Source organism: Paenibacillus xanthanilyticus (genome assembly GCF_042682185.1).
Taxonomy (GTDB): Bacteria; Bacillota; Bacilli; order Paenibacillales; family Paenibacillaceae; genus Paenibacillus_Z; species Paenibacillus_Z xanthanilyticus.
Map to the genome: position 1 here is coordinate 2,937,654 of NZ_JBHUHA010000001.1, position 454,814 is coordinate 3,392,467.

General features: G+C 57.6%; 440 protein-coding genes, 5 tRNA genes, 1 other RNA gene, 9 pseudogenes and 5 riboswitches (1 of these 460 only partly in view). Of the genes and pseudogenes, 133 read left to right on the plus strand and 322 right to left on the minus strand.

Going from position 1 to position 454,814, the window contains the following annotated elements:
• Positions 1–413: the end of an oxidoreductase gene (locus ACFSKT_RS12340; protein ID WP_377721311.1), read on the plus strand. 679 nt of this gene lie to the left of the window's left edge; 413 of the gene's 1,092 nt are visible here — the last part of the coding sequence; its start codon lies beyond the left edge, outside the window; its stop codon occupies positions 411–413.
• A 305-nt stretch (positions 414–718) separates the two neighbouring features.
• Here ACFSKT_RS12340 and ACFSKT_RS12345 read toward each other — a convergent pair.
• Positions 719–919: pseudogene (locus tag ACFSKT_RS12345) on the minus strand (IS110 family RNA-guided transposase); the annotation flags it as partial.
• A gap of 364 nt (positions 920–1,283) precedes the next feature.
• On the opposite strand from ACFSKT_RS12345, the gene ACFSKT_RS12350 reads away from it, so the two are divergent.
• Positions 1,284–2,906 (plus strand): FAD-dependent monooxygenase, encoded by a 1,623-nt coding sequence (locus tag ACFSKT_RS12350; protein ID WP_377721313.1) that lies wholly within the window; start codon positions 1,284–1,286, stop codon positions 2,904–2,906.
• Between the two features lie 664 nt (positions 2,907–3,570).
• Complete coding sequence (locus tag ACFSKT_RS12355; protein WP_377721970.1) at positions 3,571–4,056, plus strand: DinB family protein; 486 nt, start codon at positions 3,571–3,573, stop codon at positions 4,054–4,056.
• A gap of 68 nt (positions 4,057–4,124) precedes the next feature.
• Here ACFSKT_RS12355 and ACFSKT_RS12360 read toward each other — a convergent pair whose 3' ends face one another.
• The gene (locus ACFSKT_RS12360; protein WP_377721314.1) at positions 4,125–4,976 is read right to left on the minus strand and encodes an AraC family transcriptional regulator; all 852 of its coding nucleotides are present in this window, start codon (positions 4,974–4,976) and stop codon (positions 4,125–4,127) included.
• A gap of 106 nt (positions 4,977–5,082) precedes the next feature.
• Positions 5,083–6,477 (minus strand): ADP-ribosylglycohydrolase family protein, encoded by a 1,395-nt coding sequence (locus ACFSKT_RS12365; RefSeq protein ID WP_377721315.1) that lies wholly within the window; start codon positions 6,475–6,477, stop codon positions 5,083–5,085.
• 224 nt (positions 6,478–6,701) lie between these two features.
• On the opposite strand from ACFSKT_RS12365, the gene ACFSKT_RS12370 reads away from it, so the two are divergent.
• Positions 6,702–7,064, plus strand: coding sequence for a hypothetical protein (locus ACFSKT_RS12370; RefSeq protein ID WP_377721316.1), 363 nt, complete (start codon positions 6,702–6,704; stop codon positions 7,062–7,064).
• Between the two features lie 286 nt (positions 7,065–7,350).
• On the opposite strand, the gene ACFSKT_RS12375 is transcribed toward ACFSKT_RS12370, so the two are convergent.
• Positions 7,351–8,079 (minus strand): NADPH-dependent F420 reductase, encoded by a 729-nt coding sequence (locus ACFSKT_RS12375; protein ID WP_377721317.1) that lies wholly within the window; start codon positions 8,077–8,079, stop codon positions 7,351–7,353.
• 152 nt (positions 8,080–8,231) lie between these two features.
• Here ACFSKT_RS12375 and ACFSKT_RS12380 point away from each other — a divergent pair, with 152 nt between their 5' ends.
• Entirely contained in the window at positions 8,232–8,591 is a 360-nt protein-coding gene (locus ACFSKT_RS12380; protein WP_377721318.1) for a winged helix-turn-helix transcriptional regulator, read from the plus strand.
• 145 nt (positions 8,592–8,736) lie between these two features.
• Here the strand turns inward: ACFSKT_RS12380 and ACFSKT_RS12385 are convergent, their stop codons facing one another.
• From ACFSKT_RS12385 to ACFSKT_RS12400, 4 genes are all read right to left on the minus strand, one after another.
• Entirely contained in the window at positions 8,737–10,173 is a 1,437-nt protein-coding gene (locus ACFSKT_RS12385; protein ID WP_377721319.1) for a DHA2 family efflux MFS transporter permease subunit, read from the minus strand.
• Positions 10,174–10,229: 56 nt separating this feature from the next.
• Complete coding sequence (locus ACFSKT_RS12390) at positions 10,230–11,564, minus strand: NtaA/DmoA family FMN-dependent monooxygenase (protein WP_377721320.1); 1,335 nt, start codon at positions 11,562–11,564, stop codon at positions 10,230–10,232.
• A gap of 100 nt (positions 11,565–11,664) precedes the next feature.
• Complete coding sequence (locus ACFSKT_RS12395) at positions 11,665–12,090, minus strand: MarR family winged helix-turn-helix transcriptional regulator (RefSeq protein ID WP_377721321.1); 426 nt, start codon at positions 12,088–12,090, stop codon at positions 11,665–11,667.
• A gap of 146 nt (positions 12,091–12,236) precedes the next feature.
• Positions 12,237–13,280, minus strand: a complete 1,044-nt coding sequence (locus tag ACFSKT_RS12400; protein WP_377721322.1) for a PucR family transcriptional regulator — start codon at positions 13,278–13,280, stop codon at positions 12,237–12,239.
• A 22-nt stretch (positions 13,281–13,302) separates the two neighbouring features.
• Here ACFSKT_RS12400 and ACFSKT_RS12405 point away from each other — a divergent pair, with 22 nt between their 5' ends.
• Positions 13,303–14,277: a glycerate kinase gene (locus ACFSKT_RS12405; RefSeq protein WP_377721971.1), complete on the plus strand. Its 975-nt coding sequence runs from the start codon at positions 13,303–13,305 to the stop codon at positions 14,275–14,277.
• Between the two features lie 16 nt (positions 14,278–14,293).
• On the plus strand, positions 14,294–15,253 hold the full coding sequence (locus tag ACFSKT_RS12410; RefSeq protein WP_377721323.1) for a D-2-hydroxyacid dehydrogenase: 960 nt from the start codon (positions 14,294–14,296) through the stop codon (positions 15,251–15,253).
• A 118-nt stretch (positions 15,254–15,371) separates the two neighbouring features.
• Here ACFSKT_RS12410 and ACFSKT_RS12415 read toward each other — a convergent pair whose 3' ends face one another.
• The 21 genes and pseudogenes from ACFSKT_RS12415 to sigK (ACFSKT_RS12515) form a co-directional block, all read right to left on the minus strand.
• Positions 15,372–15,689 carry a helix-turn-helix domain-containing protein gene (locus tag ACFSKT_RS12415; protein WP_377721324.1) on the minus strand — a complete coding sequence of 106 codons (318 nt, stop codon included), beginning with the start codon at positions 15,687–15,689 and terminating at the stop codon, positions 15,372–15,374.
• 472 nt (positions 15,690–16,161) lie between these two features.
• A pseudogene (sigK, locus tag ACFSKT_RS12420) lies at positions 16,162–16,676 on the minus strand (RNA polymerase sporulation sigma factor SigK); the annotation flags it as partial.
• Between the two features lie 277 nt (positions 16,677–16,953).
• A complete protein-coding gene (locus tag ACFSKT_RS12425) occupies positions 16,954–17,487 on the minus strand; it encodes a hypothetical protein (protein ID WP_377721325.1) in 534 nt (177 codons plus the stop codon).
• 399 nt (positions 17,488–17,886) lie between these two features.
• Positions 17,887–18,404 (minus strand): annotated as a pseudogene (sigK, locus tag ACFSKT_RS12430) (RNA polymerase sporulation sigma factor SigK); the annotation flags it as partial.
• A 259-nt stretch (positions 18,405–18,663) separates the two neighbouring features.
• Positions 18,664–19,473, minus strand: coding sequence for an ABC transporter permease (locus ACFSKT_RS12435; protein WP_377721326.1), 810 nt, complete (start codon positions 19,471–19,473; stop codon positions 18,664–18,666).
• Positions 19,470–20,216 carry an ATP-binding cassette domain-containing protein gene (locus ACFSKT_RS12440; RefSeq protein ID WP_377776318.1) on the minus strand — a complete coding sequence of 249 codons (747 nt, stop codon included), beginning with the start codon at positions 20,214–20,216 and terminating at the stop codon, positions 19,470–19,472. The genes ACFSKT_RS12435 and ACFSKT_RS12440 overlap by 4 nt, the downstream gene beginning before the upstream one ends.
• Positions 20,200–20,421 carry an ATP-binding cassette domain-containing protein gene (locus ACFSKT_RS12445; RefSeq protein ID WP_377776319.1) on the minus strand — a complete coding sequence of 74 codons (222 nt, stop codon included), beginning with the start codon at positions 20,419–20,421 and terminating at the stop codon, positions 20,200–20,202. The genes ACFSKT_RS12440 and ACFSKT_RS12445 overlap by 17 nt, the downstream gene beginning before the upstream one ends.
• Before the next feature lie 20 nt (positions 20,422–20,441).
• On the minus strand, positions 20,442–21,269 hold the full coding sequence (locus ACFSKT_RS12450; RefSeq protein ID WP_377721328.1) for an NmrA family NAD(P)-binding protein: 828 nt from the start codon (positions 21,267–21,269) through the stop codon (positions 20,442–20,444).
• The gene (locus tag ACFSKT_RS12455) at positions 21,266–22,180 is read right to left on the minus strand and encodes a helix-turn-helix transcriptional regulator (RefSeq protein ID WP_377721329.1); all 915 of its coding nucleotides are present in this window, start codon (positions 22,178–22,180) and stop codon (positions 21,266–21,268) included. Before ACFSKT_RS12455 ends, ACFSKT_RS12450 begins: the two co-directional genes overlap by 4 nt.
• A 225-nt stretch (positions 22,181–22,405) precedes the next feature.
• The gene (locus tag ACFSKT_RS12460; RefSeq protein WP_377721330.1) at positions 22,406–24,124 is read right to left on the minus strand and encodes an ABC transporter substrate-binding protein; all 1,719 of its coding nucleotides are present in this window, start codon (positions 24,122–24,124) and stop codon (positions 22,406–22,408) included.
• A 72-nt stretch (positions 24,125–24,196) separates the two neighbouring features.
• Complete coding sequence (locus ACFSKT_RS12465) at positions 24,197–25,114, minus strand: carbohydrate ABC transporter permease (protein ID WP_377721331.1); 918 nt, start codon at positions 25,112–25,114, stop codon at positions 24,197–24,199.
• Between the two features lie 13 nt (positions 25,115–25,127).
• Entirely contained in the window at positions 25,128–26,081 is a 954-nt protein-coding gene (locus ACFSKT_RS12470; protein ID WP_377721332.1) for an ABC transporter permease, read from the minus strand.
• Between the two features lie 308 nt (positions 26,082–26,389).
• Positions 26,390–27,169, minus strand: coding sequence for an alpha/beta hydrolase (locus tag ACFSKT_RS12475; protein ID WP_377721333.1), 780 nt, complete (start codon positions 27,167–27,169; stop codon positions 26,390–26,392).
• A 99-nt stretch (positions 27,170–27,268) separates the two neighbouring features.
• A complete protein-coding gene (locus ACFSKT_RS12480; RefSeq protein WP_377721334.1) occupies positions 27,269–30,067 on the minus strand; it encodes a glycoside hydrolase family 3 protein in 2,799 nt (932 codons plus the stop codon).
• Positions 30,068–30,314: 247 nt separating this feature from the next.
• Positions 30,315–31,535 carry an MFS transporter gene (locus ACFSKT_RS12485; RefSeq protein WP_377721335.1) on the minus strand — a complete coding sequence of 407 codons (1,221 nt, stop codon included), beginning with the start codon at positions 31,533–31,535 and terminating at the stop codon, positions 30,315–30,317.
• 113 nt (positions 31,536–31,648) lie between these two features.
• Complete coding sequence (locus ACFSKT_RS12490) at positions 31,649–32,770, minus strand: alpha/beta hydrolase (protein ID WP_377721336.1); 1,122 nt, start codon at positions 32,768–32,770, stop codon at positions 31,649–31,651.
• 139 nt (positions 32,771–32,909) lie between these two features.
• On the minus strand, positions 32,910–34,457 hold the full coding sequence (locus tag ACFSKT_RS12495) for a response regulator (RefSeq protein WP_377721337.1): 1,548 nt from the start codon (positions 34,455–34,457) through the stop codon (positions 32,910–32,912).
• Between the two features lie 271 nt (positions 34,458–34,728).
• Entirely contained in the window at positions 34,729–35,427 is a 699-nt protein-coding gene (locus ACFSKT_RS12500) for a Crp/Fnr family transcriptional regulator (RefSeq protein WP_377721338.1), read from the minus strand.
• 515 nt (positions 35,428–35,942) lie between these two features.
• Positions 35,943–36,490, minus strand: a pseudogene (sigK, locus tag ACFSKT_RS12505) (RNA polymerase sporulation sigma factor SigK); the annotation flags it as partial.
• Positions 36,491–36,563: 73 nt separating this feature from the next.
• Positions 36,564–37,160 (minus strand): zeta toxin family protein, encoded by a 597-nt coding sequence (locus ACFSKT_RS12510; protein WP_377721339.1) that lies wholly within the window; start codon positions 37,158–37,160, stop codon positions 36,564–36,566.
• 367 nt (positions 37,161–37,527) lie between these two features.
• Positions 37,528–38,229 carry an RNA polymerase sporulation sigma factor SigK gene (gene sigK, locus ACFSKT_RS12515; protein ID WP_377721340.1) on the minus strand — a complete coding sequence of 234 codons (702 nt, stop codon included), beginning with the start codon at positions 38,227–38,229 and terminating at the stop codon, positions 37,528–37,530.
• 394 nt (positions 38,230–38,623) lie between these two features.
• Here sigK (ACFSKT_RS12515) and ACFSKT_RS12520 point away from each other — a divergent pair, with 394 nt between their 5' ends.
• Positions 38,624–41,743, plus strand: a complete 3,120-nt coding sequence (locus tag ACFSKT_RS12520) for a LamG-like jellyroll fold domain-containing protein (protein ID WP_377721341.1) — start codon at positions 38,624–38,626, stop codon at positions 41,741–41,743.
• 264 nt (positions 41,744–42,007) lie between these two features.
• Here the strand turns inward: ACFSKT_RS12520 and ACFSKT_RS12525 are convergent, their stop codons facing one another.
• The 6 genes from ACFSKT_RS12525 to ACFSKT_RS12550 all read right to left on the minus strand — a co-directional run bounded on the left by ACFSKT_RS12525 (position 42,008) and on the right by ACFSKT_RS12550 (position 48,826).
• Entirely contained in the window at positions 42,008–42,604 is a 597-nt protein-coding gene (locus ACFSKT_RS12525; RefSeq protein WP_377721342.1) for an MSMEG_1061 family FMN-dependent PPOX-type flavoprotein, read from the minus strand.
• A gap of 171 nt (positions 42,605–42,775) precedes the next feature.
• A complete protein-coding gene (locus ACFSKT_RS12530) occupies positions 42,776–43,411 on the minus strand; it encodes an SGNH/GDSL hydrolase family protein (protein WP_377721343.1) in 636 nt (211 codons plus the stop codon).
• Between the two features lie 846 nt (positions 43,412–44,257).
• Entirely contained in the window at positions 44,258–45,097 is an 840-nt protein-coding gene (locus tag ACFSKT_RS12535) for a carbohydrate ABC transporter permease (RefSeq protein WP_377721344.1), read from the minus strand.
• 16 nt (positions 45,098–45,113) lie between these two features.
• Positions 45,114–45,998 carry a carbohydrate ABC transporter permease gene (locus ACFSKT_RS12540; protein ID WP_377721345.1) on the minus strand — a complete coding sequence of 295 codons (885 nt, stop codon included), beginning with the start codon at positions 45,996–45,998 and terminating at the stop codon, positions 45,114–45,116.
• A 116-nt stretch (positions 45,999–46,114) separates the two neighbouring features.
• Positions 46,115–47,524 carry an ABC transporter substrate-binding protein gene (locus ACFSKT_RS12545; RefSeq protein WP_377721346.1) on the minus strand — a complete coding sequence of 470 codons (1,410 nt, stop codon included), beginning with the start codon at positions 47,522–47,524 and terminating at the stop codon, positions 46,115–46,117.
• Positions 47,525–47,845: 321 nt separating this feature from the next.
• Positions 47,846–48,826, minus strand: a complete 981-nt coding sequence (locus ACFSKT_RS12550; protein ID WP_377721347.1) for a glycoside hydrolase family 43 protein — start codon at positions 48,824–48,826, stop codon at positions 47,846–47,848.
• A 553-nt stretch (positions 48,827–49,379) separates the two neighbouring features.
• Between ACFSKT_RS12550 and ACFSKT_RS12555 the strand changes: the two genes are divergently transcribed.
• Complete coding sequence (locus ACFSKT_RS12555) at positions 49,380–49,700, plus strand: hypothetical protein (RefSeq protein WP_377721348.1); 321 nt, start codon at positions 49,380–49,382, stop codon at positions 49,698–49,700.
• A 433-nt stretch (positions 49,701–50,133) separates the two neighbouring features.
• Here ACFSKT_RS12555 and ACFSKT_RS12560 read toward each other — a convergent pair whose 3' ends face one another.
• The 7 genes from ACFSKT_RS12560 to ACFSKT_RS12590 all read right to left on the minus strand — a co-directional run bounded on the left by ACFSKT_RS12560 (position 50,134) and on the right by ACFSKT_RS12590 (position 55,682).
• Complete coding sequence (locus tag ACFSKT_RS12560) at positions 50,134–50,598, minus strand: MarR family winged helix-turn-helix transcriptional regulator (RefSeq protein ID WP_377721349.1); 465 nt, start codon at positions 50,596–50,598, stop codon at positions 50,134–50,136.
• A gap of 295 nt (positions 50,599–50,893) precedes the next feature.
• Entirely contained in the window at positions 50,894–51,757 is an 864-nt protein-coding gene (locus ACFSKT_RS12565) for an urease accessory protein UreD (protein WP_377721350.1), read from the minus strand.
• The gene (ureG, locus tag ACFSKT_RS12570) at positions 51,732–52,463 is read right to left on the minus strand and encodes an urease accessory protein UreG (protein WP_377721351.1); all 732 of its coding nucleotides are present in this window, start codon (positions 52,461–52,463) and stop codon (positions 51,732–51,734) included. The genes ACFSKT_RS12565 and ureG overlap by 26 nt, the downstream gene beginning before the upstream one ends.
• A 51-nt stretch (positions 52,464–52,514) precedes the next feature.
• Positions 52,515–53,231, minus strand: coding sequence for an urease accessory protein UreF (locus tag ACFSKT_RS12575; RefSeq protein ID WP_377721352.1), 717 nt, complete (start codon positions 53,229–53,231; stop codon positions 52,515–52,517).
• Positions 53,232–53,254: 23 nt separating this feature from the next.
• The gene (ureC, locus tag ACFSKT_RS12580; RefSeq protein ID WP_377721353.1) at positions 53,255–54,970 is read right to left on the minus strand and encodes an urease subunit alpha; all 1,716 of its coding nucleotides are present in this window, start codon (positions 54,968–54,970) and stop codon (positions 53,255–53,257) included.
• The gene (locus ACFSKT_RS12585; RefSeq protein ID WP_377721354.1) at positions 54,967–55,335 is read right to left on the minus strand and encodes an urease subunit beta; all 369 of its coding nucleotides are present in this window, start codon (positions 55,333–55,335) and stop codon (positions 54,967–54,969) included. Before ACFSKT_RS12585 ends, ureC begins: the two co-directional genes overlap by 4 nt.
• Before the next feature lie 41 nt (positions 55,336–55,376).
• On the minus strand, positions 55,377–55,682 hold the full coding sequence (locus ACFSKT_RS12590; protein ID WP_148931783.1) for an urease subunit gamma: 306 nt from the start codon (positions 55,680–55,682) through the stop codon (positions 55,377–55,379).
• A gap of 423 nt (positions 55,683–56,105) precedes the next feature.
• Here ACFSKT_RS12590 and ilvD point away from each other — a divergent pair, with 423 nt between their 5' ends.
• Positions 56,106–57,791 (plus strand): dihydroxy-acid dehydratase, encoded by a 1,686-nt coding sequence (gene ilvD / locus ACFSKT_RS12595; protein WP_377721355.1) that lies wholly within the window; start codon positions 56,106–56,108, stop codon positions 57,789–57,791.
• A 163-nt stretch (positions 57,792–57,954) separates the two neighbouring features.
• On the opposite strand, the gene ACFSKT_RS12600 is transcribed toward ilvD, so the two are convergent.
• Positions 57,955–59,379, minus strand: coding sequence for a polysaccharide deacetylase family protein (locus ACFSKT_RS12600; RefSeq protein ID WP_377721356.1), 1,425 nt, complete (start codon positions 59,377–59,379; stop codon positions 57,955–57,957).
• Between the two features lie 223 nt (positions 59,380–59,602).
• Between ACFSKT_RS12600 and ACFSKT_RS12605 the strand changes: the two genes are divergently transcribed.
• Positions 59,603–60,736, plus strand: a complete 1,134-nt coding sequence (locus ACFSKT_RS12605; protein WP_377721972.1) for an AI-2E family transporter — start codon at positions 59,603–59,605, stop codon at positions 60,734–60,736.
• 82 nt (positions 60,737–60,818) lie between these two features.
• On the opposite strand, the gene ACFSKT_RS12610 is transcribed toward ACFSKT_RS12605, so the two are convergent.
• The 3 genes from ACFSKT_RS12610 to ACFSKT_RS12620 all read right to left on the minus strand — a co-directional run bounded on the left by ACFSKT_RS12610 (position 60,819) and on the right by ACFSKT_RS12620 (position 64,729).
• Positions 60,819–62,666 (minus strand): peptidoglycan D,D-transpeptidase FtsI family protein, encoded by a 1,848-nt coding sequence (locus ACFSKT_RS12610; protein WP_377721357.1) that lies wholly within the window; start codon positions 62,664–62,666, stop codon positions 60,819–60,821.
• A 512-nt stretch (positions 62,667–63,178) separates the two neighbouring features.
• Complete coding sequence (locus ACFSKT_RS12615) at positions 63,179–64,078, minus strand: LysR family transcriptional regulator (protein ID WP_148931786.1); 900 nt, start codon at positions 64,076–64,078, stop codon at positions 63,179–63,181.
• A gap of 42 nt (positions 64,079–64,120) precedes the next feature.
• Positions 64,121–64,729 carry a rhomboid family intramembrane serine protease gene (locus tag ACFSKT_RS12620; RefSeq protein WP_377721358.1) on the minus strand — a complete coding sequence of 203 codons (609 nt, stop codon included), beginning with the start codon at positions 64,727–64,729 and terminating at the stop codon, positions 64,121–64,123.
• Positions 64,730–64,828: 99 nt separating this feature from the next.
• On the opposite strand from ACFSKT_RS12620, the gene tpx reads away from it, so the two are divergent.
• Complete coding sequence (gene tpx, locus ACFSKT_RS12625; protein WP_377721359.1) at positions 64,829–65,347, plus strand: thiol peroxidase; 519 nt, start codon at positions 64,829–64,831, stop codon at positions 65,345–65,347.
• A 72-nt stretch (positions 65,348–65,419) separates the two neighbouring features.
• On the opposite strand, the gene ACFSKT_RS12630 is transcribed toward tpx, so the two are convergent.
• The 3 genes from ACFSKT_RS12630 to ACFSKT_RS12640 form a co-directional block, all read right to left on the minus strand.
• A complete protein-coding gene (locus ACFSKT_RS12630) occupies positions 65,420–65,812 on the minus strand; it encodes a DUF1499 domain-containing protein (protein WP_148931789.1) in 393 nt (130 codons plus the stop codon).
• Positions 65,813–65,907: 95 nt separating this feature from the next.
• Positions 65,908–66,093: non-coding RNA, 6S RNA (gene ssrS / locus ACFSKT_RS12635), on the minus strand.
• A 52-nt stretch (positions 66,094–66,145) separates the two neighbouring features.
• Positions 66,146–66,967, minus strand: a complete 822-nt coding sequence (locus ACFSKT_RS12640; RefSeq protein WP_377721360.1) for a YesL family protein — start codon at positions 66,965–66,967, stop codon at positions 66,146–66,148.
• A 221-nt stretch (positions 66,968–67,188) separates the two neighbouring features.
• Here ACFSKT_RS12640 and ACFSKT_RS12645 point away from each other — a divergent pair, with 221 nt between their 5' ends.
• The 4 genes from ACFSKT_RS12645 to ACFSKT_RS12660 all read left to right on the plus strand — a co-directional run bounded on the left by ACFSKT_RS12645 (position 67,189) and on the right by ACFSKT_RS12660 (position 67,777).
• Positions 67,189–67,287, plus strand: a complete 99-nt coding sequence (locus ACFSKT_RS12645; protein ID WP_148931791.1) for a dihydroorotate dehydrogenase — start codon at positions 67,189–67,191, stop codon at positions 67,285–67,287.
• 54 nt (positions 67,288–67,341) lie between these two features.
• Entirely contained in the window at positions 67,342–67,449 is a 108-nt protein-coding gene (locus tag ACFSKT_RS12650) for a dihydroorotate dehydrogenase (RefSeq protein WP_377721361.1), read from the plus strand.
• 60 nt (positions 67,450–67,509) lie between these two features.
• Positions 67,510–67,608, plus strand: a complete 99-nt coding sequence (locus ACFSKT_RS12655; RefSeq protein ID WP_377721362.1) for a dihydroorotate dehydrogenase — start codon at positions 67,510–67,512, stop codon at positions 67,606–67,608.
• Between the two features lie 70 nt (positions 67,609–67,678).
• Positions 67,679–67,777 carry a YjcZ family sporulation protein gene (locus tag ACFSKT_RS12660; protein ID WP_377721363.1) on the plus strand — a complete coding sequence of 33 codons (99 nt, stop codon included), beginning with the start codon at positions 67,679–67,681 and terminating at the stop codon, positions 67,775–67,777.
• Between the two features lie 122 nt (positions 67,778–67,899).
• Here ACFSKT_RS12660 and cshA read toward each other — a convergent pair whose 3' ends face one another.
• Entirely contained in the window at positions 67,900–69,525 is a 1,626-nt protein-coding gene (gene cshA, locus ACFSKT_RS12665; RefSeq protein WP_377721364.1) for a degradosome RNA helicase CshA, read from the minus strand.
• A gap of 209 nt (positions 69,526–69,734) precedes the next feature.
• On the opposite strand from cshA, the gene ACFSKT_RS12670 reads away from it, so the two are divergent.
• From ACFSKT_RS12670 to ACFSKT_RS12680, 3 genes are all read left to right on the plus strand, one after another.
• The gene (locus ACFSKT_RS12670; protein ID WP_377721365.1) at positions 69,735–70,556 is read left to right on the plus strand and encodes a YitT family protein; all 822 of its coding nucleotides are present in this window, start codon (positions 69,735–69,737) and stop codon (positions 70,554–70,556) included.
• Between the two features lie 174 nt (positions 70,557–70,730).
• Positions 70,731–70,925, plus strand: coding sequence for a hypothetical protein (locus tag ACFSKT_RS12675; RefSeq protein WP_377721973.1), 195 nt, complete (start codon positions 70,731–70,733; stop codon positions 70,923–70,925).
• Between the two features lie 233 nt (positions 70,926–71,158).
• Positions 71,159–72,361: a putative glycoside hydrolase gene (locus ACFSKT_RS12680; RefSeq protein ID WP_377721366.1), complete on the plus strand. Its 1,203-nt coding sequence runs from the start codon at positions 71,159–71,161 to the stop codon at positions 72,359–72,361.
• Positions 72,362–72,497: 136 nt separating this feature from the next.
• Here the strand turns inward: ACFSKT_RS12680 and pfkA are convergent, their stop codons facing one another.
• Genes pfkA through ACFSKT_RS12695 form a run of 3 tightly spaced genes read right to left on the minus strand, consistent with a single transcriptional unit; the run spans position 72,498 to position 74,931 of the window.
• Positions 72,498–73,466: a 6-phosphofructokinase gene (gene pfkA, locus ACFSKT_RS12685; RefSeq protein ID WP_377721367.1), complete on the minus strand. Its 969-nt coding sequence runs from the start codon at positions 73,464–73,466 to the stop codon at positions 72,498–72,500.
• A gap of 37 nt (positions 73,467–73,503) precedes the next feature.
• A complete protein-coding gene (locus ACFSKT_RS12690) occupies positions 73,504–74,583 on the minus strand; it encodes a tetraprenyl-beta-curcumene synthase family protein (RefSeq protein WP_377721368.1) in 1,080 nt (359 codons plus the stop codon).
• Between the two features lie 33 nt (positions 74,584–74,616).
• Positions 74,617–74,931: a hypothetical protein gene (locus tag ACFSKT_RS12695; RefSeq protein ID WP_377721369.1), complete on the minus strand. Its 315-nt coding sequence runs from the start codon at positions 74,929–74,931 to the stop codon at positions 74,617–74,619.
• Between the two features lie 205 nt (positions 74,932–75,136).
• Here ACFSKT_RS12695 and ACFSKT_RS12700 point away from each other — a divergent pair, with 205 nt between their 5' ends.
• Positions 75,137–76,366 carry an MFS transporter gene (locus ACFSKT_RS12700; protein WP_377721370.1) on the plus strand — a complete coding sequence of 410 codons (1,230 nt, stop codon included), beginning with the start codon at positions 75,137–75,139 and terminating at the stop codon, positions 76,364–76,366.
• A 104-nt stretch (positions 76,367–76,470) separates the two neighbouring features.
• Here the strand turns inward: ACFSKT_RS12700 and ACFSKT_RS12705 are convergent, their stop codons facing one another.
• Together ACFSKT_RS12705 and ACFSKT_RS12710 are read right to left on the minus strand one after the other, a co-directional pair.
• Positions 76,471–76,668, minus strand: a complete 198-nt coding sequence (locus tag ACFSKT_RS12705) for a cold-shock protein (protein ID WP_148931803.1) — start codon at positions 76,666–76,668, stop codon at positions 76,471–76,473.
• Between the two features lie 78 nt (positions 76,669–76,746).
• The gene (locus ACFSKT_RS12710; RefSeq protein WP_377721371.1) at positions 76,747–77,454 is read right to left on the minus strand and encodes a class I SAM-dependent methyltransferase; all 708 of its coding nucleotides are present in this window, start codon (positions 77,452–77,454) and stop codon (positions 76,747–76,749) included.
• Positions 77,455–77,623: 169 nt separating this feature from the next.
• On the opposite strand from ACFSKT_RS12710, the gene ACFSKT_RS12715 reads away from it, so the two are divergent.
• The 3 genes from ACFSKT_RS12715 (at position 77,624) to pepF (ending at position 80,200) form a co-directional block, all read left to right on the plus strand.
• Positions 77,624–77,857 (plus strand): hypothetical protein, encoded by a 234-nt coding sequence (locus ACFSKT_RS12715; RefSeq protein ID WP_377721372.1) that lies wholly within the window; start codon positions 77,624–77,626, stop codon positions 77,855–77,857.
• A 199-nt stretch (positions 77,858–78,056) separates the two neighbouring features.
• On the plus strand, positions 78,057–78,233 hold the full coding sequence (locus tag ACFSKT_RS12720) for a hypothetical protein (protein WP_377721373.1): 177 nt from the start codon (positions 78,057–78,059) through the stop codon (positions 78,231–78,233).
• 176 nt (positions 78,234–78,409) lie between these two features.
• Positions 78,410–80,200, plus strand: coding sequence for an oligoendopeptidase F (gene pepF, locus ACFSKT_RS12725; protein WP_377721374.1), 1,791 nt, complete (start codon positions 78,410–78,412; stop codon positions 80,198–80,200).
• A gap of 168 nt (positions 80,201–80,368) precedes the next feature.
• On the opposite strand, the gene ACFSKT_RS12730 is transcribed toward pepF, so the two are convergent.
• The gene (locus tag ACFSKT_RS12730) at positions 80,369–81,169 is read right to left on the minus strand and encodes a hypothetical protein (RefSeq protein WP_377721375.1); all 801 of its coding nucleotides are present in this window, start codon (positions 81,167–81,169) and stop codon (positions 80,369–80,371) included.
• Positions 81,170–81,331: 162 nt separating this feature from the next.
• On the minus strand, positions 81,332–82,162 hold the full coding sequence (locus ACFSKT_RS12735) for a DUF92 domain-containing protein (RefSeq protein ID WP_377721376.1): 831 nt from the start codon (positions 82,160–82,162) through the stop codon (positions 81,332–81,334).
• Positions 82,163–82,333: 171 nt separating this feature from the next.
• On the opposite strand from ACFSKT_RS12735, the gene ACFSKT_RS12740 reads away from it, so the two are divergent.
• Positions 82,334–83,479 (plus strand): HD domain-containing phosphohydrolase, encoded by a 1,146-nt coding sequence (locus tag ACFSKT_RS12740; RefSeq protein ID WP_377721377.1) that lies wholly within the window; start codon positions 82,334–82,336, stop codon positions 83,477–83,479.
• 37 nt (positions 83,480–83,516) lie between these two features.
• Here ACFSKT_RS12740 and ACFSKT_RS12745 read toward each other — a convergent pair whose 3' ends face one another.
• The 4 genes from ACFSKT_RS12745 to ACFSKT_RS12760 all read right to left on the minus strand — a co-directional run bounded on the left by ACFSKT_RS12745 (position 83,517) and on the right by ACFSKT_RS12760 (position 87,541).
• Positions 83,517–84,248, minus strand: coding sequence for a glycerophosphodiester phosphodiesterase (locus tag ACFSKT_RS12745; RefSeq protein ID WP_377721378.1), 732 nt, complete (start codon positions 84,246–84,248; stop codon positions 83,517–83,519).
• A complete protein-coding gene (locus ACFSKT_RS12750; protein ID WP_377721379.1) occupies positions 84,249–85,709 on the minus strand; it encodes a CapA family protein in 1,461 nt (486 codons plus the stop codon).
• A gap of 87 nt (positions 85,710–85,796) precedes the next feature.
• Entirely contained in the window at positions 85,797–86,798 is a 1,002-nt protein-coding gene (locus ACFSKT_RS12755) for an MBL fold metallo-hydrolase (protein ID WP_377721380.1), read from the minus strand.
• On the minus strand, positions 86,798–87,541 hold the full coding sequence (locus ACFSKT_RS12760) for a class I SAM-dependent methyltransferase (protein WP_377721381.1): 744 nt from the start codon (positions 87,539–87,541) through the stop codon (positions 86,798–86,800). Before ACFSKT_RS12760 ends, ACFSKT_RS12755 begins: the two co-directional genes overlap by 1 nt.
• Positions 87,542–87,707: 166 nt before the next feature.
• Between ACFSKT_RS12760 and ACFSKT_RS12765 the strand changes: the two genes are divergently transcribed.
• Genes ACFSKT_RS12765 through ACFSKT_RS12775 form a run of 3 tightly spaced genes read left to right on the plus strand, consistent with a single transcriptional unit; the run spans position 87,708 to position 91,236 of the window.
• Complete coding sequence (locus ACFSKT_RS12765) at positions 87,708–89,039, plus strand: spore germination protein (protein WP_377721382.1); 1,332 nt, start codon at positions 87,708–87,710, stop codon at positions 89,037–89,039.
• Positions 89,036–90,136, plus strand: coding sequence for a hypothetical protein (locus ACFSKT_RS12770; RefSeq protein WP_377721383.1), 1,101 nt, complete (start codon positions 89,036–89,038; stop codon positions 90,134–90,136). The genes ACFSKT_RS12765 and ACFSKT_RS12770 overlap by 4 nt, the downstream gene beginning before the upstream one ends.
• Complete coding sequence (locus ACFSKT_RS12775; RefSeq protein ID WP_377721384.1) at positions 90,133–91,236, plus strand: Ger(x)C family spore germination protein; 1,104 nt, start codon at positions 90,133–90,135, stop codon at positions 91,234–91,236. Before ACFSKT_RS12770 ends, ACFSKT_RS12775 begins: the two co-directional genes overlap by 4 nt.
• 120 nt (positions 91,237–91,356) lie before the next feature.
• Here ACFSKT_RS12775 and fni read toward each other — a convergent pair whose 3' ends face one another.
• Positions 91,357–92,430 carry a type 2 isopentenyl-diphosphate Delta-isomerase gene (gene fni / locus ACFSKT_RS12780; protein WP_377721385.1) on the minus strand — a complete coding sequence of 358 codons (1,074 nt, stop codon included), beginning with the start codon at positions 92,428–92,430 and terminating at the stop codon, positions 91,357–91,359.
• Positions 92,431–92,727: 297 nt separating this feature from the next.
• On the opposite strand from fni, the gene nagB reads away from it, so the two are divergent.
• Together nagB and nagA are read left to right on the plus strand one after the other, a co-directional pair.
• Positions 92,728–93,483 (plus strand): glucosamine-6-phosphate deaminase, encoded by a 756-nt coding sequence (nagB, locus tag ACFSKT_RS12785; RefSeq protein ID WP_377721386.1) that lies wholly within the window; start codon positions 92,728–92,730, stop codon positions 93,481–93,483.
• Positions 93,452–94,639 carry an N-acetylglucosamine-6-phosphate deacetylase gene (gene nagA / locus ACFSKT_RS12790; protein ID WP_377721387.1) on the plus strand — a complete coding sequence of 396 codons (1,188 nt, stop codon included), beginning with the start codon at positions 93,452–93,454 and terminating at the stop codon, positions 94,637–94,639. The genes nagB and nagA overlap by 32 nt, the downstream gene beginning before the upstream one ends.
• A 339-nt stretch (positions 94,640–94,978) precedes the next feature.
• Here nagA and ACFSKT_RS12795 read toward each other — a convergent pair whose 3' ends face one another.
• From ACFSKT_RS12795 to citZ, 7 genes are all read right to left on the minus strand, one after another.
• Positions 94,979–95,758 (minus strand): DeoR/GlpR family DNA-binding transcription regulator, encoded by a 780-nt coding sequence (locus tag ACFSKT_RS12795; protein WP_377721974.1) that lies wholly within the window; start codon positions 95,756–95,758, stop codon positions 94,979–94,981.
• Positions 95,759–95,764: 6 nt separating this feature from the next.
• Positions 95,765–96,715: a sugar kinase gene (locus ACFSKT_RS12800; RefSeq protein WP_377721388.1), complete on the minus strand. Its 951-nt coding sequence runs from the start codon at positions 96,713–96,715 to the stop codon at positions 95,765–95,767.
• A gap of 37 nt (positions 96,716–96,752) precedes the next feature.
• Positions 96,753–97,181 carry a hypothetical protein gene (locus ACFSKT_RS12805; protein ID WP_377721389.1) on the minus strand — a complete coding sequence of 143 codons (429 nt, stop codon included), beginning with the start codon at positions 97,179–97,181 and terminating at the stop codon, positions 96,753–96,755.
• A 91-nt stretch (positions 97,182–97,272) separates the two neighbouring features.
• Positions 97,273–99,570, minus strand: coding sequence for a DNA helicase RecQ (gene recQ, locus ACFSKT_RS12810; protein WP_377721390.1), 2,298 nt, complete (start codon positions 99,568–99,570; stop codon positions 97,273–97,275).
• Between the two features lie 85 nt (positions 99,571–99,655).
• The gene (gene mdh, locus ACFSKT_RS12815) at positions 99,656–100,600 is read right to left on the minus strand and encodes a malate dehydrogenase (RefSeq protein ID WP_377721391.1); all 945 of its coding nucleotides are present in this window, start codon (positions 100,598–100,600) and stop codon (positions 99,656–99,658) included.
• A gap of 301 nt (positions 100,601–100,901) precedes the next feature.
• Complete coding sequence (gene icd, locus ACFSKT_RS12820; RefSeq protein ID WP_377721392.1) at positions 100,902–102,194, minus strand: NADP-dependent isocitrate dehydrogenase; 1,293 nt, start codon at positions 102,192–102,194, stop codon at positions 100,902–100,904.
• Positions 102,195–102,387: 193 nt separating this feature from the next.
• Positions 102,388–103,503 (minus strand): citrate synthase, encoded by a 1,116-nt coding sequence (gene citZ / locus ACFSKT_RS12825; RefSeq protein ID WP_377721393.1) that lies wholly within the window; start codon positions 103,501–103,503, stop codon positions 102,388–102,390.
• 417 nt (positions 103,504–103,920) lie between these two features.
• Here citZ and ACFSKT_RS12830 point away from each other — a divergent pair, with 417 nt between their 5' ends.
• Positions 103,921–105,450 carry a Ppx/GppA phosphatase family protein gene (locus ACFSKT_RS12830; RefSeq protein WP_377721394.1) on the plus strand — a complete coding sequence of 510 codons (1,530 nt, stop codon included), beginning with the start codon at positions 103,921–103,923 and terminating at the stop codon, positions 105,448–105,450.
• A 7-nt stretch (positions 105,451–105,457) separates the two neighbouring features.
• On the opposite strand, the gene ppk1 is transcribed toward ACFSKT_RS12830, so the two are convergent.
• A complete protein-coding gene (gene ppk1, locus ACFSKT_RS12835) occupies positions 105,458–107,515 on the minus strand; it encodes a polyphosphate kinase 1 (RefSeq protein ID WP_377721395.1) in 2,058 nt (685 codons plus the stop codon).
• A 219-nt stretch (positions 107,516–107,734) separates the two neighbouring features.
• Between ppk1 and ytvI (ACFSKT_RS12840) the strand changes: the two genes are divergently transcribed.
• A complete protein-coding gene (gene ytvI / locus ACFSKT_RS12840; RefSeq protein WP_377721396.1) occupies positions 107,735–108,850 on the plus strand; it encodes a sporulation integral membrane protein YtvI in 1,116 nt (371 codons plus the stop codon).
• A 26-nt stretch (positions 108,851–108,876) separates the two neighbouring features.
• Here ytvI (ACFSKT_RS12840) and ACFSKT_RS12845 read toward each other — a convergent pair whose 3' ends face one another.
• The 8 genes from ACFSKT_RS12845 to ACFSKT_RS12880 all read right to left on the minus strand — a co-directional run bounded on the left by ACFSKT_RS12845 (position 108,877) and on the right by ACFSKT_RS12880 (position 118,770).
• Positions 108,877–109,269: an FxsA family protein gene (locus ACFSKT_RS12845; RefSeq protein ID WP_377721397.1), complete on the minus strand. Its 393-nt coding sequence runs from the start codon at positions 109,267–109,269 to the stop codon at positions 108,877–108,879.
• A 1-nt stretch (position 109,270) separates the two neighbouring features.
• Complete coding sequence (locus ACFSKT_RS12850) at positions 109,271–109,774, minus strand: acyl-CoA thioesterase (RefSeq protein ID WP_377721398.1); 504 nt, start codon at positions 109,772–109,774, stop codon at positions 109,271–109,273.
• A 282-nt stretch (positions 109,775–110,056) separates the two neighbouring features.
• Positions 110,057–111,808 (minus strand): pyruvate kinase, encoded by a 1,752-nt coding sequence (pyk, locus tag ACFSKT_RS12855; RefSeq protein ID WP_377721399.1) that lies wholly within the window; start codon positions 111,806–111,808, stop codon positions 110,057–110,059.
• A gap of 164 nt (positions 111,809–111,972) precedes the next feature.
• Positions 111,973–112,998, minus strand: coding sequence for an acetyl-CoA carboxylase carboxyltransferase subunit alpha (locus ACFSKT_RS12860; protein WP_377721400.1), 1,026 nt, complete (start codon positions 112,996–112,998; stop codon positions 111,973–111,975).
• Positions 112,988–113,860 carry an acetyl-CoA carboxylase, carboxyltransferase subunit beta gene (gene accD, locus ACFSKT_RS12865; protein WP_377721401.1) on the minus strand — a complete coding sequence of 291 codons (873 nt, stop codon included), beginning with the start codon at positions 113,858–113,860 and terminating at the stop codon, positions 112,988–112,990. Before accD ends, ACFSKT_RS12860 begins: the two co-directional genes overlap by 11 nt.
• Before the next feature lie 36 nt (positions 113,861–113,896).
• Positions 113,897–114,091, minus strand: a complete 195-nt coding sequence (locus ACFSKT_RS12870) for a glutamate decarboxylase (RefSeq protein WP_148931832.1) — start codon at positions 114,089–114,091, stop codon at positions 113,897–113,899.
• Between the two features lie 214 nt (positions 114,092–114,305).
• Positions 114,306–114,794 carry a phosphatidylglycerophosphatase A family protein gene (locus tag ACFSKT_RS12875; RefSeq protein ID WP_377721402.1) on the minus strand — a complete coding sequence of 163 codons (489 nt, stop codon included), beginning with the start codon at positions 114,792–114,794 and terminating at the stop codon, positions 114,306–114,308.
• A 199-nt stretch (positions 114,795–114,993) separates the two neighbouring features.
• The gene (locus ACFSKT_RS12880; RefSeq protein ID WP_377721403.1) at positions 114,994–118,770 is read right to left on the minus strand and encodes a DNA polymerase III subunit alpha; all 3,777 of its coding nucleotides are present in this window, start codon (positions 118,768–118,770) and stop codon (positions 114,994–114,996) included.
• A 149-nt stretch (positions 118,771–118,919) separates the two neighbouring features.
• On the opposite strand from ACFSKT_RS12880, the gene ACFSKT_RS12885 reads away from it, so the two are divergent.
• The 3 genes from ACFSKT_RS12885 to ACFSKT_RS12895 all read left to right on the plus strand — a co-directional run bounded on the left by ACFSKT_RS12885 (position 118,920) and on the right by ACFSKT_RS12895 (position 120,157).
• On the plus strand, positions 118,920–119,255 hold the full coding sequence (locus tag ACFSKT_RS12885) for a YtrH family sporulation protein (protein WP_377721404.1): 336 nt from the start codon (positions 118,920–118,922) through the stop codon (positions 119,253–119,255).
• Between the two features lie 3 nt (positions 119,256–119,258).
• Positions 119,259–119,774 (plus strand): hypothetical protein, encoded by a 516-nt coding sequence (locus ACFSKT_RS12890; protein ID WP_377721405.1) that lies wholly within the window; start codon positions 119,259–119,261, stop codon positions 119,772–119,774.
• 86 nt (positions 119,775–119,860) lie between these two features.
• Complete coding sequence (locus tag ACFSKT_RS12895) at positions 119,861–120,157, plus strand: YtpI family protein (RefSeq protein WP_377721406.1); 297 nt, start codon at positions 119,861–119,863, stop codon at positions 120,155–120,157.
• A 34-nt stretch (positions 120,158–120,191) separates the two neighbouring features.
• On the opposite strand, the gene ACFSKT_RS12900 is transcribed toward ACFSKT_RS12895, so the two are convergent.
• A complete protein-coding gene (locus ACFSKT_RS12900) occupies positions 120,192–121,535 on the minus strand; it encodes a DRTGG domain-containing protein (protein ID WP_377721407.1) in 1,344 nt (447 codons plus the stop codon).
• Between the two features lie 134 nt (positions 121,536–121,669).
• On the opposite strand from ACFSKT_RS12900, the gene ACFSKT_RS12905 reads away from it, so the two are divergent.
• On the plus strand, positions 121,670–123,079 hold the full coding sequence (locus tag ACFSKT_RS12905) for a sensor histidine kinase (protein ID WP_377721408.1): 1,410 nt from the start codon (positions 121,670–121,672) through the stop codon (positions 123,077–123,079).
• Positions 123,080–123,236: 157 nt separating this feature from the next.
• A complete protein-coding gene (locus tag ACFSKT_RS12910) occupies positions 123,237–124,634 on the plus strand; it encodes a sensor histidine kinase (RefSeq protein ID WP_377721409.1) in 1,398 nt (465 codons plus the stop codon).
• 136 nt (positions 124,635–124,770) lie between these two features.
• Here ACFSKT_RS12910 and ACFSKT_RS12915 read toward each other — a convergent pair whose 3' ends face one another.
• Positions 124,771–125,106, minus strand: coding sequence for a YlbF family regulator (locus ACFSKT_RS12915; RefSeq protein ID WP_377721410.1), 336 nt, complete (start codon positions 125,104–125,106; stop codon positions 124,771–124,773).
• A gap of 228 nt (positions 125,107–125,334) precedes the next feature.
• Between ACFSKT_RS12915 and ACFSKT_RS12920 the strand changes: the two genes are divergently transcribed.
• Genes ACFSKT_RS12920 through ACFSKT_RS12945 form a run of 6 tightly spaced genes read left to right on the plus strand, consistent with a single transcriptional unit; the run spans position 125,335 to position 132,128 of the window.
• A complete protein-coding gene (locus ACFSKT_RS12920) occupies positions 125,335–126,705 on the plus strand; it encodes a YheC/YheD family endospore coat-associated protein (RefSeq protein ID WP_377721411.1) in 1,371 nt (456 codons plus the stop codon).
• A 36-nt stretch (positions 126,706–126,741) separates the two neighbouring features.
• A complete protein-coding gene (locus tag ACFSKT_RS12925; protein ID WP_377721412.1) occupies positions 126,742–127,974 on the plus strand; it encodes a YheC/YheD family endospore coat-associated protein in 1,233 nt (410 codons plus the stop codon).
• Complete coding sequence (locus ACFSKT_RS12930; RefSeq protein ID WP_377721413.1) at positions 127,971–129,341, plus strand: YheC/YheD family endospore coat-associated protein; 1,371 nt, start codon at positions 127,971–127,973, stop codon at positions 129,339–129,341. Before ACFSKT_RS12925 ends, ACFSKT_RS12930 begins: the two co-directional genes overlap by 4 nt.
• A gap of 3 nt (positions 129,342–129,344) precedes the next feature.
• A complete protein-coding gene (locus ACFSKT_RS12935; RefSeq protein ID WP_377721414.1) occupies positions 129,345–130,487 on the plus strand; it encodes a YheC/YheD family endospore coat-associated protein in 1,143 nt (380 codons plus the stop codon).
• Positions 130,488–130,513: 26 nt separating this feature from the next.
• Entirely contained in the window at positions 130,514–130,954 is a 441-nt protein-coding gene (locus tag ACFSKT_RS12940; RefSeq protein ID WP_377721415.1) for a GNAT family N-acetyltransferase, read from the plus strand.
• A gap of 16 nt (positions 130,955–130,970) precedes the next feature.
• On the plus strand, positions 130,971–132,128 hold the full coding sequence (locus ACFSKT_RS12945; RefSeq protein ID WP_377721416.1) for a YheC/YheD family endospore coat-associated protein: 1,158 nt from the start codon (positions 130,971–130,973) through the stop codon (positions 132,126–132,128).
• A 54-nt stretch (positions 132,129–132,182) separates the two neighbouring features.
• Here the strand turns inward: ACFSKT_RS12945 and ACFSKT_RS12950 are convergent, their stop codons facing one another.
• Positions 132,183–132,854 carry an HAD family hydrolase gene (locus tag ACFSKT_RS12950; RefSeq protein ID WP_377721417.1) on the minus strand — a complete coding sequence of 224 codons (672 nt, stop codon included), beginning with the start codon at positions 132,852–132,854 and terminating at the stop codon, positions 132,183–132,185.
• 219 nt (positions 132,855–133,073) lie between these two features.
• The gene (locus ACFSKT_RS12955) at positions 133,074–134,213 is read right to left on the minus strand and encodes a phosphodiester glycosidase family protein (protein WP_377721418.1); all 1,140 of its coding nucleotides are present in this window, start codon (positions 134,211–134,213) and stop codon (positions 133,074–133,076) included.
• 227 nt (positions 134,214–134,440) lie between these two features.
• Here ACFSKT_RS12955 and ACFSKT_RS12960 point away from each other — a divergent pair, with 227 nt between their 5' ends.
• On the plus strand, positions 134,441–134,761 hold the full coding sequence (locus ACFSKT_RS12960; RefSeq protein WP_377721419.1) for a hypothetical protein: 321 nt from the start codon (positions 134,441–134,443) through the stop codon (positions 134,759–134,761).
• A 76-nt stretch (positions 134,762–134,837) separates the two neighbouring features.
• On the opposite strand, the gene ACFSKT_RS12965 is transcribed toward ACFSKT_RS12960, so the two are convergent.
• The 11 genes from ACFSKT_RS12965 to moaA form a co-directional block, all read right to left on the minus strand.
• The gene (locus tag ACFSKT_RS12965; RefSeq protein ID WP_377721420.1) at positions 134,838–135,407 is read right to left on the minus strand and encodes a manganese catalase family protein; all 570 of its coding nucleotides are present in this window, start codon (positions 135,405–135,407) and stop codon (positions 134,838–134,840) included.
• A 54-nt stretch (positions 135,408–135,461) separates the two neighbouring features.
• Entirely contained in the window at positions 135,462–135,728 is a 267-nt protein-coding gene (locus tag ACFSKT_RS12970) for a spore coat protein CotJB (protein WP_377721421.1), read from the minus strand.
• Entirely contained in the window at positions 135,725–135,955 is a 231-nt protein-coding gene (locus tag ACFSKT_RS12975; protein WP_377721422.1) for a spore coat associated protein CotJA, read from the minus strand. The genes ACFSKT_RS12970 and ACFSKT_RS12975 overlap by 4 nt, the downstream gene beginning before the upstream one ends.
• A gap of 206 nt (positions 135,956–136,161) precedes the next feature.
• Positions 136,162–137,196, minus strand: coding sequence for a sporulation integral membrane protein YtvI (gene ytvI / locus ACFSKT_RS12980; protein WP_377721423.1), 1,035 nt, complete (start codon positions 137,194–137,196; stop codon positions 136,162–136,164).
• Between the two features lie 20 nt (positions 137,197–137,216).
• Positions 137,217–138,527, minus strand: coding sequence for a hemolysin family protein (locus ACFSKT_RS12985; RefSeq protein ID WP_377721975.1), 1,311 nt, complete (start codon positions 138,525–138,527; stop codon positions 137,217–137,219).
• Positions 138,528–138,611: 84 nt separating this feature from the next.
• Entirely contained in the window at positions 138,612–139,745 is a 1,134-nt protein-coding gene (gene yfkAB / locus ACFSKT_RS12990; RefSeq protein ID WP_377721424.1) for a radical SAM/CxCxxxxC motif protein YfkAB, read from the minus strand.
• 208 nt (positions 139,746–139,953) lie between these two features.
• Positions 139,954–141,048: an HD-GYP domain-containing protein gene (locus tag ACFSKT_RS12995; RefSeq protein WP_377721425.1), complete on the minus strand. Its 1,095-nt coding sequence runs from the start codon at positions 141,046–141,048 to the stop codon at positions 139,954–139,956.
• 139 nt (positions 141,049–141,187) lie between these two features.
• Positions 141,188–142,033: an undecaprenyl-diphosphate phosphatase gene (locus ACFSKT_RS13000; protein WP_377721426.1), complete on the minus strand. Its 846-nt coding sequence runs from the start codon at positions 142,031–142,033 to the stop codon at positions 141,188–141,190.
• A 34-nt stretch (positions 142,034–142,067) separates the two neighbouring features.
• The gene (locus ACFSKT_RS13005) at positions 142,068–143,525 is read right to left on the minus strand and encodes a bifunctional metallophosphatase/5'-nucleotidase (protein WP_377721427.1); all 1,458 of its coding nucleotides are present in this window, start codon (positions 143,523–143,525) and stop codon (positions 142,068–142,070) included.
• Between the two features lie 21 nt (positions 143,526–143,546).
• On the minus strand, positions 143,547–144,017 hold the full coding sequence (locus tag ACFSKT_RS13010) for a molybdopterin-binding protein (RefSeq protein WP_377721428.1): 471 nt from the start codon (positions 144,015–144,017) through the stop codon (positions 143,547–143,549).
• Positions 144,018–144,049: 32 nt separating this feature from the next.
• On the minus strand, positions 144,050–145,051 hold the full coding sequence (gene moaA, locus ACFSKT_RS13015; protein WP_377721429.1) for a GTP 3',8-cyclase MoaA: 1,002 nt from the start codon (positions 145,049–145,051) through the stop codon (positions 144,050–144,052).
• Between the two features lie 103 nt (positions 145,052–145,154).
• Between moaA and ACFSKT_RS13020 the strand changes: the two genes are divergently transcribed.
• Complete coding sequence (locus tag ACFSKT_RS13020; protein WP_377721430.1) at positions 145,155–145,889, plus strand: molybdenum cofactor biosynthesis protein; 735 nt, start codon at positions 145,155–145,157, stop codon at positions 145,887–145,889.
• Positions 145,890–145,971: 82 nt separating this feature from the next.
• Positions 145,972–147,048 (plus strand): ThiF family adenylyltransferase, encoded by a 1,077-nt coding sequence (locus tag ACFSKT_RS13025; RefSeq protein WP_377721431.1) that lies wholly within the window; start codon positions 145,972–145,974, stop codon positions 147,046–147,048.
• Positions 147,049–147,145: 97 nt separating this feature from the next.
• Here the strand turns inward: ACFSKT_RS13025 and sufB are convergent, their stop codons facing one another.
• From sufB to ACFSKT_RS13055, 6 genes are all read right to left on the minus strand, one after another.
• Positions 147,146–148,543, minus strand: a complete 1,398-nt coding sequence (gene sufB / locus ACFSKT_RS13030; protein WP_377495820.1) for a Fe-S cluster assembly protein SufB — start codon at positions 148,541–148,543, stop codon at positions 147,146–147,148.
• 42 nt (positions 148,544–148,585) lie between these two features.
• Complete coding sequence (sufU, locus tag ACFSKT_RS13035) at positions 148,586–149,008, minus strand: Fe-S cluster assembly sulfur transfer protein SufU (protein WP_377721432.1); 423 nt, start codon at positions 149,006–149,008, stop codon at positions 148,586–148,588.
• Positions 148,995–150,221 carry a cysteine desulfurase gene (locus ACFSKT_RS13040; protein ID WP_377721433.1) on the minus strand — a complete coding sequence of 409 codons (1,227 nt, stop codon included), beginning with the start codon at positions 150,219–150,221 and terminating at the stop codon, positions 148,995–148,997. The genes sufU and ACFSKT_RS13040 overlap by 14 nt, the downstream gene beginning before the upstream one ends.
• The gene (gene sufD / locus ACFSKT_RS13045) at positions 150,218–151,525 is read right to left on the minus strand and encodes a Fe-S cluster assembly protein SufD (RefSeq protein WP_377721434.1); all 1,308 of its coding nucleotides are present in this window, start codon (positions 151,523–151,525) and stop codon (positions 150,218–150,220) included. Before sufD ends, ACFSKT_RS13040 begins: the two co-directional genes overlap by 4 nt.
• Positions 151,526–151,544: 19 nt before the next feature.
• A complete protein-coding gene (gene sufC, locus ACFSKT_RS13050; RefSeq protein ID WP_377495812.1) occupies positions 151,545–152,324 on the minus strand; it encodes a Fe-S cluster assembly ATPase SufC in 780 nt (259 codons plus the stop codon).
• A gap of 160 nt (positions 152,325–152,484) precedes the next feature.
• Positions 152,485–153,072 carry a DUF1802 family protein gene (locus ACFSKT_RS13055; protein WP_377721435.1) on the minus strand — a complete coding sequence of 196 codons (588 nt, stop codon included), beginning with the start codon at positions 153,070–153,072 and terminating at the stop codon, positions 152,485–152,487.
• A 234-nt stretch (positions 153,073–153,306) separates the two neighbouring features.
• Between ACFSKT_RS13055 and mtnK the strand changes: the two genes are divergently transcribed.
• The gene (gene mtnK, locus ACFSKT_RS13060) at positions 153,307–154,530 is read left to right on the plus strand and encodes an S-methyl-5-thioribose kinase (protein WP_377721436.1); all 1,224 of its coding nucleotides are present in this window, start codon (positions 153,307–153,309) and stop codon (positions 154,528–154,530) included.
• A 16-nt stretch (positions 154,531–154,546) separates the two neighbouring features.
• Entirely contained in the window at positions 154,547–155,608 is a 1,062-nt protein-coding gene (gene mtnA, locus ACFSKT_RS13065) for an S-methyl-5-thioribose-1-phosphate isomerase (protein ID WP_377721437.1), read from the plus strand.
• A gap of 87 nt (positions 155,609–155,695) precedes the next feature.
• On the opposite strand, the gene ACFSKT_RS13070 is transcribed toward mtnA, so the two are convergent.
• Positions 155,696–156,001 (minus strand): YunC family protein, encoded by a 306-nt coding sequence (locus ACFSKT_RS13070; RefSeq protein ID WP_377721438.1) that lies wholly within the window; start codon positions 155,999–156,001, stop codon positions 155,696–155,698.
• A gap of 221 nt (positions 156,002–156,222) precedes the next feature.
• Between ACFSKT_RS13070 and ACFSKT_RS13075 the strand changes: the two genes are divergently transcribed.
• Complete coding sequence (locus ACFSKT_RS13075) at positions 156,223–156,810, plus strand: hypothetical protein (RefSeq protein WP_377721439.1); 588 nt, start codon at positions 156,223–156,225, stop codon at positions 156,808–156,810.
• A gap of 53 nt (positions 156,811–156,863) precedes the next feature.
• Here the strand turns inward: ACFSKT_RS13075 and ACFSKT_RS13080 are convergent, their stop codons facing one another.
• Positions 156,864–157,250: a DUF423 domain-containing protein gene (locus tag ACFSKT_RS13080; protein WP_377721440.1), complete on the minus strand. Its 387-nt coding sequence runs from the start codon at positions 157,248–157,250 to the stop codon at positions 156,864–156,866.
• 118 nt (positions 157,251–157,368) lie between these two features.
• Between ACFSKT_RS13080 and ACFSKT_RS13085 the strand changes: the two genes are divergently transcribed.
• Positions 157,369–157,818 (plus strand): hypothetical protein, encoded by a 450-nt coding sequence (locus ACFSKT_RS13085; RefSeq protein WP_377721441.1) that lies wholly within the window; start codon positions 157,369–157,371, stop codon positions 157,816–157,818.
• Positions 157,819–157,998: 180 nt separating this feature from the next.
• Positions 157,999–159,162, plus strand: coding sequence for a sporulation protein YhbH (yhbH, locus tag ACFSKT_RS13090; RefSeq protein WP_377721442.1), 1,164 nt, complete (start codon positions 157,999–158,001; stop codon positions 159,160–159,162).
• A gap of 446 nt (positions 159,163–159,608) precedes the next feature.
• Here the strand turns inward: yhbH and ACFSKT_RS13095 are convergent, their stop codons facing one another.
• The gene (locus tag ACFSKT_RS13095) at positions 159,609–160,565 is read right to left on the minus strand and encodes a 3'-5' exoribonuclease YhaM family protein (RefSeq protein WP_377721443.1); all 957 of its coding nucleotides are present in this window, start codon (positions 160,563–160,565) and stop codon (positions 159,609–159,611) included.
• A gap of 174 nt (positions 160,566–160,739) precedes the next feature.
• On the opposite strand from ACFSKT_RS13095, the gene ACFSKT_RS13100 reads away from it, so the two are divergent.
• Positions 160,740–161,972 carry an aminopeptidase gene (locus ACFSKT_RS13100; RefSeq protein ID WP_377721444.1) on the plus strand — a complete coding sequence of 411 codons (1,233 nt, stop codon included), beginning with the start codon at positions 160,740–160,742 and terminating at the stop codon, positions 161,970–161,972.
• A 110-nt stretch (positions 161,973–162,082) separates the two neighbouring features.
• Here ACFSKT_RS13100 and ACFSKT_RS13105 read toward each other — a convergent pair whose 3' ends face one another.
• The 6 genes from ACFSKT_RS13105 to ACFSKT_RS13130 all read right to left on the minus strand — a co-directional run bounded on the left by ACFSKT_RS13105 (position 162,083) and on the right by ACFSKT_RS13130 (position 167,156).
• A complete protein-coding gene (locus ACFSKT_RS13105) occupies positions 162,083–162,904 on the minus strand; it encodes a pyruvate, water dikinase regulatory protein (protein ID WP_377721445.1) in 822 nt (273 codons plus the stop codon).
• A gap of 44 nt (positions 162,905–162,948) precedes the next feature.
• A complete protein-coding gene (locus ACFSKT_RS13110) occupies positions 162,949–163,599 on the minus strand; it encodes a helix-turn-helix transcriptional regulator (protein ID WP_377721976.1) in 651 nt (216 codons plus the stop codon).
• A 226-nt stretch (positions 163,600–163,825) separates the two neighbouring features.
• On the minus strand, positions 163,826–164,014 hold the full coding sequence (locus ACFSKT_RS13115; RefSeq protein ID WP_377721446.1) for a hypothetical protein: 189 nt from the start codon (positions 164,012–164,014) through the stop codon (positions 163,826–163,828).
• A gap of 143 nt (positions 164,015–164,157) precedes the next feature.
• Positions 164,158–165,141 (minus strand): class II fructose-bisphosphatase, encoded by a 984-nt coding sequence (glpX, locus tag ACFSKT_RS13120; RefSeq protein WP_377721447.1) that lies wholly within the window; start codon positions 165,139–165,141, stop codon positions 164,158–164,160.
• 278 nt (positions 165,142–165,419) lie between these two features.
• A complete protein-coding gene (locus tag ACFSKT_RS13125; protein WP_377721448.1) occupies positions 165,420–166,004 on the minus strand; it encodes a YiiX/YebB-like N1pC/P60 family cysteine hydrolase in 585 nt (194 codons plus the stop codon).
• A 54-nt stretch (positions 166,005–166,058) separates the two neighbouring features.
• The gene (locus ACFSKT_RS13130; RefSeq protein WP_377721449.1) at positions 166,059–167,156 is read right to left on the minus strand and encodes a M24 family metallopeptidase; all 1,098 of its coding nucleotides are present in this window, start codon (positions 167,154–167,156) and stop codon (positions 166,059–166,061) included.
• A 390-nt stretch (positions 167,157–167,546) separates the two neighbouring features.
• Between ACFSKT_RS13130 and ACFSKT_RS13135 the strand changes: the two genes are divergently transcribed.
• The 4 genes from ACFSKT_RS13135 to ACFSKT_RS13150 are packed head-to-tail and all read left to right on the plus strand — an operon-like array spanning position 167,547 to position 173,299.
• Entirely contained in the window at positions 167,547–169,166 is a 1,620-nt protein-coding gene (locus tag ACFSKT_RS13135) for a response regulator (protein WP_377721450.1), read from the plus strand.
• A gap of 1 nt (position 169,167) precedes the next feature.
• Entirely contained in the window at positions 169,168–170,967 is a 1,800-nt protein-coding gene (locus tag ACFSKT_RS13140; RefSeq protein ID WP_377721451.1) for a cache domain-containing sensor histidine kinase, read from the plus strand.
• 13 nt (positions 170,968–170,980) lie between these two features.
• Entirely contained in the window at positions 170,981–171,985 is a 1,005-nt protein-coding gene (locus ACFSKT_RS13145; protein WP_377721452.1) for a substrate-binding domain-containing protein, read from the plus strand.
• Between the two features lie 18 nt (positions 171,986–172,003).
• Positions 172,004–173,299 carry an extracellular solute-binding protein gene (locus tag ACFSKT_RS13150; protein ID WP_377721453.1) on the plus strand — a complete coding sequence of 432 codons (1,296 nt, stop codon included), beginning with the start codon at positions 172,004–172,006 and terminating at the stop codon, positions 173,297–173,299.
• A gap of 231 nt (positions 173,300–173,530) precedes the next feature.
• Here ACFSKT_RS13150 and ACFSKT_RS13155 read toward each other — a convergent pair whose 3' ends face one another.
• Positions 173,531–174,508, minus strand: coding sequence for a DUF4871 domain-containing protein (locus ACFSKT_RS13155; RefSeq protein WP_377721454.1), 978 nt, complete (start codon positions 174,506–174,508; stop codon positions 173,531–173,533).
• Positions 174,509–174,510: 2 nt separating this feature from the next.
• Positions 174,511–175,077, minus strand: a complete 567-nt coding sequence (locus tag ACFSKT_RS13160; RefSeq protein WP_377721455.1) for an RNA polymerase sigma factor — start codon at positions 175,075–175,077, stop codon at positions 174,511–174,513.
• A 375-nt stretch (positions 175,078–175,452) separates the two neighbouring features.
• Here ACFSKT_RS13160 and ACFSKT_RS13165 point away from each other — a divergent pair, with 375 nt between their 5' ends.
• From ACFSKT_RS13165 to ACFSKT_RS13180, 4 genes are all read left to right on the plus strand, one after another.
• Positions 175,453–176,832: an ABC transporter substrate-binding protein gene (locus tag ACFSKT_RS13165; protein ID WP_377721456.1), complete on the plus strand. Its 1,380-nt coding sequence runs from the start codon at positions 175,453–175,455 to the stop codon at positions 176,830–176,832.
• Between the two features lie 81 nt (positions 176,833–176,913).
• A complete protein-coding gene (locus ACFSKT_RS13170; protein ID WP_377721457.1) occupies positions 176,914–177,816 on the plus strand; it encodes a carbohydrate ABC transporter permease in 903 nt (300 codons plus the stop codon).
• Positions 177,817–177,832: 16 nt separating this feature from the next.
• Positions 177,833–178,678 (plus strand): carbohydrate ABC transporter permease, encoded by an 846-nt coding sequence (locus ACFSKT_RS13175; protein WP_377721458.1) that lies wholly within the window; start codon positions 177,833–177,835, stop codon positions 178,676–178,678.
• Positions 178,679–178,777: 99 nt separating this feature from the next.
• Positions 178,778–179,980, plus strand: coding sequence for an MFS transporter (locus tag ACFSKT_RS13180; RefSeq protein WP_377721459.1), 1,203 nt, complete (start codon positions 178,778–178,780; stop codon positions 179,978–179,980).
• Positions 179,981–180,216: 236 nt separating this feature from the next.
• Here the strand turns inward: ACFSKT_RS13180 and ACFSKT_RS13185 are convergent, their stop codons facing one another.
• Both ACFSKT_RS13185 and ACFSKT_RS13190 read right to left on the minus strand, forming a co-directional pair.
• The gene (locus tag ACFSKT_RS13185) at positions 180,217–180,645 is read right to left on the minus strand and encodes a DinB family protein (protein ID WP_377721460.1); all 429 of its coding nucleotides are present in this window, start codon (positions 180,643–180,645) and stop codon (positions 180,217–180,219) included.
• A gap of 28 nt (positions 180,646–180,673) precedes the next feature.
• Positions 180,674–182,731 carry a methyl-accepting chemotaxis protein gene (locus ACFSKT_RS13190; protein WP_377721461.1) on the minus strand — a complete coding sequence of 686 codons (2,058 nt, stop codon included), beginning with the start codon at positions 182,729–182,731 and terminating at the stop codon, positions 180,674–180,676.
• Between the two features lie 277 nt (positions 182,732–183,008).
• Between ACFSKT_RS13190 and ACFSKT_RS13195 the strand changes: the two genes are divergently transcribed.
• Both ACFSKT_RS13195 and ACFSKT_RS13200 read left to right on the plus strand, forming a co-directional pair.
• Positions 183,009–183,446, plus strand: a complete 438-nt coding sequence (locus ACFSKT_RS13195) for a MarR family winged helix-turn-helix transcriptional regulator (protein ID WP_377721462.1) — start codon at positions 183,009–183,011, stop codon at positions 183,444–183,446.
• Positions 183,447–183,524: 78 nt separating this feature from the next.
• Positions 183,525–186,722, plus strand: coding sequence for an MMPL family transporter (locus ACFSKT_RS13200; RefSeq protein ID WP_377721463.1), 3,198 nt, complete (start codon positions 183,525–183,527; stop codon positions 186,720–186,722).
• 104 nt (positions 186,723–186,826) lie between these two features.
• Here the strand turns inward: ACFSKT_RS13200 and ACFSKT_RS13205 are convergent, their stop codons facing one another.
• Positions 186,827–188,119 carry an ATP-binding protein gene (locus tag ACFSKT_RS13205; RefSeq protein WP_377721464.1) on the minus strand — a complete coding sequence of 431 codons (1,293 nt, stop codon included), beginning with the start codon at positions 188,117–188,119 and terminating at the stop codon, positions 186,827–186,829.
• Positions 188,120–188,214: 95 nt separating this feature from the next.
• The gene (locus ACFSKT_RS13210; RefSeq protein ID WP_377721465.1) at positions 188,215–189,015 is read right to left on the minus strand and encodes an alpha/beta fold hydrolase; all 801 of its coding nucleotides are present in this window, start codon (positions 189,013–189,015) and stop codon (positions 188,215–188,217) included.
• A gap of 277 nt (positions 189,016–189,292) precedes the next feature.
• Here ACFSKT_RS13210 and ACFSKT_RS13215 point away from each other — a divergent pair, with 277 nt between their 5' ends.
• Positions 189,293–190,186 (plus strand): C40 family peptidase, encoded by an 894-nt coding sequence (locus ACFSKT_RS13215; protein WP_377721466.1) that lies wholly within the window; start codon positions 189,293–189,295, stop codon positions 190,184–190,186.
• A 296-nt stretch (positions 190,187–190,482) separates the two neighbouring features.
• Positions 190,483–190,659, plus strand: a pseudogene (locus ACFSKT_RS13220) (SpoVR family protein); the annotation flags it as partial.
• A gap of 82 nt (positions 190,660–190,741) precedes the next feature.
• On the opposite strand, the gene ACFSKT_RS13225 reads toward ACFSKT_RS13220, so the two are convergent.
• The 20 genes from ACFSKT_RS13225 to ACFSKT_RS13320 form a co-directional block, all read right to left on the minus strand.
• Positions 190,742–191,206 carry a hypothetical protein gene (locus tag ACFSKT_RS13225; RefSeq protein ID WP_377721467.1) on the minus strand — a complete coding sequence of 155 codons (465 nt, stop codon included), beginning with the start codon at positions 191,204–191,206 and terminating at the stop codon, positions 190,742–190,744.
• A gap of 129 nt (positions 191,207–191,335) precedes the next feature.
• Positions 191,336–191,494 carry a hypothetical protein gene (locus ACFSKT_RS13230; RefSeq protein ID WP_377721468.1) on the minus strand — a complete coding sequence of 53 codons (159 nt, stop codon included), beginning with the start codon at positions 191,492–191,494 and terminating at the stop codon, positions 191,336–191,338.
• A 61-nt stretch (positions 191,495–191,555) separates the two neighbouring features.
• Positions 191,556–192,092, minus strand: coding sequence for a sigma factor-like helix-turn-helix DNA-binding protein (locus tag ACFSKT_RS13235; RefSeq protein WP_377721469.1), 537 nt, complete (start codon positions 192,090–192,092; stop codon positions 191,556–191,558).
• Positions 192,093–192,240: 148 nt separating this feature from the next.
• The gene (locus ACFSKT_RS13240; RefSeq protein ID WP_377721470.1) at positions 192,241–192,735 is read right to left on the minus strand and encodes a hypothetical protein; all 495 of its coding nucleotides are present in this window, start codon (positions 192,733–192,735) and stop codon (positions 192,241–192,243) included.
• A gap of 154 nt (positions 192,736–192,889) precedes the next feature.
• On the minus strand, positions 192,890–193,954 hold the full coding sequence (locus ACFSKT_RS13245) for a phosphoadenosine phosphosulfate reductase domain-containing protein (protein WP_377721471.1): 1,065 nt from the start codon (positions 193,952–193,954) through the stop codon (positions 192,890–192,892).
• Complete coding sequence (locus tag ACFSKT_RS13250; protein ID WP_377721472.1) at positions 193,947–195,005, minus strand: DNA cytosine methyltransferase; 1,059 nt, start codon at positions 195,003–195,005, stop codon at positions 193,947–193,949. Before ACFSKT_RS13250 ends, ACFSKT_RS13245 begins: the two co-directional genes overlap by 8 nt.
• Positions 195,002–195,448: a hypothetical protein gene (locus tag ACFSKT_RS13255; protein WP_377721473.1), complete on the minus strand. Its 447-nt coding sequence runs from the start codon at positions 195,446–195,448 to the stop codon at positions 195,002–195,004. The genes ACFSKT_RS13250 and ACFSKT_RS13255 overlap by 4 nt, the downstream gene beginning before the upstream one ends.
• Before the next feature lie 233 nt (positions 195,449–195,681).
• Positions 195,682–196,239 carry a DUF1064 domain-containing protein gene (locus ACFSKT_RS13260; protein ID WP_377721474.1) on the minus strand — a complete coding sequence of 186 codons (558 nt, stop codon included), beginning with the start codon at positions 196,237–196,239 and terminating at the stop codon, positions 195,682–195,684.
• Entirely contained in the window at positions 196,239–196,502 is a 264-nt protein-coding gene (locus ACFSKT_RS13265; protein ID WP_377721475.1) for a LexA family protein, read from the minus strand. The genes ACFSKT_RS13260 and ACFSKT_RS13265 overlap by 1 nt, the downstream gene beginning before the upstream one ends.
• 122 nt (positions 196,503–196,624) lie before the next feature.
• On the minus strand, positions 196,625–196,834 hold the full coding sequence (locus tag ACFSKT_RS13270) for a hypothetical protein (protein ID WP_377721476.1): 210 nt from the start codon (positions 196,832–196,834) through the stop codon (positions 196,625–196,627).
• Positions 196,831–198,165, minus strand: coding sequence for a replicative DNA helicase (locus tag ACFSKT_RS13275; protein WP_377721477.1), 1,335 nt, complete (start codon positions 198,163–198,165; stop codon positions 196,831–196,833). The genes ACFSKT_RS13270 and ACFSKT_RS13275 overlap by 4 nt, the downstream gene beginning before the upstream one ends.
• The gene (locus ACFSKT_RS13280) at positions 198,155–198,496 is read right to left on the minus strand and encodes a hypothetical protein (RefSeq protein WP_377721478.1); all 342 of its coding nucleotides are present in this window, start codon (positions 198,494–198,496) and stop codon (positions 198,155–198,157) included. Before ACFSKT_RS13280 ends, ACFSKT_RS13275 begins: the two co-directional genes overlap by 11 nt.
• Complete coding sequence (locus ACFSKT_RS13285; RefSeq protein ID WP_377721479.1) at positions 198,453–199,349, minus strand: replication protein; 897 nt, start codon at positions 199,347–199,349, stop codon at positions 198,453–198,455. The genes ACFSKT_RS13280 and ACFSKT_RS13285 overlap by 44 nt, the downstream gene beginning before the upstream one ends.
• A gap of 16 nt (positions 199,350–199,365) precedes the next feature.
• The gene (locus tag ACFSKT_RS13290; RefSeq protein ID WP_377721480.1) at positions 199,366–199,962 is read right to left on the minus strand and encodes a hypothetical protein; all 597 of its coding nucleotides are present in this window, start codon (positions 199,960–199,962) and stop codon (positions 199,366–199,368) included.
• Positions 199,963–199,979: 17 nt separating this feature from the next.
• Positions 199,980–200,702 (minus strand): MBL fold metallo-hydrolase, encoded by a 723-nt coding sequence (locus ACFSKT_RS13295; RefSeq protein ID WP_377721481.1) that lies wholly within the window; start codon positions 200,700–200,702, stop codon positions 199,980–199,982.
• Entirely contained in the window at positions 200,702–201,703 is a 1,002-nt protein-coding gene (locus tag ACFSKT_RS13300) for a recombinase family protein (RefSeq protein ID WP_377721482.1), read from the minus strand. Before ACFSKT_RS13300 ends, ACFSKT_RS13295 begins: the two co-directional genes overlap by 1 nt.
• Positions 201,704–203,692: an AAA family ATPase gene (locus ACFSKT_RS13305; RefSeq protein WP_377721483.1), complete on the minus strand. Its 1,989-nt coding sequence runs from the start codon at positions 203,690–203,692 to the stop codon at positions 201,704–201,706. It abuts the gene before it with no gap.
• 6 nt (positions 203,693–203,698) lie between these two features.
• Complete coding sequence (locus ACFSKT_RS13310) at positions 203,699–203,941, minus strand: AbrB/MazE/SpoVT family DNA-binding domain-containing protein (RefSeq protein WP_377721484.1); 243 nt, start codon at positions 203,939–203,941, stop codon at positions 203,699–203,701.
• 152 nt (positions 203,942–204,093) lie between these two features.
• Positions 204,094–204,351, minus strand: a complete 258-nt coding sequence (locus tag ACFSKT_RS13315; RefSeq protein ID WP_377721485.1) for a helix-turn-helix domain-containing protein — start codon at positions 204,349–204,351, stop codon at positions 204,094–204,096.
• Positions 204,352–204,687: 336 nt separating this feature from the next.
• Positions 204,688–204,921, minus strand: coding sequence for a helix-turn-helix transcriptional regulator (locus ACFSKT_RS13320; protein WP_377721486.1), 234 nt, complete (start codon positions 204,919–204,921; stop codon positions 204,688–204,690).
• A gap of 118 nt (positions 204,922–205,039) precedes the next feature.
• On the opposite strand from ACFSKT_RS13320, the gene ACFSKT_RS13325 reads away from it, so the two are divergent.
• From ACFSKT_RS13325 to ACFSKT_RS13350, 6 genes are all read left to right on the plus strand, one after another.
• Positions 205,040–205,432, plus strand: a complete 393-nt coding sequence (locus ACFSKT_RS13325; protein ID WP_377721487.1) for a helix-turn-helix domain-containing protein — start codon at positions 205,040–205,042, stop codon at positions 205,430–205,432.
• 357 nt (positions 205,433–205,789) lie between these two features.
• Positions 205,790–207,346: an AAA family ATPase gene (locus ACFSKT_RS13330; RefSeq protein ID WP_377721488.1), complete on the plus strand. Its 1,557-nt coding sequence runs from the start codon at positions 205,790–205,792 to the stop codon at positions 207,344–207,346.
• A 529-nt stretch (positions 207,347–207,875) separates the two neighbouring features.
• Entirely contained in the window at positions 207,876–208,184 is a 309-nt protein-coding gene (locus ACFSKT_RS13335; RefSeq protein WP_377721489.1) for a hypothetical protein, read from the plus strand.
• A 61-nt stretch (positions 208,185–208,245) separates the two neighbouring features.
• Positions 208,246–208,407 (plus strand): hypothetical protein, encoded by a 162-nt coding sequence (locus ACFSKT_RS13340; protein WP_377721490.1) that lies wholly within the window; start codon positions 208,246–208,248, stop codon positions 208,405–208,407.
• Between the two features lie 70 nt (positions 208,408–208,477).
• The gene (locus ACFSKT_RS13345; RefSeq protein WP_377721491.1) at positions 208,478–208,993 is read left to right on the plus strand and encodes a hypothetical protein; all 516 of its coding nucleotides are present in this window, start codon (positions 208,478–208,480) and stop codon (positions 208,991–208,993) included.
• Positions 208,994–208,998: 5 nt separating this feature from the next.
• Positions 208,999–209,688 carry a M23 family metallopeptidase gene (locus ACFSKT_RS13350; RefSeq protein ID WP_377721492.1) on the plus strand — a complete coding sequence of 230 codons (690 nt, stop codon included), beginning with the start codon at positions 208,999–209,001 and terminating at the stop codon, positions 209,686–209,688.
• A gap of 37 nt (positions 209,689–209,725) precedes the next feature.
• On the opposite strand, the gene ACFSKT_RS13355 is transcribed toward ACFSKT_RS13350, so the two are convergent.
• Positions 209,726–210,280: an NYN domain-containing protein gene (locus tag ACFSKT_RS13355; RefSeq protein ID WP_377721493.1), complete on the minus strand. Its 555-nt coding sequence runs from the start codon at positions 210,278–210,280 to the stop codon at positions 209,726–209,728.
• Positions 210,281–210,362: 82 nt separating this feature from the next.
• Here ACFSKT_RS13355 and ACFSKT_RS13360 point away from each other — a divergent pair, with 82 nt between their 5' ends.
• Positions 210,363–213,224, plus strand: coding sequence for a type IV secretory system conjugative DNA transfer family protein (locus tag ACFSKT_RS13360; protein WP_377721494.1), 2,862 nt, complete (start codon positions 210,363–210,365; stop codon positions 213,222–213,224).
• 83 nt (positions 213,225–213,307) lie between these two features.
• On the opposite strand, the gene ACFSKT_RS13365 is transcribed toward ACFSKT_RS13360, so the two are convergent.
• Positions 213,308–214,033: a stalk domain-containing protein gene (locus ACFSKT_RS13365; protein ID WP_377721495.1), complete on the minus strand. Its 726-nt coding sequence runs from the start codon at positions 214,031–214,033 to the stop codon at positions 213,308–213,310.
• A gap of 363 nt (positions 214,034–214,396) precedes the next feature.
• Here ACFSKT_RS13365 and ACFSKT_RS13370 point away from each other — a divergent pair, with 363 nt between their 5' ends.
• A complete protein-coding gene (locus ACFSKT_RS13370) occupies positions 214,397–214,840 on the plus strand; it encodes a hypothetical protein (RefSeq protein WP_377721496.1) in 444 nt (147 codons plus the stop codon).
• Positions 214,841–215,242: 402 nt separating this feature from the next.
• The gene (locus tag ACFSKT_RS13375) at positions 215,243–215,959 is read left to right on the plus strand and encodes a restriction endonuclease (RefSeq protein WP_377721497.1); all 717 of its coding nucleotides are present in this window, start codon (positions 215,243–215,245) and stop codon (positions 215,957–215,959) included.
• Positions 215,960–216,114: 155 nt separating this feature from the next.
• On the opposite strand, the gene ACFSKT_RS13380 is transcribed toward ACFSKT_RS13375, so the two are convergent.
• The gene (locus ACFSKT_RS13380; protein ID WP_377721498.1) at positions 216,115–216,486 is read right to left on the minus strand and encodes a YhjD family protein; all 372 of its coding nucleotides are present in this window, start codon (positions 216,484–216,486) and stop codon (positions 216,115–216,117) included.
• A gap of 113 nt (positions 216,487–216,599) precedes the next feature.
• On the opposite strand from ACFSKT_RS13380, the gene ACFSKT_RS13385 reads away from it, so the two are divergent.
• The gene (locus ACFSKT_RS13385) at positions 216,600–217,316 is read left to right on the plus strand and encodes a DUF4352 domain-containing protein (RefSeq protein ID WP_377721499.1); all 717 of its coding nucleotides are present in this window, start codon (positions 216,600–216,602) and stop codon (positions 217,314–217,316) included.
• A 17-nt stretch (positions 217,317–217,333) separates the two neighbouring features.
• Here ACFSKT_RS13385 and ACFSKT_RS13390 read toward each other — a convergent pair whose 3' ends face one another.
• From ACFSKT_RS13390 to ACFSKT_RS13550, 33 genes are all read right to left on the minus strand, one after another.
• Entirely contained in the window at positions 217,334–218,149 is an 816-nt protein-coding gene (locus ACFSKT_RS13390) for a C39 family peptidase (RefSeq protein WP_377721500.1), read from the minus strand.
• Positions 218,139–218,414 (minus strand): phage holin family protein, encoded by a 276-nt coding sequence (locus ACFSKT_RS13395; protein WP_377721501.1) that lies wholly within the window; start codon positions 218,412–218,414, stop codon positions 218,139–218,141. Before ACFSKT_RS13395 ends, ACFSKT_RS13390 begins: the two co-directional genes overlap by 11 nt.
• A gap of 13 nt (positions 218,415–218,427) precedes the next feature.
• On the minus strand, positions 218,428–218,697 hold the full coding sequence (locus tag ACFSKT_RS13400; protein ID WP_377721502.1) for a hypothetical protein: 270 nt from the start codon (positions 218,695–218,697) through the stop codon (positions 218,428–218,430).
• Between the two features lie 58 nt (positions 218,698–218,755).
• Positions 218,756–220,675 (minus strand): phage tail-collar fiber domain-containing protein, encoded by a 1,920-nt coding sequence (locus tag ACFSKT_RS13405; RefSeq protein ID WP_377721503.1) that lies wholly within the window; start codon positions 220,673–220,675, stop codon positions 218,756–218,758.
• Positions 220,676–221,239 carry a phage tail protein I gene (locus ACFSKT_RS13410; RefSeq protein WP_377721504.1) on the minus strand — a complete coding sequence of 188 codons (564 nt, stop codon included), beginning with the start codon at positions 221,237–221,239 and terminating at the stop codon, positions 220,676–220,678. It abuts the gene before it with no gap.
• Positions 221,232–222,362: a baseplate assembly protein gene (locus ACFSKT_RS13415; RefSeq protein ID WP_377721505.1), complete on the minus strand. Its 1,131-nt coding sequence runs from the start codon at positions 222,360–222,362 to the stop codon at positions 221,232–221,234. Before ACFSKT_RS13415 ends, ACFSKT_RS13410 begins: the two co-directional genes overlap by 8 nt.
• The gene (locus tag ACFSKT_RS13420) at positions 222,362–222,682 is read right to left on the minus strand and encodes a GPW/gp25 family protein (protein ID WP_377721506.1); all 321 of its coding nucleotides are present in this window, start codon (positions 222,680–222,682) and stop codon (positions 222,362–222,364) included. The genes ACFSKT_RS13415 and ACFSKT_RS13420 overlap by 1 nt, the downstream gene beginning before the upstream one ends.
• Position 222,683: 1 nt before the next feature.
• Entirely contained in the window at positions 222,684–223,079 is a 396-nt protein-coding gene (locus ACFSKT_RS13425) for a phage tail protein (protein ID WP_377721507.1), read from the minus strand.
• On the minus strand, positions 223,076–223,360 hold the full coding sequence (locus ACFSKT_RS13430) for a hypothetical protein (RefSeq protein WP_377721508.1): 285 nt from the start codon (positions 223,358–223,360) through the stop codon (positions 223,076–223,078). Before ACFSKT_RS13430 ends, ACFSKT_RS13425 begins: the two co-directional genes overlap by 4 nt.
• A 23-nt stretch (positions 223,361–223,383) precedes the next feature.
• Complete coding sequence (locus tag ACFSKT_RS13435; RefSeq protein WP_377721509.1) at positions 223,384–224,406, minus strand: phage late control D family protein; 1,023 nt, start codon at positions 224,404–224,406, stop codon at positions 223,384–223,386.
• A 3-nt stretch (positions 224,407–224,409) separates the two neighbouring features.
• Positions 224,410–224,619: a tail protein X gene (locus ACFSKT_RS13440; RefSeq protein ID WP_377721510.1), complete on the minus strand. Its 210-nt coding sequence runs from the start codon at positions 224,617–224,619 to the stop codon at positions 224,410–224,412.
• Complete coding sequence (locus ACFSKT_RS13445) at positions 224,616–226,406, minus strand: phage tail tape measure protein (RefSeq protein ID WP_377721511.1); 1,791 nt, start codon at positions 226,404–226,406, stop codon at positions 224,616–224,618. The genes ACFSKT_RS13440 and ACFSKT_RS13445 overlap by 4 nt, the downstream gene beginning before the upstream one ends.
• A gap of 383 nt (positions 226,407–226,789) precedes the next feature.
• A complete protein-coding gene (locus tag ACFSKT_RS13450; RefSeq protein ID WP_377721512.1) occupies positions 226,790–227,083 on the minus strand; it encodes a phage tail assembly protein in 294 nt (97 codons plus the stop codon).
• Between the two features lie 9 nt (positions 227,084–227,092).
• Entirely contained in the window at positions 227,093–227,611 is a 519-nt protein-coding gene (locus ACFSKT_RS13455) for a phage major tail tube protein (RefSeq protein ID WP_377721513.1), read from the minus strand.
• 16 nt (positions 227,612–227,627) lie between these two features.
• Complete coding sequence (locus ACFSKT_RS13460; RefSeq protein WP_377721514.1) at positions 227,628–229,070, minus strand: phage tail sheath family protein; 1,443 nt, start codon at positions 229,068–229,070, stop codon at positions 227,628–227,630.
• Positions 229,067–229,351, minus strand: a complete 285-nt coding sequence (locus tag ACFSKT_RS13465; RefSeq protein WP_377721515.1) for a hypothetical protein — start codon at positions 229,349–229,351, stop codon at positions 229,067–229,069. The genes ACFSKT_RS13460 and ACFSKT_RS13465 overlap by 4 nt, the downstream gene beginning before the upstream one ends.
• A complete protein-coding gene (locus ACFSKT_RS13470; protein ID WP_377721516.1) occupies positions 229,348–229,785 on the minus strand; it encodes a hypothetical protein in 438 nt (145 codons plus the stop codon). The genes ACFSKT_RS13465 and ACFSKT_RS13470 overlap by 4 nt, the downstream gene beginning before the upstream one ends.
• Positions 229,782–230,363, minus strand: a complete 582-nt coding sequence (locus ACFSKT_RS13475) for a phage tail protein (protein WP_377721517.1) — start codon at positions 230,361–230,363, stop codon at positions 229,782–229,784. Before ACFSKT_RS13475 ends, ACFSKT_RS13470 begins: the two co-directional genes overlap by 4 nt.
• The gene (locus ACFSKT_RS13480) at positions 230,356–230,700 is read right to left on the minus strand and encodes a hypothetical protein (RefSeq protein WP_377721518.1); all 345 of its coding nucleotides are present in this window, start codon (positions 230,698–230,700) and stop codon (positions 230,356–230,358) included. The genes ACFSKT_RS13475 and ACFSKT_RS13480 overlap by 8 nt, the downstream gene beginning before the upstream one ends.
• An 8-nt stretch (positions 230,701–230,708) precedes the next feature.
• Positions 230,709–230,987: a hypothetical protein gene (locus tag ACFSKT_RS13485; RefSeq protein ID WP_377721519.1), complete on the minus strand. Its 279-nt coding sequence runs from the start codon at positions 230,985–230,987 to the stop codon at positions 230,709–230,711.
• Positions 230,988–231,005: 18 nt separating this feature from the next.
• Entirely contained in the window at positions 231,006–232,037 is a 1,032-nt protein-coding gene (locus ACFSKT_RS13490; RefSeq protein ID WP_377721520.1) for a major capsid protein, read from the minus strand.
• Between the two features lie 13 nt (positions 232,038–232,050).
• Entirely contained in the window at positions 232,051–232,434 is a 384-nt protein-coding gene (locus ACFSKT_RS13495) for a head decoration protein (protein ID WP_377721521.1), read from the minus strand.
• A 1-nt stretch (position 232,435) separates the two neighbouring features.
• Positions 232,436–233,530 (minus strand): head maturation protease, ClpP-related, encoded by a 1,095-nt coding sequence (locus ACFSKT_RS13500; protein ID WP_377721522.1) that lies wholly within the window; start codon positions 233,528–233,530, stop codon positions 232,436–232,438.
• A complete protein-coding gene (locus ACFSKT_RS13505; protein WP_377721523.1) occupies positions 233,460–234,956 on the minus strand; it encodes a phage portal protein in 1,497 nt (498 codons plus the stop codon). The genes ACFSKT_RS13500 and ACFSKT_RS13505 overlap by 71 nt, the downstream gene beginning before the upstream one ends.
• Positions 234,957–235,054: 98 nt before the next feature.
• Positions 235,055–235,297, minus strand: a complete 243-nt coding sequence (locus tag ACFSKT_RS13510) for a DUF6148 family protein (RefSeq protein WP_377721524.1) — start codon at positions 235,295–235,297, stop codon at positions 235,055–235,057.
• 19 nt (positions 235,298–235,316) lie between these two features.
• Positions 235,317–237,197 carry a phage terminase large subunit family protein gene (locus ACFSKT_RS13515; protein WP_377721525.1) on the minus strand — a complete coding sequence of 627 codons (1,881 nt, stop codon included), beginning with the start codon at positions 237,195–237,197 and terminating at the stop codon, positions 235,317–235,319.
• The gene (locus ACFSKT_RS13520; RefSeq protein ID WP_377721977.1) at positions 237,169–237,708 is read right to left on the minus strand and encodes a hypothetical protein; all 540 of its coding nucleotides are present in this window, start codon (positions 237,706–237,708) and stop codon (positions 237,169–237,171) included. The genes ACFSKT_RS13515 and ACFSKT_RS13520 overlap by 29 nt, the downstream gene beginning before the upstream one ends.
• Before the next feature lie 303 nt (positions 237,709–238,011).
• The gene (locus tag ACFSKT_RS13525) at positions 238,012–238,488 is read right to left on the minus strand and encodes a hypothetical protein (protein WP_377721526.1); all 477 of its coding nucleotides are present in this window, start codon (positions 238,486–238,488) and stop codon (positions 238,012–238,014) included.
• A gap of 78 nt (positions 238,489–238,566) precedes the next feature.
• Positions 238,567–238,764, minus strand: a complete 198-nt coding sequence (locus tag ACFSKT_RS13530) for a hypothetical protein (RefSeq protein WP_377721527.1) — start codon at positions 238,762–238,764, stop codon at positions 238,567–238,569.
• A gap of 498 nt (positions 238,765–239,262) precedes the next feature.
• Positions 239,263–241,524: a hypothetical protein gene (locus tag ACFSKT_RS13535; RefSeq protein ID WP_377721528.1), complete on the minus strand. Its 2,262-nt coding sequence runs from the start codon at positions 241,522–241,524 to the stop codon at positions 239,263–239,265.
• On the minus strand, positions 241,517–242,152 hold the full coding sequence (locus ACFSKT_RS13540) for a hypothetical protein (protein ID WP_377721529.1): 636 nt from the start codon (positions 242,150–242,152) through the stop codon (positions 241,517–241,519). The genes ACFSKT_RS13535 and ACFSKT_RS13540 overlap by 8 nt, the downstream gene beginning before the upstream one ends.
• Positions 242,153–242,310: 158 nt before the next feature.
• Positions 242,311–243,219, minus strand: a complete 909-nt coding sequence (locus ACFSKT_RS13545; RefSeq protein WP_377721530.1) for a putative phage abortive infection protein — start codon at positions 243,217–243,219, stop codon at positions 242,311–242,313.
• Between the two features lie 292 nt (positions 243,220–243,511).
• A complete protein-coding gene (locus ACFSKT_RS13550) occupies positions 243,512–244,678 on the minus strand; it encodes an AAA family ATPase (protein WP_377721531.1) in 1,167 nt (388 codons plus the stop codon).
• A gap of 152 nt (positions 244,679–244,830) precedes the next feature.
• Here ACFSKT_RS13550 and ACFSKT_RS13555 point away from each other — a divergent pair, with 152 nt between their 5' ends.
• Positions 244,831–245,028 carry a hypothetical protein gene (locus ACFSKT_RS13555; RefSeq protein WP_377721532.1) on the plus strand — a complete coding sequence of 66 codons (198 nt, stop codon included), beginning with the start codon at positions 244,831–244,833 and terminating at the stop codon, positions 245,026–245,028.
• 25 nt (positions 245,029–245,053) lie between these two features.
• Here the strand turns inward: ACFSKT_RS13555 and ACFSKT_RS13560 are convergent, their stop codons facing one another.
• The gene (locus tag ACFSKT_RS13560) at positions 245,054–245,656 is read right to left on the minus strand and encodes a hypothetical protein (RefSeq protein WP_377721533.1); all 603 of its coding nucleotides are present in this window, start codon (positions 245,654–245,656) and stop codon (positions 245,054–245,056) included.
• Positions 245,657–246,035: 379 nt separating this feature from the next.
• Positions 246,036–246,884 (minus strand): ATP-dependent DNA ligase, encoded by an 849-nt coding sequence (locus tag ACFSKT_RS13565; RefSeq protein ID WP_377721534.1) that lies wholly within the window; start codon positions 246,882–246,884, stop codon positions 246,036–246,038.
• A 367-nt stretch (positions 246,885–247,251) separates the two neighbouring features.
• Here ACFSKT_RS13565 and ACFSKT_RS13570 point away from each other — a divergent pair, with 367 nt between their 5' ends.
• From ACFSKT_RS13570 to ACFSKT_RS13580, 3 genes and pseudogenes are all read left to right on the plus strand, one after another.
• Positions 247,252–247,470: a helix-turn-helix domain-containing protein gene (locus ACFSKT_RS13570; RefSeq protein ID WP_377721535.1), complete on the plus strand. Its 219-nt coding sequence runs from the start codon at positions 247,252–247,254 to the stop codon at positions 247,468–247,470.
• Positions 247,467–248,939 carry a recombinase family protein gene (locus ACFSKT_RS13575; RefSeq protein WP_377721536.1) on the plus strand — a complete coding sequence of 491 codons (1,473 nt, stop codon included), beginning with the start codon at positions 247,467–247,469 and terminating at the stop codon, positions 248,937–248,939. The genes ACFSKT_RS13570 and ACFSKT_RS13575 overlap by 4 nt, the downstream gene beginning before the upstream one ends.
• A gap of 16 nt (positions 248,940–248,955) precedes the next feature.
• Positions 248,956–250,233, plus strand: a pseudogene (locus ACFSKT_RS13580) (SpoVR family protein); the annotation flags it as partial.
• A gap of 107 nt (positions 250,234–250,340) precedes the next feature.
• Here the strand turns inward: ACFSKT_RS13580 and ACFSKT_RS13585 are convergent.
• The 7 genes from ACFSKT_RS13585 to ACFSKT_RS13615 form a co-directional block, all read right to left on the minus strand.
• Entirely contained in the window at positions 250,341–250,775 is a 435-nt protein-coding gene (locus ACFSKT_RS13585) for an Rrf2 family transcriptional regulator (protein WP_377721537.1), read from the minus strand.
• 308 nt (positions 250,776–251,083) lie between these two features.
• On the minus strand, positions 251,084–251,959 hold the full coding sequence (locus ACFSKT_RS13590) for a transglutaminase family protein (RefSeq protein WP_377721538.1): 876 nt from the start codon (positions 251,957–251,959) through the stop codon (positions 251,084–251,086).
• Complete coding sequence (locus ACFSKT_RS13595; protein ID WP_377721539.1) at positions 251,956–252,966, minus strand: alpha-E domain-containing protein; 1,011 nt, start codon at positions 252,964–252,966, stop codon at positions 251,956–251,958. The genes ACFSKT_RS13590 and ACFSKT_RS13595 overlap by 4 nt, the downstream gene beginning before the upstream one ends.
• A 26-nt stretch (positions 252,967–252,992) precedes the next feature.
• Complete coding sequence (locus ACFSKT_RS13600; RefSeq protein WP_377721540.1) at positions 252,993–254,456, minus strand: circularly permuted type 2 ATP-grasp protein; 1,464 nt, start codon at positions 254,454–254,456, stop codon at positions 252,993–252,995.
• Positions 254,457–254,637: 181 nt separating this feature from the next.
• Positions 254,638–255,642, minus strand: coding sequence for a protoglobin domain-containing protein (locus tag ACFSKT_RS13605; RefSeq protein WP_377721541.1), 1,005 nt, complete (start codon positions 255,640–255,642; stop codon positions 254,638–254,640).
• A gap of 114 nt (positions 255,643–255,756) precedes the next feature.
• Positions 255,757–256,518, minus strand: coding sequence for a class I SAM-dependent methyltransferase (locus tag ACFSKT_RS13610; RefSeq protein WP_377721542.1), 762 nt, complete (start codon positions 256,516–256,518; stop codon positions 255,757–255,759).
• A gap of 246 nt (positions 256,519–256,764) precedes the next feature.
• The gene (locus tag ACFSKT_RS13615) at positions 256,765–258,660 is read right to left on the minus strand and encodes a PrkA family serine protein kinase (RefSeq protein WP_377776320.1); all 1,896 of its coding nucleotides are present in this window, start codon (positions 258,658–258,660) and stop codon (positions 256,765–256,767) included.
• A 537-nt stretch (positions 258,661–259,197) separates the two neighbouring features.
• Here ACFSKT_RS13615 and ACFSKT_RS13620 point away from each other — a divergent pair.
• Positions 259,198–259,941, plus strand: a complete 744-nt coding sequence (locus tag ACFSKT_RS13620) for a DUF2161 family putative PD-(D/E)XK-type phosphodiesterase (protein ID WP_377721544.1) — start codon at positions 259,198–259,200, stop codon at positions 259,939–259,941.
• Positions 259,938–260,261 carry a Rieske (2Fe-2S) protein gene (locus ACFSKT_RS13625; protein ID WP_187434404.1) on the plus strand — a complete coding sequence of 108 codons (324 nt, stop codon included), beginning with the start codon at positions 259,938–259,940 and terminating at the stop codon, positions 260,259–260,261. The genes ACFSKT_RS13620 and ACFSKT_RS13625 overlap by 4 nt, the downstream gene beginning before the upstream one ends.
• Before the next feature lie 125 nt (positions 260,262–260,386).
• Here ACFSKT_RS13625 and ACFSKT_RS13630 read toward each other — a convergent pair whose 3' ends face one another.
• From ACFSKT_RS13630 to trmL, 3 genes are all read right to left on the minus strand, one after another.
• The gene (locus tag ACFSKT_RS13630) at positions 260,387–261,586 is read right to left on the minus strand and encodes an aminotransferase-like domain-containing protein (RefSeq protein WP_377721545.1); all 1,200 of its coding nucleotides are present in this window, start codon (positions 261,584–261,586) and stop codon (positions 260,387–260,389) included.
• Between the two features lie 510 nt (positions 261,587–262,096).
• Positions 262,097–262,348, minus strand: coding sequence for an AbrB/MazE/SpoVT family DNA-binding domain-containing protein (locus ACFSKT_RS13635; RefSeq protein WP_377495711.1), 252 nt, complete (start codon positions 262,346–262,348; stop codon positions 262,097–262,099).
• A gap of 174 nt (positions 262,349–262,522) precedes the next feature.
• A complete protein-coding gene (trmL, locus tag ACFSKT_RS13640; RefSeq protein ID WP_377721546.1) occupies positions 262,523–262,987 on the minus strand; it encodes a tRNA (uridine(34)/cytosine(34)/5-carboxymethylaminomethyluridine(34)-2'-O)-methyltransferase TrmL in 465 nt (154 codons plus the stop codon).
• 116 nt (positions 262,988–263,103) lie between these two features.
• Between trmL and ACFSKT_RS13645 the strand changes: the two genes are divergently transcribed.
• Complete coding sequence (locus ACFSKT_RS13645; RefSeq protein ID WP_377721547.1) at positions 263,104–263,832, plus strand: response regulator transcription factor; 729 nt, start codon at positions 263,104–263,106, stop codon at positions 263,830–263,832.
• A gap of 122 nt (positions 263,833–263,954) precedes the next feature.
• Here ACFSKT_RS13645 and serC read toward each other — a convergent pair whose 3' ends face one another.
• The 12 genes from serC to liaF form a co-directional block, all read right to left on the minus strand.
• A complete protein-coding gene (gene serC, locus ACFSKT_RS13650; RefSeq protein ID WP_377721548.1) occupies positions 263,955–265,043 on the minus strand; it encodes a 3-phosphoserine/phosphohydroxythreonine transaminase in 1,089 nt (362 codons plus the stop codon).
• 268 nt (positions 265,044–265,311) lie between these two features.
• Positions 265,312–266,736, minus strand: a complete 1,425-nt coding sequence (gene glnA, locus ACFSKT_RS13655; protein WP_377721978.1) for a type I glutamate--ammonia ligase — start codon at positions 266,734–266,736, stop codon at positions 265,312–265,314.
• 272 nt (positions 266,737–267,008) lie between these two features.
• Complete coding sequence (gene aroF / locus ACFSKT_RS13660) at positions 267,009–268,070, minus strand: 3-deoxy-7-phosphoheptulonate synthase (RefSeq protein ID WP_377721549.1); 1,062 nt, start codon at positions 268,068–268,070, stop codon at positions 267,009–267,011.
• A gap of 113 nt (positions 268,071–268,183) precedes the next feature.
• A complete protein-coding gene (locus tag ACFSKT_RS13665) occupies positions 268,184–268,717 on the minus strand; it encodes a DUF2062 domain-containing protein (protein WP_377721550.1) in 534 nt (177 codons plus the stop codon).
• 19 nt (positions 268,718–268,736) lie between these two features.
• Positions 268,737–269,687, minus strand: a complete 951-nt coding sequence (locus ACFSKT_RS13670; RefSeq protein ID WP_377721551.1) for a 4-hydroxy-3-methylbut-2-enyl diphosphate reductase — start codon at positions 269,685–269,687, stop codon at positions 268,737–268,739.
• 49 nt (positions 269,688–269,736) lie between these two features.
• Positions 269,737–271,218: a sensor histidine kinase gene (locus ACFSKT_RS13675; RefSeq protein ID WP_377721552.1), complete on the minus strand. Its 1,482-nt coding sequence runs from the start codon at positions 271,216–271,218 to the stop codon at positions 269,737–269,739.
• Positions 271,219–271,222: 4 nt separating this feature from the next.
• Positions 271,223–271,912, minus strand: coding sequence for a response regulator transcription factor (locus ACFSKT_RS13680; protein WP_377721553.1), 690 nt, complete (start codon positions 271,910–271,912; stop codon positions 271,223–271,225).
• 152 nt (positions 271,913–272,064) lie between these two features.
• A complete protein-coding gene (locus ACFSKT_RS13685) occupies positions 272,065–273,639 on the minus strand; it encodes a S1C family serine protease (RefSeq protein ID WP_377721554.1) in 1,575 nt (524 codons plus the stop codon).
• A 177-nt stretch (positions 273,640–273,816) separates the two neighbouring features.
• Positions 273,817–274,230 (minus strand): YugN family protein, encoded by a 414-nt coding sequence (locus tag ACFSKT_RS13690; RefSeq protein WP_377721555.1) that lies wholly within the window; start codon positions 274,228–274,230, stop codon positions 273,817–273,819.
• Positions 274,231–274,309: 79 nt separating this feature from the next.
• Positions 274,310–274,978, minus strand: coding sequence for a response regulator (locus ACFSKT_RS13695; protein ID WP_377721556.1), 669 nt, complete (start codon positions 274,976–274,978; stop codon positions 274,310–274,312).
• A complete protein-coding gene (locus tag ACFSKT_RS13700) occupies positions 274,965–276,014 on the minus strand; it encodes a sensor histidine kinase (RefSeq protein WP_377721557.1) in 1,050 nt (349 codons plus the stop codon). The genes ACFSKT_RS13695 and ACFSKT_RS13700 overlap by 14 nt, the downstream gene beginning before the upstream one ends.
• A gap of 9 nt (positions 276,015–276,023) precedes the next feature.
• A complete protein-coding gene (liaF, locus tag ACFSKT_RS13705) occupies positions 276,024–277,151 on the minus strand; it encodes a cell wall-active antibiotics response protein LiaF (protein WP_377721558.1) in 1,128 nt (375 codons plus the stop codon).
• Positions 277,152–277,423: 272 nt separating this feature from the next.
• Here liaF and ACFSKT_RS13710 point away from each other — a divergent pair, with 272 nt between their 5' ends.
• Entirely contained in the window at positions 277,424–278,719 is a 1,296-nt protein-coding gene (locus ACFSKT_RS13710) for an ammonium transporter (RefSeq protein WP_377721559.1), read from the plus strand.
• A 367-nt stretch (positions 278,720–279,086) separates the two neighbouring features.
• Here ACFSKT_RS13710 and ACFSKT_RS13715 read toward each other — a convergent pair whose 3' ends face one another.
• The 7 genes from ACFSKT_RS13715 to ACFSKT_RS13745 form a co-directional block, all read right to left on the minus strand.
• A complete protein-coding gene (locus ACFSKT_RS13715) occupies positions 279,087–279,461 on the minus strand; it encodes a hypothetical protein (RefSeq protein ID WP_377721560.1) in 375 nt (124 codons plus the stop codon).
• Positions 279,462–279,548: 87 nt separating this feature from the next.
• Positions 279,549–280,946 carry a methyl-accepting chemotaxis protein gene (locus tag ACFSKT_RS13720; RefSeq protein WP_377721561.1) on the minus strand — a complete coding sequence of 466 codons (1,398 nt, stop codon included), beginning with the start codon at positions 280,944–280,946 and terminating at the stop codon, positions 279,549–279,551.
• Between the two features lie 136 nt (positions 280,947–281,082).
• The gene (locus ACFSKT_RS13725) at positions 281,083–281,205 is read right to left on the minus strand and encodes a hypothetical protein (protein ID WP_377721562.1); all 123 of its coding nucleotides are present in this window, start codon (positions 281,203–281,205) and stop codon (positions 281,083–281,085) included.
• A gap of 71 nt (positions 281,206–281,276) precedes the next feature.
• Positions 281,277–281,810: an RNA polymerase sigma factor gene (locus tag ACFSKT_RS13730; protein ID WP_377721563.1), complete on the minus strand. Its 534-nt coding sequence runs from the start codon at positions 281,808–281,810 to the stop codon at positions 281,277–281,279.
• A gap of 124 nt (positions 281,811–281,934) precedes the next feature.
• Positions 281,935–283,119: a 3D domain-containing protein gene (locus tag ACFSKT_RS13735; RefSeq protein ID WP_377721564.1), complete on the minus strand. Its 1,185-nt coding sequence runs from the start codon at positions 283,117–283,119 to the stop codon at positions 281,935–281,937.
• 80 nt (positions 283,120–283,199) lie between these two features.
• Positions 283,200–285,137, minus strand: coding sequence for a threonine--tRNA ligase (thrS, locus tag ACFSKT_RS13740; RefSeq protein ID WP_377721565.1), 1,938 nt, complete (start codon positions 285,135–285,137; stop codon positions 283,200–283,202).
• A 377-nt stretch (positions 285,138–285,514) separates the two neighbouring features.
• Positions 285,515–286,483 carry a putative sporulation protein YtxC gene (locus ACFSKT_RS13745; RefSeq protein WP_377721566.1) on the minus strand — a complete coding sequence of 323 codons (969 nt, stop codon included), beginning with the start codon at positions 286,481–286,483 and terminating at the stop codon, positions 285,515–285,517.
• A 148-nt stretch (positions 286,484–286,631) separates the two neighbouring features.
• Here ACFSKT_RS13745 and ACFSKT_RS13750 point away from each other — a divergent pair, with 148 nt between their 5' ends.
• Positions 286,632–287,750, plus strand: a complete 1,119-nt coding sequence (locus tag ACFSKT_RS13750; protein WP_377721567.1) for a GGDEF domain-containing protein — start codon at positions 286,632–286,634, stop codon at positions 287,748–287,750.
• Between the two features lie 86 nt (positions 287,751–287,836).
• Here the strand turns inward: ACFSKT_RS13750 and mqnC are convergent, their stop codons facing one another.
• The 4 genes from mqnC to metA all read right to left on the minus strand — a co-directional run bounded on the left by mqnC (position 287,837) and on the right by metA (position 292,632).
• Positions 287,837–288,976: a cyclic dehypoxanthinyl futalosine synthase gene (gene mqnC, locus ACFSKT_RS13755; RefSeq protein WP_377721568.1), complete on the minus strand. Its 1,140-nt coding sequence runs from the start codon at positions 288,974–288,976 to the stop codon at positions 287,837–287,839.
• A 288-nt stretch (positions 288,977–289,264) separates the two neighbouring features.
• Positions 289,265–290,452 carry a MalY/PatB family protein gene (locus tag ACFSKT_RS13760; RefSeq protein ID WP_377721569.1) on the minus strand — a complete coding sequence of 396 codons (1,188 nt, stop codon included), beginning with the start codon at positions 290,450–290,452 and terminating at the stop codon, positions 289,265–289,267.
• A 6-nt stretch (positions 290,453–290,458) separates the two neighbouring features.
• Positions 290,459–291,619, minus strand: a complete 1,161-nt coding sequence (locus ACFSKT_RS13765) for a PLP-dependent transferase (RefSeq protein WP_377721570.1) — start codon at positions 291,617–291,619, stop codon at positions 290,459–290,461.
• Positions 291,620–291,714: 95 nt separating this feature from the next.
• Positions 291,715–292,632 carry a homoserine O-acetyltransferase MetA gene (gene metA / locus ACFSKT_RS13770; protein WP_377721571.1) on the minus strand — a complete coding sequence of 306 codons (918 nt, stop codon included), beginning with the start codon at positions 292,630–292,632 and terminating at the stop codon, positions 291,715–291,717.
• Positions 292,633–292,765: 133 nt separating this feature from the next.
• Positions 292,766–292,873, minus strand: a riboswitch (SAM riboswitch).
• Positions 292,874–293,344: 471 nt separating this feature from the next.
• Between metA and corA the strand changes: the two genes are divergently transcribed.
• Entirely contained in the window at positions 293,345–294,280 is a 936-nt protein-coding gene (gene corA, locus ACFSKT_RS13775; RefSeq protein WP_377721572.1) for a magnesium/cobalt transporter CorA, read from the plus strand.
• A gap of 119 nt (positions 294,281–294,399) precedes the next feature.
• Here the strand turns inward: corA and ACFSKT_RS13780 are convergent, their stop codons facing one another.
• Positions 294,400–295,671, minus strand: coding sequence for an MFS transporter (locus ACFSKT_RS13780; protein ID WP_377721573.1), 1,272 nt, complete (start codon positions 295,669–295,671; stop codon positions 294,400–294,402).
• 251 nt (positions 295,672–295,922) lie between these two features.
• Here ACFSKT_RS13780 and ACFSKT_RS13785 point away from each other — a divergent pair, with 251 nt between their 5' ends.
• The 4 genes from ACFSKT_RS13785 (at position 295,923) to ACFSKT_RS13800 (ending at position 300,124) form a co-directional block, all read left to right on the plus strand.
• Positions 295,923–296,825, plus strand: a complete 903-nt coding sequence (locus ACFSKT_RS13785; RefSeq protein ID WP_148931936.1) for a LysR family transcriptional regulator — start codon at positions 295,923–295,925, stop codon at positions 296,823–296,825.
• Positions 296,826–297,292: 467 nt separating this feature from the next.
• Positions 297,293–298,105, plus strand: coding sequence for a histidinol-phosphatase (locus ACFSKT_RS13790; RefSeq protein ID WP_377721979.1), 813 nt, complete (start codon positions 297,293–297,295; stop codon positions 298,103–298,105).
• A 160-nt stretch (positions 298,106–298,265) separates the two neighbouring features.
• Complete coding sequence (locus ACFSKT_RS13795; RefSeq protein ID WP_377721574.1) at positions 298,266–299,201, plus strand: cation diffusion facilitator family transporter; 936 nt, start codon at positions 298,266–298,268, stop codon at positions 299,199–299,201.
• A gap of 17 nt (positions 299,202–299,218) precedes the next feature.
• Positions 299,219–300,124: an EamA family transporter gene (locus ACFSKT_RS13800; protein ID WP_377721575.1), complete on the plus strand. Its 906-nt coding sequence runs from the start codon at positions 299,219–299,221 to the stop codon at positions 300,122–300,124.
• A 20-nt stretch (positions 300,125–300,144) separates the two neighbouring features.
• Here ACFSKT_RS13800 and ACFSKT_RS13805 read toward each other — a convergent pair whose 3' ends face one another.
• On the minus strand, positions 300,145–300,969 hold the full coding sequence (locus ACFSKT_RS13805; RefSeq protein WP_377721980.1) for a DUF695 domain-containing protein: 825 nt from the start codon (positions 300,967–300,969) through the stop codon (positions 300,145–300,147).
• A gap of 313 nt (positions 300,970–301,282) precedes the next feature.
• Here ACFSKT_RS13805 and ACFSKT_RS13810 point away from each other — a divergent pair, with 313 nt between their 5' ends.
• The gene (locus tag ACFSKT_RS13810) at positions 301,283–301,591 is read left to right on the plus strand and encodes a winged helix-turn-helix transcriptional regulator (RefSeq protein ID WP_377721576.1); all 309 of its coding nucleotides are present in this window, start codon (positions 301,283–301,285) and stop codon (positions 301,589–301,591) included.
• Positions 301,592–301,841: 250 nt separating this feature from the next.
• On the opposite strand, the gene sdhB is transcribed toward ACFSKT_RS13810, so the two are convergent.
• The 3 genes from sdhB to ACFSKT_RS13825 are packed head-to-tail and all read right to left on the minus strand — an operon-like array spanning position 301,842 to position 305,083.
• Complete coding sequence (gene sdhB, locus ACFSKT_RS13815) at positions 301,842–302,606, minus strand: succinate dehydrogenase iron-sulfur subunit (RefSeq protein ID WP_377721577.1); 765 nt, start codon at positions 302,604–302,606, stop codon at positions 301,842–301,844.
• Between the two features lie 28 nt (positions 302,607–302,634).
• The gene (gene sdhA / locus ACFSKT_RS13820) at positions 302,635–304,383 is read right to left on the minus strand and encodes a succinate dehydrogenase flavoprotein subunit (protein ID WP_377721578.1); all 1,749 of its coding nucleotides are present in this window, start codon (positions 304,381–304,383) and stop codon (positions 302,635–302,637) included.
• 25 nt (positions 304,384–304,408) lie between these two features.
• Positions 304,409–305,083 (minus strand): succinate dehydrogenase cytochrome b558 subunit, encoded by a 675-nt coding sequence (locus tag ACFSKT_RS13825; protein WP_377721579.1) that lies wholly within the window; start codon positions 305,081–305,083, stop codon positions 304,409–304,411.
• 400 nt (positions 305,084–305,483) lie between these two features.
• Here ACFSKT_RS13825 and ACFSKT_RS13830 point away from each other — a divergent pair, with 400 nt between their 5' ends.
• Positions 305,484–306,377, plus strand: coding sequence for a LysR family transcriptional regulator (locus ACFSKT_RS13830; protein ID WP_377721580.1), 894 nt, complete (start codon positions 305,484–305,486; stop codon positions 306,375–306,377).
• 86 nt (positions 306,378–306,463) lie between these two features.
• Here the strand turns inward: ACFSKT_RS13830 and ACFSKT_RS13835 are convergent, their stop codons facing one another.
• Genes ACFSKT_RS13835 through ACFSKT_RS13845 form a run of 3 tightly spaced genes read right to left on the minus strand, consistent with a single transcriptional unit; the run spans position 306,464 to position 309,772 of the window.
• A complete protein-coding gene (locus tag ACFSKT_RS13835) occupies positions 306,464–307,708 on the minus strand; it encodes a cation:proton antiporter (RefSeq protein WP_377721581.1) in 1,245 nt (414 codons plus the stop codon).
• 35 nt (positions 307,709–307,743) lie between these two features.
• A complete protein-coding gene (locus ACFSKT_RS13840; protein WP_377721582.1) occupies positions 307,744–308,406 on the minus strand; it encodes a potassium channel family protein in 663 nt (220 codons plus the stop codon).
• Positions 308,407–308,419: 13 nt separating this feature from the next.
• Positions 308,420–309,772: a TrkH family potassium uptake protein gene (locus tag ACFSKT_RS13845; RefSeq protein WP_377721583.1), complete on the minus strand. Its 1,353-nt coding sequence runs from the start codon at positions 309,770–309,772 to the stop codon at positions 308,420–308,422.
• A gap of 90 nt (positions 309,773–309,862) precedes the next feature.
• A riboswitch (cyclic di-AMP (ydaO/yuaA leader) is annotated at positions 309,863–310,056 on the minus strand.
• A gap of 420 nt (positions 310,057–310,476) precedes the next feature.
• Here ACFSKT_RS13845 and ACFSKT_RS13850 point away from each other — a divergent pair.
• Positions 310,477–312,117, plus strand: a complete 1,641-nt coding sequence (locus tag ACFSKT_RS13850; RefSeq protein ID WP_377721584.1) for a CPBP family intramembrane glutamic endopeptidase — start codon at positions 310,477–310,479, stop codon at positions 312,115–312,117.
• On the opposite strand, the gene uvrC is transcribed toward ACFSKT_RS13850, so the two are convergent.
• Positions 312,089–314,086: an excinuclease ABC subunit UvrC gene (uvrC, locus tag ACFSKT_RS13855; RefSeq protein ID WP_377721585.1), complete on the minus strand. Its 1,998-nt coding sequence runs from the start codon at positions 314,084–314,086 to the stop codon at positions 312,089–312,091. The two genes, ACFSKT_RS13850 and uvrC, sit on opposite strands and share 29 nt — an antisense overlap.
• A gap of 215 nt (positions 314,087–314,301) precedes the next feature.
• Between uvrC and ACFSKT_RS13860 the strand changes: the two genes are divergently transcribed.
• On the plus strand, positions 314,302–314,448 hold the full coding sequence (locus tag ACFSKT_RS13860; RefSeq protein ID WP_148931950.1) for a YqzM family protein: 147 nt from the start codon (positions 314,302–314,304) through the stop codon (positions 314,446–314,448).
• A gap of 585 nt (positions 314,449–315,033) precedes the next feature.
• Positions 315,034–316,119 (plus strand): ribosome small subunit-dependent GTPase A, encoded by a 1,086-nt coding sequence (gene rsgA, locus ACFSKT_RS13865; RefSeq protein WP_377721981.1) that lies wholly within the window; start codon positions 315,034–315,036, stop codon positions 316,117–316,119.
• A 237-nt stretch (positions 316,120–316,356) separates the two neighbouring features.
• Here the strand turns inward: rsgA and ACFSKT_RS13870 are convergent, their stop codons facing one another.
• From ACFSKT_RS13870 to ACFSKT_RS13890, 5 genes are read right to left on the minus strand one after another with little or no spacing between them, the layout of a single operon-like run.
• Complete coding sequence (locus ACFSKT_RS13870) at positions 316,357–316,563, minus strand: YezD family protein (protein ID WP_148931952.1); 207 nt, start codon at positions 316,561–316,563, stop codon at positions 316,357–316,359.
• Positions 316,564–316,592: 29 nt separating this feature from the next.
• Positions 316,593–317,657, minus strand: coding sequence for an ABC transporter ATP-binding protein (locus ACFSKT_RS13875; RefSeq protein WP_377721982.1), 1,065 nt, complete (start codon positions 317,655–317,657; stop codon positions 316,593–316,595).
• 5 nt (positions 317,658–317,662) lie between these two features.
• Positions 317,663–318,544 carry a sulfate ABC transporter permease subunit CysW gene (gene cysW / locus ACFSKT_RS13880; RefSeq protein WP_377721586.1) on the minus strand — a complete coding sequence of 294 codons (882 nt, stop codon included), beginning with the start codon at positions 318,542–318,544 and terminating at the stop codon, positions 317,663–317,665.
• Positions 318,545–318,558: 14 nt separating this feature from the next.
• Positions 318,559–319,392 carry a sulfate ABC transporter permease subunit CysT gene (gene cysT / locus ACFSKT_RS13885; protein ID WP_377721587.1) on the minus strand — a complete coding sequence of 278 codons (834 nt, stop codon included), beginning with the start codon at positions 319,390–319,392 and terminating at the stop codon, positions 318,559–318,561.
• A gap of 31 nt (positions 319,393–319,423) precedes the next feature.
• Positions 319,424–320,539: a sulfate ABC transporter substrate-binding protein gene (locus ACFSKT_RS13890; RefSeq protein WP_377721983.1), complete on the minus strand. Its 1,116-nt coding sequence runs from the start codon at positions 320,537–320,539 to the stop codon at positions 319,424–319,426.
• A gap of 532 nt (positions 320,540–321,071) precedes the next feature.
• Between ACFSKT_RS13890 and ACFSKT_RS13895 the strand changes: the two genes are divergently transcribed.
• Complete coding sequence (locus ACFSKT_RS13895) at positions 321,072–322,088, plus strand: sulfate ABC transporter substrate-binding protein (RefSeq protein ID WP_377721588.1); 1,017 nt, start codon at positions 321,072–321,074, stop codon at positions 322,086–322,088.
• A 167-nt stretch (positions 322,089–322,255) separates the two neighbouring features.
• On the opposite strand, the gene dnaI is transcribed toward ACFSKT_RS13895, so the two are convergent.
• The 4 genes from dnaI to ACFSKT_RS13915 all read right to left on the minus strand — a co-directional run bounded on the left by dnaI (position 322,256) and on the right by ACFSKT_RS13915 (position 326,235).
• Positions 322,256–323,215: a primosomal protein DnaI gene (gene dnaI, locus ACFSKT_RS13900; RefSeq protein ID WP_377721984.1), complete on the minus strand. Its 960-nt coding sequence runs from the start codon at positions 323,213–323,215 to the stop codon at positions 322,256–322,258.
• A 71-nt stretch (positions 323,216–323,286) separates the two neighbouring features.
• Positions 323,287–324,822 carry a DnaD domain protein gene (locus ACFSKT_RS13905; protein WP_377721589.1) on the minus strand — a complete coding sequence of 512 codons (1,536 nt, stop codon included), beginning with the start codon at positions 324,820–324,822 and terminating at the stop codon, positions 323,287–323,289.
• Positions 324,823–324,962: 140 nt separating this feature from the next.
• The gene (locus tag ACFSKT_RS13910; protein ID WP_377721590.1) at positions 324,963–325,838 is read right to left on the minus strand and encodes an alpha/beta fold hydrolase; all 876 of its coding nucleotides are present in this window, start codon (positions 325,836–325,838) and stop codon (positions 324,963–324,965) included.
• Between the two features lie 91 nt (positions 325,839–325,929).
• Positions 325,930–326,235, minus strand: a complete 306-nt coding sequence (locus ACFSKT_RS13915) for a YuiB family protein (RefSeq protein WP_377721591.1) — start codon at positions 326,233–326,235, stop codon at positions 325,930–325,932.
• A 171-nt stretch (positions 326,236–326,406) separates the two neighbouring features.
• Between ACFSKT_RS13915 and hemQ the strand changes: the two genes are divergently transcribed.
• On the plus strand, positions 326,407–327,153 hold the full coding sequence (gene hemQ, locus ACFSKT_RS13920; RefSeq protein ID WP_377721592.1) for a hydrogen peroxide-dependent heme synthase: 747 nt from the start codon (positions 326,407–326,409) through the stop codon (positions 327,151–327,153).
• An 87-nt stretch (positions 327,154–327,240) separates the two neighbouring features.
• Here the strand turns inward: hemQ and ACFSKT_RS13925 are convergent, their stop codons facing one another.
• The 3 genes from ACFSKT_RS13925 to ACFSKT_RS13935 form a co-directional block, all read right to left on the minus strand.
• Positions 327,241–328,764: a glycosyl hydrolase gene (locus ACFSKT_RS13925; protein ID WP_377721593.1), complete on the minus strand. Its 1,524-nt coding sequence runs from the start codon at positions 328,762–328,764 to the stop codon at positions 327,241–327,243.
• 304 nt (positions 328,765–329,068) lie between these two features.
• Positions 329,069–329,323, minus strand: coding sequence for a hypothetical protein (locus ACFSKT_RS13930; protein ID WP_377721594.1), 255 nt, complete (start codon positions 329,321–329,323; stop codon positions 329,069–329,071).
• On the minus strand, positions 329,323–330,516 hold the full coding sequence (locus ACFSKT_RS13935) for an NAD(P)/FAD-dependent oxidoreductase (protein ID WP_148931961.1): 1,194 nt from the start codon (positions 330,514–330,516) through the stop codon (positions 329,323–329,325). Before ACFSKT_RS13935 ends, ACFSKT_RS13930 begins: the two co-directional genes overlap by 1 nt.
• A gap of 302 nt (positions 330,517–330,818) precedes the next feature.
• Here ACFSKT_RS13935 and ACFSKT_RS13940 point away from each other — a divergent pair, with 302 nt between their 5' ends.
• Positions 330,819–331,832 (plus strand): NAD(P)/FAD-dependent oxidoreductase, encoded by a 1,014-nt coding sequence (locus ACFSKT_RS13940; protein WP_377721595.1) that lies wholly within the window; start codon positions 330,819–330,821, stop codon positions 331,830–331,832.
• A gap of 382 nt (positions 331,833–332,214) precedes the next feature.
• Here the strand turns inward: ACFSKT_RS13940 and sda are convergent, their stop codons facing one another.
• The 7 genes from sda to ACFSKT_RS13975 form a co-directional block, all read right to left on the minus strand.
• On the minus strand, positions 332,215–332,361 hold the full coding sequence (gene sda / locus ACFSKT_RS13945; protein ID WP_377721596.1) for a sporulation histidine kinase inhibitor Sda: 147 nt from the start codon (positions 332,359–332,361) through the stop codon (positions 332,215–332,217).
• Between the two features lie 247 nt (positions 332,362–332,608).
• On the minus strand, positions 332,609–333,277 hold the full coding sequence (locus tag ACFSKT_RS13950) for a YheC/YheD family protein (protein ID WP_377721597.1): 669 nt from the start codon (positions 333,275–333,277) through the stop codon (positions 332,609–332,611).
• A 129-nt stretch (positions 333,278–333,406) separates the two neighbouring features.
• Positions 333,407–335,359: an FtsX-like permease family protein gene (locus ACFSKT_RS13955; protein WP_377721598.1), complete on the minus strand. Its 1,953-nt coding sequence runs from the start codon at positions 335,357–335,359 to the stop codon at positions 333,407–333,409.
• Positions 335,334–336,110 (minus strand): ABC transporter ATP-binding protein, encoded by a 777-nt coding sequence (locus ACFSKT_RS13960; RefSeq protein WP_377721599.1) that lies wholly within the window; start codon positions 336,108–336,110, stop codon positions 335,334–335,336. The genes ACFSKT_RS13955 and ACFSKT_RS13960 overlap by 26 nt, the downstream gene beginning before the upstream one ends.
• Positions 336,111–336,219: 109 nt before the next feature.
• Entirely contained in the window at positions 336,220–337,371 is a 1,152-nt protein-coding gene (locus tag ACFSKT_RS13965; protein WP_377721600.1) for a sensor histidine kinase, read from the minus strand.
• Complete coding sequence (locus tag ACFSKT_RS13970) at positions 337,368–338,081, minus strand: response regulator transcription factor (protein WP_377721601.1); 714 nt, start codon at positions 338,079–338,081, stop codon at positions 337,368–337,370. The genes ACFSKT_RS13965 and ACFSKT_RS13970 overlap by 4 nt, the downstream gene beginning before the upstream one ends.
• 559 nt (positions 338,082–338,640) lie before the next feature.
• Entirely contained in the window at positions 338,641–339,765 is a 1,125-nt protein-coding gene (locus ACFSKT_RS13975) for a transglutaminase domain-containing protein (RefSeq protein WP_377721602.1), read from the minus strand.
• A 335-nt stretch (positions 339,766–340,100) separates the two neighbouring features.
• Between ACFSKT_RS13975 and ACFSKT_RS13980 the strand changes: the two genes are divergently transcribed.
• A complete protein-coding gene (locus tag ACFSKT_RS13980) occupies positions 340,101–341,045 on the plus strand; it encodes an aldo/keto reductase (protein ID WP_377721603.1) in 945 nt (314 codons plus the stop codon).
• Between the two features lie 175 nt (positions 341,046–341,220).
• Here the strand turns inward: ACFSKT_RS13980 and ACFSKT_RS13985 are convergent, their stop codons facing one another.
• The 12 genes from ACFSKT_RS13985 to cobJ all read right to left on the minus strand — a co-directional run bounded on the left by ACFSKT_RS13985 (position 341,221) and on the right by cobJ (position 353,453).
• Positions 341,221–341,772 (minus strand): DUF1697 domain-containing protein, encoded by a 552-nt coding sequence (locus ACFSKT_RS13985; protein WP_377721604.1) that lies wholly within the window; start codon positions 341,770–341,772, stop codon positions 341,221–341,223.
• A 217-nt stretch (positions 341,773–341,989) separates the two neighbouring features.
• Positions 341,990–342,550 carry a nitroreductase family protein gene (locus tag ACFSKT_RS13990; RefSeq protein WP_377721605.1) on the minus strand — a complete coding sequence of 187 codons (561 nt, stop codon included), beginning with the start codon at positions 342,548–342,550 and terminating at the stop codon, positions 341,990–341,992.
• Between the two features lie 17 nt (positions 342,551–342,567).
• Positions 342,568–344,004 carry a cobyrinate a,c-diamide synthase gene (locus ACFSKT_RS13995; RefSeq protein WP_377721606.1) on the minus strand — a complete coding sequence of 479 codons (1,437 nt, stop codon included), beginning with the start codon at positions 344,002–344,004 and terminating at the stop codon, positions 342,568–342,570.
• Positions 344,001–345,149, minus strand: coding sequence for a cobalt-precorrin 5A hydrolase (locus ACFSKT_RS14000; RefSeq protein WP_377721607.1), 1,149 nt, complete (start codon positions 345,147–345,149; stop codon positions 344,001–344,003). Before ACFSKT_RS14000 ends, ACFSKT_RS13995 begins: the two co-directional genes overlap by 4 nt.
• On the minus strand, positions 345,146–345,934 hold the full coding sequence (cobM, locus tag ACFSKT_RS14005) for a precorrin-4 C(11)-methyltransferase (protein ID WP_377721608.1): 789 nt from the start codon (positions 345,932–345,934) through the stop codon (positions 345,146–345,148). Before cobM ends, ACFSKT_RS14000 begins: the two co-directional genes overlap by 4 nt.
• Positions 345,931–346,680, minus strand: coding sequence for a precorrin-2 C(20)-methyltransferase (gene cobI / locus ACFSKT_RS14010; protein ID WP_377721609.1), 750 nt, complete (start codon positions 346,678–346,680; stop codon positions 345,931–345,933). The genes cobM and cobI overlap by 4 nt, the downstream gene beginning before the upstream one ends.
• The gene (cbiE, locus tag ACFSKT_RS14015) at positions 346,677–347,912 is read right to left on the minus strand and encodes a precorrin-6y C5,15-methyltransferase (decarboxylating) subunit CbiE (protein ID WP_377721610.1); all 1,236 of its coding nucleotides are present in this window, start codon (positions 347,910–347,912) and stop codon (positions 346,677–346,679) included. Before cbiE ends, cobI begins: the two co-directional genes overlap by 4 nt.
• A gap of 13 nt (positions 347,913–347,925) precedes the next feature.
• Positions 347,926–349,026: a cobalt-precorrin-5B (C(1))-methyltransferase gene (locus ACFSKT_RS14020; RefSeq protein WP_377721611.1), complete on the minus strand. Its 1,101-nt coding sequence runs from the start codon at positions 349,024–349,026 to the stop codon at positions 347,926–347,928.
• A 15-nt stretch (positions 349,027–349,041) separates the two neighbouring features.
• Positions 349,042–349,692, minus strand: a complete 651-nt coding sequence (locus tag ACFSKT_RS14025) for a precorrin-8X methylmutase (RefSeq protein ID WP_377721612.1) — start codon at positions 349,690–349,692, stop codon at positions 349,042–349,044.
• A gap of 20 nt (positions 349,693–349,712) precedes the next feature.
• Positions 349,713–350,504, minus strand: coding sequence for a precorrin-6A reductase (gene cobK / locus ACFSKT_RS14030; protein ID WP_377721613.1), 792 nt, complete (start codon positions 350,502–350,504; stop codon positions 349,713–349,715).
• Entirely contained in the window at positions 350,501–351,574 is a 1,074-nt protein-coding gene (locus ACFSKT_RS14035) for a sirohydrochlorin chelatase (protein ID WP_377721614.1), read from the minus strand. Before ACFSKT_RS14035 ends, cobK begins: the two co-directional genes overlap by 4 nt.
• A gap of 55 nt (positions 351,575–351,629) precedes the next feature.
• Positions 351,630–353,453, minus strand: coding sequence for a precorrin-3B C(17)-methyltransferase (gene cobJ / locus ACFSKT_RS14040; RefSeq protein WP_377721615.1), 1,824 nt, complete (start codon positions 353,451–353,453; stop codon positions 351,630–351,632).
• Between the two features lie 212 nt (positions 353,454–353,665).
• A riboswitch (cobalamin riboswitch) is annotated at positions 353,666–353,894 on the minus strand.
• A 1,305-nt stretch (positions 353,895–355,199) separates the two neighbouring features.
• On the opposite strand from cobJ, the gene ACFSKT_RS14045 reads away from it, so the two are divergent.
• Positions 355,200–355,352 (plus strand): hypothetical protein, encoded by a 153-nt coding sequence (locus ACFSKT_RS14045; protein ID WP_377721616.1) that lies wholly within the window; start codon positions 355,200–355,202, stop codon positions 355,350–355,352.
• Positions 355,353–355,667: 315 nt separating this feature from the next.
• On the opposite strand, the gene erpA is transcribed toward ACFSKT_RS14045, so the two are convergent.
• Complete coding sequence (gene erpA, locus ACFSKT_RS14050; protein WP_377721617.1) at positions 355,668–356,030, minus strand: iron-sulfur cluster insertion protein ErpA; 363 nt, start codon at positions 356,028–356,030, stop codon at positions 355,668–355,670.
• Positions 356,031–356,420: 390 nt separating this feature from the next.
• Between erpA and mqnE the strand changes: the two genes are divergently transcribed.
• Both mqnE and ACFSKT_RS14060 read left to right on the plus strand, forming a co-directional pair.
• Positions 356,421–357,524: an aminofutalosine synthase MqnE gene (gene mqnE, locus ACFSKT_RS14055; RefSeq protein WP_377721618.1), complete on the plus strand. Its 1,104-nt coding sequence runs from the start codon at positions 356,421–356,423 to the stop codon at positions 357,522–357,524.
• Between the two features lie 85 nt (positions 357,525–357,609).
• Entirely contained in the window at positions 357,610–358,677 is a 1,068-nt protein-coding gene (locus ACFSKT_RS14060; protein WP_377721619.1) for an NAD(P)/FAD-dependent oxidoreductase, read from the plus strand.
• Positions 358,678–358,698: 21 nt separating this feature from the next.
• On the opposite strand, the gene ACFSKT_RS14065 is transcribed toward ACFSKT_RS14060, so the two are convergent.
• Positions 358,699–358,971, minus strand: a complete 273-nt coding sequence (locus tag ACFSKT_RS14065) for a YuzB family protein (protein WP_377721620.1) — start codon at positions 358,969–358,971, stop codon at positions 358,699–358,701.
• An 83-nt stretch (positions 358,972–359,054) separates the two neighbouring features.
• Between ACFSKT_RS14065 and ACFSKT_RS14070 the strand changes: the two genes are divergently transcribed.
• Positions 359,055–359,297, plus strand: a complete 243-nt coding sequence (locus ACFSKT_RS14070) for a NifU family protein (RefSeq protein WP_148931986.1) — start codon at positions 359,055–359,057, stop codon at positions 359,295–359,297.
• Positions 359,298–359,413: 116 nt separating this feature from the next.
• Here ACFSKT_RS14070 and ACFSKT_RS14075 read toward each other — a convergent pair whose 3' ends face one another.
• From ACFSKT_RS14075 to ACFSKT_RS14150, 16 genes are all read right to left on the minus strand, one after another.
• Positions 359,414–360,193, minus strand: coding sequence for an SDR family oxidoreductase (locus ACFSKT_RS14075; RefSeq protein WP_377721621.1), 780 nt, complete (start codon positions 360,191–360,193; stop codon positions 359,414–359,416).
• A 274-nt stretch (positions 360,194–360,467) separates the two neighbouring features.
• Positions 360,468–361,181: a Cthe_2314 family HEPN domain-containing protein gene (locus ACFSKT_RS14080; RefSeq protein WP_377721622.1), complete on the minus strand. Its 714-nt coding sequence runs from the start codon at positions 361,179–361,181 to the stop codon at positions 360,468–360,470.
• A gap of 107 nt (positions 361,182–361,288) precedes the next feature.
• Positions 361,289–362,218 carry a COX15/CtaA family protein gene (locus ACFSKT_RS14085; protein WP_377721623.1) on the minus strand — a complete coding sequence of 310 codons (930 nt, stop codon included), beginning with the start codon at positions 362,216–362,218 and terminating at the stop codon, positions 361,289–361,291.
• A gap of 276 nt (positions 362,219–362,494) precedes the next feature.
• Positions 362,495–362,839: a thioredoxin family protein gene (locus ACFSKT_RS14090; RefSeq protein WP_377721624.1), complete on the minus strand. Its 345-nt coding sequence runs from the start codon at positions 362,837–362,839 to the stop codon at positions 362,495–362,497.
• Between the two features lie 48 nt (positions 362,840–362,887).
• Positions 362,888–364,432, minus strand: a complete 1,545-nt coding sequence (locus ACFSKT_RS14095; RefSeq protein WP_377721625.1) for a copper amine oxidase N-terminal domain-containing protein — start codon at positions 364,430–364,432, stop codon at positions 362,888–362,890.
• Between the two features lie 83 nt (positions 364,433–364,515).
• Positions 364,516–366,159, minus strand: coding sequence for a putative polysaccharide biosynthesis protein (locus ACFSKT_RS14100; protein ID WP_377721626.1), 1,644 nt, complete (start codon positions 366,157–366,159; stop codon positions 364,516–364,518).
• A gap of 26 nt (positions 366,160–366,185) precedes the next feature.
• A complete protein-coding gene (locus ACFSKT_RS14105; RefSeq protein ID WP_377721627.1) occupies positions 366,186–366,908 on the minus strand; it encodes a ThuA domain-containing protein in 723 nt (240 codons plus the stop codon).
• Positions 366,909–366,955: 47 nt separating this feature from the next.
• Complete coding sequence (locus ACFSKT_RS14110) at positions 366,956–367,432, minus strand: DUF456 domain-containing protein (RefSeq protein WP_377721628.1); 477 nt, start codon at positions 367,430–367,432, stop codon at positions 366,956–366,958.
• Between the two features lie 7 nt (positions 367,433–367,439).
• The gene (locus ACFSKT_RS14115; RefSeq protein WP_377721629.1) at positions 367,440–368,192 is read right to left on the minus strand and encodes a Cof-type HAD-IIB family hydrolase; all 753 of its coding nucleotides are present in this window, start codon (positions 368,190–368,192) and stop codon (positions 367,440–367,442) included.
• A 601-nt stretch (positions 368,193–368,793) separates the two neighbouring features.
• Positions 368,794–369,672, minus strand: a complete 879-nt coding sequence (locus ACFSKT_RS14120; protein WP_377721630.1) for a metal ABC transporter permease — start codon at positions 369,670–369,672, stop codon at positions 368,794–368,796.
• Positions 369,669–370,613: a metal ABC transporter permease gene (locus ACFSKT_RS14125; protein WP_377721631.1), complete on the minus strand. Its 945-nt coding sequence runs from the start codon at positions 370,611–370,613 to the stop codon at positions 369,669–369,671. The genes ACFSKT_RS14120 and ACFSKT_RS14125 overlap by 4 nt, the downstream gene beginning before the upstream one ends.
• A gap of 2 nt (positions 370,614–370,615) precedes the next feature.
• The gene (locus tag ACFSKT_RS14130) at positions 370,616–371,413 is read right to left on the minus strand and encodes a metal ABC transporter ATP-binding protein (RefSeq protein WP_377721632.1); all 798 of its coding nucleotides are present in this window, start codon (positions 371,411–371,413) and stop codon (positions 370,616–370,618) included.
• A gap of 24 nt (positions 371,414–371,437) precedes the next feature.
• Positions 371,438–372,388 (minus strand): metal ABC transporter solute-binding protein, Zn/Mn family, encoded by a 951-nt coding sequence (locus tag ACFSKT_RS14135; RefSeq protein ID WP_377721633.1) that lies wholly within the window; start codon positions 372,386–372,388, stop codon positions 371,438–371,440.
• A gap of 287 nt (positions 372,389–372,675) precedes the next feature.
• Positions 372,676–374,748, minus strand: coding sequence for a peptidoglycan D,D-transpeptidase FtsI family protein (locus tag ACFSKT_RS14140; RefSeq protein ID WP_377721634.1), 2,073 nt, complete (start codon positions 374,746–374,748; stop codon positions 372,676–372,678).
• Between the two features lie 53 nt (positions 374,749–374,801).
• Entirely contained in the window at positions 374,802–375,962 is a 1,161-nt protein-coding gene (locus ACFSKT_RS14145; RefSeq protein ID WP_377721635.1) for a transglutaminase domain-containing protein, read from the minus strand.
• 58 nt (positions 375,963–376,020) lie between these two features.
• Positions 376,021–376,479, minus strand: a complete 459-nt coding sequence (locus tag ACFSKT_RS14150) for a hypothetical protein (RefSeq protein ID WP_377721636.1) — start codon at positions 376,477–376,479, stop codon at positions 376,021–376,023.
• Positions 376,480–377,224: 745 nt separating this feature from the next.
• Between ACFSKT_RS14150 and ACFSKT_RS14155 the strand changes: the two genes are divergently transcribed.
• Both ACFSKT_RS14155 and ACFSKT_RS14160 read left to right on the plus strand, forming a co-directional pair.
• Positions 377,225–378,424, plus strand: a complete 1,200-nt coding sequence (locus tag ACFSKT_RS14155) for an MFS transporter (RefSeq protein ID WP_377721637.1) — start codon at positions 377,225–377,227, stop codon at positions 378,422–378,424.
• A 423-nt stretch (positions 378,425–378,847) separates the two neighbouring features.
• Positions 378,848–379,219, plus strand: coding sequence for a toprim domain-containing protein (locus tag ACFSKT_RS14160; protein ID WP_377721638.1), 372 nt, complete (start codon positions 378,848–378,850; stop codon positions 379,217–379,219).
• Here ACFSKT_RS14160 and ACFSKT_RS14165 read toward each other — a convergent pair.
• From ACFSKT_RS14165 to cyoE, 3 genes are all read right to left on the minus strand, one after another.
• Positions 379,210–380,142, minus strand: a complete 933-nt coding sequence (locus tag ACFSKT_RS14165; protein WP_377721639.1) for an AEC family transporter — start codon at positions 380,140–380,142, stop codon at positions 379,210–379,212. The two genes, ACFSKT_RS14160 and ACFSKT_RS14165, sit on opposite strands and share 10 nt — an antisense overlap.
• A 6-nt stretch (positions 380,143–380,148) precedes the next feature.
• Positions 380,149–380,775, minus strand: a complete 627-nt coding sequence (locus ACFSKT_RS14170; RefSeq protein WP_377721640.1) for an SCO family protein — start codon at positions 380,773–380,775, stop codon at positions 380,149–380,151.
• Positions 380,776–380,836: 61 nt separating this feature from the next.
• Positions 380,837–381,697, minus strand: a complete 861-nt coding sequence (gene cyoE, locus ACFSKT_RS14175; RefSeq protein WP_377721641.1) for a heme o synthase — start codon at positions 381,695–381,697, stop codon at positions 380,837–380,839.
• A 261-nt stretch (positions 381,698–381,958) separates the two neighbouring features.
• Here cyoE and ACFSKT_RS14180 point away from each other — a divergent pair, with 261 nt between their 5' ends.
• Positions 381,959–382,381 carry a cell wall hydrolase gene (locus ACFSKT_RS14180; RefSeq protein ID WP_377721642.1) on the plus strand — a complete coding sequence of 141 codons (423 nt, stop codon included), beginning with the start codon at positions 381,959–381,961 and terminating at the stop codon, positions 382,379–382,381.
• 79 nt (positions 382,382–382,460) lie between these two features.
• A complete protein-coding gene (gene gerQ / locus ACFSKT_RS14185) occupies positions 382,461–383,093 on the plus strand; it encodes a spore coat protein GerQ (protein WP_377721643.1) in 633 nt (210 codons plus the stop codon).
• On the opposite strand, the gene ACFSKT_RS14190 is transcribed toward gerQ, so the two are convergent.
• Positions 383,090–383,371 carry a hypothetical protein gene (locus ACFSKT_RS14190; protein WP_377721644.1) on the minus strand — a complete coding sequence of 94 codons (282 nt, stop codon included), beginning with the start codon at positions 383,369–383,371 and terminating at the stop codon, positions 383,090–383,092. The two genes, gerQ and ACFSKT_RS14190, sit on opposite strands and share 4 nt — an antisense overlap.
• 99 nt (positions 383,372–383,470) lie before the next feature.
• On the opposite strand from ACFSKT_RS14190, the gene ACFSKT_RS14195 reads away from it, so the two are divergent.
• Positions 383,471–384,457 (plus strand): metal-dependent hydrolase, encoded by a 987-nt coding sequence (locus tag ACFSKT_RS14195; RefSeq protein WP_377721645.1) that lies wholly within the window; start codon positions 383,471–383,473, stop codon positions 384,455–384,457.
• 156 nt (positions 384,458–384,613) lie between these two features.
• On the opposite strand, the gene ACFSKT_RS14200 is transcribed toward ACFSKT_RS14195, so the two are convergent.
• Positions 384,614–384,838: an alpha/beta-type small acid-soluble spore protein gene (locus ACFSKT_RS14200; RefSeq protein WP_148932012.1), complete on the minus strand. Its 225-nt coding sequence runs from the start codon at positions 384,836–384,838 to the stop codon at positions 384,614–384,616.
• 134 nt (positions 384,839–384,972) lie between these two features.
• On the opposite strand from ACFSKT_RS14200, the gene ACFSKT_RS14205 reads away from it, so the two are divergent.
• On the plus strand, positions 384,973–385,149 hold the full coding sequence (locus ACFSKT_RS14205) for a DUF5325 family protein (RefSeq protein ID WP_187434409.1): 177 nt from the start codon (positions 384,973–384,975) through the stop codon (positions 385,147–385,149).
• Between the two features lie 53 nt (positions 385,150–385,202).
• On the opposite strand, the gene trpS is transcribed toward ACFSKT_RS14205, so the two are convergent.
• Positions 385,203–386,189 carry a tryptophan--tRNA ligase gene (trpS, locus tag ACFSKT_RS14210; RefSeq protein WP_377721646.1) on the minus strand — a complete coding sequence of 329 codons (987 nt, stop codon included), beginning with the start codon at positions 386,187–386,189 and terminating at the stop codon, positions 385,203–385,205.
• A 782-nt stretch (positions 386,190–386,971) separates the two neighbouring features.
• On the opposite strand from trpS, the gene ACFSKT_RS14215 reads away from it, so the two are divergent.
• The 3 genes from ACFSKT_RS14215 (at position 386,972) to ACFSKT_RS14225 (ending at position 389,279) form a co-directional block, all read left to right on the plus strand.
• Entirely contained in the window at positions 386,972–388,006 is a 1,035-nt protein-coding gene (locus tag ACFSKT_RS14215) for a permease (RefSeq protein ID WP_377721647.1), read from the plus strand.
• Positions 388,007–388,044: 38 nt separating this feature from the next.
• Positions 388,045–388,950, plus strand: coding sequence for a TIGR03943 family putative permease subunit (locus ACFSKT_RS14220; RefSeq protein ID WP_377721648.1), 906 nt, complete (start codon positions 388,045–388,047; stop codon positions 388,948–388,950).
• Between the two features lie 98 nt (positions 388,951–389,048).
• Entirely contained in the window at positions 389,049–389,279 is a 231-nt protein-coding gene (locus ACFSKT_RS14225; RefSeq protein WP_377721649.1) for a small, acid-soluble spore protein, alpha/beta type, read from the plus strand.
• A gap of 133 nt (positions 389,280–389,412) precedes the next feature.
• Here ACFSKT_RS14225 and ACFSKT_RS14230 read toward each other — a convergent pair whose 3' ends face one another.
• Complete coding sequence (locus ACFSKT_RS14230; protein ID WP_377721650.1) at positions 389,413–389,835, minus strand: O-methyltransferase; 423 nt, start codon at positions 389,833–389,835, stop codon at positions 389,413–389,415.
• Positions 389,836–390,109: 274 nt separating this feature from the next.
• Here ACFSKT_RS14230 and ACFSKT_RS14235 point away from each other — a divergent pair, with 274 nt between their 5' ends.
• The gene (locus ACFSKT_RS14235; RefSeq protein WP_377721651.1) at positions 390,110–391,360 is read left to right on the plus strand and encodes a methyl-accepting chemotaxis protein; all 1,251 of its coding nucleotides are present in this window, start codon (positions 390,110–390,112) and stop codon (positions 391,358–391,360) included.
• A gap of 98 nt (positions 391,361–391,458) precedes the next feature.
• Here ACFSKT_RS14235 and ACFSKT_RS14240 read toward each other — a convergent pair whose 3' ends face one another.
• Complete coding sequence (locus ACFSKT_RS14240; protein WP_377721652.1) at positions 391,459–392,421, minus strand: alpha/beta fold hydrolase; 963 nt, start codon at positions 392,419–392,421, stop codon at positions 391,459–391,461.
• A gap of 184 nt (positions 392,422–392,605) precedes the next feature.
• Here ACFSKT_RS14240 and ACFSKT_RS14245 point away from each other — a divergent pair, with 184 nt between their 5' ends.
• A complete protein-coding gene (locus ACFSKT_RS14245) occupies positions 392,606–393,562 on the plus strand; it encodes a polysaccharide deacetylase family protein (protein ID WP_377721653.1) in 957 nt (318 codons plus the stop codon).
• Positions 393,563–393,586: 24 nt separating this feature from the next.
• Here ACFSKT_RS14245 and ACFSKT_RS14250 read toward each other — a convergent pair whose 3' ends face one another.
• The gene (locus ACFSKT_RS14250) at positions 393,587–394,267 is read right to left on the minus strand and encodes a 3D domain-containing protein (RefSeq protein WP_377721654.1); all 681 of its coding nucleotides are present in this window, start codon (positions 394,265–394,267) and stop codon (positions 393,587–393,589) included.
• A 100-nt stretch (positions 394,268–394,367) separates the two neighbouring features.
• A riboswitch (cyclic di-AMP (ydaO/yuaA leader) is annotated at positions 394,368–394,632 on the minus strand.
• Positions 394,633–394,934: 302 nt separating this feature from the next.
• Between ACFSKT_RS14250 and ACFSKT_RS14255 the strand changes: the two genes are divergently transcribed.
• Positions 394,935–395,120: a hypothetical protein gene (locus tag ACFSKT_RS14255; RefSeq protein WP_377721655.1), complete on the plus strand. Its 186-nt coding sequence runs from the start codon at positions 394,935–394,937 to the stop codon at positions 395,118–395,120.
• Between the two features lie 105 nt (positions 395,121–395,225).
• Here the strand turns inward: ACFSKT_RS14255 and ACFSKT_RS14260 are convergent, their stop codons facing one another.
• Both ACFSKT_RS14260 and ACFSKT_RS14265 read right to left on the minus strand, forming a co-directional pair.
• Positions 395,226–396,554, minus strand: coding sequence for an HNH endonuclease (locus tag ACFSKT_RS14260; RefSeq protein ID WP_377721656.1), 1,329 nt, complete (start codon positions 396,552–396,554; stop codon positions 395,226–395,228).
• A gap of 151 nt (positions 396,555–396,705) precedes the next feature.
• Complete coding sequence (locus ACFSKT_RS14265) at positions 396,706–397,581, minus strand: AraC family transcriptional regulator (protein WP_377721657.1); 876 nt, start codon at positions 397,579–397,581, stop codon at positions 396,706–396,708.
• 134 nt (positions 397,582–397,715) lie between these two features.
• Here ACFSKT_RS14265 and ACFSKT_RS14270 point away from each other — a divergent pair, with 134 nt between their 5' ends.
• Positions 397,716–399,746, plus strand: a complete 2,031-nt coding sequence (locus ACFSKT_RS14270) for a beta-galactosidase (protein WP_377721658.1) — start codon at positions 397,716–397,718, stop codon at positions 399,744–399,746.
• A 225-nt stretch (positions 399,747–399,971) separates the two neighbouring features.
• Here ACFSKT_RS14270 and ACFSKT_RS14275 read toward each other — a convergent pair.
• From ACFSKT_RS14275 to ACFSKT_RS14320, 10 genes and pseudogenes are all read right to left on the minus strand, one after another.
• Positions 399,972–400,866 (minus strand): annotated as a pseudogene (locus ACFSKT_RS14275) (ABC transporter permease).
• A 41-nt stretch (positions 400,867–400,907) separates the two neighbouring features.
• Positions 400,908–401,723, minus strand: coding sequence for an ABC transporter ATP-binding protein (locus tag ACFSKT_RS14280; protein WP_377721660.1), 816 nt, complete (start codon positions 401,721–401,723; stop codon positions 400,908–400,910).
• Positions 401,724–401,895: 172 nt separating this feature from the next.
• Positions 401,896–402,978 (minus strand): ABC transporter substrate-binding protein, encoded by a 1,083-nt coding sequence (locus ACFSKT_RS14285; protein WP_377721661.1) that lies wholly within the window; start codon positions 402,976–402,978, stop codon positions 401,896–401,898.
• 468 nt (positions 402,979–403,446) lie between these two features.
• Positions 403,447–404,691: a pyridoxal-phosphate-dependent aminotransferase family protein gene (locus ACFSKT_RS14290; RefSeq protein ID WP_377721662.1), complete on the minus strand. Its 1,245-nt coding sequence runs from the start codon at positions 404,689–404,691 to the stop codon at positions 403,447–403,449.
• A 38-nt stretch (positions 404,692–404,729) separates the two neighbouring features.
• The gene (locus ACFSKT_RS14295) at positions 404,730–405,974 is read right to left on the minus strand and encodes a Zn-dependent hydrolase (RefSeq protein WP_377721663.1); all 1,245 of its coding nucleotides are present in this window, start codon (positions 405,972–405,974) and stop codon (positions 404,730–404,732) included.
• Positions 405,975–406,001: 27 nt separating this feature from the next.
• A complete protein-coding gene (locus ACFSKT_RS14300) occupies positions 406,002–407,381 on the minus strand; it encodes an allantoinase (RefSeq protein WP_377721664.1) in 1,380 nt (459 codons plus the stop codon).
• A gap of 15 nt (positions 407,382–407,396) precedes the next feature.
• Complete coding sequence (gene uraH / locus ACFSKT_RS14305) at positions 407,397–407,765, minus strand: hydroxyisourate hydrolase (RefSeq protein ID WP_377721665.1); 369 nt, start codon at positions 407,763–407,765, stop codon at positions 407,397–407,399.
• Between the two features lie 33 nt (positions 407,766–407,798).
• The gene (uraD, locus tag ACFSKT_RS14310) at positions 407,799–408,311 is read right to left on the minus strand and encodes a 2-oxo-4-hydroxy-4-carboxy-5-ureidoimidazoline decarboxylase (protein ID WP_377721666.1); all 513 of its coding nucleotides are present in this window, start codon (positions 408,309–408,311) and stop codon (positions 407,799–407,801) included.
• Complete coding sequence (locus ACFSKT_RS14315; protein WP_377721667.1) at positions 408,308–408,799, minus strand: nucleoside deaminase; 492 nt, start codon at positions 408,797–408,799, stop codon at positions 408,308–408,310. Before ACFSKT_RS14315 ends, uraD begins: the two co-directional genes overlap by 4 nt.
• A 280-nt stretch (positions 408,800–409,079) precedes the next feature.
• On the minus strand, positions 409,080–410,663 hold the full coding sequence (locus ACFSKT_RS14320; RefSeq protein WP_377721668.1) for a PucR family transcriptional regulator: 1,584 nt from the start codon (positions 410,661–410,663) through the stop codon (positions 409,080–409,082).
• Between the two features lie 221 nt (positions 410,664–410,884).
• Here ACFSKT_RS14320 and ACFSKT_RS14325 point away from each other — a divergent pair, with 221 nt between their 5' ends.
• Entirely contained in the window at positions 410,885–412,045 is a 1,161-nt protein-coding gene (locus ACFSKT_RS14325; protein WP_377721669.1) for a DUF4062 domain-containing protein, read from the plus strand.
• Positions 412,042–412,221 (plus strand): hypothetical protein, encoded by a 180-nt coding sequence (locus ACFSKT_RS14330; protein WP_148932035.1) that lies wholly within the window; start codon positions 412,042–412,044, stop codon positions 412,219–412,221. The genes ACFSKT_RS14325 and ACFSKT_RS14330 overlap by 4 nt, the downstream gene beginning before the upstream one ends.
• Before the next feature lie 59 nt (positions 412,222–412,280).
• On the opposite strand, the gene ggt is transcribed toward ACFSKT_RS14330, so the two are convergent.
• On the minus strand, positions 412,281–413,879 hold the full coding sequence (ggt, locus tag ACFSKT_RS14335) for a gamma-glutamyltransferase (RefSeq protein ID WP_377776321.1): 1,599 nt from the start codon (positions 413,877–413,879) through the stop codon (positions 412,281–412,283).
• Positions 413,880–414,143: 264 nt separating this feature from the next.
• Here ggt and safA point away from each other — a divergent pair, with 264 nt between their 5' ends.
• A complete protein-coding gene (gene safA, locus ACFSKT_RS14340) occupies positions 414,144–414,773 on the plus strand; it encodes a SafA/ExsA family spore coat assembly protein (protein ID WP_377721671.1) in 630 nt (209 codons plus the stop codon).
• 110 nt (positions 414,774–414,883) lie between these two features.
• Here safA and ACFSKT_RS14345 read toward each other — a convergent pair whose 3' ends face one another.
• Positions 414,884–415,414, minus strand: a complete 531-nt coding sequence (locus ACFSKT_RS14345) for a DJ-1/PfpI/YhbO family deglycase/protease (RefSeq protein ID WP_377721672.1) — start codon at positions 415,412–415,414, stop codon at positions 414,884–414,886.
• Positions 415,415–415,654: 240 nt separating this feature from the next.
• Between ACFSKT_RS14345 and ACFSKT_RS14350 the strand changes: the two genes are divergently transcribed.
• Together ACFSKT_RS14350 and ACFSKT_RS14355 are read left to right on the plus strand one after the other, a co-directional pair.
• The gene (locus ACFSKT_RS14350; protein ID WP_377721673.1) at positions 415,655–416,080 is read left to right on the plus strand and encodes a coiled-coil domain-containing protein; all 426 of its coding nucleotides are present in this window, start codon (positions 415,655–415,657) and stop codon (positions 416,078–416,080) included.
• The gene (locus tag ACFSKT_RS14355; RefSeq protein WP_377721674.1) at positions 416,077–417,153 is read left to right on the plus strand and encodes a phosphodiester glycosidase family protein; all 1,077 of its coding nucleotides are present in this window, start codon (positions 416,077–416,079) and stop codon (positions 417,151–417,153) included. The genes ACFSKT_RS14350 and ACFSKT_RS14355 overlap by 4 nt, the downstream gene beginning before the upstream one ends.
• A 108-nt stretch (positions 417,154–417,261) precedes the next feature.
• Here the strand turns inward: ACFSKT_RS14355 and ACFSKT_RS14360 are convergent, their stop codons facing one another.
• Genes ACFSKT_RS14360 through ACFSKT_RS14375 form a run of 4 tightly spaced genes read right to left on the minus strand, consistent with a single transcriptional unit; the run spans position 417,262 to position 420,674 of the window.
• Positions 417,262–417,999, minus strand: coding sequence for an MBL fold metallo-hydrolase (locus tag ACFSKT_RS14360; RefSeq protein ID WP_377721675.1), 738 nt, complete (start codon positions 417,997–417,999; stop codon positions 417,262–417,264).
• Positions 418,000–418,015: 16 nt separating this feature from the next.
• Positions 418,016–419,146: a 5-oxoprolinase subunit C family protein gene (locus ACFSKT_RS14365; protein ID WP_377721676.1), complete on the minus strand. Its 1,131-nt coding sequence runs from the start codon at positions 419,144–419,146 to the stop codon at positions 418,016–418,018.
• Positions 419,143–419,904: a 5-oxoprolinase subunit PxpB gene (gene pxpB / locus ACFSKT_RS14370; RefSeq protein WP_377721677.1), complete on the minus strand. Its 762-nt coding sequence runs from the start codon at positions 419,902–419,904 to the stop codon at positions 419,143–419,145. Before pxpB ends, ACFSKT_RS14365 begins: the two co-directional genes overlap by 4 nt.
• Positions 419,898–420,674: a LamB/YcsF family protein gene (locus ACFSKT_RS14375; protein ID WP_377721678.1), complete on the minus strand. Its 777-nt coding sequence runs from the start codon at positions 420,672–420,674 to the stop codon at positions 419,898–419,900. Before ACFSKT_RS14375 ends, pxpB begins: the two co-directional genes overlap by 7 nt.
• 244 nt (positions 420,675–420,918) lie before the next feature.
• Here ACFSKT_RS14375 and ACFSKT_RS14380 point away from each other — a divergent pair, with 244 nt between their 5' ends.
• Positions 420,919–422,502 carry a sensor histidine kinase gene (locus ACFSKT_RS14380; protein WP_377721679.1) on the plus strand — a complete coding sequence of 528 codons (1,584 nt, stop codon included), beginning with the start codon at positions 420,919–420,921 and terminating at the stop codon, positions 422,500–422,502.
• Positions 422,503–422,682: 180 nt separating this feature from the next.
• The gene (locus ACFSKT_RS14385) at positions 422,683–422,913 is read left to right on the plus strand and encodes a cold-shock protein (protein WP_377721680.1); all 231 of its coding nucleotides are present in this window, start codon (positions 422,683–422,685) and stop codon (positions 422,911–422,913) included.
• 62 nt (positions 422,914–422,975) lie between these two features.
• On the opposite strand, the gene ACFSKT_RS14390 is transcribed toward ACFSKT_RS14385, so the two are convergent.
• Positions 422,976–423,380 carry a phage holin family protein gene (locus ACFSKT_RS14390; protein ID WP_377721681.1) on the minus strand — a complete coding sequence of 135 codons (405 nt, stop codon included), beginning with the start codon at positions 423,378–423,380 and terminating at the stop codon, positions 422,976–422,978.
• A 298-nt stretch (positions 423,381–423,678) separates the two neighbouring features.
• Positions 423,679–424,272 (minus strand): RNA polymerase subunit sigma-24, encoded by a 594-nt coding sequence (locus ACFSKT_RS14395; protein WP_377721682.1) that lies wholly within the window; start codon positions 424,270–424,272, stop codon positions 423,679–423,681.
• Between the two features lie 399 nt (positions 424,273–424,671).
• On the opposite strand from ACFSKT_RS14395, the pseudogene ACFSKT_RS14400 reads away from it, so the two are divergent.
• The 3 genes and pseudogenes from ACFSKT_RS14400 to ACFSKT_RS14410 form a co-directional block, all read left to right on the plus strand.
• Positions 424,672–424,848: pseudogene (locus ACFSKT_RS14400) on the plus strand (helix-turn-helix domain-containing protein); the annotation flags it as partial.
• Between the two features lie 183 nt (positions 424,849–425,031).
• A pseudogene (locus ACFSKT_RS14405) lies at positions 425,032–425,145 on the plus strand (helix-turn-helix domain-containing protein); the annotation flags it as partial.
• Positions 425,146–425,150: 5 nt separating this feature from the next.
• Positions 425,151–425,615: an ImmA/IrrE family metallo-endopeptidase gene (locus ACFSKT_RS14410; RefSeq protein ID WP_377721683.1), complete on the plus strand. Its 465-nt coding sequence runs from the start codon at positions 425,151–425,153 to the stop codon at positions 425,613–425,615.
• Between the two features lie 469 nt (positions 425,616–426,084).
• On the opposite strand, the gene ACFSKT_RS14415 is transcribed toward ACFSKT_RS14410, so the two are convergent.
• The 11 genes from ACFSKT_RS14415 to ACFSKT_RS14465 all read right to left on the minus strand — a co-directional run bounded on the left by ACFSKT_RS14415 (position 426,085) and on the right by ACFSKT_RS14465 (position 429,401).
• A complete protein-coding gene (locus ACFSKT_RS14415) occupies positions 426,085–426,477 on the minus strand; it encodes a LytTR family transcriptional regulator DNA-binding domain-containing protein (RefSeq protein ID WP_377721684.1) in 393 nt (130 codons plus the stop codon).
• 21 nt (positions 426,478–426,498) lie between these two features.
• Entirely contained in the window at positions 426,499–426,621 is a 123-nt protein-coding gene (locus tag ACFSKT_RS14420; protein ID WP_377721685.1) for an AgrD family cyclic lactone autoinducer peptide, read from the minus strand.
• Positions 426,618–427,142 (minus strand): accessory gene regulator ArgB-like protein, encoded by a 525-nt coding sequence (locus ACFSKT_RS14425; protein WP_377721686.1) that lies wholly within the window; start codon positions 427,140–427,142, stop codon positions 426,618–426,620. The genes ACFSKT_RS14420 and ACFSKT_RS14425 overlap by 4 nt, the downstream gene beginning before the upstream one ends.
• A gap of 3 nt (positions 427,143–427,145) precedes the next feature.
• Positions 427,146–427,766 carry a hypothetical protein gene (locus ACFSKT_RS14430; RefSeq protein WP_377721687.1) on the minus strand — a complete coding sequence of 207 codons (621 nt, stop codon included), beginning with the start codon at positions 427,764–427,766 and terminating at the stop codon, positions 427,146–427,148.
• An 18-nt stretch (positions 427,767–427,784) separates the two neighbouring features.
• Complete coding sequence (locus ACFSKT_RS14435; RefSeq protein ID WP_377721688.1) at positions 427,785–427,994, minus strand: helix-turn-helix transcriptional regulator; 210 nt, start codon at positions 427,992–427,994, stop codon at positions 427,785–427,787.
• 244 nt (positions 427,995–428,238) lie between these two features.
• Positions 428,239–428,319: transfer RNA gene (locus ACFSKT_RS14440), tRNA-Leu, on the minus strand.
• A gap of 11 nt (positions 428,320–428,330) precedes the next feature.
• Positions 428,331–428,403, minus strand: a tRNA-Lys gene (locus ACFSKT_RS14445).
• Positions 428,404–428,408: 5 nt separating this feature from the next.
• Positions 428,409–428,483: transfer RNA gene (locus tag ACFSKT_RS14450), tRNA-Glu, on the minus strand.
• 227 nt (positions 428,484–428,710) lie between these two features.
• A tRNA-Ser gene (locus tag ACFSKT_RS14455) sits at positions 428,711–428,801 on the minus strand.
• A gap of 7 nt (positions 428,802–428,808) precedes the next feature.
• Positions 428,809–428,884, minus strand: a tRNA-Asn gene (locus ACFSKT_RS14460).
• Positions 428,885–428,918: 34 nt separating this feature from the next.
• Positions 428,919–429,401, minus strand: a complete 483-nt coding sequence (locus tag ACFSKT_RS14465) for a SprT family protein (protein ID WP_377721689.1) — start codon at positions 429,399–429,401, stop codon at positions 428,919–428,921.
• A gap of 124 nt (positions 429,402–429,525) precedes the next feature.
• On the opposite strand from ACFSKT_RS14465, the gene ACFSKT_RS14470 reads away from it, so the two are divergent.
• The gene (locus ACFSKT_RS14470) at positions 429,526–429,879 is read left to right on the plus strand and encodes a hydrolase/acyltransferase (RefSeq protein ID WP_377721690.1); all 354 of its coding nucleotides are present in this window, start codon (positions 429,526–429,528) and stop codon (positions 429,877–429,879) included.
• A 111-nt stretch (positions 429,880–429,990) separates the two neighbouring features.
• Complete coding sequence (gene cmpA, locus ACFSKT_RS14475; protein WP_148932675.1) at positions 429,991–430,134, plus strand: cortex morphogenetic protein CmpA; 144 nt, start codon at positions 429,991–429,993, stop codon at positions 430,132–430,134.
• 134 nt (positions 430,135–430,268) lie between these two features.
• Here cmpA and ACFSKT_RS14480 read toward each other — a convergent pair whose 3' ends face one another.
• The 4 genes from ACFSKT_RS14480 to uptA all read right to left on the minus strand — a co-directional run bounded on the left by ACFSKT_RS14480 (position 430,269) and on the right by uptA (position 434,518).
• Positions 430,269–432,428, minus strand: coding sequence for a Tex family protein (locus tag ACFSKT_RS14480; RefSeq protein WP_377721985.1), 2,160 nt, complete (start codon positions 432,426–432,428; stop codon positions 430,269–430,271).
• A gap of 177 nt (positions 432,429–432,605) precedes the next feature.
• The gene (locus ACFSKT_RS14485; protein WP_377721691.1) at positions 432,606–433,244 is read right to left on the minus strand and encodes an MBL fold metallo-hydrolase; all 639 of its coding nucleotides are present in this window, start codon (positions 433,242–433,244) and stop codon (positions 432,606–432,608) included.
• A 6-nt stretch (positions 433,245–433,250) separates the two neighbouring features.
• Positions 433,251–433,817 (minus strand): thioredoxin family protein, encoded by a 567-nt coding sequence (locus ACFSKT_RS14490; RefSeq protein ID WP_377721692.1) that lies wholly within the window; start codon positions 433,815–433,817, stop codon positions 433,251–433,253.
• A gap of 92 nt (positions 433,818–433,909) precedes the next feature.
• Positions 433,910–434,518 carry an undecaprenyl phosphate transporter UptA gene (uptA, locus tag ACFSKT_RS14495; RefSeq protein ID WP_377721693.1) on the minus strand — a complete coding sequence of 203 codons (609 nt, stop codon included), beginning with the start codon at positions 434,516–434,518 and terminating at the stop codon, positions 433,910–433,912.
• Between the two features lie 208 nt (positions 434,519–434,726).
• On the opposite strand from uptA, the gene ACFSKT_RS14500 reads away from it, so the two are divergent.
• Positions 434,727–435,173, plus strand: coding sequence for a cupredoxin domain-containing protein (locus ACFSKT_RS14500; protein ID WP_377721694.1), 447 nt, complete (start codon positions 434,727–434,729; stop codon positions 435,171–435,173).
• 72 nt (positions 435,174–435,245) lie between these two features.
• Positions 435,246–435,560: a dehydrogenase gene (locus ACFSKT_RS14505; protein WP_377721695.1), complete on the plus strand. Its 315-nt coding sequence runs from the start codon at positions 435,246–435,248 to the stop codon at positions 435,558–435,560.
• Between the two features lie 161 nt (positions 435,561–435,721).
• On the opposite strand, the gene ACFSKT_RS14510 is transcribed toward ACFSKT_RS14505, so the two are convergent.
• From ACFSKT_RS14510 to ACFSKT_RS14545, 8 genes are all read right to left on the minus strand, one after another.
• Complete coding sequence (locus ACFSKT_RS14510) at positions 435,722–436,075, minus strand: hypothetical protein (RefSeq protein ID WP_377721696.1); 354 nt, start codon at positions 436,073–436,075, stop codon at positions 435,722–435,724.
• A 268-nt stretch (positions 436,076–436,343) separates the two neighbouring features.
• Positions 436,344–437,054, minus strand: coding sequence for a PilZ domain-containing protein (locus ACFSKT_RS14515; RefSeq protein WP_377721697.1), 711 nt, complete (start codon positions 437,052–437,054; stop codon positions 436,344–436,346).
• Between the two features lie 90 nt (positions 437,055–437,144).
• A riboswitch (cyclic di-GMP riboswitch) is annotated at positions 437,145–437,239 on the minus strand.
• A 12-nt stretch (positions 437,240–437,251) separates the two neighbouring features.
• Positions 437,252–438,334 carry an HD-GYP domain-containing protein gene (locus ACFSKT_RS14520; protein ID WP_377721698.1) on the minus strand — a complete coding sequence of 361 codons (1,083 nt, stop codon included), beginning with the start codon at positions 438,332–438,334 and terminating at the stop codon, positions 437,252–437,254.
• Between the two features lie 27 nt (positions 438,335–438,361).
• A complete protein-coding gene (locus ACFSKT_RS14525; RefSeq protein ID WP_377721699.1) occupies positions 438,362–439,060 on the minus strand; it encodes a GGDEF domain-containing protein in 699 nt (232 codons plus the stop codon).
• A gap of 270 nt (positions 439,061–439,330) precedes the next feature.
• Positions 439,331–440,503: a class I SAM-dependent methyltransferase gene (locus tag ACFSKT_RS14530; RefSeq protein WP_377721700.1), complete on the minus strand. Its 1,173-nt coding sequence runs from the start codon at positions 440,501–440,503 to the stop codon at positions 439,331–439,333.
• A gap of 12 nt (positions 440,504–440,515) precedes the next feature.
• Entirely contained in the window at positions 440,516–441,175 is a 660-nt protein-coding gene (locus ACFSKT_RS14535; protein WP_377721701.1) for a DUF6483 family protein, read from the minus strand.
• A 99-nt stretch (positions 441,176–441,274) separates the two neighbouring features.
• Positions 441,275–442,120 carry an alpha/beta fold hydrolase gene (locus ACFSKT_RS14540; protein WP_377721702.1) on the minus strand — a complete coding sequence of 282 codons (846 nt, stop codon included), beginning with the start codon at positions 442,118–442,120 and terminating at the stop codon, positions 441,275–441,277.
• 56 nt (positions 442,121–442,176) lie between these two features.
• A complete protein-coding gene (locus ACFSKT_RS14545; RefSeq protein WP_377721703.1) occupies positions 442,177–442,806 on the minus strand; it encodes a DUF1256 domain-containing protein in 630 nt (209 codons plus the stop codon).
• 121 nt (positions 442,807–442,927) lie between these two features.
• Here ACFSKT_RS14545 and ACFSKT_RS14550 point away from each other — a divergent pair, with 121 nt between their 5' ends.
• Positions 442,928–443,152, plus strand: a complete 225-nt coding sequence (locus tag ACFSKT_RS14550) for a DUF1128 domain-containing protein (protein ID WP_377721704.1) — start codon at positions 442,928–442,930, stop codon at positions 443,150–443,152.
• Positions 443,153–443,500: 348 nt separating this feature from the next.
• On the opposite strand, the gene ACFSKT_RS14555 is transcribed toward ACFSKT_RS14550, so the two are convergent.
• From ACFSKT_RS14555 to ACFSKT_RS14570, 4 genes are all read right to left on the minus strand, one after another.
• A complete protein-coding gene (locus tag ACFSKT_RS14555; protein ID WP_377721705.1) occupies positions 443,501–443,959 on the minus strand; it encodes a hypothetical protein in 459 nt (152 codons plus the stop codon).
• 210 nt (positions 443,960–444,169) lie between these two features.
• The gene (locus ACFSKT_RS14560; protein ID WP_377721706.1) at positions 444,170–445,747 is read right to left on the minus strand and encodes a UDP-glucose--hexose-1-phosphate uridylyltransferase; all 1,578 of its coding nucleotides are present in this window, start codon (positions 445,745–445,747) and stop codon (positions 444,170–444,172) included.
• A gap of 85 nt (positions 445,748–445,832) precedes the next feature.
• The gene (galE, locus tag ACFSKT_RS14565; RefSeq protein ID WP_377721707.1) at positions 445,833–446,822 is read right to left on the minus strand and encodes a UDP-glucose 4-epimerase GalE; all 990 of its coding nucleotides are present in this window, start codon (positions 446,820–446,822) and stop codon (positions 445,833–445,835) included.
• A 284-nt stretch (positions 446,823–447,106) separates the two neighbouring features.
• Entirely contained in the window at positions 447,107–448,279 is a 1,173-nt protein-coding gene (locus ACFSKT_RS14570; RefSeq protein ID WP_377721708.1) for a galactokinase, read from the minus strand.
• Positions 448,280–448,512: 233 nt separating this feature from the next.
• On the opposite strand from ACFSKT_RS14570, the gene ACFSKT_RS14575 reads away from it, so the two are divergent.
• On the plus strand, positions 448,513–449,373 hold the full coding sequence (locus ACFSKT_RS14575) for an AraC family transcriptional regulator (RefSeq protein ID WP_377721709.1): 861 nt from the start codon (positions 448,513–448,515) through the stop codon (positions 449,371–449,373).
• A gap of 17 nt (positions 449,374–449,390) precedes the next feature.
• Here ACFSKT_RS14575 and ACFSKT_RS14580 read toward each other — a convergent pair whose 3' ends face one another.
• The 3 genes from ACFSKT_RS14580 to ACFSKT_RS14590 all read right to left on the minus strand — a co-directional run bounded on the left by ACFSKT_RS14580 (position 449,391) and on the right by ACFSKT_RS14590 (position 451,227).
• Complete coding sequence (locus ACFSKT_RS14580) at positions 449,391–450,476, minus strand: AI-2E family transporter (protein WP_377721710.1); 1,086 nt, start codon at positions 450,474–450,476, stop codon at positions 449,391–449,393.
• Between the two features lie 112 nt (positions 450,477–450,588).
• Positions 450,589–450,993: a YflT domain-containing protein gene (locus ACFSKT_RS14585; protein ID WP_377721711.1), complete on the minus strand. Its 405-nt coding sequence runs from the start codon at positions 450,991–450,993 to the stop codon at positions 450,589–450,591.
• Positions 450,994–451,062: 69 nt separating this feature from the next.
• Entirely contained in the window at positions 451,063–451,227 is a 165-nt protein-coding gene (locus tag ACFSKT_RS14590) for a DUF1328 domain-containing protein (protein ID WP_377721712.1), read from the minus strand.
• 213 nt (positions 451,228–451,440) lie between these two features.
• On the opposite strand from ACFSKT_RS14590, the gene ACFSKT_RS14595 reads away from it, so the two are divergent.
• From ACFSKT_RS14595 to ACFSKT_RS14610, 4 genes are all read left to right on the plus strand, one after another.
• Entirely contained in the window at positions 451,441–451,851 is a 411-nt protein-coding gene (locus ACFSKT_RS14595; RefSeq protein WP_377721713.1) for a YtxH domain-containing protein, read from the plus strand.
• A complete protein-coding gene (locus tag ACFSKT_RS14600; RefSeq protein WP_377721714.1) occupies positions 451,835–452,038 on the plus strand; it encodes a hypothetical protein in 204 nt (67 codons plus the stop codon). The genes ACFSKT_RS14595 and ACFSKT_RS14600 overlap by 17 nt, the downstream gene beginning before the upstream one ends.
• Positions 452,039–452,164: 126 nt before the next feature.
• Positions 452,165–453,409 carry an NAD(P)/FAD-dependent oxidoreductase gene (locus ACFSKT_RS14605; protein ID WP_377721715.1) on the plus strand — a complete coding sequence of 415 codons (1,245 nt, stop codon included), beginning with the start codon at positions 452,165–452,167 and terminating at the stop codon, positions 453,407–453,409.
• A 43-nt stretch (positions 453,410–453,452) separates the two neighbouring features.
• Entirely contained in the window at positions 453,453–454,682 is a 1,230-nt protein-coding gene (locus tag ACFSKT_RS14610; RefSeq protein WP_377721716.1) for an NAD(P)/FAD-dependent oxidoreductase, read from the plus strand.
• The last annotated feature ends 132 nt before the right edge of the window (positions 454,683–454,814 follow it).

The window sequence follows — 454,814 nt, forward strand, 5'->3', positions numbered from 1 at the left end:
TTGGCGTTCGCATTTCGCAAGGAAAGGTGAACGATTTCCATCACAAATGGGCTGACGGCGAGAACGAGGCCAAGATCATTTTCGAACGGTTAAGATTGGCTTCCCCCCACTATATTCATACCACTGAATATTCAGCGTTCGCTCCGGCTTTCGGGGAAGGCGGCCCGACTCTTGCCGAGCTGGCCAGACGTTACAGCGGCCTTCCCGTCATCGCCAACGGCAAGCTGGGCGAGCCAGAACAGGCAGCGGCCCTACTTGCGAAAGGCGACGCCGATCTGGTTGCAATCGGTACCAGTGCCCTGGTTAATCCCGACTGGGTGAAAAAAGTGCAAGCAGGTGAAGCGTTGAACGCCTTCGATCACCGTTTCTTGCATCCGATTGCGACGTTAAGAAAAGAAGAGACCGTCGGATGACGGTCCCCGGCCTCATTCTGGTCTTCCGTATTTAGACGCGAGCCGCCCCTAAGGAGCGGCTTGCTTTTTTTACTCATGACCACATGAGGCTCATGTAGTAGATAGAATTAAGCGATCGGGCAGAATACTCCTAATATATGGTATTATTATAGAGCAGCTACTCTTTGGTGAATTGGAGCTGAAGTATGATAAGAAGCACAATAAACCAAATATCTCTAGGTGGGTTACTCGGTGTAATAATAGCTTTTATTTCGTTCTTATTTTCTTTTGTTTTTGGGGTCTTTATATTAGATGTAGGTCTTGAGCAGATCTTGGATCCAAAGCTCGAACAGTTTGAATCCTTCACGATGGTTGCCGAACTCGAGCGGAGTGCCTAAAGCAATTCCTCGAAAGCTGAAAGCTCGAGCCACATGAACTTCCTGGGCGATATCTACGCCGATGACTAAGTGTGAAACGGTAATGTTTTCAAGGAGTTGATTTTGCTTGTCCTGTGCCTTAAACTTCATAGTAGAGCGACCTCCTGATGGGCTTTTTGAGGCTTTTGACCTCGTGTGCAACCCCATCTTACCGGAGGCGCTCGTTTTTGTTCAAACGCCAAAATATTCGTTTTACAGGAATTCTAACTGGGAACGATAGCTCAATCTTGACTCAGCGGCGGCCGGCACCCGATCGGCCGCCGTTTGTCGTTGAACTAAAGGATAGTTGAAGATAAATTACGGTGAGCACGTGCTGTAGGAGCATTTGGATATATATTATTCGTAATCGATTATTATGGGAGTATAGAATATATATAATAACACTAAGCCTGCTAGAGCATACTTCATGACTCTTGCAGGCTTTATTACTTTACGGCGTAAAGGAGGAGTAGAAATGACGGATGTGTTAATTGCAGGAGCGGGACCTGTCGGGCTAACATTGGCTTGTGAGCTGGCTCGGAATGGTGTTTCATTCCGTATTATCGACAAGTCCCGGGAGCCCTCCAAACTTTCCAAAGCACTCGGTATTCACGCACGGTCGTTGGAAATGCTGGAACGGATGGGCACTATCGAGCCTTTTCTTAAACAGGGATTGAAGGTTCACGGGATGCAAGCTTGGCTGGGAAGCGAAAAGCAGCTCCTTAATATTCGTTTTGATGATTTGGATTCGCCTTATCCATTTATTTTGGATTTGCCGCAGTCCGAAACGGAACAAATCTTAATTGAACATTTGGCGCAATTCGGTGTGCAGATTGAACGGCAGGTCGAGCTGGTCCATTTCTCACAGACGGAAGATATCGTAACTGCAACACTTCGGCATGCGGATCACGAGGAGGAAGCCACAGAGGTAAAATGGCTCGTTGGCTGTGACGGTGCACACAGTTCTGTCCGTCATCTTTTGAATCTTCCTTTCGAGGGGGCCGTCTATCCGGAGAATTTTATTTTAGCCGATGTACGGGTATCCTGGGAGCTTTCAGAGAATGAAATGCATCTTTTTATCCATGAAGAAGGTTTGCTTGCGGCATTTCCTTATGGAAATAACCGATATCGGCTGATGGCTGAGGTAAACACCCCATTGCAAAGTGAAAAAGTGCCGGATCCAACCCTGGAAGAGTTTCAGCACATCGTCGATGTTCGCGGACCTCGAGGCACCCGAATTAGCGACCCCGTATGGCTTGCAGGGTTCCGCTCCCACCTTCGGCATGTGAAGGAAACCAGGCACGGAAAGGTATTTTTGGCGGGAGATGCCTCACATATCCATAGTCCAGCCGGCGGGCAAGGCATGAATACGGGCATGCAGGATGCCTTTAATCTGGCATGGAAGCTTGCACTTGTTGCAAGGGGCAGTGCGGCTGAATCGCTGCTTCAAACCTACTCGCTGGAACGGTTGCCTGTTGCCCATTCTGTCTTGAAAATGACCGATACGATGATTAAAATGATAACCACTAAGAATAGAATCACGCAGAAATTGAGGAATCAGCTTGCACCTTTTTTATCATCCAGAGAAGTGGTTCAGAAACGAATTCGAAATCAGATTTCTGAAATTGCAATTAACTATCGAAAAAGTCCCATCGTGCAGGAGCACCGCTCGTTCATTCAGCATCTGCAACCGCATCACATTCATGCCGGAGATCGAGCACCGGATGTTCAAACCTTGATAGGGCCTAACAAAACGGAACAGCGTTTGTTCGAAATCTTGCGAGGTACCCGTCATGCTTTACTTATCGTCGCTTCTGGTTCCAAACTTACGGAGTTAAGACTTGAAGCGTTGGATCGCTGGAAGAGCGAAATAGACTTGTATTTGATAATGACTGAGCATCATGAGCAATCATCCCATCACGGTTGTACGATCATTCTCGATCCTGCTCACCAACTTCATAAGCGTTATGATATAGGACCTGACAGTCTGATACTAATAAGGCCGGATGGATATATCGGATACTTAAGCGATTCCATCAATTTTGATCAGCTGCAACAATATTTAGATCCATTATTTTCATTCAAACTCGGCGTTTGAAACTCGAACGGGTAGAATTTTAAGATTAGCGATAGCTTAATAGCTAAATTAAAACACGTTGGCAGCCGGCCAAAGAACGGCTGCCATTTAAATCCATCGGAAACGGGGCTCACGGGGTGGTCTCCTTAAAACTAGCGTCGCTCATTGGCGGCAGTTATGAAGATCTAATCGCCAATCCCACTAATGAATGCGTGTAATGATGGGGTTTGCTTGCGCTGCCGAGTAGGGGCGATCTCTCGGGAATGGATATATGTTCTTGTCATCCGACAATAATATATTCACTTTGAAAAGTGTCGTATGTTTCGGCTCATAATAGACATATGTATAAAATACTATGTAATCTGCGTATACTTGTTCGACAGGAAATGCTAGTGTTGGGTGGCGATCCGACGCTTGACCCAAATTACATAATGGTAAAAGAGCATGGTAAATGGGTTATTTTTAGAGAGGATTGAAGTCAGGAGCAGTTTTCCGCCGCGGAAGCCGCTCCTTTTGTCATGAAGTGATGGACAGGAGAGTTGGATATCGCTTGACGCAGCAAGCAGAACGGGGTTGGAACACCGAAGATGCCAACCACAGATCAGTGAAGTCGTTTTTCAACTACATTCCCAATGTCTATGTAAGGGTCTGATAAGTTGCTTAGTCCTATTCTGGAGGGATAATGATGCAAACGATGTTTCGCTATAACTGGATCGTCAGAGAACAATGGTATGAATGGTGTGAACAGGTCGCCTACGAGGAGTTGATACGCCACAGAACGGGTGGTGTTGGGGGCATTTTACACACCCTATTTCATATCGTTGATGTGGAGTGGAGTTGGATTAATCGCCTGCAAGGAAAGTCGGATTTCCAAGAAAGTTTCGATAGCTATCATACTTTAGAAAAGGTCAGGCGATTAGATAAGCAATTTCGGCCCGAGGTAGAGGCATTTATCTACGCGTGGAACGAAAGTCTAGAGAAACGTCCTTTTTATGATCCACAACCGGACGGAACAGTTGCCGTTGATGCCTGGGGGGAGATCATCCGTCATGTTATCGCTCACCAGATTCATCACGTTGGTCAATTGTCCGTCTGGGCGAGAGAAATTGACCAAAAGCCTGTCTCCGCAAATGTAATCGGCAAAGGCCTCATCCAACCGGATCCGGAGTGATTTAAACCAGCCCGTCTCTAGGCACTGCGCCATGAGCGGGCTTCTTCACGCTCCGAGGCCTCCGCTGGTCACCGAGTCGCCGACACTTGACGACGGTAGGCTTCGGGCGACATGCCAACAGCCTCCTTGAAATTCCGATAGAATGCAGCCATGCTCTGAAACCCGCAGTCGAACGCAATGTCGGTCACGCTATCGGTCGTCACGGCTAACGAGCGCTTCGCGTGCTGAATGCGGAGGGTCAGCATATGGCTTTTGAACTTTCTGCCCGTCGCTTCCGCGATCAGTCGGGATAAGTGCGACTGGCTAATATGAAACCAACGCGCCAATTGGGATAAATCAAGATCCTCTTGATAATGCTGCTCCATATACTGCAAGACCGGACGAATCGATTCATAGTTATGCACGCCATCCATCCAGGTGGTGACGTCCACCTCTTCCTTGGACATCCGTAGCAGCTCGACGCAAATGGATAACAGCAAGCTTTTCACCGCGGTCTTGTGTCCGGGCGCCCGATGGCTTCGTTCCTCGTACATGCGCACGATCATCGAACGCAGTCTATCCATCACTTCCCCGTCGCCTTGCAGCCGATTGCGAAAATGGAAGGGATAGTACCGGAAAGGAACCATCAGCTCGGGCTCTTCCTTGGCTAACAAGTCAGCATCGAAGTTGAGGAAGATAAACTCGCATGGCTGGTCGATCGCCGACTGGGCGATATGGTTCTCAAGAATATTCACGATGAATAGATCGCCGGGAACGACGGGGTACTCGGTCTGACCGAAATAGAACGTCCCGCTGCCGGCCATGCACAACCCCATCTCGAAGCTGTGGTGATGATGCTGCGGCTCTAGTTCAACACTGGGGGTCCACTGGAAAATATGCAGCGGAAGATCGGGGTCGTCATAGGTAATAGGCAGGATCATCTCGATCTCCTCTCTCCCAAGTAAAATCCGTTCGCGACTCCATTGTAGCACAACAACGCCCGGGACAAGCGCGTGGCTTGCAACTCCGGGCGTCATCGCGATGCCTCTAATCCGATTGCTGCTGATTCTGAATGTTCAAGAACACGTCATAGCTTCTCCGCGCGCACGCCGAGATGGCAATGGGATGAAAGCCGACAACCGCGGAATATAACGTATCGTTGAGCGGCCGCACCCACTGTTCGGGCAGCAGCTTGGCCCCGAGCGAAGCGCCCATGATCGAGCCAACCGTCGCGCCGTTGCAGTCCGTATCCCAACCGCCGAGAACAGACGTCGAGATCGCCGTCGTGAAGTCTCCTTTCGCGAATACCAAGGAGGCGGCGACCAAGGCGGCATTATTGTTGGTATGAACGGGGTCATAGTGACCGAAGGCTTCCCAGAGCTGTTCCACTAACGTAAGCTGATCCTTTGCGCCTTGGGCTATGTTCACGGCTTTCTTCACGTCATGAGCCAGCCGGCAATGACGCGGAATCTCGCTTAATCCGATCTCGACAAGCTTCAGCGGATCGGACTCCACGAAGGCGGCAGCGATCATCGCCGCGACGAACATTTCGCCATAGATGCCGTTGCGGACATGCGAGAACGAAGCATCCCGCCATGCCAGATCCGCGGCAAGCTCGGGCTGTCCTGCCGCACCGTAGGCAAAGCCGTCCGCGCGAATCTGGGCGCCGATAAATTCCCGATAAGGATTCAAATACGTGCGTACCCAATGTTGCTGCTGCTCCCAATCGTCCGGCCGTTTAACTTCGCCGTAATGATGCGTGACCTGCGCGAAATTCAAATAGGCCTGCGTCTCTGCCGTACAGACTTGGTTATACGACAGGACTTCGTGCCAGAGCTTACCGATATCCCACGAATCCCAGTCCAGCCCTTTTCGCTCCAGCATCATTAAACCGAGGACGGTGTACCGAATATCATCATCCGTCTGCATATAGGCGATACGTTCCCTCGTGCTTTCCAGCCCGTAGGACGCCAATTCGATCCCATACTCTTCTCTGGCTGAAGAGATACCGGGCGTATAGCCGTTAATCGGCCAAGCATCCGCGCCTTTGAACCAGAGATACACGTTCTCCCAGCCGGGTCTCCCCTGCGAGCCTGCCATAAAATTCGGCCATTCCAGCGGTTTGCCGAGGGCGCAGCCGATCGATCGGCCAAGCCAAGCCCCATTGAACTTGTCCATCCATTCATCCGCGCTCAACGCCTGATCCAGCTTGCGCGGACCCGCAGGACGAAGCGCCCGGATCGCCTCGAGTTCATTCGGCTCATCCCGGTTCGGACGCCGGGGCGCAAGCGCGCATAATTCTCCGTATATCGCCATCAATTCGGCTTGGTTCTCGCCAGCCGCTTCAATTCGCTCCGGAAAGCCGTCCACCTGGCAATCCTCATCCTCGCGCTGCTTGACTTCCGCCCGCAATAATTCCTGTAACCCCACCCATCCGGCCATCTCTATCCCTCCAAAACAGAAATCAGTTCTGGTTAAGAGTCTACCTGTTGGCGATGCCGCGATCCTCCCGAATTTTGCGGCCTATTCTCATTTTTTGCGAATATGCCGCAAGGCGGCAAATCATACAAGCGTTTCATGAATGGCCCCCTTCTTTTTACATACAATCCACCAAATTGAGGAAACGTAAGAAGAAATCTTAACCCGTAAACAAGGGGTATGTGTTCATGCGACAATTAACGCTGCGATTTTGGGTCATGCTGCTGATCACCGTTGCGATCCTGCTGGCTTCTGCTGGAACCTTCATCTCTGGATTTACGATTAGCAATAAAGTGTTGAAACGCCAGGTGCAATACGATTATTCGGAGAATATCGCCAGAACGGTTAACGTGCTGTTAAGAACGATGCAGCAAGATCTTCGAACAAGTGCATTCAATATCACCAGATATATCGATAATCCGAAGAAAATCGAAGGTATTCCCACAGGCAGCATAATTTTAGTACCTCACCAGCTCAAGCATTCGCAGGATGACAAGATGCACGGAGTATCGGGAAACGTTAAACAAAAGGGCTCGGACCCGTTCCGTTAGAAAGACCGACCTCCACCCCGTAGTTAGATGTGACGAAGGAATGTAAGGGCTATGACCCGTTGAGACATGGGAGTGAGAATCGCTAGGGCGACGTGGAGACGTGCGTATATGGAACAATATGGGTGACGCGTTGTTACCTTTATTTCCGCATGCCCATTTTTACGCCTTCCTGCCACCGGCTTCTCCAGCATCCTCTTCTTCGTTCTAACTACAGGATGAAATCCTGCGAATTCATGAGTCTGAGTGAGGAAACTGAATCATTTTGAGGGAGCTTAAACATCAAAACTTATGAATTGAATGTTTCTCTATTTGTTTTAATAATGCTTTGAATTGAAAAATCACCTGAAGCTGATAGTATTTCCATCACCTTATCACGCAGAACTGGAGCTTTTTCTCTATTTGCCCTCGTTAAGGCTTCGGTTAGTTCCTCTTTTGTAAGCTCGGTGCAATATGAAGGATTTCCTGGCTGTTGTCTCCACGAATCTCTTAAAGAACCACTATCTACGGCATCGAAGCCTAGATCATTTGCTACACCCATGATTATTTGTTTATGGGCTTGGTTATCACCAGCAATCGCAATGGCAATGCGTCCATTCGTGCCCTCTGGAGTTCCATGATGTTCAAGCGTATAGGCTAAGAAATTGTTGAAAGCTTTAATGATCGGTCTACCTAAATGATTGGATACCCAAACACTTTCAACCATCCCGTTCTCAACTTCTTCAATTTCACCGCTAAGTTGAGGATAATAATTTGAAGTGTCTACAACGACTACTTCCTCCCCCACTTGATCTATAATGTTGCGAATACCTGGCAACGCGTGGAAAGGGATAGATGTTATAAGAACATCAATATTTCTAATGACATCCTCTACGCTCACAGGTGTTCCTGTAAGTTTTTTTCCCTCCAAGCGTTCAATCCCACGAGCATCTGCAATCTTGACATCATGCCCATTCTCAACCAGTTTTTTCGCAATGTTAGCCCCAATTGGTCCTGCACCTATAATTCCAAATCTCATTTCCATTCCTCCAATATCTTATGTTAATGTCCTCGATTGAGTAATCTGAATACATGTACTAATATAAATACGTTACTACAATTTTTAAAGAAGGCAATTTAAAATGACATAGTACACTTTTTCGTACCTAACAGCAGAAATGAGGTGATTAAATGTCTAGAATAAATGAAGATGGATTTACTGAAGAATGTAAGAAGGATCACAGAGAAGTATATGGCATTGCCTATACTCAAAACTTACTTTCGGGACGTTGGAAATATTTGATTCTTTGGTTTTTAAAGCTTAACCCTCGTCGCTACAATGAAATTAAGACTCTTTTATGGGGAATTTCACAAGGGTCTCTAACAAAGCAACTTCGAGAATTAGAAGCGGATGGCTTAATTAATCGCAAAGTTTATCCCGAAGTGCCTCCGCGTGTTGAGTATTCATTAACACCAAAAGGAGAGCAATTAATTCCAATCATTGATTTAATGGAGGAATTCGGGAAAAGGTTTGGCGATAAAATAGAGTAACCCGAATTGGATTTTTTAATTTAATCTGCCCTTTAGTTGAGAAAACGGCAGCCGATCAAAGGCCGGCTGCCGTCGCGTCGAGATTGAGCTATCGTCTCCAGTTAGCCTTAATCAACAGTTGTAATTCGTTTTACTAGTTAAATCATCAATGTATCGATTTGATCGTTTCTCGGTTGACCACAACGCGGCGGATGAAGAGAGCCATAACCACGCTAATCAATGCAATGATCATCGTAAACAAGAACACGTTTTGTGACCCTGCCGTCATCGCGTTTGCAATTTCGGTTTTTAAGGTAGGAGCAGAGGAACCATGCAAGTACTTCTCCATTCCGCCCGAAAGGATACTGATTGCGACAGCTGTCCCAATCGCGCCTACGACCTGCTGCAGCGTGTTCATGACTGCCGTGCCGTGCGGGTATAACTCCGGCGGCAATTGATTAAGCCCGTTCGTCTGAGCAGGCATCCACACCATGCCGATCCCAACCATGAGTCCGATATGCAAAGCTACGATAAAGGCCACGGAAGAAGCAGGAGATAGAGTAGTAAAGAACCATAACATGACTGATACGATTACGAATCCAGGGATAACGAGCCATTTGGGGCCATATTTATCGAACAGGCTCCCCATACGCGGAGAGAGGATACCGTTCAGCGCGCTGCCCGGCAAAAGCATAAGCCCCGCAGTGAACACAGACAATCCAGCACCAGTCTGCAGAAACATCGGCAAGATAATCATGCTCGACATAATGATCAACATGCACGAAAGCACCATAAGCAGCCCAACGACGTACATCGGATGCTTGAAAACCCTCAGATTCATCATCGGATCGCGCATAACGTTCTGCCGCAGTATGAACAGCACCAGCGAGATGAGCCCGACAACGATTGAGGTGACCACAACCGTACTGCCCCATCCTTCAGACCCTTCGCCTGCTTTACTGAAGCCGAAGACAACTCCTCCAAAGCCGATCGTTGACAATATGACAGACAGTAGATCTATCCGGGGCTTCGTGACATCAGTGACATTTTCTAAATACTTCAGCCCTATCAACAATCCAATAACCAGGAACGGTAATGAGAACCAGAAGATATAATGCCATGTGAAATACTCTATTAATAGACCGCCTATGGTCGGACCGGTCGCTGGCGCGAACATGATAACAAGTCCGACAAACCCCATCGCAGCCCCGCGCTTCTCCGGTGGAAAGATGACCAGAATGGTGTTAAACATAAGCGGGAGCAACATGCCCATCCCTAATGCCTGTAAAACTCGGGCAAACATCAACATCTCGAAATTGAACGCAAGTGCCGCAATCAACGTACCTACAATTAAGCTTATAAGCGAGCCTATGAACAGCTGCCTAGTCGTAAACATCTGCAGCAGTAAACCGCTCATAGGCATTAAAATACCAAGTGTCAGTAAGAAGCCGGTTGTTAGCCATTGTGCCATTGCCGCCGAAATTTGGAATACATCCATTAAATTGGTCATTGCTATGTTTAGAGCGGTCTCACTAAACATCCCAATAAAACCGCAGATTAGCAGCGATGACAGGATGGCACGCGTATTGTATTGCTTCATCATTCAAATCTCCTTTTTAATCAAGCATGAAGGACTGTTTGCTTCTTTAATTACTTTTTTTAATCTTTCAGCATTCCGTATTGGTAAGGAACTCCCATATTCTCGCGCAGTGTTTTTCCTTCATATTCTCTTTGGAATAAACCGCGGTCTTGCAAAATTGGGACAACGAGGTTCACAAAGTCAGCAACTCCATCATAGGCGATATCCGGAACAACGGAGAAGCCGTCACAAGCACCGGCCAAAAACCATTCTTCTAAAAAGTCAGCAACTTGTACAGGCGTACCTGCAACTACTGGATGATAGTTGATGACCCCATGGGCAAGAACATCTCGAATGGATAGCCCTTGTTTCAGCCGCTGTAAAGCTATATCAGAACGTGGATCCATTGGGTTGGCATACGCCCTCTTCAACAAGTCTTCTGATAAAGGTTTATCAATATCTATGGAATTCATCGAAAGTGGTAAACCAACCATGGAACCAAGGTAACTTACCCTGCTTGGGATCTCCTGAGGATCAAAACTCATAAGCTGTCTTCGCCGTTCTAAAGCTTCTTCTTCCGTTGACCCTATGGAAAACATAAAACCTGCATACATCTTGATGTCATCGGGATTTCTGCCAAAACGGGCAGCACTTTGTCGAACCGCTTGTCTGTGTTCACGAGCAGACCCTATATCAAAAGGATTTGCATAGACACCAGATGCGTACCTCCCCGCCAATTCCAATCCTTCACCTCCTCCGCCTGCTTGGAATATAACGGGCTGACCTTGTTCAGAAGGGGGAATTGGCAAAGGACCACGAGATGCATAATACTTCCCTTGAAGATTTATAGGCTTAATTTTGTCCATGTCGGCAAATTTTCCGCCTTCTACATCTAACGTCCAAGCGTCTTGCTCCCAACTCCCCCACAATGCCTGGACAATTTGAATGGACTCATGAGCCATGTCATATCTTTCTTGCCGACTGGCGACCTGAGCACCAAAATTTGCTGCCGCAGCTGGATTTGATGTGGTGACCGCATTCCACCCTACACGTCCATGACTTATAACATCCAGTGCTTTGAACTGACGTGCTATGTTATATGGATAATTAAAAGTCGTTGAGAGCGTAGCAACAAGCCCGATATGTTTGGTTTCTCTGGCTACAGCCATTAGCGCTAACATAGGATCCATAGGGAACATTGGAGTCTGAGGTCCCAAGTCATTGTATAATCCAGGCGTATCCGCGATGAAGATCATTTGAAATTTCCCTTTTTCAGCCAATTTAGCTCGTTCCACATAAGCATCCGTATTCGTGTAAGCTGCCGGGTCGGTGCCGGGCATTCTCCAAGCACTGAATTCACCTCCATACCCCGAAACCATTTGTAGTGCTAGTTGCATTTCTTTTCCTTTTTTCATGTTTCTCTTCCCCTTTATTTTTAAGAGAGCATTTGAATGGGAAATCTATTAGCCTACTAAATTATAAGTTAGCATGCTAAATGTACTTGTAAGAGAAAACTTAGAATAAGTTATTCTCCATTTGCTTCAATAGCCGTCTTAATAATAAGCGATCTTCCGGTGAAATTGACTGCAGTAATTTTTCTTGCTGCTGTTTCCACTTGGATTCAACCGGTTTCTCTAATTCTTTGCCTTTGTCAGTTAGAAAAATCCTCATAACCCTTGCATCAAGTTCATCACGTTTACGGTAGATAAACCCGTTATGCTCTAGTGATTTAACCATATTTGTTACCGTAGGCGGTTCGCATTTTAAATGTTCACATAATTGCATTTGCGTTACTCCATCGCCTAACCACAAACGAGAAAGCAAATTATCTTGACCTACATAAAGGTTAAGTTCCCTCAGTGATTCGCTATAATCTCGACGCATTTGGGAAGAAACTCTATCTAACGACTGACGAATATTACAGTCCACTGTATCTGTCATCCATATATCTCCTCAGCAGTCAAACAGTAATATTTAGCCCGCTAAATATATCACGATGGAATCCTTGTGTCAACAGAGCTAAATTACCTTTAAGTAACTATACTATGTGTTACATCAGCGGCAGATATTCATACGACTACAACGTTTCAAGGTGAGCCAGCCTCTTTTCTTTCCATCTGTTGGAGCCAAACAATCCATTGCAAAATTTGAGCTTCTTGAAATTTTTGAGGATGATAACCGCTTTGCTTATGAATTTGCTCTAGCCGATACTGCATGGTATTTCGGTGGATGCCAAGGAGCTTAGCGGCCTCTGCCACATTTAGATCGCATAAAAAAAACACCTGAAGGGTTTCCTCGATTTTCTCATTCCAGTATTCTTTTGACGCATGAATAAGTTTTTCCTTGACCTGACCAGGCAGTTCATTAATGGTAATTGGACCTATAACCTGGCGGTATGCGAGGACGCGCTCATTCATGCTAGGACAGCGAAGCACGGCTTCTGCCTCTTCAAAGCTGGAACGCACCGCATGAAGGGTTGGAACCAAGGAACCGACGCCTATGCGGTAGTCGGCTGTACAAGAGGTAACGATCCGGCGTACCTGATCCATCATTAATGATAATGACGATGTCGCGTGTCCATAACAGAGTAACAAGGTTCGATGGGGACGATAGGCGCTAAGAAGGATCGAGCTGCCGGCTAGCCTCCGACTTAAGAGGTCAAAAAATCGCTCGACGGTGTTGAACTGGAGAGAAGGTTCATGCTCAATCACAACAGCTTGATAAGGGGCTGTAATCCTACACCCAATGGCTTGCAGCCGCAAACCAATTTTACCCTCATGAACGACTGTACCTTCCACAAGTTCTTTCAGAACCCAATCGATATGCAGCTGCCTCCATTCCTGCTGCAGCTTCAGCTGGCTCTGCTTAATCATCAACTCTGTAGTCATTTTCACTAACTGAGCAATCGGTTCGATCTCTTTTATCCTGCCCGAGATGCCAATGACACCCACGACTTGTCCATGCACGATAATCAGTAGATTCAATCCAAGCTGTGAGCCCTTCCAGCGGGATTGATTACTTTCATCGATAAGCAATTCCTGGCGCTGACGAATCACATAAGCTGCCGCAGCGTGATAATCCCCAAGCCTTGAAGGGGCAGATGGTGGGGAAGGTACGGTTGATGCCATCATTAGCGCCGGTCTAGGAGATCCGATCCGCGTGCCTGTTACAGGCCCCCATGGAACTCCGATTATTTCCCATTACGCAAAGCTGCATGCTCATGGCCAGCATCCTAAGGCTGTAGTAGAGATCGCCAATATTTGTGGATTAATGATGGTAGAGGGTCAAATGGATCCCTTCGCTGCTTCTAGCAGAGGACTTGGAGACATGCTAAAGGTTGTGCTGGACGAAGGGATACGGCATGTGGTCATAGGCTTGGGAGGAAGTGCGTGCAATGATGGCGGTATGGGCATGCTGGCTGCCCTTGGAGTACAATTCTACGATGAACGGGGACACACATTATTTGGCTGCGGTGCAGATGTGTTGAAAGCTGCCTCTGTCAACTGGAGCCAAGTGGATAGCCGTATTATGGAATGCGAGCTGATCATTGCGAGTGACGTAACAAACCCTTTGGTAGGTCCATCTGGAGCCACGCATGTCTATGGTCCGCAGAAAGGACTCATTCCCGAGATGATGGAGCCATTGGATCAAGCTATGGCTCGTTATGGAAGAATGCTGGAGGTTGCCAATAGCCGCGGTTCTACGCATTCACACCTTTTTTCCCCTGGCTCTGGCGCAGCAGGAGGTCTTGGTTTTGCCCTGCAATCCATAGGGGGACGCATCGTTCCGGGAGCTGAGGCGGTTGCTGATCTGACGGGACTGAAGAGCGCGATCCGGGAAAGCGATTGGGTGCTGACCGGTGAAGGCAAGAGCGATTACCAGACACTCTACGGCAAGCTGCCTATGTATGTAAGCACATTATCAGCTGACTTCGAGAAACCTGTCGTACTTATTTCCGGTAGTCACGGTGAAGGCATCGCGTCGCTTTACTCTCATTTCGCCGGTTGTTTTGCCTCGGTGAATAAGCCGACCACGCTCGGCGACTGTCTGGAGGAGGCAGAGAATCTATTACTGCAATGTACACGAAATGTGGCACGGTTAATTCAAGCGAGCCAAAAAATGGGCTAAAAGGAGTTCATTCCACATGAAAATTGTTGTGCTAGATGGATATACGCTGCAGCAGAATGACCTTAGCTGGGCAAAACTACAAGGCGTAGGCGAGGTTACCGTTTATGATCGAACCGCGTCCGATGAAATCCTAACTAGAGCACAAGATGCAGACATCATTCTTACCAATAAGTCACCTCTCACAGCGGAAACATTGGACCAATTGCCCAATCTCCGATATATCGGTGTGCTAGCTACCGGCTTCAATATCGTTGATATAGAAGCAGCACGCAAACGGGGGATACCCGTAACCAATGTGCCAACTTATGGCACGCATGCTGTTGCACAATTCGTCTTTGCACTGATTCTCGAGCTGGTTCAGCAGGTCGGCATGCATGCAAATGCCGTTAGGTCGGGAGAATGGACTGCTTGCCCTGATTTCAGCTTCACGCGCACCAAATTGATTGAGTTGGCTGGCAAAACTATGGGCCTGATCGGACTCGGTCAAATTGGAAAACAGACTGCAGCGATCGCTCGCGCTTTCGGCATGCATGTCATTGCTGTAGGCAGCGGACGCCAATCACCGGAGCCTGTCGAGGGTATTGAATGGGTGGAGCTGCCGCAGCTGCTGACACGAGCCGATATTGTAAGTTTGCATTGCCCGCTTGTTCCGGAAACATTCCAATTGATCAATAAGGATCGGCTCAAGCTTATGAAACCTTCAGCTTATCTGATCAATACATCTCGAGGACAAATTATTGCAGAGCAGGATCTTGCTGATGCACTCCATAACGGGAAGCTTGCAGGCGCCGCTTTGGATGTGCTGTCCATCGAACCTCCTCAGCAGGATCATCCGCTGCTTCATGCACCCAACTGCATCATCACCCCACACATTGCTTGGGCATGCATAGAGGCACGCGAGAGACTTATGGACACTGCAGTACAGAACTTGCGTCAGTTCCAGGCCGGAACACCAGTGAATGTCGTTAATCCGTGAAAGCACGTGAATACTCAGATCATCCCATGAAGATATGGAGCAGTTGCCTCGGCAATCTGCCCCTGGTTCGTTCCATAATCGGCCCGGCCTATGACGGTGAGAGGATTCTCACCGCTCGCTATCCCTTGCGATATTCTCGAGGGGAGAGCCCTACCTCGCGGGAGAATAATTTGGAAAAATAAAGGGGATCCTGGTAGCCAACCTCGAATGCCACTTCGGATATCGGAGCAAGTCCGCTGCGCAGGAGAATTTTGGCCTTATCCATACGGACCTTATGCACATAATTCACATAGCTGTAACCCGTAATCTTCTTGAATAATAAGGAGAAGTAACTGACGGACATGGAGCAAATGCGTGCCATCTGGTCCCGGTTGACAGGCTGCTTATAATGGTCGTGTAGGTGCTCCATAGCCTTCTTGAAACTTAATGGAGGCATTACGAAAAATATCAATGGATTTAATAAATCACAGAATCATTAGTCTAGACTACCCTCACAGAATGATTATCGAAAGGGAAATATTCAACACTCTAAAGCAAATATTACAAAAAAATATTAATTATTATATTGGCGGAGTAACTCCCTATCACATAAATAAATTTAAGATCTACTATAGGACAAATGAAGTTTCTGAAAAAATAAAAACGCTATTTTTAGAAGGAATCGACATAATTGATATTTCCAGAAATATGTCGTCTTCCGATCCGTATGTCCAGTTGGATATTAAAGAGGCATTTAACGATTTGGAGTGGACGTTATCATTATCAAATAAGTTAAACAACTATATTGCTTTATTAAATGAGATAAACAATGATACAGTTTAATTAATAAAAGATTAAAATTGAAATAAAAATAGCCCGTGTTAAAGGAGCACTCGGGCTATTTGTAGTTAGCTGGCACTGCCTCACCATCACTTCTTTTGCTTATAAAACTCATGATACAGCTTCATCAGCGCCCTCTTCTCAATCCGCGACACATAACTCCGGCTAATCCCCAATTCCTTCGCAATCTCCCGCTGCGTCCGCTCTTCCCCGCCCGTAATGAGCCCGAACCGACCAACCACGACTTCCTTCTCCCGGTCATCCAATATATCCAGGTTCTTATAAATCTTGCTCTTCTCTATTTTAAGTTGAACTTTATCCGCCACATCGTCGGCTTCCGAACCGAGGATGTCGATCAGCGCGTGATCTCGTTCCCCTCTTTGTCCGTTCCGATCGGGTCGTGCAGCGAAACGTCTTTCTTCGTTTTCTTCAGACTACGCAAATGCATCAGGATTTCGTTCTCGATACAACGAGCCGCGAACGTCGCGAGCTTCGTCCCTTTGCCCTGCTGGAAGCTCTCGATCGCCTTGATCAGACCGATGCTCCCGATGGAGATCAGGTCCTCCAGGTATTCCTCGGTGTTGTCGAATTTCTTGACATTGTGAACACGATCCGATGTAATTTTTGTTCTTAAAATGGAGCTGATGTACTTATTAAAACGATCACCAAGGTTGATTGCCACGTTCTTCGGTTGAGAACCACGTCTTTTCCGTTTCCTGCTCGGGCTGTATCTTGGAATACTTTTAATGAAATGTAGCATCTCCCAGGATAAGCAGAAGAAACACCAACAAGCCGAGGGGAATCCCAATGCTCGTCGATGCTTCTGGCTCACTGATCGTATTCAGTTTATACGTCACGATGGCATGTTTTCAATCCTCGTTTTAGCTCTCATAGGTGAGGTCTTGGAGACCGTATACACGCTCGTTATTATTCCAGGTTATTTCTAGCGAATAGTTTTGTAGGAGACTTTTTGCCTCCACTTTATCTAGATCTGAACCATTCAGAAGTATTGAAATGCTGGACTTCCCGCTTGATAACGGAGACACTTCCACGTACTGGACATCCCTAAGATATAAGATTGCATCTTTATTCTCTGATGATTTCGGAAGCAAAGCCATGTTAACATTCTTCAACCTTAAATAGTTGCTATTCTTGATATCTACCGTAAGCGTTACAAAGGCATATTGATTCGCATTTCCAAGCTGATCCGTTTTTTGTAAATAAACAACGTCTTCCTTGCTCTCCTTAATGGCGGAGAAGGTTGTTGAACCGTCCGCGGCCGCAGAACTCACGTCCATTGCTATCACCGTTACCTTGGGCGGCAATATTTTATTACTAATCAAGCCGCTACCGACATAATCGACCAGAAATACAAGAATAATAATCAATATGGGGATTATAGATTTTTTGTTCATTATTTTACCCCCGAGTAGAGATACTTGCTCCATTCTTACCCTATTTTACTCGAACGGAATAAGCCAAAAATCGCGGTTATCAATGTGGGGCGCTGTCGGCGGCACTCGTATACTATTTACCTGGTAGTCCATGGTTGGCATTTCTTAAGCTCAATCTCCTTAGAGCTAGTACAATTACCAGATATTATAGTATTTAAATTCCAGCGGGTTAAATAGTTCCAGACAACCAATTAACAATTCCATTTCATTTGTCGAATCGTGAATGAAATTAAATAGCCGAATCATCCCCACGCACTCTGTACGCGTTCCTATTAATCTTGAGGGAGACTTATTACCCTCAATGCCTTGAACGCAGATAGGGACAGCAATAAATGCTGTCCGATGAAAGATCGTGATTTCTCACTTCTTCTGCTTATAAAACTCATGATACAGCTTCATCAACGCCCGCTTCTCAATCCGCGCCGCGACACGTAGGAGCGGCTAATCCCCAATTCCTTCGCAATCTCCCGCTGCGTCCGCTCTTCCCCGCCGGTAATCAATCCGAACCGACCAACCACGACTTCCTTCTCCCGGTCATCCAAAATATCCAGGTTCTTGTAGATCTTGCTCTTTTCTATTTTAAGTTGAACTTTATCCGCCACATCGTCGGCTTCCGAACCGAGGATGTCGATCAGCGTAATTTCGTTCCCCTCTTTGTCCGTTCCGATCGGGTCGTGCAGCGAAACGTCTTTCTTTGTTTTCTTCAAACTGCGCAAATGCATAAGTATCTCATTCTCGATACAACGAGCCGCGAACGTCGCGAGCTTCGTGCCTTTGCCCTGCTGGAAGCTCTCGATGGCTTTGATCAATCCAATCGTGCCAATCGAAATCAAATCTTCAAGATCTTCCCCAGTGTTATCGAATTTCTTGACATTATGGACACAATGCGATGTCTGTATTTTGTGTTGAAATCACAGAACTCCCTAATATATCGCTATATACAGAAGTGATAGGTTTAATAGTTACGCTCTATTGAGAAGATTCACGGGTAAGACATATAAATGACCCCTCTTACGATACCTGAATCCGCCATGCGGCAGCCCTCATAAAATAAGGATTAGACTGACTCTAGAAATCGCAGAAGCGACAGCCATGGACGAGAAAAAAGTCCTAGACTGTCACTGCTTTTTTATTGAACTAACGTAATTGCCTTTTCAAGTAAAAGTATATGGACAGCGGAGTGAAGACCGCGATCAGCAGAAGGCCGACGCCAATGCCCGACATAAGGTCGGTTGCTTCCGCCGTGCCGTGAAACAGTCCACGCGTCAGCGCAACGGCAATGCTGATCGGGTTCACATCGACCGTCGCCTGCAACCAGCGAGGCATCGTCGAGGTGTCGACGAACACGTTGCTCGCGAACAGGAGTGGGTACACAATCATCATGCTCGTGCCCGATACTGTCTCCGGCTGCTTGACTATATTGCCGATGAGCGCAAACACCCAACTGACACTATAGGCAAAAAATACAACGTATATCGCCGCCAGTACAGCGCCGGCGACACCGCCGTCCGGTCGAAATCCTAGCGCAAGTCCCATTGCCAGAACGGTGAGCAGCGCGGCCAGGTACCGAAACCCGTCGGAGATGATCGCTCCAAAGAGGGCAGCGGGCTGCCAGAACGGCATTGTACGGAATCGGCAGTAGACGCCTCTTGCGATATCCGTGCATAGCGTCGTGCCGCTATACACCGTCAATGGCACAACCGTAAGGACGAGGATGCCCGGCAGCAGATACTGAATATAGCCACTGACGGAGCCGGCCATCGCCCCGCCGAATAAGAAGGTGAAGATGAGCAGCATAATGATTGGCGACACGACCGCCTCGACGGCTAGGCTGAAGCCGTTGTTGCTCATATGTTGCATAGTTCTACGCATAAACAACGCAGTCGCTGCCAGACCGCTCGGACTTCGACGCGGCTTTCGCACTCCAGAAGTCTGTGTGAAACTCATGATGCCACCTCTTTTCCTCGCGCAGCGGTCAGTGCGAAAAACACATCGTCAAGGGTCGGCTCGCTCAATGCGAAATCGTCGATCGCTGCCGCGTGATCGAACAGCGTGCCGATGACGGCATACGCCAGTGCGGCTTCCTGTATAGCAGCCTTCACAACCTGCCCGTCTTCGTCCTTATGAGCTTCCAGCCCATGTTCGCTTGCGAGCAACTTGCAGATGTCGGCCGGGTCGGTTCCCTCCCCCGGCCGGATCGTCAGCGTTTTGCCGCGGATCGACGCTTTAAGCTGCTCGGGCGTACCTCCTGCGATGACCTTGCCTTGGTCGATGAACCCGATGCGATCGGCCAACTGATCGGCTTCTTCCAGGTACTGTGTCGTCAAGAGCACGGTCGTCCCATTCTTCACCAGGCGGCGCACCGCTTCCCACAACTCTTGCCGGCTTTGGGGATCAAGCCCGGTCGTGGGCTCATCGAGAAACATCACCTCGGGTTGTGAGAGGATACCTGCGGCGAGGTCCAAACGTCTACGCATACCGCCGGAGTACATACCGACCGCCCGGCCGCCGGCATCCGTCAGACGGAAAGATTCGAGCAGCTCCGTCGCAAGCGCTCGGGATTCCCTGCGAGTATAGCCATGAAGTCCGGCGAACAGGGTCAGGTTTTGCCAGCCGGTAAGCGACTCGTCCAGGGCCGCATATTGGCCCGTTACACTGATGCGCCTTCGCACGTCAGCGGCTTCCGTCACGACGTCGCGGCCGCATATGCGCGCCGTCCCCCCCATCCGGCCGCAGCATCGTGGTCAACATATGGATTGTTGTCGTCTTGCCGGCGCCGTTCGGCCCGAGGAGCGCGAACAGCTCTCCTTGCCGAATCGCCAGATCCACTCCGCGCACTGCCTCATGAGTCCGGAACGATTTGCGCAAGCCTTGCGCTTCAATGGCGTAGGTCATCTTCAGCTCTCCTTTCCTCTTCACAGAAACTCCCGCTTATGCTCGATTGCCCACTCGGCGAACGTACGGGCCAGCCGCCCAAGCACCTGCTCAACCGTTGGAAGCACGGTGTAGCCGGCCTCCGGCGGATTTTTCGCGATCTGCGCGAAAAATTCGACGCTCTCCTCGTCGTAGCCCTGATCCCGCCAATTCTGCCGCGCCTCTTCTTCAGTCAATTCGACGAACGGGATGTCCTTGCCAATCGCCGCAGCAATCGCGCGCACCGCTTCCCTGCGCGTCAGCGCTTCAGGCCCGGTCAGCAGATAGCTTCGGCCGTGATGGCTGCCGCCAAGAAGTGCTTCGACGGCGACGGCGGCGATATCCCCCTCGTGGACTCGCGCGCTTAGCGCGTCCCCGCAAAATTCCCGTACGACGCCTTCCGAGCGGATCATTTCCCGCCAATCCACCAGCACATTGGCCATAAATTCGGTTGGCTTCACCAGCGTCCACTGCATGCCGCTGGCCCGTAGCGCTTCCTCGACTGGACCTTCCTCATAGCCGACCAGCACGACAACGCGCTTCACCCCGGCCGCTTCCGCCAGCGCCAGCACCTTCGGGTCCGTGTTGAGGTCGGCGTCAAACTCATCGCTGGAAGTAATCAGAAACATCGCCTTCACGCCTTGTAACGCATCCTCCAGCGTTTCTGGTTTCATCAGATTCCCCGCCGCAATCTCCACACCTTCCGGAAGCTTAACTCTCGCCCGCTCCGGATTTCGCGTTAACGCCCGAACGAAAGCCCCTCGCTGCACCAGCAGTTCCGTCACATGTTGTCCAACCGTTCCAGTTGCCCCTGTCACTAAAATCGTCATGTCACATCTCCTTCTCGTTTTTTAACGTAATGTCCGCGAATGGCTTCGATGTGAGCGATAAAGTCGTCTTGCAGTTCGTCCGGCGAAACAACTTCGACGTTTGTCCCGTAGCTGGCGATGACTGACAGCGCGTACTCTTTCTTGTAAAAGACCGTCCGAACCTCGATGTAAGCCCCTTGGTATGTGCATTCGCCCGGAAACTGCTGCAATACGCGCGTGCGCACCAACAGATCGAAACGAAGATGGGCGAAGATCCCATGCACATCTTCCGGTTCCGACTCGTCCGTAATCGGCCGGGGAGCAAAGGTTTCCTCCGATACTTGGAGCCGGTCGATCCGCGATAGACGGAAATACCGTCTCGCCCCGCGCCACCGGCAGTACGCTTCCAAGTACCAGACGCCTTTCTCCCATAGCAGATTCAGCGGCTCCAAGCTGCGCTCGGTCGCTGAGCCGGATGCGCTTGTGTAAGCGATCTGAACAACGCGAGATTGCCGGATCGCCCGAAAAAGCTCACGAACGATGTCCCGTTCGTGTTCGGGCACGCTTATACCGAGGATAACAGCTTCTTGGCTACCTTCGTTCGCCAACCCCGGATGCAGGCTCGCCAGCTTCCGCATCGCAGGCGACACGGCGCCGCCCATCGCCCCTTCCATCGCTTTCACTAGCGAGTAGATCACCGATAAGTCATCGACAGTAAAGTATTGCCGAGTCAGGAAGAATCCGTTCATCAGCTCGAATCCGCCGTCTGCGCCGGTAAACGATGCCACCGGAATACCTGCCTGATTAATCAGTTCAATGTCGCGATAGACGGTGCGAACCGATACCTCGAACTTGTAGGCTAGTTCCGTTGCGGTCACCCGTTTTTTGGCCATCAGCTCTAGTGTGATCCCGAGCAAACGATCCAGTCTCATGGCCATCGCCTCCTCTGTCAATGTCCTAGTTGTGGTCATCTGATTTCTATCCTAATCCAAAAATCCTGACAACAAGGTTGTCAGGATTAAAGAAACATCAGAACTTTTTTTACTATTGTAGCACCTTCATGTCCTTTTGCTGCTTCAAGCCTCGATGTCCTCCCAATCAAAGGGGTAATACGAAAACCGCCCCTGACGCGGGGGCGGTCGAATAACGTCTCCTTCTTAATGTGCACCTTCGTTCCAGAGGGCTACGCGATCTTGCACATACTTCGTGAAGCCCTTCTCCATTCTCTCGACGCCTGCTTGGATCAGGTCTTGCTGATAGGCGTCCCAAATCTTATCGAAGTCTGCCGGCTTCGCCAGGATCGCTTCCGGGATCCGCTTCCAGGTGATGTCCTTCATCTTTTCGGCCAGGATGGTGACCTCGTCGTCGCCCGGAATCTGGATGTTCCAAGCTCCCCCGTAAGCCTTCTCCGTGAACTCGTCCTCTTTCGGGAACAGGTCTTTCCACGTCGTAGCGCCGTAAGCTGCCAGCGTTTCCTTATCGGCGTCGCTGTAGCCGAGCGGGATTTGGTCCGGGTTGCTCTTCGTGTAGTAGTTGCCCGTCTCATCCTTGACGCCGTCGCCATAGTGAACCATCATGTTCGTGTAGAACCCGATACCGGATTCCTTCGTGAACGCCGTGCCGTCGTTATTGATGCGGTCCTGCACTTCCTTCGGAACAACGCGCTTGCCGTTCTCCATATTCCAGTGCTTGCCTTCAACGCCCCAGTTGTTCAGAATCTGGAACTCGTCGGAAGCCAAATAGTCGAGGAACTTGATGATGCGTACCGGATCCTTCGCCGTGCTGGAGATCGAGATGCCATAGCCGCCCATGAAGCCCGTCGGCCAGAAGTCGGGTTGCTTGATGTCCTTGCTCATCGTAACCGGATAGTGGCCGTACGTCTGGTCGAACTTGCCTGCGGCTCTCAACGCCTGCACGCCGCCGCCGAAGTCCCAAGCTTGGTCAATCAGGCCAAGGACGCGGCCGGTAGCTACCTTCGCCTTGTACTGGTCGTACTTCTGGACGAAAATTTCCGAATCAAGCAGCCCTTCCGCGTTCATGTGGTTCAGCCAGCGGAAGTATTCTTTCTCTTCCGGACGGCGATAGTGGTAGATCGCCTCGTGTGACTCCTGATCGATGAAGTACTCGCCGTCGTCCGACCCGCCGGTAACGGATACGGCCGGGTTCGTAACGGAGATGAACATATGCCAGTCGTCGGCGTTCAGCGTTACGCCGATGTTCTTGTTGCCGTTCTCGTCGATTGGGTGTTTCGCGAGATAGTCCTTGATGACCTTCTCATAGTCCTGGAGCGTGCGGATTTCCGGGTAACCGGCTTCCTTGACGACGCGGTGTTGCAATTGGAAACCGCCAACTGCGGATAAGCGCGTCTCTCCGACGGCTGCGTACGTCGGGATCGAGTAGATAGCTTGGTCCTTCGTCGTATACTTCGCACGGTTCATGTACGGGCCGAGAACGCGCTTGATGTTCGGTGCATACTTGTCGATCAGATCGGTCAGGTCGATGACGCCGCCGGCGTCAACCAGTTTCCCGATGTCGCCCTTCGCGGAGATGATGTCCGTGTATTGGCCGGATGCCGCCATCAGCGAAATTTTCTGCTGCGGGTCACCTACGGCGAATTCAGCGTCCAGTGTAACGCCCGTTTTCTCTTTTAGGATCTTGGACACGTCGTCCTGCATGTTGTTCCAGTTCGGGTTCTGGTCCTCGAAGAACGCCGTGATCGTAAGCGGCTTAAGATCCTCGGAAGCCGTATCCGTCGTTCCCGTGTTACCTCTCTCCATATTGCCGTCGTTGTTGCCGCTGCAGCCCGCGATCAGACCGATACTGAGCGTGAATGTCATCAGCAGTGCGGCAGCTTTGCTTTTTTTGTTGTGAAACATCCTGTTCCCCCCTAAATGATTAATCATCATTGTATGAACTGGTTAACTTGTCTACCGACAGTTTGTGGTTTCTCAACTCTTGACCGCGCCCAGCGTAAAGCCCTGGACGAAGTAACGCTGCAGGAACGGATACACGACCAGGATCGGCATCGTGACGACAATCGTAATCGCCATCCTGACCGATTCCGGCGAAATCTGGCGCATAACCTCCGTCATGTTCTGCCCGCGGAAGTTATCGGTGTTGGTCGTCGTGCTCTGCAATACCTTCATCAGCTCGTACTGCAGCGTCGTCAGATGGTCGGCCATGCCGTTGTAGAGATAGGTATCAAACCAGGAGTTCCACTGCCCGACCGCCAGGAATAGCCCGATCGTCGCGAGCGCCGGCTTCGTCAGCGGCAGAATCACCCGCCAGTAAATCGTCCAGTCGTTCGCCCCGTCCAGCTTCGCCGATTCCTGCAGGGCGTAAGGAATGCCGTCGATGAACGAGCGGATGATGAACACGTTGAAAGCGCTCACCATGCCCGGCAGCACATACACGGCGAACGTGCCCAGCATGTTCAGGTCGCGGATTAGGATGTAGACCGGAATCAGGCCGCCGGATACATACATGGTCAGCGCGAGATACATCGAGACGAACCGGCGTCCCTGGAATTCCACTCGGCTGACCGTGAACGCCAGCATTGACGAAGCCACAAGGCCGAGCAGCGTGCCAATGACCGTCCGCAGGACCGAGATCTTCAGGCCCGTCAGCAGGCCCTCGAAGGCGAAGATTGTCTCATAGTTCTTCCAGGTGAATGCCCGCGGATAGATCGTGATGCCTCCGCGTACGCTGTCGGTCGAATCGTTCAGCGAGATCGCCAGTACGTTTAGGAACGGGTACAGCGTGGAGATCGTGATAACGGCCAACAAGACGTAGACGATGACGTCGAAGGAGCGGTCGACCCAGGATGAGCTTGTCATAAGTTTGCGATTAACGGTTTGTGATGCCATTGTCCATCCCTCCTTAGAAAACACTTTCTTTGGTCATGCGCCTGAACACGCCGTTAGTGACAAGCAGCAGAATGATACTAATGACCGAGTTGAACATGTTGATGGCGGTACCGAACGAGAACCTTCCCATATTCAGGCCGTAATCGAGCGCATATAGATCAAGCACCTGGGAGTAGTCGCTAACCAGTGGGTTGCCGAGCAGAAACTGCTTCTCGAAGCCGATGCTGGTCAGGTGACCAATCGAGATGATCAGCAGGATGATGATCGTCGGGCGGATACCCGGGAGTGTGATGTGCCAGATCTGCTGCACTCGGTTCGCGCCGTCGACGCGCGCTGCTTCGTATAGATCAGGCGCGATGCCGGCGATCGCCGCAAGGTAGATGATCGCGTTCCAGCCCATCTCTTTCCACAGGTCCGCACCAGTGATGATGTACCAGAACAGGTTGCCCTTGGCCATGTACTGGATCGGCTGATCGATGAGGCCGATGCTGATCAGCAGGTTGTTGATTGTGCCGTCGGTGGCCAGCATCTTTGTGACGATGCCCGCGACGACGACCCAGGAAACGAAGTGCGGCAAATACGAGACAGTTTGCACGAACCGCTTCATGGCCATCTGACGGACTTCGTTCAGGAGGATAGCGAACAAAATCGGAATTGTGAAACCCGCGATTAGCGACAGGAAACTCATCGCCAGCGTGTTACGCATAACCAAGTAGAACGTCGGATCTGCAAACAGCATCCGGAACTGATCGAAGCCGACCCATTCCTGGTCAAAGAAGCTGCGGCCCGGACGGAATTTCTGGAACGCCATCGTCCAGCCCCACAGCGGTAGGTAGTTAAATACGAATGCCCAGATTAAGAAAGGTATGGACATAAGATAAAGGTATCGCTGCTGCAGCATGATGTGCCAGAATCGGCCTTTGTCCTTTTTTGCCGGTCGATCGATGTCGGTTGTTATCGTTGCCATTTCGGTCCCTCCTTGTACTTGAATCTATTGTAACGAGAACGCTTTCCTGGCAATATACAAGGAATCCGACTAATTTTCATCCACGAATAAGCGTTTTCAGAAATCGGTTACAAAAACCCGTTGATGCATGGACTAAGGAATCGCCGCTTCTCGCGTCGGTGCTGAGAATATGGAGTCTGAAGGTGTTTTTCGCAAAAAAATACCGGTCTAGGGCGCAACATCGCGTCCTAGACCGGCCATACATTTATTATGGACGAGCGAAACTCTCCCTTGGAATTGAGATGCATGAGATTCAGCGGAAGTAAATGTCACGCGCGATCCAAAGGAAGCCATCTCAGCACGTCTTGAATGGTTTTATCCCAGAATGCCCAATCGTGCACGCCCAGCTCCTCGGCGTAAGTGTAGTCCAGTGAAGATTGGTCGAACGCTTCCTTCAGTTCGATATTTAGATCGTACAGGAAATCTTTCGTACCGCATGCTTGATAAAACGCGGGCTTCGGCCCGGTTGCGCGATCGCAAGAATGAATAAGATGATACAGATCGTTAGCAGTTCCTTCATGTGGTCCGTCTCCGAATGCGAGCCGCATAAATGGAGGAAACTCTCCCCCCGGTCCCGGGCTCCAAAACGGGAAATTACCGGTCGACAGTCCGGCAGCAGCGGCGAACATGTCAGGCTTGCTCAGCGCCCATCTGAATGCCCCGTATCCCCCCATCGACAGCCCAGCGACAAAATTGTCTTCGCGAGCCTCCGACAGCGGGAACAAGGACCGGGCAATCTGGGGCAGTTCTTCCATGAGGAAGGTGCCGTACTTTCCTCCGTACGCCATATCCGTATAGAAGCTTAAGTGGACTTGAGGCATCACGACAGCGAGCCCCAGCTCGGAAACATAGCGTTCAATCGATGTCCGGCGCATCCAGATCGTATCGTCATCGGATCCGCCATGCAACAGCCAGAGGACGGGATGCCGCTCTCGGTTGGAGACGCCATTCATTCCGATTTGCCCCCTGGTCGCTTGAGGCACAATAACGGTCATTGACGTGCTGAGCCCTAACGTTTCCGAGAAATAATTGCATCGAATCAGTGCCATTATACATTCTCCTCTTATCAATGTTATTGAACGAAACAACCATAACCATATTCCCTTGCCGGTCGATCGATGTCGGGGTATCTTCTTCGTCGTTTGTCACTAGATTCGCTTGAACTCGACCCAGCCGATCTCAAGACCCGGCTTAACCGGCTCGAGCTTCAGCTCGTACAGGCCCGCTTCGAGCGCGATCTTCAACAGCTTCTGCCGAATCCAGCGGCCTTCCGTCCCATTCGATTGGATCGTCGTCAGCAACTCGCCGTTCAGCGTCGCGATCGTCGAGTTCTGCGCGACATTCGTCTCTGGCGACATAAGGTTCACGATAATCCGGTACTCGCCGGCTTCGTCGACCTTCACGTATGCCGGACCGTTCACTGCCGGCTTCACTTGCGGATTCGCGGACAGGGCTTGCGCCGGCTCCGCTTCAGGAGAGAGCGACGGGTTCGCCTTGAACGCCTTCACCGACTCTTCGAAGACTTGCTTGCGGCGGAAAACCGGCGCGTTCAAGAGCCAAGCACAGATGTTCATGGCGCTGCGCTGCAGTTCGCCGCGGGTCAGCGTGCCGTCCGCAAGCTTCTCGAGCGTGTTGTCCTCCATCGCGTTAATCTCCGCGCCGTAGTTCTGCACGACCATGTACAGGTCATTCTGCGCGCGAACCATCGCGTACGTGTTCTGCCTGCTGGACTCGCCGCCGTGAATCGGGTCGTTCATGAGCGCCCACCAGTCCGTCATGACGATGCCGTCGTATCCCCATTCGCCCCGCAGAATCGTCGTGTTCAGGTCGTAGTTGGACGCCGCCCAATGTCCGTTGATCGGGTTGTAGGAGGTCATAATCGAGTTGGCCCCACCCTCTTTCACCGCAATCTCGAACCCTTTAAGGTACAGCTCACGCAGCGCCCGCTCGGAGACGACTGCGTCGACCTTCCACCGGTGCTTCTCTTGGTTATTGCAAGCAAAATGCTTTAGAGTCGCGTTCGAGCCGCCCTTGATGATGCCTCGAACGTTGGACGCCCCGAACAATCCCGTGACCAGCGGATCTTCGGAGAAGTATTCGAAGTTCCGGCCGTTCATCGGACTGCGCCTGAGGTTCATGCCCGGCCCAAGTAACGTATCGATCTGGTTGCTCAGCAGCTCTTGGCCTTCCAGCACATACATCGCTTCGACCAACTCAAGATTCCACGTCGCGGCCAGCAGCGTGCCGATCGGCACCTGCGTCGCCTTATGACCACTGTCCATCCGGATGCCGGACGGGCCGTCCGCCGTACAGCCGATTGGCACGCCGTACTGATTGAAGAGCCGATCGCTCATGCCGCCGAATGCGGATGCCGTGCCCGGCGTGACGAGCGGGCTGACCATACCTTCGCCGCGTACAATCGTCGCAAGATCATCGTCGCTTAGCTGGGCGATGAATTGTTCCATGGTGACTTTGCCTTCGTGGACGTCGCGTAGCGTATAGCCGCGACCGACCGTCTGCTCGATCGTCTGCGGCAAGCGCGAAGCGATCCGCTCGGAGATAGAAACGGTGCGCTTCGGGACGTCGACGTACGTCTCTTCATAGGTGCCGTCCGCCTTGCGCGCGCCGGGCTTCAGACGCTTGAAGCTCTCCGTAGGCGCGAGCGCTTCTTCCAGCTGCTCCACGACCAGCAGGTCAGCCACTGTGTAGCCATCTTGCCCGTCGACCGAAACTTGCTTCGTATAGCGCACGCTGCTGCCGACATGGAAGAGGTACGTGCCCGCTTCAAGCACGTAAGCGGAGCGATAGCCTGCCTCGCCGCCGTCGTCATAGGACGCCATGCGATTGACCGGGAAACTCAGCGTCATCCGCTGCGATTCACCCGGTTGCAGCACGCCGGTCTTGCCGAATGCCGCGAGCGCGCGCGCCGGCTTGCCGAGCTTACCTTGCGGCGCTTCGTAATAGACTTGCACGACTTCCTTGCCCGCGTACGCCGTACCGGTGTTGGTAACTCTGACGCCGAGCTCGATATATTTTTCGCCGTTGCGATCGACCGTCTTTGCCTCCTCCGGCTCGAGCTCGAACGTCGTATACGAGATGCCGTAACCGAACGGATAGAGCACCTTGTCCGGCGCGAACGTCTCGAAGTAGCGGTAGCCGACGTAGATATCTTCCTCGTAGATGTTCCGGAATTCGTCGCCGTAGTTGCGGGTGGACGGATAGTCGTCAATCGAGACCGCGACCGTGTCGGTCAACTTGCCGCTTGGCGTCACGTCGCCGACAAGCACGTCGGCGATCGCGTTGCCGCCTTCCATGCCGCCATGCCAGGCGTAGATAACGCAAGGAATCGGATGCTTGTGGCTCGCATCGTTCAGCCAACTCGTGTCGATGATGTTCGAGACGTTCAACACGACGACCGTCTGCTCGAAATGAGCCGTCACGCGCAACAGCATCGCTTTCTCCTCATCCGTCAACAAGTAGCTCCCCGGTTCAATCGCATTGTCTTGGTCCTCGCCGGCCGTCCGGCCGATGACGACGATCGCCTTGTCCGACGTGACGCGCGCCGATGCGGCCAGCTCGTCCGTCAGCGGCATCTCTTTCTGGTACCAAGGCTCCGCCGCCCAACCGCCGCCACCGTTGTCGAACGGATTCGCCTCGATCCACTTCTCGTAGACGGCCGCTAGCCCTTCGTTGACGGTAATGTTCGTCTTCGCGCGCAGGCCGCCGAGCAGGTTCGTCGTGTACGGCACGTTGACGCTGCCGCCCGACCCTGTACCGCTGCGGTAATAGTTAATTTGGCAGCGGCCGAATACCGCGACGTTCTCACCTTCGCGGATCGGAAGCACCTGTCCTTCGTTCTTAAGCAGCACGGCGCCTTCCGCCGCAACCTTGCGGCTGAATTCGGCGAATCCTGGTAGCGGGATGCCATAAGCATGGGTATTCGTCAAGTTTATCCCTCCAATGAATGCGTGTGATCCCAACGATTATGGGTTGTTACCCATATCGGTCCTCCTTGTGTTTGAATCTATGTTAATTCAAGGGCCTTCCCGGGGATATCCAAGCAATCCGACTAATTTTCATTTAATAATTCGAGTTTTTAGAAAACGGTTACGGAAGTCCATAGAGCATGGTCTAATGTATCGCGGCATCACCGAGATCGCGAGTACCTACGATTTGGGGAGCATTGCACCACCATCAGGGATGATGGGAGACGGTCTTTACAGCTTCAGTTGGTGTCTTCCTCTTGTCGGCGGAGTGGTGCAACAGGTAGTAGAATAGCGCGGTGAGTGCCACCACAGCCGATGACGTCAGATAAACGCCGCTGTACTTCGTGTGCATCGCGAGCATGCCGAGCAGAATGGAGCCGAGCCCGAAGCCTGTATCTAACAACAGCCAATAGGTGCTTGTTGCGAGGCCGCTTCTTTCCGCGGGAGCGGCCTGAACAGCGATTGTCTGAAAAATGGGCAGCAAAATGCCGTAACCGAGCCCGATGACCGCGCCGGAAACGAGGAATACGGCGACGCTGTGCGCGAAGGCCAGCAGCAGCATGCCTGCAGCGAACACGACGACGGAGGGATAGACCAGAATATTCGGGCCGATCCGGTCGAACAGCTTGCCGACAAAAGGACGCGGGATGACGATGAGCGCCGCAAAGCAGACGAAGAACAAGCTTGCAGAGCTGGCGATTCCGAGCTCGTCGGCATAGACGGAGATAAAGCTGGTGATGCCGCTGTAGGCAAAAGCCAGAAAGAAGCCCGTCAGCGAAATCGGAACGGCAGCGGGCTCAATCAACGCCCGCCAGGTCATCTTACGGCGCTGCGCCCTTCCGCTTGCCGCGGGCTTTCGGGCGGCCACGGGAAGCCCGGCAAGTACAGCACAGATGAGCGCCGCGACCGAGAAGGCGCCACACATGACAAACAATAGCGAGGGGTTGCCGCTTCCCGTCACCGAGAGTCCCACGAACGGTCCGATGACCATGGCCAGGCTCGTGAACAGACTGAAGCTGCCGATCCCTTCCCCTTTGCGAGATGCGGGCACCAGATCGGCGGCAACGGCGCTCGTCGCGGTCGATGCCATCCCGAAGCTGCTGCCGTGCAGGAAGCGAAGCACGAACAGAATCAGCAGTCCGTTAACGGCCGGGTAGAGGAGTGAGGCAGCAAGAAAAAAAATAACGGACGTGAGAATGAGCGCTCGCGGGCTCCAGACGCCGGCCAGGCTGCCGACGATCGGCCGGAACAGCAGCGCGGCGACGATGAAGACCGTCATGGCTAGGCCGATATGGCTTTGGTTTCCATTCCAATGTTTAGCGACAATAATCGGAAGACTGGTAGCCAAAGTATAGAAATTCATAAACACAAAAAAACTGCACAAACATACCAGTGTAAAAGTTCTGGTCCACAATCGAGACTGCTGCATAATGTCTCTCCTATCTGCTAACTTAAATTTTCGATGGCGAAGGTCGGCGATAAGGGACACTCCCCCCTGATCTGGAATCAAGGAAGAAATCTGCAGAGTGGCATGTCCAAGGTTCAAATTTCCTTCATGGCATTTGCGATTTCAATACAGAGATCCTCGGTCTGAGGCAAAAAGCCCAATTTATCAAAAAAACCATGCGTACAACCCTTATAACGAATCGTCTTGACGGGTACTTGGGACAGGGCAAGCTTCTTGCTATATAATTCTGCCTGAATACGGGCACCGTCAAATTCTGCACTGACACAAAGGGTCTTTGGAAGTCCCTTGCTATCCACAAATAACGGACTGGCATACGGACTTTTCGCATCCGCCTTGTTCGTGAAATACAGGTCACTCATTGGATCGTCGTCTCTGTCCTCGGTAGGCCTGCCGACACCCAACACCAGATTAATCATCTCGCTTTGTTCTTCCGCTATTTCATAATCATCGATATCCCACTTGTATCCTTCTACACCTTTGGTGAAAAAGGTTACGCAAGGATAGATAAGTACTTGCAAGGCGATCATTTGAAGGTCAAGCTCTCTGTTTTTTACCGCGACTGCCGCGGCCAAATTACCTCCTGCACTGTCGCCGCCAACGGCAATCTTGGTCCTGTCTATTCCAAATACTTCAGAATGATCATAGATATACTTCACGGCATGAAAACAATCATTGAATCCGTTCGGAAATTTCTTCTCCGGAGCGAGCGAGTAATCGATGTTGAATACGACCGCGTCTGCCAGCTCAGCAATTAAGCGGCAGGAATTTTCAACTCCATAAACGCTGCCTCCAACCCAACCGCCGCCGTGAAAGTAAATGAGACATGGCTTACCTTTCTTCCTCATGGACCTTTTGGTGTAATATCTCCAGAGGCCGACATCGTTTTCTCCCAATCGAATTTTTTCGTATTGGGTATGAATTTCCGAGAGGTTTAAATTGCGATTGGGAAATCCCATATGGTCTCTCATGGCCTGCAGGGCATGCTCCGGTAAAGTTGGCTCCGCCGTTGTCCCCTGCTCCGGTCGTTGTTCGTTCCCCATCATGGCCTTCTTAATCATTTCAAGCTCTCTTGGATCCAAATAACCGGGTCTGGTTTCCTCGGGACTTGCTTTAATAATGATTCTTGTTCCGCGAATATCCACTTCTTCTTGATTTGCTTGTAAAGCATCCACGAGATCTTTGTTATATTCTCTCAAAATAGTAGCCTCCCGTAATAACGTAATGTGTGGACCTTGTTTGTGGGCGAATAATTTCGTTACGCCCGACGACGCTGACTACAAAAACGTCAGCCCTGAAATCCTCGCGCCAAGAGGAAGTTAAACGGAGCTTGGGGTACTAGTCCATATTTTCCCGGAATTGCGTTGGCGACATGCCGACGTACTTACGGAATTTGGCGTGGAAATAATTGACGTTGGAAAGTCCGACCTGGTCGGCAACCTCGTAGACGCGCATGCCCTGTTCGAGAAGTTCCTTCGCCTTGCCGATCCTTACCTTGTCACGGTAAGTGTTGAAATGGTCGCCGGTCTGGCTCTTGAACAACTTTCCTAGGTAAGAGCTATTGTAATTCAGCGCCTCGGCAATCGTCTCCAGCTTCAGGTTCTCCTTATAATTGCGGTTGATCAAGTCGATCATGCGGCGGATGCACGTCTCCTGCGTATCACTGCCCGCGTCGGAGGCCATATCGGCGAGCAGGTCGGCGATGCTCTTCAGCATGACCGCGTAAGTCTGTGACCGTTCGATCGCCAGCACCCGTCCCGAGAATTCCTGCGACCGCTTCCGGACGGACGTATGCTTTAGGGCCAGGCGTTCCAGCACATGCGTCAGCATCTGCATGAACCTTGCCTTAGCGCTTGTCTCTCCTTCACCGGCCTGCAGCATAAGCCGGCCCGCTTCCTCCAGCTGCCGCGACAGTACATCCGTATTGCCGGTTTCGGTTGCGAGCACCAGCTTGTCCGCAAGGCCCTCCAGTCGGGACAGCGCCACCGGATCCGGCGTGGGTTCGGGCAGCAGCGGGGGCGGCTCGGGGCCGATGATCTCTCCGACGCGGAAGAAGCGCTGGCGCATCCGCTCCTGTGCGATAGCATAGGACCTACGGATCTCCTCGATCCGCGTCGTCCGTTCGCCGGCCGCGACGGTAAATACACAATGCTCCGCTTCGGCCACCATCTGCAAGTCGGCAAGAAGCTGCCGCCTGGCAGACGCGCCGGAGATGCCGTCCCGCAGCAGAATGCCCACGTAGGGCTCCGCGGAAAAAACAATCCCCCTCCCGTTTCGCTCGTACAACGATGACAGACCGGCGCGTATCGAATCCTGGGACAGCGGCGGGTCGGATTTCAGTGCGTGCGGGAGCAGCAGAACGACCTGGAAGCCGTTCCATAGCATGCCGACTTCCTTCGCCGTCCGTCGCAGAGTCCCACTGTCATCCGTGATCCGACCCGTCAGAATCTCCCGCAACAGCCGTTCCTGGTTCCAAAGTTCACTGGGAACTTCCGCCTGCATCCGGATTTCGTCGTCCATCGTCATCTTCAGCTTCGCGAGATGCTCCGACATTTCGTCCTCATCGACAGGCTTGAGCAGATAGCCGTCGATGCCGAGGCTGATCGCCCTTTGGGCGTAGCTGAAATCCGCATATCCGCTGAGTACGAGAACATGAAGCCGCGCATTATCCCGTTTCAAGATCTGGATCAGCTCGAGACCGTCCATTCCCGGCATCCGGATATCGACAATCATGAGCCCCGGCTTGTGCAGCCGGTATTTCGCCAAGGCCTCCTTCGCGTTGCCCGCCGTATCCACCACCACGAAGCCGAGCCGTTCCCACTCAATGAGCGCCTTGAGACCTTCGTGAATCGTCGGCTCGTCGTCCACAATCATCACGCTATGCATCGATGCCACCTTCCTCCATGCTGTATTATGGACCGGACTGTCGTTCCTTTGCCTTGCGCGTTCCCGTAAGGAACCCCCCTACTCCGGGCCGTACATGAGCTGCATTCGCAGATAGGCGTTCCGCAGCCCGATCCGTTCCCACGTGTGATTTTGTTCCTGTAATCAATCTACTTTGGAGCAAAAAAAAACTGCTGCGATCGCAACAGTTTTGAAAAATTATTTTATATTACCCGGCTTTTTTGAAAACAAGATCCCGGATCTGCTTCACGCCTCAGTTTCCCTCTGATAAGTTCCATGTCATACTGTCGTTGGAAAAAACAAAATTCCGCAGACCCTCTTTATCAACGATATAAATATGATTCTTAATCTTGGTAACCAAATTGTTTTTCTTTAAGGAGCTCATGACTTTGGATATGGTAGCGCGTGAAGTTCCGACCAAATTCGCGAGCTCCTGATCCGTCATTCGGGCGGGAATTTTTAAGCCCTGTGAAGTGTCCGAGCCAATGTCTCGAGATAGCATAAGCAAGGTATAACAGATTCGTTTTTCCACGGTCAAGAACGTCATAGTGCTTAATTGAACCGTCAGTAGATGGACCTTGGCCCCCATCTCCTGACAGAATGATAGAATCCATTCGGGCTTATTCGATAAATAGGGGATTAGGGTCGGTACATCAACTTTGATTAGAGTGGAAGGCTTGGTCACGATAGCTGTAGTAAACTGCGGGATCCGATTAATCGCGGTAACGACCCCCAGCATGCCTCCTTCTTGATTCATTACGGTTTTCTCGGAACCATTCTCCCAATTAACCACTACCTTTACTGCACCATCAATTAAATAATAAAAATAATCCGTCATATCGCCTTGAGTAAATAAACGGTCGCCGGATTTATATTGAACGGGCTTTCCAATACCTTGAAACAGTTCTTGCAAAGAATGGCTTCCCTTCAGCCAGTAATGGTTGCTCTCCAAGTCCATCGCCTCCCCGCTGCTATTTTCATTGTAAAATTCATCTGAAGGATTCTTTACTCACGCTGAATTATAATTCTTATTGGAAACGAGCGAGGCGTCCTTATGAGGTCTTTTCCATCCGAAGCTGTTGGACTTCCTTACGCAAGGCAAGCAGTTCGTTTTCTTCTTGTGTTCGATTGTCCTTTTCCGTGAAGGAACCTGAGTTATTGCTTTGTTCAATCCATCGATCCAATGCAGATGCGGTCATACTCTGGAACAATACTTGCCCTCGACTTTCCGTTTTCGTACAGTTGGACCATCTGCTTCTTAAACTCCGCTGTAAATGTTCTTCTTTGTTTGGACATAGTAGCGCCCCTTCTTCCTTATGTGTTTATTCTACTAGCCCTCATTTTTGATGTCCAACTTAGTGTAGACGATCCATGTAACATAAAAAGACAATCAACAGTGTTGAGTGTCCCTTATAATATAACCCCGTTATGGTCAGCTACCTTTCTCAATGCAAAGCATAAATTTTCTCACTTCTTCTGCTTATAAAAATCATGATAAAGCTTCATCAACGCTCTTTTCTCGATCCGCGACACATAGGAGCGGCTGATCCCCAACTCCTTCGCAATCTCCCGCTGCGTCCGCTCTTCCCCACCCGTAATCAATCCGAACCGTCCAACCACGACTTCCTTCTCCCGGTCATCGAGGATATCCAGGTTCTTATAGATCTTGCTCTTCTCTATTTTAAGTTGAACTTAAAAGTTTTCGCAGAAAACTTGCTTCGGAAGCATATGCTCCGCCACATCATCGGCTTCCGAACCGAGGATGTCGATCAGCGTGATTTCGTTCCCCTCTTTGTCCGTCCCGATCGGGTCGTGCAGGGACACGTCCTTCTTGGTCTTCTTCAAACTACGCAAATGCATAAGAATCTCGTTCTCGATACAACGAGCGGCGAACGTCGCGAGCTTCGTGCCTTTGCCCTGTTGGAAGCTCTCGATCGCTTTGATGAGACCGATGGTCCCGATGCTGATCAAGTCCTCGAGGTCTTCCCGGTGTTATCGAATTTTTTGACAATGTGAACACGACCCGATGTAATTTCGGAACAAAAATAAACCGATATCCGCCTCGAGACGGAAATCGGTTATACCCGCTTATTTATTTCTTTCCTGCAAACGGTCATCGATGACTTTCACCCATTCTGGTAACGGTGTTCCAAAATGTTTGATTGTGGTCTGATCCGCTTCCAATACAATTTCACCGTCATTACTGCTGTTGTCAATGACAATGAGGTAGTCAATCAGATTCAGGTGTTCAAGCAGATTTCTCATGGATGTCTGATGACGCCTAAGGATATCTTCCGTATCGATATGATGGCCACCATTTCGAACTCGCAAAGCCACACGTTCAATGTTAAGTCGTACATCTCCTAATCCAACATAAAACATGATGACTTCGAAACCTTTCGACTTCGCTTCCTGCATTTGTCGGATGACGTTGCCGCCTGCAAGCGTGGTTTCAACCGTAAAATCACGCTTATGCAAAATGCATTCCCTTGCAAGCTTGATGGCTTCTTTACCAGCCGAAACTTTGCGGCGGTCAGGATTTTCTCGGTCGATTCCGCGAGCCAAGGCATCTGGATCAATAATAACGCTAACACCAAGCCGTTCAATAATCAGATTGCGAATCGTACTTTTGCCGCTACCGTTATTACCGGCGAATACAAACATGGTGGCAATGGGATCATTCATGATAGAGGTCCTGTTCATTTATGCGCTCGATTACGCCATCGCTGTACTCTTTAACAAACTCACCTTCACGTGTTTTGTATACAATATATGTTCCGTTAGCTTTAGCATCCAATTTTGCTCGATCCCCGGTTAGCTTAATATACTTGCTTAGGTCTTGTATACGGTTCATTCCTTTTCACCATTCCCATTCAAGTGTATAGCTGAAGTATATCATACCAGGATTCTTAAAGCAGATATCCGCGGCATAGAACAAAACAGACGTATCGGAATCATACGCCTGTTTACCGTTTGCAATTATCGCTTCTCTCACAGTAGACTTACGAAACTGTAGGCTCACCACTTGATACCTCATGGCGGAGTACCCATATCACTTCTTCTGCTTATAAAACTCATGATACAGCTTCATCAACGCCCGCTTCTCAATCCGCGACACGTAGGAGCGGCTAATCCCCAATTCCTTTGCAATCTCCCGCTGCGTCCGCTCTTCCCCACCGGTAATCAAGCCGAACCGCCCCACAACAACTTCCTTCTCCCGGTCATCCAAAATATCCAGGTTCTTATAAATCTTACTCTTCTCTATCTTCAGCTGCACCTTATCCGCCACATCGTCGGCTTCCGAACCGAGGATGTCGATCAACGTGATTTCGTTCCCCTCTTTGTCCGTCCCGATCGGGTCGTGCAGCGAAACGTCTTTCTTCGTCTTCTTCAAACTGCGCAAATGCATAAGAATCTCGTTCTCGATACAACGGGCGGCGAAGGTTGCGAGCTTCGTGCCCTTGCCCTGCTGGAAGCTCTCGATTGCTTTGATCAGACCGATCGTGCCGATGGAGATCAGGTCCTCCAGGTCTTCCCCAGTGTTATCGAATTTCTTGACAATATGCGCCACAAGCCGCAGGTTGTGCTCGATGAGCAGGTTGCGGGAATGCGGGTTGCCCTCCGCCATAAGCTGCAGATGCTTGAGTTCCTCTTCTTCTTGCAGCGGCTGTGGGAAGGCGTTGTTTTTGACATACGAGACGAGCAGGGTTAGCTGCTTAATGAACAATGCGATCGCCGCGAATACTCCTGGCATTGTGCCGGCCACCTCCATGCTGATTTGACGCGTAGGAACGCTGCGGTTCCGCGCTTTTCTCGGAAGACTGTTCTATAGTGTATGTGGGCGAAGGCCCATGCGTGCCTGTACGGGCGGCAGCGAGAAAAATGATTCGTCCCCCGCTTTCCCGGGTATATCCGCGGTCGCGGCGCTGCTTGAATCGCATACCGCCCCGCTTCGTTCCCTCTACCCTCACGTCAAACCAACACGAAAGTCACAATCAGTCACAATTTCACTATAATTCAACATGGCTACGCACTGCATTTAACACTACACGCGTAAGCTTGTCGTAAAGGTGCCGCACGCGCGAGTAAAAGCAGCCAAGTTATGGCAACCGTATATCTATTCGAAGAAACGGAGTTGAACGATACCCATGCATCTTCGCACGCCCAAACGCAATCTGCTCGCCGGCGCCTTATCCATCGCCCTGTTAGCCCAAGGCCTCCTGGCCGGAACGGCGGCGGCCGCACCTCATGCGAACGCAAGCGCAGCCAATGCCGCTGCCGCAGCAGCCCTCAAGACCGCCGCAGCGCCAGCCGCCTCCCCCTATGAAACGGTCAAACGCGCGGACGGCAATAACCTCGTCTTCCCGGTCATCAGCGATATCCACATCAACGGCAGCGTCCGCGCTTCGTCCAAATTCAAAGCGACGATGGAGCAGATTAACGCCATCGCGCCCGACTATGACGCCCTCATTAGCGTCGGCGATCTGACGGACAACGGCACGTCGGCGGAGTACGATGAACTGATGTCGATCTATAACGGCCTCAAACAGCCGAATGCCCAGCATCTGTTCGCGATCGGCAATCACGACTATTACGGCTCCGCGACGCCGCAGGCCGCGCAATCGCTCTTCAAATCCAAGACTGGCATGGACGGCCTCTACTATGACCGATGGCTGAACGGCTATCATTTCATCGTCATCGGCAGCGAGGACCGGGCTACGAACGGCACGCTCTCCGACGCGCAGATCGAGTGGCTGGACGCCAAGCTGGCCGAGAACGCCTCGCCGAACAAGCCGATCTTCGTCTTCTTCCACCAGCACATTAGCAACACTGTCTACGGCAGCGACCTGTGGGGCCACACGCAGAATGCCGCGAAGCTGTACAGCACATTGGCCAAATATCCGCAGGCAATCACGTTCTCCGGCCACTCCCACTACGTGCTGGATGACCCGCGGACGGCGCATCAGCGCGACTTCACCTCGTTCGGTACGGCGGCGATCCGCTATCCGGAGCTAGAGCCGGGCAAGGTGCAGGGCAACCATCCGACCGACGATATTACGCAGGGCTACATCGTGGAGGTACGAGATGACAAGGTGCTCGTGAAACGCCGCGATTTCCACGCGAACGCCTGGACCGGGGAGGACTGGGTCATCGACTACCCGGCCATGAAATCCAAGTTCAAATATACCGACAACCGGGATACCGTGAAGCCAGCCTTCCCAGCTAGCGCCAAAGCAACCGTCGTGGGCGGCAGCGTAACCGAGACGAAGTTCCGCCTCGAATTCGATCAAGCGATGGACAATCTGAACGTGCATAGCTACGAGATCATCGTCACGAACGATAAGACGGGTCAAAAAGCGACCTCCGTCCTCGCCTTCTCGGACTTCTATCTCGATCCCGTGCCGGCGAAGCTCGCCTTCGACATCGGCGGTCTGACCGGGGACACCGCGTATACCGCGTCGGTGACGGCGATCGACTCGTTCGGCAACCGCAGCGATAAGGCGCTGACCGCAAAGCTGACGACCGGGGCCAAAGCGCCGTTCACCCCGCCAGTCGCGGACGTGATCGACATCGATTTCATGGACGGCACCGCGAAGGACGTCTCCGGCAAAGGCAACGACGCGACGCCGCAGGGCGACGTCGGCATCGCCTACGATCCGGCGTTCAAGAAGCCGGCCGCTTGGCTGAAGGGCAGGAGCAGTGAGTTCTTCGCCATCCAGCCGAGCGCGTCGATCAAATCCGTGACGCAGACCGCCTCCATCGAAGCGCTGTTCAAGCTTAATTCGATCCGCGACCATGCCGTATTCGGCAACACGCAGAGCGGCGGCCTGTCGTTCGAATCGACGGACGACGGCAATATGGAGCTGTGGCTCCACGCAGGCGGCAGCTACACCCGCATCGGCATTCCGCTCGAGACCGGCGTCGTGCATCACCTCGTCGGCACGTACGACGGCTCGGCGGCGACGCTCTACCATAACGGCGTGAAGGTGCAGACGCAGGGCGTTACCGGCGCGATCAAGCAGCCGGATATCCCGTTCGCGATCGGCGCCGATCCGGAAGCGAACCAGAAAGGCAACTACGTGCTGGACGGTTCGGTCAGCGTCGCCCGGCTGTACAGCCAAGCGCTCACGCAGGAGCAGGTCAAATACAGCTACGACCAGCTGGCGAAAAGGCTGAACGCGCCTTCCTTCAACACGCTGCATGACGGCATCGCGGCAGGACGCGCGCTCGCAGCGGACGCGTCCAAGATCGGCGATGCGCCGGGTCAATATCCCGCTTCGGCGATGACGGCGTTCGGCGCGGCGCTGGACCAAGCCGATGCGATCATGACGTCCCGCACAGCTGGCGAAGACGAGGCGAAACAAGCCGCAATCGACCTCGTGCAGGCGCGCGCCGCGCTCGAAGCCGCCAAGAACGGCGCCGCGCAGACGGGTGCTTATCTCGAAGGCCCGGCGAAAGCCCTTCCCGGCCAAACCGTCGCATTGACGTACGGCATCCGCGGCGATGCCGCATCCCGCTCCGTCGCGCAAGACATTACGTTCGAATATGCCGCAGATAAGCTGCAATTTCTGGGTTTCGAAGCCGCCGACCAGCCGAAGCAAGGCTTCCAGGTCGTCGATACCGAGGACAAGGACGGGAAGCTGCGTATTATCGCCGCCACGATCCCGCCTGCAATGGAGCTGCAAGGCCAACTGCTGCAGCTTCGCTTCAAAGTGAAAGCCGGTGCTGCATCCGGCACGACGGCATTGTCCGTAGCCCAAATCGTCCTCGCCGACGCGTCCGGCGCGGAGAAGACGCTCCCTTCGCCGGGCGCGCATACGCTGACCATCGGCGCGGCTATCGACAACGCCGCCCTGCTGAAGCTGATCCAAGAAGCCTCCAGCCTACATCAGAACGCCGTCGAAGGCGGCGCGATCGGTCAATATCCGGCTGGTTCCCGAGCCGTGTTGCAAGCCGCGATCGCCAAGGCGAAGCAAACCGCGGACAACGCGGAAGCGACCGATGCGGACATTGCCAAGGCGGCAGCCGAGCTGGAGCTCGCGGTTCAAACGTTCAAGGACAGCGTCAACAAATCAACCGCCGGCGATACGAACAACGACGGCAAATTCTCGATCGGCGACCTCGCGATCGTCGCGCAAGGCTACGGCGCAGCAAGCACGGACGCGAATTGGAACGACATTAAAGCGTACGACTTCAACGCCGACGGCCGTATCGGTCTCGAAGATATGGCCTACGTGGCGAGACGCATTCTCGGCAAGCAAGCCTAATCTCCACCCGGCACTTTATCGTATCCTTTCATCTAAATACCGCAAAAAAGCGACCGCGCCTCCGATATCCGGCAAGCGCGGTCGCTTTCATTTGTTCATGCTATTGTCGCAGAGGCCCGATACACCGCGCAGCCGACCCGACAGCCCCGGCCATCTCGCAGCCGTTCAATGGCCGCGCGCTATCCGCCCAATCCGCTTGGCATTCCGCTGCCGCCGCTCTCGCCTAGCACAAAGGCGCGGCTTGCAAGCCGCGCCCCTCGCTCCCTACTCCTTCAATTCGTACCCGTTCAGCTTCAGATGCGCCTTGAACATCTCCAGCGTCGACGGCAGCGTCTCCATGTCCGGCCACGTATCGCCGCTCCAGATCCCGGATTGCTTCAGCGCGCGCGGACAATGGACGAACGCTTCTTCCACTTCGACGATGACGGCCATGCCGGTCGTCTTGCCCTTCCACGCCTGGGCCGCAATCAACTCCTCATTGCGCGTCACATATGCGCGGCCGTTAACCCGCAGCACTTCGTTGAGCCCCGGAATAAGGAAAATCATCCCCACCTGCGGATTATCCGCGATGTTGAGCAGCGAATCGATCCGCCGGTTGCCCATCCGGTCCGGGAAGATCAGATGCCGTTCGTCGAGCACCTTGACGAAGCCCGGCTCGTCGCCGCGCGGCGACACGTCCGCTCGCCCGCTTGCCCCCGACGAAGCGAGGAAGAAGATCGGCGACATCGCGATATACCGCTCGATTCCCGGATCGAGGACGCCGACCGTTTTGCTGACCACCGCATCGTGCGGCACTCCCACGATCGCCTGCATCTCCTCCGCGGACGTGATGATTCCTTGTTGCCACTTGCTATCCAGCATGTTCGTCTCTCCTTAGCTGCGCCGTACTCGTGATCTTGCTTCGAATCTTCATTGTACCGTCCCGACGACAAGGGAAGCAACTCGCGACCAGCGCGATCCGCAATCCCCCTCGCCGCTAACGCAGACTCCCTCCCGCATCAGCGCCGCTTCTAGGGGTAGCCCGGCTCGGCTCTACCGCGAACGAACCCCGACTGCCTCCAGCCACGCTTTCGCGATCAGCGAGTGGCCCGCCACGGATGGATGAACGCCGTCTCCCGCCCAATACGCCGGACCCGTCTTCATGCTCGCCTGCGCGAACAGGCCGTCGAGCGGCACGTAAGCCGCCTTGAATTCCTGCGCCAGCTCGCGGACGGCCGCGATTTTCGGGTCGAGATCCTCGCGCCAGCCCTTCCGGTCCTCCGGCACCGGCAGCACGAACGGCTCGACGAGTACCAGCTTCGCGTTCATCCGGTCCAACGTACTCGTGATCAGCCGCCGATACCCTTCATAATATTGCGCCGTGCTCGTCGGTTCGTTACTGTCGTAGCGGCGCCACGTATCGTTAATGCCGATATAGATCGAGACGACCGTCGGGTTCAGCGCCAGGCAGTCTTCCTCCCACCGCCGCTCCAGATCGACGACCCGATTGCCGCTGATGCCCCGGTTGATGAACGTCAGATTCCACTCCGGATACCGACGCCCCAGCTCGGCCGCGATGAAATACGGGTACCCGCCCCCCAGGCTGTTCGCGTCCCTATAATTCCGTCCGCAATCGGTAATGCTGTCCCCTTGAAACAAAATGACGTCGTTCGCCGCAAGCGCTGCCATTTTCCTGATCTCCTCTTCCGCCCCTAAGGGCATGCCATGGTTTTCCTTCACCTTACCAGAAACGCCGCGGCCGCGTAACCCGAACTTTTTGTCTTCTTTCCATTCTTCTATTGGAGGTAGTGACTCCGCTCCCCTTCGTACTCGCCTCCCCCTTCCCCCTCCGCTGCAATGCTGTCAGGCTGCGCCCCGTTGACCCCGCTTTTGTTGCTCCCTCCTCCCACCTCCTCCGCCGAGGAGGCTCCAAAGGGCTTTGCCCTCTGGACTCCCTATTTCGTGCTGGCATGTTTGTTTGCGGTCGGCGGGAAGGCTTGAGTGTGGCACGCTTTTGTCCTGACGGACAAAGCTTCAGTAGGTTTAAGTCCTTCTTTAGACATAAGCGTGTTGAAGCCTGTTAACCGCTGGCAACCGTTGGCTTCATCGGATGTTTTTCCTTAACCTGACAGCATTGTTCCCCCTCCTCCGAGGGGAACCAAGGGCTTCTGCCCTTGGAACCCGAAATAAGCGCACCTTCCACGCGGCCGTCTTCGATGTGTCCTTTCGAGGCGAGCCCGCTTTTGTCCAAGCAATTTGAATTGCAAGTTGGATCCACTTACAATTCTGGTTGGACAAAGCTCTTGGTTCGAACTTCGTTCGCCACGATTTGCCTTAGGGTGCTATCCTGCTTCGTTACCTTTCTCTCGATGCTTGCCAGCTGACCTTCGCTTTCGTCCGCATTCGCGGACACGCTTTACTTCTATCCCTTTACAATAAAAAAAGACCTTCGCCCGCGCCGAATGCGCAAACAAAGGTCCTTAAACCTGCCTTTATGCCCTTCCCCAGCTGCCGGGGAGCGAGACGTAACCCAAATTATCCTTTGACGCCCGAGATCGCGACCGACTCGATGATCTGCTTCTGGAACACGATGAAGACGATCAGCATCGGCAGGAGCGCGATGACCGAAGCGGCCATGATGAGCGGGTAGTCCGTCTGGATCGCGTACATGGCGTTGAAGTTCGCGATAACGAGCTGGAGCGTCTGCTTCTCCGGCGACGTCAGGTAGATGATCGGCGCCAGGTAATCGTTCCAGATCCCCATGAACCACAGAATGAACTGCGCCGCGATCGCCGGCTTAATGAGCGGGAAGATGACCCGGCCGTAGATGCCGAAGTACGAGCTGCCGTCGATCTTCGCCGCTTCGATGATCGCATCCGGCACGCTCGACAGGTACTGCCGCAGGAAGAAGATCATGACGATGTTGCCGAACAGCCCTGGCACGATGAGCGGCTTGAGCGTATCGATCCAGCCGAGCTCCGAGAACATCATGAACTGCGGGATCATGATCGACGGGTACGGAATCATGAGCGACGAGAGCAGGATGAGGAAGATCCCATCCTTGAACGGCACTCTCAGCTTCGCGAACGCGTAGGCTGCCAGCGACGAGGTGAACGTGCCGACGACGGTAACGGACACTGCGATGATGACGCTGTTCGAGATACCGGTCAACAGCGGGCCCGCTTCCCAAATTTCCTTATATTTGCCCCACACGAACGGATCGGGGATCCATTTCGGCGGCAGGGCGAAGACCGACATTTTGTCCTTGACCGACGTCGAAGCCATCCACAATAGCGGAGCGATCATGACGGTTGCGCCGATAGCGAGGATGATGAAAATAATGATATCCCCGATTTTTTTGCTGCGAGTATACATGTCAGTTCGCTCCTTTCTAGTCGTTTTGGCTCGATTTGTCGAGTCGGAATTGAATCAGCGTGACGATGAAGATGAACAGGCCGAGCACGACCGACATCGCGGACGCATAACCCATTTGGAAGTTGCCGAACGCCTTCTGCCAGATGTAGAACACGACGGAAGCCGAGCTGTACTCCGGACCGCCCGTGGACGTCATGATGTTGATCTCGGTGAAAATCTGCGAGCCGCCGATGATGTTCGTCACGACGAGGAAGAACGTAACCGGGCGAACCATCGGCCACGTGATGTTCCAGAATGCCTGCCAGCCATTGGCGCCGTCGAGTTCGGCCGCTTCGTAGTAGTCTTTCGGCACGCTCTGAATGGCCGCCAAGTACAGCAGCATCGTATAGCCAAGGCCTTTCCAGATCGCCATCAGCATAATGGCGGGTTTGACCGTATTTTTATCGGCAAGCCAGTTCGGACCTTCGATGCCGAACAGCGCGAGGAACTGGTTCACCAAACCATAGTCGCCGTTATACGCCCATTGCCACAGAATCGAGATCGCGGCGAGCGAGGAAATGACGGGAATGTAATAAATGACGCGGAATGCGGTCGTTCCCCAAATGCCCCGGTTGAGGCCGAGGGCGAGCAGCAGCGCCAGAATAAGTCCGATCGGGATGCCGATCATCATGAACAGCGTATTGAACATCGATTTGTGGAACAACTCGTCGCTCCACAGTTCCTTATAGTTATCCAGACCGATAAAATTCATCTGTCCCAAGCCGTCCATGTCGGTGAACGAGCTGTAGACGGAATAGAGCGTCGGGAACAAACCGAAGATGATGAATCCAAGCACAGGCGGAAGGATAAAGAGCAAACCGTAATATTTTTCTTTGCGGTACAGATTGGACTTCGTCTCCATAAGTCACCCCTGAGTGCGGACGTACTCGGCGATGACGCCCCGCTTTGGCCTGTCGTGAAGGCTTACGCTTGTCGTCATCGCCGGAACGTCTTGGCTATTTCTTTATTTAGGTTCGATTATTGCTTGGATTTCGCTTCTTGCTCGAGCGCTTTGTCAAGCAGCTTCTGCATCTTCGGCTGTTCGGCTTTGACGTAGTCGGCTGCCGTTACTTTGCCGTCGAGGACAGGTTGGATATCCGTGAAGAACAGGTTGTACCATTCAGCGTTGTACGTGCGCTCGCCCGGGAGGGAACGGCCGTAGTCGTTGACGATATCCATGAACTCTTGCTTGTTCGCCGGCTTTGTCGTCGTGTCGCCAGCCCAAGTTGCCGCCATGTCCTTCAGGTTCGGAATTTGCACTTTCGCGTCAACCAGCATTTGCATGCCTTCTTTGGAGCCCGTCAGGTACGCAACCAGCTCTGCCGCTTCTTGCGGGTATTTCGTTTTGGACGATACGCCGATGCCCAGGGAGCCGACCCATGTTGCCGTTTTGCCCGTGGAGCCAACTGGGTACGGAATCAGGTCATAGTCGAATGGCAGCTTCTCGTAAGTCGGCATGTCCCAAGGACCTACAGGGAAGAACGCCAACTCGCCTTTCATCCAACGCTGGTACGTGTCAAGCGTTTGCGCGTCTTCGATCGACGGCGTGATTTTGTGCACGTTCTGCATGTCGGCGAAGTATTGCAGCGCTTCCGCGAACTTCGGATCGTCGATCGTAACCTTCGTGCCGTCTTCGCTGAGCCAGTCCGCGCCGTTGCTCCATACGAACGGTTGCAGCGACCAGTTGACATTGAAGCCCGTGCCGTATTGGTCCGGTTTGCCGTCGCCGTTGTTATCCTTCGTCAGCTGCTTGTTCACTGCGATGAACTCGTCCCATGTGTAAGGCTTGTCTTTGTCCGGCAGCGGCACGCCCGCTTTCTCGAACATCGTCTTGTTGTAGCCGAGCGCGAATGGACCCAAGTCTTTCGGCATGCCGTACAGCTGGCCTTGGCCGACCACGTTGCCGTCGTAACGGTACAGGTTCACGCCTTTATCCCATATGTTCGCGATATCGATATTGGAGTTGCCTTCGATTTGCTCCGTGATGTCGGCCAGAACGCCGCTGTTCACATATGCGCGAAGGTCGCCGTAGTTAAAGTAGAAGACGTCCGGTACTTTTTTGCCCGTAATCGCCGCTTTCAGCTTCGTGGCATATTGGTCGGCAGCCGTTACCGTGATTTTGACTTTCACGCCTGGATGGTCGGCTTCGAATTTCTCGATCACCTTCGTGTAGGCTTTCTGCTCGTCCGTGCCGCCGCGGAACATGAACGACAATTCTTTCGTTTCGACTTTGCCGCTATCGCCGCTGTTGCTCGTACCCGCATTGCCGGCGTTCGCGCCGGTTGCGCCGTTGTTACCGCTCTCATTATTGCCGCCGCAACCGCTCAGTACAAGCACGGTAGCCATCGAGAGTGCTGCTACAGACAGAAGACCTTTCTTTTTTGCCACGTTGAACCCCTCCATATTTATATCATGATTGCTTGCGCGTCTCCGGTTGGGATGTCCGCGCAGTCAGTTGAAACCGTATTCATTCGGTCGTGCAATTGGTTCACAAGCCTTGGGCCATAAGAAAATGGGTGCTCGTTGCTTCTGCACGCCATTTCTTATTTCGATCAAATTAGTTAATTTGTTAACGTCTTTGCTTTTATGTTAGTAATATTATTATAGAGCGCTTTCAAAGTCAACATTTTCTTTCAAATTTCGCCATCGCCTTCTACTCACGCCTTGATATTACTGAAATTCACAAAAACATTAACTATAACATTAAGGTTACAGAGACGTCTTTCCGTCCGGAACCGGGCGGCCGAATTCCGGCATGCCGTCGGCGTTCCAACCGAACAGCTGCACGCGCGTGTGGCGGTTCGGATCGTAGAGCGGATCGCCCGTAATCTCCTTATAATTGCGCGCATGGTATACGATCACGTCGCGTCCGTCCTCGGTCACGGTGAAGCTGTTGTGGCCCGGTCCGTATTGTCCGTTCGTCTCGTCCGTGCCGAATACCGGCGTCTCCGATTTGATCCATGAAGTCGGATCCAAGAGGTCGGATGTTTCCGCAGCCCAGATGATGCCCATGCAGTAATTATAATCGGTAGCGCTAGCCGAATAGGTAATGAAAATCTTACCATTACGCTTGAGCACCGCCGCGCCTTCGTTAACCAGGAAGCCGATGCGCTCCCAATCGTATTCCGGCGTCGTGATCATGACCTGGCGGTCGATGTCGATTTCCCATGGGCTCGTCATCGGCGCGATGTACAGATTGGAGTTGCCTTTGATGGCCGGATCCTTCTGCGCCCACACGAGATAACGCACGCCATTATGTTCGAACGAGGTGGCATCCAGGGCGAACGATTCCCATTTCGTGCGAAGCTGGCCCTTCTCGACCCACTCGCCTTCAAGCGGGTTCGCGGAAGCGTTCTCAAGCACGAACATCCGGTGGTCGAACAAGCCGTCGTTGGTCTCTGCCGTGCGCGCAGCCGCGAAGTAGATGTACCACTTGCCGTCAATGTAATGAATCTCCGGCGCCCAAATGTTCGCGCTCATCATGCCGGTTTCGTATTTGCGCCAAGCGACTGCCGGTTCCGCTTGCGCGAGACCCGCCAGCGTCTCGGAACGTCTGACCTCGATGCGGTCGTATTCCGGTACGGAAGCCGTGAAGTAGTAGAAGCCGTCGGTGTGGCGGTAAATCCATGGATCCGCGCGCTGCTCGATAAGCGGATTGGAGATTTCGCGTGCTGCCGAAATATTGGTCATGCCTGCTTTCACCTTCTCAATAAAAGTTAATATGTTCGTTAATCATTCATGTTTTTATTATATTTATAACATGCAGTTAAATCAACACATTTTTTTGAGAATGTTTGCGCTTGCACAGGGCTAAATGTTGGAATACTCCCACGAATTCGAGCTGTCTCGCGCTTTTCCGCGGAATTTACAGTCGTGAACCCCCTCTACTTCATCTATCATTCGCCATAACGTTAACCTATAACAAGAGGGGCTAGCATTCATTCGCAAAATCATTAATGTTCAGCCTAGCAGTTGGCATCGAGATGGGTGCCATTTGAATTGGTTTTCGTATCTCGCTTCTCGATGGGGCCATCCGACGTCGGGTCTGTTCGGCGCCAGCCGCTTGACGCCACGGGGGCAGCAACTCTTGCATCATCCAACTATTGGTTCGCGCCAACCATTGATTTTTCGCCCTTTTTTTAGCCCTTTTAATGAACATTTTTTTGTCAACCCGTTTCTTTCCGGCGCGATTCGTGCTATTATGAAAGCGCTAACAAATTCATCGTTTAGGGGGCGCATGTTGATGAATGTAGCGAAAGAGGAACGCAACGTGTACGAGAACTTCGAGATCGATACCGACATCCTATACTTCAAGGTGAGCCGGCTGGGGCTCGTCAGTTTCCACGGACGGAACTACAATATAAAGAAAAGCGTGCCGTCCGAACAACTGAACAGCTACATTGCCAGCGGCACATTCGTCAAAGCCAACGCCAACTGCTACGTCAACGTCCGCAAAGTCATCGCGGTTGAAGACGGCATGGCGCGCTTCGACCGCAATTCGGAATCCAAGCTCGTCCCGGTTTCCAAATGGCATCAATCCCATTTGAGAAGCCTTTTGTCTTGATATCCGAATCCTCACGCGCGGACCGCGCGATGCGCGAAGCCTTGTTCCTCCACTGCGGGGACCAAGGCTTTTTTATCTTGGCTTCACCTTGCGCGCTTATTTCCACTCTCTCCCTCTCATAAGACCGTCTGCGCCGATTAACACTATATCCCATGCGTTTACGAAGGGAGGGTTCAACATGGCGAAGCAGCAAGGACACGGCAAGCAAAACACGACGTCCCGCGATTCCAAGCCCGGCAACAACAAGCCGAACAACAGCCACGAATAGTCGAATCCATGCCTCTCGCTCAGTAATACAGGGGTAATTTCGGCCATGAGGCAGGATCTCGATCCGCGGCTATGCCCGGCGTTCCCTTGCCTGCCGGGCGAGCGCCCGAACGTGCGAAGAGCCAGATGATGGAACGCGCATGCGTCCTCTCATCTGGCTCTTCGTCTATTCGGCTTCCTCGCGGCGTCCCGCGTTGGCCTCGTCGATATTCAGGCTGATCCGGTTCAACAGGCGCGTCAGCTCGCGGATGTCGACCGCTGACAAGCCGGAGAACATTTTGTTCGTGATCACCATGCGCTTCTCCTTCAGCGTCTTGACGATCGACCTGCCTTCTTCCGTCACGGACAGGAAGACGACGCGACGGTCGTCCTGCGCGCGTTCCCGCTCCAAGAGGCCCATCTCGATCAGCTTGTCCGCGATGCCCGTGACCGCGCCCGGCGTGATGAACAGCTTCTCCGCCAGCACGGATGCCTTGAGCGCCCCCTCCTCGGTCAGCCGCACCAAAATGCGGGCTTGCATCGGATTCAATCCGAAGGCGTTCATCCTCGTCCATTCGGCGTCCATCCGCCTGCGAAGCTGAATAAACGCCTGATCCAGCTCCATCCATTCCTCGTGCCCATTATCGGTCATCGCGCCTAGCCCACTCCTTGCCGCACCTTCGTTCTTTCCCTTAACTTTAGAGGAATCGCGGGGCAAAGTAAAGCGCGAAGGCGCGATCGCCTGGGTACGATCGGGCGAACGTTCTCCCCTCTCGGCGGCGAAGCCGCTTCTCTTCGACGAAGCCGCATCCCGACACGTGATCGTGCCTTCGCCAAAGAAAGGGCTGTTCCCTGCCATCCAACCTAGCAAGGAACAGCCCTCCGCTGTTCGTCAATCGCTCGCAGCCGGACCATCGTATCCAACGACTCGCGCCACATCACTCGAGCTACTTGCGAAACGCAAGCGGAGCAAGTCCCGGCACCGCAGCCCGCAGCGCCCGACGCGCTTCGCCCAGCAGCTCCTCCAGCACCCAGGCCGACGTTCCCGCCGTCAATACCGCCAGCCCGCTCTTGTGCGTGAGCGAGACGCCCGCCGTCCAGCTCTGGCCCTCCCGCATCGGCCAAGCGTCCAGCGCTTCGCGCACCGCCTCCATCTGCCGCGTGCCGATCGCATCCGAGAACGCATAGAACGTTCCCGCATGCGTCAGATCGCCGAAGCAGCCCGGCGCGCCCAGCAGCTGGCTCGCCGGGTCGATGCGCTGATTCTGCGCGAAGATGAGCTCGCCGCCCAGCCTCACCCGCATGCGATTCCGGTACAGTCGGTAATGGAACCGTTCGCCGCGAAGCGTCCGCCCCGGGCACAGCACCTCGGCGCCCATCCACAGCGCGCCCGGCGCCAAATCGACCTCCGTCTCCATCAGCAGGGACGCGTCCTTATAAAGCATGACCGGCTCCGGCATCGACTCGGCGACCGCGCCCGGCGCCAGCGCGAACTTCTGCAGCAGCTCGCTGCCCAGCTCGCCGCTCGGATGCACCTTCGTGTATGACTGGTTCGTGATATAGACGTGCGCGTCGTCGCCGATCGTCCACTCCATCTCGTACCGGTCGCCCTCGAGCAGGCCGGGCGACACATCCATCACGATAACGGCGAGCGGCCCTCCGAGCGGGAACGACTTGGCGATTTTGATCGGCGCGTCGTGGTATTTGGCGTCCACCCTGGTGCGGCCGCCATGGCTGCCGAACGATGCGCGAAGGCGCGACACCCGATGTGCCGCGCCCTCCGTATTAGGCGTGATTGTGGGTATGCGCATGGCCATGCGAGTGTCCATGATCATGGTCGTGGCTATGCGCGGCGCCTTGCGCGTGAGCCAGTTCATGCGTCAGCCAGGCGACGATCCGATCCGTGCCGATGCCGCCGTGAAGGTTGGAGAACACGTACGGACGATCCCCGCGCATCCGTTTCGTATCCGCCTCCATCACTTCCAGGCTTGCGCCGACGTGCGGCGCCAGGTCGATCTTGTTGACGATGAGCAGATCGGAGCGCATGATGCCCGGGCCGCCCTTACGCGGGATTTTCTCCCCTTGCGCCACGTCGATAATATAGATGAAGCGGTCCACCAGCTCCGGGCTGAACGCCGCCGCCAGATTGTCCCCGCCGCTCTCGATGAAAATCATGTCCAGTCCCTCGAACCGGCTCGTCAGCTCATCCACCGCCTCGAAGTTCATCGACGCGTCCTCGCGGATCGCCGTATGCGGGCAGCCGCCCGTCTCGACCCCGATAATGCGCTCTTCCGGCAGTACGCCGGTCGCCGCCAGAATGCGCGCGTCTTCCTTCGTATAAATATCGTTCGTGATGACGGCCAGGTTATATTGATCCTTCAGCGCCGCCGCCAGCTTCTCGACGAGCGCGGTCTTGCCGGAGCCGACCGGTCCGCCGATCCCGATCCGAATCGGGCGCTTCTCCGCGACAACCGGCTTCTCCCACTCCACATGCGTATGTCCTTGTCCTTGGCACATAACGATCCCTCCTAATAGATAATCCGAACCTATAATGAAGCCATCCAGAATCTATGACATAAACAACCGCGAATACAGCGTCTCGTGCCGGATCATCGCGATATCCGCAAGCGGCATGTTCGCGTAGGCGTCCTCCGGCTCCATCTCCCGCACGGCGTCCCACGCTTCGGCCGCCGCCGGCGTCAGCCGAGCGATGAGCGCCTGCCCTTCCGTCTGGCCGATCGCCATGAGCCGCAGCGCGCTGTTGACGCACGTGACGATGCACATATATAAGTAGCCTTCAGCCGCCTGATCCTCCGGAATGCCGAGCTCCCTGCACGCGAGGCCGAACACGAGCGGATGCGTGGCGAGCGCCCGCTTGTCGCGAACCGCATCGGAGAGCGGCCTCAGATTCAGCTGGGGATAAATATTCCCGAGCAGCTGCAGCAGCCGCCGCCCCATCTTCTCGATCCCCGACCGCGATTCGGCCGCCGCCCGCTGCACGTGCACGAGCCGCTCGAGCGCGAACAACCGGTCCCACTCGCCCGCTGGCGCATCGCGATAGACCGCCTTGATAATCATCGCGTCCGATGTCGCCCAGGCTTGCCGCAGCATCGCCAGCGCATAAGCTTCCAGCTGCGCGCTCGTCGCGACCCGCCCTTCCTGCACGAGCGTCTCCAGGCCGAACGAATGCGAGAAGCCGCCGATCGGCAGCGCCGAATCGAGCAGCTGCTGCAGCGCCAGCCACGGCACGACGCCCGCCGGCTCGCGCGTTCCCTGTTCTCTCATCCTGCCGCCACCGTCCTTCGTCTCTAGAACAGAAAATAGCGCTGGGCCATCGGCAGCACTTCGGCCGGTTCGCAGACGGCCGGCACGCCGTCCACCTTCACCTCGTACGTCTCCGGGTCGACCTGGATATTCGGCGTGGCGTCGTTATGAATCATGTCCTTCTTCGTGATGGATCGGCAGCCGCGAATCGGTTCCACCCGTTTGGCCAGGCCCAGCTTCTCCTTCACGCCCAGATCGTACGCCGCCTGCGAGACGAACGTGATCGAGCTCGAGGCGATCGCCTTGCCAAAGGCGCCGAACATCGGCCGACCGAAAACCGGCTGCGGCGTCGGGATGGACGCGTTCGGGTCGCCCATCTGCGCGAAGGCGATCATGCCGCCTTTGAGCACGAGCTCCGGCTTGACGCCGAAGAAGGCCGGACTCCAGATCGTCAGATCCGCGAACTTGCCCGGTTCGATCGAACCGACCAGGTGCGAGATCCCGTGCGTAATCGCCGGGTTGATCGTATATTTGGCCACATAGCGCTTAATGCGATAATTGTCCGACTCGGCGTCGTCCGTCTCGAGCGGCCCGCGCTGGCGCTTCATTTTGTCCGCGGTCTGCCACGTCCGGATGATGACCTCGCCCACCCGGCCCATCGCCTGCGAATCCGAGCTCAGCATGCTGAAGACGCCCATGTCGTGCAAAATATCCTCGGCCGCGATCGTCTCGGGACGAATGCGCGAATCCGCGAATGCCACGTCCTCCGGAATGCTGCTGTCCAGATGATGGCATACCATCAACATGTCGAGGTGCTCCTCGATCGTGTTGATCGTGAACGGCCGGGTCGGATTCGTCGACGACGGCAGCACGTTCAGCTCGCCTGCGGCGCGAATGATGTCCGGCGCGTGGCCCCCGCCCGCCCCCTCCGTATGGTACGTATGAATCGTGCGTCCCTTGAACGCCGCCAGCGTGTCTTCGAGGAAACCCGCTTCGTTCAGCGTGTCGGTATGGATCGCGACCTGCACGTCGTACTTGTCGGCCACGGCCAGACAAGCGTCGATCGCCGCCGGCGTCGTCCCCCAATCCTCGTGCAGCTTCAGCCCGATCGCGCCCGCCTCGACCTGCTCGATGAGCGGACCCTCGAACGACGCGTTCCCCTTGCCGGTGAACCCGATGTTCATCGGGAAAGCCTCTGCCGCCTCCAACATGCGCGCCATATGCCACTTGCCAGGCGTGACGGTCGTCGCGTTCGTACCTGTCGCCGGCCCCGTGCCGCCGCCGATCATCGTCGTCACGCCCGAGGAGAGCGCCGTCTCGATCTGCTGCGGACAGATGAAGTGGATGTGCGTGTCCACGCCCCCCGCGGTCACGATTTTACCCTCGCCGGCGATCACCTCGGTACTGGCGCCGGCAATCATGTTCGGCGATACGCCGTCCATAATGTCCGGGTTGCCCGATTTGCCGATGCCGACGATGACCCCGTCCTTGATGCCGATATCCGCCTTCACGATCCCCCAGTGGTCGATAATCACGGCGTTCGTGATGAGCGTATCGAGCACGCCCTCGTCCCGCAGCGCCCCGCTCGATTGGCCCATGCCGTCGCGGATCACCTTGCCGCCGCCGAACTTGCATTCGTCGCCGTAGACGGTATAGTCATGCTCGATGCGTGCCCACAGCTCGGTATCGGCAAGACGCACCGCGTCGCCGGTCGTCGGCCCGAACATGTTCGCGTAGCTTTCGCGGCTCATTCGGTTCATGGCTGTACCCCTTTCCACGCAGCAAGACGGGCGCGGATCTCATCCGTCATCTGTCCCGGCACTGCCTCGCCGCCGCTCAGTCCGTTCAAGCCATAGGAGCGCTTCGCCCCGCCGAGCTCGCATAGCTGAACCGGCTTCTCCTCGCCCGGCTCGAAGCGGACCGCCGTCCCCGCGGGAATGTCGAGGCGCATGCCGAACGCCGCTTCGCGGTCGAACGCCAGCCCCCGGTTCACTTCGAAGAAATGAAAATGCGACCCGACCTGCACCGGACGGTCGCCCGTATTGACGACGATCAACTGGACCGTCGCCCGGCCCGCGTTCAGCTCGATCTCTCCCGGCTGGGTCCGGTATTCTCCTGGTATCATGTAAGCTCCCATCCTTCCTGCCTTGGAAAATAATTCGCGCGCTAGTGCGAGATCGGGTGGTGAATCGTTACGAGCTTGGTGCCGTCCGGGAACGTCGCCTCGACCTGCACCTCATGGATCATCTCGGGAATGCCGGTCATGACTTGGTCGCGCTTTAGAATCGTGGTGCCGAAAGCCATCAGCTGCGCCACCGTCATGCCGTCGCGCGCGCCTTCCATAATTTCGGAGGTGATAAGCGCCACGCTCTCCGGATAGTTTAGCTTCACCCCGCGCGCCAGCCGCCTGCGGGCCACATCGGCTGCCACCGTGATGAGCAGTTTCTCTTTCTCCCGTTCGGTCAGTTGCATTCGTCTCAGCTCCGTTTGGTTGGACTCCATAAATAAAAATTTATCGCGGTGGTCCGCTAAATTACGACAAAAAACCTCACATAATTCTAACTCCAATACGAAAAGGATGGACTAATCACGGATAATCGCGAGCAGATCCCCACCATTCTTTTCCGCTTTAGACCCATTATAACGATGGCTCGATTGCAAGTAAATATATTGGTGTTAGTTTTTGTGACATAAGCACAAGCGAGAGCGGTTGTTTTCGTCGCTGCCGCCGCCTTCGCGCGGCGCGCTCCCAAGGGTTGTAATGTAGCCATTTGCCATGCGTTGTGATAGACTATCAAATATTAAACTTTCTTGCAGGACCGCTATTTAGGCGGGTTTGCGCCCGCAATAATTAGAAAAAACACAGTTGTCAGACAACGAATAGGAGGAACACATATGGCGGCAAAAAGAATGCGCTCCGACATGATCAAGAAGGGCTTTGACCGCGCTCCTCACCGCAGCTTGCTGCGTGCGGCGGGCGTCAAGGAAGAGGATTTCGACAAACCGTTCATCGCGGTCTGCAACTCGTACATCGACATCATCCCAGGCCACGTGCATCTGCAGGAATTCGGCAAGCTCGTTAAGGAAGCGATCCGCGAAGCCGGCGGCGTTCCGTTCGAATTCAACACGATCGGCGTCGACGACGGCATCGCGATGGGCCATATCGGCATGCGCTACTCGCTTGCGAGCCGCGAGATCATCGCCGACTCGGTCGAGACGGTCGTCAATGCGCACTGGTTCGACGGCATGGTCTGCATCCCGAACTGCGACAAAATCACCCCGGGCATGATGATGGGCGCGCTCCGCGTCAACATCCCGACGATCATGGTATCCGGCGGCCCGATGAAAGCCGGCAAAACGTCCGACGGTCGTTCGATCTCGCTTTCCAGCGTATTCGAAGGCGTAGGCGCGTACCAAGCGGGCAAAATCGACGACAAAGGCTTGCAAGAACTCGAGCAATTCGGCTGTCCGACCTGCGGCTCCTGCTCCGGCATGTTCACGGCTAACTCGATGAACTGCCTGGCGGAAGGCCTCGGCCTCGCGCTTCCGGGCAACGGCACGATCCTTGCCGTCTCCGAAGAGCGCAAGGAGTTCGTTAAGCGTTCGGCACGCCAGCTGATGGAACTCATCAAGCTTGGCATTAAGCCGCGCGATATCGTCACCAAAGAAGCGATCGACAACGCGTTCGCCCTCGACATGGCGCTCGGCGGTTCCACGAACACTGTTCTCCACACGCTCGCGCTGGCGCACGAAGCGGAGATCGAATACCCGATCTCGCGCATCAACGAGATCGCAAGCCGCGTGCCGCATCTGGCGAAGATTGCCCCTGCGTCCGACTGGCACATCGAGGACGTGCACGAAGCTGGCGGCGTGAGCGCCGTCATCAACGAGCTGTTCAAGAAGGAAGGCGCGCTTAACGGCGACGTCATCACCGTTACCGGCAAGACGCTGCGCGAGAACGTGGCCGGCTGCGAGATCCTCAACCATGAGGTTATCCGTCCGATCGACAATCCGCACTCCCAGCAAGGCGGTCTGGCCGTATTGTTCGGCAACATGGCTCCGGAAGGCGCCATCATCAAAGTTGGCGCGGTGGACAAGTCCGTCGGCGGCTACCACAAAGGTCCTGCCATCTGCTTCGACTCCCAGGACGCGGCGCTTGCCGGCATCGCGAACGGACAGATCAAGGAAGGCCACGTCGTCATCATCCGTTACGAAGGTCCGAAGGGCGGACCGGGCATGCCGGAGATGCTCGCTCCGACGTCCCAAATCGTCGGCATGGGCCTCGGCGCCAAGGTCGGCCTGATCACCGACGGCCGGTTCTCGGGCGCATCCCGCGGCATCAGCATCGGTCACGTCTCGCCTGAAGCGGCCGAAGGCGGACCGCTCGCGTTCGTGAACGACGGCGACATCGTCGAGCTCGACATGAACAACCGCACGATGAACGTGCTCATCAGCGACGAAGAGATGGCAGCCCGCCGCGCGGCATGGACCGGCTTCGAGCCGAAGATCCGCAAAGGCTACCTGGCCCGTTACTCCCACCTCGTCACGAACGCCAGCATGGGCGGCGTCATGAAAATCTAATCGCGTTTTCGCATTGAACGACAGCAAGGACCTCGGCTGCCACGTCATCGTGGCCGTCGAGGTCCTTTTCTTTAGGCATTTATAGATACGTAGGGCCGCGGCACTTACTCGTTCCCCTTCACGTCGAGGACGTTGGAATTGCGAGCGACACAAAAAAAGCAGCCTAGGGCGTGACGCCCCCGGCTGCATTGTGTCCTTCGAAGTCGTTATGGGATAATGGCGTTGTTCGCGTTGACGGGTTGCCGTCCTTCTCTTCCAATCCTGCCGCTGCGCTCTGCCACGCTTGTTCGGACGGGTCGCCGCCATAGCGCTGCCAGAAGGTTTCCATCGACATCGCCATTTTGCGCGGTTTTAGTTTCTCCCTATGTTCCTTGAGACGCGATTTGCCAGCCGGGTTCAATACCCGCAGCATCAGTCTCAAGTAGATCCTTGTCATCCGATCGAACCAGCCTTTGGGCAAATCGCTGACCGTGAAGCCGAATTTCTCGACGCCCCGGTGGATCATGCTGATCCCGTAGATGGCCCGTACGTCTTGATACTCCTTGCGTCCCGAAATCTGGGCGGCAATGCGAGGCAGCGTGCTCTCCACTTCCCGAATCATGCGAATAGCCAGATGCATCAGCGATCTGGATTCCATCATAAATCGGTGCAGCTTCCCGTTATCCAAGTGCAGCTCGATTACTTTATCCTTGTCATGTAAATCGCGGCCATCGTCCAGCTTCATCGTCTGGCCATGATATTCGGTTACCCGGATATGGAAGATGGCGTCGCTGCCGATCGATTCCAGCCGAAAAACCAGGTGAAACAACTTCTCCCACGCCAACCATGCAGCGATAACGCCCCGCTTGAGAAATCCCGGTTGGCCCTTGGCCGCTTCCTTCTGTTTATCCGTAATCGCAATCATCTCCGTAATATGCACGAATCGGTAACCGCGCTTCGTCCCTTCCTCCATGTAGTGCTCCAGCGCTTGCAGCATGTTCGCGGGCGCGTCTAAATCCGCGCCGAACGTATCGCCGCAGTCGTGCAGCAGCAGCACTTGGCCGGGCTTCAGCTTCTTCATCATCCGCACCGTCAGCCGCCTGACGCCTACCCGCTTGCGCCAATCGCCGAATAGCGACGTCCAAAGGATGATCTGCAAATAGCCTAGATTGGAGAAATCGAACAAGTTCACGATGCCCCAAGGCGGCCGGTAATAATGAACGCGCTCCCCGGTAGCGTCTTTAATGATGTCATACGTCTTCTGAATCTGTTTCTTCACCGTTGCCGGGCGCATCAGCCAATTGCTCTTGTGCACGTAGTTATGAATGCCGATGACATGCCCTTCTTCGTGCATCCGCTTCAACAGCTCCGGATGACGTTCCGCGTGAACACCGACGACGAAGAACGTTGCCTTCGCATTGTATTTCTTGAGCAAATCCAGCAGCTGCGGTGTGTATACCGGATCCGGACCGTCGTCGAACGTAAGCGAGATTTCGTTCTTCGCGCGCCCCTTCTTAAAGACGCGAAAACCGAACGTTCGGCTGACAATCCCGGGCAAAAAGGCGTAAAAAGTCAAAAAATAAAAGACCCACAATAATATATTCTCCATGTCCGTTCCCCACCATCCTAGTCTCGATCCCCGTCCGTATGGAAGGCGGTGCTCCTGTTAGTCCTTCACTATTGTAACATACACGCGGCGAAAACGGCTATGGTTGCGAATCCCTTGCGAAGCGGCGCTGCTCATTTCACGAGGCGAAATCTAATAGGAAATGCTGTAAATCTATAGTACAATCTTGATATTACTAAGAGCATACGAGAAAAGGAGTAAGATGATGCTTTCCTTCTACCGAAAATATTGGCGGACCGCGTTCGATATCGCGCTGATCGTGCTCACCGTCTGGTTGATCTTGTTCACGTTCAGCTACATGTACCGGATCGCCACGCCGATTTTCCTCTCGTTCATTATCTTCATGATTATTGAGCCTCCCGCCAGATGGCTGACCCGGCTCGGACTCAAGAAGTCGATCGCCGCGGGCATCTCTGTGCTGCTGTTCACGATCGTCATCGTCGGCGCCTTCCTCGGCGCATCGGTCATCATCGCGAATCAAGTGCGCAACTTGGGCGATAACCTCGGGGCCTACCAAGACTTGCTGACGACCGAATTTACGAGCAACACCTCTTATCTGAAGCAAAAGTACGAAGGGCTTAATTTGCCGGATAACGTCATTACCGGCATTACGGAAGCGCTCGATTCGGTGACCCAGTGGGGAACCAACGTCGCGAAGAACTTCCTGTTTTCGCTCGGCGGCTATTTGACCTCCTTCTCCACCTTTATTTTTAATTTCGCGATCGGGATTATACTGGCGTATTTCCTGAGCGTGGAGATCAAAGATTGGAAACGAACGGCGAGCGAGAAGACGCCGCGCACGTTCAAGAACGCGTTCTTCTTTCTGAAGGATAACGTATTCCGCGGCATCGCGATCTATCTGAAAGCCCAGATGAAGCTGATCTCCATTACGTTCGTCGTGATCTTCGCCGCCTTGCTCGCGCTTGGCGTGAACAACGCGCTGGCGATCTCGGCGCTTGCGGCCGTGTTCGACGTGCTGCCGCTGCTGGGCGTCGGCACGGTGTTCGTGCCATGGATCATCTACCTGTTCATCGTCGGCAAAGCGACGCTGGCGATTTGGTTAACGGTGCTGTTCCTGTTCGTCGTGCTCACGAGACAAATTCTCGAGCCGAAGATCACGGGCGACACGCTCGGCGTGTCGGCCTTCACGATGCTGGCGTTCATGATCGTTTCGTTGTCGCTGTTCGGCATCGCCGGGGCGATTCTCTCCCCGATTCTGATGATTCTGATCAAAGCGCTCTACGATCAACGCTACTTCCACCGCTGGATTCGGGCGCCCAAGGGCGAATACGGGCCGTCCGTCGCGGACACAAGCCCCGTCGAAGGGGATCCCTCTTAAGATTGAAAAGGCTGGATACGAGATGGCAAATCCCGATCCAGCCTTTTTTGCGCCTCTGTTAACGTAACGCCTCTGCTGCTGCTCAGTCAGGTTGCTTCGCCGCGCCCGCCGAGGCTAGCATATCCATCACGCCGCGGAACAATGCCGTCGCTTGATTCCCCGTATTCGGCAACCGGTTCTCGGCTAGCACGGCGACGGCGTAACGCGGCGAATCCACCGGGCCATAGCCGACGAACCATTGGTTGTTGCGCGGCTTCCCTGCCTTCTCCGTCTCCGCTGTGCCCGATTTGCCCGCTATCCGCCACGTGCCGGCTTGGATTGATTTAGCTGTACCGACCTCAACGACTGCCTGCATTCCCTCCAGCAGCGTCCGCGCCGTCTTCGGGGAAATTTGACCGTATGCCGACGGGGCAGCCTGCACCGGCAGCTCGGTCACCAGCTGTCCATTGGCGTACCGAATCTCGCGCACGATTCTCGGCTGCAGCACCCGTCCATGGTGAAGCAACGTGACGATCATGTTCGCGGCTTGCAAGGGCGACAGCCTGGCATCTCGCTGGCCGATGCCGGTTTGCGCCATCACGCCGCCATCGCGCTCCGACTTGCCTTGGGCGAATACGGCGCCGCTCTCTTCCTCCGGCAGCAGACGAAGCGCCCGTCCTAGCGGTTGCAGATCCTCCCGGCTCACCCAACCGACTCGGCGGCCGATTCCTAGCTTGTCCGCCGTCGCCGCGAGCTGTTCCGGCTCTAACCGCTCGGCGATGGACGCGAACGCGATATTACAGGAATTCGCGAAAGCGCCCTTCAGATCCAGCGTCCCGTGACCGCTCTTCTTCCAGCAGTGCAGGCCGTATTTGCCGTAGGAACCGTCGCAGTCGAACGTCTCGCCAGCGTGGACGGCGCGCGCTTCGAGCGCCGCCGCCTCGGTGACGATCTTGAACACCGAGCCCGGCACCGCCGCACGGATCGCATGGTTGGCCGCATCGCTGCCGGCGTGTCCGAGACGCTGCGGGTCCAACTTCGGCCGCGAAGCCATCGCGACGACGTCACCGTTCTCCGCGTCGAGCACGACGACGGCCCCCTCCTTCAAGCCGCTTCGGTCGAGATAAGCTTCGAGTCGCCGCTCGATGTCCCGGTCCAGCGTCGTGACGACGCGCAGCGGATAGTACGGATTGCGTGACCCTCTCAGCCGCATATCCAGACCCGGCAGCGGCTGCGACTTCGCATCCGTATAGAACGAGACGCCGGTCGGTCCCGCGCCCCGGAGCAGCGGATCGAGCGCGCGCTCGAGTCCCGCCCCGCCGAGCAGCGTCGTCTCGCGGATGCTGCCAGCCTCCAGCGCCGCGCCGTAATGGGCACGGACATATTCCGGGTGCTGGCTGACGTAGCCAAGCGCTTGCGCCGCCACGTAATCACGCGGGTAGCGGTTGTGGTACGGCAGTACCCGGACTCCGTTCAACCTTAAGCTTGCCAGCAAGGCCGCTTGTTCGGCCGTTAGCGGCGCTGGCGCATGTCCGCCCGGCGCCACCCAGAAGGCCGGCTCGCGCAGCCCGTTCATCCAACGGGACAACTCGGCCTCGGTTACGCCGAGCGCCCCCGCCAGCCGGATTAGCGCGTGAGACCGAGCGGCGGCGTTCGTCTGACGCGCCTCTTCCTTCATCGGGAATACGGCTACCGCTTGATAGGATTCGCCGGTGAGCGCCAATCCGTTCCGATCGTAGAAGTCCCCGCGGCCCGAATCCAGCACGAGCGAGCGCTCCCGCTGCAGGACCGCCTCGTTGCGCCAATCCTCCCGCAGCCCGGCCGCCAGGCGAGACGGCGCGATCTGCAACCAAGCCAGCCTGACCAGCAGCACGGCAAGCAAGCCGCTCATGCCCAGCAGGACGAAGAAAATGCGTCCGTTGCGTCGTCCGCGAAGCCCATTCCCTTTCATGCGATTCCCTCCGGTAGCTAATGAAGCTGTTTGCTTCCCATTATCTCCTTAGGGATCATTGTTTCATACGCCGCCTCCATTGTCCGAGATTATCCCTCCTCCGGGATTTTCCCTCCTCCGAGATTACCCTCCTCCCACCTCCTCCGCCGAGGAGGCTCCAAAGGGCTTTGCCCTCTGGACTCCCTTTTCGTGCTAGACGTTTGGTGGGTGGATGGCGGGTGCTTTTGTGCGTGGCACGCTTTTGTCCTGGCGGACAAAGCTAACGATGATCGTTCCTCACCTCACACCTCCTCCGCCAAGGAGGCTCCAAGCTTATGCTTCCGATGCGCGCTTTCCCTTGGGAACCGCTCAGGCGCTGCCCTCTGGACTCCCTTTTCGTGCTGACACTTGGGTTGATGGATGGCGGGTGCTTTTGTGCGTGGCACGCTTTTGTCCTGGCGGACAAAGCTTACGGTGGATTCTGACAACGCAAAGACGGCCGGAATCTCTCCGGCCGTCTTTGCGAATGAGTGTTATTTATTCATTTTACATCCGAAATAATCGAGCAGGAACCGTTGGAACACCGTCGCTACGAGCGGCAGCTTTTCGTTCGACCGATAGATGAGCCCGATCGTGCGGGTTACGCGCGGCGACTGCACGCGCACCTTAGCCGGCTGCAGCGGCCCGCTCGCGTAGAGCGCCATCTCGGGCAGCAAGCTGACGCCCATGCCGGCCGCGACCAGGCCGCGGATCGTATCGGTCTCCTCGCCCTCGAACCCGATGTTCGGGGTGAAGCCGGCCGCCAGGCAGGCGTCCCAGACGATCGGGCGCAGCGAGTAACCGGGGCTGAACAGCACGAACGTCTCGTCCTTCAGCTGGGCAAGGTCGATGACCGCCTCGCCTGCCAGCGGATGATTCGGCGGCATGATCGCGTACAGCTCCTCGGTGAGCACCGTCTGTCCGCTCACATGCTCGTGGGATTCCGGGCAAGGCGAGACGAATGCGAGATCCACCTCGCCTTTCATGACATCGCGGATAAGCGACGGATACATGCCCTGCTTGAAGCGGAATTTGACGTTCGGGTGCTTCTTGCGGAACGCCGCCACTACCTCCGGGATCAGCGAGATGCCGAGGCTGTGCGGGAAGCCGAGCCGAATTTCGCCGCGTTCCGGATCCAGGAATTCGTGCACGTCCATTACCGCGCGCTCCAGATCGGCCAAGATCACCTCCGCCCGCTTCAGGAACAGCTGTCCGACCGGCGTTAGCTGCAGATTGCGGCCCTTCTGGAGGAACAGCTTGGCGCCAAGCTCCTCCTCCAGCTGGTGGATCTGACGGCTGACCGCCGATTGCGCCACATGCAGCTCCTCCGCCGCCTGCGTCACATGCTCCTTCCTTGCCACCTTTACGAAATAATATAACTGCCGAAGCTCCATGAAGTCCCCTCTTCTCCTCGCGCTGACAATTGCCTTCTGCCGTTACTTTCGCGTATTTAATACCTTATCGTACAAAAATCCGAAACCGAAGCCGGCGACCGCTCCACCCAAATGCGCCCATAAATTCGTGTTCGGCGACAGCAGCGAGGCAATGATGCCGAAGATCAGGATTGTATAGACGGTCCTGCGCGACCCTTCATCCATCGCCTTTTTAAACAGGGCCAGATACAAATAAATGCCATAGACGCCATAGATTGCGCCGGACGCGCCGAGAGACGATATTGAGTCGGTCTCCAGCAGCGCCGTAAAGGCATTGCCCATGAGGCCGGCGAACAAATAGAAGAACGCGTAATTGAATTTCCCGAGTATTCGCTCCAGCGGAGGGGCAAAGACTAGAATCGCGAAACAGTTGAACAGCAGATGATCGAATCCCCCGTGCAAAAAAATGGAAGTTACATAACGCCAAGGTTCATCGAAGCTGAAATAATTCGTAAAGGGATCAACCAGCAAAATGCCTTTCTGAATGAAGTAGTGATCCCCGCCTAGCCAGAAATCATATACGAACAACGCGATATTGATGGCAAGGATCGCAACGGTTATCGGGTAAAGTTTCAAGTACGAGCGAAATCCTTCATATCTCAAAAAAATCATCACATGCGCTCCTTTGGCAGGTATTGGACAAGCTCAAATCAATATGCTTATAATTAACAGGGTACCGACCATCCATTAAAAGGAGGCTATTGAATCCCAATGGCACAAGAACGTACAGGCGTTGCGACGCTGAAAGGCAATCCGATCACGCTGATCGGCCCAGAGCTGAAGAAAGGCGATCAAGCGCCGAACTTCACGCTGAACAAATCCCTCGTGGAGACGGTCTCCCTCTCCGATTACGCGGGCAAAATCAAGCTCGTGAGCGTCGTGCCTTCGATCGATACCGGCGTATGCGACGCGCAGACGCGCCGCTTCAACGAAGAAGCCGGCAACCTCGGCGACAATGTCGTCGTGCTGACAGTCAGCGTCGATCTGCCAATGGCGCAAGCGCGCTGGTGCGGCGCGGCAGGCATCGACCAAGTGACCCTGCTCTCCGATTACAAGGACAACAGCTTCGGCGAAGCTTACGGCGTGCTGATCAAAGAACTCCGTCTGGACATGCGCGCCATCTTCGTCATCGACGGCAACGACACGATCCAATACGTCGAAGTGCTGAGCGAAATGACCGAGCATCCGAACTACGAGCAAGCGATCGAAGCCGTTAAAGCTCTCGTATAATCTACATACGAACCTATACGTGAATCGTGGCAAAGAAAAAGCGAGTGAGGGCTTTCCCTCCTCGCTTTTTTGTTAAGCGCCGGAAGTTTTGTAGGCGCTTAATTTCTTGTCCAGCGTGCGGTAGATATCCAATATAATACGATAATTAGAACCCAAATCGCCGAATGAGCCCCGGGAAGCCGAGTAAATATCGACGGCCGACGTTACCGGATTGACGGCAATGACGGAGACTGTAATATCCATGGTGCGGCCGGTCACGGTCCGTTTCTCCAGGACGATCTCGCCCACGGATTGAACCTCGTGCAGCACTTTGTAGCCTTGCATCTTCTTCAGGGTTGAGACAACCTCTTCCCAAGCCTTATCCTTCGAGAGTTTGTAATAATGGGATTTCAGTAACGGATCTTTTGCCTTATCGCCAGTCAATTCGTGACTGCGCAGCAACCCCATTAGGGTGCGCTTCAACAAAGATGATCTCCCCCTCCGACACTATGTACGCTACATGTTATGATAGCACAAATAAACGCATAAAAAAAAGGGGTTGCCCCCTTCTTGCTTGAAAGATGGAACCCGCTAAAGCCGTCCGACTTGCTTGTTTCTGAACCCGCTCTCGCAGGTGGGTGTCCGCAGAACCGGATTTGAGATCCCTTCCGTAAAGGGCGTGTCAGCCTCGTTTCGATGTAGGACTCCCGTGAAACAGCCATTGGTTCAAAACAATTTAAAGTCGTAACGAGCAAAAGCAGGATGTATTGCTATTATAGCCGTATGCGAAACAAAAGTAAACGCGGTCCGCGCGGTTAATTATTTCCGGCTGTGCTGCTCTTGAGCGTCGTCGAGCGGCAGACCGATTTCGTCGGCTTCCTTGCGTGCTTCATCGGCTTCCGCCGCAGCGGCTTTCTCCGCTTGCATCTGCAGCTTCATATAGATGCCGTAGAAGTTCCAGAAGGCGATCGCTGCCACCACACTGCCCGTGAAGAACGGGATGAGGAACATGAGCTTCGGGCTGCTCAAGCTAATGTAGATGACGACGCCGCACATGACCGCTGTCGAGATGGAGCGGAACGGACGGCCGATCGTGATGAACAGCGCGTTCTTGATCAACTGGAACGTCTTCATATGATAGTGCACGACCATCGAGAAGAAGTTAAAGAGCGAGACGCCGAGCAAAATCAGCAGGGCGATAAATAAATACGAAACAAATTGAAGGTCCTTCAGCTCGCCGCCGTACACTTGGAAGTCGACGATCATGACCGCGAACAAAACGACGTAGATGATGCCAGCAATCATGCTTTGCAGGTAGCTTTCCTTGTAATTGCGGAAGAAGGTCTTCAAAAGCGGAGCATCCACTTCACCCATGACCCACTTGCGCGCCACGCCGAACATGGCCGACGTTGCCGGGAACAGCGTGAACGGCGCCACGATGCCCGCCAGGATGAACCCTTGCTTCATGAAGTCTCCGGCCTGCTCTTCCGAGACGGTTCCCGTCGCGACTGCCATGAAATGGGTAAACACCAGGAACATAAACGGTAAGGAGCAAACCACCCAGAGGATGTTCGTTACCGATAGGCGCATAATCCATTCGGATATTTTGTAAAGTCCACCCATCATGCCTTTCATTTCCATGCTAGCTTATCCCCCTGACCTTTCGCCTGGCCGGCGATTCACCCCGTTCGGGTGCGCCAAGCGCAAGCGATTTCATAACCCTATCATAATATAGGTTGGCCCCATAACGCCAGCGCCCATTTTGTCCGTGTATAGGCCATTGCCTTTGCGACGTCGACCTATCCGCATATAGATATAGTGTACTTCGGATTCAAACAACTTTCTAAGGGAGGCATCATCACATGAGCAATGTCGGTTACGGCGCAGGCTACGGTGCGGCTGGTTTCATTCTGGTTCTCTTCATCCTTCTGGTCATCGTTTCCCGCGGTGTCCTGTACTAATTCCTTGACGGTATCCATGCACCATCCCATAAAATTTCGAGGAGGCAATTTAATATGAGCAATGTACACGGTGGCGGATACGGCGGCGGTTACAGCGCAGCAGGCATCATTCTCGTTCTCTTCATCCTGCTGGTTATCGTTACCAAGGGCTTTCTGTACTAAGAACGCCCGTCAAGCACGATGATCGGAAGTCCCAATCTAGCGACAAGGAGGGGAATCTCAATGAGCAACGTTTACGGCGGCGGCGGCTACAACGCAGCAGGCATCATCCTCGTACTCTTCATCCTGCTCGTTATCGTCACGAAAGGCTTCCTGTACTAATCACGCGTCTCCCGGCTTAACCCGGCCGGGAGGATTCCCTAGAACGAACACGCAAAGGAGGGAAACATCCATGAGTAACGTTTATGGCGGCGGCGGCTACAGCAGCGCGGCATTCATCTTGGTTCTCTTCATCCTGCTCGTTATCGTCACGAAAGGCTTCCTGTACTAGGAATCCGGCAAAAAAAATAAACGGGGCGCCTCCCAGCCGATCTAGCGGCGGGAGCGCCCCGTTCTTGCGTTCATTCCGCGTTGTCACGCGGACGAACGTTGTTCCGTTCTACTTAGCGATGCTTATTGTTCTTGGCGAGGACGACGGTATTCGCCGCTCGAGCTGCGTCCGCCACCGCTTCCACCGCTGCCGCCGTCACGGCTGCCGCCGTAACCACCGCGGTTGCTGCTGCTGCTGCTGCTGCCGCCGTCACGGCTGCTGCCGTAACCGCCACGGCTGCCGCCGCCGCTGTATCCGCCACGGCTATCGCCGCTGCGTCCACCCTCGGAACGGCCGCGCGGGCCGTTGCCGCTGCGATTGCCGCTGCCGAATGGACCGCCGGAGAAACGACGTCCGTTCGAACGAACATCCGGTCTGCGTTTCTTCGCGCGAATCGGATCTTCCGGCGTAAGCTCGATGCTGACATCCTTCTTCTCGCCCGTGATGAGCTTGATTGCGGCTGCCAGAAGGTTGACCGAATCATATTGCTCCAGCAATTGGATCGCGATGCCTTTGTATTCGTTAATGCTTTCTTCTTGAACGAATTCCAGAATCCGCTCGGCCGTTACGCGTTGCTTGCCTTCAATCGCTTCCGCGATGCTTGGCAGCGGCTTCTTCGGAATTTTGTGACGCGTTACTTTCTCGATGAAGTGCAGGTGATCGATCTCGCGCGGCGTGACGAACGACCAAGCCGTGCCTTCTTTGCCGGCGCGGCCCGTACGGCCGATACGGTGAACGTAGCTCTCCGGATCTTGCGGCAAGTCGAAGTTGATAACGTGCGTTACGCCCGATACGTCGAGACCGCGCGCTGCCACGTCCGTCGCCACGAGCACGTCGATGCTGCCGTCGCGGAACTTGCGCATAACCGCGTCGCGCTGATTCTGGGACAAGTCGCCGTGCAGGCCGTCAGCCGAGTATCCGCGCTTCTGGAGCGCTTCGCTCAGTTCGTCGACGCGGCGCTTCGTGCGGCCGAAAATGATCGCGAGCTCCGGCGATTCCATGTCCAGCAAACGGCTGAGCGCTTCGAACTTCTGGCGTTCGTGCACTTCGATGTACGCTTGGTCGATCAGCGGCGCGCTGACTTGTTTCGGAATAACCGATACGTGCTCAGGGTTCTTCTGGAACTGAGCGGCAAGACGTTGGATGTTCGGCGGCATCGTAGCCGAGAACAGCATGGTTTGACGTTCTTCCGGTACAAGGGAGAGGATGCTCGTGATGTCTTCCATGAAGCCCATATCCAGCATTTCGTCGGCTTCGTCAAGGACAACCGTCTGTACGTCGTCGAGCTTGATGGTCTTACGGTTGATGTGGTCGAGCAGCCGTCCCGGCGTGCCGATGATGATTTGAGGACGCTTCTTCAGCGCGCGGATTTGGCGGCCGATCTCTTGTCCGCCGTAAATTGGCAGTGAACGGAGACCTTTGTACTTCGTCAGCTTGCCGATTTCTTCCGATACTTGAATCGCCAGTTCGCGCGTCGGCGTCATGATGAGGGCGACGATCCGATCTTCGCTAGTCGGGATTTTGTTAATAAGCGGTATCGAGAACGCAGCCGTCTTGCCCGTTCCCGTCTGAGCTTGACCGATTAAATCGCTGCCGGTGAGCGCAATAGGAATGGACTTGGATTGAATTGGGGTCGCTTCTTCGAAGCCCAATTCCGTGATGGCTTGTAACACTTTTGGTTCCAAGCCGAATTCAGCAAATGTTTTCAAACTAACTCAAACTCCTTTAATCTGCATCCACAGAAAATATACAGTTCATTATAGCACAGTTCTCTTCACGAATACCAGCTAACGGAAAAGTGGCATAATATCCGGTAAAAGCCGGCAGCCTTGGAAAACCGGGCATTCTGGCGTTTCTTGTCGAAACAGCATACAATAGGGTTCGAAAACATACCATGTCGAGAGGAACGTTTCAACAGATGTCGATTCAACACGCGCGCACAGCGGCCGCGGTCGCCCTTAGCTCCCTGCTTATCGCGTTCGGATTCAATCAATTTCTCATTCCGCACCAGATGATCAGCGGCGGCGTATCCGGCATTACCATGATCATCAGCTACGGCACCGGCCTGCAGATCAGCTGGCTGTATTTCGTACTCAACATTCCCGTATTGCTGTGGGGCTGGAAGGCGCTCGGCGTCCGCTTCGTTGCCTGGAGCGTATTCTCCGTTATTACCACGACGCTCGCCCTTCAGTTTGTCCCGGTCAAGCCCGTCGTTGACGACTTGACGCTCGGGGCCGTATTCGGGGGCATCATCGTCGGCTTCGGCAGCGGACTCACCCTGCGCGAAGGCGCTTCTTCGGGCGGCTTCGACATCGTGGCGGCGATTATTTCGCGCAAGCGCGATATGTCGCTCGGCATGCTGGTATTCCTGTTGAACGGCCTGATTATCGCGGGACTCGGCGCCATGACCGGCGACTGGGATATCGCGCTGTTTTCGCTTGTTTCGATTTTCACCACTGGCAAGATCATCGACTTGATCCATATTAGCCATATCAAAATTACGGCATACATCATTACCAACGAACCGGACGCGATGATCAAGGCGATGCTTCCGCTGCATCGCGGCGTAACGATCATCCGCACGCGCGGCGCGTACACGCAGACCGAGCGCGACATGCTTATGACCGTGACGACACGCTACGAGCTGGCAGAGCTGAAGCGCCTCATCGAGCAGACCGATCCGAGAGCATTCGTCAATCTGGTCGAAACGGTCGGCGTCATCGGCCAGTTTCGAAGGTAACTCGGTACCGGCACCGATAGTGTGCCAACATCGTTATACCCGGCATTCATGGAATTTCTAGCCTGGCCCTAGGTTTTTCGAGCAGCCGCTGATATAATGGAGGATATCCCGTTAGTGCATACGTTTCATGCCATGCGTTTTACCCTACTCTCTACCGGAAAGGGTGATGCTTCGATGGATATGGAAACTGTTAAGCTGTCGCGGATCGTGGAGAAGCTTGCACCGGAGCTGATCCCATTTCTTACCCAGCGCGAGCTGAATCTAAATATTGTGCTGCGAGACGGAATGGGCATTCTTGAACCGGAAGACGCGATGGAGATTGTGCAGCACAGTATATGCGAGCATCAGAAGCAAGTTTTACTGCAATAGCAGCTAACGAATATGAGAACGGGAACGCCTAGCGGCGTTCCCGTTTTTTTTGATCGTTTGCGGGAATGCAGTGGCGGTCATCGCTGCAAAAGAAGGCTTAGCCGTTTTACCTTGGCAGGCGATTCCGATTGGACGAGGGCGGTTAATATCCTTCCAAATACCTCTGTGACGGCGCCCTAAACTGCTTTATAATTTGGGTTGAAACGCGACACGCACCAAGGGAGAGGACAGCGATGGACACGATTATTGCCTTCATGCTTCTGCTGGTTCAAGCCTTAGGCGGCGACGGTTCCGGCGGACAGACGAACGCGGCCCGGGAGGTCGCGCATTCGATCTACGCAGCGGCGCTGCACGCGGAGAGCGGCCCGCTCGAAGGAGGCTCGCCCGATTCGGCGCAGGTCTCGGAGACGAAGCCCGTTAGCGCGGTGAAACAGGATCCGCAGCCGGACGCGCCTAAAGTCAAAGGTGTCTACGTGACGGCCCACAGCGCCGGAGGCTCGCGCATGACGTCCCTGCTGAAGCTGCTCGACGACACCGATCTGAACGGCATGGTGATCGACGTCAAGGACGACTATGGCTACATTACGTACCCGACGGCGAACCCGGAGCTGCTGAAGCTTGGCAAACCGCAAAAATACATACGCGATATGCCGGGCATGATGAAGAAGCTTGGCGAACATGACATCTACCCGATCGCCCGTATCGTCGTTTTCAAGGACACGGTGCTGGCACGCAGTCATCCCGAGCTCAGCTTCCGCCGCCAAGACGGCTCGGTCTGGGCGAACGGAAAAGGCGACAGCTTCGTCAATCCGTACAAGAAGGAAGTCTGGGATTACAATATCGCGATCGCGAAGGAAGCGGTTAAGCTCGGCTTCAAAGAAATTCAATTCGACTATGTCCGCTTCCCCGAAGGATTCGAGAAGAAGGCGGACGGTCTCGTCTTCGACAAGACGAAAGAAAGCCGCGTCGATGCGGTGGCCGGGTTCGTGAAGTACGCTAAGGGGCAGCTGGAGCCGCTCGGCGTGCGCGTGTCGGTCGATATCTTCGGCTACGCCGCTTCGGTCCCCGCCGCGGAAGGCATCGGCCAGGATTTCGTCAAAATTTCGAAGTACGTCGACGTGATCTGCCCGATGGTGTATCCGAGCCATTACAGCACCGGCTGGTTCGGCGTCAAGGAACCGGATACCGATCCGTACGCGACGATCAAAGGCTCGATGGTCGACACGCACAAAAAACTCGACCCGATCGGATCGTTCAAGCCGGTCATCCGGCCGTGGATTCAAGACTTTACCGCTAGCTGGCTCGGCAAAGGCCATTACGTCAAGTACGGCAAGGCTCAAGTCGAAGCGCAAATCAAAGCGTTAAAAGACACCGGCGTCGAGGAGTATTTGCTCTGGAACGCGGGCAACAAATATACCCCGGACGTTATCTATTAATTTTATCGGACGAAAAAAGCAGCGCCCCGTCATGCAGCACGATCGGGGCGCTGCTTTTGTTATGCCGACTAAAGGATAAAAAAAGCCCCACGAACCCGGCGCCCGGCGGCGTCTTGTCCATAAGGCTTCTGCTCATCTATAGCGACAACCGGCTGGCCAGGTTGTACATATCCATGTTGAACGGCTTCTTCGTGTTGACGACCTTGTCGATATCCGTCACGGTGAGCTCGCCGTTGACGATGCCGCACGCTTTGCCCGAGTCGCCTTCCATCAGCTTGCGTACCGCGAAGTCGCCCAGCTGGCTGGCCAAGATCCGGTCGTTATGCGTAGGGCTGCCGCCGCGTTGAATGTGTCCGAGCACCGTGACGCGCGGCTCGATGCCGTTGCGCTGCGTGATGCCTTGCGCGATATCTTCCCCGCTGCCGACGCCTTCCGCGACGAGAATAATGCTGTGGCGCTTGCCCGATTGGAAGTTCTCCTGCATTCTGCGCGCGACCAAATCCAGGTCGAACGGCACTTCCGGTACGAGAATCGTCTCCGCGCCGCTAGCCAGACCGGCGTACAACGCGATGTCGCCGCAATGGCGGCCCATGACTTCCACGACCGAGGAGCGCTCGTGCGAGGTCATCGTGTCGCGCAGCTTGTTGATCGCGTCGACGACGATGCTCACCGCCGTGTCGAAGCCGATCGTATAATCCGTGAACGGGATATCGTTATCGATCGTGCCCGGCAGACCCATCGTCTTGATGCCCAGCTTGCTCAGCTTGTTCGCGCCTTGGTAGGAGCCGTCGCCGCCGATGACGACCAGGCCGTCGATGCCGCGCTCGCGCAAAATGTCCGCGCCCCGCTGTTGGCCTTCCGGCGTCAGAAATTCCTTACAGCGCGCGGTCTGAAGAATCGTGCCGCCGCGTTGGATGATGTCGCCAACGCTGCGCAGATCCATCTGACGCAGGTCATTGTTGAGCAGCCCTTGATAGCCGCGCTGCACGCCGTAAACTTCGAGACCATGGTACAGCGCGCTTCGAACGACCGAACGCACAGCCGCGTTCATACCCTGCGAATCGCCACCGCTTGTAAGTACTGCAATCGATTTTACTTCTGTCATAATCCTTCCACTCCTCAAGATGACATATGTCTATAGTTTAAGATTGTTGCTTGCGAATCCATACGCTGTTCCCCCAGAAGAATAGCCGAGTCATCGGACTGCCCCGCATCAGCCTTCGCGACACGCTGCGGACGCTGTCTTGCATCCGTACTTTCGGGTCGGAAAGATACAACGCGAGCAGTCCTTCGATGATCATCCGGTGAAACCGCCATGCAGGCAACCCTCGAACATCCGCTCTCGCGCGCTCGACGAACTCGCCAAGCCGCTTAATCAGCTGGGATTGATCGTCGTAGTAATTGCAGAAATTCAAATCTCCGCCGAGCCGATCTTCCTCCTGATCGATCAAGTAATCGAGCAAAATGTGAAGACCGCAGACATGCGGGAAATACGCGCTTCGGATCCGGCTCGCCTGCTCCGGCGTGAGCGTCGGGTCGCAGGCCGCTTGGAACAGCATGAACATGCCAAGCGTCGAACCCGTCGCCGCGGCGAATTCATTCCAGCGCAGATGCCCGTAACGATTCTGATGGACATCCCACCAGGCGAGCAGCTTCGGCTCGCGCAAATCCTTGCGGATATGCTTGTACACTTGGAGATCGCCATACAACTCCACAAGCTCCCGTAAGTGAGGCTGCGCGCTCTTGTACCCCGGCAGCAGGCGAATGCTGCGCTGACAGGTAACGACTAGCTCACGCAAATAGCCGCCATCCTCGCGTTCGGCCCGCAGCGCGTAATAATCGCGCGCCTGCGCATCCGGGTCGACCGCGTCCAGCATCGATTGATGGAGCAGGCGGAAGTCCTCCGGATCGAGCGAAGTGCTTCTGTCGCATAGGTTATCCAAGTAATCGCTAATCGTCTGCAGCGACACGATGAGCGGCACCAGAATGTGGCGGTTGCCCAAATCGGCCGCGGCGTAAACGCCGCCGCCCTGGCAATGGAATTCCTTGCTCGCCATGCTGGCCAGCGCCTGCGTCCGAAGCTCCACGTCGGGTATGGCCTCGGCCAGCGTCCGCAGCCGGTTCAGCTCGGCCTTCACTTCCGGCAATATGTATTTGTACATGCGGTACATCAGTTTCACGGGCGAAGCCGGAACGCGTCTTCTCGCGATTGAACGGTTCATGTTGTGAGACGTCCTCCTTGGGCCGCTGTCCGACTAGGAATGACGACGCGACTCAATCTCCTGATTGATCCGGTACCAAATATGCAAATCATTGATTCTGCTGGCCAAGTCGGCAATATCCGAATTGAGCAGGCACGACCGGTCGAAATCGTCCTCGTCGCTCAGCTGCGCCTGCTTCTCGTTAATGACGGCCTCAAACCGGATGACCAGATCCGGAATTCGGCCTCGAATGGTCTCCCACTGCTCGACGATAGCAATCCGTTCAGCCTCGCTGTAACCGTCCCATTCCCGCTCAAGCGTCGGCAGGGCGATCCCGAGTCTTTCGTTAAACACGAAAACATGATTCACCGTACCAACCCTCCAGCACTAATGTACCATTTCATACCGTAATAATCCAGTCCAATGCGCGCCGGTCTCGTCCGAAAGGCGGACTTTCCTCCCTCCTTGCAATTGCTTCATATTATGCAAGAAACACGGGGCAAGCAACCGCATTTTCCATGCTATACTGGTTTACAAATCAAACACGTTATTGGCAGACGGAGGTAACATGCGTATGGAAGCAACAGAACCAGCCCCCGGGACCAATCCGGCGGGTATCGAAGACGAGCGGACGAGACATGCGGCGGCAACCAAAGAGACGAACCTGCTCCGTTCCTTCACCTTTTCGATCTACATGACGCAGGCGGTAATCGTCTCGTTCCTTCCCCTTTACTTTCTCGATAAAGGGTTCAGCACGTCGCAAATCGGCATTTTGTATTCGACGGGACCCTTCATCTCGATCTTCGCCAATCTGCTGATCGGTATCGCCAGCGATAAATACCGGACGCTCAAGAGGATTTTCCATCTGCTCCTAATTGGACAGCTTCTTATGGTGGCACTGCTGTTCCAGACCTCGGCTTTCGCCGGCGTCTGCTTCGTGATGGCCGCGTTCTACTTCTTCCAGACGCCGATGAACCCGCTGAGCGACAGTATGATCCTACTCTCGACCCAGTATACGGGAAGACCTTATTCTCTCGTCCGCATCTTCGGCTCGCTCGGCTTCGCTTTGTCGGCTTACGGGTTCGGACTGCTGCTCAAACAGACCGGTTCGGACTTGACGCTGGTGCTAGCCCTCTTCACGGTCGGCACGACGCTCGCCTTCTCCTTTACGCTGAAGGATTACCAGGGCTCGCTTCGCAAAATGGAATTCGGCGGCTTCTTCCAGCTTATCCGCAAGCCCGAGATTCTCATTTTCTTTCTCATCGTGCTGGTCATCTCGATCTCCCACCGGATGTACGAAGGCTTCCTCGCCGTCACGATGCGGGAGATGGGGGCGAGCGATTCGCTCGTCGGGCTGGCTTGGCTCGTCTCCGCCGTCAGCGAAATTCCGATCCTGTTCCTCCTGGGCAAATACGGCCACAAGTTCAAGGAGCTTCCGCTGCTCGTCATCGCTTGCGTCATGTACGCGATCCGCTTCTGGCTGGTCAGCGTCGTCGATTCCCCGGAATGGCTCATCCCGGTGCAAGCGATGCACAGCGTGACGTTCGGCGTCTATTTCGCCACCGCGCTCCGTTATCTCTCCGCGGTCATTCCCGACGAATTCCGTTCCTCGGGGCAAGCCGTCTACGCCATCGTATGGTCGGGCTTCGCGGGCATTATTAGCGGCACGGCGGGCGGCAGCGTGTTCGAATACTTCGGCCGGTCGCGCTTCTATCAGCTCGCCATGGCGCTCGCGCTGCTGGCGGCGGTCGGCTTCCTCGCGAAGCATATGTGGAACCGCCGGGCCGAGTCCCGCTTGCCTTAACCGATCATTCATAGGCTCGGTACGAATACGAAAAAGAACCCCTGACGCTTCGTCAGGGGTTTGTTGTGCTATATGGGAGCGTTCCGTCGGAACGGTCGGGTCGCTTACAGCTTGATGACGTTCGAAGCTTGCGGTCCGCGGTTGCCTTGGGTAATTTCGAATTCGACCGATTGACCTTCATCCAGCGTCTTGAAACCTTCGCCTTGAATGGCGGAGAAATGAACGAATACGTCGTCGCCGTTCTCCACTTGGATGAAGCCGTAGCCTTTCTCTGCGTTAAACCATTTTACTGTTCCTTTCAATTGAACAACCTCCTAAAATAAGTCGCCGCTTGCGCGTGCGATTGGTCCAAGTATACACCCGCTGGAAAGGAATTGCAATCAAAGGTGAATTTGCAAGCCTTGTTCCGAACCTGGAATAAAGGGAAGCTTCGAGCTGAACAGCTCCGGCGTTCCTCCCAACCTGCTGGCTGCTTTCATTATATGCGGCAGGTGCGGATACGGCTCCCATTTTAGCGACAGGAGCGGATATATTTTGACGGTGCCGCCCGGCGCGCAGACTCGCATCATCTCCGCGACGGCCCGTTCGTGGAATTCGGGACCGAATTGATCGGCATACAGAAACAAAAAGTGGCTGCACAGCACGAGGCTGAACCGGTCATCTTCAAAAGGCAGCTCAGGCAGAGCGCCAGCGACATATCGCGATCTGCCCGCCTCGCTAGCCAGATGCTCGGTGAACTTGTTCAACGACGCGACCCTGCCCGCCCGGTGGCGGCTGATATCGCCGTAATACGTCCAGTCGAACTGACCCGACAACGCGTCCAGCTTCGCGGTCGACGTCTCGATCTCCTCTCGCGCTTCGGCGATCCAGGCATCGGTATCGGGCGAGCCGTATCTCGGATCGAGCGCGGTGCCCTGGAATCCCCGCGCGCCGAGCTCCGCCGTGAAGGACGAGCCTCCCGCGGCAATATCCAGCACCTCGCCTTGCGCGAGCTGCGTTTCGTTCAAATCAAACATTCGCGTGTACTCGTCAAACCCACGGCACGTCATGGCCACGCCCACCTGCGCGTATTCCTTTTTGATACTCATCTTCTCTCATCTCTCCTCGGCTCTTCTCGTCTCGGCTCGACTCTTCTCTTCATGGGGGCGATGCGGGGCTCGCCGGTTTCCATATTTTAACACGCGCCCCATTTGATTTCTACCCCTATTTATCGCTATCATGGAAGGATAACCTTTTCCTATAATGGAGGCATTCCTTATGTTCAAAAAACATGAAATCTACAAAACCGATAAATACAATATGCTGAATGTGGAAGTACAGGGCAAGACGCTGATCGTCCGCGAAATTTCCGATCAATGGGGCGAGGAGTGCCATACGTTCGTCAGCCGGCCGCAATTGCTCCACTGGGCAGAGAACCGCTTCCGCGCGGAGGACTTCCTCGGCCGGGAGGACGAGCTGGCCGAGATCATGGCGCGTTTTCGTGAAGTATAGCCAGGCGCAAACCAATTCACGATATGCTGCTCCTGGCACAGCCAGGGGCAAACCAATTCGCTTTAGCTGAATGCTGCACTTTTGGCTGCGCCAAATCGCAAACCAATCAGCATCTTAAAGGAAATTTCACCCTTCTCGTCGAACATAACAGACATAGCGACCGCATAGGTTGTGCGAAAGGGAGATTACTGCCGTGGACATGTCCGCAACAACGATTATTTTCATCATCGCCGCCTTTTCGCTGGGCCTGATCGTCATCATGCAGCGGAACAACATTCCGCCAAAGCTGCGCAGAGGACTTGCGATGGCTTCGATCGCGTTTATCGCGTTCGCCTTTTTCCTGATTGTTTATAGCCTGACAACCATGGGGTCATAATGAAGCCGCGGACGGGTCACACTAGGGGCAAACCGTAAATTGGAGCGTGGTTCCAGTTGAAATGGCTGCCCCTAGTTCTGTCCCTGTCTCTGCTGCCGGGCGCTTCCGCCGTCTCGGTGAAGCCCCCCGGCGCGTCAGCGGACTCATCCACTATATACCAACCGAGGAGGATACCGATGAATCACGTACCGAAACGTTCCGAAACCGCACCCGAGCACCGCTGGAAGCTGGAAGACATCTTCGCCGATCAGGCGGCATGGGACAAGGAATACGCGGAAGCGAAAGAACTGATGAAAAAGGTGTCCGCCTACGAAGGCAAGCTGGCCGATCCGCAGCAATTGAAAGCCTGCTTCGAACTGGAGGACGAATTGTCCCTTCATGTCGAGCGGCTCTACGTCTACGCCAACATGAAGCATCACGAGGACACGGCGGAGCCGACGTACCAGGCGCTCTCCGACAAGTCGAAGAAGCTGTCCGTCGAGACCGGCGAGGCGCTCTCGTTCGTGACGCCGGAGGTGCTCAGCCTCTCCGACGACCAGCTGAACGCGTTCATCGCCAATCCGGAGCTCGCCAAATACCGTCACACGCTCGAAGAAATGCGCCGCCAGAAAGCCCACGTCCTCTCGAAGTCCGAGGAGCAGCTGCTCGCGCAGGTCGGCAACGTCAGCCAAGCGCCGAACACGATCTACAGCATGCTGAACAATGCGGACCTCAAGTTCCCGAAGGTGAAGAACGAGAACGGCGAGGAAATCGAGCTGACGCAAGGCCGCTACATCCAGTTCCTCGAGAGCAAAAACCGCGACGTCCGCAGCGCCGCGTTCAAAGCGATGTACGATACATACGGCAAGCTCAAGAACACGATCGCCTCCACGCTGAACGCGAACGTGACGAAGAACATTTTCTACTCGCGCGCCCGCAAATATCCTTCGGCGCTCGAGATGTCGCTGTATGGCGACAACATCCCGAAGAGCGTCTACACGAACCTGATCGACACGATCCACAAGCATCTGCCGCTCATGCATCGGTACATGGAGCTGCGCAAGAAGCTGCTGAAGGTCGACGAGCTGCACATGTACGATCTGTTCGCGCCGCTCGTGGAGGAATACAAGCTCGACATCACGTACGAGGAAGCGAAGAAGACCGTGCACGAGAGCTTGAAGCCGCTGGGCGAAGACTACTTGAACGTGCTGCAGCAGGGCTTCGACAACGGCTGGATCGACGTATACGAGAACGAAGGCAAGCGCAACGGCGCTTACAGCTGGGGCGCGTACGGCACGCATCCTTACGTGCTGCTCAACCATAAAGACAACTTGAACAGCATGTTCACGCTGACGCACGAAATGGGCCATGCGCTGCATTCCTACTACTCCGACGGCAATCAGGATTACCGCGACGCGCAGTATACGATCTTCCTCGCCGAAGTCGCCTCGACGCTGAACGAAGCGCTCCTGATGGACTATTTGCTGAAGAAGTCGACCGATCCGAAGGAGAAAATGTACCTGCTCACCTACTACGCCGACCAATTCCGCACGACGGTGTTCCGTCAGACGATGTTCGCGGAATTCGAGAAGCTCATTCACGAGAAGGCCGAAGCCGGAGAGTCGCTCACACCGCAGGAGCTGAGCAAGATCTACTACGACCTCAACGTCCTCTACTACGGGCCGGGCATGGTCGTCGACAAAGACATCGAGATGGAATGGGCGCGGATTCCGCATTTTTACACGAGCTTCTACGTGTACAAATACGCGACCGGCTTCTCGGCGGCGACAAGCTTCTCGAAGCAAATTCTCGAGGAAGGCGCGCCGGCCGTCGACCGCTACCTCGGTTTCCTGAAAAGCGGCGGCAGCGACTTCTCGATCAATATCTTGAAGAAAGCCGGCGTCGACATGTCCTCGCCGGAGCCGATCGAACAGGCGATGAGCGTGTTCGAGGATTTGATCGGCCAGATGGAACAGCTGACGAAGTAAACGCGGCCAGCGCGATGAGAAGCGACAGCTCCTCATTCCCAAAGCAGCCGGACACGCAAAGAAGCTTTGCCCCTAGCGGCAAAGCTTCTTTGCGTCTGTCCCTTGCGCGCCATCAGCGGCCTCCCTGCGAATCGGCGCTCGATTGCCGAGAGGCGAGCCAAGAATCGGCTAGCCCGCTGCGGCCTCCGCCAGTTCCGCGAGCACCCGCTCGCGCCGCGCGTCGCGTTCGGCCGGTGTCATTTTCGGACAGGTATAACACTTCTCGCCGTCCACGCGGCAATGATAGAGGCAGCACGAAGAATTCATCATGAGCGGCTTCTCCGGCTGCCACGGGTTATCGACGTAACGCGGGTTGCGATGCAGGAATGGATTGGTCTTGCGGCCGAACACGTCCGCCGGCACGCCCTCGGTCAGCAGCGCGTAATCCGCGAGGAAGCGCGCCTTCACCGCTTCGCGCGGCTCATGTTCCACGATAAAGTCGCGGACGTAGGCGAGCTGATAGGCGTACTGGTTCCAGATAAGCGCGCTCTTGATGCCGGCATGCGCCGCGATCGCCTCGACGGCGGGTACGATTTCCTCCCGCAAATAAGCGGTCAATCGGTCCAGCAGAAATTCGGCGCGGCCTTCCGCGGGAATATCCGTCCAACGAATCTCGCCGATTCGGTACCCGAGATGCGCGTGATCGTCATGCTGCTCAGCCTGGAACGTCAGGTTCGTCAGGCTCAAATCGAGCAGGCGGTCGTACTGCGCGCCGAAGATGAGCAGCGTCGCGCACAGATTGCAAAGCGACGTGCCCATGAAGGAAGCGACCAGCTCGTTGCCCGTCGCCTGGACGAGGGCGCTCCCCGCCTGAATCGCCGCGATCACCGCGTCCGCGTCCGTCAAGCTCGCGGCCGGCAGCTCCAGCAGCGGATGATCGAATCCCTCCGGCGAAAGATGAAAATACGTGCGGACAAACGAAAAATCCATGCCATGCTGCTCCATTATGTAGTGCCCCTTCCGGCGGCCAGACCCGCGAGGCGCGACCGCGCTGATAATCGTTATCATTGCTACGCCAAATATAAGCCCCGCTAGCTCCGCCTGTCAATCCGCCCCAGTTCGATCGATTGCAGAAAAAAAGACCGGCAGCCGCTAGCTAAGCAGCATGCCGATCCCGATTGCAACCAGTCCCGCGAACGCGGACGATACCATGTTCACCGCATCGTTGGTCATAAAACCGAAGCCTCTCGTCTTGCGCGTGGGGATACCGCAATGGGTCGTCCGCTCCGTCTCCGCGCCGCAAGCGGGGCACGCGTACATCGCCTGCACCGTCGCCCCGAGGAAGGAATCCGCAAAGGCGCCGAACAGTCCGCCGATGGCTGCAGCCGCGATGAGCACCATGACCGGATAGCCGGTTCCCCCGGGCAGCACGGTCATGCTAACGCCGATCAGCAGCGCGCCGCCGGCCGCAGCCGCGCTGCCAAGCAAGGTCACGCCGCCGCTCGTTCCGGCCTTGACGACCTTGCCGCTTAAGAGCGAGCGCGGCGCCGACCGGCTAAGCGCTCCGATCTCGGTAGCCCATGTGTCGGCATTGACCGCCGCCATCACACCCGCGAACGCGTACAGCCACCCTTCTGCAGGCCAAATGGCGTTCGCCGCGCAGATCGCTAGGCCAAGTCCGCCGTTCGCCCACACCTGACCGGCATCACGCCGGCCGCTCTTCGCGTAATTGGCTTCCGCGGCCTGCTTCTGCCGGTGCCGCTTCTTCCACTTCGACCAGAAGGACGAAGAGATAAAAAAGACGAGCAGCGTCCCGATCCACACCGGGGACCCGAACGCCATGAATCCCGCTCCCATCGCGAACGCGGACCATGCCCCGCTGGCCGAAAGCGCCCGAGCCCGCCAGGCGGCCGCGGCGGCCAAACCGCTGCCCGCCACAATCGCGAGCAGTCTCACCCACCAGATGTCCGTCCAATCGTGCATTGCTTCATTCCCCATTTCCTGCTACATTAATCGTAAGCCTCCACTTTCTTCGTTCGACACACCACAACTTTATTCGACAGGAATTCGCGGATGCATGTCGAATTGCTTTTTATACTAAATTCCTTCTTAGACCATCACCCGTCACCTATTAACCGCAAGGAGTGTCTCGCATTGCCAAACGAACGACGCGATAACGCGGGCACGAGCGGCCCGCGCCAAGAGCATACTCCCGAGCAGCTGCTTCGGATCATATTCGAATATACCGCCAAGATCGCTCATGAACGGAGCTTGGACAGCGTACTGCTGCTCATGGCCGACATGGGGCGCGAGATGATCTTGGCCGACCGCTGCACCGTCTGGCTGATCGATCAGACGCGCGGCGAATTGTTTACCAAAGTCGCCCACGGCGTGGAGCATATACGCATTCCGCTTGGTTCGGGTTTCGTCGGCCATGCCATCACCGCGGGCGAACCCCTCCTGGTCGAGGATGCGTACGCCGATCCGCGCCACAACGCCGACAATGACCGCAAGACCGGCTATCATACGAAATCCGTCATCACCGTTCCGTTCGTCGGCAGCGACGGCAGCATCATCGGCGCCTATCAAGCGATTAATAAGCAGACAGAGGATGCGCAGTTCACCTCGGCCGACCTCGAGCGGTTGGTCCTGGCCGCTTCCTATGCTGGCAAATCCCTCGAATCAGTCATGCTGCACGAGGAGATTGCCGCCACGCAGCGGGACATTATTTTCGCCATCGGGGAAATCGGCGAGAACCGATCGAAGGAAACCGGCAACCATGTTAAGCGCGTCGCGGAATATTCCTACATCCTGGCCAAAGGCTACGGCTTGAGCGAGGAAGAAGCCGAGCAGCTCAAGATCGCTTCGCCGATGCACGATATCGGCAAGATCGCGATACCCGACGCCGTCCTGCTCAAGCCGGGCAAGCTGTCCGAAGCGGAATACGAGCTGATGAAGGAGCACACGGAAATCGGCTATACGCTGCTTCGAACGTCCGGCCGCGCGCTGCTCAATATCGCCGCGACGATCGCCTATCAGCATCACGAGAAATGGGACGGAACCGGATACCCGCGCGGTCTACGCGGCGAAGAGATTCATCTATACGGCCGAATTACCGCGATTGCCGACGTGTTCGACGCGCTTGCGAGCGACCGGGTGTACAAGAAGGCGTGGGAGCTCGGGCGAATACTGGCGCTGTTCCAGGAAGAACGCGGCCGTCATTTCGATCCGCAGCTGGTCGACGTGTTCTTCCAGTCGCTTCCAACCATACTTGACATTCGCGACCGTTATAACGACTAATAAACCGGCCTCCTAACGGATGCCGGTTTATTGGCGCTTACAGGCCAAACGCCTGCGCATACCGATCCGGATAGTTTGTGCAAATCATAAGCCCCGGATGGATGCCGGCCAGCCGTCGCATCGTCTGCGCGTCGTTCACCGTCCATACCATGATCTCCACGCCCTCCTCCTTCATGACGGAGACGAGCGGCGCGGACAGGAAGAAGTGGCCCAACGACAAGAAATTAGCCTCGAGCTCCCGCAAATCGCCGACGAGCGTGGAGGGTGCCCCGTCGATGATAATTCCGGTCCGAATCTCCTTGGAGAGCGCGCGCACTTTGCGCAGCGCCTGCTGGTCGAAGGAGGTAATGACCGCATCATGCTGCAGCCCTTTCTCGTACAGCAGCTCGACCACGCGGCGTTCCAGCTCGGGATAGCGGCCGCCGTACGTCTTCAGCTCGATGTTCAGCCGGGCCCGGCCGATCGTCTCGTCGAGCAGCTCGGCGAGTGTCGGGATGCCTTCGCCTGCGAACGCTTTGTTAAATTTTGCGCCGGCATCGAACTTCCCAAGCTCCGCCGCCGTGAATTCGCCCACCCGGCCGCTTGCGGTCGTCGTGCGTCTGAGCGTGTCGTCATGGATGATGACCGGCACACCGTCCCGGGACAACTGCACGTCCAGCTCCATCCATTGCACGAAAGGAAAGGACAGCGCCTTGCGGAACGCCGCCATCGTATTCTCCGGAGCTAGCCCGGATGCGCCGCGATGCGCGCACGCTTGTACCATCATCATCTACTCCTTCGCGTTCACGTAGCCTTGCGAATCGACCGTCGCCCCTAATGAAATATCGGAAAGGCGGGCCAGCAGCGCCTCCGCCTGCTCGCCTTCGAGCGGAACGGGCTGGGACTGATTGGACCGCATTGGGTGAAACTGCAGCTGGCAGCTGCCTGATGCCGTGCACACCGCGTCTAGCACGCCGGTGTCTTTCGTTTTCTCGGTTTTCGTCATATTAAAAATATAATTGCCTAAGCTGTATGCGATCCATTTGCCTTTGTACGTCTCGAAACCTTGCAGTACGTGCGGATGGCTGCCGATGATGAGATCGGCCCCCGCGTCGATGAAATTGCGGCCGAGCTGCTTCTGATACTCCTGCGGCTTGTCGGCCTTCTCAATCCCCCAATGCACCATGACCACGACCAAATCCGCCTTCGCCTTGGCCGCCTTGATCGCTTCGATCCCTTGCTTCGCATCGCCGTAAGCTTCCGCGACGCCCGCGCGATCCGGAGCCGCTTTCCACGAGCCGACCGGCAGCACGCGGGATAACCCGACGTAGGCGACTTTGATGCCGTCCGCTTCCAGGATTACCGGCTCGTATGCCTCTCGATCGTCGCTCCCTCCACCCATATTCGGCAGGCCCATCTCATCCAAAAATCCGATCGTATCGAGCAGTCCCTCCACGCCCTGGTCGAGGGTATGGTTATTCGCGAGACTGACGACGTCGAAGCCGGCTTCCTTCAGCGCGGGCAGCGAGTCCGGCGTGCCCTTGAAGACGAACTGCTTATCCTGCGCCGGCGTGCCCCGCTTCGTGATCGGATTCTCCAGATTGCCCGCCGTCAAATCCGGCTCCTGCAAATACGGCAGCGACTTGGCGTAGGGATAGTCATATCCGTTCTTCTCCATCAACGCTTGCACGTTCGCGGCGAGCAGGATATCGCCGACGAACGATAATCGAATCGTCTTCCCGGACGGTTCCGGGCTGTCGTTCGTTGCCGCTCCGTCGTCGCCAGCCGACGAGCCTGAACCGCTCTCGCCGGCCGATGGCGGAGAAGACGTTTCGTCCGAATCGGACGAAGGCGCTTCTTCCGCCGGGGCGGCCGCTTCTCCATTCGCCGGCTCGCCATTGGCATCGCCGGCCCCGCCGCCGTCTGCTCCGGCTGTCCCATCTTGGCTCGCGTTGGCGTCAGAGGGCGGTTCGCCCGTACCGTCTATGGCGTCCGCGTCCTCAGCGCCGATATTCCGGCCGTCCCCGCCCGGATCGTCCGCTGCCGGTCCGTTATCCGTCGTTGTTCCTTGCTCTTGGTCATCCGGAAGCGAATCGAGCCCTTTCTTGTTACCGTCGTCCGTCAGATAGAAGACGGCTACCAATACCCCTATGATGGCGAGCATCGATATATTCGCGATCAGCAGCCGTTTCATCCGCCTGCTTTTTCGCTGCTTGTCCTGTTTGTGCGACTCCGAGCGTGATACGTGCATCGATCCGAACCCCTTAACAAACACATATTTTAGGATAATCCCTACCATTATACCAGCGTTGGGCCGCTCCCGTAAGAGCCTCTCCCTCTAAGCGGGTACGTAGCGGATTCCGCCTGTTGCCTCCTCGGCGATCAGTCGGCCGGATCGCTCCAGATAGACCAGATGCGCCAGCGTCTCGGCCATGGCGAAGCGGAGATTATGCGCATTGCCCGCGATCCGCGGGCCGAACAACGCCTCGCATATCGCGTAGCCCGTATCCGTGCCCGAGGCCGCAAGCTCCTCGATCCGGGCCAGGCGCCGCTCATGGTGAGCGGCGATCGCCCGAATTCGTCCGCCGAAATCGGCGAACGGGTCCCGGTGCCCCGGGAAGGCCAGCTTCACCTCGTACCCCTCAAGCTCGGCCAACGACTCGAGGAACCGCGCAAGCGGGTCGGCATCCTCGCCGGGCACGACGCTAATATTCGGCGTGATATCCGGCAGCACCTGATCGCCGCAGATCATCCAGCCGGCCGCTTTCGCGTAGAAGCACAGCTGTCCCCTGGCATGCCCCGGCGCATTGATCGCGAGCCACTCCACGCCGCCCATATGCAGACGCTCGCCCGCTTCGAGATACGTGACGACCGGCTGCGGGGATACTCGCGGCGTGAAGCTCTCCAGATGCGAAGCAACCGCCTCCTGCAACGGCTCCGGCATGCCGTGCCGGGCGAATAAGCCAACCAGCTCGCCGTTGAAGGCGCGGTCTTCGCCCCACAGTCTTCTCGCGTACGCATGCGATTGGCTGGACATCCACACCTGCGCGCCCGCGCGCTCCTGGAACCACCCGGCTAGCCCATAATGGTCCGGATGCTGGTGCGTCAACACGATCCGGCGGATATCCTCGAAACGGATGCCGAGCATCTCCATCGCCTTCGCCCATGCCGCTTCCGCCTCATCCGTGCGCAGCCCCGGATCGATCAGCGTATACCCGCCCTCGCCTTGCACCAAGTAACTATTCACCCATTTGAGCGAGAACGGCAGCGGGATTTTAACTTGCATGATTCCGCCCGGCCAAGCCGTCACGCCTTCCATCTCATTGGCCATGCTTGCCATTAGCCCTTCACCCTCCCCGCGATAATCATCCGCTGGGAAGCATTCGAGTCATAATCGGCGCCGCCGTAATCCCCATAGACACGTTCGATCCGCAATCCCGCTTGTCCGAGCTCCCGTTCGAACCAAGCGAGCGGGAACAAGCGGACGCGCTCCTCATACGTCCTGGGCGGTTCGCCCGGCAGCCCAACCGCGATCTGCTTCGTCACCCAGCCGTCCGAGACCGCCCGGCGCTCCTCGATGACGAGCCCGGTCGGCTCGTCCACCCGGCGCGAATGCGGAACAAGATGCTTCTCGACATAGGCCGGGTTCATGAAGTCAATGAGGAACTGGCCGTCCGGACGCAGCACGCGCCGGATTTCGCGCAGCACCTGTCCGTTGTCCGCTTCCTCCGCGAAATATCCGAACGATGTGAACAAATTGACCGTCGCCCGGAACGTCCCGTCTTCATAAGGAAGCGCGCGCATATCCCCTTGGCGGAACTTGACCCGCCCCTCCTTGTTATGCGCGATGGCCTCCGCGAGCAGCGCCTCGGAGAGGTCGATCCCGCTGACGTTATAGCCGAGCTCCGCCAGCGCCACAGCGTGGCGTCCCATGCCGCAGCCGATATCCAGCACCTCCGCCTCTTCGGGCAGCTGCAGCCAACCGGCCATCCGCTGCGCTTCCGCCGCCGCTTGCTCCCAATTGCGATGCCTGTATACGACTATATAATCAGAGCCGAAGCTCTTCTCGAACCACGCTTTCATCTTACGCCCTCCCAAGAAATAACCAGAATGATTCCCCTGTTATTGTACTGTACCCGCCGCATATCTGGCAAAATCTGCTCGCCCCGCTGGCATACTTTGCCTCCCTTATGGCGCATACTAACCAAACTGCGATACATCTGCATGCAGCGGAAGGGAGGCGCGTACGATGCTTAACCGGATCGGCTCCATCATGGCGGAAGCCAAGGATTTGAATACCCACCGGCTTCAGAACAAGGAACGAATCATCGAGCTGGCCTATATTTCCTCGCTCTGCGACGAAAGTAAAGTGAGCGACTTCATCATCGTTCCTTTCATGAAAGAAGAAGAAGATTTCCTGACGATGCTTATCCATAATCCGAACTTCACCGAGCTGAACGATGCGGCCAAATGGGCCGATACGCTGCTGCGCGGCTTCGCGCTCATCTCCGCGGAGCACCGGGTCTTTACGCTTGACGCCGCCCGGATCATCCGCAGCGCGACGCCGCAAACCCAAGTCGAGACGGCGATCATGGGCTCGCAAATCGCGCTCAGCGAAGATTTGATCGACTCCATCAACATTATTCGCAACCGCTACCCTTCTCCGGAGCTGGCCGTGGAAGAGACGACGCTCGGCAACGTGTCGCGGACCCGCACGATGCTCGTGTTCGACAACCGCCGCGTGGATCCGACCGTGCTCGCGAACGTGCGTGAGAGTCTTCGCAAGCTTGACGTCGATTTCGTCCAGGCGGCCGGACAGCTGGAGCGCCTCATCAGCGGTCGCAAGCACAGCTTGTTCCCGACGATGCTGATTACCGAACGCCCCGACCGCGTTACGGGCAGCCTGCAGGCCGGTAAAGTCGTGCTGCTGCTGCAAGGCTCGGGCTTCGCGCTCATCATGCCCGCGACGTTCTTCGAGTTCATGAGCGCCGTCGACGACGAGTTCGATTCCTTCTGGATGACGCGGTTCCTGATCATCCTGCGGTACGGCGCCATCATTCTGACCATTCTGCTGCCGTCGCTGTACGTCGCCGTCGTCTCGTATAATCCGGAGCTATTCCGAGTGCAGCTGGCGTTCTCCATCGCGGGCAGCCGATCGGCCGTACCCTATCCGTCGTTCATCGAGGTCATGATCATGCTGTTCATGATCGAATCGCTTATCGAGGCCAGCGTCAGGCTGCCCAAATATATCGGTTCCACGGCGACGACCGTCGGCGGCCTCATTCTGGGCCAAGCCGCGCAGCAGGCCGGGCTGGTCAGCAGCATCATGATCATCGTCACGTCGGTCGTCGCGATCTCCAATTTCGTCGTGCCGGTGAACAACATGTCCGTCGCGATCCGATTCTTGAAATATCCGCTCCTCGTGCCCGCGATTTTTTTCGGTCTGAGCGGCGTTGCCGTCGGCATTTTCGTCTATCTCGTCTATTTGGCGGATTTGCGCAGCTTCGGCAAGCCATATTTCCGGATTCTCGGGCCGACGAAACGGCATAAGGGCGATATCGGGCAGGTGAAGCCGTCTTGAGCCGCTATTTCTACTATCACATCGTGCTCGTCGCCCTGCTGAACTTGATGCTGTTCGTGCCGCACATTCTAATCCGCTACCGCTTTAGCGGAGCCTTAACCTCTATGGCGATTTCGGTCGTCGTCGGCACGGGGCTTTGCTTAATGTTCACGTCGATTATGTGCAAGTATCCGGGACAAGGGCTGCCGGAAATCTTGAATCAATTTCTGCCGCGCTCGGTCACGCTGCCGTTCATGATCTTCATGGCCGTCATGTGGATCATCGGTCCTTCCATCGCGGTCGTCTCGTACGCCGTGCTGATTAACCGGTTCATCAACCCGGACACCAGCCCCATTCTCGTGCTTGTGCTGCTGTGCGTCGTTTGCCTCTACGCGGCGACGCGGCCGACGATGACGATTATTTTCTTGATCGAAATGGGACTGGTACTCAATTTGCCGCTCATCCTGTTCATTCTCTTTAAAGCGGTGCGCAATGACGCGATCAACTGGGACGCGATCCATACGGTGGCCAACTACTGGACGCAGATGCCGAAATGGAACGCGATCGGCGCCGCAACCTACATTTTCACCGGATACGTCAACTTGGCCGTCTACAACCGCGCCATGCCGCCGAACGTGCGTATCCGCCACCGCTGGACGATACCGCTGGTCGGCTTGCTCGTCCTGGCGATGACGTTTTTCGTCCCTATCGGCTTTCACGGAACGGAGACCGTGGACGAATACCTGTACGTATGGAGCTTGACTGCCGATTCGATGATCATGAGCTACGGCTTCATTGAGCGGGTCATCTTCGTGTTCCTCATTATGTACTTGAATTTGACGCTCATCTACACGGCATCCGGCTGGCATCAAGCGATCGAGTTTCTGAAGGGACTCGCCAAGGACTATAAGCCCGATATCGATGGCGTTCCGATGAAAAAGGCGGGCGTGCTCATCGGCACCGCCATCGTGGTCGCGACAGTGCTCTACCTCTACTTGTTCAACGAGAAGATTACCTTCCAGCTGTCCGAATATTGGCTCGGATTCCGGCTCATCGTCGAGATCGCCACGGTCGGATTCTTGTTCATGCTCGTGCGAAAGGGGAAGACCCGCTCATGAGAGGCAAAGGGCTTCTGGCGGTTCTGCTGCTGGCGGTTCTGCTGCCTTCGCTGGCCGGCTGCGGATTCAAGGATATCGACAAACGCTTCTTTATCGTCGCGCTGGGCATCGATGCCGCCGATGAAGGCAAAGGCTTCAAGGTGACGCTTCGGCTGGCCGTGCCCTCGCCCAAGATCGAACCGGGCTCCGCGCTGTCGCAAGTGAAGACGATCCAGGCGCCGACGATCGCCGAAGCTGTCCGGCTGGCCAAATCGCACGTGGACAAAGAGCTCGATTTCGGCCATTGCAAAGTGTTCGTGCTCGGCGAGAAGCTCGTCAAGAAGAACTATTCGGATGTGCTGGAATGGATGACGCGCCGACGTGACATTCAATCCGTCTCGTATTTGGCTATCGGCCGGCCGGACGCCCAGTCGATCGTGAAGATCGCGCCCAAAACCGAGCGGTATCCGGGCAACTCGCTATTCCTCGCGTTCGGCGAGGACGGGACCGAATCGTCCTACTCCATCTCCACCTACCTCTTTGACTTTAACCGTCGGCACGGCGAGCATGGCATGGATCCGGTCCTGCCGCTCATCCGTAAAGCCCCGAAGGAGGAGGATTATTACATCTCGCGGATCGCCCTGCTGGACAAGTCGAAGATGGTCATGCTGCTAACGCCACAGGAATCGCAGCTGTACAACCAAATCGCCAACCGTTTCGATAAATCGACCATCCGGGCCACGATCGACGAAGAGAACGTCGTACTCGCCGCCAACGCGGTGTCTTCCCGCTACAAAATCATCAGCGGCCAGGACGGGAATCATAAGCTGAGACTCAAGATGAAAATCAGCGGCTTGTTCGAGGAGGCGCCCATCGGCATTTATGAGAAGGACTGGCACAAGCTGGAGCAGAATCTGGGCGAGCAGATGGAGGCGCAGATTAAACGCATGCTAATCAAAATCCAAAAAGCCGGCATCGATCCCTTCGGCTTCGGATTAAAGTACCGGGCCACGCACGCGGGCAACGATCAAACGTGGAAAAACTGGCAGAAGATCTACCCGGAGCTGGAGTTCGACGTGAAGGTCAATGTCCATGTGGAAGGAACGGGACTGTCGAGATAAGGGAGAACGCACGCGCACGGGATGAATCACGCGTTCGTTCGGGGGAAAAAGCGAAGAGACGGCAGGCCCCCTCTCGCGAGAAGGGCATACCGCCTCTAGCATAAAACCGTGCCTTGCCGCTTAGAAAACCGCGAACAACGCGCCGCGCAGTTCGCTCAGCGTGCCGGCGCCGACGCCGAACATCGCCGTCCGCAGTTCGAATTCGATCCGTTCCATCTGGTCGTGCACGGCGCCGCCGCGCACGCCGTCCGCCGGCTGCCCGCCGGTCGCCCCGCCCAGCAGCGTACGTCCGTAACCGGCCAGATTCGCCCCCAGGGCAATCGCCTTCGCGGCTTCCACGCCGGTGACCAGCCCGCCGCTTGCCACGAGCGTCTGCGCCGGAAGCGCCTCCCGCACTTCGCGGACGCACTCGGCAGTCGGCATGCCCCAATCGGCGAAGGCCGCGGCCGCTTCGGCCCGCAGCGCGTCTCGGGAGCGGTATTTCTCAACTTGGCTCCAGGAAGTTCCGCCGGCGCCAGCCACGTCGATGAACGCAACGCCGGCTTCCGCAAGCCGAACCGCCGTCCGTCCATCAATGCCCCAGCCGACCTCTTTCACGCCGACCGGGATACCGGCCTGCTTGCAGACGGCCTCGATCCGGCCGAGCAGCCCGCGAAAGTCGGTATCGCCCTCCGGCTGGAACACTTCCTGCATGCTGTTCAGATGCAGAACGAGCGCGTCCGCTTCGGCCAATTCAACCGCACGGCGGCACTGATCGACGCCATAGCCGTAATTGAGCTGCACGGCGCCGAGGTTGGCGATAATCGGCGAGTTCGGGGCGACATGGCGCACGCGGAACGTATCCGCCAGACGCTCGTCCTCGACGGCGGCGCGCATCGAGCCAAGGCCGATGGCCCAGCCGCGCGCCTCGGCGGCCTCCGCCAGACGCAAATTAATGGCCGACGCCTCGGGCGTCCCGCCCGTCATCGAGCTGACAAGCAGCGGCGCCCGCAGCGCATGGCCAAGAAAGCGGGTGTGTAAGTCAATGTCGGCAAAGTTGATCTCCGGCAGCGCGCAGTGGCGAAAACGGTACCGTTCCAGCCCGTTGCCCGCTACCCGGCTTTGCACGTCTTCCTCCAAACAAATCCGGATATGTTCGCCCTTGCGCTTGGCGGTCTGGTTGCCCGGCGCCGCGCCCGGCTGTTGGTCTGCCATCCAGACTCCTCCCCTGTCCTACGTGTACAGCCATGTCATGATAATGGTCACGCGTTTTTCTACCATCATGACACATTGCGGTACGGACCCGCAACCAAGCCATGCAGCCTGGGGCACGATTACGCAGGTGCTGTTCATTATACCGTCACATATGATTGTAATTATCATTTTTATGATTTTTACAATCATTTTTGTTGTTATCTCGATCTCGTTCTATTACAATTAAAGTATCCAAATTGCAAATGCACCGAATTTCGCGCACAGAAGCGATCACACATTCTTTTAGGAGGGTTAATTATGAAGATTCGTTTGTTCGACACCCGCGAGGAACTGGACCAGTACGCCGCCGGATTGTTCGTCGATCTCGTCAATGCCAAGCCGGACGCGGTGTTGGGCCTGGCTACCGGCTCGACACCGATCGGCATTTATGAAAAAATAGTAAAGCGCTATAACAACGGACAAGTGACGTTCAAGCATGCGACGACTTACAATCTTGACGAATACGTCGGCCTGCCTCGCGAGAATGAGCAAAGCTACGCTTACTTCATGAACCATCATCTGTTCCACCACATCGACATTCCGTCGGAGCGGACCTACCTCCCGAACGGTCTGGCTGCCGATCCCGCCGCGGAATGCGCGCGTTATGACGAGATGCTGTTGTCTCGTCAGGTCGACATGCAGCTGCTCGGTCTCGGCCACAACGGCCACATCGGCTTCAACGAGCCGGACCGCGAGCTGCACGCCGGCACGCATATCGTCGACCTGCAGAAGGAGACGCTGGAAGCGAACGCGCGGTTCTTCGCCTCGATGGACGACGTGCCGAAGCAAGCGATCACGATGGGCGTCGGCTCGATTCTCAAAGCGAAATCGATTCTGCTCGTCGTCAAAGGCGCCGACAAGGCCGAGATCGTCAAACGCGCGCTGCAAGGTCCGATCACGACAGAGGTCCCGGCCTCGCTGCTCCAGACGCACGCGAACGTCATTGTCCTGCTCGACCAAGAAGCAGGGAGGTTAATGAAAGATGTCCAAATCCCAAGCCTGGCGAATCGGTAACGTTCATATCGTCGCGGACGACGCGACGTTCGAAGGCGAGGTCGTCGTCGAAGACGGCGCGATCTCGGCGGTCTATCCGAAAGACGCGGCTGCGCAGCGGCCGGCTCATCATGCCGATGCCGCTTATATTGACGGTGAAGGCGGCTGGCTGCTGCCCGGCTTTATCGACGTCCACGTGCACGGCGGCTACGGCGCCGACTTCATGGACGCGACGCCAGAGGCGTTTGATACGATCACGAAATTCCATGCCTCGCACGGCACGACGACCATGCTGGCGACGACGGTTACGCAATCGCCCGAAGCGCTGGAGGCGGTCGTCAAGGCCGCGGCCGCTTACCGGGAAGGCTTGATGCCGTATGCTTCGCTGCTCGGCGTCCATCTCGAAGGACCTTTCATTAGCGAGAAGTGGTCCGGCGCCCAGAATCCAGCCTTCATCGTGCCTCCGCATACGGAATGGTTGAAGCGATGGACCGTCGTCTATCCGTCCATCATCCGAATGATGACGCTCGCCCCCGAGAAGGAAGGCGCCTACGAGACGATCCGTTGGCTGACGGACAACGATATCGTCGCGGCGTGCGGTCATACCGACGCGTTGTACGAGGAGATCAGAGGCGCGGCCGAGCACGGCCTGCGACATGCGGTTCACACCTATAACGCCATGCGCGGCCTTCATCATCGCGAGCCCGGCACGCTTGGCGCCGTCATGACGACGGATGCGATCAGCGCCGAGATTATCGCCGACGGCCACCATGTTCATCCGGCCGCCATCGACGTGCTGCTGCGCGCGAAGCCCGCGGATAAAGTGCTGCTCGTCTCCGACGCGATCTCCGCGGCCGGCCTCAGCGACGGCGACTACGATCTGGGCGGCTTGGCCGTCATCGTCAAGGACGGCGTCGCGCGTCTCGCCGAAGGCGGTAATTTGGCCGGCAGTACGCTGACGATGATGAACGCGTTCCGCTTCATGCTGAGCCATACGAAGCTTACCCCTGCGGAAGTCAGCCGCCTGGCGAGCGCCAACCCGGCGAAGCTGCTCGGCATCGCCGACCGGACCGGGTCGATCGCCGGCGGGAAGCGGGCCGACCTCGTCTGGACCGACGCGTCATTCAACATTCGCCGCACCTGGGTGAAGGGCCGCGAAGTGTATTCGGGCGACTAATGTCCCGCATGCGCGGGACGGAAGCTGGTACACTCCATTTGGTTCGTCCCTAATGCGACAACAAAAAGACCATGAGCAGCGCCTCTTCGGCGAGTCTCATGGTCTTTGTCATGCATAAGTAAAGCGTCTCCGTAGGGCTACGCGGGCTCATCAAGGGAAAAACTCACTGAAGCTTTGTCCGCCAGGACAAAAGCGTCCCCCGCTCAAGCCAATCCGCCGACCGCGAACAATCGTGACAGCACGAAGAAGGGAGTCCAGAGGGCGAAGCCCTTTGGTTCCCCTCGGCGGAGGGGGAAGGGGGAGGAAGCAACCAAACTCGGGTTAAAGGGGCGAAGCCCTTTAATCCACGACATGCACGCTGATGCCGTGCAGGCGAGCGGCCGATTCCAAATGATGCGGCAGCGGCGCGTCCGTGATGAACCCCTGCAGCTCCGAGATCGACGCGATCGAGAACAGAGAGGTGCGACCGACCTTCGTATGGTCGAACATCGCGTACGTCGCTTGCGAGCGGCGAATCATCGCTTTGGCGATATGCGCCTCCTGCTCGGAATACGTCGTAATGCCGCTCGTCGACGATACGCCGTCCACGCCGAGGAACATCTTGCCGATATTCAGCTGGCCGATCATGCCTTCCCCGAGCGGGCCGCACAGCTCGAAGCTGTTATGACGCATCATGCCGCCGGTCACGACGACGCCGATCTCGCTGCCGGCCAGCTCCATCGCGACGTTCACCGCGTTGGTGACGACCGTGATGCCTCGCCTTGTCTTCAGCATCTTCGCGAGCAAATAATTGGTCGTGCCGCCGGACAACCCGACGACGTCGCCCTCCTCGATGAGCGACGCGGCCGCAGCCGCGATCCGCTCCTTCTCGAGGTAGGAGAGACCTTCTTTCTCCGCGAAAGGAAGCTCGCGCACCGCGTTCATGCCGTCGTACATCGCGCCGCCGATCGTCCGGATAACCGGTTCGGTCTTCTCCATCATCTCCAGGTCGCGGCGGGCGGTCGCTTCGGACACGCCGAAACGCTCGACCACCTCCTGAATCGTGATGCGGCCTTGACGCTTCAGCACGTTCATGATCTGCTCCCGCCGGCGTCTGCCTTTGGAAGCCTGCGCATCCATCGTCATCTAACGTTCCACCCAGCCTTGCCCTTGCAATCTGCGCTCGACGGCGCTCCATTCTGGCAGCGCTTCCCAGTCGCCGCGCATCTGCACGACGAGCGAACCGTTGATGCTGCCGATACGCACCGCTTCCGTCGCGCTCTTCCCTTGCAGAATGCCAGCCAGGAAGCCCGCGCAGAAACCGTCGCCCGCGCCGACCGTATCGATCACCTGATCGGCCGGATAGAACGGAACGCTCGTCTCCTTGCCGTCCTCCAGCACGACGGTCGTGTCGCCAACGCCTTTGATGACGGTGACCGCCGACAGCGCCGAGAGCTTCTCCTTCACCTGGTCGTAGTCATCCGTATCGTAGAGCAGACGAAGCTCGTCCCAGCCCGGCAGGAAGTAATCGGCCTGCTCAGCCAGCGGCAGCACCACTTCGCGCGCCTCTTCGATCGTCCATAGCTTCAGGCGCAGGTTCGGATCGAAGCTCACTTTCACGCCGGCTTCCTTCGCCGCGGCTACCGCGGCCAGCACCGTTGCGCGTGCGCTCTCGCTAATGGCCAGCGTAATGCCCGTGACATGCAGCAGCTTGCAGCTCCGGATGTAATCCAAGTCCAGATCCTCCGGACGCATCCGGCTCGCCGCGGAATGCTTGCGGTAGTAATGGACGGCCAGCTTGCCCGCCACGGTCTCGCGGAACATAAGCCCCGTCGATTCGCCCTCGACCAGCCGGGCGCGGGAGACGTCGACGCCTTCGCCGCGCACCCGCTTCAGAATCGTGCTGCCGAACGGGTCCTGCCCAAGCGCGCCGAACCAGCCGACCGAGCAGCCGAGCCGGGCTGCGCCGATCGCGACGTTGCTCTCCGCGCCGCCGAAGCTCTGCTCGAGCGCGGCCGCTCCTTCCAATCCCCGATATTCAGGCGACATGAACAGCGCCATCGTTTCTCCAAACGTGAGCAAATCCGGTGATCGCATCCTCGAACTCTCCCCTATTAGAACGGCGTGATTGTGATTAGTCTTTCAGAATCGGATATTTCATGAAGTAGATGATCACCAGGTACAGCACCAGCACGATGATGCTCAGCACGCGCGCCTTGGCGATATGAGCGGACGCGCTGCTGCCGGATTGGATCTCGATCGCGATGCGTTTGAGCGGCTTCGTGATGATGCCCCCGAGCGCGCCGATCGCCAAGAACAGCAGCGTAATGATGATCATCCAGATGACCGCGTATTCGCCCTGCGACATCAGGTAACCGCCCGTAAGCAGCTGCAGCACAAGGAAGTATTGAGCGATGCGGTTCGCGGATACGAGTCCTTCCGCAAGACCGGCTTGTCCGGCTCCGGCCAGCTTGGAAGCACGGCTGACGAGGGTTGGCAGCACGAGATAGAAGCCCATTCCCGCCGCGCCGATGACGTGCAGCAACAACATAATTTTAAACATTGCGTTTCCTCCTGAATGGTAATAGGCGCCAACGCGCCTCTTAAGCGTAATCTTCATAATTATACTAAAGAAAGCCGCGTTTTCAAAGCAATCAGCCTTGTTTCGACGTCAAATTGTGCTTCGTCAGAACGGCCTTGATCGCGAAATAGTCGATCTCCTCCGGCAGCAAATCCTTGATCGGCCGGAGCTTGTCCGCTCCCGCCTCTTGTACGGCCGCCAAAATGAGTCCCTCCTGCTCCTCCGTGACGAACGCGCGCCAATCTACCTCTTCGCCCTCTTCCGCGCACCGGATGATATGATTCTCCACCGTGACGCGGCTCATGTCCCGCAGCGCGGCAATGTCCGCGAGCGAGCGGCCCGCCTGCAGCAGCGCGAGCGACTGGTAATGGCTCGGCAGCTCGGCGTTCTCTGCGAGAAGTGCGGCCGACTCGTCATCCGGAGGCGATGCCTTCGGCGCGGACGATGAGTCGGATCGTTCGGATCCGACCAGCATCTGCGATCGACCTAGCCCCGAAGCATCAGAAGCGGCTGCCTCGCCCGCTGCGCGGCTAACCGCGTCTCCCTCGGACGAACTGCCCGCGTGCTCTCCCGATCCCGCAGCTTCGCCGCTTTCCCGGAACCTGCGCACAATCTCCAGCACCTCGAAGCCGTACTTGCGCACCTTCGCTTCCCCGACGCCTTTCACGCCAAGCAGCTGCTCGCTGTTCGCCGGCGCGACGTCGGCGATCTCGCGCAGCGCGGCGTCGAAGAACAGCATGAACGGCGGCACATGCTCCTTGGCCGCGGTCTGGCGGCGCCACTCCCGAAGCGCTTCGAACAGCGGCGAATTCGAGACCGAAGGCCCGGAGGCGCGTCGCTTGGCCGCCGTGCTCCGCTTGCGCATGACCGTCTTGCTGCCCTCGAGCACCGGCAGCGCCTCCTGCGCGAGCGACACGGTCGGATATTCGCCGTCGCTAATCCGCATGTAACCTTCGGCCACGAGCCAATACAGCCAGTCGGAGATTTCCTTCTCCGCCCAATTCGAGAATAAGCCGTAGGTCGACTGGCGGTCCAGACCCAGCTCGAGCAGCCGCTTGTCTCTGGAGCCTTTCAGCACCTTGGCCGCCATCGTCACGCCGAAGCGTCCCTTCAGCCGGCCGACGCAAGAGAGCGCCTTGCGCGCTTCCTCGGTCATGTCGACCTTCTCGCTCTGATCGAGGCAGTTGCTGCATTTGCCGCACGGCGCCACATCCGCCTCGCCAAAGTAGCTGACGATGTACTGCAGCAGACAGCGGTCCGTCCGGGCGAAATGCATCATCGTGTACAGCTTCGACGACTGGATCGACCGGCGCTGCGGATCCTGAGTGCCGCGTTCGATCAAGAACCGCTGCACCTGCACGTCCTGCGGCTCGAACATGAGCAGGCAGTCGCTCTCCTCGCCATCGCGTCCCGCGCGTCCCGCCTCCTGATAATACGACTCGACGTCGCTCGGCATCTGCCAATGGACGACGAACCGGACGTTGGGCTTGTCGATGCCCATGCCGAACGCGTTGGTGGCAACCATGATCCGGATGTCGTCGAACCGGAATTTCTCCTGCGCGGAAGCGCGCTCCTGATCCGACAAGCCGCCATGATACTTATCCGCTGCCAGGCCGAGCTTCTGCAGATCCGCGCATACCTCCTCGACTTCCTTGCGCGTCGCCGCGTAGATGATACCCGACTGATCCGGCCGTTGGCGGAGGAAGTCGCGCAGAAATTTGCGTTTGTCCACGCCGGTGACGACGGACAGCGACAGATTCGTCCGCGCAAAGCCGGTGACGAATACGTTCGGCTCCCGCAGGCCGAGCATGTCCGCGATGTCGCGGGACACCTCCGGCGTCGCCGTCGCCGTGAAGGCCGCCACCGGCGGCCGATGCTCCAGCCGGCCGATCCAGTGCGCGAGCTGGCGGTAGCTCGGACGGAAATCATGGCCCCATTGCGACACGCAGTGCGCCTCGTCGATCGCGATGAGCGGAATTTGGAGCTGGCTGGCGAGCGTCTCGAACATCGTGCCGTCGAGCCGCTCCGGCGCGACGTACAGCAGCTTGTACGCGCCCTGCGTCAATCCGCGCATCACCTCCCGGTAAGCCGAGGCGTCCAGCGAGCTGTTCAAATAGGCAGCCGGAACGCCAAGCCGCGTCAGCGCATCGACCTGGTCCTTCATGAGCGAGATGAGCGGCGAGACGACGATCGTCGTCCCCGGCAGCAGGAGCGCCGGCAGCTGATAGCAGATCGACTTGCCGCCGCCCGTCGGCAGAATCGCGAGCGTATCGCTGCTCCCTAGAATGCCTTCAATAATCTCGCTCTGCCCTTTACGGAACGCATCGTAGCCGTATACCTGCTTGAGCAGCCGCTGGGCTTCTTCCATCATCGTGTTTCCCCCTCCCGTATCAGGCAAAAAGGACCCTGACGGTGCATCCCGCCGGGGTCCCATGTACTTCATGAGTATAGTGGAACTATGCGCCTGTTACAACCTGAATGACGCTGCGGACGGAATTGGCGGATTTCTCCAGAGCCGCTTTCTCGTCCTCCGTCAGCTCCAGCTCGAACACCTTCTCGATGCCGTCGCCGCCGAGAATAACCGGCACGCCCATGAACAGGTTGTCGTAGCCGTATTCGCCCTGCAGCAGCGCGATGACCGGCAGGATGCGCTTCTTGTCCTTCAAGATCGCCTCGGTCATCTGGACGAGCGATGCGGCCGGTGCGTAATACGCGGAGCCGTTGCCGAGCAGATTGACGATCTCGCCTCCGCCGACGCGCGTGCGCTGCACGATCGCTTCGATGCGGTCCGCCGGGATCAGCTTCTCGATCGGAATACCGCCGACGTTCGAGTACCGGACGAGCGGCACCATGTCGTCGCCATGGCCGCCGAGCACGAAGCCGCGCACATCCTCGACCGATACGTTCAGCTCCTGCGCGATGAACGTGCAGTAACGGGCCGTGTCGAGGACGCCGGACTGGCCGATGACGCGGTTCTTGGGGAACCCAAGGGCGTTATACGCCACATAGGTCATCGCGTCGACCGGGTTGGAAAGAATGATGACGTGCGCGTCGGGACTCGTCGCCTTGATGTTCTCGCATACCGATTTCACGATGCCCGCGTTCGTGTTCACGAGATCGTCGCGGCTCATGCCCGGCTTGCGCGCGATGCCGGCCGTGATGATCACGATATCGGAGCCTTGCGTGTCGGCATAGTCGCTGGTCCCCGTAATGCGGGCGTCGATCCCTTGAACCGGCGTCGATTCGAGCATATCGAGCGCTTTACCCTTCGTCGGATTCTCCAGCTGGGGGATGTCGACGAGCACGACGTCGCCGAGCTCCTTCTGCGCGAGCATGAGCGCCGTCGTCGCGCCGGTGAAGCCTGCGCCGACCACGGTTATCTTGTTTCGTTTAATCGCCATATCACGAACCTCCAATGTCCATATTGTAAAGGGTTGCGTACAAAACGTCTGCCCCATCCAGACGCGCGTTCCCGGCAAGTACAACCGAATTACGTTAGTCAGTATGGGGCAGATGACTTGGCTTTTAAACTAAAAGTCGCCAATTGATCACGGAGCAGATCAAGAAGTAACTCGGCATCGAATCTGGCGTTCAGGCTTGAAGTCCGGCGATCATTTAGGTTGGCCTAAACTCCGCTCCTCCTTCTTCGCCTTCTCGATGCTGAATGGTCGACTTATTGAACACGCGCTAATGTGCGCGCGATTACAGGTTCGCGATGATTTGGTTCGCGAACTCGGAGCATTTCACTTCGGTTGCGCCTTCCATCAGACGAGCGAAGTCGTACGTGACGGTTTTGTTGTTGATGGACGTTTCCATGCCTTTATAGATCAGGTCTGCCGCTTCCTGCCAGCCCAGGTGCTCGAGGAGCATAACGCCGGAGAGGATAACGGAACCTGGGTTTACGACGTCTTTGTCCGCATACTTAGGCGCAGTACCGTGCGTAGCTTCGAAGATCGCATGACCCGTCAGGTAGTTGATGTTCGCGCCTGGTGCGATGCCGATGCCGCCAACTTGAGCAGCCAGGGCGTCGGACAGGTAGTCGCCGTTCAGGTTCAGCGTCGCGATGACGTCGAAGTCCGTCGGACGCGTCAGCACTTGCTGCAGGGCGATGTCGGCGATTGCGTCTTTCACGATGACTTTGCCGGCTGCTTCCGCTTCGGCTTGCGCTTTGTTCGCCGCGTCTACGCCTTGCTCTTCTTTAATGCGGTCGTATTGACCCCATGTGAAGGTTTGCTCCGCGAACTCTTGCTCGGCAACTTCGTAGCCCCAGTTCTTGAACGCGCCTTCGGTGAATTTCATGATGTTGCCTTTGTGCACAAGCGTAACGGATTTGCGGCCGTGCTTGATCGCGTATTCGATCGCGGCGCGAGCCAGACGCTTGGAGCCTTCGGACGAAACCGGCTTGATGCCGATACCGGACGTTTCCGGGAAGCGGATCTTCTTCACGCCCATCTCGTTCTGCAGGAACTCGATCACTTTCTTCACTTCTGCGGAGCCTTCTTGGTACTCGATGCCTGCATAGATGTCTTCCGTGTTCTCGCGGAAGATAACCATGTTCACGAGCTCAGGGCGTTTAACCGGGGAAGGCACGCCGTCGAAGTAGCGAACAGGACGGAGGCACACATACAGGTCAAGCTCTTGGCGAAGCGCGACGTTCAGGGAACGGATGCCGCCGCCGATTGGCGTCGTCAGTGGACCTTTGATCGCGACGATGTATTCGCGGATCGCTTCAAGCGTATCGTTAGGCAGCCATTCGCCATACGTGTTGAATGCTTTCTCGCCGGCGAACACTTCGTACCAAGCGATTTTCTTCTCGCCATTGTAGGCTTTCTCAACAGCTGCGTCCAGAACCCGCTTGGAAGCTTTCCAGATGTCGCGGCCCGTGCCGTCGCCTTCGATGAACGGGATGATCGGATTGCTTGGTACTTGCAGAACGCCGTTGTCAATCGTGATTTTCTCGCCTTCGGTTGGAAGCGCAAATTTCTCGAGTTTCATGAGTAGAATTCCTCCTTCAATATAGTAGAGATGAATAGCGGCAATCACAGCATGACGGGTGTCCGCGGCCCTGGCTCCTCGCCCGATGCGCAGACACCCTTCACGTAAAGCGGTATGTAAGCGAAAGCCGGGCGCGCCCCGATACGGCAGCCTCCATCGGACGAGGTGCCGTATCGGGATGTGCCTGCTTTGTCTATTTCCGCTCGGCGATCGGCGTAACCTTCTGGTTCACCGGACCGGTGTATTCGGCGCGCGGACGGATCAGACGGTTGTTCTCGTATTGCTCGAGAATGTGAGCCGTCCATCCCGAGACGCGGCTGATCGCGAAGATCGGCGTAAACAGGTCGCGCGCGATGCCAAGCGTAGTATATACGGAAGCGGAGTAGAAGTCCACATTCGGCTTGAGGCCTTTCTGGCCCGTGACGAGTTCTTCGATCTTCACGGACATCTCGTACAGCTCCATACTGCCGGTCAGCTTGCCCAATTCGCGGGACATCTTCTGGAGATGCTTCGCGCGCGGGTCGCCGTTCTTGTAGACGCGGTGGCCGAAGCCCATGATCTTCTCTTTGTTGGCGAGCTTCTCGTTGATCGTCGATTCGACCTTGTCGAACGAGCCGATCTCCTCGAGCATCACCATGACCGCTTCGTTGGCGCCGCCGTGCAGCGGGCCTTTGAGTGCGCCGATCGCGGAGGTCACGCCGGAGTAGATATCGGAGAGCGTCGCGACCGTCACGCGAGCCGCGAACGTGGACGCGTTGAGCTCGTGGTCGGCGTGCAGCACGAGCGCTTGGTCAAGCGCCTTCACGGCGATGTCGTCCGGATCTTGTCCGGTCAGCATATAGAGGAAGTTGTGCGCTACGGATACGCCGGACTTCGGAGCGACGGGCTCCTTGCCTTCGCGGATGCGCGCGAAAGCCGCCACGATCGTCGGCAGCTGCGCCTGCAGCTTGATTGCTTTGTTCAAATTCGCCTCAGGCGACATATCTTGCGCGGACGCATCGTACAGCGCGAGGCTCGAGATCGCCGTGCGGAGCGCCGCCATCGTGTTGGTGTCTTTCGGATACAGCTTGAGCTGTTCGATGACTTGCGACGGAATCGCCGCATACTCGCCCAGCTGATTCACGAGGCCGTCCAGCTCGGACTGCGTCGGAAGCTTGCCGTACCAGAGTAAATATGCGACTTCTTCAAAGGAAGCGTTTTCTGCCAGATCGTCGATGTCGATCCCGCGATACGTCAGCACGCCGTCAACAATGGAGCTGATGGACGATGTCGTGGCGACGATGCCTTCCAGACCTTTGGTTGCTGTCATCTTTCTCTCTCCTTTAATTCGGGTATCCTTGCGGCAACAATTGAACAATAATTGGAATTTTGATCCGAATCGTCCCTTCAATCATATCGGATTTTGACAGGGAAGTGAACAAAATCGGACATAAAAATGCTTTATCGCTGTCATCAAAAAATATTGTTGTTGCCCGCCCGGATGCTTGATTAACCCAAAAAGTCATGGGTATATAACCATACTGACTCAGTTTGTCTCCGATTTGGACAAAATACACGCGCCTTCCACAAGCCTTTCCAAAAAGCGTCGGCCTTGTGAACAACCGACAAACGGCGCGTTCGGGCCATGGCGCCTCCTGCTTTTAGCGGCTTGCGAGTAGTGGTAAAATGTTGGCATGGCCAAAATCGAACAGATCGCACGCCTAAACTTTCCCGACCGGAGGCACACATGACGGAACAACGCATCGGCATCATCGACATCGGCTCGAACTCCATTCGCCTGGTCGTCTACGAACGGACGGCGAACGGCGCGCATCGCGTCATCGACGGCAGCAAACGGGCAGCCAGGCTGTCCGAACAAATAGACGAGAGCGGCAACGTCCCGGAGACCGCCATCTCCGAGCTGGTCGACATGATGAACCATTTCCGGCTCATCTGCGCGCATCACCGCACCGGCTATATCCGCACCGTCGCGACTGCGGCGATCCGCAACGCCGCGAACCGCGAGGACGTGCTGCGGCGCATCGAGGCAGAGGCCGGCTTGCGGGTGGAGCTGCTCTCCGGCGAAGAAGAAGCCGCTTATGGCTTCCTCGGCATGATCAATTCCATGGATATCACCGACGGCTTCCTCATCGATATCGGGGGCGGCAGCACGGAGGTGTCGCTGTTTCGCGACCGGACGCTTGTGCAGTCCGTCTCATTCCCATTCGGCTGCGTCAATCTCACCCGCAGGTTCGCCCCGAAAGGCGTGCTGCAGGATGAAGACCTGCGCGCGTTAGAAGCCTATGTGGAAGAGGCCGTAAGCAGGGAAAGCTGGATCAGTTGGTCGCCGGGCCTGCCGCTTATCGGCGTCGGCGGCACGATCCGCGCGCTCGGCAAAGTCCATCAGGCGCATGTCAAATACACATTCCAAAGCCATCACAACTACCCGATTCCCGGCGACGAGGTCGATGCCCTCTTCGAACAGACGCGCAAGCTGCCGCTGGATAAGCGTCGCAAGCTGCCGGGCTTGTCCAAGGACCGGGTCGACATCATCGTGCCCGGCATCGCCATTGCGCGAGCGCTCTTCAGAGCGGCGCGATCTTCTCATTATGTCGTATGCGGGACGGGCCTTCGGGACGGGCTCTTCTACGATACGCGATTTCCCGAGCAGCCCCGGCAGACGGACGTGCTGGCCTACAGCGTAAGCAACCTGGCGGCCCTGCACCCGGCCATGCCCAGACAGCACGTCGCGCAAGTGAACCGCACCGCGATGCACCTGCTGGAGTCGCTTCGCCATGCCCAGCCGCTGCCCGAGCGGGCGGAGCTGTGGCTGGACACCGCCTCGTCGCTGTTCCGGATCGGCGCGAGCATCGACTATTACGAGTACGCCAAGCATACCTTCTATCTGATGATTAATTCGCAGCTCTTCGGGTTGTCGCACCGCGAGCTGCTCATCTGCGCGGCTGTCGCCTCGTACAAGAGCCGGAACCGGGCAAAGCTGCTCGCCGCCTCCTTCCGGCCGGTCCTGGACGACCACGACGTGCAGCTGATCGCGCTGCTCGGCACGATTCTCCAGCTGGCAGTCGCGCTCGACCGCAGCGAGACGCAGGCGATCAGCCGCCTCGACGTCGCCGTCGACGGCGCGACGCTGCTGCTGTCGGCCTCCCGCGCGGAAGGAGCGCTTGCCGTCGAACGCAAAGAAGTCGACGGCATGGCCGACGACTTCAAGAAGGTGTGGGGCTTGACGCCGCATCTGGAGGTTCCCCACCTGCGTTAGCGTTCGTCTACCGCTTCCAGACGCGAATCCGCTTGGCGACGAATTGGCTGCGCAGCGGCTCGCCCGTCAGCGGCGTCCGCTCGTAGGCTCCGCTTGGCAGCAGCTCGCGCGCTTTGACGTTGTCCTTCAAGTTCAGCTCGATCACGTTCAGCAGCATGCGCCGAAGCGACGGGTCGAACACCGGGCAGAGCAGCTCGATGCGGCGGGTCAAGTTCCGGGTCATCCAGTCCGCGCTGGAGAGGAACACTTCGTCCTCGCCGCCGTTGTGGAACACCATGATGCGCGAGTGCTCGAGGAAGCGGTCGACGATCGAGATGACGCGGATGTTCTCGCTTTGCCCCGGCACGCCGGGGCGCAGACAGCAGACGCCGCGCACGATGAGGTCGATGCGTACGCCGGCCTGCGACGCTTCGTACAGCTTGTCGATCATCTCCTGATGCGACAAGCTGTTCATTTTGGCGATGATCCGGGCCGGACGCCCTTCGGCCGCATGCGCTTTCTCGCGGTCGATGAGCTCGAACAGCTTCTCCTTCAAGTCCGTCGGCGCGACGCCGAACGCCTTCCACTCGTACGGCGACGAATAGCCCGTGATCTCGTTGAACAACGCGGAAGCGTCCGCGCCGATGACCGGATGGGAAGTGAATAGGCCAAAATCGGTGTATAGTTTGGCCGTATTGTCGTTGTAGTTGCCCGTGCCCACGTGTACATAGCGGCGCAGCATCTGCTGCTCGCGCCGGACGACAAGCAGTATCTTGGCGTGCGTCTTGAGCCCCACAAGTCCGTAGACGACGTGGCAGCCCGCCTTCTCCAGCTGTCTGGCCCACGCGATGTTGCGTTCTTCGTCGAAGCGCGCCTTCAGCTCTACGACGACGGTGACCTGCTTCCCGTCCTCGGCTGCACTGGCCAGCGCCTGCACGAGCGCCGATTGGCCGCTGACGCGGTACAGCGTCATTTTGATCGCGAGCACGTCGGGGTCGTGCGCGGCATCCGTCACGAAATCGTTCACCGCTTCAAACGATTCGTACGGGTGGTAGGTCAGCACGTCCTGCTGGCGCAGCGTGGCGAACATGTCGTCGGAGTGTTCGAACTCGCTCGGGTACGCCGGCTCCATCCGCTCGAAGCGAAGCGTGTCGTACCCGGGCAGCGAGCCGGCGAAACGCATCAGGAAGCTGAGATCGAGCGGACCGTCGATCTCGAACATATTGTCGGACAGCTCCAGCTCTTCCTTCAGCAGCTGCAGCGCGTACGGATGCATGCCTTTGGCGTACTCCACCCGGACCGGCATGCCCCAGCGTCTGCGGCGGAGCTCCTTCTCGATCTCTTCCAGCAGATCTTCGGCGCCTTCCTCGTTGAGCGTCAAGTCGGCGTTGCGCGTCAGCCGGAACGGGTGGACCGCAATCGGGGCATAGCCGTTGAAGAGCGTATCGATGTGGCGTTCGATCAAATCTTCCAGCAGCACGAACTCCGACTTCTTGCTGCCCGTTCGCCCCGGGACGACGACGAACCGCTGCAAGATCGACGGCACCTGGACGATCGCGAAAAACGGCTCATCTTCCGGCGGCTGGTCCTGCTGATTCAGCAGCACCGCCAAATACAGCTCTTTCGTATGCAGCAGCGGAAACGGCCGGCTTTGGTCGACTGCCATCGGCGTCAGCACTGGGAAGACGATTTCGTAGAAATAGTCGTCAATCGCTTTCGTCTGCGTCGCGTTCAGTTCGTTAATATTGCGGAACGAGATGCCTTCCTTCGCCAAGCCGCGCATCACTTCGCGAAACGTCCGGTATTGGTCTTGTACCATCTGACCCGTCCGTTTGATCAGTCGCTTCCATAGCCCGGCCGGCGTATAGCCGGTAAAATCCTTCTTCGTGTATCCCGCCTTCATCTGATCCTGGATGCCTGCCATCCGAACGCTCATAAACTCGTCGAGATTGCTGGAGACGATCGCCAGAAACTTGGCTCGCTCGAGCAGCGGATTGTCGGCATCCTGCGCTTCTTCCAGCACTCTGCGGTTGAATTCCATCCAGCTTAAATCGCGGTTCACATAAGGGGGCAGCGGTCTGTTCATGCCTATGATCCTCCTAAGGACACGTTCCATTTTCGATCGGTCTTGCTTCCTGGTAAAAACATGGGTCTGTCCCAGTATGAGGCTTAACTATTCGAGACATGTTAATGAATTGTAAAGAGAACGTTAACAAGTGGCGTTTGTTCCGTTTTTTTGTCAATTTTGGTCGTGTCTGGCCGGTAATGCTACAATCGGAGTATGACGACAATCGGAGGGAAGCTCATGGATCGGACCACTTCACGCCGGCTCTGGCGAGCGCTGTTCGTGCTGTTCGCCGTTGCCGTAACCATCCTGCTGCTTATCTACGTCACGCCGCTCGTGTATCCATTTGTAATCGGTTGGCTGCTCGCTTATGCCATCAACCCGCTCGTCACCGGCATGCAGCGCAAGTGGAAGGTGCCCCGCTGGCTCGGCGTCACCGTCACGCTGCTGCTGTTCGTCGCCGCGATGCTGACCGTCGTCTCGGCGCTGATCACGCGGATCGTCGTGGAGATCATCACCCTCTCCAAGTCGCTCAACAGCACGATCGAGTGGTGGAGACGCCAGTTCGAGCAGTTCGTCGCCGCGCCCGAAATCCAGGATCTGATCGACAAGCTCAGCACCTTTTACAATGAAAATCCGAACTATCAGGATACGATCAATTCGCGGATTTCCGATACGGCCAATCTGGTCGCATCCAAAAGCTCCGCCATCCTAACCTCCATCCTGAACGGAATCGTCGCGCTCATCTCTTCGCTCCCGAACGTCGCCACCATTCTCGTCGTCGTGCTGCTGGCCGCCTTCTTCATCAGCAAGGATTGGTACCGGCACACGAACAAAATGTCATCCTGGTTCCCGCAGCCCATCCGCCAGTCGACCTCGGTCGTTTGGATTGACCTGCAGAAGGCGCTGTTCGGCTATTTGCGCGCGCAATTCATTATGATCTCTATCACCGCCTGCGTCGTGACCGCCGGGCTGCTTATCCTGAACGTCGATTATGCCATTACGATCGGCCTGTTGATCGGCCTTGTGGACCTGCTCCCCTATCTAGGCGTAGGCGCCGCGATGATCCCTTGGATCGCCTACACGTTCATCTATGGCGACATCTCGCTCGGCATCGGATTATCCATCTTGTACGCGGTCATCCTGATCGCCCGCCAAATGCTCGAGCCCAAAGTACTGGCGAGCAGCGTCGGGCTCGATCCGCTCCCCACGCTAATCGCGATGTTCGTTGGGCTCAAGCTATTCGGCGTATTCGGGCTCATTATCGGGCCGGTATCACTCGTCATTCTGTCCGCTATACATAAAGCGAATGTGTTCCGCGATATATATGCGTTTATCTTGCGGGGGGCCAAGTAAGCCCCCTTCTCTGATTGAGCGCGGCGTTACCACTTGCGGATCGTGAACGTGCCTCGGCCGATCTGTCGTTCGATTAATCGATAGATGAGCTTCCGATACAGCGGCCTAGTGAGCGGGAACAGCAGCGTGATGCCGACGATGTCCGTGAAAAAGCCCGGCGTCAGCAGCATTAACCCGCCAACGAGCACGCACAGGCCGTCGAGCATCGCAAAGCCCGGCGGCTGGCCGCTCTGGATCTGGCGCTGCACTTCGCTTAACGCCTTGCGCCCCTCCGTCCGGGCGAGCTGCGCGCCCGCGAACCCCGTGAGCAAGATGAGCAGGAACGTCGCCCACCCTCCAATGAATTGCCCCATCTGAATAATGCCCCACATCTCGATCGCGGGAATGATGATAATCGCCGCAACGATCCATTTCAGCATGCTACCGGCTCCCTTCTTCGCGCACGGCCTGCCGAAGCGCCGCATAGTGGTCCGGCATCGCCTTGTCGAGCCGGCTCGGTCGGAATTCCGCGTTTACCCATACATGCTTGGTGCCGCCCTGTACCAGCAGTTCGCCCGGCGGGGTCGCCCCTTCGAAGCGCCTTGCCTGCCACGCTTCCTCCGGGACGCGCCGCACCTCAGAGCGGAATGAAAGGCGGACCGGCGAGAATTGCTCGACCGCGGTGCACACGAGCACCGTATCGTCGTATTTGGCCGGCGACATAAACTTGCAGGAGAGATCGACAACGGGCAACAGCAGACCGCCGGCCTCGATTTCCTTATACGAGATGCCCAAATGCCGAACCAGCTCCGTCCGTCCGATCTCGAACCAGGTCGCGTAATTGCCGTGGAAGACGACCCCCATCTGGTCGGTCTCTTGGTAACGCACCCGGAGCGGATGCAAATACCAGATCAATGGCTCCGCCTCTTTCCCTTGCTCCTCCATCTCTCTTCCCCTCTCTCCAGCCTGAGTTCCTCCCCCTTCCCCCTCCGCCGAGGGGAACCAAAAGACTTCGCCCTCTGGACTCCCTCTTCGTGCTGGTACATTGGTCGCGGTTGGCGGGTCGGTTCGAGGTTGGCACGCTGTTGTCCCGACAAAGCTTCATACTGGAAAATTGTTGTATTTGAACAAAAGCGACGGCGCCCATGCGCCATCGCTCTCGTTGACTTCCACTATGTCTAACTTACGCTCGGCCGATGGCCATCGCGCTTGGTAACGGATTAAACGTTACATGACTTTCGCTTGGCCGGAATAGATGACGCCCACTTCCGCGTACACCGTGACTTCCGCGCCGTCATGAAGCAGCTCCAGCGCGTTGTTCACGCCGAGAATGACCGGGATGCCCAGGTTCAACGCGACGATCGCCGCGTGGCTCGTGACGCCGCCTTGCTCCGTAATGACAGCCGCTGCTTTCTCGATCGCCGGCATATACTCGCGGTCCGTGGAACCCGTAACAAGAATCGCGCCTTCGGTCGTCTTCGCGATCGCTTCTTCTGGCGTGCGAGCCGTGACGATTTTGCCCGTCGCGCTCTGCGTGCCGATGCCTTGGCCTTTCGCCAGCAACTCGCCCACGGTGTGGATCTTGATCAGGTTCGTCGAACCCGAACGGCCCACCGGTACGCCTGCCGTAATGATGACCGTATCGCCCAGCTTCACGATGCCGGAGTCAATGCCGCCGCGAACGGCGATGTCGAACATTTCGTCCGTCGTATCCGCCGGCGTGCCCTTCACCGGAATAACGCCCCATACGAGTGCCAGACGACGCATGACTTGCTCCTCCGGCGTCACCGCGATGATCGGGGATTTTGGACGATACTTCGAGATCATGCGCGCCGTGTAGCCGCTCTCGGTCGACGTGATGATCGCTTTCGCACTCAGATCAAGCGCCGCGTTCGCGACCGCTTGGCTGATCGCCTCGGTTACCGTCGTTTGCTGCGCGCTTGCCAGCTTCGTGAAAATCTCGCGATATTCCAGCGCGGACTCGGCGCGCACCGCGATGCGGGACATCGTTTGCACGGATTCGACCGGATATTTGCCGGCAGCCGTCTCGCCGGAGAGCATGATTGCGTCCGTGCCGTCGAAGATTGCGTTCGCCACGTCGCTTGCTTCCGCGCGCGTCGGACGCGGGTTGCGCTGCATGGAGTCGAGCATTTGGGTCGCTGTGATAACCGGCTTGCCGGCGCGGTTGCACTTCTGGATCATTTGCTTCTGCACGAGCGGCACTTCTTCCGCCGGAATCTCGACGCCCAGGTCGCCCCGCGCGACCATCAGGCCGTCGGACACTTCCAGAATCTCGTCGAGGTTGTCCACGCCTTGCTGATTCTCGATCTTCGAGATGATCTGGATGTGCGATGCGCCGTGCTTCTCGAGCAGCTCGCGAATCTCCAGCACGTCGCTTGCTTTGCGCACGAACGAAGCCGCGATGAAGTCGATGCCTTGCTCGATGCCGAAGACGATGTCGTTCGCGTCCTTCTCGGTAATGCCCGGCAGCGAAATCGCCACGCCCGGCACGTTCACGCCTTTCTTGCTCTTGACCGGACCGCTGTTAATGATGCGGCAGTGAATCTCCGTACCCTCGATCGCCTCGACCGTCAGGCCAATCAGGCCGTCATCGATCAGGATCGAGGAGCCGACATGCACGTCTTGCGGCAAGTTTACGTATGTAACCGGGAGCCGCTTGTTGTCGCCGATGATCTCTTCCGTCGTCAGCGTTACCGTCTCGCCTTGAATCAGCTCATATTCGTCGGCCAGCTTGCCGAGGCGAATCTCGGGGCCTTTGGTATCGAGCAAGATCGCGACCGTCTTGCCGAGCTCTTGGCTCGCTTGGCGGATATTCTTGATCCGGCCGCCGTGCTCCTCGAAGTCGCCGTGGGAAAAGTTAAGGCGTGCCACGTTCATGCCGGCGTTGATCAATTTCTTCGTGTTCTCGAGCGATTCGCTGGAAGGGCCGATCGTACAAACGATTTTTGTTTTGCGCATGGGAATGTCCATCCTCCGTCTAACTTGGCTTATTTAGTGAATACAGTAAACTTACACGATTCGACAACAAAAGTAAAAGGCGCGTAAAGTCGCTACCCTCGCCCTACATGTGCTAAGGCGCAGCCCGCATGCGCGGGTGCGCCTTTTATTATTACCCTGTTTGGCTACGCTTGAGCAGGCTCGGCCGTCTCGGACGCCTGCGCGGACTCGGAGGACGCTGCGCGGACCGCCGGAGCCGGCTCGTAGAACCGGCCGATGCGGCGGAACTTCGCGTAACGGTCTTCGATCAGCGCCTCCGAAGACATGCCCGCCAGCTCTTGCAGGTGACGCCATACGGCTTCCTTGATCGATTCCGATTGCGCCGCCAAATCGCGGTGCGCGCCGCCCTGCGGTTCCGGGATGATTTCTTCCACGATGCCGAATTCGACCAAGTCGGGCGCCGTGATCTTCATGACGGCTGCCGCCTCGTCCGCACGGGCCGCGTTCTTCCACAAAATCGCCGCCGCTCCGTTCGGGGAGATCGCGGAGTAGATCGCGTTCTCGAGCATGAGGACGCGGTTGCCCACGCCCAGCGCCAGAGCGCCGCCACTGCCGCCTTCGCCGATGACGACGCAGATGATCGGCACGCCGAAGGTCGCCATCTCGCGCAGGTTGCGCGCGATCGCCTCCGATTGGCCGCGCTCCTCGGCGGTGTTGCCGGGATACGCCCCCTTCGTATCGATGAAGGTGACGATCGGGCGGCCGAACTTGGTCGCCTGCTGCATGAGACGCAGCGCCTTGCGGAAGCCTTCCGGGTGAGGAGAGCCGAAGAAGCGCGCGATGTTATCCTTCGTATCCTTGCCCCGCTGATGGCCGATAACCGTCACGGGCACGCCATTGAGCTTGGCCAATCCGCCGACGATCGCCAGATCGTCCGCGAACAGGCGGTCGCCGTGCAGCTCGATGAAATCGGTGAATACCGCGTGAATGTAATCCAGCGATGTCGGACGCTGATGATGCCTTGCCAAATGCATCTTCTGAGCCGGCGTCAGCTCGCTGTACAATTCTTCCTGAAGCTGACGGCAGCGATCCTCCAGCCTGGAGATCTCGTCCGAGAAATCGATGCCGGAGCCTTCGCTTACCTTCTTCAGCTCCGCGATCTTGCTGCGCAGCTCGATAAGCGGCTTCTCAAATGGAAGTTCACCGGCCATGGATGGTGTCCCCCTTTACGCTATGCATATCAAGCAGCTTCGTCAGCAGCGGCTTCAGATCCTTGCGGTGAACGACCTTATCCAGCTGTCCGTGCTGCAGGTTGAATTCCGCCGTCTGGAAGTTGTCCGGCAGCTTCTGGCGAATCGTCTGCTCGATGACGACGCGGCCGGCAAAGCCGATGAGCGCGCCGGGCTCGGCCAAATTGTAATCGCCAAGCGACGCGAAACTCGCGGATACGCCGCCAGTAGTAGGATCGGTCATAACGGATATGTATAAACCACCGTCGCCTTGAAATTTGGCCAGCGCCGCGCTCGTCTTCGCCATCTGCATCAGGCTCAGAATGCTCTCTTGCATCCGGGCTCCGCTAGATGTCGAGAAGATGATGATCGGCAGACGCTTGACATGGGCTTGTTCGATCGCGCGCGTGATTTTCTCGCCGACGACCGAACCCATGCTGCCCGCGAAAAAGTCGAAGCTCATGACCGCCACGACGACGGGGAACCCGCCGATCGTGCCGTCTCCGGTGACGACCGCGTCCTTCAGACCCGACTTCTCCTTCTGGGCTTCGACCTTCTTGGCGTAGTCCGGGAATCCGAGCGGATCCTCCGATACGAGATCGGCATCGTACTCGTTCAGCTTCCCGTCGTCGAGAATCATGCCGATCCGCTCCCAGGCGGTCAGCCGCAGATGATGACCGCAGCTCGGGCATACCTTAAGCGATTTCTCCATTTCCTTGCTGAACTGGATGTTCCCGCACTTCGGGCATTTGGTCATGAGTCCTTCCGGCAGCTCGGGCTTGCTCCGCTGTCCTCCGGAAGGAATGGTGGCGTATTTCTTTTTATGAAATAAGTCCTTGAACACAAGAGACACCTCTTTGGGGGCGCAGTAGTTTTAAACCTAACGTTGCGAATTCAATATGCTGTTGAGCACTTCCTGCACTTCTTCCAGCTCGCCGGATGGGACCAATATCTCAAACTGCTGCTTGGACACATTGATCGGGCGGATTTTCACAAGAAACCCTTCCTGAGTCAGCCGGTTTTTGATGGTTTCCGCAATCTTCGGTGTTTGCGCGATATAGATAACCGTCCACATGAAAGGTACCTCCTGAACATGGTAAACTGGCTGCAAAAGCCGCCGCGGGCGCGATGCCGCGCCTATATTCCATCACGGTATCCGGGCATATGATGCCATAATGATATCATAAATGCGGAATTGCCCGCAATGCACGCCGGTTCCTTGCAGCCAGTGGAGGATATGCGCCTTTTCATGGGGGACGAAATGTGTCGGACATTCGGGCCGGCAAGCCTTATTCCGGAACGCCGTATTGGTTCGCCTTCGAATCCTGATGCGCGATTCGCGCCGATGCCGCCGCCGCGAGACCTGCGACCAGATCATCAAGGAAGACGTGAATATGCTTGCCTTTCTCGTTCAAGCGCCGAATGATGCCGGGCTTCACTTTATCAAGATAACCGAAGCTGGTCAAGCCGATCATGCCGTAAACGTTGGTGATACCGAGCGCCAGCGTCTCGTCGACGCCGTACAAGGACTCATCCGCTTCCATGATCGCCTGCAGCGGCGCCGGGAGCAGCTTCCGCTCCGCCAGCTCGTCTAGGGCGATTCCGGTAAACAGCACATACTGCACCTCGCGCTTGCCCAGAACGGCGAGCACGCTGCTTTCGCATTCCGCCAAGGTCAGATCGGCGTTGTACGGGCGTTGAAGCGAGTACACGATATCTGCGACGTCGGCGACCGTCACGCCGCGGCTTTCGAGCCATCTTACCATTTCGGTCGACATTGGTTCATCCCTCCGCTTCGGCTTGTACGCGATCGGCAGGTCGTCGCCGCATGCTGTCGGCGACGCCGCCGGACCACGCGCAAGCGCCGAACTGCCGGAGCCGGCGGGCTATAGGGACAAGCGTCCTGGGCAGCCGGCTCCGTGTTTCCTAAATGTATGCGGAGGGGCGCCAGGTTGTGCATGAAAAAAACCGCCGTCGTTATTTTACGACGGCGGAACCATGGCCGAAGAGCGCCTCGATCTCCCGCAGCAGCGGCTGCGAGGGCTTGACGCGGTATGCGTCGCTGAGCGCGACGGTCTGTTGGCGTCCTTCATAGAAGAGCACCGTCTCCAGCGGACCCGCGCTCGCGGCCAGCAGTGTCTTCAGCCGGTCGAGCGCGCCGGGCTCTTCCCGCCCGGCCGGGATCTTGATATAGACGCGCTGCTCGCGCTTGGGGCGCAAGGTGTTATCTCGGGCCGGGGCGTCGGCCTTCGGCGACTGCGTCTCGCGGGTCGGCAGCGAATGGCCGGCCGATTCCACCCGGGCGGAGGACGGCGACGACTTCGGCCCTTTCGGCACGGGGGCCAGTTCCTGATCGCGGCCCGGTCCGTCTGCTGCCTGCCGAGGGCGTGTTCCAGCCGATGAAGGCCCCCTGTCGCGCGCGGTGCCGCCCGCAGGCGCCGTTCCCCCGGAAGAGGAAGCGCGCGGCGCTTCACCGCCGCGGGCGAAGCCGCCTCTCCGGCCGGCCCGCGCGCGCTGTTGGAGCCGCTTCACATCTTCCGCCAGTCGACCCGAGGCCGACGCTTGCGCAAGCGGCACCGATTCTTCCACGATCAGCTTGAAATCCTCCTCCTGATGCTGGACGCCCGCCTGCAGCACGACGAGACTGCCCGGCTGCAGCATCGCGGACTGGCGCTGCCAGATCGATGGAAACGCCACCGCTTCGACCTTCAGAATGCGATCTTCCACCTCGAGGAACGCCATCGACTGTCCCTTCTTGGTCGTGAACGGCTTGACGGACACGACCATGCCCGCGATATGGGCGGTCGCGCCTTCCGGCGCCTCCGTCAAATCGACGAGCCGGTCCAGCCCGAGCGGCGCCAGCGTCTGTTCATAATCATCCAGCGGATGGCCGGATAGATAGAGACCCAGCAGTTCGCGCTCGAGCGCCAGCTGCTGCCCGGTCGTGAACGGCTGCACCTCGGGCAGGGGGACGTCCCAATTCTGCACCTCGTCGAACCCGAACAGCTCGATCTGCAGCTCCTCGCGGTCCTTCCGCCAGCGCGCGGCGGCTTCCACCGTCTCGTCCAGCGCCGCGAACAGCTGCGCCCGGTGGCCGCCCAGCGCATCGCACGCCCCTGCCTGCACGAGCGATTCCAGCACGCGCTTGTTGACGACGCGCAGATCGACGCGCCGGCACAAATCGACCAGGCTGTCGAACGGACGCTCCGCCCGCTCCTTCATGATTGAATCGATCGCCTGGGCGCCAACGTTCTTGATCGCGGCGAGCCCGAAGCGAATCGCTCCGCCAACCGGCGTGAACGAGACGCCGCTTTCGTTGACGTCGGGCGGCAGCACCGCGATGCCCATTCGACGGCATTCGTCCACGTATTCGGCTACCTTGTGCTGATTGCCCGTCACTGACGCGAGCATCGATGCCATGAACGGCACCGGGTGGTTCGCCTTTAGCCAAGCCGTCTGAAACGCCAGTACGCCATAGGCGGCCGCGTGAGCGCGCGGGAAGCCGTAATCCGCGAAGCGCACGATCATGTCGTACACCTTGTTCGCGTCTTCCTCCGCATAACCTTGCCCCTGGCTGCCCTCGACAAAATGAGCGCGCTGTTCATCAAGCACCTCGCGCTTCTTCTTCGACACGGCTCGCCGCAGCAAGTCCGCTTCGCCGAGCGAGAAGCCTGCCATCGTCGAGGCAATCTGCATAATCTGCTCCTGATAGACGATGATGCCGTACGTATCCGCCAAGATCGGCTCAAGCGACGGATGCGGGTATTCGACCTCGACGGCGCCGTGTTTGCCCTGGATGTATTTCGGGATAAATTCCATCGGACCCGGACGGTACAGTGCCAATACCGACACGATATCCTCGAACGTCGACGGCTTCATCTCCTTCAGCACGCGCCGCACGCCCGCCGACTCCAGCTGAAAAATGCCGGTCGTGTCGCCGCGGCCGAGCATGGCGTACGTCGGCGGATCATTGTCCGGGATATGGCGGAAATCGACGGTGATGCCATGCTGCTTCTTCACCCAGCCGAGCGCCCTCTCCAATATCGATAACGTCCGCAGGCCGAGGAAATCCATCTTGAGCAAGCCAACGGATTCCAGATGCTCCATCGAGTATTGCGTCAGCGCGGTCCGCTCCGTTCCCGCCTGCAGCGGCACCACGTCGGTAAGCGGACTGCCCGAAATCACGACGCCGGCCGCGTGGGTCGACGCATGCCGCGGCATGCCCTCCACCTTCAACGCCATCTCGAGCAGCGCCTTCGTCTTCGGCTGGCGCTCCGACGCCTCGCGCAGATCGTTGCTGACCCGCAGCGCCTCAGCCAGCGTCATGCCAATCTGTCCAGGGATGAGCTTCGCCGCGCGGTCCACCTCGGCGAACGGCACGTTCATCGCCCGCCCGACATCGCGCACCGCGGCGCGCGCCGCCATCGTACCGAAGGTGATGATCTGCGCGACATGCTCCTCCCCGTACTTCGCGCAGACGTAAGCGATGACCTCGTCGCGGCGCTCGTCGTTGAAGTCGATGTCGATGTCGGGCATCGTGATCCGCTCCGGATTAAGGAAGCGCTCGAAAAGCAGCTTGTATTTGATCGGATCGACGTCGGTGATGCGCAGCGTATAAGCAACCAAACTCCCCGCGGATGAGCCCCGTCCCGGTCCGGTCCGGATGCCCTGCTCGTGCGCGAAGCGGATGAAGTCCCATACGATTAGGAAGTAATCGCTGAAGCCCATCTTCTCGATAACGGACAGCTCATAGGCCAGCCGCGTCTCGGCAGCCGACCTGAATTCTCTGTCTTCGTTCCACTCGGGCTTGCCGGCATACCGGGCTTCCAGCCCTTCGGCGCACAGCACCGCCAAGTAGGACGCGCTCGTCATGCCTTGCGGCAGCGGTCCGAACGAAGGCAGCAGCGCCCGATCGAACGTGAGCTCCAGGTTGCACTTCGCCGCGATCTCCGCCGTTCGCGCGACCGCGTCCGGCGCCTGGCGGAACAGCTCTGCCATCTGGTTCGCGCTCTTCAAATACATCTGATCGGTCAACATGCGCATCCGGTCCTCGTCGTCGACCGTCTTGCCCGTCCCGATGCAGATGAGCACGTCTTGGACGGCGGCATCGTCCGGATGCAAATAGTGTACGTCGTTCGTGGCGGCAAGCGGTATGCCGGTCTCCTTCGACAGCTCGATCATCCGCCGGACGACTTTCTTCTGGTCGAGCAGTCCATGGTCTTGAAGCTCCAGATAGAAATCCTCGCCGAAAATCGCCTTGTACCGCAGTGCCGCCCGCAGCGCCTCGTCATCCCGGTCGTGCAGCAGATGCCAGGAAACCTCGCCCTTCAGGCAGGCGCTCAGACAGACGAGTCCTTCCGAATACTGCGCCAGCACCTCGTGATCGATGCGCGGTTTATAATGAAACCCCTCCAGCTGGCCGATCGAGCAAAGCTTCATTAAATTCTTGTAGCCCGTCTCGTTCTTGGCGAGCAGGATGAGGTGGTAGGTCGGATTGTCTTTGCGCGAGCCTTTCTCGAACCGTGATCCCGCCGTCAAATAAACCTCGCAGCCGATGATCGGCTTGATGCCGTTCGCCCGGCATGCCTTATAGAATGCGATCGCCCCGTACATGACGCCGTGGTCCGTCAGCGCAAGCGCCTTCATGCCCAGTTTCGCCGCCTGGGCGGTCAGGTCGCGGATGCGCGCCGCGCCGTCCAGCAGGCTGTATTCGCTATGAACGTGCAAATGCACGAATTCCGTTTCGGCGCTCATGGCCGTCCCCTTCTTCCCCGGGCGCGAAACACGTGTTCGCGTCCTTTTTCGACTAGTTTAACATATTACGGCCCCGGACGGCCATAGAATGGAACTAGTGGGGACACGCCTCCCCATAATTTACGAGCGAAGCGGGGCGAATGCGCGCCATGGTCAATATCCATCCGGTACTCGTGCTGGCCTTTATCGATTTCTTCACGGCGTTCGGCGTCGTGTTCGGGGGCGCCATGCTGGCGGGCATCGGCGCGACGTTCTTGTTCATGCCTCCGTCAACGATGATGCTCAAGACGGCCGCGAACCTGAAAATATGGGCGGTCGTCGCGGCGATCGGCGGCTCCATCGACCCCATCCGGGTCATCGAGAGCAATCTCTCCGACGGCCAGCTGTCTCCGGTGGCGCAGCAAATCGCCTTCATCGTCTGCGCCTTCCTCGGCGCACATATGGGCACCGAGCTGATCCGCTGGCTCTGCAAGGGGGCCGCTTAGCCAATGCGCGTCCCCCAATTCGAACGATACGCGGTGCTCACCCAAGGTGCCGCCAGCTTCGTCGTCGGCGCCATCGTCGGCGCGATCTTCTACCACTCCGTCTTCACGGCGAACTTCGAGGCGGTCATGATCGCCAATTCGGAGATGGAACAGCAGCTTTCGCAGTACGAGGTGGATTTGAAGGAGCTGAAGCAGTTCAAGAACAAGCACTCCGTCATAAAGGGCGTGCTGCCCATTCAGGAGGATACAAGGGACTCGGATGGCGAGCCGATCGTCTTCGACGAACTGACGAAAGCCGAGCTGAAGAAGCGCGTCCGGGCGAATCTGAACGCGCTTCTCGGGACAAGCATCTACGATATCGGCAGCAATTCCAAAATCGCCCGTCTGCTGCTCGACGACAAGGTATTCACGGGCATCTACGGCAATTCCTATACGATCGAAATCAAGACGATGCTCGTCTCCGACAACGTCCTGCAGGTGTGGTTCAAAGCAAGCGTCCTCAAGCCGTCGCCAGGCTGAAGTCGATGCTGCTAGCTTTAGCCAATCGACGGGTTTCATGGTACAATAGTAGGCAATATGTAATGCAAAGGAGCTGTCCCTTCGTCATGGAAATTGCCCTCCACTGGGTGCTGATTATTGCCATCATCGCGGTGTCCATCTGTTCGGTCACCTTCAGCTTCAAAGCGCGCCGCTCGTCGGATGCCCGCGTCCGGGGCATGAACGCCGCGCTGATGAACGTCTGCATGGGCGTCATGCTCATGCTGCTGTCGGTGTTCTTCCTGCTCTTGTACAGCGGGTCGACCGTCAAAGTGATCGTCAGCACGCTGCTGATCGTCATCGGGTTGTTCAATCTGTTCGCCGGATTGCGCAATCACAGCATCTATCGCTCTATGAAAGGGTAGCCTACGCGGCTGCCCTTTTTTTGCGCAATCCGGATCAAAACGGGTCGATGAGCTGCGCCGTCAGCATCGCCTTTGCCGCGAGGCCGCTAGCGTCGAGCAGCTCGACTTCCAGCTTCGCGTTCTTGCGGCTCATCTCCAGCAGCTTCGGCACGATCGACACTTCGCTCTCCAGCTGGAGGGGACGGATGAAATACGTGCTGAAGCTGTCGAGGCCGTGGTCGCGCTTGCCCAGCTCGCGGATCAGGCCGCGGGCCGCCTGCGCCATCAGCGTCACGAGCACGCCTTCGGAGATGACGCCGAGCGAGCCGGACATCTGCGGCGTGATTTTGCCCCGAAAAATCCAGCCTTCGCCCGCATCCTCGGCCTTCATGAATCCCGCGCCGATCAAATCCTCGAACGTATCGCCGGATTCCTGCTGCTTGCCGGCATAACGCATCGCGTCGAGCACCTCGGAGCGCGTCAGCGTCGCGAGCAGCTTGCGGTTCTTGTCCACGATCGGGAGCAGGTCGATGCCCTCGGCCGCCATCGTGTGGGCCGCCGACGCGATCGGAATGTTCGGCGCCGCCGTGATGGGGTGGCGGGTCATCAGCTTGTCCACGGTCTGCGTCACCGGCGCGCCGTCGGCATCCTTCATCGTCATCATGCCGACGACGCGGCCGCGTTCGTCCAGCACCGGGAACCGCGAACGTCCGGTCCGCGCAGCGAGCGCGTGGAAATCCTGATTCGTCTCGCTGGTGCGCATCGTCTCGATCGGACGGCTGTACGTGACGATGTCCTCGACCAGCATGATTTTCTGCTTGATCAGCCGGTCGTACATCGCGCGGTTAATCATCGAGGCGACCGTATACGTATCGAATTTGGACGAAATGACGGGCAGCCCGCGTTCGTCCGCCAGCCGCTTCATCTCCTCGCTCGTCCCGAAGCCGCCCGTGATCAGCACGCCCGCCCCATGCTCCAGCGCGATTCCGTGCGCGCGGTCCCGGTTGCCGACGATGAGCAGGCTGCCCGCGTCGATATAGCGGCTCATGGCATCGAGCTCCATGGCGCCGATGACGAATTTGTGCAGCGTCTTCTCGAGGCCCGACGCTCCGCCCACCACCTCGCCTTCCACGATGTCCGCCACTTCCGCGAACGTCAATCGGTCGACCGTGCCGCGGTTTTTGCGGTTGATCCGCACCGTGCCGATCCGCTCCTTCGTGCTGACGAGTCCGAGCGTCTCCGCTTCCTTAATCGCTTTGTACGCCGTTCCTTCGCTCACTTCGAGCTCCTCCGCCATCGTGCGCACGGACAGCCTCGTGCCGATTTTCAGCTTGGTTATATATTGAATGATGCGCTCGTGCTTCGTATGCGCGACATTGCCGCGATCGCCTGTTTCCATCGGTTCTTCTCCTTTTTCAAAATACGACAAATAATGATTCCTATTTTAACAGAAAGCCGATAAAGTAAGGAGTATAACAGGGTTATACATAAGCTTTGCACGATCCAGCCTAGATAAGAGGGGCCGACTGCACGATGCAAAATTTGGACGAGGTTCTTAATCGCGTTTATGCGTTTTTCATAATCAGTTATCCGCAATTCGTCGTCTATATGTATTTTACTGCCGTACTGCTTGGGGTCTGGCAGCCCCTCCTTCGGCGCCGGCTGATGTTAACCGGGTTCTTCGCGCTCGTCTACGTGGACGTGCTTTTCGCCGTGCTCCCCAAATCGCTGCACCTGATCAACTCGATGGCGACCAGCCTGACGGTAATTTGGTTCGTTTTTCGAAGGCAATCCGTGAAGATGAAATTGCTCTTCCTGACGATTCTCAACCTCATAGGCATCCTCTTCGATACCGGTTTTTTGATTGTATACACCAGATTCGGCGGCGATTACAGCAAAATTTGGGATTCCGCGCCCCTTGTCTTGTACCTGGTGTACTGGGTGCTGTTCAGCGCGCTGCTCTATGCGGGTCGCAGATTGCAGCGCAGAAATACGCCGCCGGTCAAACGATTCGTCGCGTTTCTGCTGAGCCTGAAGGGGCGGCCGGCGTTCTACCTGACGTTATTGTCCGTGATGCAGGTCGTTTGCATCTCCTATTTTATACTCAAATACTATATCGATCCTGACTTTGACAACGGGTTCGAAGTGGCGCTCTATGTCTCTCTGATCCTCATTGTGCTTGTCTTGGTTATGGCTATCCGCATGATTATCAAGACGCGGGAGGAAGCCACCCGGTCTACGCAAAAAACCTATATCTCGGAGCTAAATCAAATGTTCGCCACCGTCAGAGGCCAGCGGCATGACTTCATTAACCATGTGCAGGTGATGCACTCGCTGCTCGCGATGAACAAAATGGAGCGGCTGCGCGAATACATGCACGGCGTCGCCGATGAAATCCGCACCGTGGACCGCGCGCACGTGGATCATCCTTCGCCCGCGCTAGCCGCGCTGGTCGAAGCCAAATTGGCCATTGCGGACGCAAAACGGATCGCCTTCGATTACCGAATCGACGATGCCCCGGCCACCTTCGGCGCTGTGACGAGCATCGACCTCGTGCGAATGATCGGCAACTTGATCGACAATGCTTTCGATGCCGTCCTCTCCCTGCCCATCGGTGAGCGGTACGTGCTGCTGGAGATGACAACGCTCCGCGGCGCGCTGATCATCTCGGTGACCAACCACGGCACCGTCCTGAGGGATGAGCAAATGGAAGCCATGCTGGCCCCCGGCTATACCACGAAGACTGGCGAGCACGCCGGTCTCGGCTTGAGCAACGTGGTCGAGCGCGCAGCCGAATACCGCGGCACGGTCGCCGTCGAATCCGACGAGAGCCGCGGCGTCGTCGTGACGATCCGAATTCCGAACGTGGCCAAAAGTCAACCGAAAGAGGGTCGCAAGGCTGCGCGTGCGGCCGAAAAAGGGAAACACTCGGCACGTTCATAAATAACCGCAGGATACGAATGAATAGCCGAATGATCTCTATTCAATCGAGGTCATTCGGCCAATTTATTCCGTTCTTACCCGGCTCCTCCCGTATCATCCAAGAAAGTGAACGCACCTACGGATCGCTCGCTTATTTCCTGCAAGGGAGTTTATTTTCATGACTTACGCTCAACTCGATGCCGTGCTGGAATTTTTCTTTATCACGCTTCCGCAGACGTATGCCTTATTCTGGTTTATCCATGCGATGCTCGGTCTGCAACAGCCGCTAACGTGGCGACGCCTTATTATCAGAACGGCCGCCCCGACGATCTACATGGAGCTGATGTTCAATATTCTGCCGACGTCGCTGCATTTACTAAATTCCGTTACCGCTCTATTTGTCGCGGTGCTGCTGACGTTCGGGAGACAAACGTTAAAGCTGCGTTTATTCTTTGTTGTTCTCTTTTTCCTGTCAGCCATCATGTCGGATCTATCCATCATTTTCATCGCGTCCAAAACCATCACGTACGAAACGTTTATGAGCGGACCTTTCTATTACAAGATCCCATACTGTACGCCCATGCACGCAGCTATTTATTCGCTCGCTGTTTTTCTGAAGCGCAAACAGATCTCGCCCTTAAAGCAAGCTGCACATTTCGTGATCGGCCTGCGAGGCAAACCGACCTTCTATCTGGTTGTGCTCACCGTTTTTCAGCTTGGCTGCATCAACTTTTTCCTTGTTAAAACGTTTATCGACACGTCCGTAGATGCCGGACTCGAAATTGCGATATATCTTTCTCTTGTGCTGATCTGCTTCATCTTCATCCATACGATCCGCCTGATCGTCCGCACGCGTGAGGAAGCGATTCAATCGACGCAGAAAACGTACATCGACGAGCTGAATCAAATGTTCGCCACCGTGCGCGGCCAGCGCCATGACTTTATCAACCACGTCCAAGTCATGCATACGATGCTGTCCATGAACAAGCTGGACCGGCTGCGCGAGTACATGCATGGCGTCGCCGATGAAATCCGCACCGTGGACCGCGCGCACGTCGATCATCCCTCGCCCGCGCTGGCCGCGCTCGTCGAAGCGAAGCTCACCATCGCCGACGCGAAGCGGATCGCCTTCGACTACCGGATCGAGGATGCCCCGGCCGCGTTCGGCGCCGTGACGAGCATCGACCTCGTGCGGATGATCGGCAATCTGATCGACAATGCGTTCGACGCCGTCCTATCCCTCCCTGTCGGCGAGCGGTTCGTGCTGCTGGAAATGTCCGTCATACGCGGTACGCTGATCATCTCCGTCGCCAACCAAGGCATCGTCCTGACCGAGGCGCAGCGGAAAGCAATGATCGCCCCCGGCTATACGACCAAGGAAGGCGAGCACTCCGGTCTTGGCCTCAGCAATGTCGCCGAGCGGGCCGCCCAGTATCGCGGGACGGTCGCGATCGAATCCGACGAGGAGCGCGGCGTCGTCATTACGATCCGCATTCCGAACGTGGTACGCGGCAAGGACGTCGGCCGCGAGCAGGACTCCGCCTCGGAGACAAGCCGGTCCGCGGAGCTTTCCTGATGCCTTGGCTGGAGCAAGCCCTCTTGCTATCGAGCCCAAATCCGTATCGTACGCGCAGCCCAAAGAGCCCGCAGTCCGGTAGCATACCGGAGCCTGCGGGCTCTTCTTGCTTATCTTGGGCTTGCCGCCGCGCCGGTTAACCGGCCACGGAACGAAGCGCATCGGAAATAATGCGGTTGACGTCATCGAACACCGCGCTGAACCGGCGCTCCTCGTCGAACAGCCGGCCGATCAGCGGATGACGCGCGATGCTCTCGTATCGCTCGCTCAGGCCAGCCATCACGTCCTCCGACGGCTCTTCTCCCGCCATAATCTGCTGCTGCAGCTGGGCTTGGCGCTCGCGAAAATCGTCCATAAGCCGCTTCGCCTCGGGATCGGCGTCCACGGCGGCTTGAGCCGCCTTGAGCGCCTTCGCCTCCTCGCCGTCCGTCAACGCTTTAGCCAAGTCGTACGCCTTGTCGTATACGTTCATCGTCCGTCTCCTCCTCTTCATGCCGACCCTCTTCTTATAAGGCGAAACGGCTGACGCCGTCTTTTATCGGCTCGGCGCATTTTAAAATCAGGCTTATTCGCCCTGCAATCGCCTGCCTATCGCCAATCACCAAGGGTGATCTGTCCTCATATGATGAAGTAATTCGCATAAACACCCATAAGACCGCTAGCTGCCCGCCCTTAATTCCCAGCGTGGAAGGAGATTCCTATGCTGAAATCCAAAGTCGCCGTACAAGTGACCAGTCCGGGCATCCTGCCCGATGACGTGATCATGCTGGGCGATGCTTATTTGAAACCGTGGAAAATCCCGCAAGGCCAGCCGGTCACGCTCAAGTTCGGCGCGATGCGCCAACCCGTTAAGGTTGTTGCGGTCGAGAAATTCGACGGCATGCGCATCAGCCAAAGCCTCGCCAGGCGCATGGGCATTCTGGCTGGCTGTCAGCTTCGGCTGCAGTACCGCAGCGCAAGCGCCGTGCTTGCCCTTGGCCCCTTGATCGGCGTGCTGATCAGTCGGGACGATCCGAGCATGCCGGAGAAACCGTTTGGTTCCATTACGATGTTCTGCAAAGAATTGGTTGACGCCAGCGCCGTCTACGGCGCGCATGTCTATTTCTTTACCCCGGAGGGAATCGGTTCCAGCCCTCAACATGTGGAAGGCTGGGTCTACGCCGGCGGATGGCGCAAGATCGTCGTGCCTGCGGCCGACGTCATCAGCAACCGCCTTACCTCCCGTAAGCTGGAGAACAAACCCAGCGTACAACATTTTTTCCGAGAAGTAAAATCGCGCCACGGCACCGCCGTCTTTAATGAAAAGTTTCTCGATAAGCCGGAAGTGTTCGAGGCATTGGGTCGCGACCGCGCGCTCGTGAAATATTTGCCTGAGTCGCACGTGCTGCGGAATTACACGATGCTCAAGTCGATGTGCTCCAAATATCCGAACGTTTTCCTCAAGCCCGTTCGCGGCAGTCTCGGCAAAGGCATCATCCGCATCACGCGGCTGGATCAGGAGAATTTCGTCGCCCATCATGCCACCGTGGGAGGCACCCGCAAGCAGCATTATTCGAACCTGTTGAAGTTATTCTCGTCCATCTCCGGCAAAATGAAGTCGGTCCGCTACCAAATCCAGCAAGGGCTGCATCTGATCGATATCGGGGGTCGCCCCGTCGACTTCCGCGCGCTCGTGCAAAAAAACGAACAAGGCAAATGGTCGATGACGTCCATCGTCGCCCGTACGGCGGGCAGCCATCACTTCGTCTCCAATCTGGCCCGGGGCGGCACGCTCAGCACGGTCAAGGAGGCGGTCGCCAAGTCCAATCTGAGCAACGCGCAAGGCCATGACGCGTCCGGTCGGCTTCAACGGGCCGCGCTCGAGATCGCGCAGGGCATCGATACGCACATCCCCGCCCACTTCGGCGAGCTCGGCATCGATCTGGCGATCGATACGAACGGCCGTGTGTGGCTGCTGGAGGTGAACTCCAAGCCGTCCAAGAACGACAACACGCCGCTTCAGCCGGATCAGAAGATCCGTCCGTCCGTCCGCAATCTGATCCGTTACGCCCGGCATTTGGCCCAATTCTAGCCGCGACTTCGCGCCGCAGCTTAGGAGGCAGCACCGATGAAAGCCCACGCGATGCCCGTTCTGGCGATTCTCGCCAGTCCTCCGCGCGCAAGCGAGGAGCAGCCCGATGATTCGCCCGGCCGCTTGCCCGAAGACCGGTTCTTCCGCGCCCTGTGCCGAATGGGCGCCGAACTCGGCTTGAACATCTATGTCGTCCATGCGGACCCGGCTGCCGCCGCAATCATGAACGCGGATTGGAACGGCTACGTCTTGCGAGACGGCGGATGGAGGCGAATGCGCTGTCCGCTGCCCGATCTGATCTATGACCGGGCCATCGGCGCAAATCCCACCGAGCGGCGAGCCAAGGCCGATCTGCTCGAGAAGCTGTCCGAGCGGAAGACGTTCACGCCGCTGAACGGCTCCCTTCCCGGCAAACTCGCCGTCTACGAGGCGCTGCGGGCCGATCTCCGGCTTCGGCCGGCACTTCCGCCCACATATGCTTTTACGGGCGCGGCCGGTCTGCAGAAGCTGATCGCCCGCTTCCCCGGCGGCTTGTTCCTGAAGCCGGACGCCGGATACCAAGGACGGGGCGCCCTCGCGCTGCACGCCCACGGAGACGGCTGGCTGGCGCATGGGCGAACGCTCGCGAACGCGGACATCGTTCGCGCGTTCGCCGACGCCGCCGCCTGCGCGGCTTGGTGCGAGCGTTTCGTTCGCGCCGCTTATATAGCGCAGCCGTATTTGCCGCTTCGGAACGAAGCTGGCGCGAGCTTCGACATCCGCTCGCTGACGCAGAAGGACGAACGCGGCCGTTGGCGCATCACCGGCATCGCGGTGCGGGAAGGCGCGCCCGGCAGCGTCACATCCAACTTGCACGGCGGCGGCGAAGCCAAGGACGCCGAGGCCACGCTCGCCGCCCGATTCGGCGCGGCGGCGGCGCGCCGGCTGCTCCTGCGAACGGCGCGGCTCAGTCTGCGCGCCGCACGCGCGCTGGAGCTGCGCTTCGGGCGCTTCTGCGAGCTGGGCCTCGATTTCGGCCTTGAGCCAAGCGGCCGGCTGTGGCTGATTGAAGCGAACGCCAAGCCGGGCCGAATGTCCTTCCGCGGTAAACCAGCCATCTACCGGCTCGCCATCCTGCGGCCGCTTCAAGCCGCCTTGCGGCTCGCCGGCACCGGCCGAACCGCAGAATCACCTATTATGTCGTCGTTCACTCATCGGTCTACACGCGGCTACACCTACACCCAGCAAGCCCGAGATTATCGGGGATGCATCCAGGAGGTTCATCCATGAGTTTGACATCGTGTCACGTCCACTTTTCACCGCATAACGATAAAGTCATCCACTTGTCGGGTTCGCTCCTTAAATCGCTTAACCTATCCGGCAAGAAGAACGTTCAGCTCAAGCTCGGCAGCGAATCGATCACCGCCGCGCTCAAGCCGATCCGCAAGCAAGGTCATCACGTCTATTTGTCCGCAGGCGTGCGCGAGCGCATCCGCGTCCCCAAGACCGGCAGCATCTCGGTCGTGCAGCCGGCCGAAGGCGAGTTTCAGCTCGGACCGCTCGTCGGCATTTTGACCGATTCGGGCGTACGCGCTTCGAACGCTCCTTTCGGCGGCCGCACCGGTTATATCCGCCAATTGATCCGCACCGGCGAAAGCAAAGCGTATATCTTCGCCTTCACCCCGAGGGACATCAACTGGCAGCAAGGCACCGTCAACGGCTATTTCCTGAACGCGCAGGGCGGCTGGTACCGCAAAACGGCGCCGCTGCCGGACGTCGTCTATAATCGGCTGCCGAGCCGCCGGGCAGAAGTTTCGACTTCGATCGTGAACCTGCGCGAGCGGTTCATTCGAAATAAAATTCCGTTCTTCAACTGGAGCTTCTTCAACAAATCCGATGTGTACAAAATGCTCGACAAGGACGTCGAGGCGCTGGAGCATTTGCCCGAATCGGTCAATCATCCGAAGCCGGAGAGAATCAAGGAGATGCTCGAGCATCATCAATTCGTCTACTTCAAACCGACTGCAGGCAGCTTGGGTATCGGCATTTACCGGTTGACGTACCATCCGAGTCGCGGGTATTTCGCGCGCTATCGGTCGAATGGCAGCAATGTGCTGCTCCGCTTTACAACCTTCAACTCTTTAATGCGGATGCTTCAAGGCCGCCATGGCGCCAACCTCAGCCAGTACGTCTGCCAGCAGGGCATCCGGCTGATCGAAATCGACGGCTGCCCGATCGACTTCCGCTTCCACATGCACAAGAACGGCAAGAACGAATGGGTGCCCGTCGGTATCGGCGCGAAGAAAGCCGGCAAAGGCAGCGTCACGACCCATATCAAGAACGGCGGTCAGCTGCTGACGCCGGATCAGGCGCTGAACCAAACGTTCGGCAGCCGTTCGGGCGAGATACTGGAGAAAGCGAAGAAGGTTTCCATTAAGCTGTGTCAGGCCATCGAGCGCAACTTCCCGCATACGCTGGGCGAGCTCGGACTCGATATCGGGATTGACAAGGAGGGCGCCATCTGGATGTTCGAAGCGAACGCCAAGCCTGGCCGGTCCATCTTCGGACATCCCGCGCTTCGCGGCCAAGGACGTGATTCGTACTCGCATATCATCGAGCATTGCCTCTACTTGGCCCGCTTCAAAGGGAGGGAATAGCCGATGGAGCTTGAACTCCAGGAGGCCGGGGAGGCGGCGGAAATCTTGGGCAGGCAGCCCGTGCTCGCCATCCTGACGATCGAGGACGACATCCAGCTGTTCCGGGGCAATCGGAGCAACTTCGCGGATTTGATCCGCGCCGGCCGCGAGCATGGCTTTCTCGTCTACGTCGTCACGGTGAAACAATTGAAGCTGACGCGCCGGCAGCTGAACGGGTTTACGTACCATGAGAAGACCGATACGTGGATCGCGCATACGTTTCCGTTTCCCGATTTGATCTACAACCGGATCCCCCTCCGCGAGGACGAACTGCAGCCCTCTGTCAGACGAAAGCTCGAAGCATGCTTGAATCATCCGGGCGTCCATCTGTTCAACCCGCAATTCTTTAACAAATGGACGCTCTTCAAATGGCTGCGCGAGGCACCCGCTACCCGTCCCTATATCCCGTCGACACGCCGGATGATTAGCCGTGAAGCGCTCAGCGACATGATGCGGGAGCACCCCTATCTCTACTTGAAGCCAGTCAGCGGGAAAGCCGGCAAAGGGATTATGACAATCAAGGTCCGACCCGAGAAGACGCTGCCCTTCCGGCTGCAGATCCAGGCCAAGCGAAAGAGCATCACCTACAATTGCGATACGATCGGCAAACTTTGGACGCGGGTGAAACGAGAAAGCGCGGGAGAACGCTATATCGCGCAGCAAGGCATTCCGCTCGCCTCGTTCCAAACTCGCCGCTTCGATCTGCGCGTCCTTGCGCAGAAAAACATCCGCGGGCAATGGGACATTACCGGCATCGGCGCGCGCGTCGCCGGTTCACTCAGCATTACGACGCATGTCCCGCGCGGGGGAAGCATCGAGGACCCCGAGAAGCTGCTCGTCAGCGTATTTGGCCAAGAAGAGGCGCGTAGGATTTATACGAGAGCCAAACAAGCGGCGCTGGTCATCGCCAAGCAAATCGAACGCGGCGCGGGCATGAACCATGCCGAGATGTCGATGGATCTGGGCATCGACCAGTCCGGCAGCATCTGGTTCTTCGAAGCCAACGCGAAGCCGATGAAATTCGATGAGCCGGACATTCGGAAGCAGTCGCTCGACCGGATCTTCCAATACGGCCGTTACCTGATTCGCGCCGGCGGCAAGCGATAGGCTCGAGTGAAAAGGAGGCGGTAGAGATGAAGGTGCTGCTGCTCGCGCCCGAGCGCTGGGCGCCCATTCTGGCGAAGCTGGTCGCCTTCGCCGGACGCCATGGCGATAAGCGGATCACCGCCTCCGCCATCGCCAAGCTTCGCGCGCTCGATCCCGAAGAAGACGTAGATGCCGGCATCGCCGTCGCTACCGAGGACGGCGAGCTGGCGGGCTTCGCCTTTGCGCTTGCGCAGGGCGAGCGCGCCTGCATCGTCGTCGTGCGCGACGATCTGCGCGGGCGCGGCATTGGCTGCGCCCTGCTTCGCGCGCTGTGCGTACGGTACGGGCGCCTGTCCTGCACGGTCGCGGCCGACAACGCCTCCAGCATGCAGATGTGCTTCAAGGCCGGGATGACCGCGGTCGCGCTGCAGCGCGGGCCGACCGGCAAGCCGACGCTGCGCTTCGAGTACGGCCGTTCGCGCAATTGACCCAAGGAGGATTCCCATGGCCCAACCCGTGCTCGGTATATTGACCCTCTATCTCAACGACGCCGGTCTGTTGGAAGAACGGCCCGTCTATAGAAAAATGACGCTAGCCGGACAGCAGCTGGGGCTGGACGTATTCGTCTTTACGCCAGATGACGTCAACTACAAGACAAACCGCATTCATGCGCATATTTACAACCCTGAGCAAAAGGCGTGGCATCGCGAGTGGCGCGCGTTTCCGAATCTGATCTACGACCGCTGCCGCATTCAGCGCAGTCCCCGGTTCGAGCGGCTTCAGGTGTTCCGTAAGCAATACGGGCACCTGACCTTCCTGAACCGGATGCTTCGCAACAAGTGGACGGTTTACCGGACGCTGCGGCTGGAGAGCCGGTTTCGCGAACAATTGCCGGAAACCCGGTTGTACGAGGGACAAAGCGATCTGTCGAAGCTGATTCGCAAATACCCGCTTGTCTACCTGAAGCCGATTAACGGCACCGGCGGGCGCGGCATACTCCGCATCGAGAAGCAGAAGGACGGCACGTATCTGATCCAGGGCCGGGAGCACAACCGGAAGATCATCCGGCCGCAGCGCGTGCCGCTCTCTTCGCTGCACGGGCGGCTCGCGTCTTGGGACCTGAAAGGAAACCGCTATCTCGTGCAGCAGGGCATCCAGCTCAAGCTGGCCAGCGGCCGCGTGCATGACTATCGCATGCTCGTCCAGAAGGACGGCAGCGGCGTATGGACGGTGACCGGCTGCGCGGGGCGCATCGGTCCTTCCGGCAGCATTACCTCGAATCTGCATGGCGGCGGCGAGGCGGTTCCGATGACCGACTTGATGCGGCAGTGGATCAAGGACGAGGCGACCGAAGAGACGGCCAAAGCGGCGGCCGAGAGGTTCAGCCTCGAAGTCGCGGCCCATCTGGAAGCGTCGTACGGCCGGCTCTGCGAGCTCGCCCTCGACTTGGCCATCGACAAGAGGGGACATATATGGCTGATCGAGGTCAATCCGAAGCCGGCCCGCGAAGTGTTCAAACAAATCGGCGACAAAGATACGTACCAGAAAGCGGTCACGCGTCCGCTCGAGTTCGCCTTATGGCTGTATGAGCAGAAACAGCAGCGCAAAGCTTCGGCAGCCGCCCTTAAACGTCACAACGGCAAAAAAACCGGTTCTCGTTGAGAACCGGTTTTTCGCTGTTTTCGGCAGGGCTGCCGGGCGAAGCGAGGAAAGCCGCTAGAGCGTCAGCAGCTCGCGGAAATCGCGGATCAGCACGTCGGCGCCGGACAACTCGTCCGGCCGGCCGTAGACCGCGTACGCGCAGCCGATGACGGGCAGGCCGTTGCCTTTGCCCGCTTCCACGTCGGAGGAGCGGTCGCCGACCATCCACGCGGATTCAAGGCCATGGTCCTGGAGCAGCCGTGCGACCAGGTCCACCTTCGTCGCCGTCTTGTACTCGCCGGCGCTGTAGACGCCGTCGAACAGCTCCAGGATGCCTTGATGCTCCGCGACGCCCTTCACATAATGCTCGAGACCGTTGCTCGCGACGAACAGCTTGCGGCCGCGCGCCTTGAGCTCGCGCAGCACGTCCGCGACATGCGGATAGAGCGAGCCCTCTCCGGCCTCCAATCCTTCCAGCTCATACTGAAGCATGAGGACGTCTGCGCGCAGACGGGCCGCCTCCGTGCTGCCCGGCATCAGGTTCTTCCATATGTCCTCAAGCAGCATGCCCAGGCAGCCAAGCAGCTTCTCCACCGGCGGCGTCGGTTCCAGGTAGAGTCCTTCCTCGCGCAGCGTATCGAAGATTCGCTCGTGCACGCCGCGCAGCAGCGTGTCGGTCTCGAACAGCGTGCCGTCCATATCGAAAATAAGCGCCTGCGGCTCCGGCAGGCGTGGCGTTTGCTCCATGGTATGCTTCTCCCCTTTCATATCTGCACCTATGATACTGGAAAGGGGTGGGGGACGCAATGCGAATGCAGGGAGCGGTGCTTACCATTAGGCGAATGCCATGCTTCCGATCGGGAGCGCTTGGCATTCACCATTAGATAAACGCCCCCTCCCAATGGGGAGGCTTTGGTCGTTTACCATTAGGCGAATGCCATGCTTCCGATCGGGAGCGCTTGGCATTCACCATTTACCCGCATCAATGTCCCCCGGCCGAAGTCCCGCCCACACGTTCGGCATATCGACCGACTCGGGATCGTCGAAGACCAGGAACGCGGTCGGCAGGTAGCGGCCCTCTTCGCTCTTGGTAGACGGACGGTTTAACACCTTGTCGTCCTTGACGAGCACGGTGGACGAGCCGCCGTCGAGGTTGGCCGCGATGACGGCGCCATGCTCGAGCATAATACTTTGCACGTCGTACAGGTTCGCGCCGATGCTGTGCCCCGGCTGGCGGCCGTCGATGACGACGAAGATGATCGCCCCATCCGCTCGCTGGCCCATCGCCGTGCGAGGCGCAATGCCCCACCCGTCCTTGGCGTTCTTGATGAGCTCTTTGCCATTGACGATGAGCCGCGGCTGGAACGAGACCGCTTCGCGCACGTTCAAGTCTTTCATCTCCTGCAGCGTGTAACGGCCCGCGATCATTTTGCCGTTGTAGTCGAGCCCGACGATCTGCGTCGTCGTTTTCTTGCCCAAGTCGCTGTAGAAGATTTCGCCGCGCGAGATGACGACGCCGATCGGCTGGAACCCGTTGCCCTGCCAATTCGGGTCCGCGAACCCGCCCGCGTTGACCCCGGCGACCGCGCCCGTACGCTCGACCATGCTGCGCACCCGCTCTCCCCGACCCTGCTTGGCCGGTACGCCGAGGCGGATCTTCGTCGGGTCGTTCACGATCATGACATGACCCTTGAAGCCTGTTCCGGAGATCTCCTCGATCTCGACGAGCGGCTTTGTCACGGTATCCGCTACCGTCTCCGCCACCGCGGGCCGCACGATTTCATGCGTGTCCACCTCGACCCCCATCTGCTCCTCGACCGCTTTTTTCTCCGCGACCCGCTTGTCCAGCTCGGCTTGCCCGATGATATATTTCGCCCAATGCCGATGCTGCGTGATGATAAGCGAATCGGCGGCCAAATACCGTAAATTAGTGCCGGACGGCGTTAGAAACAACCATCCGAGGCCCGATGCCGCGACCAGCATTAGGAAGGTCGCAACGTATAAGAAAACTTTAATCGACCGGCGTTTGCGCATGCGGCGCTGCATGCTTTTCGCCTGCATGGCGGCTTGCGCGCGCGTTCCCGCCGGAGGGAGTTGTGCTGCCATCTTCGTGCTTCCCCGCTTTCCATCGTCGTGCTTTAGCTACATCCTAGACGACGGGGAGCTCGCGAAGGTTTCACCGCGCGACCAAGCTCGAAAGCATGTCCAATTGTTACAGACCGGCGAACTTTGCGGCCGCGTTCAAAAAACGTTCATTCCCCTCGGCTTTGCGGCGGTTTCCCTTGTGCTACGATAAGGGCAACCAAACGGAAATCCGGAGAGGAGCCATCCTTGTGTTAGATAAAGCGAAGGTCTATTATGAAGCGCGCACCACGTACTACTCCGTCGTCCTCGTCGTCAACGTGATCGCCATGGCGGCCCTCACGTCGCTTGCGATGGCTCATTTCATCGTGTTCGTCGCCAGCCTGCTCGTCTATTCGTACGGCTTGCGCCACGCGCTCGTCGCCGAGCTGACGGCCTCGCTCGATCATCCGGTTCGCGGGGCCCATCGTCCTCGCTCCGTTATGCAATGGAAGCGCACGGCCGTGCTTTGGTTCTCGCTGCTCTACACCGTGACGCTGACGGGGCTCACGCTCGCCATGTCAACCAACTAAATCCACGACAAACAGGGACCGCGGCGCAAATCCGGATGGATAAGCGCGGGCGCTCCCTGTTTTTTTGCATCTAACGCTAGAACACCTTCTTCGCGTCCCGGTCCGCCTTAATGATCTCCACCGCTTCCTTGAACCGCATCGCATGTACGACTTCCCGCTCCCGCAAAAATTTCAGCCCGTCCTGCAGGTCCACGTCGTCGGTCATGTCGATCAGCCACTGGTACGTCGCCCGCGCTTTCTCTTCCGCCGCGATATCCTCGTAAAGGTCGGCCAGCGGATCGCCTTTGGCCTGAATATAGGCCGCCGTCCACGGCACGCCTTCCGCGTTCACATAGAACATCGCATGGTCACGCTGCGCGTAGTTCGCGCCGAGTCCCGCCGCTTCCAGCTGCTCGACCGTCGCGTCCTTCGTCAGCTTGTAGATCATCGTCGCGATCATCTCGAGGTGTGCGAATTCCTCGGTCCCGATATCGTTCAGCAGCCCGATCACTTTATCCGGGATCGTATACCGCTGGTTTAAGTAGCGCAGCGCGGCGGCGAGCTCGCCGTCGGCGCCGCCGTACTGCTCAAGCAGAAATTTCGCCATGCGCGGATCGCATTTGCTCACCCTTACCGGATATTGCAGCTTTTTTTCGTATACCCACATGCGTCTCTTCTGCCTCCTTTAAGTACGATCCCGTCTCGATTCGAACTAGACCGCTTATACCTGCCAAGGCCAAGGACTTTCCGACCACTGCCACGGGAACTTGGAATAGCTGTGTCCGAAATGCATGAGCGGCCCGTATTGGAGCTCATATTGATACGCGCATTGCTGCCGCTTCTGGGCCAGCTGGTTATACTGCGTTACCGCCTGCATGTCGTTGGGATGGGTGTCCAAGTACAGGGTCAATTCGACGAGGGCAAAATCCAGCTGCTGAAGCTCAAGAAGCTTCGCATAATAGTTCGCGTCCAGCTGCTTCTCGCTCATGGCCTCGGTCCTCCCGTCGCGCATTTGGATTCATACGGACTGAACAGCGCAGGCCACAGCGTGCCGAGCTTTAAGGCCTGATCGAGCGGGAATTGCGGCAAGTTCATCGGTTGATATGGAATATACTGATTCGGCGGCACGACGTACGTCTTAACAATGATCGGCGGACACGGATCGAACGGCCCGACGAACGGATACCACTCGCGAAGCTGATTGTTGGCGCTCACCGTTAAACCTCCTCTGGGGTGCAGACTCCATCCTCGCTCATGTATATGCGGCGCCGGTAGCTTTCTTGTTCGTTTTTTCGGCAATTTCCCGGGTAATAAGACAGGTTTGTCCAGCGCCGCCGTCGGCGCCTCTTACTCATTGCCTTTGCGCAATGCAAAAAAAGCCTGCATCCGCTTACGCGAATGCAGGCTTTGACGATCGGACGTCAGTCCAGTTTGATTTTCGTTTGGAACAATCCCGCCTTCCGCGCCGCCATGTAGACGATGACGACGAGCGGTCCGAGAAACACGCCGATCACCCCGACGAGCTTAAACCCGACATACAAACTAATGAGCGCCGGCAGCGCCCCGATCCCGACCGCGTCGCCCAGCACCTTCGGCTCGACGATCCGGCGGAAGACGGTGATGACGACGAACAGAATGAGCAAGCCCGCTCCCTCGAAGCTATGGTTGGTCAGGAGCAGATAGCCCGCCCACGGCACGAGCACCGATCCGGTCCCGAGAATCGGCAGAATGTCGACGATCACGACGAGCAGCGCGATGGCAAGCGGGTATTTGAGCCCCAGAATTAGCAGGCCGATCAACGTGATCACATAGGTCATCGCGCTCAGAATGAGCTGCGAGCGGATAAACCCGAGCACCGATTTGCGCAAATTCTCAAGCACCTGTTCCACCTGGCCCCGCGAGCGTTCGTCGAAAATGGAAAGGAACGACGACTTGAGCGACGGGAGGCTGAATGCGAACAAGTACACCGCGACGAGAAAGACGATAAAGAATATAAACATGCCCGGAATACCTTTGGCGAAGCCGACGAACGAGTGCGAGATGTTCGCCACCACGTTCACCAGCGAGTTGGACAATCCTTTAAGCGTGCTCTCTAGTTGACTCGCCGCATCCGGCGGCATGTGAGCGTACAGTTCTTTGGCACTGTCGATCGTCGTTTGGATGTACGTGTTCGCTTCGCCGACCACCCGCGGCGCTTTGTCCCAGAACGCGATCACTTCCGCGAACAGCTTGACGCCGATGCCGATGAACAAGCCGATCAGCAGGACGGTGAACAGCGTGCACGAGATAACGGCCGCCGCCAGACGATTCAACCGGAATTTCCCCATGAACAACCGGTTGAGCGGCTCTAAGAAGATTGCCACCAGCAAGGCAAGCAGGAAAGGCGCGCCCACCGTGAACAGGAGGTAAAGAAAAATGAGTCCTGCCGCGGCGGTCAATACTTGTTTCAAGGACATTGGTCCGGTTCCCCCTCTATCTATCTCCCCAATCCCTCTGATTCACCCGAGGGAGCTTCTACGACCCGAAGCTTCGGCTGCTTGTAAATATGTACGCGGAGCACGCGCAGCTTAACACTTTCGGCTACTTCGAAAATATAACCGTCGTGAATGATTTTCTTCCCCTTGACCGGATTGCCTTCCAGCTTCGTGAACAGCCATCCGCCAATCGTGTCGACGTCCTCGTCTTCGATATGCAGCTCGAACATCCCGTTGACGTCTTCGATCAGCGTCCGGCCATCCACCGACGTCACCTCGCCGCTGACGACGATGCTCGGTCCTTCGGTATCGAACTCATCATGGATTTCCCCGACGATTTCCTCCAAGATCAGCTCGGTCGTCAGCATCCCCGCCGTGCCGCCGTATTCGTCAACCACGATGGCGAGCTGGGAATGCTTGCGCTGCATCATTTTCAACACATGGCTGATCTCCATCGATTCCGGCACGTTCAGAATCGGCCGGACGAATTTCTCGAGCTCGTGATCTTCGTCCGGATCGGCCATTAACAAGTCCGTAATATGGACAAATCCGATAATCTGATCCTTGTCGTCGACGCACACCGGAAACCGGGTATGCTTCTTCTCGTAGACCAGCTTCATGTTCTCGGCGAACGGCATCTCCGTATTGAGGCAGTCCATATCCGTGCGCGGCAGCATGACCTCGCGGGCCAGCCGGTCCGAGAATTCGAATATATTATCGAACAGCGTCATCTCGTCCTTATCGATGATACCGCTCTTGGTGCTTTGGTCCATCAGAATGCGGATCTCTTCCTCCGTATGCGCGGAATCATGCTCGCTGGCGGGCGCGATGCCGACCCAGCGCAGCAGCCGGTTCGCGGTTCCGTTCAGGACGAAGATGGCCGGGAGGAACAGCCGATAGAACCAGAGCAGCGGAACGGACAGCCACAGCGAGGTCTCCTCCGACTTGCGGATCGCCAGCGACTTGGGCGCGAGCTCCCCGAGCACGATGTGGAGGAACGTAATGACCACGAAGCCGATGATAACCGATACAGTCGTTATCAGTCCTTCATCCGACATGCCCAGCCGATAAAAGAGCGGTTCCACGATCAGCTCCGAAATCGCCGGCTCCCCGACCCACCCTAATCCAAGCGAGGCGAGCGTGATGCCAAGCTGCGTCGCGGACAAATAGGCGTCGAGCTTGCCGTTCACTTTGAGCGCGTAACGGGCGCGGGCGTTGCCTTCGCTTGCCAGTTGCTTCAGCCGCGTCGAACGCACTTTGACGAGCGCGAATTCGGCAGCGACGAACAGCCCGTTAAGCACGACGAGCAACATGACGAGCAGCAGATTGAATACGATAGGTCCGAGATGAAATTCGGTATGCACGGCCGTAAATCCGCTCCTCTCTCCCGCCTTTTCTTAATACATAACCGCCCGGCGCTTCGTGAAATCGACGTCCTTATAATACATGTCCTTCACGAGCAGGTTCGGTCCGCAGCAGGAAGCTTGCGGGCAATGGCAGCCGACGCTTGCCGCGAGGGAATCGCCGAGCCAGCGGTCGAACAGGTCGCCCAGCCGGTCGCGCTGCACGTTACCGAAGGAAGGCACGTCAGCGAAGTCGGTCACGAATACGTCGCCCGTGAACAAATTGACGTTCAGGCGGTTGCGGCCGTCCGGATCGTTGCGCACGGTGACGTTCGGCTCCGACGCCAGCCGCCGCAGCAGCTCACGGTCCGCCTCGTTGTCGCTGCAATGGAAGAAGGGAAGCGTGCCGAAGAGCATCCAGACCGACGTGTCGCGATGATCCAGCAGATCGGTGATCGCCCGGCGCATATCCTCGCCGCTGAGCACCGGCAAATTCGCCGCGAACGCGCTCGGATACATCGGGTGCACTTCGTGGCGCTGGCAGCCCATTTCCATGATTAGTTTGTGAATCTCGACTATTTTCGTATGCGTCCGATAGTTAATCATCGACTCCGCGGAGACGAGCAGTCCGCCTTCGGTCAGCCGCCGCGTGTTGTCGATCATCCGCTCGTACATCCGCGCCGCCGCCTCCCGCGGAACCGGATGGCCGCTCTTGGCGAATCCGACCTCGTGGAAATCGTCCGCGTTCGTGTAATTGAACGAGATATGCATGACGTCCAAATAAGGCGCGATCGCTTCGTAGCGGCCGTAGTCGAGCGTCACGTTCGAATTGATCTGGGAGCGAACGCCCCGGCTGCGGGCGTATTTCAAGAGCGGGATGATATACTCGCGAACGGTACGGTCCGCGAACGACGGCTCGCCGCCGGTTATGCTGATCGTCTGCAGATGCTCCACTTCGTCCAGCCGGCGCAGCATCAGATCCAACGGCAGCTTCTCCGGTTCGCGGAGCACGAGCGTATCGCCGACCGCGCAGTGCTCGCAGCGCATATTGCACAGGTTCGATACCGTCATCTCGACGCTCGTCAGACGATGCCGGCCGTAGCGGTTCAAGGACGTAATCGGGTCCCATGGATCGTTCTGCGGGGATAAGGGAAAGAATGCGTCTTGTACATTCGATAAAACTTTCATCACGTGTCAACACCTTAACAATTGAATTGTAGCGTTTATGAAACCAGATTGGAATTATACGACTTTCAACGCCCGTGTATAATACCCTTTATTGTAATGTTCGCCAACCCAGCTTGCAATCTTTTGCGAGGCATAACCAGACGGTTGCGCCGTCCTTTATTCAGAAAAAAAGGGCCGTTGCCGGCCCCCTCATCCTTGCGATGTTCAATTAGTCGTGGTCAAACGACATGCCTACGCGCACGATCATGCAGCTGAGCTCGCGCGACAGGTCTATTTCGTACGGCGCTTGGACCGGCTGTCCGTCCGGGTCATATAGAATACGAATTGTTGGCCGGTGCGGAACGATCGGGTTAAGCTTGGCGACGACGCCCGCTTCGCCGGTCCCCAGCTTGACGGTGACGCCGATCGGATAGATCGCCACGTGATCCCGGAAACGCTGCAGCATTCGCTGCTCGTACAACGTGCCGGAGCCGGCGTACAGCCCTTCCATCGCTTCATGGGGCAGCATCGGATCGCGGTATACGCGCGTCGTCGTCATGGCGTCGTACGAATCGACGAGACCGATCCATTTGGCGTATTCGTGGATTTGGTCGCCGGTGATCCCCCTTGGATACCCGCTGCCGTTCAGCCGCTCGTGATGCTGGAAGGCGCAGTGCGCCGCCAGCAGCGGAATGTTCGGTTCGTCCTTGAGCAGCAGATAGCCTCGCTCGGCATGCCGCTTCATCTCCTCGTACTCTTCCCCGCTGAGGGAGCCCGGTTTCTTCAGCACGCCCATGCTGATCTGAGTCTTGCCGACGTCGTGCAGCATCGCACCCAGACCGAGCGTCATCAATTCGTCCCGGGTATAACCGTTCGCGATGCCCAGCATCGTGGAATAGACGCAGACGTTCAACGAATGCTGGAATAAATAGTCGTCGACGACGCCCATGTTCATCAGCATGATGAGCGCATCCTGCTGAGCGAGCAGATCGTCGAGCACCAGGTTCATCACGTCTCGAAATGGTCTGGATATATATGGGTAAGGGGTGTTCTTCTGGTTGGCTGTCATCAGGCTTTGAAATTGCTTGCGAATCGTGCCAAGCGCCTTCTGCCTCGTCTCGTCGCTGATCATGTCCGGCACGACCAGATCCGCCGTTCGCGAATCCTCGATATAGACGAAGGAAACGCCGTGATCCGATAAGCGGCTGATCAATTTCGCGGTCAGCTCTACATGCTCCGCCAGCAGCACGAGTCCTTCTTCGGAATAGATTTTCTTCGCCAGCCTCATGCCGGGTACGCAATGGGTGATCGATAATAGTCGCATCGGATAGCTCGGCCTTCCTTCATCTTTCCCTATAGGAAATTCGACATTTTTCGTCGCATCGTCGTAATGATAATGTAAGGGATAATCCGAAAAAGAGCAAGACGCAGGCTTCTTTTCGACAATTTGTTCGATTTTTCGACTACATCACGAAGATCCAGAACAACGCGGCGAGGATGAACCGGTAGATGGCAAAATGTTTGAGCTTGACGCGCTGAATGTACCGAAGGAAGAGGACAATGACCGCCCAGGCGACGAGGAATGAAGCGACGAAGCCGACGAGGAAGAACGGCAAGTTCTCGCCTTGTATGAATTTGTAATTCTCCAGCAGCTCGTAGCCGGTTGCGGCCGCCATGATCGGGATCGCCATGATGAATGAGAAATCGGCCGCGGCGCGGTAGGATGCCCCGACGAGCATCCCGCCGGCGATCGTGGAGCCCGAACGGGAATAGCCCGGCCAGAGAGAGAGACACTGCAATAAGCCGATCAGGAAGGCCTGCTTGTAAGACAAGTCGTCCAGCGTGGCCGAGACGGTCGCGATCTTGCCCCGCTCCACGAGCGACTCCGCTGCCCACATGTAAATGCCGCCGACGACGAGCGCGAACAGAACCGGAAGCTGGTTGAAGCCGTCTTCTTTAATGATATCCCGCAGCATGAAAGCGAGCAGCAGCGGCGGCACGATTCCTAGCGTGATGTGGATCAAATTCAGCCTGCGGGAGGATCGTCTCCCGGCTGCGGACAGCTTGCCGATGACTTCGGTGCGGCGCGACAAGCCCAGCAGATTGGCAATCCTCGCGCGGTACACGATCGCCATCGCCAATATCGCCGCCAGTTGAATGATGATCTCGAACGTAATGATGCGTTGATCGTCCGGCGTATAGCCGAGCAGCTTGTTCGTCAGAATCATGTGGCCCGACGAGGACACGGGCAGAAACTCCGTCAGCCCTTCCACGATGGCCAATATAACCGCGTTGATCAGCTCTCCCATAAACGTCCAAGACACTTCCCTTCACGAGATAGAGTCAAAGCACGCCCGGCTCGGCGGTCCATCGCGGACGCAGGCAGTCCTTCAGCGCTTCCTCGCTCTGCAGCTGGAGCGCCAGCACGCCGCGAATGAACTCGGGCAAATAATAGCGCACCTCGGTGCCGAGTTTGATGGATTCGTAGCCGGCACCGAACGTAAACATGTCGATCGTGCCCACGGTATAGGCGCGGTCGAGGTCGAACGGATGCCCGTCGCTCAGCGTGATCCGCGTTATTTTGTTGTAATCCGGCGCGGACGGATCCCAACGGATGTCAAGTCCGTCTACCGCCAGCATGCCTAACACGAGTCCGCGGAACCCGAACCCTTTGATCGGTTTGTCGATGAACGCGTCCAGCAGCGACTCCTCGAGTGCGCGCAGGAGCGCCCTGCCGGAGAGCGCCATCGAGCATGGATTAATCGGCGAAGGGCATAGCGCATGGATTTGGCCTTCGGTCACCTCGCCGGCAGACAGACCGCCCAGCAGCTGGCCCGCGTTGACCAGTCCGATCTCCGTACCGGTCCACCGGCGCAAGCCGTAGGCAAGCAAATTGCACAGCGGCGATTCCTGGTCCGGTCGCGCCGGCAGCGGTTCGCGCAGCTCCGCAACAACACGGCCAAGCCGATGCTTGCCCGATTCCAGATAACGCGCCGTTACCGCGGCGGCCGGCTCGTATTCCTCCAGCGCCGACATCGGCACGCATTCCGCATGAACGCGAGGCTGGCGAGTCATCGGGTCGAGTCCCACCTCCACCCGCCCCACGTACTCGCCAAACTTGCCGGCCGCGCAAACGTATGTATGTCCGTATACTTCAGGTTGTTCCAATAGATGATGGGTATGAGCGCCCAAAATAAGATCGATGCCTTCGAGTTCCGCCGCGATCCGGCGATCATATAGAATGCCCAGATGCGACAGCAGCACGACGACGTCGGCATGCGGACGCAGCGCTTCCACTTCCTCGCGGATCGCGTCCATCGGCTCCGCCACGTCCCAATCCAGCAGCCGATAGAACTCCGTATACGCCGCCGTCGCGCCGATCAAGCCGAAACGAATGCCGCCTCTCGTCATGATGGTGCTCGGCTTCATCCAAGACGGCCGCTGCGTCTCTCCGCGGCGCTTCAAGTTGGCGCACAGCGTCAGAAAGCTCGTGCCGCCACCGTAGGCGCGCTCCAACTGGTCCGCCGTCAATGTCAAACCTTCGTTGTTGCCCAGTGTGACCGCATCGTAACCGGCAGCGTGCAGGAGCGCGATATTCGCCTCCCCGTCGCTGCCCTCCGTTTCGAGCCGAGCCCGGTCCATGTGATCTCCGATATCTAACGCGAGCACCTGTTCTTCGCCGTACCGAAGGCGGGTTTGATGGATATAGGATGCAATTTTCGCGGCGTTCTCGAGCCGACTATGAATATCGTTGCTGTGCAGCAGAACGACCGCGGAATGGGTAGGATTCGTTTCGTTCATGCCAGCCTCCGTACGTGAATGTTATCGTTTCTTCAGCATCTCCTGCGGCGAAAACGTGTTTTTGAAGCCATACGAGGCTTCGTCCTGCTCTTGTTCAAGACGCAGAAAACGGCAGACGACGACGCTTTTCACGTTCAAGCACTCGCTAGATCCGTTCGGCGTGTACAGCCGGACCGGTCCTCCCTTGGCGAGCGGCTTGCCGTCCTGCGCGAATTGAAATGCCGCGTCACGCAGCTGCGCCCAGGGAATTACCGCTTCGAACGAATCCGCCGCTTCCACCTTCAGATGCGTCGGGCGCGGATTCGCTTCCGTCAACCCTTGCGCCGCCCGCCATGCCTCGTACCATGCGGCGAAATCGAACGCTTCGCCCGCGCCGCCCTCCACCCGGTCCCGAAGCGCGAACGCACTACCGGCCAGCGCGGCCATCTCGTCCGGCGCGGTCAGCGCCGCCTCAACGCCTTCATGTTCGATCCGAATTCGTAGTTCCGACATCCGTTAATCTCCTCTCCCTGCCGATGGCGCGATTATCCGCCGATCTGCGACATCCTTCTGGCGGTCGGCTCATGACTCAATTCTTGGTTGGCGAGCTTGGCCGCCATCTCGTGGTTCAGCGGCTTCAAATCCAGCGCTCGCATGAACAGCGCGTGCATCGCCTCCGGATCGCCCAGCGCCGGCTTCACGTTCAACTCGTCGACCCAATACAAGCACGGCTTCAGACCACCGTCCGAGGTCAACCGAAGCCGGTTGCAATTTTTGCAGAAGTGGTCGCTGATCGGATGGATGAGCCCGAACGATCCGACCCCTCCCTCGATCAAGTAATCTTCCGACGGGCCATTGCCCTTGATATCGTTCTTGGGGCTAACCGCGAAGCCGGCTTCCTCCGCGATCTCGAGCACCCGCGACAGGGGAAGATAATGCTTGCGCCAGCCTTCGTCGGCATGTCCGATCGGCATGTATTCAATGAAGCGCACATGCAGCGGCTGCTCCGCGCTCATACGCAAGAACGACAGAATCTCGTCCTCGTTCACGCCCTTCAGCAGCACGCAGTTCAGTTTGATCGGCGAGAACCCGACGCGCGCGGCCGCTTCGATCCCGTCCATGACACGCCGCAGATCGCCTCGGCGGGCAATGAATTTGAAGCGCGTCGGATCCAGCGTATCCAAGCTGATGTTGACCCGGTTGACGCCGGCATCGCGAAGCGCTTGCGCCTGCTGCGCCAGCAGCACGCCGTTGGTCGTCAGCGAAATATCCCGAATGCCATCGATGGCGGAAAGCCTCGCGATCAGGCTGCTCAGGTCGGGGCGGACGAGCGGCTCTCCGCCCGTGATCCGCAGCTTCGTAATGCCCAGCTTCGCGGCGGTTTCGACCACCTCCACGATGGCATCGTAACTAAGCAAGTCCGAAGATGGCGCGAATTCAACGCCTTCTTCAGGCATGCAATATAAGCAACGCAAATTACAGCGGTCGGTAACGGAGATGCGCAAATAATCATGCACCCGTCCAAAACGATCGGTCAAAGTTTGCACGGCGGCACTCTCCTTTCATTAGGTCCTACTAGCATAACATTTTTACGGGGATTATGGTATGCTAGATGAACATGAAACCAACGGTAATGAGAGGTTTTCTGCCATGACAATCGAATGGAAACTGCACCTATTTGCGGGTCTCGCCGACCGGTTCGGCGCGCCCGTTATCACCCTTGCGCTAGAAGAAGATCATTTGGCGGTCCACCAGTTCAAAGCCGCGCTGGCGCGGAACTTCCCGGAACACGAGGCACTGATCGGGATCTCGTTCGTCGCCTGCAACCAAGCCTATGCGGCAGATGGACAAATCATTCGGGCATCCGATGAACTTGCCCTGCTGCCGCCGGTATCCGGCGGCGAAGACGCGATGGACGACGCCGAGGCGCAAGCCACCGATGCGCCGCGTTATGCGATTACCTACGACCCGCTCTCCGTCGAGGCGGTCACGAACCTCGTCATCGCGCCCGGCAACGGCGCGGCGCTTACGTTCACGGGCACGACGAGAGAGTGGACGCATGGGGTGCGCACCGTCCGGCTCGAGTACGAAGCTTACGTGCCGATGGCGCTGAAGACGCTGGAGCAGATCGGCGACGAGATCGCCGAGCGATGGCCGGGAACGCTGTCCGCCATCTACCACCGTCTCGGCGTGGTTGATATCGCGGAGATCAGCGTCATCATCGCGGTCTCCGCCCCTCATCGCGATACGTGCTACGAAGCAAGCCGCTACGCGATCGAGCGGTTGAAGCAGATCGTGCCGATCTGGAAACGCGAAATTTGGGAAGACGGCTCCGAATGGAAGGGCCATCAGCTTGGCCCTTGGGATCCGACGGCAGCGCTGTAACACGTCCGATAAGCTAACCCTGCCCTTCCAACATGCACGTAAACATCTCACTTTATTCCGCAGTATGGAGGAGACATCCCGCATGACCGAACATCAACTTGCAGCCTCCGGACGGCCAACCGATGAGCAGCGTTACGCCCGTCAGATCCGTTACGCGCCGATCGGCTCGGATGGCCAAGCCCGACTTGGCGCCAGCCGGGCGGCCATCGTCGGACTCGGCGCGCTGGGCTCCGTCGCCGCCCAGCATCTGGCGCGCGCAGGGGTCGGCTTCATCCGCCTTATCGACCGCGACGTGCTGGAGTGGAGCAACCTGCAGCGTCAGGTGCTCTATACGGAAGACGACGTCGCGCGCATGCTGCCCAAAGCGGAAGCGGCTGCCGCTCGGCTTCAAGCGGTGAACAGCTCCATCGTTCTCGAGCCCGTCATCGCCGACGTCACCGGCTTGAACGCGGAAGCGCTGCTTGGCGATGTCGACATCATTATCGACGGGTCCGACAACTTCTCCGTGCGGTACCTCATCAACGACGTCAGTCTGAAGCACGGCATACCGTGGATCTACGGCGGCGTGGTCGGCGCGACCGGCATGTCGATGAACTTCCACCCGGGCGAGGGCAAGCTGCCCTGCTTCCGCTGCCTATTCCCGGCGCCGCCCGCGACGGGCGCCGTGGATACGTGCGATACGGCCGGCGTCCTCGCGCCGGCCGTCGACGTCGTCGCCTCGCTGCAGGCAGCCGAAGCGCTGAAGCTGCTGAGCGGCAACCGCGCCGCGATGCGCGGCACGCTGCTGCAGCTCGATCTCTGGTATCACCAGTGGATGCCGCTGCAAGTCGGCAGTTCGCGCCGGGACGATTGCCCGGCATGCGGGCATCAGCAGTATGATTATCTCGAGCAGCGTCATGCCGAGCCTGCCGCTGCCGCGCTGTGCGGACGCGCCACGGTCCAGATTACGCCGGCTGACGGCGCACAGCCCGTCTCCTTGGGCGAGCTTGAGAAGCGGCTCGTCCGAATCGGCGAGGTGGAACGGAATCCGTTCCTGCTTCGCTTTCGCCGGGACGAAGAAATCGTCGTGGTCTTATTCGCCGACGGTCGCGCGCTCATCCAAGGTACGGAAGATCCGTTAGTCGCCAGACGCGTCTATGCGGAGCTGTTCGGCGTCTAAGACGCCCTGAGGCATCGATATTGGCACTCAAACGTAAAAAACTCCGGTTCGCCGCCTTGGCGGTAACCGGAGTTTTTTGTATTCGAGAAGGCGGATCTTAACCGATCGAGCCTTCCATTTCGAATTTGATGAGACGGTTCATCTCGACCGCGTATTCCATCGGCAGCTCTTTGGTGAACGGCTCGATGAAGCCCATGACGATCATTTGCGTCGCTTCGTTCTCCGTCAGACCGCGGCTCATCAGATAGAAGAGCTGGTCCTCGGATACTTTGGAGACGGTCGCTTCATGCTCGAGCGTAATGTTGTCGTTCATGATTTCGTTGTACGGAATCGTGTCGGACGTCGATTGGTTATCGAGAATGAGCGTGTCGCACTTGATGTTCGCCTTGGAGCCTTCGGAGTTGCGGCCGAAGGATGCCAGACCGCGGTACGTAACCTTACCGCCGTGCTTACTGATCGATTTGGAGACGATCGTCGATGTCGTGTCCGGCGCCAGGTGAATCATTTTCGCGCCCGCGTCTTGGTGTTGGCCTTTGCCCGCTACCGCGATCGACAGAACCATGCCTTTCGCGCCGCGGCCTTTGAGCACGACCGCCGGGTATTTCATCGTCAGCTTGGAGCCGATGTTGCCGTCGACCCACTCCATCGTCGCGTTCTCTTCCGCAACCGCGCGCTTCGTCACGAGGTTGTAGATGTTCGGCGCCCAGTTCTGGATCGTCGTGTAACGCACGCGCGCGTTCTTCTTGCAGATGATCTCGACGACGGCGCTGTGCAGCGAGTTCGTGCTGTATACAGGAGCCGTACAGCCTTCAACGTAGTGCACGAAGCTGTCTTCGTCCGCGATAATGAGCGTGCGCTCGAATTGGCCCATGTTCTCCGAGTTGATCCGGAAGTAAGCTTGAAGCGGAATTTCGCACTTCACGCCTTTCGGAACATAGATGAAGCTGCCGCCCGACCATACCGCGCTGTTGAGCGCCGCGAACTTGTTGTCCGCCGGAGGAATGATCGTGCCGAAATATTCTTTGAAGATCTCCGGATGCTCGCGAAGCGCCGTGTCCGTGTCCATGAACAGCACGCCTTGCTTCTCCAGATCTTCCTGCATGTTGTGGTAGACGACCTCGGACTCGTACTGAGCCGATACGCCGGCGAGGAACTTCTGCTCCGCTTCCGGAATGCCGAGCTTATCGAACGTCTCTTTGATCTCTTGCGGTACTTCTTCCCACGTTTTGCCTTGCTTCTCGGACGGCTTGACGTAGTACTGGATATCGTTGAAATCGAGGTCGTCTAGCTCGCCGCCCCAACGAGGCATTGGCATTTTGAAGAACTGCTCCAACGATTTGAGACGGAATTCCAACATCCATTCCGGCTCGCCTTTCATTTCGGAAATCGTGCGAACGATCTCCGGCGTCAATCCTTTACCGGATTGGAATATCGCTTTATGCTCGTCGCGAAAGCCATACTTATACTCTTCCATTTCTGGCATGCTTTTAGCCATGGGTAAGCCTCCCTTTGTTTGATGCGCGCATCTCGTGCACGTTTACGATTGTTGTTCGACGCCCTTGCGGAGCGCATTCCAGGCGAGGGTGGCACATTTGATGCGCGCCGGGAATTTGCTGACGCCCGACAACGCTTCAATATCTTCGTTCTCGTCGAATTCGACGTCTTCGCCTTTGATGAAGGCGGAGAACTTCTCCGCCATTCCGAGCGCTTCGTCCAGCGTCCGGCCCTTGACCGCTTCGGTCATCATCGAGGCCGACGACATGCTGATCGAGCAGCCTTCGCCGGTGAACTTGGCTTGCTTCACGACGCCTTCCTCGACCTGCAGCTGCAGCTGAATGCGGTCGCCGCAGGTCGGGTTGTTCAAGTTGACGGTCACGGCGTCTTCTTCCAGCGTTCCGCGGTTGCGCGGGTTTTTGTAATGATCCATGATGACGCGGCGGTACAAATCATCCAATTGCATAACCGAAGAACTCCTTTGCGTGCCCGAGGGCGTCCACAAGCCGTTCAACGTCCTCTTCGGTATTATAGATATAAAAGCTCGCTCGCGCCGTGGCCGATACGTTCAGCCAGCGCATAAGCGGCTGCGCGCAATGGTGGCCGGCGCGGATCGCGACGCCGCGCGTATCCAGCACGGTGGCTACGTCATGCGGGTGAACGTCGTCCAGGTTGAACGTGATCAGACCTGCTCGATCATGAGCCGGACCGTAGATCGTAAGACCGTCGATCTCGCTCATGCGCTTATAGGCGTAAGCCGTCAGCGCATGCTCGTGACGCTCGACTTCGTCCATGCCGATCTCGTTCAGGAAGTCGATCGCCGCTCCGAGACCGACGGCGCCGGCAATGATCGGCGTGCCGCCTTCGAACTTGTACGGCAGCTCCTTCCACGTCGATTCGTACAGATCCACGTGGTCGATCATTTCGCCGCCGAATTCGACCGGCTCCATCCGCTCGAGCAATTCCTTCTTGCCATATAATGCGCCGATCCCCGTAGGCGCGCACATTTTGTGGCCGGAAAACGCATAGAAATCACAATCGAGATCGCGCACGTCGACGCGCTTATGCGGGGTGCTCTGCGCGCCGTCGACGACCATCTTCGCGCCGTGCTTGTGCGCGATCGCCGCGATTTCCTTGACCGGGTTAACCACGCCAAGCACATTCGAAACGTATACGACCGAGACGATCTTCGTCCGTTCCGTAATCGTCGCTTCCGCGTCTTCGATGCGGATGGACCCATCCGGCTGGAGCGGAATGTACTTGAGCGTCGCACCGGTCGCCTTCGCCACCTGCTGCCACGGAATCAGATTGCTGTGATGCTCCATCGGCGTCAGGACGATCTCGTCGCCCTCGCCGCATACCTCCCGGGCATAGCTGCTCGCCACGATATTCAGCGCCGTCGTTGTCCCCCGGGTGAAAATGATTTCCTGCGCGCTCGCCGCATTAATGAATGCGCGAACCTTCTCGCGTGCCCCTTCGTATGCGTCCGTTGCACGAGAGCCCAGCGTATGAACGCCGCGATGCACGTTGGCGTTGTCGAGTTCGTAGTAACGTGTGACCGCATCAATGACGGAACGCGGCTTCTGGGAAGATGCCGCGCTGTCCAAATAGACGAGCCGATGCCCGTTTATATCTTGATGCAGAATCGGGAACTGTTCCCGAATCGCCTCAATGTTCATGCCTCCAGCTTCCTTTCAAGAAGGGAACGGAGCTGCTCTTGTACCGCCTCGATCGGAATTTCCTCGACGACCGGCGCCAAGAAGCCGTTGATGATCAGACGCTCCGCTTCGCGCTTCGAGATCCCGCGGGACATCAGGTAATATACCTGCTCCGGGTTAACCTGACCTACGCTCGCCGCATGGCCCGCGGTTACATCGTCTTCGTCGATCAGCAGAATCGGGTTGGCGTCGCCGCGCGATTTCGGGCTGAGCATAAGCACCTTCTCCGTTTGCTCGCCGTTCGCTTTGGTCGCGCCCTTCTCGATCTTCGTCACGCCGTTGATGATTGCCGTCGCCGCGTCCTTCATGACCGCGCGCGTCACCATTTGGCTGTCCGAGCTGCGGCCTACGTGCACCGCGCCGGTCGTCAAGCTCATCTGCTGCTTGCCCGAGCCGATGCTGATCACCTTCGCGTCCGACGTCGAACCGTTGCCGCGAAGCAGGGAACGCGTGTCGGACAGCGTGTTGCCATCGTGCAGGTCGCCGACGATCCATTCGATGCGTCCGTCATTCTCGACGACCGCGCGGCGGAGCGACAGGTCGATGATGTTCTCGGACATATGGTGGATCGTCGCGAAACGGACATGGGCGCCCGGCTTCACGATGACTTCCACGACCGATTGCTTCACGAGCGTCGCCGCGGCGCCTTCGAAGGCGCTGCTGACGTTGTCCACGTACGTGACGCGGCTGTTGTTGTCCGCCACGACCAGAATATGCGGCGCGAACGTCGCTTCCGCGTCGTCGGCGAACAGCAGCGCTTGCAGCGGCAGCTCGACTTCGACGTTCTTCGGTACGTACAGGAACACGCCACCGTTCCAGATCGCCGAGTGCAGCGCCGTCAGTTTGTCTTCATCCTGCGCGACGGCCTTGAACAAATATTGTTGAACGAGATCGCCGTGCTCGCGCGCCGCCGTCTCGAGATCGGTGAAAATAACGCCTTTGCTTTGCAGCTCGGCCGACAGTTGCTTGAACACGATGCCGGAGTTGCGCTGCACGACGAAGCCCGCCGGGGTCTCGCCGCTCAGGTTGCGAACCGCTTCCGGCAGCTCGTCTGCCGAAGCGATGGCCGCTTGCGGCTTGTGTACGCCGACGGCCGTCAAATCCCAACGGTCGATCCGGACCTTCTCCGGTTTCGGCCATTCCAGTGTTTCCGATAGCTCCGCGCCTTGTCCGCGCAGCGCCGTGAGCCATGCCGGCTCGCCCTTGCTGCGGGAGAGCGCTTCGGCCGCTTCGCGGTTAACCGGAGTCGATAGTTGTGTGCTCATTTCGATACTCCTCCTCCGCTTAAGCCTGGCCGACCGTTTCGTCCACGATGCCCAGTTCTTCTTTAACCCAATCGTAACCTTCGTTCTCCAGACGCTCTGCCAGCTCCGGTCCGCCGGATTTGACGATGCGCCCTTGCATCATGACGTGAACGAAGTCCGGTTTGATGTAGTTCAGCAAACGCTGGTAGTGCGTGATGATCAGGAAGCCGCGGTCCTCGGAACGCATGCTGTTCACGCCGGCAGCGACGATTTTGAGGGCGTCGATGTCAAGGCCGGAGTCGATCTCGTCGAGCACGACGATTTTCGGATCGAGCAGCAGCATTTGGAGAATTTCGTTACGCTTCTTCTCACCGCCGGAGAAGCCTTCGTTCAGGTAACGGTGCGCGAACTCGGGGTTCATGTCGAGCTCTTTCATTTTGCCTTCCATTTGGCGGATGAATTTGATCAAGGAGATCTCGTTGCCTTCGCCGCGGCGCGCGTTGATGGCGCTGCGCAGGAAGTCGGAATTCGTCACGCCCGTGATTTCGCTCGGATACTGCATCGCGAGGAACAGGCCTGCGCGAGCGCGCTCGTCCGTTGCCATCTCAAGCAGGTCTTCGCCGTTCAGCGAAGCCGAACCGCCGGTTACTTCATATTTCGGATGCCCCATGAGCGCGGATGCGAGCGTACTTTTGCCCGTGCCGTTCGGTCCCATGATTGCATGGACTTCGCCGCCTTTGATTTCGAGGTTGATGCCTTTGAGAATTTCTTTATCTTCGATCGAAGCCGTCAAGCCGTCGATCACGAACTGCGTTGCCATATTGTAATACTCCCTCCGTTAGTCGGCTGTCACACTTAATGACAATTCCTTATTAATAATTATTCTAATCTGATTCTCAGTGATTATCAATCATTATTTTATTACAAGATTTTGTCTAAAGCAACTTGACACGCCGCCAAAGCCTGTCCGCTGCGCGGTTTCAAGCGCCCAGCGCCGCAATCACCGCGTCCCGCTGCTTCGCGAACTCCTCGTCGTCCAACACCGGCTTCCAGTCCGGCCGAAGTTCAAGCGACTGCTCCTCCAGGCTCACCCACGATTTGCAGCCCGAGTAGGACGGCAGCATCGGAATTTCCAGCGGCTCCGCAGCGGCATAGACCCGCAGCAGCAGCAGATGAAGCGGTTTGCTCCGCTTCCACTTTAACCGTTCTTCGGCGAATGCATCGGTCCAAATATGAAATTCGCGGATGCGGTCCAGCGTCTCCTGGTCCCGAATCTCGATATCCGCCACTGCTTCGGCGTAAGCCCCGACCCGAATGGTGCCCTGCTCCGGATCCCAGTCCTCAAGCGTCTCCGCGATCCCGTGCCGATACGCTTCCTTGAGCAGCTCCGGCTTCTGATGCTCATAGGCCGGAAGCAAGTAGAAGGCGTCGCTGACCAGCTTGAAGTCCCGCGTTTCTTCCGCGATGCCGCCTTTGCGCAGCACGAGAATTTGCTTTCCCTCCGCCAGAGCCTTCACCGCCACGGCCCAATCCCGCAGCGCCGCCGGCTGATTCGCTTCTTTATTCATGTTTCTCCCCCTCCGATCGACATGAAAATGCCTTTCCATTATAGCAGAGCGGGTATTCCAACGCGAACCGATATTCGGTATACTGTTTAGCAAGTCAAAGCGATCAAGTCAAAGCGATAATCAAAGACAAGATGAAGGATATGCGTAAAACGTTACGCTTTCTTGTATGTCGAAATCTGTCGCGAAAGCTTGCACGGAAGGCCCAACCCATACCAAACCGGAGGTGGACGCAGCATGTCTGCATATCATCCCTTAACGGAACGCGAAGCCATCGAGATCGCCCGTTCCCTGAAAAGCGTATTTCCCGATGCGCCCGACAATTTAGCCTGCCGCGAAATCGGCGACGGCAATCTGAATTTGGTGTTCCACATTACGGATTCCGCCAGCGGACGGAGCGTGATCTTGAAGCAGGCGCTGCCTTACGCGAAGGTCGTCGGCGAATCGTGGCCGCTCACGCTCGACCGCGCGCGGATCGAGAGCGAGGCGCTCATCCAAGAGGGCAAGCTTGCGCCTGGCCTCGTGCCGCAGGTTTACGCCTATGACGCGGAGCTCGCGCTTACTATTATGGAAGATTTAAGCGATCACGTTATTATGCGCCGCGGGCTAATGGAAGGCGGACGCTATCCGAAATTCGCGGACGATATCTCGACGTTCCTGGCGCGGACCTTGTTCTTCACGTCCGATCTGGGCATGAACCAGCAGGAGAAGAAACTGCGCGTACGCGACTTTATTAACCCGGAGCTGTGCAAAATAACCGAGGACCTTATTTTCGACGATCCCTACACGGTATCGGCCAATAACAATTACGATGCAGCCATCGAGGACGAAGCCGAAGCGCTGCGGACCGACGAACAGCTTCATTTCGAAATCGCTTTGCTTCGCGAGAAGTTTCTGACGCAAGCCCAAGCGCTGCTTCACGGCGATCTACATACCGGCAGCATCTTCATTACGCCGGAGTCCACCAAAGTCATCGATCCGGAATTCGCTTATTATGGTCCGGCAGGGTTCGATATCGGAGCCGTCATCGGCAACCTGCTGCTGAACTACGCATCCCGTCACGGCTGGGACAAGTCCGAAGCCGAAGCGGGCGATTACCGTCACTATTTATTGACGACAATCCGCGAGATCTGGACCAAGTTCGAAGCGAAATTCCGCGCGCTGTGGGATGAGCATGGCGTAGATCGTCTCGCCTCCGCGAGCGCCGCCTACAAAGACGATTACATGAAACGGCTGCTGCAGGACACGTTGGGCTATGCCGGCGCCAAAATGGTCCGCCGCATCGTCGGTCTGGCGCACGTGGCCGATATCGACCGCATCGAAGACGCCGCGAAGCGCGAAACCGCTCAGCGGCTGGCGCTTGCGATCGGCAAATCGCTGATCAAAACCGGCCGACAATCCACCTCTATCGAACAGCTCATCGACATCGCCCTGACCTCATCAGCCGGTGCGAAGGTATAAGAAAGGAAATTTAACCATGACCCAATCCGCTAACACGGCGCTGCAGTCCGTGATCTGGGCCGGCGAACATCTGGACCTGCTCGACCAGCGCCTGCTGCCCGAAGAAGTCGTCTATCTCCCGCTCGTCTCCGTTCAGGACGTATGGGAGGCCATCCGTCATCTGAAAGTCCGCGGCGCTCCTGCCATCGGCATCGCGGCCGCATACGGCGTCGTGCTTGGCAGCCGGGACGTCGCAACGAACGCGGCCGACTGGCTGACAGCCGTCAAAGAAGCCGCCTCTCATCTGGCGACGAGTCGTCCGACCGCGGTCAATTTATTCTGGGCGCTCGACCGCATGACGGCCCGCGCCGAGAGTCTGGTAGCCTCCGAGTCCGGGCTCGATACAGTGAAACGCGCTCTGCTGGACGAGGCGATCGCCATCCAAAGCGAAGACGAGGAGACGAACCGCCTCATCGGCGAGCATGCGCTCGAGTTGTTCCACGACGGCATGGGCGTGCTAACCCACTGCAACGCGGGCGGGCTTGCGACTGCCAAATACGGTACCGCGCTCGCGCCGTTCTACCTGGCCAAGGAACGCGGCATCGATTTGAAGGTGTTCGCGGACGAGACGCGCCCGGTCCTCCAAGGCGCTAGGCTCACGGCCTTCGAGCTTCAGCAAGCGGGGGTCGACGTCACGCTCATCTGCGACAACATGGCCGGCATGGTCATGAACAAAGGCTGGGTCAACGCCGTTATCGTCGGCACCGACCGCGTCGCGGCCAACGGCGACGTCGCCAACAAGATCGGCACCTACAGCGTCGCCGTTCTCGCCAAGGCGCATAACATTCCGTTCTACGTCGCTTGTCCGCTGTCTACGATCGACCTGAACACCGCCTCCGGCGATTTGATTCCGATCGAGGAGCGCGGCGAAGAAGAGATTACCGAGGGCTTCGGCAAGCGCACCGCGCCGCAAGGCGTGAAAGTGTTCAACCCGGCTTTCGACGTGACGCCGCACGAATACGTGACGGCCATTATTACGGAGAAGGGCGTCGTCAAGCCGCCGTTCGACGTAAATCTCAAAAAGCTGTTCGACCTATAACCTCTGAACGTAAAAAGGGTTGCCCGACGCACGGCCGCATAAACGGCAGGCTGTCCGGCAACCCTGTTATTTCGGCTACCCTTCTCGTTACAGCATCAATTCCAACGCTTTCGCTCCCGTCATGCCCGTACTGATTCCGAGCGCTGCGGCCTCTCCCGTGATCGACTCCAGCGGAGCAGCCATCAACTCTTCCAACGTGCGTACACCCACCGCCCGTCCGGCGATGATTTTACGGTCGCTGAGCCGTTCGTTAAGGAGACCCACGTCGAGGGCGCCGCACATGATGTACCCTTTATCCGTCGTTACGGCGATTAGCGTCGTCTTAGGCAGCTTTACCTCGACCCCGATGACGGTCGCGCCGTTCTCGAGGACGATCGGTACCATTCGCATCATCCGAAACCACCTCCTTTGAGGGCGGAGCCATCCGCCAAATCGAAACGTTGTTCGCTCCACTATATGCGCTGTCCCGCGGATTCGTTCGGCATGAACAGCGGCCCCGCCGCCTATTCCGCCGCAAGGGCGAATGGTTAATGGACCGCTCAGAGGCTCGCTAGGATTGGCTGGCAAACAATGATATGATAAGGGATATTCATGTCTTTATGGAGGCAGGCACTATGAAACCAAACAATTCCAAGACCCCAGACGATCAGACTGCCTATTTGTTTAACGTGGATATTATGGTGAAGGGCGTAACGAACGCGCAAGCCATGGAGAAGGTGCTGCAAATGCTGAACGGCGGCGGCGCGGAGGATTTTCGGATCGTTTCCGGCGCGAACCTCGGCATCCGAATCGAGCAGATGGAACAGCTGGCCAAGCGGATCGAGCAGCTTGAACAGAAGCTGGCCAATACGACGGGCGTATCGGCTGCCGGCGCGCAGACGAAGAAACCCGCCGACCGCGCTGGCGCGCCGGACACCGCCAAATTAAAGGACGCGATCAACGCGGCCAAGGCCAAAGTCGGCATACCGGCTACCGAAACGCCATCGATGACGTACAGCATGTTCTCCGAGCGGATTACAGCGGTCATCGAGGACAAGCGGCTTATCCGGCTGAAGGTAAACCGGGGGGCAGGCGTGATGCTCAGCATCCCGTGCCGCGTGCTCAGCTACGATGAACGCGCGCAGACGATTACGGTGTATCACGTGGATGAGAAGCAGGTTTATACGTTTAAATGGACAGAGATCGAGGACTTCATCGTCTAACAAATAGAGGAGCGACCCGCGGCAGCGGACGCTCCTCTTCTTTATGATCGCGCTTACTTGGCCTGTCCGCGCTGCTTCCACAGCACGATGGCGACGAGCGCCCATGCGGCGATGAACGCGACGCCGCCCAGCGGCGTGATCGGGCCCACCCACTTGAATTCCGTCAAGCTGAGCACGTAGAGACTGCCGGAGAACAAGAAGATGCCAAGATGCATCATCCGGCCGGCGAGCCGCAGCTTGCCTTCGCCGCCGAGCCGGTCGGCGAGCAGCCCGATGATCAGCAAGCCGAGCGCATGGTACATATGGTAACGAACGCCCGTCTCGAATACGGTCAGCATCTCTTCGGAGATGCGCTCCTTCAGCGTATGGGCGCCGAAAGCGCCGAGAATGACGGCCAGTCCCGCGTGGAACGCGCCGTATAACCCGAATTTGGACAACATAAACACGACTCCTTATCTTTGCAGAAATGATTCCATCAGGTACAATGTGGCTAGATTCGCGCTTGAAGCCGCGCAAAACCGGCAACGCCTTGATCAACAACTAAAGGGGAGAACCTGCATGTCCGATTCTTATCGCCCTCAAGACCCGGCGGACGGCCATCCGCCATTCGCGCCGGCCGACCCGTATGATGCGCCGGAAGCCCCGGCACCGCGTAAACAGTCCGGGCTCGGCATCGCGTCGTTCATCATCGGCATCGCGAGCATCGCCGGCGTCATCGCCAGCATTGCCATCATTACGTCTTTCATTATGAACGATCTGGGATTGAACGGCAACATGATCGAGATCGACGCGGAGAACATCGGGATCGAGCTGCTGCTCGGCGGCCTGCTCATGATGGGCAGCGTGCTGCTCGCCCTGCTCGGCCTCATCCTCGGCATCATCGGCGCCTGCATGCGCAACCGCCGCAAGGCGTTCGCGATCGTCGGCATCGTGCTGAATGCCCTTCTCGTCGTGCTCGTCGGCGCGCTGTTCCTCATCGGCATCTTGAAAGGCGCGACCACCATCTAACGTCCATGTTCGTCCCCGCACCGCACATCATCCGGTTTTCGCTCCGCCCGCTTCGCGCGCGCAGAGGGAGCCGGATTTTTTCGTGCGCCCCGCCCCTTGTTCATTCTTCTCACATAACCGCCGGACGCGCGAATAAACTGAATATTACAGGCAGTAGAGGACGAAGGAGGTGCGCTTCGCATGGAGGCCAATCAAGGACAATCGTTCATCGTATCCCGCGAGGACTGGTCGCTGCATCGCAAGGGCCATCAAGATCAAGCCCGGCATCAGCAGAAAGTCCGCGAAGCCATTAAGCAAAACCTGCCCGATCTCGTGTCCGAAGAGAATATCATCATGTCCGACGGCAAGCACGTCATCAAGGTGCCGATCCGCAGCCTGGACGAATTCCGGTTCGTGTACAACTTCAACAAGAACAAGCACGTCGGCCAAGGCGACGGCGACAGCCAGGTCGGCGACGTGCTCGGCACCGATCCCGCCTCCGCGCAAAAAGGCGGCAAGGGAGAAGGCGCGGGCGATCAACCCGGCGAGGACGTCGTCGAAGCCGAGATCAGCCTAGCGGAGCTGGAGACGATGCTGTTCGCGGAGCTCGAGCTCCCGTATTTGAAGCAGAAGGAGAAAGACCAGATCGAAACGAAGGAGATTCGCTTCAACGACATCCGCAAGAAGGGCATCATGTCCAACATCGACAAGAAACGGACGATCCTCGAGAACTTGCGCCGCAACGCGACGAGCGGCAATCCGGGCATTCACGGCATCACGCCGGACGACCTGCGCTACAAGACGTGGGAGGAAATCATCAAGCCGCAGTCCAACGCCGTCATCATCGCGATGATGGATACGTCGGGGTCCATGGGCTCCTTTGAGAAGTACGTCGCCCGCAGCTTCTTCTTCTGGATGACCCGGTTCCTCCGCCATCAATACGAGAAGGTCGACATCGTCTTCATCGCGCATCATACCGAGGCGAAGGAAGTGACCGAGGAGGAGTTCTTCACTCGAGGCGAGAGCGGCGGCACGATTTGCTCCTCCGCTTACATCAAAGCGATCGAGATCATCGACAGCCGATACCCGCCGGCGCAGTACAACATCTACCCGTTCCACTTCTCCGACGGCGACAATCTGACGAGCGACAACGAGCGGTGCGTCAAGCTGATCGGCGAGATGCTCAAGCGCGCGAACATGTTCGGTTACGGCGAGGTCAATCAATACAACCGCTCCAGCACGCTCATGTCCGCCTACAAGCATATCCAGTTCCCGAATTTCCTCCATTATGTGATCCGGGAGAAAAGCGAAGTGTACAACGCGTTGAAGTCGTTCTTCCGCAAACGCGAAGGCGTGCCGAGCTAACCTAACAAAGGGCTTTGCCCTTTCAGACTCCTTTCTTTTCCGCCCCCAAGCCCCCTCGCCAGGGGGTTCCGAGGGACCCGTCCCAGACGATGCTTCCGTAGTGCGTTTTCCGCTGGAAAACGCTTAGGACACCCGGAAGTATAGTCGCTCGTTACGCGGCCGTCTTCGATGTGTCCTTTCGCGAGGTGCCCGCACGTCCTAACGGACAAAGCTTTCGTTCGAGCTTCGTTCGTAGCGTATTGCCTTGGGGTGGTGTCCTGTAGATGATGTGCGATTCATACAGCTTCGAGATGACCTTCGCTTTCGTCCGCTCTCGCGGACACGCTTTACGCTGATTGACCCACAACTAAAATTCCAAAACAAAAAAACTCCAGCCTCCCGAGTAGTCGGGGCTGGAGTTTATTTTTCTTTCGTGCGTGCAAGAAAATGCGAATAAGTGCCTGCGTCTACAGGTTCGTCCGGTAAATCGCCTTGTTCTCCAGGCCGCGGAGCATTGGCGTCCATGGCTCGCTCTCCGGCGTCGTGTCCAGCGCGTCCTCGACCATCTGCAGCTTCGCGTCCAGCGAGTCGATCAAATGGAGCGCGACCGCTTCGGCCATCTGCGGCTGAACCGGGCTGCCCCACTCGCCCAAGTTGTGATGCGCCAGCACGACATGCTGCAGCGCCAGCACCGGCTCGGAGTCAAGCGGAATGCCATGGTGAATCGCCGCTTCGACGATCCATCCCGAGGCGAGCGCGATATGGCCGATCAGCTTGCCCCTTACGCTGTAGTCGGAGACGATGCCCAGCTGCGCCGTCATCTCCTCGGGCTTGGCGATATCATGAAGGATAATGCCCGCCTTGATCAAGTCCGCGTTCAGGAACGGACGCTGCTTGCAGACGAATTCGCCCAGCTCCAGCATCCGCGTCATGTGGTACGCAAGGCCGGCGAAGTACGCGTGATGATGGGTTTTGGCCGCCGGATAATGCATCAGCTTGTCTTCGACCTTGGCCGTGCAAAAATCGACGATCGCCTTAATGTCCGCATGTCCGATGCTCGCGGCGGATTGCTTGATCGCGTGGATGAGATCCACCGGACGGATCGGGGCGGCTCGGACGAAATCGGCGATGTTAATGCCATCCTCGTCGGTCGCCTTGCGGATGCGCTGGATTTTGACCTGCAGCTTGTCCCGGTACGTCTGCACGAGTCCGCGCACCTTCACGAGGCCCATCGGGAAGAACGTCTCTTTATCCGTCTGCGTCACGTCCCAGTACTTGGCCGAGATTTGGCCGCTGGCGTCGCACAGCACGATATCCATGTAGTCCTTGGCGGGCGTCGCGTTCGTCTGCTTCACCTCGCACTCTTTCAAGAGATAGTAGCCGGTGAATTCATCTTGCGGTTGCATTTGAATAATCTGGGTCATGTGAAGCTCCTCCTGTATTCGGTACGCTCATTATACAATGGAATGCCGCCCGCGCGCGACGAAGCCGCAAAATACTAACCAAATTGGGCGGCGCGCCCCCTGCGCTTGCACTCGCCGTCCGCGATTGCCTATGATAGTCATATACCCGAAAAAGGCGCTGGGAGGACGAAATTCATGACCGATTTCCAAACGAAACTGAACAACTACGCCGACATTATTTTGCGGATCGGCGTTCATTTGCAGCAAGGCCAGACCCTGATCGTCAACGCGGATCTCGATGCGGCCGACTTGGCTCGTCTCGTCGTCAAGCGGGCGTACGAGCTGGGGGCGGCGCGCGTCAAAGTGTTCTGGACCGACGATATCGCCACGCGCCATCACTTCGATCTGGCGCCGGACGCGGCGTTCCTGGAGGAGCCGAAGTGGGCGGCGGCCGAGAAGATGGAGCTGGTCGAAAAGGGCGCCGCATCGGTGACGATCAAGTCCTCCGATCCGGATCTGCTCCGCGGCGTCGCCAAAGACCGAATCGTGAACGCGGAGAAAGCGGCGCGCCAGGCCAACACCAAATACCGCGAATACGTGCAGGCCTTCCGATTCAGCTGGTGTCTGGCCACCGCGCCATCCGAGGGCTGGGCGGCCAAGGTGTTCCCCGATGCGCCGAAGGAAGAGCAAGTCGCGCTGCTGTGGGAGGCCATCTTCCGCATGGTGCGGGCGGATCAGCCCGATCCGATCGCCGCGTGGGAGCATCACCTGACCGAATTGAAGCGGCGCGCCGACTACTTGAACGCCAAAGCCTACAAGAAGCTGCACTATACGTCGGAGGGGACGGACCTGTCGATCGAGCTGCCCGAAGGCCATGTATGGCTCGGCGGCCGCAAGACGAACGATCAGGGCATCGCCTTCGTGCCTAATCTGCCGACGGAGGAAGTGTACACGGCGCCGCTCGCGACCGGCGTGAACGGCACCGTCCGCAGCAAGAAGCCGCTTAGTTACGGCGGCAACATCATCGACAACTTCTCGTTCACCTTCGAGAACGGCCGCATCGCGGATTGGAGCGCCGAGCAAGGGGCCGAGACGCTGCAAGGGCTGATCGAGATGGACGAAGGCTCGCATTACCTGGGCGAGGTGGCGCTCGTTCCGTTCGACTCGCCGATCTCGAACTCGAATCTGCTGTTCTACAAAACGATATTCGACGAGAACGCCTCCTGCCATCTGGCGATCGGCAGCGCCTATGCGGCGTGCGTCGAAGGCGGCGGCAAGCTCTCCCGCGAGGAGCTGAAGGCGCGCGGCCTCAATAACTCGCTCGCGCACACGGACTTCATGGTCGGCTCGAAAGACCTGACGATCCGCGGCATCGCGAAGGACGGCACGGAGGAGCTCGTGTTTAAGGACGGCAACTGGGCGATCTAACGGAGCGAACGGCTCCTAGCCCGAAGGATAACGCAAAGGACCTCGAATGCCATCGTGGGATGGGATCCGAGGTCCTTTGCGTTTCGTCGCGAGCGCCGTCCGCCTACCGCCTAAGTCAACGGCAGCAGCTGCTTGCGGGCGTCCAGAATGATGCCCGCCGTTTCTTCGATCGCGCGGTGCGTCACGTCGACGACCAGGCAGCCGAGCGTGCGGAACAGCTCGGCTGCGAGCTCGAGCTCTTCGGAAACCCGCTGGGGTCGCGCGTAGCTCGCGTCGAACGGAAGCCCCATGCTCTTCAGCCGTTCGATCCGGATCGCAATGAGTTTCTCCGGGTCCATCGTAAGGCCGATCAGGCGCTCCGAAGGCATCCGGTAGAGCTCTTCGGGCACCTTGACCTCCGGTACGAGCGGATAGTTGGCAACCTTGATGCCCTTATGGGCCAAATAGATGCCCAGCGGCGTCTTCGAAGTGCGCGAGACGCCCAGCAGGATCAGGTCCGCTTGACTCCAGCCGCTCACGTATTGGCCGTCATCGGACTTCACCGTGTATTCGATCGCTTCGACCCGGTTGAAATACGCCTGATCCATCCGGTGCGGCATCGCGGCCCGCTGTGTCGGCGCCGAATCGAACGTGCGGATGAAGCCTTCCATCGCGGGCCCCATCACGTCGACGGCGCAAACGCCCAGGCGCGCCGACTCCTGTCGGATCATCTCGCGCAGCTCGGGGAGCACCAGCGTATAGACCACCATGCCGCCAAGGGCGGCGGCGCGTTCCATCAGCTGGCGGATTTCGTCCTCGTTCTTGATATGCGCCCAGCGTTCCAGACGGACCTCCTGGCCCTCGAATTGGCGGACCGCGGCGCGCGCGACCGCATCCGCCGTCTCGCCCACGGAATCCGAGCCTACCAGTATCGTTCTGATCTCCTTATTCAACTTCGTTCCGGCCCCCTTGCCTGAAATGAGCGTACATCGCCGCTTCAGCCCCTGACGGAGGCCTCGTAGAACAGCTTCACGACCGTCGTCTTGGTAATGCGGCCGACGACCTCCAGACCCGCGTCGGGTTCCTTCCCCCGAGGCACGACGACCGGCAAACCGTCGATCTCGCGGGCGATCATGATCGCCATCGCGTCCCGGACCGTATGCTCGGGCGTAACGGTCGCCAAATTGGACAGCCGGGTCATGACCAGGCCAAGCAGCATCGAGGACGCTTGCGGATTGCCGAGCGAAACCTTGAGCAAGTCCTTGCGCGAGACGATTCCCGCCAGACGCCCCTCCGCGTCCACGACCGCCAAGCTGCCGACGTTCTCAAGGAAGAGCGTGACCACCGCATCGCTCACCGTCGCCGTCTCGCGCATCACGATTGGCACGCTCATCGCTTCCCGTACCGGCAGCATGGCCGTGTCGTGGGTCAATGCGGCCGCCGGTTCGCCGTCTCCATCCCGGTCCTTCCGAAGGAAATAGCCTACCTTAGGCTTGGCCTCCAAATATTCCAGCATCACCAGCAATCCGAGGTCGGAGCGGATCGCCGGACGCGTCACCCCGAGCAGCTCCGCAATCTGTTCGCCCGTAATCGGACCGCGCTTGCGAACCAGCTCCACGATCTTTTGTTGTCTTGTCGATAGCTTGATCGCTCATCCCTCCGATCGCATCGTCTCATCGATTTATTGTAACCGATGCCGGAAGATTTTCACAACAGAAGGCGGACCGCGCTGCGTCCTTCAAGAAGGCGCATCGCGGTCCGTTCCGGCGAATAATTCGGTTGGGTATACTAGGCCATTGCCCCGCGGCGATCCGCCGTATCAGTTCGGCTGCGCCGACTTTGGCGCCATGCGCGTTGCATGCCGGAGATTGCGTTCATGCCGGCTTCTCCCCGAGGTCATACTGGTTGCGATCCAGCGTGCGGCAGCGATCCGAATCGCACAGACTGTACAGTTTCTTAATCCCGTTCGTCGGAATGGTGTCAATAATTTCATTGCAGCACCGGCATAACACGAGACCGTAGTTTTCTCGGCTACCATAGACTTCCGCGCGTTCTGCTCCCATACGAATCGCTCCTTTAATCTCGTTTCGCTAACCTTGGGTCGGTTCGGCCGTCTGGCGTTTTCCGCCTATTCCTAATATATATTACGCGTATATAATTATGACGCCTTGTTGTATATGCTAAAGCCTCAACCGCCTATTCTAGCTTACGCCCCCAACGACGGCACCGCGCTCGCCATCCCCTTCAAGGCCAAATCATGCTCGGTCTGAATGTAGCGAACCGTGTGCGTGGCGGCGCGCATGACGACCGAATGCGTGGACGCCCTTCGGCCCGGCAGCAGCTGGACGCCCTCCAGGAAGTCCCCTGGCGTTACGCCCGTCGCCGCGAAAATAACGTCCCCCGTGCCGACCAAATCGTCCATGAACAGCACGTCGTCCGCGCCCGAGATCCCCATCTCGCCGAGCCGCCGCCGCTGCTCCTCGTTCTCCGGCAGCAGCCGGCCTTGGAATTCGCCGCCCATGCACTTGAGCGCCGCCGCCGCGAGCACGCCTTCCGGCGCGCCGCCGGAGCCGACGTACAGATCGACGCCGGTCTTGGCCCCGCACGGCATCATCGCGCCGAACACGTCACCGTCGGTCAGCAGCCGGACGCGAACCCCGAGCTCCCTCAGCTCCGCGATCATGCTCGCGTGGCGCGGGCGGTCCAGCAGCAGCACGTTCAGTTCCGAGAGCGGCTTGCCCAGCCCTTCGGCCGCTTTGCGCGCCGTGACGGACAAGGGATCGCGAAGACTGAGCTTTCCGGCCAGCTGCGCGCCGACGGCCAGCTTCTCCATATAGATGTCCGGCGCATGGAGCAGCTGCCCCTTGGGCGCGAGCGCGAGCACCGATACCGCGTTGTTCATCCCGCGCGCCACGAGCGTCGTGCCTTCGAGCGGATCGACGGCGACGTCGACTTCCGGTCCGCTCCCGTCCCCGACCTGCTCGCCGATATAGAGCATCGGCGCCTCGTCCATCTCGCCTTCTCCGATCACCACCCGGCCGCGTATCGCGAGCGTGCGGAACATGCTCCGCATCGCTTCCGTCGCCGCATCGTCCGCTTCCGCCTTGCTCCCTCTCGCCACCCACGGCGCGGACGCCAGCGCCGCCGCCTCCGTGACGCGCACCGCCTCAAGCGCCAATTCGCGTTCCAATGCCCTCACCCTCTCCGGTTAAATTTTCCACATCCAAAATGTATCACATTTAATTGTGAGTCACAATAGATAATTTTACGCGAATATATGACGCCTATATAACCGACCTCCCCTTTCTCCTCCACGTCGACTCTCCGTCCGCTTATTTTCGGTGAACATAAAAAAACGCCACAGGTCAACATGACCCGTGGCGCCGAAGCACGATTACAGCACAGAAATCCGACTATGCGGCCGCTTGCTTCCTTAGAAGCTTATAGCTTTGCACACATGTTCGAAGGCTACAGCAGCCGGAACAGCGCGTCCACGCGCGCATCCTCGGCAACATGCCGCGGGTAGATAAACCCGCGTTCATCCTTCTGAAAATAAATGTCCGCCTGCGCGAAGCATTCCTCCACGAACTCGGAGCAAATATAGGCGTCGTTATCCTCATGCCTGCCGAGGCCAAGCCCGATCCGCGAGACGATGCGAGCGATCTCCTCGTTGTCGTATTTGCGGTTCAGCAGGTCCAAGCCCCGATCGACGATGGCGCCGTTGCGGGCATCCCCGCTCTGCGAGCTTGCCAGCTCCCGGTGACGCGCGATGTACAGCTTCCCGTTATACGGGGCGCGGCGATTCTCGTAATTGTCCAGGTAATGCGTCAGCGGGACGAGACGCACGCCGTCGTCCTCGACGCTTTCCAGAATCAAGGGTCGTTCGCGCCAGCGCACGATGATGGCGACATGGCTGAACATGGAGTCCGAAAACCGTTTGATGAGCTCGCTCACGACATAATTGCCGGAGCCGAGCAAAATATCGCCCGTCCTGAGTTGACCGGCCGCCTCACCGTACGCTACCTTTTCAACGTTCTTGAACTTGTCTGCCATCTTCATCTCACTCCCCTGTTCAGCTTGACTCTCGCGCTCCCGGCCCAGCAATCCTTACCCTAATATGCGAAGCGCCTTCGGATAAGCGGTCAGTACGTCGGCGGTTCCGTCGGCGCGTATATAGACGTCGTCCTCGATGCGCACGCCGCCGACGCCCGGCACGTAGATACCCGGTTCGATCGTGAACAACAGGCCCGGCTCGGCGATCGCCTGGTTGGCGCCGTGCAGCGAAGGCGATTCATGCACGTCCATGCCGAAGCCGTGTCCGACCCGGTGCGTGAAGTAATCGCCATAGCCTGCGGCTGTGATCACCTCGCGCGCCGCCGCGTCCAGCTCCGCCAGCGCGACGCCCGCCTTCGACCGGGCGATGCCGGCCATGTTCGCCGCCAGCACCGTTTCGTAGATCCGCTCCTGCTCCTTGGATGCCTCGCCCATGACGAACGTGCGCGTAATGTCCGAGCAGTAGCCGTCGGCCACGACGCCGATATCGATCAGCACGTAGTCGCCGCGCGCGATCGCGTAATCGCCCGGCTTGCCGTGCGGCAGCGCGGAGCGCGCGCCGGCGAGCACGATCGACTCGAACGCGGGCTTGGACGCGCCGAGCCGGCGCATCTGGTATTCCAGCTCGGCCGTCAGCTCGATCTCCGTCATCCCGACGACAGCGCGGGAAGCCGCGAAGTCCACCACCTTCTCCACGATATCGATCGCATGGCGCACTTTCGCGATTTCATCCTCGCTTTTCTGCAGCCGAAGTCCCATGATCGCCGGCTCCGCGTCCGCGAAGATAGCGTCCGGCATCAGCGCGCGCAGCTTCTCGCCTTGGGCCATGCTGACCGCGTTCATCTCCACGCCGAACCGTCCGCCGTGCTCCGGCAGCCGGCTGCCGAGCAGCTCGTATGCATCCTCGGTATCGGACACGGTCACGATATCCGCCGGATAGCCCGCCTCCACCGCGGCGTCCTTATCGAGCAGCGGCACGAACAGCGCCTCTTGGCGCTCGTGCAGCAGCAGCCCCATGAACCGCTCGTGCGGATTGCATAGGAATCCGGTCAAATAATACACGTTCGTCGGCGACGTGATCAGCGCGCTCCCGATGCCTTGCTCGGCCAGCGCGGCGAGCAGCCGCTTTTTGCGTTCCCTATAGATCGTCATTCGTTGTCCTTCCTCCTGATCGTTCGGAATCGGGCTGCCAATTCAGTCCTACAGGCATTATAGCCGATATCCGCTAGGCGCGCCGAGCGGCCCATTAACGCGGTACAGCGGCGCGCCGGGAAGCCGCCAAAATCAGAGAATAATCGACTTTGACGCTGTCGAATTTTCATATATCATAGAGACAGCGTTTCCATGCATGTAATCCACGCCGGCATCTTCTATCATCAGAGTTATGATATCCGCATCATTCTTTTTTCCATTCGCTTACGCAAGGCATAACGGCTATCGCCGTCTTTTGCGGCGAGGCGCGTTTCGTTTCAGAGAAATACAAGATGACTTCTATTGCGTGTAACCTATACATTCTTGGATTTGAACCAAAGGGGTGGCGGCATGTACAAGGTCATCATCGTCGATGACGAAGCAGTCGTACGCGACGGCTTGAAGAACACGATTACGTGGGGGGACCACGGTTTTACCCTCGTCGGCGATTACGCGAACGGCCGGGAAGCGCTCGAGGCGGTCGAGCAGCACAAGCCCGATCTGATCATCTCGGATATCAGCATGCCGTTCATGGACGGACTGGAGCTGGCCGCGGCCGTCAGCGCCTGCTATCCCTATATCAAGATGATCATCCTCACCGGCTTCGACGAATTCGATTACGCCCAGCAGGCGCTCCGGCTGAAGGTATCGGACTTCATCATCAAGCCGATCACCGCGCGCGAGATTCGCGAGCTGCTCGACAAGGCGCGCGCCGAGATGGACGAGGAAGCAAAGCGCCGCGAAGACATGAGCCGGCTGCAGAACCAGCTGAAGCAGAGCTTGCCGCTGCTCAAGGAACGGTTCCTCGAGCGGCTCGTCATCAACGGCCTCGGACGGGCGGAGATCACGGAGCGCTTCGCGTACTTCGGCCTGCCGCCGCTCTCTTCGATGTACGTCGCGATGGTCGTCGATATCGACGATTTCGGCGACCGCGAAGGGGTCGATTTCGACGCCTTCGACGAAGAGATGCTCCGCTTTGCGGCGTTCGATATCGTCAGCGAAATTTGCGCCGGCGAAGGCGTCATCGTCTTCCGTACCCGCGAGGAACGGATGGTGGCCGTCGTCTACGGCATCGCGGAGGAGAGCGCCCTCTACGACAAGGCGTTCCGCGTCGCCGAGCAGGTGCGCCACGAGATCGAGCGCTACCTCAAATTCACGATTACCGTCGGCATCGGGCAAGCGTGCCAGTCGACCGAACGGCTGCCCAGCTCGTACCGCAGCGCCCTCGGCGCGCTCGATTACCGGTTCCTGCTCGGCAAGAACCGCATTATCAGCATTATCGACCTCGAAGGCAAAGCGCAGACGCTGCCTCCGGTGCAGCCGGATTGGGACCGCAAGCTCGCCTCCAGCGTCAAGACCGGCTCCATGCAGGATGCCCAGCGGCTGATCGAGCAGATGGTGGCGGAGCTGAAGTCGTCCATGGTGCCGATCGAAGCATGCGTGCTCCATATGCAGAAGGTCGTGCTCGCGCTCATGAACTCCATTCAGGAATTGTCGGCCCACGAGAGCGGAGGCATGAATTTCGACCCGCAGACGATGCTGACCGACGTCTACCGCTTCAAGACGGTCGACGAGATCGAGCAGTGGCTGAAGCAGGCCGTCAAGACGGTCATGACCGTCATCGAAGGCAGCCGTACCCATTACACCGGGACGCAGATTCGGCGGGCGATCGAATACATCGAGAGCCACTACGCCAACGAGAAAATGTCGCTGCAGGAGCTGTGCCGCCACGTGCTCATGAGCACCAGCTACTTCAGCCTCGTCTTCAAGCAGCATACCGGCGAGACGTTCGTCGAATATTTGACCCGCGTGCGGATCGAGAAGGCGAAGGAGCTGCTGCAGCACACGACGCTCAAATTCTACGAGATCGCGGAGAAGGTCGGCTACGGCGATCCGAACTATTTCAGCATCCTGTTCAAGAAGCACGCCGGCATCACGCCGAGGGAATTCCGCGAGCGGAGCGGCGCCTGACATGTTCTTCGGACACCGTCGGCCGCTGCTGCCCCTGTTCCCGCTCAAGAGCATCCAATCGAGCATCTCGTTCGCGTTCTCCTGCCTCATCCTCGTGACGATCGCCGTGACCAGCTTTACCAGCTACCGGCTGTCGGTCGACGCCGTGGAGCAGAACGCGACGGGCTACGTCGAGGAAATCATCAAGCAGGTCAACAGCAACATCCAGTCCTACGTCGACAACATGGAGAACATCTCGCTGCTCGCCATGACGAACAAGGACGTCAAATATTACATCGCCGACAACAGCTTCATCAGCGCCGAGGAACGCCGGGTATACGAGAAGCGGATCTCCGACCTGTTCCAGGCGATCCTGTATACGCGCCAGGACATCGCGTCGATCATGGTGTTCGGCTACAACGACCGGTTCGTCTCGGACCGCCGGATTACGAGCCTGAACCCGAACGTGCGCCCCGAGGACACACCCTGGTTCAAGGCGGCCAAGGAAGCAAAGGGCCGCTCGGTCATCTCCGCGCCGCATGTGCAGAACATCATCAAGAACGAATACCGGTGGGTCGTCTCGCTCAGCCGCGAGCTGCGCAGCACGGACGGCATTATGCCCGAGGGCGTCTTCCTCGTCGATCTGAACATGAGCGTCATCAACGACATGGCTAGGCAGATCAACCTCGGCAACAAAGGGTATGTGTTCATCGTCGACGACGAAGGCAACATCGTCTATCACCCGCAGCAGCAGCTCATCTACAGCGGTCTGCGGACGGAGATGATCGACGAGGTGAACGCGGCGGCCAGCGGCACCTCCTTCGCGGTAGGCGGCCAGGACGGCAAGCGGATCTATTCCGTGCAGGACACCAGCTTCGGCTGGAAAATCGTCGGCGTCGCCTATACGGACGAGCTGATGGCGAACAAGGGCGCGATCCGCAAATCGATTTTCTACTATGCCCTGTTCGGTCTCGTCGTCGCCCTCGTGCTGTCGGTGCTGCTCTCGCACCAGCTGTCCCGTCCGATCAAAAACTTGCAGAAGGACATGAAGCTCGTCGAGAAAGGCAACTTCGACATCAAGACCCCGATCGGGCAGATGAACGAGATCGGCCAGCTCGGGCGCACCTTCAACATGATGGTCGGCCAGATCAAAAATTTGATGCAGGACGCGATCCTCACCCAAGAGCAGAAGCGCAAGAGCGAGCTGCAGCTGCTGCAGTCGCAGATCAACCCGCACTTCCTGTACAACACGCTTGATTCGATCATTTGGATGGCCGAGCAGAAGAAGCACGAAGAGGTCGTGCTCATGACGAGCGCGCTCGCCAAGCTGTTCCGCGCCAGCATCTCCAAGGAGAAGGAGATCGTCCCGATCCGGGTGGAGATCGAGCATATCAAGAACTATCTCATCATTCAGCAGATGCGCTACAACAGCCAGCTGGACTACAAGCTCGACATCTCGCCGTCCATCCTGCCCTACCGTTCGCTCAAAATCCTGCTGCAGCCGTTCGTCGAGAACGCCATCTACCACGGCATCCGCAATAAGCCGGAGAAGGGGCTCATCACGATTCGCGGCTTCGAGCAAGGCGGAGATATTGTCTTCGAGGTGGAGGACGACGGACTCGGCATGAGCGAAGAGCGGCTCGCCGCGCTGTGGAGCGCGGGCGAATCGGAGGCGTCCCCAGGCGGCAGCGGCCGAGGAATCGGCATCAGCAACGTGAACGAGCGAATCAAGCTGTTCTTCGGCGAAGCCTACGGCGTCGCCATCCGAAGCGAGCTCGAGGTCGGCACGACCGTGACGATCACGATTCCGCGAATCGAATGAAAGGAGCGGACCTATGCGCAAACGGCGGCTATCCATCATCCTGACCGTCATGACGGCGATTCTCATCCTTTACGCGGTGTTCTACACCCATCTGGCAGGCATTACGTCATGGGTCGGCGTCACCGGCTCGGAGACGAAGAGCATCATCGTCATCTTAAAATCCAGCAACGTCCGCTCCGACTTCTGGCAGGCTGTAAAAGGCGGCGTCGATGCGGCGGCCAAGGAGCTGAGCGTCGAGACGGTCGTACAGAGCCCGCTCGTCGAGACCGATGCCGACACGCAGATCACGCTGCTGGACGAGGCGATCAAGCGCAAGCCGCACGCGATCGTCGTCGCCCCGATCAACGATTACCGGATGGTCGACAAGCTGGAGCAGGTCCGCAAGGCCGGCATCAAGCTGGTCCTGATCGACAACCCGATCCCGCTCGATCCGCCGCCCGTATCGGTCGCCAATGATCACCTGAAGGCCGGACGGCTCGCGGGCGCGACCGCCATCAGCATGACCGGCGGCCATCCGAAGGTCGCGATCATCAGCGACAACGTCGATGCGAACGCGTCGAACGCCCGCAAGAGCGGCATCGAGCAGGCGCTGCTCGCCTACCCGGATGGCGTGTACGGCACTTATTACACCTTGGATGCCAAGCAGCGCGCCTACTTGATCGCCAAGTCGCTGCTCGGCGGAGGCCAGCCGCCGTTCAACACGTTCATTACGCTGACCGAATCGGCGACACTCGGCGTCGCCCAGGCCATCGAGGAAGCCGGCATGGCCGGCGAGATGAAGCTGATCGGCTTCGAGAGCTCCATCGACGAGATTCAGCTGCTGGAGTCCGGCGTGCTCGGCGCGACGCTCGTGCAGCGCCCGTTCAACCTCGGTTACCTGGCGCTGAAGACCGCGCTGCGCGAGATTAACGGCGGCGACGTCGAGACGACGACGCTCATCGATTCCACCGTCGTCAACCGGATGAACATGTATTCGGCCGAGAATCAAAAACTGCTGTTTCCGTTTAGCGAGAAATAGAGGAAAGGAGGAACGCCTATGCACGGCCGCCTCATCGTCGTCCGCGTCGCAATCTTAGCCGCGGCATGCGGGACGCTCGCGCTCGCGACCGCCGCCTGCTCCGGGAACGCCCTGCCGCCAACGCCGCTTAAGAACGAGGAAGAGCCGGCGCTCATCCGGTTCGTCGCCTCCGAATACAGCAGCGAGACGAAGCCGATGCTCGAAGCGCTCGTGCGGGAGTTCGAGCAGAACAACCCGAACATCGACGTCGAGCTGCAGGTCGCCAATTGGGATATTCTCGACGGCATCTACACGACGATGATCAGCAACAACCAACCGCCGGACCTGCTTAATACGAACGTGTACGCCCACTTTGCCGCCGACGGGCTGCTCAACGACTTGAACACGATCATTTCGGACGAGCTGAAGGACAAGTTGTATCCGAGTCTCATGCACATGGATCAGCTGAACGGCATCCAATACGCGCTTCCCTATGTGGCGTCGGTACGGAACTTATACTACAACAAGGAGCTGTTCGAGCAGGCCGGACTGACGAGTCCGCCCGCGACGTGGGAGGAACTTCGCGAAGCGGCCCGCGCCATTACCGCGACGGGCAAGGCGAACGGGTTCGGCGTCGACCTGACCGACAACGAAATTCAGGCGTACCTGTCCTACTTCTTCCTCGGCGCGGGCGGCGGCTGGCTGAAGGATGGGGAATGGGCGATTAACGCCAAGGCGAACGTCGAGGGACTCACGTTCCTGAAGCAGCTGTACGACGAAGGGCTGACCGATCCCGACCCGACGGTCACGACGCGGGATGAGAAGCAGCGCGTACTCGGCGACGGCCGGCTCGGCATGATGATCTCGGGCACCTATTTCGCCTCCGTCGTTCCCCGCGAATTCCCGAACCTGAAGTGGGGCTCCGGCCCGCTCCCGGTCAAGGCCGGGGTGCAGCCGCTCGCCTTCGGCGTCCATGACGTGCTCGTCTCCTTCAAGACCGACCATACGAACAAGGAGGCGCTGTCCGCCTTCATCGACTTCCTGTACAACAGCGAATCGTACGCGCAGATGGTCACCCGCGAAGGGTTCGTCCCGGTGCTGAAGGACGTCGGCAGCCAGCTCGCCGTGGCTGATCCGCTGATGAAGAACAGCCTGGACGCCCTCGCCGTCGCCCAGTTTTACCCGATCCAGCAGCCGGCTTGGCAGGCCGTCATGGACAAAGCCCGCAAGCTCGGCAGCGCCGTGCTGAACAACCACGTCTCCCCGCAAGCGGCGCTCGATCAGCTGCAGCAGTTCGCGGTGGCGCGCACGCAAGCCGTTCGCGAGGAGCGTTGACGGGAGCGGCGGATCATGCTTGTTGATTTGGGCGAAATGCTGGACGAGATGTCCGCCAGCCCCTGGTTTGCCTGCCTTCCTTTTGCGATAAGAAGACCACAGCATTCGGACACGAACGCTGTGGTCTTTTGCTTGTTGGGATGGTTTTTAAGCTAATCATATAGTCTAGTACCAGTTGTTCAACAATGGTGCTGTAAGGCAGGGCCGTCACCTTCTGCGCGGGCTCGAACATTACTTCACATCCACGACCACGCTGTCCAGCAGACTCCCTCTTACATACGGCAGCAGCCGCCACTTGCCGGCTTCCGGCAGCTCGATCATCGTTACGACGTGGCGATCCGCCCCGTTATTAGCACCGGCCAACGCGTTCGAGGAGAGAAACGGTTTCGTCTCGTAGACGGTCATCAGCTGATCCGAGCCTTCCTTCACGGCTTTGACGTCGAACGGGCCGTTCAGCTCGTCGCGGCTTCCCCAGAAATGCCACATGACTTTCTGCGCCTGTCCGGCCGTGAACGGCACGTCAAGAATGCCAACGCGCTGGTCCACGCCGCGCATCATGTAGGCACCCGAAGCGAACAGCGGGCTGGGCGTCCAAGCTGGATCAGGCATATTCAGCATGAGCTGTCCGTATAGTTGGTCGTCCAGCAGCACGCGAATGCGCCATTCTCCCCCGAGCGGTAAGGCGAATCGGACGGTATAGCGTTCGAGTCCCTCGTATCCGCTGCTCGGTCTCGAGATGGACGCCGATGACAATGTCTCCTCCTCGCCGGTCGCGACATGCTGCGCCTTAATCGTCAGCGTCCGCCGCATGAACGTCTCCATCGGCGCCGTGAAGGCGAACAGGTACCCGGTCGTTTCGCCCGCTCGCGCGTTCGGATCCGGATGAAGCGTGAACAGCAGACGGCCCTGCTCGTCGTACGCTTCGCCCGGGCCGGCGACGGACGCCGACGGGTTCCCGGCGCCGATGCCGCCGCGTAGGCCAGCGCCCCCTTCCCCGCTCCAGAGCGGCCCGAATACCAACAGCAGCGCGATCGTCACGGGCGCGAGCAATCCGGCGGCGATCCATGTCCGAACGACCCGCGCCCGACTCCGCTGTCCGACTCCGCCCGCCCGCGACATCACCTCCCGCTTCATCGCGTCTGTGAACCTTTCATTCGGAAACGGCGGCTTCTCCATTTCCAATGCCCATTGCGGCTTATCGTTCTGCATCGTTACGCCTCCTCTCCCACGCCGCCCTCGGACAGCATGGCGCTCAACCGTTTCTTCGCCCGGTGCGATCGCGACTTGACCGTACCCTCCGAGATGCGGAGCAGGGCCGCGATCTCCCGCAGCGCCAATCCATAGTGATAGTCCAGGATGAGCACCTCCCGATATTTGCGCGGCAGCCGCAGGACCGTCTCCCAGAGCGCGCGATTGTCCATCCCTTTGAGCGCGTCCGCTTCGGCCGAAGGCGCCGCGTCCTTACGGACGAGCCGGTCCGTCAGCGTCACCCGCCGCATGAAGGCGCTCTGCACAACATGCAGCGCCTTGTTCCTCGTAATCGTCAGCAGCCAGCTCTTGACCGTGCAGCCGCCCCGGAAAGCGTACAGTCCGTTGTACGCGGCAAGGAACACCTCCTGCGCCACATCGTCCGCGGCCTCCGGACGCTTCGTCAGGAAGAAGGCGTAGTTCCAAACGTCGTTCCCGTAAGCGTCCATCATATCGCGCAGCACCGGCGCCCGGTCATAGCCCGCGTCCAGATGCTTCAAATACTCCCAACCTTGCGCCAATGCATTCACCTCTATTCAATAAGACCGGCGAACGGCCGGTTTGGTTCCTTTTTCTCCCCCCACCCCGCGAAATCTGTTCTAAATTCTGACGAACAAAGCAGCGGAGCAAGAGAGGTGAGCCTGTAGAAGCGAAGCGTTCGCCTTTGTGAATGGATATCCCCCTTAATCTGACTAGATCAAGATATCCATGAACAACAGCGATCGAAAGGCCACCACTCGTGCGCAGCATTTTCTTTGTTCAATAATTTTAAAAGAATTTATTCAAGATTTCGCGGAAGATATTCGATTCAGCGATTTCGGCCCGTCCTCTATGATGGTCTTAGGCGCCGGAACACAAGAGAAGCCGGCGCGAACTCAAGAGAATGCCGAGGAGGGTTTGCATCAATGGTGCTTAAAAACAAACTCGCAATGGGGATCGCCGCGACGATGCTGGTACTGCCGCTTGCCGCATGCGGATCGAACAACGAAACAACGAACAACCAACCAGCGAATAACGCTGAAACGAAGACGAACGAGGGGACGAACAACGCCGCGAACACGGGCGGCGAGACGGCAGATGCCGGCGCGAAGCTGACGGGCGACTTCGAAATTCAATACTTCGTCGGCGGCTACGGCGACGCTTGGTGGAAGAAAGTCATCGCCGACTTCCAAGCGGCGAATCCGGAGCTGAACATCAAGGCGCTCGGCGGACCGAAAATCAACGAACAGAACAAACCGCGCTGGATCGCGGGCACGCCGCCGGATTTCGTGTACATCGACGGACCGGAGCTCAACGACCGCCAGCTCGTGGAAGACGGCCAGCTCGAAGACCTGACCGAGTGGATCCAATCCGCGACGAACGTCGACGGCGACAAAATCCTCGACATTCTGGCGCAAGCGCCGCAGCAGTACGACAGCAAAATTTACAACATCCCGCTCGTGCTCAACTCGTGGGGTATTTTCTGGGATAAAGCGCTCTTCGCCGAGAAGGGCTGGACGGAGCCGACCGATTACCAATCGTTCCTCGACGTCAGCGAGAAAATCAAAGCCGCGGGCATCACGCCATTCATCCATACCGGTAAATATCCGTACTACATCAACGGCGCGTTCCTGTTCCCGGCGATCGTCTCCGCGAACAACAACGACTACACGGTGCTGCAGGACATGGCGGCGAACAAGGTCGAAGCGTACGAAAGCCCGGCCGTCATGACGGCGCTGAACAAAATCGTGGAGCTGCGCGACAAAGGCTTCATCGACAAAGGTTCGGTCCAAATCAACCACACCGATTCCCAAATGCTCTTCCTGCAGCATAAGGACGCGTTCATCGCGAACGGCCTGTGGCTGCCGAACGAAATGTCCAAAGACGTGCCGCAAGGCTTCCAATTCGGCTTCATTCCGTCCGTCGGTCAAGACAACGGCGGCAAAATCGTAGCGAACACGTCGACGGCGACGGTTGCGATCGCGAAAAACGCGAAAAACAAAGATGCCGCGAAAGCGTTCCTGCAATTCATCTTCTCCAAAGCGCAAGCGTCCCAATGGGCGGAGCTGTCCGGCGCGCCTTCGAACATCAAAGGCGACATCAGCGCATCCAACGCGCCTTCCCATGTTAAAGACGCGGCGAAATACCTGACGGACGCGAACACGGTCGTCATCCCGACGATCACGTACAACGCCGACGTCGACAAAGCGATGCAAGACGCTTCCGCGGCGCTCGCGGCCGGCACGATCGAACCAGCCGACTGGGTGAAACGCGTCACGGACGCCGTGAAGAAAGCAGCGAAATAATCGGTTCATCTTAGGCACAAGCGGAGGATGGCGCGGGCGACCGGCCATCCTCCGAATTTACATGAAAGGAAGGTGAACGTTATGAACTCAGGATCAGCCAAGCTGCAGCGGACGGTGTTTATCGCCTCCTTCATCGTGCCTACGCTCCTGTTCTTCAGCGTGTTCACGATTTACCCGACGATCAAGGCGCTCTACTTCTCGTTCTTCGACTGGTCCGGCATGTCCCAAACGAAAGATTTCATCGGCTTCGACAACTACATCGAGATGTTCAAAGATCCGATCATCTGGCGCGCGATCGGCAACGACTATTTCCTTGTGCTCGGCAAAATCATCGGCATCATGGCGCTGGCGACGTTCTTCGCGGTCGCGCTGACGCGCTTCAACTTCAAGCTGGCGGGCTTCTTCCGCTCGATCTTCTTCATCCCGAACGTCATCTCGGTCGTCGTCATCGGCGTCCTGTGGAACTTTATCTACAACCCGCAAATCGGGTTCCTGAACTCCTTCTTGTCCCTATTCACGAAAGATCAGGTGACGATCACGTGGCTCGGCTTCGCGGATCATACGATCTGGATGCTCCTGCCGCCGGCTATCTGGGCCGGCATCGGCTTCTACATGCTGCTCTTGATCGCCGCCATTCAAAATATCCCGGAATCGTACTACGAGGCGGCCAGCCTCGAAGGCTCGGGCCAATGGCGTCAATTCTGGACCATCACGCTGCCGCTCATTTGGGAGCAAATGAAGGTATCCATCCTCAACATCATGATGACGACGCTGAACGGCTCGTTCGTCATCGTCTGGATCATGACCGAGGGCGGACCGGACAATTCCACGCAGGTCATGGGCACGTATTTGTACCAAATGGCGTTCCGTCAATACCACTTCGGCTTCGCGTCCGCGATCGGCGTGCTCATTCTCGTGCTGTCGCTCTTGACGACCGTCGTCCTGCAGCGCCTGATGCGCCAGGAATCCGTCGAGCTCGGCTAATTAGGAGGAGACCTACATGAACCAGGGGATCAAAAACCCGATCGTCAAAATCATCTTTCTCGGCATTCTGCTCCTGTGGAGCGTGTCCGTAATTTATCCGCTCATCTGGACGCTGCTGGACTCGCTGAAGGACAACCAGCAGTTCTTCTTCAACAAGCCGTGGGCGCTGCCGAATTTCCCGCTGCTGTGGGAGAACTACTCCTATGTATGGGAGAAGTATCACTTTGACAAATACTTCGTCAACTCGCTGGTCGTCACGGGCGGCGCCACGCTGCTCGGCCTGCTGCTCGCCGCGATGACCGCTTACGTGCTCGCCCGCTTCAAATTCAAGGGCAGCGGCATCATTTACGGCCTGTACATCTCTTCGATGATGGTGCCGTTCATCCTGGCGCTCATCCCGCTGTTCTTCCTGCTGAACTCGATGCATCTGACCAACACGAAGATCGGCCTTATCCTGGTGTACACGTCCAGCGTGCTCGCCTTCGGCATTTTCGTCCTCGTCGGCTTCTTCAAAGGACTGCCCAAAGAGCTCGAGGAAGCCGCGAACATCGACGGCGCCGGCTATTACGGCACGTTCTTCCGCGTCATGCTGCCGCTCTCGCAGCCGGGCCTGATCGCGGTCGGCATCATCAACGTGCTGAACATTTGGAACGAATACATCGTCGGTACGGTGCTCGTATCCGACCCTGAGCAATACACGCTGCCGATCGAGATCGGCGTCATGCAAGCCGAGATGCAGTACCGCACGGAATGGGGTCCGCTGTTCGCGGCGCTCATGTTCACGATCGTGCCGGTGCTCATCCTGTATATCATCTTCCAGCGTCAAATCGCCAGCGGGATTACGGCAGGCGCGGTTAAGTAAGCCGCCCAATCGGGCGCGAACGAACCTTAGCTTGGGCAATCGCCCGGCTAAGGTTGTCTTTTTGTATTCGGCCAATTCGACGCAAAGGAAGTTGTGCCCTTGTCTACCGACATACGCAAGCTGCTCGTCATGAACTCGGTCAGCTCCGTTATCGCCATTTATATTGGCATCTACGTCAATCTGTACCTGTGGGAGGACGGACAGCGGATCGCCGACGTCGCCTTCTACAACATGATCATGTTCATCGGCTGGGGCGCGGCCTTCTGGACCGCCGCCAAGCTGCTGACCCGCTTCTCGATCCGGTTAATCTACAGCTGCGCTGCGGGGCTCGGCGGCATCGCCTTCGCGTATCTCATGACCGTCACGCTCGATAACCGTCTGCTTTGGATCGCGCTGCTGGGTCTTCCGGTCGGCATGATGTTCGGCTTCACGTCGGCGGCGCAAAACCTCGGCATGTCCCTCCAAGGCAAGGCGAGCGAATTCTCCAGCTATTTCGCGGCCGTCAGCATTATTGGCCAAGCGCTGTCGGTATTGGTGCCGATCGCGTCCGCCAAGGTCATCGATTGGAGCGGCTACGGCGGCTCGTTCGTCCTCATGCTGATCGCCCTTGGGGTCATGCTCGTCTTCTCGCTGCGGATGCCGCCGATCGCCATGCCGAAGCTCTCCGATCCGAAGGAGCAGGCGGAGCTGGGCCGTTTCCGATTCCGCGCCGCGTTCGGCTTCCCGGGCGCCAAGTGGATGCTCCTCTCCCTGCTCGCCGGCGGCGTGTTCCTCCAGTTCCAGAACCTGTTCACGCTGCTCTTCACGTTCTCCGTCACGCAGAACAAGCTGTGGATCGCGCTGCTGAACGTGACGTACACGCTCGTGTCGCTGCTCGGACTCTGGCTGTACCGCCGCATCCAGATCAACGAGTCGCGCTGGCTTTGGATCGGGACACTCCTGCTCGCGGCGGGCTTCATCGTCGTCATGTTCCCGTATAAGGAGACCATGATCGCCTCCAACTTGCTGACGGCGATCGGCATGTTCTACTTCAATACCGTCTGGACGTCGCAGCAGTTCCGCTGCATCCAACCGCTCGGCGCCGCCCAGCGGGCTTCCTTCCTCGTCTGGCGCGAGACCCTGCTCATCGTCACCCGCTGCCTGCTGCTGACGATCACCTTCACGCTGACCGAGCTGCGCGGCGCCTTGTTCATCGCGCTCATCGTCATCACGCTCATTTGCCTGCTGGCGATGCCGGTGTTCCAGCTGCGGGCGCTGCGCCAGAATGAGCCGCGTGCGGAGACCGCGGAAGTGTCGGCGTAAGCTGCATAGCGAAGATCAGAAAGGCCGTTCGGGGCTTGAACCCCGAGACGGCCCTTTTTGCTTCACAACTTGACGTTAATACGACGCTCTCGCAACCTCGCCGATTATCGCTTCGCGGACGGCTCGACTTCGACTTTGAACACGTAGCTCGCGCTTCCTTGCGGCCATTTGGCCTGCACAATATACAGATGCTCGCCGGCGCCCGCCGCCAGGCGGAAATACGACGCCTGCGGGGTCTACAGCCCCACCCGCTCCTCCAGCTCGCGCTTTTGCCTCAGATGATGGCGGAAGTGCATGCCGATCAGCGCCTGCCACTCGCGCGCGTTCAGCCAGCCGAAGTCGCCATGCTCGACTTTGGCATTCGCATTGGCCGCGGCCGCCTTCCCTTCCAGCTCCCGCATCCGGCTCATGACCTGCCGAAGCCGCTCATCGAGGATTTCTATGCTGTCCGGGTTGTCCGCGTGGTTCATTTCATCGGGCAGCGCAATCTTGACGGGCGGGAATCCGCCGAGCCTGAAGACCTCCTCGCCCGCGGCCGTCTTGCCAAGCAGCTGTTCCGTTCCCGTTCCCACGCAGGTCTCCACGTGATCCAGATACTCGTGCGCGACCGCGATGAGATGGTCGTACATTTGGCCGAGCGACCATACGCCCGCCTCCGGCCCCAAAAAGAGAGAGGACTCCCCTCCCCGGCTATCATGCAAACCGGTTCAGCGAGTCCTTCAATTCGTTCGATAGCTTCTGCAGCCTCTCCGACAGGGCGACCAGATCGGCGCTAATGCCTAGCTGCTCGGCGCTCTGGGAGGCGACCTCTTCGGAGGACGCGAGCGATTGCTCCGAGATCGCGCTTACGCCCATCATCGCCTCGACGAGCGAATGCTGGATTTGCTCCAGCACCTCGGCCGACGTGCTCACGCGGTGCAGCTGGCGGCGGAACGCCTCCATGCTGCCGCCGGTCTGGCGGAACAGCTCGTCCGCTTCCTGCACGGCCGCGAGCTGCTCGCGGAACACCGGCTGCGCGGCCGACAGCATCGCCGCCGTCTCCCCGACGCCGCGCTCGATCGTACCGGTCAAGCCGCGGATCTCCTCGATCGACAGACGCGAGCGATCCGCCAGCTGCCGCACCTCGTCCGCCACGACCATGAAGCCCTTGCCCGCCGACCCGGCGCGCGACGCTTCGATCGCCGCGTTCAGCGAGAGAATATTGGTCTGCTTCATGATGTCGTTCAACAAGGCGAGCACCTTGCCGATCGAGGCGGCCGCGGCGTTGAGCGACTCGGCCTTCTCCGTGACGGCTTGGATGACTTCCTCGGAATGGGCGGTCTTCTCGCGCAGCTTGCGCATCGACGCCGTGCCGCGTTCGCTCGCTTCAATAACGTCGCTCGCCGCCGCGGACATCTGCCCGCTCGCCGCCATCATGTCGTCCGTCTGGCGCATCGCCTCGTCCGTCAGATCCTTGCCGCGCTCCGCGCCGAGCGCGAGTTCCTCCCCGCCCTTCGCGATATCCGCGGTCGCCGCCGCGACGTCCTTGGCGGCCAACTCGGTCGACGCCGACGCCGACGCGAGCGAATGCGCCGTCGTCAGCACTTCCTGCGCGGACATGCGCGTCTGTTCGACGAGCGCGCCGATGTTGCCCATCATCCGGTCGAAGCTCGCGCCGAGCTGACCGATCTCGTCCGCGGCCTTGGCATGCGTGCGCACGCTCAGGTCGCCCTCCGCGCCTTGGCGCATCAAGTCCCGCATCCGGACGAGCGGCCGTCCGATGAAGCGCGCCGTGAAGGTCGCGATAATAATCGAGGCCGCGCACGCGGACACCAGCACGACCGCGATGGCGCCGAACATGTCCTCCGTTTCCTTGTACAGGTCCGAGAACGGGATGTAGCCCACGATCTTCCATCCATTGATCACCGACTGCGCGAAGACGATCTGCTGCTTGCCTGCCGGATCCGCATAGCTGCCCTCCGTCTTCTCCATCAGCTCGGCCGGCATCGCCAGCTGGGACGGCCCGCCGTTGCCCCCCACCTTCTTGTCGTACACGATGCTGCCGCCCGGACTGATCACCTGCACGGTGCCTTCGCCCATCTCGACGCCGCTAATCTGCTCGCCCATGGCGGAGAGGTCGACGTCGATCAGCATGACGCAATAGCCGCCGGTCTGCCCGGCGCCGCGGATGACGCGACCGACCGAGAACGTCGGATTCGTGTTCCGGTTGTCCGGCAGGTTCGAACCGAGCCATACCGATTGGCCGTCTGCCTTGACGATCGATTGGAACCAGGCGTCCTCGCCGTAGCTCCGGTTTTTCAACAGTCCCGATTTGGTCGGGAACAACGTGCCGTCCATGAGCAGCAGCTCGATGGAGGTAATGCTTTGATCCGAATACATATAGTCCTGCAGCAGCAGATCGATGTCGTCCGCGAGCGACGCGTACGCCGGCGAGTCGGAGGCGTGGTCCGCCAGCGCGGTCACCGAATCGGCCAGCTTCTCGTCGACCATCATTTTGAGCAGGAGCCCATCATACGTTTTATACAGGAAATCGAGTTTTTGGGACGTCTGCTGCGCCGTTTGGCCGTATGCGGCGACGACCTTTTTCTCCAGCGCGCGCTTGGCGATCCCATATGAAATCATGCCGGATGCCGCGACGAACGCGACGATGGACGCGACCATGATGAGCCCGATTTTGAACCCGATGGATTGAAATATACGCCTCCATACCGGCTGACGTTCGGCATGCTTCTCTCTGACTACGCTGCGCATGGCAGGACCTCCCTTGAAGGAATGAAAGTTTAATACCGTTTCCTACCTCCACTATACCGGGCGCCATGTGGGTCAACCATCGAATATCTTCCTCTTAATCTCGAATTATTTATCAATGTCGACACGCCGTTCCGTCACCGAATGTTCACACATTCGAGGCCGTCCTCCGATTGACGACCGGCTGTCCGATTTTATATAGTTCTATCATAGAACTATTTCATCATCGAATAATACGAGCATGAAACCGTTTCAGAGAACGAGAGGAGGTTTGCACCAGTTGGAGCCGCAATTTTTGAGAGAACTGATCGTCCGCTACCAGGACGTGTTCTTCTCCGTCAACCGCAAGCTGGACGCCGTGCTGAAGGATCACATGCCGGACGGCTTGACGATCGAGCAATACGCGACGCTGCGCCATATCCGGGATAACGGCCCGTGCACGTCGTCGGAGCTGGCCGATATTTTTTGCGTCGGCAAAAGCTCGATCACCGCGATCGTCAATCGCCTCTTCGACAAGGAGCTGATCGAGCGCGTGCCGCATAAGACGGACCGGCGCGTAACCTATTTGAACCTGACCGAGGAAGGCGTCCGGGTGACGGCCGACATGGAAGAAAGAATTCAGCGCGCGCTCGCGCCCTATTTGAACCAGTTCGAAGCCGAGGAAGCGTTGGCGTTCATTGCCACCTTCGAGAAGCTGGCCCGCGTGCTGCACGGCTAGCAGCGCCGTTCCTTCACGGCGCTGAATTGTCAGCTTGTTGAACCCGCAATTTATAGATGATAGGAGAGAATGTCACGGATGAGAACGATATTGAAACTCCGGTGGGTCATGATCGTCCTTTGGATCGTCCTTGCCGCAGGCTTGATGGCGACCGCTCCCAATATGGCGGAGCTCGTGCGCGAGAAGGGCCAAGTCGACGTCCCGGACGGCTACTCGTCGTCCAATGCCGGCAAGCTCATCGAAGCGATGGAGGAGCAGAGCGGCGATAGCAGCGGCGCCTCCACCGTGCTCGTGTTTCACAATAACCAAGGCTTGAGCGATGCCGACAACGCCGAGATCAAGGCGACCGTCGAGCGCCTCAAGCAGGAGAAGGCGCAATACGGCATCGGCGGCGTCACCTCCCATGTCGATACCCCCGAGCTGGCCGAACAGATGGTCGCCAAGGATGGCAAGACGGTGCTCGTGCTGCTGAACGTCCAGCTGGACGGCCGCACGCCGGTCGAAGCCGCCGATGCGATCCACGACGCGGTCAAGGACGTCAAGGTGGAGCATTATTATACCGGCAACTGGCTCATCTCCGAGGACGTCGTCCAGAGCTCCCAGGAAGGGCTGAAGAAGACGGAGCTGATCACGGCGGTGTTCATCATCGCGATCCTGTTCCTCGTCTTCCGTTCGGTCGTCGCGCCGTTCATTCCGCTGCTGACGGTCGGCTTCAGCTACCTCGTCTCGCAGTCGGTCGTCGCGTTCCTCGTGAAGTACGCGGACTTCCCGCTATCCAATTTCACGCAAATTTTCATGGTTGCCGTACTCTTCGGCATCGGCACCGACTACTGCATCCTGCTGATCAGCCGGTATAAAGAGGAGCTCGCGCACACGAACGACCGCGCCGAAGCGATCGTGACGACCTATCGCACCGCCGGACGCACGGTCATCTTCTCCGGACTCGCAGTGCTCGTCGGCTTCGCGTCCATCGGCTTCTCGACGTTCGTCCTGTACCGCTCGGCCGTCGCCGTCGCGGTCGGCGTCGCCGTCATGCTGATCGCGCTCGTCACGATCGTGCCGTTCTTCATGGCAGTGCTCGGCAACGCGATCTTCTGGCCGTCCAAAGCGGCTGCGGGCCATAAGCCAAGCCGCTTGTGGGGAACGGTCGGACGCTTCTCGCTGAAGCGCCCGCTCTGGTCGATCGCCATCCTGGCGGTGCTGACGATTCCGTTCCTTATCGCCTACCAAGGGTCGACATCCTTCAACTCCCTGGACGAGATCGGCGAGAAGTACGACTCCGTCAAAGGCTTCAACATCATCGCCGACAGCTTCGGTCCCGGGGACTCCCTGCCGTCTACGGTCGTCGTGAAGACGGATCGGCCGCTGGATACGTCGGAAGGCTTGGCGGCGATCGAGCAGCTTAGCCGGGAGCTTGCGAAGGTCGACGGCGTGAAAGCGGTCCGCAGCGCGACGCGCCCGACCGGCGAAGCGCTGGACGAAATGCAAGTTACCGACCAGGTCACGCAGCTGGAAGACGGCATCGGCAAGAGCGAAGACGGCATCGGCCAAATCACGGACGGCCTCGCCGAAGCGAGCAGCTCTCTCGCGGCGAACGCGCCGAAGCTCCATGAAGCCGTCGACGGGGTCGGCGAGCTGATCGCCGGCACGAACGCGCTCAAGCAAGGCGTCGAGCAGCTCGGCGGCGGCCTGAAGCAGCTGCAGCAAGGACTTGCGAGCGGCGCGGCCGGCGCGGGCGAGCTGAAAGCCGGCCTCGCGCAAGCCAAGTCGAGCGCGGACCAGCTAACCAAGGCCAGCGAGCAGCTGCTCGGCAATTACAAGAAAATGGCCGGTGGTCTCGGTCAAGTATCGGATGCCTATAGCGCGCTGGCGAAGCAGCAGGCATCCATCGCGGCCGGACTGGACGGTCTCGGCCAAAGTCTCTCCGGGCTGGCGTCCAAATACCCGGATCTTGCCGCTGATCCCGAATTCCAGCGCGCGCAAGGCTCCGTCACGGCGCTTGCGGACGGCGCGAAGCTGCTGAGCGGCGGCATGACGCAGCTGAACGGTCAGCTCGCCGCGATCGTCGGCGGCCTGAACCAAGCCAATGCCGGTTTCTCGCAAGCGTACGCCGGTCAATCCCAGCTGACGCAAGGTCTCGGCAAGCTGGCAGCCGGCATCGGACAGCTGCAAGCCGGCGTCGCCAAGGCGGCGGACGGCCAAGGACAGATCGTCGCGAAGCTGCCGGCCCTGACCGGCGGATTCGACCAGCTCGCGGCGGGGCAGAAGGAGCTGCAAGACGGCTTCGCTCAAATCAGCGGCCAGCTGGGCCAACTGACCGACGGCTTGAATCAAAGCGTCGACGGCTTGTCGCAAGTGTCCGACGGACTCGGCTCCGCGGGCGACTACTTGAGCGGCCTTGCTTCCGCGCCGGATAAGCAGCTCGCCGGCTGGTACATCCCGCAGGAAGCCATCGACGGCGAACAATTCCAGGCTGCGCTCGACGTCTACCTTTCGCAGGATCGCCAGACGGTGAAGTTCGACGTCGTCTTCGGCGGCAATCCGTACGAGATCGAGACGCTCGAGAAGGTGGCGGATCTGGAAGCCGCCATTACCCGCGCGCTGAAAGGCACGGCGTTCGCGGACGCCGAATACGCCGTCGGCGGCGTATCGAGCATCAACAACGACCTGCGCAATATTTCCGCCGCGGACTACTCGCGCACCGTCGTGCTCATGCTCATCGGCATCGGCATCATTCTGATCGTGCTGTTCCGCTCGATCGTGATGCCGATCTATCTGATTCTGTCGCTGCTCATCACGTTCTACACGTCGATGGCGATCGCGGAAGTGATCTTCGTCCGCATCATGGGCTTGTCGGGCATCAGCTGGGCGGTACCGTTCTTCGGCTTCGTCATGCTGATGGCGCTCGGCATCGATTACAGCATCTTCCTGATGGACCGGTTCAAGGAGTACCGCCATCTGTCGCCGAAGGAAGCGATTCTCCGCTCGATGGAGAATATGGGCACGGTCATCATGTCGGCCGCGCTCATCCTGGGCGGCACGTTCGCGGCCATGCTGCCTTCCGGCGTCATGTCGCTGCTCCAGATCGCGACGATCGTGCTCTGCGGCCTGTTCATGTACGCGCTCGTCATGCTGCCGCTGTTCATCCCGGTCATGGTCCGGGTGTTCGGCGAAGCGAATTGGTGGCCGTTCATGAACCGCAAGGAGGACGAAGACGATTATGTCGGCCAGCCATCGGTCGTCATTTCCGGGAAGAGCGACTCCCATCACGGTTAACGGAACTTAGCCGATCACCTCGCATCGCAAAAAAGCACCGCCGACGCTCATCTACGAGCGTCGCGCGGTGCTTTTTGTGTTATGTAACCCCTATCCAAACCTGGTCACGAGGTGCGTTCCAGCCTCACCGGCTCATAGCGCTTGAATCGGATGTCGCATACGGTACCCTGGCCGAGCTTGCTCTTGTACCGGATCGTGCCGGACATCAGCTGAACGAGCTGTATAACCACGAGCATGCCGAGCCCGGTTCCCGCTTCCTTCGTCGTGAAGAACGGCTTGCCGATCTGCCTCAGCTGTTCTTCGCTCATGCCAACTCCCGTATCCGACACTTGGATGCACAGCTTGCCGCCTTCCGTCCACGTCATGACCGTCATCGTGCCCCCGGTCGGCATCGATTCAATCGCGTTCTTGAGTATATTCAGCATGCACTGCTGGAATTTCTTCGGCTCCCCGAGCATCATGAGCGGACCGTCCTTCATGTGCTGGATCCGAACCTCCACGTCCGCCATCGTGGACAGCGGCATCACCCACGGCATCAAGCCATCCAGTTCGGCCCGGATATCAATCGGCTGCTGAGGCTCGCGGGTCGGCTTGGCATAATTTAAGTAATCCGAAATAATGGCGTTCGCGTGATTGATTCCCTCGGCGGCATATTCCCGATATCGCTCGCGCGTCTCCTCGTTAAGGCCTTTCTTGCCCATCAGCTGCAGGAAGCCTTTCGCCGTCGTCAATGGGTTGCGGATCTCGTGCGAGATCGAGGCGGCCATCTGCCCGATGACCTGATACTTCTCCGCATTCATCAACTCCATTTGCAAATACTCCTGATACTTCACCCGATGGTACACGGCGCTGACGAGCAGCGAGGAGACGACCGTGCCCAGGAGGGTCCAGAGCGTCGCCCTGCCGCCCGGAAGTCCGTTCCCGATTCCATATCCCCACGCCAGATAGATCGCGACATGCATCGCCACGAGAAGGAGATACCGCTGCAAATACCGGGCATATGAGACGCACCCCGTAGTGCGGCGATCGAAATAGGCGCCGAGCAGCAGCATCGCGGTCGTGCCGGCGATCGTCGGCAGCCAGTCGTTGCCGACAATTAACGTGCCGCACAGCGTAAAAGCCGCCCATGCGGCCAAGCCTGGCACAAGCCCTTCGAACAAAACCGCGAGCGCGATCGAGAGGGGCGTCAAATGAACGGCATAGACGAACGGATCGACCGTCTCGGTCGCGAAATACAGACACGATAGCAGCGCCAAGATGATGACATAGGCAAGCCTTCTCCGCGTCTCTCCGAACAGCTTCAGCGTCACGACCAGAGACAGAAGACAAGCCCCGAATATATAAAGCAGCCCATGAAACTCATGGGTCAATAAGGTGATCCAATTTTGTTCGCCCATGCATCTGACGCTCCCTGACAGGTCCTCGCCTACTTTCCCCCCATTATACATGGCGAAACTGCAAAATTCCCGTTTTTTTGCGATCTTTTTACATTTTACTTACGAAAAGAGTGCGTTCTGTCGAAAGATAGAGTAGAACCTAAATGCGAGAGCCAATTTTCCAATGCACCGGCCGTTAACGAGAGCTGCTCGGCCTCCGAGATGGCGGGCGGATAGTCCTGCCATTCTTCTGCATAAGAAGCGAACTGCTGATGATTGCCGCCGCGAATATTGACGTACTCGGTCGTGCCCGGCAGCTGCTCGCGCTCGCGGTCCGAGACGTTCAGCGTAATAATGCCGTCTTTCGTAGCCGCCACCTGCAGCACGGGCAGCCCGACTACTTCCTTTCCCGCTTCGCGGTCAATGAAGGAAGCGATGAGGAACAAGCCTTCCACACGCTCGCGATGCGAGGCCGCGTAACGGGCGGCTACCGCGCCGCCCAAGGAATGGCCGCCGATCACGAACGCCTCGCGGGGGTGCTTGTTCAAAATATGCGTCGCGCGCTCGGGTGCAAGCGGCGAGAAATGAAGCGGCATTTTGACCAGATAGACGGGATAGCCGCGCTCGGCCAGCATGCGCGCCCATGGCGAATACCCCGCCGCATCCGCCAGCAGACCGGGGTACACGATGACGCCGGGGGATTTTCGGTCGCCTTGCGCAGGCTCCAGCAGCCACCATTCCGACGACGAGGAGACGCGCACCCGGCTGTCGCTCATCAGCGCCACGATTGCTTTGTCGCTCGGCTCGAAGACGGCGATCCGGTACGCCGTTACCAGCGCAATCGCGAGCAGGCAGACGAGGAGCAGCGTACGGTTCAGCCTCCGCTCGAAGCGGTCGGATAGGCGCATGCCCATCATTGTTTGCCTCCTTCCAGCGTTGCAGCGTTTTCAAATTATTCGCCCGGATTCCGGACGTTATTCCGGCATTTCGGCATCGCCATCTATTCCCTCGCGACGAGAAGCCCGTTAAAACCAAGGGTTCAACAGAGATTTGGCCTGTGCGGCGCGGGTTTTCCAGCTATTGATGGATGATTGATCAGCTGCGAGATTGATATAGTTACGAGGCAGTTGCGGGCCAACGCAGGTTCGGCACGACAAAATGACATTCACAATGACGACAGGGGGATACTTATTCATGAAGAAGAAAGCAGCCGCAATTCTTAGCGCATCCATCCTTATCTCCGCCAACGGCATGGTGACTGAAACCTTTGCCGCGACGATGGAGCCGACGACGGCCGTGACGAGCACGACGACGACGGAACCGACGACAAGCACGACGTCGGGTACCACGACAACGACAGGTACCACTTCGACGACAGGTACGACGACTGGCACGACTACGACAACTACGGGTACGACAACGCCGACGACCAGCACGACTACAACGACTACCGTAACGACAACGACGTCGCCAACCACGACGACCAGCTCGACAACGACGACAACTTCCACGCTGCTCAAAGTCGGCTCGACCGGCGATGCGGTCATCAAGCTTCAGACGGTCCTGAAGCAGCTGGGTTATTTCACCTATCCGACGATTACGAATTATTACGGCACGGTAACGCGCGACGCCGTCATGGCCTTTCAGCTTGACTACGGTCTTGCGGCGGACGGCATGGCCGGGACGATGACGCAGACGGCGATTGCGCGCGCAGTGCTCAAGCAATCGCTGCTGGCGGACAGCAAAACGTATATCGGCGTGCCTTACCTGTGGGGCGGCACGACGACGGCCGGCTTCGACTGCTCGGGCTTCGTCTACTTCATGTTCAATAAGTTCGGCGTGACCATGCCGCGATACACGTCCGCAAGCCTCTATACGCAAGGCACGGCCGTCGCCAAAACGATGCTGCGTCCGGGCGACCTCGTTTTCTTCAGCATCGCCGGCAACGGCAAGGTCGACCATGTCGGTTTCTATTTGGGCAACGGCGAGTTCATCTCGGCGCTGAGCTCCAAGGGCATTTATATTCAGAAGATGGAGAACAACTCGTATTGGACGCCGCGTTACCTTGGCGCGCGCCGCGTGTACTAATTTTCGTACTGGCACATTCGCAAGTCTATATGCTCGCATCGCTCCGCACTGGTGTCCACAACGCCGGCGCGGAGCTTTTTAACGTCACGCAGAGCTTGCTTAACATACATACCCTTTTAGCTTGGACCTGGCTCACTTTTCATATGCATGGCTCGGCCTTTCGCCTTACATCCCCATCAACCGATACCTGACATGAGCCATGTCCCGCCGCAATCGACATATCGGCCCCCCTCCCCCCATAAGATGAAGGAAGAGGAAAATTCGGGCTTCACGCCTGCCGAAGGGGGAACCGCATCGTGCATCAGGACGAAATCAAGGCGCTCGAGCGAGCCATCGACGAGATCACAGAAGTAGCCAAAGGGTTCAATCTGGACTTCTATCCCATGCGCTACGAAATTTGCCCCGCGGACATTATCTACACGTTCGGCGCTTACGGCATGCCGACCCGCTTCAGCCATTGGTCGTTCGGCAAAGTAAACACCCACTATTATGAAAATTAACTTAACGATAGAAGCAGAAAACCAGCACTTAAAGGGTGCTGGTTTTAATTTCGAATTAATATTGGCTATTCACAAGAGCTTTTATTTTCAAGGTGTTTTCAGGTAGTGGCCCAATTAAATCTACAACATCTTCTGTATCAGTGTTAATTTGCATGTGGTGAATAGCATAGATATTCAATGTTGATACATCAATCCTAATATCTGTCGAAGAATTTACGCCACTACTAAACGCTGGGGCATATATTGGATGGTTAAAATTTCCGACAAAAAATTCTTCCCCTCTTCCAATCAAATGCACTTTGACAAACATGTTTCTGGTATTGTCCCCATTCCCAATGCTGTTGCTTTTAAACCAATCGTTTTGTCCTGGACCCAGACTCGGGGTTTCTCTTGGCGCCTTATCCGTATCGCCTTCCCATATAAGTCTAAATGTTAAGCCGGGATCAAAATCTTTGTGCGTCTCATTATAAACGGTTAGTTTGTTTTGTTTTTTAGCCAGTTCTTTTTCACTGTGCTCCATACTTATGCCCCTTCTTTCGCTACGATTTAAAGATGGTTCACACTATGTTGCGGTTAATCCTTGAGAAACTATACAAACTGCTGATTTCAAATTGCTGTCAAACAAAAAAGCCCCACATTGGGGCTTTTCTCATTGAGCGATCGACAGCACTTCGCCCTTTTCTTCTTCTGTATCTTCGTGTAAAGGAATGTGAACATAAGTGCCGTTGTCCATCGCCCGTTGAATCGCTCTGGCGATAATCTCGTGGAGAAGGTCTTCCTTCTCGGGAGACAGCTTCAGTATCTTCAATCACATCCCCTCCTCATGGTTTAGTGTATGCGGCCAGTACAGTGGGACAACCCTTCGCATTTTACATTAGGAACAAATTGCCGCCGAGATCCGCGCTGACTTTCTTCTGAGCGCGCTTGATGTATTCGTCCACCGAGGTTTTCTCGATCTTCAGCAACTCCGCGATATACGAATGGCTGAATCCGTGCCCATGGCACATGACATAGCAATCGCGTTCTCGATCGCTTAGCCGTCGCAGCGCCTCCTCTAGCTGGAACATCTCCCAGTCGGAGAGGTTCGTCGGGCTGCCGGCTTTACTCTTCTCGACGTATGCCTGCAGGCGGACCGGGTCCATCAGCTTTTCGCGCTGATACGCGCTGCGCCGCTCGATCCCGCGCTTGTTCCCAGGCAGCTTCCCGGTATGCAACCACATGATCGTGAAATTCACGTCCGAGATTGCCCCGCGCAGTGTCGGCGCGTCAGGCCCATCTTCGCCGCACTTGATCAGCGCCTTCCGAAGCTGCCAATAAGTCTCGCGATACGCAAGCTTCAGGTCTCGCATGTGAAGCATGAATCCGCGATCGTCGAGATCTGGTATTTTCTTTTTTCGCTCACCCACTCCATTCACGCCCCTTGCTTGTGGGAGGCCCCGGCGAACCGGGGCTGTGTGTCTATTTGATCGACCAGAACAAAACTATGATTAATCCCCAGCATGCTGCGCTAAGTGCCCAGACAGCGATCATTCCCCAATTCAGTCGGCGCATCGATTAAAACCCCGGATCGTCTTCGGTATCCAGGCCGGGCAAGTCATCCTCGCTGGCGTCGGATTCCAAATCGCTCTCCTCTTTTTCATCTGGATCCTCATCATCGACGCCGTGCATCGGATCGTCACTCACCGCCGATTCTCTGGCGCCTTCTCCGGCTGCTTTCTCGTCATCGCCGCCATCCGCCTCCGCCGCAGTATCCTCCTGCTCGGCAGCCTGGTCGATCGTCATCTGGCCATCATCTTCCTTCGACTCGACTTCTGCTGTGCCGTCGCTGTTTACATGGAACTTGATGCCCTCCGGTCGCTGCGGTACCGCCGGACGGTAATCGTCGATGTCCAGCTGGGAGGAGCTGAACAAGATGTGCGCGGTGCCGCCCTCCTTGATCCGGCGCAGCGTCTCGAGCTGATCCCCGTCCAGATCGTGAAGGGTGATGGTGATGACTTCCTCTTTCGCGAGTTTGATGTCCTTGATCTTACCTGCCAGAATTGTTTGCATTTATAATTGCTCCTCTCGAATTTAAATAAGTTCTTGACGTATGTTCCCGATGACTTCGGTCCTGCTAAAATCGATATCTCCAGCACGAAATGCCTTTGAGTTGTGGATATTTATGAAATCGAAATTCTGGCTTGCATTCGAAACCCTCCCTTGATCACTCGCATAGGCCGTAAACGCTCGAGCACATCGGCGGATCGTCGGCCAGTTCGATGGCTTTAAGCAGATCCATATTTTTGCCGCCGTGCGTGGTCTTTGACCATTCGACCCATTCGTCTATTCCATTCCCTTGACCATGTGCTGTCGGAAAGAATGTAGCCGCGCCGCGCTTCGAGGCTTGCTTAACAATTGCTTCCCATTCCCTAATCCGGTCAATCTCGGCAGGAAACCTTCTTGAAATTTCGAAGAGCTCTCCCTTATTGCAATTCACGCAAGGCATGCATCCAACTCGTGACATCCCGAGCTTATACAGCGGGTTAGGTTTAACCCCCATCCGATCATGGATAGCAAATACATCATCAACCAACCATCTCAGAATCGGCCTATACACCTCTTGGCCTTCCGGCGTTTCTTCACGCTCAGGTAATTTGGAACGTGTATGACTCTCCTCAGCTCTGACCCCTTGCCAACTGACTACTTTGAATCCTTGCTCTAGATAAGGCATGACCACCTGTTCGTAGATCACATCTGTTTTCAGAAAGGTAGTACAAAACCTAGCCTTCGTCGATGGGAATCTCCCTTTCCAGATGCACAGATCAAGGAATGGATTGCCGCTTGGTACCAGGGCCGTCAGCGCGCGCTGTACGATGACCTCTGTTTCCTCCGGGGTCATCCCCTTAACCGTCGGCTCCCATCGCCACCCTGCAACCCCGTTATATGGCTTGTAGGGGTCTGGCGGCTCGAAAGCCGGAGGAACAAGGTCTTCTTCGTCCGAGATTTTGATCCACTGCCCAGGGACATCCTTTTGGAGCTTAGAAGGCCAATGAGTTACGACGTATTCCTTTCTCTTTGCGATCCGTCGGGAGAAGTCCGCCTTAACCCGACGGATTGTACCTAGCTCGCGTTCAAGGTAATCGAGATATTCATAAGTCATTGGATGCTCGTTCCCTGTGTCTGCAAAGACCGGTTCAACTTTGACGCCTTTCTCAATCGCCAGCAGCCACATTGCAGTGCTGTCCTTCCCACCAGAAACCGAGAGGATATTGACTGTTGGTTTATTCATTTGATTTCTCCTCCTGATGAAAAAGTAATTTGATGGCTGCCATGATAGGGAGTATTTGCAGCGGGTTCACCGCGTTGCCTAGGGCCTTTAGTCTTGAGGCCCGGTTTTTGATTCCGGTTGCCACCCGTAATGGCTCCCAATCATACTGCTCTTGACCCATCAGTGCAGGCTGCTGGTAATCAGCGATCCATTGCTGTAGAGCGTCCAATGGATTTATTCCACTTCCGTCCAGCCAAGAGGGAAGTTCATCAGCGACTCGACCCAATAAGGATTCAATTGACCTGTCGCTCCTTCCCTCATGACGGCTCCCGGCACCGTATCGCGGGTCGCCTGTGAAGGAGGAAGCGTCGCGTTCTTGGCATCCTGCGCCGCTGATGTCGGCCACATCACTGCTGCAGGTAGTCCGTTCCTCGGATCGGCTGATACCTCCCCGCGCTTTTCCGCATCGTTCGCTCTCGGAGTTGGCCAAAGGCCCGCCTTCCAATTTGCTATGTCCGTCCGCAGGCTCTTCCCCTGCCCGCCGCCGTGGCTCCCCACCGAGTCCGCTGCGCTCGGTGTACCCCAGAATGAAGACTCGCTCTCTTTGATGCGACGCGGAGACGGCCGAAGCCGGAATAACAAATGCCTGTGCGTCGTAACCTGCGTTTTCCAAGTCAGAGAGGACAGTGTCGAGCCCCAAAGAGATGTGCCCAGCAACATTCTCACCAAGGAACCAACGGGGCCGGATTTCCTGTAGGAGTCGATTAACTTCTGGCCAGAGGTGACGGTCGTCTTTCTCGCCCTCTCGCTTCCCGGCGTGGGAGAAAGGCTGGCAAGGATATCCCGCTGAAATAAGGTCAATTGTTCGATCTGGTCTGAGGATTCCATCCGTCTCCAACCTCGCTTTCGTTAGCGTTCTTACGTCGTCGTAAATAGGGACGCCCGGCCAATGCTTCTCTAGGACCTGCTGCGGGAATCGCTCACGCTCGCAGAAGGCGATCGTTTTAATACCTACCGCCTCCCCCGCAAGATCGATCCCACCAATTCCGCTAAATAAGCTAAGTGCGTTCATTTCCGCACCGGCTTTCTGTCCTTGCTCTGCGGATACTCGCTATATTTAATCCCGAACCGCTGCATGACCGCCCCGAAACGTCCCGGCATGAGCTTGTAATGCTCCTCGATGTCGGCAAGCTTCTTGCCTTGTTGGAGCAGCCGAAGCACCTCGTCCCGTTGAACGGTTAATTTCGAGCCGTCTGGACGGGTAATCTTGGTCCATTGCTTATAGCCCTCGGCTTTGGCTTTTTCATTCCTGGCCTTAATCCGCTCGCGCGCCTGCTTCGCTTGAGTGCTCATTTCCAGACCAACCAGCCCGCTTGTTTTCTTTGGCGAAACGTTAACAGGACCATAACGCGCCTCGATCTCCTCTGGGGAGAGAAAGGTGGACGACGCCTCCTTAGACGGGCGCCCACACTGGCGCTCCACTTCTTGATTTAGAATTGGGCGTTTGTTTCTCACCGCGGATACACCTTCCTCATTTTGAAATTGATTCGCGGGTGTTTCTGGATGCGCCGAACGATCTCGGCCTGAGCACCTTCCTTAAGCCAGGGCGCCGCATCCGGGTCGAGGAAGGCTATTTCGTATAACTCTCGCATCTTGGCCTTGTGCCAATTCACGGCGACCACCTCGCTTTTAAGAACTGATGTTCTGTTTAAGGGCAGCACGAATCCTTCGCCGAGCGGCATGCGCGGCTATTGTGCCTTTTTCTGCTTGTTCTCCTCGCGTTTCTTCTTGATGTACTCCTCGATGGTGATCCAGCCGCCGAACTTTTTGCAGTACTTCATGACGACAAGCGGTGGGTATTCCGGGAAGTTGGCGTCGAACAGTTTCCGTTTGAGCGGGAACTTCTGATCCTCTGCCCCTTTGACGTCGATCAGCACAACCCGTCCTTCTCGCACGTAGGTGACCTTGAAGTCGGGGCTGTAGGTGATTGCCTGATGCTTGGTGCCCTGCTTTTCGAATTTCTCCAGCAAGGTGAATTTTGGCTGGAGCTCCACGGTGATCCGGCCATCCTTGATCAGCGGTAGCAGCATGTCACGGTAGTACTTCGCCTCGAGTTCGGAGTCAAAGATCAAGTGCTCGTCTTCCCTGTAGGCCGTCTCCATAAATCTCTTTAGGTCCTGCCGTGAAACCTTGACGGTCGCGCCGGTCGCCACGGTCAGGATTGTTTTCTGGGAATTGTATTTACTCGGCTGGGCAGGTTGCTGGTCGGGAACAGCCTCTTTCTTCTTTCTGGCGAATCGCACCACTAATCGCTCACCGCCTCGGTTACCGCAGATGCTGGCGCATCTAGTACGGGATCGAGGACAGTAATTACTTGGCGGCGCCCTGTCTTATCACGCTTGATGTATCCCTTGGCTTCAAGCTTCTGAACGTGGCTCAGTGCGGTAGCCGTAGATTCAACGCCGAGTTCTTCAGCGATTTCCGTTAGCAGCGGAGCCTGCCCGGTGCTTGAAATCTTACGCTTGATGATCTCCAATACTTCCTGCTGCTTTTTCGACAATTTGCTCATTTCGTCCGTCTCCTTTATGGCCGGGCCGCACCGGCTGTCTTTGATATCTGCTATAGAGGATGCCGATCACCTTGCCGGAATCGTCGTAAAATATTTCCCACGGCGTATCGTCGTAGAGGTCGTCAGGTGCCGGCCGTGCTGGTCGCTTTTTCATACGCCTCGCGCTCCCTGCGCTTATAGTCGAGTACCTGCTCGCTCACGTAATCGTAGGTGCGCATCATCTTGTCGCGTTCCTCGCCTTGGAAGAGCGGATCGGCGAGCTTGACCGCCTTCTCCGTCAACCATTTCAGCGAATCGTTGTACTGAGCCTCGCTCTCGATCCGCTTGCTCATTTGGCCGCCTGCTGCGCGCCGCCCATCTTCTGTTCCTTGTTCCGATCCAGATCCAAGAAGCGCCCCGTCTTCCGGTAGAAGATCATCTCTACGGTGCCGGTACCGACGTTTCGGCCTTTTGCGATGATGATCTCGACGATGTTCTTCTTCTCTGTTTCCGGATGATAGTAGTCATCCCGGTACAGGAAGGCGATGATATCCGCCTCGAACTCGATATCGCCGGATTCCTTCAGGTCGGACATAATCGGCCGCTTGTCCTGGCGTTGCTCGCACGATCGGCTGACCGAGCTGATCGCGATGACCGGGCATTGATTGACGCGGGCCGCCTGCTTGAGCTGTCGCGAAACGAAGGTGACGCCTTCCCGGGTCTGGCTGAATTTCCGCCCTGGCTGCATGAGCTGCAGGTAGTCGACGTAGATAACGACGCCGGGATATTGCTTCTTGAGCCGTTTGACCTCTTGCTTGAATTCGAGGACGGTCCGGCCTGGCGTATCGTCGATGTAGAGCGGCAGCCGGTCGAGCTCGTCCATCGCGTAGCTCCAGCGCTCCCAATCCCCATCCGAGAATTGACCGGTCCGCATCTTGGTCGCGTCGATGTTGCCCATGCAGCATAGGAACCGCTCGATGACCTTGTCCGCGGGCATCTCCAGGGAAAACAGGACTGCTGGACGCCCCGCGCGCGCCGTCTCCAGCATGTCGTTTACGATAAAGGCAGTCTTCCCGATGCTTGGCCGCGCCGCGACGATCTCCAAATCACCATCTTGGTGACCCCCTGTCAGGCGATCGAGCTCTTTACTCGCCGTCTTGGCCCCGGTCATGCCCCGCTGCTGTTGCCGCTTGATGATGACCTTTTCGTGATCGGCGACGACCGCGGACATCTTGCGCACCGTATCCTTCGCGGGCCCGCCTGCCATCTCCGCGATCCTCTCAAGACGTTCCTGCGCTGCCGCAAGCAGTTCGCTCGACTCCAGCTTCCCGTCGCGGCCATCATTCTGGACCGTCTCCAACGCGGCCAACGTCTCGCGGGTGATGTAATGCTCCCGGATGATTCCTTGATGATGGTCAAAGGTCGCCGCGTTCGTGGGCGGCGCGCCCCCGGCCAGCTCGGTCAAGTAGCTGACGCCGCCGATCCGCATCAGGTTTAGTCCGGAGTGCTCGGCCATCGAAACGTAGTTGATCGGGATGTCGTTATCGGCCAAGTAATAAAGGTACTGGAGAATCAGCCGGTGCCGCTCGTCGCCCATGTCATCCGGCTGCAGGTAGCAATCGTCCAAGCGCTCAGGCTCATTCAGGATCGCACCCAGCACCGCGGCTTCCGCCTCATAGTTCATCGCCGCTACCCGCCTTCCCGCCGCCGAGCAACTTCGGCCTAAGATGTTCCGGGCATTCCGGCAGCGCTGCCTGCTCCCATCGATCCATTTCAGCGAACCGCGCTGTTGTCTCGTGCCGAAGCCGATCATAATTCCCGCCCATTCCACCCGGCTCCGCCTGAATGATATCTGCAGCCACCGGAGGGAATTTGCTGTACTTCATAAACTCCATTAGATTCGCAAGCGCCTGGTCGAAGGTAAGGTCAGCCATCAAAGGAATCCATGTCGCCTTCTTCTCAGGGGTCACCTCAAAATTCGGGTAATTCGAGCGGATGATCGCGAACATCTTCACTACTTCCGTCTCCCTCACGTCCGGTTGCCTCCTCGTACATTTGCTGCAGCAACAACTTGTCCTGATCGAATTTGGACAGCGCTGGCGCCCGTTCTTTCATAATCCCTTCCGGATCTACTTCGTGGTAATCTTCAAACCGCTTTTGGTTTAAATAGGTCGATGGATGAGGGATGAAATGTTTTTGCGTTCCGATAAGCTCGCATGTCTTTGCAAAGTTCTTCGTGTTGCGGATGATCAATTCAGGATTGAATGCGGGTTCCTTTGCTAACTTCTTCCACGCTTTCTCAGCTGCTTGCCGAGAAACTCTTCTTGGATAGGTTGAGTAGAAGATTTCGAATAGATCGACATTGTCTTTAAAAGATGTCTTTAAAAGAATGTCTTTCTTTGGGGGTGCAATCGGACCCCTCATAGTAGCTACTTGAGGGGTGCAATCGGACCCCTCAGGAGGGGTGCAATCGGACCCCTCCTCACCTTCTATGGGAGGGGTGCAATCGGACCCCTCATAGTCCCAAAAATTCTCCATATCGTCACCGCTTTTCGGAATTGTCCATGCCTCATAATTTTTATTGAAAGCCAACCTTCGAGCCGACGTCTTCGTCGCTTTCTGGGTCACAACCAGGACGTTAGCTTTTATCAAGAGCGATATTTCTTTCTTCACGGTCCCTTCCGATAACCTGGTCCTCTCATGAATGAAGGAAAGCGATAAATCATGATCTTTCCGGTTCCAACCGTATGTGTTGCGCCAGACCACTATGATGATACGGAGTTGCGACCCATTGAATTGATAAAACGGAACTATGTCCATCAACTCGTTCGCGATCCGGGTGTGTTTGTCCGGCTGCGGGTTTGCCATTCCACCTCACCTTCGATCAATGGGGGAGTTTGTATGCTGTGCCTAGGCCGCTCAGAGCAATGACCAGCAAAGGCTTGCTACCAGACTTCATCTGCTCAAGCTGTTCTGCAATGTAGTCGGTTGCGGACTTTTCGGCCGGTTCCTCGATCGTGTAGCCGTTGACGAAGAATTCCATGAGCTCGTAGGGTTTGCCGATAAAATGGCGCTTGATAACCCTCGCCGGAGGTCTAAGCAGGGATTCATCGAGGTTTCGCATAATGTTGAATACGGCCCATCCAGTCGCGTCAACACTGTCCTCCAGATCCAGCTCCTCGAACGCAACGGCCACTTCCCGCGGTACCGGAATCTTACGGCCTTCGCGCTCCTCGCGAAGCTCGCTGCTCAGCTGAGCGATGTTACCGGCCATCCGTTCGATCGCGGCACGGCTCAGATTGTCCTGGATCTTCGCATGCTCGGCCATTCGGTCGAGTCGGGCATTGAGTTCGTTGTTGCGGCGCTCGAGCTCTGCGGCGTAGTTCATAAGCTGCATGACCGTCCCGCGATCGTAGGATTGAAACGCCGGCATGGTCAACTGCAGCTGTACTTTTTCAATGGTTTCTCTGGAGGTTGTCAATGTCGTTCATCCCTTCGTTATCGATTGGCTACCCGGACGATTGCGCCCGTCAGCCCCTGTATTTCTCGCTTGAACATTTCCTCGTCGCTGTTTGCGTCCGAGAGGTGGAGTAGCCAGATCTCCTGTACGCGGCTCATGTCGTTCTTCTGGAAAAAGCCCTTTACGTTTTCAAGGCTGAAGTGCGATCGGAGCAATCGGCGGCTCCTACTAATCAGCTGCGGCCGGAGCTCTTCGGGGGCGGACTGGATGTTCCGCTCGACGATAACCTCGCTGTAATTGCATTCGATCATAATGTGCGTTAGGCCATTGAACCGGTATCGAACGTAGTAGGTATCCGTCGCGAACAGCATCTTCTCGCCCGCCTTGTTCGCCATCAGGAAGCCTAGCGGCTCCTCGACGTCGTGCTCGACACGGAAGGGGAGAATGGTCCACGTATCGATCGTGAAGGTGGTTCCTGCAGCGATCTGCGCCACGCGATGACCTTCCAGCCCAGCCGCGGCTGCCGTCCCCTTTGAGCAGAACACGTCGATCCCCGCCCGCATGACATCCGATGCGTATTTGACATGGTCGCCGTGCTCGTGTGTGATCAGGCAACCGGCGATCCCCGACATCTTATAATTCAGCGCCCGTTGCATGTCCTTGTATCGGACGCCGGCCTCCAGAAGAAGATCCGTCTGGCCGTCCGTGACGTGATAGGCATTGCCCGCGCTGCTCGATCCGATTGGCGTGATCTTGATCATCAGAACCCCGGACTGCTTCCAGCTGACGGCTCAGAAGGCGACGAGTTCTCTTGTTGCGGGGTGATGATCTCCGCTTCGCCATCGTGGGCCGTGAAATCGACGTCAATCGCATCGCGGTTGGCATTCTGCCGAATCTCCTCGGCCGTCTCGGCAGCAGTCATTTCATATTCGTTTTGCTTCAAGCGCATGTAATCGTCGTCGATCTTCTGGCTGTCGATCGTGATATCTCCGTAAGCTGCGCGAGAAATCGTCTTCCAGACCATTTTTTCGTACCAGCCCTCCACCTTCTCGGTGCCGACCTTCTTCCCGTCCTTCCAGACGTCTTTCTCTCCGCCCCAGAATTCCGCGCTTGCGTATTGCGGCTTCCGCTTCTCGATGTCCTTGAGGTTCATGGTTACGAGCTTGTTCTTCTCGGGCGCGTTATTGAAAATGTGGTAGTAGAATCCGCCGACAACATTGCCGCGATCGAATTCGTTCGTAATTTCGAACTCGTAATTCTCATAAGGATTGTTCCGGTCCTTCTTGATTGACTTGAATCGGTCGGTGCTATACACGACCTCCACTACAACGTGATCCGGAATCTCGAGACCGTATTTCTTGGCCTTCAACTCCATACCGCGGTATCCTTCTACGAAGGTGATGTCATATTTTCCGAGCGTGTTGTTTTTGAATGGAACCATATTGATATGGTTTTTCTGAGCCGGGTCGAATCCGATCCGAGCCATAGCCACGACGTCGCGCGAAAGCTTCTCCATGTTGACGTTCTGCCAGGCTACCGCGAGAGGGTCTTGGTTTTGCCGTTTCTTCAGGCGTTTCTCCTCAGCCATCTTCAAAGCCGCGTCGATGGCAACGAAGTAATTCTGCGCTAGGCGCTGCTGGAAGTTGGTCAGCGCTACCGCGCCCACCCCGCTGCTGTACTCCGTGACCACCTTTTTCATGAATCGTTCAGACGCCGACAATTCCACCTTTGCAAGCTGCTGCTGGTTCTGCTGTTCGCTCAATTAGATCGCCTCCTGGTTGTTTGCTGGCACGACTCTCAGCTGCTTGTCGCCCTTGCTAACGATCAGCCGGATCTGCTGCCCGCGCGTCTCGGCCAGCTGGGTCACTGCTTCTGCGTTGTCGATGAAGATCGGCGCCGCGAAGCCGTAATGCTCCGAAAGAGTATTGATGATGTCTAGTCCGACATTGATCCTTGCGGCGTTATTCATGTCGCTGTAAGGCACGCCGTTGTAGAGCGTCTCGCAGCACTCGGTCAGTCCGCCGTTGATCTGCTGCTCGAAGAGTTTAAAGCGTGCAAATCTGAACTTGCCGTTGATCTTCTCCTCGAGCATGGTCACCTTCGTCCGGATGAACTCTTCCGTCAAGAACAGCTCGCGCTCCAGTTGCTCATAGGCCGCGGCCAGCTGTCGCTCTTCTGCCTTCAGGTCCGCGATCCGCTGCTTCGCCGCGTTGACTTGTCCGAACTTAGCCTTGTCACGTTCGAGCGCCTCGGCTTCCATCCGCATCTTCGCCAACTGCATGCGGGCATCGGATAACGCACTTTGCGAAGCGGACCGCAGCCCAGTGATCTCGCTCTCAACGGCAGCTTTCTCCTCGAGCTTGGCTGTATACGCTGGATGGTTCGAAATATCCGGTGCCGGGGAAGTCGCAGCCAGCTCGGCCTCTGCAGCCCTGACTGCCTCTCGTGCTGCATGCAGCCCTGCTTGCATCTGCTCAACCATGACCAGTTGATCAGTATTAGCTGCCTTCAACCGCCCGGCCTCTTCGGCAGCCGCCTTCCCAGTGACGAAGATTCGCTCTTTACGATTCGACTTACTGACGTTGAACGACTTGAGCGCCTTTTCGTGCGCTTCAGCGACCTGCTCCTCCGGGAGAGCTTGTCCGCATGTCGGGCAGTCGGTCGCATGTGAATGCCCTTCAAAAGTTTCCGCATCGACCTTGCGCCATTCGGCCCTCAGCTTCTCGGCCTCGGCTTCACGATCTTTGATGACAACGTCGTTCCTCTCGATCTGTCTTCGAAGAGAAGCAATTTCAAATTCGACTTCTTGTGCCTTCCGCCGCTTGTCGTCCAACGTTCGACGCTTGGCGGCCAGATCATCGAGGGCGCCGGACTGCACTTCGTTCTTGATCTGCAGCAACTCGCCTTCGATCTCAGCGACGCGCTTCTGCTTTGCGACCAACTCAGCGCCGGATTCGATTCGCTGTTGTTCAGCCTCTTTAGCGGCGATTCGCCCCTTCAGTACTTCGATTTGCTGATCCAGCACATCCTCGCTATAGGTTGGCAGGTCAGGGAAAGAGCGGTTGACCTCGTCTATCCGGGTCGGAATCATCTCTATTTGCTTGTTAATCTCGGCGCGCTTGGCCGCGATCACCTTGCGCTGATCCTCAATCGACCTATCGCCCAGGATGGCCGGCAGCTCGGCCAGCTCGGCATTTCCCGCGATGACATCGGCGTCGGACATGTCGCCGCACACTTCCAACAGGATCTTCCGACGGTCTTGCCATTTCAGTTGCTCGTTGAAGAATGTCGGGCTAGTCAGCAGTTTGAACAGGTCCTCTTTCACTAGGCTGTCAACATAGGCGTTGAACTCCCCTTTCTTGACCGGGACGCCGTCGATAAAGTAGTCCGTCTCGTGGCCGGTGAATTCCGCGATCGCGGATCCGCGTTTCTTGGACCATTTCTCTCGGAAGACCTTACGCAGCTCAACTCGCTTACCGTTCACCTGCAGCACTGCCCGAACCTCATGGTCGGCACCGCTTTGCTCGACCTTGCCCGCAGAATCCAGCGTCTTAATGTTGAAGTCCTTCTTGTTTTGGCTGTCCTTATCGAACTTGAGCCAGGTGAAAGCATCGAACAGCGTGGTCTTGCCTGCGGCGTTTTCACCGAAGACATCTAGGTCGGCGCCGCCGGCTGAGTCCAGTTTGAAGTGGCGCGCGCCCTTGAATCCGATCAGTTCCAGTTCGAGGAGTACCATTCGTTGATTGCTCACCTCGCTCTACCCCCTTACCAGAGTGTCACGGCAGCCGCTGCACACATGCTTCCCGGCCAGCGTCGTCGAGATCTCAACCTTCCCGCAGAACGTGCAGCCGGGGGCATATTTCTTGAGCATGATTTGCTCGCCGTTAACGAAGATCTCGAGCGATTCGCCTTCCTTGATATCCAGCGTGCGGCGCAGTTCAACCGGAATTACGACACGGCCGAGCTCATCGACCTTTCTCACGACACCAGTAGCTTTCATGGGATATTCCTCCTAATGATTGATGACCAACACTTTGGTTTGACCGAGATTTCGGGACAAACATTTCAGACAGCAGTATCGTAGGTGACCCTTCCGCCAGACTTGATCGCCGGCGTAAATTTGAACCTCGCAGTTTAGATCAGCGCATTCAGCTATCGGCGCGCGCGCTTGCTGAGACATACAGGCATGCTCCTTTCATTCGTCCGCCCGAGCAAGTAGTCGGTCGTGACGTTAAAGTGATCGGCGATCGTATCCAGCATGACGATTCCTGGGCGCCGCTTACGTGTTTCGAAGTGCGACAGCGCCATTCGGCTGATCCCAAGCCTGGCCGCCGTCTCATCCTGCGTCAGCTTGCTCTCGATCCGCAGTTCGAAGATCCGTTCGGCAAGCGTCTGAGCTACCCGGCTCATCGGTTCTCCTCCAGGATGTTGGCCGTCATTGAGCGGATTGTTCCTTGTGCCTTGCAGTTCTCGATATCTCTGAGGTGTTCGCGGCCTTTCTTCAGGTCGCTAACAAGAACTGGACCCGATAGCCTACCAGGCAAAAGCAGATGGTTGAGAAGAGTATCTCCTTCAAGCAATTCCGTATGGTTCAAAGGAATCACACCTCCGCATCGTATTTTGTAAAAATTAAGCAAACGGCTTATATGTTCGCATCTGTTCGCGTTGCGCTATATAATTGAACGCTTTATAATACCTTGTAGACAAAGGTGCATTAAATGCACATCAACTTCAAAAAAAAGAAATTCAATCCTTTAGGTCTTGGAAAACATCATCTACGGTGGAACCCAAGTACTCTGCCAGTCGAAAAGCGAACTTTAATTCCGGATTACAACGACCATGTTCAATGCTTCGAATCCAACTTTCGCTGCAGTCGAAATCTAAACTCATTGCACGCTGGGACTTATCTTTGGCGAGACGGAGCTCCCGGAAACGCGTGCGCTTTTGAACGATGCGAGCGTCAGCTTTTCTTCTTGACAATGTATGAACCTCCTTTCTGTTGCATATGCTATTTTCTAATGTGCATTTACTGCACAGGCAAATAATAGCATGTGCATTTCATGCACGTCAACCCATTATTTTTCTGGATGGTGCCACGATGGATAAAGCACAAAAGCTAACAGTTGCTAAAAGAATAAAAGAAATGCGTAACCGTAAGGGTTGGACTCAATTAGAATTAGCTGAATTATTGGAAGTGGATAGAGTAAGTGTTACAAACTATGAGCTCGGTCGGGCGGTCCCTCAATGGGGAACATTCGTTAAACTCGCTGAGTTGTTCAGCACGACAACTGATTACCTCATGGGCAGCTCCGACGATGAAACAAAAAAAACTCCCGGCTCGATGGAGAACGAGCGAGAGTTTATTGGGAAAATCGAGTTAACTGATGAAGAGCTTATGGCTCAGTTCGAGATCGACGGCCGTCCGTTGAGCCCGAAGGAATGGAAGAAACTGATTGAGATGATACGTCTCGATCGCAGGTTTGAAGATTGAGATTGTCCAATTTGGTCTGATAATAACCCGGCTTTTTCCCGAGTAAGAAAGCCAGATTATCTAGACTAATTTTCTTTTTTATAGCCGGTCACCTCTCAATCAGATATACAGATAATACCATAGCACTACAAAATAGAACAAGTGTTCTTGTAAAAGTTCATCATCCCGGTCTATATACTCTCACAATGATGCATGGGTTATCTCTTTTTATAAGAAAAAGAGATAATTAACAGGTCTATTGACCCACATAGAAATTAAGAATATTGCCTTCTAATTAGTTGAACTCGTTTGAAATCATTATCAATGAAAGTAGAGGCTACAGATAATGCAACTAATAATAAAAAGAGGTCTCCTAAAATGTCAACAATAAGAGTCGAATTACCCTCAAGTGAAATCATTGAAGGAACTAACCCAATAGTAATTTTAGGTGCAAATGGATCAGGGAAAACTCGCTTTGGAGTTGATATTACTCGTATCAACAATGCAGATAGGATCCCTGCTTCTCGTTATGTTACCGTACATGGACAAATCCCAATGCAATCCAAAGAGATGGTTCAAGAGGAACTAAGGCGACAACGTCATGAAAGTTCCAATAATTACTGGAACCCTGTAAATGACATTACGAATCTACTGTCAAAATATAAAGCGGAAGATGTTGAGTCTGCCACTCAATTTAGGGACAACTTCATAAATAATATTCCTGCAACTCCTGAAAAGACTAGGTTTATTAGATTGCAAGAATTTTGGCATTCGATATTCCCTGGAAGAACCATTAAACTTAAAGGATCACACAATTTAGAAGTCGTATCAAGCTTATCTGAAACAGAAGAAATATACCAAACACAGAGCTTAAGTGATGGGGAAAAGAATGTTTTTTATCTTGTGGCTAGAGTTCTTGATGTAGACCACGGGAAGGTGATTGTAGTTGATGAGCCAGAAATTCATCTGCATCCAGTCCTTGCACGAAAAGTATGGGACGAGCTAGAGAGTATGAGGCCGGACTGTCGGTTTGTATATATTACTCACGATTTTAACTTTGCTTTATCACGCACTGATCCAAAGTTTATTATTGTTAATAAACCTAATGACATTAGAATAGTTTCTGACGATCGTTTGCCTAGTGATGCATTTAGAGAAATACTAGGAGCTGCTTCATTTTCAGTACAAGCTACTAATGTGTATTTCTGTGAAGGTGATTACAATTCAGACTATTCTCTTTACAGCAAGTTATTCGAAGATCAAGGAACTTTAGTAGTCCCTGTTGGGAGTTGCACTGAAGTAATAAAGTGTGTAGAAGTTTTCAACTCGGGGCAAATTATTCAGGGTATGACTGCAAGGGGGATTATTGACAGAGATTATTGGCCAGAGGAATATTTCTCTAGCTCAAATTTACCCCCAAACATATTTCCCCTTAAAGTTCATGAATTCGAAAATTTATTTATCTTACCCGAAGTATTTACCTGTGTTTGTAATCAACTGGGTGAAGACTCTCCAGAGCAAAAATACAATCAATTTGTTGAACGAACAAAAGAATATTTTCAGCGTCCTAAGTCCAAAGAGATACTCGAAAGAGCGAGGAAGCGCTTTGAGTTTCATTCAGTAAAGTTATTGAATGAATTGAGGCATCACCCAGATCTTGATTCATTAAAAGAAAATTTTGTGTCTGCTCTAAAGCCAGAGAATTGGGCAATAGATCCCTCACTTATTTTTAAAGAAGAGAGGGAAAGAATTGAGAAATCATTAGAACAGGCAGCATCTATCGAAGATTTCTTGAAATTCCTTCCAGGTAAGCCGATGATTCAAAAAGCTGCCGAAGTTCTTGGTATGAGCAAAGAACGATACATTCAAATTGTACTAAAGCTTGCCACGACGACTTCTACAGGAGAAGAAATTAAAAGAAATATTATTTACTAATATTAGACGCCAAAATTACATCAAAGATCTATGCAAGTTGCCAACCCATTTATAATAAATGTTAAGTGTATATGGGTATCATAAAGCGCCGCTCTGAAGCAGCTCGCTGCGGAGGCGGCGCTCAGGGTGGGCAAAACAAAGAGCGTCGGACACAATGTCTGACGCTCTTTTCTTATTTAGGCCAAAACATTTCAGGGTCCACGTCATAACCCATCCGACGCAGAGCTCCGATGATATCAATCTTCGTGTCTGCTTGTGCGAAAACCCCTTTATCTCCATCGCATAGATCCGCGATCGTATTTCGGCTTCTTCTCGACGCGGCAGCTAAAGCCCCTTGACTTATCTTATGTCGGTCAAGATATACACCCAATGCAGTCCTCCTTTTCCCCAATCCGCACAAGACAATCCCTCCTTCTCGTATATCAGGAGGGTGGACAATCTTTGAAAATAATATTCACAGAACCGTGCATTTTGGACAAATTATGGCCCATAAGCTCTATCATCAACCGTCAGACGGGAGTGTGACGACATGTCAGACAAAGTACGTAAGAAGCTGGAGGCGCGGCTGCGCGATGGCCGCGATGAGGATCTCAGGGAGGCGACCGCCGGACTTAGCAGCGGCGTGCTGTCGGAGATGGTACGTGACGGTATGCGGCTGATGCTTGGGATACGGACCAAGATGACCACGGAGATTAAGGAGCGCCCGCTGCTCGTCCCACCGCCTGACAGCCGTCCGACGCTTCCAGCGCGCCCGGAACCGCTCGACATCATCCTGCAGCAGGGCAAAGAAAAAACGGCCAGCCCGTCAAGGCCGACCGTCTTTAAACCCAACCGTTAACCGCCGAACACCGTCGGCGCGCCCCAGATCATCATCGCAATACCTACCGCAATTGCCACAAATGGCATCCCTAGTTCCTCCCTTCGAACTCGATACGGCTATTATGATCGGCGGCACGGCCGCGCATACCGAGGAGGTCATGCTTATGTTTTACATCGTGTGGGGCTGCATCTTTACGGTCATCACGTTGACGATCGTCGCGAAGGGAGGTCGGCGGAAATGATATTCGGTTTTGGCTGCTGCATGGTTATCTGGGGGCTCACGGATCTCATTAAGAAGGGGCGGAATGCGAAATGATCACCACGATTAACATCAGCGCGCGCTGTTACGACGGGCGCCGCACGAAAGTCATTATGGATTTGGGGCCGGAGCTGCCGCAGGCCGAACTGCCCGCGGCGGACGCGCTGCGCATCAATCGGATCATCGCGCACCTGAAGCGCAACCACCGCGCTTATACCGCGGCAGTCATGCTGCTGGCCGTCATGCTCGAACCGTCCGGCGTGCTGGCCGCGTCCGTCAAAACGATGTCCGGTGGGCGGAATATCATCCTGCTGCTGCAGAAGGCTTCCTTCTGGGTCGGTATGGGGATTACGATCTGGGGCATCGTGGAGGCGCAGTTGGACTTTCCCGGTTGGAAAGGCCGCATCATCAAGGGCGTGCTCGGATATATCGGCATCCTGCTCGTGCCGCTCGTATTTCTGGAGTTGCAGAGCAGCCTTCAGGTCGACGTCTGGGATCAGATCGAGCAGCACCAGCAGCAGATCGCGCCGCGGCTTGATCCGACATACATCCCGCCGACGAAAGGGTGACGGTCATGATCATCAACATCCGCCCGCGGATCTCCTCCGCTTATGGCGCGATCGACAGCGCGCACACGGCGCCGCACACCGGCGTTGACGTCGCCATCCCGGAAGGCACGGAGCTGCATGCCGTCGCGGACAGCGTCGTCAGCCGGATCGTCGCGGGGGCCGACCGGCTCGGCAACGGCGTCATGCTCCAAACACCGGACGGCCACGATGTCATATACGGCCACCTGTCGCGGATCTCCGTCCACCCTGGCCAGCACCTGCAGGCGGGCGACGTCATCGGGCTATCCGGTAACACAGGGCACAGCACAGGGCCGCACCTTCACCTCGGGCTCATGGAGGACGGCCACTACATTGACCCGACGGCGCTGATCGACCGGGCGCTCGGTACGGCGTCGTTCGCCCCGCCAGAAGCCCACAGCGGCCCGCTGGGCGGTCTGCAGGATGCGCTCGAAGGATTTAACAATACCATGTCCGCGATCGGCCATTTCTTCCGCGAGGTCGCATACTGGGTCAATCCGGTCAACCTCTGGCGCGAGCTCAGCGATGTGTTCGGGTCCGGCACGCTCGACAACCCGCTGATGATCGCCACGATCGTTCTTATCATGATCTTGATGGGCGGCGCGAAGTGGCCGAAGAAGTGGATTGCTTGGGGCTGGGTTGTATTCTGGATTCTGAGGGGAATGGTGTTTGCATGAAAATAGGCAGGGGACTTCTTTCCCTGCCTAGCTACATCTATACCGGACGACGACCGCCCAAAATAAATGTTATGTGGTTGTAGTGGTCTTCCAGGTTGACGTACTTACCATGCTGCTGTGCGAATTCACGCAGTTCTCTTTTGCACCCGGCGCCCCAAGAATAAACCTCGATGTTCCATCCGAGTTTGTGCGCACGCTTGATATCGGAGAGAAAACCAATACCAAATTCTTCTCCAGCACCATCACCAGTGAGGAGAGCGATCGTCTCCGGTGGATCTACGTCAATCATTGTTCGTAGTAGATAGGTTTGAATTGTTTCATCAACCCCTACCTCCTTATTAGTAAGATCGCGATTCAGTAGCTGCAAATTAACACCTAAACTTTTCAGATGGTTCCAAACCCCATCGGATGGGGGCGGAACACTACCAGCAACAACTGCGGTCTTTAGTTCTCGTCCATCGCGTGCAAGCTCAAGCAAATTCAGAAAATGAGTCCGGTATTTCCCGCGCTCCACCCCAGGATCGTTTAACGGAAAAACATGATTTAGTCCAACGAAGTGGATATTCGAATTATCCCAAAAAATATGCAGCATTCTTTTGTGTGCCCCTCTCTATTAATTGTTCAAAGTAAGTATACACATTCTTACAATCCGATGGGAGAAAAGAGGGATTTTTTTGATCACCGCGATTATCGGCAGTACGCTTTACCGGTTCCACGACGGCGGCCGGGTCGACCGGATTGAACTCTACCCTGTCGCGCATCACGCGCAGCTGCCGGTGGTCGCGTCATCCCGTCGTCGCGGGGATACGTCCGGCCCGCGCCCATCCCGCCCACTCTTCCGCGATACGGTTGCCGGGATGCTTGTTAAGTCGGCCGCCGCCGCTGGTCGGTTCACTCGCCGCGTGTCCGGCGCCGTCGAGACGATTCCTTGGGACCGATTCTACCGCCGCGAGCCGGATGACTACGTCGTCTACGAGATCAGCCCGACACCGTCGATTCGCAATAACCAGGCGTATGTGCTGGCTAAGGTCATGGCGAGCTTCTATCGCTCACCGAAGGAGCGCCGTCGCTGGGGCAATCCGGCCATGGGCGAAACGATCTGCACGGACCGTAGCCCCTACCGTTGCAATTTCCGAATCGTCATGCGCGCGGGCAGCGTCAACTTCTACCTGCTGCTTCCCCGTGACAAGGCGGGCGAGGTGCTCCGCAAAGCCGAAGCCATCTATGACGCCGGTATCACGATCCAGGAGATCGCCGGAGGGCTCCCGCGTCTCGATCCGACCAAAGTGTTTTGCACAGAGCTCTCCTACCGCCGGCACGACATTTTCTCGCTCGCCACTGACAAGGATAACAACTACCCGCTGCCGTCCATGCTGACGGCCGTCCGGACGCTCGAAGGCGACGACGTCGCGATCTTCGACGCGCTGCTTGAGCCGTACGACCGGCGCGCATGGATGAAGGAAGCCAAGGAAGCGCACGACCTACTGGAGAAGGGATACGTGCCGGATGCCAGCCTGCAGCACAAGTTTCTGCGGCTCATCCACCAGGCATTCGAGCGCGCCCGCTATGAACTGCTGGAGCTGACGCGGTTCACACCGCAGCAGAAGGCCGCGCTTGCCGAATGGCGCCGCGAACAGAGCAGCTACCGCGAGGCGGCGCAGATCAGGGAGGAGATGACGCCGGCCAGCAAGAAGAAACCGGGGGAGGAGATTCTGAAGGGCTGGCTGCGGATCGCCGTACAATCCGAGGACGCCGGCCGCCGCCGCGACGCCGCCTACACCATCGCGAACGCGTGGAAGGATATTAGCGGGAACAATGAGCTCGAGCGGTACGATGTACCGGCCAAATGGACAGCCCGGTATCTCGACGCGATCGAAACGCGCCGCGGGTTCTCGATCCGCTTCCACCCGCTCAAACTGAGCACGGACGAAGCCGGCAAGCTGCTGCAGCTCCCCGGCGACACGCTGATCGAGGAGTTTCCACAGATCCAGGCGCGCAAGGTCAAGGAGATCAGCCTGCCCGACGAACTGACGCTCGAGGACGTCCTGTCCGTTCGGATCGGCTGGGTCACGGAGCGCGGCGTGCGCAAGCTTGCGCGGCAACCGCTGGAGGCGTACGAGGGCGTATCGCAATCCGCGGTATACGACGCTCTTTGCACAGCAGCCTTCGGCCAGGGCAAACAGGGCAGCGGCAAGTCCGAAGGATACGGAACGGTCTACGCATACGACATGGTCATGGCCGGCTTCAGCGTAATCCTCATCGACACTGCGGACGGCCAGATGTTGCGCAATTTCGTGGACTGCCTGCCCGCGGACTTCCCGGAGGAGAAGATCCATTGCCTCAATTTTGACAACAAGGCCTGGCCGATCCCGACCGGCTGGGAGGATATCTATGGCCGCACATTCGCGGCGGCGTCCGGCGACAGCGAGCTGGCCGCGCTCGAGATCTCCGAGAAGATCACGGCGCGCTTCATCGGATTTATCAACAGTCTGTCCACAACTGGGGAATTCACGGACCGCATGCGCCAATACACGACCAGCTGCATGCGCGCCATCACAGCGCGGCCGGGCTGGGCATTCCTCGACCTCGAGCTCGCGCTGACGTCCCCCGCCTACCGCGCCGTGTTGCTGGAGCTGCCGGACGTGCTCGCGATGCCGGATGTCGTCAACGACCTGCGGACTCTTCAGCAGAAGGCCGAACGCGGCGCGGACGCGGCAATCGTTGAGCCAATCCTCGCCAGGCTGAAGACGTTGAGCAGCACGCAGTTCCTCGCCAACCTCTTTTACCAGCCGCCGAAGTTGCAGCCTGACGGCAAGCCGATCCTTGACCTGCGCCGAATCATGGATAACCCCGAGGGAGGCTGCGGACACGTTGTCGTCATTCAGGCGAGCTTTGACGCATGGCAAGAAGCTCAGTCAACCATCCTCGGATTCGTGGACGACAAGGTCAATTTCAACGCGTTCTCTCGCATCGATACCGAGCAGGCCGCGCGCCGACCGGTGCTCAAATGGATCGACGAGCCGCATAAAATTGTCGGGGCGATCGAGGATCGCGCTTCCGGTACCGCTGTCGAGTTCCGGAAATACCGCGTGAAGAGTCTCTTCACCGGCCACAGCATCGACCAGATGGGTAAGGCAGCCAACGCCCTGCTGGACGGCGGCGCCTGCATCACCAGCTACAAGACCGAGCGCGAAAGCGAGCTCAAGCGGTTTTCGCATGCGTTCGCGCCCTATACCGACGCTAAGGCGCTATACGCCTCCCTGCCAGATAAACACGTTGCCATCAACAAGGTTCGACTTCCGAGCGGCAAGGACGCTCCCGCATTCATTGCCGACATGGTAGCGCCGCCTTCGAAGGTGAGAGATCGCAGTCATGTATGGCAAGCATGCGCAGAGCGGTACGGCCGGCCATGGAAAGAGGTGCGCGATACGATCCAGGAGAAGCGCGCGCAGTATGCGCAAATGGACAGTGAATGGATTGCGGATATCGAGAGGGAGATTATTGGGGCGCAGAAGAGGAAGAACAAAGTGAAATAGAAAGGTACCAGCGTAGTTGCTATCGTAACTAAAAAGGCAGCCAATCATTGACCGGCTGCTTACTCTGGTGCTTAACACTTGATTTATTTTAATAACCGTGCTTCAAAAAGACCTACTTCATATCCCGAACCATGATGTTCCGTTTTAGAGACTTTAAATCCGATTTTTTGAGCTCCAGAAACATCGATATTAAGATCAGTTGGAAACTCACCTGCTTTAATCGTTCGCGTAGTTACAGATACATCATCCAACAGCACCGTGAAAGTTACGATTTCTTGGGAATCTTTTTCGGCATCTGTAAATCCTAACTTTGAAACAAATTTCTTGTATTGTCCGTTGAGAGGGAACTCGAGAAGAGCTGTGGAATCTTTCCCAGTCATATAAGTAGCATTAATTTTAATGAAATTATTATATGTATTACCTACATTGTCTTTTATACTTTTATCATTATAGGAATAATTGAAATCCATGAAGAACTCAGACGTTGATTGCCAGTTCATATGCGAGAGATTATCTCCGAAATACTTTGCAGTGGCTTCTGGCTGTTCCCCAATCCAGACAGTCGCTGTTTTTGAGTCCCATTTAACCGTCTCTCCAAGAGATTCCGCAACAAATCGTAATGGAACAAATGTCGTCCCATTTAAAACGAAAGGTTTTTCACTAGGTGTTTTCGATACTTTATTAATTTTAATGTCCTTCACGTTATAAAAAACTTCAATCATTTTACCACCAGCTGCATAAGCCGTAGCTCCCGTTACAACTGTTCCGATAAGTAACCCTGCTACTAGACCCTTCACTTTGTCTTTCATGATAGTTCTAACGACTCCTTTGACGTTGTATGTATATAACTCTTTTGAACTATTTTCGACAATGTTTATAATAAAACCTTTTTTCCTTCTTGTCACTTATTTTGTAACTATCTCCCTTGGAATTTCAATTTCCCCTTTTCCCTTGGCGCTCTACGCGGGTCTGCCCGACAAGCACGTCGCGATCAACAAGGTCTGGCTGCCGAGCGGCAAGGATGCCTCCGCCTTTATTGCCGACATGGTGCCGCCGCCAAAGCGCGTCAAAGTGCGGAAATCGAGATGCAGCAGCCGAACACGCCGCGGCCAAGAAGAAGAGACGAGCGAAGTAACTGAACTTTGTCGAAAAAAGGAGGTGATTTTGGAAGTGTGTGGAATAAGAAATTCCATACATTCAATGATGGGGTGAAGCTAGTGACACAGAAGAACAAACAAGCGGAAATCGAAATTTTCTCGGAAGGCATCAACGTTACAATAACAGGTGAAGGTGACGAAAAAGTCTTTGGGAACGTGGATCTGAGCCTTAAAGCAGCGGTCGCCACAATAGAAATGTTGGACTTTAAATTTGCACTCGATGTCGATGATAACTACGCTCAGAAAGCACACGTCCAGCTCCTTCATGCAATCGGTGGTTCAATTAAAGCAGGTGGTTTCTATCCAAGCGAAGCTACAAACTTACAGGTTGCTCAATCGTTTCTTAACTGGTTCCTTGAAAATAAACTCGACAAAGAGCCGGAGTATGCAGAACTCTTAAAGCAAGATGAGGACGAAGCTGATTTCTCCTTCCCTCTGTTTGGAGAGGAGAAGAACTAGATGATCCCGTGCATTGAGCAGGATGAAAATAATAAGTTCGTCGGAAGATGCTACTGTGGCGCGTGTCTCGACGAGTTTCATGATTACGCCATCCGATCTGAGATCTTCTACATGGAATGCAATTCATGCAAAATGGTAAACAAGTTCTTGATCAAAAAGGTTAAAACATCAGCCTGGGAATTGAACGGAAATAGGATGGAAACACAGTTCTTCCGCATTAATGACAGCGGCGCGCCTGTTCAGTTCGCGTTTTATGATCCGATGCATTGTTACTAGCAGAAATTATCGAATGACTTATTCCCAATCCGCGTCTTAAATTATGGAAAGTATTTACCGAAATAGTAGTTATCGAACTGTATAAGGGAGAGATACTACTTGTCACGAAGGCGGAAGAAGAAACAAATGACCTATGAGGATATGATCGAGGCCACGTTGAAGATGGCGATCGCCGGTGCATTCATCGGCGTGCTTACCCTCACCAAATCGTTCGGTGCAGCTGTTGCGGCTGCCGTCGCTGTCCTGGCTTCGTTTATCGGAATTAGGCTTTACCGAAATAAACAGCGTGCTGAGCGGTTAAAGCTCTCCGGAATCAGCGAAATCGACGAAATGGACGGACGGCAATTCGAGCATTACTTGGGCCACCTGCTCAAATCGCACGGCTATTCGGTTGAGGTTACACGCGCGGCAGGCGATTATGGGGCCGATCTGGTCATTAAGAAGGACGGCAAGAAGATCGTCGTCCAAGCGAAGCGCCACAGTAAAAACGTTGGCTTGAAAGCCGTGCAAGAGGTGCAAGCCTCAATAGCGCATTATGGTGCCCTCGAAGGCTGGGTCATCTCAAACCGCGAATATACCAATGAAGCATACGCGCTTGCTAAGTCCAATGGAATCCGACTAATTAACCGCGAGCAGCTAATCGAAATGAGTCTCAAAATGAATTCAACGGAACAAGGAGCCGCACCGGTTATCCAGGCAATTAAAGCAGAGCACCCTCAGGAAGATCGCCGCTGTGGACGATGCGGTAGCAGAATGGTACTCCGCACGGGACCGAAAGGTGAATTCTATGGCTGCAGCTCTTTCCCAAAGTGCAGGTATGTAACGCCGATTTCATACCAATAAATTTGAATGACTAATTAAGAGTGAAGACTGTTGGCAGCATGCCGGCGGTCTTTTTGTCGTGTGTGGGGATAAACGAGAAATGGATTGCTACCGTGTCTGCGGCAACCAGGAAGGGGAAACAGAATGCCGTACCCCGGTTGCGCGGCATGCGGCAATCATTTAAATATCGAGTTGATGTACTTCGGCAGCCTTGTGCTCATCTCCGATTTCAGTACCATTCGCATCAACAAAAAATTGTCCTCGTACCCACGGCAGACAAAACGATAGTGAATAGCGTCTCCGTAGATTCGCTCTTGCTCGAACACCTTGATCTTCTTTTGGCGCATCTGCTTGCGGACCTCGACCAAGTCTTTGTGAATCCGATCGAGCAGAACATCCGCTGACTTGACGTAGAGGCTTCTAAGCGAGTTTGATTGCAGTTCCATCTGTGTTCGGTTATTCTGAACGAGGTCCAACAAGAATGGTAAAATCACTGCGTCACGGATCAGCATCATTTCTTCTTGAGTGGGTAATGAGGTGGTAGACACATCGAACAACCTCCGAATAAGAACAATTGTTCTTATTTTATCCGAATATACGTTCTGTATTCAACTTTAATTTAAATGGGGATGGCTTTCGGTTGATAGAGGAATTCGGGAGGTTGGAAAAGCTTGAGGCTCGGGCCGTCTACTTTGTAGGCGGTTTTTTTCGCATTGTTAATTTTAGGAATTTGTTTTATACTTGCCTCGTTCAATACCTACATACTTGGGGGGTTGGTTCGCGAGTGCAGCAGTCACAACAACAGTTCCGACAGTATTCGAAGAAAAATACATGGATTATCATTGGTCTAGTAATTGGAGTATTGTTCATCTCAGCATTGCTATCGGGTAAATTTGATGATCTTTTTTCAGCTACACCTTCTTCTCCGTCGGAGCCATCGGTTATCGTTGCTCCTCTTGGTGGTTCTGCAATCCTAAATGGAACAGCCTATACCCCGGCTTTGGCTCGTGTAACAAAAACCATAGGTGATGTCAAAACAGAAAACCAATTCATCGTAGTCACTATTAAGGCCGAAAATTTCGGAGACAAGGAAGTAACCGTCGATAACAGCCAATTTGTGTTGATCGATAAATCGAATCGCCTTTACAAAACGAGTTCGGATATGGACTTAATTATCGCTCTAGACTCTTATTTTTCTGTAGCGGATGGCATTAATCCTGGATTGTCTAAAACGGGGAAGGTTGTTTTCGAGGTTCCTTTAGGCACAAATGATGTTGCCCTAGGGGTTAGCAGAGAATTATTCGGATCAGATGATCCATCTGAATATGAATATGTGAAACTAAATATAGAACATGAAAACAAATCCCCCCGTCAGTGAGACAGGGGGATTTACTTTTACTTCGATATAATCCAATATTGGCCGGCTTCCTTCCGGATGACCGCTTCTCGGGCCAACACCCTGCCGTCGTTGCGAAGCGATCCTTGGTTAACCAGGCCATCCGTGCCGTATTTGATGTTGTCGTGGTTCGGATCGTATACCACAATCAGGCCATCGCGCAGCCCCGCCAGGACGACGTAATGCCCGCCCCCCGTGAAATGTCCCTTTCGCATCGAGGCGACAACCAGCGCTCCTTTCGCGAGGGCTGCGCGGGCATCTTCGAAGTCCCCTGTCTGTTTGCAGTGCAATCCGTGAAGCTTCGCGAAGGGTCCGAAGAAGGTCCATGCTGTCCCGTTGTTCGGCGTCCGGTACCCGTTATCAATGGCGTACTTGGCAGCCTCCGGTGGCAGCACCGTTTTGCCAGTGAGCGAGCTGACGCTCATGGCCGCGCTGGTCGGGCCGCAGCCGGACGTGCCGATCGTCTGGGTCTTGTCGCCGCGGATCGTGTACGGTGTGTTCCGCCAGCGCGGATCCTCCTGGCTGTAGTAAACCGGTTCGAGGGCCACCGGAGACTTTGGTTCCAGCGGGAACAGCGCGTCCCAAGTCGAATTCCCGACCTTACCCGCCGAGGTACCGACGTTGTGAACCTTGTTTTTGGTCTTAAACGCGTTGACCGCGTTGAGCGTGCTCTGCCCGAACTGGCCGTCAGGTACGAGTGGCTTGCCGTCCTTTCCCGTAAAGCCTAACTCGCGCAGGCGCTTCTGCAGCGCGACGACCGATGCGCCCGTGCTGCCCTGGCCGAGGATGCCATCAAGCTTCGGTTTAGTGGTCATCCTCGTTGGCCCCCTTTACCCCCTGCTTAATAATCTGGTTCCCGTACACGGCGACGGCGCCGCAAAGGATGCCTTGCAGCACGCTCTCAATAGTCAGGCCCAGTGTGAGGATAACAGCGCCGATCGCGAATGCCGTAACAATGAAGATGATAGACCAGTCGGGCACTTGCGGTGTTTGTTTCAAAATGTATCCAAGAACCCAGCACACCGCGACTACAACAACGAGACTCGGATCAATCAAACCTTGCAGTACGTTCCAATCCATAACCATACCTCCATTAAGCTGAAATTTTGATAATGATTCCGACAGCCGCAACAAAAAGAGCAACGGCGCTAATCGTTGTCCCGATCAGCCATCGTTGCCCTGTTCTGATTTCTTTGATCTCTTCGTTCAATTCACCAATACGAAGATGTGCCGACTTTGCTGATTGAACAGCCTCGAGCGCCATCGCATTCGTGTTCGCCATCGTGCTGAGTATCGTCTTGATGCTGGCAATATCGGTTTTCATTTCGATGATCAATTTCATTTCATCGCCGTTGCCGCCCAATGCGCCGCCTCCCCATTCAAAAAATATGGCCCCGCTAGGTACGGGGCATCGCTCTTCTTTACAACGCCGTCCAGTCACTGCCGAAGTTTTGGTCCCATGCTACCCAAGTGAGCGACACGATAGAGCCGGGGTTCGGAACACTACTGATTTGGAACCCGGTGTTAGTTACGCTTATATGGGGCGCGCCGTATACTTGTGTGGTGGCGGAGACACTTTGCAGGGTCCCTCCCGGCTTATACATGGAGATCTGGGTAACTGTACGGGTCAATCCCTCCCATCCGGTCGCGCCAGCTCCATGGTAATGATATTCGTAGTTGTAATCCCCACTCACCCACGACGCCCGGACAAAGACAAACTCGGGGCGGAACTTTAGGGTACTTACTGTGTACGATGTCTGCCCGATAAGGATATCACTGGCCGATGCTGACTTCGGAATCTGTCTAATCCTTGTTGCAAGGTTAGCAAAAGTATCGCTCCCACTCGTCGTCCTCCCGGACATGTCAGCAATGGCGGAAGCGATAGCATCTTTGCCACTACTGACAGATGACTTTAAACTGTCTATCTCCGACTTCACGTTTAATCCGCCGATCGTCGCTGCGGCAAAAGTAGGACTTGCTGTCGTCCGCAAATCTTGGTTAGTGCGTTCAGCAATAGCGCTTTGAATAAACGCCGTAGTCGCAAGCTGGGCCGTGCTGGTCCCGCTCGCCGCTGTCGGAGCTGTCGGTGTGCCGGTCAATGCCGGGGACGCCAGCGGAGCCTTCAATGCGAGTGCGTTGGTTATCGTTGCAGCAAAGTTCGGGTCATCTCCCATCGCTTGAGCCAATTCGTCGAGCGTGTCCAGAGCGCCCGGCGCTGCGTTAATCAAAGCAGCAATTGCTGCTTGGACAAAGGCTGTATTCGCGATCTGGGTACTGTTTGTTCCCGCCGCTGGAGTGGGTGCCGTTGGAGTCCCAGTTAATGCCGGGGAAGCAAGCGGCGCTTTTAGGGCATCTGAATTGGCCAGGTTAACTCTGACTGCCTCTACAAATGCTGTTGTCGCAATTTGTGTTGTGTTGTTACCTGCGGCCGCAGTCGGCGCTGTTGGTGTCCCGGTTAGCGCTGGCGATACCTTAGGCGCATATTGCGAATGCGGATCTGACGCGCCTGTGTGCGTTGAGATGGCTGATGACACTGCATTATCGACGGTATCCTTTCGAGCGATGTCGTCGCCCGCCACCGGAGCAGCCACCTTCGCCCGACCAGCTGCGTCGCGCAGCAATAAAGCGCCTGCGGTGGCCGCAGATGTTGCGGCATCCAACATAGTCTTTATCGCCTTGAGCGTTGTGCTAGCCGCTGTCCTCCATCCGCCCTCGCCAGTGATGGCTTTGATCTGATACGCCAAGCCGTTCAGATGTGCAAGCAGCGTGCCCGTCGCCACAGGTGCCGTCGAATCAGTAACCGTTCTGCTGCCGATCTTTGCATCCGTTACGCTGCCGTCGGGGTGATCAAGAACCGCTGCTATACGATGATCATTGAGCTCTTGAGTGGTCACGAAAACTAAAGATGTATTGATATTGGCTGTGACGTTCGAAGCGTTCCCGATGACGATCTCCAGTCCCATGATGATCTCGCGCGGATTAGTACCTCCCGGAGCGATGACGTCAGCGGTGCCGCCTGCATTGCCGTAGCAGTAAAGAATCTCTCCTTCCGTGAGGTCCATTGCGAATAGACCGATTTCCCGCCAAGTAAACGCCGTGGTAACCGCCGAATTGTTAAAGCTGGCTCCGACGCTCGCCCTGCCATCCGTGAGGGTCTTCAGGCGCGAAATGGGTACGCTGTACTTCTGACTGATGAGTGCGTTGAAAGATGAAGACTGTTGGCCGCCGCTTAAAGTCCCGTCCCCCAAAGCAATGCGTGTGAAGTTGAGCTGCGCCCCAGTTTGAACCTTTGCCATAAGCGCGCGGCCCTTGTTTGTAAATGCCGTCGAGAATACGGCCATCTAATCCACCTGCCTAATCGTAATAAATTCCCCGAGCTGCAGTACGCTTCCGACATACACGGCCATCGAATCCGATGCGGTGCTAATGATTGAGTCCAGATGCGCGCTCTTACGCTTAACGGAATTCAGAGCGGCGAGGAAACGCTCCGTCTGCTCAGCGGTAATTGAGGTGTTGGAGCTGAGAATGCGGAAGGTGCCAGGCTCGCCGTCGAACTGATACCACTCCTCGACCTCCCCGTCACCAAACACAGTCTGTACAATCTCTTCCACCGCTGACGGCGTACCCTTCCGCCGGTGCCAATCGTAGCTGTTCTTAATAAGAACTCGACGCTGTTCTAATGGCAATGCCGGATCGTAAAAATCAATGTGAAAATGCCATGCCAGCTCATCAGCTTGCTCGCTCGATAACTCATCCAGCCGGGAGAAGTAATTGATCTGTCTGATCTCCGTCGTCAACTGGCGCAGCTCCGAGTCGATTGCGCCGCAGGCCGCGGCCACCGTCGGATCGTTTCGAAGGTTCGACGGCAGGAGGTCGAGAAGACTCGCGCTGTCCAGATTAATCATCGTCCAGACCTCCATACGTGACGGCCGGGGTGCCGGAGACTATGGCAACCTGCGTGGTGCCGACAAGGCCGTTTTGCGGTGGATTCGTAACGTCAACCCTAGACGCTCCCGCTTGCACGAGACGTCGGATGAGCTCAGAACGATTGATATTACGGCCGAGTTTTGAACGCTGCCAATTGATATAATCCTGCACCGCTTGGGCGACCGCAGTTTGAATGGCTGCTATTTCGACCTCGCGGTCACGATCAATCCAGTACGTAAATGCGATCGTATAATTGACCACCGTTGGCGCCGCCGCGGAGACACGGTCCGTAAGTGGACGGACTCGCTTGTCACTACAAATGGCCGTTACCTGATCCAGTACCGATTGTCCCGGTATGCCGCCTGCGATCAACAGCGGAACTAAAACGATATCACTTGGCGTTGGCGAGTGGACTGCGACGTCGACGATTGAAGAATTGGCCGTTTTCGCCCAAAATTTATAAGCTCCTTCCGGGCCAGCAACGGAAAAAGCCTCCGGTGCTTCTTGGATCCGGAGGCGGTAGGAATCATCATCCTCAATATTTGCGCCGCCGCTGCTTATCGTTGTGTTCGATGCTGACGCGACATATGCAACAGGGTCAACGATTTGGTTAATCTGACCTGCCAACAAGCCGTTGTTCTGCGCACCGGGTTCGAGGGCGGCCGCCGGGACGTCTATATTTAAAGCGCCCACAGGAGCATTCGCGGCAATGGTCGTTTCAAAATAACGTTTCGGGTCACTCTCTGTACTGATCCGCGTGCCCGCCGGGATTGTGACCGGGACTTGCCGGCCAGCTGACAACGAAAACCGAATCGAGGTTCTTGCAAACTCAGCCGGCAGCCGTGTCGTTCCCGAGAATGCACCGATATGATCGAGAGCAGCTCCGCTCGCGTACCTGAGCAGGTTACTCTTCCGCATGAGGTCAATCAGTTCCCGTTGCTGGACAATGATAGCTGCTACCGTGTTGAAGAGCAGACGGACCGGGTTACCGGGGTAGAGCTTACTCTCTGTCAGGGCTTCGTAAACTGAAATGAAATTATTGAGCGTCACCTGTACGTCCCCGCTGAGGACGTCGATTTCAGGCAAATCAACGAGCGCCATTAAACCACCTCACTTACTAGATCGAGCGTAATAATAGGAACCAGCGCCCCGTCAACCTCTCCTTGGCGGCATTCCACCTGTTTGACCGTTACGCGCGGCTCGTATAGCCCAACCTGCTGGATGATTGTCGCGGCCAGCAAGGCGGGCGCCAACGTCATCGGCTGGTCGATCACGCCACCGTCAATGCCGAATGCCCGGTCGAGCGGTACCGTTCCCTGGACCGTCGAGACGATCGTCCGGACACATTGGAGGATCTCCTCTTCTCCCGTCGCCCCGAAGTCAATCGGGACATGCCCCTCCACAACAAGCCTAATTGTCATGTCATTTCACCACGTATTCTTTCAGACTGATTGCGGCAATCGCCACCAACACATTTCCGTGATTATCAATTGCGGGGAATGAGAGCTCGACCGATGTGACCGCCCATAGACCGACGCCCATCGGCTTGCCGCCCAGTACGAGCGAATAGGCTTTGCCGCCGCCGGCCATGAGCGTCAGGTTGTCAGATTCGCGCCGCGGGTTGATCCCGAGCGTCGCATCGAGCCGGACTGTAAACGAGATTTCGTCGAGCCCAGGGCCACCCCACTGCAGCAGCGGTTTCGCGCCGATCCGGTCATGTTGCGACCAGCGTCCAGCCGACTTGCGGGTGAATTCTTCGAACGTCCTCACCGTTTGCGCGTCGACCACAAAAGGGACCGCTCCCAATGTGCCTATCATGGATCGATCACCGTCCCTCGTAAGGTACCATCGATGACGCCGGTTACCTTCAGGTCGCCCGTGAGAACGGGCCCGGCCGGCGCGATCCCCTCGTAAAATGATCCAAGAAAGAAGCCTGCCCCCAATCCGTCATCGAGCATCAAGCAAACTGCCGAATCGCCGACCGCGGGCATGCCGAATAAGCCGCCAATTCGAAGAACCGGCAGCTCGCTTGATACCATGTTATCTGCATCGGGGAAAGTGGCCCGGATCGTCCCCTGCGACCTATTGATTGTGGACACCCTGCCCACCCGGATCCGCATATTCACCACCCCAATACCTTCCGGATTTCAATATCGGTCGTATACGCTCCGGCGCCGCCGATCGTATGCTTCGCCCGCTCGATGATGTACTTGCCGTCAAAACGCCCCCAACCGCTGGTCGTGATCGTGGAGCCCGCAGCCATACGGGTGTCGCCAGGCAAGGCGAGACTAGCACGACCATAATTCTTGTTCTGCTCCCTCAGTCGTTTGCGCGCTACTCTTAGCGCTTCCGCTTCGGATGAGGCGCTATCTCTAACCCGCAGAACCGGACCTTTCTGCGGAGCGTCCGGCGGCGTATACGTCACCTTGAGCGTTTTATTTTTGCTGTCAGTGTACGTCAACTCGCAAGCGCGATAGGCAGCATCCACTGTACTCCATTCGAACGAATAAGATGTAGCCTCGTTCCTCTGCAACGTCGCGATCGGCGAGCGCCCTTCGTACTCGGCCTCATCGAACAGCACAAGCTTCCCATTGGTCACTTTGATCGCAATGCCCTCGCGCGCGCATTGCTCCAGCAAAAACATAAGATCGGTCTGATCGGTTTGTTCAACGCGATCATACAACGGGTTGTCCGTGGCTTCATACAGGAGCACGAGCCTCGCACTTTTGGCGATGTCAGCGGCGAGTGTCTTGAGTTTCACCTTCTCCCAAGCGCGCGTGCGCCTCTCGCGGCTCGCAGATGATCCGGCGGGTAAAGAGAGCGCTCGTAACTGGTATCGATCAGGAGGGCCGGAGAGTGTTCCAGAATCGACGTCGAACTTACCGCACGGAAGAAAAGCAAATTCGTTCGGTCCTCGCCAGTTGATCGTCTTGATCCGGGCGTCGATCGTGTCGCCTGCTGCGGGGCTCCAGGTGGATTGCCACAGCCTCTCCCGGTCGTCGAGGTCGATCTGCAGATCATCCAGCTGGCCCGCATAGTTGTCGGTGTAGGTAAAGCCAAGCAGGTACCGCTGCAGCTCGGCGGTTATATCCTTGCCGTTGTAAGTCGCCGTGAGCACCGCCTGTCGTGCGCTCTGACTCTGCATAGCCTACCCCTCCCTTTTCCATGGGGGCAGCTCAGCGGACACCGCGGCTCCCTGCTCAATCCCGGGCAGCGTCAGCACCGCGCCGGCGGAAAATACAACGGTGTCGGCATGATCAGGGTTCGCGCGGATCAGGTCGGTCATATACACCTCGCTGCCCAGCTGCGCGAACGCGATCAGGTCCCAAGTGTCGCCCTGCTTCGTCATATAAGTCATTGGAACGCAGTCCTCCTACCCACCTGAGCGATTAATTCTCGCGCCTGCTTCTCTGCTGCGATTTTCGTAGCTGAAACAGCTTCATTGATTACCTGGCGATCCGCATTGCCCTGAATGATGATCGTAGGCTTGTTTTCCATGACAAAGCTATTGTGATTCGTGTTCGTAGTCACAGAAGGCTTGGCCGTCTTCGCCCAAAGATCCTTGTGATCTTTGTTGCTCTCGCGGGGATAAATCTGCGGTCCCAATTTCATGGACGGGCTAATCGGCTTGGTATCCTCAGGGGCGTATAGGTTGTACTTCTTGACTGCGTACTCGACCGTCTCGAGGGCATCCTTCTTATCATGCTTCTCGGCCTGAGTTTCGCCCCATTGACCGAACGATACGAAATTTTTAGCAGCATCGCCGTAGTCCCCAGCGGTCAAATTCTCGAGCCAGCTCGGGGCCATATTGAAGAGTACCCCGATTCTCGAATCCATTATGCCGTCCCACATGCCGGCAGCCAGACTCTTACCGAGCTTCAGGCCGACTACGGTTAACTGCGGCACCGCGGCGTCGAGCATATTGACAAAGCGCCTCATTACCGCGCTGGTAATCTGCTCGAACTTCGCGCTTCCGGTCGCATCCCACCAGTTGTTGAAGGTCTCCATTACATCCTGGAAGATGAAATCGACTTTAGCTTTGAACGTGTTCAGCTTTTTGAAGTCCGGGTTATTGATGAAGTTGTCGTTCACGTAAGAACGGGCCCCGTTGACCATCCGTTCGATGCTGGCCGTGATCTCCGGTGTATAGTCGCTCACGAAGTCGGCTGCCGCGTTGGCAAGGTCTTTGATGATCGGCATCGTCGGCAGTAATGCCGAGATCTGGAGCGTTTCAATCGCACCCTTAAACTGCTCGACCGCGCCGGCCGCGTTGTCCATCTTCTTCTTGGCGACATCCAATGCTGTGACTTTGGCCATTTCCTTATGGAAGTCCTCGACTCCCTTGGCGCCAGCCTTGAACAGCGTCGTGGCCGCCTTGATGCCGTCGGTACCAAACATGTCGAGCATCGTATTCGTTCGGTCCTGCTCCGACATGCCGTCGAACGCCGTGCGCAGCACTTCCGCAATTCCCTTGATGTCCTTGATCTTGCCCTTCGAGAAGAACTTGTTCGCCGCGCCGACGCCGATCCCGAGCTTCTTGAAGAGCTTGGTCGCCTTATCGGTTTGCGGCTGCAGGTACATCAGCATCGTTTTAAAGCTCGTGCCGGCATCCGAACCGCTCTTCAAGCCATCATTGGACATCAAGCCGATCACAGCGTTCAAATCGCGGAAGGACAGGCCGGCCATGTCAGCCACGCCGCCCGCCGAGGCGATCGCATAGCTGATCTCGTGGACGTCCGTCGCGGCCGCATTCGCCGTTCCCGCCAGGATGTTCGATACCTCGGCGGCGCTCATCGCATCCTTTTTGAATGCATTCATCGAGGTAGCCATCGTCGCCGCCGCTTCGGCCAGTTCGAGTCCGCCGGCGGTCGCCAGATTAAGCGCAGCCTCGAGCCCGCCCGCTTGTACTGCAGCAGGGCGCAAGCCCGCTTTCAGCAGCTCCTCGATCGCCTGCGCCGCTTCCATCGCGCTATACTTCGTGCTCGCTCCCATCTTGAGCGCCAGCGCCTGCATTTTGGACATTTCAGCGCTCGAGGCGCCTGTCAGCGCCGCGATTGTCGACATCTGCGCTTCAAAGCCCATCGCCTTCTGAATCGAGTCAGTCACAACCATGCCTGTCGCATACAAGCCGCCGGCGATGCCCATGCCCGCCGCTACACCCGCGGTACGCCCGATCCAGGAGAGCGAGCGGACAATGCCGCCGCCGAACGCCGCACCGCCCGCACCGCCGCCGCGGCCGACCTGATCCAGCCCGCGGAGCTGCTTCTCAAGCTCATTGATTCGTTCGGACGCCTGCGCAAAGCTCTTGTTGAACCGCGACTCCAGTTCGGCGCTGAGCCTAAAGGCTAATTCGTATTCCCTTGATATAGCTCATCACCTCTCTTTCGAGCTGCGCCTATCCAACTCTTCGCACCACTCAAACAACTCGGACAGCGGAAGATCCAGCCAGTAGGGGATTGGCGTGTTAAATAAAATAGAAAGGGAGGCTGCCGCTCCTCTGAGCAGTGCCCCCCCTTCTTCCGCCAATCCTAAAGCAGCAAAAAACCTTGCGCCTCCATAGTCACGGACGTGAAGTCCTTAGCGTAAAGTTCGTGAATCAATTCGATTGGCACATCCGCAGCGGCCGCTACGATATAAGCCTGATAGGCTTTGTTCAGCTCTTTCGATAGCGCTTGACCTCCGGTTTCGGCCACGAATCGTCTTTCTGCCTGAAGAACGTCCTTCGATTTCAGTTTGTCGAAGTCAAGCGTCAATGTGTCGATCTGCCTCCCGTCAAATACGATTGGCTTCTTCAGGGTGTAAACTTTGTCTTGTTCGTTCATCGCTTCCTCCTACAATCCGAGATTCGCCCGCATCTGCGCCAGATAATCGACGCTGCCGACAATGAAAATGAAGTTCAACTTATCGAGCTCGATTACGGTCTCACCGCCGATGACCACTTTGATGTAGGTCACCTCGAACTCGTTCGCGCTGTCCGTCGTCGCGTTCTGCTCCATCTTACCGAGCTCATACTTCTTCGGGTTGCCCCGAACAGTCACTTTGACCGGAACGTGCGTAACAATCCCAGCGAGCTTGTTCTGAACCTGTTGGCTGCCCCTGAAATCCAAACTGTGCGACTGCGGCGCCAGAAGAAGCGCGGCATTCCGCTCAAGCGTTCTCCAGTTCAATCCGCAGGACATAGGACCGAACAAGCCGACCGAAGGACTGTCAATCTCGCCCGCGATACCCGCGCCGCGGATCGTATCAGACAGGTATTCAAAACTGGGAAGGGTCACATCCGCGACCCCAAGGAAAGTGCTGCCGTTCTGGTACACGGTGAACGCTGTCAGTTTCTCAGGAATTTGATACAAGGGCTATTCCCTCCTCTCATGCTGGCAGCAAGCCACCCAAATAGTTTGTGTCGTACTCGACGAGGAAATCGATTGCCTGTGCCGGAGTCGGCGGTGCAACGAAAACATGGAACGTCACCTTGCCGTCAAGCAAGTCAGTTTCGGAATTCTCGTCCGCGCGGAACTCGACCCGCCCACCAACAAGCGCGCCGCTGCCTTGCAGGCCGTTAAGCCAAATGTTGATGTCATCCGTGATCGACTCGATCAACCGCTTAGTGATCGGCGTGTCAACCCGCGACCAGGTGCGCAGAATGATCTGGTTGTTCAGCCAGTTCATCATGCGTCTGACGGGGATGAATGCGTTGACGACGTCCTTTTCATCCGGGAATGCCCCCGTACGATTACCCCACGCGCGCCAGCCGCTGAAGTTGATGGCTGTCACGATACCCTCGGAATTGAGATGGCTCGCCTCGTTCTGGCCGAGGTAGAGTTCCGCGCCGTCCTTTGCGACCATACCATCAATGAGCAACGGCTTGTTCGAGGGGCTGACGTAAGGGATACCGTTGTTGGCAGCATCCACAGCGCACATGCGGGACGCGACGTGGCTGGAAAGCCAGTAGGTTTTGGATCCGCTGATCGCCTTGCCGTAGCAAACCACTTGCTGTCTGGATGTGAAGCTATTGCCGCGCTTCCATGCAGGCGCCGCCGCATGCTGATCGATCTGATCGACGTTCAGGTCAACCACGACCTCTGCCTTGAAACCTCCATTAATCGATTCCGCCTTGGCTGCAGCGACGGCAGCGACGACGGGATCTTGCGCGAAACCCGGGACGAGAACCAAATCAGGTACCACCCCGAAGCGCGGGAAGACCTGATTCAGCAGCTCGAGACCGGTTAGGTTGCCGCCGTCCGCACCGCCGATAATGTCCATCGACGTGACAGCCGACGGGTTCACTTTGTCGTAACCAACCCTGAGCTGTGTTACATTCGATGGAATCGACCCGGTTGAGCGACGGGTGACCACTAGGTAGCCGGCAGCGTTGTATCCGGCCGAATAATCCACACTCGGGTTATAGGTCGTCGCGCCATCTGCAGAAGTGACGACGACAGTGGTCTTGATGATGCCCGTAACCTCGACCAGTGCTACCCCAGAGGTTACGGTTACCGATTCTGGCGCGACCGGAGTCTTGTGAATGGCAGGGTTAAGCACGTTCACGAAGACAACATTCCGCTGGCGGTATTTCTGGAAGTACGCTTGCATAAATTCGCAGAGCGTATAGCTTCCCCAGTCATCACTGTATCCGAACGCTGCCTTCGCCTCGTCAAAGCTGCTGCAGAATATAGGCACGTTCACGGCGGCCGCGGCGGTAAGATGAACCGGCGCCGTCCCGAAGACAACCGGGAGCGTAAAATTCTGCCCTTGGTCGGCGAGAACCTTGGTCGGCACCTCCGTAACGAAAATGCCATGTCTTTCTGTCATGTATAAGCCCCTTTCAGCCGCTCGATCGCGGCGTGCTCTGGTGTGCCTTTCGTTTGCGCCGCCTGCTGAGCCGCGACCAGTCTACTAACCGGCACGAAAAGCTTGTCGAAGTCTTCGATTCCAACCGCGAGCTCGGCGAGATCCGGCGGAATGCCAGATCGCAGCGTCGTCAGGTGCGGCAACCGGCCCCGCTGCAAGGTCGGACCGATGTAGATCAATGTCTCGATTAGCGCTTCAGGCGGCGGTGCTGTCTTGCGTTTCCGCGTTGTTTTTGTCGTCAAATATCCAGGCCCTCCTCCAAGACGGTAGGCAGCGTGAACGAAAGAACAGCCTCCCCGATCCATTCCGGGTAAGGCTGTTCGTCGAAGAACGTCCACTTGTAATCACCGTTGAAAATAAAACGCTGCTCTAGGAACCGCTGATATAGAAATGCAATCCGGGTGGTTTCCATGATGTTAAACAGTTCGATAAAACCATCGTCATCCTGGCACTTATGCCCGAACAGCAACTTCACTTTAACGGTTTGCCCGTTTAACGCGTCCTCCCCAACAGCCGGCCGGATGATGATAAAAGGGAAATCGGATTCCTGAGCGCCACCCGGACCCGGCGCCTTCTGCGGCAGGAATCCCAACCGCGTTGTAGGCACAATCGATTCGTGAGCGAACAGGCTATCCAGGAATCGTTTAATCGCCCCAAGCAGCATGACGGTCGTCATTCAAAGCCCTCCTTTTTCAATTGTCGTGTCATCTCGTGATCGAGACGGCGATCGAGCGTATCCCGTGCGAAGGTTTCCAGATCGTCGATGATCTCCGGATTGTTGACCATGACCGGCACCGCCGGGCCCATGACCTCTCTGATCGGGAGCCGGCGACGGCCCGCGCGCTTGAATACGCCGAGGTGCTCGCCGCGGCCGACCTTTGTAACGAACGCGCCCGGTACCGGCTTCATTCCACTCCGCTTGACCGAGGCTCGCAGCACCTTCGGCGGCGGCTTCATCGGATCACGCGGCTTGTTCGGGTTCGTCCTGAACTTGATGATCGGGAGGTTTCCGCCTCGCCACCGCAGATCCGTGATCATGCTGTCCTTCGTGCTGCGCCGAAGTGTGACCCGCTGATTGATCTCCTTCGCCTTGATGTCGTACGTTTCCCGCACCTTTCGGGATGCCCGCGTCTTGACCTGCTGACCGACCCGGTTGAGCGCCGGAACCATCGCTCTCGGCAGCGTCTCCTTCAAGACCTTGATGCGCCGGCCCGCGATCCGCAGCTCGGCGACGTCGGCCTTCGCGTCAATCATGATTCCGCTCTAGCGTCACGATATAGAGACCGTCTTCGTCCCCAACGTTCGCGACTTCGTACGGCTCCGGCTCGTTGTCATAAAACATCCGCTGGCGCTCTGCTGGCCGGTATCCGAGTTCGACGGGATCGACGTAGAAGACAATCCGGTCTACAGAAACCCCCTCCGCATAGGAAGGGGGCGCAATGTTGGTCGCTCCGGGAAGATCCCGGCCGCGATAATCGGACACGACAATGACCCGAAGCTCGCGCTCGTCGATGATCTTGCTCTCGGCGAACTCGTTCGGGTTCAGGAATGTGGATTGGACGTCTAACGCCATTTGTTCACGCAAATTCATGCGCGGACCTACTTGCCTTCGTACCAGGCGACATACTGCAATTGCCGCTCGCCGGCGTTGGATGCGGCCTCGATGTCAAGTTCCTTCAGCTTTGCCTTTTGCTCGGCGGCGCCGAGGGCTTCGAATTGCTCGGGAGTCAGATCCCCAAATCCCACGTCCGCTTCTCCTTCGATGACGTTCAAATCGAGCAGACGCTGCGCCTCATCAACCGCCAGGCCAGGGACGTCATCCCCAACCTGGTATGTCTTGCCGTTATGGCAAACACGTTCCAGTGCTTTGTACGACATTCCTTATTCCTCCTCTGATTAAAGTACCTTCGCGATATACCAGCCGTTGATGTTGGCCGGGACGGCGAGCGGTCGGGAAAGGAGCTGCAGCCAACGCTGCGCAGGGTCGATCGTTACCCAAGTTTGCGGAATGACTTCGCCGCGGGCAAGAACGAATTCCTCCGTCTTCTTATCCATGATGAGGTTGGCTCCGTAGTGGAAGCTGAACTTATCGCGCGTAGACATCATCGCAACGGTTCCGGCTGGGATGAACGGTTGTTCGACCCCGGCGTCATCCGTGTAAGTGCCCGTGTAGCTGTAAATATCCAGCCCCACATCGCGCAGATAGCCGTGGTGGGTTACTCCGTCAGGAAGCAACCTGGTATCCACAGTTCCCACGTCAACCCCTTTATCCATAAGATCCAGGATCTTCGGATGACGCATGAGCGCGACGGCAGCGTTGTAATCGCACAGCAAGATATTAGGCGTTGGCGCGTTGCCATCCATAATGTCTTTCCGCAGGCCCGAAAGGAACGTAATCGGTTCGGACGCGGCGTTGCTCCACAGATCCGTGCCAGACAACGTGACTTTGTTGGTGAAGTCGTAGTCGATGACCTGGCTCACACCTTCGCCGACTTGAGTTACCCTGCCAGTGAAGATCAAGGTCGCGGCTTGCTCGATCAGACGACGAGTAATCGTATCTTGAAGCTCGACCAGATCCTTGGCGACAAGGCGACGCGCTCGCGCTTCTGGCGACTCTGGATTGATAAGGCTCTCTCCAGCTTGACGCACTTTCAGGTCATTCCCCGTGATCGGACGTGCCGGCTTGATCAGCGCTGGCTTGTACTGCTTGGCCGTAAAGCCAGTCCGCAGGACTACCTTGCCGGGCTGCAGCTCGGAAACATACGGAGCGATCGGGTTATGTCCTTTCTTTGTTTGAATTTCGACCCATTCGGTATCGAATACCTCACCGGTCTGGAAAAACGTATCGATGATATATGTGCTGATCGGCGGCGCAGAATTCAGCACCTTGAGCAACGTCGGAATCGCGTAAATGTCTTTGTATGCCACTAGTAAACCCCTCCTATTTCACCACTCGTTTAGTGTAAAGCTTGGCATTGTTCAGCGCTGCCTCGTGCGTGACAATCGTATCGGCGCCGCCGAACTTCAGCGCCTCACGATTGAACTCGCCTTGCACATATGCTGTCGCACGTTGCGCAGCGGTCCGGGCATCGACTTCTGCATCAGCCAAAACTGCGACCGGCACTTTATCCGGAGCGCCAGCGGCTGCCGAGTTAACAGGAGTGCAGAGCCAAGTGCCGTCTGCGGAGAAGCCGGTGCGGGCAAGTACCATCCCACGCTCAATGACTGCCGTCTGCCCTGTATTGATGATTACCGATTGAGTGACAATCGGCTGGATCATCCCGGCGATCAGCTTATCGTAACCATCCACTTCATATGCCGGCATATTAACGACCTCCTCTGAGTTTTTTCATTTCCGCCACGATGGCGTCGGCTTCTGCTTGAGCGACTGCATCGGGATTCGGCGGGTCCTGTGGCGCCGCGGCTGCCGCCACCGCTGTTACGCCGCTGGCTTGGGAATCAGCTACGCGATTTGCGGCCTCAGTCGCAATGCGATCCTTGGACGCCTTCACGATTTCGATTGCGGCCTGCGCTGCGGTGCCGCCCTCTTTGATCGCCTTAGCCACGATCTCAGCCGCTCCAGGCGCATCGGCCAAAGCGTTCAGGTCAGTGATCCGCGTTCTTTCTGCTGCTTCACCTGCAGCGATAGCCGCCTTGTAAAGTTCAGGGTGTTTGGCCTTCAGTTCTTCCAGATCTTTCACTGTATCATCCTCCTCGATATGTTCTTCCTCATGCTCAGCCGGCTCGTCGTCTTCCTCGGGAAGCTCCGGGATGGAAGCGAAAGCCCGCAAATCGAACCGTTGATTATTGAATGTCGCAATGCCGTTTTTGATGGACGCCGAAACCTTCAGCTTGCGGTCGACCTCATCGGCAAATCCCTTCGTGATCGCATCATCAGCTGTTAGCCAGGTCGATGCATCCAGCATAGCTTTCAGCTCGTCCCCCTCTTTCCCAGTTCGCTCTTGGTAAACCGAAATAAGGGATTCTGCGATCTTATCGAGGACGTCGGCGGTCTCGCGAAAATCTTTCGCCTCACCCATAGCGATCGTCCACGGGTTGTGAATCATGATCATGGCCCCGGTACCCATAATGATGTTGTCGCCGGCCATGGCGATAATCGAAGCAGCGGAAGCCGCCAAGCCATCCACGCGAACCGTAACCTTGGCGCTATGATCCTTGAGATATTGGTATATGGCTAAGCCCGCGAATACGCTGCCGCCCGGGCTGTTAATCCGGACCGTAATGTCGGATACATTGCCCATACCCTTCAGGGCGCGCATGACGCCCTTAGGAGACACCGAGTCATACCACCAGGACTCTTCATCCTCGATCGGTGCGTAAATCGTCAGCTCAGCTGTGCTGTTGCTCACTTTCTTTGCGTTCCATATCGGTGTCGTCTTCGTCGTCATTGTCTTGGCCATTTGTTTGTTCACCCCCTTCCCCTTCGGTGATTCCTAGTTCACGAAGCCGCTTCTGCTCGTATGCGCGCCGTTGAACGTTCTGTTCCCAGTCGCCGCCTGTAAGCTCGGCAGTCTCCCGCTCGGCCGTACTCAGGTTGTTCTGGATCCGCGTGACGGCCGCGTTGACCTCCTTGACCGGATCGAGTTGGCCCTGTGACGGTCCGTGCCATTCCGCCTTCGTGTACGCCTGGAAGATTAACGGATCGTCAAATAGGCCGGGGGCGTCGATCCGGCCTTTAATTACTGCCTCTGCAAACCATTCTTCGTAAATCGGCTGCAGGAAGTCCGAAGCCAACCAGGCGCGCCGCATTCGGAACATCTTCCACGCTTCGAGGAGCGCGCCGCGGCTGGCTGAATATGACGACGTGAAGTGCATCACGAGGAGCTCGTAAGGCACCTCAAGCGCAGATCCGATCTGTCGAAGGATCGCCGTTATAAACGGGTCGAATGCCGGATTCGGCCGCCCCGGGTTGGCGATGTTCGCCTTCTCCCCAGGCTCCAGGAACTGAACTGCGCCGTTCCCCAGCTGCAGGTCGTTCCCGACGCTATCAGGCAGCGGCTCGCCATACGGGTTATCGACCGGCGCTGCAGCGAGACCGAATGCATCCGCTCCGGCGGTGTTCTCGGTCTCGATGAATACGGTGAACATCCCCGAGATGACGGCTGCCATCAGCTCCGCGTCCGTATACCGTTCGAGCTGCTTCAGCGATTCGATGACCGGCGCGAGGATCGGCACGCCGCGCCGTTGCTCCGGCCGCTCCGCTTCCATTAGGTGCAAGACATTCCGGCGCCCGCTCTTCTTTCCGATCGCCTCGACGCGACGCCATTTCTGCGTCACGTCCGTACCCATGAATCCCGAGCCCGGGTGCTTGTCGGAGAAATGATATGCGACGACCATGCCGTCCGCATCCACCTCGACACCGTGGCTGATTCGATCTTTCATGCTCGGCGCAACATCGTACGGGGTACTGCAACGGTCAGCCTCGAGCAGCCTGATACGCAAATCGTAGACTGCATGATCCCGGGGGAGCAACGGCAGCAACGCGAATACGTCGCCGCTCATCATCTGCGAGATGAAGGCAAGCTGCTGCAGCTCGTAGAGATCATGGAGGCCCATGGCATCGCAGTTCTTCGATTCTGCCCAGAGCTTGAATTCTCGCTCGATCTGACCGCGAAGCTTGCTCGCCTGTCCCTCCGTAAGCTTGAGGAATACCGAATCGAATGCCGGCTTTAACCGCATGCCCGTCCCGACAATATTGGTCCGCATCCGCTTAATAGCGCCGTTGGCCAACGCGCCGCCCATGTATAAGTCGCGCGCCCGCGGCCGCAGCGTCTCAAGGTTCTCGTGGATATCCTCATTCGCGTCACCGGCCAGCGGATTCCACATTTGCAGGCTTTTCCGCTTCCGGCTCGCTCCGTGGTCACCATACCCTTGCGCACGCATCGCCCCGGCTGGATACTGCCGCCCCACCTTAGCGAAGTGATTCATACGTCACGGGGAACAAACTGCCGCGTGCGCCGCGCCGACCGACCTTGCGCCGCTGCTTCAAGCTTTGTAATCTCGTTCGCGAAATAATCGATCATGTCTTTGATGTCTTTGATGCTCGCGCGGGTTAGCGAGCGGCCGCCGATCGTGTAAGATTGCCCAGTCGATACAGCCATAAGAGCCTGCTTCCATTGCCCTAGCGCTGCCTGTGCTTCTTCTAGTGTCCATGCTGATGCTGGCATGTTTCCCTTTCACCTCCTCTCATACGCTGCTGGTCGTACCGCGCCGACGTCGACCTGAAGATCCCGAGCCGGGGCCACCGACCGGAACCCCACCGGGAACTGCTGGCGGAGGCAATGGAGCATCCAAATTCGGGTTCAGCATCTCGATTGCGGCCCGGTTGTAAACGGCCAAGTCGAACGGTTCATTTCGCGCCTTTACTTTGACCCAAACCGAATAGGGTACGCCGTTTTTATACCTGGTTTGCATCTCTTCGGCCGTCAAGCCTTCGAAATACTGCTTTTCGTAACCGCGGATCCGGTCTGTGGTGCTCAAGGGGAAATGGCAGCAGCCTGCGACCCTGTTCCCTGCCTCATCAACAAAAGGCAACTTCAGTGCGCTAACCACCTTCGATTTTCCTTCGTCAACGCCGAGCCGGACGACCGTTGCTTTGTACCTGTTATTCGTAGAGGTGCCAGCAATCAACGGCAAATAGGTCCCATCGCCGGGGCTATCCCCTTTGATCGCAAAAACGCGGCGCGCGAGTCGCTCTTTGCAGAATCTGTACACCTCGTTCGTGAAGTGACCGCCCGAGTCCATGCATGTTATGGCAATCCTAAATCGCCGTCCTTCACCATCCATCCATGTCCGCTGCAGGAATTCGTCCAAATCTGCCCAGACCTGCGCCTGATTCAGATCGCCGTAGATGATGTGGTACTGTATGCGCCATGACTCATGCCCGGCTCCCCAGCCAATGACGTCGACTTCGAAGCGATTATCCTGCGTATCTACGGCAGCAGTCAGCACTTTTACGCCTTCCGGTACATCCGCATGATACATCTCCCTCCGGCGAAGGAGCGAATCTTCGTCGAGCTGCTCGCCCTTCTCTTCCCACGTCTCCGCCATCGAAGTGTTGATCCATGTTTTCAGTGCCTCTTTGCCGGCCTTGTTGGCTTCTTTCCAGTTATGGACGATGGTCTCCCAGGTAACGAACGTGCTGGCGAGCTCGTTCAGATGAAAGCCTCGTGTCGTAGAATGATCCTGCCGCGCGATCCACTTCCCCTTCGTCTCATAACCAGCTTTCCATTCTTGCTCGTTATGGAGTGCGCCGCATGCGCGGCAGGCATGATCGGCACGGAGCGTCTTCTTCTTGGCTTCGTCGTAGTCATATTTGATCTGCGACCACTTTAACGGCTGGTACTCATCACAAGACGGGCAAGGTAGGCACCATTCTTCTTTTGTGCTGTCCTCATAGAACTTCTCGATGCGCGATACGCCTTTGATCGTCGGTGTGGAGACCAGGATCCGCTTGCGGTTTGAAAATGTCGTCGTCCTTTTGGTCACGAGCGATACGGGATCACCCTCGGTACCGGCTGACGCTGGATAGCGGTCGATTTCGTCACAGAGTACGATTCGAATAGGACGAGACGCCAAAGAGGCCGGCGAGTTGGCGCCAGCCAGAACGATCTGACCACCTGGGAAGCTCTTGCGCAGGACCGTGTTGCCGCTGTCCTTGCTCTTGACCCGCATGATCTTCCTCAGCTTAGGAGAGTCCCGATACATCGGCGCGAGTCGATCCTTCGAGAAATCCTGAGCCATGATAAGCGTCGGCTGCACGAACATCATCGGCGCTGGATCGTGGTCACTAAAATAGCCGACGGTGTTCAGTTCCAGTTCCGTCTTGCCGACCTGGGACGACCACATGAGCACGATTGTTTCGTATCGATTGTCTGTGATCGCACTCATCGGCTCTCGTTGGAACGGCGCGCGGCTTGTTCGCCATGGCCCCGGCTCCGCGGACGACTCCGAAGAGAGTACCCGGTTCCGATCCGCCCATTCCCATACGGCCAGTTTCGGCGGCGGCGCAACCGAGCGAGCGATATCACGGAATAGGTCAGCCGTCTTCCGCAGCGTCTCGTTCATAGAAGGCACCCTCTTTGAATTCTTCCGGGTTGTAGTCCGATAAGGTCGTCAGGGCGATCCGGATCTCGTCCTCCAGCACCTCGCGTATGGCGGGGACCTCCTTCAGATACGCCACCCTCGGGGCGATCTTTACTGGGAGGCTCATCATACGAGAGCGGAAGTTCAGAAGCATGTCTGTCATAACGAGCCTGACATCCTCTGCGCGGTGCAGTTCCCCCCGCTTCACCGCCAGGTCGAGCATCGCATCTTCCTTCTTGATTCGCGTCAGCTCAGCCTGCTCATCCCGCAGCCGCGGCCGATCGTCTTCGATCTGCCCACCGGATACATGCTCGACGTATGCTTGCACCGCGTCGGCGAGCCGATATTTCCCCCGCCCGACCTGGACTAGCACTTTGTCGCGGGTCAATTGGCGAACCCACGACGACGTTTTGCCGAGGACTGCAGCAAGCTCCGAGGTGGAAACTTCCCGCTCCTCGATCGGCTCCTCGTTAACCTTCGGCTTGGTTTTCACTTTCGCCAATTGCCTCTCCCCCACTTTCGCTTCTGCCCCGATTTTGCTGATAACCGATTTTTATCGCCATTATTAGAAGTGAAAAACAAAAACGCCTCCGTCTGGGGTACCCCCAAAGCGAAAGCGAAAGTGAATTTTTGAAAGTGTGCCTAGCGGGATTTCGGGCTCACGCGCACCCGCATGTCGAAACTTCTCCAGAGGGACCCGTGATTTAAGGTTGCCGCATCCGATCAGAATCCGTATACGAACGGTCGTTGTCGCCCGGCAACAAAAAAGACCCCGGGGGGTCTTGATCAAAAACTTTTAATATACCAACCGCAAATTTACGATACCGAAGCCTGCCTGTTCTCGGCCTTCAATGCCCCAGGTATACGTACCATCTGGGACCAACGCCTCCGATTCTACACCATCGTTATTTGTAACCCAGTCACTAAAAAGATTGCTTGTTGCTGAGCCATCTTTGTTTTTATAAATCAAACGTATGTCCACTAAGCCAAATCCAGCTTGTACTCTCCCTTGAATTCCGAGAACCAGCTTATCATTCGGTAAGTAAACATCTTTAATCCAGTTGTGATTACCGTTAGTAAGCCACCCTGTTACTTGTGATTCACCACCAGTGTCATTGTCATGTTGTCGGAAATGCAGTCTAATATCTGTGATACCAAACCCAGCCTGTTCCTTAACTTCAACGCCAGATATTTCATGACCACCTGGAACAAAAATAGGGCCTCGCACTTCACCTTCTTGGTTCGACGTTAACCAATTGGAATAACTACTCATCCTAAACCCTCCCTTTAGCATTCAACTCCTCACATGATTATTTGTTATTTCTTCCCTTGTTATTCAAGATGGTGGGGTTCACATCTTCACCTCACGCACAGCCCACCGCGCAAAGCTCACCTTCTTCATCTTGCCCTTCTTGCCGAGATCACGGCCGCCGGTCGTGGTGTAGAAGACATCATCGCCTTCGATCTTATCGATCGTGCGCTGCGAGTTCCATTTCCCCTTACTGCCGTTGTCATATGCGCTGCCTACCTTCAGCTCTTTGATTTTCACGTTGATCGACTCCCGTTCAAAATAAAAAGGCCACTCGAAATGAGCAGCCATGTTCTACGTATTAAGCACCTTGGTACGGGTCCTTTAAATAACCCCACCCATAAACAGATGCACGATCGCTATGCTGGCGCATTAGAGCGCAGGCGCTCTTAAAAGCATACGTTCTATGTTACGTTAGAGGATATAAAAGGACAAGACCATTTTACGCAGATCGGCGAGAAGCCGTAAAGCGCCGTTTCAGCCAAAAAAGCCCCCCCGTGTACGGGTTTAATCTGCATACGGGCGGGTTTCCTCGTTCTACCGTAACCGAATGAATTTCCTCATATTATATCGAGCTGTTTCCATTCAAACGTGCCGTCTGCTTTCTTGCGGCTGATGAACAGTCCGTCAGCTGCGCCGGCGCTACCAGGAACGCGAACCATGTTTCCAGATCCTGTAGCTCAGACCGGGTGACTACCGCCACACCAAGCGCCGTCTCTGTGTCCATATCGCACCACCTTACGCAATCGTCATGATGGCATGACGAACAGTATCAGTGAGCACCTGAGCTTCGATCGGAAAATTGTGAATGTCGGAGTCTTTAACTCCCCAGCCATCCATCGGCCGTTCAATGTCGCCAGAAGGCTTCATGCGCTCCAGCACATGCTCGAGCAATACGCAAGCTTGTTCCCAATCCGATGCATTATCACCCCATCTTCCAATAGAGCATGCGTTTAAGATATGGGTAAGAGCTGGACCGCGACGGTTATGCTGATGATTCGTTTCCTTCTCCCAAATCTGCCCCGCAGGAGACGACATCTCAAATGCATATTGTCGCGGGCTTGGCAAAGGAACACCCAAGGGCACAACGTCGTTCGCGCGGAAAGCCTCGTACAAATTGAACAGGTGATAGTGATTCGTCGGCATCTTTACCGATAAAACCAAACTACCGGTGGTTGATTGCGAACCCGGCTGACCGGCATTGCTTTGGTTGTAAGGTGTTCGGTTGACGAACTCGTAGGCCGTAGTGAATTGTGCCGCAATACGGTTAAACGTGGCCCGTCTGGTCGCATTTTCCGTGATTGCAAGGCTTTCTGCAAGAGCCACGAGCGCAGCAGCCTCGGCGTTATAGTTATCCGGCAGCAGCTGAGTAGCATTATTGCGCAGATACATCTTGCCGCCACCGCCGCTCGCAACTTCCATATCTACCGCTGCGTCCGCCAAGCGATGGAGTAAGTTCGCCATGTCGGCTGCTTTCGCTGTATCGCCGAGTTGAAGGTAAGCTTCTCGCAAAAACGGAACAAGAGCCATGTCCCGGCCAATAAACTCCCAGCCGTAGTTCGTGGTCCACCCTAGAATGAAACCATCTTTTGAGGTACCGCCGCCATAATGAGCATCCAAGTTGCTGTCTAATTTGGCGCGCGCTATCTCGACCCATCTCGCAAGATCTTGCCCATACAGAAGAGCCATGGACAAAGCCTGCAGACCTTGCAGGCCCCCGAAATACCAGTTGTCATTCGCAAGCGCCCACTCCCGCGACGGGTTAAGGAATTTTTTCACGAGTTCGAGAAACCGGGACTTCAAGGCATCCTTCGTATCACTAGCGGCTCTGGTAAATATGCGGTTCATACGCCGGTTCGCCTCGTTATCGACGTCCGCGACTTGAACGCCGCTTGTAATGTAGCCGCTCGTCGAGAAGAACGTCCCCTTGCTGATCGCCTTCGTTCCACTGTTGTTCTTCCAGCAGTAGATCAGATAAAACACGGAGCCGCCTGTGTTCGAATTGCCATAATGGGAATTGAATCCGGTATCCGAGTTCGGCGCCTCGGAAAGGAATTGCATATGTCTAACTCCAGCCAATAGGCATTTGCTAGCGCTACCGGCATTCGTTGTATACATATATCCGAGCGGCATGCTTTTTTGCTCGGTGTTTCCAGATGGATGATCGAACTGCACCCTGGTGAACCAGCCGTTGACTACCCCGGCTGCGATGTCGTCTGTAGCGATCGCATGATGGTAAGTCGTAACTTTGCCATTTGCAAACATGCGCAGCCGCGCCGTAATGAGTAACGAAGGGCATGCATTGAAAGTAAAAACGACCTCGCTCTCCTTGTACACCACGCCATTGCCGGTGAACTTGCGAGAGATCAAGGTCGTATTGGAGCTGGTTGCCGCATTATCAACGCGGGCCGAGTCCGTCAACATGATCTGTACCAGCGGGGAAGTCGGATTGAAATCGATCCCGCTATTGTGAATCGATCTACCGAGCCAAACGCCGGATTGGGCGAATTTCACCGTAATGGCCCCCGCCTGCAGCAGGTCGACCGTCGCGCTCTCAACTACCTGAGTGACAGCTTCGGAGAATGCCTTGACGGTGGGAACCTCGCTGACTTTGACGGTGAATACCTTTAGTTCATCCGCTGCCAGACTGGTCATGATCCAGATCGTTCCGTGTCGCAGACTAAAGTCGGAATACTGCCCATATGGTTGCTCCGTCCGTGTGTCGAACGCTTCTTCCCATTGGAACGGAATGTCCGCGCCGGTCGGATCCTGAACACTCAGATGATTGATCGTTGGGCACTCGCCCTTGTCGAAGGAAATGTAGATGCCGACCGGAACGCTTGCGTACGGGATCGTCTTCAGCGGGTTCTGAACGAACGCCGAATAGTACCAATACCCCTTTTGTTGCTTCCGCTGGACGCCAGTGTTCTTGCTCAGCTCTTTCGCATCCCGGGCCTCTGAGATTGCTCGCACTGCTAGTGCTTGTGCCGCATCAAACATTCACGATCACCGCTTTCCCTCTGACGATGACATTCCCGCCAGCGGATACAGATTCGAGGGGAGCCCGGAATGTCCATCCGGCTGGAACCGATACAGTCCAACTCTCCGGCGCAGTATCTCTGCCGCCAGTTGTTTCTGTCGAGTACTTGGCCGGATCGGTTACGCTAAATGCCGTGATGGGGACAAAAATGCCGCTGAGATCCGCGAGTTCGAATCGTACTTTTCTTGCTGTACTGTTTCCACGAACCGAAAACGTCAGTCGCTCGTTGCCGCGAGCAGCTGTGTAGGTTTCGCCATTTCCTGGTGCATTCGAATTCGCATGGAGAGTAACGTCGAGCGGGCCGGCCGTGGCCGTAACGCCTCCGCCGCCTCCACCCCCTGTAGATGAACCACCAGCGTCAGGTTTGCCAACGATCCCGCCTAACGTTACATACGCCTCATACTCCAACGTCCCTGGTGTCTTTGCCGCCCTCGTAGCTGCCACCGATTGATCTACAGCCACTAGTAGCCGGTTGAGTATCGGGTACTTTTGCAGCAGCGCACTGACGTTTGCCGGCAAGCTCCCCTTGAAGGTCGTGTTCTTGACCAAGCCCTCGATCGTCGGGCCAACGTAAAACAGTACTGCCATCCTCTCCACTCTCCTTAAGACAATTTCATTTGCCGCCGCTCCCGGTTGTTTGGCGGAGGCGTTGCATAGATCGCGGTCCACTTCATGAACCAACGCCTAATCCGTTTCATTGCCTTCCCTCCTTTCTGGACAAAAGAAAAAGCACCCTCGAGGGGTGCTTACCTTTTACTAACATAAAGGTCTTGGACTTTGTACTGTTCTGCTAAATTCTCGCCTCCAGTCATAGACATAAGGCTACCATACAGGACTACAATCGAAATTTGTTCCCTCGACAATTGAGAAAAAAATATTCTAGAGTATTTATCTCTAATGGGTTCATCCTTGAATTCTTCTCGGATATGATCTAAAACAAAGTAAAAATTACCAATGTAAAATTCAAGATTTACTACCTTGTTTAATACATTTTGATAAATCACGTCTCTTCGTAAAGTTAAGCCCTTTTCTCTTTCTTTTAAGTCCGCCGCATATAATTCATTATTAAGTTGTGAAATTGCCTTCTCCATCGCTTTTCTTTCTGTGTATAAAACTGATTGATCTTCAAAAGTAACTAATTTTATTATTTCATTATGTCTAGATACAAGGTGGAAGAATGTGCTTTCGAACCTCTGTACTTTCATTGTTGCACTTTGTTCGTCTAAGACTGTCCTCGATCTAGCAGCGTCATCCGTTTGGACTTGAAGCTGTTCTTTTTGCATTTCTATTTGCTTTTCTAAAGCTACTTGTTGAGCCTCTAATTGTTGCCGTTGCATCTCAAGTTGTTGTGCTGCAGAAGTCGCTTGAGCCTCCAACTGGTCTTCCTGCAACTTGATTTGTACTTTCGATGCATCTTCTAATTTTTTCATTTCTTCTCGTTGTAAATCAATTTGCTCACGTTGCATAACAAATGTGTAGATAATACCTGCAAGTCCCAACCCAGAAAAGAGAGCATTGATAGCTCCAAATAAGTCTCCAGCGACACCGACTTCTTTTGGTGGTCCACCGAATAATGAAGTAAGGATAAAATATGAGTTAGCCCAGAGTATAATTACCACTCCTGCAGCTACCCAAAAAACTAAATGTTTTTTCATAATGCTAGAATCCCCCATTATTTTACTTCTCGACAGTATTCGATCAGTTTGCAGGAAAAACCTGCTAAATTAATCGAATAATTTTCACCATAGGGCGATCACATCATGCTTGCGCAATCGTAAAGAGTTTAACTCAGAAGCCCAACTGCTCGCAGCTGAAAGGCTAAGCGAAATGTCATGATCCGACACAGCGAAGGTAGTGAAATTGCCGATTACGGCGGGCCGATCCTCCCCTTCCCTCCTTTCTTGGCAATAAAAAAGCACCCTCGATGGGGTGCTTTCAAAAATTAAATTAAAGGTTATAGTGCCTTCTCAAGAATACATCAAATTGAGGGACCGAGAAGTCAATTAAGCCATATGCCGGAGGGTAAATAAAACCCTTGTTCACGAGCTTTGCTCTTGTTGGACCTAATGATTTTGCTGGACGCCCCATCTTTGAAGCAATATCAGCGACTTTATAAGGTCCTTTGCCGATTTCAGCCATTGTTTTCATGAATTTTTTTTCGGCCTCAGTAGCTCTATCTAGCCGAACCTTAAAAAAACTTTGATCAAGGCTGTCTTCAAACATTCCTTTTGCCCCTGTTATATCGCTTAAAATAATCGGCGATTGTTCCGCTACATCCCAAGCCTGCTTCCCTAATTCTTGAATGAAGTAGGGGTATCCTTCAGTTATACTGATAACTTCTTGTAAGGCATCTGAATTAAAAGTTACTCCTTTTGACTCAGCAGGACCGGCTATTGCTTTCTCTGCATTCTTCGAGTCAAGATTCTCGATCGGAATAAACTCAAAAAGCCGCTCAGCATAGGATTTAGCATCCCCAGATACTGCTAAAATCTGAGGGAGCCCAGCACATATAGTCACAACAGGAAGATTTCTTTGAGATATCCGATGACTTGCAGCGATAATGGCACCGAACTCATCTTCCTTCAAATATTGAACTTCGTCAAAAAACAAACAAACTGGATCCCCGGTTTCTTTGGCTAGCTCACCAAGATTCTCAAGGAGTGCTGTTAAGTCCAATTGAAAGTTACCTGAATCAGCCGCACCTTTTATAGCATCTGTATCAATGCTTATTTCTGGACCATCAGGAATTGTAAACGTAAAGGCCTTTAGGATACCAAGAGCTTTTTTTCCTAGATCCTTTGCCTTTTCAAGTGTGCTAAGCCTTAGTAAAAGCTTTCGAAGGACCAGAGCAATAACCACTTTAAAATCATCATTTTCTGAGATTTCAAGATGCTCATAATAATATCTTTCTTGGATTGCTAGCTCTTGAATCTCATTAAGAAGAACTGTTTTACCAACACCGCGTAAACCATAAAACATAATTGGTCGTTGCTGTAAACCAGCTTTTACTCTCTTTAACAGAATTTCAGCCTTTTTTAACTCCCCGTCTCTTCCCGCTAATGTAACCGGCTTTATACCTGCACCTGGTGTATAAGGGTTGCTTATTGGATCCAAGTTAAAACCTCCATTGGAGTCTAGTTATTAGCACTAATAATATCATTATTAGTTACCAGTTTCTACAATATATATCCCTCTACAAACCAGAACTATATTTGAAGGAAATACCTTCTGTATAACGAATATTGTCGTAGGGAGGAGATCAATCTTTGAAATCTCGTAAGGAATTAACCAGCGACGAACATCTGTCAATTGCTTTGTTGAATCAGTCGAACGTGATCGTCCATTTCGTGGACAACGGCGAAATCGCTGACTACGGAGGCCTGATCGAATTAATCAACGACGACGCCGTCAAGATCAACGGTATGTATTACACAAAACGCGCCTGCCGATTTTATCTGCGGTAATCAAAATAAGCACCCTAACGGGTGCTTATTTATATATTGACTTAGATAGTTTTAAATCCCCGTTACCTAGATCAAACTTTTGCTCGATAACTCTATATTCAATATCGTTATACTTAATTTTTATTGTAATTGCCGTGTTAGCATACTTTGGATTCAAATGCGGCAAATAATTCAGTTGGGTTTCTTCATCGCCATTATACGATTTAATTTCTAGTAGCTTCATTTCTCCAGGTTTTAGACTTAATATCCGCCTTACCGATTTAAAGGTAACTTGATCAGGATCAAGCGGGAATGGTGTCGGCTCAAGCTCAATATTCAATGCAGCACCATTACCTATATTGGAAATCTCTAATAAAAAGGGCTGACTCCTTGCACCTTTATTATTCTCGTGTGGTTCGATCACCAGATAAGGCTTAATCTGATGCTCTGAGTCTCTCCGCTGGATATATAGAGTGTAAATCACACCTGCTAAAGCCAACCCTGAGAAGAGTGAATTTATCGCACCAAACAAGTCACCCGCAACTCCAACATCCTTAGGATAGCCAAAAGCATATGTCATGAAGACAAATGATGTTATCCAAACAACAAAGATGACAATTACTGATACAAAAAATATATTGTTTTTCAAAATTAATCGCCCCCTTGACATTGTTTCGTCAAAAGGGGCGATAATCCTTTTTAATAAACTATGAAATCCACGAATTCCGGTGAGCGAAGCATGCAGCTCAACTAAAATTGAGGAACTACTTAAGAAATCAGGTTGGGAAATAAACGGTGGTGGCATCAGTCAAGCTGTCTACTCTCAACAGATTACGGGCGCCTTGATTATCCTGCCAGAACAAGTGCCAAGACCCAGCTATGCCACCTTAGGCGAATCCCTATTCAGAACAATTCCAAATTTCCGTGGTGAATATAACCCCAATGAAGAAATGGCAAGCCTAATAATAGGGCACAATATAAGTTAATAAGGAATAAAAAATGCACCTATAGTCGAATAGGTGCATTTTTCACAGGAAATCCACAAACTCCGGCGAGCGAAGCATGCCGCTCTTGTACCAGTTCCTCATTCGAACCTTCGCGCGAAGCAGCGGCTGAATGTAAACGAAATTTTTGTCCTCGCCAGTTACGATTGACTTGGCGACCGCATAAAACGCCTTTCGGTGCGCTTCCGGTACCGCCAGCTCGATGATGCCCGCGGGGCGTCCCTCGCAATGCGCCAACCAACCGAAATCGCCTTTGCGGTAGCCGGCCAGTGTGACCTCGGCATAGGTGTAATTGATAACCTTGAGCCAGGCGTCGCTGCGGCGGCCAACGTAGACGCTGTCCTTGCGCTTGGCGACGATACCCTCCAGCCCGCGCTGCCGAATCACCTCAAACAGCGCGGTACCTTGGCCATCTGTATGGAGGATACGCTTGTAGTATTCGTTCTCGGTGTAGATTGTATCCAGAATTGCCTTGCGTTCCATGAGCGGCAACGCACGGACATCGCGGCCGTCGGCGGCAAGCACATCGAAAACGAAATACCGGATCGGCAACGTCTGCATGCCGCGTTGGATCTTGGCACCTGTCATCTGGAATCGCCGCATGGTCGTTTCGAAGCAGATGTCGCCTGTCGCCGGGTCCATGTACGCCAGCTCGCCGTCGAGGATGACATCGCCGCAGCTGACCGGTACGTCGTGCAATTCCGGGTAGCGAGCAGTGACATCGTTCTCGTGGCGCGTGTGCAGACGGACCGATCCGGCCGACCGCGTAAGCAGCAGCCGGTGCCCGTCGATCTTAGGCTCAAATATATATCGTTCGTCGTCGAACGGTTGTTCACGCTTTTCAAGGAGCATTGCTGTAGGTGCCGTAACCATGGATGCCTTCCCTCCTCACTCCAATTGTACCATTGCTGGCACGATCGGTTCGCAGGAAAGTGATGGTGTTCTGCGGCGTTGTCATTTCGGACGAGGTGTCACCACCTTTCGCCTTCACGCTGTGCCCATCAGCCGCCGCAGAACATGGGTTCCCCCTACCGGATGTATCCGGTTGGGGCTATCGCGCCTAAAACCCGCCATTCTGGCGGCGAGAGCACTATTTCTTCTCTACACTTATAGGTGGCTTTTGCACGACAAAAATAAGGGCATTTCGACAGAAAAGTCACCTTCATAACCCTTATAGTCAACTAGTTGATTATTTTAGTCAGCTATATTATTATAAAAGGATGAAAGGGGTTACCGATAAATGATCGAACTAAAACTGCATGAAGTTATGGGGCGTAAACGCCTAAAAATATCAGATGTCGTTAGTACGGCAGGCCTTGCTCGCAATACCGTTGCCGATCTCTATAATGGCAAGAGCAAGCGAATTGACTTGGACACTCTGGATAAGCTTTGCATCGCATTGCAATGTGAGATCACAGATATTATTGAGCACAAGAAAGACGCTGCAGGTACATCATGAAGACGACGACGAAGAAAGAAGCAATCGTCCCTTTCAACGCATTGACTTTTAGGGTAGGGATATACATCCGGGTATCTACTCTCGAACAGGTCGAGGGATATTCGCTGGATGTACAGAAAGACAGGCTGATTGCATTCTGCAAAGCGCAGGGATGGGAAGAGCCTGAAATCTTTATGGATGATGGCTACACCGGTACTAACATGAACCGCCCCGCATTAAAGCGGATGATCCGGCAGATTGAAGATGGTCGTATCAACGCGGTAATCGTGCACAAGCTGGACCGTCTTGGCCGAAAACAGAAAGATGTTATGCATTTGCTCGAGGATGTTTTCGAGAGGCACAGTGTCGTATTCAAATCAGCGACGGAACCCTTCGACACCTCCACATCCTTCGGCAAGGCCATGATCGGCGTTCTCTCCGTCTTCGCGCAGCTCGAGCGTGATATGATCGTAGAGCGGACCACGAACGGGCGCCGAGAAAAAGTCAAACAGGGTAAATGGCCCGGCGGGAGAGTCCCTTTTGGTTATAGCTGGGACAAAGAGAAAGAGATGCTCATCATTAAACCTGAAGAGGCCAGTATAATTCGTGAAATTTACAAACGATATCTTCGCGGGGAGTCAAGGCTATCCATTTCAGAATGGGCATCTGAACGTACTAAGGCGCGTAAAATTGATCACAGCACAATACGAGAAATGCTAAATCGACCGGTATATAACGGAAAACTGATTCTGCCTGGCGACGTGATCGTTGATGGTAACCATGATGCTATTATCGACGATGAGTTGTGGCGAATGGTCCAGAACGAAATCGTCCGAAGACAGGACGGGCAGACCCCGCTGGGTGAGTTCCTGTTGACTGGGCTCTTGAGTTGTGGCGTATGCGGTGGGAATGTGGTCCATGTAAAGCGTACAACAACACCAAACGGGAAGACCTATAGCTACGAACTATATGCTTGCAAAAACCAGCACATCCGAAAAAAAGACCGCATAATCGACACCTGCACTTTAGGGTATCATCGACGGGAGAAGGTCGAGGAATATGTGGTCCGTGAAATGATGGATGTGGCCCTTAAGCCGAAGAAAATCAAGAGTATCCTCGAACGCCAGCGGGAACAGGTGCCCGATCACGAACTTGAAAAGACGCTCAGAACAAAAATGGACAGTGTCATCGCCGGCATCGAGAATTTATACGATGCGATTCAGAGCGGCGCGATCAAGGCATCAGCCCTAGGCAATCGCTTATCACGTCTCGAGGAAGAACGAGAATCCATCCAGTTGCAGCTTGATGAACTCGGCGACTCGACGCCAAAACGGAAATCTGACAAGGAAGTTCATGAGGCAATAAAGGCGGTCAGTCAAGGTTGGCCTTACCTAAATGAAGACGAACGCAAAGCCGTAATCCGCACCATTATCACCAACGTAACGCTACTTCCAGACGGGAACCATGTGATAACTTGGGCCGAATCTTGATTTTTCATATTTGTGATCGTTCGGCAAAACCTTCAATAAAATGAAGATGCAGTACGATTTTGGCCTTAGCAAAATCTACGAGCTCGTCATCAACTCCAATCCCTGCTACGCCTTCCTGTTGGACGGCAACTCGCTCATCCAGAACAAGCTGATCGTCGCGCACGTGCTCGCGCACTGCGATTTCTTCAAGAACAACGCCCGCTTCAGCGCCACCAACCGCAACATGGTCGAGAGCATGTCGGCCACGGCCGAGCGGGTTAGCCGTTACGAGATGCAGTACGGCACCGAGCGGGTGGAATCGTTCATCGACGCCGTGCTGGCGATCCAGGAGCATGTCGACCCGACGCTCCGCCTGCCCTACCAATTGGACAAAACGCGTTATATCGAGCTGCTGACCAAGGAGCAGGGCCGCTCGTCCAGCCAGCCGGCTACGTACGGCTACGAGGATCTATGGGAATTGGACGCGCAGGAGAAGCAGGACGCGCAGCAGCGCGAGGCCAGCGAGCCGAAACGTTTCCCGCCGAAGCCGGAGAAAGACCTCGTCTGGTTCATCGAGGAATACTCGTCCGTGCTGGAAGACTGGCAGCGCGACATCATGTCCATGCTGCGCGACGAGATGCTCTACTTCTGGCCGCAGATCGAAACCAAGATCATGAACGAAGGCTGGGCTTCCTATTGGCATCAGCGTATCCTCCGCGAGCTCGACCTGACGAGCGCCGAGACGATCGAATTCTCCGCCCTCAACGCATCGGTCGTGCAGCCGTCAAGGCACAGCCTGAACCCCTACTATCTCGGGCTGAAAATCTTCGAGGACATCGAGAGGCGCTGGGATAACCCGACGCAGGAGGAACGCGACCGCTTCGGCCGCAATCCGGGCAAAGGACGGGAGAAAATATTCGAGGTGCGCGAGTTGGACGGAGATATCTCGTTCCTGCGCAATTACCTCACCAAGGACCTCGTCGACGACCTGGATCTCTACATATTCGAGAAGAAGGGCGCCGAGTGGAAGATCACCGACAAGAGCTGGGAGAATATCCGCGAGCAGCTCGTCACCTCCAAGGTGAACGGCGGCTTCCCGAACCTCGTCGTCACCGACGGCGACCACAACCGCGTGGGCGAAATGTACCTGACCCACCAGTACGAGGGCGTCGAGCTTGATCTCAAATACGTAGAGCGCACCCTCCCGTACGTCGTCCAGCTGTGGGGCAAATCGGTCCATCTGGAGACGGTCGTCGAGGATAAGCGGATCGTGTTCAGCTGCGACGGGAAGAAGACGAGCCGGAAGTTTATTTAAATGCCGCTTTACAACATGCGAAAGCCCGCTAACCAAAAGGTTGGCGGGCTTGTTTATTTAGGCGCAATACGCAAAAACGCCCGCCCCATCCCCTCTTCGGGATCAGGTCAGGCGTTCTCTTCGTCTTCGCCCATCTGGGCCGTCAAATCCGCGATCGTCATGCGCGCCAGCTCCCGCTCCATCGCGGTCTGCGCCTGCTTGAACGAGCTCTCCAGCGCGCCTTGGATGCTGCGGCCGACCTGGCAGGCCGGATTGGGATTGTCGTGTATCGCGAACAACTCATCCCGGTTCTCCTGCTGCACGGCCGCATAGACGTCGAGGAGCGTAATCGCCGATGCCTTGCGGGTGAGCGAAGCGCCCGCCACGCCGGGACTCGTCGCGATCAAGCCGGCCCGATTCAGCTGCCCCATAATCCGGCGGATGACGACAGGATTCGTATTGACGCTGCCGGCGATCATCTCGGAACTCATGCGCTGGTCCGAAGCGTAATCAAGGAGCGTCAGAATGTGCACGGCGACGGCGAATCGGCTGTTGATCGACATGCGCTTGCTTCCTCCCCTTCGGCTCCAGCCGCAAATTGATGTGCCATCATTATAGTGACCCTACCCTTGGCAAGTCAATAGCCGCTCCAAGCGCGAACGTCCGAACGGCCCGAAGAGGCCGATTCTCTCCATAGAATCAGCCTCTTCTCTCGCCGCTCCGCCTAGAACCCGTAAGGCGGAATCGGCGCACTCCAAATTGCATTCCCTTCTCTTCTCTCTTGCAGCCTGCATCTGGCGAGCGGCCTCCGCGTGCCGGATCTATCGCCGCTCTTCTTATGCAGCGCGTCCGGTCTATCGCTATTTGGCCGCTATTCGGCCAGTCGGACGTCGACTTTCACGTCGAGCTTGGTTTCTCCCGAGCCGCGGTAGACGCCCTTAACCGGGACGATGTCTTTGTAGTCTCTGCCGTGGCCCAGCTTGACGTATCGCTCGCCGATCAGCTCGTCGTTCGTCGGATCGAAGCCGCACCATCCGAGCCCGGGCACGTATGCCTCCACCCAAGCATGGGAAGCCTGCTCGAAGTCGGCGCTCCCGCCCTGCAGATCGCCGACGAAATGATACCCGCTCACATAGCGCGCCGGAATCCCCTTCGACCGGCTGGCGGCGATCATCAAATGCGCGAAATCCTGACAAACGCCTCTTCGGCTGACGATCATGTCGCTGACGACGGTATGCACGTCGGTCGCGCCCGGGTCGTAGACGAAATCGCCTTTGATCCGACGGGACATGCGTTTCAGCCAATCGTACACGTCTTCCTCTTCCGTCTGCCCTGCGTCCGCGGCTTGATCCGCGAAACTTCTCACCTCCTCCGTCAAGCCCGTATAGGCCGTCGGGAGCAAATATTCGGCGAAGCCATCCTGCATGTCGGCCTCCGCCAGCGCCGCCCAAGATTCGCCGGCCGACAGCCGCGTCCCGCCAGGGCGCGGCCAAGCCGCCTTGGTGACGACCGTCATCTGGGTGCGAATCGTCAGCCTGAGGTGCGGCTCGCTTACGGAGAAGGCGTGCACCCGATTGCCGAAGAAATCGTCGTAGCCAAGCAGCGGCGCGTTCGGCTCGACCGTCAGCGTGTGCCGGAAGCACGACTGATGCTCGTTCGTGAAGGGGGTCAGCCGAAGCTCATTGACACTGTCCACGGCCGGCGAGGAATAGGTGTACTGCGTCGTATGCGTAATAAGGAGCTTCATGCGCTTGCCTCGCCCGCCCGAAAAAAGGTTTGCGCGAACAGGGCCCCAAGCTGGTTGACCGTCTGCAGCAAATGGGACACGACGATCGCCTCCCCGCGCGGCGACAGCTCCTCCCGCTCCAGACAATTCAAATCCGCCGTCAGCTTGGCGATTTGCCGGAGTACCCGGTCATGCCGCACCCGCATCGTCTTGTCGCTGAGCTCAATGCCCCGAAGATGCTCATCCAGCGCATGGAGCGAGAAATGCACCGAGCGCGGAAAGACCGGACTAAGCACGAGAAACTCGACGATCGATTCCAGCGAGAAGCCGTCCGCATAATACCGGCGGAACGGCTGATAGGCGCTGACCGAGCGGAGCACCGCCTGCAAATACGGGTACACCGGGTCGTAGCCGTCCATCGCGTTCGCGCCTTCCGGAGAGGCAAGCCCGGCCGAGCGGATAATGCGCAGCGTGTTCTCCGTCCGCTCCAAATACCGGCCGCAGGCGATGAAATACCATTCGTTCTCGCGCGGCATGACCGAATGCAGCGTCCCTTGGAACAGCGCGGTCCATTCCTTTACGCGGCCGAAAAAGGCGTGCGGCGACTCGCGTATGAGATCGGACGGCTGCTTCTCGCGCAGCCACAGGTAGAACCCGTTCGCGATATCCCACACTTCGGCGGGCAGCTTCTCGCGCAGCGTGCGCACGTTGCCGCGGGCATAATTCACGCAGGAGACGAGCGAATTCGGATTGTCGCGGTCGAGGGTGACGTAATGCAGCACGTCCGATTCCTTATAAGCGCCGTACTGCTGCTCGTAAGACGCCCGGCTGCCCAGCGCGTCGACGATTCGCGCCCATTTGCCGAGCAGGCTCCCGCCCGGCGCGCCGCCGTCCGGCTGCGCCTGCAGCGCCGCCAGCGGCTCCTCCGCCTGAAGATGATAATGAACATCGATAAGCCGCGCGTGATTCTCCGCTCGTTCCATGTAGCGGCCGATCCAAAACAACGCTTCCGCATTCCGGCTAATCATCGGTCATCCCTCCAAACTCGTAATCGTTACCGGTTCAGCACCCATGTATCCTTGACGCCGCCGCCCTGCGAAGAGTTGACGACGAGCGAACCTTCCTGCAGCGCCACGCGCGTAAGACCGCCCGGAACGACGTGAATGTCTCCGCTTGCGCCCATGAGCACGAACGCGCGAAGGTCGATATGTCTCGGCGTCATCGCGCCGCCGAGCATGACGGGCGCCCGGGACAGCTTCATCGTCGTCTGCGCGATATAGCGGCCCGGATCTTGGCGGATCGCTTCGGCGAACGCGGCGATCTCCTTCGGCGAAGCCGTCGGCCCGATCAGCATGCCGTAGCCGCCGGAGAGCGACGTTTCCTTCACGACCAGCTCATGCAGATGCGCAAGCGCATATTCCCGGTCTTCCCTCCGGCTGAGAATATACGTCGGCACATTCTGCAGGATCGGCTCCTCGCCCAGATAGAAGCGGATCATATCCGGCACGTAGGCATACACCGCTTTATCGTCCGCGACGCCGGTGCCCGGCGCGTTCGCGATGGCGATATTGCCGGCGCGGTACGCGTTCATCAGACCCGGCACGCCGAGCATGGAATCGGGCGCGAACGCGAGCGGGTCCAGATAGTCATCGTCGAGCCTGCGATAGATGACGTCCACTTGGCGAAGGCCGCGCAGATCGCGAAGGTAAATTTTATGATCCTTGTACACCAGGTCGCGGCCTTCGACCAGATGAATGCCCATTTGCTGCGCGAGGAAGGTATGCTCGTAGTAGGCGGAATTGTACGCGCCCGGCGTCAGCAGGACGATAAGCGGATCGCGCTTGCCCGTCGGCGCGAGCGAGCGGAGCGAGCGCAGGAACAGATTGAGGCTTTGATCGATGTCCGCGACGGCGCTCTGCAGGTACAGATCGTGGAACTGCTCGCTCATCATGCTGCGGCCTTTATACAGGTAAGAGAAGCCCGACGGCGTCCGAAGATTGTCTTCCAGCACGTAATAGCTGCCCTTCTCGTCCCGGATCAGATCGATGCCCGAGGCCGTCATGTACGCGTCGCCCGGCACGTCGAGCCCCGCCATCTCCGGCCGGAAATAACGGTTGCCCACGATCATCCGCCGAGGAACAATGCCCTCCTTCACGATGCGCTGGCCGCGATAAATATCATGAACAAACCGGTTCAGCGCTCGGACCCGCTGCTTCATGCCCCGCTCGATGACCTGCCACTCCTGCCTCGGAATGACACGCGGGATATAATCGAACGGAATCGTCCGCTCCAGCGGCTCCGTCTGCCCCGGCGCATACAACGTGAACGTAATGCCCTCTTCCAGCATCCGCTGCTGCAGCGCATGATGATGGGCGGCCAGCTCCGACTGCCCCATGCGGGCGAACGTCCGGAAGATCGCCTCGTAATGCCGCCTGACGGACAAATCCGGCGCGAACATTTCGTCGTAGAAGGAATCGGCGTCATACGGCTGAAAATGCGATTGTACGGCTATCGACATGCGTACCGCCTCCAAAAACACCTATTGTTAGGTATGTGTAAACTTATGGGACGTTAAATCCGAACGTTACGGGTGTTTATTACTTAGATCATATCCAAACCCCAAATCTATGTCAACTAATATAACACAAAAAGAGAACCTCTCCAGAAAGGTTCCCTGATCGCTTGGGTCATATGGCCGGTTATCGGTTGTTCAGCACCTTCAAATCCTTCGTCACCTGCTCGACCATCGTCACGAGCGCAGCAAGCTCCTCCGAGCGCGCCGCCTGCTCGCGGGCTTGCACCGAGGTCTGCTCGGCATCTTTGCGTACGAGCGCGACCTTCCGCTCGATTTCGCGCAGCCGGGTGGAGATCGCCTCCATCGCCTGCTGCGAGGAAGCCGCCGCCTTGCGGATTTCGCCGGCCACGATATCGAAACCGCGTCCATGCTCGCCCGCCCGCGCCGCTTCGATCGCCGCGTTCAGACCGAGCAGATGGGTTTGCTCCGCGACGCCTTTGATCAGCAGGCCGACCTCGCCGATGCTCTCCACGTCCTTCATCAGCTGCCCGAGCGTTTGGCCCGCCTGCTCCTGGGATTCCGCCGTCGCCACGGCCGAGACGGCGATGACCCGCGCGTTGTCGTCCAGCTCGACGATCATCCCCGCGAGATCCTGCACTGCTTTCGTGACCAGCTGCAGCGACGCCTCCCGCTCGTCGGCCATCTTCTGTACCTGTGCTTGTTCCGTGCGCTGATAAGCTTCAAGCACAAGCTGGGAATCGAAGCTGAATACCTTCGTGAGCGAATGATAGATGCGCTGCCAATTATCCGGCACCGTGCGCTGGAGCACCTGTACGGCGATATCCATATAGATGGCGTAAGCCCCGAGATACCAATCCGTGTTCAGCCCGATTTTGGAGTGAACGAGACCGATCCGAACTCTGTTCTCGATAAAGGCTTCATCGATCTTGCCTTCGGTAATGGACATCCAATAGATGCGCATCGTCTCCTTCAACCGATCGATCGTGCTGAACTTCTTGATGATCGCGTTCAGCTCCGATTCCCGGCCGATCCGGTCGTAGAAGCGGTCGACGACCTCCTTTACCACACTGGCGAACAGCTCCTTCTGACTGCCAAGCAGCTGTACGTCGTCCTCCGTAATGCCCGTAAAATCAAGCTGGCGTCTCCGCTCAGCAGATACGTGAATCATGATGCAGATGTCCCCCTTATGAATCGGTCCCCATGTCAGTTCCTTCCTTACTATCATCGACCAAAGAGGTGTAAATATTTACACGATCTAAAAAAACGAGCGCCAGGGGTATACTCACCGTTTCACCGCGACGATCCGCAGTCTTTCGTAATCCGCCGTCCAGCGAACGCCGTCCCATAACCCCGTCTCCGCCAACCTGCGCTCCGTCTCCGCGACGACCGCCTCGCGCACCTCCTCCGCAAGTCCGGACAAGATGCCGTTCGCGAAGGTCGCGAGCCATACCCGCATCCCCTGCTCCCCGTCCGACAGCGGCGTCGGCCGATCCACGCGAAGCGCCGTACGCACCTCCAGACCCGCTCGTTCCAGCAGCGAGGCATATTCGCCCACCGTCGGAAAATACCACGGCCACGCCGGCGCGCCCGGCGCCAAGGCCGCTGTCCACGACGCGCCGAGCGCCTCGCGGATGAGACGAATATTGCCAGCCGCGCCGAACTCGGCGACAAGCCGGCCGCCAGGGCGCAGCGAAGCGCTCATGCTGGCCGCCGCCCCTTCCGCGTCGGTCATCCAATGCAGCGCCGCATTGCTGAAGATCGCGTCGGCCGGCTCCTCGCTGACATAGGACTGGCCATCCGCCACGCGCCAATCCAGCTGCGGATACTTGACCCGTGCCCGCGCGATCATGTCCGCCGAACCGTCGATACCGGTCACCACCGCGCCCGTGCGCGCCAGCTCCGCGGCCAGGTCCCCCGTCCCGCATCCCCAATCCAGCACCCGCTCTCCCGCCTTCGCGTTCAACCATTCCACCAGCTCCCCGCCGTAACGGGATACGAACGCCATCGATTCATCGTAACCTTGCGCATGCCAACGCTGCGTCATGCCAACCGCCTCCATCCAAAGTTTGGTAAGCCATTTATACCACGCCGAGGAATATAAGTTGAAATATATAAAGGTGATATTAATTATAGTTTTTAACTATAATAGTCCATTATTTAAGCCGCTGCGCTCCGTCACACCCGCACGAAGCCGGACCTAAGCTCGCCGCCGCAGGCAAACGCGCCTAAGCCGCCGTGCGCATTCCTGCGCACGGCGGCTTAGGCGGGAGTCCAAATCTTCTTCTTGCCGTTAACGGTTCAACAGACTGCCGACGTAGCGGAGGAGTTCATTGGCGCTGACCGGCGTATACCCATGCTCCTCGACGAGACGGTTGATCACCTCGTTCATCCGTTTGAGCTGCTTCTCATCCGGCGTCTTCGTCGACGTCGTAATTTTCACGATATCCTTCAAATCGTTGAACAGCTTCTTCTCAATCGCCTCGCGCAGCCGGTCGTGGCTCGCGTAGTCGAACTTCTTGCCTTTGCGCGAATACGAGGAGATGCGGATCAGAATTTCTTCGCGGAACGCCTTCTTCGCGTTCTCGGAGACGCCGATCTGCTCCTCGATCGAGCGCATAAGACGCTCATCCGGATCCATCTCTTCGCCCGTGAGCGGATCGCGGATTTTGGACCAGTTGCAGTAAGCCTCGATATTATCGAGATAGTTTTCGAACAACGTTCGCGCCGATTCCTCGAAGGAGTAGACGAACGCCTTCTGCACTTCTTTCTTCGCCAGCGCATCGTACTCTTTGCGTGCGATCGAAATGAAGTTTAAGTATCTTTCGCGCTCTTCTTTCGTAATGGACGGATGCTGATCCAGACCTTCCTTGAGCGCGCGCAGCACGTCGAGGGCGCTGATGAACTGCAAGTTCTGCTTGATAAGCGCGCTCGAGATCCGGTTGATGACGTAGCGCGGGTCGATCCCGCTCATGCCTTCCTCCAGGTACTCGTTCTGCATTTCCTTCAAGTCCGCTTCCTTGTAGCCCTCCACCTCTTCGCCGTCGTACATGCGCATTTTCTTGATCAGGTCCATGCCCTGCTTCTTGGTCTCCTTCAGGCGCGTCAAGATCGAGAAGATAGCGGCCGAGCGCAGCGCGTGCGGGGCGATATGGATATGCTTCATATCGCTCTGGCTGATCAGCTTGGCGTAAATTTTCTCTTCCTCCGACACCTTCAGGTTGTACGGCACCGGCATGACGATCATCCGCGACTGGAGCGCCTCGTTCTTCTTGTTGGCGATGAACGCTTTGTACTCCGTTTCGTTGGTATGGGCGATAATGAGCTCGTCGGCGCTGATGAGCGCGAACCGGCCCGCCTTGAAATTCCCCTCCTGCGTCAGCGAAAGCAGGTTCCACAGGAACTTCTCGTCGCACTTGAGCATCTCCTGGAACTCCATCAGACCGCGATTGGCCTTGTTCAGCTCACCGTCGAACCGGTACGCGCGCGGATCGGATTCCGAGCCGAACTCCGTGATCGTCGAGAAGTCGATGCTGCCCGTCAAGTCGGCAATATCCTGCGATTTGGGGTCCGACGGGCTGAAGGTGCCGATCCCGACGCGGTTCTCTTCCGAGATGAACACGCGCTCGACGAGAACGTTCTCGATATCGCCTTCAAACTCCGTTCTGAGCCTCATCTGGCAGGAAGGGCAGAGATTCCCTTCGATCCGGACGCCCAGCTCCTTCTCCGCTTCGGCCCGCAGCTCATTCGGGATGAGATGCAGCGGGTCCTCGTGCATCGGGCAGCCTTTGATCGCGTATACCGCACCCTGCTCCGTGCGGGCGAATTGCTCCAAGCCCCGCTTGAGCATCGTGACCAGCGTCGACTTGCCGCCGCTGACCGGTCCCATGAGCAGCAAAATCCGTTTTCGCACGTCGAGCCTGCGGGCGGCGGAATGGAAGTATTCCTCTACCAGCTTCTCGAGCGCGCGGTCTAAGCCGAAGATTTCCTGCTCGAAAAATTTGTACGACTTGCGGCCGTTCTCTTCCTCAACCCCGTAGGACTTGATCATTTCGTAGACACGAGCGTGCGCAGTCATGGCAGGCGTAGGGTCTTCCTTCAATAGCTCCAGGTACTCCTTGAACGTTCCAGTCCACGCGAGCTTATCGCTCTCCGCCTTGTAGGCGGATATCCGTTTTAAAATCTCCATGCCGTACCTCCCTCTCGTCCCTTCCGATGCGGTCCCAAGTCAGGCTACTCCGAAGGCCGTTATGCGTTTGAATTCTTGGCTGCCAGGCTTCAATTCAGCGATTGGTTGAAGTGTTATAATCCTATGCGCTAAACCGAGGGAAGTTGCCCTATATTTTAGTTGCCGATCTAGCAAAATCCGACCTTTTTCACACAAGCTTAATTCTCGAAAAGCCCGATCACCGCTTCATGTAAGCGCTTTTCGCAAGAGCCCGTCGCGAACACCTGACATGCCCCGAAAGCTATTCCCGCAGCGAGGACGCGGAGGCTCGCATCGCCTTTCGCCCGGACGCGCCATTCCCGATGTTCGCCTCGCCATCTAATTGAAGACAGCCTGCGCTATCGACAAATGTCCCGGCTGCTCCACGCCGCCGCTCACTACCGCCGCCCGAGCCCGTTTCGCCCATCCTCGTTTCTATCGCGGTTCTCCTCTCGCCCGGCGATGAAGCGTATGCTGCACTTATGATATAATGTCGCCAAGAGAGGAGCGCATGCCCCCATGGCCGTTCAGCATGAAACGGAGCTGTACCCTCCGGTCAAACGTTATTTCGAATTACAAGGCTACGACGTGAAGAGCGAGGTGATGCACTGCGACCTCGTGGCCATCCATCCGGCGAGCGGCGAAACCGTCATCGTCGAGATGAAAAAAACCTTCAATCTCGCCCTGCTGCTGCAGGGCATCGAGCGCCTGCGCCTCACCGATCGCGTCATCCTGGCGGTCGAGCGCAATCGCAAGAAGAGCGGCGCGCACAACCAGCGGTTCGGCGATCTCGCCGAGCTGTGCCGGATGCTCGGGATCGGCCTCATGACGATTACCTTCTTCAAAACGAAAGCGCCCGTCATCGAGATGCTGTGCGAGCCCGGCGATCCACCGATCCGCGGTCGCCGCAGACGGCGCGAAAGCCGGCTGTTGACCGAATTCCGCGAACGCAGCGGCGACTATAATACAGGCGGCAGCACGAAGCGCAAGCTCGTGACCGCTTACCGCGAGAAGGCGCTGCGCATCGCATGGGCGCTGCATTTGCACGGGGATCTTCCGCCGCGCCGGGCAGCCGAGCTCACGGAAGTCGTCCGCGCGCGCGAAATTTTGCATAAAGATTATTACGGGTGGTTCGAACGCGTCGAACGCGGGGTATATCGGTTAAAGGAGAGCGGTGCGCAAGCGGTCGCCGAGCATGCCGACATACTCGACGCCTGGCTCCGCACCAAGCAAACGCTGCCAAAGGAGACGTTGGAGACATGAACGACCATGATGAGCACGCCTATCGCATTATCGCGAGCGTAGACGAAATCACCTCTTTCCCGGCCACCATTACGATCGACCGCGACCCCTTCTTTCTCGTGCAAACCGGCGAGGACGCCGAAGGCTACCGGCTCGTCTCCGCCATCTGCCCCCATGCCGGCGGGCTGGTGCGGCAGCACGAGAACGAGCTGATCTGCCCGCTTCACTTCTGGGCGTTCGATCCGCTGACCGGCGAATCGACCAATGTACCCGGCGAGCGGCTGGAATGCCAGCCCGTCGAAGTGCGGGATGGTCATTACACGATTCGAACGAACGCCTAACGAACGAAACCGATACCTCCGCTCCCCTTGAGGGCAGACGGGTTCGAAGAGCATGGCCCGCAAGGCCAATGTCCGCGAATTCGCGCCCCCTCTCGGACGAGCGGAGGTTTTTAGTTGGCGTGCCGTCACGATCTCGCCAGAAATTCGTTGATCGCCTCCGCGAACAGGCCGATCCCCTTCACCATGCGCTCGTCGTCCATCCCCGTAAAATTAAGCCGCGCCGTGTTTCTCTCCGGCACGCCCGCGAAGAACGGCGCACCGGGCACGAACGCGACGCCTTGGCGCAGCGACGCGCGCAGCAGCGCCTCCGCATCCAGCGCATCCGGCAGCGTCAGCCATAAGAACATGCCGCCGCGCGGCTCCTCCCAGCGCAGTCCCTCGATGCGATGCGATGCCAGCTCGCGCTGCATCAGGTTCATTCGGCGCCCATACTCACGCGCGACGTCGCGCACGTAATCGGCGAGCGGAAAATCGGCAAGCAAATGCACAATAATCCGTTGATCGACGATGCTCGAATGCAAATCAGACGCCTGTTTGGCTTTGGCCATCATGCGGATGACAGATGCATCCCCCATCGCCCAGCCGGTTCGAAGTCCTGGCGCGATCGTCTTGGAGAACGTGCCCAAGTAGACGACCGGGCTTCCCTTGCAGCTCCCCGCGAGCGAGAACAAGCTCGGCTCCCGCTCGCCGTCCTCGAAGCGCAGCGCGCCGTACGGATCATCCTCCAGCACCGGTATCTCTTCCGCCGCGCACAGCTGGACGATTGCCTTTCGCCGCTCCGTGCTCCACGTTCGTCCGGTCGGATTGCCGAACGTCGGCACCGCATACAGCAGGCGCGGACGCTTTGCTTGGATGAGCCGCTTCACCTCGTCCGGCAGCGGTCCGTCCGGATCGCTCGCGACCGGTACGACCGTCAATCCATATGCGCCGAAGAGCTGCAGCGCCGCAAGATAGGTCGGGTCTTCGACCAGCACGACATCGCCAGGCTCGGTCAATGCGCGCACGGCCAGGTCCAGCGCCTGCTGCGAGCCGGTCGTCAGCAGCGTCTCCTCCGGCGTCGCGCCCGTACCTGCCGCCGACGCTTGCGCGCACAGCCATTCGCGCAGCTGCCGATCGCCTTCCGTCGGCCCGTATTGGAGCGCTTCCGCCGCCCGATCCGTCAATGCGCGGGCCGCCGCCTCCCGGATCGCCTCCACCGGGAACAGCTTCGCATCCGGCAATCCGCCCGCGAACGACAGCATGTCTTTCCCCTGCGCCAGCTTCAGCATGTCGCGAATCACGGAGGATTGCATCCCCGCCACCCGTTCTGAAAACCGATATTGCATTTCGCCCGCCTCCTTGTATCGTCTTCTTTCATCATACGCGGGGGCAAGGGCGGAATGAACTGGGGAAAGGACGCAAACCAATCTGGGTATGGCACATATGCTGCTCGCCCGTTCCGGGCACGCGGGGCCAAATGTGATGACCCAAATGCTGCGTCCCTTTGCCTGGACGCAAACCAATTGGGGTGTTTCACAATTCGTTCACATCTTCCCCTCTCTTCCCGCATTTTCTTTTTCCAGGGGGTTGGGTATAATAAGGTAGGCTTCACCATGAGGCTAACATGGCCAAGCCATGTTCATTTGAAGGCAGAATTACTGGGGGTGTGCAGGATGACGATTGGATTTCTGATCGTACTGACCGTATCGGTATTGTTCTTGACCGCCATGATGACTGCGTCATACAATGACGACAAGACCAAAGGCCTCTAATTGCATGCAAGACAAAGAAGCTTCCCGCCTAAGATCGCTCGATCTTGTGCTGGAAGCTTCTTTTCATTCACCGCGCTAAAGCGATTAGTCGCGTTTAAGATGTGACATTTCGGTAATGCATTGCGAGCACAAATAACGTTCTTTGAATTCGCGCACTTCTTCCATGTTACCGCAAAATACACATCTCGGGCGGTAACGCTCCAAAATGATATGGTCACCCTGTACTAAAATTTCCACAGGATCGCCTTCGTTCATTTGATATCGCTTTCGCAGCGATTTAGGCAGCACAATGCGGCCCAGTTGATCGACCTTGCGCACAACACCAGCCGGTTTCAATGCCGTTCACCTCTTCTGCAGTCTAGGTTTGCAAGCTATGTCACGAGAATATCGCATGTATAACGTTCGCCCTGAGCCGGGGTTTTCCTGCCCATTTCACATTTTTCTTAGTATCATGCAAATACTTCTCAACGATATAACCTCAGCCAGAAGAGGAAATGAAAAACAGTCGGCTTATTCCAAGCCGGCGAACCCGATTTGACGGAATGCTTCGTAGATGACGATCGCCGCGGAGTTGGACAAATTCAGCGAGCGCACCTTGTCCGTCATCGGCACCCGCAAGCACGTATCCGGATGCTCATCGAGGATCGATTGCGGCAGCCCTTTCGTCTCTTTGCCGAACACGAAAAAATCGCCGTCTTGGAATTGATATTCGGTATAAGGCCGGGAGGAACGGGTGCTCGCGCAGAAGAAGCGCCCCTCGGGGTATAGCGCCTTTAGTTCGTCGAACGAGTCGTGGTAATGCACCTGAACGGCATACCAATAATCGAGACCCGCCCGCTTCAGCGTTTTGTCATCCGTGTTAAAACCGAGCGGGCGCACCAAATGCAGATGCGTCCCCGTCGCCGCGCACGTGCGCGCGATATTGCCCGTGTTGGCCGGAATTTCCGGTTCTACCAGTACGATATGAAAAGCCATTTTTGTTCGTCTCCTCTGCTACATTTTACATCCGGTTAACGTTACCTTAATCTGGGGAATAACGAAGGGCTTCATAATAGACATCGAACCCACCTAAAAAGGAGTTTTCGGGAACGATGAAAAAGAAGATTTTGGTCGTCGATGACGAGCCCTCCATTTCCATGTTAATCGAGTTCAACTTGAAACTCGCCGGATATGACGTGCGCTGCGTCCATGACGGCGAAGCTGTATTCGATATGTTAAAGCCGTTCCGTCCCGACCTCATTGTTCTTGATCTCATGCTGCCCAAAATGGACGGGATTCAGGTGTGCCGCGAGCTTCGCAAACAGAATAACGCCGTGCCGATTGTCATGCTGACCGCCCTTCAGGACGTCACCGACAAAATAACCGGCCTCGATAACGGTGCCGACGACTATATGACGAAGCCGTTCTCCCCGCAGGAGCTGCTCTCCCGCATTCAGGCGATCTTCCGCCGGACGCAGGCGCTGCCCGGATCGGGCGGCAACGTCGTGCATGAAATCGGCCGGCTAACGGTGTTCGCCGAACAGCGCGAGGTTCGCATCGACGGCAAGGCGGTCGACCTGACGCCGAAGGAATTCGAGCTGCTGCTCTTCCTCTGCCGGCACCGCGGCAAAGTGCTCAGCCGCCAGCAGCTGCTGCATGGCGTATGGGACTACCACTTCCTCGGCGATACGCGTATCGTCGACGTTCACATCAGTCATCTGCGCGACAAAATCGAGCGCAACGCTAGAGCGCCCGAGTATATTATGACCGTTCGAAATGTAGGATACAAGCTTTCGGGTCCGGCTGCAACCGAATCCGCCGTGCAAAACGCTTCCTTATAAGCAACGGCAGAAGACCGCCCCGCTCCTGTTCGTCAGGTGCGGGGCGGTCTTCGTCACTTCGGAACGAAACGGGCATCGCCGATCAAGGACGGCGCTGGCCATTTCGCTTTGCTGCTTGTGCGTTAACCGTTGCGTTTCTGGAAATCAACCATAAATTCGGCAAGCGCCTTACAGCTCTCCAGCGGTACCGCGTTGTACGTCGAGGCGCGAAGACCGCCGACGCTGCGGTGACCTTTCAAGCCGACGAATCCGTTCGCCTCGGATTCCTTCACGAACTGCTTCTCCAGCTCTTCGCTATGGATACGGAACGTCAGGTTCATCGCCGAACGGCTGCCCGCATCCGCGAAGCCGCGATAGAAGCCGCCGCTTTGGTCGATCGTGTCGTAAATAAGCTGCGTCTTGTCGCGGTTGTACTGCTCCATGGCCGCAACACCGCCGCGGCTTTGAACCCATTTGAGCATCAAGTTCACGAGATACACCGAGAAGGATGGCGGCGTGTTATACAGCGAGTTGTTCTTCACGTGCGTATCGTACCGAAGCATCGTCGCGATCGATTTCGGGCTCTCTTGCACCAGATCCTCGCGGGCGATAACGATCGTCACGCCGGACGGACCCAGATTCTTCTGCGCGCCCGCATAGATCAGGCCGAATTGGCTGACATCGACCGGACGGCTCAAGATGTCGCTGGACATGTCGCCGATGAGCGGAATATCGCCGGTTACCGGGAACTGCTTGTATTGCGTGCCCTCGATCGTTTCATTGGAGGTCACATGCAGGTATGCCGCGTTCGACGGAATTTCGACATTCGACAAATCCGGGATCCGGTTGAACTTGTCCGCTTCCGAAGATGCGACAACCGTCGTCTCGCCGAACAGCTTCGCTTCCTTCAGCGCCTTGTCCGCCCAGCTGCCCGTCGCGACGTACGCGCCGACTTTGCCCGCCGGCAGCAGGTTCATCGGAATCATCGCGAACTGCGTGCTGGCGCCGCCTTGCAGGAACAGTACCTTGTAGTTCGACGGAATGCCGAACAGCTCCCGAAGCAGCGATTGCGTCTCCTCGTTCACTTGCTCGTAAATCGCGCTGCGGTGCGACATCTCCATAATCGACATGCCCGCGCCCGCGTAATCGACCAACTGCTCCTGCGCCTGTTGAAGCACTTCCAGCGGCAGCGCGGCCGGTCCCGCATTAAAGTTGTAAGCCCGTTTCGTCACCGTGATCCACTCCCGTCTTCTATTTGCCTATGGCTACTATAGCAAGATTACCCTTCGTCTTCAAGTGTCAAAAAGTCGAACATCCTCACATTTTAAAGAATCAAACATTCGCCTTTTCGCCCCAAAACGACAGGATATAACCAAAATTCCGCCATTTTTCATCCAAATTCTCTTCAGCCGCATTCGAATCACGCTATCAGCGAAGCTTATAAAAAACGAGCTCCCCCGATCGGGAGAGCTCGTTGATCCGAATGAATAAGTGCGTCGATTAGCAGCCGAAGTACAGGCTGTATTCGTGCGGGTGGATGCGAGTAGCAACCGCTTTAGCTTCGTTACGTTTGATCGCAACGTAGTTCTCGATGAAGTCGGCCGTGAATACGCCGCCTTCTGTCAGGAACTCATAGTCTGCCTCGAGAGCGTCAAGCGCTTCGTCCAGCGTGCCTGGTACGGAACGGATTTCTTTCTTCTCTTCGTCGGACAGCTCGTAGATGTTCGTGTCGAAAGGACCATAGCCCAGTGCGGTTGGATCGATTTTACGCTTGATGCCGTCCAGACCTGCAAGCAGCATCGCCGCGAACGACAGGTAAGGGTTAGCCGTGGAGTCCGGCGTACGGAACTCGATGCGGCAGCCTTTCGGCGTAACCGCTGCGATTGGAATACGAACCGCTGCGGAACGGTTACCTTTCGAGAATACGAGGTTAACCGGTGCTTCGTAACCTGGAACCAGACGTTTGAACGAGTTCGTCGACGGGTTCGTCAGGGCGATCAGCGCTGGAGCGTGGTACAGGATACCGCCGATGTAGTTCATAGCCAGCGGGCTCAGGTTCGCGTATGCGCCTTTGTCGTAGAACAGCGGCTCGTCGCCGTTGAAGATCGACATGTGGACGTGCATGCCGCTGCCGTTGTCGCCGAAGAGCGGCTTCGGCATGAACGTTGCGACTTTGCCGTATTGGCGAGCAACGTTATGAACGATGTATTTGTACAGCATGAGGTTGTCAGCTGTTTTGGTCAGGGTCGAGAAACGGAAGTTGATTTCGGCTTGGCCAGCCGTTGCAACTTCATGGTGGTGACGCTCAACGCGAAGACCCGCTTCTTGCATAACGCGAACCATTTCGCTGCGGATGTCTTGCTGCGTATCCGTAGGAGCAACCGGTACATAGCCGCCTTTAACGCCGACTTTGAAACCAAGGTTGCCGCCTTCTTCTTTGCGGCCCGTGTTCCAAGCTGCTTCTTCGGAGTCGACTTCGTAGTACGATTTGTTCATGCCGGACTCGTAACGAACGTCGTCGAAGATGAAGAATTCGGACTCAGGAGCGAAGAATGCGGAAGTACCTACGCCGGATTTTTGCAGAAGCTCTTCTGCTTTTTGAGCGATCGAACGCGGGTCGCGGTCATAACGCTCGCCGTCTGGCGTATGGATGTTACACATAACGTTCAAAGTTGGATGATCTGTGAATGGATCGATGAACACAGATTCCGTATCCGGCATCATGACCATGTCGGACTGTTCGATTCCACGGAAGCCTTCGATCGAGGAGCCGTCGAATGCGACACCGTTTACGAACGTTTCTGCGTCGACTTCTGTCGAAGGAAGGGTGATGTGGTGCGCGCGGCCTGCGAGATCCACGAAGCGGAAATCGACAAACTGGATGTTGTTTTCAGCAATTTTGTTCAAAACATTTTGAACTGACATTGGGTTGTTTCCTCCATTTCCGAACATTAGCGATGTGTTGAACGTTGAACGTTCAAGTTTTTCTCTAAACTATGATTGTTATTATAGAATTCTACGCGAACAATCGTCAATAGCTATGTAAGGTATTTTTTGAATGAAGTGTTAGCTATCTTCACACATTTGCTATAAAGCTTATTTGTGAAGGGTTCACAAAAAAAACAGGAAACCGCTTCCTTGGCATGCAAGGATTTTGCGGCTTCCTGAATGGTGCTTCCGGCCTGATGGCGATCGCTTTATTTGGTCCAACTCGCGAAGGCTTCCGCCGGCTCCTTGGAGGTGTCAAACCGTTTGCCGACAAGCGATGCGAGCTGTTCGAGCTCCTTCAGCAGGTTGGCGAATTGGTCTGGGAAGAGCGATTGAACGCCGTCGCCCGTCATGGAATTATCGGGGTCGGTATGCATCTCGATGATCAGTCCGTTGGCGCCTGCCGCCACCGAAGCTTTGGACATCGGCTCTACCAGCTCGCGCCGACCGGTGCCATGGCTCGGGTCGGAGATGACAGGCAGATGGCTCAGCTGCTGGAGCACCGGAATGGCCGCCAGATCGAGCGTGTTGCGCGTGTAAGATTCGAACGTTCGGATTCCGCGTTCGCAAAGCATGACGTTCGGATTGCCGCCCGCCAAAATGTACTCGGCTGCATTGAGAAACTCGTCGTACGTGGAGCTGAAGCCCCGTTTCAATAGGACCGGCGTCTTGATCGTGCCTAATTTGCGGAGAAGGTCGAAGTTCTGCATATTGCGCGTACCGACCTGTAGGATGTCCGCGTATTCCGCGCAGATGTCGACATATTCCGGCGTCATGACTTCGGTTATGGTCAGCAGCCCGTGCTTGCGTCCCGCTTCGGCCATCATGATCAAACCTTCCACGCCGACGCCTTGGAAGCTGTAAGGACCCGTACGCGGCTTGAACGCGCCGCCGCGGAGCACTTGACCGCCCGCCGCCTTGACGAGGCGCGCGATCTCGTCGATCTGCTCCGGCGACTCGACTGCGCATGGACCGCCCATAATGACGAGGTTCTCGCCGCCGATCTTGACGCCTTTGATATCGATAACCGTATCGTCCGGGTGGAAGTCGCGGCTGGCCAATTTGTACGACTTCGAGATCTTGATGACGTTCTCCACGCCCTTCATGGAACGCAGATGCTCTGCAAGCGCCGGCTCGGCCTTGCCGATAATGCCGATGACCGTGCGGTCCGTGCCGCGAGATACGTGCGCCTGTACGCCCGCTTTCTCGATATGCTGGACGATCTCCGCGATTCTTTCTTCTGTAACGCTATTATTAGTAATGACGATCATAATGGACAACTCCTTTTCTACTTCAACGCTTATACGCTTTTAAGCTTTTATGCTTTTATTCGTTAAAGTGATTTTACCGAAAAAAACCGGCTCCGTCAAGAGTCCGGTTCTCGCTATTCCGTGGCAGGCAGTCTTGACGCGCTCGTCTCGAGGAGGACGCGCCGCAGCTTGCGTTTCTCTTTGCGCCGGCTAGCTACCGCCTGGATGCAATATTTCACCGGGAAGTAGAAGATAACGCCGAGAATGATCCCGTCGATAATGCCGCCGACGATCAGCTTCAAATTCACGAGCAGGATATGGTCGAGCCGCTGGGCGAACCAATCCGGCCCGAAGGGAACATGGATCTTCATGTTGTCCGGGAGCACCCAGCCGCCGACCCGGTTATTAATGAACGCCACCGGGATAAAGATGATCTTGCCCACGACGAACCCGATCAGCGCGCCGGCCAGGCTGCCGCCCAGCCAGTAGATCAGCGGGAAGATGAGAAAGAACGCGAGCCCGTACGTAGGCAGCGTAAACATCTCGATCGCCATGCCGATGGAGAAGCCCAGCGCCACGAAGGCCGCTCCTCCGGGGGCGCGCATGAGCTGCGTGTACTTTAATTTGATCCAACGCTTCCAAGAGGGAGACTTCTTCTGCTTGGCCATCGCCCGGCGCCCCCCTTCTCTAGCCTGTCGTCTTCGTGCGAAGGGTCGGCAGCAGCTTGTTCATGTTCACCGTTCTCTTGATTTCCCACGTCGCCGGATTCGCTTCGTCGAACTGTTCGAGATAGGTGATGACTTCTTTGGTGATCGGCGTCGGCGTAGAAGCGCCCGACGTGACCGCGACGCGGGTCTTGCCCTTCAGCCACTCGATATCGATCTCCGATACGTCGGACACCCGGTATGCCGTCACGCCCGCGATCTCTTCGGACACCTGCGCAAGCCGGTTGGAGTTGTTGCTGCGCGGGTCTCCGACCACGATGACGAGCTCGGCCTGCCCCGCTTGCCCGGCTACCGCCTCCTGGCGCACCTGCGTCGCCAGACAAATCTCGTTGTGCACTTCGGCATGCGGGAACTTCTCCTGCAGCCGCTGCATCAGATGACGAATGTCCCACTGCGACATCGTCGTCTGGTTCGTAATGATGATACGCTCCGAATCCAGCTCCAGCGCGTCGATCTCCGCTTCCCGCTCGATCAAATGGACGCGCTCCGGCGCGACGCCGATCGCGCCCTCCGGCTCCGGATGTCCCTTCTTGCCGATATAAATGATATCGTAGCCCTCCGCCGTCTTCTCGCGGATGAGGTCATGCGTCTTCGTCACGTCCGGGCATGTCGCGTCGACGACCGTCAGCCCTTTCTCCTGCGCGCGACGGCGCACCTCCGGCGAAACCCCGTGAGCGGTAAAAATGACGGTCCCTTTGTCAACTTGCTCCAAAATCTCCAGACGATTCTCGCCGTCAAGGGTAATAACCCCCTCTTGCTTGAACGCTTCCGTGACATGCGCGTTGTGCACGATCATGCCCAAAATATAAATCGGCCGCGGCAAATTCTGATCTTTGACGGCTTGCAGCGTCAAGACCATGGCGTCGACGACGCCGTAACAATAGCCTCGCGGCGATATTTTCACGATTTCCATTGCCTGCACCTGCTTCCTTAACCAATGCCTGAATGATACCTGAAGACTATTATACCTGATTCGATTGGTCAGGGAAAGCAATCGGCAGCCACACAATAAATGTCGAACCTTCCGCCTCCCGGGTAGAAACTTCGACGGAACCGCCATGCTCGTCGATAATCCACTTGGCGATGGACAATCCGAGGCCCGTGCCGCTCGTCTTGCCGCGAGATTCATCCGCGCGATAGAAGCGATCGAAGATATGCGGGATTTCGTCGCTGTTCATGCCGATGCCGGTATCCTTAATGACGATGCCCGCCTGATTCGAGGCGCGCTTCGCGTACAGATCCACGTAGCCCGACGGCGTGTACTTAAAGGCGTTCTCGATGAAAATAAACAGCAACTGGCGGATATAATCGGCGTTCGCGTTCACTTCGGCTTCATCGAGCGCCGACAAGTCGCCGATGCGGAATTCCGCCTGGCGCGGCAGCATCTGCGCCCTGCGCGCGACGTCTTCGACGAGCGGCCGCAGCGGCTGCTCGTGCTTCTCCATGACGGAGCCGGCATCCGCCCTCGCAAGCGACAGCAGGTCGTTCACGAGCCGCGTCATTCGCTTCGCTTCGTCAGCGATATCCTGCATCGCTTCGCGCGTCAGTTCGGCGTGCTGAGGTGAAATAACCGGCATCGCGCCTTCTCCGCCGTCGTCGGCGGCCGCGAGGAGCGAAGGGCGCCACACTTTCTCCATGAGTTCGATGTTGCCGCGAATCGTCGTCAGCGGCGTCCGCAGTTCATGCGAGGCGTCCGATACGAACCGGCGCTGCGCGTTGTACGCTTCGTCCAGCTCGTTGTACGTCGTCTCGATCCGCTCCAGCATCCCGTTCAGCGTGTCGGTCAACTGTCCCAGCTCGTCGTTGGGCCCCTTGCGATCAATGCGCACGCTCAGGTTCGATCCGTCCCGTACCAAATCCGCCGCCTGGATGATGCCCTGCAGCGGCCGGAGCGCCTGGCGAGAAATAATGAGGCCCGCCACGAACGTCAGCAGCACGACGCCGATCGAGGAGAAGATCAGAATGGTTCTCAGATCGGTCAGGTACTGCGCTTCCTGACGCGTAATCACGGCGCTGTGGATGACCGCCACGACCTTGCTGTCGATCAGAATCGGGAATTGATACGCGAGCAGCGACGTGTCGCCTACTTTCATCGTGACGTATCCTTCCTTAATTTCGTTCGACTGCTTCGGATAAGGGAGCTTCACTTTGTTGTCGACGAGATTTTGCGAACGCACCAGCTGCTCGTTCTCGTAATTGTACGCTTGCAGGAAAATGCTACGGTCGAACCGCGCGCCGAGACCGAAGTCGATCCAAATGCCCCGCGGATCCCGGTTGGTCGGCATGCTGATCGCGACGTTGTTATTCAAGCCCTCCAGCGCCGCCGCCTTGGCGTCCCGGTAGGTGTTAATATTGACGAATGTATAAATGGAGACGCCCAGTACGAGCAGCGTCACGGCCAGCAGGCCCGAATACCATAGCGTTAGCTTAAGCCGTATGGGCATGATGTCAGTTCTCCCCCCGCAGCACGTATCCGGTGCCGCGAACCGTTTGTATAAGCCGCTTGGCCCCGCCTTCCTCGGTTTTTTGGCGAAGCATGGCGATGTAAACCTCCAGCACGTTCGATTCCCCGCTGTAGTCGTAGCCCCAAATTTTATCCATGATGGAGTCGCGCGTCAGGACGCGGCGCGGATTCTGCATGAACAGATGCAGCAGGTCGAATTCCTTCGCCGTCAATTCAATCCGGCGGCCGGCGCGAATCGCCTCGCGGGAATCGAGATCCAGCGTCAGCTCCTCGAAGACGATGCGGTTGCCATTGTCCTCGAGCTTGTCTGTCTTGCGCCGCAGTAAGGCGCGCACCCGCGCGAGCAGTTCTTCGAGCGCGAACGGCTTCACGAGGTAATCGTCCGCGCCGATATCGAGCCCTTTCACCCGGTCCTGCACGTCATCCTTGGCCGTCAGCATGAGAACCGGCACGGAGCTGCCGCCTTCCCGCACCCGGCGCACGACTTCCCAACCGTCGACGCTCGGCATCATGACGTCGCAGATCAGCAGGTTCGGATCGCTCGTCAGCATCTGCTTAAGCCCTTCGAGGCCGTTGCCCGCCGTCGTTACTTCATATCCCTCGAACGCAAGGCTGCGTCTGAGCAAGGATGTAATTTTGTCATCGTCGTCGATGACGAGAATATGCGGTCTCATCCCGTTCCCTCCACCCATCTCATGTTCATGCAGCTATTATACCTGATCTCTCGTTCGGTTGGATAAGGCTATCCTTAAGCCCATCGACGCAGCGAGAGCGCGGGCAGCAGACGCTGCCCGCGCTCTTGGATGGCGCTATCAAAAGGCGTTCGTTATTGCTGAAGCTGCGGGAAGTCGTTCTTGTTGCCGATTTCGACGGTGATATCGATTTTCTGGCCGCCGCGGATGACGTCCAACACCACTTTGTCGCCGACGGCTCTCTTCTGGATTTCCGCGATCAACTCTTCTTTCGTCTTGTATGCCGTGCCGCCGATGCCCGTAATGACGTCGTATTGGCGCAGGTCAGCCATATAGGCCGGCGACTTGTACGCTACGTTCATGACGATCGAGCCTTCCGTGCTGGACAGGCCGAGTTCCTTCTGCGCCTCTGCCGTAATGTTGGTCAGCGTCGCGCCGATGAACGGAGCCGGCTTCTTCGGAATTTCTTTGTTCGCCTTCAGCGCTTCCAGATTCTCCATGATCGTGCTCGTCGGAATCGCGAAGCCGATGCCTTGCGCCTGCGAGCTCACCGCGGTATTGATACCGATGACTTCGCCCTTCAGATTCAGCAGCGGACCGCCGGAGTTGCCCGGGTTGATCGACGCGTCCGTCTGGAGCAGGTGCTCGTAGTTGCGTTCGCCGTCCGTATCCGCGATGCTGATCGGACGTTCTTTGGCGCTAAGCACGCCGACCGTGACCGTGTGATCGAAGCCAACCGGGTTGCCGATTGCGACGACCCAATCGCCGATATTCGTGTTGTCGGCGTTGCCGATCGGAAGCGTCGGGAAGCCCGTGCCTTCGACTTTCAGCACCGCGAGGTCAAGATCGAAGCTCGTACCGAGTTTCTTTGCCACGAGCGGCTCGTTGTACCCTTCCACGGTAACGCGGATTTCGTCGGCGTCGCCCAGCACGTGCTGGTTCGTCAAGATGTAGCCGTTCGCATCGAAGAAGAAGCCCGTTCCGAGACCGCTCAGCGTCAGCTCGCCGGAGCTCTGGCCCGAATCGCCCTGACTGCCGTCTCCTTGGCCGAAATCATCGCCGAAGAATTGGCGGAAGAACGGATCGTTCAGCATGCTGTTGCCGCCGCCGCTGTTTTGCTGGCGTACGTACGTTTCGATTTTGACGACCGCCGGGCTTGCGCTCTCGAAGATCTGGGCGATGTTGTTCGGGCGCACGACGTCGGCCGCGTTCGTCACCTTCGCGTCCGTGCTGCTGCTCGCCGCCGTAGAGACTTGCGTCGTCGCCGGCTGGCTCGTCAGCGACTCGGCGCCGCCGAACATATCCGATTTGTCCGCGTACACCATCAAGCCCCCGACCGCCACTACGCCGGCCATGAACGATGCGAATACCGTCTTGAGCGACGACCGGCGCTTTTCTTTCACCTGCCAGCCATTGCGGGCCTGCTGGGTCGGCGCGTACGGACGAAGCTGCGTCGGCGGCGTCACTTCGACCGCTTCCGTCCTTGCGTAATCGGATGAAGGCGCATCGCTCGCGCTAGCGGCGCGGGTTGGCTCGCCGGCCTCCACGCTGTTTTGCTTGAACGGACCGTAGGAGTAATAGTAGGATGGCTTCTCTTCTTGCGTATGATCGGCGCTCGCCGTCTTTTCCTTCGGCTCGTCGTTTTGGTTCTGGTCTGCGTTATTGTGAAAGAAATCGTCGAAAGGATGTTTTTTGTTGTTGTCGTCCACGGTGATTCTCCTCCTTGTGAGCGCTCGGCGCTCTTTGTTTTCCCATTGTATCGGCGTTGCTTTATGTTTCTATCTTGCACAATCTACCTTAAATCAAACTTAAAAAATGTATAAACGAAAATAAAAAAACCGACGCAGCGCTTGATCGGCGCATGGTCGGTTGACGGGCGATGCCTATTAATGAACGATCGATTGCTCTACCTCGTGCAGCAGCTTCTTCGCTTGGTCGACCCACTTGGGTTCGATCTTCGCATCGGGATCGACCGGCTTCTGAAACTGGTTCAAGACGGCCGCCATCGGGGGCATGGACTGGGAATGGTCGATGCCTTCATTGTAAAGATGCTTCAACACGAACGGCTGGCCGAGGCGGATCTTCGCGTCGTTGTTGTCGTTCTCCCCGTCGAAGCTGCCGGACACGACCTGGAACGGGATGCGCAGCCATACCTTGTGCGCTTCGTCCAAGTACCGGTCGAACATGCCATGCTCGTAATCCCAGTCGCCGCCAAGGGCGAATTCATGCTTATACAGCTCATTCTTCAGCTCGCTGAACTCCTGCTCGGTCGATTCGAGCGGTGACGATAACGGAACCATAAATCGGCACTCTCCTTGCTGCAAGTTGTCCTGCGCCTAGGATGCCCTTTATTTCCCGCTTTATCCACGCTTAAGGCCGTTAGCCCGTCTTGACCCAGCCTTTGCGGTGCGCGAATACGGCCAGCTGCGTCCGGTCTTCCAGCTCGCACTTCATCAGCAGGTTGCTGACGTGGGTCTTCACCGTCTTGATGCTGATATGCAGCTCTTCGGCGATTTCTTTGTTGGAGCGGCCCTCCGCGATGAGCAGCAGCACTTCTTTCTCGCGATCGGTCAGCCCTTCGTCCGCGCCTTGGGCCGTTCGCTGGCGAAGCCCGCGAGTGAGCGCCTGCGAGACGTCCGCGGTCATGACCGGCATCCCCTTGGCCGCGCCGTTCAGCGCGTAAATGAGCTCTTCGGCGGATACCGTCTTCAATACGTAACTAACCGCGCCGGCCTCGACGGCCGCGACGACCTTCTCGTCCTCAAGGAAGCTCGTGAGCATGACGATCTTGACGTCCGGGAACTGCTGCATGATCGCTCTCGTCGCCTCGACGCCGTCCATCCGCGGCATCATGAGGTCCATCAGGATCAAATGCGGGGGCCCGCCCGGAATACTGCCGCTCTGCAGCATGCGGATCGCCTCTTCGCCATCGCCTGCTTCCGCCACGACGTCGAATTTCGGCTCCAGCATCAAATACGTCCGCAGCCCCGCGCGCACCATATCGTGATCGTCTACGATCATTATTCTCCACAGATCATTCCCGCTCATCGCGTTCCTCGGCTCCTTTATGGCTGTAATTCGGGAGGGTGACGCGCACGCGCGTCCCGCTGCCCGGCTTGCTAATAATCGAGGCGTCTCCGCCCAGCTTGCTCGCGCGCTCGCGCATCGTCGACAGCCCGTACGAGCCTCGCTTCACTTGATCGGCCCGGAAGCCGGCGCCGTCGTCCTGAAGCGTCATAATAATCTGATGCTCGGTCTCCGCGATCGTCAGGAGCGCCGTCTGCGCGCCGGCATGCTTGACGACGTTGGCCATCGACTCTTGAATAATTAAGAACAATTGATGTTCCTTGGCCTCGGACAGCTTCTCCTTCACGCGCCACTCCAGCACGCCCTGCAGGTTATTCTGGCGGCAATAGTCGGGGAACCACTTATCCAGCGCTTCGCGAAGCGAGCGCCCTTCCAATTCCAGCGGCCTTAATTGGGCGATAAATCCGCGCATCTGCTTCTGCGCCATCGAGGACATGCTGATCAGCTGGTCCATGACCGACTCCGCCTTCTCGCGGTTCAACTCGAGCAGTTTCGGCAGCGAAGAGGCCGACATATGAATCGCGAATAATTGCTGGCTGACCGTGTCGTGCAAATCGCGCGCAAGACGCTTGCGCTCTTCCTGGACCGCCTCCTCGTTCAACGCGGCCTCCCGCATCACCTGCTGCTCGCCGGTGCGCTCGATCAGCTTGACCCGCTCTTCAAGCGCGGCCTGCAGCTCGTTGAATTCGCGGATCGCGGCCGCGAAGGAGCGCGCGCCTTCTTCCGGCAGCCGGATCGCGTAATTGCCGTGCGCCGCCTGCTTCAGCCCCAGATGGAGAAGATCGATGCGCCGCTGATAGCGCTGCGCCGCCCAATAGCCGAACGCGCCGCTGACAAGCAAAAAAACGGCGGCGACGCCGATCCACAGGTCGTCTTTGCCGACCTGCGAACCGACGTATCGCCCTCCGAATACCCACACCAATACCGATAGCGCCGACGATGCCGCGAACAACAGCATCATCTCGAACTTGCTGCTTCTCAGAAGACGAACCATCATATCGGCGCCTCACCCTACCTTGGTGACGCGCACATCACCGATAAAGGTGCTGACGATCAGCTTGATTTTTTTCTCGTTCTCCTGGAAGTACGGCGTTTCGACGTTCATATTCTTGAAGATCCCGCCTTCCTTCCGATCCAATACAGCCACATCGCCGACGAACGCGCTCGTCACCACGTTGACGCCCGTCTCGAAGTCGTTGGGCAGGAACACCTTCACGTCGCCGATGAACGAAGAGATGTGAATACGCGTCTCCCCGTATGGAATTTGCGCCTTCGTCAGGTCAAGCACCGTATCCCCGATAAAATGGGAGATGTTCATCGGTTTGAGTTCCCAATAATCGTGGCCTACATAAATGTCCCCGATGAAACCGGAGCGTGTCTGCACGTTCGGGTCGCTGTTCCACCATTCCATCCGTTCGTGGCGGCCGTAGGCATGCCGGTCTTTGAACTTATCGGCGCGATGTTCGATTCGCTCGCGCATTCGTTCCGCCCGGCGCTGCAGCTTCTCGGCCTTGCGGTTCCATTCTTCCTGCATCCGCTCGTTATGCGCGCGGCGCTTCCAATCGCGGCCGTCCGCTCCCGGGTGCCCGGGCTGTCCAGGCAACCCGGAGGTCGGAGGCCCTGGCGGCACCGGAGGAGCCGGGATCGGTTCCGGCCCGAGATCCGACGATTCGCCGGACACCTTCGTCGGGTCCGGATGAAGCGGCGGCGCCGGCGGCACCGGCTCGTCGGGGCGGAAGGACGGATAGGCGCGCCACTCTTCGCCTGGCGGCTTCTCGCTCTGCTCCTTCGGCTTCGGCTTCGCCATCATGCGCAGCCCGATCAGAATAATGACCAGCGGTCCGGCGAATTGCGCCAGGTCGCTCACCGACCAGTCGAACAGATCCAGATTGCGGCCAAGGAATATGAAGCCCACGGCCAACAGAATCCCCGAGCTCCACCAGGAGCCGTAGCCGCTGGCCATTCGCCTGACCGCTTCTTTGATGCCCAGAAACAGCAGGATCACGGGCCAGAAGACGGAGATGAGATCGCCGAGGCCATATTCGATCAAGCCGGCTTGCCGCAGCATAAGAAACGCGCCAATTCCTATTATAAACAGGCCCCACATTAAACGGTTCGCAAAATGTCCGTTCATTCGATTCACCAGCTCCCAATTGCTCTTGCAAGGTTTGTACTCCAAGTATACCCTAGGCCACCGGGGGCATAAAGGGTCTGCCGATTGAAAACATCTACGTCTGCAGACCGAGCTTGCGCAGGACGTCTTTCCAATAATATGAAAACGATGTCACATCTTATGTCTTCGCTGCGTTGACATCGTTTACATGACGCTTATATAATGGTGGACGAGCTATATGGCGACAGTTAACCTAACATGTAAACTTTCAGACGAAGACAGGGGATGAAAACATGGATTTAGCGGCTCTTTCCCAAGGGCTGGACACGATTTGGGTCGTCCTGACCGCAGCCATGATTTTGCTGATGGAAGGCGGTTTCGCACTGCTCGAGGCCGGTTTCGTCCGGCAGAAAAACGCGGTCAGCATCATTATGAAGGTATTTGTCGACATCACGTTCGGGGCGCTCATCTTTTATTTCGTAGGCTTCGCGCTTATGTACGGCAAAGACATCGGCGGCTTTATCGGTTCGAGCGGTTTTATGATGGGCGGCGACTTGTCGCATATCAACCTCAATATTACGCATGACACGTACTGGTTATTCCAATGCGCATTCGTCATCGCCGTCATCTCGATCGTCTCGGGCGCGGTAGCGGAGCGAATCCATTTCAAGGCCTACATTCTATACACGATCATCATGACCGGTCTCATCTATCCGCTGGCCGGACATTGGGTATGGGCAGTCGGCGGCTGGCTGGGCAAGCTCGGCATGATCGACTTCGCCGGCTCGGCCGTCATCCACGCGCTCGGCGGCTTCTCGGCGCTGGCCGCGGCGATCTTCATCGGTCCGCGCATCGGAAAATTCGCGGCGGACGGCAAGGTGAACATCGTACCGCCATCCAACCTGCCGCTTGCTTCGGTCGGCGCGTTCATCCTATGGTTCGGCTGGTTCGGCTTCAACTCCGGAAGTACCCTTAGCGCCACGAACGGCTCGATCGGCCACATCGCCGTGACCACGATGCTCTCGGCCGCGGCCGGCGGCGCGACGTGCATTCTGTTCACGATGTTCCGCTACAAGAAGGCCGATCCGCCGATGGTCATCAACGGCTCTCTGGCCGGACTCGTCGGCATTACCGCCGGCTGCTCGTTCGTCTCCGACGGCGCGGCGATCTTCATCGGAGCGGTATGCGGCATCGCGATGGTGCTCGTGACCGAGTATCTCGAGAGCAAACAAATCGACGATCCGGTCGGCGCCTTCGCCGTCCATGGCATCAGCGGCAGTCTCGGCACGCTGGCGGTCGGCTTGTTCGCCAAACCGGAATTGACCGATGGCGTAGGTCAAGGCTACTACGGCTTGTTCTACGGCGGCGGATGGAACCTGCTCGGCGTTCAGGCGCTCGGCCTGGCACTCATCTCCGTATGGGGCTTCGCGCTCACTTGGGCCGCATTCTGGCTCATTCGCAAAATCACGCCGGTGCGCGTATCCAAGGACGAAGAGTTGATCGGACTTGACGTCGGCATTCATGGCGTGCCCGCTTACAATCAGGAGCACGATTTCCTCGACGTCGAACGCCTGACGGCGGGTAAATAACGCGCGCTCGCTCCCCCTTCCCCCTCCGCCGAAGGGAACCAGAAGGTTAAGCATGTGCTTCCGAAGTCGTTTTTCTCCGAAAAACGTTCACCTCTGGACTCTGCTAATTAGCGCGACTCGGTTCGCGGCCGTCTTCGATGTGTCCTTACGAGAAGAGCCCGCTAGTCCTTCGGACTGGCTCTTGTTCGAGCTTCGTTCGCAACGTTTTGCCTTGTGGTGGTATCCTGTAGGTTACGTACTTGATGGGCCTTCGTGCTGACCATCGCTTTCGTCCGCTCCCGCGGACACGCTTTACGTTTTTATCCCAAACAAAAGACCGAATCCGCTCGCGGATTCGGTCTTTTTCATTTTCATATAAAGGAGCGAATTAGTGCATCTCGGCTTCCAGATCTTGCGACAGCGCCACGACAGCAGTCGGTTCGGAATGCTGAATCGCCCTGGCATGCTCGATCTCCAGGCGCAGCATCCTCACCTTCTCCATCGGTTTCTTGACGTAGTGAATGTATTCCACCGCAAGATGATGATCGGGCTTCTTGCCGGACAACAAACGGCGCAGCGCGGACATCGATTGATAGGCGCGCTCCTCCAGCAGGCGGCGCTTCTCATAGCGCTGGACCATCTGCTCGATCTCGCCGATCTCTTGTTCCTTCTTGGCGATATAGGCATTCAGAAACGGCAGCACCTCGGCAGCCTTCCGCTGCTTGAAACGGGCTGGCGCTGTATACATGATGGGATCCGTCATGACAATTCCCCTATCCGTCCATGTTATTAATGTTCACACCAACTATCATACACGAACGAATCCCGTTTGAGAATACCTAAATCCAGATTAATGCCCTTCCGGACGAATGGCGATGTCAGCTCCCATGACGCCGACCACGGTGCCATCTTGGCCTCGTATCGGAACAGCCACCGTCACGCAAGGCTGTTTCGTAATCGCCGATATGTACGGTTCGGACTGATACGAGATGCCTTCCATCGCCTTCTTCCACCAAACGCGCCCTTTCGCGTTGAGCAGTCCCGCGGCCGGCAGCGAGAAGATGAACGATCCGTCGGAGCGGTTCGACCAGACCGCCTCGATCTCCGCCTCCGCTCGCAGCATCGCCGTCAGCCTCCGTTCGTGTTCCGCCTCCCCCAGCTCAGCCAAAGCCGAATCGGCCGCAAGCCTGGTCAGCTTCGCCCGCGTCGCGGACGTATCCACCTCGCCGGCATAGTCGCGGTTCAGCCCGACACGCGCAATCGCCTCGCTCAGCGCAGCTGAAGATCGGTTCAGATCATCGCGAACCCGGTCCAGCTTGCCGATCTGCCGACGCTGCTGACGCGTCAGCTCCAGCGTGTCGTCCACGCTATGCATCGTGTCCTGCACCGACTCCACCGCCTCGCCGAGCAAATGAGTCGCCCTGGCCATATGATCCGATTGGCGCCGGCTGGCTTCGCTGCTTACCGCCGCCAAGTCGTCGACTTGGCGAATTTGAGCGACGATGCGTTCCATTCTCGCCTTCGTCCGGTTCATCTCCAAGGCCCCGCGTTCGACCGCCTGCTTCTCCAGTTCGACCGATCGGACGACTTCCGCCACGCCCCCCTCGATTTGCCGCACCATCGCGGACGAGCGTTTGACTGCCTCGTTGCTCTGTTCGGCCAGCTTCTTGATCTCTTGCGCGACGATGCTGAAACCCCGGCCGAATTCGCCTGCGTGCGCCGCTTCGATGGAAGCGTTGAGAGCGAGGAGCGACGTCTGCTCCACGATCTCTTGGATGAACGCGTTAATTTCTTCGATATTGGACGTCTGTTCTTGCAGGTGTTGAATATTGCGCTCCATCGACAACGTCTGCGCATTCAGCTCCCGCATGACGCCGTCGGTCGCATCGAGAGACTGCTCGACTTCCCGCGCAATATCTCCTGTCGTCTTGCTAGCACCGTCTAACTGCCCGGCCGTCGCGCTGATCTCTTCCGCCGAGGACGTTACTTCACGGAGGACCGAGAACGCCTGCTCGATTCGCTCGGCGGCGAGCTGGCTGCTCGCCCGCAAATCGCCTTCGCGCGAGGAAGAACGGTCCGCGATGGCGCCGAGACTTCCGATGGACTGGTTGACCTCCTCCACGGCCGCGGCCAGCTGGTCCGAGATCACCAGCGACTCGTTCGTAAGATCACGAAGCACATGCACCTGTTTCTCCTGGTTAGACGCTTTCTTGCCATTTGCCGCTTCCCGTTTCCACCGTAATTTCACCGGTACCGCCATCCTTTTTTTGTCATGTCAGATAATGCTACATTATAAGCCTCCATTCGACAAAAAGAAAGAGGAACCGACAACGGTTCCTCTTGTTTAGGTATGATTCGTGCCTTCGTTAAGTATCCGGCCGCGCTTATTTGTCCGCTTTCTGTTGAGCGGATTTGCCAGCGGAACTAGCCGTGTTCGCCGCGTTCTCTTCCGCAAACTCGGCATTGTATTGATTCGATGCATTCACTTGCTTGTTCTTCTTCGCCACTTTGATCACCTCCCGTACATGACATAGTATGGCAGGGCACCCACTACGGTATGTACGGAAAAGCTTGTCAATCAGACGTTCGTTTGTTCCAGCATCATTCGTTTAAGAAGTGCTTTCGTACGATGAATTCTAGCCTTTACTGTGCCGACCGGAAGCTGCAGCGCCTCGGCGATCTCTTGGTCTTTAAAGCCATAATAGAATTTATAAAGCAGCATCGTTCGTGACCTTGGATCAAGTTCGCCAAGCAGCTCTGAAATCTCCAGCAGTAGCTCGGCCTCGTAGGCGGATGGCGGATCGCCCGCCGCGGACAATAAATCCTCGTTGTCCGCCACCGTCAGCATCCTGGCGGTATGACGATTCATATTGAGCGCCACGTTCGCCGTGATCGTCTTCGCCCAAGCGTCCAGCTTGCTCGCCTCCCGCAGCGAATCCCTGCTCTGCAGCATGCGCAGCCAAGCCTCCTGAACCGCATCCTGCGCGTCTGACTTGTTGCTGAGCCTGGCGTAGGCGACCCGGATCATCTGGTTGTACAGCTCCCTCAGCTTCGCTTCGTACAGTTCAAAGGCCGCTCCATCGTCTTCACCGATCAATGGTTTGTTATCCATTCCGATCCGCTCCATCTGATTGATGACAACGTTTTGCAGAAGTTATTCTACCACAACAATATGACAAAAAAAAGAAAAAAACGCGGTCAACCCCTTGTTGTTCCGCGCTTTTTCCATGTTCTTCCTAGGATTCCAAAAGCTCCGACGGAATCGACTTTTCGGCTGTTACCGCGTCGTTCAACGACCTCAGCCAAGCCTCCGTAAGCTTACCTCCGCCGCGGCGCAGAACCTGTACTGTGACCGTTCTTTTGCCCCACTGCTTATAAACCTGCTTCTTCGTTTCGAAGTACAAATCGATCTTTTTTCCTTTTATTTTCGATCCGGTGTCGGCGACGACGGCATAACCGTATCCTGGCACATAAAGAAGCGTCCCGATCGGAAATACCTTCGGATCCGCCGCTATGGTCGAGACGAGGTCGCGCCGTACTTTGACACCAGAATAAGTAATGCCATATTGAGGGTGACCCGGCCGCTTGCCGGTCGATTCGACGCCCGCCGTATAGCCGGTCGCGACGACTTTGACATGCTTCAGCGCCTTATTGTTCCACGTCGGGACTGCTTTCGCCGATTTGTCCGTCCCGATGCGCGCACCCGCGACAGGTTTATGTCCGGAGACGCGCTTCCGCGAGTCCTTCGCTGATCGCGCTGCTGTGGCGGAGGTCGTCTTCTGCCGCGACTTCGTCTTTGCGTTTTTCGCAGCCTTCTTCTTTGAGCCCAGGTTGACTTTGGCCTTCTTCGCCTTATGAACCGGGGTTTTTAGTTTTGCGTTACGGGACGCTATCTTTTTGGTCGTTTTCGTTGATTTCGTTGATTTTGCTCGTGTCGTTGATTTCGTTGATTTTGCTCGTTTCGTTGATTTCGTTCGTTTCGTCTTCGCCGTATTTTTACTCCGGGTCTTCTTGCTCTTGCCCGTTTTCGTTTTCGACTTCGCCTTGGCGGTCTTCCCCGATTGTTTTCCTTTGGCCTTTTTAGCGGCTTTCGCCGTTTTTTGGGTTGTCGTCTTGGCCGCTTTGTTCGCCCCGGACTTCTTGGCCGATTGCGCCGCTTTTATAGTGTGAGCCGAATTGCCGGCTTTTGTCTTGCCGCTTGTTCCGGTTATTTTTGTCGCCTTGGCTTGGTGCTTTGCGGCAGCGCGCTTGGCTCCGCTCTGCGCGGACTCCTCGTCCGCCTGATCCGCCTTGGCGGCCGCTCCGGCAGGCTTAGCCTGCTCCATCGCCTGTACTTCGTTAACGCCGGCTGCCGATAGGACGACCGCCGCCGCCGCGCATGCCGCGATCAAGCGTTTGAACGGCAAAAAGCTTGTCAACATCTGGGTGTACTCCTCCTTAAGACGAAGGTTCCCCCATTGCGACAAGCTTTATGCAAAAACAGTCGTTATATGGTAGTGCGTTAGATGCGTTTAGTCCGGATTTCTTCCTGCAAGAGCGCTACGATTTCATCGACGGATTTGGCGCCGATATCGCCTTCGCCGCGTTTGCGCACGGATGCCGTGCCGGAGCTTGCTTCGTTCTCGCCCACGACGAGCATGTAAGGTGCTTTCTCCAGCTGCGCCTCGCGAATTTTGTAGCCGAGCTTCTCGTTGCGCAGATCGGATTCGACGCGAATGCCCGCCAGTCTCAGCTTATCTTCCAGCTCGCGCGCGTAGCCTTCGTACGCGATCGAGACCGGGATGATTTTGGCCTGCAGCGGAGACAGCCAGAGCGGCAGGGCGCCCGCGAAATTCTCGAGCAGGAACGCCGTCATCCGCTCCATCGTGCTGATAATGCCGCGATGGATGACGACCGGACGATGCTTCTTGCCATCGGCACCGATATATTCCAGCTGGAAGCGCTCTGGCAGCAGAACGTCGATCTGAGCGGTCGAGAGCGTCTCTTCCTTGCCGAGGGCGGTCTTGATTTGCACGTCTAGCTTCGGTCCGTAGAACGCCGCTTCGCCTTCCGCCTCATAGAATGGCAGGCCGAGCTCTTCGACGACCTCGCGCAGCATACGCTGCGTCGTCTCCCACATTTCGTCGTCCGGCCAGTACTTCTCGGTGTCGTTAGGGTCCCGGTACGAGAGACGGAAACGATAGTCTTTGATGCCGAAGTCTTCGTAGACTTGGCGGATCAGATTGACGACGCGCGCGAATTCTTCCTTGATTTGGTCCAGACGGCAGAAAATATGAGCGTCATTCAGCGTCATCGCCCGCACGCGGTGCAGACCCGTCAAGGCGCCGGACATCTCGTAGCGGTGCATCGTGCCCAACTCGGCTACGCGAATCGGCAGATCGCGGTAGGAGCGAAGATCGCTCTTATACACCATCATATGGTGCGGACAGTTCATCGGACGGAGAACAAGCTCTTCGTTATCGAGCTCCATCTTCGGGAACATGTCTTCTTGATAATGCTCCCAGTGTCCGCTTGTTTTGTAAAGCTCCACGTTCGCCAAGACAGGCGTATACACGTGCTGGTAGCCGAGTCTCTCTTCCAGGTCGACGATGTAGCGCTCCATCGTGCGGCGGATCGTCGCGCCGTTCGGCAGCCAGATCGGCAAGCCTTGGCCAACTTCGCTAGCAAAGGTAAATGTCTTCAGCTCGCGGCCCAGCTTGCGGTGGTCGCGCTTCTTCGCTTCCTCGAGGAAATGCAGGTGTTCATCCAACTGCGCTTTCTTCGGGAACGCTGTGCCGTAGATCCGCTGCAGCATTTTGTTCTTCGAATCGCCGCGCCAGTAAGCGCCCGCCACGCTAAGCAGCTTGAACGCCTTGATGCGGCCGGTGGACGGCAGATGCGGTCCGCGGCACAGGTCGAAAAATTCGCCCTGGTCGTAAATCGTCAGCTCCGCGTCTTCCGGCAAGTCGCGGATCAGCTCCAGCTTCAGCGGATCGCCGAGCTCCGAGAACGTCGCGATCGCCTCTTCGCGGCTGACGACGCGGCGGCGGATCGGCAGATCTTCCTGCACGATGCGCTCCATTTCCTTCTCGATCTTCGCCAGATCATCGGAGCTGATCGGGTTCTCAAGATCGATATCATAATAGAAGCCGTCCTCGATCACCGGTCCGATGCCCAGCTTGACTTCCGTTTTGCCGAACAAGCGCTTGATTGCCTGGGCCATGAGATGCGCGGTGCTGTGGCGGTAGACTTCCAGCCCGTCCGCGGAGTCCAGCGTCACGATCTCGACCGTTGCATCCTGTACGACCGGCGTATAGAGATCGACGACCTTCCCGTTCAATTTGCCCGCGACCGCGTTCTTCTTCAGACCGCTGCTGATGGAGGCGGCCACGTCTTCGATCGTTGCGCCCTGCTCATATTCCCGGACGGCGCCGTCCGGCAGTTTCACTTGAATTGCCATGACTGTTGTGCTCCTTTTCGACTTGGTTCAAGCCATGCGGGAATGCATGCAAAAAAGCACTCATCCCGCAGAAGGGACGAGTGCTTGTCAGACCCGTGGTTCCACCCTAGTTCGACCGAGCGTAAGCTTACAAAAGCTACGCCGACGCGTAACGCGCCTCGGTCCTTTCGGTAATTCTGTAACGGGAATTTCCCGGCCTGGCTTACTTCGGCGAACGTCAGCCTTTCAACCAGACAGCTACAAAGGGGTACATCCACAGCCGCCGGCGTAAGGAAATTTCAGCCGGGTTTCCTCTCTCTGGAACGGGCGCATCCGCGGATACATGTCTTTGTCAATGCTTTTCTTAACCGTATTATAATCAACTGCAATTATGCCGGTCAAGTCCGTATTCGCTGCGCGCGCGGCAGATCCGTCAGCTGTTCCTGCTCACCCTCGCCGAAATAACTGCCGCAATGCCCGCAATCCACGCACAGGCGAACGCGGTTCTCGAATATCGATTCCAGGGTGCGCATGACGGCCAGCTCCGGCTGTCTCGTATGGATGACGATCTGCTTCGGCGATACGGTAATAAGCGTGCTGACGATCATATCTTCCATGTTCATCTCGGACTCGAGCATGTCGACGACGATCCGATCGGCCGGCGCGGCATCAAGCAGCTCGAAGTGCTCGTCATACAGCGCGAATTCGCTTCCGCTTTTATGTAAGACGTGAACAATCGGGAGTTTGACCTCCTGCATACGGACGAAATATTTAAGCAGTGAAATAAATTCCTGATATTGCTTATCCATGACGTATTCGTCGATGGCGTACGCGGTAATTTCCCGGAGTTCTTCCCAATAAGGAGCTAGGCGGAACGTGACGAAACCGTCCAAATGAATGCGGGCGTTCTCCGCGAGAAAGGTTTCGATCTCGGCGGCGACCTTTTGCTTCCGCCGCAGCCGGTCCGCTTCCGCGCCGGCAGGCCCGCTTTCCTCTCCTGCGAATTGCGCGCCATCCAGCAAATTGCGGCAATAACGCTCGATCGCTTCGGCCTCCTGGGGATCCTCGTAGTGAAACTGCTTCCGGATGATCGCCTTGATGAGCAGCGGCTCCAGTTCGGCGACGATATAGCCGGCCAACGCCGACGCCGTCTTTCGGTACACCGGAGGGCCATCCTTCTCCAGCTGAAAATCGTGCAGGTCCGCGATAAAACGGATCGCCTGCTCCTCCCGCTCCATCCGGACGGCGGAACGGGACTTGCGGTTCGTCGTGCTATGTAAAGCGGCGAATTCATCGTGCAAGCTTTGCTCCAGCTTCTCCATCGTCTCATCCGATGCGGACATGAGCGAAACCGTGAGTAGTTCCATACGATCATTCCTCCTTCCTTAATCAGTATATGGCTGCACAAAAGCAGATATACGATACAAGGGGTGGGACTGCTGGATATAGATTGGAATTAATGCGTATTCGTGGTATGATTATTGTCTATAGTCGCATATTGCTGGAGTGAATCCAATGAATTATGAGAACCTGGATTATAACCGGGCACGTTGGAACCGCATGCTCCTCAACGGGTTCTGGTCCATATTGATCATTACGTTCTTCTTGGAATGCCTGTATTTGCTAACGGTGGCTGAGGTAGCCAGAACCACTTTCATCACCGAATACATCGTTAGACCCACAATTATCCTGCTGGGGATCCTACTTTCGGCCGAGTCCGGGATCAAGCTGCTCCGGGGCAAATATCAGGACTACATCATGATTATTACGTCCGCTATGTTATCGGCGGCGATCGTCTACATACACGATTCCATCAACTACCTGCTGCTGGCGCTTTTCCTGCCCGTCATGGTGTCCATCTTCTACTTCCACATGCGGAAGCTCGTGTTCGCCTTCTGCGTCACGATCACCACGCTATATGTGCTCTATGCAGTGATGCCGGCGATGAACGCTTACTTGACGGCCGTCAGCTTGACGACGATCAGCATCATGTTCCTGCTCTTCACGCTGATTGCCGGCGGCATCCTCATGCGCGGACGCGAGTTGATGACGAATTTGCAGACGTACTTCGAATCGAATCGGGATCTTATGGTAAAGAACGTCTGGATGGACAAGCTGTCGAAGACCGACGCCTTGACCGATCTGTATAATCACATCACGTTCCACGAGTTTTTCGAACGGCTGATCGAACAGCACGAGTGCAATGAAGTGTCCGTACAGCTGGCGCTCATCGACATCGATAACTTCAAGCAAATCAACGATACATACGGCCATCGGGCCGGCGATGCCGTGCTGACTCGCGTCGCGGAGACGATTCGCGCGAACGTCAACGCCAATGCATTCGTGGCCCGCTACGGCGGCGAGGAATTCGCGGTGTTGTTCACGGACATTACGTTCGAGGAAGCGTACGAAGCGGTGGAGAGCATTCGCAACCACGTCTCCCGCTTGCCGCACGAACAGCTTGGCGGCCGTTCCGTCACCGTCAGCATCGGCATCGGTGACTACGCCCGTAATGAAGGGAAGGAGCACTTCTTCCATCTCGTCGACGAAGCGCTGTACGAAGCCAAGCATACCGGCAAGAACAGGACGGTCGTCCCGTCGAAAGAAACGACACAAGCCAGCCAGCTCGCTTGATGAAGTGAAAAGCAAAAGCTGCACGTCCGCAATCGCGGAACGTGCAGCTTTTTTAATTCTTTCGAGGTCCGAAGGCCCTGATTCGTTTAGTTCTGCATCACGAAATCGTTCTCGATCTTCGCGTTGACGTCGTCGAATACGCGCAAAATCTCATAGCGCGTGTTGCGCTGCGCCGGAATTTTGCCCGCTTCGCGGATAATGTCCAGCGTCGAGCTTATGTTGACCTTGTGCGTTGTGCCCGCGGCGGAGACGACGTTCTCTTCAATCATCGTCGAGCCAAAATCATTGCAGCCGTAGCTGAGCGTCAGCTTGCCGATCTCCGGTCCCATCGTGACCCACGACGACTGGAAGTTGTCGATATTATCGAGCGTCAACCGGCTGATCGCCAGCGTCTTGAGGTATTCCTCCGGCGTCGCCTTCTCGCGCTTCATATTCGTGTTGTCCGGCTGGAACGTCCACGGAATGAAGGCCAGGAAACCTTTGGAGTCGTAGCCATTCGCGATGCACTCGTCCTGCGCGTCGCGCACGCGAAGCAGGTGAAGCGCCCGCTCCTCCATCGATTCACCGAAGCCGATGACCATCGTCGCGGTCGTGTTCATGCCAATGCGGTGGGCGATCTTCATGACGTCCATCCAGTCGGTCCAGGAGCCCTTCAGACGGCTGATCTTGCGGCGTGTCCGATCGTCAAGAATCTCGGCGCCCCCGCCCGGCAGCGAATCAAGTCCGGCCTCATGGATTTGGCGGATGACCTCCTCCAGCGACAAACCGTTCGAGACTTCCTTCATTTTGTGAATCTCAGCCGGCGAGAAGGAGTGCATCGTAATATTCGGGAAATGCTGTTTGATTTTGCGCAGAATGTCCACATAATATTGGAACGGCAGGTTCGGGTTCGTCCCGCCCTGCATCAAAATCTCCGTGCCGCCGACGTTGATGGTCTCCTGGATTTTCTGCAAAATCGTCTCGTCGGAAAGGACATACCCTTCGGCGTTGCCCGGCGCGCGGTAGAACGCGCAGAAGCGGCAGTAGACGTCGCAGACGTTCGTATAGTTAATGTTCCGCCCCACGACGAACGTGGTGATCGGTTCGGGATGCTTGCGAATCATGATTTGATTGGCAGCATGCCCCATTTTCTCGATCTCGTCGGATTCGAAAAGCGTAATGATGTCCTCTTGCATGAGACGCTGACCGTTCAGCGCTTGTTGTAAAATACGGTCCACTTGATTCATCTGGTAGGGACCCTCCTCTTCCGTTCGAGCTCGCGCTCGCTCCTTAACCTTCCTATCCATCGTAACACAAAAAGCCCGCCACAGTCACCTTGGACAAAAAGGCAACAATGGCGGATAGGGGCTCCGGTTTCTCGATGACGCTCCCCTTGGGGGCTCCGGTTTCTCGATGACGCTCCCGTTGTAGACTCGTTTCCTTTATTCAGTAACTTATTAAGCGGTGGAAACGAGCCTACAAAAGTCGCTGTCATTCGAGAAACCTCCGCTTGGCAGTTGAAGACAAGACCAAGACTACTTCGCGGCTACCGTCTCGCGTACGGCTTGCGCGAACTTGTCCAGCGCCTCGGCCAGCAGCGAGCGCGGACAAGCCAGATTCACGCGCAGGTAGCCCTGCCCTTGAGCGCCGAATACCGAGCCCTCGCTGAACGCGACGCCGGCCCGCTCGAACATGAGCTGCTTCAGCTCCTGCGGCTTCTCGGATATCGCGCGGCAGTCCAGCCATACCATGTAGGTGCCTTCCGGCTTCATCGGCTTCACCTGCGGTATCTCGCGGGCGACGTATTCGATTAGGAAATCGCGGTTGCCCTCGAGATAAACGAGCAGCTGATCCAACCATTCGTCGCCATGGTTATACGCCGCCACGACGGCCGTCTGGCCGAAGAAGCTCTCCATATGGATCGACAGCGTCTTGAGCAGGAAGTTATACTTCCGGCGAAGCTCGGCGTTCGGAATGATGACGGACGCCGCTTGCAGACCGGCAAGATTGAACGTCTTGCTCGTCGCCACGCAAGTGAAGGATTGCTGCGCGAACGCCTCGGAGATCGACGCGAACGCCGTGTGCTTATGCCCGGAGAAGACGAGGTCGTGATGAATCTCGTCGGCCACGATCAGGACGCCGTGCTTCAGACAGATCTCGCCGATGCGCGTCAGCTCTTCTCGCGTCCAGACGCGGCCGCCCGGATTGTGCGGCGAGCAGAGCAGCATCAGCTTCGCTTCCTTCGCCTGCTCTTCCAGCAGGTCGAAGTCGATCTCGAAGCGCTCCTCCTTCAAGATCAATGCGTTGTCGAGCACCTTGCGGCCGTTCATCTTAATGACATCATAGAATGGATAGTAGACCGGGGATTGCAGGATAACGCCGTCTCCCGGCTCGGTGAACGCCATGACGATCAGGCTGAGCGCCGGCACGACGCCCGGGCTCGACGTAATCCACTCGTGCGCCACATCCCAGCCATGCCGGCGGGACATCCATCCCGCAATCGCTTCGTAGTACGCTTCGGTGCGAATGGTATAGCCGTAGATCCCCTCCTGCGCCCGTTCCACGATGGCCTCCACGACTTCCTTCGGCGGCTCGAAATCCATATCCGCCACCCATAGCGGCAGAATATCCTTGCGCCCGAACAGCTTCTCCGATTGGTCCCACTTGTACGTGCCTTTGCCCGTCCGGTCAATTCTGCGGTCGAAATCGTACTGGTGCGCCATTGCTGCTTACGCCTCCCCGATCTCGCGCTTCGCGGCTTCCAGCGCCTGGCCGAGGTCGGCGATAATGTCGTCCGTGTGCTCAATGCCGACGGAGAAGCGAAGCAGACGGTCGTCGACGCCGATCTGACGGCGGATTTCTTCCGGAATGTCCGCGTGCGTCTGCACAGCCGGGTAGGTCATGAGCGATTCGCAGCCGCCGAGGCTCTCCGCGAACGCGATCAGCTTGATGTGACGCAGAATCGGCTCGACATAGCGGGCATCCTTCAGACGGAAGGAGAAAATGCCCGTATTGCCCGACGATTGGCGGGACTGGATATCGTGACCCGGGTGATGCGCAAGCGCCGGGTAATACACCTCGTCGATCGCCTCGTGCGTCAGCAGCCACTCGGCCACCGCCGTCGCGTTCGCCTGATGGCGCTCCATCCGCAGCGCGAGCGTCTTCATGCCGCGCATGAGCAGCCAGGAATCCTGCGCGCCGAGCACGGCGCCGATCGAGTTGTGCAGGAACGCCATCTGATCGGACAGCGCCTGGCCCTTCGTCACGATCAAGCCGGCCAGCACGTCATTATGGCCGCCCAAATACTTCGTCGCGCTGTGCACGACGATGTCCGCGCCCAGCTCAAGCGGCCGTTGGAAGAACGGCGTCAGCAGCGTGTTGTCGACGATCGTGAGCAGCCCCTTGGACTTCGCCCACGCGCTGACGCGCTCGATATCCGTGATCATCATGAGCGGGTTGGTCGGCGTCTCGATCAGTACCGCCTTCGTGTTCGGCGTACAAAGCTGCGCGATGCCGTCGAGATCGTTCGTATCCACATAAGAGGCAGTCACGCCGAACCGGCTCATGATCCGCTCCAGCAGTCGGTACGTGCCGCCGTAGAGATCCAGGGACACGATCAAATGATCGCCCTGCCCGAACAGCGAGAATACCGTTTGGAGCGCGGCCATGCCGGAACTGCAGGCGAATCCGCGGTCGCCGGATTCGAGCTCGGCCGCCGCTTCTTCAAGCACCTTGCGGGTCGGGTTCGTCGTCCGGGCATAATCGAATCCCGTGCTCTCTCCAAGCTTCGGATGACGGAAGGCGGTGGCCAGGTAGATCGGGTAGCTGACGGATCCGGTGACCGGCTCTTGAACCGATCCGATTTGGGCTAAACGGCTTTCAATTTTCATAGGTATCGGGCTCCTTTGGTTGGGGTTCGGATGGAATACGAGCGCGGCTGCCCCTTCATCGGTGTTTCATCTAGCTGTCTGGGCGGGGAATACGTTTAGATGCCTGCTCCGAGTTCGTACGGCGTTTGCTGATAGACGTAATAGTTCAGCCAGTTGGAGAACAACAAATTCGCATGCGCCCGCCAGCTGGAGAGCGGCGCGAGCGTCGGATCGTCTTTCGGAAAATAATTCTTCGGCACGCCGATCGCAAGGCCCTTGGCCTTGTCGCGGTCATACTCCCACTTCAGCGTCTGCGGATCGTATTCCGAGTGACCGGTCACGAATACCTGCTTGCCGTCCCTGGAGGCGACGAGATACACGCCCGCTTCTTCGGAGGTGGAGAGGATCTCCAATTCCTCGATGCCCTCGATATCTTCGGCGCGCACCTCCGTATGGCGCGACTGCGGCACGAAGAACAACTCGTCGAACCCGCGCGTCAACGGCACGTTGCGCTTATGGAGCGTGTGCGGGTAAACGCCGAAAATCTTCTCGTCCAAATTGTACTTCGGCACGCCGTAATGGTGGTAAAGTCCCGCTTGGGACGCCCAACAGATATGAAGCGTGGACGTCACGCGGGTCGCGCTCCAGTCCATGATATCCTTCAATTCTTCCCAATAATTCACGTCCTCGAACGGCATCTGCTCGACGGGCGCGCCCGTGATGATCAAACCGTCGTAGTATTCGTGCTTAATATCGTCGAACGTCTTGTAGAACGATTCCAGGTGCTCGCTGGACGTGTTCTTGGACGTGTGCGTTTTCGGATGGAGCAGTACCGCCTCCACCTGAAGCGGCGTGTTGCCGATCAGGCGCAGCAGCTGGGTCTCGGTCGTTTCCTTCGTCGGCATCAGGTTCAAAATCGCGATTCGCAGCGGGCGAATGTCCTGATGGTAGGCGACGCTTTCGTCCATCACGAAGATGTTCTCGCGCGCTAAAATTTCTTTGGCTGGCAGATTGTCCGGTACTTTGATTGGCATCTCGATCACTCCTTTGAAATTAAGACTCTTGCGAATGTCATGAAGGGTGCGGGTGAGGGGATACCGGGAACATGATAAGGCAAAAAGCCCCTCCTCGGAAAAAAGAAGGGGCATAATGGGTACACTCATGCGCCTCTCATCTCCCAGAAACCTAAATAAGTCTCCGCAAGAATTAGCACCGTGCTCTTGGCCGGTTGCCGGGCTTCATCGGGCTAGTCCCTCCGCCTGCTCTTGATAAGAAAGCTATACGTATTTAATTGTACGTTTCGCAATTACAAGCTTTACTTTAATGCAAACGTCTATTGCCGTCAAGCGGGATTTATGCAAAAACACGACCCTGCCGCGAACCGAAAATAAGCCGCCGCATATCGTACAGGAAGAGCCGTTTGCTCGCCTTTTTAACGCTTGTATGGAATGTCGCGGGCAGAGTATACTAGACAAGGATTATGCGCAAAATAAGGCTCATTTTCAAAGACGACGACAAAGGGGTGTTGACGAATATGGAAGGCGACCCGAGGCCTGCGGGCAACCGCGTGAACGACCGGAACCGAAGTAAGCGGTCCGCTCAAGGCTCCAACTATGTTCGCTCAGCGCCGCCTAGTTTTTCATAGACGGTTTGGACCTGAAGCATGGCGTGGAAGTATAAGGCGGGCTCTCTTCGAGATCCGGCATCCGGGAACGAAAGCAACATGGATGAAGGGAGAGAGCACGAATGAAGATCCGACATGTCACACAAGGCGTATTTACGCCGATTGAAGATATTAATACGACCCTCGTCGCGCCGGCCGAAGGCTTCTATTGGATCGACGCGGACACCGAAGATTTGGCCATCCTGCAGCCGCTGTTCGCACTGCACGACCTCGCCGTCGAGGACTGCCTCAGCGAAGAGGATCAGCGTCCGAAGATCGAGATTTACGAAGGGCATTATTTTATCGTTATTAACAGCATCCGTTTCGACGACGAAGAAATTTTCCTGCGCGCGCTCAATATTTTTCTCGGGCGGCATTTTATCTTGACGGTGACGAAACAGAAGATCCACGAGCTGCGCGTCCTGAAGCCGATTCTATGGGAGGAAGAAGTGACGCGTCCCGACCGTTTCCTCTATCATCTGGTCGATATCGTCGTCGATAACTACTTCGCCGTCGGCGACCGGATCGAGAACCGGATCGAATCGCTCGAGGAAGATATTCTCATGCATACGAAGAAATCGCACCTGAACGAAATCATCGGTCTGCGAAGCGAAATTCTGTGGCTGAAGAAGATGCTCGGCCCGCAGCGCGACGTGATCGGCACGCTGAACAAGAAGGATCTGCGGCTCGTCGACGATCAGCTGCAAAAGTATTTCGGCGACATCTACGAGAACGCCGTGAAAATCACCGAGACATTCGAGACGTATCGCGATCTGATGGGCAACTTACGAGAAGCGTACCAGTCCAGCCTATCCAACCGGGCGAACGAAATCATGCGCGTCTTCACCGCGATTACGGTGATCTTCATGCCGCTGACGTTCCTCACGGGCGTCTACGGGATGAACTTCGATTATTTGCCGGGCGCGGACGTCCACGGGGGTTCCTATATCTTGTTATCCATCATGGTATCGCTGGGACTCGGCATGTTCTATTTGTTCAAAAAGAAAGATTGGCTCTGAAACGACGGATCGCCTCTGCGTCCATCAAACAAAAATCCGGCTTGCGCCATTCCGATCAAATCGGAAAAGCGCGAAGCCGGATTTTTTGCGTGCGTTGGTCGCGGTCTTGAACGTTCGTATCAAGCTTCGCCCGCCAGCGCCTCTCGCGCGCCCTTCTCCAGATCGACGAAGCGCAGCAGCAGCATGCCGATGATGAAGAACGCCGCGACCGAGACGATCGCGATGCGGCTGGAGCCGGTGATCGTGCCGACGACCGCGAAGATCAGCGGACCGGCCACGGACGAGAACTTGCTCGACAGGCTCAAGAAGCCGAAAAACTCCGCCGACCGCGAAGGCGGCGTCAAGTTCGCGTACAGCGAGCGCGAAATCGCCTGGCTGCCGCCCTGTACGAGACCGACCATAAACGCCAGGATGTAGAAGTGTAGCGCGCTCGTCATGAAGTAGCCGAGCACGACGATGACCAAGTAGATCGAGAGCGACAGATAGAGCGCGCGCTTGTCGCCGATCCGACGGGCGATCGGAATGAAGAGCAGCGTACAAGGATAGCCCACGAACTGCGTGATGAGCAGCGCGATGATCAGGTGGCTCGTGCCAATCCCGATGCCGGCCCCATAAATCGTCGCCATCGTAATGATCGTGTTGATGCCATCGTTAAAGAACCAATAGGCAACCATATACTTCAACAGCTCCGGATAGCGCCGCGCCGTCTTGAACGTATGGGCGATTCGGCTGAAGCCGGTCCGGACATGGGTGCCGATCCCCCCCTGCACACGGGGTCTCGGACGCTCCTTCACGTTGCGGAAGAGCGGAATGGAGAAGAGCAGCCACCATAGGCCCACCGTCAGGAACGCCGCGCGCATGCCGGTCGTCTCATCCGGGAGGCCGAACATGCCGTGCCCCATGATCATCGCGACGTTCACCGCGAGCAGCACGCCGCCGCCTAAATAGCCGATCGCATAGCCCCTCGAGCTGATCGCCGAACGCTCCTCCGGTCTGGCGATATCGGTCAACAGCCCGTCGTAGAACGTATTGCCCCCCGAGAAGCCGAGGGTGCCCAGAATAACGAGAATCGAGGCAAGCAGCCAAGCGCCCTCGCCCGCCAGCGCCATGCCGGAACTGGCCAGCGCCCCCATGAACGCGAAGACGGCCAGGAACTTCACCTTCGAGCCGGAAGCATCCGCGATCGCGCCCAGCACCGGCGAAAGCACCGCCACCAGCAGCATGCCGACCGACTGCGTATACCCCCAATAATTTTCCGCCATATTACCTTCGAGCCCTTTGCCCGCTACGCTCTTGTAATAGATGGGCATGACCGCCGCCAGCATCGTCGTGGCAAACGCGGAATTCGCCCAGTCGTACATCAGCCAGCTCCTGATCGATTTATGGTTCACGTGTTAGTCCTCCTCTAAGAAGATCGGGCAAATCATCGTCGGGTTTTACCGCGCTAGCCAACCTTTCGACATATACCGGATATTTCCTCCTAAAGTTCCTGTAAAGAAATCATGCCTGGCTGCCTGCCCCCGGCGCGCTTTCAGCAAATCTTCAGAAAGAGGCTATTTTCCGGTTTTGCCCATAATGGCATGTTCCTTTATAATAGAGGTATACGGTGATAAAAAAGTTTAATCGACAAAGGAGGGATTCCGTGAACATTAGCCAACTGGAAACGCTGCAGACGATTTCGAAAACGATGAGTTTTCGGAAAGCCGGCGAGCTGCTCAACCTGACTCAGCCTGCCGTATCTGCCCAGATCAAAAGCCTGGAGGACGAGTTCGGCACCGTGCTGATCGACCGCAACCAGCCGGTCACGCTGACCGACCGCGGGCAAGTTTTTCTGGAGCACGCCGAGAAGATTCTCGCGATCGTCGAGGAGATGAAATCCAGGCTGTCGGATCTTAACCAGAATCCGCAGGGGCATATCGTGCTCGGAACAACGACGTCGATCGCTATTCAGATTTTACCGCGCGTCCTGTCGTATTTTCAGGATCAGTTCCCGCTTATCAAAACCACCATTCAATCCATGCCTTCTTCGCAAGTGACGACCGCCGTCGAGAACGGAACGGTCGATATCGGCATTAATTATTTGTCCGAACGCAATCCTAACATTGAATCCTCTATTTTGTACTATGATACGTATGAGCTTGTCGTCGCGCCGAATCATCCGATGAGCGGACTGACCCATACCACCGTCGAATCGCTCAAGGATATTCCGATGATCATGCTCTCGCCCGACGCGCTCGGCCGGAAGTTCATCGACCAGATCTTCCGGCGGTACAATATCCAGCCGAACGTCGTCATGGAACTATCGAGCAGCGAGGAAGTGAAGCGGATGGCGGAGCTCAACCTCGGCGCGGCCGTCGTGTCCAAACTCGCCGTCGCCAACGAAGTCAAGCTCGGCACCCTGAAGATGATCAAAGTCGCCGAGCTCGAAATGTTCCACCCCGTCGGCGTCATCTACAAGTCGGGGCGATATCTCAACTCGGCGATGCACCAGTTTCTCAGCGACCTCAAGGGCATGCCGGAGGCGCAGTTTATTAGTAGTGAATAGCACATTGGCTTGAACGTTGCGGTAGCAACGGGCAGCATTGTGCTAGAGAAACATTGGATTGAACGTTGCGGTAGCAACGGGCAGCATTGTGCTAGGCAGCATTGGCTTGAACGTTGCGGTAGCAACGGGCAGCATTGTGCTAGAGAAACATTGGCTTGAACGTTGCGGTAGCAACGGGCAGCATTGTGACGAGAAACATTGTTTTGGAGCCGCGTGGCGGCTACGATGTCTTTAAAAATCGAAATCGCGCAAACAAGGTGCGCGATTGTCCTGCTTACAAACCAAGAGCAAAACAGCGAAGCAGGAAGAATGATCCCGTAGAAGCGTCAGCGTTTGCCTTTGTTCACGGATTCTCAACTCGACATGCCAAGCAAAGGAATCCGGGAACAACAGCAATCGAAGGGACATCCTGTCCTGCATAGCGCCCTTTTGCTCCCCCACCATAGGAGGTAGAAACCATGACGACCATCAAATTCGATATGCATACGCACCATTTCAGATGCGGCCATGCCGACGGCAACATCGAGGAATACATCCAGGCGGGTATCGAAGCGGGGCTGACCGCGATCGGCATCTCCGATCACTCTCCGTACTTCGCGAGCGAAGAAGATCAGCCGCAGCCTGGCATCGCCATGGCGAAGAGCGATTTCGAGAATTACATAAATGAAGTACTGCGCCTCAAAGCCAAATACGAAGGCAAAATCGACGTCCTGCTCGGCATCGAGTCGGACTTCTATCCGGAACATATCGAGCTGTACCGCAGCATGTACGACAAGCATCCGTTCGATTACATCATCGGCTCGGTGCATCAGACGCGCGGCATCAGCATTTTCAACCGCAACCGGTGGAAAGGCGTCACGCAAACGAAACAAATCGAGGAGAAAGCCCATTACTACGACTTGATCCGCCAATCGGCAGCGAGCGGCGCGTTCCAGATCCTCGGCCATATCGATGCCATGAAAGGTTATTTCCCGGCCTTCTCCCATATCCCGGCGAACGAAGCGATCGACGAGACGCTGCAGGCGATCGCCGGCTACAACGTCGCCATCGAAATCAACACGTCCGGCAGCACGAAGGAATGCGGCGGATGGTATCCGTCCGACGCCATTCTGGAGCGCGCGCGTTTCTACGGCGTCCCGGTTACCTTCGGCTCCGACGCGCACAAGCCATCCCGCGTAGGCGACGAGTGGGAGCTCGTGCAGCAGCGGCTGAAGGAAATCGGCTTCAAAGAATGGGTGTACTACAAGCAAAAGCAGCCGGTCGTCGTGCCGATCCCGTAAGGGACGGCCTGCGACAGGGCAAAAAAAATGGACCTGCACGCTGCAGGTCCCAAACCATATATTATTAAAAGGGGGTCTTGTTTATTATAATAGCCCCTTTGTATGAAGGGACGGTAACAGAACTATTTCATTTGTGTAACAAATAAAGGAGCGGATGGCCATGTACGACTACCATCATCTTGGGCATGTGAAACACCAGGCGGTTTCCAGGCGGTCGTTATGGACAACGCTTATCCTCACTTTGTTTTTTACAATCGTAGAGATCGTCGGCGGTCTGCTCAGCAATTCGCTTGCGCTGCTCTCGGACTCCGCGCATATGGTGTCGGACGTCATTGCGCTCAGCCTTAGCATGACGGCCATTTATTTTGCACGCAGGGAACCGAACGCGAAGTACACGTTCGGTTATTTGCGCTTCGAGATTCTCGCCTCGTTCCTGAACGGGTTGGCGCTGACGGTCATCGCGGCCGGTATCTTCATCGCCGGCATCCGCCGTTTCCTCCATCCGCAAGCGATCGATTTTCCGCTCATGCTCGCGATCGCCTCGATCGGGCTCATCGTCAACGTCGTCCTAACCGTCATCCTGAGCCGCAGCGTCAAGGCGGAGCCGAACTTGAACGTACAGAGCGCGCTGTGGCATTTCATCGGCGATTTGCTCAGCTCGATCGGCGTTATCGTCTCGGCCGTCATCATTTTGTTCACGGGCTGGCTGTTCGTCGATCCGCTGATCAGCATCGTTATCGGCGGGATTATTTTCGCCGGCGGCTGGCGCATCATGCGGGAAGCGTATTCGATTCTGATGGAAGCCGTGCCGGAGAAGTTTAATTTGGACGAAATGCGGGCATCGCTGATGGAAATCGAGGGCGTCGAGGATGTCCACGAGATGCATCTGTGGGCGATCTCCACCGACCATTATTCGCTGACCGCGCATGTATTCGTCCGCGAGGAGATCCAGCCGTACTGCGTCATCCTCGCGATCCATGAAGCGCTGCGCGAGCGCTACGGCATCGAGCACGCGACGATTCAGACCGAGCACGCGCGGCTTCATCCGCACGGCGAATACGGCCGGCGCTTCCTGCAGCGGTCGCAGCAATCGTAGAAGGAGTTGTCATCCTCATGTGGTTTACGGAAGCGGTGCTCAGCGCGCTGCTGTTCGGCCTGGCCGGGTGGTGGATGAAGGTGTCCCAAATGCGGGGCGGCTCATCGGCTTACCTGCTGCTGGGCCTTTACGTGTCCGGCACGGTCGGCTTCGGCATCCATGCCATCGCCGAGGGCACGCTTGCCGACTCGCTCGCCGATTGGCGCGTCTGGTGCGCGGGCGTGCTGATCGGAGCCGGCTCCGCGCTGGGCAATGCCTTGTTCATGAAGGCGCTCGGATGTGGGCCCGCTAGTCTCACTTCGCCGCTGACGAACATGAATATCGTGCTCGTCGTGCTGCTCGGCACGTTCGTCTATCATGAGCCTTTCGCAATGACCGAGCTGCTGGGCGTCCTCTTGCTCTTGCTCGCCGTTCTCTTGATTTCGATTCGGATTCAGGATCATGCGAGCATCCGGAGCCGCCGTTGGTTCTATTATGTGGGCGTCAGCGTCGCGTTGTTCGCGATTCGCAACGGCGGGCTGAAGGTGACGGAGGAGCTGGCCTTGTCCGGAGCTTCGGTATTATTCGTCGCTTATGCGCTGTCGATCGCGTGGTTCGGCGTTCCCGCGCTGCGGGAGCGACGGGCGATTCACGGCGCAGGGCCGATTCGTCCGGATGCCGGCCAAGAGCTAACCCGTGCCTTCCGTGCGCCTCGGATCGGCTACCGGCTTGGGCTTGCCGCCGGCTTGTTCTCATATGGCGGACTTCAGCTGTACACCTTGTCGCTGCAAACCGGACAAGCCAACATCGCAGGGCCGATCTTCGCCTCCAACAGCCTTATCGTGGCGATCGGCTCGATCGTGCTTTACCGGGAACGGCTAACAGGGCGCCAATGGCTCGCCTTCGCCTGCTTGTTCGCAGGCTTGATTTGCATCAGGCTGTAACCATGGCGCCCTGCAGGCGTCTATCTGCGCCCCGGATGGAATCTTCGGAGCGTCGTATTCAGCAGTCGTTTTACGTTCTGGCGGAAGCGGCCCGTCGACGAAATGCGCATCGTCGAGCCCCAGCCGTCGTATCGGCTATCATAGTCGGAGATGACGCCGTACAACTCCCGTACCCGCTCGTTCACCGTATCGAGCTTGACGTCGTCGAAGCGGCTGATGACGAGCGGGAACGGGTAGCCGGCATCCGGCTCGCCCGGACGCTCCTTCTCGATCCGATAGCCTAATTGGCGAAGCGTCGGCTCGACGGCCGTCCGGTCCTCCGCTTGCGCGAACAGCAGCCAATGGTAGACGTTGCGTGGCTGTCCGATATTATCCCCTTTATGAAGCAGCGCGTAGATCATGTGCGCGTTATGCACGAACAGCTCTTCCAGTCGATTCGGCAGCAGGAAACCGTAAAACTCCCATCCTGCGTCATCCTTCACGTACTGCTGCGCCCGGAACGTCCACTCCCGCTGCATCCATTCCTGGAAGGCGTCCGCGGAGAAAACCCCTTTGGGCACATAGTAGTAAAACTCCAAACGTGTCGACGTGTTGATCCGGCCGACATACTTGGCGTTGAACATGCCGGAAGCCCACTTCTCGAGTTTCGATTCGAACAGCTCGAGCTGGACGATCAGCGCTTTCTTCGTCTGCGTCGTCTGTCTTACCGTGTATAAATTCAAGGTCACGGACAACAGGTCGCTATATTCTGCAAGCGGCATTTCGGACTTATAGCCGATGTTTACGAGAATCCGCATTTGCTCCGATTCTGTCAGCCGCTCATAAAATCCCCATTCGTCCGTCATGATGTCCACCCCATGTCCTCATAGATTTAAGACCGATATCTAGTATATCTATCATTATAACGTTTACGGCAGCCGTTATACTAATGCTTTAGTAAGAAATTCGACATTCGAGCCGTGCGAATATCTTCCAGAAGACGAATCGACGGGCCCAAGCGTATAATCTTTTTACCCCAAATTGCTTGACTAATTATCGTTTCGCTTATCATTATTTAGTATATATAATTTCTCGAGTTATTGCAGATATTAAGCATACCCTCTCCCTTTTAAAATGGCAATGTGCTACAATGAAGGTACCTACAAAGAGGTGATACGAATGGACTATTCGAAAATGTGCCCAAAATACGAAAGCGCTGCCGAGCTGCTCGGCAAGAAATGGACGGGCATGATTATCCGCGTCTTGCTCGGAGGCCCTAAGCGCTTCAAGGAAATTAAAGAGCAAATCCCCGAGATGAGCGACAAAATGCTGACCGATCGGATGAAGGAACTGGAGGCTTGTCAGCTGGTCAAGCGTAATGTGTATCCCGAGATGCCTGTGCGCATTGAATACGAATTAACCGAGAAAGGCCGCGGGCTGGAGCCCGTTATCCAATCGATCCAGGATTGGGGCGAAACCTGGTGTTGAAACTGCCGTCACACGAACGGCAGTTTTTTAATTTTCATCGCCTTCGGCAACCTGCGCCTTCCCCTACATAAAGCCCGACCACTTTCCTTACTCCCCCAACCTGCGATCGTCTTGCTTCTTATTCCCTCATCTACTTAACGTAAATAACTCCCATTATGTTGCCAACCGCCCACAATCACGGATTCTGCAATGCGTTGTGTAAATGTGAAAAAAGCGACCTCCAAATGGAAGTCGCTTTCAAAAGCTCTATTTAAATGCCGAGCCATTTTTTGAACATATGCTTGGTCGTGTCTTTGTTGATCGCCGCGATCGACGTCGTAAGCGGAATGCCTTTCGGGCAAGAACGCACGCAGTTCTGCGAGTTGCCGCAGCCCTCGATGCCGCCGTCGGTCATAAGCGCGTCGAGACGCTCTTCTTGGTTCATCTCGCCCGTCGGATGCGCATTGAACAGGCGCACCTGCGAGATTGCTGCCGGACCGATGAAGCTGTTGCGATCATTCACGTTCGGGCACGATTCCAAGCAGACGCCGCACGTCATGCATTTGGACAGCTCGTAAGCCCATTGACGCTTTGTCTCCGCCATGCGCGGGCCAGGACCGAGATCGTATGTGCCGTCGATCGGGATCCATGCCTTGACCTTCTTCAGCGCATTGAACATGCGCTCGCGGTTGATGACCAGGTCGCGCACGACCGGGAACGTACGCATCGGCTGCAGGCGAATCGGCTGCTGCAGCTGGTCGATCAGCGCGCTGCATGCCTGGCGAGGCTTGCCGTTGATCACCATCGAGCAAGCGCCGCACACTTCCTCTAGGCAGTTCGATTCCCAGCATACCGGAGCCGTCGCCGAGCCGTCGCTCTTCTTCGGATTCCGCTGAATCTCCATCAGTGCGCCGATCACGTTCATATTCGGGCGGTATGGAATTTCGAACTCTTCCGTATAGGACGGCTTATCCGGCGCATCCTGGCGTTCGATAATAAACTTGACTGATTTTTGTGCCGTAGTCGTTTCAGCCATGATCATACTCTCCTTTCTTCACTTGCTGCTAGGATTTATCCTTCGAGTAGTCGCGTTTGCGCGGCTTGATCAGCGAAACGTCAACGTCTTCGTACGAGATTTTCGGTCCTTCCGGCGTCCACGTCGCCTTGGTCGTCTTCAAGAACTCATCGTCATTGCGGTCCGGGAACTCCGGCTTGTAGTGAGCGCCGCGGCTCTCGTTGCGCAGCAGGGCGCTGAGCGTCATCGCGTCGGCCAGCTCCAGCATGTTCCACAGCTGGCGCGTAAACGCCACGCCGGAGTTGTTCCAGTTGGACACGTCGTTGATGTTAATGTTGGTGTAACGCTGCTTCAGTTCTTTGATTTTGCCGAGCGTCTCTTCGAGCTTCTTGTTGAACCGAACGACGGTCATGTTGTTCGTCATCCACTCGCCGAGCTCTTTCTGAATCACGTACGCGTTCTCGGTGCCGTTCATCTTGATAATGCTGTTATGCTTGTCGACTTGGCGCTTCTTCTCGCGGTCGAATACCGTCGAGGAGATGTCGTCAGCCGATTTCTTCAAGCCTTTGATATATTCAACCGCTTTCGGACCGGTAATCATGCCGCCGTAGATCGCGGAGAGGAGCGAGTTCGCGCCCAGACGGTTCGCGCCGTGATATTGGTATTCGCATTCGCCGCAGGCGAACAGGCCCGGAATGTTGGTCATTTGGTTATAGTCGACCCACATGCCGCCCATCGAATAGTGAACCGCAGGGAAGATCTTCATCGGGATCTTCCGCGGGTCGTCGCCCGTGAATTTCTCGTAAATTTCGATGATGCCGCCGAGCTTGACGTCCAGCTCCTTCGGATCTTTATGCGACAGATCGAGGTAGACCATGTTCTCGCCGTTGATGCCGAGCTTCTCGTCCACGCAGACCGAGAAAATCTCGCGGGTTGCGATATCCCGCGGAACCAGGTTGCCGTAAGCCGGATACTTCTCTTCGAGGAAGTACCATGGCTTGCCGTCCTTGTACGTCCAGATCCGGCCGCCTTCGCCGCGCGCGGATTCGCTCATGAGACGGTTCTTGTCGTCGCCTGGGATAGCCGTCGGGTGAATCTGGATGAACTCGCCGTTCGCGTAATGAACGCCCTGCTGATAGACCGCGCTCGCTGCTGTACCCGTGTTGATAACGGAGTTCGTCGTTTTGCCGAAAATGATGCCAGGACCACCGGAAGCGAGGATGACCGCATCGGCCGATACCGTGTGGATTTCCATCGAGCGCAAATCCTGTGCGGATACGCCGCGGCATACGCCGTCGTCGTCGAGCACTGCGCCGAGGAACTCCCAATGCTCGTACTTGGTAACGAGACCTGCGGTCTCCCAGCGGCGAACCTGCTCGTCCAGCGCGTACAGCAGCTGTTGGCCCGTCGTCGCGCCCGCGAACGCCGTGCGGTGATACTGCGTGCCGCCGAAACGCCGGAAGTCCAGCAAGCCTTCCGGCGTCCGGTTGAACATAACGCCCATCCGGTCCATCAAGTGGATAATGCCCGGCGCCGCTTCGCACATCGCCTTAACCGGCGGTTGGTTCGCGAGGAAGTCGCCGCCGTATACCGTATCGTCGAAGTGCTCCCATGGGGAGTCGCCTTCGCCCTTCGTATTAACCGCGCCGTTGATGCCGCCTTGTGCGCAAACGGAATGAGAACGCTTTACCGGCACAAGCGAGAACAAATCGACGTGCACGCCCGCTTCGGCAGCTTTTATCGTAGCCATCAGACCGGCAAGGCCGCCGCCGATGACGATTACTTTTCTTTTAGCCATTTCAATTCGCTCCTTGTCCTAAAGCCTAAACGAGATTCGCCCATGCCAGCGCTGTGGAAGCCGCTTCTTTAAACTCATCGCCGCGGAAAGCGAACAGCGACATCAGGAACATGACGCTGCAGATCACGAATACGCCCATCCAAATGTAGGAGGAGATGCGCTGCGCGCGCGGGCCGATTGTGATGCCCCAGCTGACGAGGAATGCCCACATGCCGTTGCTGAAGTGGAACGTCGCCGCGATAACGCCAATAATGTAGAGAACCAGATAGAACGACGAATTCGCGACGTCGTGCATGACACCGCCAAGCTCTTCATGGGTGACGTTGCCGACCATGACTTGATAGCGAGTCTGGTACAAGTGCCAAACCACGAAAATAAACGTGATGACGCCGGTAATGCGCTGCATCGTAAACGCCCAGTTGCGGCCATATTGGAAGCGGCCCGTATTCAGGTTGGATTGGTACGCGACGTACAGGCCGTACACGCCGTGGAACAACAGCGGTAGCCAGATGCCGAACAGCTCAAGGAAGAACACGAGCGGCAAGCCGTTCAAAAAGGCGACGCTGTCCTTGAATCCTTCGGGCCCGCCCTCGTATGCCGAGAAGTTCGTCAGCATGTGTTCAACGATGAACAAGCCGAGCGGGATCACTCCGAGCAGGGAGTGAAGCTTGCGCGAGAAATAAGAGTTTCGATCATTCATAACTTTTGCGTTCTCCTTTCACGACTTTGAGCTTCTTTTTTCGATTTTCGCTACATTTCGCCAAAAAACACCAACATTTATTGTAACTCCCGCCCTAAACAGCGTCAATTAAGAGTTGACACAGTTTATTCACACTTCACATCATACTCTTTTTACACTTATAATGGTATTGCGTATTTTTCATTAAAAGTTATAACTAATTTGCATAAGTCGATTGGTTTGCCGGCTCCGGTAGGAGCGGCAGCATTCGACTCAGTAAGCTGATTGGATTGCCGGCTCCGGTAGGAGCGGCAGCATTCGACTAAGTAAGTCGATTGGATTGCCGGCTCCGGCAGGAGCGGCAGCATTCGGCTAGTAGCCCTTCCACCCCATTACCCGCTCCGCGAAAGGACGAGTTGCCTTGCTGGAAGAACTGAACATGTTTGCCGCGGTCGTCGATCAGTCGAGCATGAATAAGGCGTCGGCGCTGCTCAATCTGTCGCAGCCCGCGCTCTCGCGCAAAATCGCCAAGCTCGAAGAACAGCTGGGCGTCGAGCTGTTCCGACGCGTCGGCAAACGGCTGGAGCTTACGCGCATCGGCCAGCTGACGTACGAGTATGCGGTCGAGACAAGGCAGCAGCATTTGCGCTTCATGCAGATGGTCGCCGATTACAAGGACGTTGGGCGCAGCACCATGACGATCGGCGCCAGCCTGACGACGCTGCAGACGACGCTGCCGGATATGATCTGGGCGCTCACGCTGCGCAACCCGGAGCTCGACATTAAGGCGATCACGGGCAAAACGCACGAAATCGTCACGCTCGTCCGCGAACGCCGGGCCGACATCGGGATCGTCGCCTCCCGCATCGATGACGCGTCGTTGACGTGCGTGCCGCTATTCGACGATCACCTGGAGCTCGTGCTGCCCCGCAATCACTTCATGATCGAGAAGGGCAAGCCCGAAATCCAGAACCTGAACGGCATGCCGATGATTTTATTCTCGAAGGGCACATGGTACCGCATCCTGACGGACGAGCTGTTCGACAAGTATGATTTGCTGCCGGATGTCCGCATGGAGATCGATTCGTTCGAGGCGATCCTTCGTCTGCTTCATACGTGCCGGGCCTGCACGCTGCTGCCCAAGTCGTATCTGCGTCCGCAGCTGCTCACCGACAACGACCTCGTCGTCGCGTCGATCGCGGAGCTCGAGGAGACCAAACGAACCACCTCGCTCATCCACGCCGGCACCGAGAGCATGACGCCGCTGCTGCGGCAATGGATCGACGAAATTTCCAAGCTGTACAAAGGCTCTTGACGGCTAGGGCCGCATTTTCATTGTCGCCAACAACCTCCTGCGTCTAAACCGCAAAAGGACAGCGGCCCCATCGGGGGCCCTGTCCTTTATTGTTTGCCAATTTCAACGTCTAAATCCATCCCGAGCTTCTTGGCCATCCAGCCGGTGGTGCTCGCCTGCAGCAAAATCGTCAGCATAATCGCCATGAAGGTGACGGACGCGATAATATCGGCATGCTGGACGCCCATGCCCGCGATCATCCCCGACAATGCGGCTGGAATGACCCCGGTCTCGCGCACCCATACTATGAAGAGCATCTCGCGCAGCGACCACTTGGAGACGCGGTCCGGCAGCGCGGACGCGAACACCGTCGCCGGCCTTGCGATCAGCATCAGGACGATAACGGCGAGAAGACTTTGCCACCAATACTCGGCCAAGAGCGAGAAGTCCACCTGGCTGCCGAGCAAGATGAAAATAAGCATGCGCAGCAGCACCGTAATATTGTCCGTGAAATGGGACATCTCCGCTTCCTTCTCCTTCAACGACAAACCGAACTGCGCGGAGTTCCCCCATATGAGCCCGGCCACGAACGTCGCCATGAACCCGCTGACGTGGAGGAGATCGCCGATCAAATAGGCCGCAAGCGCCGTCCCGATCATCGCGATGGTGGCGAAATCCCGAAAGAAGCCGTAGCGCAGATGCGCGACAAAGTAGACGATAACGAACGACACCACAAGGCCGACGAGAATGCCGCCCACGGCCGTTCGGACGAAATCCCAAATCAACGTACCGGCCGCAAGCTCGCTGCCGGCCGTTATCGCGCCGAGCAGCGCGAAGGTGACGATAGACCCCGTCGCGTCGTTGAATGCGGATTCGCTCTCGACCGTCTCGCGCACGCGCTCGCGGATGCGCACCTGCCGGAATACCGGGATGATGGAAGCCGGATCGGTCGAGGCGATGATCGCTGCGGCCAGCAGCGCGTACATCCAATCGATGTCGAACAAATAACGGATGGCTGCCCCGACGATCGCTACCGTGATCAGCACGCCCGGCACGCTGAGCAGACCGACCGTCCAGCCAACCTTCTTCAATCCGCGCAGCCGGATGTTGCGGCCGCCGTCGAACAAAATGATGGCCGAGCCGACCGACAGAATCAGCTGGTTCGTAAGCGAAGCGCTGGACTCGTGGATCCAGTCCAACCCTTGTCCAAGCAGCATGCCCACGCCGATGAACAGCGCCACATCCGGAAGCCGAAGCTTCTTCGCGATAATGCCTGCCATCATCCCCGCGCCTATGATAATAAGCAGCAGAATTAGCAAATGGTGTATCGTTTCGGTCGTACTATTTTCCATGTATACTCACCGTCCTTATCCGCTGGTCAACCGCCCTATCGGATAATGGTGTCCTCGAACTGCTCAATGCCCTCGTTCGTGCCGATAATGACCATGACGTCCTTCTCGGCGAGCACCTCGGATGCGACGGGCGCAATGATGACCCCCTGCGGCTTGTTGATCGCCACGATGCTGCAGCCGAAGCGTCCGCGCGGATTAAGCTCCTGCAGCGATTTGCCGTTCAGGCACTTGGGAACCGCCAGTTCGGCGATCGTGTAGTCCTTAGACAGCTCGATATAGTCGAGCAAATTCGGCGATACGAGCTGATGCGCGACGCGAATGCCCATGTCCCGCTCCGGATAGACGACGCGGTCGACGCCGATTTTCTCCAGCACGCGGCCGTGCAGCTCGGTCATCGCCTTGCCAACCACCTTCTTGACGCCCAGATCCTTGAGTAGAATCGTCGTCAGGATGCTCGCCTGGATATCGTCGCCGATCGCCACGACCCCGCAGTCGAAGTTGCGCACGCCGATCGAGCGAAGCACGTCTTCGTCGGTTGCTTCCGCCACGACGGCATGCGTGAGGATTTGGCTTAGATCCTGCACCGCCTCCTCGTCCTTGTCGACGCCGAGCACCTCGTACCCCAATTTGACCAGCTCCTTGGCCAAGCTCGAGCCGAAACGTCCCAGACCAATGATGACAAACTGATTTTTCTTCATTTCATGGTTTCCCCTAACCTATCGTAATTTTCCCTTCCGGGTATCTGTACAGCTCTTTCTCCGCGCGCGGACCGACCGCGTAAGCGAGCGTGAGCGGGCCAAGCCGGCCGGCGAACATCGTGAGACTGATTAATATTTTGCCGATCAACGTCAGCTCGGGCGTTACGCCGAGCGACAAACCGACGGTGCCGAAGGCGGAGGTCGTCTCGAATAAAATTTTGAGAAATGCCTGATCCTCTGTCGTCGACAGCACCATCGTGACCGCGAGGACGAGCGCCAGCGACAGCACCGTAATCGTCAGCGCCTTGAGCACGCGATCGCGGGCCAGCCTCATATTAAAGAGGACGATGTCTTCTTTGCCCCGGATCATGGCGATAACGGCGGCGACGAGGGTGGTGAACGTCGTCGTCTTGATACCGCCCCCGGTTGAGCCCGGCGATGCGCCGATGAACATGAGCAGCACGATAAAGAATTGCGACGCCTGCCGGAGCGCCGCCAGATCGACCGTGTTCGGGCCAGCCGTGCGCGGCGAGACGGATTGGAACATCGCGGCCCAAATTTTGCCGTCCCAACTTAAGGACCCCAGCGTCTTCTGGTTGGTGAACTCGAAGATAAAGATGACGATCGCGCCAATGGCCAGCAAGGCGCCGGACATCGACAGCACCACTTTACTGTGGAGGGATAGACGCCTGCGCTGCTTATACTCTATAACATCCGACATGACGATAAATCCGATACCGCCCAAGATAATCAGCAGCATGGCGGTCATATTTACGATCGGGTCGTCCACGTAGCCCGTAAAACTGACATAGGGGGTGCCGAACTGCCCGAACAGGTCGAAGCCGGCGTTATTGAACATGGAGATGCCGTGCCAGACGCCGAAGTAGATGGCTTGACCAAGCGGCATATCGAACGACCAGCGAAACGCGAACAGCGTTGCCCCGATCAGCTCGATCGCCAGTGAGTAGAAAATCACTTTGCGGATAAGCCTTACGATCCCCTCCATGCTGCTCTGATTCATCGCTTCCTGCAGAATGAGCCGTTCCTTGAGCGATATCCGCTTCCGCAGCACGATCGCGAACAGCGTCGCCATCGTCATGAACCCGAGGCCGCCGACCTGGATGAGCGCCACGATAATAATCTGACCGGCGATGGACCAGTGGCTGCCCGTGTCGACCGTGACGAGACCGGTTACGCACGTCGCCGAGGTAGCGGTGAACACCGCGTCGATGAACGGCGTATACGTCCCGTCCCGCGAGGCGAAGGGCAGCGTGAGCAGAAAGCCGCCCAGCAGAATAATGAGCCCGAACCCGGTCACGAGAACACGCGGCGGCGACCACTTGGAGATCTTGAAATAATCGGCCATTCCGGCACCTTACCTTTTTTAGGATATAAGATCGTTTACCCGTTTTTGGGCACAAAAAAAAGCACTGGATCCCCAATGCTTGCGCCGTCGGTCCCATTCCAAATAAGCCTACGAGGTTAGCTGACGGATTCGGGCCTGGAAAGGCAGCCCTATTCGCTTCTTTGGACCTAGCGGTCCTGTCGCGAAATTCACCCCATGCCATCTGCAAGCAGGCCGCGAAGCGCGCACTGTCAGACAGCGTTATGGTTCCCCCGTTTTCATACGAAATTCGGCTGTAATCTTCAATTGCTACTCATTATAAGTCCGCCTGTCAAAAACACCAAGCACCGTACACGCAGATATTGAACCGAAATGCGGCAAAATACGTACGGGCGTACGAGAAATCGTCCCCGTTGTTGCATTATCGGCCAATTATCTCGCGCGCATTTCTTTTTTAATGTATTAACTGACAATTTAGCGCTTACTTATGATAGGGTACAAGTAAGGCTGATTGGTTTGCGTACCCAATCCGGAGATTGGGAATGCAGCATTCAGCCAGAGCTGATTGGTTTGCGTACCCAATCCGGAGATTGGGAATGCAGCAGCAAGGCTGATTGAGCAAATCAGCAATGGAGAAATACAAGATGGAGACAGGAGTATAGAAGCGAATCTTATATGTCCTGTCCTTCAAAAAGATTTCATGTCCGAAAGGCGGGTTGCTCGCATTGAATCGAATCGAGGTTACACCGAACTGGAAGCTCTACAGCTGGCTGGCAGCCGTAAGCGCGATCCTCTATTTGCTGGTTCAAGTCTTGCCGGCTACCGCGGGCGCTTTCTTCGGCTCCGGATCCGAGAAGGTCATCGCCAAATCGGAGGCCGAGCGGCGCTCCGCAGCCTTCCTGACGGAGCAGTTCGGCCTAGCGCCGAACGCCTCGCGCGCGTACCATCAATCCGATAAGCTGCTTTACGGCTATCTGGCGAAAGAAAAGCTGACAGAGGACTACGGGGACCGGTACGACCGGAAATTCCCAACCGATACCTATCAGGTAACGTCGACCTTGCCAGGCGAATACTCCGGCGAATTATACGTCTACGTACATATGGAGAGCGGCCAAATCATCAGCTGGCATAAGCCCCACGCGGCGGACGCGGCGCTCCCTGAACCGGAACAGCGCATCGCGGCGGCGGTCGACTTCGCCATCGAGCAGGGCTTCAAGCGCGATGCGCTCAAAGCGCAGAAGCAGCTGACCCGCGAAGGCGACGTACGGCTCGACGTCGCCGGCGAGGCCATCGGCGAGGCGAAGCTCTCGCTTCTGATCGGCACGGAGTCAAAGCCGGATGGCGGCGTATTGGTAACGAGATACGCCCCCGTTTTCCAGGTACCGGCCGACTATGAAGCGTATGTGGAGGAACAGGATGCGCTCGCTTCTTCGTTATCGCTGTTCGGCAGCACGCTCATGTCGCTCGTCCTGTTTATTCTGGCCGTTATCTATGCCGCGCTTTATCGCAAGCACACGTCGTTCGTCCGAGGTTGGCTAGTGGCCGCGATCTTCCTCGGGTTTTATCTGATCAACAATTTCAATATGATCGACGGCCTGGCCGCAAGCTTCGGCGAAATGGAGAACGCCCGCACCGTCGCGCTGATCGGCATGATCGTCCAAAGCTTCATCACGGTCGTCATGGCGGCGTCGGTCTATTTCTCGCTCGTGGGCGGAGACGGTCTATGGCGTTCCATGGGATGGCAGCTGTGGCCGAGAAGCAGCGAGCGGGGCTATGGCGAGCATATGTGGAACAGCATGAAACTCGGCTATCTCCTCGCGTTTATCTTGCTTGCGGTGCAGACGGTCATTCTGCTCATTCTGGAAAATGCGACGGATGCATGGGCCACGACCGACGTCATGCAATCGCCCTACAATTTCGGGGCCCCGTGGCTGTTCCCGCTGCTGGCCTGGTGCGCGGCTATCTCGGAGGAAGCCGTCTTCCGTTTCTTCGCGATCGGCCTGCTGAAGAAGTGGCTGCGCAGCACGTTCGTCGCGGCGCTGATTCCAACGGTGATATGGGCGCTCGGCCACGTGACGTACGCCATCTATCCCTCGACGACAAGATTGATCGAGCTTACGCTTCTTGGCCTTCTATTTAGTTATTTCTTCCTGCGTTTCGGCTTGGCCGCGGTCATCTTCGCGCACGCCATCTTCGACTCCGTCATGATGGCGATCTCGCTTATGTTCCTTGGACAGCCGGTTAACATCGCGCTTGGCCTCTTCTACATCGTGCTGCCTGTCGGCGTAGCCGCCGTATTGCGGCGATTGGGCACGCGAAAAGGGAGGAAACCGCCCCTCACGGTTCCTCCCTCAACGCTTCAATAATTTGGGCGGCGAGCTTCTCGCCGATCGACAGCGGCCGGAAATCTTCGATTCCGGCCTCTTTGATTTTCTTGATCGAGCCGAAATGCTTCAGCAGCGCCTTACGCCGCTTCTCCCCGATGCCCGGGATCGCGTCCAGTCTGGAGGCGATCATCGACTTGGCCCGCTGCTCGCGGTGGAACGAAATCGCGAAACGGTGCACCTCGTCCTGAATGCGCTGCAGCAGGTAAAACTCCTGGCTGTCGCGCGCCATCGGCACGATCTGCGGCGGATCGCCGGTCATCAGCTGCGCCGTCTTGTGCTTGTCGTCCTTGACGATGCCGCACACCGGAACCGTCAAGCCAAGCTCATGCTCCAGAATCTCCAGCGCGGCGGAGATCTGCCCCCGGCCACCGTCGACGACAATCAGGTCCGGCAGCGGCAGCCCTTCCTTGAGCACCCGTTCATAGCGCCTGCGGATAACCTCGCGCATCGTCTCATAATCGTCCGGCCCTTGGACCGTCTTGACCTTATACTTGCGGTACTCGTTCTTGTCCGGCTTCCCGTCGATGAAGACGACCATCGCCGATACCGGATTCGTCCCTTGAATATTCGAGTTATCGAACGCCTCGATACGCTGGACATGCGGCAGACCGAGCGCTTCGGCGAGCCCGTCGGCCGCCTTGCTCGTGCGTTCCTCGTCGCGCTCGATAAGGCGGAATTTCTCGTCCAGCCCGACCTTCGCATTGTTGCTCGCCATCTGGACGACATCCCGCTTCTTGCCCCGCTGCGGCATGAACACCTTCACCTTGAGCCACTTCTGCAGCGCCCCGCGGATTTCGTCCGCCGCGCTGCCGGCAGGCGCTTCGTCTTCTTCGTCCGCCTCCATGGAAGGAAGCACGTTGTCCGGATTCGCCGAGGCCTCTCTCGCTTCGGCGGCCACCGCCGCTTCAGCCTCCGCCGCTCCGTCCGCTTGTTGGCCCTCCGAAGTTCCCGATTCCGGCGTCATCGGCGCGGCCGGGAGCAAAATTTCCCTCGGCAGCGCCGGATTCTCGCTGTAGTACTGGGTGACGAACGTCATGAAATCATCGTACGCTTCGCCGTAATACGGGAACATCGAGACGCGACGCTCGATAAGCTTGCCGCCGCGCATGTACATGATTTGCACACACATCCAGCCTTTGTCCACCGCGAAGCCGAACACGTCCCGGTCCATCGCGTCGTTGAGCGTAATTTTCTGCTTCTCCATAATCGCGTCGATCGCCATGATCTGGTCACGGAATTCCTTGGCCCGCTCGAATTCGAGCGATTCGGCGGCCGCCTCCATTTTGCCTTGCAGCATGCGGCGCACCTCGTCGTGCCCGCCATTGAGAAACTTGGCGATCTCTTGCGTCATCGCCTCGTACGTGCCCGGTGCGACGTCGTACTCGCACGGCGCGACGCATTGGCCCAAGTGATAATATAGGCATACCTTGTCAGGCAGCGTGCCGCATTTGCGCAGCGGATAAAGGCGTTCGAGCAGCTTCATCGTCTGCTGGGCGGCGTACGCGTTCGGGTAAGGTCCGAAATATTTGCCTTTATCCTTGATCACCCGCCGTGTAACCTCCAGCTTCGGATGCTTCTCGCTCGTGATCTTGATGTATGGAAAGGTCTTGTCGTCCTTGAGCAGCACGTTATACCGTGGATGGTACTGCTTGATCAGGTTGCACTCCAAAATGAGCGCTTCCATGTTGCTTGAGGTGACGATATATTCGAAATCGCGGATTTCCGAGACGAGGCGCTGCGTCTTGCCGTTATGGCTGCCGTTGAAATAAGACCGGACCCGGTTCTTCAGCACCTTCGCCTTGCCCACGTATATGATGGTGCCGTCCGCGTTCTTCATCAGGTAACAGCCCGGCTGATCGGGCAGCAGCGCCAGCTTGCTGCGGATGTGCTCCTCCGCCTGCTTCCGGCTGGACTGCTTCTGGCTTACGGTTCCTTCGTGATGCTCCATGTGGTCTCCCCCTCCCGGAAAGGATGACTTTGCTCTCCTTAACCATCGCTCATTATTGTACCATACCGAACGGTTGTTTGCTCCCTTGGGACGTCTGTTCGCACCGGTAAAGTTTCGCATTCCGGCCGATAATAATTGGCAGGATCGTCTTTACTTTTAATTTGATTGTTGGGTATACTAGGGAAAGCAATCTTTGCGCGAGGAGGAAGTTAGCAATGGAGAACGTAAGAGATCCGCGCGAGCATTACAATGAAGAACCGCGCAACGACCTGTTCGACCTCATGTTTGGTTTCGGCGGCTTCTTGGGTTTCATGACGCTCGTCTTTGCGGTCATGGTCATTATCAAGTTCGTCATCTCCTAATCGCTTGATTAGGACAAGGCTCCCGGCGCTTCCGCGATCGGCGGGCCTTTTTTAATGCCGCTTGACGCTTTTGGGATGTTTGGTCTTTTTCCAGACGTTGACAAACAACCCGAAGCTGGCATACAATGCAACTATTAAACGAAGGAGGCTGATGTCATATGAGAAACCCATCGATTGCCATGTTTCTGTCGGTTGGACGCTTCGGGCAGCAGTCTCTACGGAACAACTCGATTGGCTAACGTTTATTTGTCATGCCTTTTTTCGCTCGAGGCATGACGACTCGAACGCGCGCCAGTCCATGAAGCCGCAGGAGACCGCTAACCCGGTATCTTGCGGCTTTTTGTTGTTTGTTCCGGACATCTGCCGGGCGCACGGCCATCCCATGGCCCCACCGCGTCCATCGCCAAGAGGCGTGCAGTAACGTTTCCGAAGCAACAGCCGGCGTACCTACATGGTACGCTTACAAGCCGCAGGAGAGTTTTCTTGCGGCTTTTTAGTGTTTGTTCTACACCCAAACCACCTATTAAAGGAGCCATTTACGTGAAACCTGCATTTAATCAACCGAACCATCACCCGAACGATCAACTGAATGCGCAACCTACGCTGCAAGCCTATGGCTGGAACGCTCGCTGGCAGCATCACCTCGAGTCGTTCCCGCGCGAAGCCGGGCTCGTCCCCGCTCGCATTATCGCCCAGTACTCCCACCAATACCGGATTATCGCCGAAGACGGCGAACGTTCGGCCGAGGTGAGCGGCAAATTCCAGTACGAAGCCGCCTCACGCGGGGACTTCCCGGCCGTCGGCGACTGGGTGCTCGTCCAGCCTCTTGCGGGCGAGACGCGCGCGATCATCCATGCCGTGCTGCCCAGAAGCTCCGAGATGATGCGCAAAGCAGCCGGACCCAGCGTGCACGAGCAGATCATCGGCGCCAACATCGACACGCTGTTCGTCGTCTGCGCGCTCAACGACGACTTCAACCTTCGCAAAATCGAACGCTATCTGATCGCGGCCTGGAACAGCGGCGCGTCGCCCGTCGTGCTGCTGACCAAGGCGGATCTGTGCGAGGAGGTCGAAGCGCGAATTGCCGCGGTCGAAGCGTCCGCGCCAGGCGTGCCTATCCATGCCGTCAGCGCCCTGCATGGGCAAGGCATCGATCAGCTAGCCGGCTACCTGCAGCCGGGCAGTACCGTTGCCGTAACAGGCTCTTCCGGCGTCGGCAAATCGACGCTGCTGAACACCTTAGCCGGCGAGGAGCGCCAGCGCGTGCAGGGCATTCGCGAGAGCGACGCCCGAGGCCGTCATACGACGACCCATCGCGAGTTGTTCCCGATCCCGGGCGGCGCCGTCCTGATGGATACGCCGGGCATGCGCGAGCTGGCGCTGTGGGAAGCCGAGGACGGGCTGCAGGAGGCCTTCGCCGACATTGAGGCGCTCGCGGCGGATTGCCGGTTCCGCGACTGCCGGCATGAAGGCGAAGCCGGCTGCGCCGTGCGGGAGGCCGCGGACGAAGGCGTCCTCGACGCCAAGCGGCTGGCCAGTTACCGCAAGACGAGCCGGGAGCTTGCGCATCTGGCGCGCAAAGAGAACAGCGCGAGCAAACGCCAGCAGAAGACGGCTTCCAAGCGCACCGCCGCGCCGAGATCGCGAGGCCCGGTTGCGTGGGAAGAGTGATCTTCTCGCTCCTCGGAAGCACGGCGTCACGAACCGCCGAATAATACGACAAGCGGTGATCTTACTGACGGAGTTGGCGACTGGGTTGAGGCGCCAGCTTGCGGTTTGCGGCCAGACCCCCAGTGTAGTCAAGGCCGCAGGAGAAATACCGCCAGTATGCCAAAAAGCGCCCAGCTATCGTCTCCAAGGACGAAGCTCGGGCGCTATGCATGCAAGCCGCTGGGGCAGGGACAATCGCTAGCCATTGACAGCCTTCAGCTTCTCGGCTTGCGATTGCGGCTGCTGGCGGCTGCTCGCGGCGTCGAAGCGCTTGCGCTCCGTGCGGTCGATCTGCACGACGCGGCCGTCATGCACCGTAATGAGAACCGAACCGTACTCCAGGCCGTTGACCTGCGACGAAATGCGCTCCAACCATTCTTGATCGAGTACCAAAGGCTTTGCCATTGTATATCCCTCCAATTTGTAATTTCCGGTCAAATGTGCACCGGCAGCGGATCGACTTTAAGCGGATTCTCCACCATGACTGCTTTATGATCGGTAACCACATAGATGCGATGAATAAGGACGGAAACTTCTTCGCCCGGCTGAATCGGCTCCTGATCCAGCGAGCGATGGGCAGCGAGCCGGTTGCCGCCGAGGTCGATCTCCAGCTCCAGGTGGGCGCCGCGGAAGAAGACGCGGCGTACGGTCCCGCTGGCCGAAGCGGATGGCGCCGTAATTTCGTGCGGCCTTCCCGCCTCGACGAACTCCGGCCGGATAATCGCCTTCCCGGCCTCGGGAAGGGCAATATCTCCGAAGCCGACGAGCTCTCTTGGGTGCGCAATGACCTGCGACTGCCCGATGAACCCGGCGACGAACGCGCTCTTGGGCGCCGTGTACACATCGACCGGCGAGCCCTGCTGCTCGAGCCGCCCCTGCTGCACGATGAGCATTTCGTCCGCCACTTCGACCGCTTCGTCTTGGTCGTGCGTGACGAAGATCGACGTTATGCCGATTGTCTCGATCAGCTGCTTCAGCCACGTCCGCAGCTCTTTGCGCACCTTGGCATCGATGGCCGCGAATGGCTCGTCGAGCAGCAGCAGCTCGGGTCTTGGCGCCAGCGCCCTGGCGAAGGCGACCCGCTGACGCTGTCCGCCGGAGAGCTGATGCGGATAACGCTTCTCGAAGCCGCGCAGTCCGGTCAGGTCGAGCAGCTCGTTCACCCGCTCCGCGATTTCGGCTTTTTTCGCCTTCCGGATTGTTAGGCCGAACGCGATATTATCGAATACGTTCATATGTTTGAAGAGCGCGTAGTTCTGGAAGACGAACCCGATGCCTCGCTCCTGCGGCGCGACGTCGTTGACGCGGCGGCCGTTAATCAGAATGTCGCCCGCATCCGGCGTCTCCAGACCGGCCAGGATGCGCAGCAGCGTGGATTTGCCGCCGCCGCTCGGACCGAGCAGGCCGATCAGCTTGCCGCGTTCGATGCCGAAGCTGACGTCCGACACCGCCCGGTGGCTGCCGTATGTTTTGGAGACGTTTCGCAGCTCAAGATGCAATCCCATTACGCCTCGCCTCCTTTAGCGCTCTGCGCGGATTTCCATTCAACGAAGCTCTTGACGCCGAGCGTAATCAACGCCAGAAACACAAGCAGCGACGCGACCGCGAACGACGCGGAGAATTGATATTCGTTATACAAAATCTCGACGTGCAGCGGCAGCGTATTCGTCTCGCCCCGGATGTGTCCGGAGACGACCGAGACGGCGCCGAACTCGCCCATCGCCCGTGCGTTGCACAGGATGATGCCGTACAGGAGGCCCCACTTGATGTTCGGCAGCGTAACCCGGAAGAAAATTTGCCAGCCCTTCGCGCCGAGACTCGCGGCCGCTTCCTCCTCTTGCACCCCTTGAGCCTGCATGAGCGGAATCAACTCGCGGGCCACGAACGGAAACGTGACGAAGGTCGTCGCCAGCACGATGCCGGGCAGCGCGAACAGAATTTGAATGTCGTGCGCATCCAGCCATGGACCGAACCAGCCTTGCGCGCCGAACAACAGGACGAAGATGAGGCCCGAAATAACCGGCGAAATCGAGAATGGCAGATCGATCAGCGTAATGAGGAAGTTTTTCCCTTTGAATCGAAACTTCGTGATGGCCCAAGCGGCCGCGATGCCGAACACCGTATTCAGCGGCACCGAGATTAGCGCGGTAATGAGCGTTAGCTTGAGCGCCGCCACGGCGTCAGGATCGGTTATCGATGCCCAGTACAAGTTCACGCCCTGTTTGAACGCCTCGACGAACACCGCGATGAGCGGAAGCAGTACGACGAAGCCGAGGAAGAGCAGCGCGATGCCGGTGAGCAGCCAGCGGACGATCGGCTTCTCCGTGACGTGCTTCGGCCGAACGGAGGCGCTATCGGACAAATGAGCGGTTACGGCTCCTGCCATAGACGATACCCTCCTTAATCCGCGATGGCGCGACGGTTGCTGCGCCACTGCAAGTAGTTAATGAACAAGAGCATCAAGAACGAGGCGAGCAGCATGACGAGGGCGATTGCCGTAGCCCCGCTGTAATCGTACTGCTCCAGCTTGGTCATGATGAGAAGCGGCGTAATCTCCGTCTTCAGCGGCATGTTGCCCGAGATGAAGACGACCGATCCGTATTCGCCGAGCCCGCGGGCGAAAGCCAGCGCGAAGCCGGTAAGCAGCGCCGGGACCAGCTCCGGCAGGATGACCCGCCGGAAGGTGCGCCACCGGTAGGCGCCTAACATGACGGCCGCCTCTTCCGTCTCGCGTTCGAAATCCTGCAGCACCGGCTGAACCGTCCGGACCACGAACGGAAGTCCGATGAAGATGAGCGCGATCGTAATGCCGAGCGGCGTGAATGCGATCTTGATGCCGAGCGGATCCAGCAGCGAGCCGATCCAGCCGTTCGGGGCGTAGATCGCGGTCAGCGCGATGCCCGCAACCGCCGTCGGCAGCGCGAACGGCAGATCGACGAGGCTGTCGATCAGCTTCTTGCCCGGGAAGCGGTAACGAACGAGCACCCATGCCACCAGCAGGCCGAACACGAGATTGATCAGCGCCGCGAATAATGCGGTCAAGAAACTAACCCGGTAGGACGCCAGCACGCGGCCGCTCGTCACCGTATTCCAGAACTGCTCCCAGCTGAGGCCCGTCGTCTTGACGACGAGGCCCGCCAGCGGGATGAGCACGAGCACGCACAGATAAAATACCGTAAATCCCATCGATAACCCAAAACCAGGCAGAACGCTGCGCGCTTTGGAACCTTTCATGTGAAGTCAGCCCCCGTCAACCCCGCATTCCTTAAGAACCCGGCGTATAAATTTGATCGAAAATGCCGCCATCGGCGAAATGCTTCGTTTGCGCTTCTTTCCAACCGCCGAAGTCATTGTCGATCGTCAGCAATTCGAGTTCGGGGAAGCGGTCCTTGTACTGCTCGGCTACGGAGGTCAGCTGCGGACGATAGTAGTTTTCCGCGATGACCTTCTGTGCTTCTTCGGTATACAAGAAATCGAGGTAGCCCTCCGCGACTTCGCGCGTTGCCTTGTCGTCCACAACCTTGTCGACGACCGCGACCGGAGGCTCCGCCAGAATGCTGATCGACGGGTACACGATTTCGAATTTGTCTTTGCCCAGCTCATTGACGGACAGATATGCTTCATTCTCCCAGGCGAGGAGCACGTCGCCGATGCCGCGCTCGACGAACGTCGTCGTCGATCCGCGTGCCCCGGAATCGAGGACCGGCACATGCTTGAACAGGTCGCTGACGAACGCTTGAGCCTTCTGCTCGTCGCCGCCGTTCTGCTTGAGCGCGTATCCCCATGCGGCGAGGTAGTTCCAACGCGCGCCGCCGCTCGTCTTCGGATTCGGCGTAATGACCGATACGTCGTCCTTCACCAGGTCGCCCCAATCCTTAATGCCTTTCGGGTTGCCCTTGCGGACGAGGAAGACGATCGTCGACGTATAAGGCGAGCTGTTGTTCTCGAATTTCTGCTGCCAATCCGCGTTCACGAGCCCTTTCTCGGCGATCGCGTCGATGTCGTAGCCAAGCGCCAGCGTCACGACGTCCGCCTTGATGCCGTCGATGACCGCCCGGCTTTGCTTGCCGGAGCCGCCGTGCGACTGCTTGATCGTCACGTCTTGGTTGTGTTCGGTCTTCCAGTAATCGATGAACAATTTATTATAAGCGTCATAGAGCTCTCTTGTCGGATCGTAAGATACGTTCAGCAGTTCGACGGCCGGCTTCGGCGCGGATTCGTTGCCCGCCGCTTCATTCGTCGCCGCGTTCCCCGCATTGCCTGCCGCGTTCGCGCCGCCGCCGTTGGTCGCTTCGTTGTTGCTTCCGCCGCCGCAGCCGGCCAGCGCAAGACCGAATACCGTAAGTACGAGTAAGGAACGAAACGAGAATTTCTTTGTCATGTTCGACATGTAAAAGCACCCCTCATTGGTACAGGCAGACGATCGTAACGTCGACGCCAACTGCGTAAACGAATTAATCCTACCTGTTTACTTTGTTATGAGTGCAATGTTAGCAGTGGACAATGTTACCTGTCAACGATTAATTTCACAATTCTTATCGCATTAATAAGATTTGATTATCGCTAAAATCGCCATTATATGTAGTCTTTGTTGACTCCTGAATCTCCGACCTGTTCGAAGATCAGGGAGCCGTGGGTAAAGTTCCGGCCATCCGCTCTCGCATTCCGTTGCTAGCCGCCGTTTCTGAATGTCTTGAGCAGCTCTTTTAAATTCATAGTTGACAGGTTGGAATTGTCCCGATATGATGAATTCCATTGAGCCCACTGGACCGCCAGAGGCCCTGATATCGAACCGACTTCGGAATGTGCATGCCGTGTCTATACGGCTGATCCATGCTCCGAATCCGTGCGATCCAGGGCCTCTTCGTATTGGTCCAAGCCCAACTATTTATCACTCTGGGGAGAGATGAGAAATGAACAAAAAATGGCTGATCGCGCTCACCATTCTGGTCTTGGCGTTCACGACAAGCTCCGGCGCCTATGCCGCGACGAAGGCGAAGCCGAAGGACGTCACGCTGCTGAACGTCTCGTACGATCCGACGCGCGAGCTGTACGAAAGCTTCAACAAGTCGTTCGCGGACTACTGGAAGAAGAAAACGGGGCAAAAGGTGACGATCAAGCAATCGCACGGCGGCTCCGGCAAGCAAGCCCGCTCGGTCATCGACGGCCTCGAAGCCGACGTGGTGACGCTGGCGCTGGCCTATGACATCTCGGCCATCGAAGAAGCCGGCCTCATCAACTCGGGTTGGGAGAAGCGCTTCGCTTCGAACAGCTCGCCGTACACGTCGACGATCGTCTTCCTCGTCCGCAAAGGCAATCCGAAGAAGATCAAAGACTGGGGCGACCTCGTGAAGAAAGACGTTTCCGTCATCACGCCGAATCCGAAAACAAGCGGCGGCGCGCGCTGGAACCATCTCGCCGCTTACGGCTATGCGTTGAAGACTTACGGCCATGATGAAAAGAAGGCCACCGAGTTTCTGAAAAAATTGTATAAGAACGTACCGGTGCTCGACTCCGGCGCTCGCGGCTCCACAACGACATTCGTCGAGCGTGGCATCGGCGACGTCCTGCTTGCATGGGAGAACGAAGCCTACCTCGCGCTGAAAGAACACGGCAAGGACTTTGAAATCGTAACGCCGTCTTACAGCATTCTGGCTGAGCCTCCGGTCGCGGTCGTGAACAAAAACGCGGAAAAGCACGGCACGCGCGACGCGGCGAAGGCTTACCTGGACTACCTCTACACCGAGGAAGGTCAAAAAATCGTCGCCCAGAACTTCTACCGTCCGACGAATCCGAAAATCGCCAAGCAATACGCGAAGCAATTCCCTACGCTGACGCTCACCAACATCCGCGCCTTCGGCGGATGGAACGCGGCGCAGAAGAAGCACTTCGCGGACGGCGGTCTGTTCGATAAAATCTACGAGGGCTAATGGCTTCGGCTATGCCGGCTCAACCGCACTTTCTTAGCTTTTGAAAAAAACAACCTCCAAACGACGCGGGAACGCGTAGCTTGGAGGTTGTTTGATTTGCGATGAAAATTGCGTGCGCAGCTGCGCGCATATTAATGAAGGAATTTATTCGCCGAGCAGCGCGAGCACTACCCGCGGCTGCCGCGCTTGTTGTGCCCCGTCACGACGACCGTGTCCACGAACGGGCGGACGCGGTCCATCAGACGCCGCCCCTTGTGCAGCTCCTCGCCTTCCTTGTTCGTGAAGCTGAAATGCTGCTCCAGCATATCCAGGTCGTAGTTCGACGTATAGAACGTCGGCTTCCGATTCATCCGGTAATTGAGAATCGCCCCCAGCACATGATCGCGCACCCACGGGTTCAAATTCTCTGCACCCATGTCGTCGAAGACGAGCAGGTCGGTGTCCTTCATCAGGTCGACCGTCTCCTTGAGCTTGCCCGGCTCGTGCATGAGCGCCTTCAAGTCCTCGACGAAGTCCGGCATGTAGACAATCGCACCCGTATACCCTTCCTTCGCGAGCTCATGGAGCATGTAGCACATGAGGAACGTCTTGCCCGTGCCGAACGAACCGCTCAGGAACAGTCCGTGCTTCTGCAAGCCCTCTTCCTTCGTCCGTCCGATGTATTCCATCACCTGCCCGGCCGCTTTCAGCCGTTCGGTGTCGTTGAACAAGATTTCCTCCGCCGAGTAGCCCTGCTCCAGCGCGCGTTCGTCGACGTAGAAGCTGCGGATACGACCGCGAATTTGATTCTCACGCTGCCTTGCCAGCAGCTTCTTGCACGGCACTCTCCGGTCGTCCAGCTGCACTTGGCCGGCGATCGTCTCGCAGGTGATCATCGTGTAATGACCTTCGAAGTCGTTCGGGCAGTTGTCCAGCCCCGGGCAATTCGAGCACACGCGGTATTCCTTCACATGCTGGTATACGCGATTCAAGTTCAGCCGGATGGTGTCTACGTCCAGTTCGGGGTGCTTGGCGCGCAGCTTCTCCACCAGCGGATCGGCGAGCAGTTTCTGCAGCATCGAATCCGCTTGCTTGAGCGCGTCCCTGCCGCTTGGCATCCGCTTCAGCACGTCGCCAAGCGATTCCATCATCGCCATGGTTGATCCTCCCCTTCCGTCCTCGTCTTAAGATGTTGTCCGCTTATGTCCGGCTCTATCGCCTACGCCTTGCCGTCCAGCCGCTGCGCGAGTCTGCGCAGCTCCTCCAGCTCTGCCGCCGACACTTGCGGTCCCTTCGGCATTTCTTGTACGATGTCCGGCTTCTTCCGCCCGCCCCTGGCGGCGCCGGCTGTTCCGCGGGCACCGGCCGCGGAACGCTTCGCGGCCGGTCCGCCCGCTGAATACCCGCCGGATTGCCGCGACTCGCGTTCCTTCTCGAGACGGGTTTGTTCCCTCACGTAACGGATCGCCTTCTCGTAGGAGTCGATGCCTTTCATGAGCATATTGGACGCTACCGCGTCGATGTAGGTCTTCGTGACGCGCTGGGCGTCGTTCATGCCTAATACATAATGGATAAGTACGTTAATAACGGAGCCGTTCAGCTTATAATTGAGATCGATGACTTCGAATACGCGGACGATCCACTCCGGCACCGTACCCGGGAAGAACCGGGCGATGAACCGGGTATGGGGCTCGTTGCGCATGAGCATATTGTACTGGTGAATGTCGCAGCGGCCCGATAACTGCAGCGGCACCTCCATGTAGAACTCCTCTAAAACGCCGACTTCCTCGAGTTGTTCGTCCGCCGAATCCGTCGCCGGTTCGACGGCCGCGGCCGTCCGCGCCATTATCCGTTCGCGATCGTCCTGACGCTTGCGTCCTTGGCGGAACGTCAGGTTGGCGCGCAGCTGCAGCTCGTCGACCATCAGCTCGCCGCGGGAACCGAATATCCCGTCCTCGTCCAGAAGCCTACACAAATCGACGACGGAGAGGCCGTACTTATACGCCACGTAGTTGAGCTGCGCGAGCTGTTCTTCGTCGCCGCGCAGACGCTCGACGTAGACGCGGTTCGCCGAGTTGCGCGGGAAGCGCGTGATGATCTCGGCATATTGAATCCCAGCCGTCGCCAAATTCGGCTTCGGCGCGGCCGCACGCGCCGGCGCAACCTCGGCGAGCGCCTGGTCCAGCTCCGGATCGACCGCCTGCGCGTTCAGCCGGAACAGCTCGTAGAACGGCACGGTCAAATTCTCGCGGTGAAGGCCGGCCGCGCCCGCGAGCTCGTCGGATTCCTTGGCATAGAACATCTCGCGAAGCGAGATCACCGCATACTTGCCGACCTTATCCCGCAGCAGCAGCGTCAGGTGCGGGCTGCCGAAAAACTCATCCGGCGACAGCGGCGCCGCCAATTCGTATTCGTACACGTAGTCGTCGCTATCCGTCACACTAAGCCGGGAGGACTGCAGCAGCCCGACCGCCTCCAGGCGGGAGCATTGGTCCGCCAGCTCCTGACGCCCGCGCTCGTTCATGTCCAAGCCAAGCCCGAGGAACAGCTTGCGCTGCGGGTCCAGCGCAGAGTAACCGATCCGGTCGTCTGCAAGCTGGTGATACAGCAGTTCGTAGAGACCCGCGGCGAAGGCGCCTATCATCGGCTGATAGACATGGGCCAACATCCGACGGTTCAACGCGCTCATGGCAAATTCCCGAAACACGTAGAAACGGTGATGTTCCGTAAATTGATGCAAATTGCGGATTCGCATGTTAATCGATCGACTCCAATCCGCTCGTATTGTTCTCCTATTCTATCACACTTTACCGAAAGTCGAAAAAAAGAAAATTCCCTCGATTGAGGGAATTTTCCGTTCGCGTTCGCATGCTGTTCGCCACGTCAGATGGAACGTTATAGAGACGGCCAGCTTGCCCCGTCCTGGCCTCCGACGATCCCGTTCGCGGCCAGCTCTTCCATGAGCGCGTCGCGCTCCTGCAGCGTATCGGTCAGGGAGCCGTCTTCGTGCTTGTCCATCCACTGCCGCATGACGAGCCCCACCTGGCGAGATGCTTTCATCGGCAAATGCCGGTCCGCATCCTTCACGCCATACAGCTCGGCGTTCGGCAGCAGCCGGAACATCGAGTTCGCATAGTGGTGTCCGATCTGGTCCTTCGTGCCGTAGAGCAGCAGCATCGGCTGATGAATCGCATGCAGCTGCCGCTCGAAATTCGCCTCCAGGCAGGCGGACGTATAGTCCCGCCACCGGTCCGCGTTCGCCCCATGCGCGTCGTCCAGCATACCGTCGAAGGCGGCCCGGTTGTCGGCCTCCTGCCACGCGCCCGCCCAGGCGATCGGTCGCTTGGCGCCCAGCCGGCTGGCTAGGAGCGCGGCCTTCAGCTTCCCACGGCTGATCATATCGTGATAGGCCGCCGATCCGGACAGCAGAATCCCCCCGCGGAACCGGGTCGGATAGGCCAGCAGCGCCGCGATCGCCGCCATCGCCCCCGGCCCGTAGCCGCACACGTAGGCCGACGAAATCTCGGATTGGTCGAGCACGCGACGCATATCTTCGGCCAGCAGCGGCAGGGACAGCTTGGCTGCTCCCGCTTCGCTGCGTCCATGACCGCGAGCGTCCATCGTCAGGACGCGGCGGCGGTCCCACAGCTCCGATTTGACGTACGTAAACAAACGGCTCGTCGTGCAAGGCGGATGGACGCACAATATAGGGACGCCATGCCCTTCGCTGCGATAATGAATCGATACGTCACCAACTTGTAAAAAAGGCACCTGCAACACCTCGGATCTTCCTTGCCTCCCGCATTATAGAGCGAGCGCAATGTTTTTCCTTAGTATTGCCGTGCCTATGCCGCTTTCATAATTAGAACATTTTGTAACCTCCGCGCCGCAGAGCGCGTATCGTGGCTCCGCTTACATATGCGCCGATGCCGGCGCCGATGATCGGCAGAATGTCCACGAAGGTGAACGCCGTGAAGTTGCCCGCGAACGTCCGGCTTTCATCCCAGGTTTGCCATATATAGACCGGGATGAGGATGAGGACGAGCAAATAGATCGGGAACCACGTCGTCTTCAGCAGCATGTTCAGAATAAAGCCGATCCCGAACATCATGACGAAGAAGAGCACGGTCGCGATGATCAGCTGCAAAAAGTTAACATCCGTATTCATATCCGTTATACCCCTTTCACTACAAATTAGTTTAGTAGATGGCCGAATGGAAGTCAATTTGAAGAAGGCGGTTGTCACAAGTCCGCCATTTGCTCTAGCCGCCGCCGTTACGATACAATGAAGGCGACAATCATTGGCAACCATTTTGTTGATATAAGGAGCGATTCTTCAATGAGCGAAGCAGCACAAACCCTAGAAGGCTGGTATGCCCTCCACGACTTCCGTTCCATCGATTGGACCGCTTGGAAGCAGGCGGACGCGGAAGTTCGCGCCGCGGCGATGGACGAGCTCCACGGGTTCCTGAAGCAATGGCAGGCCGCCGAGGACGCCAAGACGGGCAGCACCGCTTTCTACGCGATCGTCGGACAGAAGGCAGACTTCGTGCTCATGCATCTGCGCGAGACGCTGGAAGAGCTGAACGAAATCGAGACGGCTTTCAATAAATCGACGTTCGCGCAATTCACGGTCAAAACGTACTCCTACGTGTCGATCGTCGAGCTGAGCAACTACATGGCCGCGCCGGGCTCCGACCCGATGCAAAATCCGGAGATCGTCGCGCGCCTGAAGCCGACGCTGCCGAAAGCCGCGCACATCTGCTTCTATCCGATGAACAAACGCCGCGAAGGCAACGACAACTGGTACATGCTCGGCATGGACGACCGCCGCGGCATGATGCGCAGCCATGGCATGATCGGCCGCCAATACGCGGGCAAGGTCAAGCAAATCATCACCGGCTCCGTCGGCTTCGACAACTGGGAGTGGGGCGTGACGCTGTTCGCGGAGGACGCGCTTCAATTCAAGAAGCTCGTCTACGAGATGCGCTTTGACGAAGTGAGCGCGCGGTTCGGCGATTTCGGCGACTTCTACGTGGGCAACCTGCTTACGGAAGAGAAGCTGGGCCAGATGCTGAGCGTATAGTCAACCTAAGCTAGAACACCAAAACGCGCGCCTGCGAAGGCGCGCGTTTTGGTGTTATCTACCTATCAGAATGCAGGCTGACTCAAGCTACTCCACGGTAACGAAATCCGCATAAATCGCCGAAGTCCCGCTGCCGTTCGCCGCTCCGCCGAACTCGATGCCGATCTCCCGCACGTCGCCCAGATTCGCTTTGCCCGTCAAGGACAGACTTAGCGTCGCACCCGCGGACGTGACGGACACCGCGCCGCCGTCGTACCATTGATAGCCGCTGCCCGTCTTGATGTACAGCTTCGCGGTCATCCCGCTGCCGAACGAGCCCCAGTTCGCCGTAGCGACGCGCGCCTTGAGCAGCGATTTGCCGGACAAGTTGTGCGAAGCGCTCCGATATAGCGAATAGCTCTTCGTCGACGCGCCTAGGTTGATGTCCGCCTTCAGCCCGCTTGCGCCATTCGACCTCCACTCGGCTACGCTCCACGGACCGCCCGTTACGTTGCCGCCCGCCCACGATTGCGTCGAGCCTTCGAAGTCGTACAAGGTCGTGGCGGTGCCGCCTCCGGTGCCGCCCGCCTCGGTAATGGCCGAGAGCGCGATCTCGCCGCGGTTGACCGTCCACGCGTCGTTCAGGAGCGCCGAAGCGTTTTGGTTGCGGTGCGGCGCCCAGCCGTCGTTCCAGGCGAAGAAGTAGACCGTCTTCGGGAAATTCGTCTTGATCGCATTGATCCACTTCGCATAGTCGAACGTCCCTTGCGAGTCGGGACCAATCTCGGTGAACGCGAACGGCTTGCCGAGGGCGACCAGCTCGTCATAGCCGGTTACGCTCGCCGCAGGGTTATCGTCGTACGCATCCAAACCGACGATATCCACGTAGTTCGAGCCCGGGTAATACGCCGTACGGTTGCCCCTGCTGAAGTCCGGCGCGTAAATCCAGATTAAATTATCGAGCCCCTTCGTGACGGTGAAATAATTGTACATCTGGATCCACGCGTTCTTGAACGCCGCCGCGTCCTGATTGCCCCACCAGAACCAATCGCCGTTCATCTCGTGGAACGGCCGCCACAGCACGGTAACGCCAGCGTTCTCCAGATCCTGAAGTCCAGCCGCCGTCTTGTCCAAGTAAGCCCGCCATCTAGCGCCGGTGTCCGTGCTCGCGTTCAGCAGGTCGCCGAAGTTGGCGAGCTTCGTGTTCAGATTGCCTCCGCTTGCGTGGCCAGGACTCGGATAATGGACGTTGACCGTGACCAGTCCGCCTGCTGCGGCATAGGTTTTCAGCCCGCTGTTGCAATCGTAGTTGATCAGCGTCGTCGGGTCCGATGCGCTCGCCCAACCCGCTCCGTAATCGCAGCCGAAAATGCCCGGGTACTGCCCCGTCGCCGTCCGCAGCTCCTCCAGCTGCTGCGTGGAGAAGGTATGTCCGCTATAGCCGCCGAAAAATCCGGATACCGTTTTATTCGCCGTTCGATTCGGCAAATGCGCGAGCCAGTTCAGCGTATCCTTCGTCTTCTGGCTGGCATTCGCGTTAACAGTCCCGACCGTGTGCGCGTTCGCGCTTGCGATGACGCTCATCCCGAGCAAAAATACCATGACATACGGCAGCCACTTTCTCTTCATCATCTTCATCTCCTCTGCGTATTCGAATCGTTGCCTTCTAAACCCGATACTTAGCTGCCCTCCTTTCCCATGCGGTCGCCGATTAATGTATGCGCTTTCGTGATGTTGAACCCATTATAATGGCTTCGCCAAAAGCGCAGCTAGAGGACTGTTTTTACTTCCGATTGCCTGCGAACAGGGTTGTGTTTACCTTTGTTGACGGGTAATAGGCTTGAATTGTCCTGAGGCCTGTCTTCACCGAACGCAAAAAACGCCCGGCGTCCGTCTCCGGACACCGGGCATTGCTTAATCAGCGGGACAGCGGAGTCTAATCCTCGTCATCCTCTGCCAGGATTCGTTTCATCTCCAAGTAAAGCTCCGTCTGCCGGTCGCGTTCGCGGCTCTTCTCCTTCAGCCGCTCGATCGCGGGCAGAATGAGAATATCGACTTCCTTCTGAACCGTGGCCGACAGATCGTACCGACTCTGCGACTCCAGGAACGAGCCGACCTCCATCAGCGCATTATACCGGTCCAGCTCATCCCGGGTCAGCAAGCCGCGTACTTGCACGCTGCAGTGGCGCATTAGAAGAACTTCCCTTTGCGCAGCACGAGCGGGATGCCGCCGATGATGAACAAATAGCGAAGGTCGATCAGCTTCTTCAGCCAAGCGGCCACGCGGCCCTTGTACGTCTTGCCGAACGCCAGGCCGATCGCCTCGCCCTTGCCGAGGGAAGCAACGGTGCCTTTGTTCTTGAATTCGAATTTGCGCAGCGGCTGGTTGCGGATCGAAGCGACCAGATTATGCGCGCACGTGACGCCTTGCTGCATCGCGATCTGCGCGGTAGGCGGGTATGGGCGCCCTTCCGGATTCAGGATGAGCGAGTTGTCGCCGACGATGTAGATGTTCTCGTTGCTCGGCGCGCGGAGGAATTCGTCCACCTTCACGCGGCCGCGCATCGTCTCGAATCCGGCCTCGTCGATGAGACGATTGCCGCGCACGCCTGCGGCCCAGATAACCGTCGCGGAGCGGATCTCTTCGCCGTCGCCGACGATAACGCCGTCCGGCGTGCATTCCTTGATCGCCGTGCCGATGCGGAACGTGACGCCCTTCTTGGTCAGTACCTGCATCGCGTATTCAACCAGCTCCGGATCGAAGCCCGGCAGCGCGGACGGCGCCGCCTCGACGTTGACGATCCGCACGAGCTGCGGGTCGACGTCGAACTGCTTGCACAGCTCCGGCACGCGGTCGGCCAGCTCACCCACGAACTCGATGCCGGTGAAGCCCGCGCCGCCCACGACGAACGTCAAGTAGTCCGTACGGTGCGGCTCCCGCTTGTAGCGGGCGAATTGGTACTCGATATGCTCGCGGATCAGACGGACCGAGTTGATGCTGCGAATGTTCATCGCGTATTCGCTCATGCCCGGAATGCCGAACGTCTCCGGCTCGCCGCCGACGCCGATGACGAGATAGTCGTAGGAGAGCGTGCCGTCCTCCAGGATGACTTTCTTGTCCTGCGTGCGGATTTGGACGACCGTCGACTTGACGAAATCGATCTTGAATTCGTCGATCAGCTTCGAGATGCTGACGCGCGCGTTCTCGGCTTTGTCCGTGCCGGCGGCCGGCATGTGCAGATGCGTCGTAATATAGTGGTAATCGTGCTTGTTGACCAGCGTCACGTCGGCTTCATTATAGTTCAATTCTTTCTGCAGGCGCAGCGCGGTCAGGATGCCGCCGTAGCCCGCTCCCAGAATGACGATTTTCGGTATGTTGCTCATGTTTAGAATCCCATCCATTCCTATTACTTTATCCTTTGTGAAAAATTACACATATACAGTTGTTTATGGGGTTTCTCTCTGTACGGGAAATTGTAAAATGTCGTCAAAAACCGCATAAAGACGCTATTATACACCCTATATTTAATATCACACATGATACAAATTTTTCAGTTAAGTTTCAAGGGTAAAAATATACGAAAAACTTTAGAATTATATCCAATTTCACAAATTTCATCAACCCCTTCTGAACAACTTCATCGGGGCGTATTGGTAGTATATTCAAGATCGCGGAGGTGTTTAACTTGTACGACAACGCCAATACCAACGGCAATGACAATCATACGGTCGATCTGGCCATTATCGGCGGGGGTCCGGCCGGCATGTTCGCCGCCTTCTATGGCGGCATGCGGCAAGCTTCGGTGAAGCTGATCGACAGCATGCCCGAACTAGGCGGCCAGCTGGCGGCCCTTTATCCCGAGAAGTACATTTACGACGTCGCGGGCTTCCCGAAAGTGACCGCCCGGGAGCTCGTCGACCGGCTCAAGGCGCAGCTGGGGCACTTCCGCCCCGAGGTCTGCCTGGAAGAGAAGGTGCTGGATGTGATCAAACACGGAGAGCGTCAATTCGAAATCCGGACCGACCGCGGCATCCACCGCGCCAAAGCGGTGATCGTGACGGCGGGGGTCGGCGCGTTCGAGCCGCGCCGCCTTGAGCTTGCCGAGGCGGTCCGGTTCGAGGGGCGCGGCTTGCATTATTATGTTCAGGAGGCCAGCCGGTTCCAAGGCAAGCGTGTGCTCATCAGCGGCGGCGGCGATTCGGCCGTCGACTGGTCGCTCATGCTGGAGCCGATCGCGGCCAGCGTGACGCTTATCCACCGCCGCGATAAATTCCGCGCGCACGAGCACAGCGTCGAGCTGCTCAAGCAATCGAGCGTACGCGTGATGACGCCTTGCGAGATTGCCGCCCTGCATGGCAAGGACGCGATCGAACGCGTTGTTCTGCGGGACGTCAAGACGGGCGAGACGACCGAGCTTGAGGCAGACGCCGTCATCGTCAGCTTCGGCTTCGTCTCCTCGCTCGGCCCGATCGCCGAGTGGGGCATCGCGATCGAAAGCGGGTCTATCGTCGTCGATTCCCGGATGGAAACAAGCGTCCCCGGCATCTTCGCCGCGGGCGATATTACCGCGTATCCCGGCAAGTTGAAGCTGATTGCCGTCGGCTTCGGCGAAGCGCCCACCGCGGTTAATAACGCCAAGGTATATATCGATCCGACGGCCAAGCTTTCGCCCGGCCATAGCAGCAGCATGAAATTATAAATGAAGGAAAACGAAAGAGGGTATCCTACCGCTTGGGCGCCGCATCCCGAAGAGGCGGCTGAACAAGGAGGATACCCTTTATGTTATGTCCGGTATGCAATGGTCTGGAATCCTTATTTGCGCTATGCCGCTCATGCGGCCAGCCTGCTGCGGACTGCGGACGGCTCTCGGATTATGTCGGTCCGTATTCGCCGTACGAGCCAGATCCCCACTTGCATGACACCGATGCGGTGGCAACCAGCGTCTTCTCCTCGGAGTTAACTTGCAAACATCTCGTTAGCTGCCCCGTATGCGGAATGAGCGAGGAGACGGCAGTTAAGCAATGGCGTGCAAGCGAGCCTTGATTCTAGCGTACCGAGTGCATTCGCTAGCGGTTGTATCTCTAGGCGGTAATTCGATGCAAGTTGTCCGGGTTGATCTGCCTGCGCTTGATTTCGGCAGCGAGCAGTTGGATAAATTCGGGCTCCAGGTTGAACTGCATGGCCGCTTGATAAGCATCCATGAGCAGCTCGTCAGACAGAATCTCCATGGTTCCACACTCCCTTCCTGTTTCTTCCTGACCCATCTTAGCATGTCCCCAAAAGTAGAACAAGCGTTCGAGATATCCACAGTTACATGTGGACAGCATGTGTGTATATTGTGGGTATTAGAGGAAAAAACAGGAATGGCAATGAGGATAATGTGGATACGGTTATGCACAGCTGTGGAGGATCATTTTCCAATAAAAAACTTTAATGAATATTTCTTAGCCTATTAACGTAATCTATTGACCTCTCTTATTGCGGCCTCGTATTGACCTCGAAAATCCAGAGCTTCCCGCGCTGGTCGATGCCGAAATCGAAGCCAAGCTGACCGAGGCCGGGGAAGCGCGTCTCCAGCACCTCCGTGCCCAGCCGGGTCAGCTCGCGCATCTTCTGTTTCTTGCCGGCCACGGCCGCTGCGGAGAACGAACGGCGGATCCCTTCGGAGCCGGATAGCAGCTGCCCGCCCCGGCACAGATTCGTCACGAACAACCCGGGCTTGGCCCATCTGCCCACGATCGCCCTGATCTGCCAAGCCCCATTCTCCTTCACATGTTTCACCCGGTAATCGACCGGCCTTCCTTGGATCGTCGCCAGCCGAATGCCCTTCTGGATCAAATAACGCCGCCCTTTGCGCATCCGGTCCAGCGAACGGTACATCTCGCCGAACGACGCAAAATGCTTCTTCTTGGTGTAGTAGGTATACGCGTAACCGCTTCCGCTCTTGGTGACCTTGATGACGCCGTGTCCGCCCGCGCCTTTGACCGGCTTCACGACGACCATGCCGTGCGCGGCGAGCATGCTCCTCAGGTTAGCCTCCGTTAGCAGACGCGTCGGCGGGATATGCGGCGCGATCCGCGGATGCGACAACAGCGCCGCCGTTTTGTCCCATTTGCTGGCCAGCTGTCTTCCGAGCTCTTCCATCTCACTCGCTCCTCCCGTCTGTTGACATGGAATAGCATATGCCGCGGAGATAGGAATCTCTTGGATGATTGCCATCGGCAACCCGCCTGATTCGAAAGGTTGGTAGAGTCGTCTGCCTGCGAAGCGGCGTTAAACCGCGGCTTTGAGCATGTTGGTCATGTACGTCCGGTAGGCGACCATGAAGTAGACGGACTGCATGATGATATAGATGGCAATCACGATGCCGGCATAGAGATAGATTTGGCCGCTCAATAGATTATCCAGCGCTATCATCGCGAACAGCGTATGCAGGATGCCGACGGCCACCGGCACGTAGAAGATGACGGATACCTGCGCCAGGACGACCCGCCGGATTTCGCCGGCCGTCATGCCGATGCGCGTGAGCGCCCTGAATTGCGCTTCGTCGTCCTTCATCTCCGTGAACAGCTTGAAGTACAGCATGCTGCCGGAAGCGATGAAGAAGAGCAGGCTGACGAACAAGCCGACGAACAGCGTGAGGGAGCTCGTTTCCTTGATGGACAGGTAGCCTTCCACCCGGTTGGTCATGGCCTGATGGCGCATCTCCTCCGGAATGGCGGCCTTCACTTTCTGCATCGTGGCGAGCGCCTCTTCCCATTGTTCCAGCTCCACGCCGTAGCTGACGACCTGCTGCTCCGGCGGCGTCCGCGCGAGCTGCGACTCGTACGTCTTGTCGTCCACCACCAGTAAATACGTGTAGATGCCCACCGGTGTCAGCACGGCTCCCGCCCGCGTCGGCTCCAGGTCGAACGTCATCCAGCTGCCGTTCAGCTTCGCTTCGATCGCCTTCCCCTTGTACAAGCCGGTATCCTTCATCTCGACGTACGGGTACACGAGGAATGCCTTGCCCGCGCCTACGGTCGCTTGGTCGCGCCCGGTCAGCGCGGCGACCCGGTTATATTCCGAGATGCCGATGACCGCCGCGTTGATCTCCCCCACGCCAGGGCGAAACACGCCTCCCTTGGCCCCCCGCATCGCTTCGGTCGCGATGCCGGCCACCTGGATCTCGTAGGCGATCTTCCGCCCGTCGGCGAGCAGGATCTGCCTCAATTTGTCCGGTTCGATGACCTCGTGGACGTTCCGCCCCTTCTCCACGTAGCCGATTGTATGCGGGGCATGCGACATGAGCTGCGCGCGGCCGTTCTCTTTGAAGACATACAAGGTTCCCGCTGCGGTCATAATGACGGCGCTTAGAATCGTCACCATGAACAGGATGCGGGCGTTATCCTTCAGCTTGAACGCCATCTGGGCGAGCGCGATCATGTTCGTGCGATTGTAGAAGATGCCCTTGTTCCGCTTCAACAGGCGCAGGATGGCCACGCTGCTCTGCGTGAATAGGAAGTAGGTGCCGACCAACACGAGCGACAGAATCGGCAGCGTCAGCATGAGGAACGTTCCCATGTTCATGAGCACGGCCAGCGCGTAACCGCCGGCCAGCGAGGCTAAGCCCAGCGCCGCGAGCCAGACGCTGAACGCCGGCTCCTTCTTCGGCTTGCTCGCCTCTTTGAGCAAATCGACGATCTCCGTCCGGCCGACCCGCAGCGCGCCGATCCAATTGAGCGCATTGAACAGGAGCAGGAAGCCGCCGACGGTGAGCGCCACCGCCTTCATCGGCACGAAGAACCGGATCGGATTCTCGACGCCGAGCAGCAGCGCCATCGCCATGAAGAACAGCTTGCTGAGCAGAATGCCGATGCCGATGCCCGCCGCGATCGCGAGCAGGGCGATGAACAGGCTCTCCAGCATGAGCATCCGCCGCAGCTGGGGGCGGGTCATGCCGAATAGGGCATACAGGCCGAACTCTTTTTTGCGCGTCTTCAGGAAGGCCGAGTTGGCGTACAGCACGAAGAAGAACGAAAAGACGACGACGATGTATTCGCACGCCTCCATCCCTTTGCGCACCTTCTCCGCCTGCTCGATATGGCCGTTAATGACGTCCGGGTGGAACAGGAACGCGCCGTACATATAGAAGACGAGCACGGAGAACACGCTGCTCAGGAAGAAGGCGCCGTAGGCGCGCCAATTGCCGCGGATGCTGCTAAGCGCGAGCGAACGGAATGTCATCGAAATTCCCTCCCAACACGCTGAGTCCGTCCAAAATTTGCTGGAAGAACAGCTGGCGGCTCGATCCGCGGCGAATCTCGGAGAACAATCGGCCGTCCTTGATGAACACGATGCGCTCGCAGTAACTGGCCGCGAACGGGTCGTGCGTCACCATCGCGATCGTCGCCGCGAAGCGCTCGTTCATCTGCTTGAGCGATTCCATGACGTCCTTCGCCGCCTTGGAGTCGAGGTTGCCGGTCAGCTCGTCGGCCAGCAGAATCGACGGCTTGTGGATCATCGCCCGCGCGATCGCCGCCCGCTGCTTCTGCCCGCCGGATACCTCGTAGGTGCGTTTGTTCAGAATCGGGGCAATGCCCAGCAGCTCCGCGAATGGCGTAAGACGCGCTTCGATCTCTTTCACCGGCGTGCCCTCGAGCACGAGCGGCAGCACGATGTTCTCCTTGATCGACAGCGTATCGAGCAGGTTAAAGTCCTGAAAGACGAAGCCGAGCTCCCGCCTGCGGAACAGCGCCAGCTGCTTCTCGTGCAGACGGACCGGCTCTGTGCCGTTGATCCAGATGCTGCCCGAGGTCGGCTTGTCGATCGTCGCCAGCAGGTTCAGCAGCGTCGTCTTCCCGCTGCCAGACGGTCCCATAATGCCGACGAATTCCCCTGCTCCCACTTCGAGGTCGATGTCTTCCAGCGCCTTGTAAGCGACGCTGCCTTTGCTCGCGTAAGTCTTGCACAGCGCTTGTGTGCGTAATACGGTCATGACCCATTCCTTCCCTTCGCTTGGTTCTTATGGGACCAGTATACCGCCAGGGAAGCCGTCCCCCTCATCGAATCAGCTTGCAAACGGCAGGCGAAACCTTACAATATTGTCACCTCTCCTCGATACGGTGCAAGGTTCGCGAACGGAAGGCGATCGTAACGGCCGTGCCGCTTCCTTGCTCGGATTCGGCCGTTATGGCGTGTCCCAGCTTCCGGCAGACCAGCTTGGCCAAGTACAGCCCCATGCCGGTCGATTCCCCGACGATCCGACCGTTCTCCCCCGTGAAGAACGGATCGAACACGCGGGGCAGCTCGTGGGCGGGGATGCCGATGCCTTCGTCGCGCACGCCGAGGATTGCCGATCCGTCCGGCTCCTGCGCGATTCGGATATGCAGCCGCTTGGCGCCCGGCTTGGGCGCGCTGTATTTGATCGCGTTCGTCACGAGCTGGCCGATCGCGAACGCCATCCACTTCTCGTCGGTCTCGACCGCAGCGCTTCCTTCGACCTGCGGATAGATCCCGTGCTTGATGCACAGCCGCTTATGACGGTTGACCACCTCCCGCGCCAGCTCCTCCAGACGCACCTTGCGCACGTGCATGTCCAATTCGAATTTGGACAGCCTCGCCGTATACAGCATCAAATCAAGCCCCTGCGTCAGCCGGTCCGCCTCCTCCCGGATGCTGGCGAAGCTGTCGCCCGCTTCCGTCTCCTCCCCGCCTTGCTGGGCGAGCAGGTCGATGACCGATACCGGCGTCTTCATCTGGTGCACCCATTGATGGGTAAAATGCCGATGCAGCTCCTGCTGCCGTCGATAGCGGCCGAGCTCGTCCATATAGGCCTCGTGCTGGCGGGCGATCAGCCGCTGGACGGCGAGCTGGTCGCGTGTAACGCCAGAGCGGATCTGCAGCGCGGCTTCGAGCTTCCCCGCGCGCAGCGCTTCGCCGAGCTCGCGAAAATACGACCGCTGGCGCACATAATCCGCCAGCAGCCAGACGAGCAGGAAGAACAGCGCCAGCACGAACGCATAGACGATGCTCGCCGCGTCCGGCTTCAAGCCTTGGCTCGCGAGGGCAAGCACGAGCGCCGTCTCCGAGAGCGCAAGCGCCAGTAGGAAAGCCGCGATGTACCAGGCCTTGTCCGCCAGATAACGGGCAAACGTCAGCGAGACGTCCGCTGCTGCTTCGAATGGCGTGCCGTGCCCCAATCCGCCACCCGCGTCCTCCTCGGATTCCCGTCCCTCGCGTTCCGTATAGCCGCTCATGATTCGGCTCCCTTCATGTTCAGCTTGTAACCCGCGCCCCGCACCGTCTCGATGACGCCCGGCAGCCCGAGCTCCTCCAGCTTCCGGCGAAGCCGCGTAACGTTGACAGTGAGCGTGTTGTCATCCACGAACTGCACGTCGTCCCACAACGTCTCGAGCAGCCGTTCCCGGCCGACGACGCGTCCTTCCTGCTTCAGCAGACACTCGGCGAGGAGGCATTCGTTCTTCGTCAGCGCCATCAGCCTTCCCTCCCATTCCAGCTCGCTGCGCGCCGGATGGAGGAGCAGGCCGCCCGCGTGCAGCTCTCCGCCTCCCGGGGTCTGCTGCGCGGGGACGGCGGCATATTCGCCGTATGCCCGGCGCAGCAGGCCCTTGATCTTCGCGAGCAGCAGATCGAGCGGGATCGGCTTGGTCACGTAATCGTCGCCGCCGTTCTCGATCGCCATCACCTGATCCATCTCGCCCGAGCGAGCCGAGACGAAGATAATCGGCGCGCTGGTCACCGTGCGGAATTGCCTGCACCAGTAGTAACCGTCATAGTGCGGCAGATGAATGTCCAGCAGAATGAGATGCGGCCCCCACTCCTCCATTTCCTTCTTCAGCTCCTGCATGCGCGATGCGACGCGCGCTTCGAAGCCGTATTTGACGAGCGACCTGCGCAGCAGCTCGCCGATTTTATCGTCGTCCTCCACGATGAAAATGCGATACATCCCGGTCCTCTCCTCCCGTGCGTGGTTCCGGGCGCCTCGCGCATTCCGCGCGTTCGCCTCGTTGAATTCGTCACCGCTTGTCGAATCTTTATTCTAGCGGCTTTTCCAGCTTCTCTCAATCCCGGCGGCTCGTCGGGCGTCCGGCGAGCCTCTCATAGAGAACCAAAGGGCTTCGCCCCTTCAGATCCCCCTTTTTTCCCTCGCCCCTTCAGATCCCCCTTTCTCCCTCGCCCCTTCCCCCTCCGCCGAGGGGAACTAAAGGGCTTCGCCCTCTGGACTCCCTTTTTCGTGCTTTCACGCTGGTTGGTGGTAGGCGGATGCTTTCGAGTTGGCACGCTTTTGTCCTGGCGGACAAAGCTTCAGTGGGTTTTGAAGTCAGGCCTAAGACATATGCCTGTCAACTATATACCTCGTGTAGCTTCAGCGCGGACGTTTTTCCTTAACCTGACAGCATTGCCCTCAGTGGAGGTGTTGGGGAAGGATCATTTTGGGGAAGGCAACGAAAAAACCGCGGCTGCAACGAGGCAGCCGCGGTCAAATAATGCGATGTCGAAACGAGCTAATACACGAGCGTCAACCGAACCAGTTTGTCGTTCATGGTCGTACGCGCGAACGACTCGTGCGTGTAGCTGTACCGCGTAATGCCCGTCTGGGCCGAGAGCGCCTTCTTCATATCCGAAGCGAGGGTCGCGCCGCGGGTGTAGCGGAGGACCACGGACGTTTCGCCTTGCTCGATCGCGGCGGCGATTTTATCCTTCAGTCCCTGCAAGGTCGTCACCGTGTAGTCTTCGTCCATATACGCAAAGCCCATGCCCAAATAGAGATTGTCATAAAAAGCGGCGCGGCTGGCATCGGTCTGCGCCAACGTCCTCAGGGTGTCGTCGTAGGCCGTGATCGCCTTCGGATAATTCGCCGCCTTCCAGGTGTGGTCGGCCCGCAGCTGGGCATCGGTGACGTTGTAATAATTGTACACGACGCGCCCCTTCACGTCCGGCACCGGATCGTCCCACGTCGTATCCATATGGTACCACTGGCCGCCGAGCTGGATCAGGTTCCACGCATGGGATTGGCCGCGCGAGCTGCCCTCCACGATGCGAACCGGAATGCCGGCCTGCTTCATCATCTCGTACGTCAACAGCGCATAGCCTTGGCAGACGGTCCGGCCTTTGCTCAACCCGTCGAACGCCGAATGCGACACCAGCGTCGTATCGTAGGCGATGTTCGTCACGATCCAGTCGTGAATCGCTTTTGCTTTCTGATGATCGTTCATCCCGGTCGTCAAAATAGCGTCCAGCGCCTGCGCGACTTTCTGCTTCACCTGCTTGGTCTGGGCGAGCGATTCCCAGTAGGTGAATTTCACGGTTATTTTGGCGCTCGTGCCGGAGATGACGGCCGAGGTCGCGTAGCTTTTCACGATATAATGCAAATAATCATCCGACGCCAGCGCGGCGTCGAGGGCCCGATTCAAATCGTTCTTGAGCGCGGTCTTCGTGCCCGTATAGGACAGGGTAACCGTGCTTGCCCGTTTCTCGATCGCCGCCACGAGCGTTCCGCTCATTTTGGCTTGGACGGCCGTCGCTTGCACCGCGGCTGCTTCTGCAGCCCGAACCGGTCCGAGCACGGTCGCCGCGGGCGCGGCGCCCAGCAGCATTGCCGCCGCCAGCATGCCTTTGATCAACTTCATCTGCCGCTCCTCCTCGCATCATGTCTTAGGGTGTCTCTCTCATTCTAGCATCAATCGGCGGATTTGGGCGCATCGACCGGCTGCCAATTATTCGCGAAAGCTTGCCCGCGCCCTTCGTTTATCCATACGCGCGAAGCACCGGACTAGTACCGTCTTCGCCTGACGTTCACCAAATCGACGTATTTTGCGCAAATGAGGCTGCAAGCGCCGAACCAGGGAACCGTTTCCAACCGAGGAGGACTTATGTTAAAATGAACCAGCTTCAGGGTAAGAGGACATGCAGCAGCCCACCCGCATTTCGATTAATTTGAAGGATGAAGGAGCGTGCGAGAAGGATGAAATACCGCAAGCTTGGCAAGAGAGGACCGGAAATTTCGGTCATCGGCTTCGGATCATGGGCCATCGACGGAAGCGGCTGGGCGAGCGCTTGGGGCGAGCAGGACGATGCGCTGTCGATCGAAAGCGTGCGCGCCGCCCTCGACGCAGGCGTGACGTTCTACGACACGGCCGCCGTCTACGGGCTCGGCCATTCCGAGGAAGTGCTCGGCAAGGCGCTCGGAAGCGACCGTCCGAACGCGATCGTCGCTACCAAATGCGGCCTCGTCTGGGACGAAGCCGGCGCGATCACGCGCAGCGGCGTCTACGAATCGATTCTCCGCGAGGCGGAAGCCTCGCTGCGCCGCTTGGGCACCGACTATATCGACCTCTACCAAATGCACTGGCCGGCCGAAGACGCGCCGCAGGAAGAGACGATGCGCGCGCTCGAAAAGCTCGTGCAGGACGGCAAGGTCCGCTATATCGGCGTCTCCAACTACAATATTGAGCAGCTGGAACGGTCGCTCGCGGTCGCCCATGTCGACTCGCTGCAGCCGCCTTATTCGATCCTCCGCCCTGCAGTGGAAGCCCAACTGCTCCCGTTCTGCCAGCACAAGGGCATCGGCGTCGTGGCCTATAGTCCGCTCACGTCCGGGCTGCTATCGGGGAATTACACGTACGACACCAAATTCAGCGACGACGACTGGCGCTCCCGCAACAAAGCCCACACGGGCGAGGGTCTCCGGCAGAACGTCGACAAAGCCGAACGGCTGAAGGCAATCGCCGAACGGCACGGCTTGACGCTCCCGCAGCTCGCGGTCGCCTACGTACTCGCTCACCCGGCGCTCACCAGCGCCATCGTCGGCGTACGCAAGCCGTCGCATATTACGAGCGTGCTGCCCGCCGCAGACGTCACGCTGGACGACGCCACGCTCGTCGAGATTCGCGGCATCGCGGCGGAGTAAGCGCGAGTTGACGCTACTCCGAAGCCATGCGGTTCAACAAATCTCATAGAGCCGACCTATGCTTAGCTGGTCAGCCATGCCAAAAAACCGCCGGGAGCAATGCGATCCCCGGCGGTTTTCGTTCGCGCCCTTCGCCTCGAAAAAGATGGCTGCTCGTTCGCGCTTTAGTCGGTCTCTAGCCCTCCCGCATCGCGCGCGCCATCTCCTGCAGCGCAAGCGTCGTGCGCCAGTTGCGCGTCGTGACGGTATGGCGAAGCTTGGCCAAATTGTCCGCCAGCTTCGATGCTGACATGCGCTGACGCAGCAGCAGATAGAGCTCCCGCCCGACGACGCGGTAGTCGTCCATCACGTTGCCGGGGTCGAGCTTGCGCGCGATCTCTTCCGGTCCCGGCGCGTCGTCCGCGAGCAGCGACATCTGGATGCTCTCCTCTTCGCCAAGGCTCGCCGCGTCGTACGGACAGTCGCGGATAATCGCGTCCCACTCCACGGCCGTGCGGACCATGACCCTGACGCGAAAGCCGAACCGGCTCTCGATCGCATCCTCGATACGGCCCGCAAGCGCGGCCGCATCTCCCGCTTCCGCCTCGAAGACGACGTTGCCGCTCTGGATATACGTTTGCGCGCGGCCGTGTCCCATCGAGTGAAACAGCGTCCGAAGCTCGGCCATCGGGATTTTGTTGTGGCCGCTGACGTTGATGCCGCGCAGCAGCGCGATATAGATCTGCATGAGGAGCCCTCATTTCCTTTTTGCACCAGTATAGCATGTCGGACAGCACTCAGCCTGTCCGCCCGGCGCGCTGACCGCGATTACTCAGCAACACCAACGAAACGCCGGCATGAGAGGCCTCAGTATGAGCTGGTCCATCTCGTACGCAAAAGCCGCCTTCGATAGAGGTTCTCTCTCCGTGAAGACGGCTATCATCCATACCGTGTACCTTCAGAAATTAATTCAACCAGGTCGTCTTCGCCGCCGCATCCGTCCGCTTCGTCTCCGGCGTCTCCTCCGCCGGGTAGCCGACGAATAGCGTCCCGATCACTTTGCGGCCTTCCGGCGCGCCGATCAGCGCGTGCATGCCGCCGTCGTGCACGAGGCCGATGCCGCGCGTGCGCCATACGAGACCCAGCCCCAGCTCGGAAGCGGCCAGCCACATGCCGTGGATCGCGCAAGCCGCGGCGTATTCATTATCGCGCGTCGCCGCCGGGTCGCCTTCCACGATGTCGGCGGTGACCGCGATGGCAACCGGCGTCCCGAGCAGCACCTTCATCGATTCCTCCACAAGCTTCGGCTTCGCGGGGAATCGCGCCTGCAGGTAGGCCGCGGCCGCTTCCTCGTAACGACGCTTCGATTCGCCTCGCAGGACGTAGAAATGCCACGGTTCGCGCAGCCGGTCGTTGGGCGCCCACACGGCGGCCTCCAGCAGCGCGCGGATTTTCGCTTCTTCCACCTCGGAAGGCAGCAGCTGCCTCACCGCCCGCCGCTTGCGCAGCGCGGTTGTAATGGACATAGGGATTCCTCCTTTGCTTATCGTTGCGAACTAGCGTGCGCTCGACGCCGCTCCCGCTGCGCCTCGCACAGATCCAGCCACTTGCCGGCGAGCGATGGATTCGAGGCGAAATGCAGGTGAGCGTAACCCGCCACCAAATTCCCCCGCGCCATGCCGTCCGGCTTGGCGCCGCGCATGCCTTTGGACAGGTAAGCCGGTTCAGGCGCGGTCGGCGGCTCTCCCGCCTCGGCTTCCCCGGCAGGCGGAACATACACCGAGTAATGGAACTCGTGCCCCTTGGCCTGCCCGCCCTCGCCGAGCAGCGCGTTGCCCGCCGTGCCGGTCAGCTCCCGGTAGCCGAGCGCCGCCAGCTTGCGCTGCATCCGCACCTCGCCGGGCAGCACGCCGGCCATCGGATAGCGGCGTCCCTCCGTATCGGTGATCGCTACGGTCAAATACATGAAGCCGCCGCATTCGGCCATGACCGGCATGCCGCTCTCCGCTGCCGCGCGTATGGAGGCTTTGACCGACTCGGCCGCGGACAGCTCGGCCGCGAACTGCTCCGGGAAGCCGCCCCCGATATAGAGGCCGTCCGCATCCCGCGGCACCGGCTGTCCGGCCAGCGGCGAGAAATACGCAAGCTCCGCTCCGTTCGCCTCGAGCAGCTCGAGATTCTCCGGGTAGTAGAAATGGAATGCCGCGTCCTTGGCGACGGCGATGCGCACGGGACCTCCCGCGCGCGGCTTGCCAGGCGCCGCGAACAGCCGGGCTTGAACCTCGATCGCCGGCGATTCGGCAAGCGCGAGAATGCGGTCCAGATCGAAGCTCGCTTCGATTCGCCCGGCCAGCCCCTCGAACAGCCCAGACAGCTCTCCGCGCTCGATGGCCGGCACCAGTCCGAGATGGCGCTCCGGCATATGCAATCCCTCGTCGCGCATCAGATACCCCACGACCGGAATGCCGCATTCCTGCTCGATCGCCGCGGCGACGAGCCGGTAGTGGTTGTCGCTGCCAACCTGATTGGCGATGACGCCGGCGATCCGGACCCGCGGCTCCAGCAGCTGGAAGCCCCGCACGATCGCGGCCGCGCTGCGCGCCATGCTGCGACAATTCACGACGAGCAGCACGGGCGCGTCCAGCAGCATGGCAATCTCCGCCGTGCTGCCCTCGTTCGAGAGCGGATCGCGCCCGTCGTAGAACCCCATGACGCCCTCGATGATCGAGACGTCCGCGTCCTTGCTGCCTCGCGCGTAGATCTCCCTTACCGTCTCGGCCGGGAACATCCAGCCGTCCAAGTTGCGCGACTGCCGCCCGGTGACGGCGGTATGGAAGGTCGGATCGATGTAATCCGGCCCGCATTTGAAGCCCTGCACGGCCAATCCTCGGCGCGCGAACGCCGCCATCAGCCCGATCGCGGCCGTCGTCTTGCCGACGCCGCTGCCCGTGCCGGCGATGACCAGTCTTCGGTCCGTCATCGCGATATCGCCTCCTTCGCCGAAGAGAACGGCACGATGCCGACCGATATCGTCACGTTGCCGGACTTCTTCTTCACGAGCGCGAGCTCGCTTGCGCCGGTGTAGCGTTTGACGGCCGGCTCGCTGACGCCGTACGCCCCCGTGAATTTGAACACCGTCTCCGACGGCGCCTCCATCGGCATCTCGTTCAGCTCCGCCGCCGAGTAGGCGTGCAGCGGCCATCCGTTCCGCTCGCATACGGCGAGCAGCCCTTCCTCGTCCTGCTTCAGGTCGATCGTGCAGACGGCTTTGACGCTCTTGCGCGACATCCGAAGCTCGGCCAGCGTCTCCGCGATGACCGCCTCGATCTCCTCGGATGAGGTCCCCCGGTTGCAGCCGATGCCGAGGGCGATCACCTTCGGCCGGTACAGCACCCCGTTGCGCAGAATCGCTTCCTCCTCCGGCGCGAGCAGCCGGTGCGTCACGACGAGCGCCGCGTCCGGCTCGTCCGCCAACGCTTCCGCGATCGTGCCGTACACCCGGATCGTCGCCGGAAGCGGCCCCTCGTGCGTCCACCAATCCGGCTCGCCCGACTCCTGCACGACCGCGACCTGCTCCTCGTTGACGACCGACGCGCTGACCGGCGTCAGCTTGTCCGCCGATTCCCAGCTCCAGCCGAACCGGCGGCCGAACAGGTCGACGGCGATCGTCTTCTGCACGTCCGAGGCGGTCGTGACGACGGCGCGCGCGCCGATGGCCGCCGCCACTTCCTGCGTCAGCTCGTTCGCGCCGCCCAGATGCCCGGACAGCACGCTGATGACATGCTCGCCTTTATCGTCGATGACGACGATGCCGGGATCTTCCTTCTTATCTTTGAGCAGCGGCGCGATCATCCGCACGACCGCGCCGAGCGAGATGATGCAGATGATCCCTTTGTACCGGGGGAACAACGCCGGGAACAGCAGCCGCACGCTGCCTTCGAACAGCTGGATTCCTCTCGCTTCTTCGTCGCCTCGCGCGAATTTGCCCATATAGTAGGTATCCGAATTGCCGAAGACGCGCTGCATCCGTCTGGCCAGCTCGACGCCGTGCTTGGTGATCGCCACGACGGCGACGTCCCCGTTCACGTCGATGCGCGGCACTTGCCCTTCCGTCAACGCGATCATTCCTTCACCCCGCGGCGGAACCGGTGCGTGAACGTCTTATCGTACAGCTTGGAGCGATACTGCTCCTTGCCGTGAATATCAGGATCAAGCGCCCAGCCGGCGAGAATCATCGCGTGCGAGCGAATGCCGTGCTCCCGCATTTGCGCCTCCAGCTCGCCCACCGTCGTCCGGATCACGAGCTGGTCCGGCCATGTCGCACGCTGCACGACGGCGACCGGCGTATCGTCGCGCCAGCCGGCCTCGCGCAGCTCGGCGACGACCTTCCGGATCAGCGTCGCGCTCAGGAACAGCGCGATCGTCGTATGATGCGCCGCCAGGTCGCGCAGCTTCTCCAATTCCGGCACCGGCGTGCGCCCTTCGGCTCGCGTCAAGATCAGCGTCTGCGTCAATTCCGGGATCGTCAGCTCTGCTCCGAGCGCCGCCGCCGCGGCGAACACGGAGCTGACGCCCGGTACGACCTCGACGCCGATCTCTTCCTTCTTCAGCAGCGCGACCTGCTCCATGATCGCGCCGAACACGGACGGATCGCCCGTATGGACGCGCGCGACCATTTTGCCGGCCCGTACGCGGTCGGCCATAATGCCGACCATCTCGTTGAGCTCGAGCCCCGCGCTCTTGATGACCTCGGCCTCCGGCTTCGCCTTCGCGATTAGCGCTTCGCTGACGAGCGAATCCGTGTACATAACCACGTCCGCTTCCTGCAGCAGGCGCAGTCCTTTAACCGTGATGAGGTCCGGATCGCCCGGCCCCGCTCCGATGAGATAGACCTTCCTGTTCCCGCTCATTTTCGCACCACCATTAACGTCAAATATTCCAGCTCGCGCCCTTCCAGCTCTTCGACGCGCCGCCAGATCTGCTCCTCGCCGGACGTGACCTTCGTCAGCACCGCCGCCTTGTCCACGAGCTCCAGGTCGCGAAGCACGCGCAGCATAAGATCGATCACCTTCGCCACCTTGATGAACACGACGCACGCATGGGATTCGATCGCGCGGCGCATCGTCTCGTAGTCGCCCGTCGCCGGCACGATCGCCACCTGCTCGTCCCCGTCCGCCAGCGGGACGCCAAGCCGTGAAGCCGAAGCGTTCACGGACGAGATGCCCGGCACCGCGACCATCTCGACCTCGGGATGGCGCTCGGCCATGAGCCGCATGAGATGAATGTAGGTGCTGTAGATCATCGGGTCGCCTTCCGTCACGAACACGACGTCCTTCCCGGCCCGCAGCCGCTCCCAGACCGCCTCCACCGTCTTGCCCCACTGAAGCGCCAGCGCTTCGGGGTCCTTCGTCATCGGGAACGTCAGGCCGAGCATGTCCTTCTCCGCCGTGTTGACGTACAGCTCGACGATCGCGAGCGCATAGCTCTTAGCCCCCATTTTCTTGCGCGGGTACGCGATGACCGGCGATTCCTTCATCAGCCGGAACGCCTTGATCGTTATTAATTCCGGATCGCCGGGACCAACGCCGACCCCGTACAGCCGTCCGAGCCTCGCTGTCGCCTGGGCGGGCGCGCCTTGGGTTGCTCCTTCATTCATCCTTGGAACGCCTCCTCTTCTCTTCGCCATGCCGTCACGATAAAGACGGGATTGAGCGCCTCGAACCGGGTCAAATCAAGAATCGGCTTGCTGCGCGACAGCTGCGCCAGCGTCATCCGAGACGCGAACCCTTCCGCCTCGAACGCCTGCGCCGCTTCGTGCAAGTTCTCGAGCGTGACCGCGTTCAGCACGATGCGTCCGCCGGCTCTCATTCGGGCGCAGCATACGGCCAGCAGCTCGCGCATCTCCCCGCCCGTGCCGCCTATGAACACCGCGTCGGGATCGGCGAACGCATCCAGCCCTACCGGCGCTTTGCCGTGAACGGCCGTGATATCGGCGCGAAACTTACGCATGTTCGCCTGACAATTCGCCAGGTCGCCCTCGTTCTTCTCGATGGCGTACACGGCGCCGCGCGGCGCCAGCTTCGCCGCTTCGATCGCGACCGAGCCGGTGCAGCAGCCGATGTCCCATACGACGCTGTCTTGGCGCAGCGCGAGTTCGGCTAGACTCAGCACGCGCACTTCGCGCTTCGTGATCAGCCCCTTGTCCGGCTTGCGCTGCGCGAATTCCTCATCCGGTATGCCGAGCGGCCAGACCGGTACGGCCGCTCCGGCGTCCCGCTTCAAGATGACGACATTGAGCGGTGAGAACGCATCCGCCGGCCGCTCGGCGAGCTCCGGCAGCGCATGCCAGCCGGCCCTTTCCCCTTCTCCGCCCAAGTTCTCCGCCACGAATGCCCGGTATTCCGTCATGCCGAAGTCGAGCAAATACCGCGCGATCGCGCCCGGATGGTTGTCCGCATCCGTCAGCAGCGCGGCCTTCGCCTTCCCGTCGAGCCGCTGGGCAAGGCCGCGAAGGCTTCTGCCGTGCACGCTGAGCAGCTCGGCGTCCTGCCAGCTTTCGCCGATTCGCGCGAAGGCGAGCTGCACCGAGCTGACGTTCGGATAAATCTCCGCCTTCAGCTTGCCGCCGAGATAACCGCCGATGCCATAGAAGAGCGGATCGCCCGAAGCCAGCACGACCGTGTCGCGCTTCTCCTTGGCCAGCTCGTCCGCCAGCTGCGCGAGCCCGCCTTTAATGACCCGCTTCTCCCCCTCATACCCCGGGAAGAAATCCAGCTGCCGCTCGCCGCCGACGAGCAGCCCGCTGGACGTAATCCAGGCCAGCGCCTGCAGCGGCAGGCTGGCCGGCCCTTCGTCGCCGATGCCGATGATTTTCAACGACCGTTCCATATCCTCATCTCCCTTACGCTTCCCCTTGCTTCTCCGTACGTCCCAAAATAACGCCCTTCATCGACATGATGATCGTCTCGAGCGCATACGTCGCCTTCGCTTCGCGCAAGCCGCTCTCGCAGCAAGCGGCGCATAGCCGCTCGAAGAACGCCAGCAGCCCGCGCTCCTGCATCATGTCCCCGACCTGCGCGGCCGTATTGGCGCCTCGGATCTCCTCGACCGTCCCGGGATCGGCGCCCGCCTGCTCGGCCGCGGACGCCAGGAAGTCGAAATCGACCGGCGCGCTCTTCGAATGCACCATCATGACGCCTTGGGCCACCTTCGAGAATTTGCCCATCATGCCGGAGAGCGTCACCTTTCGGACGCCTTGTCTAGCGCACATCGTCAGCGCGAAGCCCACGAAATCGCCCATCTCGACGAACGCCTCTTCCGGCAAATCCGGATAAAGCCCCATCGCGACCTTCTCGCTTCGACCGCCGGTGGACAGCACGATATGCGTGCACCCGCTCTTCACCGCGACGCGAATGGCCTGCGCGACGCTCGCCTTGTACGCCGCCGTCGAGAACGGCACGACGATGCCGCGCGTCCCGAGAATCGAGATGCCCCCGATAATGCCAAGCCTGCCGTTCAGCGTCTTCTTCGCGATTTCTTCTCCGTCCGGAACCGAGATGACGACGCGGACGCCCCGCTCCAGCTCGAAGCTATCGAGCACGGCCTGCACCGATTCGCGGATCATTTTGCGCGGGACGGGATTGATCGCCGCCTCTCCGATGTCGACCGGCAGCCCCGGCTTCGTCACGCGCCCGACCCCGATACCGCCGTCGATCTCGACGCCTTCGCCGTCCCGCCAACGCACTTCGGCCACGATGCGCGCGCCGTGCGTCGCATCCGGATCGTCGCCTCCATCCTTAATGACCTCGCACATCGCCCGGTCCGCCTCATATTCGCAGGCATGCATCAAGAACGTGACTTCCTGCCCGATCGGCAGCCGAATGGCGGATTCACGCTGCGGCTCCTGGAGTATGAGCGCCGTTACCGCCGCTTTGGCTGCCGCAGCCGCGCAGGAGCCCGTCGTATACCCATGCCGCAGCGGCTTGGCCTCCTTCTCCTCCATCGCCATCCGCCGCGCCTATCCGAGACGTTCCGCCATGAGCGAGATCGCGTTGACCGCCGCGACCGCCACCGGACTGCCGCCCTTGCGGCCGAGATTCGTAATATACGGAATGTCCAGCTTCGCCAGCTCCTCCTTCGATTCTGCCGCCGAGACGAAGCCGACCGGCACGCCGACGATAAGCCCCGGCTTCGCTTCGCCTTCCTTCACGAGCCGGATCAGCTCGAGCAGCGCCGTCGGCGCGTTGCCGATCGCGTATATGCCGCCCTCCGCCTCGCGGATCGCCTTGCGGATCGAGATGATCGCCCGCGTCGTGTTCAGCCGTTTGGCCTCCGCCATGACGTCCGGGTCGGATATATATACCTTCACTTCGCCGCCGAACTTCTCGATGCGCGGCTTGCTGATGCCCACCTGCACCATCTGCACGTCCGCGACGACCTTGCGCCCTTGGCGGATCGCCTCGATGCCCGCCCGAATCGCGTCCTTATGGAACAGCAGGCTGCGACCCAGCTCGAAATCGGCCGACGCATGGATGACGCGCTGCACGACCGGGTACTGCTCCTCCGTGAACGGATGCGGCCCAAGCTCCTCGGTAATCATCTCGAAGCTCTTCTCCTCGATCTCCTGCGGCTGCACCGTCAGCGGTTTAAACTCCGTCTTGAAATCCATCTTCTCGCTATGCCCCCTTCTTAGGAATCGCTGCGGACCATCCGTCCGTGCAGCCCGTCCAAATGCGCGATGACCGCGCCGTAATCCGAATACGCGGTGCCGAACTCGATGTCCGGCCGGCCGATGACGATCGTCTCGATGCCCATCTCCGCCGCCGCTTCGAGCTTCTCGTCGACCGCGCCGGCTTTGCCGCTCTCCTTCGTGATCATGAGCGTAACGCCGTAGTGGGCGTAGAGCGCCATGTTCAGCTCCTTGGAGAACGGCCCCTGCATGGCCACGATGTTCCGCTGCGGGATGCCGAGCTCCTCGCACTTCACCATGTTATCCGTGCGCGGCAGCATGCGGGCGATCAGCGTGACGTCCGGCAGCCCCTGCAGCCTCGCGGCGAAAATATGCAGCGTCTTGCTGCCCGTCGTCAGCATGACGACGCCGCCGCGCCGGGCGGCCTCCTCGGCGGCTTCCTCGTAATCCGCCGCGTATGTGACCAGACCGCTCCGGCCCTCGCCGCTCTCGCGCTCCCGCTCGTAGCGGATATACGGCACGCCGGCTTCCGCCGCCGCGGCGATCGCGTTGCGGTGCGCTTCCTCCGCGAACGGATGGCTCGCGTCGACGACGGCCGTCATGCCCTGCTCCCGAATGAGCGCCGTCATCTCGGCCGCCGTCATTCGACCCGTCCGTACGGCGAGCCCTGCCGCAGCAAGGCTGGCCGCCGCGCTCTCGGTCACGACCGAAGCGAGCGGCTCATAGCCGCTCGCCGCTACCCGCACCGCCAGCTCCCGCGCGTCGCTCGTCCCGCACAGCATGAGGATCATTCCAATCCCTCCGATGCAAGCACGACGGGACGGGGCGATTGATCATGCTCTTGCCTGTCGGGGTCATGTTCATGGTCGTGGTCGTGATCATGCTCATGGTCGTGAGCATGATGTTCGTGATCGTGACGATGCCCGTGTGCATGTTCGCGATCATGATGGTCATGCCCATGATGATGGTCATCATGGTGGTGATGGTCGTGATCGTGGTCGTGGTCATGGTGATGGTGATGATGACCGTCATCGTCGTGATGATGGTGGTGATGCCCATGCTCCGCGGCAGCGGCCAGTCGGTATTGGCACATATCGCAGTTCATCTTTACTTCCTCCCCGAGCGCTTCGCGCGCCCGTTCGAGGAGAATCGTCTGCAGCGTCGGGTGAAAGCCGAAATACCGGGCAAGCGTGAAGCGATGCTCCGGATTACGCGCCTTCAAGCCTTCCAGCATGTCCTCCATCCGCTTGATCAGCACGCCGGTGAACAGGAAGTAAGGCAGTACGATGACATGCTTCGCCCCGAGCTTCAGACACCGCTCGGCGCCGGCTTCCACGAGCGGATCCGTCACGCCCATGAAGGCGGTCTCGACATAGCCGACCTTCAGCCGCTCCCAGAACAGCCGCGAAATTTTGAACAGATCGCTGTTCGCGTCCGGGTCGCTGCTGCCCCGCCCGACGACGAGCACCGCCGTGTCGCGCAGCTCCGCTTCCGGATCGAGTCCGGACTCGCGCAGCCGGGCCGAGAGAATCTCCAGCACTTGGTCATGCACGCCGATCGGGCGGCCGTAGATGAACTGAACGCCCCGGTGCCGTTCCCGCGCCTCGTCGATTGCCGCCGGGATATGCAGCTTCGCATGGCCGGCCGAGAATAGCGTGATCGGTATGACCGCCACCCGCTTCGCCCCCAGCGCGGCGCACTTGTCGAGCCCCTGATCGAGCGTCGGCTTCTCGAACTCGAGGAAACACGTCTCGACTAGCAGCCCGTCCAGCCGGTCCGCGATCGCCCCGACGAACGCCCTGACCTCGTCATTCCCTTCGGCATCTCGGCTGCCGTGGCCGACAAACAATACTGCATCCATATTTCGTCCGCTCCTCTTCCCATTTAATCCCGGCGTGCCGTCGACCTTCCATTCGTCAGTCGCCGCATACCGCGTTATCGATTGCAAACACAGGCAGATCCTGCTGCCTATAGCCTTCAAGCTCCTTCACCCGTTTGAAAAACTTGTGGAACCGTTCGTTCGGATGGCCCTCCGCCCGAAAACGCGCCACGATCCGCTCGATCGTCGGCACCAGCGCCTCCGGCTCGATCCCTTCCGCGACAGGCTGGGCGGCGTGCGCGTTGCGCCCGACCGTCTTCCCGCCGAGGAACAGATCGAATTTCCCCCTTCTGTATACGATGCCGATATCTTCGTTCACCGCGCCGTAGCACGCCATCCCGCAGCCATTGAAGCCAATGCGCAGCTCCTTGGGCACCTTGGCGCCGCCGAGCCCCGCGCCGAGCCGCTCCAAATACGGCACCGATTCGGCTTTCTCCATATTGCAAAAGTCGCACGCCTTGATCTGCACGACATCGCCGATCGGCGCCAGCGTGAATCCCGCCTCGCGAAGGCGGCCCGTCGCCGCATCCGGGTCGTCCGTCCGCAGGCGAACGATAAACTGGTGATGCGGCGTATACTCCAGCTCGCCCGCGTCGCCGACGATCTCGGCCAGCAGCATCATTTGCCCCGCGCTGAGCTTCTTGTTCGCCAGGCCAGGGCTAACCGTGAATTCGAATATCGCCTCCTGCCGGAACGCGGCTGCCGCACGGCCGCCATCCACGCCCTGCCCTTGTTCGGCTGTCGCCACGCCGCGGCTGGCATCGACCAGACGCAGCGCCTCCAGCGCAAGCGATAGCGGCGATGCCGAAGCAGCAGCTGCCTTCGCCGGCGAAGGCGCGATCCCGACAGTCTGCCGCCGCAGCGCGTTATGACCTGCCGGCTCCGCTGCTAACCAAGACCCGGACACGGCCTCCGTCCTCCTCGCCTCGCTTCCTTCGCGGTCGGCCGCAAGCCGCTCAAGCGTCTCGCCGTCCTCATCCCACCCCGCTTCTTCCGATCCGGCGTCTTGTTCCGTCACGCCAACCGTCTCCAGCGCCCATGGCTCCGCCTCGGTCCGCAGCCGCTCGTGCGGCCGCAGCGGCTGCACGTCCGCGCCAAGCGTATACTTCCGCTGATACCCGCGCGGCGTGATCATGAGCCCTTCATAGACGCTCGTGGCCGAATTGCCGATGATGACGGTCGTCAGCATGCCGATATCGTGCTCCAGCATCTCTCCGAGCGTCGTGATCACGACGTCCTGCCGGTCGCGGTAGGCGCTCTTGACGATGCCGACCGGCGTCTGCGCCGAACGGTACTTGAGTACGATCCGCTGCGTCTCGACGATCTGGCGCGTACGCCGCCCGCTGCGCGGATTGTACAGCGCAATGACGAAATCCGCGGAGGCGGCCGCCTCCACGCGCCGCTCGATGACCCGCCATGGCGTCAAATGATCGCTAAGGCTGATCGTGCACGCATCGTGCATGACCGGCGCCCCGAGCAGCGACGCCGTCGAGTTGATCGCCGAGATACCCGGGATAATCTCCACCGCCACGCCCGTCTCCCGCCGCCAGCCCCGCTCCATCAGCACCTCGTACACGAGGCCGGCCATGCCGTAGACGCCCGCGTCACCGCTCGAGATGACCGCGACCACGCGTCCGGCTTCCGCCTGCCGTACCGCTTCCTGCGCCCGGCTGACCTCCTCGGTCATCCCGGTCCGCACGACCTGCTGCTCGCTCAACAGCCCGCGGATCAGATCGACGTACGTGTTGTAGCCGATGACGATGTCGCTCTCTTGAATCGCTTCCTTTGCCCGTTTCGTGATATGTTCGAAGCTGCCCGGGCCGAACCCGACGATCAGCAGCTTGCCCGTTGTCCTCTCCATGCGATCCCGCCGCTCCTTCCTTGACCTATCCGCCTAACCGGCCGTTCCCCGGCCGATGCCAACGCAAAAAAGGACATCCCCAACACAAAACGTGTTAGAAATGCCCGTGGCTAACAAACGAATCCAAACGTCCGCCCCCGCTCGCATGCGCAAAGGGAAGCAGCGTTCCTGCTTGTCCGATCTCTAACACCACCCTAATTCCGCGTAGGTTAACAGTGCTGTTGAAACAGGCAGGTCTCCTGACTTAAAGCAATGCGCCGGCGGTCTTCCCGGGAGGCAGTCTCCCAGTGACTTCGGTTAGCGGCGCACCCGTCCGCGGCCATCGATCGGCCGGCGGACAAGCTTCTTACAGTGGCGGGTCCGTGTCGGTTTTGCACCGAACTTCCCTATTAAGCCATAATCGCGTTCACACGACTTGGCACCTGTTCCCAATATGCAATTGTCTCGACCATCATACAAGAGCCTGCCATCATCTGTCTATGAAAATAATGGTACGAGGCCCGGCGTCAAGGTTTCGCATTCCCGGCGCATAGCTTCCGCACGAACCGGCCATCCTATTTTCGACGGCGTGAAGAGAGGTGTGGTTCCATTGAGCCGAATGGTGAAAGGACTCAACACGCGAGGTAAACGGAAGTAAACACATTTTGCATAGAAGCGAGGGGTTGTGCCGCAGAGCATTCTGAGGGACACGTTACCATCAGGTAAACCGGATTTCTAACGGATGTGAAACAGATGTTGTCTCATTCTACGCATCGCCGTCGGAGAAGAGCCCTTAAAACGGGCTCTTTTTTCGTTTCGCACCATACCCGCACCGTTTTTTTGGGGAGAAGCGCGCATAGACGAGCCCCGTGCGGGACATTCTAATTATCGACGGCGTGAAGAGAGGTGTGGTTCCATTGAGCCGAATGGTGAAAGAACTCAACACGCGAGGTAAACGGAAGTAAACACATTTTGCATAGAAGCGAGGGGTTGTGCCGCAGAGCATTCTGAGGGACACATTACCATCAGGTAAACCGGATTTCTAACGGATGTGAAACAGAAGTTGTCTCATTCTACGTATCGCCGTCGGAAAAGAGCCCTTAAAACGGGCTCTTTTTTCGTTAGGGCGCCCCTTTGCGCATCATCACGAAACCATGTATAGAACGCCCCCGTCCCGGACATCATAATCTCGACGGTGAGAAGCGAGGTGTGGTTCCATTGGACGGCATCGTGCACGGACTCACAAGAGGTAAACGGAAGTAACACATTTTGCATAGAAGCGAGGGGTTGTGCCGCAGAGCATCTCTGAGGGACACATTGCCATTAGGTAAACCGGATTTCTAACGGATGTGAACAGAAGTTGACTCATTCTACGAATCACCGTCGGAAAAGAGCCCCTTCAAACGGGCTCTTTTTTCGTTATGCCCCCAAGTTGGCCGTGTTGGCTCGACTTTCGCATAGAACGTCCCCGTCTCGGGCAATATAATCTCGACGGTGAGAAGCGAGGTGTGGTTCCATTGGACGTCATCGTGCACGGACTCACTAGAGGTAAACGGAAGTAAACACATTTTGCATAGAAGCGAGGGGTTGTGCCGCAGAGCATTCTGAGGGACACATTACCGTCAGGTAACCGGATTTCTAACAGATGTGCAGCAGAAGTTGTCTCATTCTACGTATCACCGTCGGAAGAGGGCCCCTTCAAAAGGGCTCTCTTTTCCGTTAACGACGTTCGCAGTCGATGCCGCAATTATGCCGAGGAGGATCATAATGAACGACGAATACCGTCCTGCCCAACTGAACGCGGAACAGCTGAACGAGCTGCGGCAGACCGAAGAGCATCTCAGGTCGGCTTCCAACACGAATATCGTGCTGATCGCTTACGAGAAGGACAACGAGCCATCCGGTAAGGGGCGCGTCTAGCCGATGGTCGCACTATTCGATTTGGTACGCGAGGTGCTCTTCGCGGGCGCCATCCACAGCGTGGAGCATGCGTTCGAGCTGTTCGAGTCCTCGTAATAAAACGCATACGCTTGGACCAAAAAACGCCCCCAGCTTCCTGGCTGCGGCGTTTTTTGGCGTACTTGCCATTGACATCCATCCTATTCTCCGCCTCGCACGAGCGCCCTTCCTTTTCTCCCGCGCCGCTTATTTCCAACGCAAAAAGCCCCCTGCCACGGCGTGAAACTGCGCATTCTACCGTAGAGGGGACTTATCGTGACTTCATTTAAACGCGGTTTAGCACTCGCCCGGCGCGCTTGGTTTGCCGGCCGCCGTCGCGGTACGGAAGCTGGAGCCGCAGCCGCAGGTCGCGGATGCGTTCGGGTTCTCAATGGTAAACCCGCCGCCCATCGCCGATTCCTTGAAATCGATCTGGAGGCCATTCAGATAACGAAGGCTCTCGCCGTCGACGACGACTTTAAGCCCGTTCAGCTCCATGACGTTGTCGTCGTCCTTTTGTTCGTCGTCGAAGCCCATGCCGTAGGAGAAGCCGCTGCAGCCGCCTTCCTTGACGCCGATACGCAGGAACAGATCCGGCGATTCTTCCGCCGCGAGCATTTCTTTTATTTTCTCATTTGCGCTTTCGCTAATGGTAATCATACGTATTCCCTCCCTGACTGCGGCGTCCGGCCTTCGGAGCAATGCCCTGCGAGAGCAGGTCCCCCGGGTCGAACGGCGCTTTATAATTTATAGTATACACCGCTTCCGGATACTCCTCAAGGGACACGCATGCGCATCGATGCCGCCAGGGCGCGTTCGGCATGGTTCGACTTTAGTAGTTGCCGCCCCCCGAAGGGAAGGGTTATAATAGGGGGTAGCTTTTGCCCGGACGATCGGATGCAGCATCAACAGGCTGCGTATGTTATTTTTTTCACATAGTTGAATTTATTGCTCCCTTTGGCTGAAGAACGCCCGTGCGCGCAGCATTTCCCGCTCCACATTACCCATTGACCGGACCAGAAGCGCCCGGCGGACAAGGAGGAACCCTTCATGAACGTCGCAATACCGACAGAAGACAAGCAAATGCAGGCCATTATCGAGAAAGTACGCGCCGGCGAACGCCTCTCCCGCGAGGACGGCATTTTCCTGTACAAATCCGATGACCTGCTCACGATCGGCCAGATGGCCAACGAGGTCAATCTGCGCAAGAACGGCCGCAAGGTGTACTTCATCGAGAACATGAGTCTCTACTTCACGAACGTCTGCGAAGCGCACTGCGCCTTCTGCAACTTCCGCAAGGACGAAGGCCAACCCGGATCGTACACGCTTAGCGGCGAGCAGATGATCGAATACGTCGAGCAGCACATCCACCCCGGCGTTCGCGAGTTCCACATCGTCGGCGGCCATAACCCGCACGTGCCGTTTCAATATTATGTGGATTCGTTAAAAGCATTACATGAGCGCTACCCGGACGTGACGCTGAAAGCCTACACGGCGGCGGAGATCGACTTCTTCTCCCGGATCAGCGGCCTCAGCTACCGCGAGGTGCTGCAGGAGCTGATGAAGGTCGGCTTGAAGAGCCTGACGGGCGGCGGCGCCGAGATTCTCTCCGACGAGTACCGCCGCAAGATGAAAGTGACCAAAGCGGACGTCTCCCAGTACCTCGACGTTCACCGCAACGCGCACGAGCTGGGCCTGCGCACGCACACGACGATGTTATACGGTTCGGTCGAGAAGCACGAGGACCGCATCGACCATATGACGCAAATACGCGAGCTGCAGGACGAGACGAACGGTTTCCTCGTCTTTATTCCCTTGTCCATGCAGCCGATCAGCCCGAAAGCCGGCATTCGCAGACGCAATTCGGCGTACGAGGATTTGAAGACGATCGCCATCAGCCGTCTTATGCTCGATAACTTCCAGCATATCAAAGCATACTTCATCAATATCGGAACCCAGCTGACTCAAGTTTCGCTCACGATGGGCGCGGACGACGTTCACGGCACGATCGTCAAGGAACGGATCAGCCACTCGGCGGGGGCGCTTACGCCGGAAGGCATTACGCGCGAGGACCTCATCTGGCTCGTCAAAGGCGCGGGGCGCATCCCCGTCGAGCGCGACACCTTCTACAACGAAGTGAAGGTCTACGACTGATCGGATGCGCATTCGCGCATACTAGGCGTATGTTGCGGCGTATCAACAGGTTTACACAATCGCTGAAACAAAGGTTGGGATTTAGATGAAACGTTTTGTAGTATTAGGCGGCGGATACGGCGGGCTGACCGTCGTACACGAGCTGCTCGAAGGCGAGCTCCCCGACGATACCGTCATCGTCCTTATTGACCGGATGCCCCACCAAGGCTTGAAAACCGAATATTATGCGCTAGCGGCAGGGACGGTCTCGGATCTCGATCTTCGGGTGCAATTCCCTTCCGACCCCCGTCTGATCGTGACATACGGCGAGGTAACCGACGTCAATCTCGACGCGAAGCAGGTTATCCTTGCCGGACAAGAGCCGCTCGAATACGAGCGCTTGGTCATCGCGCTGGGCTGCACGGACAAATATCACGGCATCGAGGGCGCGGAGCTGTACTCCAACAGCCTCCAGACGTTCTCCTCCGCGCGCAAGACGTACCAGAAGCTCAACGACGTCAAGCCTTACGGGCAAGTGTCGATCATCGGCGGCGGCTTGAGCGGCGTCGAGATCGCGGCGGAGCTCCGCGAGAGCCGGCCGGATCTCAACGTCCGCATCATCGACCGGGGCGCTTCCGTCATGTCCGCGTTCCCGGGCAAGGTGCAGGAGTACGTCGCATCCTGGTTCCTCGAGCACGATGTCGAGATGCGCAGCCACGTCTCGCTGAACCGCGTCGAGGAAGGCATTCTGCACGACGCCAACTCGCCGGACCCGATCTATACCGATGCCACTGTGTGGACGGCCGGCATTCAGCCGGTCTCGCTTGTTCAGCGGATATCGCTGCCGAAGGACAAACAAGGACGACTGATCATTAACGAATATCATCAGCTACCGGATTATCCGGAAGTGTTCATCGTCGGCGACTGCGCCTCCGTGCCGTTCGCGCCGAGCGGGCAAGCCGCGGGGGCACAAGGCAAGCAGGTCGCGCAAGTGATGCAGGCGATTTGGCATAACAAAACGCCCCGGCTTGGTCCAATGAAGCTCAAGGGCGTTCTCGGTTCGCTCGGCAAGAAAGCCGGCTTCGGTCTTATGGGCAAAACAACGCTCATGGGTCGCGTACCGCGCATGCTGAAAAGCGGCGTACTCTGGAAATCCAAGCATCATATCGGTTAATCGCGGACTAGCGAGCGCAGACTATAGGTCGTCGATAATGCGGTCGAGCGCTTCCCGCTCCGCCTGTTGGTCCTTGATGGCTTCCATTATGCGTTGCTCCAGTTCTTCGGCGGTTTCGCCGGCGACGATCTCGCCGTTCACCATGGCGAACGGGAATAGATAACATTCGCCGCAATTGCCCAAACAGCCATATTCAATGACATCATAATCCGGATTTTGTTCCAGTCGCTTCATGACTTCATCCGTACCGTGGTGCATATTGCTGGCGCAGAACTCGATTATTGGTTTTAACATGTTTGATCACCGGCCTTACGTTGATATCCATTTTCATTTGCGCGTCTTTGTACTATAATAGAGTAAGAAAGGAGTTGATTGCAATGAGCGAAAATACGGCAACGATGTATGATGAGGTATTGGATGTCCTCGATAAGCTTCGTCCGTTCCTGCAACGCGACGGCGGCGACGTTGAGCTCGTGGATGTAGAAGACGGGATCGTCAAGCTGCGTCTGATGGGTGCATGCGGCAGCTGCCCAAGCTCCACGATCACACTCAAGGCGGGCATCGAGCGCGCCCTGCTGGAAGAGGTCGAAGGCGTACAAGAGGTAGTTCAAGTATTCTAATCGTGTCCTGATGTCAGGACGTTCGTTTGCACGAAGAGTCTTGCCCCGATCGCGAATGCGCGTGAAGGCAAGACTCTTTTTCTTATGCCCGCCTTATGCGGCAGCGATGATTGCGATTAACGAATGGACGTCTTGATCGGATCGAACCCGCCGTTGACATCGACGACGTTGCCGGTCAAATAATCCGAATGCGGCAGGCACAGAAACGCGATTACGCGCGCGACGTCTTCTCCGCTGCCTGGCCTTGCGGTCGGCCCTTCGTCATCCTGCTCGGTCATGACGTCGGCGATCGAGCGCTCCTTATTCTTCCCTCTAATGTCGCCGGGACAAATCATATGTACCGTAATGCCCGAAGCCGCTTCCTCCACGGCCAGCGTCTTCGTGAAGGAGACAAGCCCCGTCTTCGCCGCCGCGTATACCGCCCGGTGCGGCCAAGCGCGCCCTTCGCCGGCGTGACCGAAGCCGAAGTGAAAGATGCGGCCCCACTGCTGCGCGCGCATGCCTGGCAGCATCCGGCGGTCGAGCAGCATGACGCCGAGCAGATTCCCGTTCACGAGGCTGATGATCTCCGCTTCCCCATAATCGGCGAAGAGCTCCCGCTCCCTTCGGAACGGCCCCGCATTATTAATCAGAATGTCGATCGCGCCCGTACGGGACCAGGCCAGCGCCTGATCGGCCATCGCGGCCACGTCATCCGGCTTGGCGACGTCTCCCCGTATGGCAGTCGAACGTACGCCCATTCTGCGGATGTCCTCGGCGAGCCGTTCTGCTTCTTCCTTGCTGGTCACATAGTTCAGTACGATATCGCAGCCCATTTGCGCCAGCGCGAGAGCCGTCATTTTGCCAAGTCCCTTCGCGCTGCCCGTAATGAATGCTGTTCTGCCTTGAAGCTCCATCCATGTTCCTCCCCTCGCATGAACAACAGGGCTTCGCCCTTCAAATCTTCCGTTCTCGCTCGCCCTTCCCCCTCGGCCAAGGGGAACCAGAAGGTTAAGCAGGTACTGCCGAAGTTGTTTGCCCCCGATAAGCGGTCGTCGCAGGTAAAATACAGGATGATTTATATGCGTGATAGGATGAAATTCTGTATTTTGAACAAAGAAAAAAGACTTAAAGCGGGCCGGAATACCGGCAGCCGCTTAAGCCCTGACGCTCATCGAAGAGTATAGCATATTATGATGACCGTTTCCTCATCTGACGAATCGCATACTCGAACATGATTCGAAGGCTGCGGGTGGCAAGGTCCAACCCTTCCTGCGCGTCCGCCAGCTGCGCCTTGAGATCCTCAATCCGGTGCGCTTCTCCGTAATGCTCGTGATTTTGCTTCAAATCATCCTGCATCTCGGAATTCATATGATGAATCTCGACATTGCGGCGCCGGCGCAGCCGGTTGGTCGCTTCCTTATGCTTCTCCTTCAGCTCGTCCAGCCGAGCGGACAGCTCGGGATGCAGCTTGCGCTGGCGCATGTTGCGCAGCACGGTGAAATAGGAGAAATGCGGCTTAATCCGCTCCGTCTCGAGCGCGAGAAAATCATTCAGCATATTCCCCATCTTATCCAAGATGGCAAACAAGCGAATGAATCCGTTCTTATCGAAAAACACGTGGCGCTGATAATTCAGCCGTTCGGCCGGCGACATCGCCTCCAGCGAGTCGCTCTTCACGAGCTCGGCGAACTTCTTCGCCGCATAATGCGTCTGCTCTAATTCGTCGAGCGACGCGATCAGTCCATGCGTCCACACCTCGTATTTACGAAGCTTGTGATCGTGATCGCGCCCGGCCGCGATGCGTTTGTGCAGGGTCTGCGCGAATTGCTCCATCGTGCGGACCGTCTCATACAGTTCGCCCTGCAGCTCGCGCGGTTTTTCGCCAAACATCATCCGAAGCATGAAACGAAGCTCACCTCCTTGGCGTTTGGCTTATTGACTTGTCATCTAGATTACCCAAGCGGCCTGCTCGTCAATCGTGGAAATATCCGAGGCCTCGCGTCCGCCTGTTAAGGCCGGTAGCGCCCTTCCCGCCACTTCCAGGACCGGATGGCCAGATCGCACATGAAGGCAAACAACACCGAGATGATCGTGTTATGAATGAGGCTGGTGAACAAGAACCAGTCTTCGTTCGTCAGCGTCGCGGTCAAGAGCGCCCCGCTGAACACTTGGCAGACGACGAGCACGAACACGAGCCGAGCGCCGCGTCGAATCGCCGGCTGCTCCTGCGCGTAACGTACCGCTCTCGCCCAGATCAGTCCCAGTAGCACGGTCAGAATAACCGCCCCGATCCGGTGATAGAATACGATTTCGGTCGCGCCTTCGAGCACGGGAACGATTTCCCCGTTGCACAACGGCCAACCGAGGCATCCGCCCGAGGAGTCCGTATGGCGAATGAACGCGCCCAAGTAAATCACCACGTACGAGAATACAAGCGCCGCCACGGTCAGGGTGAAAATTTGCGGATGGACGGGCGTAGACGGTTTGTCCGCTTCGACGCCGTCTTTCATGCGCCTCGCCCACATGACAAGCAGCAGCGTACAGGTAAAGGCCATAATGGAGAAGCCAAAATGAAGCGCCATGACCGGCGGAGAGGTTGGCCATATGACCGCCGCGGCCCCCAGCAGCGCCTGCAGCACCGTAAAGAACCCCGTCCCCGCGGAGTAGAGGACTGCCTCTTTATGCTGGCGGTAGTCTTTGATCGTCAGAATAAAGACGGCCAGGACAATGAGCCCGACAATGCCCGTCACGAGACGGTGAGAATATTCAATCATCGATTCAATGGTATATGCAGGAACAAATTTGCCATGGCAGAGCGGCCAGTCGTCGCCGCAGCCTCGCCCGGATTCGGTGTTCGTCACCAATGCCCCCGCGAGAAGCACGAGCAGCATTCCGATACAGGCGGCAAGCGCAAGCACTCGATAGCGTTTAGAGATCATCGTCATCACCTGTTTCCGTATCATTCTTCTCAATTATAGCGAGTCGGATTGTCAAATACCATGATGAAAATGTGAACTCAATCACAAAGTCTGAAGTTGTGACAATTTTCGCGCACCCCGTATTTCGCCGCCCATGGCAGGCTGCCTCATCCATCCATATAGCATAACCAGAATTACGTGGTATGGGCAAAACAAACAGACCCGATGTTTTCTCTTACCGCCGCCTGGCGGATTGGAAAACATCGGGTCTATCACGGCACTTCGCGTCGCTGTCGCTTACTTGCCAAGCGCGCCGGCGACTTCAAGGGCGCGGTCGAGGAACTGCTCGATCTCGTCCCGCGTCTTGCGAAGCTTGCTGACGAAACGGACGACTTCGCTGCCGCCGCGGAAGGCGATGAAGCTTGGAATGCCCAGTATGTTCAGCTCGCTGCACAGATCTGGCAGATCGTCGCGGTCGATCTCGTAGAAACGGATGCGTCCCTCGTACTGCTTCTCCACCTCGGGCATGAACGGATCGATGAAATGGCAATCCTTGCACCATGTTGTCTTGAACACGACCACGGTTAGATCCTCGGGCGCGGTCGCTTCGCGAAACGTCGCGTCATCGCGGATTTTCTCCATCCGTCTTCACCTCCTTAAAGCGCTTATGAAAGCGCGGGTCCAGCCGCCTTACGGCTCGCGCGTGATGACGAGATAGCTGTAATCGTCGCTTTCCGTCTCCCAGTATAACGTACCTTGGAGCGCTTTGACAAAATCGCGTGCCGGCACGTACGTCGCGCCGTTGATCGCGGTCGTCGGATACGACCATTTCACGTTCTTCCCGTTCACGGACGCCCAGCTGCTGCCGACCGTAAACGCCAGCTTCGTGCCCGTCGCTTCGTCCTTCAGCTCGATCTTCTTGCCTTTCGCGTCCGATTTAATCGTCGCGCCTAGTTGACGAGCGGTATCGCGAAGCGGAATCAGCGTGATGCCCGAAGCCGTCACGATCGGTCCGTATTCGTCGTATTCCGGCATCAAGTATACCTCTTGACGCGTGATGTGCAGGTCATTGCGCAGCAGCGCGTACAGGTCCGACTCCTTGTTGAACAGCTCGAGCGCTTCGTAGCCCTGCAGCTCGACAAGCTCCTCGAACGCGACCGCATCGTCGCCAGCTTGCACCGCATCCGGTACGACCGTATCGTTCACCTTGGACTTCTCGGATACGGCCTTAACGGTGATGGCGGTGAACGGCACCCCTTCTTCCTCGGCCGCCTCGCCCAAGTCAATCGTGGCTTCGAATTCGGATTTGCGGATGTTCAGCTTCGTATCGACATACAAGCCGAACTTGGCTTTATTGTTCTTGTTGAAGACCGCTTCGAACGCTTCCGCGTCTTCCGTCTTCGCCTTGGCCAGCTCGTCTTTGGCTTCTTTCAAGCCATCGAGCATCTCGGCAACCGCTTCTTCGATGTCCGCCTCGGACGTCTCTTCGACGGTCGTGCCGAACAGCTCCTCGGCGCCGCCCAATTCTTCAAGCGTACCCGCTTGTTCCTCGAACAGCTTGATCAGCTCGGTCGTCACCGCCGTCAGCCCCGCCTTGTCAGCCAGCAGCGCGTCCAGGAACGAGTTGATCCAGCCGAACAGCTGCTCGCCGTCGATCTCGGCCACGACGTGCATCGCGCTTACCGTCTCGCCGCCGATCGTGACGGAGGCCGGTTGGGCGCTGATCGAAGACGGGTTCGGCAGATGGTCGATGACGAAGCCGGATACCGTGTCGACGAGCTTCTGGACTGCGGCCGTCACGCTCTCGGTCTCGGCCGATGCTTCGGAGAGATCGCTCAAGTCCAGCACGAACGGCTGCTTGGCGCCATCGAGCGCGATGACCGCCTGCTTCTCGTCGATCGAAGCTTCGAAGCCGATGCGCTTGCCGTTGAACTCCAGGTTGCCCTTCACGGAGCCGTTCTCGGCATCCTTCATCTTGACGCTGGTCAGCTGCAGCTTCGTGCTCGATAGCATGCGCGCGATCTCGGCGTCTTCTTCCGACACGTTGTCGCTATCGCTCGGCACGAGCTTAATCTCGACCGATTCCGTTCCCTCGTAGGAGGTGACCTTCAGCGATTGCTTGAGCATTTGGTTCAGATCGACGCCGCCGACGGCTTGGCAGCCCGCGACGATGACCATGACGACCGCGAGCGCGGCCAACAGCAGCGCTCTTTTTCCTTTTATAAACAGTTTCAAAAGAAATCCCCTCCTCGGATAAAAAAGACCAATGTCTATTTTATCATGAGGAAGGGATGCGTGAATAGCGCTTTTACACGAGATTAACCTCTGCTCGAAGCGTGCTTCGGCGCCAAGCGCATCAGCGGTACGAGCAGCTTGCGGATCGGTCCGGGGAACTGCTTGATCTCCTCGGGCCGAATGACGCGAAGCACGACGAGCAGCACGGCATACACGGCCAGCGCCGCGATGCCGGTTGCCGCCGCGGCGAAGAAATACGTCACTTTGTCCGGCAGCCCATCGAGCACCGAGCGGGCCAGCAGATCCACCGCGTAGCCTGCGCCGGCCGATGCGGCGATCGTAATGAGATAACCGCCCCATCGGCTGCCGAGCACCGTATGGCGCACTTCCCGGCCGACCGCGCGCAGATTGAGCGTGGAGATGACGATGAAGCACAGCGTGGACGCGATGATGAGCCCGTACGCCCCGAGCAGCGGCGCAAGCGCCAGACTGCCGACGACCTTCACGACCAAGCCGACGATCGTATGGCGCATCGGAATACGCGCCTTGCCCATCCCGAACAGCACCGAGTTGCTCGTCATCATCGTGATTTGGAAGATCGTGCCCGCCGTCAAGGCGGCGACGAGCCCGCTGCCGCCCGTCCCCTCGAAGAAGAAGCCGGTCACGGAGACGGCCGCCACGGTGAGCGTCAGCGCCGCCGGCACGCCGGTGAAGACGACGATTCGCATGACGAGCGACGTCTGGCGTTCCACCTCGTCCATATTCCGCACGGAGAACGCCGCGGAGATGACCGGGATGATCGACGTGCTGAGCGCGATCGCCAGAATCGGCGGGATGCCCGCCAGCGACTGCGCCCGGATGGCCAGCCAGTCGAGCGCCTCGCGGGCGGCGTCCTTGCCGCCGTAGAAGCTGTCGGTCAGCATATGGAACAGGTTCGTGTCAAAGTTGTACATGAACTGCACCGTAATGGCCGCCACGACGATCGGCACCGAGATGGAGAACATCTCCCGGTAGATCGAGCGGTACGACAACGCCGAAGCGGCGCCCGGGATCTCCTTGGAGACGGGCGGCTCGGCGGCGTCCTGAAGACGCAGCTTGCGCGCGTAATAGACCATGATCGCGAACGCCCCAATGCTGCCGAAGACCGATCCGAATGCAGCCGCGGCGGCGATCCAGCGGTCGCCCCAGCCCCAATTCAGCACGATCAGCGCCAGGCCGACGGCCGTGAGCACGCGTGCGATCTGTTCGATAATCTGCGAGATTCCGCCGGCCGCCATCATTTGGCGTCCTTGGAAGTAGCCCCGCATCATCGCGATGACGGGGAAGAGCAGGAGCGCCGGCGCGATCGCCATGATGGACAGGTCGGCGCCTTCTTCCTTGGAGACATACTCCGCATACAGCGGCGCAAGCAGGAACATCAATGAGGCCATGATAACGCCGGCGAGCATGCCGAAGCGAAGCGCCGCGCCATAGATGCGCTGCGCCTCGCGCGGCTTGCCGAGGGCATAACGTTCGGATACCATTTTGCTGATCGCGCTCGGAATGCCTCCCGTCGCGACGAGCAATAGCAGCAGATACAGCGAATTGGCGATGCCAAAATAAACGCCGCCTTGGCTTCCCATCATATAATCGAGCGGTATGCGCTGGAAGAGCCCGAGAACCCGGGCTACCAGCGCTGCCGCCGCCAATATGATCGTGCCTTTAATCAGCGAATCCTTTTTAACCATGCGAGCAACCTACCGCCTTCTGCCTATTATTTCGGCTGGATTGCCTCAAGCGGCTGGTGATTGCCGCGAACCGGCGCCGCCGCGCCCGATGGGGCCGCCCAGCGGATGCCATTGCGGATAACTTGACGCACGTTCTCGTTATAATATGTCGGGTACGTCTCGTGGCCCGGACGGAAGTAGAAGATTTTTCCTTGACCGCGGAAGAACGTGACGCCGCTGCGGAATACTTCGCCGCCTTCGAACCAGCTGATGAAGATCGTCTCGTCCGGGGATGGGATGTCGAAGTGCTCGCCGTACATTTCTTCCTGCGCTAGCTCGAAATACTCCGGCAGGCCGCCGGCGATCGGATGCGCCGGGTTGACCGTCCAGATCCGCTCTTTCTCGCCTACTTCGCGCCACTTCAGATCACAGCCCGTGCCCATCAGTTTCTTGAAGATCTTGGAGAAGTGGCCGGAGTGCAGCACGACCAGGCCCATGCCGTTCATGACGCGCGCGTGCACGCGCTCGACGATCTCGTCCTCGACCTTGTCGTGGCCCATATGGCCCCACCAGATCAGGACGTCGGTGTTGGCGAGAACCTCTTCGCTCAAGCCATGCTCGGGCTGATCCAGCGTCGCCGTGCGCACCATGAAGCCGTCCGTACCGATGCCTTCCGCGATTACCTTATGTATGCCTTCCGGGTAGACCTTCTTTACTTCTTCGTGCACGTTCTCGTGCAGAAACTCGTTCCATACCGTTACCTTGATCATGCGGCGTACGCCTCCTAGAATGTAGATATGCTTTTGAAGATGTTGCCTTAATTAAAGATCCAAATGAAGAAAATGACGATCATGATGGCTTGAAGCAGAATTTTGACGACGATGCTCGAGAATAACCCGACAACCGAGCCGAAGCCGACCTTCAGCGACTTCTGAATATCCGATCCCGCGATCAACTCTCCGATGATTGCGCCCAGCAGCGGACCGATCAGCAGGCCGAACGGGATGAACAACCCGACCACCACGCCGATCGTGCTGCCGATGACCGAGGCTTTGGAACCGCCGAATTTCTTGACGCCCCAGGCGTTCACCGCGTAGTCCGCGATGAACAGCACGGCGACGATCACCGTCTGAATCGACCAGAACCAGAAGCCGAAGTGATCGAACGACACGAAGAACCCGTAGACGAAGAACGCGGCGTAGATCGCGAGCGCGCCCGGCAAAATCGGGTAAATCGCCCCCGCCATCCCGACGATGAACAACAGCGTGACGATAATCCATCCGGTTATGACCATGGCTCCATCACCCCTTCAGCACGTAATGCTCGATCAAGTGGGCCACCGCATGCTCCGTATTCTTCACGATGACCGCGTCCGCCGCCGCTTTGACGGCCTCCTGCGCGTTGCCGACCGCCACGCCCAAGCCCGCTTCGCGAATCATCGCGATGTCGTTCAAGCTGTCGCCCATCGCGGCGACCTCGCTCATCTCAATCCCCAGCACGCCGCATAGCTCGCGAATCGCGCTCGCCTTCGACACGCCTTCTGGATTCATCTCCCAGTTCCACGGCGAGGAATTCGTGATCTCGATGCCGCCCCAGCCGCTCGTCTCCTCGTAGATGCTCTGCCGGATCGCGTCGTCCTCCGTGTAGTAACCGAACTTGAGCCAGTGATGCGACTCGTAATCGTCCGCCGGCACGATCCATTTCTCCTTATTGAAAATCCCGTCTACCGTATATGCCCAATACCAAGCGCTCTCATGCTTCAGCGCCACCTCGTGCAGCCGCTTGATCGTCGCCGCCGGCATCAGCGAGCGCCGGTGCAGTACGTGAGGCTTGCGCCAAATTTCGCCGCCGTTGACCGTGATCATCGGGGTCTCCAGCCCAAGCTGCTCCGCATACGGCAGCGCGCTCCGAAATCCGCGTCCGGTCGCGAAGCAGACCAGCACGCCGGCATCCAACGCCTTGCGGATCCACCGCGCGTTCTGGTCGCTTACTTCCTGCACGTCGTTCAGCAGCGTGCCGTCCATGTCGAGCGCCACCAGTTTGATTTGTCGCATTGTTCTCGTGCCCCCTTACGTTGCGGCTACCCATCGCGCGCGCTGCTCATGCCGCTGTTCGGCAAGCGCGCCACAAGGGTCCGTTCTAACGTTTACTAGAAGAATTTTAGCACAAATCGCGCGGATTCCAAATTGAATCGGCCATATTCCGGCGATCCTCCACCGGGACTCATTCATTATAGATTCTCCCGACTTGCCGCGCCCTACCGGATCTTGGGCAATTTGTGTCTGATTTTGTTGCCGAAATTAAAGATTCGAAAAAAAGATAAAGCCGCCCGATAAGCGAATTGGTTTGTGTGTCCAGCCGAGGCTGGACATACAGCATTTCGCTGCTACGGACGGCAATTGGTTTGTATGTCCAGCCGAGGCTGGACATACAGCATTTCGCTAGTGGACGGCAATGGTACATATTCATTCAAGTTCAAAACGAGTTCAAAAAGCCGACATTTCAGCACCGAGAAGGTTGCGAGAAGGCGAAGAAGGAGGCGCGGAGTTTAGGCAGACCTAAATGAGCACCGGACTTCAAGCCTGAACGCAAGACTCGATGCCGCGTTACTCCTTGAACTGCTTCGTGATCAGATGGCGGCTTTTTGAACAACCTCTATGCGCTGCGGCTGTTCAATCTGCGCCATAGGCGGCGGGCCAATAGGCCGTGGGTTGGCGAGAAAATAAAGGCGAGCGCGAACAGCAGCGCGGCGGCGCATACCATGCAGCCCGCGATCGAAGCGTCCAAGACGACCGCTGCGATGTAGCCGAACACCGTGCTGGCAATGCCGATCGCGACGCTGATCACGATCATCCGGCCGAGCCGGTCCGTCAGCAGGTAGGCGGCGGATGCGGGGATGATCAGCATGCCGACGACGAGAATTGCCCCGACGCTCTCGAACGAGCTGACCGTCGCCATGGAGACGAGTCCCATCAGCAGGTAATGGAATAGCGCGACGGGAATGCCGACGGCTGCCGCCAGCATCGGATCGAAGGCGCACAGCTTGAATTGCTTATAGAATAAGCCGATGACGAGCACGATGACGAGCAGCGTGAAGCCAAGCATCCAGACGGCCTTCGGCCCCATGTCCGTGCCGTGCACCGTCCACGTGTTCCAATGGACGTGCGCGATCTCCCCGTACAGGACGCAGTCGAGATCCAGGTCCACATTGCGCAAATTCAAGCTGACGAGCACGACGCCGGCGGCGAACAGCGCGGTGAACACGACGCCGATCGAGGCGTCCGACTGGACGCCGCTCTGCTGGAACAGCTGGATGAGGAACACCGTCACGAGACCGAGCACCGAGGCGCCGAGCAGCATGACGATCGAATCGCGCGAGCCGCTGACCATGAAGGCGATGACGATGCCCGGCAGCACGGAGTGGCTGATCGCGTCGCCGATGAGCGACATGCGCCGCAGCACGAGGAAGCAGCCGAGAATGGAGCAGCAGGCCGCGACGAGCGAGCCCGTAAGCAAAATCCACATATCCGTCATAGCGACCTCTCCTCCTTCCCGCTTACGTTGAGCTGCATCAGCTGATCCTGAACGAGCGCCCTTCGCGCTCTGGCGCGAGAGATCCGCTTGGCCAGCAGCCCCCGGCGCGGCCCGAGCAGCAGCGAGACACCGAACAGCAGCGTCTGCGCCAGCACGCTCACCGGTCCCGTAGGCAGGCTCGCCGTCGTCGAGCTCAGCCACGTGCCGACGGCGCCGCTCAGCAGGCCGAATACGCCGGCAAGCACGACCATCGTGCCCAGCCGATCCGTCCAATAGCGGGCCGATACGGCGGGCGTGATCAGCAGCGCGGCGACGAGGACGACCCCGACCGCTTGGATGCCGGCGACGACCGCGACGACGATGAAGAACATGAGCAGCTGATCCAGGAACGCCACCGGGAAGCCGAGTCCGCGAGCGAAGCCGGGATCGAAGGCGAGCAGCTTGAATTCCTTGAAGAGCAAGGTGCACGCCGCGATGATGACCAGGCTCACGATCAGCATGGCGTTCACGTCCGAGCCGATCATCGACGCCGCTTGGCCGAACAGAAATTTATCGAGTCCGCTTTGGTTGCCATAGTCGCTATGTTGAATCTTCGTCAGCAGCACAATGCCAAGACCGAAGAAGCTCGAGAGGACGATGCCCATTGCCGCATCCGTCTTGATCCGCGAATAGCGGGTAATGAGCCCGATCCCAAAGGTAGCCAGCAGTCCGGCCGCGCCAGCACCGAGCAGGAACAGCCCGATCGACTTCGTGCCCGTCAGCATGAAGGCGATGCAGATGCCAGGCAGCGCCGCGTGGGCAAGCGTATCGCCCATCAAGCTTTGCTTGCGCAAGTAAGCGAAGCAGCCGATGACGCCGCTGCACAGCCCGAGCAGCATGCAGCCGAGCAGAATCCATTGGGCATTCGGGTCAGTGACCATCGCCCAGAACGATTCCAGCATGCTTACCCTCTCCCTTCGGCCGCCGCGGCGGCGTCGGCCGATTCGGCATGCCGGTTCAGGAACGCGAAGCGACCGCCATACGTCCGCTGCAGGTTCTCCTGCGTGAACGCGTCCTCCGTCTTGCCGTAAGCCTGCACTTCCACGTTCAGCAGCAGCACGGAATCGAAATATTCCTTCACCGTCGCCAAATCGTGATGAACGACCATGACCGTCTTGCCTTCCCGCTTCAGCTCTTGCAGCAGGTTGATGATCGCCTTCTCTGTCGCTGCATCCACGCCCGCGAACGGTTCATCCATGACGTACAGGCTCGCGTCCTGCGCCAGCGCTCTGGCGAGGAAGACGCGCTGCTGCTGACCGCCGGATAACTGGCTGATTTGTCTGTTCGCGTAATCGGCCATGCCGACCTTCGCCAGACACTCCAGCGCGATCGCTTTCTCCTTGGCTCCCGGCCGCCGGAACCAGCCCAGACGACCGTATCGGCCCATCATGACGACGTCAAGCGCGTTGGTAGGGAAATCCCAGTCGACCGACTCGCGCTGCGGCACGTAGCCGATCAGCTTCCGCTGCTCGGCGCAAGGCTTGCCGTACACCGCTACTTCTCCCGTTAGTTTCGGAATCAAACCCAACGCCGCTTTGATCAATGTCGACTTTCCCGCACCGTTCGGGCCGATGACGCCGACGAGTTCCCCTTCCGCAATCTCGAACGACACATCGCGCAGGACCGGCTTCTTCTGGTACGCCACGCTTAAGCCCCGGATCGCAAGCGGCGCCTGTTTCGTTATGGTAGTGCTGCTTGGCATTTCGCCACTCTCCTCGCCGATTTCTTATTTGAGCGCGCTGACTATGGTATCGACGTTATGCTTCACCATGCCAATATACGTGCCTTCGCTCGTCCCTGCTTTCCCTAACGCATCCGAGAACAGCTCTCCGCCGATCGCGACCTCGTGCCCCATCTTGCTCGCGCCTTCGATGACAGCTTCGATCGACTTCTTCGGCACGCTCGATTCCACGAACACCGCCTTGATTTTGTTCTCCACGAGAAAATCGCGCAGCGCCGAAACGTCCTTCGATCCGTATTCCGATGCCGTGCTGATGCCCTGAAGCCCCATCACCTTGATGCCGTACGCGTCGCCGAAGTAGCCGAACGCGTCGTGCGCGGTGACGAGCACGCGGCTCGCTTCCGGAATGGAGGCGATTTGCTCAGCCGCGTAAGCATCCAGTTTCTTCAGCTCCGAGATATAGACGTCCGCCTGCGCGCGGTAGTCGTCCTCGTGGGCCGGGTCCTTCTCGATGAACGTATCGCGGATGACTTCGGTCGCCGAAATCCAATTTTCCACGTCGAACCAAATGTGCGGATCATGCGCGCCAGACGGATCGGTGCGCAGCGCCGATTCCGGCAGATTGCGCGCGACGGCGACCGTCGGCTTCTTATCCTCCATCTTCTCGAACATCTCGGCCATCTTCCCTTCCAGGTGTAGCCCGTTGTAGAAGATGATGTCGGCATTGTCCAGCTTCTTGATATCTCCCTGCGAGGCTTTGTATAAATGCGGGTCGACGCCCGATCCCATCAGTCCGGTTACTTCCGCATGTTCGCCGCCCACTTCGGCTGCCGCGTCGGCGATCATCCCCGTTGTCGCCGTGACCTGCAGCTTCCCATCGCCCGCGGCTGGCTCGTTGCCGCCGTTTCCGCAGCCCGCAAGCACGACCGCGCTGACCGCCATATACGCCATGCCATACATCCAACGCCGGATGGCCGAATTCGTATTCTTTTGCATTTCTCATCCCTGCCTTTGCCTGAATTGGTTCGCGCCCGCATTCACGGGCCGCCTATCATCGGACAACTTTTACACAAGACCAATATTATTTCCTTTGTACATACTATTTTACCTTATGCCTCTTTTTTAATATTATACAAAAAAGTTTCTCTAGTGCAACATTTAGTCCGAGCTTTTTTGTTTGTTCGGCGCTCCGGCGCGCGGCAAAACGCCAAAAAGACCAGCAAGGACGGGCGATTGCCGTCTGTACTGGTCTCTTTCGTTTTACAAATTCTTAAAGCATGAAACTACTCGTTCGCCGCATCCGAATCGGTCGCATTCGTCTCTGCACCCGTACCATTGTCTGGATTGGTGTTCGCGTTCGAACTCGTCTTCGGCTTCTTGGGCACGCCGTTCATCCCGATCTCGTGGTCGTACGCATCGAGGATCTTACGCGCGACCGGCGCCGCCGCATCCGCCCCGAAGCCCCCGTACGGCATGACGACCGCGACGGCAATGCGCGGATTCTCCGCTGGCGCGTAAGCGATGAACACCGAATTATCGACGATTTTGCCGCCGACGACTTGCTGAGACGTCCCCGTCTTGCGCTCTACGCTGTATGCCGCGTCATTGAGCACGGCCACATTGACCTGCGACATGCCGCGCTTCAGTTCGTTCCAGTACGCGTCGGGGAAATCAACCGTGTTCAACACTTCTGGCTTGAACGTCTGCACGACGTTGCCTTCCGCGTCCTTGATCATGCTGACGAACTGCGGCTTCATCCGTTTGCCCTTGTTGGCAAGCATCGCCGTATACTGCGCCAGCTGCAGCGTTGTATAGCGGCCCTGCTGACCGAAGGAAGCCTGCACGAGCGCGGACTGGGCGCTGCCCGCCTTCATCTCTTCGTAGTAGTTGATGAACCCGGCGCTCTCGCCCGGCAGCCCGCTCTCGGTCAAGACGCCGAGCCCGAACATCTTCTCGTATTTATCCCAAATGTCGACGCCCTCTTTGCCGTGCTCTTCGTAGAGCGCGTTGCCGACCATCTTCGCCATCCACGGGTTGGAGGATTTGGCGATCGCCTTCGCCGGATCGAGCAAGCCGTACGCATGCCCTTTGGCATTGCCGATCCGCACGCGGTGCACGCCTTCCTTGCCGTAATAGAACGAGCCGTTATCGTTCCACGTCGTGCTCGTCGTGAACAGCTTCTCGTTCAGCCCGATAAGGACGGTCAGCGGCTTCTGGGTGGAACCCAGCGGCACTAGGGACGACGGCAGCTTGCTGACTTCCTTGTCGTCTTTGTACGGACCCGGAATTTGGCGGATCGTCCCGTTGAGGGAGATGCCTTGGATCGCGTCGTAATCATCCGGGCTGATCCGACCGCCTTCCCAGACGTTCGGGTCGTAATCGGGCATGCTCGCCATCGCGATTACCTTGCCCGTGTTGACTTCCATCGCCACGGCATACCCCGAGCGGGCCATCGGCTGCCGCTTGGAAGAATCCGACGTATGCTGCAGATAATCGATTTGGTCCAAAATCGCCTGCTCCGTCGCCAGCTGCACCTCGCGGTTGATCGTCAAGTACAAGCTGTCGCCTTTCTCCGGCTTGGTCACGACGGGCGGGCCGATAATGCGGCCGCCGGAATTGATCGGGTACGTCTTGAGTCCGTTCTTGCCGCGCAGCACGTCCTGGTACATCATCTCGAGCCCGTCGAAGCCGACGTCCTCCTGCCCAAGGTAACGCATGAGCGGGTCTTCGTTATCGTCCCGGCCCTTGTACGTCTTCGTCTGGTCGGCGCCGTTCTCGAACTTTTTCAGATAGCCGACCAGCTGCACCGCCACCGTGTCGTCGTCGTAGAAGCGAATGCTTTCTTCCACGATTTCGATGCCTTTATACAAATCGCGGTGCTCCATGAAGTATGCGATTTCCTCGTTCGTCAGCCCGCTTTTGATCCGGCGCGGCACGGAAATCGTGTTCTTGCGGTACTCCAGATCCATGTTCTTGATGATCTTATCGAGCGTCAGCGCTTGCTTCGGATTGCCGTACTTCTCGAACACGCCGTGCAGCCGCGCCGCCAGCGCCTTCGAATCGTCTTCCTTCGAGCCCGGCTCGATCGTGTAGTAGAGCGACTGCGTCGAGGTCGAATACGCGATCGCCTTGCCGCTGGAATCGTAGATGTTGCCCCGAATCGGCGGAATCAGCACGTCCTTCGAGCCGCGCGACGCCTCCTCCTCCTTCAGCTGAGGCCCTTCCACGAACTGCAAGATCGCCAATCTGACGATCAATACGCTGAATACGAAAAACGTCACGAAAAAAAACAGGTTCAACCGAAACGAGAAATGCCTGCGATTGCTAATCTCCCGTTTCTTTGGATCATCCTGCACGTCCGTTGCCTCCTTCATTCGTGTAGTCTATTAACTTGCCCTTGCGAAGGGCATTATGTTTCGCGAACATGCGTCCGGTCGAAATCGGCGGGATTAAACCAGTTGCCCGAAGCCGCCCACGTCGCATCCAGCGGAATCCATTCGCCGCCTTGGTCCGCGAGCCGCACCTCGTTCCATGCATGAGGGCCGAAGCCGCCTCGGCCATCCGCGCCCTGTCCGGTCACGACCCGGACCTCTAAGCCAACCGAACGCGCCATCACGGCATATAACCGGGCGACGTCGATGCACACACCCCTCCGGGAAGCGAACGTATCGGCGGGCGTCTGCTCCTTCCATATGCCGCGTTCCTCGTAATTGCGGGCTTTCTCCCAATCATACGCGATCCGGGAACCCAGCCAGTCGTACAGCGCCCGCGCCTTGGCCTCATCGCCTCGCGACTTGGCCGTCACGGCCTTGGCCGCTTCCTCGATATCGGCGGGCACAGCCGCGTCGATGACCTCATACTTCCGCTGCAGCACCCGCTTGAACTCCGTCTGCACCGCTTCGTTCAATACCGGCCCCCGCTTGGCAAGCGCGTCACCCGCGACCGGCTCCAGCAGCTCGTCGGCCGTCTTGGCGTAGAACGAGGATTCTCGGATTTCGTCCACAAGCGGGCCTGATGGCAGCAGCGTAACGTAAATAAACAACACCGCGAGCGCCACGAAAGATCTTCCCGCGCCGAGCATCGCGCCCAGAGCCGCGCCCGCCGCACGGCTGCCCGTCCTCACCTGTCCGCTGCGCAGGCCGGGATCGACCCGCCGTCTTGAAGCCCGATCGAATAAGATCGCCGCAAGCGGGTATAGCTGCCCCAGCAGAAGACGAATCAGCATGTACAGCAGCAGGAACAGCACGCCGAACCGCAGCAGCTCGAAATCGCGCAAGCTTGTCGCGAACGTGTACCAGAGCTGCTTGACGGGCCCCAGCTCTTCGCGAGGCACGATTATTTCCCGCGCAATAAGCCAATCTCTTACATAGGGCGACAACTTCGCGGCGGCTTTGCCGGCCAATACGAGTGACAGGACCGTGCTTGCGGTCTCCCACACAAAAAAGAAAAGGTGCTTCGCAGAACCCGACGCACCTCTCCTCACCCCTTGAATGAGCGACACCAGCAGGACGATCAGCACGAGCAGCGCCACAGGCTCCGGCTTCAGCAGCGCCTGTACCCATCCGTTCATGGCTTCTCCTCCTTCCGGCCACGCCGCCCCGGCCTCCCGAGCGGGTCGCCTCGGCCAGCTAGCCGTTCGTCTTCGCTTGCGTAATCAATGCTTGAATCGTATCGTCGATCTTCCAAGTGCCAAGCGTGGCGCCTTGGAACTTCACTTTCACTTCGCCCGCGCCCGGCGTGCCGGTCAGCTCCACGTTCTTCGACTTTACCGTGAAGGTGCCGTCGGCATTGTTCGTGAATGTCGCTTCCTTGGCTTCGCCGGCCATCGCGGAGATGGCTTGTTCCTTCACTTTCTCGGTGACCGTCGCCCCGATTTCCTTCAGATCGATGTTCTTCAGGTCGTCGAGCGTGTACCCGCTGTATACGATGATGCCCACGATGATGACCGCGACGATCAGCCACTTCACGACCGTCCGCACGATGCGAATGACGAGCCATAGCACGACCAGCGCAATCACCAGCACGAACCAATTGTCTTGGAAAAACTGGACCCATGTGTCCCAATTCGCGTTCAAATCAAACCCCATCCGAATGTCTCCTCCATTATACCGCTTGCTTACTTTGAATACAAAACATTATACCCGAAGCCCTCATGCCCGTAAACGGCAGGAAAACCGCGGATTTCGCGGCATTGGAGGGCGGAGATTGGCCATGTTTGACGACTATTGTAGACGAGTTCCCCCGCCTTATTCGGGAACAGGTCTATAAAGGGAGCGGCACGCGGGTAACCGTAGCCCAAGGCGAGGCTCGCGGGAATCGGAGCCCACAAGCGATTAGCGCCCTGCGAAGAACCACCCTCACCTTGCAGCGGAGATTTACCGTAACAAGCGACTTTTGTAGACATGTTCCCTCAACTTCGTAAGTTATCTGATCAGGGGAACACGTCTACAACGGGAGCGGTCGGGCGCAATCGGAGCCCCAACGGGAGCGGTTACGGGAAATCGGAGCCCAACAAGCGATTAGCGCCCTGCGAAGCACCACCCTCACCTTGCAGCGGAGATTTCCCGTAACAAGCGACTTTTGTAGACGTGTTCCCACCACCTCATAAGTCATCCAATCAGGGAACACGTCTACAACGGGAGCGGTTACGGGAAATCGGAGCCCCAACGGGAGCGGCACGCGGAAATCGGAGCACATATCCAAGCCCTTCCAAGCGTACAAGTAGTAAAAGCACAAGCCCTGCGGCGGCGACCGGCCCGCCCTGCCGCAGGCGGCACAGCGAACTACCCGGCGCTCGCCGCGAGCGGGCGCCGACGCCTGGGAGGAATTCCGTTGAAAACCGCAGTCTGGCTGTACTTGTTTCTGTTCGTCGCATTCTTCGATTTGCACGCGCAGTACCCGATCTTGACGCCGTTCGCCATCTCGCTCGGCGCCGCGCCGTCGTTCATCGGGCTCATGATGGGGCTCTACTCCATCACGCATTTGCCGGGCAACCTGATCGCCGGCTTCGGCGTCGACCGGTTCGGCAGCCGCCTCTTCATCGTCCTGTCGCTGGCGGCCGCCGGCATCATCCTCGTCATTCAGGCCGGCATCACGAACCCGTGGCAGCTGCTCGTGCTCCGCTCGATCAGCGGTTTCGTGCTCGCCTTCTTATCGCCGGCATGCATGTCGCTGCTCGCCCGCATCGCCCGCAATCAAGTACAGCAGCGCAAGCTCATGGCCGGCAATGGATTGGTCCATACGCTGGCCTCCGTCGTCTCGCCGGCGGCCGGCGCGTATATGGTCGCCCAGATCGGCTTCACGACCGCCTTCCTCATTCTCGGCTGGGTCCTCATCGCGACGGCCGCCTGCGCACTGTTCTTCATCCGCGAAGCGCCCAGGAAAGCGCTCGCCGAAGCCGGCGACTCCGATGCAGATGGCTTCGGCGCCCCGGCAGGCGGGCGTGACGCCGCCCCGGGACTGCACGAGGGCACCGCGCAGTCGATTCCATGGCTCGTCTATGCCGTCCCGATCGCGATGAGCTGCGCGCAAGGGATTCTGTCCTTCGAGCTGCCGCTCATGGCCAAAACCCAGGCGGCCATGATGACGACCGGCCTGCTCTTCTCCGTCGTCAGTCTCGGCGCGTTATTGACGCTCAGCCTGCTGTTCTTGAACCGACTGTCGCCTTATTTGCGCACGTTGTGGGGCGCGTTCATGCTGGCGATCACGTACTTCGCGATTGCCGCCGGGGTGCCGGCGCCGTTCTATGTCCTGCTCTTCGTGATCGGCATGGCCAAGGGGATCATCTTCCCGGCGCTCTCCTCCCTCCTGATCGAGTTGAGCGGTGGCGCCCGATACGGCCGAACCTTCTCGGTGCTCTCGATCGCCTTCTCCATTGGCTCGTTCATGGGACCGATGCTGGCCGGCCAGCTTCGCGACTACGTTTCGCCGTATTACATCGCGTTCCTCGCGCTTATGCTCGCCGTCTCGGTCCTGCCCTTTCATGCGATCCGCACGGCTGGCGGCAGCGCCCATTTTTCGAAAACTGGGTGAATGCACAGGGCCGCTACCCCTCCGGGACATAAGATACAGTGTGGCAAACGGCTAGCAAGGCACAACGAAAACGCAGGCCTTTGCCAAAGACAGAAATGACGAAAGAGGGGTGAAACAACATGTCTCAATGCGTAGATCACGGCCACAAACACGGCGGACACTGGACATCGGCCGGCATCATCCTCGTACTCTTCATCCTGCTCGTAATCGTAATCGGCGGCTTCTGTTACTAGAACCGCGTCACCCGCTTCCACCACTAGGCGGCCTGCCCGAGCAGGCCGCCTGCTTTTATGTAGACGAGACGCCGCGCCGAAAAGTAACAGCCCGCCCGCTCTCGTGCCGCCCCCCTTGCCCCCGGCCCTGATCTGAGTCTTAATCAATCCACGGAAATCGGCTACAATAAGCGGGTGAGGTGAAAGTGGGATGGATATCGCCATTATCGTCGAAGGCAAAAACGACCGCAGCCGGCTGCGCCGCGTCCTTGCGGAAGAAGTGCCGATCTTCTGCACGTACGGCACGCCGAGCACCAACCAAATCGAGACGCTGCGCAAGCAGGTCGGAGACAAGCAGGCTTACCTGTTCACCGACAACGATTCGTCGGGCAAGCGCATCCGAGGCATGCTTCGCGACGCGTTCCCGGATGCCGAACATATCTACACGAGACGCGGCTATCCGGGCGTCGAGAAGACGCCGGAAGACTATTTGATCGAGCAATTAGAAAAAGCGGGCCTTGAGGCGTACATCGTGTACCCGCCGCAAGATCCCGCTCCCTGGAGCAAAGACGATCAAATTTGAATGTTGAGCGCGAAAATAACGAACGTAACGGTGGCGATGCTCAGCACCGTGGAGAGCAGCACCGCCTGCGAAGCGTATTCGGGCTCGTTGTCGAACTCGACGGCAAGCAGCACGCTCGAAAGCGAAGTCGGCACGGCGGAAGAGACGATGAGCGCCTGCGCCATCAGCCCGTCCAGCCCCATCGCCCAGACGACCGCCGCCGCGAGCAGCGGCCCGGCCACCAGCCGCAGGCCGCTGGCCAGCCAGACGTCCGGATGAAGGAGCGCTTGCATCGACCACTTCATGCTCCCCAGCTGGACGCCGAGCGTAATCAGCGCCGTCCCGATGAACGCATTCGCCAAATAACCGAGCGGCGCGGACAGCGCCTTGGGCAGCTCGACGCCCCACTGGTGCAGCGCGAACCCGAGCGGAATCGCATAGATGACGGGCTGCTGAATAATCGTGCGCATGACGCCGCGCAGCGTGCTCTTGTGCGCGTTGACGCTGTAAATCCCATACGTGTTGGGAAGCAGCGACTGCGTCATCATGACGAGGATCTGGATCGAGAGCGTGAACGGATTGTTCGCGAAGACCAGGCCGTTCAGCGGGATGGCGTAATTCGCGCTGTTGTAGAACAACACGCTGTTGCGCATCGCCGCCCGCATGCCGCCGCGGTGGCCGCGCAGGCGGACGAACGCTTCCGCCGCCCCATACTGAAGCGCCATGAAGATCACGAGAAACAACAGTACTTGAAGCGCCACGCCGGCCGAAATGGATGTCGTATATAAGAGCTGAAAAATCATGGCCGGCGAGAACAAATAAAAATTGAGCTTGCTGAGCGTGCGAATATCGAGTGAGAACGCGCGCTGAAGCACGATGCCGAGCGCGATCATGACCGATAGCGGCAGGACGTTGTTCCAGACGATCGTAGTCAGGACGCTCATGCCGCGTTAGTCGTCCAACAGCGCGTCGGTAATTTCTTTCAGCTTGTCGGCCGTCATCAGCTCGTCTAGCGAACCGCGCACGTATTTGCGAATATTCCCCTTCTTGTCGACGAAGACGATCAAGTCGCTATGCGTATACAGCTTGGTGGCCGGATCCTTCTGCAGCATCAGCCCGAATTCGGTCATCAGCTTCGACGTCTCCTGCTCGGTCCCCATGCTGAGGAATTTCCAGCCCGTCTGGTCGATCTCGTTCGGAATATTGGCGATGAACTGACGCACCGCATCCGGCTTGTCCCGCTCCGGATCGAATGTGACCGAGTGGAACTCGACGTCCTTGCCGAACGTGCCGTCCGCCTTCAGCTCGTTCTGCAGTTCGCTCATCAAGAACGTCGTCGGCGGGCATATATCCGGGCAATTGGCGTAGTAGAAGTAAATCAGCCGCACCTTGCCGTTGGAATCGGACAGCTGCACGGGGTTGCCGTCCAGATCGGTCATCGCGTAGTTCGGCGCCGGCTTGTCCATTTCAAAATTAACCGTGCTTTTCTCCTGCATCGAGACCAGCAAATAAATCCCCATCGCGGCGCAAAGCGCGAACAGCGCGATTTTGAATGCATGTTTGCGTACGAATGCCATACGTGTCGTTCCTCCCAAGCAAAAACGGCGCCATCTGGATCGAAGGTGCCGCTTCACGAATTTAAGATGCGGTTGTGTTGACGATCATAAGCAAGAAGACAATCATCAAGTAATTAATCGAGAAGAAAAAGTTGACCTTCGCCCACTTCGTCTCCCGCTCGCCTTCCTTCCCGAACCCCATAAACGTCTGAACGAGCCAAGCGATGCCGCATAGCGCGCCGACGATCAGGAAGACAAGTCCTACATAGCCGTATGTATAGAGCAAAATGACATTCGGCACGAGCAGCACGATGTACGGCAGCATCTGCAGCTTCGTCCGGCGGACGCCCTTCACGACCGGCAGCAGCGGGAACCCCGCGGCGCGGTATTCCTCCACCCGGCGAATCGCCAGCGACCAGAAGTGCGGCGGCTGCCAGAGGAACAGCAGCGCGAACAGCAGCCATGCTCCCATATCGACCTCTCCCGTTACCGCGCAGTACCCGATCACCGGCGGCATGGCCCCGGAGATGCCGCCGATCGACGTGCTCCACGTCGACGAGCGCTTCAGCCACATCGTATAAATGACAACGTAGACGAAAATGCCCAGCACGCCGAGCCACCCCAGCAGCGCGTCGAGCGCGAACAAGATTGCAAGTCCAATGACGCCGAGCGCGATCCCGTAAGCCAGCACGGTCCCCGGCTTCAGTCGGCCTTCCGCCAGCGCCCGCTTCTGGGTCCGCTCCATCTTCTTGTCCAGTTCGCGGTCCCAATAATTGTTGATGACGCACGCGGACGCCATGGTGAACGTGGTTCCGATCAGCATATAAAGAAGCAGCAGCCAGTCGATATCCCATTTGGAAGCAACCCAGAAACCGCCGAACGCCGCGAACGCGTTCAGCCGCAGCAGTCCCGGCTTGGTCAGGGCCACATATTCTTTTAACACACAGCGAGCCTCCCTGTTCCGATACCGCAAGAGACGCGCCTGGCGCCTCATGGTAATAAATCGTAGTTAATCATACCTCATCCTTCGAGCCTTTGACAATCTTCGCGGTCGTTGTTCAAGAATTTGTTGGTTTAGCCCGGAACGCGCGAAAGTCCTATTTTGGCCTACGCAAAAACTTGAGGAACTATTTTGGCTCCTGCCTAATATGATGTCTTGTGGTTCATCGCCCAACTGAAGGCAAAGGAAGTGAGATTCCCCAGCATGGCCGTCATAAAAGCGAACTCGGAGGACATCAGGATGCTGGCTCGGCTGATGCGGGCGGAGGCGGAAGGCGAAGGCGACCTCGGCATGCTGATGGTCGGCAACGTCGGCGTCAATCGCGTCCGAAGCGGCTGTCTCGATTTCAAGAATATCCGGACGATCCCGCAGATGGTCTTCCAAAGCCCGGGGGGATTCGAGGCTACGCAGAAGGGCTATTTTTATCAAGGTGCCCGCGATCGGGAAATTCGGCTCGCCAAGCGGATGGTCAACGGCGAACGCCAGCATCCCGCATCCAACGCGCTCTGGTTCTTCAGGCCCGCGGGCGACTGCCCGGCCCAATGGTACGATCAAAGCAACGCCGGACGGTTCAAAGCGCACTGTTTCTTCAGGCCAACCAGTGCAGATTGCCCGAACGTGTATTAGGTTTCGGAAAGCAAGTGATTCAGGCCGCTAAACGCAAGGCGAATTTATGTTGATGATTAGAAAGCGAGGAAATGGAATCATGTCTAATGGTTACGGGTACAAAGGTGCAGTAAGTCCGGCGAACATGGCTGGCTGGGGAGGTTACGGCTATCCAACGCCATATCCTGGCATGGGGGCTTCCCCGGCGACGATGGGCGGATTTGCCCCTTCCATGATGGGCATGCCCGCAATGCCAACGGGCATGCCTGCCATGCCAACGGGCATGCCTGCCATGCCAACGGCCGTTGCCGGCCTCCAATCCCAGCAAGGCGGCGTTCCCAACGTACCTAGCGGCTCGTTCGTCACGCCGGCAGGCGGTAATATCGTTACGGTCCCGATCGCCGAAGAATCCTACGTCGAGAACATCTTGCGCTTGAACCGCGGCAAAATGGCGACGTTCTACATGACGTACGAGAACAACCGCGAATGGAACGCCAAGATTTTCAAGGGCATCATCGAGGCGGCCGGCCGCGACCATATCGTCATCAGCGACCCGGCGACGGGCAAGCGCTTCTTGCTGCTGATGCTGAACCTCGACTACGTGGAATTCGAAGGCCCGATCAACTACGAGTACACGTTCCAAGGCGTGACGATCACGAACACGACGCCGGTGAACGGCGGAACGACCACGCCTCCCGTACCGACGACGCTGCCCGCGATGAATGGGCGCTAAAGAGCGGGACGAAACGTCCATGCATGAAGCTTGGCGGCGCCGCCCGGAATCCAATCGGACATGATGCGCCATGAAGAACGCTCACTGCAGCGTTCTTTTTTTATCGCTTCGGCGGCTTCCTCGCTTCCCGCCTCCCATACCTCAACGAACAACAGCGGCTGGTCGGTGCCTTCATACAGCTTAAATCCGCCGGGATCCGCCGACCTCCCCGTCATCCAGGCTCGATATTGTTGTTCATGCTCCGGTAAAATCCGGTATTCGACGAAACAGATCACCATAGGCGAAAACTTCCCTTCCGTTATAATAACCCGCGATTCAGAAGATACTGAAACGTACAATATAGAAGTATAACATTTCACGGGCAGGTGCTTCTTATTATGGATAGCGGAACGCATTTGGTCATGGGACTCGGACTCGCCGGTCTTGCCTCCGTCGACCCGGTGGTCGCTTCCGATCAGACGGTTTACGCCGCGGTGCTCATCGGTACCGTAGTCGGCTCCCAGGCCCCGGATTTGGATACGCTGCTTCGGTTCAAAGGCAATGCGATATATATCCGCAATCACCGCGGCATGTCGCACTCCTTGCCTGCTATCGCGATTTGGACCCTGTTGATCACGCTGCTGCTTCAAATCGGCTTCAATTTCGGACTACCCTGGGCGCATATCGTCGGATGGGTGCTGCTGGCCGTCGTCATTCACGTCTTTACCGACTTGTTCAACACCTACGGCACACAGGCCATGCGGCCGTTCACGAAAAAATGGATCTCGTGGAACATCATCCATATTTTCGATCCCGTCATCTTCACGGCGCACGTCATCGCGATCGTTCTCTGGGCGCTGCGCGCGTTCGATCCCGCTACGCTGTTCCCGGCTCTGTACGCGCTGCTGATCGTGTACTACATTTGGCGGACGCTCTCTCACCGCATGATTCTGAGACGGCTGCCCAAACTGGATGATCAGCACGAGCCGGAAGACGAGTATATGATTATTCCGACCATCTCCCTCTACGACTGGAACGTGGTCAAGCAGCGCGGAGACGGCTCGTACGTTATCGGCGACTTGAAACAGGGACGACTGCGCTGGGTCGATAGCGCCCGCTGCTCCAGCCATCCGGCCGTGGAACGGTCCAAGCAGGATATCTCGATCCGCTCGTTCCTCTCCTTCACCTCGTTCGCCTGCGCCGAAGTGCGCGAGCATTCGTGGGGGTACGAGGTCCGCTGGTGCGACGTGCGTTATCGTCACCGCAAGCAATACCCCTTCGTTGGCGTGCTGCTGATGGACAGCGACTACAAAACGCTGGGCTCCTACGTCGGCTGGCTGAGCGACGAGAGGCTTCAGAAGCGTCTGCGCATGAACACCTACTGAAAACCAGTGGCTTGCGCCCATGCCAGCGGTTCGCGCTTGACCAAAGCGATCCCTTCTTGCACAATGAAGAAGGGATTTTTGCTTGTCCGTGGCTTGCCCGCGCGCATGCAAAAGGCTCAAGGTTTCCCTTGAGCCTTGTGGTCGTGCTTGTCCGAATTAACGGAACTGCGAACCCGACAGTTGTTGCTCGGCGATTTGCACCAGTTTGCGCGTGATGTAGCCACCAAGCGAACCGGCGTCGCGAGTTGCGAAGTTGCCGTAGTAACCGTCAGCAGGAATTTGGATGCCCAGTTCCTGTGCAGCCTCGTATTTCAGTTGGTTAAGTGCCGCGCTTGCTTGAGGTACGACCAGCGTGTTGCTGCTGCGAGATTGTCCTGCCATGTGGAATTTCTCCTTTCATCCTCTTCACGTTGTATGTGTTGCAAGCTTGCAAGCTTATTATGATACGTCGGTCGCAAGAATATGCTTAAATATTTCGCTCAATTTTAAAAACTTTTCAAAGGAGCTTTCGCCCCATGTCTAAGACTCTCTCCTTGCTGTTCGCCGTCGTTTCCGTCATTCTGATGACCGCCACGGCGATCGCCATCGCGCACAGCGCCTGGCTGACCCTACTCCTCTTTATCCTCACGATGGGCTGCATCGGCGCAGGATTTATCGTAAAGGCCAAATTAAGACGCCGCGGTCAGGGGTAACCCCCCTCCCGCGGCGTTTGTTTTGCGCGCCTTGGCTATGATCTCCCGCCGATCTATTGCGCCGGCAGGAAGCCCATCTTCTCTTTCACGTCGCGCACCGTCTTGTTCGCTACCTGGGCGACCCGCTCCGCGCCCTGCTTCAGGATCGCGTGAATCTCGCCCGATTCGCGAATCTCGCGGTAGCGCTGCTGAAGCGGCTCGAGCGTCGCGACAACATGCTCGGCGAGATCTTTCTTGAACGCCCCGTAGCCTTGGCCTTCGTACTTCGCCTGTATCTCCTCCAGCGTAAGACCCGAGCAGTGCGAATAGATGCTCATCAGGTTGCTGACTTCCGGCTTCTCCGCCGGGTTGTAGATCACGTCGCGGCCCGAATCGGTCGTCGCCCGGCTCAGCTTCTTGCGGATGACGTCCGGCGGATCCAGCAGCGCGATGTAGCTGGCCGGATTCGGATTGCTCTTGCTCATTTTTTTCGACGCGTCGTCCAGCGACATGATTCTCGCGCCGATCTTCGGAATATACGGCTCCGGAATGGTGAAGTAGTCGCCGAAGCGCGCGTTGAACCGATGACCCAGGTCGCGCGTCAGCTCCAGATGCTGCTTCTGGTCGTCACCGACTGGCACCAGGTCCGCGTTGTACAGCAGAATATCCGCCGCCATGAGCGTTGGGTAGACGAACAAGCCCGCCCCAACCGAATCCTTGCCCGACGATTTATCCTTGAACTGCGTCATGCGCTCCAGCTCGCCCATATAGGCCAGCGTCGTGAACAACCAGCCGAGCTCGGCGTGCGCCGGCACGTGCGATTGCATGAAGACGCTCGCCTTGGCCGGATCGATGCCCGCGGCGATGAACAGCGCGGCCACCGCCTCGGATTGCTCGCGCAGCGCGGCCGGTTCCTGCGGCACCGTGATCGCGTGCAGATCGACGACCATGAAGAAGCATTCGTGCGTGTCCTGCAGCTTGACGAAATTTTGCATGGCGCCGATATAGTTGCCCAGCGTGAGCTGGCCGCTCGGCTGGATGCCGGATAAGACTCTTTTCATAAATAGTGGCCTCCTTAAGTTCCTCCTGAGAATATCGCTCCCCCCACCCCCTCCGCCGAGGGGGCTCCAAGGGCGCTGCCCTCTGGACACCCGCTTTCGTGCTGACGAGTCGGGCTAGTGGACGGCGGTTGCTTTCGAGCTTGGCGCGCTTTTGTCCTCACGGACAAAGCTTACTTTGTTCCGCTCCCCCAACCCCTCCGCCCTCTGGACACCCCGAATGTACGCTGCTTGTGACGCAGCCGTCTTCGATGCGTCCTTTCGCGGCGGGCTCGCTTTGTCCTTGCGGACAAAACTTACGGTTCGAATCCCTTCCGGGACGCCAACACGCCACGGGTCAATATGACAAAAATCAAACGCAAAAAGGTCCTTCCTCCCGCAAAGGGACGAAGGACCGTGGTGCCACCCTAATTCGTTCGCTTCCGGATGCTGCAGCAAACGGGACGAACCTCAAGTTCCTTAACGTGGAACGACGCGTGCGCCGCATACTTGCCCGCCTTCTTGCGCGGGTTTCCTCGGCCCTGCTCCGGGATCCATTCCGCTTCGCTCGTCCGCACCGGTTCGCACCAACCACCGGCTCTCTGACGCTTCCTCGCGCGCGTACTTGTTCCCTTCCTCGCATTTAGGATGATTATACTCGCACGCCCGCCACATTTCAATATGGCAACCCTTTCCTTTTGGCCAACAATCTTCTTAAAAAAAGAAAGTCCCTCTTTGTCCTGCCGCGGCCAAGCTTCGCATATTCTTTCTATAGACTAGTCCAACCCGAAAGGAGCGTTTTTCGTATGACCGTCGTTTACCGGGTCGGCATGCCGCTGCTGACGGCCGGCTGCTTGGCGATGCTGGCGCTGATCCTCGCGGATAACGGCTGGCTGAGCGCCCTCGCCTCGCTCGATCCCGCCACGCTGCAGTCGTTCAAGCTGCTGCTGCTCGGCATTATTCTCGAGACATTCCCGTTCATCCTCCTCGGGGTGTTCGTCTCCGCGCTCCTGCAGGTGTTCGTCTCCGATGCGACCATCGCGCGCCTGACGCCGAAGCATCCGGTGGCCGGCGTCCTGTTCGGCAGCTTGCTCGGCCTGCTCTTCCCGCTGTGCGAATGCGGCATGATCCCGGTCGTGCGCCGGCTGATCCGCAAAGGCATGCCGCCCTATATCGGCATGGTGTTCATATTCGCGGGTCCGATCGTCAATCCGGTCGTCTTCACCTCCACGTATACGGCCTTCCGCGGACAGCCCGGGATGGCGTACGCCCGCCTTGGGCTGGCGCTGGCGGTATGCGTCGTGCTCGGCCTGCTGCTGAGCCGGTTCTTGAAGCGCAACCCGCTCAAGCGGGACGCCTACGAGCTGGCGGCGGCGAACAACGGCGCGACTTCGATCTACGAGCATGATCATTCGCAGGGAGCCAAAGGCTTCTGGGGCCGCATGGCCGCGACGCTCGCGCATGCCTCGGACGAATTGTTCGACATCGGCAAGTACGTCATTCTGGGCGCGTTCCTGACGGCGGTCGTGCAAACGTCCGTCGAACGCGAGGTGCTGGCCGGCATCGGCGGCGGCACCTGGTCCGGCAGCGCGTTCATGATGGGGCTCGCCTTCCTGCTATCGCTGTGCTCCACCTCCGACGCGTTCGTCGCCGCTTCGTTCAACGGCATCTTCGCGCCGTCGGCGCTGCTCGCCTTCCTCGTCTTCGGGCCCATGGTCGATCTCAAAAGCGTGCTTATGCTGCTCGGCACGTTCCGCACGAAGATTGTCGCCGCCATCGTCCTGCTGCTGTTCGCGCTGGTGCTGGGCGGCTCCCTGCTGACCGCGCAGCTCTGGCTATAGCCCCTTCCCATGCCACGATCCGTAAAGGAGGAATTCCGATGGCCGATCCTGACCGCAGACGTCTGGTCCATTATTTAATTAGAGCCGTCCTGCTCGGCGGCTTCGCGCTGTTTATCGTCCAGTTAGCCCGAGGAGACGCCTTGTCGCTCTATATTGCTCCCCGGATGGAGCCGTTCGTCAAATTGTCCGCGCTCGTCCTGTATGCGGCCGCCATCTACCAGGTCTACGCGGCCTTCCGGGCCTCGAAGGGCCAGAAAGCCGCCGACTGCGGATGCGACCATGAGCCGCCGGTGTCCATTCCGAAGAACGTCGTCGTCTACGGCTTGTTCGTGCTGCCGCTCGCGCTCGGCTTCCTGCTGCCGGAGGCGACGCTCGGCAGCTCGCTCGCCGCCAAGAAAGGCATAACCTTCGCAGGCGCGGAGACGCTGGCGAACGCCGGCTCGGGCGTGAAGACGCCTCCGTCGCTGCCCGCCTCGGGGAGCGGCGCACAGGAGCCAATATTCCTTGCCGATGAATATACGGCCAGCTACGCCGCCTACGGGAAGCAGCTGTATGCCCAGCCCGCGATCGCGGTGCCGGACCAGTGGTTCATCGAGACGCTGACCACGCTCGATCTCTATCGCCAGAACTTTATCGGCAAGCAAGTCGAGCTGAGCGGCTTCGTCTACCGTGACGAAGCGATGGGAGCCGACCAATTCGCCGTCAGCCGGTTCGCCATGAACTGCTGCTCGGCCGACTCGCTGCCTTATGGCCTCGTCGCAACCTTCGAAAATGCCGCCACCCTCCGCAAGGATTCCTGGGTGAAAGTGTCCGGGACGCTGGAGGAAGGGCAGTATGACGGCGACACGATCCTGCAGCTGCTCGTCACGCACATCGAATCCATCCGAACGCCGGATTCTCCGTATGTGTATCCCGACTACAACTTCGACAAACAGTTCGAGTAAAATTGGAAATAAATACATATCATGTCTCTGTATCCGTTTTCGTATAAACCCCCTCCCAATCTAGCCATACTATCCTTACACAAGGGAGGTGAATTCAGATGGCAGGACAAGGTCAATCCCGCAGCAGCAATACACTGGTGGTGCCTCAAGCCTCGCAAGCGCTGGATCAAATGAAATACGAGGTAGCGCAGGAGCTTGGCATCCAAATCCCGCAGGACGGTTACTACGGCTATATGGCGACTCGCGACACGGGCGCAATCGGCGGTTACATCACGCGCAAGCTCGTGCAAATCGCAGAACAGCAAATCGCCGGTACATACGGACGCTAATACGGCAGCGGTTCGCAGCTTCCGACGCGTAGGCGATTCGGGGCGCAACCGCCGACATAGCAAGGCAAAAAGACCTAGGCAGGTTAACCTGCTCAGGTCTTTTCGTTCTTCGTCCTACTAGTCCTCAGCCTGCTTAAGGCGCATCCCGCAGCGCGTGCGGCGCGCCGTACTTCGGCTGTAGACGAAACATCCCGTTGGCGATATTCGCCATATTGTAATTAGACTCGAAGGTGATGCCCGCCGACCAGGAACCTTTGCGGACGCTGAAATCAAAACGGATCTCGCCGTGCGTCCAGCCCCGCTTGTAGTTCAGCGAATCGAGCGCAAGCTTTCGGAACGCGTGCACCTGATCGGCTTTAAGACCCGGTTCCGCGGAGGCCGACTCGATGCTGCCGTCGCGGCTTTCGATCGGATTATGGCAAACGCCATACTTCCCGATCACGTCATTACGAATTTGAATTATGACTGTTCCTGCTGCCGCATGGATCAACTCCGGCTCCATCTGCCTAAACGCATAATCCATTTGCCGCGCAAGCGGCGTTGATTCCATCCCCATCATCTACACCCCGTCGCCATTTTTTCATAAAGTTACCATTTAGTACTTCGGACTCATTATAAGACGAAAGACTTACAAATTTCAATCAGTTTTTTACAATTTACTTACATATAGGTTTCAAATCCTCACCAACCGCTTTCGTTCGAGCTTTTCTGCACCGGAAATTCGACCCGTTCGCCACTTTTTAGACAAATATAGACAATCCCTGCGCCGGTGATATAATAAGGGAAAAGATACCTATATAGTGACAAACGAAAGGGGCCTGGGTCGGTCTATGAAATGGCTGCATGCTTTATCCGTCCGCAAGAAGCTCATGGTTGGATTTTATTCGAACGTCGTCCTCTTCGCCGTACTTCTGCTTATCGCGCTTCTCGTCTTCGGGGGCAATGTATGGGCCGGTCTTGTCATCATCGCCGTCATGGCCGCGGTCACGTATCCGGTCGTTCTCTTCTTCGAGAAGACGCTCTCGCATTCGTTCGAAGAACTGAGGAATGCCGCCTATTCCGTGTCCAAAGGCGACTTCACGCAGACGCTTGACGTCTCCTCGACCGGGGAACTCGGCCATTCCTTCAACAGCATGGTCGGCAAAATCCGCGACATCTTGAAAGAAACATCCGGCATCTCGGGCGTCGTCAACGATTCCAGCCGCACGATCTACTACAAGAATACCGATTTGAAGCAAATGATGGATCAGGTCACGACGTCCGCCACAGAGCTGGCTACGGGCGCAGCCGAAATCTCGGCCGACATCAACGTCATGGCTGACTCGATCCGCGAGATCGAAGCAAGCTTCGCAAGCTACGCCGACGCGACCAAGCAGATGAACGAACGCTCGGAGCTAGCGCTGGCGCTCGTGGACAAAGGCCGCCAAGCGGTCGAAAGCCAAGCTGAAGGAATGAAACGCAACGTCGACGCGACCGCAAATGTAGCCGCTTCCATTGAAGATTTGGCACATAAAGCAGACGGCATCTCCGCCATTACGCACACGATCTCCGAGATTGCGGAACAGACGAACCTGCTATCGCTCAACGCTTCCATCGAAGCGGCGCGCGCAGGCGAGCACGGTCGCGGCTTTGCGGTCGTCGCGCAGGAGGTTCGCAAGCTTGCCGAGGAATCGAACGCGGCCACCAAGGAAGTATTCACGCTCGTCAAGAGCATCGACGCCGCCGTCAAGCAAGCGATCACCGGCATTCAGGTCAACGGAGAAGTCGTCAAGACGCAGACCGAGGCCCTTCATCAAACGGAGCAATCGTTCGCGGAGATCATCGGCAGCGTGAAATTCATCAGCGAACAAATTTCCCAGTTCGCGCGCGACAGCGCGGCGATGCTGGAGAGCACGAGACGCATCTCGTCGACGATCCAGAACATCTCGGCGATCACGGAACAGTCGGCGGCAGGTACCGAGGAGGTAGCCGCTTCGATGAACGAACAGATTGCGTCCGTTCAATCCGTCATTCAAGAAACCGAGCGCATGCAGCAGCACGTTAATCAGCTCCAGCGCACGATGTCCGTCTTTAAAGTCTAAGATGCCACAACGCCAAAAAGCGCCCTCCAGTGCAATCCGGAGGGCGCTTTTTTTGGCGTTCGTACAGCGGTCGTTGGATGCCGACGGCCGGCAGTCCCTTATTCTTCGCTCAGGAAAAATTGAATGATCGTGTCATGCAGACCCGGCAGTCCTTCGTGGCCGAAGTCCGGATATACTTCCAGCCGCTTGCGGGACTGGATCTTGTTATACGCCGCGAATTGGGTCGACGGCGGACAGATCGTATCCATCAGACCCACGCCCATGACGACGTCGGCTTGAATGCGATTCGCCAAATGCTGGATGTCGATGTAGCCCAGACGGGTGAACACCTCGTCCTCCCGCTTGTGCTGCGGATCGAATCGGCGGAAGTATCCGCGCAGCTCCTCGTAGGCATCCTTCGCCAGATCCATCTCCCACACCCGTCTGTAGTCGCTAAGGAACGGATAGACCGGCGCCGCTTTGCGGATACGAGGCTCGAGCGCCGCGCATGCGATGGTCAACGCCCCGCCTTGCGACCAGCCGGTCGCGTACACACGGGTTTCGTCAACCTCCTCCATGTCCATGGCGATCGAAGCAAGCTGGGCCGTATCGAGGAAAATGCCGCGGAACAGCAGATTCTCCGGTTTATCGTCCAGCCCCCGGATAATATGCCCGTGATGCGTGTTGCCCTTCACGCCGCCCGCGTCCTCCGAAGAGCCGCCCTGACCTCTGCAGTCCATGGCGAACACGGAAAATCCAAGCGATACGTAAGCCAGACGCTCGGTCCAGTCGCCGGCGCTGCCGGTATAGCCGTGGAATTGCAGGACGGCCGGATGCGGCTCGGACGCGCCGCGCGGTCGCGCGTATTTCGCATGCACGCGGGCACCACCGACGCCCGTAAAATACAAGTCGAAGCATTCCGCCGCAGGCGTTTGGAACGCGCTCGGAACCAGCTCGATCTGCGGGTCCGTCGCGCGCATTTCGCTTAGCGCTTCCTCCCAGTATTGTTCGAAGTCGTCTGGCTTCGGATTGATCCCTGAATACGTTTGCAATTGCGCGAACGGCATATCGATTTGCGGCATTTCCATTCTCCTTCACACATGGATTGGTTTCCTGATTTTCTCATGTTAAGCCCGTCGGCGAGGTCGTGTAAAGCATTAAAATCGGCGATTTCCTGTAATTAATCAAAATCTCCGATGCATGTTCGAGTCGCCTTGGCGGGAAAATGAATCAAACAGCACCTCGCCACCGAAAGGAGGGAGACCGATGGGTAATGCAGACGGCATCCGGAATTCGGCTGCAGGAAGATGGCTTACCGTCCTCGCCCTCCTTTTCGCTATGCAGGCGTGCACGGCTTCCGCCACCCCGATTAGCGAAGCCGCGAGAAGTCTTGAGGCAACCAAGCTTCCGTCGGATACATCCACCTTTAAAGCGATGGCCGATTCGCGACGAGACCAGCGCTCTGCGGACTCCTACTCGTGGATCGAGCTGCAGCGGCGGTACCCGGGGACGTTCTTCGTCCGGGGCTCGCGCGGCAGCATGAAGGTCGCGCTGACGTTCGACGACGTCCCCGATCCCCGATATACGCCGAAGGTGCTTGACATGCTGGCGAAATACCGGGTTCGCGCCACATTTTTCGTGCTCGGCTCGAAAGCCAAAGCTTATCCGGCCATAGTAAAGCGAATGCGCAAGGAAGGACACATGATCGCCAACCATTCTTACGATCACCCGGTCTTCCCGAAAATCTCGGTGTACCAATTCAGTCAACAGGTGGCCCAAACGGATCTGCTGCTGCGCTCGTTAGCCGGCTACAGTCCTCGCTACATCCGTCCGCCGTACGGCGCCATTACGCCGAAGCAGATCGAGTGGGCGCAGGCGAATGGCTATACCGTCGTCAATTGGGACGTGGACTCGGAAGACTGGCGCAGCATCGGCAGCGCGCGCATCATGACCAATATCAAAAGCACGCTCCAGCCGGGATCGATTATTTTGCAGCATGCGGGCGGCGGCCCGACGCAGAATCTATCCGGCTCGGTACAGGCGCTTCCGCAGCTGATTCAATATTTGCGCAAGAAAGGCTACACGATCGTGTCGCTGCCCGAGCTGCTCGGTCGGCCGGTCGCCCGTTCGCCTCGCCCGAAACGGCATCCGTCGCATCAAGGCCAAACGCAAAAAGCGCAACCCCATAAAGCGGAGCAGCGCTCGCGGCCGACCGCGCCATAAAGCGCAGTCGCCTTTCTTCTCGTGCTATTTCAAAACAAACACATGGACATATTGATACCCGAACGTGCGCGCCTGCTGCTGCGACGACGAGACGAAAATATCGATGCGGTTGCCTTTGATCGCGCCGCCCATGTCGGACGCGACAGCAAACATGCCGCCAACCGGCAGACCGTTGTAGTCATACCCGGTCACGTACAATTTGGTGCCGAGCGGAATAAGACTCGGGTCGACCGCGACGGTTCCGACCTTCAGGGGATTGCCGAAATAATCGACGGCGCCCCACTGGCCGTTCTCGCTCGCGGCGGCCGTATAAGCACTTGCTTTGACGTGGTGCGCGTCCGTGTAAGCCACGGCTTTGCCTTTCACCGTCAGCGTTGGCTCAGACGCTGCCGCCGGAAGTTGGTCCGGTATTGCGCTCGCGATCGGCTCGCTTTTTGCTTTCGCAACAGGTTGCTGCGGCTTGCCGTTGCCATCGGGAATCGTGATCGCAAGACCCGCGTAGATGTTTAGCGGATTGACCGTCGGGTTTGCCTTCATCAACGTTTCCACCGAGACGCCATACCGTTTGGACAAACTCCAGAACGTATCGGTATCCGTCGCTTTATGCGACGCTGCATCCGCGCTTGCGGTGCCAGCCGAGGCGAGCAGCGCAAGCCCGAGAACAGCGGCTGCCGTGGTTTTTTTCCATGATTTGAACGTAAACATATGAACAACCTCCTTTATTTACGAGAAACGCGCCGTCATTCGCGACGCTCGCCTCTCGTCAACGCGAACGGAACCGCGGCCCGTTACAGCCCGCGAACGCTCCGCTCCAGCATGTGGCCTACGAGGTTAGTTGTCGGATTCGGGTCGAGGAGTTCGACCCTACGCGAGTGCATGGCTTTTGCGCCTCGCGATTCACCCCAAGCGATTCCATCCTTCAGCTGCCCTACGAACGACCTTGCGGTCTAGCGGACAGCCCCGGACGAAACGCAGAATCCGTGTCGTCATGCGCGAACACGGCGGAAAATATCGGCTTGCGATAGGTTCCGTAGATCCCCCGTACGATTAAGTTTCGGCTCGTGTAAAACGTTACATCGTCCCAAGCCCGATTCCTACCGGTAAATTGCGGCAGTCAGCGCCCCGACACGTAGAAGTGCAGGGTTCATATACGTTTGACGCGCAAGAAAAAATGGCTCCCAGCAGTCGCTAAGAGGAATTTCCGTTCATCCGGATCGGATTTATTCAACCTTCAAAATTCCAGAAATGGATAAATCCCTGCATAATATTCGGAATGGTTGAACACGCTTTAAATAATCTGAATATTATGTATAATTAAAGTGTAAGCGTTTGCAATTCAAACGGCTCATGAATAGCCAAGGAGGATTCGCTTATGATGACATTCGAATCGGAGTACAGAAGACAGGCCATCCGTACCCTGCAGGAAGGACGAGACGAAGCCAAATCGGAGCTCTCCGTGGAGGCAAGCCGTTATAAGCGCACGTTCGCCAATTGGTTCAGCCGCCTTCATGCGGTTACAGCTCCCTTCCTTGGCCCCTCCAACCGCCCGATGCGCTAATGCAAAACACCGCCAAAGCCAGCGTGTTTCCATCGCGGAAACCTCCGGCCCAAGCGGTGTTTTTATCGTTATCCGGCATGGCGCGGCGGTGTGTTCGCGCGCGGCTCAAAAGTCGTCGAAGACAAAATCCAAATGGTCGGCCTTCTTCAGGTTGCACTCCGCGCAGGCGCACACGCAATTATCCGGCGTGGATAATCCGCCCTTGGATTTGGGCATGACGTGATCGATTGTATCGCCAAACCGGCCGCAGTACTTGCATATATAATCGTCGCGCTGCAGGATGAGCAGCCTGAAATCCGTCTTCGTGTACAATTTGTGAATGAGCGAAGGGTTGATGATACCGGCCGCCCCTTCCGATACCATGCGGATCGCCATCTCGGTCGGAATCTCCGTCGACCACCGCTTGCCCGTCTCGCGCCGACCGCGCAGACGAATAAGTCCGGTGCCCCGGTCATTCAGCAGCGCGACGTCGTATTTGAACGGCCCTTTGATCGGCACGATCCGCCTGTAAGGCGGCCTGACCTGCGGCCTTGCGGGCGCCGCGGCTTGGTCGGCGCCTGCTTTGCGCTTGCGCCGCCGCCTCCGCTTCCGCTTGCGCGACGGCGTCCCGTCTCCGTCGGCGCCGTCGACGCCTTCCGCCTGCGAATCCACCCAATCGGCTTCGCCGGCGAACGTATCGTCGCCATCCTGATCCGGAAGCAGCCATTGGGCTTCCGCCCGCTCTTCGCCGCCGTCTGGCAGGGCGCTCGTCTGGACCGGCTTCGACTTGGATTTGCGCCGGCGACGCCGGCGCTTCCTCTTGCGCGCCGGGGCTTCCCCGTCCGGCTCCGGCGCGGCGGCTTCTTCAAGCGCCATCGCGACATCGCTCTCGCCGGCGGACCTTTCGCTCTCTGACAATAACGGGATTAACCCGCCTTCTTGATCTCCCGAGCGCTCGTCAGGCTCGCGCGCCTCCGTTTCGGCCTGCGGCTGCGCGAGCAGAGCCGATTCAAGCGGCGCTGGCTCGCGCTTCTTCCGTCTTCTCCGTTTGCGTTTGCGCTTGCGCGGCTTCTCGGCCGCGCCGCGTTCGGCGTCTGCACCGGACTGCGCTCCGGCCCTGTCCGCGTCTCCATCCGCGTTGGAGAGAATCGGTTCATCGGCTTCCAAGCCCTCGTCATGCGCCGAGGATGCCGGAATAACGCTGTTAATCCGGTCTTGGCCGTTCGGCGCCGGACCCAGCTTCTGGTACGCCGCTACCGCGGCATGACCTGTCAGGCCATCTCCGGTGCTATCCCGCGTTGCCTCGTCGGCCAGCGCCGGTCCCTCTTCGACTTCCCGTCCTCGCTTGCGCTGGCAGGAACGGCACGTCCCGCGCCGGCCGCTTCGTCCGGAACGCTTCGTGAAGGAGGTGATCGGCTTCTCCAAGCCGCATGCTCCGCATCGTTTCGCTTCCATTTCCGTTCGCTCCGTTCTTTCGATCCTTGAATTCTATCCGGTTTTAACCTTGTCTAGCCAAGGCGAAACGGCGGCGCCTTCTATAACGGCGCGGCGCATTTCGCACACAGGCCATGCAAGTTGCAAGTTCATATAAAAGCGTAAAACGAAGTCATGGAGCCGCCCAGCCCTGCAGCTTCCGGAACTGCTCGGGCGTCATCCCCTCGGTCTTGCCGAAGGCGGCGATGAAGTGGCTCGGGTCCCGGTACCCGCAGGCGAGGGCAATTTCCTTCACCGTTCGTCTTTCGCCCCGGCTCATGATCTCCTTCGATTTGCGGATGCGCAGCCGGATCAAGTAGGCGTAGGCGGTAATGCCGAATGCCTGCCGGAACAGCGCGTTCAAATACCGCGGGCTGATCTGCAGCCGGTCCGCCATATCCGTGAGCCCGATCTCGGGATCGCCGAAGCGCTCCTCCAGCCACTGCAGCAGCGGGTCCAGCTTCTCCAAATGATGAAACAACGACGAGCGCCCGCCCGTCTGGCCGTATTTCTTGAGCGTCGTGATGAACCGATAGAGCTGCGCGGAAGCATCAAGACCCGTGCGGTCCTCGTCATGCTCCGCCGAATCGATCATCTCGAACAGCTGCTTGGTGATCGGCGCGTCTTCATTCCAATGAAACCACTCCGTATGGCGGATATCAAGCGCCGCGAGCATCGCCTCGGCCAACGTGCCGCCAAAGGTCAAATACAGCGTCGTCCATGTTTTGCCTTTCTTCGCGTACGCATGCGGCACGCCGGGGAATAACAACGCTCCGTTGCCGGGCGTAAGGGTGAAGCTTCTGCCCGACAGCTCGAACTCGCCTTCGCCGGCCATCGTCTGCAGCCAGTGGAACACGGGATAGCCGGAGCGGCGCTCGATCGGCTCCTGTTCCGGGTTCATGCCGATGCTCTCGACGTACAGCGGAAGGTCCTGCTCGCCCAGCGCGAACAAAAACCGACGGAGCTGTCCGTTCACCACGTATTCCGTTCGGCGGACATTCTGTTCCATATTCTCATATACCGCCTGTTCTTATATTATATTTCTCTTGCTAGCATCATAGCATAAAATAAATGCAACATCCTAGTATCGCCTATGGGAAAGTGCTTACATACATGAATATGACAAAAAAAGGAGCTGTTTGTTTGGATACATCGAAACTGCCCAAAATGTTATATGGCGGAGATTACAACCCCGAGCAGTGGGACGAGTCGGTCTGGCCGGAGGATATGCGGCTGATCCGTCTTGCCGGCATGGATATCGCGACCGTCAACGTTTTCTCCTGGGCGCTGTTGCAGCCCGAGGAGAATACCTATAATTTCGAGACGCTCGACCGCATTATGGACATGCTTCAAGCCAATGGCATTCACGCCTGTCTCGCCACGGGCACGGGCGCTCATCCGGCCTGGATGGCGCGCCGATACCCGGAGATCCTACGCGTCGATTTCGAAGGACGCAAACGCAAATTCGGCGGACGCCACAACTCCTGCCCGAGCAGCGAAGTCTATCGCACGCACTCGGTTCGCCTGGCAAGCAAGCTTGCCGAGCGCTATAAGGACCATCCCGCCCTCTTGCTGTGGCACGTGTCGAACGAATACGGCGGCGACTGCTACTGCGACAATTGCGCCGCTCGCTTCCGGCTGTGGCTGCAGCGCAAATACGGCACGCTGGACAAGCTGAACGAGCAGTGGAATACCCGTTTCTGGGGCCACACGTTCTACGACTGGGAAGAGATTGTGCCGCCGAACGCCCTCTCCGAGTCTTGGGATGGCGGCGACAGAACGAATTTCCAAGGCATCTCGCTCGACTACGCCCGCTTCAACTCGGACGGCATGCTGGAGTGCTACAAGCTCGAATACGACGCGCTGAAGGCGCACACGCCGGACGTGCCGGTGACGACGAACCTGATGGGCACCTACAAGCCGCTCGATTATTTCAAATGGGCGCAGCATATGGACATCGTCTCCTGGGACAACTATCCGTCGGCTGACACGCCGGTCAGCTACACCGCGATGACGCACGACCTGATGCGCGGCCTGAAGGACGGCGCGCCGTTCCTGCTGATGGAGCAGACGCCGAGCCAGCAGAACTGGCAGGCGTACAACACGCTCAAGCGTCCGGGCGTCATGCGGCTGTGGAGCTACCAGGCCGTGGCCCACGGCGCGGACTCGGTCATGTTCTTCCAGCTCCGCCGCTCGGTCGGCGCCTGCGAGAAATACCACGGCGCGCTAATCGAGCATGTCGGACACGAGCACACGCGCGTCTTCCGCGAATGCGCACAGCTTGGCGCGGAGCTCTCGAAGCTCGGCGACGCCTTCCTCGGCGCCCGATCGGACAGCAAGGTCGCGATTATGTACGACTGGGAGAACCGGTGGGCGATCGAGTATTCCAGCGGCCCGACCGTCGCGCTCAAGTATGTGGACGAGGTGCACAAATATTACGACGCCCTGTACCAGCTCGGCATCAGCGTCGACATGGTCAGCTTCGAGAGCGACCTGAGCGGCTACGACATCGTGATCGCGCCGGTCATGTACATGGTGAAGCCGGGCGTCGCCAAACGCATCGAAGCGTATACCCAGAACGGCGGCACGTTCATCACGACGTTCTTCAGCGGCATCGTCAACGAGAACGACATCGTCACGCTCGGCGGGTATCCGGGCGAGCTGCGCGGCCTCCTCGGCATCTGGGCGGAAGAGATCGACGCGCTCTTCCCCGGCCACACGAACCGGATCGTCATGAACGAATCGTTCGGCCCGCTGCAAGGCGAATACGACTGCTCGATTCTTTGCGACTTGATCCATGCCGAGACGGCGGACGTGCTGGCCGTGTACGGGCAGGATTTCTACCAAGGCATGCCGGTACTGACGCGCAACCGCTTCGGCTCGGGCGAAGCGTATTACGTCGCGTCCAGTCCGGAGGCGAGCTTCCTGCAGGGCTTCCTCGGCGAGCTGTGCGCGCAGCGCGGCATCGCGCCGCTGCCAGGCGTCGCCCAAGGCGTCGAGGTCACGCGCCGCGTGAAGGACGGTCGCTCGTATTTGTTCGTCCTGAACCACAACGCCGAAGCTGTCAGCGTGGACTTGAAGCACGGCGGCACCGACCTGTTGACCGGCGCCTCCCTCGCAGGCGTCAGCGAGATCGCAGGCCGCGGCGTCCTCATCGTGGAAGAAGTACGTTAAGCGCACGGACGGCGAGGCCTGTTGTCTACCAAACGACGTAAGCCTCCGTTTAGGTACAAGAGAAATATTCCCATTCGCTGCGCTCGCCTCCTGCGGGCGCAAGCGCAAGTCAAAGAAGCTCCCCATTCGCTTGCGAAAGGGGAGCTTCTTCTATATGGCTGGCAGCGGCGTTCGCCCGGTTATCGATCGGTTGCGTCCTTGCGTTCCGGCATTCCGCGCCAGGCTTTACTTCTTCATCTCCGACTCGTGCCACGAGCTGAGCAGCAGGCCCGACAAGTAATTCACCAGCAGGAACAGCCCAATGCCGAGCAGAGAGGCCGATAACCCGGCCGCGAACAGGAACGCCGTCTGCAGCTGCGAGGCCGCGATCGTAATGGCATAGCCAAGCCCGCCCTTGCCTCCGCCGATCCCCGCGATGTATTCCCCTACGATGGCGCCGACGACCGCGAGCGTGCAGGAGATTTTCAAGCCCGCGACGATGTACGGGAGCGCGGCGGGAATGCGCAGGCGCCACATCGTTTGCACCGGCCCGGCATTATACAGGTGGAATAGATTCAGCATGTTCGCATCCGTCGAATGCAGCCCGATGAGCGTGTTCGAGAGCATCGGGAAAAAACCCGATCAGGAATGAAATGATGACGATCGCGTTCGCGCCGGCGCCGAACCAGATGACGATGATCGGCGCGATGGCCACGATCGGGATCGTCTGCAGGATAACCGCGTACGGGTAGATCGCTTTCTCGATATACCGGTTGCTGGCCAGCAGGATCGCCCCGCCGACGCCCAGCACGATGCTAAGCAGAAAGCCGAGCACCGCTTCGACCATCGTCGTCCATACCGACGCCATCAGCTTGTCGAAATTCTCCGCCGCGGCGATCGCGATATCGCTCGGCTTCGGGAATATATAAGCCGGCGTGCCGATCAGCTTCACGATCAGCTCCCAGCCGCCGATAAAGACGATGAACGCGATGACCGGCGGCAGCAGTTTGCCGTAGAGCGCCCTTCGTTTGCCGGTCCGTTCGGCCCGTTGTGCCGCTGCGGCCGTCCCCGCTCCGCCGATCCGGGCGCCGCCCGGACCGAAAGCCCCCTCCGCGGCGGCTTGCTCTGCGTTGTTCTTCATGTCGCTTCCCCCTTTAAGCAGCGCCCGGACAAGCGGCGCGGTTAATGCTGCATGTGCTCGGATACTTCGCGCACCCATGCGCTGAAATCGGCCGACGTCCGGAACGATTCATCACGCGGGAACGGCGCGGTCACGTCGACGACCGCGGATACTTTGCCCGGACGCGGCGTCATGACGACGATGCCGGTCGACAGGTAGACCGCTTCGAACGTGTTGTGCGTGACGAACAATACGGTCATGGTCGGATCCTGCTGCCAGATGTTCAGCAGCTCATCCTGCAGCGTCTGCCGCGTAATTTCGTCGAGCGCGCCGAACGGTTCGTCCATGAGCAGCAGCTTCGGCCTTGCGGCGAGCGCCCGGGCGATCGACACGCGCATTTTCATCCCGCCGGACAGATGCCTCGGGAGCGACTTGCGGTGCTCCAGCAGCCCGACGAGCGCGAGCGCCCGCTCCGCCTCCTGCACCCGCTGCGTCTTTGGTAGGCCGCGCAGCTCGAGCGGCAGCAGCACGTTGTCGATCACGCTCAGCCACGGGAGCAGCGTATGATCCTGGAAGACGAAGGCGATCTCGCTCTGCTTGAGCGCCTCCTTCGGCGTCGTGCCCAAGATCTCCAGGCTGCCCGACGTCCGCTCCTCGAGGCCGGCGATCAGCTTGAAGATCGTCGACTTGCCGCAGCCCGACGGACCGACGAAGCTGATGAACTCCCCTTCGTTGATCGTTAGATTCACGTCCTGCAGCGCCACCGTGCCGTTGCCGTAAATTTTGCCCAAGCCGCTCATACGAGCCAATTGTCGTCCCGCGGACGCCTGCCGTTCTGGAACCGCCGGCTTGTTCGCCGCCGTATGCTGGCCGTTCATCGCATGCTCCCCCTTCTTGAAAGCCGGCTGCGGTCAGGCAGCCGGGGTTAATTGGCGCACGTCTCTCGCCGACTATCGTGCGTCGTCTGTCGCGCCCCGGATACGCCGGAAGAGTCGTTCTTTAGCCGTGCCCGGACCTACGGTACGCCGGTTGTATACGATACGGGCGCGATTACGCCTCCGGCAAATAGTCGGTCGTGAACACCGTTTGAACATCGAGCTCTTTCTTCAGCAGGCCGATCTCGACCAGCTGCCGCATAAGCTCCGTCCAGCGGGCTTCCGTCATGTAGCCGACGCCGTGCTCCGCAGCCTCGTGACCATAAACAAACTCGCGCTGCGTTTCCTCGCCAAATTCGAGCTCTTCCTTCTTCATGTTCGGGTTGACCTCGAGCAGCTTCGCCGTAATTTCGTCGACGTTGTCCTTGTAGTAATTCCAGCCTTTCACGGTCGCGCCGATGAACGCTTTCGCCTCTTCCGGATGCGCCTTGAGGAATTTCTCGGTCGTGTAGATCACGGCGGCGTACGGCTTGTAGCCGGAATCCGCGACGAGCATCGTCTTCACGTCGACGCCCTGCGCCTTCAGCGCGAACGGCTCGCCGGAGATGAAGCTTTGGCTGGCGGACGTCTTATCGTTGATGAAATTCGCGTGCTGGCCGGTGTAGGCGAGCTCCTTGGCATCCGACAATTCGTATTTGTGCTTCAGGAATTCCCAGTACGGCTGACCTTGCTGGATGAACACCGAGCGGCCGTGCAGATCGTCGAAGCCGTCGATTGGCTGATCGCTGTGGTACATGATCGCCTGCGGGCTGATCTGGAACGTCGTCGCCAGCGCCACGAGCGGGATGCCTTCCTGGCGGGCTTGCAGGATTTGGTCGGCGTGCGCGATGCCGAAATCCGCTTTGCCCGAGGCGACCAGCTGGATCGACGAGACGCCCGGTCCGCCCGGCTCGATCGTGACGTCGAGGCCGGCGTCTTTGTAGTAGCTCTTCGCCTCCGCCGCGTACAGACCGCCGTGCTCGTGCTTCGCGAACCAGTTGAGCACAATCTTGAGCGCCAGCGGGTCTTTCGCCTCCGCTGCGTTTGCCGTCGCTGCCGCCGCGTTATTCCCCGCCCCCGTATTGGCCGGCTCGGCGCTGCCGCCGTTGCTGCCGCCGCAGCCCGTCACGATGACGAGCATTGCCGCCAGCGCCGTCGCCGTGAACCCCCGCTTATGTAAGCTTTTGCTGCCGCTGCCAAACGTCCATCTGTTCAACATGGAATCCCCTCCGCATATATGGCTGTTCGTTGTTGGTTTCACTATAGCGAGCGGCACGGATTCACGTCAATTTATCTCACATGCATTTGGTGCATATACCTAAAAAGAGTGAAATCCATTGGTTAATATGCACATGAGGGACTGAGAATAGGGAGATTACTTAACATTTCCTGGAGATAGACGGGGGATTGTTAAGGTTTGGGCGAGTAAGCCTTGCGGGGATCGCTACAATCACGGGACAGCGCGTGGTTGGCGGCAAAATACGGGGGATGGCGGGCGTGAGAGGCGAGGACGCCTAGATTGCAGTCGTAAACGCATATGGATGCGGACATCACGCCAGATACCGCAATAGTGATGTCCAACAAAAAAAGCGCACCGGCAAGTCGCGCTGACTTACCGAAACGCTTCATACCCGCGATGTTCACGGCATGCTCCCGTTGCGACGCAACCTTCGGCCAGCACGTCGTCTCACACCGGCACGCCGTGCCGGTCGTACACGTCGAGCGCCGCCTGCACGGCTTCGCCGGCTGGCAGCTTCAGCCCGTGACGCGCCAGCACCGCTTCGAACGCGCCGAGCGTGTGCAGCACGTTTTTGCGGCTGCAGCTGTAGCCCATCGTGCCGATGCGCCAAATCTGGCCCTTCAGCGGGCCGAAGGAGCTCGCGATCTCGATGCCGAACCGGTGCAGCAGCATGGAGCGCACCGACTCGCCGTCGATCCCGTCCGGAATCGTGACGCACGTGACGACCGGCAGCTTGCACGACGGATTGCCATACAGCGGCAGCTCCATCGCCGTAAGTCCCGCGACGAGCGCCTCCTCGTGCAGCCGATGGCGGGCGAACCGCGCCTCCAAGCCCTCCGCCAGCAGGATGCGCAGCCCTTCGTGCAGCCCGTACAGCATCGAGGTCATCTCGGTATGGTGGTTTAGCCGCGCAGAGCTCCAATAGTCCTGCAGCTGGCTTAAGTCCAGATAGTTGCTCTGGATGCGGAAGCCAGTCGCCGCGCTCTCGTCCGCTGCGCCTGTACGTAAGCCGCGCTCGACCCGCTTGCGGGCGAGTATCTTCCGTTCGGCCCGCTCGTTGTACGTGACCGGCGACATGCCGGACGGCACGGAGAGACACTTCTGCGTGCCCCCAATGACCGCGTCGAGGCACCAAGCGTCGCTCTCCACGGGAACGCCGCCGATCGTCGCCACCGCATCCACCGCGAGCAGCACGTCCGCCTCTCGGCAGGCGCGGCCGATGTCCGCCAGCGGCTGCAGCCGGCCGGTCGATGTCTCGCCATGCACCAAGGCGACCAGCTTCGGCTTCTCGCGATGGATGGCGTCGATGACCTCCTGCGGATCGAACACCTCGCCCCACTCGCACTCGATGATCGACACCTCGGCGCCGCAGCGCTCGGCGATCTCGACGAGCAGATGCCCGAAGCGGCCGTAGATCGGCACGAGCACGCGGTCGCCCGGCTCGATGAGCCCGGTCAGCACCGCCTCAATGCCCGAACGCGACGTGCCGTCGACCGGATAGGCCCATTGGTTGCCCGTCTGGAATAGTTCCCGCAGCATCCCCATCGTGTTGTTCATCAGCGCCGTGAATTCCGGATCGAACTGACCCAAGATCGGATACGACATCGCCCGAAGCACACGGGGGTCGACCTCCACGGGTCCGGGCGTCATGATCGTGCGCGGCGACGGCGACAATTCTGGATATGCGTTCATGGTCAAAAGCTCCTTTTCATGGTCGATTCGGATGCGGGTCAGCGGTAGGCCAGCTCATGCAAGGCGGCGGCCAACACGCGCACGCCATCCTCCAATTGCGCCGGCGCCGTATATTCGTCGGGCGAGTGGCTGATCCCGCCCCGGCTCGGGACGAACAGCATCGCCGACGGACACAGGCCGGCCATGAGCTGGGCGTCGTGCCCCGCGCCGCTGACCATCCGGCGATGGGACAAGCCTGCCGCTTCGCTCGCGCGCTCGAGCAGCGCCGCGAGCGAAGCGTCCATCGGCACCGGCGACGACGCCAGCCAATTGACCGCCTCGAACGCCAGTCCCCGCCGCGCGGCGATCGACTCGAGCCGCGCGAGCGCAAGCGCGCAGAAGCGCGCAAGCGCCTCCTCGCGGTCCAGCCGAATGTCCAGCGTGAAGCGGACGCGGCCGGCGACGACGTTCGGCGTATTCGGCTCGGCGTCCAGCCGCCCGACCGTCGCGACGAGCGGATCGCCCTGCTCGAGCGCCATCGCCTCCAGCGCCGCGATCATCTCGGCCGCGCCGGCGAGCGCGTCCTTGCGCAGCCCCATCGGCGTCGTCCCCGCATGATTGCTCTCGCCCGCGAGCGTCACCGCGTATCTCCGCTGGCCGACGATCGTCTCCACAATGCCGATCTGCTCGCAGCCCCGCTCCAGCACGATGCCCTGCTCGATGTGCAGCTCCACGTAGGCGGCCAGGTCCGACCGGCGGCAATCCGGCTGCTCCGGAGCGCCAAAGCCGGCCGTCTCCATCGCTTCGCGCAGCGTAATGCCATCCGGGTCGGACGCCGCGCTCGCGATCGCCCAATCCTGCTTACCGCACACATGCCCGGAGCCCCAATATGTCACCGGGAACCGGCTCCCCTCTTCTTCGCAGAACGAGACGACCTCCAGCGTCCGCTTCGGCGGCCCGAACGTCCGCGACAGATACGCCAGCGCCGCGATACCCGCGGCAATCCCATAGGCGCCGTCGTATTTGCCGCCGCGCGCGACCGTATCGACGTGCGAACCGGTCAGTATGACCCCGGCTTCGGCATCCGTCCCTTCCAGCCGCCCGTATAGATTGCCCGCCCGGTCGAAGCGGGCGGACAAGCCTGCCTGCCGCATCCGCCCGGCTAGATAATGCTGCGCTTCCGTCCACGGCTTCGTATACAGCAGCCGGGTTACGCCCCCTTCCGGGTCCGCGCCGAAAGCGGCCAGCTCCTCCAACAACGGCAAGAGACCGGCGGAGGCTTCGCGATGTTCGAGTGGCTTCAACGCCGATCTCCCCTTCCCTTCGCAAATTTACGCGCGGATCGGGCGCACCAGCTCGCCGTATCCGGGCAGCCGCACCCCTTCGCGCCTGTCGTACACCGTCTCCCCGCGCACGAGCGTCGCGTCGACCCGGCAGGAGAATGTCCTGCCGATATAGGGACTGTGCTTATGCAGCTGCAGCAGATCTTCCTCGCGCAGCGTATAGCCCGCCTTAGGATCGAGGATCGCGATGTCCGCGTCGAACCCGACGGCGATGTCGCCTTTGCGCGGGTACAATCCCAGCCGCTTGGCCGGCCCGGTTGCCGTGACCGCCGCAATCCGCGCAAGCGGAATGCCGCGGGCAAGCGCCTCGTCCACCATCAGCTCCAGGCTGCTCTGCGCCCCGGCGATGCCGCCCCACGCGTCCGCGAAGGTGCGGCCCTCCGTGCTCTTCATCGACCAAGGGCTCGGCGAATGATCCGAAGCGATGATATCGATATGGCCTTTGGCGAGATGGCTCCACAGCCGCTCGATTTGCTGCGCATCCCGCAAAGGAGGCGCGCACTTGGCCACCGGACCGAGCCGCTCCATGTCATCCGCCGTCAACGTCAAATAGTGCGGGCACGTCTCGACCGTCACGTCGAGGCCGCGCCACTTCGCCTGCTCGATCAGCTCGACCGCGTCCGCGCTGCTAATGTGCACGAAATGCAAGCTGCAGCCGGTATCCTCGGCCATGGCGATCGCCTGCGACACCGCCGCCAGCTCCGCCGCGACCGGTCGCGCCTCGATGAACGCCCGCGCGTCCAGCCGACCATCCGCCGCCGCTTGCGCGTGCAGCGCGCTCGTCATGGCTTCGCTCTCCGCGTGCAGGGCGACCATGCTCCCGAGAGCGGCGATCCGCTTCATCCCTTCATATAACGTCGCGTCGTCCACCTCGCGGAAGCGCCCTTCGCCCTCGCCCCCCGGATTGGACATGAACGCCTTGAAGCCGATGACGCCTTCCGCGTGCAGATTCGCCAGCTCCTCCGCATTGCCCGGCACGAGGCCGCCCCATATCGCATAATCGACCGCCGAGCTGCCGGCCGCGAGCGTCTGCTTGAGCTGCATCGCCTCGACCGTCACGGTCGGCGGGTTGCCGTTGAGCGGCATATCCGCGTAGGCGGTAATGCCTCCGGCGGCAAGCGCCGCGGAACCGGTCCGGAAGCCTTCCCAATGGCCGAAATTCGGTTCGTTGAAATGCACATGCATATCGATCATGCCCGGCAGCGCGAGCTTGCCCCGCGCCTCGAGGACGCGGTCCGCGGCCAGCGCCGACAATCCCGCTTCCAGGGCGGCGATCCGGCCGTCTCGAATGCCGATATCCAGTCTGCGCACGTCCTGCGCGGTCACGACCTCCGCGCCGCGAATGAGCAGATCAAAGCGCTCTCCCATCCGAATCCCTCCTTATCAGCTTCCGCGATAGGTGCTGTAGCCGCCCGGGGCGACGAGCAGCGGCACATGATAATGCGCCCCTGTATCGCCGACGCGGAAGCGAACCGGCACCGCATCGAGGAACAGCTCGCTCTCCGCTACACCCCGCCTCGCCGTGAAGTACTCGCCCGCCGCGAACACCAGCTCGTACAGGCCGGCTTGCAGCTCCTCGCCCTGCAGCAGCGGCGCGTCCGCACGGCCGTCGCCGTTCGTGCGGATCTCCTTCAGCCGCACGGAAGCCTCCTGCCCGGCAGCGCCGCCAAGCCGCCACAGCTCGATCCGAAAACCGACCGCGGGACCGCCAACCGACATATCCAACACATGCGTCGTCAACCGACCGCTCATCCCCAGCGCCTCCCCATAATTACGCCTTAGCCGTTATTCCGTCTCCCCGAACGCGATCAGATCCTCCAGCCGCAGCCGCGTGATCCGGCCGATCTGCCGCATCGCTTCCTCGCGTTCTTGCTCCGCCGTGTTGTCGATCCGCGCCGTCATGGATGCTTCGATGTCCGCCTTCGTTTTCCCTCGCACCGCGAAAATGAACGGGAAGCCGAACTTCTCCATATACCGGCGATTCATCGTCCTGAAACGCTCGTACTCCTCCGGCGAGAGCCGATCGAGGCCCACGCCCTGCTGCTCCTTGACCGAATATTCGCCCATCGCCATGCGCGTCGCCAAATCCGGATGTTTCCGTATAAAATGCAGCTCCGCGTCGCCTGGCGCCTGCCGCACGATCCGCAGCATCGCCTCGTGCAGATCCGCGCCCGAGCGGTAGGGCCGTCCTCTCTCCGCCTGCTCCGTCACCCATGGCGAATGCTCGAAAATAGCGGCGAACGTCTCGACGAATGCTTCCGCGCTCAGCCCGTTTACTTGTTCAATGCTTAGCTTCATGTCCAATACCCCTCATGCGCGGCGACCGCTTCCGCTTCGACCTCCGGGAAAGGCCCGATCACGACGACCGGTTTGCGTCCGCGCGCGAACACTTCGCGGCACGGCAGATCGAGCGTCGGATTTTGCTCGTCGTCCCCGGTCAGCTGCGCCAGCCTTTTCTCCGAAATCGCGTATACGACGCGCCCGACGTTGCCCCAGTAAATCGAACCCGCGCACATCGCGCAGGGCTCGGCGGACGTATACAGCGTGCAGTCCCACAATTGTTCTTTGGTGTAGCGCTTGGAGGCGGCTTCCATTAACGTCGTCTCCGCGTGCCCTGTGCAGTTCGACTCCGTTATTTCGATATTGCCCTGCTCCAGCAAAATTTGACCGTCCGGTCCCGCAAGCAGCGCGCCGAACGGCGTATTCCCATTCCGTCTGGCCGCCTTCGAGATGTCCACGCATCTGCGCAGCAGCCCGATGTGCATCTCCCGCTCTCGTTCGTCCACGTCCCTCGCGCCTCCTCCAAATCGCGCGCCGCCCTCCATTGTACCGGCAGCCGCTTCGTTATCCAAACTATAGGTTCAGACGGCGGAGAGGTCAATTAAGCTTACATGTTGTTTGGGAACGATGATGAAAGGAGCCGATCTGGTTGTGCATCGTGCCGCGACCGGCAGGAAGAGGAAGAGGGGTTCAGGCTGCATCGGTTAAGCGCATCGCTGTCGGCGCGTCTCGACGCTCCGATTCGATGATCATATTCCGCGCCTTCGACGAGTCGAAAGCCCGCCCTTACGGCTGCCGTTCCAATCGCTTGCGGAAGACGAACGCGAGCTTCAGCCGCATCAGGTCGTTCATTTTCTTGAAATCAACCTGCAGCAGCTCGCTCAGCTTCTCGATCCGGTACGTCGCCGTATTGCGGTGGATGAACAGCCGCTTGGCCGTCTCGCCGAGCTGACCGTCGCACTCCAGATAGGTCTCAAGCGTCCGCAGCATCTCCTGCGCGTAATCCGGCTCCTTCTCCAGCAGCGGGCCAAGCCAGCGGTCGCAGAACGTCTTCATCCGCTTCTCCGACACCTGCTCGAAGACAAGCGCCAAATCGAGCGATTCGTAGGCGATGACCGCGCCGCCGAGCTCCCAATCCAGCGCCAGCTTCCGGGCGCGGCAGCATTCGTCGAACGCCTCTAACAGCTGCTCCCCCTGGCGTTTGCGGCTGCTCACGATCGACTGCGGCTCGCGGCTGCCCCGCTGCCAGCCGGCGAAGAACGCCGCGTACGCCGACCGAATCCGCTCCTCAGCGCCGCCGTCCTCGTCCGGCACGATCGAGAGCAGCCCGTCTTCGAGCGCGACGTGAATGCCCTGCAGTTCCTGGATGCGCGCATGACTGAGGAAGGCGGCCTTTAATCCTTCGATCTGCTCCGTCCGCTGCTTAGGGATCGGCGCGGCCGGAAGATCGGTCAGCACCGTCCGGTACGGCTGCCGCAGCAGATCGATCTCCCACCGTTCGGCGTAGGTTTGCAGCGTAACCAGCGGAAGGCCGTGCTTCAGGTAACGCTTGACGAGCTGCGCGAAATCCTTTTGCACCGATATCGCAAAATAATCCTCCAGCCGCAAGTTCGTATGATGCGCGATCAGCTCCGCCGCCTGCGAATAGAGTCCTTCCTCCATGGTGGAGAGAAACGGCTGCGGACTGAAAAACAGCGCGAACCCGGTACAGGTCTCCTGCCGCATGAGCGGAATCCGGTAGGCCTGCCACTCCGGCGTCTTGATCCACTGCGCGTGAACCGGCCATGGTCGTTTGGCGAGCAGCTGCTCGTCGGGCACGCCGGAGGCGTTATGCATCATTTGGCCGCGCGAGCCGACGACGGCGATCGGATGGCCGATGACCTCGGCCACCGAATCGAACAGGCTGCCGATCGGCTCGGCCTGCAGCGCGTAGCGCATGAGCCGTACCTGCTTGCCCATAACGTCCTGCATGGCGCCGGTGCTGCGTTTCATCTCGTCGCGGAACAGCCCGCTCATTTGGTCGGAGAAGGTGAATTGGTACGGCAGCTGGATGAGCGGAAATCCGAGCTCGTTCGCCTTGCGGATGAGATTGGCCGGAATTTCGGTCCAGAACCGCCCCAGCTTGATGCCGAGTCCCGCGGAGCCGCACTGGTTCAGCTTATACAGCAGCCGCTCGGCGTCCTCCGGCTCGTCTTTGATGAGGTAAGCGGTCGTGAACAGCATCTCGCCTTCCTTGATCCAATCCGTAATGTCCGGCGCATCCATGACATTGACCGACTTCACGATCCTTCGCTTGCCCGCCTCGCCCGCGATCAGCTTCGCCTCCGACAACGGATAGACCGTCAGCGCTTGTTCCACTGTCATATACATTGCACGCACCCCCGCAAATGACTTGCTGTCATGTTATATAACCTTACATTATGCGAAGAGATGCTGAACTTCAAGACCAAATGTTAACAAAACTCACAAGTTTCCCGCATTATTTTGGAAAAGGTTCACAAACGCTCAAATTGAGCCTCTAGTTTCACTGTCAAGCCAATCGCCTTGCGCTATAATGGATCTACCTTCATTTGGAAACGGGAGTGCTGCGCTTGCCGAAAACGAAAATCTTCCTTAGCTCCGTCAATGAGGACGGCCTTAGACCGCTTCGCCAGCATACGTTCCGCGAGCTGCAAGGGCTCGGGCACGAGCCGCTCATGTGGGAGGAGAATCTCGGGCCGTGGCCGATGCACGTCAATCCGGTCGTCAAGTGCTTGGAGGCCGTCGAGGAATCGGATATTTATTTATTATTTATTGCGGCCAAAGCCGGAACATACTATCCCGACGCCAAGCGCACCGTGACGCATCTGGAGTTCATCAAAGCGTGCGACAAGGGGAAAACGGTGCTCGTGTTCGCGGACATCGAAGTGAAAGCGCTCTTTTTCGGCAAAGCGAAGCCGCGGATCGACGCTTACCGCGAGCATATGAAGCTGGAGGCGCGGCGTTACCCGGAGCCGGAGGAGCTGCTGGCGATGCTCGCCGGTCACGACGATCTGCCGAAGCATATCGACCCTTACGTGTGGTTTTTCCTGCACGATATGATGACGCGCGGCGTGTTTATGGACGATTTGCGGCATGGCGTGCCGATCGACTGGCGCACGTATTTGAGCGACTTGCTGCGGCGGGGGACGATTCTGCTGCCGATGGAGAGCTCCTTCCTCGCCAATCAGCGGCGGGTCGAGCTGCTGGACGAGGCCTATCAGGCCGTAACGGACCTCGTGCCGCTGCTGCGGATGGCGCCGCTGGCGGATTGGACCTTCTTCCTGCGCCATATCGTGGGGCGAATGGACGGCGGGCGGATCGAGCACCGGTACGGCGGCTTCATGACCGAGACGGCCGGCACGTACGAGGCGTGCGTCGCCGCCACGCTTTACCGCTACGAGGAGGAGCAGAATCGCCTGCTGTACGCGGGCGGCTCCGGCTCCGAGGCGGGGCCGGCCTTTTATTCGCTGAGCCGCAAGGACTCCTACGTCGTGCTGACCTATAATATGGGCGACGGCGCGCAAGCAGTCTACTTCACGGACGCCAAGCGCATGTTCTACTGCTGCATCCGCAGCGGACGCTACGTGCTCACCCTCCATATCCCGTCCGGCCCGGGCTGGAACGCGGAGCGCTTCATGCTCTACCAAGACAGTGTAATCGATGGTATAATCAATAAAAATCCATACCTGATCGAATTCATCAAAATGGTCTTAGGAGGCTTGCAGTCATGAGCGTATTCGTCCTGAAGGAAGGCAAAGTATCGCTTGCCGTCGGCGCGCAGCCCAAAGACGCGTTATTGTTCGCCCCCTCCAAGCAGGCCGCGCAGGCGATCCAAGAGGACCGTGCCCGCTGGAAGCGCGAGAGCGAGCTGCTGCGCGAACGTTTCGCGCTGGCGGCCAGGCGGTAGGGTAGCATAAAGAAGGCGAACGGCTCGCATCCGGTTGGATGCGAGCCGTTTTTTTGGTGTTACCACCCGATTACCGAGCCGTCGCTGCGCGGGTCGGCCGCGCCGCTGATGACGCCGTCCTCGCCGATCGCGATGCCCTGCGACTGTCCCGTCCGCCCGTCCCACGCGTCCAGCACCTCAACCTGATGGCCCATCGCCCGCAGCCGCTCGACCGCCGCTTCGCCGCACCGGCTCTCAAGCTTGAGCGTATCGCTGTCCTCGCCCCAGGTGCGCCCGTAAATCCAGCGCGGCAGCCCGATCGCCTCTTGGATCGTTAACCCGTAATCGAGCACGCCCGTCACGACGGACAACTGCGTCTGCGGCTGGCCTTCCCCGCCCTGCGTGCCATAGAGCAGGCAAGGCTTGCCGCCGCGCGCGACCATGGCCGGCATAAGCGTGTGGAAGGAGCGCTTGCGCGGCTCCAGCACGTTCGGCGACGACGGATCGAGACTGAAGAACGAACCGCGGTTCTGCAGAATAACGCCGGTATCGCCCGGCACATAAGCCGCGCCGAAATCGAAATAGAGGCTCTGAATGAACGAGACCGCGTTGCCCTCCTCGTCCACCACCGCCGCGTAAGCGGTGTCCTGCCCCATGGCGCTGGAGAGGAACGGCGCCGGCGCGGGCCAAGCTTCGGCGATCTCGTCCCACAGCCCCCGCGCGAAGTCCTTCGACAACAGCCGCCCCATCGGAATCGCGTTGAAATCCGGATCGGTCAGCACCGCATCCCGCTCGCGGAACGCCTTCTTCACCGCCTCCGCCGCCAGATGATAGAAGTCCGCGGAATCGCGCGGGATGCGCGCCAGCTCCGTGTTCTCCAGCATGTTCATCATGAGCAGCAGCGAGAAGCCCTGCGAATTCGGCGGCATTTGGTACAGCTCGTAGCCCCGATAGGATACGGAGAGCGGCGTCACCCATTCGCCCGCGTGCTCGCGAAAATCCGTCTCCCGCAGTAAGCCGCCGTCCTGCTCGATCGCCTCGGCCATGCGCGCCGTGAAGTCGCTCGCGTAGAAGGCGTCGCGCCCGCCGCTCTGCACGAGTCTCAGCGTCGCCGCAAGCTCCGGCTGCGCGAGGCGCTCCCCTTCTCCGATCAGCTCGCCGTCCTCCGTCACGTACAGCTTGGCAAGCGGCGGATGCGCGCGGATGAGCCCTTCATCCTTCTCGATCCATCCCCGCAAATGCCGGGACACCGGGAAGCCCTTCTCGGCATAGGCGATGGCAGGGGCGAGGAGCTCCGCCCACGGCAGCTTGCCGTACCGGCTCCATACGCTCCACCAGGCGTCGACCATGCCCGGCACCGTAATCGCGCTCTCCGCGCCCCGTTGGGGAATGCCGCTCATCCCGCGCGAGGTATAGCGATCCGCCGACGCCAGCTTCGCGGAGCGGCCGCTGCCGTTATAGCCCTCGAACTGCTTCGTATCCGCATGATAGGACAGGAAGAACGCGTCGCCGCCGAGTCCGGTCATATGCGGATAGACGACCGCCAACGCCGCGCTGATCGCCACCGCCGCGTCGAAGGCGTTGCCGCCCTGCCGCAGCACTGCCGCCCCGACCGAGCTGGCCAAATAATGCGGCGTCGCCACCATGGCCCCATACACTTTCGGCATAATATTTTGCATCTTGGTCCCCTCCTTGGATCGCGACAAAGGCGCACGCTGCAAGCTTGCCTGAATAAGTGCTCTCATTGTAGTGCGCCGAGGTTTGGACCGGCAACGGCTCCGAAGCGTTTTTGTCAGTTATTCTAACACCATTTCTATATTTTGTTCGCCATGCACACGGGCGCGGGATCGCCGGACCGCCGAACATCTGGAGAAGGCGGATAAGTCCTCCTCCCATTGCACATATTAGGGCGTGGAACCAAGTCAACGTAGAGGAGCTTGCCCATGAAAAAACTACTCCTTGCGGCGCTGCTGGCCTTCGGCTCGGCTGCCGCGTTACCGGCAGCAAGCGGCATCGTAAGCGCAGCGGATACGGACACGTATACCGTCAAGCCCGGCGATACGATGTGGTATATCTCCGTCCGCTATCAAATCGGCTTATCGGAGATCATCAAGGCCAACCCGCAAATCGCCAATCCCGCGCTCATCTATCCAGGCCAAAGGCTGACGATTCCGCTTCTCACCGCGACCAAATCGTTTGAAGCCCAGGTCGCCAAGCTCGTCAATGCCGAGCGCGCGAAGGCCGGTCTCAACCCGCTGTCGCTCAACTGGCAGCTCTCCCGCGTCGCCCGCATCAAGTCGGAGGATATGCGCGACAAGGTGTATTTCTCGCACAACTCTCCGACGTACGGCAGTCCGTTCGAGATGATGAAGGCGTTCCGGATTGGCTATTCCTACGCGGGCGAGAACATCGCGGCCGGCCAGGCGACGGCGCAGGCGGTTATGACATCCTGGATGAACAGCCCGGGGCACAGAGCGAACATTCTCAGCCCGAACTTCACGGAGATCGGCGTCGGTTATTGCACCGGCGGCAGCATGCGCGTGTATTGGACGCAAATGTTCATCAAACCTTAATCGCCTCAAATTTACACGAATAACAAGAAAAAAACGGTCAGACAGGCGCAGCCTGTTTGACCGTTTTGCGTTTATATTCGGACGGAGTGTCTGACTATGCCTGCATCCGCTTAGTAAGCGTTGACGCCCAGCGCATTGATCGTCTCTTCAATAAAGAACGGCTCGTCATCCGGTGTACGGGACGTGATCCAGTTGCGGTCGACGACGACCTGCTTGTCGATGAACCGCGCGCCGGCATCGTTCAATTCCGCGTGCAGCTCCGGATAAGCGGTAATGTTCCGCCCTTGGATAAGCCCCGCTTTCTCGAGCAGGAGCGGGCCGTGGCAGATCGCCGCGATCGTGATGCCCTGCTTGTCTACCTCGCGTACGAAATCGAGGACGCGCGGATCGTTCATCAGCTGTTCGGGCGAATGGCCGCCCGGAATGATGAGCGCCGAATAGTCCTCGGCTTTCGCCTCTCCGATGCCCAGATGGGACGTGTAGGCGGTGCCGTTTTTCCCTTTCAGCTCGGTCTTCTTCTCCAGTCCGATAATAACGGCTTCATGGCCGTTTTTCGTAATCGCTTCGAATGGATTGGTCATCTCGGAATCTTCGAATCCGTTAGCTAGCAGAAATGCGACCTTCTTCGGCTGCCCTGTCATGCGGTCCACTTCCTTTCGTCTTTCTCAAAAGTTAGCGCCCTACTGTCAGGCTGCTTATGCTGTATTACCACGGTCGGCCCTACCGGAAACAAACTATTTTTCTTGACATATTTTTGAAAATCTAGCGCATGAGTCTAAATCTTTCTGGCAATCTATGATACAATGTACTCTCCTACTAGCCGTCCTGAAACAAAACCAGCCTAGATTCGTCTATAGAACAGGCAGGAGGAGAGATGCAAGATGAATACCGAGTATCAAACCGCTCCGCACGCGATGATGGAGCGCAAAACCAAACGCAAGGCCGGCCCGTCGCCGCTCGCGTTTCTGCTTGTCTGGGTGCTGCTGATCGGCACCGGCGTCCTCGGCGCGATCTGGTATACCGGCAAGATCAAAGCCGATATCGCCCAAGACGTCGGCGCGCAGACGTCCGGCCAGATTACGGCGATGCAGCAGCAGTATGACGCCAAGCTGACCGCGCTTACCACGCAGTACAAGGACGATTTGACCAAGCTGCAGGGCAAGGTGGACGCGCTCAACGAGCTGCTTCAGTTCTCGAAGGACAACATGAGCTCCAAGACGGACAACAGCAACAAACTGTATACGCAGCTCAGCGACGTCAAGAAACAGCTGGATCAACTGAAGAAAGAGCTGGATTTGTTGAAATGAACATCACCGTCAAACAAATGAACCGTTTCGGCCTGCTCGTCACCGGTCCGTTCTTCGGGGTGCTGCTCTGGCTCATGCTCGCGCAGGTGTCCGTTACGCTGCCTAGCAGCGCGTACCCGCCCGCGTCCGAGGGCCCTACGGCCTTGGCCCCGGCGCATACGCAGACGCTCATCGGCTCGCTCGATACCGCGAAGCAAACGGCCATTCATACGGCGCAGTCCATCAAGCGCACGGTGCAGTTATATACGAAGACGAACGAAAGCATGAACGCGATCGCCAAGACGGCGGCCGCCCAGGCAGGGAGACCCGCATTCATCTACGATCGCCGCATTACGCGCAAGATCGGCGCGCCGTCCAAGACGATTCAGTCCAACAACATTACGGCGCAGCTGTTCGCGATTCATGCGCAGAACTTCAACGGCTACGCGCTGAAGGTAAAGCTCAAGAGCCCCGAAGCCATGCGGATGGTGCTCGGCAAGGACAAGCTCGGCGGCGCGGAGACGACGCTCGCGGCGGTCCGGCGCACCAAGGCGATCGCCGGCGTCAACGCGGGCGGCTTCGCGGACAGCGGCAGCAAGCGGTATCCGCTTGGCACGACGATGGTGAACGGCAAGTATGCCGGCGGCTTCGAGCCGACGCGGAAGGACTTGTTCTTCGTGGGACTGAACGATCAACTCAAGCTCGTCGGCGGCAAGTTCGCGAGCCAGGCGCAGCTCGACCGGCTCCAGCCGAAATTCGGCGCCTCGTTCGTCCCGGTGCTCATGAAGAACCGGGTCATCCAGCCCATCCCAGCCAAATGGCAGACCAGTCCGGCGAGGGCGCCGCGCACGGTCATCGGCAATTACAAGGACAACCAGCTGCTCTTCCTCGTCGTCGACGGGTACAACGAGAACGGCGGATCCGGCGCGACGCTGTTCGAGATGCAGCTGCTGCTCAGCCGCTTCGGCGCGATCGACGGGTACAATCTTGACGGCGGCGGATCCTCGTCGCTCGTGTTCGACGGACGAATCGTCAATCACCCTTCGGACGGCCAGCTGCGGCCGCTGCCGACGCACTTTTTGTTTTTCGATTAATACGCTTGGACGGCATGCCAACAGCCGGTTGACCGCGAGGGACAACCGGCTGTTTTTGTGCTGCTTCCGCGGCATATGAAGCGCCATGCTCGAACGTCATTCGATTCGTTAGCCGAGGCTGATCTCTAATCCGCACGCCGCCGTCACGATCTCGCCCCCGAACCCCGCCGCCGCTTCTTCCGCCAGCTTCGCCAGCTCGCCAAAATGCGGCAGGTGCGTCAGCACGAGCTTGCGCGCGCCGGCTTCCTTCGCGAGCCTGGCGACTTCGGCCGCATTCATGTGACCGTATTTGGCCGCCTCCATATCGGCATAGAAGGACGTCTCCGCGATCAGCACGTCCGCGTCCGCGCAGTGCGGGATCAGCCGCTCGTCGAACGTCGTGTCGGCCGTGTACACGAGCTTGCGCCCGCCGGCCTCGAACGCCATGCCGAGACAATAGACGCCGTGATAGGTCTTGAAGAACGTCACGGCGAGATCGTCGAGCTTCAGCTTGCGTCCCGCCCCGACCGGATAAATCACCGACCCTTTCATCGACTTGTACGCGATCTCCGCTTCGGATTCGCCCGCGAAATAGATCGGCAAATTGCTATGGCGCAGCGCGAGGTCCGACTCGATGAGACAGCCGTACTGCAAGCAGCCCAAATCGGCCGTATGGTCGTAATGGCGATGCGACACGAATGCGCCGTCCAGCGCATGGAGCGGAATTAGCCGCTGCAGCGCGGACAGCACGCCGCTGCCGCAATCGATCAAATATCGCTTGCCGCCCTCTGTCTCGAGCAAATAGCCCGCCGTCGCCTCTCCCGCCTTCGGAAACGCGCCCCATGGGCCGAGCACCGTTATTTTCATCCTCACTCCCGCCTCTCTACCTGAACTTGAATCGGATGCCGATTCGCAATTGCGCCAACTCGCGTTCTCGCGCCAGCAGCAGACGCTCCGCATCGCCGGCGGTTATCGTCTCGAACACGACCCGGTCACCCGGCTTCAGCTGCGCCAGCAGCGGCAGATCGACGCTTGCGATCTGCGCGATGCGCGGGTAACCGCCTGTCGTCTGCCGGTCCGCCATCAGCACGATCGGCTGGCCGTCCGGCGGCACCTGCACCGTGCCGAAGGCGACGGCTTCGGAGAGCAGCTCGGCCGGCTGCCGAAGCCGAAGCGGCGTCCCGGACAGCCGGTAGCCCATTCGGTCGGACTGCGGCGCGACCGCGAACGCTTCGCGATAGAAGGCGTTCAAGCTCGCTTCGGCGAATAACGCTTCGTGGGTTCCGGGCAGGACGCGAATGATCGCGGTCGCCGCTAGCGAGGCCGTGCTTGCGCCGGCTATCGCCGATGTCGCTTGCCCAGGCCGATCTGCCGCAATCGGCCTCGCGCCCGGATGCGCAGCTCCATGCCGAGTATCGCCCGCCGCGCGCATTAGCCTCTCCCACGGATGGAGCTCGCCCGCCGACCATCCGGCGGCAAGGAACGGCTGCTCCGAGGCGGATAGCTCTTCCTTCACATGCGCCGGCATGCGGGAACCAAGATCGTCCGGCGCCCGGAATGCCAGCTCATCGCCTGCCTGCAGCGCTCTCCCCTCATAGCCGCCAAGTCCGCCACGCAAGTAGGTGCTCCGGCTGCCCATCGCTTCCGGCACGTCGAAGCCGCCGAATACCGCCACGTAAGCCCGGCATCCCCGCCGCGGCTGTCCGAAGGCAAGCGTGCTCCCCGCGCGGACGTACAGCGGACGGTTCATCGGCGCTGGCTCCCCATCGATCGCGGGCGACAGATCCCCGCCCGCAATCGCGAGCAGCGCATCGCGCTCGAACGCCAGCTGAGGACCGGCCATCGTCGCCTCCAGCACCGCTTCCCTCTCGTTGTTCCCTGCCAGCATGTTCGCCATACGCATGGCCAGCGTATCCATCGCGCCGCCCGGCGTCACGCCGAAGCGCTGCAAGCCGGGCCGTCCTAGATCCTGGATTGTCGTCATAAGGCCGGGCCGAATGACCTTGATGCTCATGTCGCCCCCTCCTCATAGCGGTCATACGCCTCGCGCTTCATCGGACGGAATCGTACGCGATCGCCGGCGCGCAGGAAGCTCGGAATCGGATCTTCCGGCCGAAATAACCGGATCGGCGTCCGTCCGATAATCCGCCATCCGCCCGGCGTCGCCAGCGGATAGACGCCCGTCTGGCCGCCGCCGATGGCGACGCTTCCGGCCGGTATCGCGAGCCTCGGCGTGGCACGCCTAGGCGTCGCGATCCGATCGGACAAGCCGCCCAGATATGGAAAGCCGGGCGCGAAGCCGATCATGTATGCCGTGTAGTCGCCAGCCGCATGAATCGCGACGACCTCCTCTTCGGTTATCCCGCAATGGGCCGCCACCTCGCCAAGATCCGGCCCCAGATCGCCGCCGTAACAGACGGGGATCTCGACGATTCGCGATTGCCAAGCCGCCGCATGCCCGCCGGCTTGAATCCGCTCGGCCAAGCAGCGGCTGACGTACGCGAAGCTGCCGCCCGCTTCCCGCACGTCCGGTCCGTGGAGCGCGTGAAGCGCAATCGGATCGTAATGCACGGTCAGGCTCGCGAACGCCGGCACCACGTCCGTCATGCCCGGGACGGGCGAATGGTCGAGCTGCTCCGCAAGTCCGATCACCCGGCGGTGCGCCTGTGGATCGATCGTCTCGCCGAACCGGGCGATCGCCGCCGAATCGCCGAGCGGCTCCAGACGGATGCCGGCTGCCGACAGCTCGGCCTTCTCCCGCTCCGTCAGCATTCGCCGCTCCCCGCCATCGCGATGCCGATGCCCGCCGACTCGAGCGCGGAACGCAGCGCCGTCGCATATTCGAGCGCGCCCGGCGAATCGCCGTGGATGCAAATCGTATCCGCATATACCGGCAGCAGCGTGCCTTGGCGCGTGACGACGCCCCCTCCTCCGGCCATCCGGACCGCCTGCGCGCATGCTTCCTCCGCATCGTGAATGACCGCTCCGGCCAGGTGCCTCGGCGTCAGCGACCCGTCCGCTTCGTAACGCCGGTCCGCGAACACCTCGTTCGCCGCCCGAAGGCCTAACCGCTCGGCCGCGCGGATCAGCTCGCTTCCCGCCAGCCCGAACAGCATCAACTCCGGGTCGATCCGATAGATGGCCTCGGCGATCCCCTCCGCGATGGCCTCATCCGCGGCGGCCATATTGTATAGAGCTCCGTGCGGCTTCACATGCCGCATCGCGCCGCCCTCCGATTTGACGAACGCCCATAACGCGCCGAGCTGATAGAGCGTTAGCTCGTACGCCTCCTTCGCATCGATCCGCATCGCTCGCCGGCCGAAGCCCGCCAGATCCTGCAGACCCGGATGGGCGCCGATGCCCACGCCGTGCCGCATCGCGAGGCGGACCGTCGCCCGCATGACGGCCGGGTCGCCCGCATGATATCCGCAGGCGATATTCGCCGACGTAATATACGGCATGATTTCCGCATCCATGCCGATTCGGTATGCGCCGAAGCTTTCGCCTAAGTCGCAGTTTACATCCACCGTTTTCGCTGCCATCGGTTCGCGGCACCTCCTTTTTCCTGTCCTTATCATACTAGACAATACCCGAGCCGAGAAGGGAAGCGAGCGCGGGGCAGCTCGCCACGATGCATACGGCCGCCGTTGCGCAAATGATGTCAGCTAAGCTGTCGCAATATAGAGATTTTACATTCCGATAACAATTTTTTGTCTAACAATTCAAGCCAAGCCCTCGTATAATAAAAGAACAACCCTCTTTCATTTGCTCATTTGGAGATGCCTTATGCCCATAATCCGCTATATGCGTTACGTCGTTGTGCCCATGTTTACGGTCGTGATCGCGATCTGTTCGATCCTGTTGGGCAAGAGTGCTTCGGAGCCGATTCTTTTCGTCTACGCCGCGCTCTTCATCGGCCTCGTCATAGCCGACAAACGCATTCCGTACGCCCTCATTTGGCAATCGCTTCTGCTAGCTCTTTTTCATTGGCACAGCCAGCTGAACTGGACGCAGATTTTATACTACCTGCTCACGGTGCTCGTTGTGCTGGATTATCCCAGGCGTTGGTATACCCTCGCCGTCTCGCTGTTTTACGCCCTGGGCTACACGGCCGTTCGGCTGTCCTACCAGCCGCACACGATGTACAATCTGCTCGTCTCGTTCTATGACGTCGTCTCCTTCGTCCTGCTGATCGTGCTCGTGCGCTACTTGTTCGCGGCCGAGCGGGAGAAGCGCCAGCTGCGCAAACGCAACGACTACCTGTCCACGCACGACCCGCTGACGGGCCTACTGAATTACCAGGGCTGGATGGAGGCCATGCGGAACCTGACCGCCCGCCCGGACGAGCGCTTTACGCTGCTGCTGTTGGATTTGCAAGGCTTCCGGAGCATCGGCACAATCAACTACAAGCAGGAGATTTTGCCCGCCTTCTCGCACGCGCTGCAGACGAATTTCGCGCATGCCCGCATCATTGCCCGCTATGCCGGAGACCGCTTCGCGCTGTTCATTCCGCAGTCCGCGCAGCCGCTCGTCGCCATCAAGCAGGTGATCGAATCGAACCGTCTCGGCTACGAGGTGCTGTTCAGCTTTGCGGTATTCCCCGACGAAGCCTCCCAGATGCAGGAGCTCGTCAACGCGGCGGAAGAGCGGCTGTTCCAGAAGAAACGGCAGCGGTGGCTGAAGAATGAAGAGGATTTCTTCCGCTCGGAGAAGCTGCGGGCGGTCGGGGAACTAGCCGCCGGCATGGCGCACGAAATCCGCAATCCGCTGACGACGCTTCGGGGCTTCATCGACCTCTCCCGTTCGCACGGCTACAACATCGAGCGATGGTTCGACGTCATCACGCAGGAAATCACGCGCATGAGCGAGCTGACCGGCGAGTTTCTGCAGTTCTCCAAGCCCCATATCAGCAACATGCGGCTGGAGCCGATCGGCGCGTGCATCGATCGGGTGCGTCACTTGACCGAATCGGCCGTCACCTCCAAAGGCCATACGCTGGATGTGGAACCTGTCGACGACCGCGTGCTCATTTTCATGGACCGCGACAAAATCGTGCAGGTGCTCCTCAATCTGGTGCGCAACGCGATCGAAGCGATGGACGAGCCCGGTCATATCGTCGTACGTACCCGCGTATCGGCGAGCGATGTGATCATCGACATCGAGGACACCGGCTGCGGCATATCGGAAGCCGACGCGTCCAAAATATTCGACCCGTTCTTTACGACCAAGGAACGCGGCACGGGCCTCGGCCTCTCGATCTGCCGCAAAATCATCGAAGACCACGGCGGGATGCTGACGGTTCGAAGCCAGCCCGGCGTCGGCACAGTGTTTACGATCGAGCTGCCGAGGGGGGCTATGGAGAGCAGCTAGCCCACTCTCCCATCGGCTTCGTTTGTATATGGCGGTTTATTGTGTTAAAGTTAGCATACGATAGTAATGAGTCGGCAGATCCACATATTGCGAAAGGTTATCCGAGTTGATGTTACCTTTTGCGGTATGCGGATCTTTTTGTTTTCCGCTTTCGCTTTGGCAAGAAGAGAGGGGTAGTTCATGTATTACCGCAAAAGACCGATCGAAGACCTGCCGCATGAAGAGACCGCCATCTGGACCTGCATGACCGAGGGGTGCGTCGGATGGATTCGGGATCAATTCGCGTTCGCCACGCTGCCCACCTGCCATCTTTGCTCGAACGCCATGACCGCCGGCGTCAAGCTGCTGCCTACGCTCGTGAACACGAACAAGGACATGAAGGCTTTGAAGAAAGGCACCCCGATCTCTTGACCGGGATGCCCGTTTCGCCGCGAACACCCGAATGCGAATGGGTGTTTTTCTTTTTCCGGTATCTATTTCATCTCCCCCTTCTCCAATTTGCTCTTCAGCAGTCCGATCAACGGGGACATGTATTGGCTGAACGGCAAGCCGAGTCTGCCGTAATTGTCCGCAAGCGAGATCAGCTCGTGCGTCAGAAAACCATACAACACCCCGGCCATGACATATTCGATCTCGAACGCGAGGTCGATCCGATGCGCAAACCACACGGCTCCCGCCATTAGTACCTTTTTGAGCAATCCCCAGCCGCCTGCTTGTCCGACCGGTCCACGCCGCGCCTTAATGGACACGGCCAATCCCGTCACGTACTCGAATGCCATGGCGAGAAAGAAAATTTCCAACAGTCCGCTCCAGCCTCCGTACAGATAGGACGCCGATACGCCCGTGAAGCCGATGATGCCGTTAATAAGCCATTGCATATTATAACCTCCTTCGATTTGTGCGTGATTCGGGTTGAACGAGCAGCCGGCACCCATCTCATCGATTTCTTCGACCGCCGACAGCTCCTTCGTCCCGTTGCGACACGATCATCGTAGCACGGCATATTCATTCCAAGCGGCCGCAATGCGGCCGATAAACGGCCAATTTACGGCCTTTATAAGGAACCCGTATGCCCATGATCACCGCTCCAAATGACTATGATAGATCGGCAAAAAGGCACCCTCATATGAGCGTGCCTGCGAACGCGAGCGTATGTCCCATCACCGGTCGGCTTCTTCACACCGCCATGAACTTCCCGTACAGCGTCAGCGCCTCCTGCTTCCATCTGCGGTACGTCCGCTCCGCGATCCGAAGCTCCATCGCAATTGCCACGGCCGTCTTGTTTTCCATATACTGCAATCGCAGCAACCGTCCATATTCTGGCTTGAATTCCTCCAGCACATCGAGCGCCCATTCGATCTGCTTCTTCCGCCGCGCGAGGTCCTGCAGCTCGCCGAGCCGTTCGATCACCGCCTCGAAGTTGTCCAGCTTGCCCGCGCGCGCTTCGATGATCTGCTCCATTCGCCCCCGAAGCTCCCTCAGCAGCTCGTCCTCCTCGTCCCCCCTTCTCGCGCCGCGCGCCTCGCCAAGCCGATTCTGCGTCCCAGCCGGATACGCATGCGCCACCGTCTCCAGCTGCTGCTCCTGCTTGGACATACATGTATGACTCGGCAGCTTGCGAAGCCGGATTTGAAGCTCCTGCACATGATCGTCCCGACTCAAAGCGCCTAAGTATATTCCGGATCCTACCGGATATTTCTCCAATATTTTCATTCGGGCGACGGTCGTCTTATAACTGGACAGTTGTTCGATGGCACGCTTATCCCTCATTGCGTCATCCCTCCATCTGCGAAATTCCGATTTCCATACCGATGCGTCAATCGCTGCCGTGCGCTTGGAGCAAACCGGCTCCTGCCGCCGCTCATGGCGGCTCGACTACCCGTCCAATCCGCGCTGAGCACCTACACCCCATCCTCTTGAGAGACTCCCACTTTGCTCAGTAAGCTTACCAAGCTACCAAAAGCCCTCAAGTAGATAGTATTCTATTTGGATACTTTCATCAAGGATACTTATGATCCAAATAAACGAATATCGTTCGCATTCGCGGATATATCCCCCGTTTCCCTCTCATTTCCGCGTTATCCTTCTGTTTCTTCTGGATATCTGGTTTGTTTTCTATCCAAATAGATGCTAAAGTGAACCTACTAGCCTGAACGGAAGGTGGATATCATGCAGCCCTCGCAAGATCGCATACGAATCACCCGGCGCGTCAAAGACTTCACCGGGGCCGAGGTGGCGGAGATGCTCGGCATCTCGACCCAGTACTACTACAACATCGAGCGCGGCAGAAGGAAACTGAGCGCCGAGCATGCCGTGAAGCTTGCGGAGCTGTTCGGCGTATCGCTGGATTACCTGCTCGGGCAGGCCCCCATCTCAAATGCCGCTGCGCACCAGCCGCGGAATCGCGCGTCCGACGTGTCAGGGGCGGACAACGAGGAGCCGCAAGGCGCGACTGCGGTTCCGGAGCCGGTACACGACGGGAACGAGCACAGAAAAGCAGCCCCCGCCGGCCAACCACAAGCCATTGACGATCTGGAGACGGTGGCGGCCCACCATGACGGCGAAGATTGGACGGAAGAGGAATTAGAGGAGATCCGGCAGTTCAAGGAATTTGTCAAATCGAAACGAAACCGCCGGGGGTGATGCCTGTGGGTTATGAACATCTGCTGCGAGCGGCAGAACGAGAAGGCGTCGACGTCTATGAGCGCATCATGCGCCCTGCCATCAAAGGCCTCTATGGCGACCGCGTCATTTGGATCAATCGCTCCATCCCCACAATGACCGAGAAGCGCTGCGTCCTCGCCGAGGAGCTCGGGCACTACCATACGTCGAGCGGAGACATCCTGGATCAACGCCGGCTTGAGAATCGCAAGCAGGAGAAGCGCGCCCGCAACTGGGCGTACGAGAAGCTCGTGCCGCTGTCCGGGATCGTGCGTGCCTATAAGGCAGGCGTGAAGGGCAGGTACGAAATGGCGGAGTTTCTCGGCGTCATCGAGGATTTTCTGGATCAGGCGATCAAGCATTATCAGGAGAAATACGGACAATTGACGGTATTCGAGGAGAAGTACATGATTTATTTCGACCCGCTGGGCGTCGCGGAGATGTTTGAGTAGTGCGGTCGCAAGAAGCAAGTGAGCTTCAGGCGAAGTTAATCTGGCCCCTTAGTCAAGGACACTTCAAAAAAAGGGTTAGGCCGCGTCCCCAGATGGAAAGCCCTAAACCCTTCATTTTCAATATTGCTGGTAGGTTGGACTTGTGTAGTGGCTCCCTTGATGGGAATGGATGAAGGCATCCTTATGGAGCTTCAATCGACGCTGTTTCGTTACCGATTGGACGGTGTCTGTAGCCAGAGTCACACGGCTGCGGGAGATCGATCATATCGATGAACAGCGCCCCCACTGCTGACTCCTGTATACAAAAAGGTACCCCTACGCTAAACACTTTTTTTCTACGTGTCCAGTGTAAAGGTACCCGTTTAAGCTCACTTGCTTTTTTGTCGGACGTTTAGCCTTTAATTCTTGATTTTCCAATCCAGCTGCACACATTCTCAAAATATCTCTAGATGCCCCTATTAAGAACGAGCTATCCTAACACTGCTCGCCTTATTATGATTTCAGGTTTTACAAGTTGGAACTCCTTGGCGATCTTCGTGAATCCATGCCACGCTAGTTGGCACTTGATGGATTTCGCAGTCGTTTCCTCCTCGAAATAAGCTACTTTGAAAATGGGGTCAAGAAATACTACTTTTGGAACGTTAACGATGACATTGCGATCTACCTTTTGAAATTGAAAGCCTTCGGCCTTCAACATGTTTTCCCAATAGCCGAGCGCACCGTTCATGTAGTAATTTCCTTTAAGCGTGTTGACGGAAACTCCTTTAAAAGAACCGTCGTATTCAAGATAACATGCTTCATCGATAGGTAAGTTAATGATTCCCGACAGTCCTTTTGTATCCTCGGAAACGGTCAAGTACATGTTAACCAACTCCATCTGTAATCATTTAAGCAACTCATCTGGTATCTCTTCTTGATATACGTACATAAAACTTGCAGTGCTGACGACGAGAACAGCTAGTGCCGCGAGTAATGTCGCTATAAATGTTAACCCCTTTTTTATCATCCTCTCTTGCTCCACCTCCTTACCAGAGTAATACCTTGGACAAGGAAAGCCGCGCTTATAACAGGATTTGCAATAAAGAAATTGACTCCTACTATTACAAGAGAGATTCCCTTAAGAAAGGGATAATATTTCTTGGGTATCCTAGTCTGTTTGTCTATATTTGAAGGAGCATATATTAAGACCAATAGGATGGCCACTACATTTAGCAATATAGTCCAGGTGTAGTTAAAATCAGCATATGAGATAAGTGTTGTTCCAATAGCACTAACTACCACGCAAGCCACACCTGACCTCAGATGTATGCCACCTGAGAATTGTCTCAATACGGCGAACACTATTAATACTGTTATAGCATCACTTGTCTTACCTGTAAATACGGATAATATCAACGAAAATATGACCACAAATACCGTGTTTAAAATAAACGAGATAGAGAATTTCAAAACCGCCTCGCTCGCAGGATGTTCAGGCACTCTGCGCTTTAATTCGGCAGCTAACACTCCTGACATATACTGCAGCATTGGTTATTCCACCTCCTTTTTGACTGAATAATAAAGAAAGAATAATAACGCAATCACAAAAGTAAGGAGGTTGATATAAACATCTAGAAAATACATTAAAACACCTAAACCCAAAATCAAAAGAACAATTATAATGGGGAGGAAAAAACGTTCTTTCTTTATTCTGAGCTTTTCCAAATCAAAAGAGAAGCCGATACCGAATTTATAAAGAGTTGCACCAATGGCAAAAGCTATAAACCCGGTAAGTGTCTGCAGGTAGTAGCCCTTTATCGCAACCGTCTGCACTTCTTCGACAGATAAGTAACCGTTGGAAAGGTAAATTAATAGCGATTGCAATAAACCACCCGCCACAACCCCAATGGTTCCAACGAAAATTGACCCTACGAATGGCTGTCTTAGAATTGCCCAGACAAAGAGAATAATAAAAATGAGATTAAGTACTGGGACGATGTATGAAAGGGTCGTGTCCTCTCGTATCAGATAGCTTTGCACATTCATCAGCGTAACCGAGATAAGGACCGGAACAACTGAATTCATCAAATTGAACCGAAAAACATACAACGTCAACGCAAAGATCCCAATCATTTCTACGATCGAGAACAACATGAAAAGTAAAAATTCCATCTTTGGCACCCGCCCTAATCATTTAATTCTATCTTTGATGTAATGTTCTATATCTCGCTTCAGCCATAAAGGCCGTCCGCCTAAAGGATCGGTATGGGCTGCTCTCGGGAATTTCCCCCGGTAATTATCCTTCATCGACCGACGATGAAAATTGCCAACTGCTTGTCTCGTAATATTGAGCAGCTGCGCTACCTGGTTTGCATTAAGCCAGTCGCTTTGCTCTTCCATATGTACCTCCATTCCCCTATCCTTTGTCCCAATTATCATTAATTTAAGTTTACATGTAAACCGAACGATACAAGAACAAACTATAAAATCGTCAATGAACCGCCTAAATTTAGGAAAAAAGGACCTATGCATGTCGATATACAATGATAAAAAATCACCCTAATCGATTAAAGATGTTGATTGGTTATCCGGAATACAAAAAAAACCCTTGCTCCGCAAGGGTTTCTCTCATTCAAAGCTATAATGCGGTCGGCGAGAGTCGAACTCGCACGGGTCTCCCCGCCACCCCCTCAAGATGGTGTGTCTGCCATTCCACCACGACCGCAAATAGGAAAGTGAGCCATGTAGGACTCGAACCTACGACACCCTGATTAAAAGTCAGGTGCTCTACCAACTGAGCTAATGGCTCGCAAATGGTGACCCGTAGGGGATTCGAACCCCTGTTACCTCCGTGAAAGGGAGGTGTCTTAACCCCTTGACCAACGGGCCTTGCAACGCAAATCTAGCATCGCTTCCGCAGCGACTTTTAGATAGTATCATTTTATGGCGCAACGTGCAATACTTTTTTCGGATTATGTCGATTCGCCGCGTAATGCGCAATACGTAGGGCATGTTGGGTGACCTGCAGCGATTGCACCCTCTCTCTCCCGCGGCTCCCACCTTCCCGATGATAAACAAAAAGGACCGCCCGTAGGCGATCCTTGTCATTCACATGGTGGCGGAGAAGGAGGGATTCGAACCCTCGCACCACTTACGCAGTCTAACCCCTTAGCAGAGGGTCCCCTTGAGCCACTTGGGTACTTCTCCATGAGAATGGCTCCCCGAACAGGACTCGAACCTGTGACAACTCGATTAACAGTCGAGTGCTCTACCAACTGAGCTATCAGGGAACGTTGGCATTATTATGCAGTGACAAGTAATAATTTAACATGTCGTTTTCGTGAAGTCAAGTTCTTGAAGCAACAATTTGCCCCTGCATCGTCCACATGCGTAGCGCCTTGGATCCACCCGTCTACGGCGCAGATATTCCATTCCGCAGTTTTTGCACAGCAGCTTGAATTTATACGGCGCCGGCTTCCGGTTCGCCCGATCGGGTAACGATTGACAGAAGCGCGATCCCCCTACCTGCGCGAGCAACTGCTTGAAGTCCGCATCGCGGTGCTGATAGCCGCGCCCCAGCAAATGCAAATGGTAATGGCACAGCTCGTGCTTGATGATCTTCTCCGTCTCCTCCTCGCCGTAAGCGGCCAGCTGGTGCGGACTGATCTCGATATTGTGGGATTTCATGAAATAACGGCCGCCCGTTGCCTTGAGCCGCCCGTTAAAGGTTGCCCGATGACGAAAGGGCCGTCCGAAATCGCGAAGCGATACCCGCTCCACCCATTGCTGCAGCATCTCGTTAGTCATGCCAAACTCCAATCCGCGGCTTGTCCGCCGAAGGACCGCCGCTTTCTTTCCTACTTGAATTTTAAAGGACGAATACGCTACACTGTCAAGTAGTATGGATGTGTCCGAGGGGAGAACTATGTTTATGCCACAAATGAGGTTTATTATTCTAAGCGGTGCGGAAGGTGTTTCGTTCGTGGAAATGCCGGCTTCCCACGCTTACCAGCTGAGCGCCTTGAATCTTCGCCTGCATAAAGAAATCGACAAGCTGACGGCGGCGAACGTGCCTACTTTGCCCTACGCGATTGCGGAATGCGACAATCTCGACCTGCACGACAAATCGCTGACGATTCACTCGGGGCTCGACTATATGAACGCGCTCGAGAAGAGCTTCTCGGCCATCGAAGAAAAATCGTACCCGCTGATCTCGCTTCTGACCGAAATCCGCGCGCTCCAAGCGCAGCTTGAGCAGTGGTACGAAGAAGAACTGGAAGGCTAGACACGCTTAGCCGCCCCCTACCGACGCCGCGCTTGCCGTTGGACCTGCACGGACGTTCGCCTATACCCATATGCTAAGAGTACGACAGCAGACGGGAAGGAGGCGATGCGTATGCCGCAATGGCTGTGCAACCAACTGATGCGGGCATTTCTCAAAAAGGACCGGCGGCAAATCCGGCTGTTAAATGACTGCTGGTACTTCTACCGGACGAAACAACGTCCGGATGACGATAGCGTCGAGCTGCAGCAACCTTGAGCAGCGGCTCGATCGCGGACGCCGAGCCCATGTCGACGCACCCGCGCCTAAGCGCTGCTCTCGCCTGGCAAGATCGATAACGAAAAGCCCTGACGGCATCCGTCAGGGCTTTGTTGTTTGGTTTCGACGCCTTCCTACTCCGGCTTGCGCATCGTCAAGCTGACGCGTCCCTTCTTCAGGTCGACGCTCAGCACCCATACCGTGACGTTGTCCCCGACCGAGACGACGTCCATCGGATGCTTGACGAATTTGTTGCTCAGCTGCGAGATATGGACGAGCCCGTCGTTCTTGATGCCGATATCGACGAACGCGCCGAAGTCGATGACGTTGCGGACCGTGCCGTGCAGCTCCATGCCCGGCTTCAAATCCTCGATGTCGAGCACGTCGGTGCTGAAAATCGGCGGCGGCAGCTCCTCGCGCGGGTCGCGGCCCGGGCGCAGCAGGCTGTCCATGATATCGCGCAGCGTCGGCACGCCGACGCCCAGCTTCTCGGCCATCTCTTCCGCGTTCAGCGCGCCCAGCGCGTTCTTGAACGCCTCCGTCCCGAGATCCGTCAGCTTGAGGCCCAGCGCCTTCACGAGCTTGTCCACGACGTCGTACGACTCCGGATGGATCGGCGTCCGGTCGAGCAGGTTCGCGCTCTCCGGCACGCGGATGAAGCCGATGCACTGCTCGTACGTCTTGGCGCCAAGCCGAGGCACGCTCTTCAGCGCCTTGCGGTCCCCGAACTTGCCGTTCTCTTCCCGGTACTTGACGATATTCTTCGCGGTCGTCGCGTTAATGCCGGCTACATACGAGAGCAGCGACGGGGAAGCCGTGTTCACGTCGACGCCGACATGGTTGACCGCGGATTCCACGACGCCGCCCAAGCTCTCCTCCAGCCGCTTCTGGCTGACATCATGCTGGTATTGACCGACGCCGATCGCCTTTGGCTCGATCTTCACAAGCTCGGCGAGCGGATCCTGCAGTCGGCGCGCGATGGAGACCGCGCTCCGCTCGGCGACGTCGAGGGACGGGAACTCTTCGGCAGCCAGCTTGGAGGCCGAGTAGACGCTCGCGCCCGCTTCGTTGACGATGATGTATTTCAGCCCGCGTTCCTTGTCTTTGCCCGCGGATTTGCGCCCGGCGATCAGCTTGGCGATGAACTGCTCGGTCTCGCGGGAAGCCGTCCCGTTGCCGATGACGATCAGTTCGACCATATACTTGTCGATCAGGCCGTTAATGAGCTTCTCCGCTTCGGCGACCTTGTTGTTCGGGGGCGTCGGGTAGGAGACGGCCACCTCGAGCAGCTTGCCCGTCTCGTCGATGACGGCCAGCTTGCAGCCGGTCCGGAACGCCGGATCGACGCCGAGCACGACGTTGCCGCGGACCGGCGGCTGGAGCAGCAGGTTGCGCAAGTTCGCCGAGAAGATCGAGATTGCGTGCTCCTCGGCTTTATCCGTCAGCTCGCCGCGCACCTCCCGCTCGATGGAAGGCGCGATCAATCGCTTATAGGCGTCCTCGATCGTCGCCAGCAGAATCTCCTTGATCGGCTGCGGCGTCCCGCCGCGAATCGTCTGACGGTCGATATAGTCGCGAATGCGCTCGGCCGGCACGTCCAAGGCGACGCGCAGCACGTCCTCGCGCTCCCCGCGGTTGATCGCCAGCGTCCGATGCGGCGGCAGGCGCTTCACCGGCTCCTGGTAGCTGTAGTACATTTCATAGACCGATTCTTGATCCTTGTCTTTCGCCTCGGTACGGATCATGCCGTTATCGAACGTAAATTTGCGCACCCACGCACGGATCTTCGCATCGTCGGCGAGCTGTTCCGCGATAATATCCATCGCGCCTTGCAGCGCCTCTTCGGGCGTCGCGACGCCTTTGTCCGCATCGACGTAACGCGCCGCCTCCCGCTGCGGATCGCCCTGCCGCGGCTGGGACAACAGCCACTGCGCGAGCGGCTCCAGCCCGCGTTCCTTCGCCACGCTTGCCCGCGTCTTCCGCTTCTGACGATAAGGCCGGTACAGGTCCTCCACCTCTTGCAGCTTCACCGAGGCGATAATCGAGGTCCTCAGCTCGTCCGTCAGCTTGCCCTGCTCGTCGATGAGCCGAATGACCTCGCGCTTGCGAACTTCCAGGTTACGCATATATTGCAGCTTCTCTTCGATCGAGCGAAGCTCGTTCTCGTCCAGCTCGCCGGTCATTTCCTTGCGGTAACGGGCGATGAACGGAATCGTATTGCCTTCGTCCAATAAACCGACGGCAGCCTTAATCTTCGTCAGCGGCAAGCTTAGCTCCGCCGAGATCCGCTTCATAATCCGATCCTGCTCCGCCGCTTTCTCCTCGGGCGTCAGCTCGGTCTTGCCGATGCCGCTATCCAGCTCTTCTTCCTTCGCGTGTTGCTTCGTCTCTGCCAATGGTCCAAGCCTCCATCATAGGATTGCGCCCTCGTCTTCTTGCCCTCTACTCATGGAGAAACCCCTACGCCCGGCTTAAGCCGAAACGTAAGGGTTGTTCGCCATTTCGAATCCGATCGTCGTCTGCGGGCCGTGTCCCGGGTAGACGCGCGTGTTCGGATCGAGCTTGTACAGCTTGCCGCGGATCGAGTCGTACAGATCGCGCTCGCGTCCGCCAGGCAGGTCCGTGCGTCCGACCGATTGGCGGAACAGCACGTCCCCGCTGATCAGATGCTCCCCGCATACCAAGCTCACGCTGCCAGGGGAGTGCCCCGGCGTATGCAGCACCCCGAACTCGTGCCCGATCAGCGCCAGCTTCTGCCCGTCCGCCAGCGCGTATTCCGCCGGCTCGGTCGTCAGCGGACCGGTCACGTCCGGCCAACGCGTCGAGCCGTTCTTCTTCGCATCCGTCAGCCAGTCCGCCTCCAGATCGTGCAGATAGACCGGGCACTTCAGCGCCTTGCGCACCTCGTCGACGCCGCCCATATGATCGAAGTGCGCATGCGTCAGCACGATCGCCTCGATCGTCAAGCCAAGCGTCGCGATCCGGTCGAGCAGCCGCTTCGGCCCCATGCCGGGATCGACGACGAAGCCGCGAGAGCCGGCTTCGTCGATAACCAAATAACAATTCGTCTGCAAAGGTCCAAGGGAGAATGATTCGATTCGCAGCGTCATGATCGCTTACACCTTGGCGAGCAGCTCGCGCAGCTCGGTCACGATCGTGTGCTGGTAATCGGTGCCTTCGCCGTAACGGCGTCCCATCTCTTGGCGGGTCTCAGCGAGCTTCTCCTGGTAATCAGCCGCTTCGCGGTCCGGATTCGCCTGCTTGAAGGCGATCATCGCCTCCTGCACGTGCGCCGGGCGCGGTCCCCATTGACCGAGCACGTCGCCTTCGGCGTTCGCCACGATGACGATCGGGATCGCACGCCCGCCCATCGTCAGGAATTCGTCCATCGTATCCAGATGGTCTTCCATGACCAGCACGTCGACTGGAATGCCGGAATTCTCCAGAGCTTTGAACACGACCGGGACGTTGCGCACGACGTCGCCGCACCACTCGGCCATCAAGATCAGCACGCGCAGGTCGCCGCGATTCCGCAAGCCTTCAAAGAAAGCACGGTCCTCCTCGGTGCTCCATTCGAAGCGGTTGCCCCAATCCTCGAACGCTTCCTTATTCTTCTGCATCCCCTCAATAAACTGCTGCGGGCTGATGCCTTGGTTCAGCTTGTTCGCTACGTTCTTGCTCATCGGTATCCCTCCTGGGAAAGGATCGTTATGTACGAGTCAATCGTTGGTCCAGCCTGTTCCTATTGTACCAAACCAGGCGCCGAGGCACCAAATTATACCGTTTTGCCGCGTTTGCGAAGCGTCTTGAACAGCACGTACACGATCAACAGCGCGATCGCGATCAGCAGGGCCGGCTGAATATAGGGACCCGCCTTCTCGTCGATGTTCTCCCACTGGTCGCCGAGCGAATTGCCCAAGTAGACGAACAGCACCGACCACGGGATCGACGCGAGCAGCGTCAGAATCGTGAACAGCCAGAAGTTCATGCGCGCCATGCCCGCCGGAATGGAGATAGCTTGGCGCATGACCGGCACGAACCGCGCCGTAAAGACGATGCCGGAGCCGTATTTATTGAACCATTTTTCCGCCGTATCCAGATGCTTGGGCGAAATTTTGATGTACTTGCCGTATTTTTCAAAGAATGGCCGGCCGGCAAATCTGCCGATAGCATACAGTATCCATTGCTGGATAACCGCGCCGATCGTGCCGCAGATGACCGCGGTCAGGAACGAAATCTCGCCCTTATACACCAGGTAACCGCCGAACGCCAGCACGATTTCGCTCGGAATGACTTCGATCGCAAGACCGATAATGATGCCCCAATAGCCTAACTCTTCAATCCAGTGCAACGCGGTGGTTGCTAGCTCGTGAATCCACTCCATTCTCCGTCTCCTAACATTTCTAAATTTTGTCGCTTCTGTCTCTATCGGTATTCTAGCACATTGAGTGCCATGCCTCCATAAGACCAGACACACAATAAAGTGACAATTCCGTCACTCGGCGCCGCTTTGTCCAAACCGGCAGACATGCGTGAACAAGCCCGCGCATAGACTAGCTGTGTTCAATATGATGAAAGCAGGTGGGCGTTCCATGACCAACATTTTCGTGATTACCAAAAAGCAAATCAAGCTGTTCGCGGTCCTGCTCTTGGCGTTAGTCGTAGCGGTCGTATGCTTCAAGTGGAACCAGTCGCAGGCCGCGATGGCGACGCCGAGCCAGACGCGGGTCATGCATCTGGTGACGGGCGAATTCGAGGCTCGCGACGCGAACAACAAAAAGATCGAAGCGTATCTCTGGTCGCCAAGCAGCATCTTCGTCAATGCCGGAGAGGAAGTGGAGCTGCGTCTGACGGGCATCAGCGGCGAATCGCATCCGTTCGTCATCGAAGGACTCGGCATTCAAGGAACGGTGGAAAAAGGCAAAACAACGGTCGTCAAATTCAAAGCGGAGCAGAAAGGCACCTATCCGATCATCTGCCAAACGCATGATACGCGCGAGCATAACGGTCCGATGGTCGGCTACATCTACGTCCAATAACAAGCGCCTGCCGGGCCGGTGACCAATCAGCAGCCGGGCGCATATATAGGGGAATGAGAGGAGTCGGTTACGATGAAACCATCCCCCCCATCCAAACATGCGGCCGGACTGCCGACCGCGCGCAAAATTCGGCGTGCCTGCGATAACGAGCTGTACCGGACCGTCAAGCGCCTGAACGTCTACGTGCCCAAGGAGAAGCTGGAAGCGGCGGAAAAGCTGTATTTCAAGAAAGTCGCCCTCAACTTGCCCTGGATCGCGGAAAACCAGAGCAATCGCCGCAAGCTCGCCGACTGGTGGGACGAGAATGTCAGCGCGGAAATCGCCGAGCTGTGGGAAGTGGACCTAGCCAAGCTGCAGGCGGCCTTCCGTGAAGCGTTCGGCGGGTAGCGCGCAAAAAAAGGACCTCGCTTCGCCATCGTGGCGGAAGTCGAGGTCCTCTTTCTTTCGCGTTTACCTCTTTCAATAGAAACTCGATTATTTCGCGCACGCCCGAGGGACGCCCGCCAGAAGGGCATCTCACGTACGCAGCGTCCGGCACACAACCTGCGTTAGCCGATGACGGCGAAAGCTTCCGAGCCGGCCGGAATCGACCGGGAACGGAACTGGACGCCGGCGGAATTAAAGATGCGGATCGTCAAGTTAGACGTCGTGAGCACGCCGACGTTGCGGAACTGCACGACGCCGAAGTTGTCGAAAAAGGCGGTCGAGATCAGCGAATTGTTCCGGTACAAACGCGCGAAAAACCCGTTCGTGCTGAACGTAACGCCGTTGTTCTGGACCCACAGCACCGTCAACCGGTTCAAGTAGACGGATTGCGTGCTTCCGACCGGTATTTTGGCTGTCCGGATCACCCTCCCCGTGCTGGATGCGAGACGCTTCGGTTTTATTCGAGTCGATGCCATTCTTCCAACCCCTCCTCGTAAGTTTCCTATAGCATATGCTAGGGAAACAAGCGCGGACCGGACGAACGCACGCGGTCTATCACCTATTTTCGGGAGGATTGGATACGGTAGATTTGACGGTCCTCGGCAGATGACGCGCAGCTTCAACCGGCGGCATTCCGCGGTCATACAGCAGAGTGGTTGGACTCTCCTATATATTGAAAAAGGGAAACGCGGCCGCGGCCGGTTCCCCTCATCCTCCTACATTCGCGGGCAGCGCGCCAATGTCTTACATCCGCGCAAGCGCCTTGCGCTTCTCCTTGACCCGGTAATAATTCGACACCTGCTCGCGGATCAAGAAGGCGCGAAGCATTCTTGCCTGCAGCTCGTTCAGCTCCACAAAACGGGCGCCGTAAAAGCAAAACTCGCCTTCCGTCTCGCTTCGGACGATTTCAATATGGCAGCTGAGCTCGAAGCCCATCGAGACGACCGCCGGCAGGAGATCGCCGATACGGAGCTTCACGTTATGAACGGTCTCGAAGCCGATGCCGCTTAGCGAGACGTTCTTCGTCTTGAATACCGCCTGCTGTTCATCGCCTTCCTCGGCTTCCGTCTGATTCGCCCGGACGCTCGGCTGAAGCCTGCCGTCCAGCCGGACCTCGACGCGATTCGCCTCCCGCTTCTCCTCCAAGCCCGCGAGCGACTTCGGCGGGAGCAGCACCGCAAGCGACCCTTCCGCCTTCGCGATGACCGTGGATTGCATCCGCTGGATGCCCACCGGCGAATAGAGCGTGAGATGGACTGGATCTCCCAAATGAAACGATTTGAATTCGGACATCTCGATCTCCAGCATCTCGCCTTCCACATGGGTCAGCAGTCCCGTGGATACGTATCCGTCCTTCTCGACCACCGTCCTGCTGTGCAGGAGCGTCTCTAGGGGATACGTCGTCATTTCTTTGCCATATACGGCGGTTTGTTCGACTCTTGATGTTCTCGTCATGATGGATGTGACCTCCGTGGATACAAAATAAAAAAAGCCGCTCCCTGGTACTTAAGCCGACTTCGTCATCCTGTTCACGGATGCCCTCGCTTCGGCGGCCAGGCTGTCATTGTTCGCGATGCGCGCAAACGGTAGACCCTTTAGCTTTGCGTCCTTGTCTTTCGACAAGTTTGCCTTTGTCCTGCATTCGATTGTAGTTAAACTTCCTTGACGATGAGCAGATTGTTGGAATTCTTCAGCTCGATCTCGTACGCCGCGGCCGGCGGATTGCCGTCCGCTTCCCGAATGATCCGCACCGTCGGACGATGGACGGCCAGCGGGTTGTTGGCGGATACGACGGCGATCTGGCCGGAGCTTAGAAGCACGGTCGTCGCGATCGGGTAGATGGAAATATGTTTGCAAAACAATTTGATCAGGTTGACGTCGAAATACGTGTTGCCCGCCGCGAACAGAAACTCGATCGCTTCCGTCGGCGTATGCCGTTTGCGGTGCGGCCTCGGCGAGGTTAAGGCGTCGTACACATCCGCGATGGCGATAATCTGCGCGTACTCGTGAATCTCGTCGCCTTTGATCTTGCGCGGATACCCGCTCCCGTCGAACCGCTCATGATGCTGGAACGCGCAATGGGCCGATAATAAAGAGACGTCGTGCTGCGCGCGAAGCAAGTTGAACCCGTCTTCCGCGTGCTTCTGAACCAGGCCCCGCTCCGCTTCGCTAAGGAAAGCCGCCTTGGCGAGCAATTCTTTCGGCACCTGCGTCATGCCGATATCGAACAGCAGCGCGCCGACGCCCAGCTCCTCCAGCTGATTGCGGTTGTAGCCTTTGGCCACGCCTATGATGCCCGCGAGAATGGCAACGTTGACTGAATGATTGAATAAGTAAGAATCCATGGCCTGAATATTCGTCAGGCTAACAAGCATGTCTTGTCTTGCGGAGAGGTCCTGCATCATTTGACCGAATACCGTGCGGAACGTGCGGCCAAGCTCCGGCGCGACCGTGCGCCCTTTGGTCTTGTGCGTATCCATGAGCGTGGTCATCGTCTTGTGGACTTCGGCCATCGCCTTGCGCCGCGTCTCGTCCTGAATCGCCGAGCTCGGCTCCAAATCTTCGGTCATGTCATCCTGGATATAGAGCATGTCGATGCCCAAATTCTCAAGCCGATCGATAAATCGTTGGGTTAATTCTACGCCTTCCCCCAGCAGAACATTGCCATTCTCTTGAAAGACGGTGCGCCCCAATTTATCCCCCGGCCTAACCGAGGTTATATGCGCTTTCCTCATTGTGCCATTCCGCCTTTGATTGCCTGTTTATTGTGCTTGAGCCGCCTGCTGCATCGCTTCCTCTTCGGCTTTATGGCGCTTGCCCAATAGTTTGTCCGCGTACATGCGTTCGTCGGCAAGCTGCGCGAGCTGGCCCAGATGTACGCCGTCCGCCGGATACGAAGCGACGCCCGCCGATACGGCTAGCCGGACGCCGGTTCGAAGCGTTGCGTGCTCCAGCAGCTCGCGGACCCTTCGCAAGAAGACGGCGACGGTCTTGTCGTCCGCATACGGACAGATGACCAAAAATTCGTCCCCGCCCCACCGCGCCACGATCTCCCCGCGCTGTGCGCCATTCTGAAGCGCCGTCGCGACCTCGCGGATCGCCGCGTCCCCCTGGGCATGTCCATGGGAATCGTTGACCTGCTTGAAGTCGTTCACGTCGATCAGCATGACCGCCATTCGCTTGCGTTGCTTGCCGGCGCGAGCTGCCAATCGAACGAATCCGCTCTCCACGAAGCGCCGATTGTACACACCCGTCAGCGGATCCATGGCGGCCATCCGGGCCAGCCGATCATGCTTCAGGCCAAGCCACCAGCCTACGGGGAAGGAGACGGCGGCAAACAGCAGCGCGCCGGCGCTTGCCCGAAACAGGCCGCTCTCCTCGGGCCAGAGCCCGTAAAGCGCGGCGCAGCCGGACAAGCCGATCGCGGCCGCCAGCGCGGTTATCCTCCCCCGATATGCCACCGTATCCTCTCCTTCTCATCGTCCGACTGCTTGGCCGCGCCCCTTCTTCCTCGCTTCGGCGGTGATGAAACTATGACTACGCTATGAACGAACATCTCAAAAAGAACGAGGAATAGGCAGAGATCCACCCCTGCCATCAGTCCCAAAACGATCATTCCTAAACCCTTTAAAACGAACTAATTACCGGGACTCGCGTACGGTTTAATTCTAGCATACGCGATTTCCGCCGACAATCCGTATGTGATATTTTTCATTGCTAGTCATTAAGGATTACTTGATAGCGGCTAGACGGTCTGAAAGCGCCGATTCCAGATAGGGCGAAAGATTCAGTCCATCCCGGAAGGCAACGTATTCCGCCCATTTGCGCGCGCTCGCCTTGCCGCCGGCCGTGGCCCGGATCAGCAAATTTTTGGGCGTGTGCTCGGGATCGATAAATTCGAGCAGCTGCACTTTGTAGCCGATGACTTCAAGCAGCTGCGCGCGCACCGCATCGGTCGCCAGCGCGCTGAACCGCTCTTTAAGCAGGCCGTGGGACAGAAGCGGAGCAAGCGTCTCGTTCTTCACTTGCTTGAACAGCTCGTGTTGGCAGCAGGGAACGGACAGAATGACCGATGCTCCCCACCCGACCGCTTTGGCGAGCGCCGCGTCCGTCGCGGTGTCGCAGGCGTGGAGCGTCACGACCATGTCCGCTTTGGCAATCTCGTTGAAATCCGCGATATCGCCAACCTGGAACTTCAGCCGGTCGTAGCCTAGCTTCTCCGCCAGCTCCGTGCAGAAGGCGATCACGTCTTCCTTCAAATCCAGGCCGATGATGGAGATTTGCCGCTGCTGCTCGATCGCGAGCAGATGATACAGCGCGAAGGTCAAATACGATTTGCCGCAGCCGAAATCGACGATTTTGATTTCTCGGTCCGTCGGAAGCTCGGGCAGCACATCGCTCACCATTTCAAGAAACCGATTGATCTGCCGGTACTTGTCCTGCTTCTTCGCCGCCACTTGACCGTCCTTCGTCATAATGCCCAGCTCCACGAGAAACGGCGCCGCCGTCCCTTCTTGGATCACCCGCTGCTTCTGACGGTTGTGCGCAAGCGGCGCCTCGGCATTCTTCGCCGTCGGCGGCTTGCGCAGCACGGCGGCTTTGCCCTTCTTGTTAAACAAGATCTGGATGTCGGCATCCACGGTCTTAAGCAGCGCTTGGCGATAGTGGGCTTGGAGCCACTCCGCGAGCCGCTGCGCCGCTTCGGCTTCCGGCACGTTCTCGTGCGTAACCTTCGTCGGGTAGTGGTATTCGAACTGGTAATACTTGCTACCGCGCAGCTCGATCGGCCGTACCGCCGTCTTCGGCGGCGTATCGCCGTCCTTGCGTTTCAGTTGACTGAAGGAAGCCTGCAGCAGCCGTCCCGCCGCTACCGCTTCCCGAATATCCGTTATCCATGTGTCCATCGTAAGTCTCGTTCAGCTCCTCGTTTCTTCATACCGATCCAACTGCTTAAGCGCCGCCCCGACTTCCTCCCGCGTCACGCCCCCGTGCTCGAGCGTCTCGTCCGGCAGCAGAAGAAGACGACGATAGAATGCCTCGGTCTCCGACCGCGGCAGCTCGCCGTCCTCCATTAGTTCATAGTGAACATCTTCCGCTTTATCGAAACGGCCGTGCGCCTCGTAGAACTCCCCCAATAACCGCTTCGTGGCGACAGGCAGCTCGTAAGCCGCCAGCTTCGCGATAAGCTCCTCCGCCTCCTCGGCAGCGGGTTTGGCGAGCGGCGGCGCGTCCAGCAGCGCCATCCGCGCGAACAGATGAAGCGACTTGAGACGGACGGCGTACGCGGCCTCCTCGTCGCCGAGCTCCTCGTGCAGCTGCCCTTCTTCCTTCAACAGCAGCGCGATGCCCTGCACGTTCGCCGTCTCGACGACGCCGCTGCGCGACATCATGCGGATGAGATCCGTATCCGACAACGATCGGGCCAGCTTGCCGTTCATCCGAAACAGCTTGTCGAGCTGCTCGTCGATGAATTGCAGCGCCTCTTCCTGCTTCTTCTCCCGGCGAAGCCCAAGCAGCGCGCCGCTGACTTCCCCGATCTGCTCGATCATGCGCATAAAATAGTCCCGTTGGAACACGCTTCCCTCTCCCTGCGGCGCCGCGGCCTATATTAACGATAGGAGCCGCCTCCGAGATACGGTCACCCGATCGGCCGGCGGCACCTTATTCGTTCTTCCTTATTTCTTCACGTACAGATGACGAACAAATGCACAAATGCGGTTGCCCAGCTCGGCCGGCGATTCGATCATGCTCATATGGCCCGAGCCGCTAAGCAGCACCTGCGACACGTTCTTCCCTTCCGAAGTAAACGTGTTCTTGGCGGGAATGACGCCGTCCTCCGAGCCTGCCACGAGCAGCCTCGGCACCTCCAGGTTCTCCAGCACGCTGCGGCGGTCCTTGCGCGTCTTCATGCCGAGCGCGGTCGCAGCCGCCGCCTCCGGCGAGGTCGCGTAGCCGATCTCGTGCACGCGTTTCACGGCGTTCTCCAGCGCGCTCAGATGATCGGGCGCGAACAATTTCGGGATAAGGCCGTTCACGAACGTCTCGATGCCCTCGGTTTTGATCGTATTCACGGCTTTATCGCGGCCGATCTTCGCCTGGTCGCTGTCCAGGAGCGATGTGGAGTGGATCAACCCGAACGCCTCCAGCTTGTCCGGATGCTTCTCGGCGAAAGCCAGGGAAACATAGCCGCCGAGCGAGTGCCCGAACAAGCAGACGCGTTCGACCGACAGCTGCTCCAGCAGCTGCGAGAGATCGTCCGCGAACGCTTCCATCGCGTATGCCTCTTCGCTTGCCGCCGAGCTTAAGCCATGGCCGCGAAGGTCCGGAATCACGACGCGGCCCAAGCCGCCGATCAGCGGAAGCACGTCTTCCCAATAAGCCGAGCTGCCGCAGAAGCCGTGCAGCAATACCACGGCTGCTCCTTGCGGCAGCACGCCTTCTTTATCGCCGGAGTCGTAATAAGCGATTTTAAGTCCGTTTGCAAGCTCGGTCTGGCGGTTGGCAATGGTTACGGCTGTCATCTATAACACGCCCTTTACGAAATTATAAGAGATTAGAAGTCGATCGTATTCTTCATTCACCGTTCAGACTCTATGATGAATCGGACCAATTGCGTAATGGACGGGTTTTCCGCCTCCGCGCCGTTGTCCCCTGCGGCCTGCGGGAACCCCCACGCTTGCTGGATTGCCTCCGCCGTGTCCCGCGCCATCCGGATCACCTGACGCAGCGACGCCCGCTGCAAGCTCCAATAAGGCTTGGCGCTGAACGGACCGACGATCCCGCCGATGCTGTAATCGCCGACCGGGGCCAATTGTCCGCCCGTCGCGCGTGCCGGATGCAGCGGGCCGTCCGCGACGAGGTACACGCCGACGCTCTCGGGCTTGCCGAGTCCCGCGTCGATGGCAAGCACGATGCGTCCGGGCGGCAGCGCTGCCGTCAGCGATTCGTATCGGTCCGCGTCGCAGGGCTTCGCGATCGTCCCGATGACGTTCTTCCAGCCGCGCTCGGCCAGAAGCGTGCCGACCCAGGGGCCGTAGCTATCCCCCGTCGAGCGGTCCGTGCCGATGCAGACGACGGCCATCCCCTCCGGGTCCGGATGCCGCGCCGCGATTTCGTTCAGAAAAAGCCGCAGCCCCGCCAGATCGGCGCGACGCCATGCCGTCGCTTCCTGTTCCGGCCCGCGGCGTCCTTTCGCCTTGCTTCTCATCGCTCTCCCCCTTACCGCCATTGTACCCCAATTCACCTGCCCGCTCAAACCGCTCAGGTGGCAGTAATACGGGCCTCATGGTACAATACGGACAGCGAAAAGACAAAGGATGTGTCCCGGCATGAAAAACTTGAACGAGCCTACGCAGGAGAACGTGGAATTCATGATTGAAGAGATCAAAGTGAAGCTTCGGATGGCCACGGCCGCCGCGATGCAGGCATCGAGCTTTACCGTCGAGCGTTACGAGGATATCAAGGATTTGTATGAGGTCGTCGCGAGCAAGGAGAAATTCAGCATCAGCGAGGTGGAAGCGCTCGTCTCGGAGCTCGGTCAACTTCGCAAGTAATCGGCGAGGGAACAGAAAGGCGTGCAAGAGCGACCGCTCTCGCGCGTCTTTTTTTGATCGGGAAAGAATCGGTCGTTCGAACATCGCATGCTGCGAATAAGCTTCGGATTCTACAGGCTAAAAGGGGCACTACACGGTAATGCGCAAGAGCGAGTCGGCAGTCCGACCGGACGGTCTCGGATCGCAAAGCGGAGGCCCGAACCAGCCAGAGTACGTCGAGGAAGAATGGAAAAAGGGAACTCCGGTTAGTCCGGCTGCCATTTTATGACCGCAATGCTGTGTTGCGTCTACTTGTTTAAGGCTTAAAGCTTAGATGCGTTGTCTCGGTAAAGCGCGAAGGCAAAAAAATTAAATATCGTCCAATTCCGCGTCATCCGTCAAGTCGTCCGAGGCATGGTCGGCCGCGATCGAGAGCTTGATCGTGACTTCCTTCTGTTCACCCTTCAGAAAGTGCGCCAATCGCTCCAATTTGTCCGCCAATTCCGGTCCGCTCATCGTCACGTTGAGCTCATAGGCGAACTGATCGGCTGGCGTCTTCCGGGATGTCGAGGTATACGTATAGCCGGCATTGAAGCCGTTGCGCGAAGGAAGAAGCTGCTCCGGATAGAACTTGTCGGACTTATTGACCACGCGCTCGTAAATACGGAGCTTCTTCAGCAGCATGTAGTACTGGGCGGAATGCTTAAAGCCCCAAACCTCGCGAATGTCCTTCAGCGTATAATCGATTTTGTACTGCTTCAGCTTCTCTACCTGCTCGTCTGCCGACAGCTTGAGAAAATCATCGAGAGCCACGATCGAGATTGACACCAAAACTACCTCCTCGTTAAAAGAACTTGTCGTTTCGATATTCGCTATGAAGGATTCATTTCCTTTTTTTTATTTATAATAAATTCCATTATTTTTTAAAAATAATGATTGCTTTTTCCCGATCATTTGTTCTCACTGAAAATCGGTTCAAAAAAAGACAGCTTGGATTGAACCGTTGCTCCGGTTCGTCCAAACTGTCTTCAACCCCATCTAGCGCGCCGTCAATCCCAACGATTGCAGGAAGCGCGCGAACGCTTGCTGTCCTTCCGCAGTCCGCTTATAGACGCCCGCATCCTTGAGGACGTCGAGGAACTTGCGTCCCACCTCGTCTTGCAGCACGCCGGCGGCCGCTTCCGGCGCCAGCGCCGAGCCGTGCTCGCGCAGCATCGTCTCGATCCATACCGCGTGCTTGGCCAGCGGTCCGCCCGCAATCGCGGACGGATCGTACGCTTTGGCGCCGGTCAGCAGCAGCGCGATCTCCTCCAGCTCCGTCTTCAAGCGGCCCGGCAGCACCGCAAGGCCCATGACCTCGATCAAGCCGATATTCTCCTGCTTGATATGATGCAGCGGCTGATGCGGGTGGAAAATGCCGCCCGGATGCTCCGCGCTCGTGCGGTTGTTGCGCAGCACGAGATCCAGCTCATACTCCCCGTTGTCCCGCAGCCGCGCGATCGGCGTGATCGTGTTATGCGGCACGGGGCCGTCCGGGCCATCGCTGAACGCGAAGATATCCGCCTCGGGATCGCTGTACGCGCGCCAAGCCGTCAGCACGCGCTCGGCCGCCGCCAGCACCGCCGCCTTGTCCGCGCCGTTCAGCCGGACGACCGACATCGGCCACGCCACCGTGCCGAACCGCACGCCCGGCGCCTGCGCGTCCGCGAAGACGGCGCCGACCGGCGCGGTCTCCATCGGGAACACGTGGCGTCCCGCTTGGAAGTGGTCGTGATTCAGAATCGACCCGCCGACGATCGGCAAGTCCGCGTTCGAGCCGATGAAATAATGCGGGAACTGCTCAACGAAATCGAGCAAACGCGCGAACGTGTCCGGCGAAATCCGCATCGGCGTGTGCTCGGCGCGGAATACGATGCTGTGCTCGTTGTAATAGACGTACGGCGAATATTGGAAGAACCACGGCTCGCCCTTCAGCTCGAGCGGGATGACGCGCAAATTCTGCCGCGCCGGATGATCCGCTCGCCCCGCGTAGCCGACATTCTCGGCGCAGAGCAGACACTTCGGATAGCTGCTCGGCGCCAGCGTCTTCAGCAGCGCGATCTCCTTCGGATCCTTCTCCGGCTTGGAGAGGTTGACCGTAATCTCCAGGCTGCCGTACTCGGTCGGCTGCTGCCAATATTGATTCTTATTGATCCGGTCCATCCGGATATAGTTCGAATCGATGTTGAGCCGGTAGAAATCGTCCGTCGCCGCCCCGACGCCGCCCTCCCGGGCCAGGCTCGCGAAACGGGACGCCGTCTCGGACGGACGCGGCATGAGCAGCCCCATGATCTTGGCGTCGAGCAAATCCCGGAACGTGGTCGTGTTGTCCGGAATCAGGCCGATGGATGCGCCGTAGTCGAGCAGCGGCTCGAGCAATTGGACCGGACTTGGCAGTTCTTCGGCTGGTACCTCGCCAGCGTGCGGCTCGGTGAACCGGAACAGGTCCAGCAGTGCATTGCGCGCCGCGAAACGGTCCAGCGTCGCGATCATGCCCCGCTGCTCCGCGAATTGGACGAGCCGTTCGATCAACAGCAGCGCCTCGCCGGCCGTTATCGTCTGATGTTGTTCCGTCATCTGTATATGCCCCTTTCAGACTGCAGCGCGCGGCGAGCCGGCAGGCGTGTCGGCCGGCCGCGCGGGGAGTTTGCGCCTCGCGCGATTATTTATCGTTGTAGCCGCTTGGATTCGCTTGGTGCCATGCCCATGCGCTGCCGATGATGTCCTCGAGCTTGTTGCGCGTCGGGTTCCATCCGAGCTCCGTGCGGGCGCGCTCGCTGGATGCGACGAGCGTAGCCGGATCGCCCGCGCGGCGCGCTTCGATGACGGCCGGGATGTCGCGGCCCGTGACGGCGCGCGCGATGTCGATAACTTGCTTGACCGAGAAGCCCGTGCCGTTGCCCAGGTTATAGACCGCGCTCTCGCCGCCCTTACGCAGCCGGTCGACGGCCAGAATGTGCGCGTCCGCCAGATCGCTGACATGGATATAATCGCGGATGCACGTGCCGTCTTCCGTCGGATAGTCGTCGCCGAATACCGAGATGTGCGGACGCTGGCCGAGCGCCGTCTGCAGGACGAGCGGAATGAGGTGCGTCTCCGGACTGTGATCTTCGCCGATGCGGCCGGTCGCGTGCGCGCCGGCGGCATTGAAGTAACGCAGCGACACGTATTTGATGCCGTACGCCGTGTCGAACCACTTCATCATTTTCTCCATCGCCAGCTTCGTCTCGCCGTACGTGTTCGTCGGCAGCGTGCGGTCCGTCTCGCGGATCGGCACGCTCTCCGGCTCGCCGTATGTCGCCGCGGTCGACGAGAACACGATGTACTTCACGCCGTGCTTGTTCATGGACTCGAGCAGGCAAAGCGTACCGTAGACGTTGTTATGATAGTATTTGCCGGGATCCTTCATGCTCTCGCCGACGAGCGAGTTGGCCGCGAAATGAATGACCGCGTCGATCTTGTTCTCGCGAAACACCGTGTCCAGAAACTCGCTGTCGCGCAAATCGCCCACGTACAGTTTGCCGCCCAGCACCGCGTCCTTGTGTCCTTGCTGCAAGTTGTCGACGATGACGATCTCTTCCCCGCGCTCCTGCAGCGCCGCCACCGCGTGCGATCCGATATATCCTGCGCCTCCGGTTACCAATACAGCCATTACGATCTCTCTCCCTCTATCGCTTTATTTGTATTTAACAAGGTCGTTCAAAAAGCCGCCAATTGATCACGAAGCGGATCAAGATGGATCTCGGCATCGAATCTGGCGTTCAGGCTTGAAGTCCGGTGCTCATTTAGGTCTGCCTAAACTCCGCCCCTCCTTCTTCGCCTTCTCGCCACCTTCTCGGTGCTGAATTGTCGACTTTTTGAACCTGCACTTGAATGGTCGTTCAAAAAGCCGCCAATTGATCACGAAGCGGATCAAGATGGATCATTCAAAGAAGACTACACGAGACGTTCCACGCCGTTGCCGATCGAGCAGACGTAGAAGTCCGCGGTCAGCCCCGTTGCTTCGTTATACTTCTTGCCGACTTCTTCCTCGAACCGTTCGACCGCATCCTCGTGCACGAGCGACACGGTGCAGCCGCCGAAGCCCGCGCCCGTCATGCGCGAACCCAGAACGCCCGGCACTTGGCGCGCCGCTTCGACCATCGCGTCGAGCTCGAAGCCCGTCACTTCGTATAAGTCGCGGAGCGAATCGTGGGACGCGTTCATCAGCTGGCCGAACGCCGCCAGATCGTTCGCCTTCAGCACTTCCATCGAACGGACGACGCGGTCGATCTCCTCGACGACGTGGCGCGCTCTCTTGCGGACCGTCTCGTCCTGAATCAAATGCGCGTTCGCGTTGAAATCCGCGAGGGACACTTGACCGAGCAGCGTGATGCCCGGGAACGCGGCCTTCAGATCCTCCACCGCCTGCTCGCATTGCGCGCGGCGTTCGTTATAGGCCGAGTCGACCAGCCCGCGGCGCTTGTTCGTGTTGCCGATGACGAGCTTGTAGCTGCCGGAGTTGAACGGCACGAGGTCGTACTCGAGCGTGTCGCACATGAGCAGGATCGCGTGATCCTTGCGGCCGTTCGCAACCGCGAACTGATCCATGATGCCGCATTGCACGCCGTTGAATTCGTTCTCGGATTTCTGCGCCAGCAGCGCGATCTTGACCGTGTCCGTCTCATAGCCCGCGAGGCTCAGCACCGCGTACGCCGTGACGACTTCGATCGAAGCCGAGGAGGACAGGCCCGCGCCGTTCGGAATTTCGCCGTGGAACAGCATGTCGAACCCGCGCGCGAACGTCTTGCCTTGATCCTGCAGCGTGCTGATGATGCCTTTCGGATAGTTCATCCAGTCGTCCGCCTCGTCGTACACGACGGGCGACAGCGGTAGAACTTTGTGCAGGTCGAAGTTCGTCGACGCGAAACCGAGCTGCTCGTCGTCGCGTTCCCGGATGACCAGCGTCGTGCCGAACGTCAACGCCGCCGGGAAGACGTACCCGCCGTTGTAATCGACATGCTCGCCGATCAGATTGACGCGGCCCGGGGCATGGAATACTTTGACGTCAGCTGCGCTGCCGCCGTAGATTTCGATAAACCGTGCTGTAAGCTCCTGGATGTTCGCCATTAACGACCACTTTCCTTTATCTGCAAATTTAAAAACCTTTTGATAGGCTTAGTATACCGAAATGCGCGCGCGAACGAAATGGCTCAATGTGCACGTTATATGGAGATATGTGACTTACTGTTGCAGGCTTGTCCGGTTTTGGGGCGTTTTTATGGTACAATGGACTTAATGTATCGTCGACTTTTTGAACGCTCACTTAAATATGTAGAATCGGTGAAAAGGAGCGCGCGCGTATGGAACGTCCTTTTTCGTATACGGTGGTTTCCAACCCGGTGCCGAATTCGCACGGCGATCTCTATGTGTTGTTTTCCGGCGAAAGCCAAACAAAGCCCGCTCACCGGATCGGGCCGAAGGTATACGACTACTTCCTCATGCATCATATCCTCTCCGGCAGCGGGACATTCACCGCCGGAGACGAAATATATCCGCTCTTGGCGGGGCATACGTTCCTCATTCGCCCCGAGCAGCTGATCAGCTACGCCTCCGACGAACGCGATCCTTGGCGTTACCGCTGGATCGCGTTCGAAGGGCGCCACGCCGCGGAGCTGCTCGCCGTCACGGGACTGACCGGCGCAAGTCCCGTGGCGCATGCGGGCGCGGCAAGCCGGCGGGTGGCGGTGCTCTTCCGCAGCATCGAGCGGACGTTTCGAGCGGGCGGCGGCGTCGCGCATCTGCGCGCGGCCGGCTACCTGCAGCTGCTGCTCGCCGAGCTTGGCGCCGCGGGCGGCGAAGGCGGACGCGCGCCTGACCGCCAAGGCGGAGATAGCGAAGCGCTCATCTCGCAGGTCATCCGCTATCTCTCTACGCAGTATGCCGAGCCGGTGTCCATCGAGATGATGGCCGACACGCTCGGCTATAACCGCGCGTATCTGTCCCGGCTGTTCAAGCAGCGGACCGGCATGACGCCGGTCACGTTCCTGCTCAAGCTGCGCATCGACAAGGCCCGGCAGCTGCTGCGCGAACGGCCGGAGCTGACGATCGAGCAGATCGCCTCTTCGGTCGGCATTCAGGACGCGCTGTATTTCTCCAAGCAGTTCAAGCGGTTCTATGACATGTCGCCGAGCGCGTACCGGGAAGAGATGCGCCGCATATGAGCGGCATGGGGGGGCGATTACTCGACCAGCTCCTCGACTTTCTCGGCCAAGAACAGGTCGTAGACGTGCATGATGGTGATCTTGACGACCATATAGAAAGGGATGCATAGTATGATGCCGAGAATGCCGGCGATCTCGCCCGCGACGAGCAGCAGCAGAATCGTCGTCAGCGGATGAACGTCCATTCGTTTGCCGTAGATGAGCGGAGATAGCAGGTTGCCTTCGATCTGCTGGGCGGCCACCGTCACGACGAGCGACCAGAACACCATCGAGGGGGATGCCGTGAAGGCGACGAGCACGCACGGAATCGCGCCGAGGATGGGGCCCAAATAAGGGATGAGGTTCAACACGGTGGCGATGACCGTCACGAGCAGCGCGTAAGGCAGACCGATGACGAGAAACCCGATGTACATCATGACGCCGAGCAGGAACGTAATGATCATCCGCCCCAGAATAAAGCCGCTGAGCGCAGCGTCGATCTCACGCAGCGCCTTGACCCCGTCCGGCCGATACCGGCGCGGCACGGCGCCGATCAGATAGTGCGGCAGCGTGTCCCCTTCCTTCAGCATGTAATACAGGATGAACGGGGCGGTCGTAACCGCGATGACGAAGCCCGTCACCATTTGAATCACGTTGTTCAAGTACGCGGAAGCTCTATTGACGAGCTCGCCCACGTATTCCGACACTTTCGCGGTCAGATCGGACTCGGGCGCCGTGAACGCCGCCACCATCCGGTTCTGCTGCAGGTGGAGCATCTGCTCCCGGAAGCCCTCGATCAGCTGCGGCGCTTCCTCGGCGAACAGCTCGATCTGGGCGACGAGCGCCGGCCACACGCTCATGAAGAAGATGGCGAGAAACGCGCCGAGCAGCAGATAGATAAACAAGACGGCGACGAACCGATTCATCTTGCGCGCGGTCAAATAATTCACGATCGGACGCAGTAAATAATAGAAGAAGCCCGCCAGCATGAACGGCACGATCAAGATGTTGAACATCGTAGCAATCGGCCGAAAGAGAAAGCTGACTTTGGCCACGAGGTAAATAATCAGCAGCAGCAGTATCGTGCCGTAAGCCAAGCGAAACCATCGGGTGTTAGGCAGCAAGCCGCAACGCCTCCCTTTCCGTTGATCGGCCCCGCATACAGCAAGAAGACCGTTCGCCTTCGTGAACGGTCTTCTTGCTGCTCGCGCCGAGCCATGCGTACATCCTATGCGATTAGATCAAAAACGGCGGATAGTACGAAATAAGCGGATCGTAATCGTCATTCACGTACGGCTTGCCGCCCCATGCGATCACGACGATGCGGCCCAGGTCGAGCTCCTTCTCGAGCCGCTCCGCCTCGGACGCCCGAATGCCGACGGATTGCATCTTCGCCCGCAGTTCCTTGCCGCGCGAGCGGAACAGATTCGCGACCGTCGCCATGACGCCCTCCTCTTCCAGGCCGATGCGCTCGGTATCCGTCGCTTCCGCAAGCCGTTCCGTGCGGTCTTTGTCATGCGCCAGCACGAATAGCTGGTCCTTCGCATAACCTTGCGCGATGAAGCTGTGAATCTGCTCCTTCGCCTCCTGCATCGTGGATACGGTATGCACCTTCGTTGCGTTCGTCACGTTGGTCGCCATTCTGATAGACCTCCTTGTCATCATGCTCGTCCTGCCTGAAGTTCACCGATTATGCGCGCCGATCGTCGACTATACGCGTCCTCTGCGGCCGAATACGAGCGAGACGATAAACAGGATAAGAAAGACGAAGAACAGCACCTTCGCGATTGCCGCTGCCGCGGACGCCAGCCAGAAAAAGCCGGTGATGCCCGCCGCGATTGCGATGACGAAAAACAAAATAGCCCATCCGATCATGTGAATCCCCACCTTTCGAAAATTCATAGAATAGCCGGCGAGCCACATGCCGCCCGCCGCTCTATCCTGCATATAAACGCCCGTCCGCCCGGCTGAAACGGTTGTCCGCAATCGTTTCAAAGCCGATTCCCCCGGTTATAAACAGGGCAAGAAGTCGTACTTCCCTTAGCGACGCTTCTAAACCAAACCTTCCCTATAAGGAGTTGACGAACAATGGCAAACGCAATGAAAGGTCTACTGATCGGTGGCGCCATCGGCGCGGTGACGGCTCTTCTCGTAACGCCGAAGAACGGCAAGGAAATGAGGGAGTCGCTGAAAATGAAATCGTCCGAATTGACGGCATCCGCCCGCGAACGGGCATCGCTCATGGCTGCCCAGGCGGCGGACAAAGCGGCGGCTGCCCGCGAGCGCGTCAATGAATTCGGCAAGGTGGCCGCGGAGAAGGTCGCGACGGCCGCCGAATCAACGGCAGGCGTATTCCAGAACATGAAGAACGACGCGCAAGCCGATCAGGAAAATAACAAGCAAACGCTCGGCAGCTCGCCAAGCGCGAGCAGCAGCACAAGCACCGGCAGTTCGACGGGCACGGGCACGGCCACGCCCTCCCATGCCTATCAATCCTAAGGATGGGATCGAGCCGGCCGACCTTGGACAAGCTGGACGCGCCTCCCGTCCCGTCGAAGACGTTCAGAACGGATCGATGGTGCAGGATGCAGAAGATATGCGGCGGCTCGGCCGTGATATGGAGCGGATGAAGACCAATCAAGAATTGGAACGGGACGGCCTCGTGCCGGACCCGATTCAGGAATAGCACTGCGCGAACGGACGGCTGAATAGCCGTCCGTTTTGCCATATTCCGCGGGATGCCGGATGGTTTGCGCCGCTCCAGGGGATAAGAAGGAAATCGGCAGGAGGAAACGGGAGGAGAAGAGGTCCGATGAGCACGAAAACGTTATACAGCGGCAAGCTCTACTGGCCCGATACGCTGCCCGCCTACAAGCGGTACCCGCAGCTTGCGGAGAACCGGAGCGCGCGCGTCGCCGTCGTCGGCGGCGGCATGTCGGGCGTATTGTGCGCCCATGCGCTCGCGTCGGCCGGCATCGACACGCTCTTGGTTGAACGCGGCGAGATCGCCGGCGGCAGCTCGGCCGCCAATACGGGATTGCTGCAGTTCAGCAACGATATTATGCTGATCGATCTCATGGCGCAGATCGGCGATGGCCCTGCCGTCGACTTTTATCGCGCTTGCTGCAGCGCGGTCGAGCAGCTGGAGCAGCGCGCGGAGGGATTGCATACGGACGTCGGGTTCCGCCGGACGAGCAGTCTCTATTACGCAAGCGAGGAACAAGATAAGCCGAAGCTTCGCCGCGAATACGAAGCGCTGTTCCATAACGGATTCGACGTGGAATTTTGGGAGGCCGACCGGATCGCGGCGCATTTTCCGTTTCGCAAGGCAGGCGCCATCGTCACCCACGGCGATGCCGAAATCAATCCATTCCGCTTTGTTCACGGGCTTGCCGATCAAGCGGTCCGACGCGGACTCGCCGTCTACGAACAGACCGGAATCATCTCGCATGTCCCTTCGGGCGGCGTTCACCGTCTCACGACCGAGACGGGCGCGGTAATTGAAGCCGAGCATGTCGTCTATGCCATCGGATATGAACCGGAGGAGCTGCGCGGCCATTTGGTCAAAGCCGAGCTGCACCGGTCCTTCGCCCTCGTGACCGAACCGGTCGCGGATCTGTCCGGCTGGCATAAGCAGTGGATGATCTGGGAGACGAAACGGCCGTACTTATATTTGCGGACGACGCCGGACGGCCGCGCCGTGATCGGCGGACTGGACGAAGACATCAGCGCCCCGGTGCGCGGCGCCCGCGAGCTGCGCCGGCATACGGCTCGATTGATGGGGGAGCTGGCCTTGCTGTTCCCGGATCTTGCGGCCCAGCCCGCGTATGAATGGAGCGCGACGTTCGGCGAATCGCGCGACGGCCTTCCTTTCATCGGACCCGACCCCGCCTTGCCCGGCGTCTACTACTGCCTGGGATACGGCGGCAACGGAACGGTCTACAGCATGCTCGCCTCGCGGCTGCTGCTCGATATGATACGAGGCGAAGAGCCCGACCCGATTGCCGAATTGCTGCGTCTGGATCGTCCTTCTCCGGATCGACGCCTTCATGCATGAGCCGCCGCGCCGCTTGGCAACCTAGCCAATGGGAGGCATACCAATGAAGGACTTACATAACGGAACATTTTATTGGCCGACGACACTCGCGTCGCCGCGCGCCTATCCGGCGCTTGCCGAGGATGCGAAAGCGCGAGTTGCCGTTATCGGCGGCGGAACGGCCGGCGCTTTGATGGGACGCGCCTTGGCAACGAGCGGATTCGATGCGGTCTTGCTGGAGCAGAACCGCGTCGCCGCGGGAAGCACGTCGACTAATACCGGACTTCTACAATTCTCGAACGACATCATGCTGACCGATCTCATCGCGCAGATCGGGGAAGGCGCGGCGGTCCGCTTCTACCGCGCATGCCGCGAGGCGGTCAGGGAGCTCGGCCGCATCGCGGCCGGGACGGGCAAGGACGTGGCGTACTTCGACCGCAGCAGTTTGTATTACGCGAGCTCGGAGCAGGATCTGCCGAAGCTGGCGCGCGAATATGAAGCGCTCGCGGCGAACGGATTCGACGTGGAATTCTGGGAACCGGAGCAGATCGCGCGCCGCTTCCCGTTCCGCAAGCCCGGGGCGATCGTCACGCACGGCGACGGCGAGATCAATCCGCTCCGCTTCGTGCAAGCCGTCATGGACACTGCCGTAGACAACGGGCTGCGCGTGTTCGAGCAAACGGCCGTTATCGGCCACGACACGCTTCCGGACGGCACGCATCTGCTGCGTACGTCAACTGGCCATACCGTCATGGCCGACCACGTCGTCTACTCGATCGGCTATGAGCCCGAGCAGCTTCGGGGGCATCTCGTGAAACCGAAGATGAATCGTTCCTTCGTCTTCGTCACCGAGCCGATGCCGCGTCCCGACCGCTGGCACGGTCGCTGGCTGATCTGGGAAACCGCGCGTCCATACTTGTACATGCGCACGAGCGCGGACGGCCGCATCGTCGCCGGCGGTCTCGACGAGACGGCCATCCGGCCATACGGCAGCAAGGCGGCGATAGATAAGCAGACGTGCCGGCTGTATGAGCAGGTTCGTGCGCTGCTCGGCCCGGATACGCCCCCCGTTGCTTACGCGTGGAACGCGCTGTTCGCCGAGTCGCAGGACAATTTGCCGTTCATCGGCGAAGATCCCGCGCGCAAGGGCGTCTATTATCTGCTCGGCTACGGCGGTAACGGCGATATTTACTGCATGCTCGGGGCGGGTCTACTGCTCTCGCTCATCCGGGGAGAGTCCCATCCGATCGCGGATATTGTGAGGCTCGACCGGCCCGCGCCCGTTCATGCATGACGTTCCCGTTCGCGGCCGCTCTGCCGGAGCAGGCCGATCAAACGCGAAGAACCACCGTCCACTCGGACATGTCTGAGTAGACGGCGGTTCTTTTTTTTGTCATACAAGAAATACGTGGGAACGCAAACCAAT

Excerpts from the sequence above, each read along its gene's own strand:
- ACFSKT_RS12350 (WP_377721313.1), top strand. The coding sequence starts at position 1,284 with ATGACGGATGTGTTAATTGCAGGAGCGGGACCTGTCGGGCTAACATTG.
- ACFSKT_RS12355 (WP_377721970.1), top strand. The coding sequence starts at position 3,571 with ATGCAAACGATGTTTCGCTATAACTGGATCGTCAGAGAACAATGGTAT.
- ACFSKT_RS12360 (WP_377721314.1), bottom strand. The coding sequence starts at position 4,976 with ATGATCCTGCCTATTACCTATGACGACCCCGATCTTCCGCTGCATATT.
- ACFSKT_RS12365 (WP_377721315.1), bottom strand. The coding sequence starts at position 6,477 with ATGGCCGGATGGGTGGGGTTACAGGAATTATTGCGGGCGGAAGTCAAG.
- ACFSKT_RS12370 (WP_377721316.1), top strand. The coding sequence starts at position 6,702 with ATGCGACAATTAACGCTGCGATTTTGGGTCATGCTGCTGATCACCGTT.
- ACFSKT_RS12375 (WP_377721317.1), bottom strand. The coding sequence starts at position 8,079 with ATGAGATTTGGAATTATAGGTGCAGGACCAATTGGGGCTAACATTGCG.
- ACFSKT_RS12380 (WP_377721318.1), top strand. The coding sequence starts at position 8,232 with ATGTCTAGAATAAATGAAGATGGATTTACTGAAGAATGTAAGAAGGAT.
- ACFSKT_RS12385 (WP_377721319.1), bottom strand. The coding sequence starts at position 10,173 with ATGATGAAGCAATACAATACGCGTGCCATCCTGTCATCGCTGCTAATC.
- ACFSKT_RS12390 (WP_377721320.1), bottom strand. The coding sequence starts at position 11,564 with ATGAAAAAAGGAAAAGAAATGCAACTAGCACTACAAATGGTTTCGGGG.
- ACFSKT_RS12395 (WP_377721321.1), bottom strand. The coding sequence starts at position 12,090 with ATGACAGATACAGTGGACTGTAATATTCGTCAGTCGTTAGATAGAGTT.
- ACFSKT_RS12400 (WP_377721322.1), bottom strand. The coding sequence starts at position 13,280 with ATGATGGCATCAACCGTACCTTCCCCACCATCTGCCCCTTCAAGGCTT.
- ACFSKT_RS12410 (WP_377721323.1), top strand. The coding sequence starts at position 14,294 with ATGAAAATTGTTGTGCTAGATGGATATACGCTGCAGCAGAATGACCTT.
- ACFSKT_RS12415 (WP_377721324.1), bottom strand. The coding sequence starts at position 15,689 with ATGCCTCCATTAAGTTTCAAGAAGGCTATGGAGCACCTACACGACCAT.
- ACFSKT_RS12425 (WP_377721325.1), bottom strand. The coding sequence starts at position 17,487 with ATGAACAAAAAATCTATAATCCCCATATTGATTATTATTCTTGTATTT.
- ACFSKT_RS12435 (WP_377721326.1), bottom strand. The coding sequence starts at position 19,473 with ATGAGTTTCACACAGACTTCTGGAGTGCGAAAGCCGCGTCGAAGTCCG.
- ACFSKT_RS12445 (WP_377776319.1), bottom strand. The coding sequence starts at position 20,421 with ATGACCTACGCCATTGAAGCGCAAGGCTTGCGCAAATCGTTCCGGACT.
- ACFSKT_RS12450 (WP_377721328.1), bottom strand. The coding sequence starts at position 21,269 with ATGACGATTTTAGTGACAGGGGCAACTGGAACGGTTGGACAACATGTG.
- ACFSKT_RS12455 (WP_377721329.1), bottom strand. The coding sequence starts at position 22,180 with ATGAGACTGGATCGTTTGCTCGGGATCACACTAGAGCTGATGGCCAAA.
- ACFSKT_RS12460 (WP_377721330.1), bottom strand. The coding sequence starts at position 24,124 with ATGTTTCACAACAAAAAAAGCAAAGCTGCCGCACTGCTGATGACATTC.
- ACFSKT_RS12465 (WP_377721331.1), bottom strand. The coding sequence starts at position 25,114 with ATGGCATCACAAACCGTTAATCGCAAACTTATGACAAGCTCATCCTGG.
- ACFSKT_RS12470 (WP_377721332.1), bottom strand. The coding sequence starts at position 26,081 with ATGGCAACGATAACAACCGACATCGATCGACCGGCAAAAAAGGACAAA.
- ACFSKT_RS12475 (WP_377721333.1), bottom strand. The coding sequence starts at position 27,169 with ATGGCACTGATTCGATGCAATTATTTCTCGGAAACGTTAGGGCTCAGC.
- ACFSKT_RS12485 (WP_377721335.1), bottom strand. The coding sequence starts at position 31,535 with ATGCAGCAGTCTCGATTGTGGACCAGAACTTTTACACTGGTATGTTTG.
- ACFSKT_RS12495 (WP_377721337.1), bottom strand. The coding sequence starts at position 34,457 with ATGCATAGCGTGATGATTGTGGACGACGAGCCGACGATTCACGAAGGT.
- ACFSKT_RS12510 (WP_377721339.1), bottom strand. The coding sequence starts at position 37,160 with ATGAATGATCCCATTGCCACCATGTTTGTATTCGCCGGTAATAACGGT.
- sigK (WP_377721340.1), bottom strand. The coding sequence starts at position 38,229 with ATGCCAGGAGTATTCGCGGCGATCGCATTGTTCATTAAGCAGCTAACC.
- ACFSKT_RS12520 (WP_377721341.1), top strand. The coding sequence starts at position 38,624 with ATGCATCTTCGCACGCCCAAACGCAATCTGCTCGCCGGCGCCTTATCC.
- ACFSKT_RS12525 (WP_377721342.1), bottom strand. The coding sequence starts at position 42,604 with ATGCTGGATAGCAAGTGGCAACAAGGAATCATCACGTCCGCGGAGGAG.
- ACFSKT_RS12530 (WP_377721343.1), bottom strand. The coding sequence starts at position 43,411 with ATGGCAGCGCTTGCGGCGAACGACGTCATTTTGTTTCAAGGGGACAGC.
- ACFSKT_RS12535 (WP_377721344.1), bottom strand. The coding sequence starts at position 45,097 with ATGTATACTCGCAGCAAAAAAATCGGGGATATCATTATTTTCATCATC.
- ACFSKT_RS12540 (WP_377721345.1), bottom strand. The coding sequence starts at position 45,998 with ATGGAGACGAAGTCCAATCTGTACCGCAAAGAAAAATATTACGGTTTG.
- ACFSKT_RS12550 (WP_377721347.1), bottom strand. The coding sequence starts at position 48,826 with ATGACCAATATTTCGGCAGCACGCGAAATCTCCAATCCGCTTATCGAG.
- ACFSKT_RS12555 (WP_377721348.1), top strand. The coding sequence starts at position 49,380 with ATGAATGTAGCGAAAGAGGAACGCAACGTGTACGAGAACTTCGAGATC.
- ACFSKT_RS12560 (WP_377721349.1), bottom strand. The coding sequence starts at position 50,598 with ATGACCGATAATGGGCACGAGGAATGGATGGAGCTGGATCAGGCGTTT.
- ACFSKT_RS12565 (WP_377721350.1), bottom strand. The coding sequence starts at position 51,757 with ATGCGCATACCCACAATCACGCCTAATACGGAGGGCGCGGCACATCGG.
- ureG (WP_377721351.1), bottom strand. The coding sequence starts at position 52,463 with ATGTGCCAAGGACAAGGACATACGCATGTGGAGTGGGAGAAGCCGGTT.
- ACFSKT_RS12575 (WP_377721352.1), bottom strand. The coding sequence starts at position 53,231 with ATGAGAGAACAGGGAACGCGCGAGCCGGCGGGCGTCGTGCCGTGGCTG.
- ureC (WP_377721353.1), bottom strand. The coding sequence starts at position 54,970 with ATGAACCGAATGAGCCGCGAAAGCTACGCGAACATGTTCGGGCCGACG.
- ACFSKT_RS12585 (WP_377721354.1), bottom strand. The coding sequence starts at position 55,335 with ATGATACCAGGAGAATACCGGACCCAGCCGGGAGAGATCGAGCTGAAC.
- ACFSKT_RS12590 (WP_148931783.1), bottom strand. The coding sequence starts at position 55,682 with ATGCAACTGACCGAACGGGAGAAAGAGAAACTGCTCATCACGGTGGCA.
- ilvD (WP_377721355.1), top strand. The coding sequence starts at position 56,106 with ATGGCGGCAAAAAGAATGCGCTCCGACATGATCAAGAAGGGCTTTGAC.
- ACFSKT_RS12600 (WP_377721356.1), bottom strand. The coding sequence starts at position 59,379 with ATGGAGAATATATTATTGTGGGTCTTTTATTTTTTGACTTTTTACGCC.
- ACFSKT_RS12605 (WP_377721972.1), top strand. The coding sequence starts at position 59,603 with ATGCTTTCCTTCTACCGAAAATATTGGCGGACCGCGTTCGATATCGCG.
- ACFSKT_RS12610 (WP_377721357.1), bottom strand. The coding sequence starts at position 62,666 with ATGAAAGGGAATGGGCTTCGCGGACGACGCAACGGACGCATTTTCTTC.
- ACFSKT_RS12615 (WP_148931786.1), bottom strand. The coding sequence starts at position 64,078 with ATGGAGCTTCGGCAGTTATATTATTTCGTAAAGGTGGCAAGGAAGGAG.
- ACFSKT_RS12620 (WP_377721358.1), bottom strand. The coding sequence starts at position 64,729 with ATGATTTTTTTGAGATATGAAGGATTTCGCTCGTACTTGAAACTTTAC.
- tpx (WP_377721359.1), top strand. The coding sequence starts at position 64,829 with ATGGCACAAGAACGTACAGGCGTTGCGACGCTGAAAGGCAATCCGATC.
- ACFSKT_RS12640 (WP_377721360.1), bottom strand. The coding sequence starts at position 66,967 with ATGGAAATGAAAGGCATGATGGGTGGACTTTACAAAATATCCGAATGG.
- ACFSKT_RS12645 (WP_148931791.1), top strand. The coding sequence starts at position 67,189 with ATGAGCAATGTCGGTTACGGCGCAGGCTACGGTGCGGCTGGTTTCATT.
- ACFSKT_RS12650 (WP_377721361.1), top strand. The coding sequence starts at position 67,342 with ATGAGCAATGTACACGGTGGCGGATACGGCGGCGGTTACAGCGCAGCA.
- ACFSKT_RS12655 (WP_377721362.1), top strand. The coding sequence starts at position 67,510 with ATGAGCAACGTTTACGGCGGCGGCGGCTACAACGCAGCAGGCATCATC.
- ACFSKT_RS12660 (WP_377721363.1), top strand. The coding sequence starts at position 67,679 with ATGAGTAACGTTTATGGCGGCGGCGGCTACAGCAGCGCGGCATTCATC.
- ACFSKT_RS12670 (WP_377721365.1), top strand. The coding sequence starts at position 69,735 with ATGTCGATTCAACACGCGCGCACAGCGGCCGCGGTCGCCCTTAGCTCC.
- ACFSKT_RS12675 (WP_377721973.1), top strand. The coding sequence starts at position 70,731 with ATGGATATGGAAACTGTTAAGCTGTCGCGGATCGTGGAGAAGCTTGCA.
- ACFSKT_RS12680 (WP_377721366.1), top strand. The coding sequence starts at position 71,159 with ATGGACACGATTATTGCCTTCATGCTTCTGCTGGTTCAAGCCTTAGGC.
- pfkA (WP_377721367.1), bottom strand. The coding sequence starts at position 73,466 with ATGACAGAAGTAAAATCGATTGCAGTACTTACAAGCGGTGGCGATTCG.
- ACFSKT_RS12690 (WP_377721368.1), bottom strand. The coding sequence starts at position 74,583 with ATGAACCGTTCAATCGCGAGAAGACGCGTTCCGGCTTCGCCCGTGAAA.
- ACFSKT_RS12700 (WP_377721370.1), top strand. The coding sequence starts at position 75,137 with ATGGAAGCAACAGAACCAGCCCCCGGGACCAATCCGGCGGGTATCGAA.
- ACFSKT_RS12710 (WP_377721371.1), bottom strand. The coding sequence starts at position 77,454 with ATGAGTATCAAAAAGGAATACGCGCAGGTGGGCGTGGCCATGACGTGC.
- ACFSKT_RS12715 (WP_377721372.1), top strand. The coding sequence starts at position 77,624 with ATGTTCAAAAAACATGAAATCTACAAAACCGATAAATACAATATGCTG.
- ACFSKT_RS12720 (WP_377721373.1), top strand. The coding sequence starts at position 78,057 with ATGTCCGCAACAACGATTATTTTCATCATCGCCGCCTTTTCGCTGGGC.
- pepF (WP_377721374.1), top strand. The coding sequence starts at position 78,410 with ATGAATCACGTACCGAAACGTTCCGAAACCGCACCCGAGCACCGCTGG.
- ACFSKT_RS12730 (WP_377721375.1), bottom strand. The coding sequence starts at position 81,169 with ATGGATTTTTCGTTTGTCCGCACGTATTTTCATCTTTCGCCGGAGGGA.
- ACFSKT_RS12735 (WP_377721376.1), bottom strand. The coding sequence starts at position 82,162 with ATGCACGATTGGACGGACATCTGGTGGGTGAGACTGCTCGCGATTGTG.
- ACFSKT_RS12745 (WP_377721378.1), bottom strand. The coding sequence starts at position 84,248 with ATGATGATGGTACAAGCGTGCGCGCATCGCGGCGCATCCGGGCTAGCT.
- ACFSKT_RS12750 (WP_377721379.1), bottom strand. The coding sequence starts at position 85,709 with ATGCACGTATCACGCTCGGAGTCGCACAAACAGGACAAGCAGCGAAAA.
- ACFSKT_RS12755 (WP_377721380.1), bottom strand. The coding sequence starts at position 86,798 with ATGGCAAGCATGGCCAATGAGATGGAAGGCGTGACGGCTTGGCCGGGC.
- ACFSKT_RS12760 (WP_377721381.1), bottom strand. The coding sequence starts at position 87,541 with ATGAAAGCGTGGTTCGAGAAGAGCTTCGGCTCTGATTATATAGTCGTA.
- ACFSKT_RS12765 (WP_377721382.1), top strand. The coding sequence starts at position 87,708 with ATGCTTAACCGGATCGGCTCCATCATGGCGGAAGCCAAGGATTTGAAT.
- ACFSKT_RS12775 (WP_377721384.1), top strand. The coding sequence starts at position 90,133 with ATGAGAGGCAAAGGGCTTCTGGCGGTTCTGCTGCTGGCGGTTCTGCTG.
- fni (WP_377721385.1), bottom strand. The coding sequence starts at position 92,430 with ATGGCAGACCAACAGCCGGGCGCGGCGCCGGGCAACCAGACCGCCAAG.
- nagB (WP_377721386.1), top strand. The coding sequence starts at position 92,728 with ATGAAGATTCGTTTGTTCGACACCCGCGAGGAACTGGACCAGTACGCC.
- nagA (WP_377721387.1), top strand. The coding sequence starts at position 93,452 with ATGTCCAAATCCCAAGCCTGGCGAATCGGTAACGTTCATATCGTCGCG.
- ACFSKT_RS12795 (WP_377721974.1), bottom strand. The coding sequence starts at position 95,758 with ATGGATGCGCAGGCTTCCAAAGGCAGACGCCGGCGGGAGCAGATCATG.
- ACFSKT_RS12800 (WP_377721388.1), bottom strand. The coding sequence starts at position 96,715 with ATGCGATCACCGGATTTGCTCACGTTTGGAGAAACGATGGCGCTGTTC.
- ACFSKT_RS12805 (WP_377721389.1), bottom strand. The coding sequence starts at position 97,181 with ATGTTTAAAATTATGTTGTTGCTGCACGTCATCGGCGCGGCGGGAATG.
- recQ (WP_377721390.1), bottom strand. The coding sequence starts at position 99,570 with ATGATGGAAGAAGCCCAGCGGCTGCTCAAGCAGGTATACGGCTACGAT.
- mdh (WP_377721391.1), bottom strand. The coding sequence starts at position 100,600 with ATGGCGATTAAACGAAACAAGATAACCGTGGTCGGCGCAGGCTTCACC.
- icd (WP_377721392.1), bottom strand. The coding sequence starts at position 102,194 with ATGAAACTCGAGAAATTTGCGCTTCCAACCGAAGGCGAGAAAATCACG.
- citZ (WP_377721393.1), bottom strand. The coding sequence starts at position 103,503 with ATGACAGCAACCAAAGGTCTGGAAGGCATCGTCGCCACGACATCGTCC.
- ACFSKT_RS12830 (WP_377721394.1), top strand. The coding sequence starts at position 103,921 with ATGACGGAACAACGCATCGGCATCATCGACATCGGCTCGAACTCCATT.
- ppk1 (WP_377721395.1), bottom strand. The coding sequence starts at position 107,515 with ATGAACAGACCGCTGCCCCCTTATGTGAACCGCGATTTAAGCTGGATG.
- ytvI (WP_377721396.1), top strand. The coding sequence starts at position 107,735 with ATGGATCGGACCACTTCACGCCGGCTCTGGCGAGCGCTGTTCGTGCTG.
- ACFSKT_RS12845 (WP_377721397.1), bottom strand. The coding sequence starts at position 109,269 with ATGCTGAAATGGATCGTTGCGGCGATTATCATCATTCCCGCGATCGAG.
- ACFSKT_RS12850 (WP_377721398.1), bottom strand. The coding sequence starts at position 109,774 with ATGGAGGAGCAAGGGAAAGAGGCGGAGCCATTGATCTGGTATTTGCAT.
- pyk (WP_377721399.1), bottom strand. The coding sequence starts at position 111,808 with ATGCGCAAAACAAAAATCGTTTGTACGATCGGCCCTTCCAGCGAATCG.
- ACFSKT_RS12860 (WP_377721400.1), bottom strand. The coding sequence starts at position 112,998 with ATGGCCGGTGAACTTCCATTTGAGAAGCCGCTTATCGAGCTGCGCAGC.
- ACFSKT_RS12870 (WP_148931832.1), bottom strand. The coding sequence starts at position 114,091 with ATGTGGACGGTTATCTATATCGCGCAAACACCGAAGATTGCGGAAACC.
- ACFSKT_RS12875 (WP_377721402.1), bottom strand. The coding sequence starts at position 114,794 with ATGTCGACCGAAATGGTAAGATGGCTCGAAAGCCGCGGCGTGACGGTC.
- ACFSKT_RS12880 (WP_377721403.1), bottom strand. The coding sequence starts at position 118,770 with ATGAGCGCCGAAACGGAATTCGTGCATTTGCACGTTCATAGCGAATAC.
- ACFSKT_RS12885 (WP_377721404.1), top strand. The coding sequence starts at position 118,920 with ATGGTCAATATCCATCCGGTACTCGTGCTGGCCTTTATCGATTTCTTC.
- ACFSKT_RS12890 (WP_377721405.1), top strand. The coding sequence starts at position 119,259 with ATGCGCGTCCCCCAATTCGAACGATACGCGGTGCTCACCCAAGGTGCC.
- ACFSKT_RS12895 (WP_377721406.1), top strand. The coding sequence starts at position 119,861 with ATGGAAATTGCCCTCCACTGGGTGCTGATTATTGCCATCATCGCGGTG.
- ACFSKT_RS12900 (WP_377721407.1), bottom strand. The coding sequence starts at position 121,535 with ATGGAAACAGGCGATCGCGGCAATGTCGCGCATACGAAGCACGAGCGC.
- ACFSKT_RS12905 (WP_377721408.1), top strand. The coding sequence starts at position 121,670 with ATGCAAAATTTGGACGAGGTTCTTAATCGCGTTTATGCGTTTTTCATA.
- ACFSKT_RS12910 (WP_377721409.1), top strand. The coding sequence starts at position 123,237 with ATGACTTACGCTCAACTCGATGCCGTGCTGGAATTTTTCTTTATCACG.
- ACFSKT_RS12915 (WP_377721410.1), bottom strand. The coding sequence starts at position 125,106 with ATGAACGTATACGACAAGGCGTACGACTTGGCTAAAGCGTTGACGGAC.
- ACFSKT_RS12920 (WP_377721411.1), top strand. The coding sequence starts at position 125,335 with ATGCTGAAATCCAAAGTCGCCGTACAAGTGACCAGTCCGGGCATCCTG.
- ACFSKT_RS12925 (WP_377721412.1), top strand. The coding sequence starts at position 126,742 with ATGAAAGCCCACGCGATGCCCGTTCTGGCGATTCTCGCCAGTCCTCCG.
- ACFSKT_RS12930 (WP_377721413.1), top strand. The coding sequence starts at position 127,971 with ATGAGTTTGACATCGTGTCACGTCCACTTTTCACCGCATAACGATAAA.
- ACFSKT_RS12935 (WP_377721414.1), top strand. The coding sequence starts at position 129,345 with ATGGAGCTTGAACTCCAGGAGGCCGGGGAGGCGGCGGAAATCTTGGGC.
- ACFSKT_RS12940 (WP_377721415.1), top strand. The coding sequence starts at position 130,514 with ATGAAGGTGCTGCTGCTCGCGCCCGAGCGCTGGGCGCCCATTCTGGCG.
- ACFSKT_RS12945 (WP_377721416.1), top strand. The coding sequence starts at position 130,971 with ATGGCCCAACCCGTGCTCGGTATATTGACCCTCTATCTCAACGACGCC.
- ACFSKT_RS12950 (WP_377721417.1), bottom strand. The coding sequence starts at position 132,854 with ATGGAGCAAACGCCACGCCTGCCGGAGCCGCAGGCGCTTATTTTCGAT.
- ACFSKT_RS12955 (WP_377721418.1), bottom strand. The coding sequence starts at position 134,213 with ATGGCAGCACAACTCCCTCCGGCGGGAACGCGCGCGCAAGCCGCCATG.
- ACFSKT_RS12965 (WP_377721420.1), bottom strand. The coding sequence starts at position 135,407 with ATGTGGGTATACGAAAAAAAGCTGCAATATCCGGTAAGGGTGAGCAAA.
- ACFSKT_RS12970 (WP_377721421.1), bottom strand. The coding sequence starts at position 135,728 with ATGAGCGAGAAGCAGCTGGACGCGAACTATTATGCGAAGCTTCTTGAG.
- ytvI (WP_377721423.1), bottom strand. The coding sequence starts at position 137,196 with ATGTCCTTGAAACAAGTATTGACCGCCGCGGCAGGACTCATTTTTCTT.
- ACFSKT_RS12985 (WP_377721975.1), bottom strand. The coding sequence starts at position 138,527 with ATGTTGCTCGTCGTGCTTAACGGGCTGTTCGTCGCTGCCGAATTCGCG.
- yfkAB (WP_377721424.1), bottom strand. The coding sequence starts at position 139,745 with ATGAAAGTTTTATCGAATGTACAAGACGCATTCTTTCCCTTATCCCCG.
- ACFSKT_RS12995 (WP_377721425.1), bottom strand. The coding sequence starts at position 141,048 with ATGCGACTATTATCGATCACCCATTGCGTACCCGGCATGAGGCTGGCG.
- ACFSKT_RS13000 (WP_377721426.1), bottom strand. The coding sequence starts at position 142,033 with ATGGGAGAGCTGATCAACGCGGTTATATTGGCCATCGTGGAAGGGCTG.
- ACFSKT_RS13005 (WP_377721427.1), bottom strand. The coding sequence starts at position 143,525 with ATGAACGAAACGAATCCTACCCATTCCGCGGTCGTTCTGCTGCACAGC.
- ACFSKT_RS13010 (WP_377721428.1), bottom strand. The coding sequence starts at position 144,017 with ATGTCGGAACTACGAATTCGGATCGAACATGAAGGCGTTGAGGCGGCG.
- ACFSKT_RS13020 (WP_377721430.1), top strand. The coding sequence starts at position 145,155 with ATGACAATCGAATGGAAACTGCACCTATTTGCGGGTCTCGCCGACCGG.
- ACFSKT_RS13025 (WP_377721431.1), top strand. The coding sequence starts at position 145,972 with ATGACCGAACATCAACTTGCAGCCTCCGGACGGCCAACCGATGAGCAG.
- sufB (WP_377495820.1), bottom strand. The coding sequence starts at position 148,543 with ATGGCTAAAAGCATGCCAGAAATGGAAGAGTATAAGTATGGCTTTCGC.
- sufU (WP_377721432.1), bottom strand. The coding sequence starts at position 149,008 with ATGCAATTGGATGATTTGTACCGCCGCGTCATCATGGATCATTACAAA.
- ACFSKT_RS13040 (WP_377721433.1), bottom strand. The coding sequence starts at position 150,221 with ATGAACATTGAGGCGATTCGGGAACAGTTCCCGATTCTGCATCAAGAT.
- sufD (WP_377721434.1), bottom strand. The coding sequence starts at position 151,525 with ATGAGCACACAACTATCGACTCCGGTTAACCGCGAAGCGGCCGAAGCG.
- sufC (WP_377495812.1), bottom strand. The coding sequence starts at position 152,324 with ATGGCAACGCAGTTCGTGATCGACGGCTTGACGGCTTCGATCGAAGAT.
- ACFSKT_RS13055 (WP_377721435.1), bottom strand. The coding sequence starts at position 153,072 with ATGAATAAAGAAGCGAATCAGCCGGCGGCGCTGCGGGATTGGGCCGTG.
- mtnK (WP_377721436.1), top strand. The coding sequence starts at position 153,307 with ATGTCTGCATATCATCCCTTAACGGAACGCGAAGCCATCGAGATCGCC.
- mtnA (WP_377721437.1), top strand. The coding sequence starts at position 154,547 with ATGACCCAATCCGCTAACACGGCGCTGCAGTCCGTGATCTGGGCCGGC.
- ACFSKT_RS13070 (WP_377721438.1), bottom strand. The coding sequence starts at position 156,001 with ATGATGCGAATGGTACCGATCGTCCTCGAGAACGGCGCGACCGTCATC.
- ACFSKT_RS13075 (WP_377721439.1), top strand. The coding sequence starts at position 156,223 with ATGAAACCAAACAATTCCAAGACCCCAGACGATCAGACTGCCTATTTG.
- ACFSKT_RS13080 (WP_377721440.1), bottom strand. The coding sequence starts at position 157,250 with ATGTTGTCCAAATTCGGGTTATACGGCGCGTTCCACGCGGGACTGGCC.
- ACFSKT_RS13085 (WP_377721441.1), top strand. The coding sequence starts at position 157,369 with ATGTCCGATTCTTATCGCCCTCAAGACCCGGCGGACGGCCATCCGCCA.
- yhbH (WP_377721442.1), top strand. The coding sequence starts at position 157,999 with ATGGAGGCCAATCAAGGACAATCGTTCATCGTATCCCGCGAGGACTGG.
- ACFSKT_RS13095 (WP_377721443.1), bottom strand. The coding sequence starts at position 160,565 with ATGACCCAGATTATTCAAATGCAACCGCAAGATGAATTCACCGGCTAC.
- ACFSKT_RS13100 (WP_377721444.1), top strand. The coding sequence starts at position 160,740 with ATGACCGATTTCCAAACGAAACTGAACAACTACGCCGACATTATTTTG.
- ACFSKT_RS13115 (WP_377721446.1), bottom strand. The coding sequence starts at position 164,014 with ATGGGAGCAGAACGCGCGGAAGTCTATGGTAGCCGAGAAAACTACGGT.
- ACFSKT_RS13125 (WP_377721448.1), bottom strand. The coding sequence starts at position 166,004 with ATGGCAGACAAGTTCAAGAACGTTGAAAAGGTAGCGTACGGTGAGGCG.
- ACFSKT_RS13130 (WP_377721449.1), bottom strand. The coding sequence starts at position 167,156 with ATGACGATCTATAGGGAACGCAAAAAGCGGCTGCTCGCCGCGCTGGCC.
- ACFSKT_RS13135 (WP_377721450.1), top strand. The coding sequence starts at position 167,547 with ATGTACAAGGTCATCATCGTCGATGACGAAGCAGTCGTACGCGACGGC.
- ACFSKT_RS13140 (WP_377721451.1), top strand. The coding sequence starts at position 169,168 with ATGTTCTTCGGACACCGTCGGCCGCTGCTGCCCCTGTTCCCGCTCAAG.
- ACFSKT_RS13145 (WP_377721452.1), top strand. The coding sequence starts at position 170,981 with ATGCGCAAACGGCGGCTATCCATCATCCTGACCGTCATGACGGCGATT.
- ACFSKT_RS13150 (WP_377721453.1), top strand. The coding sequence starts at position 172,004 with ATGCACGGCCGCCTCATCGTCGTCCGCGTCGCAATCTTAGCCGCGGCA.
- ACFSKT_RS13155 (WP_377721454.1), bottom strand. The coding sequence starts at position 174,508 with ATGCAGAACGATAAGCCGCAATGGGCATTGGAAATGGAGAAGCCGCCG.
- ACFSKT_RS13165 (WP_377721456.1), top strand. The coding sequence starts at position 175,453 with ATGGTGCTTAAAAACAAACTCGCAATGGGGATCGCCGCGACGATGCTG.
- ACFSKT_RS13170 (WP_377721457.1), top strand. The coding sequence starts at position 176,914 with ATGAACTCAGGATCAGCCAAGCTGCAGCGGACGGTGTTTATCGCCTCC.
- ACFSKT_RS13175 (WP_377721458.1), top strand. The coding sequence starts at position 177,833 with ATGAACCAGGGGATCAAAAACCCGATCGTCAAAATCATCTTTCTCGGC.
- ACFSKT_RS13190 (WP_377721461.1), bottom strand. The coding sequence starts at position 182,731 with ATGCGCAGCGTAGTCAGAGAGAAGCATGCCGAACGTCAGCCGGTATGG.
- ACFSKT_RS13200 (WP_377721463.1), top strand. The coding sequence starts at position 183,525 with ATGAGAACGATATTGAAACTCCGGTGGGTCATGATCGTCCTTTGGATC.
- ACFSKT_RS13205 (WP_377721464.1), bottom strand. The coding sequence starts at position 188,119 with ATGGGCGAACAAAATTGGATCACCTTATTGACCCATGAGTTTCATGGG.
- ACFSKT_RS13210 (WP_377721465.1), bottom strand. The coding sequence starts at position 189,015 with ATGATGGGCATGCGCCTATCCGACCGCTTCGAGCGGAGGCTGAACCGT.
- ACFSKT_RS13215 (WP_377721466.1), top strand. The coding sequence starts at position 189,293 with ATGAAGAAGAAAGCAGCCGCAATTCTTAGCGCATCCATCCTTATCTCC.
- ACFSKT_RS13225 (WP_377721467.1), bottom strand. The coding sequence starts at position 191,206 with ATGGAGCACAGTGAAAAAGAACTGGCTAAAAAACAAAACAAACTAACC.
- ACFSKT_RS13240 (WP_377721470.1), bottom strand. The coding sequence starts at position 192,735 with ATGCAAACAATTCTGGCAGGTAAGATCAAGGACATCAAACTCGCGAAA.
- ACFSKT_RS13245 (WP_377721471.1), bottom strand. The coding sequence starts at position 193,954 with ATGAATAAACCAACAGTCAATATCCTCTCGGTTTCTGGTGGGAAGGAC.
- ACFSKT_RS13250 (WP_377721472.1), bottom strand. The coding sequence starts at position 195,005 with ATGAACGCACTTAGCTTATTTAGCGGAATTGGTGGGATCGATCTTGCG.
- ACFSKT_RS13265 (WP_377721475.1), bottom strand. The coding sequence starts at position 196,502 with ATGAGCAAATTGTCGAAAAAGCAGCAGGAAGTATTGGAGATCATCAAG.
- ACFSKT_RS13270 (WP_377721476.1), bottom strand. The coding sequence starts at position 196,834 with ATGAGCAAGCGGATCGAGAGCGAGGCTCAGTACAACGATTCGCTGAAA.
- ACFSKT_RS13275 (WP_377721477.1), bottom strand. The coding sequence starts at position 198,165 with ATGAACTATGAGGCGGAAGCCGCGGTGCTGGGTGCGATCCTGAATGAG.
- ACFSKT_RS13285 (WP_377721479.1), bottom strand. The coding sequence starts at position 199,349 with ATGGCAAACCCGCAGCCGGACAAACACACCCGGATCGCGAACGAGTTG.
- ACFSKT_RS13295 (WP_377721481.1), bottom strand. The coding sequence starts at position 200,702 with ATGATCAAGATCACGCCAATCGGATCGAGCAGCGCGGGCAATGCCTAT.
- ACFSKT_RS13310 (WP_377721484.1), bottom strand. The coding sequence starts at position 203,941 with ATGAAAGCTACTGGTGTCGTGAGAAAGGTCGATGAGCTCGGCCGTGTC.
- ACFSKT_RS13315 (WP_377721485.1), bottom strand. The coding sequence starts at position 204,351 with ATGAGCCGGGTAGCTCAGACGCTTGCCGAACGGATCTTCGAACTGCGG.
- ACFSKT_RS13325 (WP_377721487.1), top strand. The coding sequence starts at position 205,040 with ATGGATAAAGCACAAAAGCTAACAGTTGCTAAAAGAATAAAAGAAATG.
- ACFSKT_RS13330 (WP_377721488.1), top strand. The coding sequence starts at position 205,790 with ATGTCAACAATAAGAGTCGAATTACCCTCAAGTGAAATCATTGAAGGA.
- ACFSKT_RS13335 (WP_377721489.1), top strand. The coding sequence starts at position 207,876 with ATGTCAGACAAAGTACGTAAGAAGCTGGAGGCGCGGCTGCGCGATGGC.
- ACFSKT_RS13340 (WP_377721490.1), top strand. The coding sequence starts at position 208,246 with ATGGCATCCCTAGTTCCTCCCTTCGAACTCGATACGGCTATTATGATC.
- ACFSKT_RS13345 (WP_377721491.1), top strand. The coding sequence starts at position 208,478 with ATGATCACCACGATTAACATCAGCGCGCGCTGTTACGACGGGCGCCGC.
- ACFSKT_RS13350 (WP_377721492.1), top strand. The coding sequence starts at position 208,999 with ATGATCATCAACATCCGCCCGCGGATCTCCTCCGCTTATGGCGCGATC.
- ACFSKT_RS13355 (WP_377721493.1), bottom strand. The coding sequence starts at position 210,280 with ATGCTGCATATTTTTTGGGATAATTCGAATATCCACTTCGTTGGACTA.
- ACFSKT_RS13365 (WP_377721495.1), bottom strand. The coding sequence starts at position 214,033 with ATGAAAGACAAAGTGAAGGGTCTAGTAGCAGGGTTACTTATCGGAACA.
- ACFSKT_RS13375 (WP_377721497.1), top strand. The coding sequence starts at position 215,243 with ATGACCTATGAGGATATGATCGAGGCCACGTTGAAGATGGCGATCGCC.
- ACFSKT_RS13390 (WP_377721500.1), bottom strand. The coding sequence starts at position 218,149 with ATGACCACTAAACCGAAGCTTGATGGCATCCTCGGCCAGGGCAGCACG.
- ACFSKT_RS13395 (WP_377721501.1), bottom strand. The coding sequence starts at position 218,414 with ATGGATTGGAACGTACTGCAAGGTTTGATTGATCCGAGTCTCGTTGTT.
- ACFSKT_RS13405 (WP_377721503.1), bottom strand. The coding sequence starts at position 220,675 with ATGGCCGTATTCTCGACGGCATTTACAAACAAGGGCCGCGCGCTTATG.
- ACFSKT_RS13410 (WP_377721504.1), bottom strand. The coding sequence starts at position 221,239 with ATGATTAATCTGGACAGCGCGAGTCTTCTCGACCTCCTGCCGTCGAAC.
- ACFSKT_RS13415 (WP_377721505.1), bottom strand. The coding sequence starts at position 222,362 with ATGGCGCTCGTTGATTTGCCTGAAATCGACGTCCTCAGCGGGGACGTA.
- ACFSKT_RS13420 (WP_377721506.1), bottom strand. The coding sequence starts at position 222,682 with ATGACAATTAGGCTTGTTGTGGAGGGGCATGTCCCGATTGACTTCGGG.
- ACFSKT_RS13425 (WP_377721507.1), bottom strand. The coding sequence starts at position 223,079 with ATGATAGGCACATTGGGAGCGGTCCCTTTTGTGGTCGACGCGCAAACG.
- ACFSKT_RS13435 (WP_377721509.1), bottom strand. The coding sequence starts at position 224,406 with ATGCAGAGTCAGAGCGCACGACAGGCGGTGCTCACGGCGACTTACAAC.
- ACFSKT_RS13440 (WP_377721510.1), bottom strand. The coding sequence starts at position 224,619 with ATGACTTATATGACGAAGCAGGGCGACACTTGGGACCTGATCGCGTTC.
- ACFSKT_RS13445 (WP_377721511.1), bottom strand. The coding sequence starts at position 226,406 with ATGGGCATCGCCGGCGGCTTGTATGCGACAGGCATGGTTGTGACTGAC.
- ACFSKT_RS13450 (WP_377721512.1), bottom strand. The coding sequence starts at position 227,083 with ATGAACGAACAAGACAAAGTTTACACCCTGAAGAAGCCAATCGTATTT.
- ACFSKT_RS13460 (WP_377721514.1), bottom strand. The coding sequence starts at position 229,070 with ATGACAGAAAGACATGGCATTTTCGTTACGGAGGTGCCGACCAAGGTT.
- ACFSKT_RS13470 (WP_377721516.1), bottom strand. The coding sequence starts at position 229,785 with ATGACGACCGTCATGCTGCTTGGGGCGATTAAACGATTCCTGGATAGC.
- ACFSKT_RS13475 (WP_377721517.1), bottom strand. The coding sequence starts at position 230,363 with ATGATTGACGCGAAGGCCGACGTCGCCGAGCTGCGGATCGCGGGCCGG.
- ACFSKT_RS13480 (WP_377721518.1), bottom strand. The coding sequence starts at position 230,700 with ATGAATTTGCGTGAACAAATGGCGTTAGACGTCCAATCCACATTCCTG.
- ACFSKT_RS13485 (WP_377721519.1), bottom strand. The coding sequence starts at position 230,987 with ATGTCGTACAAAGCACTGGAACGTGTTTGCCATAACGGCAAGACATAC.
- ACFSKT_RS13495 (WP_377721521.1), bottom strand. The coding sequence starts at position 232,434 with ATGCCGGCATATGAAGTGGATGGTTACGATAAGCTGATCGCCGGGATG.
- ACFSKT_RS13500 (WP_377721522.1), bottom strand. The coding sequence starts at position 233,530 with ATGGCCAAGACAATGACGACGAAGACGACACCGATATGGAACGCAAAG.
- ACFSKT_RS13505 (WP_377721523.1), bottom strand. The coding sequence starts at position 234,956 with ATGTGGAATCCGCTGGCCGGTGACGCGAATGAGGATATCCACGAGAAC.
- ACFSKT_RS13510 (WP_377721524.1), bottom strand. The coding sequence starts at position 235,297 with ATGCCAGCATCAGCATGGACACTAGAAGAAGCACAGGCAGCGCTAGGG.
- ACFSKT_RS13515 (WP_377721525.1), bottom strand. The coding sequence starts at position 237,197 with ATGAACGAGACGCTGCGGAAGACGGCTGACCTATTCCGTGATATCGCT.
- ACFSKT_RS13525 (WP_377721526.1), bottom strand. The coding sequence starts at position 238,488 with ATGAGTAGTTATTCCAATTGGTTAACGTCGAACCAAGAAGGTGAAGTG.
- ACFSKT_RS13535 (WP_377721528.1), bottom strand. The coding sequence starts at position 241,524 with ATGTTTGATGCGGCACAAGCACTAGCAGTGCGAGCAATCTCAGAGGCC.
- ACFSKT_RS13540 (WP_377721529.1), bottom strand. The coding sequence starts at position 242,152 with ATGGCAGTACTGTTTTACGTTGGCCCGACGATCGAGGGCTTGGTCAAG.
- ACFSKT_RS13545 (WP_377721530.1), bottom strand. The coding sequence starts at position 243,219 with ATGAAAAAACATTTAGTTTTTTGGGTAGCTGCAGGAGTGGTAATTATA.
- ACFSKT_RS13565 (WP_377721534.1), bottom strand. The coding sequence starts at position 246,884 with ATGGTTACGGCACCTACAGCAATGCTCCTTGAAAAGCGTGAACAACCG.
- ACFSKT_RS13570 (WP_377721535.1), top strand. The coding sequence starts at position 247,252 with ATGATCGAACTAAAACTGCATGAAGTTATGGGGCGTAAACGCCTAAAA.
- ACFSKT_RS13575 (WP_377721536.1), top strand. The coding sequence starts at position 247,467 with ATGAAGACGACGACGAAGAAAGAAGCAATCGTCCCTTTCAACGCATTG.
- ACFSKT_RS13585 (WP_377721537.1), bottom strand. The coding sequence starts at position 250,775 with ATGTCGATCAACAGCCGATTCGCCGTCGCCGTGCACATTCTGACGCTC.
- ACFSKT_RS13590 (WP_377721538.1), bottom strand. The coding sequence starts at position 251,959 with ATGAAGCTCCTTATTACGCATACGACGCAGTACACCTATTCCTCGCCG.
- ACFSKT_RS13595 (WP_377721539.1), bottom strand. The coding sequence starts at position 252,966 with ATGATTAGCCGGAATGCGGAAGCGTTGTTTTGGATCGGCCGCTACATG.
- ACFSKT_RS13600 (WP_377721540.1), bottom strand. The coding sequence starts at position 254,456 with ATGTCGATAGCCGTACAATCGCATTTTCAGCCGTATGACGCCGATTCC.
- ACFSKT_RS13605 (WP_377721541.1), bottom strand. The coding sequence starts at position 255,642 with ATGATTCACGTATCTGCTGAGCGGAGACGCCAGCTTGATTTTACGGGC.
- ACFSKT_RS13610 (WP_377721542.1), bottom strand. The coding sequence starts at position 256,518 with ATGACGCAGCGTTGGCATGCGCAAGGTTACGATGAATCGATGGCGTTC.
- ACFSKT_RS13615 (WP_377776320.1), bottom strand. The coding sequence starts at position 258,660 with ATGGAGATTTTAAAACGGATATCCGCCTACAAGGCGGAGAGCGATAAG.
- ACFSKT_RS13620 (WP_377721544.1), top strand. The coding sequence starts at position 259,198 with ATGGCCGTTCAGCATGAAACGGAGCTGTACCCTCCGGTCAAACGTTAT.
- ACFSKT_RS13625 (WP_187434404.1), top strand. The coding sequence starts at position 259,938 with ATGAACGACCATGATGAGCACGCCTATCGCATTATCGCGAGCGTAGAC.
- ACFSKT_RS13630 (WP_377721545.1), bottom strand. The coding sequence starts at position 261,586 with ATGCAATATCGGTTTTCAGAACGGGTGGCGGGGATGCAATCCTCCGTG.
- trmL (WP_377721546.1), bottom strand. The coding sequence starts at position 262,987 with ATGGCTTTTCATATCGTACTGGTAGAACCGGAAATTCCGGCCAACACG.
- ACFSKT_RS13645 (WP_377721547.1), top strand. The coding sequence starts at position 263,104 with ATGAAAAAGAAGATTTTGGTCGTCGATGACGAGCCCTCCATTTCCATG.
- glnA (WP_377721978.1), bottom strand. The coding sequence starts at position 266,736 with ATGTCAGTTCAAAATGTTTTGAACAAAATTGCTGAAAACAACATCCAG.
- aroF (WP_377721549.1), bottom strand. The coding sequence starts at position 268,070 with ATGATCGTCATTACTAATAATAGCGTTACAGAAGAAAGAATCGCGGAG.
- ACFSKT_RS13665 (WP_377721550.1), bottom strand. The coding sequence starts at position 268,717 with ATGGCCAAGCAGAAGAAGTCTCCCTCTTGGAAGCGTTGGATCAAATTA.
- ACFSKT_RS13670 (WP_377721551.1), bottom strand. The coding sequence starts at position 269,687 with ATGGAAATCGTGAAAATATCGCCGCGAGGCTATTGTTACGGCGTCGTC.
- ACFSKT_RS13675 (WP_377721552.1), bottom strand. The coding sequence starts at position 271,218 with ATGCCCATACGGCTTAAGCTAACGCTATGGTATTCGGGCCTGCTGGCC.
- ACFSKT_RS13680 (WP_377721553.1), bottom strand. The coding sequence starts at position 271,912 with ATGAGACCGCATATTCTCGTCATCGACGACGATGACAAAATTACATCC.
- ACFSKT_RS13690 (WP_377721555.1), bottom strand. The coding sequence starts at position 274,230 with ATGGTTCCGTTATCGTCACCGCTCGAATCGACCGAGCAGGAGTTCAGC.
- ACFSKT_RS13695 (WP_377721556.1), bottom strand. The coding sequence starts at position 274,978 with ATGAGCGGGAATGATCTGTGGAGAATAATGATCGTAGACGATCACGAT.
- ACFSKT_RS13700 (WP_377721557.1), bottom strand. The coding sequence starts at position 276,014 with ATGATGGTTCGTCTTCTGAGAAGCAGCAAGTTCGAGATGATGCTGTTG.
- liaF (WP_377721558.1), bottom strand. The coding sequence starts at position 277,151 with ATGAACGGACATTTTGCGAACCGTTTAATGTGGGGCCTGTTTATAATA.
- ACFSKT_RS13710 (WP_377721559.1), top strand. The coding sequence starts at position 277,424 with ATGGATTTAGCGGCTCTTTCCCAAGGGCTGGACACGATTTGGGTCGTC.
- ACFSKT_RS13715 (WP_377721560.1), bottom strand. The coding sequence starts at position 279,461 with ATGACGGATCCCATCATGTATACAGCGCCAGCCCGTTTCAAGCAGCGG.
- ACFSKT_RS13730 (WP_377721563.1), bottom strand. The coding sequence starts at position 281,810 with ATGGATAACAAACCATTGATCGGTGAAGACGATGGAGCGGCCTTTGAA.
- ACFSKT_RS13735 (WP_377721564.1), bottom strand. The coding sequence starts at position 283,119 with ATGTTGACAAGCTTTTTGCCGTTCAAACGCTTGATCGCGGCATGCGCG.
- thrS (WP_377721565.1), bottom strand. The coding sequence starts at position 285,137 with ATGGCAATTCAAGTGAAACTGCCGGACGGCGCCGTCCGGGAATATGAG.
- ACFSKT_RS13745 (WP_377721566.1), bottom strand. The coding sequence starts at position 286,483 with ATGGAACTACTCACGGTTTCGCTCATGTCCGCATCGGATGAGACGATG.
- ACFSKT_RS13750 (WP_377721567.1), top strand. The coding sequence starts at position 286,632 with ATGAATTATGAGAACCTGGATTATAACCGGGCACGTTGGAACCGCATG.
- mqnC (WP_377721568.1), bottom strand. The coding sequence starts at position 288,976 with ATGAATCAAGTGGACCGTATTTTACAACAAGCGCTGAACGGTCAGCGT.
- ACFSKT_RS13760 (WP_377721569.1), bottom strand. The coding sequence starts at position 290,452 with ATGGCGCACCAGTACGATTTCGACCGCAGAATTGACCGGACGGGCAAA.
- ACFSKT_RS13765 (WP_377721570.1), bottom strand. The coding sequence starts at position 291,619 with ATGAAAATTGAAAGCCGTTTAGCCCAAATCGGATCGGTTCAAGAGCCG.
- metA (WP_377721571.1), bottom strand. The coding sequence starts at position 292,632 with ATGCCAATCAAAGTACCGGACAATCTGCCAGCCAAAGAAATTTTAGCG.
- corA (WP_377721572.1), top strand. The coding sequence starts at position 293,345 with ATGAAGATCCGACATGTCACACAAGGCGTATTTACGCCGATTGAAGAT.
- ACFSKT_RS13795 (WP_377721574.1), top strand. The coding sequence starts at position 298,266 with ATGTACGACTACCATCATCTTGGGCATGTGAAACACCAGGCGGTTTCC.
- ACFSKT_RS13800 (WP_377721575.1), top strand. The coding sequence starts at position 299,219 with ATGTGGTTTACGGAAGCGGTGCTCAGCGCGCTGCTGTTCGGCCTGGCC.
- ACFSKT_RS13805 (WP_377721980.1), bottom strand. The coding sequence starts at position 300,969 with ATGACGGACGAATGGGGATTTTATGAGCGGCTGACAGAATCGGAGCAA.
- ACFSKT_RS13810 (WP_377721576.1), top strand. The coding sequence starts at position 301,283 with ATGGACTATTCGAAAATGTGCCCAAAATACGAAAGCGCTGCCGAGCTG.
- sdhB (WP_377721577.1), bottom strand. The coding sequence starts at position 302,606 with ATGGCTGAAACGACTACGGCACAAAAATCAGTCAAGTTTATTATCGAA.
- sdhA (WP_377721578.1), bottom strand. The coding sequence starts at position 304,383 with ATGGCTAAAAGAAAAGTAATCGTCATCGGCGGCGGCCTTGCCGGTCTG.
- ACFSKT_RS13825 (WP_377721579.1), bottom strand. The coding sequence starts at position 305,083 with ATGAATGATCGAAACTCTTATTTCTCGCGCAAGCTTCACTCCCTGCTC.
- ACFSKT_RS13835 (WP_377721581.1), bottom strand. The coding sequence starts at position 307,708 with ATGGAAAATAGTACGACCGAAACGATACACCATTTGCTAATTCTGCTG.
- ACFSKT_RS13840 (WP_377721582.1), bottom strand. The coding sequence starts at position 308,406 with ATGAAGAAAAATCAGTTTGTCATCATTGGTCTGGGACGTTTCGGCTCG.
- ACFSKT_RS13845 (WP_377721583.1), bottom strand. The coding sequence starts at position 309,772 with ATGGCCGATTATTTCAAGATCTCCAAGTGGTCGCCGCCGCGTGTTCTC.
- uvrC (WP_377721585.1), bottom strand. The coding sequence starts at position 314,086 with ATGGAGCATCACGAAGGAACCGTAAGCCAGAAGCAGTCCAGCCGGAAG.
- ACFSKT_RS13860 (WP_148931950.1), top strand. The coding sequence starts at position 314,302 with ATGGAGAACGTAAGAGATCCGCGCGAGCATTACAATGAAGAACCGCGC.
- ACFSKT_RS13870 (WP_148931952.1), bottom strand. The coding sequence starts at position 316,563 with ATGGCAAAGCCTTTGGTACTCGATCAAGAATGGTTGGAGCGCATTTCG.
- cysW (WP_377721586.1), bottom strand. The coding sequence starts at position 318,544 with ATGGCAGGAGCCGTAACCGCTCATTTGTCCGATAGCGCCTCCGTTCGG.
- cysT (WP_377721587.1), bottom strand. The coding sequence starts at position 319,392 with ATGAAAGGTTCCAAAGCGCGCAGCGTTCTGCCTGGTTTTGGGTTATCG.
- ACFSKT_RS13890 (WP_377721983.1), bottom strand. The coding sequence starts at position 320,539 with ATGACAAAGAAATTCTCGTTTCGTTCCTTACTCGTACTTACGGTATTC.
- ACFSKT_RS13895 (WP_377721588.1), top strand. The coding sequence starts at position 321,072 with ATGAACAAAAAATGGCTGATCGCGCTCACCATTCTGGTCTTGGCGTTC.
- dnaI (WP_377721984.1), bottom strand. The coding sequence starts at position 323,215 with ATGGAATCGCTTGGCGACGTGCTGAAGCGGATGCCAAGCGGCAGGGAC.
- ACFSKT_RS13905 (WP_377721589.1), bottom strand. The coding sequence starts at position 324,822 with ATGCGAATCCGCAATTTGCATCAATTTACGGAACATCACCGTTTCTAC.
- ACFSKT_RS13915 (WP_377721591.1), bottom strand. The coding sequence starts at position 326,235 with ATGAATACGGATGTTAACTTTTTGCAGCTGATCATCGCGACCGTGCTC.
- hemQ (WP_377721592.1), top strand. The coding sequence starts at position 326,407 with ATGAGCGAAGCAGCACAAACCCTAGAAGGCTGGTATGCCCTCCACGAC.
- ACFSKT_RS13925 (WP_377721593.1), bottom strand. The coding sequence starts at position 328,764 with ATGATGAAGAGAAAGTGGCTGCCGTATGTCATGGTATTTTTGCTCGGG.
- ACFSKT_RS13930 (WP_377721594.1), bottom strand. The coding sequence starts at position 329,323 with ATGCGCCACTGCAGCGTGCAAGTACGCGGCTTGCTGACCCGGGATGAG.
- ACFSKT_RS13935 (WP_148931961.1), bottom strand. The coding sequence starts at position 330,516 with ATGAGCAACATACCGAAAATCGTCATTCTGGGAGCGGGCTACGGCGGC.
- sda (WP_377721596.1), bottom strand. The coding sequence starts at position 332,361 with ATGGAGATTCTGTCTGACGAGCTGCTCATGGATGCTTATCAAGCGGCC.
- ACFSKT_RS13950 (WP_377721597.1), bottom strand. The coding sequence starts at position 333,277 with ATGGAAGAGCTCGGAAGACAGCTGGCCAGCAAATGGGACAAAACGGCG.
- ACFSKT_RS13955 (WP_377721598.1), bottom strand. The coding sequence starts at position 335,359 with ATGACATTCCGTTCGCTCGCGCTTAGCAGCATCCGCGGCAATTGGCGC.
- ACFSKT_RS13960 (WP_377721599.1), bottom strand. The coding sequence starts at position 336,110 with ATGACCGTATTACGCACACAAGCGCTGTGCAAGACTTACGCGAGCAAA.
- ACFSKT_RS13965 (WP_377721600.1), bottom strand. The coding sequence starts at position 337,371 with ATGAGCGGCTATACGGAACGCGAGGGACGGGAATCCGAGGAGGACGCG.
- ACFSKT_RS13970 (WP_377721601.1), bottom strand. The coding sequence starts at position 338,081 with ATGTATCGCATTTTCATCGTGGAGGACGACGATAAAATCGGCGAGCTG.
- ACFSKT_RS13975 (WP_377721602.1), bottom strand. The coding sequence starts at position 339,765 with ATGAAGTTGATCAAAGGCATGCTGGCGGCGGCAATGCTGCTGGGCGCC.
- ACFSKT_RS13980 (WP_377721603.1), top strand. The coding sequence starts at position 340,101 with ATGAAATACCGCAAGCTTGGCAAGAGAGGACCGGAAATTTCGGTCATC.
- ACFSKT_RS13985 (WP_377721604.1), bottom strand. The coding sequence starts at position 341,772 with ATGCAGATCTATATCGCGCTGCTGCGCGGCATCAACGTCAGCGGCCAC.
- ACFSKT_RS13990 (WP_377721605.1), bottom strand. The coding sequence starts at position 342,550 with ATGTCCATTACAACCGCGCTGCGCAAGCGGCGGGCGGTGAGGCAGCTG.
- ACFSKT_RS13995 (WP_377721606.1), bottom strand. The coding sequence starts at position 344,004 with ATGACGGACCGAAGACTGGTCATCGCCGGCACGGGCAGCGGCGTCGGC.
- ACFSKT_RS14000 (WP_377721607.1), bottom strand. The coding sequence starts at position 345,149 with ATGATCGCGTTGACGGAAGGGCAAGTGCCGCGCATCGACGTGAACGGG.
- cobM (WP_377721608.1), bottom strand. The coding sequence starts at position 345,934 with ATGAGCGGGAACAGGAAGGTCTATCTCATCGGAGCGGGGCCGGGCGAT.
- cobI (WP_377721609.1), bottom strand. The coding sequence starts at position 346,680 with ATGAATGAAGGAGCAACCCAAGGCGCGCCCGCCCAGGCGACAGCGAGG.
- cbiE (WP_377721610.1), bottom strand. The coding sequence starts at position 347,912 with ATGGAACGGTCGTTGAAAATCATCGGCATCGGCGACGAAGGGCCGGCC.
- ACFSKT_RS14020 (WP_377721611.1), bottom strand. The coding sequence starts at position 349,026 with ATGGAGGAGAAGGAGGCCAAGCCGCTGCGGCATGGGTATACGACGGGC.
- ACFSKT_RS14025 (WP_377721612.1), bottom strand. The coding sequence starts at position 349,692 with ATGGATTTCAAGACGGAGTTTAAACCGCTGACGGTGCAGCCGCAGGAG.
- cobK (WP_377721613.1), bottom strand. The coding sequence starts at position 350,504 with ATGATCCTCATGCTGTGCGGGACGAGCGACGCGCGGGAGCTGGCGGTG.
- ACFSKT_RS14035 (WP_377721614.1), bottom strand. The coding sequence starts at position 351,574 with ATGGATGCAGTATTGTTTGTCGGCCACGGCAGCCGAGATGCCGAAGGG.
- cobJ (WP_377721615.1), bottom strand. The coding sequence starts at position 353,453 with ATGGAGAGGACAACGGGCAAGCTGCTGATCGTCGGGTTCGGCCCGGGC.
- ACFSKT_RS14045 (WP_377721616.1), top strand. The coding sequence starts at position 355,200 with ATGAACGACGAATACCGTCCTGCCCAACTGAACGCGGAACAGCTGAAC.
- erpA (WP_377721617.1), bottom strand. The coding sequence starts at position 356,030 with ATGATTACCATTAGCGAAAGCGCAAATGAGAAAATAAAAGAAATGCTC.
- mqnE (WP_377721618.1), top strand. The coding sequence starts at position 356,421 with ATGAACGTCGCAATACCGACAGAAGACAAGCAAATGCAGGCCATTATC.
- ACFSKT_RS14060 (WP_377721619.1), top strand. The coding sequence starts at position 357,610 with ATGAAACGTTTTGTAGTATTAGGCGGCGGATACGGCGGGCTGACCGTC.
- ACFSKT_RS14065 (WP_377721620.1), bottom strand. The coding sequence starts at position 358,971 with ATGTTAAAACCAATAATCGAGTTCTGCGCCAGCAATATGCACCACGGT.
- ACFSKT_RS14070 (WP_148931986.1), top strand. The coding sequence starts at position 359,055 with ATGAGCGAAAATACGGCAACGATGTATGATGAGGTATTGGATGTCCTC.
- ACFSKT_RS14075 (WP_377721621.1), bottom strand. The coding sequence starts at position 360,193 with ATGGAGCTTCAAGGCAGAACAGCATTCATTACGGGCAGCGCGAAGGGA.
- ACFSKT_RS14080 (WP_377721622.1), bottom strand. The coding sequence starts at position 361,181 with ATGCTTCGGATGATGTTTGGCGAAAAACCGCGCGAGCTGCAGGGCGAA.
- ACFSKT_RS14085 (WP_377721623.1), bottom strand. The coding sequence starts at position 362,218 with ATGATCTCTAAACGCTATCGAGTGCTTGCGCTTGCCGCCTGTATCGGA.
- ACFSKT_RS14090 (WP_377721624.1), bottom strand. The coding sequence starts at position 362,839 with ATGGAGAAAATCCGCGATGACGCGACGTTTCGCGAAGCGACCGCGCCC.
- ACFSKT_RS14100 (WP_377721626.1), bottom strand. The coding sequence starts at position 366,159 with ATGGTTAAAAAGGATTCGCTGATTAAAGGCACGATCATATTGGCGGCG.
- ACFSKT_RS14105 (WP_377721627.1), bottom strand. The coding sequence starts at position 366,908 with ATGATCAAGGTAACGGTATGGAACGAGTTTCTGCACGAGAACGTGCAC.
- ACFSKT_RS14110 (WP_377721628.1), bottom strand. The coding sequence starts at position 367,432 with ATGGTCATAACCGGATGGATTATCGTCACGCTGTTGTTCATCGTCGGG.
- ACFSKT_RS14115 (WP_377721629.1), bottom strand. The coding sequence starts at position 368,192 with ATGCGACAAATCAAACTGGTGGCGCTCGACATGGACGGCACGCTGCTG.
- ACFSKT_RS14120 (WP_377721630.1), bottom strand. The coding sequence starts at position 369,672 with ATGACGGATATGTGGATTTTGCTTACGGGCTCGCTCGTCGCGGCCTGC.
- ACFSKT_RS14125 (WP_377721631.1), bottom strand. The coding sequence starts at position 370,613 with ATGCTGGAATCGTTCTGGGCGATGGTCACTGACCCGAATGCCCAATGG.
- ACFSKT_RS14130 (WP_377721632.1), bottom strand. The coding sequence starts at position 371,413 with ATGCCAAGCAGCACTACCATAACGAAACAGGCGCCGCTTGCGATCCGG.
- ACFSKT_RS14135 (WP_377721633.1), bottom strand. The coding sequence starts at position 372,388 with ATGCAAAAGAATACGAATTCGGCCATCCGGCGTTGGATGTATGGCATG.
- ACFSKT_RS14145 (WP_377721635.1), bottom strand. The coding sequence starts at position 375,962 with ATGAACGGATGGGTACAGGCGCTGCTGAAGCCGGAGCCTGTGGCGCTG.
- ACFSKT_RS14150 (WP_377721636.1), bottom strand. The coding sequence starts at position 376,479 with ATGGGGTTTGATTTGAACGCGAATTGGGACACATGGGTCCAGTTTTTC.
- ACFSKT_RS14160 (WP_377721638.1), top strand. The coding sequence starts at position 378,848 with ATGGATATCGCCATTATCGTCGAAGGCAAAAACGACCGCAGCCGGCTG.
- ACFSKT_RS14165 (WP_377721639.1), bottom strand. The coding sequence starts at position 380,142 with ATGAGCGTCCTGACTACGATCGTCTGGAACAACGTCCTGCCGCTATCG.
- ACFSKT_RS14170 (WP_377721640.1), bottom strand. The coding sequence starts at position 380,775 with ATGGCATTCGTACGCAAACATGCATTCAAAATCGCGCTGTTCGCGCTT.
- ACFSKT_RS14180 (WP_377721642.1), top strand. The coding sequence starts at position 381,959 with ATGGCCGTCATAAAAGCGAACTCGGAGGACATCAGGATGCTGGCTCGG.
- gerQ (WP_377721643.1), top strand. The coding sequence starts at position 382,461 with ATGTCTAATGGTTACGGGTACAAAGGTGCAGTAAGTCCGGCGAACATG.
- ACFSKT_RS14190 (WP_377721644.1), bottom strand. The coding sequence starts at position 383,371 with ATGGTGATCTGTTTCGTCGAATACCGGATTTTACCGGAGCATGAACAA.
- ACFSKT_RS14195 (WP_377721645.1), top strand. The coding sequence starts at position 383,471 with ATGGATAGCGGAACGCATTTGGTCATGGGACTCGGACTCGCCGGTCTT.
- ACFSKT_RS14200 (WP_148932012.1), bottom strand. The coding sequence starts at position 384,838 with ATGGCAGGACAATCTCGCAGCAGCAACACGCTGGTCGTACCTCAAGCA.
- ACFSKT_RS14205 (WP_187434409.1), top strand. The coding sequence starts at position 384,973 with ATGTCTAAGACTCTCTCCTTGCTGTTCGCCGTCGTTTCCGTCATTCTG.
- trpS (WP_377721646.1), bottom strand. The coding sequence starts at position 386,189 with ATGAAAAGAGTCTTATCCGGCATCCAGCCGAGCGGCCAGCTCACGCTG.
- ACFSKT_RS14215 (WP_377721647.1), top strand. The coding sequence starts at position 386,972 with ATGACCGTCGTTTACCGGGTCGGCATGCCGCTGCTGACGGCCGGCTGC.
- ACFSKT_RS14220 (WP_377721648.1), top strand. The coding sequence starts at position 388,045 with ATGGCCGATCCTGACCGCAGACGTCTGGTCCATTATTTAATTAGAGCC.
- ACFSKT_RS14225 (WP_377721649.1), top strand. The coding sequence starts at position 389,049 with ATGGCAGGACAAGGTCAATCCCGCAGCAGCAATACACTGGTGGTGCCT.
- ACFSKT_RS14230 (WP_377721650.1), bottom strand. The coding sequence starts at position 389,835 with ATGGGGATGGAATCAACGCCGCTTGCGCGGCAAATGGATTATGCGTTT.
- ACFSKT_RS14235 (WP_377721651.1), top strand. The coding sequence starts at position 390,110 with ATGAAATGGCTGCATGCTTTATCCGTCCGCAAGAAGCTCATGGTTGGA.
- ACFSKT_RS14240 (WP_377721652.1), bottom strand. The coding sequence starts at position 392,421 with ATGCCGCAAATCGATATGCCGTTCGCGCAATTGCAAACGTATTCAGGG.
- ACFSKT_RS14245 (WP_377721653.1), top strand. The coding sequence starts at position 392,606 with ATGGGTAATGCAGACGGCATCCGGAATTCGGCTGCAGGAAGATGGCTT.
- ACFSKT_RS14250 (WP_377721654.1), bottom strand. The coding sequence starts at position 394,267 with ATGTTTACGTTCAAATCATGGAAAAAAACCACGGCAGCCGCTGTTCTC.
- ACFSKT_RS14255 (WP_377721655.1), top strand. The coding sequence starts at position 394,935 with ATGATGACATTCGAATCGGAGTACAGAAGACAGGCCATCCGTACCCTG.
- ACFSKT_RS14260 (WP_377721656.1), bottom strand. The coding sequence starts at position 396,554 with ATGGAAGCGAAACGATGCGGAGCATGCGGCTTGGAGAAGCCGATCACC.
- ACFSKT_RS14265 (WP_377721657.1), bottom strand. The coding sequence starts at position 397,581 with ATGGAACAGAATGTCCGCCGAACGGAATACGTGGTGAACGGACAGCTC.
- ACFSKT_RS14280 (WP_377721660.1), bottom strand. The coding sequence starts at position 401,723 with ATGAACGGCCAGCATACGGCGGCGAACAAGCCGGCGGTTCCAGAACGG.
- ACFSKT_RS14285 (WP_377721661.1), bottom strand. The coding sequence starts at position 402,978 with ATGTTGAACAGATGGACGTTTGGCAGCGGCAGCAAAAGCTTACATAAG.
- ACFSKT_RS14290 (WP_377721662.1), bottom strand. The coding sequence starts at position 404,691 with ATGAACGCATATCCAGAATTGTCGCCGTCGCCGCGCACGATCATGACG.
- ACFSKT_RS14300 (WP_377721664.1), bottom strand. The coding sequence starts at position 407,381 with ATGGGAGAGCGCTTTGATCTGCTCATTCGCGGCGCGGAGGTCGTGACC.
- uraH (WP_377721665.1), bottom strand. The coding sequence starts at position 407,765 with ATGAGCGGTCGGTTGACGACGCATGTGTTGGATATGTCGGTTGGCGGT.
- uraD (WP_377721666.1), bottom strand. The coding sequence starts at position 408,311 with ATGAAGCTAAGCATTGAACAAGTAAACGGGCTGAGCGCGGAAGCATTC.
- ACFSKT_RS14320 (WP_377721668.1), bottom strand. The coding sequence starts at position 410,663 with ATGTATATGACAGTGGAACAAGCGCTGACGGTCTATCCGTTGTCGGAG.
- ACFSKT_RS14330 (WP_148932035.1), top strand. The coding sequence starts at position 412,042 with ATGAGCGTATTCGTCCTGAAGGAAGGCAAAGTATCGCTTGCCGTCGGC.
- ggt (WP_377776321.1), bottom strand. The coding sequence starts at position 413,879 with ATGCAAAATATTATGCCGAAAGTGTATGGGGCCATGGTGGCGACGCCG.
- safA (WP_377721671.1), top strand. The coding sequence starts at position 414,144 with ATGAAAAAACTACTCCTTGCGGCGCTGCTGGCCTTCGGCTCGGCTGCC.
- ACFSKT_RS14345 (WP_377721672.1), bottom strand. The coding sequence starts at position 415,414 with ATGACAGGGCAGCCGAAGAAGGTCGCATTTCTGCTAGCTAACGGATTC.
- ACFSKT_RS14350 (WP_377721673.1), top strand. The coding sequence starts at position 415,655 with ATGAATACCGAGTATCAAACCGCTCCGCACGCGATGATGGAGCGCAAA.
- ACFSKT_RS14355 (WP_377721674.1), top strand. The coding sequence starts at position 416,077 with ATGAACATCACCGTCAAACAAATGAACCGTTTCGGCCTGCTCGTCACC.
- ACFSKT_RS14360 (WP_377721675.1), bottom strand. The coding sequence starts at position 417,999 with ATGAAAATAACGGTGCTCGGCCCATGGGGCGCGTTTCCGAAGGCGGGA.
- ACFSKT_RS14365 (WP_377721676.1), bottom strand. The coding sequence starts at position 419,146 with ATGAGCATCAAGGTCATTCGGCCCGGCCTTATGACGACAATCCAGGAT.
- pxpB (WP_377721677.1), bottom strand. The coding sequence starts at position 419,904 with ATGCTGACGGAGCGGGAGAAGGCCGAGCTGTCGGCAGCCGGCATCCGT.
- ACFSKT_RS14375 (WP_377721678.1), bottom strand. The coding sequence starts at position 420,674 with ATGGCAGCGAAAACGGTGGATGTAAACTGCGACTTAGGCGAAAGCTTC.
- ACFSKT_RS14380 (WP_377721679.1), top strand. The coding sequence starts at position 420,919 with ATGCCCATAATCCGCTATATGCGTTACGTCGTTGTGCCCATGTTTACG.
- ACFSKT_RS14385 (WP_377721680.1), top strand. The coding sequence starts at position 422,683 with ATGTATTACCGCAAAAGACCGATCGAAGACCTGCCGCATGAAGAGACC.
- ACFSKT_RS14390 (WP_377721681.1), bottom strand. The coding sequence starts at position 423,380 with ATGCAATGGCTTATTAACGGCATCATCGGCTTCACGGGCGTATCGGCG.
- ACFSKT_RS14395 (WP_377721682.1), bottom strand. The coding sequence starts at position 424,272 with ATGAGGGATAAGCGTGCCATCGAACAACTGTCCAGTTATAAGACGACC.
- ACFSKT_RS14415 (WP_377721684.1), bottom strand. The coding sequence starts at position 426,477 with ATGTACTTGACCGTTTCCGAGGATACAAAAGGACTGTCGGGAATCATT.
- ACFSKT_RS14420 (WP_377721685.1), bottom strand. The coding sequence starts at position 426,621 with ATGATAAAAAAGGGGTTAACATTTATAGCGACATTACTCGCGGCACTA.
- ACFSKT_RS14425 (WP_377721686.1), bottom strand. The coding sequence starts at position 427,142 with ATGCTGCAGTATATGTCAGGAGTGTTAGCTGCCGAATTAAAGCGCAGA.
- ACFSKT_RS14430 (WP_377721687.1), bottom strand. The coding sequence starts at position 427,766 with ATGGAATTTTTACTTTTCATGTTGTTCTCGATCGTAGAAATGATTGGG.
- ACFSKT_RS14435 (WP_377721688.1), bottom strand. The coding sequence starts at position 427,994 with ATGGAAGAGCAAAGCGACTGGCTTAATGCAAACCAGGTAGCGCAGCTG.
- ACFSKT_RS14465 (WP_377721689.1), bottom strand. The coding sequence starts at position 429,401 with ATGACTAACGAGATGCTGCAGCAATGGGTGGAGCGGGTATCGCTTCGC.
- ACFSKT_RS14470 (WP_377721690.1), top strand. The coding sequence starts at position 429,526 with ATGCCACAAATGAGGTTTATTATTCTAAGCGGTGCGGAAGGTGTTTCG.
- cmpA (WP_148932675.1), top strand. The coding sequence starts at position 429,991 with ATGCCGCAATGGCTGTGCAACCAACTGATGCGGGCATTTCTCAAAAAG.
- ACFSKT_RS14480 (WP_377721985.1), bottom strand. The coding sequence starts at position 432,428 with ATGAAGCGGATCTCGGCGGAGCTAAGCTTGCCGCTGACGAAGATTAAG.
- ACFSKT_RS14485 (WP_377721691.1), bottom strand. The coding sequence starts at position 433,244 with ATGACGCTGCGAATCGAATCATTCTCCCTTGGACCTTTGCAGACGAAT.
- ACFSKT_RS14490 (WP_377721692.1), bottom strand. The coding sequence starts at position 433,817 with ATGAGCAAGAACGTAGCGAACAAGCTGAACCAAGGCATCAGCCCGCAG.
- uptA (WP_377721693.1), bottom strand. The coding sequence starts at position 434,518 with ATGGAGTGGATTCACGAGCTAGCAACCACCGCGTTGCACTGGATTGAA.
- ACFSKT_RS14500 (WP_377721694.1), top strand. The coding sequence starts at position 434,727 with ATGACCAACATTTTCGTGATTACCAAAAAGCAAATCAAGCTGTTCGCG.
- ACFSKT_RS14505 (WP_377721695.1), top strand. The coding sequence starts at position 435,246 with ATGAAACCATCCCCCCCATCCAAACATGCGGCCGGACTGCCGACCGCG.
- ACFSKT_RS14510 (WP_377721696.1), bottom strand. The coding sequence starts at position 436,075 with ATGGCATCGACTCGAATAAAACCGAAGCGTCTCGCATCCAGCACGGGG.
- ACFSKT_RS14515 (WP_377721697.1), bottom strand. The coding sequence starts at position 437,054 with ATGACGAGAACATCAAGAGTCGAACAAACCGCCGTATATGGCAAAGAA.
- ACFSKT_RS14520 (WP_377721698.1), bottom strand. The coding sequence starts at position 438,334 with ATGAGGAAAGCGCATATAACCTCGGTTAGGCCGGGGGATAAATTGGGG.
- ACFSKT_RS14530 (WP_377721700.1), bottom strand. The coding sequence starts at position 440,503 with ATGGACACATGGATAACGGATATTCGGGAAGCGGTAGCGGCGGGACGG.
- ACFSKT_RS14540 (WP_377721702.1), bottom strand. The coding sequence starts at position 442,120 with ATGACAGCCGTAACCATTGCCAACCGCCAGACCGAGCTTGCAAACGGA.
- ACFSKT_RS14545 (WP_377721703.1), bottom strand. The coding sequence starts at position 442,806 with ATGAGAAGCAAGGCGAAAGGACGCCGCGGGCCGGAACAGGAAGCGACG.
- ACFSKT_RS14550 (WP_377721704.1), top strand. The coding sequence starts at position 442,928 with ATGAAAAACTTGAACGAGCCTACGCAGGAGAACGTGGAATTCATGATT.
- ACFSKT_RS14560 (WP_377721706.1), bottom strand. The coding sequence starts at position 445,747 with ATGACGGAACAACATCAGACGATAACGGCCGGCGAGGCGCTGCTGTTG.
- galE (WP_377721707.1), bottom strand. The coding sequence starts at position 446,822 with ATGGCTGTATTGGTAACCGGAGGCGCAGGATATATCGGATCGCACGCG.
- ACFSKT_RS14570 (WP_377721708.1), bottom strand. The coding sequence starts at position 448,279 with ATGGCGAACATCCAGGAGCTTACAGCACGGTTTATCGAAATCTACGGC.
- ACFSKT_RS14575 (WP_377721709.1), top strand. The coding sequence starts at position 448,513 with ATGGAACGTCCTTTTTCGTATACGGTGGTTTCCAACCCGGTGCCGAAT.
- ACFSKT_RS14585 (WP_377721711.1), bottom strand. The coding sequence starts at position 450,993 with ATGGCGACCAACGTGACGAACGCAACGAAGGTGCATACCGTATCCACG.
- ACFSKT_RS14590 (WP_377721712.1), bottom strand. The coding sequence starts at position 451,227 with ATGATCGGATGGGCTATTTTGTTTTTCGTCATCGCAATCGCGGCGGGC.
- ACFSKT_RS14595 (WP_377721713.1), top strand. The coding sequence starts at position 451,441 with ATGGCAAACGCAATGAAAGGTCTACTGATCGGTGGCGCCATCGGCGCG.
- ACFSKT_RS14600 (WP_377721714.1), top strand. The coding sequence starts at position 451,835 with ATGCCTATCAATCCTAAGGATGGGATCGAGCCGGCCGACCTTGGACAA.
- ACFSKT_RS14605 (WP_377721715.1), top strand. The coding sequence starts at position 452,165 with ATGAGCACGAAAACGTTATACAGCGGCAAGCTCTACTGGCCCGATACG.
- ACFSKT_RS14610 (WP_377721716.1), top strand. The coding sequence starts at position 453,453 with ATGAAGGACTTACATAACGGAACATTTTATTGGCCGACGACACTCGCG.